The 451,957-nt window shown below is 67.2% G+C and carries 444 protein-coding genes, 7 tRNA genes and 3 pseudogenes (2 of these 454 running past the window's edge); 215 read left to right on the top strand and 239 right to left on the bottom strand.

Translation table 11 applies throughout. The features are described from left to right. Positions 1-547, top strand: partial view of an HEXXH motif-containing putative peptide modification protein gene (locus IBX22_RS03380; RefSeq protein WP_194813907.1) — the 3' portion only. The gene continues 650 nt to the left of window position 1, outside the view; the window shows 547 of its 1,197 coding nt (coding positions 651-1,197); its start codon lies beyond the left edge, outside the window; it ends in the stop codon at positions 545-547. Further along, the gene (gene fxsT / locus IBX22_RS03375; RefSeq protein WP_194813906.1) at positions 547-3,585 is read left to right on the top strand and encodes an FxSxx-COOH system tetratricopeptide repeat protein; all 3,039 of its coding nucleotides are present in this window, start codon (positions 547-549) and stop codon (positions 3,583-3,585) included. Before IBX22_RS03380 ends, fxsT begins: the two co-directional genes overlap by 1 nt. A 7-nt stretch (positions 3,586-3,592) precedes the next feature. On the opposite strand, the gene IBX22_RS03370 is transcribed toward fxsT, so the two are convergent. After that, positions 3,593-4,198 (bottom strand): PolC-type DNA polymerase III, encoded by a 606-nt coding sequence (locus tag IBX22_RS03370; RefSeq protein WP_194813905.1) that lies wholly within the window; start codon positions 4,196-4,198, stop codon positions 3,593-3,595. A 274-nt stretch (positions 4,199-4,472) separates the two neighbouring features. On the opposite strand from IBX22_RS03370, the gene IBX22_RS03365 reads away from it, so the two are divergent. Then, the gene (locus IBX22_RS03365) at positions 4,473-5,312 is read left to right on the top strand and encodes an SDR family oxidoreductase (protein ID WP_194813904.1); all 840 of its coding nucleotides are present in this window, start codon (positions 4,473-4,475) and stop codon (positions 5,310-5,312) included. A 10-nt stretch (positions 5,313-5,322) separates the two neighbouring features. Here the strand turns inward: IBX22_RS03365 and IBX22_RS03360 are convergent, their stop codons facing one another. Then, positions 5,323-6,150 carry an RNA polymerase sigma factor SigF gene (locus IBX22_RS03360; RefSeq protein WP_228538156.1) on the bottom strand — a complete coding sequence of 276 codons (828 nt, stop codon included), beginning with the start codon at positions 6,148-6,150 and terminating at the stop codon, positions 5,323-5,325. Between the two features lie 440 nt (positions 6,151-6,590). Between IBX22_RS03360 and IBX22_RS03355 the strand changes: the two genes are divergently transcribed. After that, complete coding sequence (locus IBX22_RS03355; RefSeq protein WP_194813903.1) at positions 6,591-7,457, top strand: SDR family NAD(P)-dependent oxidoreductase; 867 nt, start codon at positions 6,591-6,593, stop codon at positions 7,455-7,457. Positions 7,458-7,461: 4 nt separating this feature from the next. On the opposite strand, the gene IBX22_RS03350 is transcribed toward IBX22_RS03355, so the two are convergent. Continuing rightward, a complete protein-coding gene (locus tag IBX22_RS03350) occupies positions 7,462-7,929 on the bottom strand; it encodes a flavodoxin family protein (RefSeq protein WP_194813902.1) in 468 nt (155 codons plus the stop codon). A gap of 39 nt (positions 7,930-7,968) precedes the next feature. Further along, positions 7,969-8,373: a DUF6223 family protein gene (locus IBX22_RS03345; RefSeq protein WP_309234403.1), complete on the bottom strand. Its 405-nt coding sequence runs from the start codon at positions 8,371-8,373 to the stop codon at positions 7,969-7,971. Between the two features lie 189 nt (positions 8,374-8,562). Here IBX22_RS03345 and IBX22_RS03340 point away from each other — a divergent pair, with 189 nt between their 5' ends. Next, positions 8,563-9,663 carry a sensor histidine kinase gene (locus IBX22_RS03340; RefSeq protein ID WP_194813900.1) on the top strand — a complete coding sequence of 367 codons (1,101 nt, stop codon included), beginning with the start codon at positions 8,563-8,565 and terminating at the stop codon, positions 9,661-9,663. Continuing rightward, on the top strand, positions 9,660-10,322 hold the full coding sequence (locus IBX22_RS03335) for a response regulator transcription factor (protein WP_194813899.1): 663 nt from the start codon (positions 9,660-9,662) through the stop codon (positions 10,320-10,322). The genes IBX22_RS03340 and IBX22_RS03335 overlap by 4 nt, the downstream gene beginning before the upstream one ends. Before the next feature lie 7 nt (positions 10,323-10,329). On the opposite strand, the gene IBX22_RS03330 is transcribed toward IBX22_RS03335, so the two are convergent. Next, positions 10,330-11,286 (bottom strand): alpha/beta fold hydrolase, encoded by a 957-nt coding sequence (locus tag IBX22_RS03330; RefSeq protein ID WP_194813898.1) that lies wholly within the window; start codon positions 11,284-11,286, stop codon positions 10,330-10,332. 129 nt (positions 11,287-11,415) lie between these two features. Further along, on the bottom strand, positions 11,416-12,045 hold the full coding sequence (locus tag IBX22_RS03325) for an FMN-dependent NADH-azoreductase (protein ID WP_194813897.1): 630 nt from the start codon (positions 12,043-12,045) through the stop codon (positions 11,416-11,418). Between the two features lie 75 nt (positions 12,046-12,120). On the opposite strand from IBX22_RS03325, the gene IBX22_RS03320 reads away from it, so the two are divergent. Beyond that, positions 12,121-12,483, top strand: coding sequence for a helix-turn-helix domain-containing protein (locus IBX22_RS03320; RefSeq protein ID WP_194813896.1), 363 nt, complete (start codon positions 12,121-12,123; stop codon positions 12,481-12,483). Here IBX22_RS03320 and IBX22_RS03315 read toward each other — a convergent pair whose 3' ends face one another. The 4 genes from IBX22_RS03315 to IBX22_RS03300 form a co-directional block, all read right to left on the bottom strand. Further along, complete coding sequence (locus IBX22_RS03315) at positions 12,484-13,305, bottom strand: mycofactocin-coupled SDR family oxidoreductase (protein ID WP_194813895.1); 822 nt, start codon at positions 13,303-13,305, stop codon at positions 12,484-12,486. It abuts the gene before it with no gap. Next, entirely contained in the window at positions 13,302-14,879 is a 1,578-nt protein-coding gene (locus tag IBX22_RS03310; RefSeq protein WP_194813894.1) for an NAD(P)/FAD-dependent oxidoreductase, read from the bottom strand. Before IBX22_RS03310 ends, IBX22_RS03315 begins: the two co-directional genes overlap by 4 nt. Positions 14,880-14,890: 11 nt before the next feature. After that, a complete protein-coding gene (locus IBX22_RS03305; protein WP_194813893.1) occupies positions 14,891-15,502 on the bottom strand; it encodes a TetR/AcrR family transcriptional regulator in 612 nt (203 codons plus the stop codon). Positions 15,503-15,566: 64 nt separating this feature from the next. Further along, complete coding sequence (locus tag IBX22_RS03300) at positions 15,567-16,445, bottom strand: serine hydrolase (protein ID WP_194813892.1); 879 nt, start codon at positions 16,443-16,445, stop codon at positions 15,567-15,569. Between the two features lie 36 nt (positions 16,446-16,481). Here IBX22_RS03300 and IBX22_RS03295 point away from each other — a divergent pair, with 36 nt between their 5' ends. Then, on the top strand, positions 16,482-17,465 hold the full coding sequence (locus IBX22_RS03295) for a LysR family transcriptional regulator (protein WP_228538155.1): 984 nt from the start codon (positions 16,482-16,484) through the stop codon (positions 17,463-17,465). Here the strand turns inward: IBX22_RS03295 and bla are convergent, their stop codons facing one another. After that, the gene (bla, locus tag IBX22_RS03290; RefSeq protein WP_194813891.1) at positions 17,466-18,368 is read right to left on the bottom strand and encodes a class A beta-lactamase; all 903 of its coding nucleotides are present in this window, start codon (positions 18,366-18,368) and stop codon (positions 17,466-17,468) included. Between the two features lie 134 nt (positions 18,369-18,502). On the opposite strand from bla, the gene IBX22_RS03285 reads away from it, so the two are divergent. Continuing rightward, positions 18,503-19,516, top strand: coding sequence for an LLM class flavin-dependent oxidoreductase (locus IBX22_RS03285; RefSeq protein WP_194813890.1), 1,014 nt, complete (start codon positions 18,503-18,505; stop codon positions 19,514-19,516). A 25-nt stretch (positions 19,517-19,541) separates the two neighbouring features. Here the strand turns inward: IBX22_RS03285 and IBX22_RS03280 are convergent, their stop codons facing one another. Further along, positions 19,542-19,760, bottom strand: a complete 219-nt coding sequence (locus tag IBX22_RS03280) for a hypothetical protein (RefSeq protein WP_194813889.1) — start codon at positions 19,758-19,760, stop codon at positions 19,542-19,544. A gap of 243 nt (positions 19,761-20,003) precedes the next feature. Here IBX22_RS03280 and IBX22_RS03275 point away from each other — a divergent pair, with 243 nt between their 5' ends. Continuing rightward, positions 20,004-21,143 carry a helix-turn-helix domain-containing protein gene (locus tag IBX22_RS03275; RefSeq protein ID WP_194813888.1) on the top strand — a complete coding sequence of 380 codons (1,140 nt, stop codon included), beginning with the start codon at positions 20,004-20,006 and terminating at the stop codon, positions 21,141-21,143. A 28-nt stretch (positions 21,144-21,171) separates the two neighbouring features. Here the strand turns inward: IBX22_RS03275 and IBX22_RS03270 are convergent, their stop codons facing one another. Beyond that, entirely contained in the window at positions 21,172-22,059 is an 888-nt protein-coding gene (locus tag IBX22_RS03270; RefSeq protein ID WP_194813887.1) for an AraC family transcriptional regulator, read from the bottom strand. A 100-nt stretch (positions 22,060-22,159) separates the two neighbouring features. Between IBX22_RS03270 and IBX22_RS37880 the strand changes: the two genes are divergently transcribed. The 6 genes from IBX22_RS37880 to IBX22_RS03240 all read left to right on the top strand — a co-directional run bounded on the left by IBX22_RS37880 (position 22,160) and on the right by IBX22_RS03240 (position 27,907). After that, positions 22,160-23,212, top strand: a complete 1,053-nt coding sequence (locus tag IBX22_RS37880) for a trans-acting enoyl reductase family protein (RefSeq protein WP_194813886.1) — start codon at positions 22,160-22,162, stop codon at positions 23,210-23,212. A 90-nt stretch (positions 23,213-23,302) separates the two neighbouring features. Continuing rightward, the gene (locus tag IBX22_RS03260) at positions 23,303-23,926 is read left to right on the top strand and encodes a phosphatase PAP2 family protein (protein ID WP_309234402.1); all 624 of its coding nucleotides are present in this window, start codon (positions 23,303-23,305) and stop codon (positions 23,924-23,926) included. Positions 23,927-24,049: 123 nt separating this feature from the next. Then, positions 24,050-25,222 carry a serine hydrolase domain-containing protein gene (locus IBX22_RS03255; protein ID WP_309234571.1) on the top strand — a complete coding sequence of 391 codons (1,173 nt, stop codon included), beginning with the start codon at positions 24,050-24,052 and terminating at the stop codon, positions 25,220-25,222. A 399-nt stretch (positions 25,223-25,621) separates the two neighbouring features. Further along, the gene (locus IBX22_RS03250) at positions 25,622-25,816 is read left to right on the top strand and encodes a hypothetical protein (RefSeq protein ID WP_194813884.1); all 195 of its coding nucleotides are present in this window, start codon (positions 25,622-25,624) and stop codon (positions 25,814-25,816) included. A gap of 142 nt (positions 25,817-25,958) precedes the next feature. Further along, positions 25,959-27,590: an ABC-F family ATP-binding cassette domain-containing protein gene (locus IBX22_RS03245; protein ID WP_194813883.1), complete on the top strand. Its 1,632-nt coding sequence runs from the start codon at positions 25,959-25,961 to the stop codon at positions 27,588-27,590. A gap of 83 nt (positions 27,591-27,673) precedes the next feature. After that, on the top strand, positions 27,674-27,907 hold the full coding sequence (locus IBX22_RS03240; RefSeq protein ID WP_194815544.1) for a helix-turn-helix domain-containing protein: 234 nt from the start codon (positions 27,674-27,676) through the stop codon (positions 27,905-27,907). A gap of 3 nt (positions 27,908-27,910) precedes the next feature. Here IBX22_RS03240 and IBX22_RS03235 read toward each other — a convergent pair whose 3' ends face one another. From IBX22_RS03235 to IBX22_RS03220, 4 genes are all read right to left on the bottom strand, one after another. After that, positions 27,911-28,873, bottom strand: a complete 963-nt coding sequence (locus IBX22_RS03235; RefSeq protein WP_194813882.1) for a hypothetical protein — start codon at positions 28,871-28,873, stop codon at positions 27,911-27,913. A 6-nt stretch (positions 28,874-28,879) separates the two neighbouring features. After that, the gene (locus IBX22_RS03230; protein ID WP_194813881.1) at positions 28,880-29,338 is read right to left on the bottom strand and encodes a hypothetical protein; all 459 of its coding nucleotides are present in this window, start codon (positions 29,336-29,338) and stop codon (positions 28,880-28,882) included. 222 nt (positions 29,339-29,560) lie between these two features. Beyond that, on the bottom strand, positions 29,561-29,980 hold the full coding sequence (locus IBX22_RS03225) for a thioesterase family protein (protein WP_194813880.1): 420 nt from the start codon (positions 29,978-29,980) through the stop codon (positions 29,561-29,563). A 78-nt stretch (positions 29,981-30,058) separates the two neighbouring features. Continuing rightward, positions 30,059-30,559 carry a cupin domain-containing protein gene (locus IBX22_RS03220; RefSeq protein WP_194813879.1) on the bottom strand — a complete coding sequence of 167 codons (501 nt, stop codon included), beginning with the start codon at positions 30,557-30,559 and terminating at the stop codon, positions 30,059-30,061. Positions 30,560-30,629: 70 nt separating this feature from the next. Here IBX22_RS03220 and IBX22_RS03215 point away from each other — a divergent pair, with 70 nt between their 5' ends. Next, positions 30,630-31,136, top strand: coding sequence for a MarR family winged helix-turn-helix transcriptional regulator (locus IBX22_RS03215; RefSeq protein WP_194813878.1), 507 nt, complete (start codon positions 30,630-30,632; stop codon positions 31,134-31,136). Positions 31,137-31,155: 19 nt separating this feature from the next. Here IBX22_RS03215 and IBX22_RS03210 read toward each other — a convergent pair whose 3' ends face one another. Then, positions 31,156-31,593 (bottom strand): SRPBCC family protein, encoded by a 438-nt coding sequence (locus IBX22_RS03210; protein WP_194813877.1) that lies wholly within the window; start codon positions 31,591-31,593, stop codon positions 31,156-31,158. 275 nt (positions 31,594-31,868) lie between these two features. On the opposite strand from IBX22_RS03210, the gene IBX22_RS03205 reads away from it, so the two are divergent. Then, the gene (locus tag IBX22_RS03205) at positions 31,869-32,291 is read left to right on the top strand and encodes a hypothetical protein (protein ID WP_194813876.1); all 423 of its coding nucleotides are present in this window, start codon (positions 31,869-31,871) and stop codon (positions 32,289-32,291) included. A 58-nt stretch (positions 32,292-32,349) separates the two neighbouring features. Here the strand turns inward: IBX22_RS03205 and IBX22_RS03200 are convergent, their stop codons facing one another. Further along, the gene (locus IBX22_RS03200; RefSeq protein ID WP_194813875.1) at positions 32,350-33,243 is read right to left on the bottom strand and encodes a LysR family transcriptional regulator; all 894 of its coding nucleotides are present in this window, start codon (positions 33,241-33,243) and stop codon (positions 32,350-32,352) included. A 69-nt stretch (positions 33,244-33,312) separates the two neighbouring features. Between IBX22_RS03200 and IBX22_RS03195 the strand changes: the two genes are divergently transcribed. Further along, positions 33,313-33,828 carry a GNAT family N-acetyltransferase gene (locus IBX22_RS03195; protein ID WP_309234401.1) on the top strand — a complete coding sequence of 172 codons (516 nt, stop codon included), beginning with the start codon at positions 33,313-33,315 and terminating at the stop codon, positions 33,826-33,828. Between the two features lie 3 nt (positions 33,829-33,831). On the opposite strand, the gene IBX22_RS03190 is transcribed toward IBX22_RS03195, so the two are convergent. The 4 genes from IBX22_RS03190 to IBX22_RS03175 all read right to left on the bottom strand — a co-directional run bounded on the left by IBX22_RS03190 (position 33,832) and on the right by IBX22_RS03175 (position 38,718). Then, positions 33,832-34,038: a hypothetical protein gene (locus IBX22_RS03190; RefSeq protein WP_194813874.1), complete on the bottom strand. Its 207-nt coding sequence runs from the start codon at positions 34,036-34,038 to the stop codon at positions 33,832-33,834. Positions 34,039-34,040: 2 nt separating this feature from the next. Then, complete coding sequence (locus IBX22_RS03185) at positions 34,041-35,111, bottom strand: LacI family DNA-binding transcriptional regulator (protein WP_194813873.1); 1,071 nt, start codon at positions 35,109-35,111, stop codon at positions 34,041-34,043. A gap of 95 nt (positions 35,112-35,206) precedes the next feature. Further along, positions 35,207-35,773: a TetR/AcrR family transcriptional regulator gene (locus IBX22_RS03180; protein ID WP_194813872.1), complete on the bottom strand. Its 567-nt coding sequence runs from the start codon at positions 35,771-35,773 to the stop codon at positions 35,207-35,209. 128 nt (positions 35,774-35,901) lie between these two features. Beyond that, positions 35,902-38,718, bottom strand: coding sequence for an aconitate hydratase (locus tag IBX22_RS03175; RefSeq protein ID WP_194813871.1), 2,817 nt, complete (start codon positions 38,716-38,718; stop codon positions 35,902-35,904). Positions 38,719-38,974: 256 nt separating this feature from the next. Here IBX22_RS03175 and IBX22_RS03170 point away from each other — a divergent pair, with 256 nt between their 5' ends. Both IBX22_RS03170 and IBX22_RS03165 read left to right on the top strand, forming a co-directional pair. After that, positions 38,975-39,544 (top strand): DUF6676 family protein, encoded by a 570-nt coding sequence (locus tag IBX22_RS03170; protein WP_194813870.1) that lies wholly within the window; start codon positions 38,975-38,977, stop codon positions 39,542-39,544. Positions 39,545-39,724: 180 nt separating this feature from the next. Next, the gene (locus IBX22_RS03165; protein WP_194813869.1) at positions 39,725-41,143 is read left to right on the top strand and encodes an NlpC/P60 family protein; all 1,419 of its coding nucleotides are present in this window, start codon (positions 39,725-39,727) and stop codon (positions 41,141-41,143) included. A 197-nt stretch (positions 41,144-41,340) separates the two neighbouring features. Here IBX22_RS03165 and IBX22_RS03160 read toward each other — a convergent pair whose 3' ends face one another. From IBX22_RS03160 to IBX22_RS03145, 4 genes are all read right to left on the bottom strand, one after another. Further along, positions 41,341-42,021 carry a hypothetical protein gene (locus IBX22_RS03160; protein WP_194813868.1) on the bottom strand — a complete coding sequence of 227 codons (681 nt, stop codon included), beginning with the start codon at positions 42,019-42,021 and terminating at the stop codon, positions 41,341-41,343. Beyond that, positions 42,018-43,766: a M91 family zinc metallopeptidase gene (locus tag IBX22_RS03155; RefSeq protein WP_194813867.1), complete on the bottom strand. Its 1,749-nt coding sequence runs from the start codon at positions 43,764-43,766 to the stop codon at positions 42,018-42,020. The genes IBX22_RS03160 and IBX22_RS03155 overlap by 4 nt, the downstream gene beginning before the upstream one ends. Then, on the bottom strand, positions 43,767-44,069 hold the full coding sequence (locus IBX22_RS03150) for a type VII secretion target (RefSeq protein ID WP_194813866.1): 303 nt from the start codon (positions 44,067-44,069) through the stop codon (positions 43,767-43,769). 199 nt (positions 44,070-44,268) lie between these two features. Further along, positions 44,269-45,270, bottom strand: coding sequence for a saccharopine dehydrogenase (locus IBX22_RS03145; RefSeq protein WP_194813865.1), 1,002 nt, complete (start codon positions 45,268-45,270; stop codon positions 44,269-44,271). Between the two features lie 85 nt (positions 45,271-45,355). Between IBX22_RS03145 and IBX22_RS03140 the strand changes: the two genes are divergently transcribed. Further along, positions 45,356-45,937 carry a TetR/AcrR family transcriptional regulator gene (locus tag IBX22_RS03140; protein ID WP_194813864.1) on the top strand — a complete coding sequence of 194 codons (582 nt, stop codon included), beginning with the start codon at positions 45,356-45,358 and terminating at the stop codon, positions 45,935-45,937. Positions 45,938-46,012: 75 nt separating this feature from the next. On the opposite strand, the gene IBX22_RS03135 is transcribed toward IBX22_RS03140, so the two are convergent. After that, on the bottom strand, positions 46,013-46,405 hold the full coding sequence (locus tag IBX22_RS03135; protein ID WP_194813863.1) for a nuclear transport factor 2 family protein: 393 nt from the start codon (positions 46,403-46,405) through the stop codon (positions 46,013-46,015). 92 nt (positions 46,406-46,497) lie between these two features. Between IBX22_RS03135 and IBX22_RS03130 the strand changes: the two genes are divergently transcribed. The 8 genes from IBX22_RS03130 (at position 46,498) to IBX22_RS03095 (ending at position 53,780) form a co-directional block, all read left to right on the top strand. Beyond that, positions 46,498-47,103: a TetR/AcrR family transcriptional regulator gene (locus tag IBX22_RS03130; protein ID WP_194813862.1), complete on the top strand. Its 606-nt coding sequence runs from the start codon at positions 46,498-46,500 to the stop codon at positions 47,101-47,103. A 101-nt stretch (positions 47,104-47,204) separates the two neighbouring features. Further along, a complete protein-coding gene (locus IBX22_RS03125; protein ID WP_228538154.1) occupies positions 47,205-48,392 on the top strand; it encodes a MoxR family ATPase in 1,188 nt (395 codons plus the stop codon). 17 nt (positions 48,393-48,409) lie between these two features. Further along, positions 48,410-49,360: a DUF58 domain-containing protein gene (locus IBX22_RS03120; protein ID WP_194813861.1), complete on the top strand. Its 951-nt coding sequence runs from the start codon at positions 48,410-48,412 to the stop codon at positions 49,358-49,360. Further along, on the top strand, positions 49,357-50,358 hold the full coding sequence (locus IBX22_RS03115; protein WP_194813860.1) for a VWA domain-containing protein: 1,002 nt from the start codon (positions 49,357-49,359) through the stop codon (positions 50,356-50,358). Before IBX22_RS03120 ends, IBX22_RS03115 begins: the two co-directional genes overlap by 4 nt. 99 nt (positions 50,359-50,457) lie before the next feature. After that, positions 50,458-51,177, top strand: coding sequence for a 3-oxoacyl-ACP reductase FabG1 (fabG1, locus tag IBX22_RS03110; RefSeq protein WP_194813859.1), 720 nt, complete (start codon positions 50,458-50,460; stop codon positions 51,175-51,177). A 61-nt stretch (positions 51,178-51,238) separates the two neighbouring features. Next, positions 51,239-52,078 carry an NADH-dependent enoyl-ACP reductase InhA gene (gene inhA / locus IBX22_RS03105; protein WP_194813858.1) on the top strand — a complete coding sequence of 280 codons (840 nt, stop codon included), beginning with the start codon at positions 51,239-51,241 and terminating at the stop codon, positions 52,076-52,078. 12 nt (positions 52,079-52,090) lie between these two features. Beyond that, positions 52,091-53,146, top strand: a complete 1,056-nt coding sequence (locus tag IBX22_RS03100) for a ferrochelatase (protein ID WP_194813857.1) — start codon at positions 52,091-52,093, stop codon at positions 53,144-53,146. Between the two features lie 37 nt (positions 53,147-53,183). After that, entirely contained in the window at positions 53,184-53,780 is a 597-nt protein-coding gene (locus IBX22_RS03095) for a hypothetical protein (protein ID WP_194813856.1), read from the top strand. Between the two features lie 60 nt (positions 53,781-53,840). Here the strand turns inward: IBX22_RS03095 and IBX22_RS03090 are convergent, their stop codons facing one another. After that, positions 53,841-54,659 carry a hypothetical protein gene (locus tag IBX22_RS03090; RefSeq protein WP_194813855.1) on the bottom strand — a complete coding sequence of 273 codons (819 nt, stop codon included), beginning with the start codon at positions 54,657-54,659 and terminating at the stop codon, positions 53,841-53,843. Positions 54,660-54,731: 72 nt separating this feature from the next. After that, the gene (locus tag IBX22_RS03085) at positions 54,732-55,559 is read right to left on the bottom strand and encodes a DUF3097 domain-containing protein (RefSeq protein ID WP_194813854.1); all 828 of its coding nucleotides are present in this window, start codon (positions 55,557-55,559) and stop codon (positions 54,732-54,734) included. A 174-nt stretch (positions 55,560-55,733) separates the two neighbouring features. Between IBX22_RS03085 and IBX22_RS03080 the strand changes: the two genes are divergently transcribed. From IBX22_RS03080 to IBX22_RS03060, 5 genes are all read left to right on the top strand, one after another. Beyond that, complete coding sequence (locus IBX22_RS03080; RefSeq protein ID WP_194813853.1) at positions 55,734-56,165, top strand: NfeD family protein; 432 nt, start codon at positions 55,734-55,736, stop codon at positions 56,163-56,165. Between the two features lies 1 nt (position 56,166). After that, positions 56,167-57,408 (top strand): SPFH domain-containing protein, encoded by a 1,242-nt coding sequence (locus IBX22_RS03075; RefSeq protein ID WP_194813852.1) that lies wholly within the window; start codon positions 56,167-56,169, stop codon positions 57,406-57,408. Between the two features lie 166 nt (positions 57,409-57,574). Then, positions 57,575-58,810: a PP2C family protein-serine/threonine phosphatase gene (locus IBX22_RS03070; RefSeq protein WP_194813851.1), complete on the top strand. Its 1,236-nt coding sequence runs from the start codon at positions 57,575-57,577 to the stop codon at positions 58,808-58,810. Further along, entirely contained in the window at positions 58,807-60,411 is a 1,605-nt protein-coding gene (locus IBX22_RS03065; protein WP_194813850.1) for an ATP-binding protein, read from the top strand. The genes IBX22_RS03070 and IBX22_RS03065 overlap by 4 nt, the downstream gene beginning before the upstream one ends. After that, positions 60,408-60,848: a response regulator gene (locus IBX22_RS03060; RefSeq protein ID WP_194813849.1), complete on the top strand. Its 441-nt coding sequence runs from the start codon at positions 60,408-60,410 to the stop codon at positions 60,846-60,848. Before IBX22_RS03065 ends, IBX22_RS03060 begins: the two co-directional genes overlap by 4 nt. Before the next feature lies 1 nt (position 60,849). Here IBX22_RS03060 and IBX22_RS03055 read toward each other — a convergent pair whose 3' ends face one another. Beyond that, positions 60,850-61,215: an STAS domain-containing protein gene (locus IBX22_RS03055; RefSeq protein ID WP_194813848.1), complete on the bottom strand. Its 366-nt coding sequence runs from the start codon at positions 61,213-61,215 to the stop codon at positions 60,850-60,852. A 171-nt stretch (positions 61,216-61,386) separates the two neighbouring features. Between IBX22_RS03055 and IBX22_RS03050 the strand changes: the two genes are divergently transcribed. Further along, positions 61,387-61,830: an ATP-binding protein gene (locus IBX22_RS03050; protein ID WP_194813847.1), complete on the top strand. Its 444-nt coding sequence runs from the start codon at positions 61,387-61,389 to the stop codon at positions 61,828-61,830. Between the two features lie 3 nt (positions 61,831-61,833). Here IBX22_RS03050 and IBX22_RS03045 read toward each other — a convergent pair whose 3' ends face one another. Continuing rightward, on the bottom strand, positions 61,834-62,937 hold the full coding sequence (locus IBX22_RS03045; protein WP_228538153.1) for a 4Fe-4S binding protein: 1,104 nt from the start codon (positions 62,935-62,937) through the stop codon (positions 61,834-61,836). Between the two features lie 171 nt (positions 62,938-63,108). On the opposite strand from IBX22_RS03045, the gene IBX22_RS03040 reads away from it, so the two are divergent. The 4 genes from IBX22_RS03040 (at position 63,109) to IBX22_RS03025 (ending at position 68,748) form a co-directional block, all read left to right on the top strand. Beyond that, positions 63,109-64,419 (top strand): ABC transporter substrate-binding protein, encoded by a 1,311-nt coding sequence (locus tag IBX22_RS03040; protein WP_194813846.1) that lies wholly within the window; start codon positions 63,109-63,111, stop codon positions 64,417-64,419. Next, positions 64,416-66,341, top strand: coding sequence for a hypothetical protein (locus IBX22_RS03035; protein WP_194813845.1), 1,926 nt, complete (start codon positions 64,416-64,418; stop codon positions 66,339-66,341). The genes IBX22_RS03040 and IBX22_RS03035 overlap by 4 nt, the downstream gene beginning before the upstream one ends. Beyond that, positions 66,341-67,960, top strand: coding sequence for a tetratricopeptide repeat protein (locus IBX22_RS03030; protein WP_194813844.1), 1,620 nt, complete (start codon positions 66,341-66,343; stop codon positions 67,958-67,960). The genes IBX22_RS03035 and IBX22_RS03030 overlap by 1 nt, the downstream gene beginning before the upstream one ends. 116 nt (positions 67,961-68,076) lie before the next feature. Continuing rightward, entirely contained in the window at positions 68,077-68,748 is a 672-nt protein-coding gene (locus tag IBX22_RS03025; protein ID WP_228538152.1) for a hypothetical protein, read from the top strand. An 83-nt stretch (positions 68,749-68,831) separates the two neighbouring features. Here IBX22_RS03025 and IBX22_RS03020 read toward each other — a convergent pair whose 3' ends face one another. Beyond that, positions 68,832-69,716 carry an SDR family NAD(P)-dependent oxidoreductase gene (locus IBX22_RS03020; RefSeq protein WP_194813843.1) on the bottom strand — a complete coding sequence of 295 codons (885 nt, stop codon included), beginning with the start codon at positions 69,714-69,716 and terminating at the stop codon, positions 68,832-68,834. An 8-nt stretch (positions 69,717-69,724) separates the two neighbouring features. After that, positions 69,725-70,600, bottom strand: a complete 876-nt coding sequence (locus tag IBX22_RS03015; RefSeq protein ID WP_194813842.1) for a metal-dependent hydrolase — start codon at positions 70,598-70,600, stop codon at positions 69,725-69,727. A 182-nt stretch (positions 70,601-70,782) separates the two neighbouring features. Between IBX22_RS03015 and IBX22_RS03010 the strand changes: the two genes are divergently transcribed. Next, positions 70,783-71,712, top strand: coding sequence for a S1C family serine protease (locus IBX22_RS03010; protein WP_194815540.1), 930 nt, complete (start codon positions 70,783-70,785; stop codon positions 71,710-71,712). 42 nt (positions 71,713-71,754) lie between these two features. Here the strand turns inward: IBX22_RS03010 and IBX22_RS03005 are convergent, their stop codons facing one another. Further along, a complete protein-coding gene (locus IBX22_RS03005; RefSeq protein WP_375540196.1) occupies positions 71,755-72,513 on the bottom strand; it encodes a TVP38/TMEM64 family protein in 759 nt (252 codons plus the stop codon). A 182-nt stretch (positions 72,514-72,695) separates the two neighbouring features. On the opposite strand from IBX22_RS03005, the gene IBX22_RS03000 reads away from it, so the two are divergent. From IBX22_RS03000 to meaB, 3 genes are read left to right on the top strand one after another with little or no spacing between them, the layout of a single operon-like run. Then, a complete protein-coding gene (locus tag IBX22_RS03000) occupies positions 72,696-74,537 on the top strand; it encodes a methylmalonyl-CoA mutase family protein (RefSeq protein ID WP_228538151.1) in 1,842 nt (613 codons plus the stop codon). Further along, positions 74,537-76,798: a methylmalonyl-CoA mutase gene (gene scpA / locus IBX22_RS02995; protein ID WP_194813840.1), complete on the top strand. Its 2,262-nt coding sequence runs from the start codon at positions 74,537-74,539 to the stop codon at positions 76,796-76,798. The genes IBX22_RS03000 and scpA overlap by 1 nt, the downstream gene beginning before the upstream one ends. Next, positions 76,798-77,802: a methylmalonyl Co-A mutase-associated GTPase MeaB gene (gene meaB, locus IBX22_RS02990; RefSeq protein ID WP_194813839.1), complete on the top strand. Its 1,005-nt coding sequence runs from the start codon at positions 76,798-76,800 to the stop codon at positions 77,800-77,802. The genes scpA and meaB overlap by 1 nt, the downstream gene beginning before the upstream one ends. Before the next feature lie 212 nt (positions 77,803-78,014). On the opposite strand, the gene IBX22_RS02985 is transcribed toward meaB, so the two are convergent. Beyond that, positions 78,015-78,344: a cupin domain-containing protein gene (locus tag IBX22_RS02985; RefSeq protein WP_194813838.1), complete on the bottom strand. Its 330-nt coding sequence runs from the start codon at positions 78,342-78,344 to the stop codon at positions 78,015-78,017. Positions 78,345-78,423: 79 nt separating this feature from the next. On the opposite strand from IBX22_RS02985, the gene IBX22_RS02980 reads away from it, so the two are divergent. After that, on the top strand, positions 78,424-79,833 hold the full coding sequence (locus tag IBX22_RS02980; protein WP_309234399.1) for a PLP-dependent aminotransferase family protein: 1,410 nt from the start codon (positions 78,424-78,426) through the stop codon (positions 79,831-79,833). Positions 79,834-79,897: 64 nt separating this feature from the next. Here the strand turns inward: IBX22_RS02980 and IBX22_RS02975 are convergent, their stop codons facing one another. Continuing rightward, entirely contained in the window at positions 79,898-80,491 is a 594-nt protein-coding gene (locus IBX22_RS02975; protein ID WP_194813836.1) for a TetR/AcrR family transcriptional regulator, read from the bottom strand. Positions 80,492-80,540: 49 nt separating this feature from the next. Between IBX22_RS02975 and IBX22_RS02970 the strand changes: the two genes are divergently transcribed. The 4 genes from IBX22_RS02970 (at position 80,541) to IBX22_RS02955 (ending at position 82,852) form a co-directional block, all read left to right on the top strand. Then, positions 80,541-80,939: a nitroreductase/quinone reductase family protein gene (locus IBX22_RS02970; RefSeq protein WP_194813835.1), complete on the top strand. Its 399-nt coding sequence runs from the start codon at positions 80,541-80,543 to the stop codon at positions 80,937-80,939. A gap of 103 nt (positions 80,940-81,042) precedes the next feature. Further along, positions 81,043-81,780, top strand: coding sequence for a thioredoxin domain-containing protein (locus tag IBX22_RS02965; protein ID WP_194813834.1), 738 nt, complete (start codon positions 81,043-81,045; stop codon positions 81,778-81,780). Positions 81,781-81,887: 107 nt separating this feature from the next. Continuing rightward, the gene (locus tag IBX22_RS02960) at positions 81,888-82,283 is read left to right on the top strand and encodes a hypothetical protein (RefSeq protein WP_194813833.1); all 396 of its coding nucleotides are present in this window, start codon (positions 81,888-81,890) and stop codon (positions 82,281-82,283) included. After that, on the top strand, positions 82,280-82,852 hold the full coding sequence (locus IBX22_RS02955) for a DUF3558 domain-containing protein (protein WP_194813832.1): 573 nt from the start codon (positions 82,280-82,282) through the stop codon (positions 82,850-82,852). The genes IBX22_RS02960 and IBX22_RS02955 overlap by 4 nt, the downstream gene beginning before the upstream one ends. 153 nt (positions 82,853-83,005) lie before the next feature. On the opposite strand, the gene IBX22_RS02950 is transcribed toward IBX22_RS02955, so the two are convergent. After that, positions 83,006-83,641 carry an NAD(P)-dependent oxidoreductase gene (locus IBX22_RS02950; RefSeq protein WP_194813831.1) on the bottom strand — a complete coding sequence of 212 codons (636 nt, stop codon included), beginning with the start codon at positions 83,639-83,641 and terminating at the stop codon, positions 83,006-83,008. 110 nt (positions 83,642-83,751) lie between these two features. Between IBX22_RS02950 and IBX22_RS02945 the strand changes: the two genes are divergently transcribed. Then, positions 83,752-84,246 carry a MarR family winged helix-turn-helix transcriptional regulator gene (locus tag IBX22_RS02945; RefSeq protein WP_194813830.1) on the top strand — a complete coding sequence of 165 codons (495 nt, stop codon included), beginning with the start codon at positions 83,752-83,754 and terminating at the stop codon, positions 84,244-84,246. A gap of 207 nt (positions 84,247-84,453) precedes the next feature. Here the strand turns inward: IBX22_RS02945 and IBX22_RS02940 are convergent, their stop codons facing one another. Then, positions 84,454-85,293, bottom strand: coding sequence for an oxygenase MpaB family protein (locus IBX22_RS02940; RefSeq protein ID WP_194813829.1), 840 nt, complete (start codon positions 85,291-85,293; stop codon positions 84,454-84,456). Between the two features lie 180 nt (positions 85,294-85,473). On the opposite strand from IBX22_RS02940, the gene IBX22_RS02935 reads away from it, so the two are divergent. Both IBX22_RS02935 and IBX22_RS02930 read left to right on the top strand, forming a co-directional pair. Then, positions 85,474-86,403: a TIGR03621 family F420-dependent LLM class oxidoreductase gene (locus IBX22_RS02935; RefSeq protein WP_194813828.1), complete on the top strand. Its 930-nt coding sequence runs from the start codon at positions 85,474-85,476 to the stop codon at positions 86,401-86,403. Between the two features lie 146 nt (positions 86,404-86,549). After that, positions 86,550-86,828, top strand: a complete 279-nt coding sequence (locus IBX22_RS02930; protein ID WP_194813827.1) for a YggT family protein — start codon at positions 86,550-86,552, stop codon at positions 86,826-86,828. On the opposite strand, the gene IBX22_RS02925 is transcribed toward IBX22_RS02930, so the two are convergent. The 7 genes from IBX22_RS02925 to IBX22_RS02895 all read right to left on the bottom strand — a co-directional run bounded on the left by IBX22_RS02925 (position 86,813) and on the right by IBX22_RS02895 (position 95,440). Continuing rightward, complete coding sequence (locus tag IBX22_RS02925; protein ID WP_194813826.1) at positions 86,813-88,951, bottom strand: MMPL family transporter; 2,139 nt, start codon at positions 88,949-88,951, stop codon at positions 86,813-86,815. The genes IBX22_RS02930 and IBX22_RS02925 overlap by 16 nt on opposite strands. 129 nt (positions 88,952-89,080) lie before the next feature. Beyond that, positions 89,081-90,256: a peptide synthetase gene (locus tag IBX22_RS02920; protein WP_194813825.1), complete on the bottom strand. Its 1,176-nt coding sequence runs from the start codon at positions 90,254-90,256 to the stop codon at positions 89,081-89,083. Continuing rightward, positions 90,253-91,296 carry an NAD(P)-dependent oxidoreductase gene (locus IBX22_RS02915; RefSeq protein ID WP_194813824.1) on the bottom strand — a complete coding sequence of 348 codons (1,044 nt, stop codon included), beginning with the start codon at positions 91,294-91,296 and terminating at the stop codon, positions 90,253-90,255. The genes IBX22_RS02920 and IBX22_RS02915 overlap by 4 nt, the downstream gene beginning before the upstream one ends. Further along, positions 91,293-91,829 (bottom strand): hypothetical protein, encoded by a 537-nt coding sequence (locus tag IBX22_RS37235; RefSeq protein WP_228538150.1) that lies wholly within the window; start codon positions 91,827-91,829, stop codon positions 91,293-91,295. Before IBX22_RS37235 ends, IBX22_RS02915 begins: the two co-directional genes overlap by 4 nt. Next, positions 91,826-93,493: a fatty acid CoA ligase family protein gene (locus IBX22_RS02905; protein ID WP_194813823.1), complete on the bottom strand. Its 1,668-nt coding sequence runs from the start codon at positions 93,491-93,493 to the stop codon at positions 91,826-91,828. Before IBX22_RS02905 ends, IBX22_RS37235 begins: the two co-directional genes overlap by 4 nt. Further along, complete coding sequence (locus IBX22_RS02900) at positions 93,490-94,380, bottom strand: hypothetical protein (protein ID WP_194813822.1); 891 nt, start codon at positions 94,378-94,380, stop codon at positions 93,490-93,492. The genes IBX22_RS02905 and IBX22_RS02900 overlap by 4 nt, the downstream gene beginning before the upstream one ends. A gap of 10 nt (positions 94,381-94,390) precedes the next feature. Continuing rightward, positions 94,391-95,440 carry a 3-oxoacyl-[acyl-carrier-protein] synthase III C-terminal domain-containing protein gene (locus IBX22_RS02895; RefSeq protein WP_194815538.1) on the bottom strand — a complete coding sequence of 350 codons (1,050 nt, stop codon included), beginning with the start codon at positions 95,438-95,440 and terminating at the stop codon, positions 94,391-94,393. A gap of 514 nt (positions 95,441-95,954) precedes the next feature. On the opposite strand from IBX22_RS02895, the gene IBX22_RS02890 reads away from it, so the two are divergent. The 4 genes from IBX22_RS02890 to IBX22_RS02875 all read left to right on the top strand — a co-directional run bounded on the left by IBX22_RS02890 (position 95,955) and on the right by IBX22_RS02875 (position 100,629). After that, complete coding sequence (locus IBX22_RS02890) at positions 95,955-96,608, top strand: TetR/AcrR family transcriptional regulator (protein WP_194813821.1); 654 nt, start codon at positions 95,955-95,957, stop codon at positions 96,606-96,608. Further along, on the top strand, positions 96,605-98,158 hold the full coding sequence (locus tag IBX22_RS02885) for an FAD-dependent monooxygenase (protein WP_228538149.1): 1,554 nt from the start codon (positions 96,605-96,607) through the stop codon (positions 98,156-98,158). The genes IBX22_RS02890 and IBX22_RS02885 overlap by 4 nt, the downstream gene beginning before the upstream one ends. A 43-nt stretch (positions 98,159-98,201) precedes the next feature. Continuing rightward, the gene (locus IBX22_RS02880) at positions 98,202-99,695 is read left to right on the top strand and encodes an NAD(P)/FAD-dependent oxidoreductase (protein WP_194813820.1); all 1,494 of its coding nucleotides are present in this window, start codon (positions 98,202-98,204) and stop codon (positions 99,693-99,695) included. A 106-nt stretch (positions 99,696-99,801) separates the two neighbouring features. Beyond that, on the top strand, positions 99,802-100,629 hold the full coding sequence (locus tag IBX22_RS02875; protein ID WP_194813819.1) for an SDR family NAD(P)-dependent oxidoreductase: 828 nt from the start codon (positions 99,802-99,804) through the stop codon (positions 100,627-100,629). On the opposite strand, the gene IBX22_RS02870 is transcribed toward IBX22_RS02875, so the two are convergent. Together IBX22_RS02870 and IBX22_RS02865 are read right to left on the bottom strand one after the other, a co-directional pair. Beyond that, positions 100,630-101,436 carry a putative protein N(5)-glutamine methyltransferase gene (locus IBX22_RS02870; RefSeq protein ID WP_194813818.1) on the bottom strand — a complete coding sequence of 269 codons (807 nt, stop codon included), beginning with the start codon at positions 101,434-101,436 and terminating at the stop codon, positions 100,630-100,632. 178 nt (positions 101,437-101,614) lie between these two features. Continuing rightward, on the bottom strand, positions 101,615-102,487 hold the full coding sequence (locus IBX22_RS02865) for a YdcF family protein (RefSeq protein WP_194813817.1): 873 nt from the start codon (positions 102,485-102,487) through the stop codon (positions 101,615-101,617). 249 nt (positions 102,488-102,736) lie between these two features. Between IBX22_RS02865 and IBX22_RS02860 the strand changes: the two genes are divergently transcribed. Beyond that, on the top strand, positions 102,737-103,585 hold the full coding sequence (locus tag IBX22_RS02860; protein WP_194813816.1) for a bifunctional 5,10-methylenetetrahydrofolate dehydrogenase/5,10-methenyltetrahydrofolate cyclohydrolase: 849 nt from the start codon (positions 102,737-102,739) through the stop codon (positions 103,583-103,585). Here the strand turns inward: IBX22_RS02860 and IBX22_RS02855 are convergent. Beyond that, the gene (locus IBX22_RS02855) at positions 103,582-104,280 is read right to left on the bottom strand and encodes a hypothetical protein (RefSeq protein ID WP_194813815.1); all 699 of its coding nucleotides are present in this window, start codon (positions 104,278-104,280) and stop codon (positions 103,582-103,584) included. The two genes, IBX22_RS02860 and IBX22_RS02855, sit on opposite strands and share 4 nt — an antisense overlap. A gap of 110 nt (positions 104,281-104,390) precedes the next feature. Next, on the bottom strand, positions 104,391-104,852 hold the full coding sequence (locus IBX22_RS02850) for a MarR family winged helix-turn-helix transcriptional regulator (RefSeq protein WP_194813814.1): 462 nt from the start codon (positions 104,850-104,852) through the stop codon (positions 104,391-104,393). 86 nt (positions 104,853-104,938) lie between these two features. Here IBX22_RS02850 and IBX22_RS02845 point away from each other — a divergent pair, with 86 nt between their 5' ends. Beyond that, positions 104,939-106,696, top strand: coding sequence for an ABC transporter ATP-binding protein (locus IBX22_RS02845; protein ID WP_194813813.1), 1,758 nt, complete (start codon positions 104,939-104,941; stop codon positions 106,694-106,696). Here IBX22_RS02845 and IBX22_RS02840 read toward each other — a convergent pair whose 3' ends face one another. Together IBX22_RS02840 and IBX22_RS02835 are read right to left on the bottom strand one after the other, a co-directional pair. After that, on the bottom strand, positions 106,697-107,191 hold the full coding sequence (locus IBX22_RS02840; RefSeq protein ID WP_194813812.1) for a L,D-transpeptidase: 495 nt from the start codon (positions 107,189-107,191) through the stop codon (positions 106,697-106,699). Between the two features lie 148 nt (positions 107,192-107,339). Then, positions 107,340-107,990, bottom strand: coding sequence for a cyclodeaminase/cyclohydrolase family protein (locus tag IBX22_RS02835; protein ID WP_194813811.1), 651 nt, complete (start codon positions 107,988-107,990; stop codon positions 107,340-107,342). A gap of 59 nt (positions 107,991-108,049) precedes the next feature. Between IBX22_RS02835 and IBX22_RS02830 the strand changes: the two genes are divergently transcribed. Beyond that, positions 108,050-109,087, top strand: a complete 1,038-nt coding sequence (locus tag IBX22_RS02830) for an LLM class F420-dependent oxidoreductase (RefSeq protein WP_194813810.1) — start codon at positions 108,050-108,052, stop codon at positions 109,085-109,087. A 71-nt stretch (positions 109,088-109,158) separates the two neighbouring features. On the opposite strand, the gene IBX22_RS02825 is transcribed toward IBX22_RS02830, so the two are convergent. Continuing rightward, the gene (locus IBX22_RS02825) at positions 109,159-109,497 is read right to left on the bottom strand and encodes an STAS domain-containing protein (RefSeq protein WP_194815536.1); all 339 of its coding nucleotides are present in this window, start codon (positions 109,495-109,497) and stop codon (positions 109,159-109,161) included. Between the two features lie 161 nt (positions 109,498-109,658). On the opposite strand from IBX22_RS02825, the gene IBX22_RS02820 reads away from it, so the two are divergent. Further along, positions 109,659-110,123 carry an SRPBCC family protein gene (locus IBX22_RS02820; protein ID WP_194813809.1) on the top strand — a complete coding sequence of 155 codons (465 nt, stop codon included), beginning with the start codon at positions 109,659-109,661 and terminating at the stop codon, positions 110,121-110,123. Positions 110,124-110,143: 20 nt separating this feature from the next. Here IBX22_RS02820 and IBX22_RS02815 read toward each other — a convergent pair whose 3' ends face one another. The 6 genes from IBX22_RS02815 to mftR form a co-directional block, all read right to left on the bottom strand. Beyond that, on the bottom strand, positions 110,144-112,399 hold the full coding sequence (locus IBX22_RS02815; RefSeq protein ID WP_194813808.1) for a SpoIIE family protein phosphatase: 2,256 nt from the start codon (positions 112,397-112,399) through the stop codon (positions 110,144-110,146). Then, complete coding sequence (locus tag IBX22_RS02810) at positions 112,396-113,031, bottom strand: SpoIIE family protein phosphatase (RefSeq protein WP_194813807.1); 636 nt, start codon at positions 113,029-113,031, stop codon at positions 112,396-112,398. Before IBX22_RS02810 ends, IBX22_RS02815 begins: the two co-directional genes overlap by 4 nt. After that, entirely contained in the window at positions 113,024-113,422 is a 399-nt protein-coding gene (locus IBX22_RS02805) for an ATP-binding protein (RefSeq protein WP_194815535.1), read from the bottom strand. Before IBX22_RS02805 ends, IBX22_RS02810 begins: the two co-directional genes overlap by 8 nt. 4 nt (positions 113,423-113,426) lie before the next feature. After that, positions 113,427-113,816 carry an STAS domain-containing protein gene (locus IBX22_RS02800; protein ID WP_194813806.1) on the bottom strand — a complete coding sequence of 130 codons (390 nt, stop codon included), beginning with the start codon at positions 113,814-113,816 and terminating at the stop codon, positions 113,427-113,429. A 13-nt stretch (positions 113,817-113,829) separates the two neighbouring features. After that, complete coding sequence (locus IBX22_RS02795; protein WP_194813805.1) at positions 113,830-114,741, bottom strand: STAS domain-containing protein; 912 nt, start codon at positions 114,739-114,741, stop codon at positions 113,830-113,832. A 74-nt stretch (positions 114,742-114,815) separates the two neighbouring features. Further along, positions 114,816-115,445: a mycofactocin system transcriptional regulator gene (gene mftR, locus IBX22_RS02790; protein ID WP_309234398.1), complete on the bottom strand. Its 630-nt coding sequence runs from the start codon at positions 115,443-115,445 to the stop codon at positions 114,816-114,818. A gap of 64 nt (positions 115,446-115,509) precedes the next feature. Here mftR and mftE point away from each other — a divergent pair, with 64 nt between their 5' ends. Next, complete coding sequence (gene mftE, locus IBX22_RS02785; RefSeq protein WP_309234397.1) at positions 115,510-116,220, top strand: mycofactocin biosynthesis peptidyl-dipeptidase MftE; 711 nt, start codon at positions 115,510-115,512, stop codon at positions 116,218-116,220. Beyond that, positions 116,217-117,428, top strand: coding sequence for a pre-mycofactocin synthase MftD (mftD, locus tag IBX22_RS02780; protein WP_194813802.1), 1,212 nt, complete (start codon positions 116,217-116,219; stop codon positions 117,426-117,428). Before mftE ends, mftD begins: the two co-directional genes overlap by 4 nt. Here the strand turns inward: mftD and IBX22_RS02775 are convergent. After that, the gene (locus IBX22_RS02775; protein WP_194813801.1) at positions 117,425-117,895 is read right to left on the bottom strand and encodes a MarR family winged helix-turn-helix transcriptional regulator; all 471 of its coding nucleotides are present in this window, start codon (positions 117,893-117,895) and stop codon (positions 117,425-117,427) included. The two genes, mftD and IBX22_RS02775, sit on opposite strands and share 4 nt — an antisense overlap. Before the next feature lie 204 nt (positions 117,896-118,099). Here IBX22_RS02775 and IBX22_RS02770 point away from each other — a divergent pair, with 204 nt between their 5' ends. The 4 genes from IBX22_RS02770 to IBX22_RS02755 all read left to right on the top strand — a co-directional run bounded on the left by IBX22_RS02770 (position 118,100) and on the right by IBX22_RS02755 (position 121,161). After that, positions 118,100-119,776: a fumarate hydratase gene (locus tag IBX22_RS02770; RefSeq protein ID WP_194813800.1), complete on the top strand. Its 1,677-nt coding sequence runs from the start codon at positions 118,100-118,102 to the stop codon at positions 119,774-119,776. 113 nt (positions 119,777-119,889) lie between these two features. Then, a complete protein-coding gene (locus IBX22_RS02765) occupies positions 119,890-120,276 on the top strand; it encodes a hypothetical protein (protein WP_194813799.1) in 387 nt (128 codons plus the stop codon). 88 nt (positions 120,277-120,364) lie between these two features. Beyond that, positions 120,365-120,541 (top strand): hypothetical protein, encoded by a 177-nt coding sequence (locus IBX22_RS02760; protein ID WP_194813798.1) that lies wholly within the window; start codon positions 120,365-120,367, stop codon positions 120,539-120,541. Positions 120,542-120,591: 50 nt separating this feature from the next. Beyond that, on the top strand, positions 120,592-121,161 hold the full coding sequence (locus IBX22_RS02755; protein ID WP_228538148.1) for a M15 family metallopeptidase: 570 nt from the start codon (positions 120,592-120,594) through the stop codon (positions 121,159-121,161). A gap of 129 nt (positions 121,162-121,290) precedes the next feature. On the opposite strand, the gene IBX22_RS02750 is transcribed toward IBX22_RS02755, so the two are convergent. The 4 genes from IBX22_RS02750 to IBX22_RS02735 form a co-directional block, all read right to left on the bottom strand. Next, on the bottom strand, positions 121,291-125,511 hold the full coding sequence (locus IBX22_RS02750) for a TIGR02680 family protein (RefSeq protein ID WP_194813797.1): 4,221 nt from the start codon (positions 125,509-125,511) through the stop codon (positions 121,291-121,293). A gap of 2 nt (positions 125,512-125,513) precedes the next feature. Next, a complete protein-coding gene (locus IBX22_RS02745; protein ID WP_194815533.1) occupies positions 125,514-126,923 on the bottom strand; it encodes a TIGR02678 family protein in 1,410 nt (469 codons plus the stop codon). Continuing rightward, complete coding sequence (locus tag IBX22_RS02740) at positions 126,923-128,398, bottom strand: TIGR02677 family protein (protein ID WP_194815532.1); 1,476 nt, start codon at positions 128,396-128,398, stop codon at positions 126,923-126,925. Before IBX22_RS02740 ends, IBX22_RS02745 begins: the two co-directional genes overlap by 1 nt. Before the next feature lie 272 nt (positions 128,399-128,670). Continuing rightward, positions 128,671-129,903 carry an XRE family transcriptional regulator gene (locus IBX22_RS02735; RefSeq protein WP_309234396.1) on the bottom strand — a complete coding sequence of 411 codons (1,233 nt, stop codon included), beginning with the start codon at positions 129,901-129,903 and terminating at the stop codon, positions 128,671-128,673. A gap of 208 nt (positions 129,904-130,111) precedes the next feature. Here IBX22_RS02735 and IBX22_RS02730 point away from each other — a divergent pair, with 208 nt between their 5' ends. Continuing rightward, positions 130,112-130,441, top strand: coding sequence for a hypothetical protein (locus tag IBX22_RS02730; protein WP_309234395.1), 330 nt, complete (start codon positions 130,112-130,114; stop codon positions 130,439-130,441). Positions 130,442-130,490: 49 nt separating this feature from the next. On the opposite strand, the gene IBX22_RS02725 is transcribed toward IBX22_RS02730, so the two are convergent. Further along, positions 130,491-131,375 (bottom strand): PAC2 family protein, encoded by an 885-nt coding sequence (locus IBX22_RS02725; RefSeq protein ID WP_194813795.1) that lies wholly within the window; start codon positions 131,373-131,375, stop codon positions 130,491-130,493. Positions 131,376-131,530: 155 nt separating this feature from the next. Here IBX22_RS02725 and metH point away from each other — a divergent pair, with 155 nt between their 5' ends. The 8 genes from metH (at position 131,531) to hisG (ending at position 142,924) form a co-directional block, all read left to right on the top strand. Beyond that, a complete protein-coding gene (gene metH, locus IBX22_RS02720; protein WP_194813794.1) occupies positions 131,531-135,127 on the top strand; it encodes a methionine synthase in 3,597 nt (1,198 codons plus the stop codon). 276 nt (positions 135,128-135,403) lie between these two features. Beyond that, entirely contained in the window at positions 135,404-137,008 is a 1,605-nt protein-coding gene (locus IBX22_RS02715) for a serine/threonine-protein kinase (RefSeq protein WP_194813793.1), read from the top strand. Positions 137,009-137,111: 103 nt separating this feature from the next. Then, positions 137,112-137,792, top strand: coding sequence for an HAD family hydrolase (locus IBX22_RS02710; protein ID WP_375540195.1), 681 nt, complete (start codon positions 137,112-137,114; stop codon positions 137,790-137,792). Between the two features lie 376 nt (positions 137,793-138,168). Further along, on the top strand, positions 138,169-139,026 hold the full coding sequence (locus tag IBX22_RS02705; RefSeq protein ID WP_194813792.1) for an arpA protein: 858 nt from the start codon (positions 138,169-138,171) through the stop codon (positions 139,024-139,026). Between the two features lie 34 nt (positions 139,027-139,060). After that, positions 139,061-139,906, top strand: coding sequence for a class I SAM-dependent methyltransferase (locus IBX22_RS02700; RefSeq protein WP_194813791.1), 846 nt, complete (start codon positions 139,061-139,063; stop codon positions 139,904-139,906). Beyond that, positions 139,903-141,702 carry a choline/carnitine O-acyltransferase gene (locus tag IBX22_RS02695; RefSeq protein WP_194813790.1) on the top strand — a complete coding sequence of 600 codons (1,800 nt, stop codon included), beginning with the start codon at positions 139,903-139,905 and terminating at the stop codon, positions 141,700-141,702. Before IBX22_RS02700 ends, IBX22_RS02695 begins: the two co-directional genes overlap by 4 nt. Before the next feature lie 60 nt (positions 141,703-141,762). After that, complete coding sequence (locus IBX22_RS02690) at positions 141,763-142,026, top strand: phosphoribosyl-ATP diphosphatase (RefSeq protein WP_194813789.1); 264 nt, start codon at positions 141,763-141,765, stop codon at positions 142,024-142,026. Positions 142,027-142,072: 46 nt separating this feature from the next. Next, positions 142,073-142,924: an ATP phosphoribosyltransferase gene (gene hisG / locus IBX22_RS02685; protein ID WP_194813788.1), complete on the top strand. Its 852-nt coding sequence runs from the start codon at positions 142,073-142,075 to the stop codon at positions 142,922-142,924. Here the strand turns inward: hisG and IBX22_RS02680 are convergent, their stop codons facing one another. Then, the gene (locus tag IBX22_RS02680; RefSeq protein WP_194813787.1) at positions 142,925-143,110 is read right to left on the bottom strand and encodes a hypothetical protein; all 186 of its coding nucleotides are present in this window, start codon (positions 143,108-143,110) and stop codon (positions 142,925-142,927) included. Between the two features lie 114 nt (positions 143,111-143,224). Here IBX22_RS02680 and IBX22_RS02675 point away from each other — a divergent pair, with 114 nt between their 5' ends. Together IBX22_RS02675 and IBX22_RS02670 are read left to right on the top strand one after the other, a co-directional pair. Further along, a complete protein-coding gene (locus IBX22_RS02675; protein ID WP_194813786.1) occupies positions 143,225-143,377 on the top strand; it encodes a hypothetical protein in 153 nt (50 codons plus the stop codon). Continuing rightward, positions 143,377-144,519, top strand: coding sequence for a YeiH family protein (locus tag IBX22_RS02670; RefSeq protein ID WP_194813785.1), 1,143 nt, complete (start codon positions 143,377-143,379; stop codon positions 144,517-144,519). The genes IBX22_RS02675 and IBX22_RS02670 overlap by 1 nt, the downstream gene beginning before the upstream one ends. 12 nt (positions 144,520-144,531) lie before the next feature. Here IBX22_RS02670 and IBX22_RS02665 read toward each other — a convergent pair whose 3' ends face one another. Then, complete coding sequence (locus IBX22_RS02665; RefSeq protein WP_194813784.1) at positions 144,532-145,203, bottom strand: alpha/beta fold hydrolase; 672 nt, start codon at positions 145,201-145,203, stop codon at positions 144,532-144,534. Between the two features lie 67 nt (positions 145,204-145,270). Continuing rightward, on the bottom strand, positions 145,271-146,179 hold the full coding sequence (locus IBX22_RS02660) for a RecB family exonuclease (RefSeq protein ID WP_194813783.1): 909 nt from the start codon (positions 146,177-146,179) through the stop codon (positions 145,271-145,273). A gap of 56 nt (positions 146,180-146,235) precedes the next feature. On the opposite strand from IBX22_RS02660, the gene IBX22_RS02655 reads away from it, so the two are divergent. Next, on the top strand, positions 146,236-147,069 hold the full coding sequence (locus IBX22_RS02655) for a tRNA (adenine-N1)-methyltransferase (protein WP_194813782.1): 834 nt from the start codon (positions 146,236-146,238) through the stop codon (positions 147,067-147,069). A 2-nt stretch (positions 147,070-147,071) separates the two neighbouring features. On the opposite strand, the gene IBX22_RS02650 is transcribed toward IBX22_RS02655, so the two are convergent. Next, positions 147,072-147,548 carry a hypothetical protein gene (locus IBX22_RS02650; RefSeq protein ID WP_228538146.1) on the bottom strand — a complete coding sequence of 159 codons (477 nt, stop codon included), beginning with the start codon at positions 147,546-147,548 and terminating at the stop codon, positions 147,072-147,074. 214 nt (positions 147,549-147,762) lie between these two features. On the opposite strand from IBX22_RS02650, the gene arc reads away from it, so the two are divergent. Then, positions 147,763-149,523 carry a proteasome ATPase gene (gene arc / locus IBX22_RS02645; RefSeq protein ID WP_194813780.1) on the top strand — a complete coding sequence of 587 codons (1,761 nt, stop codon included), beginning with the start codon at positions 147,763-147,765 and terminating at the stop codon, positions 149,521-149,523. A gap of 127 nt (positions 149,524-149,650) precedes the next feature. After that, positions 149,651-150,289 carry a hypothetical protein gene (locus IBX22_RS02640; protein WP_194813779.1) on the top strand — a complete coding sequence of 213 codons (639 nt, stop codon included), beginning with the start codon at positions 149,651-149,653 and terminating at the stop codon, positions 150,287-150,289. A 55-nt stretch (positions 150,290-150,344) separates the two neighbouring features. On the opposite strand, the gene IBX22_RS02635 is transcribed toward IBX22_RS02640, so the two are convergent. After that, a complete protein-coding gene (locus tag IBX22_RS02635; RefSeq protein ID WP_228538145.1) occupies positions 150,345-151,049 on the bottom strand; it encodes a peptidylprolyl isomerase in 705 nt (234 codons plus the stop codon). A 504-nt stretch (positions 151,050-151,553) separates the two neighbouring features. Between IBX22_RS02635 and IBX22_RS02630 the strand changes: the two genes are divergently transcribed. The 4 genes from IBX22_RS02630 to IBX22_RS02615 all read left to right on the top strand — a co-directional run bounded on the left by IBX22_RS02630 (position 151,554) and on the right by IBX22_RS02615 (position 155,877). After that, positions 151,554-152,186, top strand: coding sequence for a TetR/AcrR family transcriptional regulator (locus IBX22_RS02630; RefSeq protein ID WP_194813778.1), 633 nt, complete (start codon positions 151,554-151,556; stop codon positions 152,184-152,186). Beyond that, complete coding sequence (locus IBX22_RS02625) at positions 152,186-153,703, top strand: glycosyltransferase family 39 protein (RefSeq protein WP_194813777.1); 1,518 nt, start codon at positions 152,186-152,188, stop codon at positions 153,701-153,703. The genes IBX22_RS02630 and IBX22_RS02625 overlap by 1 nt, the downstream gene beginning before the upstream one ends. A 56-nt stretch (positions 153,704-153,759) precedes the next feature. After that, the gene (locus IBX22_RS02620; protein WP_194813776.1) at positions 153,760-154,575 is read left to right on the top strand and encodes a thioesterase family protein; all 816 of its coding nucleotides are present in this window, start codon (positions 153,760-153,762) and stop codon (positions 154,573-154,575) included. 150 nt (positions 154,576-154,725) lie between these two features. Next, a complete protein-coding gene (locus IBX22_RS02615) occupies positions 154,726-155,877 on the top strand; it encodes an epoxide hydrolase family protein (protein WP_194813775.1) in 1,152 nt (383 codons plus the stop codon). Between the two features lie 105 nt (positions 155,878-155,982). On the opposite strand, the gene IBX22_RS02610 is transcribed toward IBX22_RS02615, so the two are convergent. Continuing rightward, on the bottom strand, positions 155,983-156,186 hold the full coding sequence (locus IBX22_RS02610) for a cold-shock protein (protein ID WP_194815528.1): 204 nt from the start codon (positions 156,184-156,186) through the stop codon (positions 155,983-155,985). Between the two features lie 176 nt (positions 156,187-156,362). Next, positions 156,363-156,983, bottom strand: a complete 621-nt coding sequence (locus tag IBX22_RS02605; protein ID WP_309234393.1) for a class I SAM-dependent methyltransferase — start codon at positions 156,981-156,983, stop codon at positions 156,363-156,365. 94 nt (positions 156,984-157,077) lie between these two features. Here IBX22_RS02605 and IBX22_RS02600 point away from each other — a divergent pair, with 94 nt between their 5' ends. After that, on the top strand, positions 157,078-157,962 hold the full coding sequence (locus IBX22_RS02600; RefSeq protein ID WP_194813773.1) for a bile acid:sodium symporter family protein: 885 nt from the start codon (positions 157,078-157,080) through the stop codon (positions 157,960-157,962). A 2-nt stretch (positions 157,963-157,964) separates the two neighbouring features. Here the strand turns inward: IBX22_RS02600 and IBX22_RS02595 are convergent, their stop codons facing one another. The 3 genes from IBX22_RS02595 to IBX22_RS02585 all read right to left on the bottom strand — a co-directional run bounded on the left by IBX22_RS02595 (position 157,965) and on the right by IBX22_RS02585 (position 160,674). Continuing rightward, positions 157,965-158,591, bottom strand: a complete 627-nt coding sequence (locus IBX22_RS02595) for an LppP/LprE family lipoprotein (RefSeq protein WP_194813772.1) — start codon at positions 158,589-158,591, stop codon at positions 157,965-157,967. A gap of 123 nt (positions 158,592-158,714) precedes the next feature. Continuing rightward, positions 158,715-159,182 carry a hypothetical protein gene (locus tag IBX22_RS02590; RefSeq protein ID WP_194813771.1) on the bottom strand — a complete coding sequence of 156 codons (468 nt, stop codon included), beginning with the start codon at positions 159,180-159,182 and terminating at the stop codon, positions 158,715-158,717. A 46-nt stretch (positions 159,183-159,228) separates the two neighbouring features. Further along, positions 159,229-160,674 (bottom strand): aminotransferase class I/II-fold pyridoxal phosphate-dependent enzyme, encoded by a 1,446-nt coding sequence (locus IBX22_RS02585; RefSeq protein WP_309234392.1) that lies wholly within the window; start codon positions 160,672-160,674, stop codon positions 159,229-159,231. A gap of 121 nt (positions 160,675-160,795) precedes the next feature. Between IBX22_RS02585 and IBX22_RS02580 the strand changes: the two genes are divergently transcribed. The 8 genes from IBX22_RS02580 (at position 160,796) to IBX22_RS02545 (ending at position 169,623) form a co-directional block, all read left to right on the top strand. Next, entirely contained in the window at positions 160,796-161,632 is an 837-nt protein-coding gene (locus IBX22_RS02580) for a nitrilase-related carbon-nitrogen hydrolase (RefSeq protein WP_194813770.1), read from the top strand. Beyond that, complete coding sequence (hydA, locus tag IBX22_RS02575; RefSeq protein ID WP_194813769.1) at positions 161,629-163,050, top strand: dihydropyrimidinase; 1,422 nt, start codon at positions 161,629-161,631, stop codon at positions 163,048-163,050. The genes IBX22_RS02580 and hydA overlap by 4 nt, the downstream gene beginning before the upstream one ends. 15 nt (positions 163,051-163,065) lie before the next feature. Further along, positions 163,066-164,103, top strand: coding sequence for a TIGR03842 family LLM class F420-dependent oxidoreductase (locus IBX22_RS02570; protein ID WP_194813768.1), 1,038 nt, complete (start codon positions 163,066-163,068; stop codon positions 164,101-164,103). 271 nt (positions 164,104-164,374) lie between these two features. Continuing rightward, complete coding sequence (locus IBX22_RS02565; RefSeq protein WP_194813767.1) at positions 164,375-165,265, top strand: ABC transporter permease; 891 nt, start codon at positions 164,375-164,377, stop codon at positions 165,263-165,265. Continuing rightward, positions 165,262-166,407: an ABC transporter ATP-binding protein gene (locus IBX22_RS02560; RefSeq protein WP_228538142.1), complete on the top strand. Its 1,146-nt coding sequence runs from the start codon at positions 165,262-165,264 to the stop codon at positions 166,405-166,407. Before IBX22_RS02565 ends, IBX22_RS02560 begins: the two co-directional genes overlap by 4 nt. After that, positions 166,404-167,174 (top strand): ABC transporter permease, encoded by a 771-nt coding sequence (locus IBX22_RS02555; RefSeq protein WP_228538141.1) that lies wholly within the window; start codon positions 166,404-166,406, stop codon positions 167,172-167,174. The genes IBX22_RS02560 and IBX22_RS02555 overlap by 4 nt, the downstream gene beginning before the upstream one ends. Next, entirely contained in the window at positions 167,171-168,313 is a 1,143-nt protein-coding gene (locus tag IBX22_RS02550; RefSeq protein WP_194813766.1) for an ABC transporter substrate-binding protein, read from the top strand. The genes IBX22_RS02555 and IBX22_RS02550 overlap by 4 nt, the downstream gene beginning before the upstream one ends. Then, positions 168,310-169,623 (top strand): aspartate aminotransferase family protein, encoded by a 1,314-nt coding sequence (locus tag IBX22_RS02545; protein WP_194813765.1) that lies wholly within the window; start codon positions 168,310-168,312, stop codon positions 169,621-169,623. Before IBX22_RS02550 ends, IBX22_RS02545 begins: the two co-directional genes overlap by 4 nt. Before the next feature lie 3 nt (positions 169,624-169,626). Here the strand turns inward: IBX22_RS02545 and IBX22_RS02540 are convergent, their stop codons facing one another. Beyond that, positions 169,627-170,130 (bottom strand): nitroreductase/quinone reductase family protein, encoded by a 504-nt coding sequence (locus IBX22_RS02540; protein ID WP_194813764.1) that lies wholly within the window; start codon positions 170,128-170,130, stop codon positions 169,627-169,629. A gap of 91 nt (positions 170,131-170,221) precedes the next feature. Here IBX22_RS02540 and IBX22_RS02535 point away from each other — a divergent pair, with 91 nt between their 5' ends. From IBX22_RS02535 to IBX22_RS02525, 3 genes are read left to right on the top strand one after another with little or no spacing between them, the layout of a single operon-like run. Further along, on the top strand, positions 170,222-171,754 hold the full coding sequence (locus IBX22_RS02535) for a glycosyltransferase family 39 protein (protein ID WP_309234390.1): 1,533 nt from the start codon (positions 170,222-170,224) through the stop codon (positions 171,752-171,754). 10 nt (positions 171,755-171,764) lie between these two features. Further along, positions 171,765-172,124, top strand: coding sequence for an arsenate reductase family protein (locus IBX22_RS02530; protein ID WP_194813762.1), 360 nt, complete (start codon positions 171,765-171,767; stop codon positions 172,122-172,124). Between the two features lie 21 nt (positions 172,125-172,145). Next, the gene (locus IBX22_RS02525; RefSeq protein WP_194813761.1) at positions 172,146-172,826 is read left to right on the top strand and encodes a TIGR00266 family protein; all 681 of its coding nucleotides are present in this window, start codon (positions 172,146-172,148) and stop codon (positions 172,824-172,826) included. A gap of 247 nt (positions 172,827-173,073) precedes the next feature. Here IBX22_RS02525 and IBX22_RS02520 read toward each other — a convergent pair whose 3' ends face one another. Then, the gene (locus tag IBX22_RS02520) at positions 173,074-173,580 is read right to left on the bottom strand and encodes an NUDIX domain-containing protein (RefSeq protein ID WP_194815524.1); all 507 of its coding nucleotides are present in this window, start codon (positions 173,578-173,580) and stop codon (positions 173,074-173,076) included. A 90-nt stretch (positions 173,581-173,670) separates the two neighbouring features. On the opposite strand from IBX22_RS02520, the gene IBX22_RS02515 reads away from it, so the two are divergent. Continuing rightward, the gene (locus IBX22_RS02515; RefSeq protein WP_194813760.1) at positions 173,671-174,051 is read left to right on the top strand and encodes a nitroreductase family deazaflavin-dependent oxidoreductase; all 381 of its coding nucleotides are present in this window, start codon (positions 173,671-173,673) and stop codon (positions 174,049-174,051) included. Here the strand turns inward: IBX22_RS02515 and yidC are convergent. From yidC to IBX22_RS02500, 3 genes are all read right to left on the bottom strand, one after another. After that, positions 174,048-174,926: a membrane protein insertase YidC gene (yidC, locus tag IBX22_RS02510; RefSeq protein WP_194813759.1), complete on the bottom strand. Its 879-nt coding sequence runs from the start codon at positions 174,924-174,926 to the stop codon at positions 174,048-174,050. The genes IBX22_RS02515 and yidC overlap by 4 nt on opposite strands. 83 nt (positions 174,927-175,009) lie before the next feature. Further along, the gene (locus IBX22_RS02505) at positions 175,010-175,309 is read right to left on the bottom strand and encodes a DUF6412 domain-containing protein (protein ID WP_194813758.1); all 300 of its coding nucleotides are present in this window, start codon (positions 175,307-175,309) and stop codon (positions 175,010-175,012) included. 10 nt (positions 175,310-175,319) lie between these two features. Continuing rightward, positions 175,320-176,027 carry a TetR/AcrR family transcriptional regulator gene (locus IBX22_RS02500; RefSeq protein ID WP_194813757.1) on the bottom strand — a complete coding sequence of 236 codons (708 nt, stop codon included), beginning with the start codon at positions 176,025-176,027 and terminating at the stop codon, positions 175,320-175,322. A 96-nt stretch (positions 176,028-176,123) separates the two neighbouring features. Here IBX22_RS02500 and IBX22_RS02495 point away from each other — a divergent pair, with 96 nt between their 5' ends. The 5 genes from IBX22_RS02495 to IBX22_RS02475 all read left to right on the top strand — a co-directional run bounded on the left by IBX22_RS02495 (position 176,124) and on the right by IBX22_RS02475 (position 179,335). Then, entirely contained in the window at positions 176,124-177,023 is a 900-nt protein-coding gene (locus IBX22_RS02495; protein WP_194813756.1) for a diiron oxygenase, read from the top strand. Further along, positions 177,023-177,820: a DUF4873 domain-containing protein gene (locus IBX22_RS02490; protein WP_228538139.1), complete on the top strand. Its 798-nt coding sequence runs from the start codon at positions 177,023-177,025 to the stop codon at positions 177,818-177,820. The genes IBX22_RS02495 and IBX22_RS02490 overlap by 1 nt, the downstream gene beginning before the upstream one ends. Positions 177,821-177,944: 124 nt before the next feature. Beyond that, on the top strand, positions 177,945-178,433 hold the full coding sequence (locus tag IBX22_RS02485) for a hypothetical protein (protein ID WP_194813754.1): 489 nt from the start codon (positions 177,945-177,947) through the stop codon (positions 178,431-178,433). Positions 178,434-178,448: 15 nt separating this feature from the next. Next, complete coding sequence (locus IBX22_RS02480) at positions 178,449-178,937, top strand: helix-turn-helix transcriptional regulator (protein WP_194813753.1); 489 nt, start codon at positions 178,449-178,451, stop codon at positions 178,935-178,937. After that, entirely contained in the window at positions 178,934-179,335 is a 402-nt protein-coding gene (locus IBX22_RS02475) for a hypothetical protein (RefSeq protein ID WP_194813752.1), read from the top strand. The genes IBX22_RS02480 and IBX22_RS02475 overlap by 4 nt, the downstream gene beginning before the upstream one ends. Before the next feature lie 14 nt (positions 179,336-179,349). Here IBX22_RS02475 and IBX22_RS02470 read toward each other — a convergent pair whose 3' ends face one another. The 6 genes from IBX22_RS02470 to IBX22_RS02445 all read right to left on the bottom strand — a co-directional run bounded on the left by IBX22_RS02470 (position 179,350) and on the right by IBX22_RS02445 (position 189,372). Then, positions 179,350-180,135 carry an AraC family transcriptional regulator gene (locus tag IBX22_RS02470; RefSeq protein ID WP_194813751.1) on the bottom strand — a complete coding sequence of 262 codons (786 nt, stop codon included), beginning with the start codon at positions 180,133-180,135 and terminating at the stop codon, positions 179,350-179,352. 210 nt (positions 180,136-180,345) lie between these two features. Further along, entirely contained in the window at positions 180,346-182,199 is a 1,854-nt protein-coding gene (locus IBX22_RS02465) for a glycosyltransferase family 2 protein (RefSeq protein WP_194813750.1), read from the bottom strand. A 141-nt stretch (positions 182,200-182,340) separates the two neighbouring features. Beyond that, a complete protein-coding gene (locus IBX22_RS02460) occupies positions 182,341-184,362 on the bottom strand; it encodes a CocE/NonD family hydrolase (RefSeq protein WP_194813749.1) in 2,022 nt (673 codons plus the stop codon). Positions 184,363-184,549: 187 nt separating this feature from the next. Further along, positions 184,550-185,767, bottom strand: coding sequence for a CdaR family transcriptional regulator (locus IBX22_RS02455; protein WP_194813748.1), 1,218 nt, complete (start codon positions 185,765-185,767; stop codon positions 184,550-184,552). A 44-nt stretch (positions 185,768-185,811) separates the two neighbouring features. Beyond that, entirely contained in the window at positions 185,812-187,641 is a 1,830-nt protein-coding gene (locus IBX22_RS02450) for a long-chain fatty acid--CoA ligase (protein WP_194813747.1), read from the bottom strand. Between the two features lie 159 nt (positions 187,642-187,800). Beyond that, positions 187,801-189,372 (bottom strand): right-handed parallel beta-helix repeat-containing protein, encoded by a 1,572-nt coding sequence (locus IBX22_RS02445; protein ID WP_194813746.1) that lies wholly within the window; start codon positions 189,370-189,372, stop codon positions 187,801-187,803. Between the two features lie 282 nt (positions 189,373-189,654). Here IBX22_RS02445 and glnA point away from each other — a divergent pair, with 282 nt between their 5' ends. Next, positions 189,655-191,088 (top strand): type I glutamate--ammonia ligase, encoded by a 1,434-nt coding sequence (gene glnA / locus IBX22_RS02440; RefSeq protein ID WP_194815523.1) that lies wholly within the window; start codon positions 189,655-189,657, stop codon positions 191,086-191,088. A gap of 4 nt (positions 191,089-191,092) precedes the next feature. Here glnA and IBX22_RS37230 read toward each other — a convergent pair whose 3' ends face one another. The 8 genes from IBX22_RS37230 to IBX22_RS02405 all read right to left on the bottom strand — a co-directional run bounded on the left by IBX22_RS37230 (position 191,093) and on the right by IBX22_RS02405 (position 196,723). Then, positions 191,093-191,356, bottom strand: a complete 264-nt coding sequence (locus tag IBX22_RS37230; RefSeq protein WP_309234568.1) for a hypothetical protein — start codon at positions 191,354-191,356, stop codon at positions 191,093-191,095. 14 nt (positions 191,357-191,370) lie between these two features. After that, positions 191,371-191,772, bottom strand: coding sequence for a GNAT family N-acetyltransferase (locus tag IBX22_RS37225; protein ID WP_228538798.1), 402 nt, complete (start codon positions 191,770-191,772; stop codon positions 191,371-191,373). Positions 191,773-191,776: 4 nt separating this feature from the next. Further along, entirely contained in the window at positions 191,777-192,559 is a 783-nt protein-coding gene (locus tag IBX22_RS02430) for an aminoglycoside phosphotransferase family protein (protein WP_194813745.1), read from the bottom strand. 32 nt (positions 192,560-192,591) lie between these two features. Next, positions 192,592-192,909, bottom strand: coding sequence for a hypothetical protein (locus tag IBX22_RS02425; RefSeq protein ID WP_194813744.1), 318 nt, complete (start codon positions 192,907-192,909; stop codon positions 192,592-192,594). Then, positions 192,902-193,219, bottom strand: coding sequence for a hypothetical protein (locus tag IBX22_RS02420; protein WP_228538138.1), 318 nt, complete (start codon positions 193,217-193,219; stop codon positions 192,902-192,904). The genes IBX22_RS02425 and IBX22_RS02420 overlap by 8 nt, the downstream gene beginning before the upstream one ends. Positions 193,220-193,274: 55 nt before the next feature. Then, a complete protein-coding gene (locus IBX22_RS02415; protein WP_194813742.1) occupies positions 193,275-194,804 on the bottom strand; it encodes an alkaline phosphatase family protein in 1,530 nt (509 codons plus the stop codon). A 154-nt stretch (positions 194,805-194,958) separates the two neighbouring features. Further along, the gene (locus IBX22_RS02410) at positions 194,959-195,399 is read right to left on the bottom strand and encodes a hypothetical protein (protein ID WP_194813741.1); all 441 of its coding nucleotides are present in this window, start codon (positions 195,397-195,399) and stop codon (positions 194,959-194,961) included. A 106-nt stretch (positions 195,400-195,505) separates the two neighbouring features. Next, the gene (locus IBX22_RS02405; RefSeq protein ID WP_194813740.1) at positions 195,506-196,723 is read right to left on the bottom strand and encodes a DUF418 domain-containing protein; all 1,218 of its coding nucleotides are present in this window, start codon (positions 196,721-196,723) and stop codon (positions 195,506-195,508) included. A 172-nt stretch (positions 196,724-196,895) separates the two neighbouring features. Between IBX22_RS02405 and dop the strand changes: the two genes are divergently transcribed. From dop to IBX22_RS02375, 6 genes are all read left to right on the top strand, one after another. Beyond that, on the top strand, positions 196,896-198,395 hold the full coding sequence (dop, locus tag IBX22_RS02400; RefSeq protein ID WP_194813739.1) for a depupylase/deamidase Dop: 1,500 nt from the start codon (positions 196,896-196,898) through the stop codon (positions 198,393-198,395). A 153-nt stretch (positions 198,396-198,548) separates the two neighbouring features. Continuing rightward, positions 198,549-198,743 (top strand): ubiquitin-like protein Pup, encoded by a 195-nt coding sequence (locus IBX22_RS02395; RefSeq protein WP_194813738.1) that lies wholly within the window; start codon positions 198,549-198,551, stop codon positions 198,741-198,743. 14 nt (positions 198,744-198,757) lie between these two features. Beyond that, positions 198,758-199,609 (top strand): proteasome subunit beta, encoded by an 852-nt coding sequence (prcB, locus tag IBX22_RS02390; protein ID WP_194813737.1) that lies wholly within the window; start codon positions 198,758-198,760, stop codon positions 199,607-199,609. Beyond that, on the top strand, positions 199,606-200,397 hold the full coding sequence (gene prcA, locus IBX22_RS02385; protein ID WP_194813736.1) for a proteasome subunit alpha: 792 nt from the start codon (positions 199,606-199,608) through the stop codon (positions 200,395-200,397). Before prcB ends, prcA begins: the two co-directional genes overlap by 4 nt. A 153-nt stretch (positions 200,398-200,550) precedes the next feature. Beyond that, positions 200,551-201,909: a Pup--protein ligase gene (pafA, locus tag IBX22_RS02380; RefSeq protein ID WP_194813735.1), complete on the top strand. Its 1,359-nt coding sequence runs from the start codon at positions 200,551-200,553 to the stop codon at positions 201,907-201,909. A 27-nt stretch (positions 201,910-201,936) separates the two neighbouring features. Further along, positions 201,937-202,302 carry a nuclear transport factor 2 family protein gene (locus IBX22_RS02375; protein WP_194813734.1) on the top strand — a complete coding sequence of 122 codons (366 nt, stop codon included), beginning with the start codon at positions 201,937-201,939 and terminating at the stop codon, positions 202,300-202,302. Positions 202,303-202,324: 22 nt separating this feature from the next. On the opposite strand, the gene IBX22_RS02370 is transcribed toward IBX22_RS02375, so the two are convergent. Both IBX22_RS02370 and IBX22_RS02365 read right to left on the bottom strand, forming a co-directional pair. Next, positions 202,325-203,116: a dihydrofolate reductase family protein gene (locus IBX22_RS02370; RefSeq protein ID WP_309234388.1), complete on the bottom strand. Its 792-nt coding sequence runs from the start codon at positions 203,114-203,116 to the stop codon at positions 202,325-202,327. Positions 203,117-203,197: 81 nt separating this feature from the next. After that, positions 203,198-203,494, bottom strand: a complete 297-nt coding sequence (locus tag IBX22_RS02365; RefSeq protein WP_194813732.1) for an MTH1187 family thiamine-binding protein — start codon at positions 203,492-203,494, stop codon at positions 203,198-203,200. A 67-nt stretch (positions 203,495-203,561) separates the two neighbouring features. On the opposite strand from IBX22_RS02365, the gene IBX22_RS02360 reads away from it, so the two are divergent. The 7 genes from IBX22_RS02360 (at position 203,562) to IBX22_RS02330 (ending at position 211,531) form a co-directional block, all read left to right on the top strand. After that, positions 203,562-204,557 carry a YafY family protein gene (locus IBX22_RS02360; protein WP_194813731.1) on the top strand — a complete coding sequence of 332 codons (996 nt, stop codon included), beginning with the start codon at positions 203,562-203,564 and terminating at the stop codon, positions 204,555-204,557. 44 nt (positions 204,558-204,601) lie between these two features. Further along, positions 204,602-205,543, top strand: a complete 942-nt coding sequence (locus IBX22_RS02355; protein WP_194815522.1) for a YafY family protein — start codon at positions 204,602-204,604, stop codon at positions 205,541-205,543. Next, positions 205,540-206,580: a 2-dehydropantoate 2-reductase gene (locus IBX22_RS02350; RefSeq protein WP_194813730.1), complete on the top strand. Its 1,041-nt coding sequence runs from the start codon at positions 205,540-205,542 to the stop codon at positions 206,578-206,580. The genes IBX22_RS02355 and IBX22_RS02350 overlap by 4 nt, the downstream gene beginning before the upstream one ends. 106 nt (positions 206,581-206,686) lie before the next feature. Then, entirely contained in the window at positions 206,687-206,947 is a 261-nt protein-coding gene (gene tatA / locus IBX22_RS02345) for a Sec-independent protein translocase subunit TatA (RefSeq protein WP_194813729.1), read from the top strand. Between the two features lie 76 nt (positions 206,948-207,023). Beyond that, on the top strand, positions 207,024-207,968 hold the full coding sequence (gene tatC / locus IBX22_RS02340) for a twin-arginine translocase subunit TatC (RefSeq protein WP_194813728.1): 945 nt from the start codon (positions 207,024-207,026) through the stop codon (positions 207,966-207,968). A 3-nt stretch (positions 207,969-207,971) separates the two neighbouring features. Further along, positions 207,972-210,671 (top strand): RNA helicase, encoded by a 2,700-nt coding sequence (locus IBX22_RS02335; protein ID WP_194813727.1) that lies wholly within the window; start codon positions 207,972-207,974, stop codon positions 210,669-210,671. Between the two features lie 149 nt (positions 210,672-210,820). Next, positions 210,821-211,531 carry a DUF4333 domain-containing protein gene (locus IBX22_RS02330; protein WP_194813726.1) on the top strand — a complete coding sequence of 237 codons (711 nt, stop codon included), beginning with the start codon at positions 210,821-210,823 and terminating at the stop codon, positions 211,529-211,531. Positions 211,532-211,611: 80 nt separating this feature from the next. On the opposite strand, the gene IBX22_RS02325 is transcribed toward IBX22_RS02330, so the two are convergent. Genes IBX22_RS02325 through IBX22_RS02315 form a run of 3 tightly spaced genes read right to left on the bottom strand, consistent with a single transcriptional unit; the run spans position 211,612 to position 213,331 of the window. Then, complete coding sequence (locus IBX22_RS02325) at positions 211,612-212,052, bottom strand: DUF4259 domain-containing protein (RefSeq protein WP_194813725.1); 441 nt, start codon at positions 212,050-212,052, stop codon at positions 211,612-211,614. Positions 212,053-212,090: 38 nt separating this feature from the next. After that, the gene (locus tag IBX22_RS02320) at positions 212,091-213,047 is read right to left on the bottom strand and encodes a 5'-3' exonuclease (RefSeq protein WP_194813724.1); all 957 of its coding nucleotides are present in this window, start codon (positions 213,045-213,047) and stop codon (positions 212,091-212,093) included. A gap of 32 nt (positions 213,048-213,079) precedes the next feature. Next, on the bottom strand, positions 213,080-213,331 hold the full coding sequence (locus IBX22_RS02315; protein WP_194813723.1) for a hypothetical protein: 252 nt from the start codon (positions 213,329-213,331) through the stop codon (positions 213,080-213,082). Between the two features lie 109 nt (positions 213,332-213,440). Between IBX22_RS02315 and IBX22_RS02310 the strand changes: the two genes are divergently transcribed. Continuing rightward, entirely contained in the window at positions 213,441-214,568 is a 1,128-nt protein-coding gene (locus tag IBX22_RS02310) for a Xaa-Pro peptidase family protein (protein WP_194813722.1), read from the top strand. Here IBX22_RS02310 and IBX22_RS02305 read toward each other — a convergent pair. Continuing rightward, positions 214,565-215,137, bottom strand: a complete 573-nt coding sequence (locus tag IBX22_RS02305) for a dienelactone hydrolase family protein (protein WP_194813721.1) — start codon at positions 215,135-215,137, stop codon at positions 214,565-214,567. The two genes, IBX22_RS02310 and IBX22_RS02305, sit on opposite strands and share 4 nt — an antisense overlap. A 220-nt stretch (positions 215,138-215,357) precedes the next feature. Here IBX22_RS02305 and IBX22_RS02300 point away from each other — a divergent pair, with 220 nt between their 5' ends. Next, positions 215,358-216,437 carry a hypothetical protein gene (locus tag IBX22_RS02300; protein WP_194813720.1) on the top strand — a complete coding sequence of 360 codons (1,080 nt, stop codon included), beginning with the start codon at positions 215,358-215,360 and terminating at the stop codon, positions 216,435-216,437. A 41-nt stretch (positions 216,438-216,478) separates the two neighbouring features. Here IBX22_RS02300 and IBX22_RS02295 read toward each other — a convergent pair whose 3' ends face one another. Then, positions 216,479-216,832: a VOC family protein gene (locus tag IBX22_RS02295; protein WP_194813719.1), complete on the bottom strand. Its 354-nt coding sequence runs from the start codon at positions 216,830-216,832 to the stop codon at positions 216,479-216,481. A gap of 306 nt (positions 216,833-217,138) precedes the next feature. Between IBX22_RS02295 and IBX22_RS02290 the strand changes: the two genes are divergently transcribed. Continuing rightward, positions 217,139-217,891 carry a tRNA-dependent cyclodipeptide synthase gene (locus IBX22_RS02290; protein ID WP_194813718.1) on the top strand — a complete coding sequence of 251 codons (753 nt, stop codon included), beginning with the start codon at positions 217,139-217,141 and terminating at the stop codon, positions 217,889-217,891. Further along, the gene (locus tag IBX22_RS02285) at positions 217,875-219,068 is read left to right on the top strand and encodes a cytochrome P450 (RefSeq protein ID WP_194813717.1); all 1,194 of its coding nucleotides are present in this window, start codon (positions 217,875-217,877) and stop codon (positions 219,066-219,068) included. Before IBX22_RS02290 ends, IBX22_RS02285 begins: the two co-directional genes overlap by 17 nt. Positions 219,069-219,076: 8 nt before the next feature. On the opposite strand, the gene IBX22_RS02280 is transcribed toward IBX22_RS02285, so the two are convergent. The 4 genes from IBX22_RS02280 to IBX22_RS02265 all read right to left on the bottom strand — a co-directional run bounded on the left by IBX22_RS02280 (position 219,077) and on the right by IBX22_RS02265 (position 223,258). Beyond that, a complete protein-coding gene (locus IBX22_RS02280; RefSeq protein WP_194813716.1) occupies positions 219,077-220,117 on the bottom strand; it encodes an ABC transporter ATP-binding protein in 1,041 nt (346 codons plus the stop codon). Then, positions 220,114-221,667 carry an iron ABC transporter permease gene (locus IBX22_RS02275; RefSeq protein WP_309234385.1) on the bottom strand — a complete coding sequence of 518 codons (1,554 nt, stop codon included), beginning with the start codon at positions 221,665-221,667 and terminating at the stop codon, positions 220,114-220,116. Before IBX22_RS02275 ends, IBX22_RS02280 begins: the two co-directional genes overlap by 4 nt. Positions 221,668-221,677: 10 nt before the next feature. After that, on the bottom strand, positions 221,678-222,739 hold the full coding sequence (locus IBX22_RS02270; RefSeq protein WP_194813715.1) for an extracellular solute-binding protein: 1,062 nt from the start codon (positions 222,737-222,739) through the stop codon (positions 221,678-221,680). A gap of 111 nt (positions 222,740-222,850) precedes the next feature. After that, complete coding sequence (locus tag IBX22_RS02265) at positions 222,851-223,258, bottom strand: PPOX class F420-dependent oxidoreductase (RefSeq protein WP_194813714.1); 408 nt, start codon at positions 223,256-223,258, stop codon at positions 222,851-222,853. Positions 223,259-223,307: 49 nt separating this feature from the next. On the opposite strand from IBX22_RS02265, the gene IBX22_RS02260 reads away from it, so the two are divergent. The 4 genes from IBX22_RS02260 to IBX22_RS02245 all read left to right on the top strand — a co-directional run bounded on the left by IBX22_RS02260 (position 223,308) and on the right by IBX22_RS02245 (position 227,030). Continuing rightward, positions 223,308-224,084, top strand: a complete 777-nt coding sequence (locus IBX22_RS02260; protein WP_194813713.1) for an SDR family NAD(P)-dependent oxidoreductase — start codon at positions 223,308-223,310, stop codon at positions 224,082-224,084. A 223-nt stretch (positions 224,085-224,307) separates the two neighbouring features. Beyond that, entirely contained in the window at positions 224,308-225,552 is a 1,245-nt protein-coding gene (gene cbiE, locus IBX22_RS02255; protein WP_194813712.1) for a precorrin-6y C5,15-methyltransferase (decarboxylating) subunit CbiE, read from the top strand. 99 nt (positions 225,553-225,651) lie between these two features. Next, on the top strand, positions 225,652-226,251 hold the full coding sequence (locus IBX22_RS02250) for a hypothetical protein (RefSeq protein ID WP_194813711.1): 600 nt from the start codon (positions 225,652-225,654) through the stop codon (positions 226,249-226,251). Next, positions 226,248-227,030, top strand: a complete 783-nt coding sequence (locus tag IBX22_RS02245; protein WP_194815520.1) for a cobalt-precorrin-6A reductase — start codon at positions 226,248-226,250, stop codon at positions 227,028-227,030. Before IBX22_RS02250 ends, IBX22_RS02245 begins: the two co-directional genes overlap by 4 nt. 32 nt (positions 227,031-227,062) lie before the next feature. On the opposite strand, the gene IBX22_RS02240 is transcribed toward IBX22_RS02245, so the two are convergent. The 5 genes from IBX22_RS02240 to IBX22_RS02220 form a co-directional block, all read right to left on the bottom strand. Further along, positions 227,063-227,593, bottom strand: a complete 531-nt coding sequence (locus tag IBX22_RS02240; protein WP_194813710.1) for a PadR family transcriptional regulator — start codon at positions 227,591-227,593, stop codon at positions 227,063-227,065. A gap of 80 nt (positions 227,594-227,673) precedes the next feature. After that, the gene (locus tag IBX22_RS02235; protein ID WP_194813709.1) at positions 227,674-228,492 is read right to left on the bottom strand and encodes a MerR family transcriptional regulator; all 819 of its coding nucleotides are present in this window, start codon (positions 228,490-228,492) and stop codon (positions 227,674-227,676) included. A 56-nt stretch (positions 228,493-228,548) separates the two neighbouring features. Beyond that, complete coding sequence (locus tag IBX22_RS02230; protein WP_228538136.1) at positions 228,549-230,228, bottom strand: precorrin-2 C(20)-methyltransferase; 1,680 nt, start codon at positions 230,226-230,228, stop codon at positions 228,549-228,551. Between the two features lie 8 nt (positions 230,229-230,236). Then, entirely contained in the window at positions 230,237-230,872 is a 636-nt protein-coding gene (locus tag IBX22_RS02225) for a precorrin-8X methylmutase (RefSeq protein WP_194813707.1), read from the bottom strand. Between the two features lie 32 nt (positions 230,873-230,904). Next, positions 230,905-231,342, bottom strand: a complete 438-nt coding sequence (locus IBX22_RS02220) for an Lrp/AsnC family transcriptional regulator (RefSeq protein WP_194813706.1) — start codon at positions 231,340-231,342, stop codon at positions 230,905-230,907. A gap of 138 nt (positions 231,343-231,480) precedes the next feature. On the opposite strand from IBX22_RS02220, the gene ddaH reads away from it, so the two are divergent. Then, positions 231,481-232,371, top strand: coding sequence for a dimethylargininase (gene ddaH, locus IBX22_RS02215; protein ID WP_194813705.1), 891 nt, complete (start codon positions 231,481-231,483; stop codon positions 232,369-232,371). Positions 232,372-232,488: 117 nt separating this feature from the next. On the opposite strand, the pseudogene IBX22_RS02210 reads toward ddaH, so the two are convergent. The 3 genes and pseudogenes from IBX22_RS02210 to IBX22_RS02200 all read right to left on the bottom strand — a co-directional run. Further along, a pseudogene (locus IBX22_RS02210) lies at positions 232,489-233,616 on the bottom strand (transcription termination factor Rho, short form); the annotation flags it as partial. A 306-nt stretch (positions 233,617-233,922) separates the two neighbouring features. Continuing rightward, positions 233,923-235,077 (bottom strand): precorrin-3B synthase, encoded by a 1,155-nt coding sequence (cobG, locus tag IBX22_RS02205; protein WP_194813703.1) that lies wholly within the window; start codon positions 235,075-235,077, stop codon positions 233,923-233,925. A 26-nt stretch (positions 235,078-235,103) separates the two neighbouring features. Then, on the bottom strand, positions 235,104-236,678 hold the full coding sequence (locus IBX22_RS02200) for an MFS transporter (RefSeq protein WP_194813702.1): 1,575 nt from the start codon (positions 236,676-236,678) through the stop codon (positions 235,104-235,106). Between the two features lie 94 nt (positions 236,679-236,772). On the opposite strand from IBX22_RS02200, the gene IBX22_RS02195 reads away from it, so the two are divergent. Together IBX22_RS02195 and IBX22_RS02190 are read left to right on the top strand one after the other, a co-directional pair. Then, a complete protein-coding gene (locus tag IBX22_RS02195; protein WP_228538135.1) occupies positions 236,773-237,393 on the top strand; it encodes a TetR/AcrR family transcriptional regulator in 621 nt (206 codons plus the stop codon). Positions 237,394-237,464: 71 nt separating this feature from the next. Next, complete coding sequence (locus tag IBX22_RS02190) at positions 237,465-238,586, top strand: methyltransferase (RefSeq protein WP_194815519.1); 1,122 nt, start codon at positions 237,465-237,467, stop codon at positions 238,584-238,586. Here the strand turns inward: IBX22_RS02190 and IBX22_RS02185 are convergent. Beyond that, positions 238,583-238,966: a RidA family protein gene (locus IBX22_RS02185; RefSeq protein WP_194813700.1), complete on the bottom strand. Its 384-nt coding sequence runs from the start codon at positions 238,964-238,966 to the stop codon at positions 238,583-238,585. The genes IBX22_RS02190 and IBX22_RS02185 overlap by 4 nt on opposite strands. A 223-nt stretch (positions 238,967-239,189) precedes the next feature. On the opposite strand from IBX22_RS02185, the gene cobN reads away from it, so the two are divergent. After that, positions 239,190-242,840, top strand: coding sequence for a cobaltochelatase subunit CobN (cobN, locus tag IBX22_RS02180; RefSeq protein WP_194813699.1), 3,651 nt, complete (start codon positions 239,190-239,192; stop codon positions 242,838-242,840). Positions 242,841-243,159: 319 nt separating this feature from the next. Continuing rightward, entirely contained in the window at positions 243,160-243,681 is a 522-nt protein-coding gene (locus IBX22_RS02175; protein WP_194813698.1) for a hypothetical protein, read from the top strand. A 128-nt stretch (positions 243,682-243,809) separates the two neighbouring features. Here the strand turns inward: IBX22_RS02175 and IBX22_RS02170 are convergent, their stop codons facing one another. After that, positions 243,810-244,784, bottom strand: coding sequence for a YafY family protein (locus tag IBX22_RS02170; RefSeq protein WP_194813697.1), 975 nt, complete (start codon positions 244,782-244,784; stop codon positions 243,810-243,812). A 110-nt stretch (positions 244,785-244,894) separates the two neighbouring features. On the opposite strand from IBX22_RS02170, the gene IBX22_RS02165 reads away from it, so the two are divergent. Next, the gene (locus IBX22_RS02165; protein ID WP_194813696.1) at positions 244,895-245,251 is read left to right on the top strand and encodes a hypothetical protein; all 357 of its coding nucleotides are present in this window, start codon (positions 244,895-244,897) and stop codon (positions 245,249-245,251) included. On the opposite strand, the gene IBX22_RS02160 is transcribed toward IBX22_RS02165, so the two are convergent. After that, complete coding sequence (locus IBX22_RS02160; RefSeq protein ID WP_309234384.1) at positions 245,248-245,913, bottom strand: class I SAM-dependent methyltransferase; 666 nt, start codon at positions 245,911-245,913, stop codon at positions 245,248-245,250. The two genes, IBX22_RS02165 and IBX22_RS02160, sit on opposite strands and share 4 nt — an antisense overlap. Before the next feature lie 85 nt (positions 245,914-245,998). On the opposite strand from IBX22_RS02160, the gene IBX22_RS02155 reads away from it, so the two are divergent. Then, positions 245,999-247,165, top strand: coding sequence for an epoxide hydrolase family protein (locus IBX22_RS02155; RefSeq protein WP_194813694.1), 1,167 nt, complete (start codon positions 245,999-246,001; stop codon positions 247,163-247,165). Positions 247,166-247,198: 33 nt separating this feature from the next. Here the strand turns inward: IBX22_RS02155 and IBX22_RS02150 are convergent, their stop codons facing one another. Further along, complete coding sequence (locus IBX22_RS02150) at positions 247,199-247,462, bottom strand: helix-turn-helix transcriptional regulator (RefSeq protein WP_194813693.1); 264 nt, start codon at positions 247,460-247,462, stop codon at positions 247,199-247,201. A gap of 82 nt (positions 247,463-247,544) precedes the next feature. Between IBX22_RS02150 and map the strand changes: the two genes are divergently transcribed. After that, a complete protein-coding gene (map, locus tag IBX22_RS02145) occupies positions 247,545-248,312 on the top strand; it encodes a type I methionyl aminopeptidase (RefSeq protein WP_194813692.1) in 768 nt (255 codons plus the stop codon). Positions 248,313-248,321: 9 nt separating this feature from the next. Here the strand turns inward: map and IBX22_RS02140 are convergent, their stop codons facing one another. Both IBX22_RS02140 and IBX22_RS02135 read right to left on the bottom strand, forming a co-directional pair. Next, a complete protein-coding gene (locus IBX22_RS02140; protein ID WP_194813691.1) occupies positions 248,322-248,621 on the bottom strand; it encodes a hypothetical protein in 300 nt (99 codons plus the stop codon). 124 nt (positions 248,622-248,745) lie between these two features. Continuing rightward, positions 248,746-249,459: a glyoxalase gene (locus IBX22_RS02135; RefSeq protein ID WP_194813690.1), complete on the bottom strand. Its 714-nt coding sequence runs from the start codon at positions 249,457-249,459 to the stop codon at positions 248,746-248,748. 91 nt (positions 249,460-249,550) lie between these two features. Here IBX22_RS02135 and IBX22_RS02130 point away from each other — a divergent pair, with 91 nt between their 5' ends. The 3 genes from IBX22_RS02130 to IBX22_RS02120 all read left to right on the top strand — a co-directional run bounded on the left by IBX22_RS02130 (position 249,551) and on the right by IBX22_RS02120 (position 251,194). After that, complete coding sequence (locus IBX22_RS02130; protein ID WP_194813689.1) at positions 249,551-250,099, top strand: PadR family transcriptional regulator; 549 nt, start codon at positions 249,551-249,553, stop codon at positions 250,097-250,099. A gap of 35 nt (positions 250,100-250,134) precedes the next feature. Beyond that, positions 250,135-250,518 (top strand): PPOX class F420-dependent oxidoreductase, encoded by a 384-nt coding sequence (locus tag IBX22_RS02125; RefSeq protein ID WP_194813688.1) that lies wholly within the window; start codon positions 250,135-250,137, stop codon positions 250,516-250,518. A gap of 157 nt (positions 250,519-250,675) precedes the next feature. Continuing rightward, positions 250,676-251,194, top strand: coding sequence for a DUF4333 domain-containing protein (locus IBX22_RS02120; RefSeq protein WP_194813687.1), 519 nt, complete (start codon positions 250,676-250,678; stop codon positions 251,192-251,194). 5 nt (positions 251,195-251,199) lie between these two features. Here the strand turns inward: IBX22_RS02120 and IBX22_RS02115 are convergent, their stop codons facing one another. Then, positions 251,200-252,612: a TldD/PmbA family protein gene (locus IBX22_RS02115; RefSeq protein ID WP_194813686.1), complete on the bottom strand. Its 1,413-nt coding sequence runs from the start codon at positions 252,610-252,612 to the stop codon at positions 251,200-251,202. Positions 252,613-252,685: 73 nt separating this feature from the next. Next, entirely contained in the window at positions 252,686-254,203 is a 1,518-nt protein-coding gene (locus tag IBX22_RS02110) for a TldD/PmbA family protein (protein WP_194813685.1), read from the bottom strand. Positions 254,204-254,329: 126 nt separating this feature from the next. Between IBX22_RS02110 and IBX22_RS02105 the strand changes: the two genes are divergently transcribed. After that, positions 254,330-254,980 carry a helix-turn-helix domain-containing protein gene (locus tag IBX22_RS02105; RefSeq protein WP_309234383.1) on the top strand — a complete coding sequence of 217 codons (651 nt, stop codon included), beginning with the start codon at positions 254,330-254,332 and terminating at the stop codon, positions 254,978-254,980. A 13-nt stretch (positions 254,981-254,993) separates the two neighbouring features. Here IBX22_RS02105 and IBX22_RS02100 read toward each other — a convergent pair whose 3' ends face one another. After that, positions 254,994-255,761, bottom strand: coding sequence for a TSUP family transporter (locus IBX22_RS02100; protein WP_194813683.1), 768 nt, complete (start codon positions 255,759-255,761; stop codon positions 254,994-254,996). Between the two features lie 189 nt (positions 255,762-255,950). Between IBX22_RS02100 and IBX22_RS02095 the strand changes: the two genes are divergently transcribed. The 10 genes from IBX22_RS02095 to IBX22_RS02050 all read left to right on the top strand — a co-directional run bounded on the left by IBX22_RS02095 (position 255,951) and on the right by IBX22_RS02050 (position 279,590). Further along, positions 255,951-257,129 (top strand): sensor histidine kinase, encoded by a 1,179-nt coding sequence (locus IBX22_RS02095; RefSeq protein WP_194813682.1) that lies wholly within the window; start codon positions 255,951-255,953, stop codon positions 257,127-257,129. A gap of 26 nt (positions 257,130-257,155) precedes the next feature. After that, positions 257,156-257,812 carry a response regulator transcription factor gene (locus IBX22_RS02090; RefSeq protein WP_194813681.1) on the top strand — a complete coding sequence of 219 codons (657 nt, stop codon included), beginning with the start codon at positions 257,156-257,158 and terminating at the stop codon, positions 257,810-257,812. 93 nt (positions 257,813-257,905) lie between these two features. Further along, entirely contained in the window at positions 257,906-258,409 is a 504-nt protein-coding gene (locus tag IBX22_RS02085) for an FxsA family protein (protein WP_194813680.1), read from the top strand. 67 nt (positions 258,410-258,476) lie between these two features. Beyond that, positions 258,477-259,052, top strand: coding sequence for a Uma2 family endonuclease (locus tag IBX22_RS02080; protein WP_194813679.1), 576 nt, complete (start codon positions 258,477-258,479; stop codon positions 259,050-259,052). 92 nt (positions 259,053-259,144) lie between these two features. Then, positions 259,145-259,639, top strand: a complete 495-nt coding sequence (locus tag IBX22_RS02075) for a Uma2 family endonuclease (protein WP_228538134.1) — start codon at positions 259,145-259,147, stop codon at positions 259,637-259,639. A 179-nt stretch (positions 259,640-259,818) separates the two neighbouring features. After that, positions 259,819-261,417, top strand: a complete 1,599-nt coding sequence (locus IBX22_RS02070) for an amidohydrolase family protein (RefSeq protein ID WP_309234382.1) — start codon at positions 259,819-259,821, stop codon at positions 261,415-261,417. Between the two features lie 102 nt (positions 261,418-261,519). Next, the gene (gene lnt / locus IBX22_RS02065) at positions 261,520-263,292 is read left to right on the top strand and encodes an apolipoprotein N-acyltransferase (RefSeq protein WP_194813676.1); all 1,773 of its coding nucleotides are present in this window, start codon (positions 261,520-261,522) and stop codon (positions 263,290-263,292) included. A gap of 439 nt (positions 263,293-263,731) precedes the next feature. After that, positions 263,732-277,543, top strand: coding sequence for a non-ribosomal peptide synthetase (locus IBX22_RS02060; protein ID WP_194813675.1), 13,812 nt, complete (start codon positions 263,732-263,734; stop codon positions 277,541-277,543). A gap of 173 nt (positions 277,544-277,716) precedes the next feature. Continuing rightward, entirely contained in the window at positions 277,717-278,712 is a 996-nt protein-coding gene (locus tag IBX22_RS02055) for an ATP-binding cassette domain-containing protein (RefSeq protein ID WP_194813674.1), read from the top strand. Positions 278,713-278,801: 89 nt separating this feature from the next. Beyond that, positions 278,802-279,590, top strand: a complete 789-nt coding sequence (locus IBX22_RS02050) for an ABC transporter permease (protein WP_194815518.1) — start codon at positions 278,802-278,804, stop codon at positions 279,588-279,590. A gap of 60 nt (positions 279,591-279,650) precedes the next feature. Here the strand turns inward: IBX22_RS02050 and IBX22_RS02045 are convergent, their stop codons facing one another. Beyond that, positions 279,651-279,986, bottom strand: coding sequence for an RNA polymerase-binding protein RbpA (locus IBX22_RS02045; protein WP_194813673.1), 336 nt, complete (start codon positions 279,984-279,986; stop codon positions 279,651-279,653). Between the two features lie 168 nt (positions 279,987-280,154). On the opposite strand from IBX22_RS02045, the gene IBX22_RS02040 reads away from it, so the two are divergent. Beyond that, entirely contained in the window at positions 280,155-280,481 is a 327-nt protein-coding gene (locus IBX22_RS02040) for a hypothetical protein (RefSeq protein WP_194813672.1), read from the top strand. Here IBX22_RS02040 and IBX22_RS02035 read toward each other — a convergent pair. Both IBX22_RS02035 and IBX22_RS02030 read right to left on the bottom strand, forming a co-directional pair. After that, positions 280,453-281,496 (bottom strand): hypothetical protein, encoded by a 1,044-nt coding sequence (locus tag IBX22_RS02035; protein WP_228538133.1) that lies wholly within the window; start codon positions 281,494-281,496, stop codon positions 280,453-280,455. The two genes, IBX22_RS02040 and IBX22_RS02035, sit on opposite strands and share 29 nt — an antisense overlap. A 174-nt stretch (positions 281,497-281,670) precedes the next feature. Continuing rightward, a complete protein-coding gene (locus IBX22_RS02030; RefSeq protein ID WP_194813671.1) occupies positions 281,671-282,390 on the bottom strand; it encodes a M23 family metallopeptidase in 720 nt (239 codons plus the stop codon). A gap of 183 nt (positions 282,391-282,573) precedes the next feature. Between IBX22_RS02030 and IBX22_RS02025 the strand changes: the two genes are divergently transcribed. Continuing rightward, positions 282,574-282,891 (top strand): helix-turn-helix transcriptional regulator, encoded by a 318-nt coding sequence (locus tag IBX22_RS02025; RefSeq protein WP_194813670.1) that lies wholly within the window; start codon positions 282,574-282,576, stop codon positions 282,889-282,891. On the opposite strand, the gene IBX22_RS02020 is transcribed toward IBX22_RS02025, so the two are convergent. Then, complete coding sequence (locus IBX22_RS02020; RefSeq protein WP_194813669.1) at positions 282,888-283,868, bottom strand: glycosyltransferase family 9 protein; 981 nt, start codon at positions 283,866-283,868, stop codon at positions 282,888-282,890. The genes IBX22_RS02025 and IBX22_RS02020 overlap by 4 nt on opposite strands. A 175-nt stretch (positions 283,869-284,043) precedes the next feature. On the opposite strand from IBX22_RS02020, the gene IBX22_RS02015 reads away from it, so the two are divergent. The 4 genes from IBX22_RS02015 to IBX22_RS02000 all read left to right on the top strand — a co-directional run bounded on the left by IBX22_RS02015 (position 284,044) and on the right by IBX22_RS02000 (position 286,938). Next, positions 284,044-284,457, top strand: coding sequence for a VOC family protein (locus IBX22_RS02015; RefSeq protein ID WP_194813668.1), 414 nt, complete (start codon positions 284,044-284,046; stop codon positions 284,455-284,457). 75 nt (positions 284,458-284,532) lie between these two features. Next, positions 284,533-285,255: an HdeD family acid-resistance protein gene (locus IBX22_RS02010; protein WP_194813667.1), complete on the top strand. Its 723-nt coding sequence runs from the start codon at positions 284,533-284,535 to the stop codon at positions 285,253-285,255. Positions 285,256-285,483: 228 nt separating this feature from the next. Continuing rightward, positions 285,484-286,197 carry a PAS and ANTAR domain-containing protein gene (locus IBX22_RS02005; protein WP_194813666.1) on the top strand — a complete coding sequence of 238 codons (714 nt, stop codon included), beginning with the start codon at positions 285,484-285,486 and terminating at the stop codon, positions 286,195-286,197. Positions 286,198-286,446: 249 nt separating this feature from the next. Beyond that, on the top strand, positions 286,447-286,938 hold the full coding sequence (locus IBX22_RS02000) for a hypothetical protein (protein WP_194813665.1): 492 nt from the start codon (positions 286,447-286,449) through the stop codon (positions 286,936-286,938). On the opposite strand, the gene IBX22_RS01995 is transcribed toward IBX22_RS02000, so the two are convergent. The 3 genes from IBX22_RS01995 to IBX22_RS01985 are packed head-to-tail and all read right to left on the bottom strand — an operon-like array spanning position 286,935 to position 288,738. Then, positions 286,935-287,444, bottom strand: coding sequence for a hypothetical protein (locus IBX22_RS01995; RefSeq protein ID WP_194813664.1), 510 nt, complete (start codon positions 287,442-287,444; stop codon positions 286,935-286,937). The two genes, IBX22_RS02000 and IBX22_RS01995, sit on opposite strands and share 4 nt — an antisense overlap. Beyond that, a complete protein-coding gene (locus IBX22_RS01990) occupies positions 287,441-288,307 on the bottom strand; it encodes a VOC family protein (RefSeq protein ID WP_194813663.1) in 867 nt (288 codons plus the stop codon). Before IBX22_RS01990 ends, IBX22_RS01995 begins: the two co-directional genes overlap by 4 nt. Positions 288,308-288,318: 11 nt before the next feature. After that, on the bottom strand, positions 288,319-288,738 hold the full coding sequence (locus IBX22_RS01985; protein WP_194813662.1) for a VOC family protein: 420 nt from the start codon (positions 288,736-288,738) through the stop codon (positions 288,319-288,321). 158 nt (positions 288,739-288,896) lie between these two features. Here IBX22_RS01985 and IBX22_RS01980 point away from each other — a divergent pair, with 158 nt between their 5' ends. Next, positions 288,897-289,475: a TetR/AcrR family transcriptional regulator gene (locus IBX22_RS01980; RefSeq protein ID WP_194813661.1), complete on the top strand. Its 579-nt coding sequence runs from the start codon at positions 288,897-288,899 to the stop codon at positions 289,473-289,475. Between the two features lie 66 nt (positions 289,476-289,541). Here the strand turns inward: IBX22_RS01980 and IBX22_RS01975 are convergent, their stop codons facing one another. Continuing rightward, positions 289,542-290,033 carry a hypothetical protein gene (locus IBX22_RS01975; protein ID WP_194813660.1) on the bottom strand — a complete coding sequence of 164 codons (492 nt, stop codon included), beginning with the start codon at positions 290,031-290,033 and terminating at the stop codon, positions 289,542-289,544. A gap of 181 nt (positions 290,034-290,214) precedes the next feature. Between IBX22_RS01975 and IBX22_RS01970 the strand changes: the two genes are divergently transcribed. Next, positions 290,215-290,943 (top strand): nucleotidyltransferase domain-containing protein, encoded by a 729-nt coding sequence (locus IBX22_RS01970; protein WP_194813659.1) that lies wholly within the window; start codon positions 290,215-290,217, stop codon positions 290,941-290,943. A gap of 54 nt (positions 290,944-290,997) precedes the next feature. After that, the gene (locus IBX22_RS01965; RefSeq protein ID WP_194813658.1) at positions 290,998-291,261 is read left to right on the top strand and encodes a hypothetical protein; all 264 of its coding nucleotides are present in this window, start codon (positions 290,998-291,000) and stop codon (positions 291,259-291,261) included. 30 nt (positions 291,262-291,291) lie between these two features. Here IBX22_RS01965 and IBX22_RS37875 read toward each other — a convergent pair whose 3' ends face one another. Together IBX22_RS37875 and IBX22_RS01960 are read right to left on the bottom strand one after the other, a co-directional pair. Then, positions 291,292-291,417 (bottom strand): hypothetical protein, encoded by a 126-nt coding sequence (locus IBX22_RS37875; protein ID WP_255526408.1) that lies wholly within the window; start codon positions 291,415-291,417, stop codon positions 291,292-291,294. Between the two features lie 70 nt (positions 291,418-291,487). Further along, positions 291,488-292,117, bottom strand: a complete 630-nt coding sequence (locus tag IBX22_RS01960; protein WP_194813657.1) for a hypothetical protein — start codon at positions 292,115-292,117, stop codon at positions 291,488-291,490. 479 nt (positions 292,118-292,596) lie between these two features. On the opposite strand from IBX22_RS01960, the gene IBX22_RS01955 reads away from it, so the two are divergent. Together IBX22_RS01955 and IBX22_RS01950 are read left to right on the top strand one after the other, a co-directional pair. Continuing rightward, entirely contained in the window at positions 292,597-293,058 is a 462-nt protein-coding gene (locus tag IBX22_RS01955; RefSeq protein WP_194813656.1) for a hypothetical protein, read from the top strand. 131 nt (positions 293,059-293,189) lie between these two features. Further along, positions 293,190-293,444, top strand: coding sequence for a hypothetical protein (locus tag IBX22_RS01950; RefSeq protein ID WP_194813655.1), 255 nt, complete (start codon positions 293,190-293,192; stop codon positions 293,442-293,444). 61 nt (positions 293,445-293,505) lie between these two features. Here IBX22_RS01950 and IBX22_RS01945 read toward each other — a convergent pair whose 3' ends face one another. Both IBX22_RS01945 and aat read right to left on the bottom strand, forming a co-directional pair. Further along, positions 293,506-293,865 carry an MmcQ/YjbR family DNA-binding protein gene (locus tag IBX22_RS01945; protein ID WP_194813654.1) on the bottom strand — a complete coding sequence of 120 codons (360 nt, stop codon included), beginning with the start codon at positions 293,863-293,865 and terminating at the stop codon, positions 293,506-293,508. Positions 293,866-294,083: 218 nt separating this feature from the next. Continuing rightward, on the bottom strand, positions 294,084-294,815 hold the full coding sequence (aat, locus tag IBX22_RS01940; protein WP_309234381.1) for a leucyl/phenylalanyl-tRNA--protein transferase: 732 nt from the start codon (positions 294,813-294,815) through the stop codon (positions 294,084-294,086). Positions 294,816-295,074: 259 nt separating this feature from the next. On the opposite strand from aat, the gene IBX22_RS01935 reads away from it, so the two are divergent. Together IBX22_RS01935 and IBX22_RS01930 are read left to right on the top strand one after the other, a co-directional pair. Beyond that, a complete protein-coding gene (locus IBX22_RS01935; RefSeq protein WP_194813653.1) occupies positions 295,075-295,650 on the top strand; it encodes a dihydrofolate reductase family protein in 576 nt (191 codons plus the stop codon). A 156-nt stretch (positions 295,651-295,806) separates the two neighbouring features. After that, positions 295,807-296,832 (top strand): hypothetical protein, encoded by a 1,026-nt coding sequence (locus IBX22_RS01930; protein ID WP_194813652.1) that lies wholly within the window; start codon positions 295,807-295,809, stop codon positions 296,830-296,832. Positions 296,833-296,955: 123 nt separating this feature from the next. Here IBX22_RS01930 and IBX22_RS37870 read toward each other — a convergent pair whose 3' ends face one another. The 4 genes from IBX22_RS37870 to IBX22_RS01915 form a co-directional block, all read right to left on the bottom strand. Next, on the bottom strand, positions 296,956-297,090 hold the full coding sequence (locus IBX22_RS37870) for a hypothetical protein (protein ID WP_255526407.1): 135 nt from the start codon (positions 297,088-297,090) through the stop codon (positions 296,956-296,958). A gap of 108 nt (positions 297,091-297,198) precedes the next feature. Continuing rightward, complete coding sequence (locus IBX22_RS01925; protein WP_194813651.1) at positions 297,199-297,969, bottom strand: SDR family oxidoreductase; 771 nt, start codon at positions 297,967-297,969, stop codon at positions 297,199-297,201. Positions 297,970-298,127: 158 nt separating this feature from the next. Continuing rightward, positions 298,128-298,979: an alpha/beta fold hydrolase gene (locus IBX22_RS01920; protein ID WP_194813650.1), complete on the bottom strand. Its 852-nt coding sequence runs from the start codon at positions 298,977-298,979 to the stop codon at positions 298,128-298,130. A gap of 194 nt (positions 298,980-299,173) precedes the next feature. Continuing rightward, positions 299,174-299,410 carry a cupin domain-containing protein gene (locus IBX22_RS01915; RefSeq protein WP_228538132.1) on the bottom strand — a complete coding sequence of 79 codons (237 nt, stop codon included), beginning with the start codon at positions 299,408-299,410 and terminating at the stop codon, positions 299,174-299,176. A 126-nt stretch (positions 299,411-299,536) separates the two neighbouring features. Here IBX22_RS01915 and IBX22_RS01910 point away from each other — a divergent pair, with 126 nt between their 5' ends. Next, entirely contained in the window at positions 299,537-299,776 is a 240-nt protein-coding gene (locus IBX22_RS01910) for a hypothetical protein (RefSeq protein ID WP_194813649.1), read from the top strand. Between the two features lie 5 nt (positions 299,777-299,781). Here the strand turns inward: IBX22_RS01910 and IBX22_RS01905 are convergent, their stop codons facing one another. Further along, positions 299,782-300,798, bottom strand: a complete 1,017-nt coding sequence (locus IBX22_RS01905; RefSeq protein WP_194813648.1) for a hypothetical protein — start codon at positions 300,796-300,798, stop codon at positions 299,782-299,784. A gap of 163 nt (positions 300,799-300,961) precedes the next feature. Between IBX22_RS01905 and IBX22_RS01900 the strand changes: the two genes are divergently transcribed. Then, positions 300,962-302,314: a 2OG-Fe(II) oxygenase gene (locus tag IBX22_RS01900; protein WP_194813647.1), complete on the top strand. Its 1,353-nt coding sequence runs from the start codon at positions 300,962-300,964 to the stop codon at positions 302,312-302,314. A gap of 49 nt (positions 302,315-302,363) precedes the next feature. Here IBX22_RS01900 and IBX22_RS01895 read toward each other — a convergent pair whose 3' ends face one another. Further along, a complete protein-coding gene (locus tag IBX22_RS01895; RefSeq protein WP_194813646.1) occupies positions 302,364-302,762 on the bottom strand; it encodes a DUF4870 domain-containing protein in 399 nt (132 codons plus the stop codon). Between the two features lie 140 nt (positions 302,763-302,902). Here IBX22_RS01895 and IBX22_RS01890 point away from each other — a divergent pair, with 140 nt between their 5' ends. Then, positions 302,903-303,253: a hypothetical protein gene (locus tag IBX22_RS01890; protein ID WP_194813645.1), complete on the top strand. Its 351-nt coding sequence runs from the start codon at positions 302,903-302,905 to the stop codon at positions 303,251-303,253. 72 nt (positions 303,254-303,325) lie between these two features. Here IBX22_RS01890 and IBX22_RS01885 read toward each other — a convergent pair whose 3' ends face one another. From IBX22_RS01885 to IBX22_RS01795, 19 genes are all read right to left on the bottom strand, one after another. Then, entirely contained in the window at positions 303,326-304,534 is a 1,209-nt protein-coding gene (locus IBX22_RS01885) for a Dyp-type peroxidase (RefSeq protein WP_194813644.1), read from the bottom strand. Continuing rightward, entirely contained in the window at positions 304,527-305,069 is a 543-nt protein-coding gene (locus IBX22_RS01880) for a copper chaperone PCu(A)C (protein WP_194813643.1), read from the bottom strand. The genes IBX22_RS01885 and IBX22_RS01880 overlap by 8 nt, the downstream gene beginning before the upstream one ends. Before the next feature lie 150 nt (positions 305,070-305,219). Beyond that, positions 305,220-305,795: a hypothetical protein gene (locus tag IBX22_RS01875; protein WP_309234380.1), complete on the bottom strand. Its 576-nt coding sequence runs from the start codon at positions 305,793-305,795 to the stop codon at positions 305,220-305,222. 42 nt (positions 305,796-305,837) lie between these two features. After that, the gene (locus IBX22_RS01870; protein ID WP_194813642.1) at positions 305,838-306,542 is read right to left on the bottom strand and encodes a hypothetical protein; all 705 of its coding nucleotides are present in this window, start codon (positions 306,540-306,542) and stop codon (positions 305,838-305,840) included. 118 nt (positions 306,543-306,660) lie between these two features. Continuing rightward, a complete protein-coding gene (locus IBX22_RS01865; protein WP_194813641.1) occupies positions 306,661-306,837 on the bottom strand; it encodes an RGCVC family protein in 177 nt (58 codons plus the stop codon). 219 nt (positions 306,838-307,056) lie between these two features. Further along, entirely contained in the window at positions 307,057-308,667 is a 1,611-nt protein-coding gene (gene nuoN / locus IBX22_RS01860) for an NADH-quinone oxidoreductase subunit NuoN (protein ID WP_194813640.1), read from the bottom strand. Next, positions 308,664-310,289: an NADH-quinone oxidoreductase subunit M gene (locus IBX22_RS01855; protein WP_194813639.1), complete on the bottom strand. Its 1,626-nt coding sequence runs from the start codon at positions 310,287-310,289 to the stop codon at positions 308,664-308,666. Before IBX22_RS01855 ends, nuoN begins: the two co-directional genes overlap by 4 nt. Positions 310,290-310,398: 109 nt before the next feature. Further along, complete coding sequence (gene nuoL / locus IBX22_RS01850) at positions 310,399-312,285, bottom strand: NADH-quinone oxidoreductase subunit L (protein ID WP_194813638.1); 1,887 nt, start codon at positions 312,283-312,285, stop codon at positions 310,399-310,401. A gap of 1 nt (position 312,286) precedes the next feature. Then, a complete protein-coding gene (gene nuoK / locus IBX22_RS01845; protein WP_194813637.1) occupies positions 312,287-312,586 on the bottom strand; it encodes an NADH-quinone oxidoreductase subunit NuoK in 300 nt (99 codons plus the stop codon). Continuing rightward, positions 312,583-313,401 (bottom strand): NADH-quinone oxidoreductase subunit J, encoded by an 819-nt coding sequence (locus IBX22_RS01840; RefSeq protein ID WP_194813636.1) that lies wholly within the window; start codon positions 313,399-313,401, stop codon positions 312,583-312,585. Before IBX22_RS01840 ends, nuoK begins: the two co-directional genes overlap by 4 nt. Further along, positions 313,398-315,230: an NADH-quinone oxidoreductase subunit NuoH gene (nuoH, locus tag IBX22_RS01835; protein WP_194813635.1), complete on the bottom strand. Its 1,833-nt coding sequence runs from the start codon at positions 315,228-315,230 to the stop codon at positions 313,398-313,400. Before nuoH ends, IBX22_RS01840 begins: the two co-directional genes overlap by 4 nt. Further along, positions 315,223-317,685, bottom strand: a complete 2,463-nt coding sequence (locus tag IBX22_RS01830) for an NADH-quinone oxidoreductase subunit G (protein ID WP_194813634.1) — start codon at positions 317,683-317,685, stop codon at positions 315,223-315,225. The genes nuoH and IBX22_RS01830 overlap by 8 nt, the downstream gene beginning before the upstream one ends. Next, entirely contained in the window at positions 317,682-319,004 is a 1,323-nt protein-coding gene (gene nuoF, locus IBX22_RS01825) for an NADH-quinone oxidoreductase subunit NuoF (RefSeq protein WP_194813633.1), read from the bottom strand. The genes IBX22_RS01830 and nuoF overlap by 4 nt, the downstream gene beginning before the upstream one ends. Further along, positions 319,001-319,678, bottom strand: coding sequence for an NADH-quinone oxidoreductase subunit NuoE (gene nuoE / locus IBX22_RS01820; protein ID WP_194813632.1), 678 nt, complete (start codon positions 319,676-319,678; stop codon positions 319,001-319,003). The genes nuoF and nuoE overlap by 4 nt, the downstream gene beginning before the upstream one ends. Beyond that, positions 319,675-320,967: an NADH-quinone oxidoreductase subunit D gene (locus tag IBX22_RS01815; protein ID WP_194815514.1), complete on the bottom strand. Its 1,293-nt coding sequence runs from the start codon at positions 320,965-320,967 to the stop codon at positions 319,675-319,677. The genes nuoE and IBX22_RS01815 overlap by 4 nt, the downstream gene beginning before the upstream one ends. An 8-nt stretch (positions 320,968-320,975) precedes the next feature. Next, a complete protein-coding gene (locus tag IBX22_RS01810; protein WP_194813631.1) occupies positions 320,976-321,737 on the bottom strand; it encodes an NADH-quinone oxidoreductase subunit C in 762 nt (253 codons plus the stop codon). Then, complete coding sequence (locus tag IBX22_RS01805; RefSeq protein WP_194813630.1) at positions 321,734-322,288, bottom strand: NADH-quinone oxidoreductase subunit B family protein; 555 nt, start codon at positions 322,286-322,288, stop codon at positions 321,734-321,736. Before IBX22_RS01805 ends, IBX22_RS01810 begins: the two co-directional genes overlap by 4 nt. Before the next feature lie 7 nt (positions 322,289-322,295). Next, positions 322,296-322,676 (bottom strand): NADH-quinone oxidoreductase subunit A, encoded by a 381-nt coding sequence (locus tag IBX22_RS01800; protein WP_194813629.1) that lies wholly within the window; start codon positions 322,674-322,676, stop codon positions 322,296-322,298. Positions 322,677-323,088: 412 nt separating this feature from the next. Continuing rightward, positions 323,089-323,499 carry a hypothetical protein gene (locus IBX22_RS01795; RefSeq protein ID WP_194813628.1) on the bottom strand — a complete coding sequence of 137 codons (411 nt, stop codon included), beginning with the start codon at positions 323,497-323,499 and terminating at the stop codon, positions 323,089-323,091. A 139-nt stretch (positions 323,500-323,638) separates the two neighbouring features. On the opposite strand from IBX22_RS01795, the gene IBX22_RS01790 reads away from it, so the two are divergent. Continuing rightward, positions 323,639-324,829, top strand: coding sequence for an FHA domain-containing protein (locus tag IBX22_RS01790; RefSeq protein WP_194813627.1), 1,191 nt, complete (start codon positions 323,639-323,641; stop codon positions 324,827-324,829). Between the two features lie 83 nt (positions 324,830-324,912). Here the strand turns inward: IBX22_RS01790 and IBX22_RS01785 are convergent, their stop codons facing one another. From IBX22_RS01785 to IBX22_RS01760, 6 genes are all read right to left on the bottom strand, one after another. Next, a complete protein-coding gene (locus IBX22_RS01785) occupies positions 324,913-325,218 on the bottom strand; it encodes a hypothetical protein (RefSeq protein WP_194813626.1) in 306 nt (101 codons plus the stop codon). Between the two features lie 75 nt (positions 325,219-325,293). Next, entirely contained in the window at positions 325,294-326,172 is an 879-nt protein-coding gene (locus IBX22_RS01780; RefSeq protein WP_194813625.1) for a phosphoribulokinase, read from the bottom strand. A 14-nt stretch (positions 326,173-326,186) separates the two neighbouring features. Further along, on the bottom strand, positions 326,187-327,278 hold the full coding sequence (locus tag IBX22_RS01775; RefSeq protein WP_194813624.1) for a class 1 fructose-bisphosphatase: 1,092 nt from the start codon (positions 327,276-327,278) through the stop codon (positions 326,187-326,189). 6 nt (positions 327,279-327,284) lie between these two features. Next, the gene (locus IBX22_RS01770) at positions 327,285-328,253 is read right to left on the bottom strand and encodes an AAA family ATPase (protein ID WP_194813623.1); all 969 of its coding nucleotides are present in this window, start codon (positions 328,251-328,253) and stop codon (positions 327,285-327,287) included. Then, the gene (locus IBX22_RS01765) at positions 328,243-328,665 is read right to left on the bottom strand and encodes a ribulose bisphosphate carboxylase small subunit (RefSeq protein ID WP_194813622.1); all 423 of its coding nucleotides are present in this window, start codon (positions 328,663-328,665) and stop codon (positions 328,243-328,245) included. The genes IBX22_RS01770 and IBX22_RS01765 overlap by 11 nt, the downstream gene beginning before the upstream one ends. A gap of 11 nt (positions 328,666-328,676) precedes the next feature. Continuing rightward, positions 328,677-330,119, bottom strand: a complete 1,443-nt coding sequence (locus IBX22_RS01760; RefSeq protein ID WP_194813621.1) for a form I ribulose bisphosphate carboxylase large subunit — start codon at positions 330,117-330,119, stop codon at positions 328,677-328,679. Between the two features lie 112 nt (positions 330,120-330,231). On the opposite strand from IBX22_RS01760, the gene IBX22_RS01755 reads away from it, so the two are divergent. Beyond that, on the top strand, positions 330,232-331,101 hold the full coding sequence (locus IBX22_RS01755) for a LysR family transcriptional regulator (RefSeq protein WP_228538131.1): 870 nt from the start codon (positions 330,232-330,234) through the stop codon (positions 331,099-331,101). Positions 331,102-331,292: 191 nt separating this feature from the next. After that, entirely contained in the window at positions 331,293-332,243 is a 951-nt protein-coding gene (locus IBX22_RS01750; protein WP_228538130.1) for an AEC family transporter, read from the top strand. A gap of 16 nt (positions 332,244-332,259) precedes the next feature. On the opposite strand, the gene IBX22_RS01745 is transcribed toward IBX22_RS01750, so the two are convergent. Then, positions 332,260-333,165 (bottom strand): alpha/beta fold hydrolase, encoded by a 906-nt coding sequence (locus IBX22_RS01745; protein WP_228538129.1) that lies wholly within the window; start codon positions 333,163-333,165, stop codon positions 332,260-332,262. A gap of 87 nt (positions 333,166-333,252) precedes the next feature. On the opposite strand from IBX22_RS01745, the gene IBX22_RS01740 reads away from it, so the two are divergent. From IBX22_RS01740 to IBX22_RS01725, 4 genes are all read left to right on the top strand, one after another. Beyond that, a complete protein-coding gene (locus tag IBX22_RS01740; protein ID WP_194813619.1) occupies positions 333,253-333,813 on the top strand; it encodes an ABATE domain-containing protein in 561 nt (186 codons plus the stop codon). Between the two features lie 83 nt (positions 333,814-333,896). Then, positions 333,897-334,298: a nuclear transport factor 2 family protein gene (locus IBX22_RS01735; RefSeq protein WP_194813618.1), complete on the top strand. Its 402-nt coding sequence runs from the start codon at positions 333,897-333,899 to the stop codon at positions 334,296-334,298. 49 nt (positions 334,299-334,347) lie between these two features. Further along, positions 334,348-335,514: a thiolase family protein gene (locus IBX22_RS01730; RefSeq protein WP_194813617.1), complete on the top strand. Its 1,167-nt coding sequence runs from the start codon at positions 334,348-334,350 to the stop codon at positions 335,512-335,514. A gap of 181 nt (positions 335,515-335,695) precedes the next feature. Continuing rightward, a complete protein-coding gene (locus tag IBX22_RS01725) occupies positions 335,696-337,216 on the top strand; it encodes a SulP family inorganic anion transporter (RefSeq protein ID WP_194813616.1) in 1,521 nt (506 codons plus the stop codon). Between the two features lie 7 nt (positions 337,217-337,223). Here the strand turns inward: IBX22_RS01725 and dinB are convergent, their stop codons facing one another. Continuing rightward, complete coding sequence (dinB, locus tag IBX22_RS01720; RefSeq protein ID WP_194813615.1) at positions 337,224-338,450, bottom strand: DNA polymerase IV; 1,227 nt, start codon at positions 338,448-338,450, stop codon at positions 337,224-337,226. Between the two features lie 162 nt (positions 338,451-338,612). Between dinB and IBX22_RS01715 the strand changes: the two genes are divergently transcribed. The 3 genes from IBX22_RS01715 (at position 338,613) to IBX22_RS01705 (ending at position 340,998) form a co-directional block, all read left to right on the top strand. Continuing rightward, entirely contained in the window at positions 338,613-338,987 is a 375-nt protein-coding gene (locus tag IBX22_RS01715; protein ID WP_309234378.1) for a BlaI/MecI/CopY family transcriptional regulator, read from the top strand. 35 nt (positions 338,988-339,022) lie between these two features. Continuing rightward, positions 339,023-340,132, top strand: a complete 1,110-nt coding sequence (locus IBX22_RS01710; protein WP_194813614.1) for a winged helix DNA-binding domain-containing protein — start codon at positions 339,023-339,025, stop codon at positions 340,130-340,132. Between the two features lie 62 nt (positions 340,133-340,194). Then, entirely contained in the window at positions 340,195-340,998 is an 804-nt protein-coding gene (locus IBX22_RS01705; protein WP_194813613.1) for an NmrA family NAD(P)-binding protein, read from the top strand. Between the two features lie 2 nt (positions 340,999-341,000). Here the strand turns inward: IBX22_RS01705 and IBX22_RS01700 are convergent, their stop codons facing one another. After that, a complete protein-coding gene (locus tag IBX22_RS01700) occupies positions 341,001-341,744 on the bottom strand; it encodes a TetR/AcrR family transcriptional regulator (protein WP_194813612.1) in 744 nt (247 codons plus the stop codon). Positions 341,745-341,832: 88 nt separating this feature from the next. On the opposite strand from IBX22_RS01700, the gene IBX22_RS01695 reads away from it, so the two are divergent. The 5 genes from IBX22_RS01695 (at position 341,833) to IBX22_RS01675 (ending at position 346,328) form a co-directional block, all read left to right on the top strand. Then, entirely contained in the window at positions 341,833-342,801 is a 969-nt protein-coding gene (locus IBX22_RS01695) for an ATP-binding cassette domain-containing protein (RefSeq protein ID WP_194813611.1), read from the top strand. Beyond that, positions 342,801-343,619 carry an ABC transporter permease gene (locus IBX22_RS01690; RefSeq protein WP_194813610.1) on the top strand — a complete coding sequence of 273 codons (819 nt, stop codon included), beginning with the start codon at positions 342,801-342,803 and terminating at the stop codon, positions 343,617-343,619. Before IBX22_RS01695 ends, IBX22_RS01690 begins: the two co-directional genes overlap by 1 nt. A gap of 531 nt (positions 343,620-344,150) precedes the next feature. After that, positions 344,151-345,266, top strand: a complete 1,116-nt coding sequence (locus IBX22_RS01685; protein ID WP_194813609.1) for a hypothetical protein — start codon at positions 344,151-344,153, stop codon at positions 345,264-345,266. Positions 345,267-345,411: 145 nt separating this feature from the next. Next, a complete protein-coding gene (locus IBX22_RS01680; RefSeq protein ID WP_194813608.1) occupies positions 345,412-345,909 on the top strand; it encodes a hypothetical protein in 498 nt (165 codons plus the stop codon). Beyond that, on the top strand, positions 345,906-346,328 hold the full coding sequence (locus IBX22_RS01675; protein ID WP_194813607.1) for a hypothetical protein: 423 nt from the start codon (positions 345,906-345,908) through the stop codon (positions 346,326-346,328). The genes IBX22_RS01680 and IBX22_RS01675 overlap by 4 nt, the downstream gene beginning before the upstream one ends. Here the strand turns inward: IBX22_RS01675 and IBX22_RS01670 are convergent. Further along, positions 346,292-347,794 (bottom strand): MFS transporter, encoded by a 1,503-nt coding sequence (locus IBX22_RS01670; protein WP_194813606.1) that lies wholly within the window; start codon positions 347,792-347,794, stop codon positions 346,292-346,294. The two genes, IBX22_RS01675 and IBX22_RS01670, sit on opposite strands and share 37 nt — an antisense overlap. A gap of 88 nt (positions 347,795-347,882) precedes the next feature. Between IBX22_RS01670 and IBX22_RS01665 the strand changes: the two genes are divergently transcribed. From IBX22_RS01665 to IBX22_RS01655, 3 genes are read left to right on the top strand one after another with little or no spacing between them, the layout of a single operon-like run. After that, complete coding sequence (locus tag IBX22_RS01665; protein ID WP_194813605.1) at positions 347,883-348,353, top strand: helix-turn-helix domain-containing protein; 471 nt, start codon at positions 347,883-347,885, stop codon at positions 348,351-348,353. Positions 348,354-348,408: 55 nt separating this feature from the next. After that, a complete protein-coding gene (locus tag IBX22_RS01660; protein WP_194813604.1) occupies positions 348,409-348,804 on the top strand; it encodes an NUDIX domain-containing protein in 396 nt (131 codons plus the stop codon). 26 nt (positions 348,805-348,830) lie between these two features. Continuing rightward, the gene (locus IBX22_RS01655; protein ID WP_194813603.1) at positions 348,831-349,325 is read left to right on the top strand and encodes a hypothetical protein; all 495 of its coding nucleotides are present in this window, start codon (positions 348,831-348,833) and stop codon (positions 349,323-349,325) included. A gap of 78 nt (positions 349,326-349,403) precedes the next feature. On the opposite strand, the gene IBX22_RS01650 is transcribed toward IBX22_RS01655, so the two are convergent. Genes IBX22_RS01650 through IBX22_RS01635 form a run of 4 tightly spaced genes read right to left on the bottom strand, consistent with a single transcriptional unit; the run spans position 349,404 to position 353,226 of the window. Beyond that, the gene (locus IBX22_RS01650) at positions 349,404-350,009 is read right to left on the bottom strand and encodes an ATP/GTP-binding protein (protein WP_194813602.1); all 606 of its coding nucleotides are present in this window, start codon (positions 350,007-350,009) and stop codon (positions 349,404-349,406) included. Then, positions 349,990-350,364 carry a DUF742 domain-containing protein gene (locus tag IBX22_RS01645; RefSeq protein WP_194813601.1) on the bottom strand — a complete coding sequence of 125 codons (375 nt, stop codon included), beginning with the start codon at positions 350,362-350,364 and terminating at the stop codon, positions 349,990-349,992. The genes IBX22_RS01650 and IBX22_RS01645 overlap by 20 nt, the downstream gene beginning before the upstream one ends. After that, complete coding sequence (locus tag IBX22_RS01640; RefSeq protein WP_194813600.1) at positions 350,361-350,756, bottom strand: roadblock/LC7 domain-containing protein; 396 nt, start codon at positions 350,754-350,756, stop codon at positions 350,361-350,363. Before IBX22_RS01640 ends, IBX22_RS01645 begins: the two co-directional genes overlap by 4 nt. Further along, entirely contained in the window at positions 350,734-353,226 is a 2,493-nt protein-coding gene (locus IBX22_RS01635; RefSeq protein ID WP_194813599.1) for a nitrate- and nitrite sensing domain-containing protein, read from the bottom strand. Before IBX22_RS01635 ends, IBX22_RS01640 begins: the two co-directional genes overlap by 23 nt. A 254-nt stretch (positions 353,227-353,480) precedes the next feature. Between IBX22_RS01635 and IBX22_RS01630 the strand changes: the two are divergent. Continuing rightward, positions 353,481-355,037: pseudogene (locus IBX22_RS01630) on the top strand (succinic semialdehyde dehydrogenase); the annotation flags it as partial. Between the two features lie 137 nt (positions 355,038-355,174). Here the strand turns inward: IBX22_RS01630 and IBX22_RS01625 are convergent. The 3 genes from IBX22_RS01625 to IBX22_RS01615 form a co-directional block, all read right to left on the bottom strand. Continuing rightward, complete coding sequence (locus IBX22_RS01625; protein ID WP_194813597.1) at positions 355,175-355,579, bottom strand: DUF779 domain-containing protein; 405 nt, start codon at positions 355,577-355,579, stop codon at positions 355,175-355,177. 20 nt (positions 355,580-355,599) lie between these two features. Then, positions 355,600-357,117 carry an aldehyde dehydrogenase family protein gene (locus IBX22_RS01620; protein WP_194813596.1) on the bottom strand — a complete coding sequence of 506 codons (1,518 nt, stop codon included), beginning with the start codon at positions 357,115-357,117 and terminating at the stop codon, positions 355,600-355,602. A gap of 103 nt (positions 357,118-357,220) precedes the next feature. Further along, a complete protein-coding gene (locus IBX22_RS01615; protein WP_194813595.1) occupies positions 357,221-358,441 on the bottom strand; it encodes a transcriptional regulator in 1,221 nt (406 codons plus the stop codon). A gap of 330 nt (positions 358,442-358,771) precedes the next feature. Between IBX22_RS01615 and IBX22_RS01610 the strand changes: the two genes are divergently transcribed. Then, positions 358,772-359,383: an MspA family porin gene (locus IBX22_RS01610; protein ID WP_194813594.1), complete on the top strand. Its 612-nt coding sequence runs from the start codon at positions 358,772-358,774 to the stop codon at positions 359,381-359,383. Between the two features lie 54 nt (positions 359,384-359,437). Here IBX22_RS01610 and IBX22_RS01605 read toward each other — a convergent pair whose 3' ends face one another. The 3 genes from IBX22_RS01605 to IBX22_RS01595 all read right to left on the bottom strand — a co-directional run bounded on the left by IBX22_RS01605 (position 359,438) and on the right by IBX22_RS01595 (position 360,810). After that, on the bottom strand, positions 359,438-359,746 hold the full coding sequence (locus IBX22_RS01605) for a hypothetical protein (RefSeq protein ID WP_194813593.1): 309 nt from the start codon (positions 359,744-359,746) through the stop codon (positions 359,438-359,440). A gap of 42 nt (positions 359,747-359,788) precedes the next feature. Further along, positions 359,789-360,103, bottom strand: a complete 315-nt coding sequence (locus IBX22_RS01600) for a nuclear transport factor 2 family protein (protein ID WP_194813592.1) — start codon at positions 360,101-360,103, stop codon at positions 359,789-359,791. A 122-nt stretch (positions 360,104-360,225) separates the two neighbouring features. Beyond that, positions 360,226-360,810, bottom strand: coding sequence for a trans-aconitate 2-methyltransferase (locus IBX22_RS01595; protein ID WP_194813591.1), 585 nt, complete (start codon positions 360,808-360,810; stop codon positions 360,226-360,228). 201 nt (positions 360,811-361,011) lie between these two features. Here IBX22_RS01595 and IBX22_RS01590 point away from each other — a divergent pair, with 201 nt between their 5' ends. After that, positions 361,012-361,161 carry a hypothetical protein gene (locus tag IBX22_RS01590; protein WP_228538127.1) on the top strand — a complete coding sequence of 50 codons (150 nt, stop codon included), beginning with the start codon at positions 361,012-361,014 and terminating at the stop codon, positions 361,159-361,161. Between the two features lie 37 nt (positions 361,162-361,198). Here IBX22_RS01590 and IBX22_RS01585 read toward each other — a convergent pair whose 3' ends face one another. Further along, complete coding sequence (locus IBX22_RS01585) at positions 361,199-361,534, bottom strand: alpha/beta hydrolase (RefSeq protein ID WP_194813590.1); 336 nt, start codon at positions 361,532-361,534, stop codon at positions 361,199-361,201. Between the two features lie 9 nt (positions 361,535-361,543). Continuing rightward, positions 361,544-361,735, bottom strand: a complete 192-nt coding sequence (locus IBX22_RS01580; RefSeq protein WP_194813589.1) for a hypothetical protein — start codon at positions 361,733-361,735, stop codon at positions 361,544-361,546. 72 nt (positions 361,736-361,807) lie between these two features. Between IBX22_RS01580 and IBX22_RS01575 the strand changes: the two genes are divergently transcribed. Next, positions 361,808-364,093: an excinuclease ABC subunit UvrA gene (locus IBX22_RS01575; protein WP_194813588.1), complete on the top strand. Its 2,286-nt coding sequence runs from the start codon at positions 361,808-361,810 to the stop codon at positions 364,091-364,093. 1 nt (position 364,094) lies between these two features. On the opposite strand, the gene IBX22_RS01570 is transcribed toward IBX22_RS01575, so the two are convergent. Next, positions 364,095-364,667, bottom strand: a complete 573-nt coding sequence (locus IBX22_RS01570) for a putative glycolipid-binding domain-containing protein (protein WP_194813587.1) — start codon at positions 364,665-364,667, stop codon at positions 364,095-364,097. Positions 364,668-364,716: 49 nt separating this feature from the next. Next, positions 364,717-365,544, bottom strand: coding sequence for a class I SAM-dependent methyltransferase (locus tag IBX22_RS01565; RefSeq protein ID WP_194813586.1), 828 nt, complete (start codon positions 365,542-365,544; stop codon positions 364,717-364,719). 39 nt (positions 365,545-365,583) lie between these two features. On the opposite strand from IBX22_RS01565, the gene IBX22_RS01560 reads away from it, so the two are divergent. Next, positions 365,584-366,009, top strand: a complete 426-nt coding sequence (locus IBX22_RS01560; RefSeq protein ID WP_194813585.1) for a helix-turn-helix domain-containing protein — start codon at positions 365,584-365,586, stop codon at positions 366,007-366,009. Here the strand turns inward: IBX22_RS01560 and IBX22_RS01555 are convergent. Then, positions 365,997-366,617 carry an HAD family hydrolase gene (locus IBX22_RS01555; RefSeq protein ID WP_194813584.1) on the bottom strand — a complete coding sequence of 207 codons (621 nt, stop codon included), beginning with the start codon at positions 366,615-366,617 and terminating at the stop codon, positions 365,997-365,999. The two genes, IBX22_RS01560 and IBX22_RS01555, sit on opposite strands and share 13 nt — an antisense overlap. A 54-nt stretch (positions 366,618-366,671) precedes the next feature. Here IBX22_RS01555 and IBX22_RS01550 point away from each other — a divergent pair, with 54 nt between their 5' ends. After that, positions 366,672-367,019, top strand: a complete 348-nt coding sequence (locus IBX22_RS01550; protein WP_194815510.1) for a metalloregulator ArsR/SmtB family transcription factor — start codon at positions 366,672-366,674, stop codon at positions 367,017-367,019. After that, on the top strand, positions 367,016-367,696 hold the full coding sequence (locus tag IBX22_RS01545; RefSeq protein WP_375540222.1) for a cation transporter: 681 nt from the start codon (positions 367,016-367,018) through the stop codon (positions 367,694-367,696). The genes IBX22_RS01550 and IBX22_RS01545 overlap by 4 nt, the downstream gene beginning before the upstream one ends. 8 nt (positions 367,697-367,704) lie before the next feature. Here IBX22_RS01545 and IBX22_RS01540 read toward each other — a convergent pair whose 3' ends face one another. Then, a complete protein-coding gene (locus IBX22_RS01540) occupies positions 367,705-369,246 on the bottom strand; it encodes an alpha/beta hydrolase (protein WP_194813582.1) in 1,542 nt (513 codons plus the stop codon). A 201-nt stretch (positions 369,247-369,447) separates the two neighbouring features. Here IBX22_RS01540 and IBX22_RS01535 point away from each other — a divergent pair, with 201 nt between their 5' ends. Then, positions 369,448-370,833 carry a phenylacetate--CoA ligase family protein gene (locus IBX22_RS01535; RefSeq protein WP_194813581.1) on the top strand — a complete coding sequence of 462 codons (1,386 nt, stop codon included), beginning with the start codon at positions 369,448-369,450 and terminating at the stop codon, positions 370,831-370,833. Positions 370,834-370,860: 27 nt separating this feature from the next. On the opposite strand, the gene IBX22_RS01530 is transcribed toward IBX22_RS01535, so the two are convergent. The 3 genes from IBX22_RS01530 to IBX22_RS01520 form a co-directional block, all read right to left on the bottom strand. Continuing rightward, positions 370,861-371,277, bottom strand: a complete 417-nt coding sequence (locus IBX22_RS01530) for an SgcJ/EcaC family oxidoreductase (protein ID WP_194813580.1) — start codon at positions 371,275-371,277, stop codon at positions 370,861-370,863. A 12-nt stretch (positions 371,278-371,289) separates the two neighbouring features. After that, positions 371,290-372,702 carry an amino acid permease gene (locus IBX22_RS01525; protein ID WP_194813579.1) on the bottom strand — a complete coding sequence of 471 codons (1,413 nt, stop codon included), beginning with the start codon at positions 372,700-372,702 and terminating at the stop codon, positions 371,290-371,292. 137 nt (positions 372,703-372,839) lie between these two features. After that, positions 372,840-373,259: a hypothetical protein gene (locus IBX22_RS01520; protein WP_194813578.1), complete on the bottom strand. Its 420-nt coding sequence runs from the start codon at positions 373,257-373,259 to the stop codon at positions 372,840-372,842. Here IBX22_RS01520 and IBX22_RS01515 point away from each other — a divergent pair. Together IBX22_RS01515 and IBX22_RS01510 are read left to right on the top strand one after the other, a co-directional pair. Next, positions 373,249-374,535 carry a hypothetical protein gene (locus tag IBX22_RS01515; protein ID WP_194813577.1) on the top strand — a complete coding sequence of 429 codons (1,287 nt, stop codon included), beginning with the start codon at positions 373,249-373,251 and terminating at the stop codon, positions 374,533-374,535. The genes IBX22_RS01520 and IBX22_RS01515 overlap by 11 nt on opposite strands. Before the next feature lie 33 nt (positions 374,536-374,568). Then, on the top strand, positions 374,569-374,982 hold the full coding sequence (locus tag IBX22_RS01510) for a hypothetical protein (RefSeq protein WP_194813576.1): 414 nt from the start codon (positions 374,569-374,571) through the stop codon (positions 374,980-374,982). A 58-nt stretch (positions 374,983-375,040) separates the two neighbouring features. Here IBX22_RS01510 and IBX22_RS01505 read toward each other — a convergent pair whose 3' ends face one another. The 11 genes from IBX22_RS01505 to IBX22_RS01455 form a co-directional block, all read right to left on the bottom strand. Continuing rightward, on the bottom strand, positions 375,041-375,805 hold the full coding sequence (locus tag IBX22_RS01505) for a siderophore-interacting protein (RefSeq protein ID WP_194813575.1): 765 nt from the start codon (positions 375,803-375,805) through the stop codon (positions 375,041-375,043). Positions 375,806-375,887: 82 nt separating this feature from the next. Then, positions 375,888-377,090, bottom strand: coding sequence for an MFS transporter (locus IBX22_RS01500; RefSeq protein ID WP_228538126.1), 1,203 nt, complete (start codon positions 377,088-377,090; stop codon positions 375,888-375,890). 328 nt (positions 377,091-377,418) lie between these two features. Next, positions 377,419-378,390 carry an XdhC family protein gene (locus IBX22_RS01495; RefSeq protein WP_194813574.1) on the bottom strand — a complete coding sequence of 324 codons (972 nt, stop codon included), beginning with the start codon at positions 378,388-378,390 and terminating at the stop codon, positions 377,419-377,421. A 12-nt stretch (positions 378,391-378,402) separates the two neighbouring features. Further along, positions 378,403-378,873 (bottom strand): (2Fe-2S)-binding protein, encoded by a 471-nt coding sequence (locus IBX22_RS01490; RefSeq protein ID WP_194813573.1) that lies wholly within the window; start codon positions 378,871-378,873, stop codon positions 378,403-378,405. Continuing rightward, positions 378,873-379,751 (bottom strand): xanthine dehydrogenase family protein subunit M, encoded by an 879-nt coding sequence (locus IBX22_RS01485; protein ID WP_194813572.1) that lies wholly within the window; start codon positions 379,749-379,751, stop codon positions 378,873-378,875. Before IBX22_RS01485 ends, IBX22_RS01490 begins: the two co-directional genes overlap by 1 nt. A 36-nt stretch (positions 379,752-379,787) precedes the next feature. Continuing rightward, positions 379,788-380,774, bottom strand: a complete 987-nt coding sequence (locus IBX22_RS01480; RefSeq protein ID WP_194813571.1) for a GTP-binding protein — start codon at positions 380,772-380,774, stop codon at positions 379,788-379,790. Next, positions 380,767-382,170 (bottom strand): UbiD family decarboxylase, encoded by a 1,404-nt coding sequence (locus tag IBX22_RS01475; protein ID WP_194813570.1) that lies wholly within the window; start codon positions 382,168-382,170, stop codon positions 380,767-380,769. The genes IBX22_RS01480 and IBX22_RS01475 overlap by 8 nt, the downstream gene beginning before the upstream one ends. Beyond that, on the bottom strand, positions 382,167-382,802 hold the full coding sequence (locus IBX22_RS01470) for a UbiX family flavin prenyltransferase (protein ID WP_194813569.1): 636 nt from the start codon (positions 382,800-382,802) through the stop codon (positions 382,167-382,169). The genes IBX22_RS01475 and IBX22_RS01470 overlap by 4 nt, the downstream gene beginning before the upstream one ends. Before the next feature lie 14 nt (positions 382,803-382,816). After that, complete coding sequence (locus IBX22_RS01465) at positions 382,817-384,196, bottom strand: nucleobase:cation symporter-2 family protein (RefSeq protein WP_194813568.1); 1,380 nt, start codon at positions 384,194-384,196, stop codon at positions 382,817-382,819. A gap of 6 nt (positions 384,197-384,202) precedes the next feature. Further along, positions 384,203-385,606, bottom strand: coding sequence for a nucleobase:cation symporter-2 family protein (locus tag IBX22_RS01460; RefSeq protein WP_194813567.1), 1,404 nt, complete (start codon positions 385,604-385,606; stop codon positions 384,203-384,205). A 72-nt stretch (positions 385,607-385,678) separates the two neighbouring features. Next, a complete protein-coding gene (locus IBX22_RS01455) occupies positions 385,679-387,085 on the bottom strand; it encodes an amidohydrolase family protein (protein ID WP_194813566.1) in 1,407 nt (468 codons plus the stop codon). A 435-nt stretch (positions 387,086-387,520) separates the two neighbouring features. On the opposite strand from IBX22_RS01455, the gene IBX22_RS01450 reads away from it, so the two are divergent. Next, positions 387,521-388,516 carry an amidohydrolase family protein gene (locus IBX22_RS01450; RefSeq protein ID WP_194813565.1) on the top strand — a complete coding sequence of 332 codons (996 nt, stop codon included), beginning with the start codon at positions 387,521-387,523 and terminating at the stop codon, positions 388,514-388,516. 3 nt (positions 388,517-388,519) lie between these two features. Here the strand turns inward: IBX22_RS01450 and IBX22_RS01445 are convergent, their stop codons facing one another. Together IBX22_RS01445 and IBX22_RS01440 are read right to left on the bottom strand one after the other, a co-directional pair. Continuing rightward, a complete protein-coding gene (locus IBX22_RS01445; protein ID WP_194813564.1) occupies positions 388,520-389,311 on the bottom strand; it encodes a GntR family transcriptional regulator in 792 nt (263 codons plus the stop codon). A 36-nt stretch (positions 389,312-389,347) separates the two neighbouring features. Next, the gene (locus IBX22_RS01440; protein WP_194813563.1) at positions 389,348-390,358 is read right to left on the bottom strand and encodes a LacI family DNA-binding transcriptional regulator; all 1,011 of its coding nucleotides are present in this window, start codon (positions 390,356-390,358) and stop codon (positions 389,348-389,350) included. 246 nt (positions 390,359-390,604) lie between these two features. Here IBX22_RS01440 and pucD point away from each other — a divergent pair, with 246 nt between their 5' ends. Further along, entirely contained in the window at positions 390,605-392,923 is a 2,319-nt protein-coding gene (pucD, locus tag IBX22_RS01435; RefSeq protein ID WP_194813562.1) for a xanthine dehydrogenase subunit D, read from the top strand. Further along, positions 392,917-393,534 carry an NTP transferase domain-containing protein gene (locus IBX22_RS01430; RefSeq protein ID WP_375540194.1) on the top strand — a complete coding sequence of 206 codons (618 nt, stop codon included), beginning with the start codon at positions 392,917-392,919 and terminating at the stop codon, positions 393,532-393,534. The genes pucD and IBX22_RS01430 overlap by 7 nt, the downstream gene beginning before the upstream one ends. A 10-nt stretch (positions 393,535-393,544) precedes the next feature. On the opposite strand, the gene IBX22_RS01425 is transcribed toward IBX22_RS01430, so the two are convergent. Further along, a complete protein-coding gene (locus IBX22_RS01425) occupies positions 393,545-394,492 on the bottom strand; it encodes an oxygenase MpaB family protein (protein ID WP_194813561.1) in 948 nt (315 codons plus the stop codon). 147 nt (positions 394,493-394,639) lie between these two features. Here IBX22_RS01425 and IBX22_RS01420 point away from each other — a divergent pair, with 147 nt between their 5' ends. The 4 genes from IBX22_RS01420 (at position 394,640) to katG (ending at position 399,468) form a co-directional block, all read left to right on the top strand. Continuing rightward, positions 394,640-395,302: a TetR/AcrR family transcriptional regulator gene (locus tag IBX22_RS01420; protein ID WP_194813560.1), complete on the top strand. Its 663-nt coding sequence runs from the start codon at positions 394,640-394,642 to the stop codon at positions 395,300-395,302. Between the two features lie 229 nt (positions 395,303-395,531). Continuing rightward, positions 395,532-396,464, top strand: a complete 933-nt coding sequence (locus IBX22_RS01415) for an alpha/beta hydrolase family protein (RefSeq protein ID WP_194815507.1) — start codon at positions 395,532-395,534, stop codon at positions 396,462-396,464. A gap of 29 nt (positions 396,465-396,493) precedes the next feature. After that, positions 396,494-397,234, top strand: coding sequence for a TetR/AcrR family transcriptional regulator (locus tag IBX22_RS01410; protein WP_309234375.1), 741 nt, complete (start codon positions 396,494-396,496; stop codon positions 397,232-397,234). Continuing rightward, positions 397,231-399,468 carry a catalase/peroxidase HPI gene (gene katG / locus IBX22_RS01405; RefSeq protein ID WP_194813559.1) on the top strand — a complete coding sequence of 746 codons (2,238 nt, stop codon included), beginning with the start codon at positions 397,231-397,233 and terminating at the stop codon, positions 399,466-399,468. Before IBX22_RS01410 ends, katG begins: the two co-directional genes overlap by 4 nt. 51 nt (positions 399,469-399,519) lie before the next feature. Here the strand turns inward: katG and IBX22_RS01400 are convergent, their stop codons facing one another. Next, positions 399,520-400,473: an NAD(P)-dependent alcohol dehydrogenase gene (locus IBX22_RS01400; protein WP_194813558.1), complete on the bottom strand. Its 954-nt coding sequence runs from the start codon at positions 400,471-400,473 to the stop codon at positions 399,520-399,522. Positions 400,474-400,659: 186 nt separating this feature from the next. On the opposite strand from IBX22_RS01400, the gene IBX22_RS01395 reads away from it, so the two are divergent. Next, positions 400,660-401,520, top strand: a complete 861-nt coding sequence (locus IBX22_RS01395) for a 3-hydroxyacyl-CoA dehydrogenase (RefSeq protein ID WP_194813557.1) — start codon at positions 400,660-400,662, stop codon at positions 401,518-401,520. Here IBX22_RS01395 and IBX22_RS01390 read toward each other — a convergent pair. Continuing rightward, on the bottom strand, positions 401,508-402,599 hold the full coding sequence (locus IBX22_RS01390; RefSeq protein WP_194813556.1) for a HAMP domain-containing sensor histidine kinase: 1,092 nt from the start codon (positions 402,597-402,599) through the stop codon (positions 401,508-401,510). The two genes, IBX22_RS01395 and IBX22_RS01390, sit on opposite strands and share 13 nt — an antisense overlap. Beyond that, positions 402,592-403,275 (bottom strand): response regulator transcription factor, encoded by a 684-nt coding sequence (locus tag IBX22_RS01385; RefSeq protein ID WP_194813555.1) that lies wholly within the window; start codon positions 403,273-403,275, stop codon positions 402,592-402,594. Before IBX22_RS01385 ends, IBX22_RS01390 begins: the two co-directional genes overlap by 8 nt. A gap of 90 nt (positions 403,276-403,365) precedes the next feature. On the opposite strand from IBX22_RS01385, the gene IBX22_RS01380 reads away from it, so the two are divergent. Both IBX22_RS01380 and IBX22_RS01375 read left to right on the top strand, forming a co-directional pair. After that, positions 403,366-403,938 (top strand): M15 family metallopeptidase, encoded by a 573-nt coding sequence (locus IBX22_RS01380; protein ID WP_194813554.1) that lies wholly within the window; start codon positions 403,366-403,368, stop codon positions 403,936-403,938. Further along, complete coding sequence (locus IBX22_RS01375) at positions 403,935-405,266, top strand: DoxX family protein (RefSeq protein WP_194813553.1); 1,332 nt, start codon at positions 403,935-403,937, stop codon at positions 405,264-405,266. Before IBX22_RS01380 ends, IBX22_RS01375 begins: the two co-directional genes overlap by 4 nt. Before the next feature lie 19 nt (positions 405,267-405,285). On the opposite strand, the gene IBX22_RS01370 is transcribed toward IBX22_RS01375, so the two are convergent. From IBX22_RS01370 to IBX22_RS01350, 5 genes are all read right to left on the bottom strand, one after another. Beyond that, the gene (locus IBX22_RS01370; RefSeq protein WP_194813552.1) at positions 405,286-406,695 is read right to left on the bottom strand and encodes a DEAD/DEAH box helicase; all 1,410 of its coding nucleotides are present in this window, start codon (positions 406,693-406,695) and stop codon (positions 405,286-405,288) included. 257 nt (positions 406,696-406,952) lie between these two features. Continuing rightward, on the bottom strand, positions 406,953-407,564 hold the full coding sequence (locus IBX22_RS01365; protein ID WP_194813551.1) for a TetR/AcrR family transcriptional regulator: 612 nt from the start codon (positions 407,562-407,564) through the stop codon (positions 406,953-406,955). Further along, positions 407,565-408,566: an NADP-dependent oxidoreductase gene (locus IBX22_RS01360; RefSeq protein ID WP_194813550.1), complete on the bottom strand. Its 1,002-nt coding sequence runs from the start codon at positions 408,564-408,566 to the stop codon at positions 407,565-407,567. Positions 408,567-408,597: 31 nt separating this feature from the next. Continuing rightward, the gene (locus IBX22_RS01355) at positions 408,598-409,821 is read right to left on the bottom strand and encodes an acyl-CoA dehydrogenase family protein (protein WP_194813549.1); all 1,224 of its coding nucleotides are present in this window, start codon (positions 409,819-409,821) and stop codon (positions 408,598-408,600) included. Between the two features lie 25 nt (positions 409,822-409,846). Beyond that, a complete protein-coding gene (locus IBX22_RS01350; protein ID WP_194813548.1) occupies positions 409,847-410,887 on the bottom strand; it encodes a phosphotransferase family protein in 1,041 nt (346 codons plus the stop codon). A gap of 219 nt (positions 410,888-411,106) precedes the next feature. Here IBX22_RS01350 and IBX22_RS01345 point away from each other — a divergent pair, with 219 nt between their 5' ends. Then, the gene (locus IBX22_RS01345) at positions 411,107-411,562 is read left to right on the top strand and encodes a MarR family winged helix-turn-helix transcriptional regulator (protein ID WP_194813547.1); all 456 of its coding nucleotides are present in this window, start codon (positions 411,107-411,109) and stop codon (positions 411,560-411,562) included. Next, positions 411,555-413,360: a long-chain fatty acid--CoA ligase gene (locus IBX22_RS01340; protein WP_194813546.1), complete on the top strand. Its 1,806-nt coding sequence runs from the start codon at positions 411,555-411,557 to the stop codon at positions 413,358-413,360. Before IBX22_RS01345 ends, IBX22_RS01340 begins: the two co-directional genes overlap by 8 nt. Positions 413,361-413,385: 25 nt before the next feature. Here IBX22_RS01340 and IBX22_RS01335 read toward each other — a convergent pair whose 3' ends face one another. Together IBX22_RS01335 and IBX22_RS01330 are read right to left on the bottom strand one after the other, a co-directional pair. Then, a complete protein-coding gene (locus IBX22_RS01335) occupies positions 413,386-414,207 on the bottom strand; it encodes an adenylate/guanylate cyclase domain-containing protein (RefSeq protein ID WP_194813545.1) in 822 nt (273 codons plus the stop codon). Positions 414,208-414,281: 74 nt separating this feature from the next. After that, positions 414,282-416,123 (bottom strand): hypothetical protein, encoded by a 1,842-nt coding sequence (locus tag IBX22_RS01330; RefSeq protein ID WP_228538125.1) that lies wholly within the window; start codon positions 416,121-416,123, stop codon positions 414,282-414,284. A gap of 243 nt (positions 416,124-416,366) precedes the next feature. Here IBX22_RS01330 and IBX22_RS01325 point away from each other — a divergent pair, with 243 nt between their 5' ends. Further along, positions 416,367-416,915 carry a hypothetical protein gene (locus tag IBX22_RS01325; protein WP_194813544.1) on the top strand — a complete coding sequence of 183 codons (549 nt, stop codon included), beginning with the start codon at positions 416,367-416,369 and terminating at the stop codon, positions 416,913-416,915. Positions 416,916-416,919: 4 nt separating this feature from the next. On the opposite strand, the gene IBX22_RS01320 is transcribed toward IBX22_RS01325, so the two are convergent. The 11 genes from IBX22_RS01320 to IBX22_RS37220 all read right to left on the bottom strand — a co-directional run bounded on the left by IBX22_RS01320 (position 416,920) and on the right by IBX22_RS37220 (position 421,947). Continuing rightward, positions 416,920-418,134 (bottom strand): kynureninase, encoded by a 1,215-nt coding sequence (locus IBX22_RS01320; RefSeq protein WP_194813543.1) that lies wholly within the window; start codon positions 418,132-418,134, stop codon positions 416,920-416,922. Beyond that, positions 418,131-418,946, bottom strand: coding sequence for a tryptophan 2,3-dioxygenase (locus IBX22_RS01315; RefSeq protein ID WP_194813542.1), 816 nt, complete (start codon positions 418,944-418,946; stop codon positions 418,131-418,133). The genes IBX22_RS01320 and IBX22_RS01315 overlap by 4 nt, the downstream gene beginning before the upstream one ends. A gap of 51 nt (positions 418,947-418,997) precedes the next feature. Beyond that, positions 418,998-419,070: transfer RNA gene (locus IBX22_RS01310), tRNA-Lys, on the bottom strand. Between the two features lies 1 nt (position 419,071). Continuing rightward, positions 419,072-419,144 (bottom strand) — tRNA-Lys (locus IBX22_RS01305). 25 nt (positions 419,145-419,169) lie between these two features. After that, positions 419,170-419,240: transfer RNA gene (locus tag IBX22_RS01300), tRNA-Val, on the bottom strand. A gap of 1 nt (position 419,241) precedes the next feature. Beyond that, positions 419,242-419,316: transfer RNA gene (locus IBX22_RS01295), tRNA-Glu, on the bottom strand. A 25-nt stretch (positions 419,317-419,341) separates the two neighbouring features. Then, positions 419,342-419,420, bottom strand: a tRNA-Tyr gene (locus tag IBX22_RS01290). Position 419,421: 1 nt separating this feature from the next. Next, positions 419,422-419,498 (bottom strand) — tRNA-His (locus IBX22_RS01285). A 2-nt stretch (positions 419,499-419,500) separates the two neighbouring features. Continuing rightward, positions 419,501-419,573 (bottom strand) — tRNA-Ala (locus IBX22_RS01280). Between the two features lie 275 nt (positions 419,574-419,848). Beyond that, positions 419,849-421,396, bottom strand: a complete 1,548-nt coding sequence (locus IBX22_RS01275) for a glycoside hydrolase family 10 protein (protein WP_228538124.1) — start codon at positions 421,394-421,396, stop codon at positions 419,849-419,851. A gap of 149 nt (positions 421,397-421,545) precedes the next feature. Continuing rightward, positions 421,546-421,947, bottom strand: coding sequence for a ubiquitin-like protein (locus IBX22_RS37220; protein ID WP_228538123.1), 402 nt, complete (start codon positions 421,945-421,947; stop codon positions 421,546-421,548). A gap of 181 nt (positions 421,948-422,128) precedes the next feature. Here IBX22_RS37220 and IBX22_RS01265 point away from each other — a divergent pair, with 181 nt between their 5' ends. Next, complete coding sequence (locus tag IBX22_RS01265) at positions 422,129-423,019, top strand: hypothetical protein (protein WP_194813540.1); 891 nt, start codon at positions 422,129-422,131, stop codon at positions 423,017-423,019. 18 nt (positions 423,020-423,037) lie between these two features. Here IBX22_RS01265 and IBX22_RS01260 read toward each other — a convergent pair whose 3' ends face one another. Beyond that, positions 423,038-423,781, bottom strand: coding sequence for a TetR/AcrR family transcriptional regulator (locus IBX22_RS01260; protein ID WP_309234374.1), 744 nt, complete (start codon positions 423,779-423,781; stop codon positions 423,038-423,040). A 107-nt stretch (positions 423,782-423,888) separates the two neighbouring features. Between IBX22_RS01260 and IBX22_RS01255 the strand changes: the two genes are divergently transcribed. Continuing rightward, positions 423,889-424,548: a hypothetical protein gene (locus IBX22_RS01255; RefSeq protein ID WP_194813538.1), complete on the top strand. Its 660-nt coding sequence runs from the start codon at positions 423,889-423,891 to the stop codon at positions 424,546-424,548. Here IBX22_RS01255 and IBX22_RS01250 read toward each other — a convergent pair. Genes IBX22_RS01250 through IBX22_RS01215 form a run of 8 tightly spaced genes read right to left on the bottom strand, consistent with a single transcriptional unit; the run spans position 424,541 to position 432,465 of the window. Next, a complete protein-coding gene (locus tag IBX22_RS01250) occupies positions 424,541-425,545 on the bottom strand; it encodes an MlaD family protein (RefSeq protein WP_194813537.1) in 1,005 nt (334 codons plus the stop codon). The genes IBX22_RS01255 and IBX22_RS01250 overlap by 8 nt on opposite strands. Next, positions 425,542-426,582 carry an MlaD family protein gene (locus IBX22_RS01245; RefSeq protein WP_194813536.1) on the bottom strand — a complete coding sequence of 347 codons (1,041 nt, stop codon included), beginning with the start codon at positions 426,580-426,582 and terminating at the stop codon, positions 425,542-425,544. The genes IBX22_RS01250 and IBX22_RS01245 overlap by 4 nt, the downstream gene beginning before the upstream one ends. Beyond that, on the bottom strand, positions 426,582-427,664 hold the full coding sequence (locus tag IBX22_RS01240; protein ID WP_194813535.1) for an MlaD family protein: 1,083 nt from the start codon (positions 427,662-427,664) through the stop codon (positions 426,582-426,584). The genes IBX22_RS01245 and IBX22_RS01240 overlap by 1 nt, the downstream gene beginning before the upstream one ends. 1 nt (position 427,665) lies before the next feature. Continuing rightward, positions 427,666-428,670, bottom strand: coding sequence for an MlaD family protein (locus IBX22_RS01235; RefSeq protein WP_194813534.1), 1,005 nt, complete (start codon positions 428,668-428,670; stop codon positions 427,666-427,668). Between the two features lie 11 nt (positions 428,671-428,681). After that, the gene (locus IBX22_RS01230; RefSeq protein WP_309234373.1) at positions 428,682-429,704 is read right to left on the bottom strand and encodes an MCE family protein; all 1,023 of its coding nucleotides are present in this window, start codon (positions 429,702-429,704) and stop codon (positions 428,682-428,684) included. Beyond that, the gene (locus IBX22_RS01225; RefSeq protein ID WP_194813533.1) at positions 429,701-430,753 is read right to left on the bottom strand and encodes a mammalian cell entry protein; all 1,053 of its coding nucleotides are present in this window, start codon (positions 430,751-430,753) and stop codon (positions 429,701-429,703) included. Before IBX22_RS01225 ends, IBX22_RS01230 begins: the two co-directional genes overlap by 4 nt. Before the next feature lie 6 nt (positions 430,754-430,759). Next, positions 430,760-431,626, bottom strand: coding sequence for an ABC transporter permease (locus IBX22_RS01220; protein WP_194813532.1), 867 nt, complete (start codon positions 431,624-431,626; stop codon positions 430,760-430,762). Next, on the bottom strand, positions 431,626-432,465 hold the full coding sequence (locus IBX22_RS01215) for an ABC transporter permease (protein ID WP_194813531.1): 840 nt from the start codon (positions 432,463-432,465) through the stop codon (positions 431,626-431,628). The genes IBX22_RS01220 and IBX22_RS01215 overlap by 1 nt, the downstream gene beginning before the upstream one ends. Positions 432,466-432,716: 251 nt before the next feature. On the opposite strand from IBX22_RS01215, the gene IBX22_RS01210 reads away from it, so the two are divergent. From IBX22_RS01210 to IBX22_RS01200, 3 genes are all read left to right on the top strand, one after another. Beyond that, positions 432,717-433,313, top strand: coding sequence for a TetR/AcrR family transcriptional regulator (locus IBX22_RS01210; protein WP_194813530.1), 597 nt, complete (start codon positions 432,717-432,719; stop codon positions 433,311-433,313). A 2-nt stretch (positions 433,314-433,315) separates the two neighbouring features. Continuing rightward, a complete protein-coding gene (locus IBX22_RS01205) occupies positions 433,316-433,963 on the top strand; it encodes a TetR/AcrR family transcriptional regulator (protein ID WP_194813529.1) in 648 nt (215 codons plus the stop codon). Between the two features lie 267 nt (positions 433,964-434,230). Next, on the top strand, positions 434,231-435,277 hold the full coding sequence (locus IBX22_RS01200; RefSeq protein ID WP_194813528.1) for an AraC family transcriptional regulator: 1,047 nt from the start codon (positions 434,231-434,233) through the stop codon (positions 435,275-435,277). Here the strand turns inward: IBX22_RS01200 and IBX22_RS01195 are convergent. Continuing rightward, positions 435,180-436,832 carry a DHA2 family efflux MFS transporter permease subunit gene (locus IBX22_RS01195; RefSeq protein WP_228538122.1) on the bottom strand — a complete coding sequence of 551 codons (1,653 nt, stop codon included), beginning with the start codon at positions 436,830-436,832 and terminating at the stop codon, positions 435,180-435,182. The genes IBX22_RS01200 and IBX22_RS01195 overlap by 98 nt on opposite strands. Before the next feature lie 101 nt (positions 436,833-436,933). Between IBX22_RS01195 and IBX22_RS01190 the strand changes: the two genes are divergently transcribed. Continuing rightward, the gene (locus IBX22_RS01190) at positions 436,934-437,422 is read left to right on the top strand and encodes a MarR family winged helix-turn-helix transcriptional regulator (RefSeq protein ID WP_194813527.1); all 489 of its coding nucleotides are present in this window, start codon (positions 436,934-436,936) and stop codon (positions 437,420-437,422) included. Between the two features lie 210 nt (positions 437,423-437,632). On the opposite strand, the gene IBX22_RS01185 is transcribed toward IBX22_RS01190, so the two are convergent. From IBX22_RS01185 to IBX22_RS01165, 6 genes and pseudogenes are all read right to left on the bottom strand, one after another. Continuing rightward, entirely contained in the window at positions 437,633-439,192 is a 1,560-nt protein-coding gene (locus IBX22_RS01185; RefSeq protein ID WP_194813526.1) for an NAD(P)/FAD-dependent oxidoreductase, read from the bottom strand. 226 nt (positions 439,193-439,418) lie between these two features. Beyond that, positions 439,419-440,444, bottom strand: a complete 1,026-nt coding sequence (locus tag IBX22_RS01180) for a phosphotransferase family protein (protein WP_194813525.1) — start codon at positions 440,442-440,444, stop codon at positions 439,419-439,421. 1 nt (position 440,445) lies between these two features. Beyond that, the gene (locus tag IBX22_RS01175) at positions 440,446-440,940 is read right to left on the bottom strand and encodes a DUF6285 domain-containing protein (RefSeq protein ID WP_194815791.1); all 495 of its coding nucleotides are present in this window, start codon (positions 440,938-440,940) and stop codon (positions 440,446-440,448) included. 64 nt (positions 440,941-441,004) lie between these two features. Further along, positions 441,005-441,108, bottom strand: a pseudogene (locus IBX22_RS38460) (acyl-CoA dehydrogenase family protein); the annotation flags it as partial. A gap of 7 nt (positions 441,109-441,115) precedes the next feature. Next, positions 441,116-441,865 (bottom strand): crotonase/enoyl-CoA hydratase family protein, encoded by a 750-nt coding sequence (locus IBX22_RS01170; RefSeq protein WP_194813524.1) that lies wholly within the window; start codon positions 441,863-441,865, stop codon positions 441,116-441,118. Between the two features lie 60 nt (positions 441,866-441,925). Continuing rightward, positions 441,926-443,452, bottom strand: a complete 1,527-nt coding sequence (locus IBX22_RS01165; RefSeq protein ID WP_194813523.1) for an aldehyde dehydrogenase family protein — start codon at positions 443,450-443,452, stop codon at positions 441,926-441,928. A gap of 141 nt (positions 443,453-443,593) precedes the next feature. Here IBX22_RS01165 and IBX22_RS01160 point away from each other — a divergent pair, with 141 nt between their 5' ends. From IBX22_RS01160 to IBX22_RS01135, 6 genes are all read left to right on the top strand, one after another. After that, a complete protein-coding gene (locus IBX22_RS01160; RefSeq protein ID WP_194813522.1) occupies positions 443,594-444,469 on the top strand; it encodes an SDR family oxidoreductase in 876 nt (291 codons plus the stop codon). A 35-nt stretch (positions 444,470-444,504) separates the two neighbouring features. After that, positions 444,505-446,397 carry a CocE/NonD family hydrolase gene (locus tag IBX22_RS01155; protein ID WP_194813521.1) on the top strand — a complete coding sequence of 631 codons (1,893 nt, stop codon included), beginning with the start codon at positions 444,505-444,507 and terminating at the stop codon, positions 446,395-446,397. A 175-nt stretch (positions 446,398-446,572) separates the two neighbouring features. Next, positions 446,573-447,844, top strand: coding sequence for a hypothetical protein (locus IBX22_RS01150; RefSeq protein ID WP_309234372.1), 1,272 nt, complete (start codon positions 446,573-446,575; stop codon positions 447,842-447,844). Then, positions 447,841-448,803, top strand: a complete 963-nt coding sequence (locus IBX22_RS01145) for a glutamate ABC transporter substrate-binding protein (RefSeq protein ID WP_194813520.1) — start codon at positions 447,841-447,843, stop codon at positions 448,801-448,803. The genes IBX22_RS01150 and IBX22_RS01145 overlap by 4 nt, the downstream gene beginning before the upstream one ends. After that, the gene (locus tag IBX22_RS01140; protein WP_309234371.1) at positions 448,800-449,987 is read left to right on the top strand and encodes a hypothetical protein; all 1,188 of its coding nucleotides are present in this window, start codon (positions 448,800-448,802) and stop codon (positions 449,985-449,987) included. Before IBX22_RS01145 ends, IBX22_RS01140 begins: the two co-directional genes overlap by 4 nt. Further along, positions 449,984-451,957, top strand: the 5' portion of a protein-coding gene (locus IBX22_RS01135; protein ID WP_194813519.1) for a serine/threonine-protein kinase. It continues 444 nt past the right edge of the window; the window shows 1,974 of its 2,418 coding nt (coding positions 1-1,974); it begins with the start codon at positions 449,984-449,986; the stop codon falls past the right edge of the window. Before IBX22_RS01140 ends, IBX22_RS01135 begins: the two co-directional genes overlap by 4 nt.

Here is a 451,957-nt window from a genome sequence, read left to right as displayed (position 1 = left end):
GCATTTCGCGGTCGCGCTGCCGCGCCTGATGACGGTGGTGCCGGAACTGGCCGAACCGGTGCGGCGCGGATTGCGGTCGATTCTGCCGCGCCCCCGAGTGCCGGGTGCCTATGTGAGCTCCACCCTGGTCGACGCGTTCGGCAGTGCCGCCATGGTGCTGCCACCCGACGCGGCGAGCACCGCGGTGGGTCTGCTGCACGAGTTCCAGCATTCGAAACTGGGTGTGCTGCTGGAGTTGCGGCCGCTCATCGCGGTGGACGGCCCGGCGGATCTGCCCTCGCCGTGGCGGGCCGAGCCGCGCCCGGCCAGCGCACTGCTGCACGGGGTGTACGCGCACTGTGCGGTGGCGCGATTCCTCCTGCGCGACGTGCACCGGCAGGGTTTGCCGCCACGTCCGGAAGGGCGCGGATTCTCGGCCCAGACGGTCGCGGCCTGTGAGACACTGCTGGACTCCGGGCGCCTCACGCGGTCCGGTCGGCGTTTCGTCCGGTTGTTACGCAAAGTCACTGTGCACGATGCCAATTCGATAGGTGGACATACGATCTGATGTCGACTCCGGTACCCCGCATTCCGGCCGCCGCCGCGGTGGTCGTGCATGCCGCCGAGGACATGGTGTGGGCGCAATGGCTGCGGCAGGTCGCGGCCGAGATCGGGGTTCCCGCCCGTTTACGATCGTTCGGGTATGCCGACGAGCCGGAAGCGGCGGCGGATCAGGTGATCGTGCTGGTGATCAGCGATCATCTGGTGCGTGCGGCCGCCCGCGATCGGCAGGTGTGGGCCGCGGCGGATCAGGCCGGTGCGGTGCTGGCGGTGATCGTCGGCTCGGGCACGGTCCCACCGGAATTGGCCGGTATCCCGGCGGTAGACCTGCGGGTCTCACCCGAGGCGCAAGCGCGGGCGAAGGTGCTCGCGGCGCTCGGTCAGCCGGACGGCCCGCCGGCCGGTGAAACCTTGGCCCGGGCCCAGTGGCCGCCGGTGCGGTATCCCGGGCGGCAGTTGGCCGGGGAGTATCGATCGAAATCGCTGCCGCGGCATCAAGCGGAGTGGTTCTACGGTCGCCACGCCGAAATCGATGCCATTCGAACACGTTTGGAGAATTCCCGGGCGGCGGTGCTGGCGGGTGCGCCTGGTACCGGCAAATCGTGGCTGGCCGCCGCGTATGCGAATCATTTTCGCTCACAATACGATCTGATCGCCTGGATCCCGGGGGAGAACGGCGCCCGGATTCGCGAGGAACTGTGCAAACTGGCCGAACCGCTCGATATCCCGGTGTCCGGTTCCCGTGACACGCTGCATCTGGATGTGGTGGAAGCGCTGTGCACCACTGATTTACGCTATCTGATCATCTACGACAACGTGTCTCCCGACCATCACGACAAGGCCGGTGAGCTGCCGCTGCCCCGTAAACGGGCGCTGCTCGAGGATGTGGTTCCGTGGCGCGGGCGCGGGCATGTGCTGCTCACCTCGAAGGCGGCCGATTGGGATGTGCCGCAAGCCATACCGGTGCGCGCCTTCACCGCCGAGGAGGGTGCGGACTTCCTGCGCCGGCACGTGGACCAGCTCGATACCGACCTGGCCCGGCGGTTCAGCACCGCGCTCGACGGCAGTCCGGTACTGCTGAACACCCTGGCCCGCCGGGGATCTCGCGGTACCGAAGAGGTGGATGAAGGCCTGCTGGAAACCTTGAGCAAGGCCCCGTTGCGGGTGGTCGCGGGCGAGTCGACCTACAAGCAGACCCACGCTATCTACGGTGATTCGCTGCGTCCGCTGGTCGGTGCGCCGCAGGGATCGGATCTGTGGGCGGCCGGTGCGTTGTTGCGCCTGCTCACCCTGTTCCCGCCGGGTCAGCCGATTCCGCTGGCGGTATTGACTTCTGAGCTTGCGGCCGGCACGCGAGCGCCGGGCTCGGGCCTGCCGGCGGATCTCGCCCGGGCCCTCACCATCGAGAATCGCCGCCGTGCGGTCCTGGATTTCGCGACCCGCGATTCGGTGGCCCAGCTGTGCGCCGACCCGCTCTCCGACAAAGGCCGGGCATTGATCGTGCACACGGTCGCCTGGCACGGCATTCGCGAATCTCTGCCGAGGCATTTCATCGCGGAAAATCAGCATCTCACCCACCATTTGCTGGGTGACGCCGATCCCCGCCGGGCGGACGCGCCCGCGTGGTGGGACCGGTATCTGTGGTTGTGGCAGCAGACCGCGCACACCGGGGTACTGGCGTGTGCACGCGTCGCGGATCCGGGTGACCCGTGTGCCCGCCTGCCGGAGCTGATCCGGAACATTATCGGCGCCTTGCGGAGCCGGGGCGAGTGCACGGCCGCCATCGGCCTGGGGGTAGCGGCCATCGAGCGCTGGCTTCCGGTGCTGGGCGAGGAGCACATCGGCCTGGTCCGGATCCGCATCGTCGTGGGACACACGCTCTGGCAGGTGGCTCGATGGGAGGAGGCCCGCGCCCAAGCGACCGCGGCCCGGGCCGGTGTGCTGCAGCGCCGGGCGGAGTTCCCCGAGGAATACGCCTGGGCCAGCGGCTTGCTGGCCGCCGCGTTGCGCATGGCCGGGGACTGGGCCGAGGCCGCCGTCGCCGACGAATCCGCGTACCTGTGGGCGCGCGAGCGGCTCGGTGACGGGCATGTGGAAACCGTTCGGGCCCGCCACAATCTGGCGGTTTCGTACCGCATGCTGGGTCGTTTCGAGGACGCGCTGACGCTCGACGCCGCCAATTATGAACAAATGCGCGCCGATCCGGAATTGTCCGGAGATACCATTCTCACCCTGCATTGCCTCAACAACGTGGCCCGCGACCATCGCGAACTCGGCGCCTACGCCGAATCGGTCGCCGTCCAGGAAGAGGTGATGCGGGCCTTCACCGAACTGGTACCGGACCCGCTGCAGCAGCATCAACTGCGCGGTCGCAAGAACCTGGCGGTCTCCTACCGCAAGGCCGGCCGATTCCAGCTCGCCCTCGAGACACAGCGGGCCGCGCTCACCGACCACGTGCGCGTCTACGGCCCCGACCACCCCGAGTCCATCGCCGCGCGAATCAATCTCGCCAACGACTATCGGATGACCGGGAACCTCGACGCCGCACTGACCCACGCCGAGGAAGCGCACAGCCGTTGTGCCGCAGTTCGTCCCGACCACCCCTATACCGCTGCCTGCGCCGTCGACTACGCGGCCGCATTGCGCCGGGCCGACCGTCCCGCCGACGCCCTCTCGCTGGATCAGGAGGCCGTGGACATCTTCACCCGGCGGCTGACCGCCGATCATCCCTATACACTCGCGGCCCAATCCGGAAGGGCTTCCGACTTGGCCGCCCTCGGCCGATTGGACGAGGCCTTGGCACTGGGCGCTGACACTCTGGACCGCGTCCGCCGCGTCCGCGGTGCGAATCACCCGTACACCCTGCAGTGCGCGGTCAACTACACCCTGGACCTACTGGCCGCCGACCGCACCGCCGAAGCCGAAGACCTGGAACGCGACACCCTGCAACGCTATGCACAGACTCTCGGCCCGGATCACCCCGACACTCAGGCCGCCCTCGCCCGTCGCCGCGGAGCCTGTGACGTCGAGCCCCCGCCGATGTAGCGGGCTGTCAGTGCCGCACGAATTCGGGTAGCGCGGCGGCCGCGATCACGCCATCCCAATCGAGTCCACTGGCGCAAACCAGGTGACACAGCAGCAGCCATTCCGACCAGGCGTTGCAGCCGGCGTAGTGGTGGCGGTGCTCGGCGGGCAGCAGGCTGTTCAGCGAGGCGTGGTCGAGCAGTGCGTCGAGCGCATAGCTGGGCAGGTCGGGCCACACGACTTTGGCCAGCCGCAGGGTGTCGAGCACCATGGGTGGTTTCCATTCGGGCAGGTGCCTGGCCAGTGTCTTGTATTCGGCAGTCGCGTTGTGCGCCACCAGGGTCCGGCCGTCGAGGGCGCGGCCGACAGCGGGCGCGACCACTTTCCAGGCCGGGCAGCTGAAGACGTCTTTGTTGCTGATGCCGTGCACATGGCGCGTCTCGAACGGAACGATCGGATGCTGCGGGCGGATGCGGCAGGCGAGGATGGCCTCCGGGCCGACGGTAGCGCCGGTGACGGGAATGATGGCGATCTCGATGATCTCTGGCGGGTGATAGCCGTTGCCCTCGACATCGACCACGGCGATATCGCGGCCCCGCAGTACAGCGGGAACCTCGGTATCCGTGGTGGTCACAGCGACGCCTCCGAATGTGTCGAGTTCACCAGTGTCACGTGCCATTCTGCCTCCGCCGGTGGACTGCGCGCAGGCCGGATCGTGAAGTGCCGGCCGAAGGCCGTGGCCGATACCAACGTAGTTGAACACCAAGGGGATTCGTAGCCGACTGCGTGCCGGCTTGTCCACAGCCAAGGCCCGGGTCAGCGCGACGGCCACTGGTCGGTGGGTTTGCCGGACTCGTCTCGCGGTAGTCGCCTGGCAGATGCGTCAACTGTCGAGGAGGAATGGGACGATGGGTTTTCCTGAACAGCAGCAGCCGGTGCCCGGGGTGCAGACTCGGATGACTCCGGTTCCGGATTGTGGTGAGAACAGCTACCAGGGGTCGGGCAAGATGACCGGCAAGGCGGCCGTGATCACCGGCGCGGACAGCGGTATCGGGCGCGCGGTGGCGATCGCGTTCGCCCGCGAAGGCGCCGACGTGCTGATCTCCTATCTGAACGAGGACGACGACGCCAAGGAAGTCGCCGCTCTCGTCGAGCAGGCTGGGCGCAGAGCTGTCCTGGTGCCGGGAGATCTGGCGGAGCCGGGGCAGTGCCGGGCAGTCATCGATCGGGCCGTTGAGGAATTCGGGAAGATCGATGTCCTGGTCAGTAACGCGGCCTATCAGATGACGCACGAGACCGTCGAGGAAATCAGTGACGAGGAGTTCGACTACACCTTCAAGGTGAACGTCAGCGCATACTTCCGCCTGGTCAAGGCCGCGTTGCCGCATATGCCCGAAGGGGCCTCGATCATCGGTAGTTCCTCGGTCAATTCCGATATGCCCTCACCGACTCTGGCCCCCTACGCGGCGACGAAGGCGGCTATCGCGAACTTCTCCGCCAGCCTGGCTCAGCTGCTCGGCGAGCGCGGGATCCGAGTGAACAGTGTGGCGCCGGGACCGATCTGGACACCGCTGATCCCCTCGACGATGCCCACGGAGAAGGTGACCAAGTTCGGCGACGACGTGCCGTTGGGCCGGGCCGGTCAACCCGCTGAGCTCGCCGCGACCTACGTGCTGCTGGCTTCCGACGATGGCAGCTACATCTCCGGCGCGCGGGTCGCTGTCACCGGCGGGCGTCCGATCCTGTAGCGGGTTTCGTTCAAGCCGCGGTGCGCTTGCGGGCGGGCGGGTCGGACAGGGCCTGCTCACGCAGACTGTCCAGGGTGGTACTCAAGATCCGCGACACCTGCATCTGGGAGCAACCGATCAGCCGGCCGATCTCGGCTTGGGATCGGTTCTCCCAGAACCGCATGATCAGGACTTTGCGTTCGCGTTCGGGCAGCGCGGCGATCAGCGGACGCACGGCCATCGCGTCTTCGAGCAGTCCGTAGCACGGCTCCACGACGCCGAGAGTTTCGCGGACCGTCGGCGTCGAACCTTCCTCGTCCGAGGGGTACTGGGCGTCCAGCGAGTCGGCGGCGTAGGCGTTGCGGGCGATGAGCGCCTGGGTGACCTCGGTCAGTTCGACGCCGAGTTCCGCGGCGAGTTCGCGCGCGGTGGGCCCACGTCCGAGCCGGTGCGTCAGCGCGTCGGTGGCGGGGCCGAGGCGCTGCTGCAATTCCTTCAATCCGCGCGGCACCCGCACGGCCCAGCTGTGGTCCCGGAAGTGGCGGCGGACCTCGCCCATGATGGTCGGTACCGCGAAGGCGAGAAACGGCCGGCCTTGCGAGACGTCGAACCGGTCCACCGCGTTCATCAACCCCAGCCGCGCGATCTGGGTCAGGTCCTCGAGGTCTTGGCCCCGGTTGGCGAAGCGGCGCGCGATGTTGGCGGCCAGCGGCAGGCATCGGTGCACGATGTCTTCGCGCAGCGCCGCACGCTGCGGGTCGTCGGCAGCCATGGCCGCCAGCTGCTCGAACCACGGCTCGATGTTGTCGTAGGTGGCACGTGAGGATTCGGTTTCACTGACTGCTGTCGACATGCTCATTTGAACTCCTCGTTCCACCTACTGAATTCGGGCTCGGTTCTGATACCCGGACTGGATAGACCCAAACGGTGGACGTCTCGTCAGTCCTCGAGTGCCTGGTAGACCAGACTCCGTCGGCGAGCCGGTCGAAGGCGCGCCGCCCGGGTGGCGAATGGCACCCGCCGGTCGATGGCGGCCATGAGTCTCCGCGACAGCGTCCGTATTGTGTTGCGCCACACCGGAGGTCGCCGCCACTGGACTGCGCTGACCTGGCCTGACCAGCGAGAAGTCGTCCCGCGCAACGGAACCCGACGTCGCTGTCGGATCGCCCGTCCGGCCTGTTTTCCGGCTTTCCAGGATTCGGCACATTGGAATACCCAGTCCCGAACAGTGGGAAGCCTTGATACGGCATCGATTTCAGCACTATACGGCGTCAGATCTGTAACTTAGCATTGCTCACTATGTTTGGAATTGGGGAGTGGGTCCACAAGATCACACGCTGCCTGGACACCGAGTTGAGCCTGACGCGACTCCGTCAGCAAGAGACCCTCGACGAGGTGGTGGCCGGGCGGACGGTGCTGATCACCGGCGCCTCCTCGGGAATCGGGCGGGCCACGGCGCTGCGGTTCGGCGCCGCCGGCGCGACCGTCGCCCTGGTGGCGCGCAGGGAAGCGGAACTGCGCGCGGTCGCGACGGAGATCGAGGCCCTGGGTGGCAAGCCCTACGTATACCCCTGCGATCTAACGGATTTCGCGGCCTTGGACGCCATGGCGGCGCAGGTGCTGAGCGACCACGGGGGCGTAGACGTACTGATCAACAACGCGGGCCGGTCCATTCGGCGCCGGCTCGACGAATCCTATGACCGCTTCCACGATTTCGACCGCACCATGCGGTTGAACTACTTCGCTCCGGTGCGCCTGATGCTCGCCGTGGTGCCGGGTATGCGGGAGCGGAAGTACGGCTCGATCATCAACATCCTCTCGATCGGCAACCTGGCCGGTGGCCCCGGCTACTCCGCCTACACGGCGTCCAAAGCGGCGCTCGACGCGCTCTGCGTCAACTTGCAGGTCGAAACCCGTACGGACGACGTGCGATTCACCTCGGTCTTCATGCCGATGGTCCGCACGGCGATGATCGCCAAGAACGAGATCTACCAGGATGCCCGGGCGCTCACACCGGAGCAAGCGGCGGGCGCCATCGCCGACGGCGTCATCGGCCGCCCCCGCCGCATCGCCCCGATCCTCGGCCGGTTCACGGTGCTACTGGACCACTTGATCCCGGAGACACTGGACGACGTGCGGGCCAAGTTCTACCAACAAGGCCTGTAGGTAGTCAGCGGGCGATGCCGGCGCGCAGACCCTCGGCCCAGGTGCGCGCGGCTGCCAGATCGGACGCGTCGGGACGGCCCTTCCGGATGCCGCCGACCAGTTTGAACGGTGCGTAGGTGTCGAAGGCGCGGCAGGAGAAGGTGTCGACGACGTCGAAACCCTTCTGCCCCAGCTGATTTACCAGGGGACGTGAGAAGCGCTGGAGCCCGGCGTCCGGAAAACCGCTGGTGGCGAACACGAATGCCTTGCCGCGCTGGGCCTGCGGCAACGCCTCGACGAACTCGCGCAGCTGGGCATGGAACTTGCCGAGAAAGATTCCCGAGCCGAAGCCGACCAGGTCGTAGCCGGCGAGCTCGGCGGCATCGATGTGGTCCGGGGCGACGACGCGAGCCGCCAAGACCTCCCCGAGAACGTCGGCGACTCGCTGGGTGTTGCCATGCGACACAGAGGTGCACACGATGATGGCCTTCATACTGACTCCTTCTCCGATCAAGATCACGGACTCCCGTTGTCAGCCTAGTCCCGTACTGCGGCGGGCCCGCGACAGCGTCAGCCCGCCGAGGATCATGGCGATCAGGCCGAGCGCGATGGCGGCCCAGGCTCCCAATATTCCGTTGCCGGTGCCGGGCCCGCCATCGGCGGTGATCGCGAACAGCGTGCCGGCCACCGTGCTGATCAGGCCCAGGGCCAGCGCCGCGCGGGCGGCGCGAGATGCGTTGGAGCGCAGCGCCAGGACTCCGAGGAGGACAGCGGCCAGTCCCGCCAGTGCGGTCAGTGTGGGTCCGAGGCGCCCGGAGGTCATGCCGGAACTGGCGGCGATCGGCTGGAGCGAGACTTGCGCGACCGCCGGTGCGGCGAGCGCCACGCCGGCGAGCAGAAGTGTCGTGGTGGCGGTGAACAGCTTGCGGATGGACACGAAGTACTCCTTCATCAGGGGATTCGCTTCATCATGTCCGCGAGACCGCGCTCGGATCATCGTGCGGAAGCAGACAATTCGCGCTGCCGCGGGCGGTGCAGAGAGCCGGGAAACTACCGCGCCTGTGGTAGCCCGGGTTCCTCCGTGCGGAGGTGTTGCCCGAGGATGCCGCGGGGCTAGGGTTCACCTATGAAGGGTCGGCTCGGAGATTGGGCGCTAGCAGCCGGAGTTGCGGCTGTCGTGCTGGTGGCCGGTCTGGCCGAACAGCATGCGCCGACCGATCTCGATCCGCTGGGCTACGCGTTGCTGATCGTGAGCGGTCTGGCGCTGGCCGCGCGTCGCCAGGCCCCGATCCCGGTGCTGGCGGTAACCGGGTTGTGCGCGTTGGGCTACCAAGCTATCGGTATCGATGTGCCCGCCGTCGCGTTCGTCTTCGCGGTGTACGCCGGGGTGCGGGCCGGGCATCGGATGATCACGGTGATCGTCTCGGTGCTGGTGCTGGCCACGCTCCCGCTGGCGGCGCTGATGTCGGTGCACGACACCGGCGAGGCGTTCGCGCAAGCCCGCGGCGCACTCGAAATCGCCTGGCTGATCGCGGCCGGTGCGGCGGGGGAGGCGCTGCGGCAGGCCGAGCGGCGTGCGGACGAGGCCGAACGCGCCCGCGAGGAGACCGCCCGCCGCCGTGCCGACGAGGAGCGCCTGCACATCGCCCGGGAACTGCACGACTCACTCACACACCAGATTTCGGTGATCAAAGTGCAGTCCGAGGCGGCCGTGCATGTGGCCACCAAACGCGGCGAAGCGGTACCGGAACACCTGCTGGCAATCCGGGAGGCCGGGCGCGAGGCGGCGCGGGAGCTCCGCGCGACCTTGGAGGCCTTGCGCGACGACGGCACCAGCCCGCGGCCCGGGCTGGACCACGTCCCGGAACTCGTAGAACGGGCCCGCACAACAGGATTGGACGCGACCCTGACGATCGAGGGGCAGCCCCAGGACGTTCCCCTCGCCGTGGACCGGACCGGTTACCGAATCGTGCAGGAATCGCTGACCAACATCGCCCGTCATGCCGCTGCCGCGTCCGCGTCGGTCCAAATCGACTACCGCCCGGACGCATTGGTCATCCGTGTCGAGGACGACGGGAAGGCACTCCTCAGCGGCGCGCCGGTGCATGGTGTCGGGCTGCTCGGCATGCGCGAACGCGTCACCGCGCTCGGCGGACACCTGCGGGCCGCGCCACGAACCGACGGCGGGTTCGCTGTCCACGCCGAATTACCGGTGACTCCAGCATGATTCGCGTGCTGCTGGTCGACGACCAGCCACTGATCCGGAGCGGATTTCGCGCGCTGCTGGACCTGGAGGACGACATCGAGGTGGTCGCCGAAGCCGCCGACGGCAGTGCGGGTCTGGAGCTGGCCCGCGTGCACCTGCCCGACATCGCGCTCATCGACATCCAGATGCCGGTCCTCGACGGCATCGAGACGACCCGCCGCATCGCCGCGGACCCGGCCCTGGCGGGCGTGCACGTCGTGATCCTCACCAACTACGGCATGGACGAGTACGTCTTCCATGCCCTGCGCGCAGGCGCCGCCGGATTCCTCGTGAAAGACATTCAGCCGGAAGACTTTCTGCACGCCGTCCGGGTCGCGGCCCGCGGCGACGCACTGCTCGCCCCCTCGATCACCCGCCGTCTGATCAACCGCTACGTCACCCAGCCGCTGGACACCGGCGTCCTGCCCGGTCTGGAAGAACTCACCAACCGCGAACGCGAAGCCGTCGCCCTGGTCGCCCAGGGCCTGTCCAACGACGAGATCGCCGCCCAAATGGTCATCAGCCCACTCACCGCGAAGACCCACATCAACCGGGCGATGACCAAACTGCACGCCCGCGACCGCGCCCAATTGGTCGTTCTCGCATATGAATCCGGTCTGGTGACCCCGCGCGCGCGGTGAGTCGTCCTCAGGCGACGAGCGTGAGGTGCGCGCCCTGGCGCTCGCCACGTCCACCCGCCCGGGTCATGAGGCGGGCGAGCGCCCCGGCGACCTGCTGCGGCTGCTCCAGGATCACCGAGTGGCCGGCGCCGTCGACCAGTACGAGATCGGCGTATTCGACGGCGTTCGCCATCGCGACCGAATGGGCGGGCGGCGTCATGAGATCGGCGGAGCCGCACAGCACCAAGGTCGGAATCGTGGACAGCAGCGGCAAGGCGTCGGTGCGGTCGAAGGTCATGAAGGCGCTCAGGAAGCTCGCCATCGTGACGATCGGGGTCTGGTTGTGCATCGCGTTGGCGAGGGCCAGGACGCGGGGGCTGACCTTGCGGTTGCCGAACTCGGCGGTGCGGATGACCGGCGCGAAAACCTTGGCGGCCAGCAGTTTCGCGTGGCGCATGAAGGTGGGTGCGACGCGCACGGCGGCCTGGAAGACCGAGATCGCGGGGTTGCGGAGCAGGCGGCCGAAGCCCGCGTCGGCGAGGCCGCTCGCCGCGGTCGCGATCAGTGCGACGCCGGTGATGCGGGCGCCGATTTCGTGCGGCTGCTGGGCGGCGTAGGTGAGCACGGTCATGCCGCCCATCGAATGTCCCACCAGGACAACGGGACCGGTGGGGGCGACGGTGTCGAGCACCGCACGCAGGTCGTGGCCGAGCTGTTCGAGGTGGTAGGTGCGGCGGGGGGCGGCGGCGGAGTCGCCGTGGCCGCGGTGGTCGTAGGAGACGATCCGGGCCGCGGGGTAGTGCCGCCGCACCGCGTCCCGGACGTAGGTCCACGACGCGGTGCGCAGGCAATGCCCGTGCAGGAGAACCACTGTCAGCTCCGCGTCCCGGGGGCCGTATTCGCGCACCGCGAGGAGCACGCCGTCGTCGGCCGCGACCGTGACACGACGTTCCGCCGAGGCGGCGATCGTGCTGCGGTTCGACATGGGATGCTCCGGTTCGCTGGTGTTCCCTCAACTTTCCGCCGGAGGGGCTGTCGATCACAGAGCCCCGAGTGCTGAGCCGCGGCACCCGGAGGGGGAGCGAATCCCCACCCAGGGTGGAGAACTGACCGCTCAGGCCGTGAGCTCGGCGACCCGATCCCGGGCCGCGGCCAGCGATTCGCTGAGACGCTCGCCGCCGAACTCGTCGTTGCCGACATAGACGAACTGCAGATCCTCGATCCCGATGAACCCGAACACAGTTCGCAGGTAGGGCTCCACCTGGTTGAGACCGGCGAGCGGCCCGTCCGGCTGGTATCCGCTGTCGCCGGTGGAGACGATGAAGAACGCGCGCTTGCCCGGCGGCAGCAGCGGCGCATAGGGATCGGCGAGTTCCGGGTCGAAGGAGAAGGTGCGCCCGACCCGCACGATCTGATCGATGTAGGCCTTGAGCATCGCCGGAATCCCGAAGTTGTACATGGGAACTCCGACCACCAGCACGTCGGTGCCGAGCAGCTCGTCGACCAGCTCGTCGCTCAACGCGAGGTCCGCGAGCATCTGCGGGGTGCGTTCCTCGGGCTTGGTGAACGCCGCCGCGATCCAGCCCTCGGTGAGGTGTGGCGGCGGCTGGCATCCGAGGTCGCGGCGCGCGACGCTGACATCGGAACGCTGCCGCACCCAGCGTGTGACGAAGTCGCCGGTGAGGCTGCGGGTGTGCGAGCGAGCGCCGCGCGGGCTGGCATCGAGATGAAGCAACTTGGTCATACCGGGAAGCGTGCCGGAGCCACGCACCTCGCGTAAGAGCGCACAATTCTGTGACTCGGTACCATTTTTGTCACCATGACTCGACGCAAAGAAGATCTGCAGCTGGACTGCCCGATCGAGGTGACCCTCGACGTGATCGGCGGTAAATGGAAGGGAATGGTGCTGTATCAGCTGATGCTGGGCACCGCCCGCTTCAACGAACTGCGCCGCGTCATCCCCGGCGCGACCCAGCGCATGCTGACCCTGCAACTGCGCGAACTCGAACGCGACGGTGTGATCACCCGCACCGTCTACCCCGAGGTCCCGCCGCGCGTGGAATACGACCTCACCGAGTTCGGCCGCAGCCTCGGCCCCCTGCTGGATCTGATGGAACGGTGGGGCGAGCGCTACCTCGTCGAGGTCCGCGACGCTTCCGGTCAGGTCGCCGCGGCCAGCTAGTCACCGGGCCAGGAAGCCCTTGTCGACCGGGACCTGGGCGCCGGTGATGACGCGCGCCTGATCGCCCGCCAGCCACACGACGACATCGGAGATCTCGTCAGGCTCGACGAGTCCGTCGGTCTTCAGCAGGTTCGGCGGGAAGCTGTAGACGAACCCGGGGTGCTCCTCGAACAGTTTGTACATCGAGGTGTCGGTGCCCAGCGGGGTGTTGGTGCCGTAGGGGAGCAGCACATTGGCGCGGATGCCGTATTCGCCGAGTTCGACGGCGAGCGTCTTGGTCAGGCCGACCACCCCGAATTTGCTTGCCGCGTAATGGCCGCAGCCGGGTGGGGCCTTGACGCCGGCCGAGGAGCTGATCGTCATGATGGAGCCGCCGTTGCCCGCCTCGATCATCGGGGGGACCACGGCTTTGATGGTGTTCCAGACGCCGGTCAGGTTGATGTCGACGGCTTCGCGGAACTGTTCGGGGGAGATCTCCCAGATCCGGCCCCAGCTGCAGACGCCGGCGTTGGCGACGACGATGTCCAGGCGGCCGAAGGTCGCGATGGTGTCGGCGATGACGCGCTGCTGTGCCGCCAGATCGCGGACATCGAGCTGCTGGGTCAGGATCTTGCGGCCCTCGGACTCGACGAGTCGAGCGGTTTCGGCGAGGTCTTCCGGTTCGGCCATCGGATAGCCGCTGAACTCGGCGATCGGCGCGCAGACGTCGACCGCGACGATATCCGCGCCCGCGCGGGCCAGGCGGATCGCGTGCGAACGGCCTTGTCCGCGTGCCGCTCCGGTGATGTAGGCGACCTTGCCCGCCAGTGTTTGTTCGGTCATATCCCTGCCTCGATTCTTTCGATACCGGCGCTGCGGGGCGTCGGTGCTCCGCTGTCGCGGAGAAACCAGTAGTCGCTCAGCGCGGAGTAACGGCTGAACCACAGTGCGCCGCTGATGGTTTGCGGCCGGTAGTAGAGCGCTTCGCCCTGGGAGTTGACGAAGTAGGTGCGCAGATCGGGATTGCAGTCCACGACATAGGTGCTGATCACCTTGTCGTGCCGCCGCATCTTGGCGACCCAGCGATCGAAGGCGTCGGCGCGGACCCGGGCGACGGTGGCGCGGCGGCGCCGGGTTTCGGTGATGATCCGAACCGCATGGCGCGCAGTGAGATCCACGAAGGTGTGCCAGGCGACGCCGACGTAGCCCTGCGGTCCGACCAGTGACCAGCGGTTGGGCAGGCCGTGATGGGCGCTGCCGCCGTAGCTCCGCACCCCGTTACGGTGGTAGTCCTCGGCGAGGTCGAATCCGTTGGGGCCCACGACGGTTCCGCGCCGGTAGGTTTCGGGATCGGTGAACAGCTCGTAGCCGGTGGCCAGGACGATGAGATCGTAAGGCTGCTCGGCTCCGTCGGCGGTGCGGATGCCGTCCGGAGTTATGCGCTCGATGCTGTTGGTGATCAAGGAAACCGAGGGCGAGGCCAGCGCGGTCAGGAAGCCGCTGGACAGGATGGGTCGCTTGGCGAGGATGCCATAGGAAGGCGCCAGTGCCTGGCGATCGGCGGGGTCCGCGACCTTCGCCCGGAGCATCAGCCGGTAGAGCGCGCGCCAGATCATGTCGTACTGCGGCAGCACCTTCGCCAAGAGTGGCCGCGGCAGGATAGGCAGCACGTTGCAGATCAGTTGCAGCGGCAATTCCATTGCGGCCAAAGCGAATCCGTTGAGGAAGGCACTGACCCCGGGGAGCCCGAGGATGCGCTGCGTGCGTGCGGACAGCTCGGCATCGGGCTTGGGCAGGATCCACGAGGGCGTGCGCTGATAGACATCCACCTGCCGCGCGGTCTCGTAGATCGCCGAAACGATCTGTACCGAGCTGGACCCGGTACCGATGACCGCAACGCGTTTGCCACGGTGGTCGTAGTCGGGGTCCCAGGAGTTCGGACGCAGGATCGTTCCGGAAAACGTGTCGCAGCCCGGTATTTCGACGGGCTTGGTGTTGATGTAGCCGCCGACCGCGTTGATGACGAACCGCGCCCGGATCGGGTCACGCTCGGCCAGATGCAGCACCCAGACCCGCGCGTCGTCGTCCCAGACCTCGCGCCGGATCTCGCTGCCACCCCGAAAGTGCTTGTACAAGTCGAGATCCGCGGCGACCTGACGGTTGTACCGCTGGATTTCCGGCCCCTCGGGAAACAGGCGCGACCAGTCGAACTTCCGCGCGAACGGGAACTGATAGAACAGGGTCGGCACATCGACGAACAGGCCGGGATAGACGTTGTCGCGCCAGCTGCCGCCGAAATCCTCGGCGCGCTCCAGGATCAGGAAATCGGTGATACCCGCGCGCTGCAGGTGATGCGCGGCGGTGATACCGCCGGGGCCGGCTCCGATGATCGCGACCTCGACATATTCACTTGTCATACCGCTACTTCCTATGAATTACGTTTCGGCGCAAGGCCGTTGAGCAGAAGATCGCCGGTGCGCCGCCGGGCGTCGTCGGCGCCGGTGAATCCCGCCACGGTGAAGGGCAGCAATTCCAAACTGAGCAGCACCCGGACGATCCAGTCGCCCGCGTGCATGGGCTCCACCCCGGAATCAACTTCGCCACGCTCCTGGGCCTGGGTCACCAGGCCCGCCCAGAACGCGGCCCAGCTGTGACTCAGCTGATCGCCGTAGTGCTCGAGCAGGGTGGCGATGATGCTGTCGGTGCGCAGCGGTGGGGCGAGGACCGGTGGGGTGCTGGCGTGCTGGTAGATCATGGCGGCCGCTTCGCCCACCTGCTCGCGCAACGTCGGCTGCGGGGCGACGGTCCGGGCCAGGCCGTCGATGAAGGCGTTGCACAGGTAACCGAGACCCGCGTTGATGGCGGTTTCCTTGTCGCCGAAGCAGTTGTAGACGGTGCCGCGCGAAACCCCCGCGGCCTTCGCGACATCGGTCAGCCGGAAGCCACGCACGCCGGCTCGGCGCACGCATTCGGCTGCGGCCAAGACCAATTCGATCGGCGGGTCCGCCGGAAGGGCTCGTGCGGCCGCCGCGTTGTTCATGTTGAACAGATTACGTCAAAGTGTTCAATCGTCAAGGGGTGATTCCCCGAATCGGTTGATCCGCTCAGCTTCTCAGCGCATCCACGGCGAGCCGGGCCGCCCGCGCCATCGCCAGGTCGACATCGATACGGCGCGAACCCAATTCGTCGGTGCGGGCGAAGATCGCCAGCGCGTACCGGCCGCCGTCCGGGTACTCGACCACCCCCGCTTCCATGTGCAGCCCGGGCAGAGTGCCGGTTTTCGAGGCGACTCGCACGTCATCGGGGAAGCCCGCGGCGATCCGGGTCCAGAACATCTGGTGCCGCAACAGGTTTCGCGTCGCCGCGCAGGCCGCCGGAGTTCCGGCCGCGTCCCGCCAGATCAGGCCGAGCAGGCGGGTGATCTCCCGCGCGGTGCTGGAGGTGGTGTGCTCCGGCTGGAAAACCCGCATCCCCGCGACCTGTTCCCGCGTCAGCGTCGGATAGATCGCCGCGAACTCGCCGCCGTCGCGCGCACCCACGTCGGCGAGCATCGATTCGAGCAGCTGACGCGGACCACCGATCACCCGGGTGCGGTCCAGCCCGAGCTCGGCCGCGAGCAAACCCGGTGTTTCCCTTCCGATTCGGTGCAGCAGCAGATCCGCGGCGGTGTTGTCGCTGACCGACATCGAGAAGTAGGCCAGGTCCCGCAGCGACACCTCGATGTCATCCGCGCAGCCCGCCGTGCCCCAACCGCCGAGCCGGTCCTCGCCCCGGATCAGCACCCGCTCGGTCGGATCCACCTGACCCGCGTCCACCTGCCGGCAGAACTCCAGCACCAGCAGGATCTTGAAAATCGACGCGATCACCACCTGCTCCTCGCCGCCGAGGGTGATCTCCCGGCCGTCGGCGATGTCCACCGCGTGCAGCGTGCCCCGCACCGGCACCTCGTCGAAGATCTGCTGAATGCGTTCCGATGCGGCCATCCCGCCACGATAACCGGCACTGATACGCGATCGAATATGGTGGGCAACGTGGACCTCGCCCGGCATTTGCACTACTTCCTCACCGTCGCGGGGGAACTGCATTTCGGCCGGGCCGCCGAGACGCTCGGCATCGCGCAACCGCCGCTGAGCCAATCGATCCAGCGCCTGGAACGCGACCTCGGCGTCCAGCTCTTCGATCGCTCGCGGCGGGCCATCGCCCTCACCGCGGCCGGGGAACTGCTGGTCGAGGAGGCGCGCGCCCTGCTGGCCGCCGAACAGCGCCTGCGCACGGTGATGCGCAAGGCGGGGGAGGGCGACCTCGGCACGTTGCGCGTCGGCGTGCTCTCCGAGACTCCCGCCCCGACCTTGCAGGCGCTGCTCCGGCTGCTCGCCGAACAGGCGCCCGCGCTCACCATCGACCTGCAAGAGCTCACCACCGCCGAACAACTCCGGCTGCTCGCGACCGCCGAACTCGATATGGGACTTGTCCTGCAGCCGATCGAAGAACCCGATCTGGTGCACGGACCCACCGCGGCGGTCCCGCTCGGCGTGGTGCTGCCCCGCACCTCGCCGCTCGCCCGGCTGCCCGAAGTGGACTTGGCCGACCTCGCGGGCCACGACCTCGTGCTGCCGCCCAGGGCGACCGCGCCCGGCTGGCACGACCATGTCCTGCAGGTCTGCCGCGCCCACGGCTTCGATCCGGCGCGCATCCGGCACGCCCGCAACCAGGAATTCGCGCTCGGTCTGGTGCTCGCGGGCAACGGCGTGGCCTTCCTGCAGGAGGTGCTGGCCCGCCGCGAACCGCGGTTGGCTTGGCGGCCGCTCACCGGTGGGCCGCTCGTGCGCCGCGTTGTCGCGGTGTGGGCCGGCACCGCCGCACACCCGGCGGTGCCGCGCTTCGCGCAGGCCGCGACGGCGATAATCGCCGCCGACGACGCTCCCGCACCCTTGGTCGCGCCAGGGGTGAACAAACTCTGGTCCGTTGTCTACTCGCGCAACCCGGTCGATCCGCTGCGATGATCAGCGGAGTACGGAGACAACATCTTTCGCCGCCTCCGCGATCAGCGGGCTGTTCGGTTCGGCCTGCTCGGTCGCGTGGGTGGACAGCACCGCGATCACGATCGGTGCGCCGCCGCCCGCCGGCCAGGTGACGGCCACGTCGTTGGCCGAACCGTAGGCGCTGGAGGTGCCGGTCTTGTCGCCGGTCGTCCAATCGGCGGGCACGCCCGCCCGAATCCGGCTGCCACCGGTGGTATTGGCCTTCAGCCACGCCACCAGCTGGTCCCGCTCCACGGTGGGCAGCGCGTCGCCGAGGGTCAAGGCCTGATAATCGCGGACGATCGCGGCCGGTGTCGTGGTGTCCCGCTCGTCACCGGGGATGGCGGTGTTGACCTCGGGCTCCCAGCGGTCCAGGCGCGACACCTGATCGCCGATGCTGCGCAGGAACTCGGTGACGGCCTGCGGTCCACCGAGCAGTTTCAGGATCTCGTTGGCGGCGGCGTTGTCGCTGTAAGTGATTGCGGCGTCACACAATTCGCGCACCGTCATGCCGGTGGCGATCCGCTTGCCGGTGACCGCCGAACCGTCGGCCTTCGCGACGTCGGCCTCGGTGAAACGGATGTTCTGTTCCCAATAGCCGCTGGCCAGCGGATGCGCTTTCAACAGCGCCGCGCAGGCGAGGGTCTTGAACGTGGACAGCATCGCGAACCGCTCGTCCGCGCGGTGCCCGACGGTTTTCCCGGAGCCGGTGTCGAGACCGAAGACCCCGAGCCGGGCCTGATGCCGGCTCTCGATATCGGCCAGCTGGGAGACGGCCGCGGGTGCGGCGGAGGCGGGGGCCGGTTCGGTCGTCGCGGTCCCGCACGCGCCCGCCAGGGGGAGCAGCACCGCCAGCATCATCGCGAACTTCTTGCTCTTGATCATGCAGACACGACAACACGCGATCGGCACGGCTGTCCAAGACCAAACCGTGTGTCGACCGATATCCGATGCGATATCACCCCAGGGTGAGATAGGCGACGAAATATCCGGGACCATCGAAGACGTTGCAATCTCGTATGCCCTTCGCACTCTCGATCCTCGATCTGGCGACCGTCAACCGCGGCCAGACCGCCCGGGACAGCTTCCACAACAGCGTCGCCCTCGCGCAGGCCGCCGAACGCACCGGCTACCGCCGCGTCTGGTACGCCGAGCACCACAACATGCGCTCCATCGCGTCGAGCGCGACAAGCGTGCTGATCGGCTATGTCGCCAACCACACCGAGTCCATCCGCCTCGGCGCCGGCGGCATCATGCTCCCCAACCATTCGCCCCTGGTGATCGCCGAACAGTTCGGCACCCTCGAATCGCTGTTCCCCGGCCGCATCGACCTGGGCCTGGGCCGCGCCCCCGGCAGCGACCAGAAGACCATGTACGCGCTGCGCCGCGACCCGGCCACCGCCGAGAACTTCCCCCGCGACGTCCTCGAACTCCAGGGCTACCTGACCGGCAACACCCGCGTCTCCGGCGTCCAAGCCGTCCCCCGCGCGGAAACCGTTGTCCCCCTCTACATCCTGGGCTCCTCCCTATTCGGCGCCCAACTCGCCGCCCACCTGGGCCTGCCCTACGCCTTCGCCTCCCACTTCGCCCCCGACGCCCTCCACGAAGCGGTCGCCGTCTACCGCGACACCTTCAAACCCTCCGAGCAACTGTCCGAGCCCTACGTCATGGCCGGCATCAACGTCTTCGCCGCCGAAAACCACGACGCCGCAGTCGAACAGAAAACCATCGCCTACCGCGCTCGAGCCCGCGCCATGATCGCCCGAGGCCCCGCCGCCGCCGACTTCACCGACGCCGAAATCGACGCCTTCCTCGCTTCCCCCAACGGCAGCCAACTCTCCGCAATGACCCGCTACACCGCCGTCGGCACCCCCACCGAAGTCCGCACCTACCTCGAGGACTTCGCCACCTCCATCGCCGCCGACGAACTGATCACCACCCACTCCGCCACCGGCATCGAAGACCGCGTGCGCTCGGTCGAACTCACCGGCCAGGTGATGGCGGTGCAGCCGGACGTGTCCGCTTCGATCTAGCCTGCGGGTCGGCGCGGTTTCGGGGTCAGTCCCACGCGAACAGCCGCCAGTACGGCAACGGTGGCACGTTCTCGTCGGGATCGTCGACGGATTCGACCTCGATCAGATAGCCAGGATTCCAAAGCCGCAGCGCTACAACGAATCGCGCGATCACATCCGCTGGCGCGGTGTAACTGAGGGTCGGGTGTTTCGGTGCGCCGAAATCGACTTTCACCACTCGCTGTGGCAACCCGTTGATGCTCATGGCGCGGCTCCTGCCTTTGCGGTTGGTCATCGCACCCGCCACCGGGCTCGAATCCATTGGCGGCGGGCTTGATGCAAGCATTTCTGTCGGTGGCGCCGCTGAGCAGTGGCACTGGCCGTGGCATCGCAAACTTGGTCGCTCGTCCGGTCGCTGCCCAGGCGGGTAGTGGCATAGGGGGTGGCATTCGCGCCACGGTGGCCGCAACGCTGGCGGTCGTCGACCGCACCGGGGGAAGATCGACGTATGGGCAGCGGTACCGGCGATCTGATCCGGGAACTTCGCTTGGCAAAAGGGTGGTCGCAAGGCCGGCTCGCCGATGAGTTGTGCAAGTCGTCGGGGGCGAACATCGGGCGCGAATACATTTCGCGCCGTTGGGAATCCGGCGAAACCGAGCCCTCTTCGTTCTGGCTGCGGCACCTCGCGACCGTGTTGGATTGCCCGCCGGAAATGCTGGAGGCCAGCGTGCATCGTCGGGAGTTTCTTTCGCATCTAGCGGCGACGGCGGTAGCGCCGGTGGTGGCGTCGGATCTGCTGGCGCAAGGCTTCTCGGCGCGCATACACCGTCTCGGACCCGGAATCGACGAATGGGAATCCCGGCTGGCCACCTACGGTACCGACTATATGAGCCAGGGTGCGGCTGACATTCAACGCCGATTAGCCGCCGACCTGGTGGTGCTTCAACAACAGTTGGACACCCCGCGCATGTGGGCGGTAGCTGCCCGCCTGATGACGCTGTTCGCGAAGACTTATCCCGGTTCGGATGGAAACAAGGCGATTCGGTGGTACGAGATGGCCTCCGACGCCGCCGACCGATCCGAGGACACCACGATCCGGGTTTGGGTTCGAGGCCGCGCGGCCATCGCGCTCGGCTACGAAGGAGCCGCGTTGCCGGTGGCGCACAAGTTCGCCGACGAAGCCCTCGCGATCGACGATCGGCCAAGCCTCGGCCGCCTCAACGCGTTGTGGGGCAAAGCGCACGCCGCGGCGATTCAAGGTGACCAGGCCACGGCGATGGCTCTGATCGGTAAGGGCAGGCGAGAATTCGACCGGTCCGGGTCGGAGGAACAAACCTCGGATTACGCGGTGCCGTGGTGGCGTGTGAACGTCTTCCTGTCCCTACTGACAGCCCGCCTCGGGGACGAACGGCTGGCTATGGCTGCCCAGGAGGCAGCGCGCGCTGAGTTGCCCGCCTCGCTGCCGCGTTTCCGAACGCACCTCGACATGCACCAAGGCTTGATGCTGGTCCGGGCTGGGGACCGAGCGGAGGGCGTGAAGGCGGCACGCACGGCACTGGACGCGCTGCCGCCGGAGAAGCACTCGCTGACTTTGCGGCTGTTGATGGACGAGATCACGAGAACACCGCGTGCATCAGTCCATGTATGAACGCGTCAATGGACGCGATGGTCTGCTTTCATCCTGAGCGCAGCGAAAAATCTCGCACGCTCTGTTCGTGCGGCGACGTCGTTGCGCGGTATCTGCCGGGAGCGAGGTTGTGCTGCCGTTTGAAGGCGGCGGCGAACGCGTACTCCGAGCTGTACCCAACCTGGTGGGCGATGACGGCGAGTGTGGCATCGGAGTCGCGCAGCAGCCGAGCGGCTGTGGTCAACCGCCACCAAGTCAGGTAGGCCAGGGGTGCGCGTTCCACCAGGGCGGTGAACCGGCGTGCGAGAGTGGCGCGCGACATGCCCGCGACCGTGGCCAGCTCCGGGATCGTCCACGGCCGGGCGATGTCTTCGTGCATTGCTCGCAGTGCTGCCGCGATGCCCGGATCTTGTAGGGCCGCAGCCCAACCCGTCGTCAGGGTGCTGGTCTCGCCCAGCCAGGTGCGCAGGATCAACAGCAGCAGCACGTCCAGCAGCGCTACCACGGTGCTGCTGCTGCCGGGCAAGTCCCGTTCCAGTTCACTGGCCAGCAGCTCGACGGTCGCGCGCACCGATGCGTCGTGGCCGAGCCGTGCGGGCAGGTGCAGCACGTCGGGCAGGCCCTCCAGTAGCGGGTGGGCGCGGCTGGGGTCGAGTTGGTAAGCGCCGCAGAGCAATACCGTTTCGGCGTCGGTCTCGCCGGGCACTGCGGTCAGTGCGTGGCCGATGCCGCGTCCCAGGAAAGCCACGTCACCGACTCGCAGCGTCAGCGGTGCGCCGTTGTCCGGAATCAGCAGGCACGAACCGGCCAGCACGATATGGAATCCCGCGCCCGGTGCGGCTGGGAATTGGTCCCGCCATGGCCCGACGTGCCGGGTGCGCGAGGAATGTGGCACCCCGATCCGCATCGTCGAAATCACGTCACTCAGCACGTCCACGAAGACCAGTGTGGCACAACGCGCACTCGTGAGAGTCTGGCGTATCAATTTGAGCTACAGAATCATTGGCTGACTCATTCGCCCTGCCTACGGTGAGTTCATGTCGAATCACACCATTGCCGTCTACGGCGCGAGCGGCTTCCAGGGCGTCCTCGTGCTCGCCGAACTCACCCGCCGCAACATCACCACCGTCCTCTCCGGTCGCGACGCCGACAAGCTGAAAGCCGCTGCCGCCCAAGCGGGTATGCCCGATGCGGAGCTGCGCGTAGCCGCCATCGACGATCATTCCGCCCTGGTGGCCGCATTCCGAGACGTAAACGTGGTCATCAACTGCGCGGGCCCGTTCACCCCCACCGGCGACCGCGTCATCGCCGCCGCCCTCGCCGCCGGAGCGCACTACGCCGACACCTGCGGCGAGCAGCCGTTCCTGCGGCACGTCTACGAGACCTACCCCGCCGCAGCCGAATCCGCCGGTGTCACCGTCGTTCCGGCCGCCACCGACGGCGGTATCCCAGGCGACCTGCTCGCCCACCTGATCGGCGACCGCCTCGGCCCGCTCGCCGAACTCACCTCCGTGCACCGCTTCGGCGGCGAGACCGCGATGTCGCGCGGCTCACTGCGCACCATGCTCGGCATCGCCGAGGCCATGGCCGATGGCGGAGTCGCATACCTCGACAACGCTTGGCGGCCCGGTCCTTTCGGAGCACTCGCGCCCGTCACTCTGCCGGGCGAGCCGGAACCCGTTGCCCTGGCGCACTTCCCGCTTCAGGAAGCTATCTCGGTGCCGCGTCACCTCGCGGTGCGCAACGTGCAGGGAGCGGTCGAGGAGTCGACCCGCGCTCTCTTCGCGACCCCGGTGACCGACGAAATGATCGAGTCCCTGCCGGTCGGCCCCGACGACTCACAGCGGGCTGCCGGAACCTGGACCATCGTGCTGGACGCGGTCGCTGAAGACGGTCGGCGGGCGCGCGGCATCGTCTCCGGCCCCGACACTTACGGCACCACCGCGCTCACCGCCGTGGAGGCCGCGGTCCGGCTCGCTACGACTCCTCCGGCCGCCGGCGTACTTGCTCCGGCCCAGGCTTTCGACCCGGCCGACTTCCTCGCCGCGTTGGAGCCGTTCGGCGTGCGCTGGACCATCGAGGACCAGTAGCGACGAACGACACCGCACCGCAACGTCATCGGTCGCATCCACATCGCCTCGGTGATCGGCCGGTCGGGTTCAGCTGTGGTTGGATGTGGCGTGCTCAACGGTTCGGCGGTCGATCGTGTTTTCGCCTCGGCGACGGCGGGGGAGTTTCAGGCGCGCATGGCTCGGGTGATCACCGAGCTCGGAGCGCCCTGGGTGATCAACATCGTGACCGGAACGATTGCCGGATTCGCTGTGGGCGCTCCCGGCTGGGGGCTTTTCGTCGCCGCGATCACGGGCGGTATTCCGATGATCATCATCCTGGCCGGCGTGCGGCGCGGCATCGCGAGCGATCATCATGTGACCGATATCGACGGTCGGCGCTGGGTGATTCCGGCGATTCTGAGCATCGTGGGTGTGGGCTTGATCATCGAGATCGTGCAGGGCGCCCCACGCGAGCTGATCGCATGGACGGTAGCCGCGCTGGTGGTCCTGTTCGGCATCGGCCTAGTGACGGTGATCGGCAAATGGAAGGTGAGTGTCCATACCGCCGTGAGCGCGGGAACCACGGTCCTGCTGGCCTTGATCGCCTCACCGTGGTTCCTGGCCGCACTGCCTCTGACCGCCGCCAACGGATGGTCACGAGTGTGGCTGGGTGACCACACCCGCGGACAGGTCGTCATCGGCTCTGTTGTGGGCGCGGCACTCGCCGCCGTGGCCTATCAGCTGGCGTCCTGAAACTCGGCGGTCCTTCGCCCTCGGAGTACACCCAACACTGAAACGTCCCTATTGTTTGGGCGCGAAGGGGTCTCGCCTCGAAGGTGTGCCCGGTGGATCTCGTCGAGGAGGCTCGAGGCGTTGGTGGAAGGGTTTGTCGAGCGCGGGTTCGAGGGGGTCCGGGACGGATTCGCGCGAGCGCACGAGGGGGATGAGGGCGCCGCGCAGCTGTGCGTGTATCGCCAGGGCCGTGTGGTGGTGGATCTGTGGGCGGGGCAGGACCCCGAGTCCGGAAAGTCTTGGGACGCTGAGTCGTTGACGGTGCTGATGTCGGTGTCGAAGGGTATGACCGCAACTTGCGTGCACATCCTGGTCGACCGGGGTCTGCTCGATCTCGACACCCCGGTCCGAGAGTATTGGCCGGAGTTCGCAGCAGCGGGCAAGGCCGATGTCACGGTCGCCGACGTGCTGTCGCATCGCTGCGGCCTGTCCAGTTTCGACGCCGAATCCGGTATCGGGGCACGGGAATTGACCGATTGGACGGCGTGCGTATCAGCGCTGGCGTCGATGACTCCGTTGTGGCAGCCGGGAACCGCGTTCTACTACCACTCCCTCACCTGGGGCTATCTCGCCGGCGAGCTGATCCGCCGAGTATCCGGAAAGAGCGTCGGCGAGTTCCTCGCTGCCGAGATCGCCGATCCACTGGGTCTGAGCCTGTGGATCGGCCTGCCAGAGGCCCAGGAACACCGCGTGGTTCCGCAGTTCAACCGCCGCAAGATGCTAAGCGCCGCAGACGTGGAGGCGATGATCAGCAGCATGGGAATCGACGTGGGGGAGCGCTTGGTTCGCGCGACATTGGCTACCGTCGCGGCCCGGGACGAGGGCATGGCGTTGTTGAACACACGAGAAGGCCACGCCGCGGAGCTCCCCTCCGGCAACGGGATCGGGAACGCCCGCTCGGTAGCGCGAATGTTCGCGGCGACCATCGGTGAGATCGACGGCATCCGGCTCCTCACCCCGAAAGCGGTCGACCGGGCACGGCAACCCCAAACCGAGGGCCTGATCCACCCAGCGCCCCTGGATCTGATGCCACGAGGCAACTACTTCGCCCACGGCTACGAGCTCACCCGCCCCGCCCAACTCGTCGGCCCCGGAGCTTTCGGACAGGTAGGCACCGGAGGACGAATCGGCGTGGCCCACCCCGAATCCGGCATAGCCCTCGGCTACGTGTGCACAAACATGGTCGGCGACGACACGGGCGGACCCGACCCACGCTGGCAGCCTTGGTCGCAGGCCCTGCGCGCATCGATCGTCTGAGCTGAACCGAAGAAATACGTGGAAGTCAGAAGCTCCCACCGGGAAGCTATCTGGCAAACAAGCACCCCTTGTCGGCACCGGGAACCCAGTTCAGTTCGGGCAAGACAGTTCCCTGCGATGACAACTCCACGGACGGAAAAGGGTCCGGTCAACTTCAGCATCATCTACTGGGTTCTCGGCCTCCCGCCAAGCGCGAGCGGACAACATGTCGAAACGGTGGCAGGCGAGTGGGAGCGGCAGGGTTGGCGGATCGTCGAAACTCAGCGCACCAGTAAAGATCTCCAAATCTACGCAGATACTCCCGATGGATATCGAATGGTTGTCGGCCACAACACCGACGGGTACGTATCGCTGACGGCATCGTCACCGTGCTTTCCGCGCCCACCAGAGGACGTCCCGGTGAACACCTTGCCCACTGTCATTGAACGACGACAGGGATCGTTCACGTCGCTCGATCGCCGCCCGCAGAATGTCGTGGAGCAGGCCCGCGGCACGGCATCAGCGGCTGGGTGGATCCAGGCCGGATCCGCCGACCGGATTGCCGGGATCGACGGTCCCACCCGGCGCTGGTGCAAGCTCATCGAGAACCGCTGATGACGTGAGCTGTTTCACTGCGGGCTCGCGCGATGTCGGAGCTACCTCGGAACCCAGGTAAAATCGGTGGTTCTTGTGCTCGAGTCGCCGCACAATCGAGCAGCAACCGTCTAGCACCGCTGAATCCGTGAGGAGCCCGTCTGTGATCACCGCGACCGACCTGGAGGTCCGGGCCGGAGTCCGCACCCTGTTGACGGCCCCGGGGCCGGCGTTGCGGGTGCAGGCGGGGGACCGGATCGGGCTTGTCGGGCGTAATGGCGCGGGCAAGACGACCACGTTGCGCATCCTGGCGGGGGAGGGTGAGCCGTACGCCGGGAAGATTTTGCGGTCCAGCGATGTCGGGTATCTGCCGCAGGATCCGAAAGAGGGCAACCTGGACGTGCTGGCGCGCGACCGGGTGCTGTCCGCGCGCGGCCTGGACGCGCTGCTGCACGATATGGAGAAGCAGCAGGCGCTGATGGCCGAGGTCGCCGACGAGAACGAACGTGACAAGGCGGTGCGCAAGTACGGGCGCCTGGAGGAGCGGTTCTCCTCGCTCGGTGGTTATGTCGCGGAGAGCGAAGCCGCCCGCATCTGCAACAGCCTGGGCCTGCCCGACCGGGTGCTGAACCAGTCGTTGCGCACTCTCTCCGGTGGTCAGCGCCGTCGAATCGAGTTGGCGCGCATCCTGTTCGCCGCCTCCGACGGCAGCGGCGGACGCTCGGACACCGTGCTGCTGCTGGACGAGCCGACCAACCACCTCGACGCCGACTCCATCACCTGGCTGCGCGGGTTCCTGCAGAGCCACGACGGCGGCCTGATCGTCATCAGCCACGACGTGGAGCTGCTCGGCGACGTGGTGAACAAGGTGTGGTTCCTCGATGCCGTGCGTGGCGAGGCCGACGTCTACAACATGGGCTGGAAGAAGTACCTCGACGCCCGCGCCACCGACGAACAGCGCCGAGTCCGCGAGCGCGCGAACGCCGAGAAGAAGGCGAGCGCGCTCAAGACGCAGGCCGCGAAGCTGGGCGCCAAGGCCACCAAGGCGGCCGCCGCGCACCAGATGACCAAGCGCGCCGAAAAGCTGATGGCGAGCCTGGACGAGGTCCGGGTGGCCGACAAGGTGGCGCGGATCAAGTTCCCCGAGCCCGCGCCCTGCGGCAAGACGCCGATGATGGTCAAGGACCTCACCAAGCTGTATGGCTCGCTGGAGATCTTCACCGGCGTCACCTTCGCCATCGACAAGGGCAGCCGCGTGGTCATCCTCGGCCTCAACGGCGCGGGTAAGACGACGATGCTGAAGCTGCTGGCCGGTGTCGAGACGCCCACCGCGGGCGGTCTGGAGCCCGGCCGCGGCCTCAAGGTCGGCTATTTCGCGCAGGAGCACGACACCCTCGACGACAACGCCACCGTCTGGGAGAACATCCGCCACGCCTCGCCGGACGCGGGGGAGCAGGAGCTGCGAAGCCTGCTGGGCGCGTTCATGTTCAGCGGCCCGCAGCTGGAGCAGCCCGCGGGCACGCTCTCCGGTGGTGAGAAGACCCGTCTCGCGCTGGCGGGCCTGGTGTCCTCCTCGGCGAACGTGCTGCTGCTCGACGAGCCGACCAACAACTTGGATCCGGTGTCACGCGAACAGGTGCTCGATGCGCTGCGCACCTACCAGGGCGCGGTCGTGCTGGTGACCCACGATCCCGGTGCGGCAGAGGCTTTGTCGCCGGAGCGGGTCATTCTACTGCCGGATGGCACGGAGGATCACTGGTCGGCCGAATACTTGGAACTTATTCAGCTTGCGTGATTTTCATCACAAACACCCGTTGATCACGGCGTGTTTGTTGCTTAGCCTTGAATGACGCGCTGCTCGGCGACTCGGAGGAAGCCATGAGCGATCGGCCATCATCAGGCAAGTCCACATTGGGTAAGGGCACACGCGTCACGGGCAAGTCACGTGACCGTTTGCAATCCCAACTCAAGAAGCAGTACGAGGCGGGTGCCAGCATCCGGTCATTGGCGCGGACGACGGGGCGCTCCTACGGCTTCATCCACAATGTGCTGGTGGAGTCGCATGTGCAGCTCCGCAGCCGCGGCGGCGCCAACCGGCGCAAGGCAACCTAGGAACTAGTACCCCGGCACCGCCCCGTCGCCCTCGACCAGCAGGTTGGCGAGGCTGCGGAACATCGGCAGGCCCGTCTTGATCTCCAGGTAGGCGAACTGGCCCTGCGGATTGACCTCGAGGAAGTAGTACTCGCCATCGAGGCCGAGTCGCAGGTCCAGAACGCCGAAACTCAGGCCCAGCGCGCCCATCAGGGTGGCCAGAGACTTGCTGACCGAGGCGGGCAGCTGTTCCCGGCTGAACTCGACCGAGGTGTCGAGGCGCGAGTCCACGCGCCCGACGCCGGCCTGGGAGTCGATGCGCACGGTCCACTCGACGCCGTCGACCCAGACCACGCGCAGATCGCAGTCGGCGTCGATGTAGTCCTGGAACGTGGTCGGGGCGGATCGGATGCCCGTCAGCTTCGGGAAGTCGGCGCGGGTGATGATCCTGGTCTCGGCGAATTCGCCGCGGCCGGTTCCGGTGCGCTTGTAAACGACTGCGCCGGGCCGGGATTCGGTGAAGCTACGGGCCTCGTCGGGGTCGTTGGTGATCAGCGTCTCCGGCACCGAGAACCCGGCGCGCTGCGCGGTTTCCAGCTGCACGATCTTGCGGCTCGCGGTGCGGTCGGCGCCCGGGTCGTTGATCCAGGCGGCCGGAATGGACCAGAGCATGCCCTGAATGAAGCCGTCGCACTCGGCTTGCCGGAACGCGTCGTCGGAGGCGCGGACCCCGCCGGGCACCTGGGCCGGATGCGGCCGCCGCCACCACACCGAGCGGACGTCGTCCAGGCCCAGCAGGTGCGACATGGAGCGGGAGGTGCCGTCGCGGTCCAGCCGGAAGCTGCCGGACTCGCGTGGGAAATCACGCAGGTCGAGATGAATCGGGTTGAGCCCGTGATGTTCCCGCAACGTCGCCGCCATCGCGGTGGCGTGCAGGTCATCGGTTTCGGAGACGATCAGGACCGAACCGGGGCGGCGCGCCACCATCGCGGGTCAGTCGAGACTGTCGCAGTTGATGCCGTCGTCGCTGCCGTTGTGCGATTTGGTCTGGCAGTAGGTGAAGGTCGCGCCGCTGCCGCCGGCCACGTCGACGAGCTGCAGACGGTCGGCCCAGGAGGCCGTGAGTTGTTGCAGCAGTTCGTCTCCCAGCGCCACCGAGGGTTGGGCGGCGAGCGTCATCGGGCGTTCCACGAGATCGATGCGCAGGCGCTGGGTGAAGTCGGCCAGGGCGCCGGGGCGAATATCGACCAGCACCGAATCGCCGGCCGCCGCGGGGCGGTCCAGGGTTGCCGAATCGAGCATCCGCAGTACGTCGGTGCGCTGGAAAGTCCAGGTGCCCTCGTCCACGCGCACGCTGATATCGCGAGCCGATTCGCTGACCAGAACGCCCTGGAGAGCGGGAATGCGATCGCCCGACGGTATGGAGCCGGGGGTGTGGATTGCGTCGGTCATACGTGCACTCCGATCTGCTCGCGATTAGCCAGGGCCCCCGAGCGGGAACTGGATCATAACGCGGGCAGATCCCCGTTCGGCTCGGTTCGAAAGATTTCAGGGCCGGTGGCAAACGGGGTTGGGACACGCCGGCGGGCATGGAGCAACCCTGGAGTTATTTCCGTGTGGCAGATTTCCGGGGCGAATTGCCCAGAATTGGCGGCGATTTCGCGATCGCGTGTGTTATTGCAGCCCGAACAGCTCGGGGCGCTCGGACAGGGCGCGGAAACGCGCGCCCGGATCGGCTACCAGCTTGCGGGCGGTCAGGTCCATGACGCCGCCGGTCACCGTCACCACGGCGGAGATGGCGCCGTCGAGTTTGCGGATTTCCTGATGCATCCGGAAGGTCTTGCCCTGGGTCCATTCGAATGCGCAGGTCACGGTCACCTCGTCGCCGGCCCGCAGTTCGCGCTGATATTTGATGTTGTTCTCCAGGACCACGGGGGCGAAGCCCGTGCTCAGCAGTTTGTCCTGTCCCACCCCGGCGGCGCGCAGCAATTCCCAGCGCGCATGCTCGGCATACTGCAGATAGACGGCCTGATTCACGTGGCCCAGGCTGTCGAGTTCGTACCCGCGCACGGTAATGGGGACAGAGAAGGTCATGCCTTGGCGAACCTTTCTCGCCCCCGGGTTTGTTCCCGTTTCCGCTGATAGCTGGGCCACATCCGCGCGGCTCGGCGCTCAACGCCGGTTGGCGTTGCGTTCGGCCCACCACTCGGGCGCGTCGACGAAGTGATTGTCGAATTCCTCCTGGGAAGCCAGCAGCTCCTCGAAGGTCGACTCGCCCTTGCCGATCCGATCCAGCAGCCGGAAGTACTCGAACCGTTCCACGCCGGGCATCAACGCGATCATGATCCGGGCCGAGCTGTCCGGGGTGGCGCCGAACGCGTGCGGCATGAATTTCGGGACCACGATCGACCCGCCCGTGCCCACGGTGACGATCTTGTCGCCCGCCAGCACCTGCAGCTCGCCGTCCGCGACGTAGAACAGCTCGTCGGAGGTGGTGTGGAAATGCGGAGCCGCCCCGTCGGCGCCCTGCGCCATGGTGACTTCGAGAGTGCTTACCGCGCCGCCGGTTTCGTTCGAATCGATGAGCAACCGCACCTGGGTAGTGGCGGTGCCGAGGGTCTCGGCTTCCTGCGGCTGACGGATCGCGGCGGGGCGGGTGGCGAGGGTGCTCATGAGGACTCCAAGTTGTTCGGTGATTTATAATTCGCTACCGAACTATATCTGAGCGAATAGAATCTTGTCCATGGGTGAAGCGAGAAAAGATCCGGTGGACGTCATCGCCGAGCAGTGGCGGCGCGAACGACCGGATCTGGACCTGGAGGCGATGGCGATCCTGGGTCGTCTCGGTCGCCTGATGACGGTGGCGATGCCGCAGATCGAAGCGGTGTTCACCGCGCACGGACTACAGCGCGGTGAGTTCGATGTGCTTGCGGCACTGCGGCGTTCAGGGGAGCCGTTCGAGCTCAATCCCTCTGTCATCGCCGACACCCTAATGCTCTCGCGCGCGGGCATGACCGGCCGCCTGGATCGCCTGGAATCGGCGGGCCTGGTCCGGCGCAGCGCCGACGCCGCCGACCGCCGCGCCATTCGCGTCGCGCTCACCGAAGCGGGCCGGGAGCTGATCGACAAGGTGGTCGGCGCGCACGTCGAGAACGAAACCCGCTTGCTGGCAGTCCTTTCCGCGCAGGATCGCGGCGAACTCGACCGCATCGCGCGAGTCCTGCTGGAGAGCCTGGAGGCGGAGTCCTAGCTCCGCCTCCAGCTACCGGCTAGGCGGCTCGTCCGAGGACCAGATCGGCCAGCCTGGACAGCGACTCGGTGTTGCGCGGCGCGAGCATGAGCGCCTGCGCCGCCTCCGGCAGCATCCGCCCCGGCCCGCCGGTGATCTCCTCGGTCATCCGGATCTCGGTCGTCGTCTCGTCACCGCTCAGCTCCAGCCGAATCGCGGCCATCCCGACCGGCCACAACCGAGCCCGCAGCTCCAGCAGCCGGGGCGGGTCGACCGCCAGCACCTCGGTCGTGTCGTCGATCGTCATCGGCCACAGCCCCACGCTGTGATGTATCCGGGTGCCGACCTCGGGCCACCCCGCGTCCACGTCCCGAATGTGCGACGCCCCGACGACCCAATTCGTGTACAACCACCCATCGGCGAGCACCTCGAACACCTGCTTCGCCGGCGCGTTCACGACAAACTTGACCTCGACCATCGGTGCACCGCTTCCCTCGGCCCGGCGGGTGGCCGAGCAATCGGATTTATGCACCGACCGACTACCTCCGATAGCCGAGGGTAAACCTGACCGACCCGTCCCCGGGGAGTGTGGCCTCTCGATTCGCTGCCGGTCCTGCGCGATCGCGGACATACGGACCCGCCCGAGCCCGTACTCGACTGTGTTTGGAATCGCCGACGGTCCGTCGACCCGCGCGGGGCGACGGTGCCGAATACTTGCGGACGCGTCAACCATCGACAAGAAGGGGCTACCAAATGAACGGGATTACCTCAGGTGTGCTGGCTACCGCGATTGGCGTCGCGAGTCTTGCGATTGGTGCGCCTACCGCCTCGGCGGCCGAGCCGACAGTCAAACTGGAACAGACAGCCGGCATCGGCGCCAAAGGCTTGGCTCCGAAAGTGACCGCGGAGGTGACTTGCGATAAAGGCTTGTCCGGCTTGCTGTTTGCCCAGGTGCTGCCAGAAGGGGAAGGCGTCGAAAACGCAGGTTGGCCGGATAAGAGTACAGAATTCAAATGCACCGGCACGCCGCAGAAGGTATCCATCATCGTCAAGCTCAAGAACGCAGTCAAAGACGGCGGTAAGGGTAAAGCCTCGGCCAGTGTGATTATTGGCGAGGGGGACGCGGAGACGGTGGTCACCGACGTCGGCGACATTACCTTCAAGCTGGAGAAATAGTCACACAACTTCCGGGCCGCCGAATCGACCGGCTGGGTCGGCACGCCTGATCGCTACCTCATTCAGTGTGATTCGGGAGCAAGGCCAGGAAGTTGCGGATCAAGGCGCGGTCGTCGCCGGCGCGGTGGGCCACGTAAATTGTTGTGTCCGCGTCGGTTCCGGCGAGGGGGATGATGCGGACGGAAGACGGGGCGGTGAAGGTGGCGCTGCGCGGGGCGATGGTGACGCCCAGGCCTTCCGCGACGAGGTACATGATCGTGGTCCAGGTGTTGCCCTCCTGGACGACCTGGGGGTGGCCGCCTGCTTCCAGTAGGGGTGCGAGGTTCTTGTCGTGGGCGAGAGTGCCTGCGGCTCTGGGGAAGAAGACGAGGGGGTTGTCGGCGAGTTCGGCTCCGGTGATGCTGGAGCGACCGGCGTCGGGGTGGTCCGCGGGCAGCACCGCGACGAACGGTTCGGTGATCAAGGGGGCGACGTGGATTCCGGGGAGGTCGTCCGGGTCGCGGACGATGGCGGTATCCAGGCCGCCGTGGCTGAGCTGCTCCATCATTCGCGAGGTGTAGCCCTCGACCAGATCCACCTCGACCAGCGGGTAGCGCTCGCGGAACAGGCGCACTCCGCGCAGGGGCTCCAATGGCAGCACCGAGGGGACGAAGCCGAGATAGAGGCGGCCTTGGCTGCCTTGGCCGACGCGGGCGACCTCGTCGAGGTCGCGGGCGGCGTGGCCGAGCACCGCTGTGGCGCGTTCGCGCAGGACCGCGCCCGCGGGGGTGAGTGCGACGCTTCGGGAGGTGCGGTCGAACAGACGCGTCCCGAGCAGGGATTCGAGACGTTGAATCTGCTGGGTCAGTGCGGGCTGAGCAATATGTAGCCGCGCGGCCGCCCGCCCGAAGTGCAATTCGTCCGCGACCGCGAGGAAATAGCGCAGGTGGCGCAGCTCCACCCCATCAATCATAAGTTGATCGTATCAATCGCAGTTATCAAGTATTGGACGTTATGGTTCGGGGCCGGGCATGCTGGTCGAGTGCCCCAATCAACGGAATCCCTCGCCCCTGAACAGCGCGGTTCCATCGTCGTGGAACCCATGAGCACGCCCGCGGACGCGCAGGCCTTCAAGGAGATCAACGAGGAGTGGATCCGCGCCTACTTCTCACTCGAGCCTGCCGACTCGCACCTGCTCGACAATCCGGAGATCGAGATCGTCGCCAAGGGCGGGCAGGTGCTGATCGCCCGCGACGGTGCCGAGATCGTCGGCTGCGGTGCGGTGGTGCCGGAAGGCCATGGCGTGTACGAGATCTCGAAGATGGGGGTGTCCCCGCAGCACCGCGGCCGTGGCATCGGCCGTCTCGTGCTGGCGGCGGCGATCGACTACGCCCGGGCGCAGGGCGCGACCACCCTCTACCTGGAGAGCAGCAAGCGCCTCGCGAATGCCGTGCACCTGTACGAGTCGGTCGGGTTCGTGCATGTACCGCCGGGGAGCTTGCGGCAGAGCCCTTACTCCCGCGCCGATGTGTTCATGAAGTACGACCTGACCGACTAGCGGTCAATGTGCCAGGTGGCCGGGCGCGTGGTCGAGCCGATCCGCCAGGCGGACGCTGTGCTGCGCGGAGGCGCGCAGCAGCGCAGCCACCCGGAGGCGCAGGTGGGGCGTGCGCGGGGGCGGATCGAGGTAGACCGGGGCGTGCGGCAGGGCCGAGTTGGCTTGGGCCCGTACCGCGTTGACGGCTAGGCCGGCGGCGATGGGTTGCATGACTATTCCTCTCCGGTGGGTCGACGGGACGCCGGGCCGGTGCTGGATCGGATGATCAGCTCGGTGGGCAGCACGACGCGTTCTTCGGTGTAGGTCGGATCGAGGAGCATGCGGCCGAGTAGCTGCCCCTTGGTCCGGATCGGTTGGCGAACGGTGGTCAGTCCGGCGTTCTCGGCGGCCGGGATGTCGTCGAATCCGGTGACCGAGATGTCGCGGCCCGGAACCAGGCCGCGCCGCCGCATCGCCTCGAGGACACCCAAGGCGAGGACGTCACCGCCGGCGGCGATCGCGGTCGGGGGGTTGCGGCGATCCAGCACCAGTTCGGCTGCGGCTACGCCGGATTCGATCGAGTTGTGGCCGCCGGTGACGACGGTCAAGGTCGCGTTAGCACCGAGCCCCTCCCGCACGCCCTGCACGCGCAACTGCGCGTTGTTGTAAAGCGCTGAGAGGTCGGTGATTTCACCGGCGGCGACCGCCGCCCGCCCGGAGTCGACCACCATCGCGACCTCGGTGTGCCCCAGCTGAGCCAGATGCGTGCCGACGGCGTGCGTGGCGGTGAGTTCGTCGATCACCACCCGGCGCCCGGGAAAGTCGTCGTCGGAATGTGCGAACGGCAACCCGCGGCTCGAAATCACCTCGAGGGCAGGATGATTCGCATCGACACAGTAGGCGGCGACGCCGTCGACCACGGCATTGCGCACCGTCTCGACCGACTCCCGGATGGCATCCGCGTCCGCCCCCGGCTCGAAGCGTGGCAGCGGAATCAGCAGCAGCCCGGTCCGGGTGCGCTCGGCGACTTCACTGAGCCCGGCGAGCAGCCCTACCGCGAAGGGATCGGAGAACGCGTAGGACAGCTCCTCGGTGAGCAACAACCCGATAGCACCGGCGCGTCGGCCCCGCAAGGTGCGGGCGGCCGCGTCGGGCCCGGAGTATCCGAGCTCGCGGGCCGCGCTGAAGATCCGTTCCCGCAGCGCGGCCGAGAGCTGCTCCGGCTTGTTGTAGGCGTTCGACACTGTCGACATCGAAACGCCGACGGCCGCAGCCACGGACTTCATGGTCGCCTTGGGAGGCATGGCGTAAACCTGTCTGTATCGATCTAGTAAATCGTTCTACTAAAACGATACAGAAGAACCGGCGGCGATGCCAGGACAAGTGGGCTTCGGTGTATTCAGTCCTTGCGGCGGACCGAGGCCTCGACGAGATCCAGCACGGCGGCAAGATTCTCGTTGGTGTGACCCGAGGCGATGCGGGCGATCAGGCCGTCCAGGACGAGGTCCAGGTAGCCGAGCAGGACGTCGGTGGGGACGTCGTCGCGCAGCGCCCCGGCGGCTTTGCGGCGCTCGAGGCGGGCCAGGGTGGCGGCGGTCAGTTCGGCGGAGCGCTGGGTCCAGCCGGCTCTGAAATCAGGGTCGGTCCGCAGGCGTCTGGCGATTTCCAGACGGGTGCCGAGCCAGTTGAATTCTTCGGGATGCGCGAGCATGTCGCGCATGACCTGCACGAGGCCCTGGTTGGCGGCGACGTCGGCCATGCGTTCGGCGTCCTCTTGGGCGAGGGCGAAGAACAGGGCGTCCTTGTCGCGGAAGTGGTGGAAGATCGCGCCGCGGGACAGGCCGATGGCCTCTTCCAGGCGGCGCACGGTCGCACCGTCGTAGCCGTACTCGCCGAAGCAGCGGCGGGCACCGTCGAGGATCTGGTTGCGCCGGGCTACGAGATGATCATCGCTGACCTTGGGCATGGGCGGCCTCCTCCGGGCTCAGCGGGCAGTACCGAAAAGCGTTCATGCGGAGAGGTCCGCGCACCGCACGCTGCGTCAATGCAGGAAATGCGGTGCGCGGACCCAACTTTCAGAGCGTCGCGCGTCGACTAGCCGCGAATCATGTTGCGCAGCACGTACTGCAGGATGCCGCCGTTGCGGTAGTAGTCGGCCTCACCGGGGGTGTCGATCCGGACCACCGCGTCGAAGGTGATCTTCTCACCGTTCTCCTTGGTAGCGGTCACCTTCAAGGTCTTCGGAGTCGCACCCTCGTTCAGCTTGGTGATGCCCTCGATATCGAAGGTTTCGGTGCCGTCCAGCTTCAGCGACGCGGCCGACTCGCCGGCCGGGAACTGCAGCGGAATGACACCCATACCAATGAGGTTCGAGCGGTGGATGCGCTCGAAGGACTCGGTGATGACGGCCTTGACGCCGAGCAGGCTGGTGCCCTTGGCGGCCCAGTCACGCGAGGAACCGGAGCCGTACTCCTTGCCGCCCAGCACGACCAGCGGGATGCCGGCGGCCTGGTAGTTCTGCGAGGCGTCGTAGATGAACGCCTGCGGGCCACCGTCCTGGGTGAAGTCGCGGGTGTAACCACCGGAGACGTCATCGAGGAGCTGGTTCTTCAGCCGGATGTTGGCGAAGGTGCCGCGAATCATGACCTCGTGGTTACCGCGACGCGAGCCCAGGGAGTTGTAGTCCTTGCGCTCCACGCCGTGCGAGTCGAGGTACTGCGCGGCCGGGGTGCCGGGCTTGATCGGGCCGGCCGGGGAGATGTGGTCGGTGGTGACCGAATCGCCCAGCAGCGCGAGCACGCGCGCGCCCTTGATGTCCTCGACCGGGGTCGGGTCCATCTGCATGCCGTCGAAGTACGGCGCCTTGCGGACGTAGGTCGAGTTCTCGTCCCACGCGAAGGTGTCGCCCTCGGGGGTGCTCAGGCCCTTCCAGCGCTCGTCACCCTCGAAGACGGTGGCGTAGGAGTTGGTGAACATGTCCCGGCTGATCGACGCCTTGATGGTGTCGTCGATCTCCTGCGGGGACGGCCAGATGTCCTTCAGGAAGACGTCGTTGCCGTCGGTGTCCTGGCCCAGGGCGTCGGTCTCGAAGTCGAAGTCCATGGTGCCCGCGAGCGCGTAGGCGATGACCAGGGGCGGCGAGGCCAGGTAGTTCATCTTCACGTCGGGGGAGATACGACCCTCGAAGTTACGGTTGCCCGAGAGCACCGCGGTGACCGAGAGGTCGTTGTCGTTGATCGCCTTGGAGATCTCCTCCGGCAGCGGACCGGTGTTGCCGATGCAGGTGGTGCAGCCGTAACCGCCCACGTAGAAGCCCAGCTTCTCCAGGTACGGCCACAGGCCGGCCTTCTCGTAGTAGTCGGAGACGACCTGCGAACCCGGCGCCATGTTGGTCTTCACCCACGGCTTGGAGGCCAGGCCCTTCTCCACCGCGTTGCGCGCCAGCAGGGCCGCGCCCAGCATGACCGACGGGTTGGAGGTGTTGGTGCAGGAGGTGATGCCCGCGACCACGACGGCGCCGTGATCGAGCACGAAGTCGCCGCGCTCCGGATCGGAGACCTTGACCGGCTTGGTCGGGCGGCCGACGTTGCCGTTGGCGGCCGAGGGCAGCACCGCGTCGTCCTCGGCGAAGGACAGCACGGCCGGATCGGAAGCCGGGAAGGACTCCTCGATGGCCTCGTCCAGGTTGGTGTGCGGGGTGACCGACGCGGGGCCGCTCTCCGCATCGTTGGTGTAGTTGTGGATGTCCTTGCGGAACGCGGTCTTGGAGTCCGACAGCAGGATTCGGTCCTGCGGGCGCTTCGGGCCGGCGATGGACGGCACCACGGTGCTCAGGTCCAGCTCCAGGTACTCCGAGTACGCGGGCTCCTTGTCGGCGTCGTGCCACATGCCCTGTTCCTTGGCGTACGCCTCGACGAGCGCGAGCTGCTCGTCGCTGCGGCCGGTCAGGCGCAGGTAGTTGATGGTCTCCTCGTCGATCGGGAAGATCGCCGCGGTCGAACCGAATTCGGGGCTCATGTTGCCCAGGGTGGCGCGGTTGGCGAGCGGAACCTCGGACACGCCCTTGCCGTAGAACTCGACGAACTTGCCGACCACACCGTGCTTGCGCAGCATGTCGGTGACGGTGAGCACCACGTCGGTGGCGGTGACGCCGGGCTTGATCTCACCGGTCAGCTTGAAGCCGACGACGCGCGGGATCAGCATGGAGACCGGCTGGCCCAGCATCGCGGCCTCGGCCTCGATGCCGCCGACGCCCCAGCCCAGCACGCCCAGGCCGTTGACCATGGTGGTGTGCGAGTCGGTGCCGACGCAGGTGTCGGGGTAGGCCTGGCCGTTGCGGACCATGATGGTCGGCGCGAGGTACTCGATGTTGACCTGGTGCACGATGCCGACGCCCGGCGGGACGACCTTGAAGTCGTCGAAGGCGCCCTGGCCCCAGCGCAGGAACTGGTAACGCTCGCCGTTGCGCTCGTACTCCAGGTCGACGTTGCGCTCGAGGGCGTCGGCGCGGCCGAACACATCGAGGATGACCGAGTGGTCGATGACCATGTCGGCGGGGGACAGCGGATTCACCTTGGACGGGTCGCCGCCGAGGGTGGTGACGGCCTCACGCATGGTGGCGAGGTCGACGATGCAGGGCACGCCGGTGAAGTCCTGCATGATCACGCGGGCCGGGGTGAACTGGATCTCGGTGTCGGGCTGGGCGTTGGGGTCCCAGTTCGCGATCGCGCGCACGTGGTCAGCGGTGATGTTCGCGCCGTCCTCGGTGCGTAGCAGGTTCTCCGCGAGGACCTTCAGGGCGTAGGGGAGTTTCTCGGTGCCGGGCACGGCCGAGAGACGGAAGATCTCGTAGGAGTTGCTTCCGACCTCGAGGGTGCCCTTGGCGCCGAAAGTATCGATACTCTTCGTCACGTCAGCTCCACTCGTCTGTGAGGGTGGCCGTCGGCGGGGCTGTGCCGTCGGCCAAAAGTCGTCTGCCTGAGCCTAACAGTACGCTTGTCCTGTGAAACGCCGGGGTGGCTGGGGGTGGCCGGTTGGCGGGCGTCGCGCCACGAATGCGAGACTGCCTCGCGTACTGTGCTTTCGAGCTATTCGGGGTGAGTGCACCCCGTAGTGATGGATGCCCGTCGCCTCGCCTGCCGATGCGGCTCGACAGACCGGATGGAAGATGACCGTCACGCACACATCGGTTTTCCGACCCATGGCCGCGGAATTGCCGCCGCCCGTCACCGATAAGACCATCAGGAGTGTCATCGTTCCTGATCTCGCGGACGATCATGTCGCCAACCTGACGAACAAGCCCATGCCGCAGCTCGCGACCATCGCGGCGGACGCCCGGTCCCAGGGGATCGAGCTCAGCATCGTGGTGGTTCCAGGGAATCCCGGACACGACTCGAGCCTACGTGACCTGGCCACCGAGGTCGGCAAGAGTTCCCAGGGCACCGTTGTCGTCTTCAGTGACGACTGGGTGGGCACCTACAGCGATTCGATCAGCCGGGTGCGGCTCGAATGGGCCGAGGACGCCGCCAAATACAAGGGCGGCGGGCACACCACCGAGGCGGCGCAGATCTTCGTCGACCGGTTGGAGACCGGTGACGGCCTGTCCTGGACAGGGATCACCAGCGTGTTGCTGGCGGGCACGGTGCTGAGCATCGGCGGGCTGTATCTGTTGAAGGCGCGGCGTCGGAATGCCGCGTCCGAGGGGGAAGTGCCGGTGTCCGGTTCTGCCCGGCCATAGTTTCCCGAACGGTCGGTCTTCTTTTCGCGTTTTATCCCATTCTGAGGTCTGCTAGCGCCCTGACCAGCGCAAATTACTTCGGTGTGATTCTGTTACTAGAGTTTCTTTAGTGACTGAAGTGTCGTACGGTTCCTGTGAGCTCAAAACCGCCAGGCTGGATTTCGGATCCATGGAGGTGCGATGCGCACGAACGGCGACCCCGTTAAACGACGTCCCCTGTCGGTCGCTCTCGGGTTGCTGATCTGTGCGGTCGTCTGCGCGACGGCGGGACCAGGTAGAGCCGTACCGCCCGCACCACCCAATCCCAGCGACGGCCAGATCGCCGAGGCGGGCGCCCAGGTCGAGGCGCGCGTCGGCGAGGTCGGCGCGCTGATCAACGAGGTCGCCGCGGCCGACCAGCAGCTGCAAGAACTGGACGCCGCGGTGGCGGCCCGGCGCGAAGCCGTCAACAAGGCGCTGGTCGACCTGCAGATCGCCCGCGAAGCCGCCGACGTTGCCGCCGCCCGAGTGCAAGAGACCCAGGGGGAATTGGCCGGCGCCGCAAGCGAAGTCGACGAGGCGCGGAAGAACTTCGACAGCTTCGCCACCCAGGCCTACACCCGGCCCGGCATGGACTCGATGCTCAGCCACCTGGGGGCGGAAAGCCCCGGCGACGCCATCGACCGCTCCCAGATCATCGGCCTGGTCAGCAAGAACAAACAGCAGATGCTCACCGAGCTACGGCGGGCCCAGATCGAGCTGGGCAACAAGAACTCCGTTGCGCGCCAGGCGAAAGCCGAAGCCGACGCCGCCGCGGCCGCCGCCGAGCAGGCCAAGCTCGCCGCCGAACAGGCCGTCGCCGCCGCCAAGGCCGAACTCGAACAGCAGACCGTGCGGCGCGATCAACTACAGCGCGACCGTTCCGCCGCCCAGGCCCGGCTGGAACAAGCGCGCACGAATGTCGCTGGCCTGCAAGACCAGCGCCAAGCCTTCGTCGCGTGGGACGAGCGACGCCAAGCCGAGGACGCCGCCATGCGCCGCGCCGCCGCCGAGGCCCGCGCCCGCGCCGGCGGCGACCAAGCGGCGCAGGACCGCGCCGCCGCCCTCGCCGAAGGCAGCCGCCCGCACACCTCGCTCAACGACGACGGCTCACCCCGCCGCAGCAAGTCCCGCCCGAGTCAGCCGTCGGTCCGCGGTTCCGCCGCGATCGAGATCGTGGTGGACCGCGCCCTGTCCCAACTCGGCGTCATCTACGCCTGGGGCGGCGGCGACGAAAACGGCCCCACCCTGGGCATCCGCGACGGCGGCGTCGCCGACGCCCACGGCGATTTCGAGAAAGTCGGCTTCGACTGCTCGGGCCTGATGATCTACGCCTTCGCAGGCATCGGCCTGTCGCTCCCGCACTACAGCGGCTACCAATACACGATGGGCACAAGGGTTCCCGTCGAGGACCGGCAGCGCGGCGACATGTTGTTCTGGGGCGCAAACGGTTCCGCCCACGTCGCGCTGTACCTGGGTGACGGCCAGATGGTCGAAGCCCCCCAATCCGGTGACGTCGTCAAGGTGACCTCGGTCCGCGAAGGCGGAATCATGCCCTACGCCGTGCGCCTCGTGAACTGACGCACCGGCGGTGGCTCCTGACCCGGCACCGATCTCTGCTGACTCTGGCCCAATAAGGCACCGGGACAACCCCATTGACGCCGGCTCTCACCAATGCCGCCCCAGCACCTGATCCGACCGAACCCCTGGTTTCCGACATATCGGCCGCGCATGAGCCGAACGACGGTCCCCCGTAGACCCCCAGCTTCTCGCCCGGGTCACACGACCTGGAGAGGGCTGCACACCGTCGTCTGCGCGCGGTAATCGAAGTCCTTCGCCTGATACACCGGCCGCGCGCCCTGCGAAGTCGGCTGTGGATCCGGAATCTTGCTCGGCACGGCGCCGATGCAGAACACGACCCGGTAAGGCCGTGCCGGCATCGGCGTCAGGAATTGTGCGGCGCCGACGTAGGGGTGGCTGACCGCGAAGGGCAGCGCTACCGAGAACTCCTGTGTAAGAATCTCTCCGGGTTCCAGTCGAATTACCTCGGGGCGAGGTGGGGTGAACGGAGCTTCGGCTGGGCAGTAGCCGGCCGGATAGTAGCGTCGGCTGATCTCGATGATCTGGTCACTGCGTGGCACCAGGTTGTACGCCCGCGACGGGTCCAGCTCGCTGGTCTGCACCCGATCGGCAAGATAGAGCGGTTCGCGCCGGTGGTTGGTGACGCGGAAGCGGATGACCAGAGCGTCGGTGCCCGTCACGAACTCGGCGTCCAGCTCGAGGCCGGCGTTGTGGCTGACCACCGTCGCCGATTCGCATTCGGCCGGATGAGGATTCGGGATCTCGGTGGTGACCGGGCTCGCCGCAGGATCCGCGTCGCCCGCGCATCCCGCACCCACCAGCACGGCCGCCGCCAGCACGGCGGTCCCGATTCGTCCGCGGCGCCCGATGGTGCTCATTCGTGGTCGTAGTGTTCGCGGGCCGGTAGGCCGAGTTCCGCGCGCAAAGCGTTCTCGGTCAGGGCGGTGGAGTGTTCGGGCGCGAGCTGCTCGGGGGTGGATGGGTTGTTGTCGTGGTCGATCGGCAGGCCGACCGCCACCCGCTCGGCGTTGGCAAGGTTGCCGTCTTTGCTGTCCACGGTGTCGGTGCCCTTGTAGTAGGAGCCGTGATAGGTGCCCTGAGTGAAGTCGTTGGCGTGCGCGAGTTCGTGATAGAGGGTGACCGAGGGCGGTGGCTGAGACCAGCTGTACTGGCTGTACTCCGCATTGAAGTTGGTCATACGGGGGTCATAGAACACCGTCGCGCTCGATCCCTTGCCCTTGGTGCCGGTGTTCTCGTCGTAGTAGATGGGGTAGCGGTCCGCGGGCATCGCCGAGTTCCGGCCGTTCTGGTCTTCGACGATGGTGACGGTGTACTCGGAGGTGGCAAAGCTGGCCAGCATCTGCTGACCGGTGGGGGAGGAGCGCAGGAACTCCAGGTCCGATCGCACGCGTTCCTGAAACTCCGGGCTGCCGGAAACAACGATCTGGGACGGGATTTCGGTGAGCTCCACGTTCACCACGGTCGGGTTCGCGCCGTGCCGGTTGACGGTGTCCTCGCCGTCCTGGGCGTAGATGGTGTCGTTGCCTGCGCTGTTGGCTGCGGTGTTGACCCCGCTGCCCGACACCGTGTCCTTGCCGTCGCCCGCGTAGATCTTGTCATCGCCCTCATTGCCTTCGATGGTGTCGCTGCCCAGACCGCCGGAGAGCTGATCGTTGCCGGCGTGACCGGCGATCTTGTCGTCGCCGGAACCGCCTTCCACGTAGTCGTCACCCGCGCCACCGAACAGGGTGTCGTTGTCGGCACCGCCGTAGACGACGTCGTTGCCATCACCGCCGTGGATGGTGTCCGCACCCGCCCCGCCGTCCAGGTAGTCGCGGCCTTTGCCCCCGGTGAGGGTGTCTTTGCCGTCCCCGCCTTCGACTTTGATGCCGACCGTCGTTCCTTCCGAGACGGTGACCAGATCCTCTCCGCCCCTAGTTTTGATGGTGATGTTGGCGGCTTGGTCGCCTGTGTAGGTGTGCTTTTCGCCGTTGACCGTGACCGTCACCGCACCAGTGGCCGGGTCGGTGTCCACGCTGACAATGTCGTCGGCGTCGGTGGTTTCGATGAGCACCGACTTCTCTTTGGCCGTGATGGTGGGCTGATTGTTCAGGATCAGAGCGTGGTCACCGAGCTGGGTTCCGCGCTCGCGCACCGCATCTCGCGGGGCGGCGAGCGTGCGCGTGACATCGGCGGTGGCCGTGGCCAGTTCGCTGCGGGCGGAATCGATGAGGCCCTGGTGCGCGGCGCGATCAGTCTCGGTCGCCGCGCCGGCGACCCTCACGACCCAGTCGTCGGCCACGGCCAGCCCCGCCTCGGTGGCATCGGCCACCCTCGCCAGCACGACATCGCGGTAGCTGGCGACGGTGGCCGCGCCGTTCGTCATCGCATCGGCCAGCTCGTTGACCTCCTGCGCGAGTTGGGTTCCCGCGGTGTGGTCTTCGCCGATACGGTTGTAGGCCGCCCAGTAGGCCTCACCGCTCCAGTGGGTCTGGGCGGCCTGGATGTCGCTGCGCAGGCGGCCAATCTGAGAGACGAACTCGTTGTTCTGGGACTTGACGCGCTGGCCGGCCTCGGTCAGGGTCGCCGGTTTCCATTGCTGGAGCTGCGATAGCGTCGGCATCTAAGACCCTCCCAACTCGTTGAGGCGGCGCTGGAACTCGGTGTCGCTGACCTCGAACGCGTTCGCGCTGCCCTTCGCGATCCCGGAGATCGTGCGGCAGCGGTTGCTCATTCGCCGGTAGGCGCTTTCGGTGACCTCGCCGGAGCTGATGCACAGTTCTGCCAGGTCAGCCCCCGGCAGCGCGCTACTCGCTGCGTTCGCCGCGGTCTTGACCTCCAGCGCGCCCAGCGCCTCGGCCACCGAATCCGTAGACGTTGCCAGCGCGCGCAATACGTCCGGGTCGACGTTGAGCTGTTCCGCCATCGCGGCCCCCCGATGGTCTGTCCAGTATTCGGCCTGATCTTAGGCGATCTGAACCAGGGTGAGGGACCGCGCTTGTGAACTGCTGTGCGGGTCAGGCTTCGCTGATCTTCCAGCTGTTCATCTCGACAGCCAGCATTGCAAGACGGCGACTACCTCGATTGCCGGTGACATCGACGCGCCGTAGAAGGGCGCGGGCAATTCACGCCGGGGCGAAAATGGCACCGATTTCTGCCATCTTTTCCGTCACATAGGAAGGATCGTGCAGGGCCTCAGGGGTGTGGATGCCCGGAGGTACCTTTTCGCCGCGCAGGCCGAGCATTCGCTCGACGCCCAGGGCGATGGCGAGCGCGGTCAGAGGGCGTTGGCCGTCGGGGTGCGTCAGGTAGTGGCTCGTGGTGAGTGGGGTGCCTGCCGGACTGGTTCCGGCGAGGTCGATCCGGAGTTCGGTGGAGGCGGGTTTGTCGCGGCGGCGGCTCGTGGATTCGCCGATCGCCAAGTCGAATCGGACGTTCGGGGCGCGCGTTGCGAGCGCGAGGCTCGGTACGTCGAGGATGGCGACGCTTTGGCCGGGGAGCAGGGTGCCGTCGGCGCTGGGGACTTCGGTTTGTGCCTCGGATTCGGAGATCCAGGTGAAGACTCCGTCGCGGCGTATCAGTCCGGCGGCGGTGACGGTTGTCCAGCGCTCCAGATCTGCCAGGCCTGCGGGGCCGCCGGCGTCCAATTCATCCAGTACAGCGCCGATTCGGATGGAGTCGATCTGGTTGAATGCGCGGGCCGCCTCCAGGGTTGCGAGGACGGCGAGGCCTGCGAGGTAGTGGCTGGCTACCAGAATCGGTGCCGCGCTTGCTTTTTGGGCGCTCGCGACGACCTCCGGTCCGATGTCGAACATGCCGCTGGAGATGCTGAGGTAGGGCAACCCGTGGTCCTGTGCGTAGCTCAGGCCGTTGTGGTGGCTGTCCCACAGGGTTGCCACGACCGCCGAGTAGTCGCGGTCGTCCGGGAGGCCGAGATCGCCGCGCGTCAGATCGATGGTGACCGCGTCGGCGATGCCGAGGCGGTCGGCGACGTGCTGGGCGCGGTCGAGGTTTCGGCCCGCGATGGTCAGCGGCAATTCCGGGTGCCACCGGCGTAGGAGGGCGGCTGTGTCCGAACCTGCTTGGCCCGAACCGCCCATGATCAGAACAGATTTCGACTGGTTCACGGTGTGTCCTCTCGGATGCGCAATAAGCTACATTTTGTAACCTACATTTTGTAGCTAAACTTGGGCGGAAGCGCAAGGAGGATGAATGCCCACACCATCGCAGCGCCTGTCCAAGCAGGCTCGGCGGGAACAGTTGCTCGACACCGCTATGGCGATCGTGCGCGGCCGCAGCACCGACGAGCTGACGTTGCAGACGCTTGCCGAGGCCGCTGGTGTGAGCAGGCCGATCGTGTACGACCACTTCGGGACTCGGCCTGGTCTGTTGTTCGCGCTGTATCAGCGGCTGGAGGAGCGGCACCGTTCGGCGACGGCGGAGGCATTGCGGAACGCCGTGGATACCCCTGAGGAGATCGCCGGTGTCATGAGTGCCGCGTACTTCGCGTGCGCCACCGACATGCCGGAATTCACCGCGATCTCCGCCGCCCTGAAGGGGAGTCGCGAGATGGAGGCGAGTCAACGAGAAATGCTCGACGCTTACACCGAACTGATGGCCGACGCGCTAATGCGGCACTCGGCCCTCGGGCTCGAGGCGCTGAGGCTGCGCTGCGTTGGTGTGCTCGGGGCGGCCGAAGCGATAGCCGGGGAGCTGAACTCGGATCGGATCACCGCACCTGTCGCGATCACGGCGCTCGCCGACTTAATTGTGGGCGGTCTCATCGCCCGGTAGGTGCTCGCCCGCCTGATTTGTGGCGCCTTCGCCCGGTGGTAGATGCGGCGGCGCACCTACCACCGCTTCGGCGAGTTACGCGCTCGCCGAAGGGGTCAGCGCTGCTTGCATGGCCACTCCGTCGACGTAGGTGTGCTTTTCCAGCACCTCGCCGTTGGCGACCAGCACCAGATCCATGATGTCCACGTCGACGACGTTGCCGACGGCCGAGGTGCCGGACAGCGTCCACTGGACGGTCCAGAAATCGTCGCCGACGCGCAGGTTGACCAGATTGAAGGTCAGGTCGGGGACCATGGCGAAGGTGTCCGCGGCGGAGGCGCGGATCTCGTCGCGACCGCGCGCGGGCTTGCCGCCGGAGTGCAGGTGGAATATCGAATCGGGGGAGTGCATTTCGGCGATGCGGTCGGGATCGCGGTCGGCCCAGCAGGCGTGATAGCGCTCGAAGAGGTCTTGGGTGGCTTGGGACATATCGGAATCTCTCTAAGATACAAACAGGCTGACTGTATGTTCCAGCATGGCGCCGGTGCCGGTCAAGAGGTGCAATAGACTTCGACGTCGCCATGAACGCAGATCGCCGGACCCAAGCCGAACGCTCGGCCTCGACACGCGCCGCGGTGATCCGCGCGGCGCGAAAACTGTTCGGCCGGCACGGATATGGCGCGGTGAGCACGGTCGCGGTGGCGGAGGCCGCGGGCGTCAGTCGCGGCGCGCTCTACCACCAATTCGCCGACAAACGCGACCTGTTCGTGGCGGTCTTCGAAGACCTCGAACGCAGCCTGGTCGGCACGATCAGCGCGGCCGTCGACCGGGCGCAGGCTCCCGACCCGCTCTCCGGTCTCATCGTGGGCTGCCTGGCCTGCCTGCAAGCCTCGACCGCGCCGGACGTGCAGCGCATCGCCTTGCTGGATGCGCCCGCGGTGCTGGGCTGGCGGCAATGGCGCGAAACCCAGGTCCGGCACACCGTCGGCCTGGTGGAAGATGCGCTCGCCGCGGCCATCGACGCGAAACAAGTGCGTCGGCAGCCGGTCCGCCCATTGGCATTGGTCATCGTGGGCGCACTCGACGAGTGCGCCCAAATTCTCGCCCATTCCGAGGACATCGCCGCCGACACGGTGGCGGTTCGCGGCGTCGTGGAGCAGCTGATTTCCGGTCTCGCGCTCGACTGAAAACATTACGAATTCCGGTGATAGCGGAGCCGGTTGCGGCAAGTACCGCCATTCAATGGAATAGTTGGTGCGGCACGCACAGGACCAAAGCGAAAGCGGGGATGTTGGTGACTTCGACGGACAGTGTGAGCGGGGCGAACTTGGCGAAGGATGCGCCGGAGCCCCCGTCGGGCACCCTGGAACGTGACGTCCAGACCCTGGAGAAGGCGATCTACGAGGTCAAGCGGGTGATCGTGGGCCAGGATCGCCTGGTCGAGCGGTTGCTCGTCGGTGTGCTCGCGCGTGGCCACGTGCTGCTCGAGGGCGTTCCCGGCATCGCGAAAACCCTTGCGGTGGAGACCTTCGCGAAGGTGGTCGGCGGCTCGTTCTCGCGGGTGCAGTTCACCCCCGACCTGGTGCCCACCGACCTCGTCGGTACCCGCATCTACCGGCAGGGCCGCGAAGAATTCGACACCGAGCTCGGCCCGGTCGTCGCGAACTTCGTGCTCGCCGACGAAATCAACCGCGCGCCCGCCAAGGTGCAGTCGGCGCTGCTCGAGGTGATGGCCGAACGGCATGTCACCATCGGCGGCAAGACCTACCCGATGCCGAATCCGTTCCTGGTGATGGCGACGCAGAACCCGATCGAGAGCGAGGGCGTGTACGCGCTGCCCGAGGCGCAGCGCGACCGCTTCCTGTTCAAGGTCGTCGTCGACTACCCGTCGGTCGAGGAAGAGCGCGAGATCATCTACCGGATGGGTGTCACCCCGCCGGAGGCCAAGGCGATCCTCGACCCCGAAGAGCTGGTCCGCCTGCAGAAGGTCGCGGCCAGCACTTTCGTGCACCACGCGCTTGTCGACTACGTCGTGCGCGTGATCGCCGCGACCCGCACCCCGGCCGAATTCGGCATGCCCGATGTGGCGAGCTGGATCGCCTACGGCGCCTCCCCGCGCGCCAGCCTCGGCATCATCGCCGCCGCCCGCGCGGTCGCGCTGATCCGTGGCCGCGACTACGTGGTGCCGCAGGACGTCGTCGAGGTCATCCCGGATGTGCTGCGCCACCGTCTGGTGCTGTCCTACGACGCGCTCGCCGACGAGGTGAGCCCGGACGACGTGATCAAGCGGATTCTGCAGACCGTCGGCCTGCCTCAGGTCGCGCCGCATGCCGTGGCTCCGAACGCCGCGCCCGCTCCGGCTCCGGCTCCGGCCGTGCCCGCGGGCAACAACTCCGCCGCACCGCAGAAGATCCCGCAGCCGCCGCAGGCCGCCCCGGCGATGTCGCAGGCGTCCGGCAATAACCAGCCCAAGTGACGGCAGCACGAGCGACGATGGCATCCCACGCTCCACCGTCCTTCCGCGCGGGTGAATTGACCGACCCGAAACTGACGGCGGCGCTGAAAACCCTGGAACTCACCGTGCGCCGCCGCCTCGACGGCGTGCTGCACGGCGACCACCTCGGGCTCATCCCCGGCCCGGGTTCGGAGTCCGGGGAGGCGCGCACCTATCAGCCGGGCGACGATGTGCGGCAGATGGATTGGTCGGTCACCGCCCGCACCACCCACCCGCATGTCCGGCAGACGATCGCCGACCGCGAGCTGGAGACCTGGATGGTGGTCGACCTGTCGGCCAGCCTGGACTTCGGCACCGCGAACTGCCAGAAGCGCGATCTCGCGATCGCGGCGGCCGCGGCCATCACTCACCTCACCAGCGGCGGCGGCAACCGCATCGGCGCTGTCGTGGCCACCGGTGATCAGCTGGTGCGGATTCCCGCGCGCAGCGGCCGGGTGCACGCGCAGTCGCTGCTGCGCGGCATCGCCACCACCCCGCACGCCCGCGATGGCGTGCGCGGTGATCTGCTCGGCGGTATCGAATCGCTGCGCCGTCCGCAGCGCAAACGCGGTCTGGCCGTGGTGATCTCCGATTTCCTGGGCGATATAAATTGGCAGCGTTCGCTGCGTGCCATCTCCGCCCGGCACGACCTGCTCGCGGTCGAGGTGCTGGATCCGCGCGATCTGGAACTGCCCGACGTGGGTGATGTGGTGCTGCACGATCCGGAGACCGGCCGTACCCGCGAGTTCAGCGTGACGCCCACGCTGCGCGCCGATTTCGCGAAAGCCGCGCAGCGGCATCGTGAGCAGGTCGAGCAGGCGCTGCGCTCGTGCGGCGCGCCGGTGCTGACACTGCAGACCGATCGGGACTGGATCGCCGACGTGGTCCGGTTCGTGTCCACCCGGCGCCACAGCTTCGGCGCCCCGAGCGGACGGGCCCCGCGTCAGTGAGTATTTCGCATTTCACCGCGCTGATCTGGCTCGGTTTCCTCGCCGTGATCGCGCTCATCCTGCTCGGCTACGTGCTGGTGCAGCGCGGCCGGCACAAGCGCATGCTGACCTTCTCCAATATGGAGTTGCTGGAGAAGGTCGCGCCCGCGCGGCCCTCGCCGATGCGGCATGTGCCGATCGCGCTGATGCTGGTCGGGTTGGTGCTGCTCACCATCGCCGCCGCCGGGCCGACCGCGATCAAGAAGGTGGCGCGCAACCGCGCGACGGTCATGCTGGTCATGGACGTCTCGCTGTCCATGCAGGCCACCGATGTGCAGCCGAGCCGGCTGCAGGTGGCGCAGAAGGCAGGCAAGGAATTCGTCGACGGCCTGCCGCAGGGGCTCAACATCGGGTTCATCACCTTCGCCGGCACTGCCTCGGTGATGGTGTCGCCGACCGTCGATCATGAAGCGGTCAAGGTGGCTATCGACAATGTGCGGCTGGCCGAGCGCACCGCGACCGGTGAAGGGATCTTGACCGCGATCCAGGCGATCGAGACACTCGGCACCGTGCTCGGCGGTGGGTCCGAGCCGCCGCCCGCCCGGATCGTGTTGATGTCCGACGGTAAGCAGACGGTGCCCTCGTTCGAGGACGTCGACAATCCGCGCCACGAGTTCGTCGCCGCCCGCCTATCCAAGGCCAAGAACATACCGATCTCGACGATCTCCTTCGGCACCGATTGGGGTGCGGTCGAGATCCCGCGCGAGGGCGGCGGCAACGACGAGGTGAAGGTCCCGGTCGACAACGAGGCGATGCGCGAGGTCGCGAAGCTCAGTGGCGGCGAGTTCTATACGGCCTCGTCCCTGCAGGACTTGACCAGGGTGTACGACACCTTGGAGGAGCAAATCGGCTTCGAGCTGACCAGGGGCGATGCGAGTCGGCCGTGGCTGCTGTTCGGCCTGCTGATCACCTCCGCCGGCGTCATCACCGGTTTGCTGCTGCGCCAGCGTCTTCCGTAATTTCGCGTAGTCCGCATTGTGGGTTGACACAATGCAAGCCCTGAAAGTCTGGGGTGCCCGGGCGATGACGCGCGAACTCGAACAGATAGGTTGAAGTCCATGTCGAACATCACATCCCGGTCGGTCCTGGTGACCGGCGGTAACCGCGGCATCGGTCTCGCGGTCGCGCAGCGTCTGCTCGCCGATGGTCACAAGGTGGCCGTCACGCATCGTGGGTCGGGGGTGCCGGAGGGGCTCTTCGGTGTGAAATGCGATGTGACCGATTCTGCGGCGGTCGATCAGGCGTTCAAAGAGGTTGAGGCGCACCAGGGTCCGGTCGAGGTCGTCGTGGCCAACGCGGGAATCGTGGACAACACGCTGTTCATGCGTATGACCGAGGAGTCCTTCACCAAGGTCATCGACGCCAACCTCACCGGCGCGTGGCGAGTTGCCCAGCGCGCCAACCGCAATATGTTGAAGGGCCGCTGGGGCCGCGTCATCTTCCTCGGCTCGGTGGTCGGCCAGATCGGTGCGCCGGGCCAGGTCAACTACGCGGCGGCCAAGGCCGGTCTCGTCGGCATGGCGCGCGCGATCACCCGTGAGGTCGGCAAGCGCAATATCACCGCGAATGTGGTGGCGCCGGGCCTGATCGACACCGACATGACCCGCGAAGACATGACCGAGGAGATGCGCAAGACCGCGCTCGACTTCATCCCCGCGGGCCGCATCGGCCAGGCCGAGGACGTCGCCGCCGCGATCAGCTTCCTGGCCTCCGACGACGCCTCTTACATCTCCGGCGCGATCATCCCCGTCGACGGTGGCATGGGCATGGGCCACTGAGCTCGTTTCACCCGATCACACCGTCCCGCAAGAACTTCCAACGAGGAGAACCGACCAACCCATGAGTGGACTGCTCGCCGGCAAGACCGTCCTCATCACCGGCATCATCACCGATTCCTCCATTGCCTTCCACGCGGCCGCGGTCGCGCAGGAGCAGGGCGCGAAGGTGATCATCACCGGTATCCCGGAGCGGCTGCGGCTGATCGACCGGATCGCCAAGCGCCTGCCGCAGGAGGTGCCGCCGGCGATTCCGCTGGATGTCACCAGCGAGGAGAACCTGGCCGAGCTGGCCGGGAAGCTGCGTGAGCTGGCGCCCGAGGGCATCGACGGTGTGCTGCACTCGATCGCCTTCGCGCCCAAGACCTTGATGGGTCCGGACGCGGTGTCGTTCCTGGACGCGCCGGGCCCGGATGCGGCGCGGTCGTTCGAGATCTCCGCGTGGTCCTACGCCTCGCTGGCGCGCGCGGTGCTGCCGGTGATGAACGAGCGCGGCTCCATCGTGGGCATGGATTTCGATCCGCGCACCGCCATGCCGTACTACAACTGGATGGGTGTGGCCAAGGCCGCGCTCGAGTCGGTCAACCGGTATGTGGCGCGAGAGGTGGGCGAGGCCAAGAAGATTCGCTCCAACCTGATCGCCGCGGGCCCGATCAAGACCCTCGCCGCCAAGGCCATCGCCGGCACCGCCACCGATGACGCCAAGCAGCTCGACATGCTCAACACCTACTGGGACGGCGCGTCCCCGATCGGCTGGGATGTCGACGACCCGCGCGCGGTGGGCAAGTCCATCTGCGCGGTGCTCTCGGATTGGCTGCCCGCCACCACCGGCTCGATCATCTACGTCGACGGCGGCGCCTCGCACAACACCTGGCTGCCCACCGACGGTTTCGGCGCGAACTAGGGAGTAGTAGCCATGGCCGCCGACGCACTGCTGCTGCTGTCCTTCGGCGGCCCGGAACGCCCCGAGGACGTAATGCCGTTCCTGGAGAACGTCACCCGGGGCCGGGGAGTACCGCGCGAACGCCTCGAAGAGGTCGCGCAGCACTACCTGCACTTCGGCGGCGTCTCCCCGATCAACGCGCTCAACCTCGACATCATCGCCGCGGTCGAGCGTGAATTGGCTGCAGCCGGAATCGAATTGCCGGTCTACTTCGGCAATCGGAACTGGCACCCGATGGTGGAGGACACCGTCGCGCGGATGACCGCCGACGGTGTCGCTTCCGCCCTGGTGTTCCCGACCTCGGCGTGGGGCGGGTACTCGGGCTGCTTGCAGTACCAGGAGGACATCGCCCGGGCTCGTGCGGCCTTCGGCGAAGGCGCTCCGGACATGGTGAAGCTGCGGCAGTACTTCGACCACCCGCTGTTGATCGAGTCCTTCGCCGACGCGATTCGCGCTGCGGTGCAACAGATTCCGGCGGACCGGCGAGACCGGACCCGGCTGGTGTTCACCGCCCACTCCATCCCGGTCTCCGCCGATATCGCCGCGGGCCCACTCGCCGACGGCGGTCACCTCTACAGCCGCCAAGTCGCCGAAGCCGCCCGATTGTGCGCCGCCGCAACCGGATTCGACGACTACGACCTGGTCTGGCAGTCCCGCTCCGGCCCACCCCAGGTGCCGTGGCTGGAACCCGACATCGTCGACCACCTGGAAGAGTTGTCCGGCAAGGGCATCGACGCAGTCGTAGTCTGCCCGGTGGGCTTCGTCTCCGACCACCTCGAGGTCATCTGGGACCTCGACAACGAGGCAAAGGACAAGGCCGCCGAACTCGACATGGCCTTCGCCCGCGCCACCACCCCCGGCACCGACCCACGCTTCGCACAGCTGGTCGTAGAACTCATCCAGGAACACCTGAGCGGCAACGCGGTTCGCCGCCTCGGCGGGGCCCCCGGCTACGGCTGCACCACCAACGGGACCCCCTGCGCCCCCGGCTGCTGCGCCATCACCCGCCCCCCACAAACAAGGTCATGACTGATCCCCATGCCTGCAGTACAGTACCTCAGGGCGAATGCCGAGCGAAGCGAAGGCAAGCGCGAAGCTCATCCGATTCCATGAGGTGGGAGGCCCATCGTTGTTCGGTGATGTCCTGGCTAATGCCAACCTGCTAGCGGTGCAGACACTGCAGCTGGCATCGGTCACGGAGACTTTCGAGGCGCGCCGAGGCGGTGGCGGTAGCAGCAGCGGCGGCTCCTGTAACCCCGAGTACGAGGATTGCGACGACAACGACTGGATCCTGTGGGTTTTCCTGGTGATCATCGTGGGCGTCGCGCTGTTCTTCCTGATCCGCTTCATCATGCGGCAGCAGTCGAACCGTCCGTCGCCGCCGCCGTTCCAGCCGCCGCAGCAGTTCGGCCAGCAGCAATACGGCCAGCAGCCGTATCAGGCGCCGCAGCAACAGTTCCCGCCGCAGCAGCCCTACGGTCAGCAGCCGCAGTATGGCCAGCAGACCCCGCAGCAGGGCTACCCGCAGCAGCAGTACGGCCAGCAACCACCACCGCAGTACGCGCAGCAGGGCTATCCGCCACCGGGCTACCCGCAGCAGGGCGGCTATGCGCCACAGCAGTATCCGCCGCCGGGGCAGTACCAGCAGTATCCGCCGCGCTGAGTTCACCTGCGCGGGAAGCAGTTCCGTCGTCCCGGCTGAGCATGCCGGGACGGGGAGAGCTTACTGACGTCCGCGGGCTGCCGCGTGAACCGCTACCAAACGGGCTGCGCGGATGGCGTTCCACAGCGGTCGCAGCAGGTCTTCCTGGGCGTTGATCGCGGTGGCCGAGGTGGGGGAGGACGCCGGTTCGCGTTGGGCCACCGTGAGAATCGCGGCGACGTGGTCGGCGGTGTCGAGGATTCGCCTGGCGCGCAACGGGATCGATTCCGGGTAGTCGTGGCGGGAGTAGGCGGCGAGCTCGGCCTCGATGAGTTCGCGGGGGTCGGAATCGGAATCGCCGCCCACCGAGGTGGTGTGCAGTTTCATGAGGGCGTCGGCCGCGTCGCGGACCGCCTCGCGCATCGTGTATTCGGCTTCGCCGAGCGACATTTCATCGATCGGGGCGGGCGGCATCGGCGCGGTGTAGACGGTCCACTGCAAGGAGTTGTCGTCCTCGAAGTAGGGGATCAGTCCGGTTCCTTCGCTGCCGGGCACGCCGATCAGCAGACCCTGCTCGGCCTCGATGGCGTCGGCGGCGAATTCGGTGCCGACCGGCAGGCCGCGCACGTCACCGGGCACCGGCAGCACGAGGCGCAGCTGGGAGCCCGGTTCGGCCATGGCTTCGCGAATCACCTTCAGCAGGGCCATGACTCCGCTGCCGGGGGTGTTCCCGTGCGCCGACCACGGCAGGTCGGTGCGGCCGCCGGTGATCGGGTCGCCCGCGGCGATGGTGTGGCGCGGGGCCCAGGCGTGTAGTGCCTCCAGGACGTCGTCGGGCGCGCTGGAACCGGCCAGCCAGGAGCCGGCCCACACCGTCAGAGTGGCACTTGGAGAGCACATAATTATCGAGCATAAAGGGTCAGCGCTACTGTTGGGCGCCGCCACTACAACCCTCGTGAGCTGGCCCCTTCTTTAATCCGGCTCGGTGACGAAGTCGATCAGCCGTTCCACAGCACCGATCAGGGGTGACTCCAAGTCCCGGAACGAATTCACCGCGTTGTAGACCCGGCGCCAGCCCTCCTGCGGGGTGCCCCAGCCGAGGCGGCGGCAGATGCCGGTTTTCCAGTCCTCACCACGCGGGACGACCGGCCAGGCCTCGATACCGACGGCGGCCGGGCGCACCGCCTGCCAGACGTCGATGAAGGGGTGCCCGGTGACCAGGACGTGGCGCCCGAGCCCGGTAGTCAGCTGGGTTTCCTTGGAGCCGGTGACCAGATGGTCGACGAGCACGCCTACCCGCTGGCCGGGACCGGGCTCGAATTCGGTGAGTCGCTGCGCGAGGTTGTCCAAACCCTCGAGGTGTTCCACGACAACACCTTCCACGCGCAGATCGTGCCCCCAGACCCGCTCGACGAGCGCCGCGTCGTGCACGCCCTCGACCCAGATCCGGCTGCCCCGCGCCACCCGCGCACGCAGGCCTTCCACCCTGGTGGACCCGGACGCCGAGCGCACAGGCTGCTTCGAAGCGGTCGCGGTGGGTTTGACGAGTGTCACCGGTTCGCCGTCGATGAGGAACGCCGCTTCCCGCATGGCGAACAGGCGCACCGCGCCGCGCCCGTCCTCGAGTTTGACGAACTCACCGTCGTAGCTGCGGTCGAATCCGACTACGGCGCCGCAGAATCCGGTCGCCGCGTCCTCGACGACCAGGTCGGGTTCGGCCGGGACGGTCGGTATCACGCGCTTCTTGGCACGGGAGTGCCCGCCGTAGATGTCGCCGCCGTAGATGTCACGTCCGCTCACCCCGCTGAAGTTAGCACCGTCGCCGCAACATCCGCCGCCGCAGTCACGCGATCTCCCTGCCATCCGGAGGCCGATTCCGCACAGTCGCTATGAGATTGGTCGTCCTGCGTGCGCGATACTGTCTTGCAATCCAGTGCGCCCCCGTGATCATTCCCCGCGAACTAGAGTGGTGGGGTGGCTGCAATTGTTTGGCTGGTAGCCGGGATTTTGCTCGTCGCTGCCGAGATGCTCACCGGCGATCTGGTGCTGGTGATGCTGGGCGCCGCCGCGTTGGGCACCGCCGGTATCAGTGCGGCCGCCGACACCCCGGTTGTCGCCGATGCGGTCATTTTCGGGGTACTTTCGCTGCTACTGCTTCTGGGCTTGCGTCCGGCCCTGCGGCGCCGGTTCGGAGCGCCCCCGCCCATTTCGACGAATGTCGACGCACTGCTGGGGCGTGAGGCCTTGGTGCTGGAGCAGGTCGGGGCGCACGCGGGCCTGGTGAAGTTGGGTGGTGACACCTGGACGGCGCGGCCGATGGACCCAGCCGAGAGCTATGAACCGGGGACCACCGTGTGTGTCTGGAAGATCGACGGCGCCACCGCCGTCGTATGGAAGGGGCCCTGACATGGCATTGCTCATCGTTGCCGCCGTCCTAGTCTTTCTATTCGCGGTGATCGTCTTCAAATCGATCGCACTGGTGCCGCAGGCCGAGGCCGCCGTGATCGAGCGGCTCGGCCGCTACCAGCGCACCGTGTCCGGTCAGCTGACGTTCCTGGTGCCCTTCGCCGACCGAATCCGCGCGAAGGTCGATCTGCGCGAGCGCGTGGTGTCGTTTCAGCCGCAGCCGGTGATCACCGAGGACAACCTGACGCTGCACATCGACACGGTGGTGTATTTCCAGGTCACCAGCCCGCAGGCCGCGGTCTACGAGATCAGCAACTACATCGCCGCGGTCGAGCAGCTCACGGTGACCACGCTGCGCAATGTGGTCGGCGGGATGACCCTCGAGCAGACGCTGACCTCGCGCGATCAGATCAACGGCCAGTTGCGCGGCGTGCTGGACGAGGCCACCGGGCGGTGGGGTCTGCGGGTCGCCCGGGTGGAGCTCAAGAGCATCGATCCGCCGGCGTCGATCCAGGAGTCGATGGAAAAACAGATGAAGGCCGATCGCGAGAAGCGCGCCATGATCCTCACCGCCGAGGGGCAGCGTGAATCCTCGATCAAGACGGCCGAGGGTGCGAAGCAGGCGCAGATCCTGTCCGCCGAAGGCGCGAAACAGTCCTCGATTCTGGCGGCCGAGGGTGAACGGCAGAGCCGGATCTTGCGCGCCCAGGGTGAACGCGCCGCCGCCTACCTGCAGGCCCAAGGTCAGGCCAAGGCCATCGAAAAGGTCTTCGCCGCAATCAAATCCGGCAAGCCGACCCCGGAACTGCTTGCCTACCAGTACTTGCAGACGCTGCCGATGGTGGCGCGCGGCGACGCCAACAAGGTCTGGCTGGTGCCCAGCGATTTCGGCAAGGCCCTGGAAGGGTTCGCCAAGAGCTTCGGCACCCAGGGCGAGGACGGCGTGTTCCGTTACGAGCCACCGGAATCCGACGGTTCCGAGACCAAGGTCGAGGACGATTCCGAGGTCGCCGACTGGTTCGACACCGCGCCCGACCCTGCCATCGAAAAGGCGGTGCGCGATGCGGAGGCCACGGCCCGCGCACCGGTCGAGGGCTACGGTCTCGCGCCGCAGCCCGCGCCGCATCAGCAGGTGCTGCCGCCGCACGAGGAACAGCCGCGGCTGGAGAAGAAGCCGTCGCAGGAGCCGGAGCGCCCCGACTACAGCCGCCCCTGGCAACCGCCGGAAAACCCCCGGCAGTAGACAGACCGGTCCGCCCCGCCGGATCGCGGTGCGAGACAATGCGATCTGAGGTCAGCCGCACCGATGTGAAATAACCCATGCATACTTCGCGCGATCCGGGGTATACCCGCCCTCGGCTCAGGCCTCGATCTGGACCACCTGCATGAGGGAAAGGGGCCGTTGGCCGATGCTCGACGAGCGGCGCGCGCAGCGCGGAGACCTCGACCGCCCGGTCGGCGTCGGATGGGACCGGGAAGCGACGCTGCTGCTCGTAGAGGACGATCCGGCCGACGCGCTGCTGGTGGAGGAGCTGGTGGCCGATGTCGGCCCCGGGTTGCGCCTGGAGTGGGCCCACTCCCTGGCCGAGGCCGCCCGGCGGCTCGGTGAGAGCTCCCCCGACTGTGTGCTGCTGGATCTGCACCTGCCCGACGCGCAGGGCCTGGAAGGGCTGGCCCGGATCCGGGCCTGCGCCGACGGGGTCGCGATCGTGGTGCTCACCGGCTTGGACCAGGAGCAGACCGGCCTGGCAGCGGTCGCCGCCGGTGCGCAGGACTATTTGATCAAAGGCCGGGTAGAGCCCGAATTGTTCGGGCGCGCGGTGCGCTACGCGATTCAGCGTAAACAGGCCGAGCGGGCGACCGCCGAATTGCGGGCCAGTCAGATGCGGGCCCGGGAGAACGCGCGTCTGGAACGCGGCCTGCTGCCGACACCGCTGCTGCACGGCCCGCGCCGGGTCGATGTGGTCGCCCGGTACCGGCCGGGCCGGGCCCAATCGCTGCTCGGCGGCGATTTCTACGACGTGGTGCAGTTGCCCGACGGCACCGTGCACGCGGTGATCGGCGACGTCTCCGGGCACGGCCCCGACGAGGCGGCCACCGGGGTGGCGTTGCGCCTGGCCTGGCGCACGCTGGTGCTCAGCGGGATCAGCGGCACCCAGCAGCTGGAACTGCTGGAGCGGATGCTGCTGGCCGAACGCACCGGGGATCAAACCTTCGTGACCGCGACCACATTGGTGTTGTACCCGGACCAGCAGCGGGTACGGATCATTCGAGCGGGGCACCCGGGTCTGCTCGTCTGCTCCGCCGAAGGTGTGGACTGGCTCGAGGTGCCGGGCGGACCTGCGCTCGGATTCCTTCCGGGACAGGCGGTTTGGACCGCACACGAGCTGGCGCTGCCCGTCGGCAGCGGATTGGTGCTGTTCACCGACGGGCTGTTCGAAGGCCGCGTCGGCCCGGGTTCCGAGCGGCTCAACGAAGACGGACTGCTCGATCTCGCGCGCACGCTCGCCGGACGCGCACCGGCGGAATTCGTCGACGAGCTCATCGACCGCGTCGAACTGGCCACCGGCGGCGGCGACGGCTGGGACGACGACCTCGCCGTCATGTATCTGGACTGGACCACAAGGAGCACCGAAAACCGATGACACCCTCTCCCGAGCGACCCCGCGGCGCCGGCCGGCTCACCGTGCAAGGCTGGTTTCAGGTGGTGCTCGCCTCGCTGATCCTGCTGGCGGCGGTCGGTTCGATCCTCGGCGCGCACATGATCAGGGAGACCAACCGCGTCACCGACCGGCTGCTGAACCAATCGCTGCCCGCCGCGGCCGAGACCTACCGGTTGCAGAGCGCGCTGCTCGACCAGGAGACCGGCTTGCGCGGCTACGCCATCGCCGGTGACCGGGAGCTGCTGCTGCCATACACCGAGGGCAAAATCGCCGAAGCGGCTTCGGCGGCACGACTACGCGAACTGCTCACCGGCCGCGACGCGTTGCTGGCCGACTTGGAGTCCGTGGAAAGTACCGCGGCGAAGTGGCGTACCGAGTACGCCGAGCTAGTGGTCGGTACCGCGGCCGTAGGCCCGGCCTTCGCGCCGAACGTGGTGCGCGGCAAAACGATGTTCGACACTCTGCGCGCCGGATTCAACACCCAGAACACGAGTCTGGCCGCCGCGATCGCAGCCGATCGCGACCAAGTCGCGCAGTCCCGCCACCGGCGTGACCTCGTGCTGACCGGGATCGTCGCGGGTTTCGTGCTGCTCGGTGTCGTGATGCTGATCCTGGTGCGCCGCTTGGTCGCCCGCCCACTGGACTATCTGGAAGACGCCTCCACCCGCGTCGCCGCGGGCGATTTCGACCATCGCATCACCGCACACGGCCCGGCGGACCTGGCGACCGTCGCACAGTCGGTCGAGGCCATGCGCCGCCGGATCGTCGAGGAGCTGGCCGCCTCCCGCAGCCAGGAAGCCGTTCTGGCACAGCAGACAACGGATCTGGACGCGCAAACCGTCGAACTGCGGCGCTCGAACGCCGAGCTGGAGCAGTTCGCCTATGTCGCCTCCCACGACCTGCAAGAACCGTTGCGCAAGGTCGCCTCGTTCTGTCAGCTGCTGGAGAAACGCTACGGCGACCAGCTCGACGAGCGCGGCAAGCAGTACATCGATTACGCCGTCGACGGCGCCAAACGCATGCAGGTGCTGATCAACGACCTGCTCACCTTCTCCCGCGTGGGCCGGGTCAACGACAGCAACGTGCCCACCGATCTGGAGCAGACCCTGGACAAGGCACTGAGCAACCTGGCCACGGTGATCGAGGACGCCGAGGCGCGTATCGAGCTGCCCGAGGAGCTGCCCGAGATCGTCGGCGACCCCACGCTCCTGACCATGTTGTGGCAGAACCTGATCGGCAACGCCATCAAGTTCCACCGGCCCGGCGAAGCGCCGGTGATCCGCATCGAATGCGCGGCGGGCCCGCCCGAGACCGGGGGCTGGCAGCTCAGCGTCGCCGACAACGGCATCGGCATCGCCCCCGAGTTCGCCGACAAGGTCTTCGTGATCTTCCAGCGCCTGCACAGCCGCGACGAGTACAGCGGCACCGGCATCGGTCTGGCACTGTGTAAGAAGATCGTCGAGTTCCACGGCGGCACAATCGAACTCGACACCGAATACACCGGCGGCACGCGGTTCTGCTTCACGCTGAACCCGGTGAACGCCCTCGACGACGCCCCCACCCTCGAAGGAGTCAGTGCATGACTGTTCCCGGTCGCCCGATCGATATCCTGCTGGTCGAAGACGACCCAGGCGATGAACTGATGACCCGGGAAGCGTTCGAGGACAACAAGATCGGCAACACCTTGCACGTCGCGCACGACGGCCAGGAGGCCCTGGATTTTCTCTACCGCCAGGGCGAACACGCCGACGCGCCACAGCCCGATCTGATCCTGCTCGATCTGAATCTGCCCAGATACGACGGGCGGCAGGTACTCGAGAAGATCAAGTCCGATCCGGACCTGAGTCATATTCCGGTGGTGGTGCTCACCACCTCGGCCGCGGAGGAGGACATCCTGCGCAGCTACCGTCTGCACGCCAACGCTTACGTGACGAAGCCGGTCGACCTGGACCAATTCGTCGCCGCCATCAAGCAGATCGACGATTTCTTCGTCCAGGTCGTCCGGCTTCCTCCGCGCTGAGCTAGCTGGCGGTGGGCTCGCCCACCGCCAAGGCGTCGGCCAGCGAATCGAATACCGCCAGCATCTGATCGAGCCCGGTCAACTCCATCGGCCGGCGCGCCGCGTCGGTCGCGACGATCCGCAGATCGGTGTCCGGGTACGACCGGGACGCTCCGAGCAGCACACTCAGGCCCGCGGACCCGAGGAACCCGACGTCGGACATGTCGAGGACAACCGTCGCCGGAGTCGCACGCAACACTTCGTTCAGCCCGGCCTCCAGCTGCGGCGCGGACGCCATATCGATCTCACCGCGCACCGCCACGATCACTGTCGCTGCTTCGGTCCGCGATCCGATCTCGAGCGACCCCGGGGCACTTTCAGCACTCACTGTCCACCTCCTGTGACGCGTAACTCCGCGGTGAACTTACCCCATCGGGTCCGGTCTAATCGCTAGCCGCCATAGTGCTCCAAAGCTTTTCCGGGCCCTCGTTCAAGATCATCACGTGAGGCATGGCGCCGCCGGATTCGGGTATATCTACCTCGAGCAGGGAGGTGACCCATGACGAATACCCGCCGACCAGCGCCCTTGGACCTGAGTTTCCCCGCCGAGCCGACTCGGCTGGCCGAGGCCCGCCGAGCGCTCCGACAGTGGCTGGCAGACCGCGCCATCGACTCCGATCAGGTGTACGACATCCTGGCCGCGACCGACGAGGCCTGCGCCAATGCCATCGAACACGGCTGCCGCGACCGCCAGGACGGCTGCGTGCGCCTGCGCGTCTCGGCCGAGGCCCGATGCCTCCGCGTCACCGTGCGTGACAATGGCCACTGGAAGACCCCGGCCACCCAGCCCGACAATCGCCGCGGCCGCGGCCTGAACCTGATGCGCACCCTCATGGACCAGGTCGACGTCCAGCCCACCGCGCGCGGCACGACCGTGGACATGCACACCAGGCTGCCGGAACCGGCCCGCCTAGCCGACTCCCGCGACCTGGTCTCGCACTGACGGTCAGTCCGCCGGGTGCTGCGGGCGCGGCCGGGGGCCGATGGCGTCCAAGAGGGCGTTGACGTCGTCTCTGAAGCCGTTGCCGACCTGTTTGGGGGTTTTGTTCGGAAAGCGCTTGGTGACGTGTTCTTCGGCGGCCGAGCCTTCCAGGACGTAGACGGGTTCCGGTTTGTTCTGGAGGGGCCGGACCACGTCGTCGAGGTGTTGCTTGCGGCTGTCGAGGAATGGGCCGATGACATCCTCGCCCGCGGGGCAGACGGCCATGCAGTAGCCGGCCTTGTAGTTCGGTTTGAACGACAGGCTCTGCCACATGGAGAAGGATTCGCCGCGGGTGACGCGCTCGTTGTAGTCGGCGCGGCTGTCGCTGTCGGCGACGGTTTCGGCCCAGTCGGTGAAGCCGCCCATGAACTCCCGGTAGTTGTGGGTGTAGCAGGCCTGGAAGTCGAAGTTGTTCTCCATGATCGCGCCGACCGGGCAGGCGGAGATACAGAGTTTGCATTCCAGGCAGGGGTTGTAGTCCAGGGCGGCGGTGGGCTCGTCGATCACGGCGTCGGTGACGACGGTGCCGAGCAGGATGAAGTTGCCGAACTCGGGGTGAATTACGTTGCGGTGTATGCCCATAACGCCCAGACCGGCGGCTTGGGCGATCACCTTGTGTTCGAGCACCCAGATCCGGCCGGGAAACTGCTCGACCTCCATCGGATATCCGGGCGCGGGGTAGACCGCGCGATAGCCCGCGTCCTGTAGCGCGCGGGTGATCCGCCGCGACACCTCGTTGGTGTCGTCATCGGCGTGATTGAACTCGGCATTGGCGAGGCTGCGCTGTGGCGCCCGCAGGTTGTCGCGGTTCATCCGCACGCAGAACGCGATGTAAGTCGTTGCGCTGGGCAGGATTCCGCGCGCGTGTTCGAGCTCCGCGGCCACACTCGGATCCTCGACCGCGACGAAACCCACGTCATCCGCGCCGGCCTCGAGGCAGATCTCTCGTAGTCGCGCCGCCTCGAGCACCGGCGCGGGCGCCGCGCGTTCCCGCTCTCGCATCTTCACGACGGTCGGATGGTCCGCCAGCCGCCGCTGACCCGTTGGTTCGTTGTCCGGTACCGACATCGGCCCTCCTGGTATCGCTGAGACCGATCCGGTCTCACCCAAATAGGACCGGGCGGCGGCCCGAAATTCATCGGCACGAAAACTATTGGCGGGGAAAGTGTGTGGTGCCGATCTTGCCCGCGCGTGGCGCGTGGTGGGCGATACTGGGCAGAGGCTGCGATTCGGGGAGGTATGGGGAGCAGACGGGCACTCCTGCAAGCGGCGGCGATCATGCCGCTGGCTGCCGCCTGCGCTCCGGAAGTGCTGCTCGGCCGGTCGGGGGTGGTGCGGATCGCCGTGCCGTGGAGCGGATCCGAGCTCGCGGCGTTCCGGAGTGTGCTCACGCACGTGGCCGATAGTCAGGCCGTGGAGGTGATCCCGCTCGGCGACGAGATCGAGACGGCGTTCTCCGCCGGTGGGCAGACCGCGCCCGACATCGTGCTGCTGCCGCGGGCCGGACGGATCGACGACCTCGTCGAACGCGGCAAACTGCAATCGGTGTCCGAGACGCTGTGGGCGGGCGAGTACCCGGACTACTGGCGCGCACTGCTGACCCATGACGCGAAGTCGTACGGGGTGCCGTTCAAAGTGGCCGACAAATCCCTGGTCTGGTACGACCGGGAAGCGGTCACGCAGTACCAACTCGGCGATCCGAAATCCTGGACGTTCGAATATTGGATCGACGAGGCGATGGACACACTCGCGAGAACCCCGAGACGGCTGCTCGCACTCGCGGGCGCTGACGGGTGGGTGCTCACGGACCTGTTCGAGAACATTCTGCGGTCGGAGAACCCCGGCGCCTACGACCAATTGGCGTCCGCGGACCGTGGCGAACGAGATTGGGGCATGCCCGGCGTGCCTGAGGCGTTCGAGCACTTCGGCACACTGTGTGGTGACCAGCACTCGTTCCCGGGCGGTGTGGGCGCGAGCTTGACCCGCCAGTTCCCGGACGCCGTGCGTGAGGTGTTCGAACGCCGCAACGCGGTTCTGGTCGTCGCGCCGGACTTCGCGGAATCCATTGTGCGGCGCAGCCTGCGCCGTGCTGGACGCCCCGACAGCGTGGTGGGCATTGCCGAATTCCCCCGGGTCGCCCTCGGCAAGTCTCGACCGCACATCATCGGCGGCGACCTCATCGTGCTGACCCGCGCCGCGAGCCCAGCAGCGCAGACCATGGTGGCGCGGCTGGCGGCACCGCGCGCGCCGCTGCCCTGGATCGAAGAACACGGCGGCTTCCTGGCCGCGAACAAGCTGACGCCGCAGTTGTATTCGGAGTGGTTGAAACCGCGCGCGGAAGCACTCGCAACTCGCGCCGCGTCGGCCGACCCCGCCGAGCGCCTCGCTTTCGAACTGTCCGACCGCATCGGCGTCGTGGGTGGTCGAAACGGGCTGTGGCGCATCCTGACCGAATTCCTGGTCGCGGTCGGCGACGGCGGACCCACTCCCGTGGCGATCGCCACCGACAAAGCCATAGCCGCCCTGAACAAGCTGGAGCGGCAGCGATGAGCGAATCGCGGGAACCAGAGACACTGGAATTGCGGGATGTCCACGGGATCAACCTGAAACTCGCGCCCCGCCGCATGCGCGGACCGCTGGTTCCTGGCCGACCGCCCTGGCAGTGGCCCGCGTGGGCGGCACGCATTCCGGCGATCTTGCTGATCGTGGGGCTGCTGGTCACACCGTTCCTCTGGACCGTCGTGACGGCGGCGGTCAGCAATCCGGCGATGGTCCTCGGGTGCGCCCTGATCGTCGCCGGTGTGGCAGGGCTGGGCGTGGTACTCCGGCGGCAGGCGCCACCGCCCGATGCGCCCGAGCCTGCGCCGCGGCGGACCTGGCGCGACGGGGTGTTCGCCGCCGCGCTGCTCGTGGTGGTGGTGTCGGGTCTGCTGGTCACCGGTTGGGCCCTGCGGGACATCGGCCTCTGGTCGTATCTGCGGACGCTGATCTATGGCGTCGGCGGGGTAGCGCTGGTCCTGTTCTTCGGTCTGGTGCTCGCCTTGCCCACTCGCCGGATGCGGTGGTTGTGGCTCCCGCTGCTGATGGCGTTCGGAGTTTCGACGTTGGTTTCCGGAGTCGCGTTCCGGCTGCTCTTCCAACGGCTCGGCAGCGGGATCGAAAGCCTTTGGGGATACCAGGCTTTGTTCATCTGCATGCTCGGCTCGGCGTTCCTGTGGACCTGGCTCGGATTCGCGGTCGGGGTGTTCCGCGCCGGATTCCGCGCGCTGGAAGCGGACCCGGCGTGTGCGAAATTCCTCGAATGGCCAGGCTGGAGCGAGGCTTTCGGATCCGGTAAGCGGTTGCTGCGTTCGATGTTTCCGGTCCTGGTGGTGGTCGTCCTGGTGGTCGCTGTCGCCGCCGCCCGGGTTTTCGACATCGTGCTGATCGGTGTGCCCGGGTCCATGCAGCACCAGGTGGACACCGCCACCGTGCAATGGTGGCGGCTGGCGACCGAGGCCGAACCCGGTGTCGCCGCCGCGTATTCGCTGCCGCTGGTCGTGCTGGTCGGGTGTGTGGCGTGGTTCTTGCAGATGTACATCGGTGAGCAACACCGCAGTCTGACGGCAGTACCGGAACCGGGGGCCGAGATCGTGCGCGACGAGCCCAAATGGCGGTCGACGATCGCGATCGCGGCGGTGTCGGCGCTGGCGCTAGTTCCCATTATCGCCCTGGTGGCGGCGAGCCTCGGCCTCCCCGGCGAGTTCAGCTTCGCGGCACTGGACCGGGCGATACGTGATGGTGCGCTGTGGCGGTCACTGGCCACCACAGCGGTGGTGGCGACGACGGCGACCATCATGGTGGTGGCGCTTTCAGTACCGATAGCGCACCAGTTGGCCGCGTGGGAGCACACCGAAAATGTCGACACGGCCGGTAATCAGCCCCGTCGACGACTGCACAAGCTGCGACTGCACGCCATGCGCGCCGCAATGGTCGCGGTGGTGGTGCTGGCGGTGCTACCGGTGCAGAGTTATCTCGGCCCGCTCGATCAGTTCCTCGAGAAATATGAGCTCTCCGGTACCCGGGTGCCGCTGATCGTGCTGCACGTGGCCGCCGGATTGCCGATCTCGATTCTGATTCTGCGGGGCGCGCTCCTGGCGAAGAAAGGCAGTCCGCAAGCCGACACGCTGCGCGGACTCGCGAGCCCGGGGCGGATCCGCGAGCGGGTGCGACGTGCGGCGGGGCCCGCACTGGTGGCCGTGGCCGTGCTCGAATTCGTGCAGGTCTGGAACGATTTCGTGGTCGGACTGATGATCAGCGGTGCGGGCGCGAGCCCATGGTCGCTGTTGCTCTGGGGCGAGGCTCGCCAATTCAGCGAGAACATCGGGCAATTGGCGGCCGGTGCGCTGCTGTCGTCGGTGCCGCCGGTCGCGCTGGTGCTGATCACTTGGCGTCGGTGGCTGCTGCCCGGGTTGATCGGCAAGGTCCTGTGATGAGCAGTCCCGAGTCCGGCGGGCGCGACGACGACGGACCGGCCGCGGTCGGTCTGACACGCTCCTCGGTCTGGCGGCGCACGGTGGCGGCGGCCTCGCTGATCGGCACCGGTGTGGTGACCAAGCTGCTCGGCGACATGATGGTCAAATCGCTCACCGAGGATTCCTTCCTGGCCACCGTCGGTCGCGCGCTGTCGGGGCTCTGGCTGGGGCTGGCCGCGGTGGCGGCGGTGTTCGCGCTGTATCGGTGGATCGGCGGCCGACGCGAGCAGCGGCGTGCGGCAAGGGAAGTCGAGTTGCTGGAGCAGCTTGTCCCACCCGGCCCGAATATGGCGACTCTGGCGCCTAGCTGCTCACACGCCGGGCCAGGCCCTGTCCTCAACGGGCTGTCAGCGTCCAACCGCGAGGTCGCCCGTGCCTTGGCGGCGCTGCCTTTCGAGGAGTACGACTCCGCCGCGTTGCTGGCGGTAGTGGCCGGCGTGGCGGAGATCTCGATGAAGACGCCGGGCGAGCGGTATTCGACGGAACCTGCGGCCGCGGGGCGGCTGCTGCGGAAGTTGACCGAGGCCAACGTCGTGCATCTCGGCGGACGTCAGGGATATTGTGTCGACCGGGTGCGGCTGGCGAACGCGGTAGGTCCTCCGGAACCCCCTGGGGTTGTCGAGGATTCGCCCGCTTGGCGGGTCACGATCTCGGTGTTGCTGCACCACTGGTCGGACCTGGCCGGCCTGTGGGCCCTCGGACTGAACCACCAGGAGCTGGCGGCCGGTGCGCGGCGCTGGTTCGAGTACCGGCAGAAGTACCTGTATGCCCTGGTCAAAGAGTCTGTGCGGGCGGAGGACAAGGTGCCACGGGACGCGGTTCCAGCTGTAGCGCGTCTCGTGGACGCGCTGGATGTATGGAACGCCGTACTCGGCCAGCCGAGCTACGTGGCCGCGCCCAACGGCTGGGTGGCCGGAAAGCTCGCCGAGAAGCGCTTGGCGTGGATGCGTGCGGGCAGGCTCAACGAACGGCCGCGGTACCGCAGCCGTTTCACCGTGTCCTCCGGGTGGCGGGCGAGAGAACTGCACAACCAAGCTCTGAACGAGCTGAGGGAAAGTGCGCGGCGTCCGTGGGCTACCGCCCGATTCGATTCGGTGGTGCGAAAATTGACGAGAGTGTGGTGGCGGTTGCCGCGCTCCGATCTGGCCGGTGAGGTGTGCACCGCGATCAACTTGGCGATCACACATATCTTCCAGAGCCGCTTCGACGCGGCCGAGGACCGTCTCGGCTTGGCCGAATCGCTCGCCGAACGCGGCGATCCCGGTGGACTCGCCCACACCTACGAAATCCGGGGCTGCCTGTGCTGGGCGCGCGGTGAACCGGCCCAGGCCTTGAGCTGGTGGATGCGCGCGTTCGAGGCATATCAGCCGTTGTCCGACGACCTCGGTGCGAGCCGTTGCCTCGCGCACATGAGTGAGGTACTGAAAATGGTTCCACAGTATGCGGGCGTGGTCTGGGATGCCGACCGTGACGGCGATCCGACCGAAGAGCGAGTGCGGGCGAAGGTTCAGGCGTGGGAGGACGAAGCGCGCGACCTCCGCCAGGCTGTCGCTGCTTTGGCGGCTGCGGAGCCGTGAGAAGGCCCGTATTGCCTTGTAACACTGGTTATTACGGTTCTGCATCGCCGTAACGGCGCTCTTGTTCCGATCGATGAACAGCACAGTTCGTCGAGACGCTACAAGAAGGAGACGGCATGAAGTCACTGGGTATGGCGGTCGCGGCGATGGCAGCTGTCGTGGGGTTGGTGGGATGTGGGAGTGAGACCGAGACTGCCGGATCGGCGCCGGGTACGGCCAGGGTGACCTCGACCGCGGGGCCTGGTGGCGAAGCGATGACGCCGGAGCGCCCGGCGTCGGCTTCGCCGACTTCGGAGTGGTACCACTCGCCGCAGGTGAGCGCACCGGCTGAACCTGTGACGACGACGTTGCCCACCAGGGACGACGCGACAGTCGACGCGCGGGACTATCAGATCGGGGACAAGTTCCACTTCCAGTCGCCGAGCGGAAACATCAAGTGCGGTTTCATCAATGACAGCACCTTCGGCACCGGCTGTCAGTTGAAGGATGCGAAGGTGATCCCGGCGGAGTTGCGGCCCGGCTGCGACAACAGTTCCACCCGCAAGGTGGCGGCGTATGTGACGGGCAGCACCGCCAAGTTCATCTGCCTGAATCAGGGTGTGTTCGTGGGTATTTCGCCGAACCCCGGCGGCAACGGCGGGCTCCAGGAGGGCGGCGGCAAGGTCCTGAACTACGGCGAGACCATCATCGTGAAGGGGACGGCCTGCACCTCGTTGCCGACCGGCGTTCGCTGTGATCAGGGCGGGCACGGCTTCTTCATCGCCGGTGACCAGCAGTCCCTGTTCTGATTCGCTGGTAGCAGGCTGGATCACCATGCGGTGGTGCCGGATTGTCGCCGGCTTTCCCGCACCGCCGCATGGTGATCATTCAATCAGCTGGTTCGCAGTGCTCGAGCGGCCCAACGCTCCAGTAGTTCGATCGAAAATGGCTGGGTCATACGGCGATTGACGCCCGGCGCGATGCGCAGCAGGAAATAGCCCAGCCAGGCCTCGGGCCGCACCGGCACGACGGCGAGGTCGTAGCGAACCGCTCGCTGCACAGCCCGGGCCACCTGGTCCGGGCTCAATGGATCGAACGGCAATTGCGCGGCGGCAGCCTGGATGCGGCGGGTGAATTCTTTGCCTCGGGCTACCAGCTCCGCATCAACGCCCACCAGGTCGGCGTGCTCACCGATATTGGTGTTGATCAGCCCGGGGCAGATCGCGCTCACCCCAATGCCTTTCGGCCCGAACTCCAACCGCAGGCATTCGGTGAGCATCTTCACCCCGGCCTTGGACACCGAGTAGGCCGACATCACCGGCGTCGGGGTGAACGCGGCCGCGGAGGCGATATTGACGATGTGGCCGCGCTTTCCGGCCTCGATCATCTGCCGGCCGAAGGCCCGGCAACCGTGCACGACACCGAAAAGGTTGACTGCCAGCTGCTTTTCCCAATCGGCGGGTGTCAGGTCGACGAACGCGCCCGACACCGCCATGCCCGCATTATTGACCAGGACGTCCGGAACCCCGTGCGCGGCACGGACTTCACGAGCGAAGCTCTCCCAGGCATCGGCGTCGGTGACATCCAATCGGGCGGCCGAGGCGCGGCCGTGCCGATCCTGGATCAGCTCCACGGTTTCCTTGGCCGCCGGCAGGTCGATATCGGAAACGATCACGTGCGCACCGGCATCGGCGAATCGCAGGGCGGTGGCCCGGCCGATGCCGCTGCCCGCACCCGTGACCACCACCAGGTCGGGGTGAATGTTGTTGAGTTTCATCCGAATCCCTAACGAAGATGGTCGACGAGCTGGCCGTCGTCGCCGAACAGTTCGCGCTGCCACTGCTCCAGCAGCTCGGTGGTGTCGTAGTCGTCGGGGTGGAATCCGGGCCGCAGATAGCGGGCGAGTTCGCGGCCGATGCCCTGGAAGATGGGGCCGGTGAACAGGATTCGCGCCTGCCGGGCTACCAGGATCGGATGCCGGCGAGCGTAGTTGTCGAGTGCGATCGCCGCGGTGAGGCCGCCCGCGGTGATCGGCACCGTCAACGCGAGCAGGCCCACCATGGTGACGATGCGCATGGCCTCGCCGCCACCGACCGCGCGGTAGACGTCGAAGGCCACCGACTTGTGCTCGACCTCCTCCAAGGCGTGCCAGTTCAATAGGTTTCGCACCTCGGCGTCGCCGGCGAGGGCCTGGATCTCGGGCTTGTCCAGAACCCGCACCGCGAGCACGGTGGTGTAGTGCTCGGCCGCGGCGGTCGCGGCCAGGTGCAGGCTCGCGGGCACCAGCTGTTCCAGCTGTTTCGCCCGATCCTGGACGCCGGCGGAGTCGATCCAGGCGATGGGATAGCCCAGGGCCACGAGTTTCGCGTTGAGCTTGCGGTGCTCGCGTCCGTGCGTCGCCTCCTGGGCGGTGAAACCGGTGGCGCGCCGCTTCAGCTCCGGATCGGTGATCTTGCCCGCGACCCGGACCACCGATCGGATGAACGATTCCTCGCCGGGCGGGAAGCCGGCCGACAGACCGGCGATGAAATGGCTGAACACCATGTCTCCGCCCGCGAAGTACTTCGACATCGGTTGTGGTTCACCGAAAGTGAACCGTATTCGCCTGGCCTTCGGATAAACGGCGGCGCGGTCTTTGAGACGCATGCTCGGGTTGCTCATGAGACACCTCGTTGTATCGGAACCCGTGGTACTGGGTATCTCCACGATAGCGTCTCAGACAGTCGCTGGATAGTCTCGAAATCTGCCTTCAAGATCACGAATTCGCTTGTGCCTCTTCCGAACACGATGCGCAACCTTGGGTTCGCAGGCATGCTGGAAGGTGGCGGCAACGGGTGGGCAGGATGGTGGTCGAAGTGGACGACGCTGCGATGGACGCGTACTCGCGCACCGTGATCGAGGTCGCGGGCTCGGTGACACCGCATGTGGCCAGCGTGCGGACGCGGCGGGGAAGCGGATCGGCGGTGGTGTTCACCGACGACGGATTCCTGCTGACGAACGCGCACGTCGTCGGTTCCTCGACCGGCGGCGAGGTGGTCTTCGCCGACGGCGTCGAATCGCGGTTCGACGTGGTCGGTATCGACCCGCTGTCCGATCTCGCGGTGCTGCGCGCCCGCGGTGGCGCACCCGGCGCGGTGCGGCTCGGCGACGCGGACAAGCTCGTGGTCGGGCAACTGGTTGTCGCGGTGGGCAATCCGCTGGGGTTGGCGGGTTCGGTCACCGCGGGCGTGGTCAGCGCGCTGGGCCGGGCGGTACCGGTCGCCTCCCGCCGCGCGGGCCGCGTCATCGAGGACGTCATCCAGACCGACGCCGCCCTCAACCCGGGCAATTCCGGTGGGGCGCTGGCCAATTCGGCCGGACAAGTGGTCGGCATCAACACCGCCGTCGCCGGTATCGGTGTCGGCCTCGCGATTCCGATCAACGTCACCACCCGCCGCATCATCGGCACCCTGCACAGCGAGGGCCGGGTACGCCGCGCCTACCTGGGCCTGGTCGGCATCCCCGCGCCGCTCCCGGCCACCGTCGCCTCCCGCACCGGCCAGCGTGCGGGCGTGCGCATCATGGAGGTCGTCCGCGGCGGCCCGGCCGAACAGGCGGGCCTGCGCCGCGGCGACCTGGTCCTCAGCGTCGCCCGCTCGGAAGTCCGTGATGCCCAGGGCATTCAACGCCAACTCTTCGGCGACGCCATCGGCAAATCGATGCCGGTGACGGTGCTCCGCAACGGCGCGATGGTCGACGTGTTCGCGATCCCGATCGAACTGGCCGTGGACTGAACGGAACCCGATGTTGCGGAGCCGTTCCCGGTCGATTCGGACTCAGCGCGGGCTGACCTGGGCCGTGTCGGTCGCCGAGGTCGGCGTCGGCTGCCAGCGGGCGTCGACGATCAGGCCGGCGATGCCGATCGCGAAACAGGTTGCGGTGATGGCGTACATCGCGGGGTGCGTTCCGCCGGTGAGGGAGTCGGCCAGGATTACGGTGGCGATGGTGCCGGGTGCGGAACCCAGGACCGACGCGATCAGGTAGGGCCAGAAGCGGATCGCGGACAATCCGCAGCAGTAGTTGACGATGGAGAACGGGGCGATCGCGATCATTCGCAGGGAGCCGACGGCGAGCCAGCCGCGGCGGGCCAAGCGCTCGTTGATGTTGCGGACGGCGGGATGGGTGAGGCGGGCGGCGACTCGGTCACGGTCGAGCGCGCGCACCAGAAGTAGCGCCATTGCCGCCGCCGCGGTGGTGGCGACCAAGGCGACCGCGAGGCCGAGCCCGGCGCCGAAGAGCACGCCGCAACTGACGGTGAATACCGATCGGGGGAGCGGAGCCACCGTCGCGAAGGCGTAGATGGCGCAGAACAGCAGCGGGAACCATGGACCGAACGAACCCGCCCACTGCTGGATCTGTACCGGAGTGGGTAGCGGCACCAGCGATCCGGCCACGAACACCGCGGCGATTACAGCGAGTAGAACGATGGTGCGCGGGTTGCGGAGCAGCCGGAACGCGATCTCGCGCCACGTCGGCGCAGTGCCTGCGCGGACCGGGGCGTCAACCCGCTCGACCTCCTCGGTCAGCTCCTTCACCGGCGCCAGGTTACCGGGTGGTAGTGGCGGCCACGGTCAATGGCGGTGCGAGCTACAGCTAGCATCAGGAGTGACGGGACGAATGCTCGTTAACCAAAGTGCTCGCTGAGCTGGGCGAATGTGGCGGTATCGGGTGCGCACTGCGGGTGCGCTCGTGGTCGAGTGGAAGAGGGATGGCAGCTATGCCGAATGCAGATCCGGTGCCGGAATATGCCGCGTGGCGTAAGGGTGTGGCGGGGGTGCTGGCGAAGGCCCGCAGGGTCGAGATCGCTGATTTGCCGGATGAGCCGGAAAAGCTGCTCGAAGAGACCACCTATGACGGGCTGACGATCGCCCCCCTGTACACCCGCCGGGACGAGCTGCCCGAGCAGCCGCTGCCGGGTGCGTTCCCGTTCGTGCGTGGCGGCACTGCCACCCGCGACGTGCACCGGGGCTGGTACGTCAGTGCGTTTGTGGCCGGTGACGGGGCCGCGGCGAACCGGGAGATCCTCGCGGGCCTGGAGAACGGTCTCAGCGCGGTCTGGCTGGGCGCCGGCGAGCGCGGTGTGCCGGTGGCCGAGTTGCCGACGGCCTTGTCCGGCTTGCTGTTCGAGCTCGCGCCGTTGACCTTGGCCGCCGGTGGTGCGGTATCCGCCGCCGCGGCAGAGGTTTTCGCGGTGCTCGACGGATACGAGACCGCGGATGTTTCGGCGATCCAGGTGGCGCTCGGCGCTGCCCCGCTGACCAGCCGCTTCGCCGGAACCGATGACGTCGAGTTGACCGAAGCCGTGCAGCTGGCCGGTCAGGCGATCGCGCGACCGGAGACGGTGCGGGCAATCACCGTGGACGGCACCGTCTTCCATGACGCGGGCGCAGCCGAGGCGCAGGAGCTGGGCGCGGCGGTCGCCGCCGGTCTGGAGTACCTGCGCAAGCTCACCGCCGCCGGCTACGGCACCGCGGCCGCGCTGGGCCAGCTGGAGTTCCGTTTCGCCGCGACCGACGACCAGTTCGCCACCATCGCGAAGTTCCGTGCCGGCCGCCAACTCTGGGCTCGCGTCGCCGAGGTGTGCGGTCTGCCGACCTTCGGTGGCGCGCCGCAGCACGCGGTGACCTCGGCCGCCATGATGAGCCAGCGCGACCCCTGGGTGAACCTGCTGCGCACCACGCTCGCCGCGTTCGGCGCGGGCGTCGGCGGCGCCGACACCGTCACCGTGCTGCCGTTCGACTCCGCGCTCCCCCCGGGCGAGCTCGGTGTCTCGAAGTCGTTCTCCGACCGCATGGCTCGCAACACCCAGCTGCTGCTGCTCGAGGAATCCCATCTCGGATTCGTGCAGGACCCGGGTGCGGGCTCCTGGCACGTGGAGAGCCTCACCGCCGACCTCGCCGCCAAGGCCTGGGAATTCATGCAGGAACTGGAGACCGCGGGCGGCTACCTGGCCGCGCTGGACTCCGGTCTGCTCGCCGAGCGCATCGCCGCGACCAAGGCCGCACGCGATTCCGATGTGGCGCACCGCAAGACGGCCGTCACCGGCGTCAACGAGTTTCCGAACCTGGCCGAGAAGCCGCTTTCGGAGGCGGCACGGGAGCCGGGCCGAGTGGCCCGTTACGGGGCCGCGTTCGAGGAGCTGCGCAACCGCTCGGATGCCTACCTGGCCGAGCACGGCACGCGTCCGAAGGCGCTGCTGGTGCCCCTGGGTAGCGTCGCCGAACACAATGTGCGGGTCACGTTCATCGCGAACCTGCTCGCTTCGGGCGGTATCGAATCGATCAATCCCGGCCCGCTGACCGTCGAGGGAATCGCCACGGCCGCAAAGGAATCCGGTGCATCGATCGCGGTGCTGTGCGGTGCGGACAAACGCTACGGCGAAGAAGCCGGTGCGGCGGCGACACAGCTGCGCGCCGCCGGTGTGGACACCGTACTGCTGGCCGGTGCGGCGAAAGCCGTTGCCGCGCTGAGCGATGCCGAGCGTCCCGACGGATACCTGGCCGCGAAGATCGATGCGGTCGCGGCACTATCCGGCCTGCTGGAGAAGGTAGGAGCCTGATGACAATGTCGGAAATCAAGCATGTGATCGGCAATTTCGCCGAGGTGCCGTTGCACGAGCACGCACCCGAGGCCGCCGCGGTGGATGCCGCGCAGGTCGAGGCGTACATCGCGGGCGCCGCCGAGGCGAACCACTACACGCCGAGCCAGCTGTCCTGGCCGACCCCCGAGGGCATCGACGTGCCGCCGGTGTTCACCAAGGCCGACCGGGATGCCGTTGCGGCCGAGGGCTATCCGCTCGACAGCGTGCCCGGTATCGCCCCGTTCCTGCGCGGCCCGTACCCGACGATGTACGTCAACCAGCCGTGGACCATCCGCCAGTACGCGGGCTTTTCCACCGCCGCCGACTCCAATGCCTTCTACCGCCGCAACCTGCAGGCCGGACAGAAGGGTCTCTCGGTCGCCTTCGACCTGGCCACGCACCGTGGCTACGACTCCGACCACCCGCGCGTGCAGGGTGACGTCGGTATGGCCGGTGTCGCGATCGACTCCATCCTGGACATGCGCCAGCTCTTCGATCACATTCCGCTGGACCAGGTTTCGGTGTCGATGACGATGAACGGCGCGGTGCTGCCGATTCTCGCGCTCTACGTCGTGGCCGCCGAGGAACAGGGCGTCGGACCCGAGCAGCTGGCCGGAACCATTCAGAACGACATTCTGAAAGAGTTCATGGTCCGCAACACCTACATCTATCCGCCGAAGCCGTCGATGCGGATCATCTCCGACATCTTCGCCTACACCAGCGCGAAGATGCCGAAGTTCAACTCCATCTCGATCTCCGGCTACCACATCCAGGAAGCCGGTGCGACAGCCGATCTGGAGCTGGCTTACACCCTCGCCGACGGTGTCGAGTACCTGCGCGCCGGGATCGACGCGGGCATGGAGGTCGACAAGTTCGCGCCGCGGCTGTCGTTCTTCTGGGCGATCGGCATGAACTTCTTCATGGAGGTCGCGAAACTCCGGGCGGGACGGCTGCTCTGGAGCGAGCTGGTCGCGAAGTTCGAGCCGAAGAACGCGAAATCGCTGTCGCTGCGCACTCATTCGCAGACCTCGGGCTGGTCGCTGACCGCCCAGGACGCCTACAACAACGTGGCGCGCACCTGCATCGAGGCGATGGCCGCGACCCAGGGGCACACCCAGTCGCTGCACACCAACGCCCTGGACGAGGCCCTCGCGCTGCCGACAGACTTCTCCGCGCGTATCGCCCGCAACACCCAGCTGCTGATCCAGCAGGAGTCCAACACCACGCGGCCGATCGACCCGTGGGGCGGTTCCTACTACGTGGAATGGCTGACCCATCAGCTGGCCAACCGGGCTCGTGCGCACATCGCCGAGGTCGAGGCGCACGGCGGTATGGCCCAGGCCATCGGCGAGGGCATTCCGAAGCTGCGCATCGAAGAGGCCGCCGCCCGGACCCAGGCCCGCATCGACACCGGGCAGCAGCCGGTGATCGGCGTCAACAAGTACCAGGTGGAGGAGGACCAGCAGGTCGAGGTCCTCAAGGTCGAGAACTCGCGGGTGCGGGCCGAGCAGATCGAGAAGCTGCAAAGGCTGCGCGCCGAGCGCGATTCCGAAGCCTGTGAGCGGGCGCTCAGCGAATTGACCCGGGCCGCAGCCGCTTCGGAAGGCGGCATGGAGAACAACCTGCTCGCCCTGGCCATCAACGCCGCCCGCGCCAAGGCCACCGTCGGCGAGATTTCCGACGCGCTGGAGAAGGTGTACGGCCGGCACCAGGCCGAGATCCGTACGCTTTCCGGTGTGTACCGCGACGAAGCCGGGAAGGTCACCAACATCACCAAGGCCATCGAACTGGTCGAGGAGTTCGCCGAAGCCGAGGGTCGCCGGCCGCGCATCCTGGTCGCCAAAATGGGCCAGGACGGGCACGACCGCGGCCAGAAGGTGATCGCCACCGCCTTCGCCGACCTCGGCATGGACGTCGATGTGGGCCCGCTGTTCCAGACCCCCGAAGAGGTGGCGCAGCAGGCGGCGGACAACGACGTGCACATCGTCGGTGTTTCGTCGCTGGCCGCAGGCCATCTCACGCTGGTGCCCGCCCTGCGGCAGGCGCTGGCCGAGGCCGGGCGGCCCGACATCATGGTCATCGTCGGCGGCGTGATCCCGCCCGATGACTTCGCCGAGCTCTACGAGGCTGGTGCGGCGGCGATCTTCCCGCCCGGCACCGTGATTGCCGACGCGGCGATCGACCTGCTGAAGAAGCTGGGCGCGTCGCTGGGGCACGAGATCGGTGGCGACGGCGCGTAATGAACAAGCGCGTCATTGATGTAGACGCACTGGCCGAGGCGGTCCGCAATAACGAGCGGGCCGCCTTGGCGCGTGCCATCACCCTGGTCGAGTCGACGCGAGCCGATCACCGGCAGCAGGCGCAGCAACTGCTGCTGAAGCTGACGCCGGAGGTGGCCAGCTCCGAGGCCGCCGTGGTGTCGAATCGTGTTGGTATCACCGGTGTTCCGGGTGTCGGCAAGTCGACCTTCATCGACGCGCTCGGCATGAACCTGATCGGGAAGGGGCATCGGGTCGCCGTCCTTGCGGTCGATCCGTCCTCCACCCGCACCGGCGGTTCCATCCTCGGCGACAAGACCCGGATGGCGCGACTCTCGGTGGAGCGCAACGCCTATATCCGGCCCTCGCCGACCGCGGGCACCCTCGGCGGTGTCGCCAAAGCGACCCGCGAGACCATCGTGCTGCTCGAAGCGGCAGGCTACGACGTGATCCTGGTGGAGACCGTCGGCGTCGGCCAATCCGAGGTCACGGTCGCGAACATGGTCGACGTGTTCTGCTTCCTGACCCTGGCCCGCACCGGAGATCAGTTGCAGGGCATCAAGAAAGGTGTGCTGGAACTCGCCGACCTGGTCGCGGTCAACAAGGCCGACGGCAAGCACGAGATGGAAGCGAAATCCGCCGCGCGTGAACTGGCCGGCGCGCTGCGCCTGATCCATCCGCACGACGCCCTGTGGCGCCCACCGGTTCTGACTATGAGTGGCCTGGAAGGCGTTGGCCTGGACAAGTTCTGGGACACCGTCCTGGATCATCGCCGCGTCCTCACCGACGCCGGCGAGTTCGACGAGAAGCGCCGCCGTCAGCAGGTCGGCTGGACTTGGGCCATGGTGCACGACCAGCTGCTGCGCCGCCTCGCGGACAACCCGAACGTGAAAGCCATTCGCGCACAGGTGGAAAAGCAGGTCCGCGAGGGCACGCTGACCGCCGCGCTGGCCGCCGAGCAGCTGCTCGACGCGTTCGACAGCTAAATGACTGGATTCGCGCGGCGATAGCGGCCTAAAGTTCTCCGAGACGGGCCGAAGTCGATCGGTTATCGCCAAGCAGGAGGTCGCGGGTTCGAATCCCGTCGGGTGCGCATTGCTCCTGTGGCCTAACCAGGTAGGGCACCTGCAATTTTCCGGTCGGCACCACCATGACCGTCTGTGGGCCAGGGGATCGTCGAGATCCCCTGGCACACAACTCAGTTCCCGTACTGCTTGGTGTCCGGGCGTTCGATGAGCACGACGTGCGCCGGGGTGTCGGCGACCGGGCGGTGGCGCAGGCCCCTCGGAACGACGAAGAGTTCGCCGGCGGTGAGTACGACCGGATCCCGGTCCTCCAGGTCGAGGCGGAAGGTGCCGTCCCAGCAGAGGAACAGTTCGTCCTCGTCGTGGTGATGCCAAGGGAATTCGCCTTCCAGGCGGGCTACCCGGACGACGGTGTCGTTGACGAGTCCTAGGTCGTGCTGCTGGAACGGGCCGGGCAGCCCGGCGATGGCTTCGGTGATGGAAACGGCGGTGTTTTGGCTCATGGGAGCAATCTTCTGACCGGCTGGTTCGTGATCACAGAGCCAATCGGGCAGAATTGGTTTGGATATGGAGCCAATTGACGTGGCGGAGCGATTGGGCCGCTGGTCGTCGGGTCGCGGACCGCTGTATGTGCTGCTCGCTGCCCGCCTTCGGCAGCTGATCGACGATGCCGAACTGCCGCCGGGGACGCCGCTGCCGCCGGATCGGCAGTTCGCCAGCAGCCTGGCTGTGGGCCGCAGCACCGTGGTCGCGGCCTACGATCTGCTGGAAGCCGAGGGTCGGATCGTGCGGCGGCAGGGGAGTGGCACTCGGGTCGCGGGGTCGGCCGAGTCGGCGGTGCCCGACACCACGGGCGCGCCGATGTTCCTGCACCTGATAGAGCCTCGGCCCGAAGTGATTTCGCTGGCCTGTGCGGCACCGGACGCGCCACCGCCGGAGATCGCCGAAGCCTATGCGCGGATCGTGCCGGAATTGGCCACGATGACAGGTGAAATCGGTTACCACCCAGCCGGTTACCTTCCGCTGCGGACCGCGATCGCCGATCGCTACACCCGGCTCGGAGCTCCGACTCTGCCGGAACAGATCCTCGTCACCAACGGCGGCCAGCAGGCCCTGACTCTGCTCGCTCGTGCCCACCTGCGGCCCGGCGACCGCGTCCTCCTCGAAACCCCCACCTACCCAGGTGCTTTGGAAGCATTCCAGGAGGCATCGGCGGTCCTGCATCCACTGCCGCTCGGCCTGGCCGGTTTCGAGGCGGCCGCACGCGCGCACCACCCGAAACTCGCCTACGTCACTCCGACCTTCCAAAATCCCACCGGCGCAGTTCTTTCCGCTCTCGTTCGCCGCCGGCTCGCGGAGGCGGCCGAATTCGCCGCCGTACCCCTCATCGTCGACGAAGTCCTCGCCGACCTAGCCTTCCCCGGCGAACCGACCCCACCGCCGGTCGCCGCCGACGTCGACTCCGTCATCACGATCAGCTCCCTCAGCAAGAACCTCTGGGGCGGCCTCCGAGTCGGCTGGATTCGCGCCACCCCCGCTCTGATCGCCCGCTTGGCCCGCCTGCGCGCCGTCGGTGACCTCGGTGGAAACCTCCCCGCCCAAATGGCCGCCACCCACCTCGTCGCCGACCTCGACACCCTGTGCCGCACCCACGCCGTCCACCGAAAAACCGCCCACGACACGCTATTAGCGGCCCTGTCCACCCACCTCCCCGACTGGCTTCCCACCCCGGTCCGCGGCGGCCAATCCCTCTGGTTCCGCCTACCCCACGGCGACGGCAACTCCTTCGCCCAAACCGCCCTCCGCCACAACATCGCCATCCTCGCCGGCAACGGCCTCGACATCACCGGCGCCAGCAACGACCACATCCGGCTCCACTTCCGCCACCCACCCGAGGTCCTGCACGAGTCCGTCACTCGCCTGGCTGCCGCCTGGCACGCCTACCATCCACCGGCCCGCAAAACGGCACCCCCACCAGCCTTCGCCATCTAAGGAGTTCCCCGCCCGACTATCCGGATCGTCAACGGAGGGTGCTGAGCCCGCTGGGAGGTCTTGTTCACGGTGTCGCGCGCAGCTGAGTGGTCAATGCGGTGGCGAGGGCGGTGGCGGTGTCGGCGTGTAAAGCGCTGGGGTGGAATAGGAGTCGGTACCAGAGGACGCCGAAGGCCTGTTCGACGGCTAGGTCGATGGGGGCGGTCGGGGGGATTTCGCCGCGGGTTCGGGCGCGTTCGATGAGGTTGGTGAGGGCGGTGCGGCGTTGGGTGAGGAAGTTGTCGAGTGCTTCGGACAGGCTCGGGTCGTCCTGGGCGGCGATGGCGGCGGTGATCAAGGCGCGGCGGTTGCGTTCGATTCCGGCGGCTTCGAAGGTGGCTCGGAGGAAGTGGTCCAGGTCGGCGTGCAGGGTGCCGGTGTCGGGGATCGTGACGGCGTGTTCGGCGCTGTGTACCAGGGCGTCGAGGAGGACGGCGTCTTTGGAGGGCCACCAGCGGTAGATGGTTTGGCGGCCGACGCCGGCGTGGGCGGCGAGGCGGTCGATGGTGACGCCAGCCGTGCCGTGTTCGGCGAGGAGTTCTGTTGCGGCGCTGAGGATTGCGGCGCGGGCCTGCTCGTTGCGGCGGGAACCTGTGTGGGTGCGGCGGGGCGTCGACATCGGTCCAGGATAGCTTGACGAGACTGACAGTCTCGACAACACTCGGTGTATGGCTACAGCAACGAAATCCTGGCGGCTTCGCTTCGATCACTTCTTCCACCGCAGGCTCGCGAACCCGATCGCCAGCCGCGTGCCGGGGCAGATCCTCTTGGAGACCCTCGGCCGCAAGTCCGGTCAACTGCGGCAGACACCGGTCGGGGGAAAGATCGACGGCAAGCACTTCTGGATGGTGTCGGACCACGGCGACCAATCCGATTACGTGCGAAACATCAAGGCGAACCCTTCGGTGCGCGTTCGTGTCGGCGGCATATGGCACAACGGCGTCGCCCACCCGATGCCCGAAGACGATGCGCTGGCCCGCCTGAAGACGTTGCCGCGCATGAACAGTGCTGTCGTGCGCGCGCTCGGCACCAACCTGCTCACCGTCCGGATCGACCTCACCAACTGAAGTCTGTGCGCACGCTGAGAGACGGTCGGCCGGTGCTCGGGCCGGTCGGCAGCGCCGATTAGGGTGGCTGAGCGAATGCTTCAGCGAGCGAAAGTGATGGTGCGTGACGGTGAACGCCTACCCGGGTGCGGGGACTCCTCCGCAGCGCAATGACCGCAAGATCCTCATTCAGGTGCTGGTGGCGGTCGCGCTGGTGGCGGTGATCGCGGTGGTCGGCGTGGTGCTGGTGCTGCGCAAGACCGCGAACGCCGACGATGCGGTGACGAGACAGCCGCTGCCCGCTACGCCGCAGAATGTGGCGGCCGACGGGTCCGTGCGGGTCGGGGCAGCGGACGCCAAAGTGGTTGTGCGGCTGGTCGCGGATCTGCAATGCCCGGCGTGCCAGACGTTCGAGAAGTACAACGGCGCGGTGCTCGAAGATGTTGTGGCCAAGGGGGAGGCGGCCGTCGAGTACAGCATCATCACCTTCCTGGACCGGGCTTCGACCGACAAATACTCCTCGCGTGCGGGCAACGCCTCCTACTGCGTCGCCAACACCGGCACCGGGAACTATCAGAAGTGGCTGACCGCCATGTTCGAACAGCAGCCGCACGAGGGTGGCGCGGGCCTGTCCGACAGCAAGCTCATCGACATCGCCGAGAGCGCCGGATACACGGATTCGTCTGTGGCGCAGTGCATCACCGAACGCACCTACGACGGCTACCTGCGGCAGAAGACCGAGGAGGTCTTCGCCACGGGCGTGAACTCCACCCCGACCGTCCTCATCAACGGCACCCAGGTCCCCAACCGTCAACTCGGCACCGAGAACGGACTCGCTGCGGCCATCGCCGCCGCCCGCTGACCCCGCCGCCCCTCCCGCCGCACCGGATTCGGCCGAAATTACCGGCCGATGGAACCTGTGCGCCCGCCCGTGCGTCTCTATGATCAAGCGGAACCAGCGGAAGGGGCGTGACGGTGGCGATAGAAAGCCCGTTCGGGGCATACATCGAGGACGCGAAGTCGGGGGCGTTGGCGGTGCGCATGGAACCGCAGGTGTTCCTCGACATCGACAAGGCGTGTCAGGACCTGATCATCGAACTGTCGACGGTCCAGAACGACGCCCGCGCCCTGGGGGAACAGGCGTCGTGGGGCCTCGGGGAAGACAATCCGCGGCTGTGGTCGGCAATCGAGCTGGTGAAGTTGTTCCGGGAGAAGGCATTCGGTGGTCCGAACAACGCCTACGACACCCTCGCGGACTACATCGCCGTCGCCGGCGAGATCCAATCGCTGTTCAAGACCATCCAGGAAACCTACGAGCGCACCGATGAAGACTTCGCCCGCCGCCTCCGTGAGCTGCGCGTATGAATATCACTTCGGCGCGAATCGCCTGCGCCACAGCCACGGTCGCGCTGCTCGTATCGTGCGGTAACGACACTCCCGGCAAGCCGACTACCACCTCCCAAGCGTCGGCCTCCAGCGCCGCGTCCGCCACGGCGACCAGTACATCCACTTCCGCTGCGGCATTCGACCCGTGCACCGCTTTGACCACACAGCTCTTGTCGCAGCACCAGTGGAACGCGCGCCCGCCTGCGCAGCGGCAGGACCAGGTCGGCGGGTTCACCTGGAAGGGCTGCCTCTACGTCGCGCAGACCACCTACACATTCCGCGTGCAGACCAGCAACGCGACCCTCGCCCAGGTCCGCGAAAAGTTCCCCTCAGCAGCCGATCTCACTATCGGCGGCCGGAAAGCCTTGCGCTACGAGGCGCGTCCGGACGTCCCGGGCGGCTGCACGCTCAACATCGAGATGAAGTCCGGATCGCTGTCGATCCTTGTCGACGACCCGCGGGGTGTGCACCCGCGCAAGCTCAGCCCCTGCGACAACGCCAAGGAGATCGCCGAGGCGGTGGCGCCGCTGCTTCCCGCCGGAAGCTGAGCACCACCCTCCTTGCGCGGTCATCCTCGAGGCCTTGGTCATCTGCTGCGGCATCGCGTGCGCGCGGACTGCCGCCCGCGCACGCGATGCAGCGTTCCCGATCATCCGGGCCACGTGTCATTCCGGAGCAGAAGGGCACGGGGCGGCAGGTGATCAGGCTGCCGCGACCGTGAACCGCGTTCGGCGGTGGGCGGGCTGCTCGGCTTCGTCGAGAAGTGCGACTGCGAAGTCCTCCATGGAGATGGTGGAGACACCCTCGTCGTCGGTGAGGAGTTCGTCGCGGCCGAGGCGGTAGTCGCCGGTGCGGTGGCCGGGGATGAGTTCGGCGGGCGGGCTCAGGTAGGTCCAGTCGGTGTGGGTGGCGGCTCGGACCAGGTCGAGCTGTTCGGAGCAGGCCTGCGCGATGCCGCGCAGTTGAGCTGGGAAGCCGGGGGTTTCGTGGAGGGTGACGCCGCCCGGCACGGTGAGGGTGGCGGCGCCGCCGACGACCAGTAGGCGGACGTCGGAGCCGGCCAGGCCTTGCAGCATCGCCGCGGTCACGCCCACCAGATCGGATTCGGAGCCGGCCGGGGGACGGGTCGCGGTGATGACGAGATCTTGTCCGGTGCTGAGCCTTTCGATGTCGGCGGGCACCGATGCGTCGCCGACGGCGAGTTGTGCGCCGGTGGGTACGGCACCCGCGCGGGCAAGGTCCCGGACCACGGCGGTGACCTCGTGTCCGCGGGTCAGGGCCTCGGCCACGACCCGGCTGCCGACCTCGCCTGCTGCTCCGAACACTGTGATGCGCATGATCTTTCCTCTCCAAGCTTGGTTACTTAGCTCTAAGGAACATAGTTTAGGGCTAAGAAAAGTCCCGCTATGAGATAGCTCACCGCTGAGGTATTCGCTAGGCTGCGAGCGTGACCGATCACGTCGACCGGGTGCTCGCCCAATGGCAGACCCAACGCCCGGACCTGGATGTCTCGCCGATGGCGGTGCTGGGCCGACTGAGCAGACTCGGCCAGTTCACCGGCGCCGAGCTGCGCAAAAACTTTGCCGCGCACGGCCTCGACGCCGCATCCTTCGACGTCCTCGCCACCCTGCGCCGCAGCGACCCACCGCACTGCCTCACCCCGACCGAGCTCATGCGCTCGGCAATGGTCACCTCCGGTGCGATCACCCAGCGCTTGGATCGCCTGGAGGAACGCGGGCTCGTCACCCGGGCGCGCAGCGAATCCGATGGCCGCGGAATCCAGGTCACCCTCACCGATGAGGGGCGTGCACTCGTCGACGAGGCGTTGCCTGATCACGTGGCCACCGAGGAACGCCTCCTCGCCCCGCTGAGCCCAGCACAACGTGCCCGCCTGGCCGCCACGCTGCGCACCTTGCTCGAATCCCTCGGTGACACAGTCTGAACCTGCTGATCACGCGCCGCGCTCCGTCTAGCGCGGTCAGAGAAGCTGTCGCGCACCTACTCGCGATCTCGCCTACGTTGCAGCGGGCGCGACATCCCCACGCCGTTCGGCGCGTTCGGCATGTTCTCGCTCGCGCTCGACGAGTTCGCTGCCTCCGTCGGCCGAATCCGTTCGCTGGTCACCGCCGTCAGCAGTGGTAGCGGGTCGTCATGCCGCCGGGCGATAGCGCTCGGCACGCGTGCCAGCGCCAACCACTCGCAGCGCCGTGCGCAATCCCCAGTGGTTGAGGCGGTGGGGTACGACGCGGGTGCCGTGGGTCAGGGCGGTGGCCATGGCCGTGAAGCTGGCGTTGTCGGCCAGCGTCCATGGGATGCCGAAGCGGTCGCGTACTACCTCAGGTAGGCAGCCGAAGGTGATCACTCGCAGGGGCGGGGACAGGACGTATCCGGCGGCGCGTCCGAGGCGGTCCGGGGCCAGCGGCACCATGTTGACGGTTCCGCCGTGCTGGGCGATGTGCAGAGCGCGCGCCGCCGAAGGGGTCAGCTCTAATTCCTCGGCGCAAATCCGGCGGAACTTCGCTTGGAACGCAACGTAATTCGGCGGCACCGGTCGGGTGCTCACCCCGTAGCGCTCGTACCATTCGACGGTTTCGCCGTAAAGCCGTTCCTGCTCGGCGGGCGTCAGCGTTTCCGGGTGGAAGAACTGCACGGAGCGGAAGATCTCCCAGGTGAAGGTGGCGTGCGCCCACCAGAAGGTCTCCGGTTGCAGCGCGTGATATCGGCGTCCGCGGGTGTCGACACCGCCGATGCCGCGGTGGAGGTCCCGGATGTCGCGGGCGCGGGCGTCGCCGTCGGGCGCGAGGATCGTCGCCCAGATTTGCGGCACCGAGCGGGTGATCCGCTCGAACGGTTCGTTGAAGAAGTCCGAATGTTCCTCGACCCCGGCGCCCAACGACGGGTACATCAGCTGCATCACCCCGGCGGATGCGCCTGGAATCAGCGAACGTACATCGGCGGCATACCGCCGCAGCAGGGAATCGGAGTTCATCGCCGAGGCCTTTCGTGAACCACATTGTTCCCCTTCAAGGTAAGCCGACTGAGACAGTGAAACAACAGCTGTCTCGGACTTGTTGGCGACTCGTTAGCCGGTCGCGCTTCGCCCTGAGCAGAACAGCGGCCGTCGCGACGCCCGGCGAACTACCGTGTGCCGCAACGGAAGGAGCCCCCTATGGCCGCTGCAGTGACGTTCTCGATCCAGGGCAATCTCGCCGGGGTCGAGTCGTGGACGGAGTTCGCGCAGGCCTGCGAACGTGACGGTTTCGACACGCTGCTCTTGCCGGATCATCCCGGCGCGTGTGCCGCGCCGTTCGTGTCGCTGGCCGCCGCGGCGGCGGTGACACAGCGAATTCGCCTGGGCACCAACGTGATCAACGGCGGCCTGTGGGATCCGCTGCCGCTGGCCGTGGAGGTCGCGACACTGGACCTGCTGTCGGCGGGCCGGGTCGATCTGGGCGTCGGCGCGGGCCACAACCCGTTCGAATGGAGCATGCAGGGCGCCGAACGTCCCTCGGCCTCGGCCCGGATCGCGCGCATGATCGAGCTGACCGACCTCACTCGCAGGCTGTTGGCCGGGGAGACGGTGTCGGCCGAAGGCGAGCATTTCACGGTTCGCGAGGCGCTGCTGACCAGCCCGCGCCCGGTCCAGCAGCGGATGCCGCTGCGCGTGGGCGGCAACAACCCCCGCCTGCTGCGCTATGCCGCCGCCACCGCCGACATCATCGACTTCACCGGGCTCGGACGCACCCTGGCCGACGGCCGTGACCACGAAACCCGTTGGGGTGTAGCGCAAATCGATGCCCAGGTGGACCTCGTTCGCCGGGCCGCCGACGCTGCGGGCCGCGCTCCGGAATTCGAAGTCCTCGTTCAGCATCTGGAGATCACCGACGACGCGGAAGCGGCCGCCGACGCCCTGGCCGCGGAGGTGACCGGCGCCACGGGGCAGGACCTCCTGAACGCTCCGTATGTCCTGATCGGCACCCTCGACGAGCTCCGCTCAGAGGTCCTCGAACATCAGAAGCGCTGGGGTTTCGGGAGATTCATCGTCCGGGGTGCCAGCCGGGAGGCGGCGGCTCGCCTGCTGGCCGCGCTGCGTGGGTGAAATAGCGATCTTTCAATACCGGGATCGGGCCTGGTCACTGCTTATTGTGATCTTGAAGCGGTAGCGCGGCTACCGGAACTTTCGGACTGGTCAGCCGCGTTGTAGCCGGTAAGACGCCATTACGGCGATCACTAAGGAGTGCACCAATGGCCTTCCTCGGTTCCCTGCTCGGTTTCCTGACCACCTTGTTCATCATCCTGCTCATCGCCAGGATGGTGCTGGACTGGGTCATGATCCTGGCCGACCGGCCGCAGTGGGCGGAAAAGCCTCGTCAGCTGGTCACCACGTTGACCGAGCCCGTGCTCGCCCCGGTCCGCAAGGTGATCCCGCCGATCCGGTTCGGTGGTACGGGCATCGACCTGGCGTTCACCGTGGTGTTCATCGTCGCGCTGATCCTGCGCACCTTCTTCTACAGCTGGGGCTGAGTCTTCAGCTCGTCCGCTGTTTCGACCACCGTCACCGCGTGACCTCGCCGTTTGAACGGCAGCCACCAGTTCGCCGGACCCATCAGCTGCACCAGCGCCGGCACCAGCAGCATCCGCACCAGCGTCGCGTCGAGGATCAGCGCGGTGATCATGCCGATGCCGATGAACCGCATGGGTGTCAGCGGCGACAGCGTGAACGCGCCGGTGACGAACACCAGCAGCACCGCCGCCGCGGTGATCACCCGGGCGGTCTTGATCGTGCCGATGCGCACCGACTGGGCGGTGTCCGCGCCCGCCTGATGCGCCTCCGACATCCGCGACAGCAGGAATACCTCGTAGTCGGTGGACAGCCCGAAGATCACGGCGATGATCAGCACCATCATGCCCGCGTCGATCGGGCCCGGGGCAACACCGAGGACACCCCCGAGATGCCCCTGGTTGAAGATCCAGGTCAGCACGCCGAAGGTGGCGGCGAGACTGAGGAACGCCATGGCAACGGCCTTGAGCGGCAACACGATCGACCGGAATGCCAGCAGCAGCAACAGCACCGTCGCCAGCACCATGGTCGCGATCATGAACGGCATCCGGGACATGATGGCGTCGATGCCGTCGCGGGCCGCGCCGGTGTCACCGCCGACCTGAATCGTGGTGCCCGCGGGCGGGGTGACCTCGCGCATGGCTCGCACGGTGTCCTGGGCGGCCGGGCTGCGGTCGCCCGCGTCGAGGAACGCGTGCAGCACCACGAAATCCCCGGTGCGCCCGACCTGCGCCACCGAACCGACGCCGGGGACGGCGTCCAGATCGCGGAGGGCGGCGGTGAGCTGCGCCGACTGCGGGACCGCGCCGTCGATGCCCTGCAGCACCGCGGTGGCTCCAGTCTTGGCCGCCGGGAACTTCGCGCTGAGTTCGTCGACGGTCTGCCGCATGGCGTTGTCCGCAGGCAGCGCCCGATGGTCGATCTCGCCGAGCCGGATATCGAGCACCGGCGCGGCCAGCAGCAGCAGGATCGCGCCCACTGCCAGGGCGACGGTTCCGGGCTTGCGCAGCACCGCGTCCACCACCCGGCCCCAGAACTGCTCGGTCCGGTCCTGGCGGGCCAGCTTCTTCGCCTTGGGCCGGCCGATGCGATTGCCGAACAACGCGAGCAGCGCCGGCAGCACGGTCAGCGACAGCAGGGCCGCCAGCGCGACCGCGGCGATGGCGCCGAAGCCCAGCGAGCGCAGCACCGCCTGCGGATAAACGAACATGCCCGCGAACGCGCAGATCAGCAGCAGCGCGGAGAAGGCGACAGTGCGGCCCGCGGTGGCGCAGGTGCGCTGGATCGCGGCGGGCACGTCGCGGCCCTCGCCGATCTCCTCCCGGAACCGGTTGACCAGGAACAACCCGTAGTCGATGGCCATGCCGAGCCCGAGCAGCGAGGCGATGTTCACCGCGAACGTGCTCACCTCGGTGAACTCGGTGAGCACCCGGATCGCACCCATCGAACCGGCCACCGCGAGCAGTCCGACGACCACCGGCAGCGACGCCGCGACCACGCCGCCGAACACCAGCACCAGGATCAGCAGCGTGATGGGCAGCGAAATCGATTCCGCGACAACGATATCGCGCTGCGACTGGGTGGTGATCTCGGTGGATACCGCGCTGTAACCCGACATTCGGGTGTCCACGCCCGGAACCCGCAGTGCCGCTTCGAGTTCGGGATAGGCGGCCAGGCGGGCCTGCTCGTCACCCGCGGTGTACACCACCGCGATCGCCTGTTTGCCGTCGGCCGAGCGCAGGAAAGCCTTGCGCGGCGGCATGCTGGTCCAATAGCTTTCCAGCGGCTTGGCCAGCAGCTTCGGATCGATTCGGTCGAGCCGCGCCCGCACCTCGGGGCCGATATCGTCGACCGTTTTGCCGTCCGGCGCGGTGTAGAGCGCGATCAGATCGGCGTTCTGCGGTCCGAAGTGCGCGCTGACCAGCTGATCGACCTGCGATGACTCACTGTGCGGGTCGGTGAATCCGCCCGCGCTGAGGTTCTTCGAGCCGCCCGCGCCATACAGTCCGAACAACCCGATTCCGGCGACGACCAGGGCCAGTATCAGCTTGGGGTGCGCGATGACCAGCCGTGCCCAGGCGGTCATCGGGTGCCGCCCGCGCGGGTGGTTCGGATGTCGGACGAGATAGTGGTGCTCAAGGGTGCCTCTGCTGCGGTCTGGCGAAATCGATCTCGCTGATTCTGTCTGGGTCGCGATGGTGTCTCGGACAGGGGGTCACTGATTTTCGGAAAAGTCCTGTTCGAGGGTCTGGACGATCCGATCCAGCAGGGCTTCCAGGCGTCCCTCCAGGCCGACGCCGTTGCGGGCCGACACCGTCAGCTCGGTGCGTCCGTCGAACTCCATCAGACCGAACAGCAGCGGCATGGCGACGCTGTGCTGCGGGAGGGCGTAGATGGTGGTCGGTTCGAAACCGGGGACGGCGAGCTCGTCTCGGGTGAAGCGGCCCATGTGGGAGACGGTGGCCGAGGCCAGATTCCGGCCGTGGTCGGCACCCATGCGGTTCAACGAACGCAGCAGGGCGCGGTTGGCGGCGTCGGGGACCATGGTGAGCTTGGTGGCGGCCATCTGGTTCAGCTCCCGGCGCTCGGTCAGGCCGGACTTGATCTGCTCCTTGACGGCAGTCCACGGGGCGCCGGGTTCGATGTCCAGGAACAGCGGCAGCGCCAGGTTGGCGGTGGAACGCAGTTCCGGGTCGTGGCGGCGCAGGTCGACCGGCATCATGATGCGGGAGGTGCCGGAGGTCTGCGCGGCCAGCAGCGCCGCGACCCGGGCCACGGCGCCGGACCCGGTGGCGTGGATGGTGCGGCGGCGCAACAGATGTCGCGCGGCGTGCGGTTCCTGGTGGCCGTGGCCGAGCGCGGTGCGGTAGGTGGGCACCATGGCGGCCGGGCGGCCCGGCGCGCCGATGCGGCGCACCAGTTCGGCGTCGGCGATGGGATCGGGCAGGTCCGTGGGCTCCTCGCCGCGCAATACGCGGAGCACGCTGGTCGCGAACAGGACCATGCCCATGCCGTCCATGGCACCGTGAAAGACGCGGAACACCAGCGTCGTCGGCGCTCCGGTGAGCAGCAGCACCTCGACGGTGGAGTCCGGGGACGGGCCGATCGGGCTGGTCAGCACCGGATCCGCCTCGAGCTCAGGGTATTCCAGCGTGTGCCCGGCCACGACCCGGACGGTCGGGGCGATCCCGCTGTCGATCCACTCCTTGCCGCGCCGGACCAGCCGCGCGCCCGGGCACGCCTGCGCGGCGATCTTGACCGCCTGCTGTAGCTGTTCCGCATCGATCGTGCCGTCGCCCGGGATGACGAGCTGCATGAGGAACGGCGGCGCCATGTCGCGCATCGGGAAGTACATGCGCTCGGTCGGCGAGATCGCCCGGCGGAAAGTCATCGCACATCCTTGGTGAGAGCAATTACGCCGCCCTGGGTTTCGAGCCAGGCGAGGAAGCCGGCCAGGCCGGTTTCCCGGTCCACGATCGGCTGATAGCCGAAATCGCGGGTGGCGGCGGTGGTGTCGTAGGTGGCACTGCGGGTCATCAGCGCGACCGCGTAGCGGGACAGCGGGGGTGACCAGCGGGTCGCGATGAACGGTATGCGCCAGACGGTTTCGATCGCGGTGACGATGGCGTGCAGCACGCGCGGATTCGGCTGGCGGGTCGGCGGTTCGTAACCGAGCTGGGTCGCGACCTGCCCGAGGAAGCGCCACACATTGGTGCGCTCGGCATCGGCGACGAAATAAGCCTTGCCGCCCACCGCATTCGAGCTCGCCGCCTTGACACAGGCCTCGACGATATTGTCGACATGGCAGAGCGAGGCGTAGATGTCGCGGCCGTAGGACAGATCCGGCAGCTTCCCGACGGCGGTGCGGCTCAGCAGACGCACGATCGGGCCGGAACGATCGCCCGCACCCCAGATCGCGCGGGGGCGCAGCGCGCAGGTGCTGAATTCGGTTGTGTTCGCGGCCAATACGGCGCGCTCGGCGGCGGCCTTGGTTTCCGAGTACAGGTTCAGGTATCGCCGCGGGTACGGTACCGACTCGTCGACGTCGAGCTGGTCGCCGCCGTCGTAGTCCATCATGGCGCTGGGGCTGGAGATGAACACGAACCGAGCCGCGCCATTGCGCCGTGCCGATTCCAGGAGACGCTCGGTGGCGGTGACGTTTTCGGCCCAGAATTGGTCGCGGGTGCCGCGCTCGTCGACGCGGGCTGCGCTGTGGAACACAACATCGATGCCGCTGGTCGCCGCGATCAGTGAATCCGGATCGGAGAGATCGCCGTACACCAGCTTTACCTGGTCGCGGGCGTCGCCGAGGTCGGCCAGATTGCTGGTGCGCCGCACCAGAATCGACACTTCGTGCTCGCGGTCGGCGACCAGTCTGCGCACTAGCGCGCCACCAAGGAACCCGGACGCGCCGGTTACCAGTACCTTCATCGCAGATCTCCGTCCGAACTCCTCTGGATTCCCTCGTCGTCCGGAATCCGACCGTCCTCCAGTCGAGCACCGTGGCTCACACCCGCGGTGTCGTCTAGCGGTGATGCATGGATCCCGGCGTTCGCCGGGATGACGGGGGTAGGCCCGGCGTTCGCTGGGGTGACGGGGGTAGGCCCGGCGTCTGCTGGGGTGACGGCAATAGGCCCGGCGTTCGCGGGGATGACCGGGGTGAACTCGGTCGCTTCGCTCCCGCAGCAGGTTTCGCAGTCTGTGACCAAATCCTGTGTGCGCCAATAGGTCAGACCGAAAATCTGGGTCAGCACGGCGGTCTTCAGCGGGTCTCGGCCGTTGGTTGCCCGTAGTGCGGCTGCGATCTGGGCGGCGTGGACGACGATGCTGAGGAACGCGTCTATCCACCAGATGGCGCGCAGCGCCCGGTTCTTCGGTGCTCGACCGGCCAGTGCGGCGAGCAGGCCGCCGATCAGATAGATCCAGCCGAGCACGGGGATCGCCTGGAGTGCACTCGGTTTCATGATGCCTTCACCTGCTTGGTCGCCCAGATCGCGAGCTGTTCGCGGCCGATCTTGGCGTTGTGCCGGATGTCGACCGGGAAGCCCGGGTGTACCAGGAAGTGCTCGATCGGCTTGGTGAGATCGAATGCCGTTGCGCGGGTGAGCAGTGCGCTGATGGTCGCGCCCCGGTCCGCACCCTCGGTCAGCTCCACGCACAGCACCGGGCGCTGGGCTCCTGGTTTGCCGATGCCGACCAGTGCGGTCCGGGAGACACCGGGCAGCGTGTTGAAGATCTGCTCCACCTGCACCGTGAACATTGGTCCGTCGGCGGTCTCGACGCGCTGACTCTTGCGTCCGCAGAACCAGATTCGGCCCTCGTCGTCGATCCAGGCGAGGTCGCCGGTGCGGTGCCAGATCACGGCACCGTCGGTGATCTTGCCTGCGATGTTGGCCTTCTCCGGCCAGTAGTAGTGCGTGCTGACGTTCGGGCCGGAGACGACCAGTTCGCCGATGCCGCGCGAGTTCTTCAGTTGCCCGGAAAGGGCTTCCGCGTCCGACCAGATGGCGATCGGGTCGTCGGTGATGGCGATCAGCCGGGCCTGGATCCGGTCGGAGGGCCGACCGATGCAGGTGCCGTCGCCCCGGTGGGCCCGCTCGACGAGACCATCGAGGAGTTCCCGGGATTCGATGGTCGACATCGGCAACGCCTCGGTGGAGCCGTACCCGGCGAACACCTGCGCGTCCTCGCGCAGCACCTTGCGCAGACCGGCGATGCACCAGTCCGGCACCGGCGCACCGCCGGAGAAGATGCTGCCCAGGCTCTTCAAGTCGGCCGGGTTCGCCTCCAGATACCGCAGCAGCGGAATCAGCAGGGCGGGGGAGGCGAACATGGTGCGCACCCCGAACCGTTCGATCGCGTCCACCACATGCGCGGGATCGGTGGAGCCGACCTTGCTCGGGATCAAAGGCGGTAGCACGCAACGGGATCCGAGCAGCAGATCGAGAATCCCCACCAGCGGCAGCGTGATCAGCGACGTGTCCGGCGCGACCTCGCCGCGCGCGGTGTGCACCTGCTCCACCATGGCGGCCAGATTCCCGTGGGTCAGTTCCACGGCTTTGGCGGGACCGGTACTGCCCGTGGTGAATCCGATAACGAGCACGTCCTCCGGGTCGGCAGGGACCCGCTCCAGCAACACACCGGTCGGCTCGCGTCCCCAGCTCGCCAGCGTCGGCCCGCCCCAGAACCAGCGCTTGCCGACGGTGACCACGGTGCGGACCCGCCGGAAACTGCGCGGGAACAACACCCGCAGCGCGTGCGCGGGCGGAATGCCGATGAACGCCTCGGCCTCGACCGCCCGCAGGCAGTGCACCATCCGGCGCACACCCATGCCGGGATCGATGACCACCGGCACCGCGCCGATCTTCAACAGCGCGAACAGGATCGCGTACAGCTCGGGGCTGGGCAGCACCAGCACGATGGTGCGGGTTCCGCTGTCCACGCCGGAGATGGTCAGCTGTTCGGCGATCGCGTCCGACCACGCGTCGAGCTCGCGGTAGGTGAGCTCGCGGTAGGCGGGCATCCCGTCGGGAGCGGTCCCGTCCGGGGAGATCACCGCCGCCCGCGCCGGTTCCGCGCGCGCGAACGCGCGGAACCGGTCGATCGCCTGCCAGTAAGTGGCCGTCATGCGGGCAACTGGTAGAGCACCGCGGCCGCCGAGGGTCCGGCGCCGGCCGCCACGAACAGCACCCGGCTGTACCCGCCCAGCGAATCCCCGGCCACCGCACGGTCATACGCGAGCGTCAGGGCCGCGGTATGCGGATCGCCGTCGGACAGATCCGGGGTGTGCACCGAATCCTGGTCGATGCCAAGGGTATCGGCGAGCAACTTCGGGAACTCCGGTGCCGGCGTGGAGGCGATCAGCGCGACACCGGACAGGTCCTGATCGGCCAGCGCCGCCCGTGCCGCCTGCACCGCCACCCCGAGCAGCCGGTCGGTGAAATCCGGATCCCGCTCGACCGTCATCAGCGAGCGCCCGACGGTGCCCATCGTGGCGGTGTCGACGTAGGACTCGACGGCGGGGCCGCCCGCCCCGGTCACCGTGTGCACCCGGCCGAAGCCCTCGGCGTCGTCGGTACGCTCCAGCAGCAGCGCGGCACCGGCGGTGGCATAGGGGAATTCGTCGTCCGCCGCGAAACGCTCGAGCGACGGATGGGTGTCACCCGAGACGATCAGCACATGCTCGACGCCGCCCGTCGCCAGCACGGAGGAGGCGACCTGCACCGCGTTGAGCACCCCGACCGCGCCGTTCATCAGGTCGAACGAGAACGTCCGCGGGTCATCCTTGGAGTGATAGTCCAGGCCGATCCCGGCGGCCTTCTGGATCAGCGCCGACACCGCAGGTTCCACCGTGTTGGAATCGCGGAACACGCCCGCGTTGATCAGCACGCCGACCTGCTCGGGGCCGATTCCCGCGCGCTCCAAGCTGATTCGCGCGGCATGGCCGCTGTGCTCGACGATGCTGTTGGTGCTGCCGCCCCGGCTGGTGCCGGTGGCTTTGATACGAACGCCCATGTCAGACCCCTCAGACCTTCAGCGACGAGATGGTGGTGGACAGGAAGCCGGCGACCACGCCGGAGGCCGCGGGGACCATCAGCACCTTCGAACCCGCGTCGATGTTCTGCTCGCCGAGCTGATCGTGCAGCACGATGAAATGCGAAGTGGTGGAGGTGTTTCCGTATTTGTGGATGACATTGAGATCCGGCGGCATCGTGGTGCCGAATTCGCGTGCCGCGATCGCGTTGGCGTAAGGCACGGCCGCGGCGCCGAATTGGTGATGAATGATGTAGTCGAAGGCCTCGTCGGCGAAGGTGGAGTCGCGCTGCTCCAGGAACGCGCGCTGCGCGTCCGGCCACAGCATGAACCGCGCCTCGTTGTGCATCTTGCGGTTGTCGGTGTACAGCGCCACACCTGGCGTCTTGTCGCTGGGCATGCCCAGACACAGGTGCGAATGCTCGGACGCGGTCAGCAACTCGATGTAGTGGATCTTGTCGGCGTCGTCCACGGCCTCGTCGAGCACCACCGCGCAACCCGAGTCGCCCACCGACAGCGACGCGAATTGCAGATCGTATTTCTCCGAAATCTCCTCTACCGCGGTTTCGGCGATCGGAGTAATGGCCTCGCCGCTGACCACCAGGCCGTTGCGTACCGCGCCGGAACGGATCATCCGGTCCAGAATGTAGGTACCGGTGAGCATTCCGGCGCAGGCGTTGGAAACATCGAAGGTAATGGCTTTTGTAGCGCCCAGTTGCTTTCCGATGAAGGAGGCGAAGGACGGCTCCATGTACATGCGGGTGGCGTCTTTGCTGCGCGTGATCGAGGTCGAGATGATCACGTCGAGCTCCGCCGCACCGTAGCGCGACCTGGACAGACAGTCGTCCGCGGCCTTCAGGGCGAGAGTGAGGGAATCCTCGTAGGTTTCCGGCCGGGTGTCGTGCACACGGCGCTCTTTGATTCCGGTGATCTTTTCCAGATCGAAAGCGGGAGCTTCTTTCAACCGTGCGATCAGGTCGTCGGTCGAGACGATATTCGAAGGCAGATAAGCACCGATGGATTCGAACCGAGAATGCGACACATGGGCTCCTGGAATTCGCTGACAGATATGACCGGCGGATCGTCGGTGATCATCGGCGAGCGGGACATTACCCGACAGTAATAACGAGTGAGCAAGTGCAAGAACAGCCGAAACCGTCTGAGACACAAGTGGTCCGGAAGTATCTGTGTCGTGAAGTTTCGGAAACTGGTGATCGTGCGGCTATGGGATCTCACCGCGCACGCGCGGGCCGGAGTGTGCTGGTGTCACCGGATTTCGGCCGAGTGTCCGAGACGGGCGCATCTATCGCAAGACTGACAGCTACCCCATAGCAATTCATAGCTGCCGGGGTGTCGCGGGCGGAATGGTGAGCCACTTCATCGGCTCGATGTGAGTGACTTCACGCCGGAGTCGATCGAATGAGGGCCTCGCAGCCTGCCCTCGGAACCGGCGAACGTTCCACGGCGGGAAGGGATTCCGCAAGTATCGACCCGCCACTTGAATTATGCCGAAAAGGCAAAGTTGCCGAAAGTGCAATATTCTGTATGCTGGAACCATGGCAGCGGATGACCTCGGATTACGGGAGCGCAAGAAGCAGGCGACCAGGCTTGCGCTGAGCGCGGCCACTATTCAGCTCAGTGTTGAGCGCGGCTGGTCCAACGTGTCGGTGGAAGACATCGCGGCTGCCGCGGACGTCTCTGTACGCACCTTCCGTAACTACTTCGCCAACAAGGGTGAGGCCGTCGCCTTCCGGCAGCTGGAACGCATGCGTCAGATCGGCGAGGAACTGCGGGCCCGCCCCGTGGAAGAGCCGCTGTGGACGGCGATCCCGGCCGCGGTGCGGGAGCGATTTCCGCTCGGGCACGACCTGAGCGCCCACGGTGGTCACAGTTCGGGCCAGCGGGAACGGCAGTGGGTGGAGGGGGTGCGGCGCATGCTGGCCGAACCCGCGGTCCAGGCCGCGATCCTCGAGGTCAACACCCGTGCCCAACGTGAACTGGCCGCCGCCATCGCCGAACGCACCGGCACCGATGCCGAGCGTGACCTCTATCCGAAACTCGTTGCCGCCGCGGTCGGTACGGCCACGGCGGTGGCCATCGAACACAGTCAGGCCGCGGATCCGCCGCTACCCCTGCTGCCGCTGCTCACCGAAGCCCTGGACCAACTCGCGGCGGGTCTGCCGGAACCGTCGCCACGGAGGAAATCATGATCGACGTCATCATCGCGGGCGCGGGCCCGTGCGGGCTCATGCTGGCCTGCGAACTCGGGGCCGCCGGAATCCGGACCCTGGTGCTCGAGCGCCTGCCGGAGCCGAGCGCCGAACCCAAGGCGAACGGTCTGGTGGGCCAAGTCGTTCCACTGATGGACCGCCGCGGACTACACGAAAGGCTCAGCGGCAGTGCGGAACCGCCGCAGCCCAACAGCTCCTATTTCATGTTCGCCGGGCTCCCGCTGAATTTGAGTGTGCTGGAACAGAGTCCGGTCTACACGCTGCCGGTTCCGCAGCGGCGCAGCGTCGAAGTGCTGGAGCAGCGGGCCGTCGAACTCGGGGCGGAGATCCGGCGCGGCACCGAGTTGGTCGGCATCAGGCAGCGCGCGGATGGTGTGTCAGTAGAGGTTTCGGGACCGGCTGGGACCGAAGAGCTCGTAGCCCGGTTTCTGGTAGGTGCGGACGGCGCACACAGCGCCACGCGCAAGCTGGCCGGAATCGACTTCCCCGGAATCAGTTATGACCGCACCACCACCCGAACCGCGCACGTGACGGTCCCCGCCGACTGGGTGGACCCGGCGTCCGGTGCGCTGGTGGTCCCCGGCTACGGCAGCATTCCGCCGTTCCTGCCGCATCGCAACGACCGCGGCGGAATCTCCTACGCGCCCTTCCCCGGTCATCCACCGCTGGTGAGCACGACCGAATGGGATCAGCCCGCGATCGAAGAGCCGATGACCCTCGAGGAACTGCGCGCCAGCATCTCTCGGGTGCTCGGCGTCGAGGTACCGCTGGATCCGCCCGCGGGCGACGGCCCGCATGTGCTGCGGCGTCTGGTAGGCGGCAATACCCGCGTGGCCGGACGCTTCCGGGACGGGCGGGTGTTCCTGGTCGGTGACGCGGCCCACGTGTTCGCCACCGGCGGCGGGCCCGGACTCAATGTGGGGCTACAGGATGCACTCAACCTCGGCTGGAAGCTGGCCGCGGAGCTCGCAGGTCACGCGCCGGCCGAACTGCTCGACAGCTACGACAGCGAGCGCCGAAGTGCCGCCGAACGGACCTTGCTGTCGGCGCGCGCCCAGTCCGCGCTGATCGCGCCCGGCGGTGATGTCACCGCCCTGCGCGCGGTTCTCGGCGAACTGATGACCGACGAAGCGACGGTGCGGCGTTTGGCGGATCTGGTCGCGGGCGCCGATATCAGTTACGACCTGGGCGAATCCGAACATCCGCTGGTGGGCCGGTGCGCGCCGGACCTGGAGCTGGATACCGCCGACGGTCCGGCGCGACTGAGTGAGCTGGCGCGGACCGCCCGGCCGCTGCTGCTCGACCTCGCCGGTGACGCCGACCTCGCCGACCTGGTGTCCGAGTGGAAAGACCGGGTCGACTACGTGGCGGCGCGTCCCCGCGGCGCCGCACCGGCGACCGCGCTGCTGCTGCGCCCGGATTCCTACGTCGCCTGGGCAGCGCCGAATTCCGCTGCCCGCGAGACGCTTCGGACCGCACTGAACCGATGGTTCGGAGTACCTGTCCGGCTCGCGCACCTGGCTCGATAGTCTGGAGGTATCGACTACCGCGCCGACCAGAGGATGACGAGCTATGACCACCGCTGACGAGCACGTCGATGTGCTCATCGTCGGCGCCGGACTGTCCGGCATCGGCGCGGCCTACCACTTGAAGCAGGCCTTCCCGCGCAAGAGCTACACGATCCTGGAGAGCCGCGAAAGCCTCGGCGGCACCTGGGACCTGTTCCGCTACCCGGGAATTCGCTCCGACTCCGATATGTACACCCTGGGTTACCGGTTCCGGCCGTGGCTGGGGGAGAAGTCCATCGCGGACGGGCACACCATCCTCGACTACCTGCGCGACACCGCCACCGAGAACGGCATCGACCGCAACATCCGCTACCGGCACAAGGTGCTCAGCGCCGACTGGTCTTCGGCCGAGAACCGATGGACGGTGCGCGCCGAACGCGGCGACACCGGCGAGACCGTCACGCTGACCGCGGATTTCCTGTTCTCCTGCGCCGGGTACTACCGCTACGACGAGGGTTACACCCCGGACTTCGCGGGCATGGAGCGGTTCGGCGGCCAGGTCGTCCATCCGCAGCACTGGCCGGAGCGCCTCGACGTGGACGGTAAGCGCGTGGTGCTGATCGGCAGTGGCGCCACCGCCGTCACCCTCGGCCCGGCGCTCACCGATCAGGGCGCGCACGTCACCATGCTGCAGCGCTCGCCGAGCTATGTCATCTCCATGCCGGCCAAGGATCCGCTGGCGCTGCGAGCGCGAAAGTTCCTGCCGCCCAAGGCCGCCTACGCGGTGGCGCGCGCCAAGAACGTCGCTCTGTCGACCGCCATGTATCAGCTCAGCCAGCGGTACCCGGAGAAGATGCGCGGCCAGATCCGCGCCTGGCAGCGGCGCTGGCTGCCGCCCGGCTACGACATCGACACCCACTTCACACCCAGTTACAACCCGTGGGATCAGCGCCTGTGCCTCTCGCCGAACGGTGACTTCTTCCGCGCCATTCGCAAGGGCAAGCTCGACGTGGTTACCGACACCATCGAGACCTTCACCGAAACCGGGATCCAGCTGAGCTCCGGGCAGACCCTCGACGCGGACGTCGTCATCACCGCGACCGGGCTGAACCTGCAAGCCTTCGGCGGCATGGATCTGCTGGTCGACGGCGAATCCGTCGACATGGCGGAGCATCTCGCCTACAAGGCGATGATGCTGTCCGACGTCCCGAATTTCGCGTTCGTCGTCGGCTATACGAATGCCTCCTGGACGCTCAAGGCCGACCTGGTCTCCGAATACGTCGTGCGCCTGCTCCGGCACATGGACGATGGCGGTTACGCCCGCTGCGTCCCGGTGCACGATTCGTCGGTCGGCAAGGCCCCGCTGTTCGCGAACTTCATGCCCGGCTACGTGCTTCGGGCCGCCGCCCTGTTCCCCATGCAGGGCGACCGCGCGCCGTGGAAGCTGCGCATGAACTATGTGCGCGACCTGGTCGCCCTGCGTCATGGCTCGATCACCGACAGCGCCATGCGTTTCGAACGCGCTCAGCAGCGTGACCCCGTGCCCGCGCAAAGGTGACGAGCGCCTCCCGGGCAGCGTTCCCAAAGTATGTGTAACTCCGATTAATCTGGTACCGGCGTTCAGGAATGGCCGGACGCGCGGGGTCGCACAGGGATAGGGACGAATGAAGCTGGAAACGGTCGCGGGCAAGAAGGTTCTGGTCACAGGTGCGGCGATGGGGCTGGGCAGACTGTTCGCCGAGCGCGCGGTGCGCGAGGGCGCGGCCGCGGTGGTGCTGTGGGACGTGAACGAAATAGCGTTGCAGGCCACCGCGTCCGAACTGTCCGGCCAGGGCACGGCGGTGCACCACTACACGGTCGACGTGTCCGACCAGGACGCCATCGTGGCCGCGGCCGCCGCAGTGCGCGCCGAGGTCGGCGATATCGACATCCTGGTCAACAACGCGGGCATCGTGCGCGGCAACAGCTACTTCTGGGAAACGGAGAACCGCGCCGACATCGACAAGACCATGGCGATCAACTCGCTGGCGCCGATGTACATCACGCTGGAATTCCTGCCCGCCATGGTCAAGAACACCGGCGAAGCGCGCGTACTGACCATCGCGTCCTCGGCGGGCTTGGTCGCCAATCCGCGCATGAGCGTCTACGCGGCATCGAAGTGGGCGGCGCTGGGCTGGTCGGATTCGGTGCGCCTGGAACTGGAACAGGCCGGCCACGACCACGTCCGGGTGACCACCGTCTGCCCGACCTACATCAACACCGGGATGTTCGACGGCGCCAAGGGCTTCTGGTTCACCCCGATCCTGGAACAGGACGAAGTCGTCGAAACCTCCTGGCAGGAAATGAAACAGGGCAACCCGCTGGTCATCCTGCCGTGGACCTCCCGCCTCAACAAGGCGCTCTCGGGCATCCTGCCGATCAAGCTGCGCGATGTCTTCCTCAGCACCGTCGGCGTCTACAACTCCATGGAGAAGTTCACCGGGCGGAAGTAGCTAGCTCAGCGCGCGGGTGCCGATGACAACGGTGGCGTAGTACTCCTCGGATTCGGCCACCCGGGCGCTGAAACCGCGTGCGGCAAGGATCTCCGTTGCCGTAGCGGCTTGCGCCGCACTGGATTCCACCAGCAGATGGCCGCCGGGCGCGAGCCAGTCGCGGGCTCCGGCGACCACGCGACGGAAGATGTCGAGACCGTCGGGGCCACCGTCCAGCGCGGTGCGCGGCTCGTGATCCCGGGCTTCCGGCGGCATCTGCGCGATCATCTCCGACGGCACATAGGGGGTGTTCGCGAGCAGAATGTCGACGCGGCCCCGCAAATCGGCGGGAAGCGGCTCGAACAGGTCACCTTGATAGACCGGAGCATTCAGCGGAGCGAGATTGCGCCGCGCGCACTCGACCGCGACCGGCTCGATGTCGGCGGCTGCGAGTTCGACGGAGATGCCCTTCTCGGCGAGTGCCGTCGCGAACGCGAATCCCAGCGCACCTGACCCGCAACACAAGTCGACGGCCACCGGCTGCCCTGGCACCGCTCGGGCCAATTGGACGGCCTCGTCGACCAGGAACGCCGTCCGCTGCCGCGGCACGAAAACCCCGTGTGACACCCCGACCCGCACCCCATGAAACTCCACCCACCCGACGAGATACTCCAGCGGCTCACCCGCCACCCGTCGCGCCACCAGGACATCCAGATCTGCCCCGGTTTCCGCGGCGGCTTCGATCAACAGCCGCGCCTCGTCCTCGGCAAATACACACCCCGCCGCCCGCAACCGGGCCACCACCTCCACACTCTCCGCTGCCGTCACCCGGCCATCCTGCCCTGCCCGGCCGATCGGTTCCAGCGGATATTCCGGCCATCTGAGATCGCCGACCTCGAGAGGGATGCCTGTGTCCCAGTCGTAGCGACAGCCCTCAACCTTTGTGGAGGGTTGTCGCTACGAGTGGGACGACTATTGGTACTTCCTCAGAGGGGCTTGCGCCGTGTCAGCGGGCGGTCGCCAGTTGGAAGGTGCGGGTGGCGTCGAGGTAGATGCCGCGCTGGGCGTGGCGGGCCGGGGGCGGGAGCTGGGAGACCAGTTGCTCCATCGAGGTGGTGGCGCCGACGACGCGGGTGCCCGCGACCATGAAATCGGCGACGGCGCGGCGGATGTGGTTGGGGGAGGTGACCACGACGGCGCTGTCGGCGCCGAGGTCACGCAGCATCCGAGTGCTGAACAGCGCGTTCTGGACCGTGGAGCCGGCGCGGGTTTCGATGTGGATGCGGTTGGCGGGGACGGCCCGGCCGAGCAGCCAGTTGCGCATCGCCTCGGCCTCGGTGATGCCGTTCTGCGGGGCGCCGCCGGTGACGACGATCGGCGAGAAGGGCGCGGCGATGGATTGGATCCAGGCGGCGGTGAGGCGGTTGACCAGCTCGGGTCGCAGGCCGCCGTCGGGTAGCAGACCGTAGCCGAGCACGACGATGCCGGTGTTCGGGCCGACCAGCGCGGGGATCGGATTGGGCAGGGTGCCCGCGGCGGCCGTGACGGCGTGCAGGACACCCTGGGTGCCGCCGGCCATCGCGGGATCGATGCCGTTGAGCCGGGCGATCGAATCGTTCACGGCGAGTATGTCGTTGGCGTAGTGCGACCAGATCGCGTGCAGTGACAGCGCTTCGGCGTCGCCGGGGTTCGCGTCGATCACCGCCCGCAGGTGGGCACGACCGGCGGCGTCGTCACCGTCGGTGAAGGCGCGCTGGGCGGAGTTGTAGAGGGCGTCGAGGTCCGGGGCGGCCTGGGCGGGCGCGCCGGTCAAGCCGGAGAGGGTGGTGGCCGCGAACACCGCGGCGACGAAGGGTTTCCAATGCCTCGAGATCTTCACTACAGGCGACACCTTTCCGCTTGTGCCGAGCGTCGGGTGCTCGGCAACTGGGTTTTCGGTAGGTCAGCTGGCAGTTAGCCGGTGGCAAGCACCCCTCACGATACGACCGGTCCGGGGCTATACCGCGCAATTGCCAGGGGGGTTTCGGCGGTTTGTTTCCGGGAGCCGGGCAAACCGGGCGGAACCAACCGCCACGCCCGCGCCGGGCGCGCGGAACTCGCGCGGCCGCGCCCATTAGGCTGTGCGAACGTGGATACTGCCTCGTTGACCGGCAAGGAACTCGCCGCCGCCATCAATGCCGACACCAAGCAGCGCGCCGCGGCGCGCGCCGCGAACGGTTCGGCCCCGCGCCTGGCCCTGGTTGTGGCCAACGACGATCCGGCCAGCGCCTGGTATGTGAACTCGCTGCGCAAGGCCGCCGATCGTCTCGGAATCGCTTGCGACCGTATCGATCTGGGCGCCGACGCGACCGCCGAGCAGATCCGCGCCGAACTCGACGCGCGCAGCGCCGACGCGAGTGTGGACGCGATCATGCTGCAGACCCCGTTGCCCGAGGGCGTCGCTCTCGACGACGTGAGCTCCTCGATCGCGGCCACCAAGGACGTCGACGGCGTGAGCCCGCTGTCGCTGGGCCTGCTCGCCTCCGGCCTCGACGGTTTCGTCCCCGCCACCTCCGAGGCGGTGGTGGAACTACTGAAGCATCACGAGATTCCGCTGCGCGGCCGCCACGTCGCGGTCGTCGGCCGCTCCAATATCGTCGGCAAGCCGCTGGCGCAGCTGCTGCTGGCCGAGGACGCCACCGTCACCGTGTGCCATTCCCGCACCGCGGATCTGGCCGCGATCACCTCGACCGCGGAGATCGTCGTCGCCGCGGCGGGCCGCGCGGGCCTGGTCACCGGTAAGCATGTCGCCGATGGCGCGGTGGTCATCGATGTCGGCACCAACGAGGCGGCCGACGGCAGCATCGTCGGCGATGTCGATGCGGAATCGGTGCGCGGCAAGGCTGCTGCGCTGAGCCCGGTGCCCGGCGGCATCGGCCCGGTCACGACCGCGCTGCTCATGCGCCACGTCGTGGCTGCCGCGGAAAAGGCGAACTAAGCCGGTTTGATCGCGGTGATCAGGGTCTTGCCGCCGTTGCGTTCGGTCACGACGAGCTGCGCGTTGTAGGTGAACGCGTGGCCGTCGGGCCGATGCTCGGTGACCACCACGATGTACTGCCCGACGAAGGCGCTCTCGGTCACGGCGACGCAGTGTGTGGTCCCGGCGGGCACGCTGTCGATGCCCTGCTGCATCGCCTCGACGGAGGACACCGCGGCGTCCGGGGACACGAGGGCGCGCGCCTGCACCGCGGAACGTTCCACGTAGAAGGCGTACTGGAAGGCGAAGATCGCGCCGGGCCCGGAGTCCACGCCGCCGACGCCGTTGCCCTGAATCCGATTGCCCACCCGCTCGTTCGGGCAGACCGCGGCCGGGGGAGTGACGGAGGCGGGCGCGAGATCGACCTGCGTCGAGGTGTTGGAGGCGACCGACTGTGGTGTCGGTCCGCCGCGGAACATGAAGAACGCGGCACCGAGCACGACCGCCGCGAAGAGCGACCCGGCCAGCGGCACCAGCCAGCGCGGCACCGGTGGGCGTCCCTTGGACCGGTCGACCAGCTGCGAGAACTGATCGCCTTCGAAGTACTCCGGTTCGCTGGAGCGGGTGGATTCGGGTTCACGGCTGACCCATTCGGACCATTCGCCCTGGTAGGCCTGATTGCCGCCGCGACTGATCCGCGTATCCGGTCGATCCATTACCCCACCTTCATCGGTCCTGCGCACTCCCCACGGGTGAGGATACCGTCGACACTAGTGGACGTGACCGGGCGATATGTGGTCCCGACTCGCGGATGGCCTAAGTGCGCCTACCCGGCGCGTCGCGGCGCGTTCGGGCCGCAGTGCTCAGTATCTACATCGAGCAACGCCAGCAGTTCCCGCAAATTCTCGCGCTGCTCCGGCGACAGTGTCGCGAACAGATCTGCCGCGGCCCGGCGCCGATCCTCGGCCATCCGCTCGAGCACCGCGCGCCCGTCCGTGGTCGGCGTGACCAGCGTGGAGCGGCGGTTGGCCGGGTCGGCGGCACGCGTGACCAGGCCCGCGGTCTCCAGCGAGTCGACCACGGTGGTGGCCGAGCGCGGCACGATATCGAGCTGTTCGGCGAGCGCGGCCATCCGCAACGGCTCCGCCGAACGCCCGAGGATGCGCAGTGCCCGCGCCTGTCCGGGGGTGAGGCCCAGGGGCGCGAGCCGGGCGTGCATGCTGCGGCGGATCCGGCGCGCGGTGCGCAGGAACAGGTCGGGAAGGTCGTGCTCGGAGCCGCTATCCATGACGCTGATCATAGCTCATTGTTCTTTTGCGCAATTATGAGTCATACTCAGTGTCGTGCCATAACGTCATTCGGAAGGAGGCGCCTATGCAGCCACCTGATCAGATTCGCCGGATTCTCCGCCTGTTCCAGCCCTACCGCGCCAAACTCGGCATCGTCGCCGCGCTCGTCGGACTCTCCTCGATCGTCGGCTTGGCCTCCCCGTTCATGCTGCGCGCGATTCTCGATGACGCGCTCCCACACGGTCGCACTGGACTCCTGGGCCTGCTCGCCGGCGGCATGATCATCGTCGCCGCGCTGACCAGCACCTTCAGTGTGCTGCAGACCTATATCTCCACCACCGTCGGCCAGCAGGTCATGCACGATCTGCGTTCGGCGGTCTATGCGCATTTGCAGCGCATGCCACTTTCGTTCTTCACCAGCACCCGCACCGGAGAGGTGCAGTCCCGTATCGCCAACGACATCGGCGGTATGCAGTCGACGGTCACCTCCACCGCCACCTCGCTGGTCTCCAACTTCACCACCGTGCTCGCCGCCGTCATCGCGATGTTCGCGCTGGACTGGCGGCTGACCCTGGTGTCGCTGACGATGCTGCCGTTCTTCGTCTGGATCAGCCGCCGCGTCGGCAGGGAACGCCGCAAGATCACCGGCCAGCGTCAGCACAAGCTCGCGGGCATGTCCGCGATCGTGGAGGAGTCGTTGTCGGTCAGCGGCATCCTGCTCGGCCGCACCATGGGCCGGTCGCCCGCGCTCGTCGACAACTTCTCGCGGGAATCGCGGGGTCTGGTCGATTTGGAGATCCGCGCCAACATGGCGGGGCGCTGGCGGCAGTCGATCATCCAGATCGTCATGTCGGCGATGCCCGCGGTCATCTATTTCGCGGCCGGTATCGCCGCGGCGGGCGGCACTCCGCTCGTTTCGATCGGCACCCTCGTCGCGTTCACCACGTTGCAGACGACGCTGCTGCGCCCGACGGTGATGCTGCTGCAGACCGGCGTCGAGGTGCAGGCCTCGATGGCGCTGTTCCAGCGGATCTTCGAATACCTCGATCTCGAACCCGATATTACCGAGCCCGCGAAGCCGGTCTCGCTACAGAAGGTGCGCGGCGAGGTCCGATTCGAGCACGTCGGGTTCTCCTACGGCGCGGGCTCCGGTGCTGTGCTCGACGATATCGACGTGACGGTCCCGGCCGGGACCAGCCTCGCCATCGTCGGCGAAACCGGTTCCGGGAAAACGACTCTGGGCTACCTGGTGGCCCGGCTCTACGACGCCACCAGCGGACGGGTCGCCATCGACGATGTCGACGTGCGCGATATGACCTTCGCCGACCTGGCCGCGGCGGTCGGTGTGGTCTCCCAGGAGACCTACCTCTTCCACGCCTCGGTCGCCGACAACCTGCGGTTCGCCAAACCCGACGCGACCGACGCGGAATTGCGGGCCGCCGCCCAGGCCGCGCAAATCCACGACCACATCGCCTCGCTACCCGACGGATACGACACCAAGGTCGGGGAACGCGGCTACCGATTCTCCGGCGGCGAAAAACAGCGGCTCGCGGTGGCGCGTGCCATCTTGCGCAATCCGCCCATCCTGGTGCTGGACGAGGCGACCAGCGCGCTCGATACGCGCACCGAACGCGAGGTTCAGGCGGCCATCGACGCGCTGGCGGAGGGTCGAACGGTGATCACCATCGCGCACCGCCTGTCGACGATCCGCGACGCCGATCAGATTTTGGTGCTCGATCAGGGCCGGATCGCCGAACGCGGCACACACGCCGAGCTCGTGGAGCTCGGCGGGCATTATGCGGAACTTATCGCCCGGGACGACCCGGTGCGAATCGCGGCCTGATCACCAGTGCAGAGTGACCGGGTCACCGACGTCGAGGACGTTGTAGACCCACTGGGCGTCCTCGGGTGACAGGTTGAGGCAGCCGTGGCTGACATTGGCATAGCCCTGCGAATCCACCGACCAGGGCGCCGAGTGGATGAAAACGCCACCCGAAGTGAGCCGCAGGGCCCACTCGCCGTTGATGTAGTAGTACTCCGACGAGCCCTTCGGAATGCCGATGGTGGCCGAGTCGAAGACGATCGAGCGGTGCTTCGACATCACCGGGTAGGTACCGGCCGGGGTTTCGTATCCGGGTTTGCCGTAAGAGGCGTTCATGGTGCGGGGGATACCGCCGACCGTCACGGTGAATGTGTGGTTCGACATGTCGCCGTCGGCGAATGTACCTGCGCTGGTGCGGAATTCAGTGGGTGCGGCCTGTACGGCGCTGGGCACCCCGAGAACGGTCAGAGCTAGGAACGATAGAGCGAGGAACAGGGATCTGAGTGCGCTCCTCATGGCTTCCACCCCTTTCGAGATGGTGTGGTACGCGAAAGACCAGGCTGGCCCCCTATCAGAAGGGCCAACGGTTCAATTTTGATCTATATGTCTTTCGGGTACCCGCTGTTCGCCGGCGTACACCTGAGATCTTTCGCTCTGCTATGGGTCAGCTGCTGCGCACCGCGTGCAAAACGTCGGCGTGCAGCGCGTCTGCCCGGGCGGTCAGCGCCTCGATACGCAGCAGCGTGGGCGCGAACTCGTCACCGTGCACGGCGTCCAGCGAGGCCACGTTGATCTCGATATTCAGCCGCGAGCTGGTCGCGGCGGCCCGGGCGGCGTCCGCGGCCGCGCCGATATCGGTGACCACGTTCGGGTTCCCGATCGGCAGCAGTTCGCCCGCCAGCGACAGGATCTCGTCGGCCTCGTCCACCACGGCGGCGGGCACCCGGGCCGCGCCGATCAGCGCCTCGGTGATCGCCTGGCCCCGGCCTTCGGCGTCTTTGGGCAACTTGTAGGCGTTGCCGACCGCGGTGAACGCGGCCGCGTCGGCGTCGGCCAGGGCGAGCGAGCGCGCGCGGCATGCGTCGGCGGCCGCGATGATGCCGTCGATGACCGGCTTGTGCTCGGCGTCCTTGGCGCGGGTGGTGTAGCGCGCGACCATCGCGACCAGCGCGGCGCCCTGCGCGGCGTGCAGCGCGGCCACCGCGCCACCACCGGGGGCCGGCACCTTGGCGGCGAGCTCACCCAGATACTCCGCGACGGTGGTGCCGCCGAAGGAAGATGCCGTTTCGGTGGATGCGTTGCTCGCCTGTGACATACCGGTAACGCTACCGCCCGGTGCACCGCAACCCGCGAGCGGCGGTTAAGTTGAGACCCATGCGGATCGGATTGGGCATCAACTATTCGGGCGGCTTCAAAGAGGCGGCCGCCGAAGTGGCCGACCTGGAGAAGGCCGGACTCGACATCGTCTTCGTGCCGGAGGCGTACTCGTTCGACGCGGTCAGCGCCCTGGGCTACCTGGCCGCCAAGACCGAACGCCTGGAGCTGGCCTCGGGCATTCTGCAGATCTACACCCGTACCCCGAGCCTGACCGCGATGACGGCGGCCGGCCTGGACTTCGTCTCGGAAGGCCGGTTCACTTTGGGGCTCGGCGCGTCCGGCCCGCAGGTGATCGAGGGCTTCCACGGCGTGCCCTACGACGCGCCGATCGGCCGCACCCGGGAACTGGTGGAGATCTGCCGCAAGGTGTGGCGCCGGGAGAAGCTGGAATACCAGGGCAAGTACTACCAGGTCCCGCTGCCCGCCGAGAAGGGCACCGGCCTCGGCAAGCCGCTGAAGCTGATCAATCATCCGGTGCGCGAGAACATTCCGATCCTGCTGGCCGCGCTCGGCCCGAAGAATGTGCAGCTGGCCGCGGAGATCGCCGAGGGCTGGCAGCCGATCTTCTTCCTGCCGGAGAAGGCCAAGCAGGTCTGGGGCGAATCGCTGGATGCCGGTCTGGCCAAGCGTGATCCGAGCCTGGGTGAGCTCGAGGTGTACGCGGGCCCGGCGCTGGCGATCGGTGAGAACGTCACGCCGCTACTGGAATTCGTGAAGCCGCACCTGGCGCTCTACATCGGCGGCATGGGCGCCAAGGGCAAGAACTTCTACCACACCCTGGCGACCAGCTACGGCTACGGTGCCGAGGCCGACAAGATCCAGGAGCTGTACCTGGCGGGCAAGAAGGAAGAGGCCGCCAAGGCCGTTCCGGACGACCTGGTGCGCGATATCTCGCTGGTAGGCCCCGCCGGTTATGTGAAGGAGCGCGTCGCGGCGTTCAAGGAAGCCGGTGTGACGGTGCTGAACGTGGTGCCGATGGCGGCTACTCCGGCCGACCGCGTCAAGCTGATCGAGCAGCTGCGCGAACTGGTCTGATACCAGGCGTCTTTCAGACTGATGGCCGGGATCCCTCGACGATCCCGGCCATTGGCGTTTCTACGGTCGGGTCAGGATTTGAAGGCGGCCAGTGCGGCATCCAGAGTGGAGTAGAGCGAGAACACCTGGTCCAGGCTGGTCATTTTGAGCTGACGGCTGGTGGCGGGCCCGTCGGCCACGACGGCGATGGTGGTGGCGTCACCGGCACGCTGATGCGCGGCGACCAGCGCGGCCATGCCCGCGGAGGCGAGGAAGCTGACGCCGGTCAGATCGATGATAAGGACGGGGGCGGCCTTGTCGGCGAGCACGCCCTCGATCGCGGTCTCCAGCGCGGGGGCGGTGGCCAGGTCGACCTCGCCGGCCACCGTCAGGACGGTGGCGCCGTCGTGCACCGTGACCGCGGTGGTCATCGTGTCCGAAAGTGGATGCGCGTCTCCGGAAGTGTTGGTCACGGTCACCAACCCTACCGGCTGCCTCCCGCGCGTGGTGCCCGGTCCGTGGACCGAGCGGCCGCTGTTTGCTCCCGCCAGGCCCGGGTATGCGGCCGTAAACCGAACGAAAGGGTTGAATCATGAGCAGTTTGGCAGCCACCGTCGACGTCGAGGTACCGGTACGCACGGCCTACAACCAGTGGACCCAGTTCGAGACCTTCCCGCAGTTCATGGAAGGCGTGGAGCAGGTGCAGCAGCTCGATGACCGGCACACACACTGGAAGATCCACGTCGGCCCGGCGACGCGCGAGTTCGATGCCACCATCACCGAGCAGCATCCGGACGAGCGGGTGGCATGGCGTTCCGACAACGGCCCGAATCACGCCGGTGTCATCACCTTTCACCGGCTCGACGACACCCACACCCGGGTGACCGCCCAAATGGAGGTCGACCCGGAGGGATTCGTGGAGAACGCCGCCGACAAGCTCGGCGTGCTGAAGCACCGGGTGAACGGCGATATGCAGCGGTTCAAGAAGTTCATCGAGGACCAGCACCACGAGACCGGCGCCTGGCGCGGTGACATTCCGCGCCCGGATGCCCGATAAAAACAGCGGTCGGTCACCCTTCAGATTTGGCGGTTGGTACCCCGAAGCGGGTTCGCCACAGGCGATTTGATCGCCGGGAGGGTGACCGACATGCGTACCCGGGTCCCCGGTTCGGTGTGGTCGATCTCGAGTTCCTCGGTGAGCGCGCGCATCATGTCGATGCCGCGGCCGCGGTTCCCGGGATCGGCCGATCGCGGTTTCCAGACGCCGGTGTCGGTGACCAGGATCGTCACCCGCTCGGTATCGCATTCGGCGGTGAGCGTCACCTCGTTGGCGGCGGCGCCGTTGCTCAGGTAGGCGTGTTCGATGCTGTTGCTGCAGGCCTCGTTCGCTGCCGCGACCAGATCCGAAGCCAGGTCGTGCGGCACGGCCGCCGCCGCCAGCCAGGCCTTGAGTTTGCGGCGGAGCGCGGCGAGCTGATCCGGATGCGCCGGCACGTCCAGGTGCAGGGAGGCGGGGGGTTGGCGGTAGACCACCATGGCGACGTCGTCGTCGTAACCCGCCGAGGGGCGTAGCCGGGAGAGCACCGCGTCGGCGACCTCGCGCGGTAGTTTTCCCGGGGTGTCGGCCAGGACCGCGGAGATCTTGTCGAAGCTCTCGTCGATGTCGACGCCGCGATGTTCGACCAGCCCGTCGGTGAACAGCACCAGCGTGGAGCCGGGAGTGAGCGCGGTGGTGGCTTCGGGTCGCCGGGGCGTATCGAAGGTGGCCAGCGGAACCGCCCGGCCGCCCTCCAGCAGTCTGCCCGGCGCACCGACATCGGCCAGGATCGGCGGCATGTGCCCCGCGCTCGAGTAGCGCATCAGACCACGCTCGGGATCTAGCACCGCCGCGCAGACCGTGGTGCACATGGCGCCCGGGATCCGCGCCGCGACGGCGTCGAGTTCCGCGAGCAGCTGCGCCGGGCCCGCACCACGTAGCAGCAAAGCCCGTGCGGCCGTCCGCAATTGGCCCATCACCACGGCGGCGGACAAGCCACGGCCGACGCAGTCGCCGACCACCACGCCGATGGTGCCGTCGTTGAGCGGAACCACGTCGTACCAGTCGCCGCCGATCTCCAGCGGCGGCAGCGCCGGCTCGTAGTGCACCGAGAACCGCGGCGGCAGTTCGATCGGGCCGAGCATGGCCCGCTGCAAGGTCAGTGAGGTGGAACGCGCCTGATCGAAGTTGCGCGCTCGCTGCACGGCCAGGCTCAGATGCCCGATCAGCAGCGAGAACAACGTCCAGTCGGCGGCGGTGATGGCGCGCGGCGCGGCGAAGCGTAACCACAGCGCGGCGTCCCCGACCTCGCCCAGCGGAGCGACGATGCCCTCGGAACTTTCCGTACTCTCCGGGATCGCGAACAGGCTGCGCGGCGGGCGGCGGCGGGCCCGTTCCAGCAGCGCGGTGGCCCGATCATCCAATTCCGGGGCGTCGATATTGCGTGAATTGCGTTCCACCGCACCGGAAACGTAGACCTCCGGGCGGGCATTGCGGTTCGGCCACACCGACACCACGGCCGATTCCGCGCCGACGGTGCGGCGCAGTTCGTCCAGGCCTACCGCGAGCACCTCGACCACGCTGGTGGCCGCGCCGACCGCGGTCGCCAGCCGGGACGCGGCCTGATCGCGGGCCTGGGCGTCGTGCTCGGCGGTGACATCGCGGATGGTGCCGACGAAGATCTGCTCGTTGTTCTCCGGCTTGATCAGCGACGACGTGCTGACCGCGAGCCACACGTCGCGGCCGTCGCGATGCCGGACCGGAATGACGAACCGCTGCGCCACCGTGCCCAGATCGGGATAGCGCGGTCCGGTCGGCAGCGACCACGGGTGCGGCAGCGGGTAGGGGAGACCGGCGGCGCCGTATCCGGTGAGCGCGCCGAACGCGGAGTTGACCTCGATGATGGTGCCGCGCGAATCGGCGACGAAGAAACCGTCCTGCAGCGATTCCACCAGCGCGGTGCGGAAGGCGTCGCGGCCCGCGAGATCGTCCGCGCGCGAACGCTGTTGCTCATAGCGGCGCAAACCGCCGAGGTAGCCGCGGGTGGCGATATCCAGGGCGGCCAAGGTCTGTAGCAGGAATTCCAGCGCTGGTTCCGCGATCGGCTGTTCGGGGCCGTCGTTCGCGGCGACGAATCGGAAATGGTGTTCGGTCAGATCGAGCAGGCTGATGTCCTCGACCAGGGCCCGCCGGCCCAGGTCGTAGCCGGCGGCGAGGCTGGCGTGCGTCGGCGAATCCAGGTGGCGCCGTAGCGCGTTCGCGTAGGCGTCCAGAAACGCCGCCAGCACATCAGTCATTGTGTTCCGTTCGATGTCCCGCCGCGATGGCGGGCAGCCAGCACCAGGGCGTCGTCGGTGTCCTTGGAGTGCCGGTTGAGCACTTCCGCGGCGATCTCGGCCGTGGACTTGGAAAGATCTATGCCGTTGAAGGATTCGGCGACGATGCCGTCGGTCGACATGAGCAGCAGATCGCCGACGCGCACCTGCACGGTCTGCGGCTGTAGATGCTGGGGCAGCCGATAGCCGACGATGCCGCCGGTCATCAGTACCGTCGCGCGCACGGTGAGCCCGGCCGGGCCGACCGTGAGCACCCGGGATTCCACGTTCCCGACGCCGAGCCAGTTGATGGACTCGGCACAGTCGAACAACGCCAAGGAGACTGCCGCGCCACGGGTATCTGCCATCGCCCGATGACACAGCAGCATCAGCACGTCGAGCGGCTCGGCGCGGTTCTCCGAGAGGATCTGCGCGGCACGGTCGGCCGCGTCGGCGGCGGGCGCGCCATGGCCCAGCCCGTCGAGCACGCCGAAAAGTACGGAGCCGCCACCGGTTTCGAGCACGACGCAGCGGTCACCGGACACTCGCTGCCCGGGCAGTGCACGTCCGGCCACCGCCCATTCGATCCGACCGACGAAGCCGTCCTCATGCACCGGCGGGCACCCACTTCCACATTTCGATCAGGGTGCCCCGGCCCGGGGCGGAGTCGATGATGAGGCGATCCATCAACCGGCGCGCACCCGGAAGGCCGAGGCCCAGACCACGTCCCGTGGAGTAGCCGTCGTCCAGCGCACGGGCGATGTCGCGGATGCCCGGGCCCTGATCTTCGGCCTGCACCACCAAGGCCTGTCTGCCGTCCCGTTCGTCGACGAGCAGGCGGACTTCACCGCTGCCGGCGTAACTGGTGATGTTGCGGGCGATTTCGGAGATGGCCGTGGAGATCATGGTGCGGTCGGTGAGGGAGAAGCCGAGCTTTTCGGCGAGTTCCCGTCCGGCCTGCCTCGCGATCACGATGTCACCGGACACCTTTACCGCGATCACCATGTTCTCAGCGGCCACTGTCACGACCGTCTCGCTGGTGCCGTTTGGAGGCCTTGCGGTCCAGCCACGCAAGCCCTTCTTCCAGGTCCAGGGCGGTGTGCATGTCCTCGAAGGTGAGGCCCAACTGCACCATGGCGAACGCGACTTCCGGTTGCAGCCCGACGATCACCGTTTCGGCGCCGCGTAACTGCGTCATGTGCGCGATGGTACGCAGCGATCTGGCCGCGAACGAATCCATCACGTCGATCGCGGTGACATCGACGATGATGCCGTGCGCGCGGTATTTGGAGACCTGCTTCATCAGGTCGTCTTGCAGGCGCTCGGTGTCGGCGTCGGTCAAGGCGGATTGCACCGACGCGATCAGATACGTGCCCTGCTTGAGAATGGGTACCGGCATCAGCCTGCCCCGATTACCGTCCGTCGCGTTCGGTCAGGAGTCGATCGGTCACGCGAGTGACTTCGTAGCCCAGCAGCCGCTCGGCCTCTTCGATACCGCCCTGGAGGTCACCAACGGCGTTCATCTTCGACAGATCCAGGCCGATGGTGACCAGGGTGAGCGCGATCTCCGAGGACAGACCGGTGATGATGACGTTCGCGCCCATCAGGCCGGACGCGTCCACGGTCTGCACGAGGTGGTTGGCCACCGTGGAGTCGATCTGCGGCACACCGGTGATGTCGATGACGACCACCTTGGCGCGGTTGGCGCGGATGGCGCGCAGCAGCTGCTCGGTGAGCTGGCGGGCACGCTGGCTGTCCAGCACGCCGATGATCGGAAGAATCAGCAGCTGTTCACGCACCTGCAGAACAGGCGTGGACAGCTCGCGGATCGCTTCCTGCTGCTGGCGGATGACGCGCTCGCGTTCCTGCACGAAGGAGATGGCCACGGTGCTCGCGATGCGGTTGGCGGCCGGCTCGTAGGCGTCGAGCACCTGGTTGAGCAGCTCGAAGTTGGTCTGGTACTTCTCGAACAACGAGCGGGCCAGCACGTCGCGCAGCAACAGCACGATGCCGATGACCTCGTCGGTCTCGACGCCTCGGGGAATGATGCGCTCGGACAGATCGCGGGCGTATGCCTGCAGCGCGTCGACGCTACCGGTGACCAGCACCTCGACGTAGTTGTCGTACATCGAGGTCGCCTCGGAGAAGATCTCTTCCGGGGTCATGGCCGTCAGCAGTTGCGTGTCGGTGATGCGCCTGGCCCATTCCTCACGCAGTGCGGTGCGGTTCTGGCGCAGGTGCTCGACCAGCTCGGGCAGCAGATTGTCGTCGACCGGGCCGACGGGCAGCGAATCCGCCGAAAGGCTCATGGACACCTCGGACATGGAAATTCCAGCCCCTTTCGACGGGTGAGTCAGTGCGTTCGTACGGTCGGCCTGCGAGCCGACACCGAGCCTAGTCATACCCCAGCCGCACTGGTATCGAAACCTGAGGGTAGCTCGGAGAATCCTCGCTCCAGTGCCGAGAGGGCTTGATCGAGGTAAACGGTGAGGTCGGCGTCGGCGCGGGCGACCCAGGCATCGAAGGCGGCGCGGGCTGCCGCCAAGGTGGTGCGGCCGACGGCCAGGGGGATCAGGGCGTCTTCGGCGGAGTCGAGGCGACGAGCGGCAAAGGCGCTGACCGCGCGTTCCCAGGCGTCGTAATGGGTGCCCGCGGTGGCGGCGAGGGCGGGCACCGTGGCGATCAGGTGCATGCGGGTACGCAGTTCGGGGATGTCTTCGGCGCGATAGGTATTGGCGTTCACCACGACTCGGCGCACCGCCGCCATCATCGGCACGTCGTCCGGGACGGTCGCGAACGCGTCTTCCAGGGCGGTGATCTCGTCGTCGAACTGGGACCAGAGCACTTCGGCCTTGGTGGGGAAGTAGCGGAAGAAGGTGCGCCCGCTGATGCCCGCGGCGGCGGCGATCTGCTCGACAGTGGTGTTGTCGAAGCCGTGCGCGCTGAACATCCGCATGGCGATCAGTTCGAGTTCGCGTTTCGTGGTGCCGCGGGGGCGGCCGCGGGTGGTGGTGCCCTGCCCTGTCACGAAAGTCATTATGGCAGTGCTCGACGTATTGATTATGTCAGCGAGTGACGTTAATCTCGGCCTCGTGGTAGAACACGTTTCAGATCTGGCCTGGCCCGAGGTGGGCGCACGGGCCGAGAAGGGCGTGATCCTGGCGGTGCCGGTGGGCTCGACCGAGCAGCACGGACCGCATCTGCCGCTGTCGACCGATACCGATATCGCGGTGGAAATGTGCCGCAGGCTGGCCGGGCGTCGGCCGGATGTGCTTGTCGCTCCAGCCATTCCGTATGGCTCCAGCGGTGAGCACGCCGGTTTTCCCGGGACCCTGTCGATCGGGCAGGCCGCGCTGGAACTGCTGATCGTGGAGCTGTGCCGTTCGGCCACCGACACTTTCGACCGGATCGTGCTGGTCAACGGGCACGGCGGCAACGCCGAACCGCTGCAGCGGGCCGTGCGCCTGCTGCGCGGCGAATCGCGCGACGTGCGCCTGTGGGTCACCCGATACCACGGTGACCTGCACGCGGGCCGCTCCGAAACCGGCATGCAGCTGGCGCTGGATCCGGCCCGGGTGCGTCCGGATCTCGCCGAACCCGGCGACCAGCGCCCGCTGTCGGAGATCTATCCGCTGCTGGCCGCCGGTGGTGTGCGCGCGGTGAGCCGCAACGGCGTGCTCGGCGACCCCACCCCCGCCACCCCCGAGGACGGCGCCCGCCTCCTCGCCGCACTCGCCACGCATTTGGAAAACGACAGCCGGTCCTGGTGGCCGGTCGAGCATCCCGGAAGGGCCGGACAATGAATCCCTGGTTCGAAACCGTCGCCGAGGCGCAGCGCCGCGCGAAGAAGCGGCTGCCGAAATCGGTGTACGGCGCGCTCATCGCCGGCTCCGAACGCGGTCAGACCATCGACGAAAACCAGCAGGCCTTCACCGAACTGGGTTTCGCGCCGCACTGCGCGGGCCCGATCGGGGAACGCGATCAGTCCACGACTGTGATGGGGCAGCAACTCGCCATGCCGGTGCTGATCTCGCCGACCGGCGTGCAGGCGGTGCATCCCGACGGTGAGGTGGCCGTGGCGCGCGCCGCCGCGGCGCGCGGAATCGCCATGGGGCTCAGCTCATTCGCCTCGAAGCCGATCGAAGAGGTGATCGCGGCCAACCCCGCCACCTTCTTCCAGTTGTACTGGTGCGGCAGCAAAGACGAGATGGCCGAGCGGATCGGCCGGGCCAAGGCGGCCGGCGCGGTCGGGCTGATCCTCACCCTGGACTGGTCCTTCTCGCACGGCCGGGACTGGGGCAGCCCGGTCATCCCGGAAAAGCTGGACCTGCGGGCGATGCTGCAGTTCGCGCCGCAGACCCTGGCCAGGCCGCGCTGGCTGGCGACTTACCTGCGTTCCGGCCATATCCCGGATCTCACCGCGCCGAACATGGCGGTCGGCGGCAAGGCGGCGCCCGGCTTCTTCGGCGCGTACGGCGAATGGATGGGCACGCCCGCGCCCGATTGGGCCGACGTGCGCTGGATCGTCGAGCAGTGGGACGGCCCGGTCATGCTCAAGGGCATCATGCGGGTCGATGACGCGCACCGCGCGGTCGATGCGGGCGTGGCCGCGATCTCGGTGTCCAACCACGGTGGCAACAACCTCGACGGCACCCCCGCGGTGATCCGCGCGCTGCCGGTGATCGCCGAGGCGGTCGGCTCGCAGATCGATGTGGTGATGGATGGTGGCATCCGCCGCGGCAGCGACGTGGTGAAGGCTGTGGCGCTGGGCGCTCGCGCGGTCATGCTCGGCCGCGCGTACCTGTGGGGCCTGGCCGCCAACGGACAGACGGGCGTGGAGAACGTGCTCGACATCATGCGCGGCGGCATCGACTCGGCGCTGCTGGGTCTGCGTAAAACCAGTGTGGCCGAACTGGATCGGAGCGATCTGGTCATTCCGGACGGCTTCGAACGGGCGCTGGGTGTCCCTGCCCGGCCCCAGGCCGTACCGGATCAGGCGGCCGCGGGCTAGAGCTCCTCCGGCGCTCGCCGGTGATGGGCGAGCAACGTGTCGTAGATGTCGGCGAGCGCCGCCAGCTGATCGCGATCCAACGCGTCGATCATGTGGCGGCGCACGCTGCGCGCGTGCGCCGGTGCGGCGCCGCCGAGCAGGTCCGCGCCATGTGGAGTGAGCCGGGCGGCGGTGCGGCGGGCGTCGTCGGGGATCGGTTCCCGGATGACCAGGCCGCGCTTCTCCATCCGGGTGATCTGATGCGAGAGCCGGCTCTGCGACCACTCCAGCCGTTCGGCCAGATCGGCGAAGGTCAGCCGGTGGTCCGGGGATTTCGACAGGCTGGCCAGCACCGTGTATTCGACATAGGTGAGGTTCGACTCGCGCGCGGAATCGCGCCCGACGGCGGCGGCGATGAGGTCACGGGTGCGCACGAAACCCACCCAGGCTCGCATCTCGACCTCATCGAGCCACACCGGTTCCGTCATGGCAGCCTCCAAGCTCCGACACTGTCGCCTGCGACAACGTCAACCCTGAGAGGTAGCACCACCGGGTTGAACGTGCAACCTTTTACGCCTACTGCCTGGGCCTTAGGTTTGCCTAACCGAGGTGGGCGCCCGGTCCGGTGGCTAGGCTCGCTGTGCTTGTGACCAGTGTGCAAGCACCTGGCCCGATATGAAGGAGAGCGATCCGTGACCGCGCCGGAATTCCGCTATTCAGATCTGCTGCCGATCGGCGCGGACGACACCCCCTACCGGTTGATCACGACCGAGGGTGTCAGCACCTTCGAGGTCGACGGCCGCACCTTCCTGAAGGTGGAGCCCGAGGCGTTGCGCTTGCTGACCGCCGAGGCGATGCACGACATCAGCCACTACCTGCGGCCCGCGCACCTCGCGCAGCTGCGCAAGATCATCGATGATCCGGAATCCTCCGGCAACGATCGATTCGTCGCGCTGGATCTGCTGAAGAACGTCAACATCTCCGCGGGCGGCATTCTGCCGATGTGCCAGGACACCGGCACCGCGATCGTGATGGGCAAGAAATCCGAAGGCGTGCTCACCGGGGCCGACGACGCGGAATGGATCAGCCGCGGTGTATTCGACGCCTACACCAAGCTGAATCTGCGCTATTCGCAGCTCGCGCCGGTCACCATGTGGGACGAGAAGAACACCGGCACGAATCTGCCGGCGCAGATCGAGTTGTATTCCACCCAGGGCGATACCGCGCAGCCGTCCTACAAGTTCCTGTTCATGGCCAAGGGCGGCGGTTCGGCGAACAAATCGTTCCTGTACCAGGAAACCAAGGCCGTGCTGAATCCGCAGCGCATGCTGGAATTCCTGGACGAGAAGATCCGCTCGCTCGGCACCGCGGCCTGCCCGCCCTATCACCTGGCCGTGGTGATCGGCGGCACCAGCGCCGAATTCGCTTTGAAGACCGCGAAATACGCCTCCGCGCACTACCTGGACAATCTGCCCACCGAGGGTTCGATGGCCGCGCACGGCTTCCGCGATCTGGAGCTGGAAGAAGAAGTCTTCAAGCTCACCCAGGAGTTCGGTATCGGCGCGCAGTTCGGCGGCAAATACTTCTGCCACGATGTGCGCGTGGTGCGCTTGCCGCGGCACGGCGCGAGTTGCCCGGTGGCCATCGCGGTTTCGTGTTCGGCGGACCGCCAGGCCCTGGCCAAGATCACCCCCGAGGGTGTGTTCCTGGAGCAGCTCGAGCGGGAGCCCGCGCAGTATCTGCCCGAGCAGACCGACGCCATTCTCGGCGGCGACGTGGTCAAGATCGACCTGAACCGGCCGATGGCCGAGATTCGCGCCGAACTCTCGAAATACCCGGTGAAGACCCGGCTTTCGCTGACCGGTCCGCTGGTGGTGGCGCGCGATATCGCGCACGCCAAGATCAAGGAACGGCTCGACGCGGGGGAGCCGATGCCGCAATACCTGCGCGATATGGCCGTGTACTACGCCGGTCCGGCCAAGACGCCCGAGGGGTACGCGTCCGGTTCGTTCGGACCGACCACGGCCGGGCGCATGGACTCCTATGTCGACCAATTCCAGGCCGCCGGTGGGTCTTTGGTCATGCTGGCCAAGGGCAATCGCTCCGCTCAGGTGACCAAGGCGTGCAACGAGCACGGCGGGTTCTACCTCGGTTCCATCGGCGGGCCCGCGGCCCGGCTGGCGCTGGACTGCATCAAGTCGGTCGAGGTGCTCGAATATCCGGAACTCGGTATGGAAGCCGTCTGGAAGATCGAGGTTGAAGATTTTCCCGCGTTCATCGTGGTGGACGACAAAGGAAACGACTTCTTCGCCGAAACGCAGAAGCCGATCGCATTGCGCGTGCGTACGCGCTCCAAAGAACGCGTCTGAGGTTCTGCCTCGATAGGACACGGCATTGTCACCTCGATCGCCGGGGTGACAATGCCGCTGCGGCGCGCACCCTAGAGGGGTAAGTCGCCGTATCCCTGAAGTCGAGGAGGGCAATGAGTACGTCGTTTCGTATCTCGGATTCAGCCAGCCGACGGCTGGTCTCACGTGCCGTACGCGAGGGAACGAGTTCGACCGCACTGCTCAATCGGTTGATCCGCGAGGGCGTCGATCAGCTGGAACACCCGGGCATCGTCTTCCGCGGCCCGCTACACGACCGGCGCGCGGCGCTGGCCGCCGGACCTGAGGTCTGGGAAGTAGTCGCCCGCCTGCTGGAGCTCGACGGGCCGGTAGACCAGCGGATCACAGCGCTCTCGCGGCAATCCGACCTACAGGACCGCAAGATTCGCACCGCAGTCGAGTACGCGCGCTCGCACGGCAGCGAGATCGGCGAGCGCATCGGGCGTCATCGCCAGGCCTCGGAATTGGTGCGCCACAAGTAGCTCGCGGCGTTCCCGGGCTGTTTGCCTCGAAAAGGATTGGGCACCACCAGAAATGCAAGGCGTTCGCGTACTTGGATGGAGGAGGATCATGCCGATCGAACAAACGGCCCGGGTCATCCGGATGCTGGAAGTGCTGGTGACGGCCCTGGCCGCGCTCAGCTTGATCTTGGCCTGGCTCGTCAATACGCCCCCTGTCGTGATGGTGATTTTCGCCGCGATCATCGCCTACGGGGCCTGGACCTTCACGCATCCGATCGAGTCGTAACCTCGCGCGGTTCCCGGGAACGGCACGCCGCGGCCGCTAGGATCGCCGACATGATCGCAAAGCTAGCGCTGTCCGCGATGGCTGTACCGGCGCTCTTCGTCTTGGCCGCGCCCGGCGCGCACGCGGACCCACGCACGGCGGTGGCCGCCGCCGCCGGGACCGAAGGTCTGACGCCCCCGTTGGCGGCGGCATACACCCAGGCCGAGGAAGCGGCACGGGCCGAAGGCGTGACCTTGTACATCAACTCCGGTTACCGCTCATACGGCGAGCAGCAGGCCATGTGGGAGGACGGGGTCGCCACCTACGGCAGCCCGGACGAGGCGCGGCGGTGGGTGTTGCCGCCCGAGGAGTCGACGCACGTGTCGGGGCAGGCGATCGATGTCGGGCCGCAGCACGGCGCACAGTGGTTGGAGCGCAACGGGAATCGGTGGGGGCTGTGCCGGATCTATGCGAACGAGTGGTGGCATTTCGAGTTGGCCACCGGGCCCGGTGGGCAGTGCCCGGCATTGCGGGCCGATGCGAGCGAGCAGCCGCATCCCGCGCCGCCGCAGGTCGCCCCGCCGTTGATAACCGGCAGCGCAGGCCCGCTTCAAACCTGGCCGTGGGGCCCGGGCCGGTAGCGCGGATCCGCTGAAAGCCTGGCGTTGGGGCCTCGGCCAAGTAGGGTTCTGCCCCGGCGGTCGGCTACACATAGTTGTTTGACGCGTCGCACCCCTGTCAGCTGGCAGGGGTGCGCTCGCGTTCGATGGTTAGTTGGCCCCGGCCGGTTCGAGTTCGCCCGGCATGTTGTCGAGGGTCATGCCGCCCTCGATTCCGTTGGGGACGCGACGGCGGTTGGGGGAGCCGAGGGCGGTGGTGAGATCGGTGCCGTCGTGTTCGGCGAGGAGATCGCCGCTATCCCAGACCAGCAAGGTGGCGCTGACGGAGTTCTCGGCCGTGGAGTGAGCCAGGTCGTAGTGGGCGCAGCCGGGGACGTGAGGATAGGTGATCCAGAGGTCGTAGCCCGTCATGAACAGGTCGAGGTCGAATTGGACGCTGAGACCGAGAAGTTCGCTGCGGCCGTTGTCGTCGACACCGGCGAAGGCTTCGTCCAGGGCGAGCAGACGGGGGGCCTGTGGGTCGGCGGAGTCGAGCATGACGTGGGCGGCCGCGAAGAGGGGCAGATGCAGGGAGACCGACTGCTCGCCGCCGGAGAGAGCGCTGTGGCGGGCGACGGTCAGTTTGTCCTCGGTGCCGTCACCGGAGATCAGGGTGAAGGAGAAGACGCGCCAGGTGCGGTAATCCAGTGTGGCGGCGAGGATTTCGGGGTAGGAGCGTTCCGGGTGCGCGGCGCGGGCGGCGCGGATCTCGGAGGCGAAATGCGAGCGGATGGCGGCCAGGTCGTCGGGGGAGAGGACCGAGGCATCGCGATCCAGGAGTTTGCACATGGCGCGGGCCGCGTCGGAAAGTGAATCGGCCAGCACCCAGTGCACGCCGATCGTGTTGCCCGAGGACATGCGGCGTTTCTTCATCTCCGCGCCCATGCGTGCGATGAGATCCCTGGCGTCGGAGGTGCGTTCGTAGATCTGCTGGGCCAGCCCGGCCAGCAGCGCGTCCTCCAGGATGCGGCGTTCGGCGTCGGTGAGCAGCAGTTCCTGGTCGTGACGGGCCTGATCGATGCGGCCCGCGAAATCGGCGAGCGCGGACATGCCCTGCTCGTCGGCGACCTGCACCACGGTGAGGCCGTCGGCGGCGTCCCACTGCAGGCGGTAGTCGCGGCCGCAACCGGCCAGGGCGGCGTCGAACTCCTGCAAAGCCGAGGTAACCGCGCTGCGAGTGGTCTTGCGGGCGGCTTCCCCCGCCTTCACCGAAGCGGTCGCGGCGGCGAGGTTGTCGAAGAGTTCGGCGACCTCGTCGGGCAACACCTGCGGTTCGGTCTCCGGACCCGCCTGGGTGATCCGGTAGAGCAGCTGCTCGGGGGTGGACCAGGCGGCTTCGCTGCTCGGCCAACGGCTCTCGGCGGGAGCGCCGAGCAGGCGGAGCAGGTCCGGACGGGCATAGGGCGCAAGGGTTTTGACGTCGGTGAGCACTTCGGTGAGGGCGGTGCCGAGGGATTCGAACGCGGTCCGGTAGGCGGCTTCGGCGTCACCGATCGCTTCGATCGCGGAGTTGGCCGCCTTGCGGGCGGTCTTCTGCTCCGCGCGAGTGGCCTCGATCTTCTCCCGGGCCAGTTCCAGGTCCCGGTCGATATCGGCGGCGCCCGCGCCCAGCGCGTCGCGCAGGGTCTCCAGTTTGCGCGACTGCTCCTGGTAGCCGGCTTCGGCGGCCTCCGCTTCCTCGGCGAAGGCCTCGGCCAGGTCGCGGGCTTCGGCGAGACGGTCCGCGCCCTCACGTTCGCGTTCCCGCTCGCGGTCGTGGTCGGTGCGCAAGCGCAGCAGCCCGGTACCGGTGTTCTCGAAGTGCCGGATGGCGGCCGCGAGCGCGTCGATATCGCGTGGGTCGCGTGGGGTGCTGTGTTCGGCGGCGATGGCGCGCAACTTCTTGTCGACCGTCGCTACCGCGGCCACCGCCTGATCGAGATCGTGCTCGGCCTGCGTGACGGCTTCGGAGCGCGAGCGCATCATGCCCGCGGCTTCCGAGACCGCACGCAAGGCGGCCGTGACGGCCGAAGGACGCGGCAGCGCCTTCGCGGCGGCCGCGATCCGCGCGAGTTCGGCTGTGGCGGTAGATTCTTCGGCTGCCGACTGCTCCTTGGCGGTCGTGGCGGTTTCCAACGCGGCGGCCAGCTCGGTGAGCCGGATCTCGCGTCGGCGAGCCCGGGCGGTCGCACCGATGAACTCGGCGTCGGCTTTGTGGTGGCGGCCGATCTGCACGCCTTGGCGGAAGCCGCCGGAGGTGCTGACCGCGAGCTCGTCCTCGCCGAACCCCGGCTTCTTCGCTTCGTGCAGCGCGATCGATGCGAGAACATCGGAGACAGTTTGACGCGGCACCGTCAACTGCGCGGAATCCTCTTCCACCACAAGCACATCGGTGAGCGTGCGGCCGGACGGGCGGTTCCGCGACGGGACGAGGAACTGCTCGGAGGTGTACTCGGCGGGCAGGTCGGACTCCGCGCAAACCCAGGCGTCGAGCAGGCCCGCGGCATGCAGTGCCGCTTCGATGCCACCGGCGGCCTCGGGCGTGACGTCGTCGGCGAACCGCACCAGCTGCCAGAGCGGTCCGCCCGGCCGGTCGCCCCGCTCATCGGTGCGAGTCGCCAATGGCGGTGGGGCATCGTCGCTTTGGGCGGCAACGCGGTCGCGTTCGGCGGTCAGTTCGGTGATGCGCTCCGCCGCCGCGGCCGCCTGCGACTTCGCTTCCTGCCGGCGATTGCGAATCTCGTCGAGCAGCGGCTCGGCCCGCTCCGCCAGCACCTCCGCGATACCGGCGGCGTCATCGGACCCGGCATTCGCCAGTGCGGCGTCGAGCGCGTCGAACAAGCCTTTCTCGATGGGGGAGTAGACCTCTCGATGCTTGTCCCACCAGGCGCGCAGCGCGGCCGAGGCTTCGGTGCGCGCCAGCGCGACGGCCGCTTCCGCGGCCGCGACCTCGGCCGCCGCCGATTCCTTTGCCGCCACGGCACGTTCGGACTGACGCTGCGCCCGGGTCCGTTCGGTGGCCGCGGCGTCCATCAGCCCCAGCGCTTTCCGGACCGCCCGCACGTCGGCGTCGCGCTCCTCGGCGCGGGCGCGGACGGCGGCGGTGAGGTTGTCGGCCCGCGAATCCTCCGACGGCGCGGTCCAATCGATGCCCGCTTCCTCTGCGGCGGCACGCAATTCGTCCTCACCGCGGGACAGGGTCGCGGCGGCGGTGCGGACCGCGGCGGTGGCCCGTTCGGCCTCCTGGACGCGCTGGTCGAGGGTCTGCCGGGCCTTGAGCGCCTTGTCCCGGTGCACGCTGGCCGAGGTCTCCAGCCGGCGCACCGCGTCGGCGAGATCGTCGAGCTGCTGCTTGCCTTCGTAGGCGCTGGAGCGCTGCAAGGTTTCCCGGTCGGTGAGCGCCTGCTCGTAGGTGCGATCGGCGTCATCGGCGCGGGCCTCGGCGGCGGTGCGCTCGGCTTCCCGGCGCTCACGCAACGCGGTCGCGGCGAACAGCGCGGTGCTCGCGTGCGTCACCGCGTCGAGCCGGGTACGGACTTGGTCGACATCCGTCTTCGCTTGTACCGCAAGGTATTTCCGGTACACGCCGACGAACGCGCGGGTCGCGGTATCGGCGTGCACCAGGCCTTCGAGGTTGCGCCCCACCTCCTCCATATCGCTGAAGGAGCGGGCCGCGTCCAGGATCAGCTGCTCGTCGAGCGGGCGCAGACCATCGGTCAGCGCCTGCGAAAGTCCGCGCGGATCCAGGTTTTTCGCCAGCTGCGGGCGGCGCAGCGTGAGGATCAGGTTGATCAGCTGGTCGTAGCGCTGGGTGCCGAGGCCGAACATGCGCGCGTCGATCGCGGTGCGGTATTCCACCGGCCGGTCCACGATGGAGTCGGTGCCGATCTGCTCGGCCAGCTGTTTGCGGGTGAACGGCCGGTCGTCCGGGCCGATCAGCGAAAAGTCCACGCCCACACGGCCGTCGGCGACGAAGTACCAGCGCGTCACCTTGTCCGAGGAGCGGGTGGCGCGCATGCCGATGCCGATGGTGACCACTTCCGGGTCGTCCCAGCTGCCGCGCGCGAACTCCATCCAGATGTAGGAGTAGGCCGATTCCTGCTTGCGATACAGCAGATTCGACTTCATGGTGCGTTCTTCACCGGCGAACGGGTTGAGCCGGCGCGGTTCGATCCGCCCGTCCAGCACGAACGGGAACAGCACCTCGAGCGCCTTGGTCTTGCCGGAACCGTTCGGCCCGCGCAGCACCAGCCTGCCGTCGGCGAAGCAGAACTCCTGGTCCCGGTAGTCCCACAGGTTGACGATCCCGGCGCGGGTCGGGATGAAGCGCACTCCGCCGTGGATAACCGACATGGTCAAACCCCTTCCGTGGCAACGCTTGCGCCGGTCTCTGCGGCGGTGACGAACAGTTCTTCGGTCCGCTTGGTACGGACGGTGACGACCGCGCCCCGGTAGCGGGCCAGGGCGGGCAGGATCAGCAGACCTTCGGGTCCCGCTGCGCCGGGTACGACCTGGACCAGGCGCAACCGTTCCAGCAGGGCCACCACCTCGGTGGTCAGCCCGGGGACGTCGGCCTGCCATTGCGCGGCGAAGGTGACACCGTAGCGGTCGGTGAGGGCCTGCACGGTTTCGCCTACCCAGCCGTAGTCCAGGAACGGGTAGGTCGCGGGCTCCGGTGCGTCGTCCGGATCGTCCGGATTCGCTTCTTCGTCAAAGGAATCGGAGAACGGGAGGTCGGCCAGCGGCGCGAACACCGTCGATTCGGGGATCGCGTCGTCCAGTTGCGCCACCAGGGCCCCCATCGGATCGGCGAGGGCGGGCCGCTGCGGCAACGGATTGTCGATATCGAGCACCAGGTCCGCGACCTCGCCGACCAGTAGCAGCGCTACCTGCGCCAGCGTGCCGGTACCGGGGAACCGGACATCGGAGAGCCGTCCCGAAACATCGATCAGCGCAACACCTTCCGCGCGCCGCTCGGCCTTCAGGCCCGTGAACAGTTCCACCTCGGAGACGATGCGTTCCTGCGCGAGCACCGCACGCTCGTCGGGTGCGAAATCCTCGGCGTAGATGACGGGGCGCTCGACCAGGCCGCGCCGTACTCGGCGGGCAGCGTCCGCGGTCGCGGGCTGTCCGTTCGGGTGCGCTTCCTCGCCGAGCAGCCCGGCCACGCTGTGCAGGTGTTGCAGGGCGCGCGGCGGGCGGAAGATCGCGAACACCACCGGTCGATCGATGTCGTAAAGCGCTTCTCCCACCGAGGGATCCGACGCCCAGCCACCCGCGTCGCCGTCGGCGAGAGTGAGCGCGCCGCGGTTGGCGAGCCAGCCTACGGCGTCGACGAAGGCGTCCCGGTCCGCGGCGCGATCGAGGGAGAGGTCGAGCCCCTCGATCCGCCCGGTGTAGGCCGCGACCTGATCGGCCAACTCCGACAATGTGATCTGATCACCAGCGCGCCCGAGCGCGGCCAGCGCCAGTGACAGATATGCGTAGCGGCGGCGATCGAAAAGCCGGTCGTTGACCGTTCGCGCGGGTTTGCCCGCATCCAGTTGATCGATGACGGGGAACAGTCGCGCGGTGGTTTCGGTGACTTCCAGGCGATAGCCGAACAGCTCCGCCAAGTCCTCGCGCAATTCGGTCGCCCACCTGCGAATCAGGGGCAGCGCGATGCGATCCGGATAGGTCCGGGTCACTAGATGGTTGGCGAGGATCACCCGCGCGGCTCGTTGGTAGTTGTCCAGCGCGAGCGAGTCGATGCGACGTGCGTGAATCATGCTCGGCCTCCCTTCTGACGGGTCGCTCGCACGTCGAGTTTGCGGCCGTTGAGGTGCAGCAGTCCGCGGGCGGTGCGGATCACTGTCGATCCCGGGTGCGTCGATACCGTGAGCGTGACGCCGTTGTCGGATCCGGTCGTTCCGTCGACCCGACCGCTTACCGGCACCCACGCGGTCGAGGCGGCATCCAGCAACCGCAGCAAGACTTCGGTCTCCCGGTCGTCCAGCTCGCGCTCGTAGATATCCGCTGCCGCAAGGGATTTCGCGGCCTCCGCGCGCGCTCGCTGTGCGTCGAGCTGCGCTTCCCGCAACCGGCGGATGCTCGCGTCGTTGCGCTGAATCCTGGCTGGCGCACCCGCCTGCGGTGGCCGCCCGGTTTCGGCGAGCGTCCGCGAGATCTCCAAGGGCGGTGCTTCCCACCAGGATCGAACCGGCGGAATCAGATCCGCGTCGGGATGCTCCATCGACAGATGCCGCGGCCGTCCCAGCCCGAAGACCGTGTCGAACAGCGCGTGCGCGCTGTCGGTGCTGGGCGCGGCGGTGAACCACCCCGCCAGATGCCGCAGCGCCGACTCCCGGCTCACTCCACCGCGCCGCGTCTCGGTAACCCGCCGCAGCAGCGACAGCACCGCGGCGATCGCGCTCATCGTCGCCTCCCGCAGCCGGTCCGCCTCGGTGGAATCACCCGACTCCGCCGCGACGAACCAGGTCCGCAGCCCCTGCCATCGCGCCCGCCAATCCGCTTGCCGCTCCTCCGGACTCAACAGCACCCGCTCATCACAGCGCGCGGCCCGCTCGATCAACTCGTCGACACCGGTGTCCTCGATGTCCCCGATCGCGTTCGCCAGCCGCGGCGCGAACCGCGCCAGATCCATACTGAAGTCCCGCATATGCGCCAGCAGCGCGTCCTTGTGCACGAGAAACGCCTCGGGCGTGATCTCGGTGGTCCGCACCATATCGCCGAGCGATAGATAGAAATGTGCGGCCCGCGCGGCCATATCGGTCAGCGCCGCGTCCAGCCGCCGCAGCGTCCGATACACCCGCTCCGCGTCCCCGGCCTGGTTCGCCTCAGCCAGCGCATGCAGATCCGCGAGCAACTCCGGCAACACCAGCCGCGACAGCGCCGCCTCATCCAGCCGCGCCGCCAGCACCCCCGCCACCGCCCGATACGCCTGGAACCCGGCCTGCGAGAACTGATACACGTAATGGCGGTTGCGATACTCGGCCAACGTCGCCGCCCGAGTCCCGTCATACGACCGCTCCAGCACCCCCCACTGATGCAGCTGATCCAGCAGCGGCCCGATCTCCGCTCCCGACAGCTCCGCCGCCCCCGCACTGTGCCGCCGAATCCACTCCGCCACATCATCGGCATGCAACAGCACCACATACGCGGCCCGCGCACTGTCGAACGCACGCAACACCCACAGGTAGTCAGCGCGCTTCTCCGCCGTAGCGAAGGAGAACAGCCGCAGCCGCTCGTCGCTGAGTTCGAAGTCGGCCCGCTGCGTTTCGTCGAGCACAGGGCCTTCGGCGGAGTCGGTCACCGGGAACAGGGTAGTAGCGGGTGGGTCGCCGTCCGACGGAACAACCCCGCGTGTCCGGTTTGCGGCGTGTTCGCCCAGCGGAAATCGACTTCGACACCGGGCGTGGCCTGGCCCGATATCCATACTCGGTACTCCACACCTGTGGGCTTAACTACATGTGCTGGCTAACTATTGGGGATTAGCGGTTGCGGCATGTTCGCTTACTCGGGGGACAGGGATCTCAACTGGTCCAGATAGATGCGGGTGCGGGGGTCTCCGGGGAAGCGCTCGATGATCTCTCTGGCGGCTTCACCGGCGATCCACATCAATGACGGCAACGATCTGCGTTTGCCGGAGAAGGCGCGCATGCCTTCGTCTACGGCGAGTTCGAGGTCGCGGTTGCGGACTGCGACGACGGCGAGGGTGAGGTGGGCTTCGGAGACGCGCATGGGGTTGCGGATGGTGCCGTCGGCGCGGGTGGAGTTTCGGATTACTTCGCGCGCATAGGATTCGGCGAGTTGGTCTTCGCCGGCGACGCGGCAGCAGTCCATGGCGTAGAAGTCGAATTTTTGGGGGTCGACGACGAAATGATTGTCGAGGTTGATGGGGGGATCGAGTCGCTCGAGGATCGCTCGGCCGGTGCCGAGGGCGCGTTCGACCTCGGAGCGGTCGCCGATGCGGGCCCAGGCCTTGGCGCGCTGGGCGGCGAGCTGGACGCCGACGCCAAGGGAGCTGGACGTGTCCAGCGCACCGTCGGCAGCCTCGATGGCACCCCGGTAGTTACCTTGGGTGAGGGCGAACCAAGCGGCCATTTCCGCGCCCCAGCCGATGATTTCGGGGTGCTCGGCTTCGAGGCCGAGGGAGCAGGCGGCGCGGCGGGTGGCCTCGGCGGAGGTGCGGCGGCCCAGGTCGTAGTCGACGCAGCCGACGAGCAGGGCGACCCAGCCGGCGAGGACCAGGATCTCGCGGTGCTGCGCGAGGGTGAGCCGGCCGTCGAGCAGCGAGGTGATGCGGCGTAACCAGGCGGTTCCCTCGCTGTGCAGGGAATGCGGGTCGGCGTAAGGGTATTCGCAGCACAGGCGCTCGGCGGTGATCCGGATGGCGTCCAGGGTGGCCGCGGACACGTCGGACATCCGCAGGCGCCCAATGAATTCCAGCGTGTCCATCCCCGTTGCCGAGAGCAGTTCGTCGTCCCGGTTGGGCCGGGATTTGGGGAAGAACGCCGCGGTCACGGTGTCGAAGGCGGCGGCGATGATGGGGGCGTAGAAGTCGTCGGGCCGCGACTCGCCCGACTCCCAGCGCCGCCAATTGCGCAGCAACGTACTGTCCGTCGGCAAGTTGTGGGACGACTTGGCGCGCATCACGCGGACCGCGTCGGCTTGGGACCACCCCCTCGCGTCGCGCTCGGAGCGCATCCGGACAGCCCAGACGGGTCGATCGTCTCCAGCGGCCACACATCGAGTATCGCACCAGTTAACGTTCAGCGGACCGAATAGGGCATAGAGATGTCACTGGGTTGACACCTGCTTTTGCAACATGGCGTCCGACATCCTGAACATGGAGCGGCTACAGTTTGCCAACCCACTGCCCCACACCGCATTACCCCCGCAGCGGGACATCCAAAACAATGCACTCAGCGACCCATGACCAATGGAGGTTCGGGTGGAAGCGTTGATCTATGGATATTTGCGTGACGATCTGGCTGACGGCCACAGCGAGGAGCTCGAGGACGCGATGAGCATGCTCGCGGAGGCCGAAGGGCTGTGCTTCGCCGCGACTTTCCATGAATCGACTTCGGGTGACGGCACGGCGTTCGCCGAGCTGACGCAGGAACTCAAGCGCGCCGACGCGCACCACGTCGTGGTTCCCTCACTCGATCACTTTGCCGGCCAGACGATTCCACGCGACATCTTGATCGCGAAGCTGGCTCAGGACGCGGCGGCCCAGGTGTGGACCGTCGAAGACTTGCAGGGACCACCCGGCACCCGATAGCCGAGTGCGCGGGGCGCGACCGTTGGCCGCGCCCCGGCTCACCTACTGATTACAGCCCGAAACTTCCGGGACCCCGCCTGCGCAGGTACTTTTCGAACTCGGCCGCGATGGCGTCGCCGTCGATCTTGGCGATGGCCTCGTTCATGTCGACCGCCGCGTCGCCGCGCTCCTCCAGCGAGCGCACGTACTCGCTGATCTCCTCGTCGCCGACGGTCATTTCGTTGACGGCGCCTTCCCAATCCTCGGCCTGCTTGGGCAGTTCGCCGAGCGGGACCTCGATATCGAGCACATCCTCGACCCGGTGCAGCAGCGCGATGGTCGCTTTCGGGTTCGGCGGCTGGGAAACGTAGTGCGGCACCGCGGCCCAGAAGGACACCGCGGGCACACCGGCGCGCACGCACTGATCCTGCAGCACCCCGGTGATACCAGTCGGTCCCTCGTAGCGGGTCTGCTCGAGGTTGAAGCGCTCGGCGGCTTCCTTGCTGTAGGCCGACCCGGTGACCGGAACCGGACGGGTATGCGGGGTATCGGCCAGCAAAGCGCCGAGGATGACCACGGTATTCACGCCCAGCTGCTCGATCATCGCGAGCAGCTCATCGCAGAAACTGCGCCAGCGCATGTTCGGTTCGATACCGCGCAGCAGCACCACGTCGCGCTCGCTGCCGGGCGGCGAACACACCGACAGGCTGGTGGAGGGCCACTGGATCTCCCTGGTCACGCCGTCGACCTGGCGGACCGTCGGGCGGTTCACCTGGTAGTCGTAGTAGTCCTCGGAATCGAGTTCCGCTAGCGGCTCGGCGTCCCAGATCAGTTCCAAATGCTCCACCGCGCCACTGGCCGCGTCACCCGCGTCGTTCCAGCCCTCGAAGGCGGCGACCAGCACGGGATCCCGCAGCGTCGGCAGTTCCGACTCGGGAGTTTCACTGGGGTTCACCCGTTCACCCTACGGTGTGGGTCCCGCAAGCGCTGTGTCATATAGGAAGGACACGGCCGCGCCCCGGAGCCCGCGGTGTGGTCTGGTTCACGTCCCTCTCACCTGCGGTGGTGCGGTTGGTGGGTTTGTCAGGGCGGCCCTTTACGCTTGTACGCATGTCTGCGTCCCGATCCGCTGCGTTCGATACCACGCTTCTCGACACGCTGTCCCGCCGTGTCGTCATCGGCGACGGTGCGATGGGCACCATGCTGCAGGCGGCGGACCTAACCCTGGACGATTTCCGCGGCCTGGAGGGCTGCAACGAAATCCTCAACGACACCCGGCCCGACGTGCTGCGCAGCATTCACCGCGCGTACTTCGAGGCGGGCGCCGACGCGGTCGAGACCAACACCTTCGGCTGCAACCTGCCGAACCTGGCCGACTACGACATCGCCGATCGGATCCGCGATCTGTCCGAGAAGGGCACCCGGCTCGCGCGCGAGGTCGCCGACGAGATGGGCCCGTCCGCGGACGGAACCCCTCGGTATGTTCTGGGTTCGATGGGTCCCGGCACCAAGCTGCCGACCCTGGGCCACGCGCCTTACACGGTGCTGCGCGACGCCTACCTCGAGTCCGCGCTCGGCATGCTCGACGGCGGCGCCGACGCCATCCTCATCGAAACCTGCCAGGACCTGTTGCAGGTTAAGGCCGCGATCACCGGCAGCCGCCGCGCCATGGCGCAGGCCGGCCGCCGGATCCCGATCATCACTCACGTCACGGTGGAGACCACCGGCACCATGCTGGTCGGTTCCGAGATCGGCGCGGCGCTGGCCGCTTTGGAACCGCTCGGTATCGACATGATCGGCCTGAACTGCGCGACCGGCCCGGCCGAGATGAGCGAGCACCTGCGTCATCTGTCCAAACACGCGCAGCTGCCGGTGTCGGTGATGCCGAACGCCGGTCTGCCCGTGCTCGGCGCCAACGGTGCGGAATACCCCTTGACGCCCGAGGAATTGGCGATCGCGCTGCGCGGGTTCGTCTCCGAATACGGTCTGGCCCTGGTCGGCGGTTGCTGTGGCACCACGCCGGAGCACATCCGCCAGGTCACCGAGGCGGTGCGCGAGGTCGAGAAGTCGCTGCCCGCGGTCGGTGAGCGCCGCCGGCCCGAGCACGAGCCGAGCGTGTCGAGCATGTACACGGCGGTGCCGTTCGAGCAGGACGCCTCGATCATGATGATCGGCGAGCGCACGAACGCCAACGGCTCCAAGGCTTTCCGTGAGGCCATGCTGGCCGAGGACTGGCAGAAGTGCGTGGACATCGCCAAGGATCAGACCCGCGACGGCGCGCACATGCTCGACCTGTGCGTCGACTACGTCGGCCGCGACGGTGCGAAGGATATGGAGGCCCTCGCCGCCCGCCTGGCGACCGCGTCCACCCTGCCGATCATGCTCGACTCCACCGAAACCCCGGTCCTGCGGGCCGGTTTGGAGCACCTGGGTGGCCGCTGCGCGGTGAACTCGGTGAACTACGAGGACGGCGACGGCCCGGAATCGCGTTTCCAGCAGACCATGGCGCTGGTCGCCGAACACGGCGCGGCCGTGGTGGCGCTGACCATCGACGAGGAGGGCCAGGCCCGCACCGCCGAGGCCAAGGTGGCGATCGCCGAGCGCCTGATCGCCGACATCACCGGCAACTGGGGCCTGCTGGAGAGCGACATCATCATCGACACGCTCACCTTCACCCTGGGCACCGGCCAGGAGGAGTCGCGCAAGGACGGCATCGAAACCATCGAGGCCATCCGCCAACTCAAGCGCAAGCACCCGAATGTGCAGACCACACTGGGTCTTTCGAACATCTCCTTCGGCCTGAATCCCGCCGCGAGGCAGGTGCTGAACTCGGTGTTCATGCACGAATGTGTCGAAGCCGGACTGGATTCCGCGATCGTGCACGCCTCCAAGATCCTGCCGATGGCGCGGATCCCCGAGGAGCAGCGCCAGACCGCGCTGGACCTGGTCTATGACCGCCGCGGTGAGGATTACGACCCGCTGCAGAAGCTGATGGCGCTGTTCGAAGGTGTTTCCACCTCCTCGACGAAGGCCTCGCGCCAGGAGGAACTGGCGGCGCTGCCGCTGTTCGAACGCCTCGAGCGCCGCATCGTCGACGGCGAAAAGGCCGGTATGGAAGCCGATCTGGACGCGGCCATGGCCGAGGTGCCGCCGCTGCAGATCATCAACGAGACGTTGCTCTCGGGCATGAAGACCGTCGGTGAGCTGTTCGGCTCCGGTCAGATGCAGCTGCCGTTCGTGCTGCAGTCCGCCGAGGTCATGAAGACCGCCGTCGCCTACCTGGAACCGCACATGGAGGCCACCGACGACAGCGGCAAGGGCCGCATCGTGCTGGCCACCGTCAAGGGCGACGTGCACGACATCGGCAAGAACCTGGTCGACATCATCCTGTCCAACAACGGCTACGAGGTGGTCAACCTCGGTATCAAGCAGCCGATCGCGACGATTCTCGACGCCGCCGTGGACAAGAAAGCCGACGTCATCGGCATGTCCGGGCTGCTGGTGAAGTCGACGGTGATCATGAAGGAGAACCTGCAGGAGCTCAACGCCAAGGGCGTGGCCGAGCAGTTCCCGGTCCTGCTCGGTGGCGCGGCGCTGACCCGCGCCTATGTCGAGCACGACCTCACCGAGGTCTACCAGGGCCATGTGCACTACGCCCGCGACGCCTTCGAGGGCCTGCGGTTGATGGACGAGATCATGACCGTCAAGCGCGGCGGCGGCACCGATCCGAACAGCCCGGCGGCGATCGCCGAACGCGAGAAGACCGCCGAACGCAAGGCCCGGCACGAGCGTTCCAAGCGGATCGCCGAGGAACGCAAGGCCAAGGAGGTGCCCGTCGTGGTGCCCGAGCGTTCCGATGTGGCCGCTGACCAGCCGGTTGCGGTGCCGCCGTTCTGGGGCACCCGCGTGGTGAAGGGTCTTGCGCTGGCCGAATACTCGGGTCTGCTCGACGAGCGTGCGCTGTTCCTGGGCCAGTGGGGTCTGCGTGGCCAGCGCGGCGGCGAGGGCCCCAGCTATGAAGAGCTGGTCGAAACCGAAGGTCGTCCGCGACTGCGGTACTGGCTGGACCGCCTCGCCACCGAGAATGTGCTGCAGCACGCCGCGGTGGTCTACGGCTACTTCCCGGCGGTGTCGGAGGGCGACGAGGTCATCGTGCTCACCGAACCGAATCCGGATGCGCCCGAACGCTATCGGTTCACCTTCCCGCGCCAGCAGCGCGATCGGTTCCTGTGCATCTCCGACTTCATCCGGTCGCGGGCCAAGGCGAAGGAGACCGGTCAGGTAGACGTGCTGCCGTTCCAGCTGGTCACTATGGGTCAGCCGATCGCCGACTTCGCCAACGAGCTGTTCGCGGGCGACAACTACCGCGACTACCTGGAGGTGCACGGCATCGGCGTGCAGCTCACCGAGGCGCTCGCCGAGTACTGGCACCGCCGGGTCCGCGAAGAGCTGACGCTGGAAGGACATTCGGTCGCCGAATCCGACCCGGCGGACGTGCAGGACTACTTCAAGCTTGGTTACCGCGGCGCCCGCTACTCCTTCGGGTACGGCGCCTGCCCCGACCTGGAGGACCGCGCGAAGCTGGTAGACCTGTTGGAGGCCAACCGGATCGGCGTCGTGCTGTCGGAGGAACTGCAGCTCCATCCCGAGCAGTCCACCGACGCCTTCGTGCTGCTGCACCCGGAAGCGAAGTACTTCAACGCCTGAATAATCCGACCGGTGGGGACTTTGTGACGGTCCTCACCGGCCGCCGGGCTTCGGCCGTTCGCGTAATCGCATGTCGCGGAACGAAACCGAGGCGTTATCCGGTACCGGGAGGCACGCAATCAGGCTCGCCGGTAGGAAGTAACCCGGCGAGATGGTGGATGTCTGCCGGTTGGGTATGTCATTGTCGATGCTGTTGCAACTGCATCCGGGGCAGTCGGCGGATGCGAACGCCACTGCCCTCGAGCTCGCGTGAAAAAGCAGGAGGGGCACAACCCAATGACGTCGGATCGGTTGATCGCTGGACGGTATCGGCTCACGGATCCGATCGGCACCGGTGCCATGGGTGTGGTGTGGCGTGCCACCGATGTCCGGCTGCGCCGCACGGTCGCGGTCAAACAGCTGATCCTGGGCCCCGGACTGTCTCGCTCGGCTGCGCTCGAAGCCAAGCTGCGCGCCATGCGCGAGGGCCGGATCGCGGCCCGACTACATCACCCCAACGCCATCACCGTCTTCGATGTCGCCGAAGAGGACGGCCAGCCCTGGCTGGTCATGGAATACATGAACGCGCCCAGCTTGGCGGCGAAACTGTCCGGCCACCAGACACTTCCGCCCGACGAGGTGGCGCGCATCGGCGCGCAGGCCGCGGCCGCGCTGTCCGCCGCACACGAGGCGGGCATCATGCACCGCGACGTGAAACCCGCGAATATCCTTGTCGCCGACGACGGCACGGTGAAGATCACCGACTTCGGTATCTCCCGTGCGGTCGGTGACGTCACGGTCACCGCCACCGGCTTCCTCGCGGGCACCCCCGCCTACCTCGCGCCGGAAGTGGCGCGCGGCGAGAACCCCGAACCCGCCTCCGACGTGTTCGCCCTCGGTTCCACGCTGTACGCGGCGATCGAAGGCAGTCCGCCGTTCGGTGAAGGCGACAACCCGCTCGCCGTGCTGCACTCCGTGGCCCGCGGTCAGATCCCGCCGCCGAAGCAGGCAGGCGAGCTCGCCCCGGTGCTGATGCGCCTGCTCTCGCCCGGTATCGATGCCCGCCCGACCATGCGGGAAGCCCGCGAGGCCCTCGAAGCCGTTGCGGCGGGCCGGGTTCCGGCCTTGGCCGCGGTCCCGGTCAACACCAGGGTGATGCCCGCCCCCGGCGGGGACGCGACCACCGTGCTCGCCACGCCAGGCAACGACGACAGCGGCGCCACCGAATTCATCCCGGCCGCCGCGCCCGTGGCCCAGAACCCCACGCCGCCACCGCCCACGCGATCTTCGGACACGCTGCGCGGGGGAGCGGGCGACAGTGGACCGAGCAAGCAAACGCTGGCGCTGGTGGCCGTCGCCGCGGTCGCCGTGCTGCTCGCCGCGGTTGTGCTGTGGACTCGCAACACCGGCGACGACCCGCCACCGGTGGCTCAGCAGAGCACCACCGCGGAACCCGCCGCGCCGTCGCAGGCGGGCGGCGCCCCGGTGCAGCGGGAGCCGCAGAACCCGCCGTCGTCGACGACCACGCCGCCGCCCACGAGCAGCACCACGACCCCGCCGTCCACAACTACCCCGCCGCCGACTACGCCCGCCGGACCGCCCACCCCGGAGAAGGTCCAGCAGTTCATCCAGGGGTACTACGGCATGCTGCCCGGCAATATCGATGGCGCCTGGTCCCAGCTCTCCCCGGCCTACCAAGCCCAGACCGGTGGCTACAACGCCTACTCCTCGTGGTGGCGGACGATCCGCTCGGTCAGCGTCAGCAACGTCACGCCCAGCGGCGACGGCGCCACCGCGACGATCAACTACGTGAAGGCCAACGGCCAGCGGGACAGCGAAACCCGCTGGTTCCGCGTGTCCTCCGAAGGTGATCGCCTGCTGATCACAGCCTCGAACGCCTGATCCCTGGGAATCCAGTAGCGACTGACTGGCTCTGTGGCCGGGTAACTGGCAACCGTTACCCTGGTGAACGAGTTGGTGGAGAAGCCACCATGACTTTCAGGGAGTGACATCGAACGTGACAGCGCTTTCCGCGGTTCTCTGGGATATGGATGGCACGCTGCTCGATTCGGAGAAGCTGTGGGACATCGCGGTTCGCGAGCTCGCTCGTGAGCTGGGTCACGAGATGACCGACGAGATCCGCCACGCACTGATCGGCTCCGCCGGCCCCGACGCCATGCGCATCATCTTCACCGGGCTCGGCCTCGAGCCCGAGGTAGCCGAGGTCGAGAAGGCGCGCGTCTTCCTGGAAGCGCGCGTCGCCGAACTGATGACCGGCCCGATCCCCTGGCGCCCCGGCGCGAAAGACGCCCTCGCCATGGTCCGCGCCGCGGGCCTGTCCAGCGCCCTGGTCACCAACACCAAACGCTCCCTCGCCGAATACGGCCTGGACACCCTCGGCCGCGACTTCTTCGACACCTCGGTCTGCGGCGACGAAGTCCTCCAGGGCAAACCCGACCCCGCCATCTACCTGCGCGCCGCCGAACTCCTGAACGTCGACCCGAAACACTGTGTCGCCATCGAGGATTCACCCACCGGCGCCCGAGCCGCCGAACTGGCCGGGTGCGCCGTCCTGGTCGTCCCCTGCGAAATCTCCGTCCCCCCGGGCCCGGGCCGCATCTTCCGCGACACCCTGATCGGCCTCACCCACGCCGACCTCGAGCAGATCCGCCGCGACATCCCCTGACCAACCCGGGTTGACCAAGATCATCAGGCACTGGTGGCGGTGACCACTCGGGCGATGCCGCCGTCAGTGCCTGGTGATCTTGGAATGGGCCGCTACTCGCCACGTCCTCGGCGAGGATGGCGGTGTAGTGGCCACGAGATTCGTGTTCCATTACGAACCGATGGGTACGATGCGCGTGAGAGTGCCTGTCCCGCAACGTAACTGTGTCCGCGACGGGAAGTGCGAGCGGGGGTGGCGGGGTGGCATTGGAGGTTGGCACAAACCGGCTCGAGAGGCATTGTCCTACAACATAACTCGTGATGATCACGGATTGTGATGGTGCTCACGGGCGGGGCAAATCGGAGCGCGGGGGCTGTCGGTCGACCAAAATAGCAACATGGCAGCGACGGGCGACCTGGACGAATTCGTCGACACCGCACGCTATCCGCTCAGCGATCCCGAGGGTCGGCGCGCGGTTGTGGACCAGGCTCGCGCGGATCTGGCCGAGCGTGGCTGCACTGTCTTGGCGGGATTCATCCGGCCGGAGCTGATCGAAACGCTGCGGGCGCAGGGTGCTGCGCTGGCGCCGGATGCGCACTACGAGGTGGAGCGGGTCAACGCCTACAACATCCCGCTGGACACCGAACTGCCGCCGGATCATCCAGGACAAATCGTCCTGGAACGCGGCAACGCTTTCGTGGCGCGGGACCGGATTCCCGGCGACGCGCTGATCCACCGGCTCTACACCGACGAGCGGTTCCAGCGGTTCGTCGCGGATTGCTTCGGTCTCGCCGACCTGTATGAATTCGCCGATCCGCTGGCCGGGCTGTGCCTGAATGTGGTGGCACCTGGCATGTCCCATCCCTGGCACTTCGACACCAACGAGTTCACCGTCAGCATGCTCACCCAGCCTGCGGAATCCGGTGGAATTTTCGAGTACTGCCCGAATATTCGTTCTCCGCACGCGGAGAACCTGGACGACGTCCGGAGCGTGCTCACCGGCTCCGGTGACCGGCACATCCGCCGGCTGGACCTGCGCCCCGGCGATCTCCAGCTGTTCCAAGGCCGCTTCTCGTTACATCGAGTCTCGCCGGTATCCGGTGCCGTACAACGGCATTCGGCAATCTTCGCCTACACCGATCGCCCCGGAGTGATCGGCACCGTGGAACGAACCCGCCAACTGTTCGGCCGCGTACTGCCGGACCACCTAGCCGCCCGGGCTCGCCTGGTCCGCGGCGACCAACTGCTCGACTGAGGGGCGTCCGCGCCCGCTCGAGAGGAATACCACCGTGCCAGTGCCGTTGCATACGACCGGGAAAGCCTCCTTCGACGACATCTACCACCGGCCCGATCCGCGCGACTATTACACTCGCCTGGCCGATTTGGACTATCGCATACCGGAACTGGCCAAACCGCACTTCGCGAAACAGATCCGGGAGTGCCGCGCCGCGACGGGGGTGGAAACGCTCACCGTCCTGGATATCGGTTGTTCCTACGGCGTCAACGCCGCACTGCTGCGCCTGGGCACCACAATGGATGCGCTGGCCGAATATTACGGTGACGCGGGTGAATTCGACCGGATCGAATTGATCGCCCGCGACCGTGCGCGGCTGGCCGCCGAGGACCAGCTCCCGGACGTCCGGTTCCTCGGCATGGACGCCGCCCGCCCCGCGCTGGCATACGCGCAAGCAGCGGGCCTGCTGCACGACACGGTGCACGCCGATCTCGAAACCTCCGAGCCGACCGAGGAGCAACGCCGTACGCTGGCGAGCGCCGACCTGGTGATCTCGACCGGATGCATCGGTTACGTGACGGAGAAAACCCTTGCCCGCATCGCGTCCGCACACTCGCACCGTCCGCCGTGGATGGCGCATTTCGTCCTGCGAATGTTCGACTTCACGCCGATCGCCGCCGCATTGTCGACACTCGGTTATCGGACCGAGGGCGTCTCCGGAATGTTCGAGCAGCGCCTGTTCGCCTCGTCCGAGGAACAGTCGCAGGTCCTGGACGCTTTGTCCGCCAAAGGCCTCGATACCGCCGATTACGAAGCACAAGGCCGGCTCTACGCCAACCTCTACTTGTCGCGCCCAGAATTTCCCCGCAGCACCGCATCGAATACGAGGAATCCGAGTTGAGTGACCGAACGTTCGCAGCCGACGATCAGCTACCCCGGGTGCCGCTGCCGACACTGGAAGACAGCTGCACCAGATTCCTGCGGTGGTGTGCCCCTTTGCTGAGCTCCGAGGAATACGCCACCACCGAAGCCGCGGTCGCCGATCTGCTGAGACCGGACGGTCCGGCCCGCACCTTGCAGGCCGCCCTCGCGGAATACGACAACACCCCGGGTGTCGGTAGCTGGCTCGACTTGTTCTGGCCCTCGCGCTACCTCGGCCGGCGCGATCGAATCGCGTTGAACGCCAATTTCTTCTTCCTCTTCCGCGACGACACAACTCTGGCCGCGTCGACCGACGCCGATCAAGTTGCCCGCGCGGCGGCGATCGTATCCGCGGCCGTCGCATACAAACTCGCGCTCGACGACGAGGCGGTCGAGCCCGCCACCCAGCGCGGCCAGCAGTTGTCGATGTGGCAGCACAAATATCTGTTCTCCGAAACCCGGATCCCCGGCGCGGAACAGGACAGCGTGCGGGTGCCCTACAGCGACGAATGGCCGGGACCCTCGAATGCCCGCCACATTGTGGTGTTCTGCCGCGGTAATGCGTTGCGCCTCGACGTCATCGGCCCGGATGGCGAGCCCTACGCGCTGGACGATCTCGCCGATGCTTTGCGAACCGTGCTCACCACCGCCGGCGCCGCCGATGCCGCTGTCGGACACCTCACCACCAAGGCCAGAGCCGAATGGGCCGCCAGCAGAACAACTTTGCGAGCTGAACCGGCCAACGTCGCGGCTCTCGACACGATCGAAACCGCACTGTTCTGCCTGTGTCTCGAAGATTTCACCCCGCGTGACAACTTGCAGGCCTGCGATCAACTCCTGCACGGCGACAGCGGTAATCGCTGGTTCGACAAGGCGCTCTCGTTCATCGTCTTCGCCAATGGCCAAGCGGGTATCAACGTCGAACACTGCGGCCTGGACGGCACCACCATCCTGTCCTTCGTGGACACGTTGCTGGAGACTTCGGCGGCTGACCACGCCGCCCGTTCCGGTGCACGATCGCAAGGACGACCGCCGATCGCGCCGATCGAATTCGTGCTGACCGAGGCATTGCGCGCCGATATCGCGGCAGCCGGTGCGGACTTCGCGCAATATGCCGCCGCGAACGCCACCACCACGGTCACGTTCGCGGATTTCGGCACCACCCGAGCCAAACAACTCGGCATCTCGCCGGACGCATTCGCGCAGTTGAGCTATCAACTCGCACACCGGCGCAGCAAAGGATTTACCGGGGCTACCTACGAATCCATCGCCACCCGGCAGTGGCGCAACGGCCGCACCGAAGCGATGCGGGTGGTGACCCCGGAGATGGTGACGTTCGTCGACGCGATGCAGGACCCGGCGGCGAACCAGGAAACCCGGCTCGCCGCCGCCCGGACCGCGGCCAGTGCACACGTCGAACGGGCGAAGCAGTGCCAAGCGGGCGACGCGCCCGAGCAGCACCTCTGGGAACTGCAATGGATCCAGCGCCGCCGCGGCGCCGAGCTGGGCGTCACCGAACCGATCCCGCTCTACGACAGCCCGGGCTGGCTGATCATGCGCAACGACTACCTCAGCACCAGCTCCGCCCCGTCGGTCAACATCGAGTACTTCGGGTTCGGCTCCACCAGCCCGACCTGCATCGGCGTCGCCTACGTCCTGCTGCCGGACCGCTGGAACCTCTACCTCGCGACTCCGAAACCGGTCGCCGACCAGATGTACGCCTTCGCCGACCACCTGCGCACGGCAGTGGCCGATCTGGCGGCGCTCCTGGCGTGATCGCGGTCCGCACGCGGGGTGAGCAACTCTCCCGCGTGCGGATCTGAAAGAATCTCTTCCGTGAAGAACTTCGAATCCCTGTTCGCCGAGCTGCAGGACCGTGCCGCCACCCGCCCCGCGGGCTCCGGCACCGTGGCCGCATTGGACGCCGGCGTGCATGCCCAGGGTAAGAAGGTGCTCGAGGAGGCCGGTGAGGTCTGGCTGGCCGCCGAGCACGAGAGCGACGAGTCGCTCGCCGAGGAGATCTCGCAGCTGCTCTACTGGGTTCAGGTGCTGATGGTGGGCCGGGGGCTGAAGCTCGAAGACGTGTACCGACATCTGTGATGTCCGCTCCGTCTTCCTGCTGAAACCCTCTGAAAGGACCACTCCCATGCTGCGCGTCGCAGTCCCCAACAAAGGCGCTCTCTCCGAGTCCGCTACCTCCATCCTCGCCGAAGCCGGTTACCGCAGGCGGACCGATTCGCGTGACCTGACCGTCCTCGACCCGGCCAACCAGGTGGAGTTCTTCTTCCTGCGGCCCAAGGACATCGCCATCTACGTCGGTTCCGGCGAACTCGATCTCGGCATCACCGGCCGCGATCTCGCGCTGGATTCCGGAGCCCCGGTGCAGGAACGGCTTTCGCTCGGCTTCGGCCGCTCCACCTTCCGCTACGCCGCCCCCGCCGGGCGCGAATGGACGGTCGCGGACCTGCAGGACAAGCGCATCGCGACCTCCTACCCGAACCTGGTGCTCGCGGATCTGACGGCGCGCGGCATCGAAGCCGAGGTCATCCGCTTGGACGGTGCGGTGGAGATCTCCATCCAGCTCGGTGTCGCCGACGCCATCGCCGACGTGGTCGGCTCCGGCCGCACCCTGCGCCAGCACAACCTGGTCGCATTCGGGAACTCGCTGTGCGATTCCGAGGGCGTGCTGATCGAGCAGGCCGGCTCGGACCAGAACGTGCGGGCCCGCAACCAGCTCATCGCCCGCATCCAGGGCGTGGTCTTCGGCCAGCAATACATCATGCTGGACTACGACTGCCCGAAGGAACTCCTCGAGCAGGCCGTCAAGATCACGCCCGGCCTGGAATCGCCCACGGTCTCGCCGCTGGCCGACGAGAGCTGGGTCGCGATCCGCGCCATGGTCCCGCGCAAGCAGGGCAACGAGGTCATGGACCAACTCGCCGACCTCGGCGCCAAGGCGATCCTGGCGTTCGACATCAGGTCCTGCCGCGCGTTCTGATCAGTCGTTCGCGACGGAATTGCCCTGTGTCGAGCCGTCGGTGAATCCGTCGGCGTATCCGCTGACGTAGCCCTCGGTGCCATCCAGTTCGGGCGGGTCCGGGATGTCGTCGACGGTTTTCAAGCCGACCCGGTAACCGTCTCGGAAGCCCACGCGGTAGCCGGTCCGGTACTCGATCATGTCCATGGGTCTCAGTTAACACGTCCACCGATGAATTCACGGTGAGCGCAACGGGTGTGCGCGGGTTTCGGCCGTCGTACCTTGTGTCCTCTCGATGAGGAACGCAAGGAGTGACTTACCGTGTCGCAGACACCGCCCGACGAAAACGTGGGCCGCACATTTACTTTGAGTGAGGACTGGCTGGCGGCGATCGCCGGCCTGATCCTCATCGCGCTGGTTCTGGCCGGCGCTATCCCGGCCTGGCTGGTGTCGCCGGATTGGCTGGTGAAGTGATGACCGACAAGACCATCGCGGAAGCCCCGGTCAAGTCCGAAACGGCTGCGCTGCAAGCGATTGCGAAGCCTTCCAAGGGGGAGATCGCGGCGGGTCTCGCCGTGGTGCTCGCGCTCGGCCTGGTGACCCGCTACCTCGACGCGCACGGGCCGGAGTGGGCCAAGGGCACCCCGTTCCAACGGATCGCCAAGTCGGTCGAGTTCCCGGTGTACGCCATCGCGCTCGGTCTGCTCGGCAACGTGATCCTGACGAAACTGAATCTGCGGGAACGGCTTTCGGCCGGTTTCCGCACCGAGTTCTTCATCAAGACCGGTGTGGTGCTGCTCGGCGCCTCGATCAACCTGAAGATCCTGGTGACCGCGGCGGGCCCGTCGATCCTGCAGGCGTTGCTGCTGATCACCGCGGTGTTCGGATTCACCTGGTGGTTCGGCGGCGTGCTCGGCCTGGACGACAAGCTGCGCGCGCTGCTGTCCTCGGCGGTGTCGATCTGCGGTGTCAGCGCCGCGATCGCCGCCGCGGGCGCGGTGCAGGCCAAGCGGGAGCAGATCGCCTACGCGGCCTCGCTGGTGATCATCTTCGCGCTGCCCTCGATCTTCCTGTTGCCGTGGCTCGCCGAGGCGCTGAACCTGTCCGACGCGGTCGCGGGCGCCTGGATCGGCGGCAACATCGACACCACCGCCGCGGTCGCCGCCTCCGGCGCGCTGGCGGGGGAGGACGCGCTGAAGATCGCCACCATCGTGAAGACCACGCAGAACGCGCTGATCGGCGTCGTGGCGATCGCATTGACGGCGTACTTCACCCTGCGCGTGGAACGTCAGCCGGGTGCGGCCCGCCCCTCGGCCCGCCAGTTCTTCGAGCGCTTCCCGAAATTCGTCATCGGTTTCGTGGCCGCCTCGGTGATCGGCACCCTCTACCTGCAGTCGGTGGACAAGAAGACCGGCGCCGCCCACATCGCGATCATCAACGACCTGCGCACGTCATTCCTGATCCTGGCCTTCGTCTCCATCGGCCTGGAGTTCTCCCTACGCGGTCTGCGTGAAGCGGGCTGGCGCCCCATCGCCGTCTTCGGCTCCGCGGTGGTGGTGAACCTTCTTGTCGGCCTAGGCCTTTCGGTGCTCCTCTTCCGCAACTTCACCCTCTGACCACTCGTCGCTCTATTGGGTGAACTCCTTGATGATCTGGGCGAGGGCTGCGGGGTCTTGCACCATCGGGAGGTGTCCGGTGGGGAGTTCGCGCCGGAACTCGGCTCCGAGTTCGGTGGCGTATTTGCGTTGCAATGCGGCCGGAAATTCCGGATCCGCGGAGGCGACTACGTATCCCGTGCGCGCGGGAAAGCGGCGCGGTGCGACTCGGTCGCGATAGAGGCTCTGCGATTCCGGGTCGAAATCGCTGACTATGCGCGCGGTTTCGGCATCGCCGAGTCCGGTCGCCAGCGTGCGGAGCGCCTTCTCGGGTGGGCGAGTCCCGGCCACCCGCATGGCGAGGCTGACGATATGGCGCTGCGGGAACGGCAAGGCACCGAGAAATGACGTGCCCGCGGCGGGAATCGACGCCGCGACGCCGAGCAGGCCATGCACCCGCTCGGGTGCGATCGCCGCGATCTCGCTCGCCACGACCCCGCCGATCGAATGGGCGACGAGGGTGAATGTCGAGCCCGGGGCTTGCTGCAACACCGCCTCGGCGTAGTCCCGCAGGCTCGCGTCACTCGCCTCGGGATAGTTCGCGACCACAGATTCGGCGCCTAGTCCGGCGCGCACCTCATCCCAGATCCAGGCGGGCAGTCCAGCACCGCTGAGGAACAAGATGGGGGAGCTGATCGTGCTCATTCGGGACTCCTCGGCCTCGTCGTCTGTGACACCAACTGTTCTGCGGCACTAAATGTTCCGCGCAGGCTCATTCCGCGACGGCGTCGGCCAAAGTCTCCTCCGGGGATTCCGGGCTGTCCTCGGGCCAGCCCGGATACTCCGGCGGCGTGCCGCCGAACGCGGGACACAGTGGCTTGTAGTCGCAGTAGCCGCACAGCCAGCTGGTGGTCGGCTGGAACTCGCCGGTGCGACCGGCCTCGCGAATCGCCTCCCACAACGCGCCCAGGGTGCGTTCGAAGCGGAGCAGTTCCTCTTCGTCCGGCGCGTAGGTGAGGATCTGCTCGTCGGCGAGGTAGATCAGCCGCAGCTGCGCGGGCAGGATCCCGCGGGTGCGCAACACCACCAAGGCATAGAACTTCAGCTGGAACAGCGCCTTGGTCTCCTGCGCGAGGCCCGGGGCGCGGCCGGACTTGTAGTCGACCACCCGCAACTCGCCGGTCGGCGCGACATCGATGCGGTCGACGAACCCGCGCAGCAGCACACCGTCGCCGAGTTCCACCTCGACCCGCGCTTCCCGCGATTCCGGTTCGAAGCGCGTCGGATCCTCGAGCCGGTAGTAGCTGTCGAGGAGCTTGCGAACTTCGGCGAGAAAGGGCTCGAGCCCCTCGGCGGCCACCAGCTCGGCGACCTCGGGCCGCACCGCCAGCACTCTGGTCCAGGCCGGCTCGACCAGCTCGGCCGCGCGCTCCGGTCTTCGCTCGGCGGCGGGCAATCCGTAGAGGTCTTCCAGCACCGCGTGCACCACCGTTCCGCGCACCGCGCCACGCGAAGGCGCCTCGGGAATCCGGTCGATCGCACGCAGCCGGTATTTCAACGGGCACTGCTTGAAATCGATTGCCCGCGAGGGCGACAGCGCGGGCCGGCGCCGCCCCGAACCCTGCTCCGGCCCGGCCTCGGGGGTGAGATCGGCAGGGGGCTTGCACGCGGGCGCTGACATACCTGGCAGGCTATCCGGCGGCACTGACATAAAGACAGCTTGCGGAATGGAGATACATGACGGCCAGACGGACCGGGCCTTTCACCATCGGTGACCGGGTACAGCTGACCGACGCCAAGGGGCGCCTGTACACGGTCGTCTTGGAGGAGGGCAAGGAGTTCCACACCCATCGCGGCGGCATCAAGCACGACAAGCTGATCGGCGCCGACGAGGGCACTGTGGTCACCTCCACCAACGGCACCCCGTATCTGGCGCTGCGCCCGCTGCTGGTCGACTATGTGCTCTCCATGCCCCGCGGCGCGGCCGTCATCTACCCGAAAGACGCCGCCCAGATCGTGCACGAGGGCGATATGTTCCCCGGCGCGCGCGTCCTGGAGGCCGGTGCGGGCTCCGGCGCGCTGACTTGTTCGCTGTTGCGCGCGGTCGGCCCGCAGGGCGAGGTGATTTCCTACGAGATCCGCGACGACCACGCCGAGCACGCCATCCGCAATGTGGAGACGTTCTTCGGCGAACGTCCGGCTAACTGGTCGCTGACCGTCGCCGATGTCGCGAACTACGACGGCGAACCGGTCGATCGCGTCGTACTGGACATGCTCGCGCCCTGGGACGCGCTACCGGCGGTGTCCAAGGCGCTGGTTCCCGGCGGCGTGCTGGTCGTCTATGTAGCGACCGTCACACAGCTGTCCAAAGTGGTCGAGGCGCTGCGCGAACAGGAGTGCTGGACCGAGCCGCGCTCCTGGGAGTCGATGGTCCGCGGCTGGCACGTGGTCGGGCTCGCGGTGCGGCCCGAGCACCGTATGCAGGGCCACACCGCGTTCCTGGTGAGCGCGCGCCGCCTCGCCGAGGGCACCGTGACCCCGAAACCTCAACGGCGCCCCTCGAAAGGCTGATGCTAGGGCGTGCAGGGCGCCACGAACGCCAGCATCGTGCACGCGCTCGCGTCCGTCAGCTTCCACTTGCCGTCCACGTGTTCCCAGGTCATCGGCATCGCGGGCGCGGCGCCGTGCGGGGAGGTGGTGACGACCTGCGCGGTCGCCTTGGTGCCGTCGACCTTTACGTCGCTGACCGCGAAGGTCAGGGTGCCGTAGCCGGCCAGTGCCCGGTTCAAAGCTTCAATGTTGGCTTGGCGCTTGGTGCCGTCGACCACAATCGCGGTCTTGTCGGCGGTGGGCTTGGCCGGGTCGGCCAGCAGAACCAGGGTCGCCTGCAGGTCAGCGGCCGTTGGCGCGGCAGCCGCCGAGTGATCGCCGTGACCCGCGGCACTTGTTGTCGCGGAGGTACTGGTGCCGGTGGCCGTATCGGACTTATCGTCGGAGCCACAACCGGTTACACCGGCCGTAACGACCAGCGCCACCGCGGCGCTAGCCATAGACAGACGGATTTTCCTTGCGGGAAGGAGCATTGACTCAGCAACCTTTCGGCTCGATCGGCGAGCATGCTCGCCTGGTTCGGGTTAGGGCAGGCTAACATGGACGGACGCTGGTCGATCGCAGCCCAGATGTGATCACGACGAAACCGTGTTGGAAGGCGAGAACCGTTCACGCCCGGTAGCGTTGATAGACCGGGACTGGGAGGAGCAGCACATGAGCCCCATCGAGAATTCGGATTCGGCGGCCTGGAGAGAGCTCGAGGCGGTACGCGCCGAAGCAGCTGCACTCCGAAGGCAACTCGCCGATTCACCCGATCGCGCACGGGAATTGGAATCCCGCATCGATTCGCTGACCATTCGCAACACCAAGCTGATGGACACCCTCAAGGAAGCGCGGCAGCAACTCGTCGCGTTGCGTGAGGAAGTCGATCGACTGGGTCAGCCACCGAGCGGATACGGCGTTCTGATCGGCGTCTACGACGATCAGACGGTCGACGTGTTCACTTCCGGGCGCAAGATGCGGTTGACCTGTTCGCCGAACATCGACACCTCGACGCTGGAATACGGGCAGACCGTCCGCCTCAACGAGGCGCTCACGGTCGTCGAGGCCGGCGTCTACGACGCGGTCGGCGAAATCGGAAGTCTGCGAGAGATTCTCGACGACGGACGCCGCGCGCTGGTGGTCGGCCATGCCGACGAGGAGCGGGTGGTGTGGCTGGCCGGGCCACTGTCCAAGCTCGCCGAGTTCGACGATCTGGAAGATCCGGATCGTCCGATTCGCAAACTGCGGCCGGGCGATTCGCTCTTGGTCGACACGAAGGCGGGCTTCGCCTTCGAGCGCATTCCCAAGGCCGAGGTCGAGGATCTCGTGCTCGAGGAAGTGCCGGACGTCGACTACAGCGACATCGGTGGCCTGGGTCGCCAGATCGAGCAGATCCGCGACGCGGTGGAGCTGCCGTTCCTGCACAAGGACCTGTTCCGCGAGTACGCGCTGCGCCCGCCCAAGGGCGTGCTGCTCTACGGTCCGCCCGGCTGCGGTAAGACGCTGATCGCCAAGGCCGTCGCCAACTCGCTGGCCAAGAAGATCGCCGAAGCCCGCGGTGAGGATGCCAAGGAAGCCAAGTCCTTCTTCCTCAACATCAAGGGCCCGGAGCTGCTGAACAAGTTCGTCGGCGAGACCGAGCGCCACATCCGGATCATCTTCCAGCGCGCCCGTGAGAAGGCGTCGGAAGGCACCCCGGTGATCGTGTTCTTCGACGAGATGGATTCGATCTTCCGCACCCGTGGCTCGGGCGTCTCCTCCGACGTGGAGACAACCGTTGTGCCGCAGCTGCTTTCGGAGATCGACGGTGTCGAGGGCCTGGAGAACGTCATCGTTATCGGCGCCTCCAACCGCGAGGACATGATCGACCCCGCGATCCTGCGCCCCGGACGTCTCGATGTGAAGATCAAGATCGAGCGCCCGGACGCCGAATCGGCCCAGGACATCTTCTCCAAGTACCTGATCGATAATCTGCCGCTGCATGCCGACGATCTCGCCGAATTCGGCGGGGACAAGGCGGCCTGCCTGCACGCGATGATCGACCGGGTGGTGGAACGGATGTACGCCGAGAGCGAGGACAACCGCTTCCTGGAAGTCACCTACGCCAACGGTGACAAGGAAGTCCTGTACTTCAAGGACTTCAACTCCGGCGCCATGATCCAGAACATCGTGGACCGGGCCAAGAAGTACGCCATCAAGGCCGTCCTCGACAGCGGCACCCCGGGCCTGCGTATCCAGCATCTGTTCGATTCGATCGTGGACGAGTTCGCCGAGAACGAGGACTTGCCCAACACCACGAATCCCGATGACTGGGCTCGCATTTCGGGTAAGAAGGGCGAGCGGATCGTCTACATCCGCACGCTGGTCACGGGCAAGAACGCCTCGGCGAGCCGGGCCATCGACACCGAGTCGAACACCGGCCAGTACCTGTAAGGTCGACCAGACAGGGCCGCGCTTCCCATTCCGGGAGCGCGGCCTTTTCGGCTTTGCGTGTTGCGTGTTTCGGCTGAAATCAGACATACCGGGTAGCGTCATGCGCGCCGACACAAGAGGAGATCGAATGAATTATCCGCAGCCCGAGCCCTATCCGGGTTCGCCCGAACAGCCGGGCTCGTACCAGCCGTACGGCCCCGGGGCCGACGCCAAACCGCCGGTGCCGTCGACGGTGCAATACGCCTTCTACGCCATGCTGGCGGGCGCCGGTCTTTCCATTCTCGGCATCTTGCTGATGTTCACGCAGCTGGATGCCATCCGGGATGAGGTCGCGAAGGCCGATCCCGATAATGTCCTCACCGACGCCGACCTCGACACCGCCGTCAACATCGGCATCGTGTCCGGCGTGATCATTTCGCTGATCACCGCGGGTCTGTGGGTCTGGATGGCGTTCGCCAACCGGGCCGGGAAGAACTGGGCGCGGATCGTCGCGAGTGTGTTCTTCGGTCTCAGTACCTTGTTCACCGTGCTCAGCTTGGTGGGTGCGGGACTGGTCGGCAGCACCGGCAACACCGCCGTGAGCACTATCACCGGGGTGCTCTCCTGGCTGATCGGGTTGGCCGCGATTGTCCTGTTGTGGCACAAGCAATCCGCCCCCTTCTTCAAGCCGGCGCCGCCCGCGGGTTACGGTCCGCCGCCCGGATACGGCCCGCCGCCGGGTTACGGCCCGCCGCAGGGGTACACACCGCCGCCGTCCGGCATGTGAAACTCCGAAGGGCCGCGTCTCCGTCGGGAGACGCGGCCCTTCGTCACATCCGGACTCAGTTCTTGACGGCCACCGAGTCGATGACCATGTCGGCGGCAGGCGCGCCGTCACCGGCACCGTCCTTGGTGCCGCCGTTCGCCACGGCCGTCAGCTTCTCCATGCCGCCGGTGATCTTGCCGAACGGCGTGTAGTTCGGCGGCAGCTGCGAGTCCTGGGTCACCAGGAAGAACTGGCTGCCATTGGTATTCGGCCCCGCATTGGCCATGGCGACGGTGCCCGCCGCGTAGGTGGCGCCGGCCAGGTTCTCGTCCGGGACCTGGTAGCCGGGGCCGCCGGTGCCGGTGGCGGTCGGGTCGCCGCACTGCAGCACGAAGATGCCCGCCGTGGTGAGGCGGTGGCAGCGCGTGTGATCGAAGTAGTCCTCGTTCGCCAGGAAGACGAAGGAGTTGACCGTGCGCGGCGCCTTCGCCGCGTCGAGCGCGATCGTGACGGCGCCACAGCTGGTGTTCAGCGTCGCGGTGTAGTTGGCGCCCGGATCGATCGACATACCCGGCTCCGCGGGCCACTGCTTGCCGTTGGGCTGGCCGCCATCGGGGGTGCAGTCCGGCACCGCCGCCGTGGCCTCCGGCATCGTCACGATGCCGCCGAGGCCGAGTACCGCCAGGGCCGCGCCAGCAGCGAAAAGCCGTGCACCGCCTAGGATTCGCCGGAGAAGTCCGCTACGGGTGCTATGGACGAATTGCCGCTGTTCGCTGCTCAACGTTCTCCAGTCTCCTTCATTCGGTTCCGCATCGGTCGATGCTCTGGCGCATCATGCCATTTCGCGGCGGCCCGCGGAGGTGGATGGGCGGACAAGTGTGCCCGGCTGGGGTATCGTGGCCGAAACCCGAATGTGTGCAAGGCCACTCGCCATGGCAGATATGCATAACTCCTGTTGAACGAGATCGCAGGCGGGGGAAAGTCCCAACCAGCGGACTTTTTCGGCGAAATCGCTGATCCAACTGTTCTGAATTGTGCATGCTTCACATTGCTCGGCGTGCGAGGGCGCGTCGTTTGAAGATGAGGAGCAAGCATATGTCCGGATCTGCAGCGGATTTCATTGTCGACGTTCTGGTCAAGACGATTCAGCAGTTGATCACCGGTAGCGCCGGCTAGTCCGTCGCACACCCGGAGGCCGCGTCCCATGGGGGCGCGGCCTTTGTCATTGCGGGCCCGCGATTTTCGCCGTCCGGACGCGGCTGACCATGCGTGCTAATATTTGGCCGTGCGGTCAGAAAATGATCCCGGCGGGCAACGCAAGTCGTTCATCGAGGAGGCCCGGCGGCGTCAGATCATCGCCTCGGCGGTAGAGGTGATCTCCGAAGTCGGTTATGCCGGTGCGTCTTTGGCGCGAATCGCCGAGCGGGCCGGAATCTCCAAGGGCGTCATCTCCTACCACTTCGCGGGCAAGGACGATCTGATGGAGCAGCTGGTCATCCAGCTCTATGTCTCCGGTGGGGAGTACATGGGCCCGAAGATCGGAGCGGTCCAGGGCGCGCGTAACCAGCTGCTCACCTATATCGGCACCAACCTTGACTTCATCGAAGCGAACCGGACCTACATCGCTGCCCTGCATCAGGTGGTGCTGAATCTGCGGGACGCCGAGGGCAATTCGCGTTTCGCCACCGTCGACGGCGAGCACGAGATCATCCAGCCGCTGATCGACGGGCTGATCCAGGGGCAGCGTGAGGGCGAGTTCGGCACCGACTTCGAACCCGTCCTGATGGCGAAGTCCATCCGGGATGCCATCGACGGTGCGGCAGGGCGGGTCGTGCGGGAACCGGACTTCGATATGGCCGCCTACTCGGCGCACGTCTGCCGGGTGTTCGACATCGCGACACGGAAGGCGGAGCAGTGATGGCCGAGGTGCTGGAAGCGCAAGAGCGGCAAGCGGATACCGGGCAGCCCCCGTTCGCCTACGCGGGCGTCGGTGCGATCGTGGCGGTGTGTGCGGTGGCGCTGTTCGCCTCGACCGGTCGCTACGGATTCTTCGGCGACGAACTGTACTTCCTTTCCGCCGGGCGACGGCTCGCCTGGGGCTACGCCGATCAGGGCCCGCTGGTGCCCGCTATCGCCCGCTCGATGGATCTGCTCGCGCCGGGTTCGCTGGTGGCGCAGCGCATTCCGGCGGTGCTCGTGACGTTGGCGGCGATCGTGATCAGCGCCCAGATCGCGCGCGAATTCGGTGGTTCGCGGACCGCGCAGGTGCTGACGGCCACCGCCTACGTGACCTCGCCGTTCCTGCTGGTGCAGGGCACGCAGCTGGCCACCAACACCATTGATACCGCGCTGTGGGTGCTGATCAGCTGGCTGCTGATCCGGTGGGTGCGCACCCGCCAGGACCAGCTGCTGTTCTGGGCGGCGGTGGTGACCGCGCTGGATATGCAGGTGAAGTGGCTGATCCCGTTCTTCTGGATCGTCGTCGCCGTCGGCGCGCTGGTCTTCGGTCCGCGAGAGCTGTTGCGGCGCAAGGCATTGTGGCTGGGTGCGGCATTCGTGCTGGTGGTCTCGGTGCCGATGCTGCTCTGGCAGGCGTCGCACGGATGGCCGCAGCTGGGGATGGGCACGGCGATCTCGCACGAGCAGGACACCATCGGCGGCCGCTATACCTGGATTCCGCTGGCGATCGCGATGGCGGGACTGTTCGGTGGCGTGCTGTTGATCGCGGGAATCTGGGGCTTGCTCCGCTCGGAAGCCCTGCGCCCCTTCCGTTTTCTCGGCCTGGTCCCGCTGCTGCTGACGGTGATCTTCGTCGCGACCAACGGCAGGCCCTACTACGCCGCGGGCTGCTACGCGGCGATCATGGCCGCCGGTGCGGTCTGGTGGACCCGGGACGCGCGGCGCTGGCGCAAGTTCGCCACCATCCCGTTGGTCGCGCTGTCGGCAGCGTCGGTCATCTGGAGCCTGCCGTGGCAGTCCGAGGCCGATATCGACCCGGTCGATAGTGCGGCCGAAGCCGGTCTGGCGATCGGCCTCTACGGCAGGTTCGGCTGGAACGAGCTGCGGGACGCTACGGCTGATGCCTATCAAGAGCTGCCGGGCACCGAACGCGCGGATGCGGTCCTCATCGCCGATTCCTATTGGCAGGCATCGGCTCTCGACGTCGAACGCGCGCGGTATGGTCTCCCGCCGGTGTACAGCCCGAACCGTGGTTTCGGATACTTCGGCACACCGCCGGATGCGGCCACCTCGGTGCTGTGGATCGGCGGCGACGAGGACGAGCTCCGGAAGCTGTTCGCGACGGTGGTTCCGGTCGGCCGTTCCGACGCCCGGCTGGGGATTCCGGGTGTCACCCGCGATGTGACGATCTGGCGCTGCGACGATCCGCTGCGGCCGTGGTCGCAGACCTGGCCGGGGTTGCTGCGCCTGAGCTGAGCGTCATTCCCAGCCGGGAATCGGCGCGGGACGATGCTTTGGCATACGCTGGCGGGGTGGGAGATCTCGGACTCGACACCGCCGTCGACGGCGCCGCGGGCCAGTACGCCGCGACCCTCTCGCCGGACTGGGAAGCGTGGGGCCCGGTCGGCGGTTACCTTGCGGCACTTGCCGTTCGAGCGGCGCGCGAGCACGGCGAACTACCGCACGTCGCCTCGGCCACCTGCCAGTTCCTGTCGGTCGCCGAATTCGGCCCGGTGCAGCTGACCGCCGAAACTCTGCGGGCGGGGCGGCGAGCGGAGTCGATCCAGGTGCGGATGACCCAGCGCGGCAAGCCGATCCTGGCCGCGCTGGTGTGGTTGAGTGCCGATGGCCTCGACGCGGGCGTGCACCACGACGTGGCGCGTATGCCGATGGCGCCGCCGCCGGAGGGGTTGCGCTCCTGGGACGATCTGACCGTGCCGATGCCGTCGGTGTGGAAAAGCGTCGAAGGCAGACCCGTTGTCTGGCACGAACATTGGAACGAGCGACCACTGGGCGCACCGGAGTGGCAGGGGTGGTTCCGTTTCCGGCCCGGCTGCACCGACCCGGCCGCCGACGCCGCGCGCCAGCTGATCCTGCTCGACCTGATGCCGTACCAGGCGCTGCTGGCCGCGCACCGCGAACAACTACTCGCCCCGAATCTGGATCTGTCGGTGCAATTCCATCGCACCGGCCCGGTCGACGACTGGCTGTTCGCCGAAGCCTCCTGCGACATCGTGGAATCCGGACTCGCCGGCTTCCGCAGCCGGGTGTGGAGCCGCGACGGACAATTGCTGGCTTCCGGTTCCGGCCAGTTACTGTGCCGCCTGATGCCCGCGGCGCCGATCTAGTTGGGTCCGCGGCTGCGGCCCGTCTCGCTGACCAGCGGAGTCCACCCTGATATGAGCGCACATTGCCCGGATCGGCTTGTGTCTCACGACACTCCTACGCCGACCGGATTAGGACGGAACCTGACCTAGCCAATCCATAAATTGATCTCCATGAACGCTGACATCATTCCCTTCCGGATCCAGATTCCGCAGGTTGAGCTCGATGATCTGCGTGACCGCCTGACCCGCACCCGCTCGCCGCACCCGGTGCCCGGCACCGGCTCGGACTCCGACCACGGCATCGCCACCGACTATCTGCACGAGCTGGCCGCCTACTGGGCCGATGGGTTCGATTGGCGCGCCCACGAAGCCGAATTGAACCGCTACCCGCAGTTCGTCACCGAGATCGACGGGCAAATTATCCATCTCCTGCACCTGCGATCACCGGAACCGAACGCGACTCCGCTGCTGCTCAACCAAAGCTACCCGACTTCGTTCGTGGAGTTCCTGCAAGCCAGCGGGCCGTTGACTGATCCTCGCGCCCACGGCGGTGACCCGGCCGATGCCTTCCATGTCGTCATCCCGTCACTGCCTGGCTTCGCCTTCTCCAGCCCGCTGTCGGCGCGCGGCTGGAACATGGAACGGACCGCGCTCGCCTTCGGGGAGCTGATGACCCGACTCGGTTATCAACGCTTCGGAGCCGAAGGCGGCGACCTCGGGGCCGGTGTCACCGGCCGGCTGGCGGCACTGTTACCCGAACGGGTGATCGGTGCCCATACCCATGGCGACCGCCTCCAGCTCGGCATGGTCGGCGAAGACTTCCCCGCCCCTGCCGGGCTGAGCCCCGACGAACAGAAACAACTCGAACAAGCCCAGCACAGCTGGTCGCAGATGAAGGGCTACCGTGTGCTGCACTCGACCGAACCCAACGCTCTATCGGCGGGCTTGGCTGATTCCCCGGTCCTGCAACTGGCTTGGATCGCCGAAAAGCTCCACGAGTGGGCCAACCCCGCTACACCGATCAGCCGTGAGGACGTCCTGATCACCGCGAGCCTGTACTGGTTCACCCGAACCGGACCCGCCGCAGCGGACTTCTACTGGGAACTGGCCCACGCCGCGAACCCGGGCTGGGGCGCGGCATCGCCTGTGCCGCAAGGCGTTTCACTGTTCTACAGCGACCCGCTGGTGCGCAAGGTCTTCGATCCGGGCGAGGGCGCCGCCTTCTTCCGGGACCACGCCGAAGGCGGGCACTTTCCGGCCTTCGAAGTCCCCGACCTGCTCGTCGCCGACATTCGCGCCTTCTTCCGTCAGCTCCGCAACTAAGGATCGGATCCGGGACGAGAGCGGCTCTCTTAGCGTGCCGACTGCTTCCGGACAACGCGAAAGGCTCCGCACCTCGCGGTGCGGAGCCTTTGCAAGTCACGCTGATCAGATAGCGCGGACGTCCTGAGCCTGCGGACCCTTCTGGCCCTGGCCTACCTCGAACTCCACACGCTGGCCCTCGTCGAGGGACTTGAAGCCCGCCCCGCCGATAGCCGAGTAATGCACGAAGACGTCAGGGCCGCCTCCGTCTTGAGCGATAAAGCCGAAGCCCTTTTCACCGTTGAACCACTTCACACTGCCTTGAGCCATGTTATTTACAACTTCTTTTCTGTAGGTGAGCCGCGCGCGGATCACTTCAATCCGCTCGGTCTCAACAGCCAACTATGCCACACGCCCCGTCATACAAAAAATCTGCACTGGCGGTGGTAGACATTCTGCGCGCGGGCCGCGAGCTATTTCCGTGCTTATTTCAGTGACATTTTTAATCAACCTTGTTTGCGGGCCAGCAGATACGCGCGGGTGGTGTCCACCTCGGTGGGGTAGGCGCGGCGTTCGAGGTTCGCGTCGATGCGGAACCCGGCTTCGGTCAGCAGCGCTTCGATCTGGGGTCGTTCGAAGAAGTGAAAGTCCAGATCGACTGTGTGCCCGAGCATGTCGTCCAGATGCAGCACCTCGCTACCGACGTGGAACGACAGCAGCAGCTGCCCGCCGGGTAGTAGTGCGCGATGAAACTCCTGGAAGACCCCCGGCAGGTCGGATAGCGGCACATGGATGATCGAGTAGAACGCCACGATCCCACCCCAAACCCCCTCGGCCACATCGAGTTTGCGCATATCGCCGACCTGGAACTCGATGCCCTCATACGTCTTACCGGCCAACTCGACCATCCGCGGCGACAGATCGAACCCCACCACCCGCGCCCCGAGGTGTTCCAGATACCAGCTCACATGCCCTGGCCCGCAACCGATATCGGCAACCGCCTCTTCGCCGACCTCGTCGGCGAACACTCGCAGTAACGCCCGGTCCAACGGCTTCTCCCGCAACTCCGCCCCGAATCGCGCGGCGTAATCCTCGGCGATCTCGTCATAACTGTCCTGCGTACCCACCCGCCCCATACTGCACCGCCTGTCAACGGATCGCATGGCGCGCGGTAAGGGGCTCGGCTATGTTCGAGCCGTTGTGCGGTGAGAGGAGATCGGTATGGGTTCAACGGGTTTCGCGGTGCTGTTGCCGATTGCGCTGGCGCTGATCATGTTCGGGCTCGGGTTGACGTTGACCGTGGACGACTTCGTCAGGGTGCTGCGGTATCCGAAGGCGGCGGTGGTGGCGCTGGGGTGTCAGATGGTGTTGCTGCCCGCGGTGTGTCTGGGGCTGGTGTATCTGTTCGGGCTGGGTGGGGCGCTGGCGGCCGGGATGATGTTGCTGGCGGCCTCGCCGGGCGGGCCGTCGGCCAACCTGTTCAGCCATATCGCCGGCGGCAATGTGGCGTTGAATATCACGCTGACGGCGGTGAATTCGGTGCTGGCGGTGTTCACGATGCCGCTGGTGGTGGCGCTGTCGTTCAGTTTGTTCCTCGACGACGCCGAATCGATCGGGCTGCGGCCGGACAAGTTCGCGCAGGTGTTCGCGATCGTGCTGATACCGGTCGCGATCGGGATGTTCGTGCACCACCGGTTCACCGATTGGGCCGAGCGGATGCGCGGCAAGGTGAAGGTGCTGTCGATCGTGGTGCTGGCGCTGGTGGTCACCGCGGCGGTCGCGAAGAATTTCGAGATCCTGACCGAGAACATCGGGAAACTGGCCGCGATCTGCCTGGTGTTCGCGGTGATCAGTCTGGCTGTCGGATATTTCGTGCCGAAGTTGCTGAAGGTCGACGAGGATCAGGCGATCGCTTCGGCCATGGAGATCGGCATTCACAACGGCGCGATCGCGATCGCGGTCGCGGCGACGGTGCTGCAGAACGACGCGATGGCGGTGCCGGGCGCGGTTTACGGCGTGCTGATGAACATCCCCGCCGCCGCTGCCGCCTATCTGCTGGCCAGGCGTGCGCGGCAGCGGTCACCGGAACCCGCCGCGGCGGGCTGACCTCAACTCGGCGGGAACTGGCCCTGCGCCGTCACCGAGGTGCCGTTCAAGGTGAAGGTGACCACGCTGGGGCCGCCCGTCGGGCAGCACAGCGCGTCCTCCGCCAGCGGCCATCTGTATTGCACCTGAACGGTATTGCGGGTCTTGCCCAGCACGTGGGTGTAGCCGTAGGGCTCCTTGGAGGCTGTGCCGAGGTATTTGCCGCCGGTGAAGAACAGGACGTGGGTGGCGGGGTGGATGCCCGTGCCCTCCACCGTCATCCAGGACAGGACCCCGGAGCAGCCGTCGGCGATCAGGTCCTCGCTGGCGCCCGGAATGGTCCACTCGGTGGCCGGTTCGGACGCGATGACCTGGGTGAACGCGGAGTGCGCGAGCTCGGAATTCAGATCGAAGCAATAGCCGTGGCCGCTGCCGGGCTGCGCCGTCGCCGGGGTTGGGGGCTGCTCGGTCGGCGGGGCCTCGGGTGCGGTCGGGTTGTTCGCGGTCCCGGGCTGGGGCGGGGTGACGGGCACGCTCGACGGGCGCGACGGTGTGCCAGGGGCGGAGGGCGCGGGCGAGTTGTCACCGCACCCGGTCGCGGCGAGCGCAATGCCCGCGGCGACAGCGATTACTGCCGGTTTGATGCCCATGTTTCCCTCGATCAGCTCGAATGGTTAGAGCAGGTATCCCTGCAAGCGAAATCGCGGAGATCGGGAGCGGTGTTACCGGCGACCGTGGCGGGGTGGGCCGGGAAAACCCGGCCCACCAGCGGCTCAACGGATCTCGGTGGTACCCGAGCAGGTGATGGCCGGCACCGGCACGAGGCCGGTATTGACCACCGAGAGGTCGAAGCGGACGGGACCGGTGCCGGTCGGCAACTGGCCGAAGCTGGTGTCGGTGGGGAAGAACGGCCCGGCCTGACCGTGCGCGGTGACGGTGCCGCTGGCGCCGGTCGCGAGGTTGGTCCAGGTCAAGGTCGGGTGGGTGCCGTAGCCCCAGATGCTGCCGCCCATGTTCACGGCGACCGCCGGACGTCCCGACCACAGGTCGCCACCGTGGGTGCCGTGCAAGGTGCCGCTGTAGGGCAGGTCGACGATATTGGGGCTCAGCCCGACGCAGCGCATGCCGATTTCGATCGGGCCGCCGTAGTTGGCGGCGGAGGCGGTTGTCACACTCGACAGTGTGCCGGCGGCGACGACTGCCGCGCCCACCGCAATCCGGGTGATCATGGATTTGTTCATAGGCCGACGCTAACACAACGGAAGTTGCGATAGCCTGTGTGGCGCATCATGTTCGGCGGACCCGCCGATAGGTCGGGGCCGCCACCGTGGCGGCCGCCAATTCTGTTGCGAGCCAATCGAGATCGAGGTCGGCCACCGGGGAGACGGTGAGCCGCAGATGATCCGAGACGGGCTGATCACCGACTTCGAACGGACCGCCGGGCGCGACCTTGATCCCCGCGGCGGCGAGGGAGATCATGGCGGCGTTCTCGTCGGCGACGGGCAGCCAGAGGTTGATGCCGTCACCACGGGGCAGCGCGACGCCCTTCTTGGCCAGCGCGCGACGGAGTTCGGCACCGCGCCTGCGGTATTCGGCGCGAGCGGCGGTGACGGAGTGCACGGAGTTTTCGTCGCCGAGCATGGTCAACAGCACCCGCTGCAACAAGCGACTGGTCCAGCCGGCGCCGAGCATGCGGCGTTCGACGACCGGATCGAGCAGGTCGGCGGGCCCACCGGCGACGGCCAGGCGCAGATCGGCCCCGTGGGATTTGGAGTAGGACCGGACGTGCACGGTCCGCTGCGGGATCCGGGCACCCAGCGAGCGCAACGCGGACGTCGCGATGCCCGCACTGTGGTCGTCCTCGATGACGAGAACCTCGGTGTCACGCAGGATGTCGGTGAGTTCGCGAGCGCGCCCGGCGGACAGGGAGACACCGGTGGGGTTCTGGGCGCGCGGCTGCAGCAGGAAGACGGTCGCGCCCGATTCGGTGATCGCCCGGGCGAGTTCGGTTGGTCTGGGCCCGGATTCGTCCAGATGGACCGGGACGGGCCGCGCACCGAGCCGGGCCAGCAGGTCGAGAAACGGTGGAAAGCAAGGATCTTCGACGGCGACGGTGTCACCCAGGCGGACATGGGTGGACAGCAGCCGATCGATGGCGTCCAGCGCGCCGTCGAACACGGCGAGGCGTTCGGCTCGGAACGGCCAGTCGGCCCGCACCGCCGCCGCCAGCTCGGGTAGCACGGCCTCGCCGAGATAGTCGGCGGCGAGGTCGGCGGCGTCGTGCGCGGTGATCTCACGCAACGCGGCCGCGAGGTCGGGCAGCAGCGCCGGGTCCGGGGTGCCGCGCGATAGGTCGACCCGGAAGGCGCTGTCCGACGGCGGATGCAGCCGCTGATAACGCCCGGCCGGCCGACTCGCCACGGTTGCGGCGGGTTCGCCGACGAAGGTGCCCGCCCGCCCCCGCGCGATGATCGCTCCGGTGGCCGCCAATGCTCGCCAAGCCTGGTTGACGGTGGCGGGGGAGACCCGCAGTTCCTTGGCGACCTCGCGCACCGTGGGTAGCCGGGATCCGGGAGGCAAAGCGCCGGAACGGATTCGGCGACTGATTCCGGCGGCGATACCGGCCGGTGTGCGATCGTCCAGATCGGCGGCGAGCTCGGATAGCGACATGAGCGCGGCCGGCGGCACCCCGTCGGGGAGTGCGCCGGTACTGCTCGCGCGTTCGATCGTCACGGCTCAATTCTGCGACAGCCACGGTCCGGCAACCGGCACCGGCCCCAAGATTTACTGCGCCGAAATTGTTTCCGCGCAGATGTAACACATTGGACGTGCTTCAGGGTGCACGATAACAATCATGCCAACCGTTCGAGCCGCGCTCGTCCAGACGAACTGGACCGGCGACAAAGAGTCGATGATCAAAGTGCACGAGGACTACGCGCGGCAGGCGGCCGCGCAGGGAGCGAAGGTGATCTGCTTCCAGGAGTTGTTCTACGGGCCCTACTTCTGCCAGCAGCAGGACACGAAGTTCTATGAGTACGCGGAGTCGGTGCCCGGGCCGACCACGGAGCGATTCGCCGCGCTGGCCCGGGAATTGGGCATCGTGATCGTCCTGCCCGTGTACGAGCAGGAGCAGCCGGGCGTGCTCTACAACACCGCCGCGGTGCTCGATGCCGACGGCAGCTACCTCGGCAAATACCGCAAGCACCACATCCCGCAGGTGCAGGGTTTCTGGGAGAAGTTCTACTTCCGGCCCGGCAACCTGGGCTGGCCCGTGTTCGACACCGCCGTCGGCAAAGTGGGCATCTACATCTGCTACGACCGGCACTTCCCGGAGGGCTGGCGGGCCCTGGGCCTGGCCGGTGCGGAGATCGTGTTCAACCCGTCGGCGACCTCGCGCGGGCTGTCGGCGTACCTGTGGAAGCTGGAGCAACCGGCCTCGGCGGTGGCCAACGAGTACTACATCGGGGCGATCAACCGAGTCGGTGTAGAAGAGTTCGGCGACAACGACTTCTACGGCACCAGCTACTTCGTGGATCCGGAGGGCAAGTTCGTCGGCGAGGTGGCCTCCGATACCGATCCCGAGCTCGTGATCCGGGACCTGGACATGGATCTGCTCAAGGTGGTGCGGGACCGGTGGGCGTTCTATCGCGATCGTCGGCCGGACGCCTACGGCCCGCTGCTGGAGCCGTGATGACTACTTTTATTCATGGCGGCACCGTTGTCTCCGCCACCGGTTCCCAATTGCTCGATGTACTGATCGACGGCGAGACGATTGTCGCTGTCCTGCAACCGGGTTCGACCGCGCTCGGCGCGGATCTGCGCGCATCCGCGGACACGGTCATCGATGCCACCGGCAAGTACGTGATTCCCGGTGGGGTGGACGGGCATACGCATATGCAGCTGCCGTTCGGCGGCACCGAAGCTTCGGACACCTTCGAGACCGGTACTCGCGCCGCGGCCTGGGGCGGCACCACCACGATCGTCGACTTCGCGGTGCAGAAACCCGGTGAGCGCGTGCAGGACACGCTGGGTCTCTGGCATCAGAAGGCGGCCGGGAACTGCGCCGTCGACTACGGCTTCCACCAGATCATCGGTGAGGTCAACGACGAATCCCGCAAGGGTATGAGCGAATTGGTGTCCGAAGGCGTCACCAGTTTCAAACTGTTCATGGCCTATCCGGGTGTCTTCTACTCCGACGACGGGCAGATCTTGCGGGCCATGCAGTCCGCCGGTGAGCTCGGTGCCCTGATGATGATGCACGCCGAGAACGGCATCGCCATCGACGTGCTCGTCGAGCAGGCCCTCGCCCGTGGCGACACGGCACCCTACTTCCACGGCACCTCGCGGCCGTGGCAGATGGAGGAGGAGGCCACCCATCGCGCGATCATGCTGGCGCAGTTGACGAACGCGCCGCTCTACGTGGTGCACGTCTCGGCGAAGCAGGCGCTCGAACAGATCGCCACCGCGCGGGGCAACGGGCAGAACGTCTTCGGGGAAACCTGCCCGCAGTATCTGTACCTGTCGCTCGAAGAGCAGTTGGGCGCACCGGGTTTCGAGGGCGCCAAGTGGGTGTGCTCGACACCGCTGCGGTCCCGCGCCGAGGGGCATCAGGACGAACTGTGGCGCTACATCCGCACCGGTGACGTCTCCACGGTCAGCACCGACCACTGCCCGTTCTGCATGAAGGATCAGAAAGAGCTGGGGCGCAACGACTTCAGCAAGATCCCGAACGGTATCGGCGGCGTCGAGCATCGGATGGATCTGATGTTCCAGGCGGTCAAGAACGGCTGGATCTCGCTGGAACGCTGGGTCGAGGTCTGCTGCACCACGCCGGCCCGCATGTTCGGGATGTACCCGCGCAAGGGCGTGATCTCGCCGGGCGCCGACGCCGACGTGGTGATCTACGACCCCAACGGGCACACCAGCATCGGCTACGACAAGACCCACCACATGAACATGGACCATTCGGCCTGGGAGGGCTTCGAAATCGACGGCCACGTCGACACCGTGCTCTCGCGCGGCCGGGTGATCGTGGACAACGGGCAGTACCTGGGCAGCGCGGGCCACGGCCGCTACATCAAACGCGAACTCTCGCAGAACCTCATCTAGATCGGAGACGGCCCGATGGACATCGGTGTGGTGCTGCAATGCACGCCCCCAGCCTCCCGTGTGGTCGAACTGGCCAGACAGGCGGAGACGCACGGGTTCTCGCATGTGTGGACCTTCGACTCGCATCTGCTGTGGCAGGAGCCGTACGTCATCTACAGCCAGATCCTCGCCGCCACCCGCAAAGTGGTGGTCGGGCCGATGGTGACCAACCCGGCCACCCGGGACTGGACGGTGACCGCGTCCACCTTCGCGACGCTGAACGACATGTTCGGCAACCGGACCATCTGCGGGATCGGGCGCGGGGACTCGGCGGTGCGCGCACTCGGCGGGAAGCCGACAACCCTTGCGACACTGCGGGATTCCATCCAGGTGATCCGGGAGCTCGGCAACGGTCGCAGCACCCGGATCGGGGACACCATGGTGCGGCTGCCGTGGGCGTCGGCTTCGCGGCTGGAGGTGTGGGTGGCGGGCTACGGCCCCCGCGCCCTCGACCTGACCGGGGAAGTCGCCGACGGGTTCATCCTGCAACTGGCCGACCCGGACATCACCGCGTGGACCATCGCGCGGGTCCGGGCGGCCGCGGAGCGAGCGGGCCGGGACCCGTCCTCGGTGAAGATCTGCGTCGCCGCACCGGCGTATGTCACCGATGGGTCCGAATCCGGCTTGGCCCACGCCCGGGAGCAGTGCCGCTGGTTCGGCGGAATGGTCGGCAATCATGTCGCGGACATCGTCGCCAAATACGGGACCGGCGGCGCGATCCCGGCCGCACTCACCGACTACATCGCGGGTCGGCAGGGCTACGACTACAACCAGCACGGCCGGGCCGGGAACACCCACGCCGACTTCGTGCCGGATGCCATCGTGGACCGGTTCTGCCTGATCGGTACGCCCGACGATCAAGTCGCCCGCCTGCGGGAACTGGAGAAGCTGGGTGTCGACCAATTCGCCGTCTACCTCCAGCACGACGCCAAGACGGCCACTTTGGAGGCATACGGGGAGTCCGTGCTGCCGCGCATCGCGCATCCGGTGACGGCAACGGAGGCCGCGCATTGAAAACTAGTGCGACCCTCGCCGCGGACCTCACCCCGTCACTCCGGCGAACGCCGGAATCCAGGGGCACGTGGGATTCGGCCGTTTCCGGGGTGCCAGTCGGCGCGACGGATCCCGGGCTTCGTCCTGGTGGCGGAGAGCGGGGGCGTGACGACCGGGAGATCGCCTGGGGTGACGGAACTTGGCCTGGCGATGAGGGGGAGTGGGTGCGGGGTGCCGGAGCCAAGGCGCGGGACGCCGGTGATTGGGCTCGGGACGACAGGGCGGTGTCGCGATGAAAGCGAAATCGTGGAAATTGGGGCGTGTCGGCTATCCCGTCGGGGCTCTGCTGCTGGTCATCGCACTGTGGGAGCTGGTGAAGCTGCTGGTTCCGGTACAGGGCGTCAGCTTCGGCGGCCAGCGAGTCCTGCCGCGCACCAGCGACGCTGCGATGCCGCACGTATGGCGGGTGTTCACTGTTATGGGCGACGCCGACGGGAAACGGACTGTCGGTGAAACCCTGCTCAGGACAGCGGGATTCACCTTCGTCCTTGCTCTTACTGCCTTGCTGATCGGGACGGTTGTCGGGGTGGGGCTGGCGGTGCTGATGCAGCGGTTCGCCTTCGTCGAGCGGGGGCTGTTGCCGTACATCGTTGTCTCGCAGACGGTTCCACTGATCGCACTGGCGCCCCTTGTCGCGGGCTGGGGCGGCAAGATCGTGATCGCGGGGGAGCCGTGGCGGCCGTGGATGAGTATCGCGGTGATCGCCTCCTATCTGGCGTTCTTCCCGGTCGCGGTCGGGATGTTGCGCGGGCTGCAAGCGCCGTCCAAGGCGTCGGTGGAGTTGCTGCACAGCTACTCGGCGAGCTGGTGGGATACGTTGGTGCACTTGCGGTTTCCCGCCGCCGTTCCGCATTTTCTGCCCGCGCTGCGGCTGGCCGCTGCCGCGTCGGTGATCGGCGCGGTGGTCGCCGAGATCTCCACCGGCACCGCCGGTGGGATCGGCCGCCAAATCATTGTCTTCTCCCAGCAGGCCACCGGTGATTCGTCCCGGCTGTACGCGGCGGTGCTCGCCGCGGCGCTGCTGGGTATCGCGGTCACCGGCGTGGTCGCGCTCGCCGAATTCGCGCTACGCCGCTACAGCCGTCCCGCCGGGGTCGGCAGTTCGTCAGGAGGTACTCGTTGATCGCCAAGCAACGCCCGGCACAGGACACCGAACTATCCCGTCCCGCAGCCACCGTCGAGGGCGAGGAGGCCGTTCTGCCGACAGCGGGCCGAGACGCTGCCCCGGCGGCCGCCAACCCGGTAGCCGCTACCCAAGTTGAAGCCAGCCAGGCGGCAGCTGACACGGTGGCCGCCAACCAGACAGAGACCAGCCAGGCGGCAGCTGACACGGTGGCCGCCAACCAGGCAGAGACCAACCAGGTGGAGGCCGACCAGGCGGCAGCTGAAACGGTCGCCGTCGAGCCGGGGGCAGCTGACTCGGCGGATACCAACCCAGTGGCGGCCAGTAAGGTCGCGGCCGACGCGGTCGCGGCGGTCGTGCTGGGCGGAGTCGGGAAGCTCTTCTCGGCTGGTTCGGTGACCGCGCTGTCGGAGGTCTCGCTCACGGTCGGTGCGGGCGAGTTCGTCTCGCTGATCGGTCCTTCCGGCTGCGGTAAGTCCACGCTGCTGCGGATCATTGCCGATCTGGAGCAGCCCTCGAGCGGCACCGTGGCCGTGCACGGCAAGACCGCGCGGCAGGCGCGAATCGATCAGGATTACGGCATCGCCTTCCAGCAGGCCGGGCTGCTGGATTGGCGCACCGTACAGGCGAATGTGGAACTCCCGCTGGAGTTGCGCAAGGTTCCGAAGGCTGAAAGACGCAGGCGCAGTGCGGAACTCCTGGAGATGGCCGGGCTGACCGACTTCGCCACGCGCTATCCGCCCGAGCTGTCTGGAGGTATGCAGCAACGCGTCGCGATCGCGCGGGCGTTGGCACGCAAACCCTCCTTGCTGCTCATGGACGAACCGTTCGGCGCGCTCGACGAGATGACCCGGGAACGCATGCAGGCCGAACTGCTCCGTATCACCGGGGAGACCAGTGCCGCAGTGGTATTCGTGACGCACTCGATTCCGGAGGCGGTGTTCCTCTCGGATCGGGTGGTGGTGATGTCACCACGCCCCGGCCGCATCACCGACATCGTCGAGACCGGCGGCTGGGGCCGCGCGGGGGCAGAGGACGCCGACGAAGTGCGCTCCAGCGCACCGTTCTTCGAGGCCGTGGCCGCCGTCCGCCAGGCCCTGCACGGTGGTCACGCCGACCTGCCCGGCCGGGACCTCCGATGACATCGCTGAAATCGATACTTCCGCCGGTCCTTTTCGGCATCGGTGGGCTGGCACTCTGGCAGATCCTCACCGTCGCGGCGGGCGTCCCGTCTTTCCTGCTGCCCGCACCCACCGCCATCGCCGAGCAGTTCGGCGAGAACTTCGGCCGCATCCTCGAAGCCGCCACCGCCACCGGCACCAACGCCGTGGTCGGCCTGCTCCTCGGCGCGGTCCTCGGCATCGTCGCCGCGATGGTGGCGGTGCGGTTCCACATCGTCGACGGACTGCTCAGCCCGCTGGCCGCCGCTGCCGCCGCCGTCCCGATCGTCGCCCTCGCGCCCCTGCTGAATTCGATGTATTCGACCACCACCGACACTCCGCGCCGCATGGTCGTCACGATCGTGGTGTTCTTCCCGATGTTCGTCAGCACCGTCAAGGGTCTGCGCCAGGTGCCACAGGTGCATCAGGACCTGATGACCTCTTATGCCGCCGGCGGCTGGCAGGTCACTCGCACCGTCCGGCTGCCCGCCGCGCTCCCGCACCTGTTCACCGGCCTGCGCATCGCCGCACCGGGGGCGGTGATCGCCGCGATCATCGCCGAATACTTCGGCGGCCTGCAGAACGGCCTCGGCTCCCGCATCATCTCCGCCGCCTCGAACACCGCCTATCCCCGCGCCTGGGCCTACGTCGCCGGCGCCATGCTCGTCGGCCTGGTCTTCCTTGCCGCCGTCGTCCTACTGGAACTACTCACTCGCAAGCCCCGGCTCGTCCTCAGGAGATCGAAATGACCAGACCCACACGGAGATTGCGCGCCTGTCTGGCGCTGGCAGTGCTCGCCGCGGCGGCGCTGACCGGCTGCAGTACCACCGAGAGCGGCTCGGGCACCACCGCCGACGGCCTGACCAAGGTCCGCCTGCAGTTGCAGTGGTTCAAGCAGGGGCAGTTCGCGGGCTACCTGGCCGCGGTCGATCAGGGCTTCTACAAGGAGCAGGGCCTGTCCGTCGAAATCCTCGACGGCGGAACGGATATCGTCCCGCAGACCGTGCTCGCCCAGGGGCAGGCCGATTACGCGGTGGCGTGGGTGCCGAAGGCGCTGGCCTCCCGGGAAGCGGGCGCCGGTATCACCGAGGTGGCGCAGGTGTTCCAGCGCTCGGGCACCAAACAGGTCGCGTTCAAGTCCGACAACATCGCCGACCCGGCGGCGTTGCGGGGCAAGACCGTCGGAAACTGGGGCTACGGCAACGAATTCGAACTCTTCGCGGGCATGACCAAGGCGGGCATCGATCCGTCCCGCGACGTGAAACTGGTGCAGCAGCAGTTCGATATGAACGCCTTCCTCGCCAAGGACATCAACGCCGCCCAGGCCATGTCCTACAACGAGTACGCGCAGCTGCTGGAGACCAAGAACCCCGCCACCGGAAAGCTCTACACCGCGGACGATTTCACCACCATCGACTGGAACGACCAGGGGGTGGCGATGCTGCAGGACGCGATCTGGGCCAACACCGAGAAGCTCGCGGACGCGAAATATCAAGACCAGACCGTGCGCTTCCTGGCCGCCTCCCTGAAGGGCTGGGCCTTCTGCCGCGACAACGTCGACAAGTGCCGCGACATCACCGTCGCCGCGGGCAGCACCCTGGGCGCGAGCCATCAGCAGTGGCAGATCAACGAGGTGAACAAACTGATCTGGCCCTCGCCCGCCGGGATCGGCATGGTCGACAAGGCGGCCTGGGACCGAACGGTCAAGATCGCCAAGGAAACCCGCAACGCGGAGGGCGCGACGGTGCTGACGAAGGATCCGGACGCCAGCGCCTACACCAGCGAATACGTCACCAAGGCTTTGCAATTGCTCAAAGACGGCGGAACCGACGTCACCGGAACGGGTTTCAAGCCCATCCAGGTGACATTGACGGAAGGTGGGAAATGAGCGCGGACGATCATGTCTTCTACCCCTGGAGTGTGCAGGGCGGCCCCAAGCCTCCGATGATCACGGGGGCGTCCGGGTCCTGGTTCTGGGACGAGCACGGCAAGAAATATCTGGACTTCTCCTCCCAGCTGGTGAACGTCAATATCGGCCATCAGCATCCGGAGATGGTCGCCGCGATCGTCGAGCAGGCGCAACTGCTGGCCACCATCTCACCGACGGTCGGCAATCAGGCGCGCAGCGACCTGGCGCGGCTGATCACCGAACGCGCACCGGGACAGCTGAATCGGATCCTGTTCACCACCGGCGGCGCGGAAGCCGTCGAGCACGCGGTGCGGTTGGCGCGCAGTTTCACCGGCCGCACCAAGATGCTCGCCGCCTACCGCTCCTACCACGGCGGCACGGGCACGGCGATCGGCTTGACCGGTGAACCGCGCCGCTGGGGCGCGGAACCCACCAATGTCGACGTGACGCGGTTCTTCGCGCCCTATCCGTACCGATCCCCGTGGGGCACAACCAGTCCCGAGGACGAGACGGCGGCGGCGCTGAGTCATCTGCGGCAGGTCATCGAGCTGGAGGGCCCGAACCACATCGCGGGCCTGATCCTGGAGACCGTCGTCGGCACCAACGGTGTCCTGGTCCCGCCGCCCGGCTATCTCGCCGGCGTCCGGGCGCTGTGCGACGAATTCGGCATCGTCTACATCGCCGACGAGGTGATGGTCGGCTTCGGCCGGATCGGGGAGTGGTTCGCGGTCCAGGCCTGGGACGTCGAACCCGACATCATCACCTTCGCCAAAGGCGTGAACTCCGGCTATGTTCCGCTCGGCGGCGTCCTGATGGCCGAGCGGATCGCGCAACGCTACGACGACACCCTCTACCCGGGCGGCCTCACCTATGCGGGTCATCCGCTGGCGTGCGCGGCGGGCGTGGCCTCCATCGGCATCTTCGAACGCGACGGCATTCTCGACCATGTGCGCACCGTGGGCGCGGAGGTGCTCGGAAAAGGCTTGCAGGAGTTGGCTACTCGGCATCCCAGCATCGGTGAGGTGCGCGGCCTCGGGTTCTTCTGGGCGTTGGAACTGGTCCGCGACCAGGGCACCCGGGAGCCGCTGATTCCGTTCGCCGCGACCGGAGCGGCGGCCGAACCGATGCTGCGCGTGACCGCCGCCGCCAAGGAACACGGCGTGTGGCCGTTCAACGCGGGCAATCGATTCCAGATCGCGCCGCCGTTGACCACCTCCGCCGACGACCTGCGCGCCGGACTGGAGCTCGTCGACCAGGTGCTGGAGGTGGCCGACGAATACGTGCGCTGATATTCAGTTCGGGGTCAGCTCGATGACGACGCCGCCCAGCCTCCAGGTCTGATAGATATCGGCCTTCACCGGGGAGCCGTCCTCGGCGAACCCGATGCCGTTGAACTTGGCGTTGGTGGGATTGTCCTTGGCGATGACCTCGTAGAGCCGCATGACGTCCAGTTCGCCGGTGTGCACGCGCGGATCGAACTCGCGCGGCTTGCCGCCCAGTGAGGCGGTCACCGGCGTGCCGGGGCGCAGGTTCTTGACCCAGGGCCGCAGGGCGGTGCCGATCAGGATGGTGCCGTTATGCCGGGTGTAGGCGACCGGAACGTCGAACACCTTGCCGGATTTGCGCCCCACCACGTGCAGGACCAGCAGGCGCTTGCCGACCAGCCGGGATAGGCCGGGGACGCGCAGCATGGTGCGGACGATGGAGTTGACCAGTTGCTGCCGCTTCAGCAGCGGCTCGGGTCCGCTGGTTGTCGGTGTGCCGAACGGGTTTTCGGCGGGTTTGTGCTCGCTCATGGCACCAGTATCGTCCGGGCCGCCGATTGCCGCCGGGACTCGCCCGCGCAGGTCGGAGGTCCGCTGGCCGTTTCCCGCTACATTCTGCTGCGTGACCGACATCGAAGCACGTCACACGCCTGGCCTGACGACTTCCGTGCATCCGATCGCGTGGCGGGAGATCTGCGTGGTCGCGGTCGTCTCCGCCGCGGTGCTGCTGTTCTCGATCAGCCGCTACGGCTACTTCGGCGACGAGTTGTACTTCCTCGCCGCGGGCCGCCGCCCCGCGTTCGGCTATGCCGATCAGGGTCCGGTGCTGCCACTGCTGGCCCGTGCGATGGATACCATCGCCCCCGGTTCGTATTTCGTATTGCGTTTGCCCGCAGTCGCTTTGACGGTGCTGGCGATCGTGTTGACCGCGCTGATCGCCCGGGAGTTCGGCGGCGGCCGCTGGGCGCAACTGCTCGCGACCCTGGGCTACGCGACCTCCCCGTTCCTGCTGTTGCAGGGCAAGATCCTCACTACCAACGCCGTCGACACCGTGCTGTGGGTGATCATCACCTGGTGTGTAGTGCGCTGGGTCCGCACCCGCCGCGACGGCCTGCTGCTGTGCGCCGCGCTCGTGACCGCCGTCGACATGCAGGTGAAATGGCTGATCCCGTTCTTCTGGATCTGTGTCGCGGTGACCGCGCTGATCTTCGGGCCCCGGGAGCTGGTGCGCCGGCCGCTGCTGTGGCTCGGCGGACTGATCGTGGTGCTGGCGACGGTGCCGACGCTGATCTGGCAGTCGAAACACGGCTGGCCGCAACTGCATATGGGCGCGGTGATCAGCGGCGAGCAGGATGTGCTCGGCGGCCGCCTGATGTTCGTGCCGCTGGCGCTGCTCACCGCCGGGTACCTCGGCGCGGTCCTGCTGGTCTACGGGACGTGGGCGCTACTGCGGCATCGCACGCTGCGGCCCTACCGGTTCCTCGGTGCCACCCTGGTGTTGCTCGTGGCGATCTTCCTGCTGATCGGCGGCCGGATCTATTACATGGCCGGGATGTACGGGGTGGCGCTGGCGGCGGGTGCGGTCGGTGTGGTGAAACTGGTTGGGCGACTGCGGATTCCCGATCGTAAGGCAGTCGCTTTCGCCACCGCCGTCCTCGCTGTAGTGGCCGTCGGCCTTGTCCTGTCGGACACACCGTGGCGCACGGCCGCCCAGATCCGGCCGCCGCGCAACGACGCCGAAGCCACCATCGACATCGGTGTCTACGGTGAATTCGGCTGGCCCGACCTGACCGAAGAAGTTACCCAGATTTACCACGAACTGTCTCCGCAACAACGCGACGGCACCATCATCATCACCGACACCTATTGGCAGGCAAGCGCATTGGATCAGCTCGCCCGCGCCGAACTGCCACCCGTCTACAGCGCCAGCCGCGGCTTCGGCTATTTCGGCACTCCGCCGGACAACGCCACCGACATCATCGCGGTCGGCCTCAACGAAGACTTCCTGCGCTGGCAATTCGATGACGTCGAACCTGTCGGCAAGGTCGACACCCGCCTCGGCTACCCGGGCAATACCCAGAACGTCACCGTCTGGCTGTGCAGTGGCCTGCGACACCCCTGGTCGGAAGTCTGGCCGGTGCTGATGCACCTCTAATCTGGACGCCATGACCACCGAGATCTGGCACAACCCGCGCTGCACCAAAAGCCGCAATGCGATGGCGCACCTGGACGCGGCCGGAATCGAATACACCGAGCGCCGCTACCTCGATGATCCGCCGACCGCGGCGGAACTGCGTGACGTGCTGAAACGGCTCGGCGCCGAGCCGTGGGACATCACCCGCACCGGCGAACAGGTCGCCAAGGATCTCGGCATCTCGGGCTGGGGTCGCACCGCCGCCGACCGGGATCGATGGATCGACGCGCTCGCCGCGAATCCCAAGTTGATCCAGCGTCCCATCGTGTTGCGAGACGGCGGCGGCGCGGTTGTGGCGCGCACCGACGAAGCTCTGCGTAACCTCGGCTGAATCGCTGTAGGGTCGGCAAATATGAAGGTACAACTGCGCCACAATCCCGCCTCCACCATCGCGCGGTGCTTCCTCGAAGGCGGCGAGCCGATGCGCGTGGAAAGCGGTGCCATGGTGGCCCATTCGGCCGGCGTGACGCTACAGGCCAAGGCCGAGGGCGGAATTCTGGCCGGGCTCAAGCGGTCGGTGCTCTCCGGCGAATCGTTCTTCGTGTCCACCTTCACCGCGCCGCCGCAGGGCGGGTGGGTCGATGTGGCGCCCGCGCTCCCCGGTGACATGCTGAATCTGCAGATCACCCAGGACCGGCCGTACTTCATCAGCCGCGGCGGATGGATCGCCAATTCCCATGGTGTGCAGGTGGAAAGCAAATGGGGCGGATTCGCGAACCTCTTCGGCGGTGAGGGCGGCTTCGGGTTGCGCGCGCACGGCGACGGCGAGGTCGTGGTCGGCGTGTTCGGCGCGATCGATGTCATCGATCTGCAGCCGGGCGAGCCGATCACCATCGACACCGGGCATGTGGTGGCCTACGACCTGGCGATGAACTTCACCATCCGGCGCGCGGTGTCCGGGCGGTCGATCCAGTCGCTGAAATCCGGAGAAGGGTTCGTCTTCGACTTCGTCGGCCCCGGACGGGTACTGCTGCAGACCCGCAATCCGGGCGCGTTCGCGGCGTGGGCCGGGTCGGTCGCGTCGACCAGCTGACTGTCCGATCGATTGCGTGGTGAGGGTTTCAACGCGAGGATGACATCCGGAGTTCACCGGCGTGACGTGGACACCCGCGATGCTGTGGGCTCCTATCCCACTCGTCGATAAAAGGATTCACCTCATGGAGATGCTCGCTGTGTTGACCGAACTCTTTAAGAACGTGCTCAATCTGAGCTCCCTCAGCGCAGGCTGACGCACCGCTGCCCGACCAGAACGGCCCACCGGGATTCCGGTGGGCCGTTTTTCATGCGATCAGGTCCTCGACGATAACCCGGGTGTCGGGGACGAACGGCCACTCCGGATCCGCCAGGTGCGCGCGCAATTCGGCGTCGGTCCACCACCAGCCGTCGGCGATCTCCTCCGGCTGATGCCGGATCGGGCCGTCATAGCGCAGTTCGTATGCGAACAGGTGGCAGCGCATGGGTTTTCCGTTCCACTCGCCGTCCCATGCGGCGCTGGCCATCGGCAACGGGCTCGTACCCTCCGGCAACACGATCCCGAGCTCTTCGGCCAGCTCGCGCACCGCTGTCTGCTCCGGATCCTCACCCGGGCCGACCACGCCACCGGCCAGGCAATCGTGCATCCCCGCGAACACCATCTTCGTGTCGGTGCGCCGGTGCACGTAGACCCGCTCCCCGTCGGGCGAGCGGACCAGCACACCCGAGCTGGCGTGCCAGAGCCCCTCGCGGTACACCCGCGCCCGGTCCTCGGCGCCGATCACCCGGCCCAGCCGGTCATAGACCGCGATCATTTCACTCTGTTGAGGCTGCGAGTTCGGCTGCGCTGACACCGGCCGAGAGTACCGTGAGGTCAGCGCGTTCCCCGATGAGAGGACCGGCCCATGGTGCTTCCCCGCGCACTCGCGAGATTCAACCGGCACGTCACGAACCCGGCGGCGAGTTTGCTCGCCGGCCGGGTTCCGCCCTTCGGGACGATCGTGCACAAGGGCCGAAAATCCGGGCGCGCGTATCGGACACCGGTGACGGTGTTCGAAAGTGAGGGCGAGTATCGGGTGGCGCTCACCTACGGTCCGAAGGTCGACTGGGTCAAGAACCTCACCGCCGCCGGCGCTTTCCAGCTCGAGTGGAAGGGCAGCACACTCGAGCTGATCGAGCCGGAGGTGGTGCACGACCCGTCCGCGAGCTGGGCGCCGATCGTGGTGCGGCAGTTGTTGATCGGTCTCAATGCCGAGTACTACCTGCGGGCGCGCCCGGCGTTCTAGCGGCGGCGCTGCGGTTTCACCCCCGGTTTCGGGGCTGTGGCCTTGCGGACCACCACTTCCTTTGCCGCGGCGGCGGATTCGGCATCCAATCGCCGGTAGACGAAATGCTGCTGGGCCAGCGTCCACGCGTTGTTCGACACCCAGTAGAGCAGGATCGCCACCGGCAGGAACGCGCCGCCGAACAGGACGCCCGCCGGAAACACCCACAGCATCAGCGTGTTCATCATCGGAATCTGCTGTGCGCTCGGGTCCTGCCGGGCGATCGAGGCGCGCGCCGTGAAATGTGTTGCGACAGCGGCGATCAGCATCAGTGTGACCGCGACAGCCGCCATGGCGACGGTCGGATGCCCGGCCAGCGTGCCCGACAGCGGCGCACCGAACAGCTTGGCCTGCAAGAACGACTGGACCTCCGGGGCGTCGAAGAAGTAGTTGGCCGTGTCGGCGTTCTGCTCCGCCGTCATCGGCGCGGGCGTCGAGCCGAACGGCAGATGCCCCGCGGTCCCGGTGCGGTCGAAGGAGCGCAGCACGTGGAACAGGCCGAAGAACACCAGGCCCTGGCCCAGAGCGGGCAAGCAGCCCGCCAGCATGCTGACGCCGTGCTCTTTGCGCAGCTTCTGCATTTCCAGGTACTGCTGCTGCTTGTCGTCGGGATATTTCTTCTGGATGGCCTTCATCTGCGGCTGCAACCGCTGCATCACGGCCTGTGTGCGGGCCTGCTTCAGGAACGGGAGGAACAGCACCGCCCGTAGCGAGGCGACCAGGAAAACCACGGCGAGCACCCAGGCCAGACCGCTGGTCGGGCCGAGCACGGCGGCGAAGACGGTGTGCCACAACCAGAGCACGGCCGACACGGGGTAATAGACGAAATCGAACATGAACGAGCACCTGACTCGAGGCGTGCGCGAACCGCACGGAAACGGGAATGGTCAGCGAAGCCGACGACCCCGTGGGGGAGCCGTCAGGCGAGGACCAGACCGGGTGCTCGAGGACGCGGACGACCAGCGGTGTCCGGATTGCTCTGCCGCAGATAGGAACCGCGACGGCGGCGCTGCGCGGAGGGCGGCGGGCCGCAGCGGGCCAGCCGCATCGGCAGCAGGCGGGCCGAGCGCAGCGAGACCAGCGCGAGCAGTGCCGAGGCGGCGACAACACCGAGGATCGCGAGCGCGGCGGACTCGTTGGCGGGCGCCGCGAACAGCGCCAACGCGGGCAGCAGGCAGGCGAGAACCGCCAGCACCCTCAGCTGCAACCGCGTGACCATGGGCCTGAGCTTACCGGTCGACCAGGGCTGCGGTCTCGGTGCGGGTCAGCAGTTCGCTGACGATGGTGTCGCGGGCCAGGGGGACGCCGAGGCTGCGGGCGTTGCCCTCGAACAGGGCGAGCACGGATTCGGTGAGCATCGCCTCGACCTGCTCGGAGGTGAGGGTGGACGACGAGTCGGCGCGCCAGCTGTTCACCACGCCGTCGGCCAGGGCGACGATGCCGAACGCCATCGGACGCGCGGGGGCGGGGTCGATGCCGAAGCGGGTCAGCCCGACGGTGAACAGGTCGGCGAGGCGGCCGCCGATGCGGTTACGGGCGCTGGTCAGCGCGGAATCGGGTTGCGGTGCCGAATCGCTCAGGAAGCGGTGCAGATTCGGGTGGTCGGCGACCCAGCCGACATAGGCGCCGACCGCCTTGGCCACGGCGTCGTGCACGGTGCCGTTCGGGTCCAGTGTCGGCATCAGTTGGGTCAGCAGGGATCTGAGGATGCGCCGGCGGATCTGCTCGTCGAGATCGGCGCGGCCTTCGAAGTGGCGATAGACCACCGGGCGCGGCAGCTGCAGGCGATCGGCGACCTGACGCACCGACACCTCGACGCCGTGCTCCTCGATGGCCGCGATCGCCGCATCGATGACTTCCGCGCGGCGGCGCGCCTTGTGCCCGTCCCAGCGGGTCGCGCGGCCGTCGACGGCTTCGCGTTTTCCGTTGGTGGTCACAGCATTACGGTACTCGCTCGGGCATTGACTGAGACAGGGTGTATCACTAATCTGAGTGTTACAGCTTGTCTCGCATACCTGAGGGTTGGAGCCGATATGGGCAACGACGCCGTAGCCATCCCCGCCGCAGAGTCCTTGGCGCAACGTCTCCTCACCGGATCGGTGAAGAAGTCCTACGACCCCGTCGTGGACATGGACTGGGACGCGCCACTGGATCCCGGAAAGTTCTTCCTCCCACCGGAATTGGTGTCGCTCTACGGCACCGACCTGTGGGAATCGATGACCCCGGAGCAGCAGCGCGAACTGTCCCGCCAGGAGCTGGCGAACGTGCTCTCGGTGGGTATTTGGTTCGAGAACCTGCTCAACCGCCTGTTACTGCGCGAGCTCATGACCGACGACCCCACCTCTCGGCATTCGCACTACACGCTGGTCGAAATGGGCGACGAATGCCGCCACATGATGATGTTCGGCAAACTCATCGACCGCATCGAAGCCCGCCCCTACTGGCCGAATCTGCCTGGCCGCCTTGCCATCAGCTCCCTGCAGATCTTCCTGCGCGGTTCGATGACCTGGGTCGGCGCCCTGGTCGGCGAGGAGATCTTCGACGCCGTGCAGCGCCGCACCCTCGACGACCCACAGTTACAGCCCTTGGTTGCGCGGGCCATGCGCATCCACGTCACCGAGGAAGCCCGCCACATCGGCTTCGCCCGCGACGCCCTCGCCCGCCGCGTGCCGACCATGTCGGCCGCCGAAATCGCTTACACCCGACTGTGTGTCGCCATCGCCGCCCCGCTGTTCGTCTACCTGCTGACCAACCGGCATATGTACGACCGCGCCGGTCTCGACGGTCGCGCTGCCCGCCGCATCGCTTCCGAGAACCCTTACGCTCGTAAGGCGTTGGCCACCGGCGCGGCGAATCTCGGTGCGTTCCTGGACAAACAGGGCCTGATCGGTCCGGTAGGCAAATGGATCTGGCGGCAACGAGGACTGCTCTGATGGGCGACCCCGACCTCGTTGTCATTGATTCCCTCGGAGTCGCCGAGGAACTGTGCACCGCTGACCTGGGCGATGTCCTCTTGCTCAGCGCGGTCACTCGCCTCGAATTCGACGCCACCGACGACCGCTGGGAGGTCCACGCCGCCGACGGTCGGCGTTATCGCCCCCGGGCCGTCGTACTCGAATCCGCCGCGCGCCCAACGGTGCTCGCGAATGGATGCACCCTGCCCCAGGATTGGTCCGCCACCACGTTCCTGTCCGTCGCCGCCCACGGCTTCCCAAACCTCTTCCTGCACTCGGCCTCCGCCGCCGAAGCCAAACGCCGTACCCGCTACATCCGCCGCTGCCTCGAACTCCTCTACCGCACCTCCAGCACCCGCATCGAAGTCCGCGCCGCCACCCAGCACGAATACCTCCGCCGAGCCACCCACCCCCGCGCCGCCACTTGGCGCCGCCACGCCCTCCGCCGCCCCGACCCCCACCACTACGACCTCACCGTGCCCGCGGATCGCGAACCCGCACACGACTATTCAGGCCCAGCAACCCTCGACGCCCCGGGCATTCTGCTCCCGGTCCACGTCACCCTGTCCGGCCACCCCGACCCCATAGACGGCCACTACCACTGGTACGGCCGCATCTCCGCCACCGATGACCTCCCCGACCCAGGCCGCGCCGAAGTCCTACTCACCGTCCCCGACGGTCAACCCACCCCTGCCCGCCTCCAGGAACGTGACCCCTGGGGCAACCTCCGCATCGTCGGCACCGGCACACCTCCATTCCAGCTGGATGAGGTGTAGCCGCAGATCGGCAAATTCGGCGACATGTGTCAGAGCGATCTGATATCAATGCCGGTGGAGGGGCGCTGGCATCGCCCTCTGGGGAATCCACGAAACGGCTTGGGGGGGGGGGGGGGGTAAAGCGATGTCCCACGACGATGGCTATGCACTGTGGCCATTCGGCCTCCGGCTGCAATCGGATGTGAATCCGGGGTTCACCCAGGAACTGCAAGAGATCACCGTAGGCGCGGACGCCGCCATTCAGCCCGATGGATCCCCCGCGCCCGGCGCGGTCGATCGGACTCTGCTGCGGCAGGAGCTGGTCGCTTTGATGAAGCGTGCGCACCGTGGAACCGTGCGCGAGATCGAATATGAGGTGGTGCGCGAGGGTGACAGAGTTGTCGAGCTGAAGTATCCGCGCCCGGGAAACCTGCAGGGATGGCATTACCGGCTCTACGTCGGCGCTCCGGACGGACGGTTTGCGGACTGGCTCGTGTGGTTGGTGGCAAGTCGAAAGCCGGACTCGACACTGAGCAAGATCTGGGATCTGATTCAGAACGAGCACGTGACCGCGGCGGTAGCGCGCCTGAAGGTGTGGATCGTGGCGCGGATGGCTGACAGAAGCGGATGTTGAGGTTAACCTCAACACATGGATAGTTTCGAGGATCTGGAAAGGCAGCTCGGGATCGACATGTCCGACCCGCGCGAAGCGCTGGCCGCTGACCTCGTCGCTGCCGATGACGAGCTGTTGGAAGAGCTGGTTCGGCTCCGGAAACAGTCGGGTATGTCGAAGGCGGATGTCGCCGCCGCTATTGGCCGTCATCGCTCGGTCGTCACCAACTTCGAAAAGCTCACCGCGGACCCGCACCTGTCCACCATCCGTCGATACGCACTCGCCATCGGTGCCAGGATCTCCCACCATGTCGAACCGGTGGACCTGCCGAAGCCTGCATCCGCGGCGTCATCCGATGTCGTCGAGGTGCAATCCGGCGGCAGCTCAGTGGGGTTCAGCGTCGCCTATGCGGTCCACAACGTGGTCACATCGATGATCGGAGCCGAAGACGCCAGACCAGCAACAACTCCCGCAACGGTTGGGATCAATACGACCACCATGACAGTTCAGGTCCAGATCCGATGAAACTACTGGTCCTTCTTGCGGATTCGGCTCAGGTCGCCGCGGGTGGAAAGGTGCATGCGCTGGGTCTGGGCTGGAACGAGACTGTCAGCCCCACGCCTCCCATGGCGCTTGTGATGTTCCTCGAGTCGGAACCCGGTGAGCGTTTGGATGACGAAGTGCGGATCACTGGAGCGCTAGTAGACGGCAGCGGGGAGCCCGCGCAACAGAAATCGTTGGGTGCCCTGCAATTTCAGACATCTCTTCAGGTGGGGGCAGACGCGGACCGTGCGATCGCGGTCGTCAACTTCGGGCCAGGAATACCGCTGGAACCTGGAAGCTACGCCTGGGTCCTGTCCGCCGAAGAGGCGGGGATCAGTAGCCGGGTGCCGTTCACGGTGCAGTCGACGGCGAAAAGCTGACTGGCAGTGGGGGTTCAGGTGACCGGCTGCCAAGCCCCTTCGCCCAGGTCCCATTGGGCGGCGCGGTTCAGGGCGGCGGGGAAGAAGCCGAAGGTGCGGCGGCAGGTGCGGGTGAGGTGGGCGGTGTCGTCGAAGCCGGCGGCGGTTGCGGCGGTGTCGAGGTCGTCGCCGGAGTGGACGCGGATGATGGCTACGCGGAGGCGGAGCCAGAGGATGTAGGGGCGCAACGGGATTCCGACCTGGGCCGCGAAGAGGTGGGAGAGGCGGGCGGGGGAGAGGCCGACGCGGCGGGCGACGTCGGCGCCGCGGATGGATCGGTCGGGCACCAGGGTGGGTAGGACGCGCAGGGCCTCGGTGACCGCGGTGTGGCGAGCGCCGCCGGGGGCCGTCGACTCGCAGCGCAGATCGCCGATGATGGCGGCGACCTGGTCGGCCAGGGCGGCGCGGGTGAGGTCGACGGGTAGCGGGTGCTGGGTGGGGGACCAGCCGCTTTCGTGGGCGCGGCGATCGGCCGCGGCGCCGGCCACGGTTTCCGGATCGAGGTAGAGGGCGGCGCCGTGGTCGGCGCCCGCGTCGATGCGGTGTGGGGCGTCGGCGGGGACGATGACGTGGGTGCCGCGGTGGCGGGTGCCGCTCGCGTCCATCACGGTGATCGGGGTGGACGCGGTGAGTACCTGGACGGCGTGATGGGCGTGCAGGTCCGACGGCGCGATGGCGCCGCCGAAGGCGAGAATGCCGGGGCGCAGGAAAGCCGTGGCAGTCCGCGCCGATACCCCGTTGGTGACCAGAGCCTTCTCCATCGGACGCTCCCGGCAAGTATGGCGACGGCCGGCCGGGGGACCGGGGGCCGCCCCCCGGATTGTTGCTGCGAATCCAGGATCGGATCCATCGCTGAGACTATCGGGGCGGTCGGTGTGTGGTGCGGGTTTCGGTGAGCTGAGGGGGAATTCGCTAGTTACGCAAGAAGTCCCCGGCGGAAATCTGCCGGGATTTGTGCGATCCGACAGTGCTCAGCAGACCGGCACCGGTTCCGCGCGCCGGGCTCGATTGATGCCGACGGCCGCGAGGACGGCCGCGACGGGCGCTGCCAGAAGTTGACACCCGCGCAGGGCGAGGGCCGCTTCCAGAAGGATCAACATGCCGCTGTGATCGGTGAGAAAGGTGAGTGCCGCGGCGATGACGAGGCTGGTGCCGAGCGCCAATTCCGTTGTGGCGTACCGCAGCGCCCGCCAGCTGCCCCCATGACTGTGTGCGCGGAACTTGTCGGTGCGGCGCCAGGCGGTGTTACTGGTGCACAGCGCGCTGAAGTTGGCGGCGGCGATGGTGTAGGTAAGCGCGGCCGAGGCGAGGGTGCTGGCCAGCACCTGTGCCCAGCCCGCACCCGTGGCCTTGTGCAATGCGGTCCACCGCAGCATCGGCTGGAGTCCGGCCGCGATGCCGGCCGCCAGAATCGTGTTCGTGCCGATCGCCCACGGCTCGTGGTGCGCGATCATCGAGACGATCACAGCGACCAGCAACGGCGTGCCCAGGGCGATGCCGAGCGCGGTCGGCACATGCGCTGTGGCCCAATAGAGTTGCAGCATCCGCTGGGTGCCCGACAGGGCATTGGCACCCGACGATCGACCCGGGACGACCAGCCGCCAGTGCTGCTTGAAGGTCTGTACCGGACCATAAGTCCAGCGGAATCGTTGCTTGGTGTAGTCGGCGAACCGCTCCGGTATGAGCCCGTGCCCGTAGGTTCGTTGCACCAGCAGCGCGCGGTAGCCCGCGGCGTGCAGCCGCAGCCCCAGTTCGGAGTCCTCGGTCAGCGACCAGGGCGCCCAGCCGCCGATCTCGTACAGCGCGGACTTGCGCAGAATGCCCATCGTGCCCATCGGAAATCCGGCCTGCCGTTCGTACAAGCTGCGCATCACGGTCGGAAACGCGAACCGGTACTCCCAGAAGCACATCGCGAGGAAGCGCCGCTGCGTCCAGTCGCGGAAGTCGTAGCGCGACTGGACATATCCCAGTCGGGTGTCGCCGAAATGGCCGACCAGTTCGGCGAGGAAGTCCGGGCTCACGTGATAGTCCGCATCGACCAGCGCGATGAGCCCGGCGTCCGGGGAGGTTCGTTCCAGGGCGTAGTTCAGAGCGCCCGCTTTCGCGCCGGCCAGGCCCTCGACGTGGAAGAAGCGGAATCGGGGGCCGAGGCGCGCGCAGTGTGTTTCCACCGGTCGCCACAGCGCGGGGTCGCTGGTGTTGTTGTCGATGACGAGGACCTCGAAGTTGTCGTAGTCCAGGGCCGCGAGGCTGTCGAGGGTAGCGATGACGACATCCGGCGGTTCGCAATGACAGGGCACGTGTATCGATACGCGGGGTGCGGTGTGGGCCGGGCCCGGAACGCAGGGTTGATCGGGCGTGCGCCAACTGTCGCGATACAGCGCTTCGAGCCCGAGGAAGGTCCGCAGCAGCGCTGTCGGTCCACCCAGGACCAGGAGCAACGTGAACGACAGCAACAGCGCTCGGCTCATCGGGCTCAACGCTGGGTCGAGCGCGCGACCGGTGAGCCACAGGGCAGACACGAGGAAGATCAACGCCCCGTAGGCCACGACGGCTGCGCCGGGTGGATGGAGATAAGGGCACCGGCGCCGCAGTGCGATGACGACGCCGTACCCGCCGGCCATCGCTACGACCGCTGCCGGATTTCGCCAACATGCCGCGACCGATAGGGCTACCGAAACCAGCGGCACCCACTGATCGAAACGCCGCAGCGGCACGCGGAACTGACGCGCCATCACCATCGCCGAGCAGAGCAACAAGGCAACGGCATAGCCTCGGAATACCGCTTCGAGCAGCATTCCCAGCGCCGGGATAATTCTGTCCACGCGGGCTTCCTCATTCCATGAGGTGACGCCTGGAAGATCTCGGAGAACCCGTCGATGTTAGCTGATAAATAGCCATTGGGTTTCGCGTGCGGCCTGACCAGAAATCCCCCGGCGGAGTCCGCCGGGGGATTTGTCAGCAGGTCAGAAGGCCGAGGCCGGAGCCAGCGGCAGGACCAGACTGGAGGGCCTGGCCGCGTCGCGGTGGATCTGCTGCGAGGAGCCGAGCAGGCGCGGCAGGTCGCTCGGGATCGGAATCGTGGACGGGAATGTGCCGCTGGTGATGCGCAGGCGTAGCGAGTGGCCCGGCTCCAGGCGGTAGAAGGTGGGCCGGATCTTGATCTCCATCTTCACTACCTCACCGGGGACCAGCAGCTGCTCGGTGTCCTTGCGGACGACATGCTCCGGGCCGTAGATGGTGCCGTCCGGTCCGCGCCAGGTCTTGGACTCCTCCAGCGTGCGCTGGCTCGCCAATTGTGAACCGCCCGTGATGTTCACGGCCGTCCCGTCCGGTGCGACATCGTCGAGCCAGACCTGGAACGCGGCGTCGGTGCTGGTCGAGGACGCGTACAAGGTGACGCTGCCGGGGCCGGCCAGCATGGTCGGCTCGGTCACCGGATCCATCGTGTACTTGCGGCCCGCCACCGGCTCCTGGACCCATTCGGTGCACGGGTTGTAGGCGGTGAACAACCGGAACAGGAAGTCGAACAGGCCCGCGGCGTACTGGCCCAGCGACTGCCGGTTGCAGATGTTGTCGATTCCGGTGTAGTCCAAGCGATCCGAGGCGTCGGCGACGGTCGGCGGCTGGGCGACCAGACGGTCACCGTCGAAGTACCGCTGCTGGATCGCGGCCTGCTCGAACGGGTAGCGCGCCGTGGAGACCGCCACATTGTTCGGATCGATCACATGCAGGGTGTTGTCGAGTTCGTCGACGCCGTTCGGAATGTCCTTGAGGAACCGGTCGAACCAGGCGACGGTGATCATATTGGTGTCGATCCGCGACCCCGGCCCGAAGCCGAGCCCGACGTGGTACCACGGGCCCATCATCAGCTGGAACCGTCCATCGGTCGCCTGACCCGGCGCCATCGGCGCGAACTGATCGCGCCCGGCGGAGATGTTCTGCAGCTGCGAGTAGTTGCGGAACGGCCCCTCCTGGTACAGATCCCACAGCCCGCCGACCTGGTACATCGCGATGTCGTTCTCGACCAGCTTGTGCAGCTCGGTCTCGAATCGCCGTTCCTGCCAGAAGTTTCCGTCATAGGCGAGCGGCCCGCCCGCATACGCCTCCAGCAGCAGTTTGATGGTGCTGTCGGAGGACACCAGCGCCGCCAGATGATCGCCGAGCGCCTTCAGGAAGGTCTGCGGCGACACCACCGCCGTCATGAACGGTCCGATCAGGCTCAGGTACGGCACCATCACCGAGATGACAGTGAGCAGCAGCGGGCTCATCATGCCGTCGTGCCCGAGCACCTCGTTGAAGATGTTGTTGGGCATGGCCATCGGCACGATCGCCTTCAACGGCGAACCGGGACCGATGGATTCGGCGGTCCGCAGCGCCGACAGCGCCGGGAACGAATACCCGTACATGCCGACTTTGCCGTTGGAGCCGGGCAGCTTCGACGCCCAATCCACCAGCTGCGCGCCGTCGATGCCGTCCTGCTTGGAGGCCGGGTTCCAGGCGCCGGTGGAGCCGCCGGTGCCGCGCACGTCGGCGATGACCTCGATGTAGCCGCGGCGCACCAGCATGTCCTGGGCGCTGGTGGCCTGGTTGATGACTCGGCGCGCGTCCTTCAGATGATCGGGCAGCGGAATGTTCAGGGTGTCGACCACGCTGGTGACGGCGGCCGCCAGCGAGCTGGACAGCGCGCCGTAGGTGGTGAAGTTGACGACCACCGGGAACTCGCCGCCGGCGCGCTGACCCGTCGCCGGATCGGTCGGGTAGCGCACCTCGGTCTGCAGCTGGGTGCCGTCGGAGAGCGGGACGACATGGCCGAGTTCGTAGGCGATGCCGTACTTCTCCGGCGTCGCCTGGTAATCGGCGGGCAGCCCGAAGTTGGCGGGCGCGCTGGGCACCGGGCCCGCCGCGGGTACCGCGTGCGCGGGCACAGTCTGGGCGGTCAAGCCGATGGCGGTGATCGCGGCCACGATCACCGCGCGGGTCGTCATTCTCAACTACCTGAACCTCATCTGGGGAGTTGTCGAGGCCACGGCGAACGCGAACCCGCGCAGGTGACCTCATCGTCGCTGTACAGCACACCGCACAGTCGAGGGGTCGTACTACCACCAATTCGCAAGATGAACGGTAGATGCTTTGTGCTCTCGACCAAAGATCAAGGCCGCGACAGCGAGCGGACTAAGGCGCGAAGGACGCGGATTCCAGGCGGCGGGCCAGGCGGGCCGCCGACAACGTCATCGCGTCGGCGGGGCGATGCGGGTCGAGTCCGGTGAGTTCGTTGACCCGCGACAGCCGATAGGTGACCGTATTGCGGTGCACGTTCAGCTGACGCGCGGTGGCCAATTGATTGAACCCGCTGTCGACGAACACCTCGAGCGTTTCGGCGAGCATCGGCTGCGCGTCGAGCGGCGCCAGCACCGACGCCAGTCCGGGCCGCGCCGCGTCACTGACCGCCACCGTGTACTCGAACTGCAGATTTGTTCGGCGGCACAAGATCTCGCGCCGCGCCAGGCAGCGGCCGAGTTCGGCGAGCACGCGGGCCTCGGCGAACATCGTGGGGATCTCGGATCGAGTCCGGGCCGCGCCCACGCCGACCCAGTACGGCGGCGCCTGCCCGGGCTGTTGTGCGGGTAGTCGCGCGGTGAGCCCGGCCAGGGTGCTCGCACCGTTGTCGCCGGGTTGCAGCGGGATCAGCGCCGTCCACCCGCCCGCTTCCAAACGCAGGAACACCCCGGGGATCGCCTCGACCCGATGCCGCAGCGCCGAGGCCGGCCCGCCGTTGGTGCCGCACAACCGGAACACCGCGACCAGGAACGCGTCCGCCACCGGGATCACCGGATCGTTGGCCCATTCGACCGGGTCCTGCCCGGTTAATAGCGCGTCGGCGATACCGCGACGGCGTTCCAGCAGTTCCCAGCGCGGATCGTGCGAGCGCTGGGTGGCGGCCGTGGCGATCCGGGTGGTCACCAGCGTGACGTACTTCAGCAGCGTGAGCGACACATCCAGCAGCGCCTCGTGCTCGCCCGGCGCGGCCGACTCCCGCAATCGCTCCCACAGGAAGGTCGCGCCGAGCCGGTAGCGGTCGAGGACATCGGTGAGCGGCGTGCCGTCCCGCACCCGGCCCATCGCCAATTCGATCAGCTCGCGGGTTTCCTCCTCCGACGGCTCCGCGCCACCGCGCAGATAGTCGAAGAACAGGTCCACGTTGAGTTTGGTGCCGCGCGCGAAATCGGTCTCCACCAGCGACTGCGGCATCTGCGTGTATGGCGGCAGGGCGGAGTAGAAACCGTCCACCATCGACGCGGCTCTTCGATGGAGATCATCGAAGAGCTGCGTCGTGCGAGCCGCGCGCACCCGGTCGCCCCCGAGGCGGGGAGCCTCGCCAGTAGTGCTCATCTGGGCCTCCGGGTGCGCGATAGCGTCATTGCTGTCTCCCCAACTTACTTCGAGTAAAGATCCTCGATCGTAGCCGTGTAGCGAGCCGAGATCGGCTTCCGCTTCAATTTTCCGGTGGCGGTCAGGCAATCCCCGCCGTTCTCCCACACATCCGGAAGCACGATGTACTTCTTGACCTGCTCTACCCGGGAGAGTTTGCCGTTGGCCTCGGTGACACCCTGCTCGATCGCGGCCAGCACCTGCGGATCCTTGGCCAGCTCGGCGGTCGAGGCGGCGGCGATCCCGTTCCGCTGCGCGAACGCGGCGACCAAATCCGGATCCAGGCAGATCAGTGCCGTGTTGAACGGGCGCTGCTCGCCGATGCAGACGACGGTGCCCGCCAGCGGGGTCGAGGCGGCGATGGTGTTCTCGATATTGGACGGCGACATGTTCTTGCCGGCCGCGTTGATGATGAGTTCTTTCTTGCGGTCGATGATCGAGAGGTAGCCGTCGGCGTCGATGGTGCCGATGTCGCCGGTGTGCAACCAGCCGTCGCCGTCGACGGTCTCGGCGGTCTTGGCCGGGTCGTTGCGGTAGCCGCGCATCACCATCTTGCCGCGCACCAGCACCTCGCCGTCGTCGGCGAGCTTGATCTCCGCACCGGGCAGCGGGGTCCCGACGGTGCCGATCTTGACCCGATCCGGGCCGTTGAGCGTGGCGCCCGCGGTGCACTCGGTCATGCCGTACCCCTCACACAACGGCAGGCCGAGGCCGAGGAAGAACTCGTGGACCTCCGGCGGGATGGCCACCGAACCGGTGACCGCGACGCGCACCTTGTCCAGGCCGAGCTTCTCCCGAATGGGTAGCAGGACAAGCTTTTCCGCGAGCCGGTACTGGAACTGATCGACGGCGCCGAGGGTGCGGGCGTCGGACGCCGCGCGGGCGCGGGCCCGGCCCACCCCGACGGCCCAGTTGATCAGGCGGCGCTTGAGCGGCTTCTCGTTGGCGAAGCGTTCCTCCAGTGCGCCTTTGACTTTCACCCACACCCGGGGCACGCCGAGGAACACCGTGGGATGCACCTCGGTCAGCGCGGCCGCGACCTGCTTGAAGTCGGGCACGGTGGTGATCTGGCCGCCCTCGAGCATCGTCAGGTAGTGCGCGAACCAGCGGTTGGCGGCGTGCGCGTCGGGCAGGTAGGAGATCACCCGGTCATCCAGGCCACCGCCGCCGAATTGCTCGATGATGCGGGCATTTTCGATGAAGTTGGTGTGGGTGAGCTCCACGCCCTTGGGTGGGCCGGTGGTGCCGGAGGTGTAGACGATGGTGAGCAGGCCCTCGGGATCCACGGCCTGCCAGGTGGCCTCGAAGTCGAAGTCCGCCTTGGGGTTCGCTTCCACCTCGGCCAGCGACAGTGTGCCGTCGATGGCTTCGTCGACGCAGAGGACGTGCTCGACCTTCGCGCCCTGTTCTGCCGCCTTCGCCACGGCCTCCAAAATCTGTGGTGCGAACTGCTTTTCGCAGATCACGACCTTGTTGCCGGCATTGCCGAACTGGTAGGCCAGCAGATCCACCGGGTTGGTGTTGTACACCGAGAACGGTGTCGCACCCGTGTGCAGGACGCCGGTATCGCAGAGATGGAACTCGGGCCGGTTGGTCATCATCAGCGCCACCGTGTCACCCGGCTCGACACCCAGCCCGGCCAGTCCCGCCGCGATCGCGCGGACCCGATCCCCGTACTCCCGCCACGTCAGCGACTGCGCCCCACCCATGGTGCGCAGGGCCACCGCGTCGCCGTACTTCGCCACGTTCGCCTGGAAGGCGGCGCACAACGTGTCCGGACGGGCCTTGCCCGCCGGGACTGTCGATGAAACCAAAACCCGAACCTGTCTACTCATCGTGGTCGAGGACACACCGTTGCCTGTGCAAACGGTGCTGACCTCAGCGTCTCTTTAAGGAGAGCGCACGGACCCGGCCCTCGGCTAGCGGCAAACGCGAAGACTGTGTGCCGCGTGTTTGTGCACTTGACCAAGTTCGCCTGCAATTCCGGCTCACGGCTATCCGCAGGACAGTCCGGTGCCCACGTTGACCGGCAGTGGTGACCGGGCGAGCGCCTCGCTCGCGGTGGGGCTGAGGCAGTTGCGGCCGCCGGTGAAATCGAGCACCGACCCGGGACCCAGGGCGCCGCCGGACTGGCCGAGGGCGATCTCTCCGGCGACGCGGGTGCGTTCCAGTTGGCCGGTCAGTGTGAGGTCACCGACGGCGCGCACGTGCAGGTCGGCGACGGTGGCGCCGGAGATCGTGGTGTCGGAGACGGCGAAGGTCATGAGGTGGCGTGCGGGGTTCGGGCCGGCGGGGGAGTAGGCGTAGACGCCGAGACCGTCGGCGCTGCACTGGCTCAGGTGAGCGTTGCGCAGGGTCAGCGCGGTGTGGTTGTCGCGGCCGAAACTGGCCGAGAACAAACAGGTTCCGAGGTTGCCGGGAACGATCGGGTTGAGCACCTCGCCCGGGAAACTGGAGCCGGAGGCGATGAGGCCGTCGATGGTCATGACCTGGCGGGCGCCCTCGTTGCTGAGGTTCAGGTTCTGCACGATATCGCCCGGCACGTCCCGGAATTCGCTGTTGGTCAGGGTGACCTCGCTGTCGGGCGTGCCGTTGCTGGTGACGAATTCGATGCCGTTGGCGGAGAAGTGGCCGCCGCCATGCTCGTAGCGGTTGCGGTCGATGGTGATTCGCATGCGCGCGCGTTCGGCGGCATTGATGAACAGGCCCTCGCTGTCGGCGACGGCGTTCTTCGGATCATTGGCGGGCAATGCGATTCGGCGCTGGGTGTTGCCGCGCAGGGTAGCTGTCAAGGCGGAGGTGCCGGTGCTCTGCATGCCCACCGCGAGGACCGAGAACTTGGTCAGGCCCTCGTTGATGTCCTCGGTGAGGTTGTCGGTCAGGGTGGCGGTCACCTGCGCGGTGCCGCTGGTGCGGACATCGATGCCGTCGCCACAGGCGGTGTCGCGCACCGTGTTCCGGTCGATGGACAGGGTGCTGGCGCCGGAATCGGAGTCGACCATGATGCCCGCGTAGCCGTTGGTCAGCGAGATCAGATTCGGGGCCGCGGGCAGGGACATGCCGAACGGGACGCCGAGCATGGGCGGGAACGGCTGGACGACGAAGCCGGTCTGGCAGCCGCGGTTCGTGTCGGTGATCGTATTTCCGCTGATCACTACCGATCCCACGTTGCGGCCGTAGATTCCGGCGCGTTGCGCGCCCGCGACGATGATGTCGCGGACCTCGGTGCCGGGCGCCAGCCGTACAGCGTCACCGTCGTGGGCCGCGGTCGTATTCGTCAGCGCGCCGCCGCGGCCGAGGAGTTTCTGGCCGGTTTTGAGCGCGATACCGCCGTCCAGTGGCGTGGACGCGGGCAGCACGACGATGCTGTCACCGTCTCCGGATGCGGCCGAGACCGCGGCAAGCGTATTGAAAGGCGCTGCCTCCGAACCATTTCCGTCCGCCGCCGCGTTCGCGCCGACATACCAGGTGCGGCCCGGGTCGGCCGCGGCGAACCCGGGCAGGACGCCCGCGGTGACCGCGCAACACAGGACACCCACCGCGAGACGCAGCGGAGACGAATTCATATCGAGCCTTTCGGAATTGGCACACCCCCGACCTCGGGCGGCCGTGTGGTTCAGCTCACCGCACCACCGTTGGCGGCGGTATCGGCAGAATGCCGAACCCGGCCGTCGATCTTTGTGCGGCGCGCCGATTCCCGCTCCGATCGCGATGCATAAGTCGTATGGTGAGATCGGCGAGCAGCACCTGCCGTGACCCGCAACGCCGCGGTCCGGTCGCATGGGACGGTCGCCTCGCCGATCCGCGGATACCCATGAGCCGCGAGAGCGAGGAGCGAAGCCGTGTCGATTGCCCACAGCACCGAAGGAATCCTGGACTTCATCCGCGAGGAGAACGTCGAATACATCGACATCCGATTCTGTGATGTTCCCGGTGTGCAACAACACTTCTCGGTCCCGGCCGTCATGTTCGGCGACGACCTGGTGCAGAACGGTCTCGCCTTCGACGGTTCGTCGGTGCGCGGGTTCCAGTCCATCCACGAATCCGACATGCTGCTGCTGCCGGATCTGCGCACCGCCCGGCTGGATCCGTTCCGGGGCGCGAAAACGCTGAACATGAACTGTTTCGTGCACGACCCGCACACCCTCGAGGCCTACAGCCGGGACCCGCGCAATGTCGCCCGCAAAGCCGAGGAGTACCTGCGCAGCACCAGTATCGCCGACACCGCCTACTTCGGGCCCGAGGCCGAGTTCTACATTTTCGACTCCGTCCGCTACAGCACCTCGATGAACCGCGCTTTCTACGAAGTGGATTCGGCGTCGGCCTCGTGGAACACCGGCGAGAAATTCAATCCCGACGGGACGTTGAACCGCGGCTACAAAGTCCGGCCCAAGGGCGGCTATTTCCCAGTCGCGCCCTACGACCACGATGTCGACCTACGCGACGAGATGTGCACCAAACTGCAGGCCGCGGGACTGGAACTGGAGAAGGGCCACCACGAGGTCGGTACCGCCGGGCAGGCCGAAATCAACTACAAATACAACACTTTGCTCGCCGCGGCCGACGACCTGCAGCTCTACAAGTACATCATCAAGAACACCGCCTGGAACTCGGGCAAGACGGTCACCTTCATGCCGAAACCGCTGTTCGGTGACAACGGCTCCGGCATGCACGTGCACCAATCTCTCTGGAAGGACGGCGAACCCCTCTTCCACGACGAATCCGGCTATGCCGGGCTTTCCGACCTCGCCCGCCATTACATCGGCGGCCTGCTCCTGCACGCCCCGTCCCTGCTGGCGTTCACCAACCCGACCGTGAACTCCTACAAACGCCTGGTCCCCGGCTATGAAGCCCCGGTCAATCTGGTCTACAGCCAGCGCAACCGGTCCGCCGCCGTCCGTATCCCCGTCACCGGCAGCAACCGCTTCGCCAAACGCCTCGAATTCCGCTGCCCCGACTCCTCCGGCAACCCCTACCTCGCCTTCGCCGCCATGATGATGGCCGGCCTGGACGGCATCAAGAACAAGATCGAACCCGCCACCCCGATCGACAAAGACCTCTACGAACTCACCCCCGAAGAATCCGCCGAGGTCAACCGAACCCCGGCCAGCCTCGAAATAGTCATCGACCGTCTCGAAGCCGACCACGACTACCTCACCGAAGGCAACGTCTTCACCGACGACCTCATCGAAACCTGGATCCGCCTCAAGCGCGACACCGAGATCGCCGAAATCAACGTCCGCCCCCATCCTTACGAATTCGATCTGTACTTCGACGTGTAGGCGCTCAGCCGAGTTCGAGGGTTGTGGTGCCGAAGATTCGGGCCACGCGGTGCGGGCGGACCGGCCCGGTGTACATCCTGGCGGTTTCGAAACTCGGCTTCAGGCCGGCTTCTTCGACCAGCTGGACGGCGGAGTCGTTGCACAGCGGGACATCCACCGCCAGTGGGCCGTCCGCCACCGCGGCCAGCGCTGCCAGGAGTTGGCGGGCGTCGGCGGCGGTGTCGGCGAACAGGGGGCCGATGCGCATCGAATGCCTTGCGGGGCGAATGGTTCCGTATCCCGTCAGGCGGCCGTCGACGATGCGCAGGACAGTTCGAAGCCGCTGCGCCGGTAGTTGGCCTGCTGGTCGGGTACGCCGTCGAGGCCCACGACGCGGGTGCCCGCATGCGCGAGCCCGGCTGTCCAGGTGGCGATGCCGAGGCCGTATCCGCGCAGCTCGGGGCGCACCAGATAAAAACCCAGAAATGCGTAGTGCGCACCGTAATTCACGACCGATACCGCCGTGGCGGGCTCGCCATCCAGCTTCCCGAGGAAGAATCCGTCCGGATCCTGGGTGAAGAAGGTGGTCGCGTCGCCCTCGCCCGGATTCCAGCCCTCCCGGTCGGCCCATTCGACGACAATCGCCCAGTCGTCGCGGGTGGCAGGAGCGATTACGAGTGCGTCAGGGCGCACGGCATCCGGCATGCGTTCACCGTAGAGGTATCTCGCCGGAACCTTTCAGCCTTTCGAGCACACCGGCCAAACCGCTTTGCTGGACAGCGATATCGCCGATATCCGCGCCGTAGGTCACCTCGTGCCAGGGCCCCAGCTGGTGCCAGACCAGTGCTCGCCGACGCAGCTCGCCGGTGACTCCGTAGGCGGCGGCGACAGCGTGGGCAAATGCCTTCGGCGCGCCGTGCAGCGCCCAGGCCAAGTCGATCGCGGCATCGCCGACGTGGGCGTCCCCGAAGTCGATCACCCCGGAGACCCGCCCGCCGTCTACCAGCACATGCTCAGGGCCGAGGTCGCCATGAACGACCGTATCGGCCGGGAACTCCCGTAGTGCCTCGAGGATTGTCAGCGCCGAATCCTGTTGCGAGACAGGAATCAACGGCACAACCTGAGCTTTGAATCGGCTGATCTCCGCAACCCAGCTGCTCTCGGTTTCCGCCGTCGGCGGCAACCCCTGCCGAACCGCTTCGGCGACGGAACTGTCGTGCAGTGCGCGCAGAAATTTCCCGACCGCCACACCATCTTCGGCACTCGGAGACTCGAGCGGCTCACCAGACACGAGCGCATGCCGCACGACCAGCGGTTCGTCCGAGACTACCGAGGGGACCGGCACCGGCAGCGGCAACAACGGTGCCAGCCAAGGCATCAACCGAGTCTCCCGCCGAAGCTGCTCGGCAACCTCCGGCCGCCGCGGCCGTCGATCAACCCAGCGCCCATCAACCAGCGTGGCGAAGCTGTCCCACCCTTGCGAGAACTCCATGGCCCCACGGTAAAGCAGGGCTCCTGGAGCGATCAGGCGGTGCGGCTGAGCTCGGTCACGATTCGAGCCAGATCCGACCACATCACCGGACGGTCATGATGCTCTGTCTGGGCGAGGTCGCGTTCGATCAGGGATCGGATGTAGGCACTCTGGCTCAGGCCGAGGCGCAACGCGCGGGCCTTGCACCGACTGTCGAGATCATTGGGCAGTTTGACCGAGCGCGGGACCAGATCGCGCCCCGTGTCCTGTCCGGTCACCACGGGCACCGCGACTGCTTCATCGTCCCGGTAGGTGAGCCGGTCCATGATCGCCTTCATGTCCTCGGCACTGGTGGGAAAAGGTTCAGTCATCGTGGGTCGCCTCCCATTTCTCGAATTCGGTGACCTGTTCGGGTTGCAGGTGTCCGGCGCCGCAGATGTACAGATCCGGACCCATGGCGCGAGCCAGGACCGCCAAGGGCGCGCCACTGCCGGTGCGACCCCACAACACGACGTATCGGATCCCCGTCGCCCTGTCGTCGGCGGGCCGGAGCCACACCGGCCGCTCCCCGGCGAGCCAGGCGTTCACCAGGTCGAACACATCGTCGGAATCGACTCCGGCACGGGCGAGGATCTGACCCAGCGCGAAATACCATTCGATACCCACAACCCAGACTACCACGAGACTACCGCAGGTCAGGTTGCCATTTTTCAGCAGTCGACGACGACGCCGCGGCTCACCTCGACCACGTTATGTCGGCCGTGGTTCCGGAGGCAGCGATCACCGGGGCGTCGACGGCCCAGTACCAGTCGTTGTTGCCGCCGGTCAGTTCCCATGCCACCCGCATGGTGCGTGCGCCGGTGGGGACGGCGACCTCGAGGTGCTCCGGCCTGGCGGTCACGTCCCCGGTGTAGGTGCGTACCGAACGGGCCGGTCCGTCATCGAAAGAGACTGTCACCGTGGCGGTTTCGGCCCCGTGCTTGCGGTAGTGGGAGACGAAGGCGATGGTGGCGGTGGCGTTCCCGGCGACCGGCACGGGCGGTGACACCAGGCGCGAGTTGAAGCGGCCGCTGAAGATCTTGTCGGCCCACTCGTCGGAATCGGCGACCGCGAACACCCCGCGCGACCGCACATTCGATTCCCGGGACTGACCGCGCTGGGTGGCGGTCCAGAACTCGTCGGTGGTGAACGACCAGCCCTGCCACTCGGTGACCCCGCCACCGCGCATCCCGGCATTGTCGACGCTCCAGCCCGCGGGCGCGACGTGGGTCCAACCATGCAGGGCGGCAGCGATATCGGGCTCGTCGACGCGGGTCCGCAGACCGGTCGCGACGGTGTCGAACGGGTCGTTCAGGGGCTCGGTGACGGGCACACCGTCCAGGCCGGGCCGCGCGATGCCGAGGAAGTCCAGCGCCGTGGCCGCGACGTCGACAAGCCGCGGTTCGATGGCCGGTCTACCGGGTGTGATGCCTGCGCCCGCGGCGATGATGAACGACTGGCGTTCGGCCCGGGAATTGCCGCCGTGCCCACCGGCCGGCGTGTGGCCGTGGTCGGTGGTCACCAGGAACAGCCACTCCTCGGAGGCGAAGTCCGGCCGCCGCTGGATCGCGTCGATGATCTGCCCGATCTGCTGGTCGACCGCCTCGATCGCGGGTCGGTAGCAGGCGCCCGCGGTGCCGCAGGTGTGCCCGGACTCGTCGACATTGCCGAGGTAGACGAACGATGCGGCCGGGCCGTGCGCGGGAATCCAGGCCGCGGCGTCCGCGGCGATCTTGCGGTCGTTGACCCGATAGTCGTCCTCCAGTACCAGCTTCCGATCGATGGTGTCCCCGAGAATGAAGTCGTCGATCGCCTTCCAGTCCATCGCCGCATAGGTTTTCGCGCCCGGAACGGCAGCCTCGACTCGGCTCAGAACATCCGGATACGGCCCGAGATCATGTCCGGCGAAATCGTTCCCGAGCACCCGGTGTTTGTCCGGCCAGACCCCGGTGAGGACGGTGGACCACCCGGGCCCGCTCACCGTCGGCGCGAACGGCGGTGCGTAGAGCCAACTCTGCGAGCTGTAACCGGCCGCTATCAGTCCATCGAGGGTGGGCGTATCGGCCGGCGGTATCGAATCCCAGGACAATCCGTCGACCCCGAAGAGCGCAACATGCCGACTGGCGGTCTGAGCTTGCGCGGTGACCGGCGTCAGCGTCGCCGCCAGCAACGCGAGCACGAACGCGGCCAACGGGAGGATGCGGTAGCGCCGGTCGCAACGAGGCATGCACCTCGTTGTACCGAGGCGAGGTGGAGGCGCTGTGAATTCGGCCGGGCCGCCGCCCGTCTCGCCGGTGAAATTGCCCCAAACCCCCACGAGTTCGCAACCCACACGCCGTTGTACGGGCAACCGGCAGTGCTGTTGCAGGGCTTTCCGGTAATCAGCGAACTCGCAGGAGCAGGGCTTCCGGATCGAGGTCTTCGTTCTCGACGCGGAAGGCATTGCGGAACAACTGCTGGTTGCGGTCGTTGCGGCGGGGGATGGTGCCGGACTCGGGGTTGATCCGGCAGGTGGCGGCGCAGCGCAGCCAGTCGCGAGTGCAGGCGGCGTCCTGGAAGCGCGGGAAATGGAACTTGGGGCCCATGGCCCAGCCCATGGACAGCAACCCGAGTTGCGCGTCGGCCGGCCAGGAGTTGAAGGCGGCGAAGGGCATGATGACCGAGCCACTGTGGTGGCGCACCATCCGGCCGCGCAAAAGTGTTTCCAGTTCCTGCAATTGGCGGAATATGGCGGCAGTCTCGTCCGGGCTGGGGGCAAGCGTTCCGCGTGCTCGCAAAGGCGCGTTGAACGGAAGCCAGACCTCGCGGACCGAGGCTTTCATGCAATCTCCTTGTGGACTAGATGTTTCCATCGTGCCGCCCACACCTGCGAAAAACACGAGTAGCGCACTACTCGTGTTTCGCACCGAGATCAGGTGATCGCGGGTTTCAGCGCTCCCTGGCGAGGAAGCGATAGCTGTTGTGCCACAACCACTCCACCGGACCGCGCTCGAAGCGACGCAACCACAGGTGGGCCGCGGTGATGATGATCAGCGATACCAGCAGGTACATGCCGATGGTGAACGGCACGTAGGCGCCGGGGGAGACCCGGGCGGCGAGCCCGAAACCCCAGCCGTAGCAGAACACCGAGGCCACCAGGTTCTGCAGGATGTAGCAGCTGAGCGCGGTCCGCCCGACCTCGGTGAGCCGCCGGCCCGCGAACCCGACCCGCGGCCGCCGCACATAGAACTCGGCGACCAGCGCCAGCAAGCCGAAGGCCACGAACGGCGCGGTGCCGTATCGGGTGAACACCACGATGTCGCCGCCCACCGCGATCCCGGCCGCCAGGTCGATCGGCGCGGCGATCGCACCGATGATCATGAGCCGCTTACGGATTCGCGCACCCTCCGCAGTGAACAAACCCGCCCGGAACAGTCGTGCGCCCGCCAGGAACAACGCCACCGACATGGCGAATACGAAGATCGCCTCGATCCGGAACCCGCCCGCGTTCTCCAGCCGGAACAGCACCAGATCCCAGAACGACCCGTCCGCGTACGGATTCGGGTCCAGCGGCTTGCGCGGGGCCGAGTCCTGCTGCGGCGCGAAGGCGATAACCAGCCCGATCAAAGTGAGCATCACGGTGTGCACACTCGCCGCGATGATCAGCCAACGGCGTTGCGCCCGTTCACTTGTCGCGAGCACATAGGCGACCACGAGACCGGTCGCGGCATACCCCATCAGCACGTCGAACTCGGCGACGAGCACGAAGTTCAGTACACCGTCGAGGAATAGCAGTCCAGCCCGCAACGGATACTTACCCGGCCAGCGCCGCCCGCCGCGCACCGCGGACCGCTGCTGGATGGCCAGCCCGATGCCGAACATGATCGTCAGCAACCCCAGGAACTTGCCCTGCGCCACCTGCTGCAGCGCCCGCTCGGCCCACATCCAGCCGTTGTCCGCGGACGCGCCGAGTTCGCTGACGTAACCGAGCAGCCCCTCCGGATTGGTGAGAATCCAGATATTGGTACCGAGGGTGCCCAGAATCGCGATGCCGCGCAGCACGTCCAGCGCGACCAGCCGGGACGGTCGGGCGGCAACCACCGGCTCTTCGGGTTTGTGATGCCGCCCGGTGAGCTCCGCGGGCGGATCGACTGTCGATTCGGTCATACACCGACTATCAGCCCCGCCCCCGAGCCGAAGGATCCTCCGGAAGTACCACCCCCGGGATGACTTCGGGTCCGCCGCTCGACGGACCGAACATCCCCTGCCGGAATGGGATCGGGCGCGCCGCAGCCCGGGTGCGGAGGGCTCGGGTGCGGGCGTCGCCTAGGCTCGAGGTATGCAGCGCATTATCGGTATCGAGGTCGAATACGGCATCTCCACTCCCACCGAGCCGTCGGCGAACCCGATTCTTACCTCCACGCAAGCGGTTCTCGCCTACGCCGCCGCCGAGGGTGTGCCGCGCGCCAAGCGGACCCGCTGGGATTACGAGGTGGAGTCGCCGCTGCGGGACGCGCGCGGATTCGACCTGTCCCGGATGAACGGCCCGGCCCCGGTGATCGACGCCGACGAGGTCGGGGCCGCCAACATGATCCTCACCAATGGCGCGCGGCTGTACGTCGACCACGCGCACCCGGAGTACTCCGCGCCCGAGGTCACCGACGCGCTCGATGCGGTCATTTGGGACAAAGCGGGCGAACGGGTCATGGAAGCCGCCGCGCGGCACGCCTCCAGCGTGCCCGGCGCCCCGCGCCTGCAGCTGTACAAGAACAACGTCGACGGCAAGGGCGCCTCCTACGGCACCCACGAGAACTACCTGATGAGCCGCGACACCCCGTTCAACCAGATCATCGTCGGGCTGACCCCGTTCTTCGTCTCCCGTCAGGTCATCTGTGGCTCCGGCCGCGTCGGCATCGGCCAGTCCGGCGATCACGCCGGATTCCAGCTCTCCCAGCGCGCCGACTACATCGAGGTCGAGGTCGGCCTGGAGACCACGCTCAAGCGCGGCATCATCAACACCCGCGACGAACCGCACGCCGACGCCGACAAGTACCGCCGCCTGCACGTCATCATCGGTGACGCCAACCTGGCCGAGATGTCGACCTACCTCAAGGTCGGCACCACCGCCCTGGTGCTGGACCTCATCGAGGCCGGCGAGGACCTCTCGGATCTGCAGCTGGCCCGCCCGGTCACCGCCGTGCACCAGATCAGCCACGACCCCACGCTGCGCGCCACCGTCGCCTTGGCCGACGGCCGCGAACTGACCGGCCTGGCGCTGCAGCGGCTCTACCACGAGCGGGCGGCGAAGTTCATGGACCGCGAAGGCGTCGACGACCCGCGCGCCCGCGACATCCTGGACAACTGGGCCATGGTGCTGGACCTGCTGGAACGCGACCCGATGGAGACCGCCGACCTGCTCGACTGGACCGCCAAGTTGCGCCTGCTCGAGGGCTACCGGCAGCGTGAGGGCCTGGCCTGGTCCGCCCCGAAACTGCACATGATCGACCTGCAGTACTCGGACGTGCGCCTGGACAAGGGCCTCTACAACCGCCTGGTCGCGCGCGGTTCGATGAAGCGACTGGTCACCGAGCAGCAGGTGCTCGACGCGATGACGAACGCGCCGACCGACACCCGCGCCTACTTCCGCGGCGAGTGCCTGCGCCGCTTCGGCGCCGACATCGCGGCCGCCAGTTGGGATTCGGTGATCTTCGACCTCGGCGGCGATTCGCTGGTGCGGATCCCGACGCTGGAACCGCGCCGCGGCACCAAGGCACATGTGGGCAAACTGCTCGATGGAGTGAACTCCGCGGCCGATTTGGTGGAACAGCTGACTACATAACCGAACACAAGCGGACGGCGAATTGAACACAGATACGCCATCCCGCCGGTGTTGCTGGGTAGGGTTGAAGGACGAGCACGCACATTGCTCATGATCGGGACCGTGCTCATAATTCAGTTCCGGTCATGATGAGGACAGAGGAGGTCGGCTGCCATGGCACAAGAGCAGACCAAGCGCACCGGGGGCGGCGACGAGGACGAGGGTCCCGAGGGTGTAGACGCCGCGGGTCAGGAGCGCCGCGAAAAACTGGCGGAGGAGACCGACGACCTGCTCGACGAGATCGATGACGTGCTCGAAGAGAACGCCGAAGACTTCGTCCGTGCGTACGTGCAGAAGGGCGGCCAGTGACAGCAGGTGACCCGATGCGTCTCCAACCGGGGCACGCACTGTCCTCGTTCATCGAGCATCTGCGTCAGCACGCACCGGAGCTGTTGCCGGGCAACAGGTTCGCCGCGATCGACGGTGCCACCGCAGCAGCCGGTGGCACCGCCGCGTCGGACCTCGCCCCGCACGGCACCACCATCGTCACGGTGTCCTACCGCGGCGGCGTGCTGATCGCCGGTGACCGGCGTGCCACCCAGGGGAACCTGCTGGCCAGCAGGGACATCGAGAAGGTGCACATCACCGACAGCTTCTCGGCGGCGGGTATCGCGGGCACCGCGGGCCTGGCCATCGAGATGGTGCGGTTGTTCGCGGTGGAGTTGGAGTACTACGAGAAGATCGAGGGCGTCTCGCTCACCTTCGACGGCAAGGCCAACAAGCTGTCGAAGATGGTGCGCGACAACCTCCCTGCCGCCATGCAGGGCCTGGCCGTGGTGCCGGTGCTGGTCGGCTACGACGAGCACACCGTCGATCCGGACCGCAAGGGCCGGATCATCACCTACGACGTGGTCGGTGGGCGCAGCGAGGAGCGATTCGGTTATGCCGCTGTCGGTTCCGGGTCGATGTTCGCCAAGTCGTCGCTGAAGAAGTTGTATTCCAAGGGACTCGACGAGGAACGCGCGCTGCGGATCGCGATCGAGTCGCTGTTCGACGCGGCCGACGACGACACCGCCACCGGCGGTCCGGATCTGGTGCGCGGCATCTTCCCGACGGCGGTCGTGATCAACGAAGACGGCGCCGACGAGGTGTCCGAGGAGCGTTTGGCCGCGATCACCCGCGGGATCGTCGCCGATCGTGAGGCCGCAGAGGTTGAAGGGGGTGCCACCGCATGACACTGCCGTATTACGCCTCGGCCGAACAGATCATGCGCGACAAGACCGAGCTCGCGCGCAAGGGCATCGCTCGCGGTCGCAGTGTCATCGTGCTGGTATACGACAAGGGCGTGCTGTTCGTCGCGGAGAATCCGTCGGCGACCCTGCACAAGGTGAGTGAGCTCTACGACCGCGTGGGTTTCGCGGCCGTGGGCAAGTACAACGAGTTCGAGAACCTGCGCCGTAACGGCATCCTGCAGGCCGATCTGCGCGGTTACCAGTTCGACCGGCGCGATGTCACCGGTCGCGCGCTGGCCAACGCCTACGCGCAGACCCTCGGCGCCATCTTCACCGACCAGCTCAAGCCTTACGAGGTGGAAATCTGCGTCGCCGAGGTGGGGTATCCGGAGCAGCAGCCCGAATCGGTGCTGTATCGGATCAACTTCGACGGCTCCATCGCCGACGAGCGCGAGTATGTGGTGATGGGCGGCACGACCGAGCCCATCGTCAGTGCGTTGAAGAGCTCCTACAAGGCCGGCCTGGATCTCACCGCGGCCATCGGTGTGGCGGTCAAGGCGTTGCAGGCCGGAGTGCCCGAGGGCCCGGACAAGCGGGCCATCGGGGTGGCACAGCTCGAGGTAGCCACGCTGGAGCAGGCGCGGCCGCGCCGTGCTTTCCGGCGGGTCACCAACTCGGCGCTGGAGAAGCTGCTGAATCCGGGCAAAACCGCGGCTCCGGCCGCGGATGAGCCCGCCGAGGCAAAGCCGGCCGAAGCAGAGCCCACCAAGGACGCGCCGAAACCGGAGTAATCCGACAGCCGAAGCCCGGGTCCGCGCTGCAGCAACGCAGCGCGGGCCCGGGCTTTTGCGTGCGGTCGCTCCGGTCAAATCGTTGTGAACCCGTATGGCCTGTGTTGTCCGCGGCCCCACGGAAGTACATGACATGGCTGTAATGTCGAACATGTGCAGCGACGAATCATGGGGATCGAGACCGAGTTCGGTGTGACATGCACCTTCCACGGTCACCGTCGGCTGTCCCCCGACGAGGTGGCCCGGTACCTTTTCCGCCGGGTGGTGTCCTGGGGCAGGAGCTCGAATGTGTTCCTGCGCAACGGGGCTCGGTTGTACCTCGATGTGGGTTCGCATCCGGAGTACGCCACGGCCGAGTGCGACAGCCTGCATCAGCTGGTCACCCATGACCGCGCCGGTGAGCGCGTGCTCGAGGAACTCCTGATCGACGCCGAACAGCGGCTCGCCGAGGAAGGTATCGGCGGCGACATCTACCTGTTCAAGAACAACACCGACTCCGCGGGCAACTCCTACGGCTGCCACGAGAACTTCCTCGTGGTGCGCGCCGGCGAGTTCTCCCGGATCTCGGATGTGCTGCTGCCGTTCCTGGTGACCCGCCAATTGATCTGTGGCGCGGGCAAAGTGCTGCAGACGCCGAAGGCCGCGACCTTCTGCCTGTCGCAGCGCGCCGAGCACATCTGGGAGGGCGTCTCCTCGGCGACCACCCGCTCGCGCCCGATCATCAACACCCGCGACGAGCCGCACGCCGACGCCGAGAAGTACCGCCGCCTGCACGTCATCGTGGGCGACTCGAACATGTCCGAGACCACCACAATGCTGAAGGTCGGCACGGCGGCGCTGGTGCTGGAGATGATCGAGGCCGGTGTCTCGTTCCGGGACTTCGCCCTGGACAATCCGATTCGCGCGATCCGTGAGGTCAGCCACGACATGACCGGGCGGCGTCCGGTCCGCCTGGCGGGCGGCCGGCAGGCCAGTGCCCTCGATATCCAGCGTGAGTACTACGCCCGCGCCGTCGAACATCTGCGCAACCGGGACCGCGATCCGCAGATCGACCAGGTCGTCGACCTGTGGGGCCGCACCCTGGACGCGGTCGAGGCCCAGGATTTCGCCAAGGTCGACACCGAGATCGACTGGGTGATCAAGCGCAAGCTGTTCCAGCGCTACCAGGACCGCTACAACATGGAGCTGTCCGACCCGAAGATCGCCCAGCTGGACCTGACCTACCACGACATCAAGCGCGGCCGCGGCATCTTCGACCTGCTGCAGCGCAAGGGCCTGGCAAAGCGGATCACCGAGGACGAGGCCGTGGACGCCGCGGTGGACACCCCGCCGCAGACCACCCGCGCCAAGCTCCGCGGCGATTTCATCACCGCCGCGCAGGAGGCGGGCCGCGACTTCACCGTCGACTGGGTGCACCTGAAGTTGAACGACCAGGCCCAGCGCACCGTGCTGTGCAAGGATCCGTTCCGCTCGGTGGACGAGCGCGTCGACCGGCTGATCGCCTCGATGTAGCCGCCGGTTCCTGGGTATACCGACCCCATGGAACTGAAGGAACTGCTCGACATCGAACGCCAAGGGTGGGACGCGCTGTGTGCGAGCACCGGCGCGTCCTTCTACGGCGAACTCATGACCGACGACGCGGTGATGATCCTGGCCAACGGCATGGTGCTGGATCGCGCCGGAGTGGTCGAATCGCTGCGTGACGCGCCGCCGTGGCGGGCCTACGAGATCGACGATCCCCGGCTCGTCGACGTCGGGTCCGACAGCAAGGTGCTGGTCTACACCGGCATCGCCTACCGCGATGGGGCCGAACCGGCTTTCCGCGGCATCATGTCCAGCACCTACGTGCTGACCAAGGCGGGCTGGCGCCTGGCCTGCTATCAGCAGACCCAGATCTCGCAGTAGACAGTCTGCCGCGGCACGAGCGTCAGGACGAGGTCCGTGGATGATCGGCCGCGGCGAGCTGGTGCCCGGATTTTTTCGGCGGCGGTGGCGCTTCGTTGTCCACGGCGTAGCGCACCAGCACTCGCCCGTGCGGCCTGGATTCGACTCCGAGACAGCGCAATCGGGTCGGACGGACCGTGCGCTCCAGATCCGGCGCGGTGAACATCATCGGCGTGCGGGTGCCGCCGACCGCGATCGGGACGATCTCCGTCTCGATCTCATCGATCAGCCCGGCCCGCAGCAACGCCCCGCCCAGCCGCGCGCCGCCGGTGGCCACGACGGTGTCCACGGCGAACCTGGCCCGCAGCACCTTCAGCGCCGCGGTCAGATCCACGTGCCGCCGCCCGACCACCAGATAAGGGATCTGCTCGCGCCGCAGATACGCCAGGTACCGCAGCGGCGTCGCGACCGCGACCAGCACCAGCAGGTGCCAGCCCGCCATCTCCGCACCCGGGAATTCCTTGTACGTCCAGCGCACCCGCCCCCGGCTGTCGGGCACCACGAACCACCCGGCGCTCGCCTTCGCCCGCACTTCGGCGGGCAGATAGTCGCTGCCCAGCACGTGCGGCGGCAGGTCGGTCGCGGGGAGCAGGGCGGGCCGCTGGTCGTCGGTCACCAGGGATCCGCTGCCTTCCAGCAGCACCTGCGGCTGATGCCGGCGCAGGATATCGAGATAGCCGTCTCCGCCCGCGGGCCAGCGATCGTCCAGCATCAGCAGCGTGCGCGGCGAAACCGCGAGTCTGCCGTCCACCGAGACGACATTGTGTGTAATCACTCGAGGCCGTTGCATCATTGCCTCCCATCCACCTACCGGATACCCGGCATCGGAGGGGCAAACCTGCTGGCCGAGCGGCGATTACCCGTCCGCGAGATAACGTTCGACGGTCGCCACCTTCGAGGTCATCCCATCGGTGACGCCCGGCCGGATATCGGCCTTGAGCACCAGGCTGCAACGTGGCGCGACGGCGAGCACGGCGTCACTGGCCTGTTTCACCACCGCCATCACCTCGTCCCATTCGCCTTCGAGCGTGGTGAACATGGCGTCGGTCCGGTTCGGCAGGCCACTGGCCCGCACGATCCGCACCGCTTCTGCGACGGCTTGGCCGACATCGACACCGGTACCGAGCGGGGTGACAGAGAAGGCGACGATCATGGTTCCATCATGCGGGATCTGTGCGCCGCCGCGCGTGCGGCGCCCCCGGGCTATTACGCTCTACCGGGTGGCGATATCCAAGGTCGAGCGGCTGATGAATCTGGTCATCGCGCTGTTGTCGACCCGGCAGTTCTTGACCGCGGAGCGGATCCGCGACAGCGTCGCGGGGTACGAGGAGTCCGCGAGCGACGAGGCGTTCAGCCGAATGTTCGAGCGCGACAAGAACGAACTGCGTGACCTGGGCATTCCGCTGGAAATCGGGCCGGTGAGCCGGTATTCGAGCGTCGAGGGGTACCGGATCAACCGGGACGCCTACGAGCTGCCCGAGATCGACCTCAGCGACGAGGAAGCGGCGGCGGTCGCGGTCGCGGTGCAGATGTGGGAGTCCCCGGAGCTGGCGGCGGCCGCGGAATCCGCGCTGCTGAAGCTGCGGGCGGCCGGCATTCACGTCGAAGCCGATGTCGCGGTGACAGCGCCCGCGGTGCCGGCGCGCACCCGCGGTTCGGAGCCGGTGCTGGGCAAGTTGCTCGCCGCGATCGATGCCGGGCAGGCGGTGCGGTTCGAGCATCGCGGCGCGGTGAACGCGCCCTACCTGATGCGTGATGTGGAGCCGTGGGGTGTGGTGACCCGGCACGGCCGCTGGTATCTGGTCGGGCACGACCGGGATCGCGACGACGTCCGCAGCTTCCGGTTGTCCCGCATCGGTGACGAGGTGACGCCCTACGGCCCGTCCAACACCGTGCGCAAACCCGACGAGGTGGACCTGCGCGAGATCGTCGATCGCGTCACCAGCAACACCCCGGTCAGCGGATCGGCGACGGTGTGGGTGGCCGACGGCCGCGGGCAGGAGATCCGCCGGCTCGGCCAAGTGATGGAGGAGCGGGCCATCGGTGACCGCGGCGGCATGGTGGTGCAGGTACCGATCCGGTCGCGAGATTGGCTGGCGCGCTTGATCACCGGGCTCGGCCCGGACGCGCTGGTGCTCGCGCCCGAGGATCTGCGCGCCGACGTGGTCGCGCGGTTGCGCTCGGTGTTCGATCGTACGGAGGTCGCGCTGTCGTGAGTTCGAATTCCCGTCTCTCGGTGCGGCTTTCGCGGCTGCTCAACATGATTCCGTACTTCATCGCGAATCCCGGCATCAGTGCCGCGGACGCGGCCGCCGATCTCGGCGTCACCACCAAACAGCTGATGAGCGACCTGAATCAGCTGTGGATGTGCGGCCTGCCCGGCTACGGCCCCGGCGACCTCATCGACCTGTCGTTCTCCGAGGAGAGCATCGAGGTCACCTTCTCGGCGGGTATCGACCGGCCGCTGCGGCTGACCTCGACCGAGGCGACCGCGCTGCTGGTGGCGTTGCGCTCGATCGTGGACATGCCCGGCATGGTCGACCCGACCGCCGCGCACGCCGCGATCGCCAAGATCGAAGCGGCGATCACCGGTGGACGTATCGTGCCCGCGCCGCCGGTGACGGCTCGGCCGGGCAGCGGGAAAGATCCCGTCGCCACCGTGCGCGCCGCGCTCGCCGACAAGCGCGCGGTGCGGATCGTCTACTACTCGGCCAGCCGCGACGTGGTCTCCGAGCGGGTCGTCGACCCGATCCGGATCGTGCTCGTAGACAACAACAGTTACCTGCAGGGCTGGTGCCGCCAGGCCGAGGGCGTGCGGCTGTTCCGCTTCGACCGGATCGAGGCGGCCACCGAACTGGACGAGGCGGCTCGCCCGCCCAGCCACGCCACCGCCGAAGCCGCGGCCCTGGACCTGTTCCAGGACGATCCCGCGGTGCCGTTGGCGCGCTTGCTCGTTCGTCCCGACTACGGCTGGGTACTCGACCAGTACCCGATGCACCGGATGGCGGTGCACCCCGACGGCAGCCTGGAGGCGACGATGCGGTTCGCCACGCTGGATTGGATGGCGCGGCTGCTGCTCGGCTTCGGCTCGGGCGTGACGGTGCTCGGACCGCCGGAACTCGTTGCGGCCGTACGGGAACGGTCCAATGCCGCGCTCGCCACCTATGCGGCCGCCGGATACGAGGAGGCCGGCACACCGTGAGCCGGGAGCGATTACCCCACCGCGTCCTGGTACTCGGCGCGGGCAGCATCGGCGTGTTCGCAGGCGGGAAGCTGGCGGCCGCCGGTGCGGAGGTCACCTTCGTCGGCCGGCCGCGGGTGCTCGACCAGATCAGCGCGACCGGACTGCGGCTCACCGATCTGGACGGCGGCGAGGTCACCCTCGGCAGCGACCGGTTCGAGGTCGCCACCGAGCCGGACGAGGCCGGGTCCGCGGATCTGGTGCTGGTCACCGTGAAATCGGCGGCCACCGCGGACGCGGTGCGCGGGCTGATCGGCAAGGTCCGGCCGGGCACCGTCGTGCTGAGCCTGCAGAACGGCATCGGCAACGACGTGGTCATCCGGGAGATCCTGCCCACCTGCGTGGTGCTGGCCGGGATGGTGATGTTCAACGTCGTGCAGCACCCGCAGGGGCGCTTCCATCGCGGGACCGAGGGCGATATCGCGATCCAGGACGATCCGGCGCTCGCCGACTTCACAGACCTGTTCGCCCGATCCGGGCTCGGCTGGCGGCGGCACGCGCACCTGCTGCCGGTGCAGTGGGCGAAACTCTTGCTGAACCTGAACAACCCGATCAACGCGCTGTCCGGGCGGCCGCTGCGCGAGCAGCTCGGCGACCGGAACTATCGCCGCTGCCTGGCGCTGACCCAGCAGGAAGCCCTCGCGGCGATGAATCGGGCCCGGATCGAGCCCGCCCGGCTCACCCCGCTGCCGCCCGCGCTGATGACGCGGATGCTGACGGTGCCCGACGGAGTTTTCCGGCGTGTCGCCGCGAAAATCCTCAACATCGATCCGGTGGCGCGCTCGTCCATGGCCGATGACCTCGCGCTCGGCCGGAAAACCGAAATCTCTTGGCTCTGCGGCGAAATCGTCGGCCTGGGGGCCATGGTCGGCATGCCGACACCGGTGAACCAGCGACTCATCGAACTCATTGTGGCCGCGGAGCAGGGCGACAAGCGCACCTGGACCGGGGCCGAACTTCTCGAGCAACTCCAAGTTGCGGCCGCCACCGTGCGTTAACGTTTGGCAAACGCCGATTTACCGGGGCGTTCGGGCGGTGGGGCAGACAAATTCGCCGCTCCTGGTCCGGTAGCATCAGAAACACCACAGTCTTGGGAGGTACACCATGGGCCAGTTCAGCATCTGGCATTGGCTGATCGTCGCAGCCGTTTTCGTGCTGTTCTTCGGCGCGAAGCGGATGCCGGACGCGGCCCGCGGCCTGGGCCGCTCGCTGCGCATCTTCAAGAGCGAGGTCAGCCAGATGCAGAACGAGGGCAGCTCCACGGCCCCTGCCGCGCAGCCTGTCGCTCCGCAGCAGTTGCCGCCCGCGCAGCCGGCGAATCCGGTCGCGCAGCCGCAGGCGCAGCCCGAGTCGAAGTCGCTGTAAGAGCCGGATGCTCCACCCCGGGTGAGTCGAGCTCACCCGGTTCCGCGCTGTTCAGACACAGGGGCCCACTACCGCTATGCGAATCCCGTTCGATCCCCGGCGTAGCAAGCGCCGGACCAATCCCGATGGCACCATGTCGTTGGTCGAACATCTCCAGGAACTGCGCACCCGGCTGCTGATCTCGCTCGCGGCCATGATGCTCACCACAATTGTCGGGTTCCTCTGGTACGCGCATTCGTTCTTCGGTGTGGAAAGTCTCGGCGAGATCCTGCGCGGCCCCTATTGCGCGCTGCCGGCCAGCGCGCGGGCCGCCCTGACGCCGGACGGCGCCTGCCGCCTGCTCGCGACCGCGCCGTTCGAGCAGTTCATGCTGCGGTTGAAGGTCGGTTTCACCGCCGGTGTGGTGATGGCCGCGCCGATCTGGCTGTATCAGCTGTGGGCGTTCATCACCCCGGGCCTCTACGCCAAGGAACGCAAGTACGCGGTCGGGTTCGTCACCTGCGGCACCGTGCTCTTCGCCACCGGCGCCGTGCTCGCGTATGTCGTTGTGGCCCATGCCCTGGACTTCCTGCTCACCATCGGTGACAACGTCCAGATCACCGCGCTGAGCGGTACCGAGTACTTCTCGTTCATCATCCAGTTGCTGATCATTTTCGGCGTCAGCTTCGAAACGCCGTTGATCGTCATCGGACTCAACCTGATCGGCGTGCTGCCCTACGAACGCCTCAAGGCGTGGCGACGCGGCATCGTCTTCGGCCTGTTCGTATTCGCGGCCATCGTGACACCGCAGGATCCGTTCTCGATGCTCGCGCTCGCGCTCGCGCTGACCGTGCTGTTCGAGTTCGCGGTGCAGTTCGCCCGGATCAACGACCGGCGACGCGCGCGCAAGGAAGAACAGGCCCTCGCCGACGACGAGACGTCCTCCATCGATGAGCCCGCGCCGGTCGAGAACCCGGACACGATCTCCGAACCCGCGGGAAAATCCACGCGACCAGTGTCGGACTACTCCGATACGCTCTGAAATGTGACAGATCACCGGTCGGCGTCGGGGGAGCTCGCGAAGTTTTCCGCCGAGCTGAGCTTCTCCCTAGATCCTTTTCAGCGCGATGCGTGCGCCGCCCTCGAGGCGGGCCACGGCGTACTCGTGTGCGCTCCGACGGGCGCGGGTAAAACCGTCGTCGGTGAATTCGCGGTCCATCTCGCGCTCGCCTCGGGCGGAAAGTGCTTCTACACCACGCCGATCAAGGCGCTGTCGAACCAGAAGTTCGCCGACCTCACCGAGCGCTACGGGCGCGACAGCGTCGGTTTGCTCACCGGTGACCAGTCGCTGAATCCGGACGCGCCGGTGGTCGTGATGACCACCGAGGTGCTGCGCAACATGCTCTACGCCTCCTCCGACGCGCTACGCGGACTGTCGTATGTGGTGATGGACGAGGTGCACTACCTGGCCGACCGATTCCGCGGGGCGGTGTGGGAGGAAGTCATCCTGCACCTGCCGCCGGATGTGCGGCTGGTCAGCTTGTCCGCGACCGTCAGCAACGCCGAGGAATTCGGCGCCTGGATGGAGACGGTGCGCGGCAACACCTCGGTCGTGGTGGACGAGACCCGTCCGGTGCCGCTGTGGCAGCACGTGATGGTCGGGCGGCGCATGTTCGACCTGTTCGACTCCAGCTCCAGCGAGCAGAAGGTGCTCGTCGACGAGGATCTGGTCCGCTACATCCGGCAGCGGGAATCCGCGGACCGGATGAACGGGTGGGCGCCGCGGCATCGAGGTGGCGGCCAGCGTCGTGATTTCCGTCCGCTGCCGCGCCCGGAGGTGCTGGCAAAGCTCGACGACGAGGGCCTGCTGCCCGCGATCACCTTCATCTTCAGCCGCGCGGGTTGTGATGGCGCGCTGGCCCAGTGCCTGCGCTCGCGGCTGGATCTGAGCCGTCCCGACGAGATCGCGGAGATCAACGCGATCATCGAAAAGCACACCGGTGATCTACCCAAGGGCGATCTGGAGGTGCTCGGCTTCTGGGAGTGGCGCGAGGCGCTGCACCGCGGCCTGGCCGCGCACCACGCCGGCATGCTGCCCGCGTTCCGGCACACCGTCGAGGAATTGTTCGTGCGCGGGCTGGTACGGGCCGTATTCGCCACGGAGACATTGGCATTGGGCATCAACATGCCCGCCCGCACGGTGGTGCTGGAACGTCTGGTGAAGTACAACGGCGAAACGCACGCCGAGCTGACCCCCGGCGAATACACCCAGCTCACCGGTCGCGCCGGGCGGCGCGGCATCGACATCGAAGGCCACGCGGTGGTGCTGTGGCAGCCCGAGGTCGACACCAGCACCGTCGCCGGCCTCGCCTCCACCCGCACCTACCCGCTGCGCAGTTCGTTCAAGCCGGGCTACAACATGTCGATCAACCTGATCGACCGGATGGGCGCCGACGAAGCGCGGGCCCTGCTGGAACGCTCCTTCGCGCAGTTCCAGGCCGACCGTTCGGTGGTCGGGCTGGTGCGCGGCATCGAGCGCAACGAGGGGCAGCTGCGCAAGCTGCGCGGTCAGCTCGGTGGCGAGGAAGGCGGCTTCCTCGAATACATTTCGCTGCAAGAGCGGATCAAGCAGCGCGAACGGTCCCTGGAACAGCAGAAGCGTTCCGATCGGCGCGGTGCGTCGGTCAATTCGCTGGTCCGGCTGCGGCGCGGCGATGTGGTGGCGATCCCGTCCGGTCGCCGGCAGGGACTCGCGGTGATCCTGGAACCCGATGCGACGCCGGGCGATCCGCGTCCGCTGGTGCTCACCGAGGATCACTGGGCGGGCCGGGTGTCGGTGGCCGATTTCCCGGTGCCCGCGGAAGCGCTGGGGCACATGCGGTTGCCGCGCCGCGTCGACCACCGCACCGCGCGGGCCCGCCGTGATCTTGCCTCCGCGTTGCGCGGCACCGGGATCGAAGCGCCCGGGCGGAAGCGGCGTGACAAGCGTGCGATCGCGGCCGACGACCGCGAACTGGACACGTTGCGGCGTTCCCTGCGCTCGCATCCGGCGCACGCGCGGTCCGACCGCGAGCAGATGAGCCGTATCGGCGAGCGCTACAACCGGGTGCTGCGGGAAACCGAGTCCATGCGCCAAAAGGTCTCCGCGACAACGAATTCGCTGGCGCGCACTTTCGACCGGATTCTCGGGCTGCTGGAGGAACGTGGCTTCGTGCACGAAGGCGAGGTCACCGAGGACGGCCGCCGCCTCGCCCGGATCTACGCCGAAGCCGATCTGCTGGTCGCCGAATGCCTGCGGGACGGCCTGTGGCGTGGACTGGGCCCGGCCGAACTCGCTGCCGTGGTGTCGGCGCTGGTGTACGAATCCCGCCAGGAGGGTGGCTATCTCGGCCTCACCGGGCCCACCGAACCGATCCGGCGGGCCGTCGGCGCGACGGTCGCCGTGTGGAGTCAGCTGCGCACCGACGAGTCCCGGCACAAGCTGCCGCCCACCCGGGAACCCGACCTCGGTTTCCTCACCGGCGTCTACAAGTGGGCGCGCGGCGACGGACTGGCCGAATCGCTGCTGGCCAGCGGCGATCAGGGCAGCCCGCTGTCGGCCGGTGATTTCGTGCGCTGGTGCCGGCAGGTCATCGACCTGCTCGATCAGATCCACAACACCGCCGACGATGTCGAGGTCGCGGGCACCGCGGCCAAAGCGGTGCGGGCGATCCGGCGCGGCGTCGTCGCGGTGGACGCGGCGTAACGTGGCAAGGTTGGTAACGCGCGCGGCATCAGACACGGTGGATTCGATTGTGATTTGATTTCTTTCGCGTACCGACCGTGGAGTAGTCGCATGGCGACGAGTCTCGCGCGGGGGGCTACCGTATGTATAACGATGCGAGTGGAGGCAAGATGAGCGGCCCGTACGGACCGAACGATCCCGGGGAGGGACGCAACGATCCCACCCAGCACTGGGGCGCGGACCAGACCCCCGGCCCAGCCGGCCCGACCCAGCACTGGGGCGGCCAGCAGCAGCCCGGCCAGGCGCAGCCCACCCAGCACTGGGGCGATCAGACGCCGCCTCCGCAGCAACAGCAGTGGGGCCAGCAGACCCCTGGTCAGCCGCAGCAGCAGTGGGGCCAGCAGCAGCAGTGGGGCCAGCAGACCGGTGGTCAGCCGCAGCAGCAGTGGGGCCAACAGCCGCAACAGGATTGGGGCCAGCAGACCGGCGCCCAGCAGCAGTGGGGTCAGCAGCCGCAGGGCCAGTGGGGCCAGCCCGGCCAGCCGGTGCCGCAGCAGACCCCGGCGAAGAAGAGCAAGAAGGGCCTGATCATCATCCTGGCGGTCGCCGGTGTGGTGCTGCTCGGCGCGATCGTCGCCGGTTTCCTGCTGCTCACCGCCAAGGACAAGTTGGACCAGGCCGCCGTCCAAGAGGGCGTCAAGAAGGTCCTCACCGACTCCTACGGTATTTCCGACGTCGCCGATGTCTCCTGCCCGTCCGGCCAGGAGGTCGAGATCGACGCGACCTTCGAATGCACCCTCAAGGTCAGCGGTGAGCAGAAGAAGGTCAACGTCAAGATCACCAGGGACGACGGGACCTACGAAGTCGGCCGCCCGAACTAGGCGTCTGCCTTGTCATCCTGAGGCCCCCGCGGGTGGCTCGTGCTCCGGCGCGGGCGGCCCGAGGGGGCGGCAGAACGAGGTCACCGCAGGGGAGGGGTGCCCTCGTTTTTCCGGCTGAGCGCCGCACGGATCGGCGCGAGTGCGAGCAGCGCCTCGTCGAGGGACCCGGCCTCGTCCCACAACTCATGCCACTCGGACTCCTCCCCGAAGACTCGGTCGAGAGCGCGCACCGCCAATTCGGTGGTGTCGTCCGGTAGCTCGAGCGCGCCGCCTTCGATGAAGAAGTTGGGCGTATAGCTGGCAGCGACGGGCGGACCGTCCGGGACCAGCGCCGCCACGATGGCCGCGGCGGCGATCGCCGCGCAGGCTTCGTCGTGTTCGAGGTAATGGTGATTGTCCACGGCGGCCTGCAGGGCCGCGCGGAGCAGCCGCGGTCTGTCTACCGGTGCGGCGTCTTGCAGATCACCGGCCCAGTCCGCGGCCATGTCGTTGTCGAACGCACCCGTACCCCAGGTTCCCATCGTGGTTTCCTCGTGAATGTCGTTGCGGTGCGGTCGAATCAGCGTGACGTCAACGCGGTGATCAGGCGCGTGACGGGACTTTCGGCGTTGTAGGCGGTGGCCAGCTCCCGCAATCGATCCGGGTCGGCGGGCGTGGCAGGCAGTAGGTCGGGGCGGGAGAGCTGGACTTCGGCGTCACGGACCACGCGCACCACCGGGGCGGCAGCCTTCAGATAGTCGTGTGCCGCACGGAGTTTGGCGCGGATGCCCTGGGCCAGGTCGGCGTCCGGGTCGTCGACGGCGGCGACGAGAGCCTCCAGCGAACCGAAGCGGTTGATCAGGGTGGCGGCGGACTTGTCACCGATGCCGGCGACGCCGGGCAGGCCGTCGGAGGCGTCGCCGCGCAAGGTCGCCATGTCGGCGTAGGCGGGGCCCGCGTTCTCCAGCGGCACACCGTATTTCGCGGACACCTCGGCGGGGCCGAACAGTTCGGCCTTGGCCAGGCCGCGGCCCGCGTACAGCACCCGGATGGGCGGGGCGGGATCGTCGCGGACCAGCTGCAGCAGATCGCGGTCGCCGCTGACGACGACGACCGGGTCGGTGCGTTCCCGGGTGGCGAGGGTGCCGAGCACGTCGTCGGCCTCCAAGCTGTCCGCGCCGCCGGTCGCGATGCCCGCCGCTTCGAGAACCTCGAGGATCATCTCGACCTGCGGAGTCAGCAGATCAGGCACCTCTTCGGCGCCGGCCTCGGCCACGGTGGAGGTATCCAGGCGGTGCGTCTTGTAGGACGGGATCAGATCGACCCGGAACTGTGGCCGCCAATCCAGATCCAGGCACACCACCAGCCGGCTCGGCGAGTGCTTGGTGATGAGCGAGGCGACCATGTCGGTGAAGCCGCGCAACGCGTTCACCGATCGCCCGTCCGGCGCGGTGATCTTGTCCGGGATCGCGTAGAAAGCACGGAACCACAGACTGGCGCCATCGAGCAGCAACAGAGGCCCACCGGTAGAAGTCACGGCGCTGAGGCTACTCGCACCGTCCGACAGGCTCAGCCCCAGAGATCCCGCAATTCCTTGCGGAGAATGTCGACCTGGACGGTCAGCGCACCGAGCAGTTCCTCGCGGTTGAGCCGGTTGGTGGTGCGGAACGCCCAGCTGGCGTTGCCCTGCGCGTCGATGAGCTTGACCAGGACGAAGGCTTCGATGGCCGTGTCGCCCGGCTCCAGCGGGTGGATTTCGAGACCTCGCAGGACATCGTGGATCGGAACCCGCGGCCCGCTCGCCCCTGAGTGTCTTTCCATGCATCCATGGAAACATCCCCGGCAGTGCAGGCGGGTAGCGAGTGCGCCTCGGTGCAGTGAAGGTTTGCGCTGTGGTGGCCGCTTCCGGCGGCGGGTAACGTCGGAGGCTATGAGTTCGCAGACGAAGTCCAGGTTCGCGGCGGAGGTTTACCGGGACCGGTTGGAACGGGCAGTGGAACTGATGCGGGCGGCTTCGCTCGACGCATTACTCATCACCCCGGGGCCGGATTTGCAGTATTTGATCGGCTCGGACGCCGAATCCTTCGAGCGGCTGACCTGCCTGGTCATCACCTCCGACAAAGCGACACCCGCGGTGGTGATCCCCAAGCTGGAGCTGGCGTCGCTGTCCGGTTCCGCCGCAGGCGAATTGGGCTTGCGGGTGCTGGATTGGGTGGACGGCGTCGACCCCTACGAACTGGTGCATTCGACCCTGCACGCGGGGTCCCGGATCGCGGTCGCCGATGCCATGCCCGCCCTGCACCTGATCCCGCTCGCGCGGTCCACCAGCGGCCTGCCGGTTTCGGCGACCCCGGTGCTGCGGGAACTGCGAATGACCAAGGACGAGGCCGAGATCGACGCGCTGCGCCGCGCCGGCGCCGCTATCGACCGGGTGCACGCCCGGATGGGTGAGTTCCTGGTCGCCGGGCGCACCGAAGCCGAGGTCGGCGCGGACATCGCGGCCGCCATCGTCGAGGAGGGACACACCGAGGTGGCGTTCGTCATCGTCGGCAGCGGCCCGCACGGTGCCGACCCGCACCACGGTGTCTCCGACCGGCGCATCGAACCCGGTGACGTGGTGGTCATCGATATCGGCGGCCCGGTCGATCCCGGCTACTACTCCGACTCCACCCGGACCTACAGCATCGGCGAACCGAGCTCGGAGATCGCCGCGAAGTTCGCCGCCCTGGAACAGGCCCAGGCCGCCGCGGTGGCTGCGGCCCGCCCCGGCGTGACCGCCGAAGCGGTGGACGCCGCCGCCCGAAACGTCTTGGTGGAAGCCGGATTCGGCGATGCCTTCGTGCACCGCACCGGTCACGGCATCGGCCTGTCCGTGCACGAGGAGCCTTACATCGTCGCCGGCAACGACCTGGTGTTGCAGGAGGGCATGGCGTTCAGCATCGAACCCGGCATCTACTTCCGGGGCGAGTGGGGCGCCCGTATCGAGGACATCGTGGTGGTCACCGCGGACGGCTGTGAGTCGATGAACAACCGCCCGCACGGACTCACCGTCCTCTAACCCAGCGAGTCGAGGAAGCCGAGCGCCAGCTGCCAGGTCCGCTCGGCCGCCTCGGCATCCCAATCCGCCAACCCGGGGTCGGTGTAGAGGTGTCCCGCACCGCGATACCGGAACACCTCCACGTCGGCCCCGGCCCGCTGCATATCCAGATACCAGCTGTTCAGCCAGTCGTCGGGCTCGTACATATCAGGATCGGCCACATGCAATTGCGTCGGCAACCCGTCCACCGAAATGTCCTCGGGCACATCGGAAGTCCCGTGCAACAGCAGTAGCCCCCGCGCCTTCACATCGGCCAGCCCGATACTCGCCGCGAAGTACGCCCCCAACGAGAACCCGGCATACACGAGCCCCTTCTCGGAATACGGCGCCGCCGCAACCACCGCCCGCCGCAGCAACTCGTCCTGCCCGATCTCGTCCCGGATCAGCACCCCTTCCTCAACACTGTCGGCAATACGCCCGTCATACAAATCCGGCACATACACCTCATGACCCGCCGCCCGCATCCGCTCAGCAGCCTCGTGTACAGCAGGCCGCAGTCCGGCCGAGGAGTGGAACAACATGATGTTCATGGTGGTCCATGGTGCCAGCGGCCACCGCGCCCATCGCCGCTACCCGGTCGCTTGCACGTTCAGGCTGGTGAGAGAACCGGCCACGGGCGGGTTTCCTTTCGCGAAGTCTGTTGCAGCGCTAGAGCAGTTACTATCGGCCAGGTGCAGCCCGCCGAGCGAACGCGGTGGTGCAGTGGTAGTCGGCTCAGGGCGGTTGCGTCCGATATGTGAAGGCAGGTTGATGAGCCTACGTGTCGGAACGGTCTTCGCCGACCATTCCCAATTCACCGTCGGCGCAATCGATGCCGACACCCTCGAGATCACCGCCGAAGGCAAGCTCCTCGAAACCGGTCCCGGGTTCCTCACCGTGATCACCGGCGTCGCCTACGGTCCGGTCAACCTCGTCCTCGAGCTGCTCGACACCGCGCCGAGCACCGATGACGACCACGCGTGGGAAATGATCGAGGAAACCACCATCGAATCCCGATCCGAACTGCACGTGATGCGCCTGGACGGTGAACGCGCCCAACAATTCTCACCGCTGCCGCCGGGAACCTACGGAGTCCGTGCCAGCGCCCGAGGCCGGGACCGCCAGCGCGGGATGGAGGTCAGCGAACCCACCGAGGACCATCGCCTGCGCCTATGGGCGAGCACAACCTCGCCCAGCCCGCCCCCCATCACCGCCGTCAAGCTCGACAAAGTCGCGACCGGACCGGTCAACCCGGCACCGCCGCTCGATGAGTCCTACGTCTGCGTGCACGCATCCGATGGCACCATCGTCAAGGTGGGCGTCCACAGTCCCGAAGCAGAAGCCACCCGCGCACTCACCCGCGACTGGGGTGGCAGGCCACCGAGCCCAGCTTTGGCGCAACTCATTCCCGCCTACTACATCTCCGGATTCGACCGCGACATCCTCGACCTGATCGAGGCACTCGACCCACAACGCCAACGCGCGTTCGCCTACTGGTGCGCCCACCGCGCCATCGAACACGCCGGCCTGCTCGCCCTCGACTGGGCCCAACAGGGACTGGCCGCCTTGGGAACCGAACGAACGCCGCCGCCTGAACTCGAGCACTACTCAGCAGCGATCCACCGGATCGAGCACGACCGGCGAGTACCATTGACCACCGTCTCCGGCGTGCCCGGATCAACCGAACTCATCCAGCAATACCAAGCCTTCTTGACCTATTTCGAAGCACGCGACCGGCCCGATCCTCTGCACGCCGCCGTCGCTGCCTACCAAAAAGCAGCCCACACCTTCGGCATGGGCTATCGAGAACTCGCCGCCGCAGCCCGACGAGACTTCTTCGCCATCCCCTGACACGACCGCTTTGGAACCTTAGAGGTCGCAGGAGGGGCTGGTCAGTCCCGGTGGTTCACGATGTTGATGACGCTGCCGTTCGGTGCGCGGACGAAGAATCGGCGTACGCCCCATGGTTCGGTGGTCAGTGGGTGCACGATTTCGTAGCCGAGTTTGCGGGCTTCGTCGTATGCGGCGTCGACGTCATCGGTGTGGACGGAGATGACCGAGTCTTCGGGTGCGGTTGCGTCGTGGGTGACCAGTTGGACATTCGCGCCGGTGCCGGGGGAGGTGTAGCGAGCCACCCAGCCCAGGTTGAACTCTTCGAGACTCAAGCCGAGGAAGTCGGTGTAAAAGGTCTTCGCCGCCTGGATGTCGGCCACGGGAAGGTTGGCCACGATTCTGGTAGCGCGCACGGTGCCTCCTGTCAGCAAGGGATGTGGATCATGGTCCTCTGAACGGGGCGGCGTGTCGACCAGCGTTGAGCCTTGTGCCCGAATACCCATCGGCCTGGGTGCTGGGCCACTGACGGAACCTACAGAGCTGGGATGTGTTGCGCTGCTTCGGTATTGGAGTAATGCCTATTGACTATAACGGATCGGTTACACGGATTCGGACCGCATTGGCGGGATGTGCCGATCCGACTACCGTCCGGGGTGTTCTACACGGTGGTCGCCGGAGCCCACAGCGAATAGCGGCAGGGGAAGGTAAAGTGGATTCGTGTGACGGCTATCGCCTCAACGTCTGTGCATCGAGTATCCGAAACGATTCTTACGCGAGAAGGGTTTCGAGTCCGGCCGTATACCTCACATTGCAATGTCATTTACGGCGACGGTGACCACGCAATAATCGGGATATCTCCCGGCAATAGTTATTTTTCGCGCAATCGCATCCGCGATCTCGCCGCGTGGGGTCTAAGTCATTTCGATCGGGTCGACCTCGTCTACACCGATGTTCACGTCGCTGAAATGCATCAGGCGCTCGGATATTCCGAGGATGACGCACGCCGCAAAGCGGTGAAGAATCTGCGGGGCGTGCGCGCCAAGGTCACCTCGACGATGGAGGAACTCGACCCGTCCGGGCACCGGCTCCAAGCTCGGGCGATGTCGGAGTTCCGGTCGATCGACGGCTATCGGGCGCTCTTCGAGGATCTCGGGCAGCGTCTGGCCGACGACGAAGAATTTCGCGAAATGTGCGATGCCCTGGTGGATCGCTTCCTGTCGACGAAGCTGCTCGGGGGAGCGAAACCGAGCACGCACCAACGTCGGGTCTGCCGGGATTACATCTGCGCCGAAGCGCCGCTCTTCCTCGACACTCCAGCCATTCTCGGCGTTCCGTCGTCGCTGAATTGCTACCACCAACTTTTGCCGATGGCGGAATTGCTGTATTCCCGAGGTTCCGGTCTGCGGGCCTCACGTAATCAGGGCCATGCCATCGTTACGCCGATCGGAGACACCGATGACGACAGTTACTGAACCAATTCTCGATTTCCCGTTCGATTCCCGCGGCGACCGCATCCCCGGCGAGGTGGCCGAACTGCGCGCCAACCGGCCGGTGTGCAAGGTGCGCACCATCGCCGGCGCCGAAGCGTGGCTGGTGTCCTCGCATGCCCTGTGCAAGAAGGTGCTGGAAGATGAGCGGTTCTCGCTGAAGGACACCTCGGCGCCGGGCGCACCGCGACAGTACGCGCTGACCATCCCGCCGGAGGTGGTCAACAACATGGGCAACATCACCGGGGCGGGCCTGCGCAAGGCGGTATTGAAGGCGCTAAACCCGAAATCGCCTGGGCTGGAACAGTTCATGCGAAAGTCCGCGACCGAGTTGGTGGACGCCATGATCGCCGCGGGGCCGACGGCGGACCTGCGCAACGATTTCGCCGACCCGTATTCGGCCGCGATGCACTGCCACATCCTGGGCATCCCGCCGGACGACGCGCCGAAGTTGATGCGCAGCCTGCATATCGCGTTCATGAATTCCGCCGGGCCGATCCCGGCCGCCGTCCTCAACTGGGACCGCGACATCGCCTACATGATCGAGCGCCTCGACGACCCGGCCACCACCGGACTCATGGCCGACCTCGCCGCTTTGCGCGGCAACCCGGAGTACGCCCATCTGACCGACGAAATGCTGGCCACGGTCGGAGTGACCATGTTCGGCGCCGGAGTGATCTCCACCGGCGGCTTCCTCACCATGGCCCTGCTGTCCCTCATCCAGCACAAGGAGCTGAAGGAGCGGCTGGCCCGGGAACCGGCGCTGATCCCAGCCGGAGTCGAGGAATTGCTGCGGATCAACCTGTCCATCGGCGACGGCCTGCCGCGACTCGCGCTCGAAGATGTCGAACTCGGCGATGTGCTGGTGCGCAAGGGCGAGCTGGTGCTGGTCCTGGTGGAGGGCGCCAATTTCGACGCCGACGCATTCGACCGGCCCGAAGAAATCCAGCTGAACCGTCCGAATGCCAACGCGCACCTGTCATTCGGAGGTGGCCGCCACTACTGCCCGGCAACTGCCTTGGGGCGGCGGCATGCCCAAATCGGGATCGAGGTGCTGTTGGAGCGGCTGCCCGGGTTCGATCTCGGGGTGCCGATGGATCAACTCGTGTGGCGCACCCGGTTCATGAAGCGGATCCCGGAAAGGTTGCCCATCCTCTGGTGAGTCGAGGGTCAGGGTTCCGGGTAGAAAACGGCCCGGCCCGTCACCTCCAAACCGACCTCGTCTCCTGGCCGCACGAGCAGGGGCGCCGGCACCCGGGCCAGCAGGTCGGCGCCCGTGCGGGAACGCAGCAGGACTACCGCGTCGTGCCCGTGGAAGCTGATCCGCTGGACGGTGGCCGCGCTCGGAGAGGCGGCCGCCGGTACCAGGCGCAGCTGTTCGGGACGGAGGAGCAGCGATCCCGCGCCGCTGGCCTTGCCGGTCAGCGGCAGGCGGCCCAGCGGGGTGTCGGCCTCGGTGCCGACGGCGGTGGCGGGCAGCAGCACGGCCTCTCCGAGGAATCGGGCCAGCGCGATGTCGACCGGTTTGCGGTAGATCTCCTCCGGCGGGCCGACCTGCGCCACACGCCCTTCCCGTAGCACCGCGACCTGATCGGCCAGCGACAACGCTTCGTCCTGATCGTGGGTGACCAGAACCGCCGTGGCCCCGAGTTCGGTAAGGATCTCGCGCACCTGATCGCGCACCTGGCCGCGCAGGCCCGCGTCGAGAGCGGAGAACGGTTCGTCGAGCAGCACGGCCTCCGGTCCGGGGGCGAGGGCCCGGGCCAGTGCCACCCGCTGCTGCTGACCGCCCGACAGCTGATTCGGGCGCCGGTCGGCGTAACCGGCCAGCCCGACGACCTCCAGTAATTCCGCCACCCGCCGCCGCCGGCCGCGCCGGGCCGCGGCACCCCAGCCACGCAGCCCGTAGCCGATGTTCGCGGCAACCGACAGGTGCGGGAACAGCGCCGCCTCCTGCGGGACGATGGTCACCTTCCGGCGTTCGGGCGGCAGCGCGGAGGTGGCGGTGGCGACCACCCGTCCGCCCACGCTGATCTCGCCCGACGTGGGACGCAGAAATCCGGCCACGGTGCGCAACAGCGTGGTCTTGCCGCAGCCGGAAGGACCGAGCACCGCGGTGAGGCTGCCCGCGGGCACACACAGATCGACCCCGCTCAGGACCCGGTCACCCCCGTACCCCGCGTCAACGCCGCGGATCTGCAACTCACTCATTGGCGCACAACCACTTTCATCGATTCGGTGTCCTCGGCCACCGCGGCGAGGCTGCCCCGACGACCCTGCGCGAGCCTTTGCAGCACCACTGTGGGCAGCACCGACAGCACCACCAGGGCCAGCGCGTACCACGCGGCCTGCGTGTAGTTGATGACCTCGGCGTGCCGCCACAGCTCCAAGGCGAGGGTGTTGCGGCCGGGCGGCTGCAGGATCAGCGTCGCGGGCAATTCCTTTGCGCAACTGACGAAGACGAGCGCGGCCCCGGCCAGGATGCCGGGCGCCGACAGCGGCACCGTCACCCGCGCCAGCGCCCCGAACCCGGTGCTGCCCAGCGCCCTGGCCACCTCCTCGTACTGCGGCGGCGCGGCGGCCACCGAGGCCCGTACGGCGCCGATGGCAATCGGCAGGAACAAGGCGATATAGGCGAGCACTACCATCTGCCCGCGCCCATACCAGGACGGTGCGGCGTTGATGCCGAAGTACACCAGCGCCAGGCCCACCGAGATGGCGGGCACCGCGTATCCCGCGTAGGCGGCCAATTCCACGCCGCGGGCCAGCGGACCGCGCGAGCGTGCGGCGAGGATGCCGACCGGCAGTGCCAGCAGCATCGCGCCGACCGCACCCCACCCCGCGAAGGACACCGTATTGCCCAGGGCCGCAACGAGTTCCCCGAGATCGAGGCGGCCCGTGCCGCGCCCGATGAGCCAGGGCAGCAACCCGCCGAGCGGCATCAACACCGATACGGCGACGACGCCCGCGCACAACAGCAGCGCCGGCGCCCGGGCCGGGCCCAGCCGCACCGGGGTCGCCGGGCGCGGGCTGCCCGCGCCGATCCGGGGCGTGACCCGGCCGCGGGCAGCGGTCTCGCCGAGGGCGAAAAGCAGTGCCAGAGCGACCAATACGAGACTGATCACGCTGGCGGCGGTGCGATCGAAACTGGCGTTGTAGGCGTAATGGATGCCCTTGGTGAAGGTTTCGTAGCGCATCATGGCCACCGCGCCGTAGTCGTGCAGCACGTACAACGCCCCGAGCAGAGCGCCCGCCAGCAGAGGCAGTCGAATCTGGGGCAGCGTGGCGGAGCAGAACGCACGGACCGGGCCCGCGCCCAGCGACCGGGCGACCTCCTCCGGCGCCGAATCGGCGCCGCGCAGCGCCGCGTAGACCGGCAGCAGCACCAATGGCGTGTTGCTGGTGGTCAATACAAGCCACGAGCCGGTGAAGCCGGCCAGGCCGGGGAAGTGGGTGAGCCAGGAGAACGCCGACACATAAGACGGAATGGCCAGCGGGATCACCAAGGCGGGCAGCAGGATTCGCCGGAACGGCAGATCGGTGCGGACCAGCAGGTAAGCCAGCGCGGTACCCAGCAGCACGGCGCTCAGCGTGACCGCGGCCACCAGCGTGAGGGTGTTCGACGCCAGTTCGGCGGTGCGGTCGGACCAGGTGTAGCGCCAGACCGGCCCCCACCCGCGATCGGTGGCGCGCAACACCGTGTAGACCACGGGTAGCAGCGCCACGCACATCGCGGGCAGGGCGGCCAGGGGCAACAGCACCCGGCCGGACCTAATCGAGCAGGCCGACATCTTTCAGCATCGCCTCGGTCGCCTCGAGGGACTCCAGCTTGTTCAGGTCGATGGGAGGCGGGCTGAGCTCGTTGAGCGTCGGCAGCGCGTGCTTGGATTTCACGCCCGCGAGCACCGGGTATTCACCGGTCTCGTCGGCGAAGTACTGCTGGGCTTTTGCGCCGAGCAGGAATTCGACCAGCCGGGTCGCGGCCTCCTTGTTGTCCGAACAGGCGAGCACGCCCGCGGCCGCGATGTTCACCAGCGCGCCGGGCTCCTTCTCGCCCTTGAAGTAGTGAATCTTGGCGTTGACCTTGTCGGCGCCCTGCGCGCCCACCTTCATGAACCAGTAGTAGTGATTGATCAGGCCGAAGCTCAGCTGGCCCTGGTCGATGGCATCGAGCACCGCGCCGTTCTTGTCGAACTCCACCGGCTCGGTGGCCTTGAACTTGGTCAGCCAGGCCCGCGCTCCGTCGTCGCCGCGCAGCACCCGCAGCGCGGTGACGAAGCTCTTCCACGAGGCGTTGGTGGGGGCGTATCCGATTTTGCCGCGCCACTTGGGATCGACCAGCGCATCGATGCCGCCGGGCAGATCGGCCGCGGGCACCTGGCGGGGGTCGTAGGCCAGCACGCGCGAGCGCAGCGTGACACCGACCCAGTGCCGATTCGGATCGACATATTGGCTCGGCACCGATTTCACTGCGCTGTCCGGCAATTCGCCGAGCTGGCCGTGCTTGGCCAGGGCGCCGAGTTCCCCGGCGTCTTGCCCGAACCACACATCCGCCGGGCTGCGCCGGCCTTCCTCGAGGATCTTCACCGGCTTCTGGTCGTAGAGGGCTTGGAGCCGGACACCCTCACCCAGCACGTCCGCGCCCACCGAATCCAGCAGCGGCTTGACCAGTTTCTCCGAACGTCCGGAGTACACGGTGAGGGTCTTCGGATCCCCGGTGCTCGCGCAGTCGGCGGGGCTTCCAGAGTTCTCGGCGGTGTCGTTGCCACAGGCAGTCAGAGCGAAAGTAGCGGTGGCAATTACGACCGCCACGTGCAGAATTGAGCGTTTCATCGGTGTGTCCTTCGAGTAAGCGTGGCCTAGCTTAGCCCAGCCTGCCCTTATTCTGACATTCCATCGGTCGCCGTGGCCCGGCCTACTCGATGATCGTGGCGAGGTCGGCGATCACGGGGTGGTGCGGAGGGTGCGGCTGCACAGAACGCGGCTGACTCGGATGGCGATGACGACGCGGGTGGGGTTCTCGCGCGGGGTTTTGTAGCGGGCGGCGTAGCGGGATTCGGCCTCGTGGACGCTGTCCGGGTCTTCGAGGACGGTCGCGGGGCCTTCGAGGGTCAGGTAGCGGGCGCCGTCGACCTGACTCACCGCCGCATAGCCGGACTTTCGGACATTGCGCGCCTTGGTGGTTTTGGTGTCGGTGATGATGCGGGCGATGCCGGCCTCCGGGTCCCAGGTGAAGCCGACCGCGACCACGTGCGGGGTGCCGTCGGTGCGCAGCGTGGTCACGGTGGCGAGGTGGCGCTCGGTGAGGAAGTCGAGGGCGGCGGGTGACAGCTGGGCGGGGGTGATCGGCATGGCACGACCGTAGCGGCAGCGCGGGCAGCGGCAATGACAGACTGGGCGCATGGGATTGCGAGGTGGGCGCGGGATTGCCGACGGGCCGGTGCTGGTGCTCGGTGGACGGAGCGAGATCGGGCTCGAGATAGCGCGGCGGTTGGCGCCCGGGCGGGTAGTCGTTCTCGCGGCGCGGCGTCGAGCCGAGCTCAGTGCCGAGATGAGCGCCGAGGTCGCGGCGATCGAGGCGGCCGGTGCTGCCGCGGTGCACTGTGTGGAGTTCGACGCCGACGACACCGCTGGGCATCCGGCACTGCTCGAGAAGATCGCGGCCGAGCACGGACGGATCGGTGTCGCGGTGCTCGCGTTCGGGATTCTCGGGGATCAGGCTCGGGCCGAACGTGATCCGGCACATGCGGTGGCGGTGGTGCACACCGATTACGTCGCGCAGGTCAGCGTGCTGACAGTGCTCGCGAATCTGCTGCGGGCGCAAGGTGACGGGCAGATCGTGGTGTTCGGTTCGATCGCCGGGGTGCGGGTGCGGCGGGCCAATTACGTCTACGGTTCCGCGAAAGCCGGATTGGACGGTTTCGCCAGCGGTCTCGCAGACGCCTTGCACGGCAGCGGAGTCCATCTGATGCTGGTCCGCCCCGGGTTTGTCATCGGGCGGATGACCGAGGGGATGGATCCCGCGCCGTTCTCCAGCACCCCGGACCAGGTCGCGGATGCGGTGGTCGCCGGATTACGCAAGCGTTCCGCACGCGTTGCCGTGCCGCGCGTCTTGAATCTGGTGTTTCTCGCGACCCGTTTTGTGCCGCAGTCGATCTGGCGGCGGATGCCGCGATGAACAGCGCCCCGCTGGTCCGCGCGCGTGGTCGGATCTCACCCGTTGCGCCTGGCTCGGTCGCTCGACGGGCCGCTGCCCGGGGCGCGGAAGTCGGCCCCGGACAGTGGAATCCGACGGCCATGTGGACTGATGCCGCGACAGCGGCAGGGCTTGGCGCGTCTGCTGTGGGACCCACAGCGGGCGTGCGATTCAGCTCCGGCCGAGTTGCGCGCAGGCGGGGGCGATGACCGCACCGGTGTGGTCGGGTGAGCCGATCGCGGTCGTCGGGATCGGGGCCGACGGGTGGGATGGACTCGGTCGCATCTCGCAGGAGGCGGTGCGGGGAGCCGAGGTTGTCTTCGGGTCGGCACGGCAGCTGGAGTTGGTGCCGGAAGAGGTTGCGGCTGAGCGGATTGCGTGGCCCTCGCCGCTGGTCCCCGCGCTGCCCGGGCTGTTCGAGCAGTACGCGGGCCGGAAGATCGCGGTGCTGGCCAGCGGGGATCCGATGTTCTACGGCATCGGGGTGACGCTGGTGCGGTTGTTCGGGGCGGTGGCGTTGCGGGTGTTGCCGCAGCCGTCGTCGGTGTCGCTGGCGTGTGCGCGGCTGGGCTGGTCGCTGGCAGAGGTGCCGGTGGTCAGTGTGGTCGGGCGGCCGTTGGAGACAGTGTTGCCGGAGTTGGCCGACGGGCGGCGGGTGCTGGTGTTGAGTGCCGACGAGCACAGCCCCGCCCAGGTGGCGGAGTTGCTGGGCCGCAACGGGTTCGGGGCGTCGCGGATGACGGTGCTGGAGCAGCTCGGCGGCTCGGGGGAGCGGACCTACTCCGATGATGCGCAGGAGTGGAAGCATGAACCGGGTGACCGGCTGAACATCGTCGCGATCGAATGCGTGGCCGACCCCGGACATCCGCGGACGACCCGCATCCCCGGGCTGGCGGACTCCCGATACGACGGCGACGGCCAGCTCACCAAGCATGAGGTGCGGGCGCTCACGCTGTCCGCGCTGGCCCCGGCACCGGGAGAGTTGCTGTGGGATGTCGGCGGCGGTTCGGGGACCATCGCGATCGAATGGTGCCGGACGCATCCGGAATGCCGGGCGGTGACGTTCGAGCGGCTCGAACCCAGGCGGCGGCAGATCGCCGGCAACGCCGCCGCGCTGGGCGTCCCGCACCTCGATGTGCGCGGCGAGGTGCTGGTGGAGCTGGAAAAATCCACCGAGTTGACGCCTCCGAACGCTATTTTCGTCGGTGGCGGCCTGACCCAGGATGGCGTACTCGAGACATGCTGGTCACAACTACGCCAGGGCGGTCGCCTGGTCGCCAATGCGGTGACGGCGGAATCCGAAGCGCTGCTGTTGAATTGGGCCGCCCGGCACGGCGGTGAACTGCGGAAGTTTCAGATCTACCGCGCGGAATCGCTGGGTGGATTCACCACCTGGCGGCCGCAGCTGCCGGTCACCCAGTGGTCGGTGGTCAAGGCTGCCTCGCTGTGAAATCCCCATTCTGCAGGTGATTCCCTTGCGTGGCCCCGGTAGGGTCGGCCCCGAGATCCGACCTTGATCTTCGGGTCCATATTCCTGATGGGGAGATCTATGAGATACAAGAAGTTTGCCGCCACCGCGATCATCGCCGCCGCTGCCACCGGTATCGCCGCCGGCACCGCCGGTGCGGCGCCTGCGGTGCCCGCTCCCGCCGTGCAGAACCAGGCGGCGCCCGCGGTCCAGGGCGAGGACCAGGGCGTGGGTTACGCGGTGCAGTTGGCCGACAAGTCGATCGTGGCCGCCCTCACCGGTGGCGCGTTCAGCCTGGACGCCGACAAGAAGTACGTCACGGTGAAGAACACCGAGGGCGCGGTCGTCACCCAGATCCCGCTGGCCGCCAAGGTCGGCGAGCAGCTGATCCCGATCGCGGCGACCATCGACGAGGCCGGCCAGAAGCTGACCCTCACCCCCGACCTGAAGGACGTGACGCTCAGCGCCGACGCGCCGAAGCTGCAGGCCGAGGCCATCGGCTCGCAGGAGTGGTTCTTCTCCGAGCTGCAGCGGGCCTCGCTCGGTGCGGTGATCGGCGGCATCATCGGGTTCTTCTTCTTCGGCATCGGTATCTTCCCGGGCGCCCTCATCGGCCTGCTCATCGCCGGTGGCCCGAGCCTGATCAACGCGGGCATCGCCTACTTCAGCGGGCAGCCCTGAAAATCCTGATTCTGGGCGGCACCCGGGAAGCCCGGGAACTGGCCCATCTCGCTTCCGGCGAGCGTGGATTCGACATCGTTTCCTCGCTCGCCGGACGCGTTCGCGAACCGCGTCTGCCCGACGGCGCGGTGCGCATCGGCGGCTTCGGCGGCGCGGACGGCTTGCGAGACTGGTTGGCGGCCAACGAGATCGACGCCGTCGTCGACGCCACCCACCCCTTCGCGGGCACGATGAGCGCCCACGCCGCCGCTGCCACAACAGAACTCGGTACGCCGCTGCTGCATGTGCGCAGGCCGGGCTGGACCGAACAACCCGGCGACCGCTGGATTCGCGTACCCGATCTGGCTGGAGCCGCCGACGCGCTCGCCGAGCTGGGCGAGCGCGTCTTCCTGACCATCGGCCGCCAGGGCGTCGCCGCCTTCGCCGGTTTGCATAAGCACTGGTTCCTGATCCGGGCGATCGATCCGCCCGAGGGTGCGGTGCCCACCCGGCATCAATTGCTGCTGGCGCGTGGACCGTTCACGGTAGAGCAGGAATCCGAGCTGCTCACCGAGTACCGCATAGCCGCACTGGTCACCAAGGACAGCGGCGGCAGCCTCACCGAAGCCAAGCTGACAGCCGCCCGCGAATCAGCCCTGCCGGTGGTGGTCGTCGAACGCCCGGCCCTGCCTCCTGGCGGCACAGTAGTCGACACGCCCCACGGCGCCTGGGAATGGTTGCGGTATGCAGATCGTGCAAACCCCACCGATTCCGGGCGATTTCGGCCCCCAGGCAGGTGAAACTGCACGATCTGCATACTCGATTCGCTGGGTCAGTCCGCCAGAAGGTGGGGAAGCCGCTCGAACCACTCGAGGACGCCACGTTCGTAGGTGATGCCGAAGGCCAGGGTGGCGCGCAAATGCGGCGGCATTTCCATCTGCTCCTGGGCCAAGTAGCCGTCGAGCCGTTTCTGGTGAATCTCCCTGTTGGCGGCGATGATTCGATCGCGATGCCCCGGCTCGAGATGGTCGCCGAAGGCCAGCGTCAACAGCAGCGGCACCCGGATGGTCTCGGCTCCTGGATCGCGAGAGATCCACTCGTGGAACGCTTCCCGGCCCGACGCGGTGATCTGGTACGGCGTGCGGTCGCGGGCCCCCACGGCCCCTTTCTCCACCAGGCCGGCGGTATCCATCGCGGCGAGCTCCCGGTAGACCTGGCTCTGGGTGATGGTCCAGAAGTCGCCGATCCTTTCCTGCGCCGTGTTCGTCAGGTCCCAGCCGGACATCGGCCCCTCGTGCAGGAAGCCGAGCAGTGACGCCGCCGTGGAGTTCAGCGGTTTGCGCCGGGTCGTGGTCTCGCTCACCGAAACGCTCCCTTCACCTCTCGATGTTCCATAGTGGAATATTAGCTGATCGGTGCCGGGAGCGGTCGGCGGCGCTCCGGTTACGGCTTGCTGATCGCCATCTGGATCTCGGTCACCCAGTCCGCGACGTCGTCAGGGCAATGCAGGTAGATCTCGCGGGCGAATCCGCGCTGCTGGTAACCGTTGTCTTCGATCCACCGCGCGACGGACTGGTACGTCTCGTCGATGAGGTCCATCGAACCACGGTGGATCGCGGTGGCTGCCTGCTCGATCACGGGCAGGTCGACGATCTCGAAATCCAACTCCGGGGCAGGCGGCGCAGCGACCTGCATGCCCGCGTGGACGAGCACGCCGTCACCCTCGGCGGGCTCGTAGGTGGCGATGCCGGGTCCGGTGATCGCGATGCCCGCGCGTTCCAGGCGCGCGCAGATCTCGGGGTAGAGCGGTTGGATCACCGGACCGATGTCCTCGGGCGCGTAGGACACCGCCTTCTCGGTGAGCCGCGCGACGCGGACGGGGTCGATCTTCTTCAGCACGATGTCGTCGGTGTGCATGACGCCTTCTCTTTCGATCGCTCGCAGACGTGCCTCTACTCGGCGCAACCTGGCCTCGTCGGCGGCGATCTGCTGCCGCAGTTGCGCGCGCCGCAACGAGAGCATGCCCTGCAACTGCTCCAGCGAGATCTGCTCGTCGAGCACGACCTTGACCTGATCGAGGGTCAGGCCGAGGTCTTTCAGGGCGACCAGCCGGTTGAGCCGGGACAGCTGGGCGACCTCGTAGAAGCGGTAGCCCGAGGCCGGGTCGACGTGCGCGGGCGGGAGCAGGCCGACCGCGTCGTAATGACGCAGCATTCGCACCGACACGCGCCCGAGGTGGGCGAAGTCTCCGATAGTGAACATGACCTGTTCTGTCTATGGTCTGACGCCGTGTGAGGGTCAAGCGAGCGCGCGGGCCACTATGTGCCGTATCGGCGGGAGGTGAAGACGCGGGGTCCGTCCGGCGACTCGAAAACCGTTGTGGTGGAAGCGCCGATGATGAGCAGGGTGCGCATATCGACGTCGGCCTGGTCGAGATCGCCGAGCGCGACTACGCGGACCGATTCGGTGGGGCCGCCGACGTCCCGCCCGAGCACCACCGGAGTGTCGGGCTTGCGGTGTTCGAGCAGGAGATCGCGCATCGCGCCGACCTGCCAGGTGCGCTGGGAGGAGGCGGGGTTGTAGATAGCGATGGCCATATCGGCGGCGGCGACTGCCGAAAGGCGTTGCGCCACAACATTCCACGGCTTCAGGCGATCGGAGAGGGAGATCATGGCGTAGTCGTGGCCGAGGGGTGCGCCGACTCGGCTGGCGACCGCGTTGGCGGCGGTGAGGCCGGGGAGCACCCGGACCGGGACGCCGTGCCATTGCGGATCGGCGGATTCCTCCAGAACCGCTGCGGCCATGGCGAATACGCCGGGGTCACCCGACGAGACCACGGCGACCTTCGCGCCGTTCTTCGCCAGATCCAGTGCCATGGCGGCGCGTTCGGATTCGACTTTGTTGTCGCTGGCGTGCCTGCGCTGGCCCGGCTGTTCCGGGACCCGGTTGATGTAGGTGGTGTAGCCGACCAGATCTGTGGCCTCGGCCAGCGCCTGCCGCACCTCGGGGGTGGTCCAGTCCGGCGACCCGGGGCCGAGCCCGATCACGACGACCTCGCCGCTCGTAACCGCGCTCGCCGACAGCTGCGGCGAATTGCCTTGCTGGGCAGCTGAACCGGTGGGGGACCCGGCCAGAATGCTGGGTGTCGTCGGTGCGACGACATCGGCATCTGACTCGGCGGGTGCGTCGGCGGGCTGGGCTAGCCTCGCTGTCGCTGTCGCTGTCGCTGTCGCTGTCGCTGTCGCTGTCGCTGTCGCCTTGGTGCGCGGAAGCGGGGTGGTCGGCGTGGGGCCGGGGACCAGGGTGATGGAGAAGTAGGGCACGTCCGCGTCGGCGACATCCGCGACGGCGAGGACGCGCTGCCGGGTGGAGCTGGCGCGTTCGACGTAGTAGGCGTCGCCCAGCCGCCCGGCGTCCGAGAGTGCTTGGCGCACACCAGGAAAGGTGCGGCCCAGCTTCATGATCGCGGCCGCGTCGGTGTCGCGCAGGCGGCGGGTGAGTTCATCGGTGGGCAGGGTGCCCGGGAGGACAGTGAGAACCTGCTCGCCCTCCACCAGTGGCGTGCCGAGGGCCGCCGAGGCCGCGCTGACCGAGGTGATGCCGGGGATGATCTCGGCTTCGAAGCGGTCGGCCAGGCGGCGGTGCATGTGCATATAGGAGCTGTAGAACAGGGGATCGCCCGCGGCGAGCAGCGCGACCGTCCGGCCAGCCGAAAGGTGGGCGGCAAGGCGTTCGGCGGCTTCTTCGTAGAATTCGTCGATCGCGCCCTGATAGCCGCCCGGGTGATCGGTGGTCTCGGTCGTCACCGGGTAAACCAGGTGCTCTTCGAGCTGACCCGCGCGCATGTACGGCGCGGCGATGCCCCGCGAGATGCTGCGACCGTGCCGGGCGCTGTGAAACGCGATGACATCGGCCGACTCGATGATCTTGGCGGCCTTGACCGTAACCAGCTCCGGGTCGCCCGGCCCCAAGCCGACACCCCACAGTTTGCCGGGCATGACGTCACTCATTCCTGTTCGCTCGCAATCGCATTCAGGGCAGACGCGGTGATCGCGCTGCCGCCGCGCCGGCCACGCACAGTCAGGTATTCGATGCCGCCGTACTCGGTCAGCGCGTCCTTGGATTCGGCGGCGCCGATGAAGCCGACCGGAATGCCGAGGACCGCGGCCGGGCGGGGCGCGCCCGCGTCGAGCATGTCGAGTAGATGGAACAGTGCGGTCGGTGCGTTGCCGATCGCCACGACCGCACCTTCGAGGCGGTCGCGCCACAGTTCGAGCGCGGCGGCGGAACGGGTATTGCCCAGGGCGGCAGCGAGTTCCGGGACGCGCGGGTCGGCGAGGGTGCAGATCACCTCGTTGTCCGCGGGCAGGCGCTTGCGGGTGACGCCCGAGGCGACCATGTTCGCGTCACACAGAATCGGCGCACCGGCGCGCAGCGCCGACCGCGCGGCCGCGACCACACCGGGGGAGAACGCGATGTCCTCGGCGAGGTCGACTTGCCCGCAGCCGTGGATCATTCGCACCACCACCTGCGAAACGTCCGCCGGGAACCGGCTCAGCTCCGCCTCCGCGCGAATCGTCGCGAACGAGCGCCGATAGATCTCGGCCCCGTCGGTGAGGTAGCTGGTACGCACGTCGGACATGCGCCCCAGCCTATGAGGAGGGCCGATCCGCCTCAGGTGCGGGGCCGCTCCAGGAGGCGGGACATGACGATGGAGCTGCGGGTGCGGCCGACGCGGGTGTTCTCGCGGATGTGTTCCACGGTGGATTCGATCTCGGCCATGTCCTTGGCCATCACGTGGACCAGGGCGTCGGCTTCACCCGCGATCGTCCACACGCCGACGACTTGCGGGATCGGTTCCAGACTGCGGCGCAGGTCGGCCGGGGAAATGTTGTCGCGGTAGTAGACCTCGACGTAGGCCTCGGTGGTCCAGCCCAGGGCAGCCGGGTTGACCAGGGCGGTGAAACCGGTGATCTGCCCGCTGGCGACCATGCGATCGACCCGGCGCTTCACCGCCGGCGCGGACAGGCCGATCGCCGAACCGATCTCCTGGAACGAGGCGCGCGCCGATTTCAGCAGGTGCCCCAGAATCCGGCGGTCGAGGTCGTCCACGTCACACCCTTTCGCATCTCACGCAACGAATCGCCGTCTGCACGATCAACTGCGCAACAGATTGATGTTCCTGGCGCAATGGTAGGTCATTTACCTTCGTGGCAGCCTGAATACTCCGCGCCGACGTCGGGAGCAACGATGACTTCTGTAGCCACACAGCCCTCACCCACCCCGTCGGCTCCGCCGACTGCCGTCCCCTTAGCCACCTCCGATCCCACCCCAGCGCGACGGCCGTCTCCGCGCCGCTTCGTCATGTGCCGCCCGGACCACTTCGCCGTCTTCTACGCCATCAACCCCTGGATGAACCCGGCCGAACCCGTCGACCGCGCCCTGGCGATCGCCCAGTGGGAAACCCTGCGCGCGGTCTACGAACAGCACGGCCACCAGGTCGATCTGGTCCCCGGCGAACCCGGCCTCCCCGACATGGTTTTCGCCGCCAACAGCGGTCTGGCCTACGGCGGCCGCGTCATGTCGGCCCGCTTCACCCATCCCGAACGCGCCGCCGAAGGCCCCGCCTACCACCACTGGTTCGCCCAGCGTGGTTTCACCGAGGTCGTCGCGTCCCAGGAAACCAACGAGGGCGAAGGCGATTTCATTCGCGTCGGCCAGCGCATCCTCGCCGCCACCGGCTTCCGTAGCTCGGTGGCCGCGCACCGTGAGGTGGAGCACTACTTCGGCCGCCCGGTCGTCTCCCTGGAACTGGTCGACCCGCGCTTCTACCACCTCGACACCGCCCTGATGGCCCTCGACGAGGACAACATCGCCTACTTCCCAGCGGCTTTCAGCCCCGACAGCCGCGCCATCCTGAGCGCCCTGTACCCCGACGCGATCGTCGCCACCGACGAAGACGCGGTCGTCCTGGGCCTCAACGGCGTCTCCGACGGCTACAACGTCTTCATCAGCAACCGCGCCCACAACCTCCAAGAAGCGTTGCGCGCCAACGGTTACAACCCAGTCGGCCTGGATCTCTCAGAGCTACTCCGCGCGGGCGGCGGCGTGAAGTGCTGCACCTTGGAGCTGCACGACTAGTCGAGGAGGGCGATGTGGCGTTACAGGCCCTCCGCGGCTGAGCAGTGACAGGCTCGCCACTTGTTTGGCCGGCACCGGCGGATTGCGCTGGGGCAGAATCACTACACCGGTGCCGAGTCAGCCCGCGTTGCGGATCTGGGTCAGGAATTCGGTGTTGGTCTGGGTTTGCCTGAGGCCGGTGAGGAGCAGTTCGATCGCCTGCTGCGGCTCGCGGCCCGCGAGCGTCTTGCGCAGGGAGCGGGTGGCGGTGAGCTCGTCGGGGGTGAGGAGCAGCTCCTCCTTGCGGGTGCTCGAGCGGTCGATGTCGATCGCGGGGAACACGCGGTGGCCGGCGATCTGACGGTCGAGCTTCAGTTCGGCGTTGCCGGTGCCTTTGTACTCCTCGAAGATGACGGTGTCGGCGAGGGAGCCGGTTTCGACGAGGGCGCTGGCGATGATGGTGAGTGAGCCGCCGTTCTCGATGTTGCGGGCGGCGCCGAGGAATTTCTTCGGCGGGGCGAGTGCGCCGGCGTCGACACCGCCGGAGAGGATGCGGCCGGAACCGGCGGCGGCGAGGTTGTAGGCGCGGGCCAGCCGGGTCAGGGAGTCCAGGAGCACGACTACGTCGTGGCCCATTTCGACGCGGCGTTTAGCGTGCTCGATGGCGAGTTCGGCGAGTGCGATGTGTTCTTGGGCGGGCTGGTCGAAGGTGGCGGCGGCGACCTGGGCCGGGACCGAGCGGGAGAGGTCGGTGACCTCTTCCGGGCGTTCGCCGACCAGGATGAGCATCAGCTCGCATTCCGGGTGGTTCTTGGCGATGCCGTGCGCAATCGCTTGCAGGACAGAGGTTTTGCCTGCTTTGGGTGGTGCGACGACCATGGCGCGCTGGCCTTTGCCGAGCGGCATCACCAGGTCGGTGGCGCGGGTGGTGAGTTCGTGCGGTTCGGTCTCCAGGCGGAGCCGGTCCTGCGGGTAGATGGGGGTCAGGTCGGCGAAGTGCGGTCGCGATCTGGCGTTGCCGGGTGGCAGGCCGTTGATGCTGCCGACTCCGGCCAGCGGCCGGAGTTTGGCGCTTTCGCGCTGGGATCCGGTTGTGCCGGTGAGGATGTCGCCGCGGCGGAGCCCGTATTCGCGGACCAGTCGCGGCGGTACGTGGACGTCGTCCGGGCCGGGCAGGTAGCCGTCGACGCGCAGCGCGGCGTGGTTGTTCGTGATGTCGAGGATGCCGCTGACCGGCATCGTCTGAATAGTGTTGTCTTGCATGATGTTTCCCCTGAGGGTGTGATTTGGATGCGGCGGGTCGCCGGGAGTTCCGCCTGATGGGAATGACGCTCGCTGCGTGCGCTGAGATGGCTGGAGCCGGGGCGCGGCATGCGGGACCGTCGTGGCGATTGCGGGGCCTTGCGGGAGGGAGTTGTCACCTACGTCCACAAGATGGAGATGCACCTACCGTAGCGGCATTGCGTGGAATGCGCAAATTCGGGTGCAGGAGTGCGTCATGTGCGGGCTCCGGACGAGAGCCCGCCGGGAAGGCAAATCATTCTGCGGGACAAGGTGATTGCCCGCCGTAGCTCAGTCGATGCGGTAGCCGTCCGGGGTGGCGGTGATATCGGTAACCGCGCCGCGCGGGCGGCCGCAGTGGCGGTCACATCCGGACCAGTGCTGGCGTCCCGCGGCGGCTCCCGGCGCAAGGTTGGTCTCGCCCAGGGGGAGCACTCGCCCCGATTCGATAGCCGCCGCGACATCGGTGCGCACGTCGGTGAGCGATTTCGCGCACCCGGGCTGTCCGGCACAGGCGCTGACCAGCAGCCAGGGCGATTTCGCGTCGAAGATCAGGCCCATCGGCGCGAGCACCCGGATCACCTGTTCGGCGACGCCCTCCTCGAGATCGGTGATGACCAGGCTGCGCCAGGGCGTCACGAAGATCGGGCGCTCGATGGCGGCAAGGAACTCGGCGAGGCGGGCGGGCAGCGAACCCAGCCGCACGCCCGCGCCCAGACTGACGAGGCCGTTGTCCTGTTCCAGCCAGCCGATCGGAATATCTTGGGCGGCACCGAATTCCACCGGTTCGGCGGTGGGGGACAGGCCGAGATGATCGATCACCCCGGCGACTCCGCCCTCGACCTCGTGCAGCCGCCACTGCCCGGAACTCAGCGCGAGGAATCCGTGCGCGGCGGCCAGCATGACGTCCACGGCGTCGGCGGCCGACACCCGGATCCGGCTGTCGCTTCCGGCCAGGACCAGTGCGAATTCGTCCGCGGTGATCGCGTGCACACCGATATCGCCACCGAGACCGCTGATGTCCCCGCGCCCGTCGTCGAGCGTGAACAGCACCCGCCCGGGCAGCTCCGCCAGTCGTTCCGCGGCGCGCAATCCGGCATCGAGGGCGGGCACGAGCGGATGGATGTCGGCCCGCCCACCGACCCGGCCGGCCAACGGCGAGGCGACGATATTGCGGACGCGTTCATGGCTGTGGCTGGGCAGCAGGCCCGCCGCCTCCAGTCGCCGGGACAGCTCGGCGGCATCGCGCACCTGCCGCAACTGGAGGTTGCCGCGCGAGGTCAGCTCGATGTTGCCGTCGCCGAGCCCGGCGGCGGCCTCGGCGAGCACCTGCCACTGCGCGGCTTCGAGCCGCCCGCCGGGTACCCGTACGCGCGCCAGCGGTCCGTCGGCTGCCTGATGCAGCCGCAGCACACCGGGACAGGAATCGGGAACCTCGCGCGTCACCCTTCGAGCCTACGAGTTCCCGCTGCTCAGCTCGAGCCCGGCTTCGACGCCGCGACCGGCTCCGGTTCGGCCGCGACCGGTTCGGCGACCTGAACTTTCCGCCGCCCCGGCGCCCAGGCCGCGACCAGTACCGCCGCTACCAGCGTCAGGCAGCCCACCACCAGCGCTGCCTGCTGCACGCCGTGCATGAACGCCTCCTTGGCGAAGTCGGCGAGCGGTTGTGCTTGCGGCCCAGCGCGTTCGGCGACCTGCAGGGCCGCGGCGAGGGAGTCGCCGACGGGTTCGCGGGCGGCTTGGGGCAGTTGCGGCAGGGCGGGTGCGATGCGGTCGCTGTAACCGGCGGCGAGCAGGCTGCCCATGATCGCGATGCCGATCGCGGCGCCGACCTCGCGCGCCGCGTCATTGACCGCGGCCGCGACCCCGTGCTTCTCCTCGGGCGTTCCGGCGATGATCGCGGTCGTCGCGGGCGCGGTGCACAGGCCGAGTCCGGCGCTCATGAGCAGCAGCGGCCACAGCGCGTCGAGATAGCTCGCGCCGAGGTCGAGGCGGGACATGACCAGCATCGAGGAGCCGAGGATGACCAGCCCGGCCAGCGTCGTCCACCGCAGCCCGATCCGGTCGGCCAGCCACGGCGCCACCGCGGACACGGCCACCATGGGCACCACCATCGGTGCGATCGCGACCGCGGACAGCAGCGGCGAGTAGCCGAGGATCAGTTGCAGGAACTGCACCAGCAGCATGAACGTGCCGAACGAGATCAAGAATTGAATGGTGATCGACGCGGTGCCGCTGCCGAATCCGCGATCGGCGAACAGCCGCACATCCAGCATCGGGTTGGCGACCCGCAATTCGACGAGCGTGAACAATCCGGCCGCGATCAGCCCGGCACCGAAGAGGCCGAGCACCAGCGGATCGAGCCAGCCCCGTTCGGGCGCCTCGATCGCCGCGACCACCACGAGCCCCACGGCGAGTGCGGCGCTCAGCGCGCCGAGCGGATCGAGCGCGGGCCGTCCCTGATCCACCGATTCGGGCACGGTGAAGGACGCAGCGCTGAGCACGAGCCCGGCCACCGTCATCGCGACGAAGATCGACATCCAGGACCACTGAGATAACAGCAGACCAGACCCGACGATGCCGAGAACCGCTCCCGCACCGGCGATTCCGGCCCACAGCCCGACCGCGGCGCCCCGGCGTTCCTCGGGGAAGCCCGCGGTGAGCAGCGACAGCGTCGACGGCATGACCAGCGCCGCGCCCACACCGGCCGCCGCCCGCGCGACGATCAGCCAGACCGGATCGTCGAGGAACAGCGGCGCCGCCGAGGCGATCGAAAACGCGATCAGGCCGCCGATCAACACCTTTCGCCGCCCGAAGCGGTCGCCCAGCGCGCCGGCGGGCAGCACCAAGCAGGCCAGGGTGAGGGTGTAGCCGTCCACGATCCAGGTGAGCTGACGCTGGCTGGCGCCGGTGGCCGCGGCGACCTCGGGCAGCGCGGTGTACAGCGCCGCCATCGAGGCGATGACCAGTGTGACCGCGAGACAGGACAATACGAGCAGCCAGCGCTGCGCCGCCGAGAGCCCGGATCCGGTTCGGGTGGTTTTCATCAGAACTCCGCTACTATCCGTATCGTTACGCTACTAGTGGTAGCACAAGTATTGTGGCTGGCGATAGACCTCGACGAGAGGAATGCTTTCCGGCATGAGCGCGACTGAGGACAGCGATGTCGACCCGCGGCGACTGCGGTCCCGCAACCGGCTGCTCGACGCCGCTGCCGCCCTGCTGAAATCCGGTGGGCTGGAAGCGATCACGGTCGAGGCCGTGACCAAGCTGTCGAAAGTCGCCAAGACCACCCTGTACCGGCACTTCGACAATGCCGTGCAATTGCGCGCCGCCACCATCGAGCGACTGCTGCCGCCGGCCATCGAAACCCCCGCGCCGGGCCCGCTGCGGGAGCGCCTGATCGCCCTGCTGGAACGGCAGTTCGCCGCGATTCGTGATGCGCCACTGCAGGTTACGACGCTGGCCTGGCTGGCGACCGGCACCGACCGCACCGATTCCGCCGACGCGCCTACCCTCACCGCCCTGCGGCAACGCCTCATCGATCAGTACAGCGTGCCCTTCAATCAGGTGCTGGATACCCCTGAAGCCCAGGAACTCCTGGGCGATCTCGACGTCGGCTCGGCGCTGGCCCAGCTGGTCGGGCCGTTGGTGTTCACCAAACTCATCGGCATCGGCCAGGTCACCCCGGCCGACTGTGCCCGGATCGTCGACGATTTCCTCTACGCCCGCACCGGCAAGCGCCCGCAACCAGGGAGTTGACCGCGCCCGTGCGATCATGGAGCCGGATACGAGCGGAAAATCGACCGTGATCCTTCCGTCAGGAGTCCCGCATTTCCACCATCACCTGGTCCGACAATGGATCGACCTTTTCCGCTCGCTGGCATTCCGAGAACGCCGCGACCGGACCTGCTCAGGTTGTCGTGGTCGACGATCGCACGACCGCGAAATCGGCCTATCGCCTGGCCCAGGCGGGCACCGGTCTGCTGTGGCAGGGCGACTTTCACAATGCCCGTCAGCTCATGCGAGCCATGGAGCGACTCTTCGAACGCCGGCGCCGCAACGTGCCGACCGGCAGTGACGCGGCCACCCAGTTCTTCAGCCATCGGGCGGAACGGGCCGAGCGCGCCGAGCTGCTCGGGAAGCTCATGGTCCAGCTCGGACCCGACTATTCGCTCGAACTGCGGCGCGCCCCCGATGTGCGGGAAGCCTGTACACACGCATATGGCGACGCAGCCGGGGAGATGTGCGTCTCTTTGCCCGAACTCCTGGGCGTGATGAGCGCCTATCAATGGCATCTGAAGGGTGTCGAGGTGCCCGCGCTGAGCGGACGCGTCCACCCCGACTACGGCGTCTTCTCGCCGATCCGTGGTGAGTATCTAGAACTCGTCGCCCAGACAGCGTGGCCGGAAGGCGTAGATCAGCCGGTCGTGTTCGATCTCGGCACCGGCACCGGGGTACTCGCCGCGATTCTCGCTCGGCGCGGAGCCCAGGTCGTAGCCACCGACATCAACCGCCGCGCGGTGGCGTGTGCCCGCACGAACATGGACCGTCTCCAGCTCGCCTCCCGCGTGCGGGTCGTCGAGGCCGACGTGTGGCCGAGTGGGCGCGCCGACGTGGTCGTCTGCAATCCACCCTGGATCCCGGCGCAGCCGACCTCGGACCTCGAGCTCGGGGTCTACGACGCCGGGTCCGACATGCTCCATCGATTCCTGGACGGTCTCGCCGAGCACCTCACCCCGGGCGGTGAGGGCTGGCTCGTCCTCTCCGATCTCGCCGAGCACCTCGGGTTGCGGACTCGCGCGGAACTGCTCGGCCGCATCGCCGACGCCGGACTGCGCGTGGTCGCTCGATACGACACCTCGCCGCGCCACCCGCGCGCCTCCGATGTCACCGACCCCTTGCATCGGGCCCGGGGCCAGGAAGTCACCTCGCTGTGGCGCCTCGCCGTCTAGGCGGCGGCGATCACTTCGATCTCCAGCAACCAGGCCGGGTCGAAGATCTCGGCGATCACGACCGTCAGCGCGGGCTGGTGATCGCCGAGCACGTCTTGGCGGATCTTGGTGTTGACGTCCGCCAGCGACCGTTCGCTCAGGTAGGTCGTCACCTTGACGATGTTGGTCGTGGCCATGCCCGCCTGCGACAGCGTCCCCACGATGTTGGCCCAGATGAGCCGGCATTGCTCGGCGGGGTCGGAAGGGACGGCGCCGGACCGGTCCTCCGGGATCTGGCCGCTGACGAACAGCAGGCGCGTGGCGTCGGCTACCTCCAGCCCGTTGGTGTAGCCGCCGATCGGTGCGGGCACCGAATCCGAGTCGTGCGCAATCAGTTCCACGACGGGTGAGCCTAGGCGTCCGGGGCCGATCTCGAGGCGAAGTCGGCAGACCCGCGCATCCGGCCTCGGCGCGCCCAGCACCGCTGGGTAGCATCTGGTTGCTCGGCGGGCGACGAGGAAACCGGTGCAATCCCGGTGCGGTCGCGCCACTGAAACAGCCAGACCCTCTCCGGCGAGCAGCAAAACCCACCCATGGGCGCGTAACCCGAGGAAGGCCGTTTCTGTGATTCTGCTGCTGTCCACGTCCGACACCGACCTGCTCAGTGCCCGCGCCAGCGGGGCCGAGTACCGCTGGGGCAACCCGGCCCGGTTGCTCGTCGAAGACCTGCCCGCGTTGCTCGACGGCGCTGATCTGGTGATCGTGCGCATCCTGGGTGGCAAGCGCGCCTGGGAAGAGGGCCTGGAAGCGGTGCGGGCCAGCGGGATTCCGATGGTGGCGCTGGGCGGCGAGATCGCCCCGGACGCGGAGCTGATGGAGTGCTCCACGGTGCCCGGCGGCGTCGCCGCGGATGCGCACAATTATCTGGCGGCCGGCGGCGCGGAGAATCTGCGCCAGCTGCACAACTTCCTGTCCGACACGGTGCTGCTCACCGGCCACGGTTTCGAGCCGCCGGTGCAGCTGCCCAGCTGGGGTGAGCTGGAGCGCGACGCCGCCGAGGTCGACGGCCCCACCGTGGCGGTCGTCTACTACCGCGCCCAGCATCTGGCCGGGAACACCGGCTACATCGACGCCCTGTGCGGTGCGATCGAGAACACGGGCGCGAAAGCCCTTCCGCTGTACTGCGCCTCGCTGCGCACCGCCGAACCGGAACTGCTCGACACCCTGCGCACCGCCGATGCCCTGGTCGTCACCGTCCTCGCGGCGGGCGGCACCAAGCCCGCGACCGCCTCGGCCGGTGGCGACGACGAAGCCTGGGATGTGGCCGCGCTCGCCGAGCTGGATGTCCCGATCCTGCAGGGCTTGTGCCTGACCAGCGGCCGCGCCCAGTGGGAGGCCAACGACGACGGCATGTCCCCGCTGGACGTCGCGACCCAGGTCGCGGTCCCGGAGTTCGACGGCCGCATCATCACGGTGCCGTTCTCGTTCAAGGAGTTCGACGCCGACGGCCTGTCCACCTATGCGCCCGACGCCGAGCGCGCGGCCCGGGTGGCGGGCATCGCGGTCCGCTACGCCCGGCTGCGGCATATCCCGAACGCGGACAAGCGAATCGCGCTCATGCTGTCGGCGTACCCGACCAAGCACGCCCGCATCGGCAACGCCGTCGGCCTGGACACCCCGGCCAGCGCGATTCGCATGCTCACCGAAATGCGCTCCGCCGGTTACGATCTCGGCACACCGGGTGAGATCCCCGGTCTCGAGGAACAAGACGGTGACGCGCTGATCCACGCGCTGATCGCCGCGGGCGGCCAGGACCCGGACTGGCTCACCGCAGAACAGCTGGAGGGCAACCCGATTCGCATCGGCGCCGCCGTCTACACGAAGTGGTTCGAGACGCTGCCCGAGGATCTGCGCGCGGCCGTCGTCGAAGCCTGGGGCCCGCCGCCCGGCGAAATGTACGTCGACCGATCCCAGGATCCCCAGGGCGAAATCGTCATCGCCGCACTGCGTTTCGGCAATGTGGTGCTGATGGTGCAGCCGCCCCGCGGTTTCGGCGAGAACCCGGTCGCGATCTACCACGACCCGGATCTGCCGCCCAGCCACCACTACCTGGCCGCCTACCGATGGCTCAGGGCCCCTGAGGGTTTCGGCGCCGACGCCATGGTGCACCTGGGCAAGCACGGCAACCTGGAATGGCTGCCCGGCAAGACCCTCGGGATGTCCGCCTCCTGCGGCACCGACGCCGCCCTCGGCGATCTGCCGCTGATCTACCCGTTCCTGGTCAACGATCCCGGCGAAGGCACCCAGGCCAAGCGTCGCGCGCACGCCACCCTGGTCGACCACCTGATCCCGCCGATGGCGCGCGCCGAAAGCTACGGCGACATCTCGCGACTGGAGCAGCTGCTCGACGAGCACTCCAATATCTCCACCCTGGACCCGGCCAAGCTGCCCGCCATCCGCCAGCAGATCTGGACGCTGATGCGCGCGGCCAAGATGGACCACGACCTGGGGCTGACCGATCGCCCGGACGAGGACGTCTTCGACGACATGCTGCTGCACGTCGACGGCTGGCTGTGCGAGATCAAGGACGTGCAGATCCGCGACGGCCTGCACGTGCTCGGGCAGGCGCCGGTGGGGGAGACCGAGCTGGATCTGGTGCTGGCCATGTTGCGTGCCCGCCAGCTGTGGGGCGGCGAGCAGAACGTGCCCGGCCTGCGAGAAGCGCTGGGGCTCAGCGAGTCCGGCGACGAGGTGCGCGGCCGGGTCGACGTGGTCGAGGCGCGGGCGCGTGAACTCCTGGGCGCGCTGCAGGCCGAGGGTTGGTCCGCCGGAGCGGTCGACCAGCTCGTCGCCGACTTCGAGACCGCGATTCTGGACGGCCACCGGGCGGCCGACGAGCCCGCGTCCGGCGGTCCCACGGATTCGGAGCGACTGGCAGCGGTCGCCTCGGTGCTGCGTTTCGCGGCCACCGAGGTGGTGCCGCGCCTGCGTCAGACCGATCTCGAGATCGAGCGGGTCCTGCACGCCCTCAACGGTGGCTTTATCCCGGCCGGTCCGAGTGGATCCCCGCTGCGTGGCCTGATCAACGTGCTGCCGACGGGCCGTAACTTCTACTCCGTCGACCCCAAGGCCGTCCCCTCGCGCCTGGCCTGGGAAACCGGTCAGGCCATGGCGGAATCGCTGGTGCAGCGCTACCTGACCGATCACGGCGAATACCCGCGCTCGGTGGGCCTTTCGGTGTGGGGCACCTCCGCGATGCGCACCTCCGGCGACGATATCGCCGAAGTCCTGGCGCTGCTCGGCGTCCGCCCGGTGTGGGACGAGGCGAGCCGTCGCGTCACCACCCTGGAGGTCATCTCGCTGGCAGAACTCGACCGCCCGCGCATCGACGTGACCGTGCGCATCAGCGGTTTCTTCCGCGACGCCTTCCCGCACGTGCTGGCCCTGCTCGACGATGCCGTCCGCATGGTCGCCGACCTGGACGAGCCCGCCGAGTCGAATTACGTGCGCGCCCATGCCCAGTCGGATCTGGCCGAGCACGGCGATCAGCGCCGCGCCACCACCCGCATCTTCGGTTCCAAGCCCGGCACCTACGGCGCGGGCCTGCTGCAGCTCATCGACTCCAAGAGCTGGCGCACCGACGACGACCTCGCGCAGGTGTACACCGCCTGGGGTGGTTTCGCCTACGGCCGCGATCTCGACGGCGCACCCGCCGCCGAGGACATGCGCACCGCCTACAAGCGAATCACGGTGGCCGCCAAGAACACCGATACCCGAGAGCACGATATCGCCGACTCCGACGACTACTTCCAGTATCACGGCGGCATGGTCGCCACCGTGCGCGCGCTGACGGGCAAGAACCCCGAGGCCTACATCGGTGACAGCACCCGGCCCGACGCGGTGCGCACCCGCACCCTTTCCGAGGAGACCTCGCGGGTGTTCCGGGCCCGCGTGGTGAACCCGCGCTGGCTGGAGGCGATGCGCCGGCACGGCTACAAGGGCGCGTTCGAGATGGCCGCCACCGTCGACTATCTGTTCGGGTACGACGCCACCACCGACGTGGTTGCCGACTGGATGTACGAGAAGCTCACCGAGAGCTACGTTTTCGACGACGTGAACCGCAAGTTCATGGAGCAGTCGAACCCGTGGGCGCTGCACGGGATCACCGAGCGTCTGCTGGAGGCGGCCGAGCGCGGCATGTGGGCGGCGCCGGAGCAGGAGACGCTGGACCGGTTGCGTCAGGTGTACCTGGAGACCGAGGGCGAACTCGAATAGCGGTGTGCCGGGCGCGGGTAACCGCTCGCGCCCGGATCACGCTGGAATTGCTGCGATTTCGTTGTAATGGGCGCTACCCTGTGTCCAGTCCGTGACTTCGGCAGCGCAGGCCGCACAACAAAACGACGCATCGGTTTGTTGTGCCGGAACCACTCTCGCGACGCGGAATTCTGAATTACCTTCGGCGCGAAATCAATCCCCCAATTCTGGGGTCTTCATTCCGTGTACATCCAATGCCGTGCAGGCGCATGATTATTGAGTCCCATGTCCGTATCTCGGGGAACAAATAGTCGATTCGGCTGGATGATTGGATAATCTTATGATGATCAGAAAACTGGTAGCGGCAGCAGTACTGACCGCCGCCGCCACCGCCGTCACCGCGGCCACCGCCAGTGGTGCGCCCGCCGTTGCTCAGCAACCGGCGTTCAGCGGCGTGGACCGCGGTGTCCAGTACGCCGCGGCCGTAGCGCCCGACCACTCGGCCGCCACTCTCACGCTGGCCTCCGGCAAGTTCGAGCTCACGCCCACGGGAATCACCGTGGTCGCGCCGGACGGGGCTGTGCTGGCCTCGGTGCCGACCACGTTGCAGACCGCCGCCGGCACGGTCCAGGTAGTTCCGGAAGTCGACGCGGCCGCAAGCCAGCTGACGTTGACGCCGGTCAATGCTCCGGCTCCGCAACCCGCGTTGCAGAACATCGGTGACGCCGGAACCACCGTCGCCGGCGTGTTGATCGGCTGCGCAGTCGGCGCACTGATCGGCTTCCTGTTCTTCTTCGTCGGGTTCGCTCCCGGCTGTCTCATCGGCGGCATCATCGGTGGCATTGTCGGCGCCAACCAATGATCGAAGTAGTACTCGATCGATAAATCCATAGTGGATATCCCCGGCCCAACGGCCGGGGATATCTGTATTCACATCGGGTGCACTCGCATTTCAATTCGTCGGGCACCGATTGCCGCTCCCGCTCCCCGCTATTGCTCGCCCGCTGCCCGCTGGAATCGCGCCGCCATCGCCCGCAGTTGCGCGGACAGTTCCGGCGCGTCCAGCACTTCGAAATCCACATCCAGCAGCCCCAGATACGACGTCAGTTGCTGCGGCGTATCCGAACCCACATGCGCCACACAGTGATCCGGGCCGTCCGGTTCGATCTCCACCGCCAGGGGCATGCGGGCGCGCACGTCGGCGGCGGGAGCGGCGAACCGCACCCGCGCCCGATACCGCCACATGGCCGACCCCACCCCGCGCTGAACCCGCTCGGCCACATCGGTTTCCGGGATCGGCCGCGCGGCGAAGCGTGGACCGTTCGGCGTCCGCGGCGTCATCCGATCGGCCCGGAAGGTCCGCCAATTCCGCCGCCCGGTATCCCAGGCGACCAGATACCAGTGCCCGCGCCAGTGTGCGAGCCGATGCGGTTCCACGTCCCGCCGCGACACCGTGCCGGAAGTCCCCGTGCCGGAATACGATTCGTAGTCGAACCGCAGCCGCTCGCTCGCCCGGATAGCCGCCGCGATCGCGGTCAGCACCCCCGCGTCGACGGTCGGTCGCGGACCGGCCGGCACATGCACCGTGGCGGCCGTCAATGCCTGCACCCGATGCCGTAGCCGCGACGGCAGCACCTGCTCCAGTTTCGCCAGCGCCCGCACCGAGGTCTCCTCGATCCCGGTCACCGCGCCATTGGCCGCCGTCGCCAGCCCGACGGCCACCGCGACCGCCTCCTCGTCGTCCAGCAGCAGCGGCGGCAGCGAACTCCCGGCCCCCAGCCGATACCCGCCCGCGGCCCCCGGCGTCGCCACCACCGGGTACCCGAGCGTCCGCAACCGCTCGACATCGGTGCGGATCGTCCGCGTCGACACCCCCAGTCGCTCGGCCAGGGCGGGCCCGGTCCAATCCCGATGCAGTTGCAGCAGGCCGAGCAGCCGCAGCAGCCGAGCCGATGTTTCCAGCATCCAGCGATCGTCGCACCGATCGCGGAAGATTTCCTTCCGCAATCATGAACCCGCCGGTCGGGGCATGATGGGTACCGACAGGCTCCGATCCACCGCGAGGAGGTCTGGACATGGTCAACGACGTCGAAAAACGATTCTCCGACGAGGGCACCTTCCGCCGCGCCGCGACCTACACGCTCTCGGTCATCGGCCTCGCCGTCGTCGTGGCGGCCCTGACCTTCTGGTGGGCGGCCGCCCGCGCCCGCTGTTCCGGCGAAGACGTCGTCCTCTGCGACACCTCCGCCCGCGTCGCCGTCGTCTTCGGCCCCGGCGCGGTCCTGCTCCTCGGCGGCATCGGCGCCTTCGTCATCACCTACCTCGCCTGGCGGCGCGGCAAGAACTGGGTCATCTGGCAGGGCGCGGGCTGGTTCCTGTTCGTCCTCATGACCGTCTACTTCGCCATCGGCGGCAGCACCGCGGGCACCTAGTGCCGCTGGAACTCCGCGCGCCAGCGGAAGGCATTCGGCTTGTCCGGCCGCGGAAGTTCTTCGACCAGAGCCGGTTTCAGCCCATTGGTGGCGAAGGCGTCGATCTCCGACCGGGTCAGCGGCCACGGTGGCCCGTCCACGTCCTCACCTTCCGCTCGAATACCGGAGATGACCAGCAACGTGCCGCCCGGCGCCACCAGGCTCGACACCTGGACAATCGCCTGATCGCGGACCGACAGCGGCATCGACTGCACGGTGATCGCCTCCACCACCAGGTCGAACGCACCGACCCAGGGCTCGGGCGGAGAGCGCAGATCGGCCACCACATAATCAACCGTGGATTCCGGAAAACGTGCCCGGGCAGTCGCGAGGGCAGTCTCGGAGATATCGAACGCGGTCGTCCGAAACCCCTGCGCGGCAATATATTCGGCATCGCGACCCAGGCCGCAGCCGATGACGAGTGCGCGCTGATCAGCATGTGCAGGTGGACGCCGCGATACCCATTCCACCAGCAGCGGATTCGGTGCCGCCGCGTCCCACGGCACGATGGCCGACCCCGCCGCAGCCTCCGCATACAACTGCTCGAACCATCCAGTGGGATCTCCGCGTCGCAGTGCTTCGCTGGCCAGCCGGGTCGCGTCCGCATCGTCAGGGTTGCTCACCTGGGCGAGTCTCGCACAAATTCCCCGCCACCGATTTCTCGAATGCGGAAGGAAGTCTTCCGCATTGCGGCGAAGAGTGGTCCTCATGACGAACACAGCGCAAATTCGCCCCTTCCAGATCGACATCCCGCAGGCCGAGCTCGATGAGTTGCGGCAGCGGCTGGCTGCGACGCGGTGGCCGGTGTTGCCGGCCGGGACCGAAAACGATTGGAGCCGGGGGATTCCCGGCGGGTATCTGCGGGAGTTGGCCGAGTATTGGGGTGGGGCGTTCGATTGGCGGAAGCAGGAGGCGGCGTTGAATGCCTTCCCGCAGTTCATGACCGAGATCGACGGGCAGCCGATTCACTTCTTCCATGTGCGGTCGGCGGAGCCGACGGCGGTGCCGTTGCTGCTGGTGCACGGGTACCCGAGCACGGTGGTGGAATTCCTCGATGTCATTGGGCCCCTTACCGATCCGCAGTCGTACGGTGGGGACGCGGCGGATGCGTTCCATGTGGTGATTCCGTCGCTGCCGGGGTTCGGGTTCTCCACGCCGCTGGCCGATACGGGGTGGGAGATGAAGCGGACCACCGAAGCGTTCGCCGAACTCATGACCCGGCTCGGGTACGAGCGGTTCGCCACTCAGGGCAGTGATGTGGGGGCGGGGATTACCGGGCGGTTGGCGGCGACGCTGCCGCAGCGGGTGATCGCAAGTCATGTGGTGACCGATTCGGGAATGCTCGGGCTGATGGGGGAGCAGATCCCGATCCCGGAACATCTGAACGAGGACGAGCTCGCGCTGATCGCCGTCGAGCAGGCGAAGTGGGCGCAGGAGAAGGGATACCTTGTGCTGCAACAGCATCGGCCGCAGTCACTGGGGCCCGCCCTCACCGATTCGCCGGTGGCGCAGCTCGCGTGGATCGCGGAGAAGTTCCAGAACTGGACCGACCCTGCCCGCTCACCGGAGGAGTCGGTGGACCGTGACCGCCTCCTGACAACGATCAGCATCTACTGGTTCACCCGCAGCGGTGCGACAGCGGCCCAATACCTGTGGGAGGTAGCGCATTCGGGCCTGGACTGGGTCGCACCATCGGATGTCCCCACCGGGTGGGCGGTCTTCAACGCCAGCCCGGTGATGCGCTCGGCCATGAACCCCGGCGGCTACCTCGAGCACTTCACCGAGCACACCGAGGGCGGCCATTTCGCGGTCATGGAACAGCCCGGCCTCTTCGTCGACGACGTGCGCGCCTTCTTCCGCAAGCACCGCGGCTGAGTGCTCGAACCTGGGTCCGCCGAGCGCGGGGCGCTAGGCGGATTCGGCGAGACCGGCGGAGCGGCAGGTGTCGGCCAGGTCTTGCAGGGGCAGGTCGAGTGCCTGGCTCAAGGCCACCACGGTTCCGAAGGCGGGGGAGGGCAGGCGGCCGGTTTCGATCTTGCGAAGGGTTTCCGGTGAAATGCCCGCGGCGCGGGCGACTTCGGTGAGGTCGCGCTCGCCGCGGGCCGCGCGCAGCAGCCCGCCGAGTCGGCGACCCGCCTCGATTTGGGCGGCAGAGAGCGGAAGACGAACCATGACCTCACGGTAGCACGGTGATTGGTATTTTAATACCGAGCCCGCTACGTTGGTATTAAAATACCAATGAGAGGTGAATGCGGTGGTGGAGTTGAAGTCGTCCGCGGAGATCGAGCGGATGCGGGTGACCGGGCAGTTCGTCGGGGAGGTGCTCGCCGACCTGCGTACCCGGGCGAAGGTGGGGGTGAATCTGCTGGAACTGGAAGCGCATGTGCGCGAACGGATCCGGCGGCGCGGCGCGGAATCCTGCTATTGGGACTACTCGCCCTCGTTCGGGCGCGGCCCGTTCCGCAACACCGTCTGCCTGTCGGTCAACGACGCTGTCCTGCATGGCCTTCCGCACGACTACCTGCTCCGCGACGGGGACGTGCTGACCATGGATCTGGCGGTCGTCATCGACGGCTGGGCCGCGGACGCGGCCACCACCGTGATCGTCGGCAACGCCGCCGCGGAGGATGAGCGGCTCGTCCGTGCTACCGAGGAAGCGCTTGCTGCCGCTATCGCGGTTGCCTTGCCCGGCAACAAAATCGGCGATATTTCCGCCGCCATCGGCGCGGTCGCGAAATCCTACGGCTACCCGGTGAACCTGGAATACGGCGGCCACGGCATCGGCCGCACCATGCACGAGGACCTGCATATCCCCAACACCGGCCGCCCGGGCCGCGGCTACCCCCTGCGCCCCGGCCTGACCATCGCCATCGAACCGTGGTTCGCCCGCACCACCGACCGCATCTACACCGACGCCGACGGCTGGACGATCCGCTCCGCCGACGGTTCACGCACCGCCCACTCCGAGCACACCGTCGCCATCACCGAAGACGGCCCACAGGTGCTGACGCTGGCGGCGTGAGTCCGGACGTTACGCGGTTTCGGCGATCACCAGGGCGCTGACATAGCCCTGGTACTTGTCGTCGAAATTCTTGTCCGCGTAATGGCATTCGACCTGGAACCGCACCGTATTGCCGCTGATCGCGACAATATCGGTGTCGGCTTCCACGACGTTGATGTGGTGATCTTCGCTGTCGTAGTCGAGTTTGAAACCGTTGAGCGCCACGCCTGCCCGCAACACGGTTGCGTTGAACGTGACGCTGCCCTGAATGGTGCGACGGCCGGTCCCGGAAGGGACGGTGACCGAACTGGTCGCGAACTGGACTGCCATGGGAGCCTCCTTGAATAGGTGTTGTTCTGGCTCCCTAAACGTCCCAGCTGTGTCAGTGGCGCAACAGTGACCCTGGGGTGGGGTCAGGTCACCCCAGGTGGCGGATTTTCGCCCCGAGGTGGAATCACTCGGACGACCACTGCTCCAGGTCGGTACCCGCCTGGAGTTCCGCGGCGACGATCGCTCGGTCCTCGGCCGACAGGTCCAGTTCCCGGACCTGCGCCCGATACTTCGCGGCGATTGCCGAATCGCCCTCGGCGACAGCCAATTCCGCCAGCATGGCCAGCGCGCGCCCCCGTTCCACGGGCTCGGATTCCGGGCCGAACCGCCGCAGGCCGACTTCGATCACGCGCGCGGCTGCCTTGTCGTCGTTCTTGAAGTCTCGCAGGATGCGGGCGTTATCGAGCACCTTGGCCAGGTTCTCGAGTTCGGACGACCCGCCGTATTCCAGTTCCGACGGCTCATCGCGCTGGATGAACAGCAGATAGTTGCCGTGCGGGTCGACCAGGGTGAACCGGCTCTGGCCCGGCCGGAACCGGGTGATCCGCGGGCAGCCCTTCGCGGGGATCTTCCCGTAGTGGGCGCGTAGCCGTTCGGTGAGATCGCGGTGCTGGTCGGCTACGTTGTCGACCGCGACCAGGCAGCCCAGCGACTCGAACGGGCTCGGCAGGCCGGCCGGCGGCGCGGTGAACTGCAAGTGGCCGCCATTGCGCTCGACGGCAATCGCGACGTACGGCCGGGTCTGGGCGTAGACGACTGCGTAACCGATGGCTTTGTAGAAGTCGAGGGTTTCGTCGGCCTGCGCGCTCCACAGCACCGGGACTGGAGTGTCGACCATGATTTCTCCTCTGAACAGGGCTAATCAATTTTGACTACTTCAAACTAGGCCGCGCTCCGCCTGGAAGTCAAGTTTGAGTACCATGGCTCCCATGGCAGCTGTCCGTCTCCTGGTGCTGGGCGTCATCCGACGTCAGCAACCCACTCACGGCTACGCCGTGCGCCGCGAACTGCTGTCCTGGCGCGCCGAAACCTGGACCAACGCGAAGCCGGGCTCGATCTATCACGCCCTCAAACAGCTCACCGCCGAAGGCAAGCTCGAGACGCTCGGCACCGAAAGCAGCGCCGAAGGGCCCGGCCGAACCCTGTACGAATTGACCCCCGACGGCGAGGCCGAATTCCGCAAGCTCATGGACATCGCCCTGGTGAGTGTCGACATGGAGGAACTCGGCGCCGCCATCGCGTTCATGGACGCGCTGCCCCGCGCGCACATCCTCGAGAAGCTGCGCGAACAGCAGCGTCACAGTGCTGAGATCCGCGACGGACTACTCGCGATGAAACCGGAATTCCCCGACCGTCAGGAACCACCGCACCTCCCGGACATGCTCGAACTCTGGAGCGGCGTCTTCGCGAACCTGACCGGCTGGACCGGCGGTCTGATCGAACGCCTGGAGGCCGGGGAGTATCGAACAACCGACTGAGGCAACAAGATCCAGCGCCCAGTAGGCTGACCCGCATGACCAACACCCTCGGGGCCGTCGGCAAGGCCGACTACGTATTGCTGACCACCTTCCGCAAGGACGGCACCCCGGTCGGCACCGCGGTCTGGGCCGTGGAGTCCGAGGGCAAGCTCTACATCTGGACGGTCACCGACAGCTGGAAGGTGAAGCGACTGCGCCGCAATCCCGCCGTCACCCTGCAGCCGTGCAACCCCAGTGGCAAACCGCACGGCGAAGTCGTCGAAGGCACCGGGCGGGTGCTGGACGCGGCGGGCACCGAACGGGTGCGCAAGTTGTTGAAAAAGAAGTACTTCATTCTTGGCCCGCTCGTCATTCTGGGGAGCAACCTGCGCCGCGGAAAAGCGGCCACGATCGGCCTCGAGATCACCCCCGCCCCTTGATCACTCGCCGATCGGCGCGGGCCCGGCATGTCGGGCCGGTCGAATCGGCACGACTCGCGGCGCGCCCGCACGCGCTCGGCTATCCTCCCTCTGGCACGGGGGTGGTCCACAGCCGAACACCTTGTTTCGACTCTGCCCCAGTAGAGGGAGGGACTGTATGACTGCACCGACCAGACGGCCGAACGCCTCTCGCCCGTACCCGATCGCCCAACCCGAAGAGCCCGAGCACGGACCCGACCACAACGGCTGGGTTCCCGTCATCATCGCCGGAGTGATCGCCGCCGTCGCGATCGCCGTCGCCGGTGTCATCGCCGGACTCGTCGTGGTCAATATCCGCGAAAACGACACGCCCGCACCGAAACCCACGCCCACCGCCGCCATCCAGGCGCCGGCCGCGGTCGCCCCGATCGGCGCGCTGCCGACCACCCCGGTGGCCAAGGCCGCCGCTGCCGTGCCGGACAATCTCGACCCGGTCGCCGTGCAGCAAGGCATCGCCGAGGTGCTGGGTGATTCCTACGGCATCGCCGCGGTCAAAGACGTCAAATGCCCCGCGGAACTGCCCGTGGTCGTGGGTAGCAGCTACGAATGCAGCGTCAAGATCGACGGCTTGAAGAAGACCGTCGCGGTCACTGTCACCGACCACGACGGCACCTACGAGGTGTCACGCCCGCACTGAAACTCCTAGGTCGCCTGGCTGACCGAGGACATGTGGAAGTCGGGAATCCGCAACGGCGGCATCGCCGTTCGGGTGAACCAATCCTTCCACTCGCGAGGCAGCGTGACCTGGGTGCGGCCCGCCTCGCTGACCCGGCGCAGTAGGTCCAGCGGGCTCTCGTTGAACCGGAAGTTGTTCACCGCGGCGGTGACCTCGCCGTTCTCGATCAGATAGACGCCGTCCCGGGTGAGGCCGGTCAGCAGCAGCGTGGCCGGGTCGACCTCGCGGATGTACCACAGGCAGGTCAGCAGCAGACCGCGTTCGGTGCGGGCGATCATGTCCTCCAGGGAGGTGTCCGCCCCGCCGGACATGAGCAGGTTCTCGCCGGGAATCGTGACGGCAGCGCCGAATTCGGCGGCGGTCGCGCGCGGATACACCAGCGATTGGATGACGCCCTCACGCAGCCAGTCGACGCGCTGTGCGGTCAAGCCGTTGTCGAAGACCGACACCGACTCCGAGGACGCGGAAGTGGCGACGAACGGGATGTACTCCAGTCCGGCGGCCGCGGGATCGGAGTAGAGGGTGAGCGGAATATCGGTGAGCCGCTCACCGATTCGAGTGCCGCCCGGCCGGGAGAAGGCGGTGTGGCCCTCGTGCGCGCCGCGGCCCTCCATCGACCAGTTCATGTAGATCATCAGGTCGGCGACCGCCGACGGCGGCAGCAGGGTTTCGTAGCGACCGGCGGGCAGATCGACGCGGCGCTTGGACCAATCCAAACGGCGGGACAGTTCGGTCAGCAGGCCGGGGACATCCACATCGGAGAAATCCTGGGTGCCGGCGCCGACCCAGGCGCTCGCCAGATCCGCACCCTCGCCGCGTTTTCCGTTGATCTCGATCGATCCGGTCGGCTGGATCCAGCGCCGGCGGATCCCTGCCGAGGTGCCCAGCCAGGTGGACTGCGCCTGATGGTGGGCGAAACCGTAGAGCTTGTCGGTGCCGTCGAAACCGGTCGCGAGATCGCGGGCCACGTCTTGGAAAACGGTGATGTCGGTCGTGAGCGGCGAACCGTCCCACGGCAGGTCCCAGTCCAGACTGTCCGGATCGAGCGAATCCGGATCCAGCAGCGGCATGGCGTCTTTCGCGGGCTCCGCCGTGCGGGCCGCCGCTTCGCTGGCGCGCACCACGGCCTCGACCTCGTCGGCGTTCACGCTGGTGGAGCTGATGCTGCCGACGCGGGCGCTGTTCGGCCCGTCGCGGAAGATCGACACCACCGCCCAGGCGCGTGACACCGAGGATCCGTTGGTGGTCATGGAATTCCCGGCCCACCGCAGCGACGCTTCGTGCGCGTCGGTGACGATGACGATGGCCTCGTCGGCCTGCGACAGGCGTAGTGCCTGCTCGACTACTTCGGGAGCGGCCAAAACCGTTGTGGCAGTCACTGCTGCACCTCGCTGACGCTCGGTTCCGCACTGACTGGCAGTGCTGTGTTTTCGGTTCCCTCGCTGCGCTCGCTCACGATCCCGCCTCGTTTCGGGTGTTGAGAATATTGACGCCGCGCACCAGGACCGACGGGCAGCCGTGGCTCACCGCCGCCACCTGACCGGGCTGGGCCTTGCCGCAATTGAACGCGCCGCCCAGCTGCCAGGTGGAGGGTCCACCGAGCGCTTCCATGGAACCCCAGAAGTCGGTGGTGGTGGCCTGGTAGGCGACATCGCGCAGCTGACCGTCCAGCTTGCCGTCGCGGATCCGGAAGAACCGCTGCCCGGTGAACTGGAAGTTGTAGCGCTGCATATCGATCGACCAGGACTTGTCGCCGACGATGTAGATGCCGTCCTCGACCCGCGAGATCAGTTCCGCGGTGCTGGTGTCACGTTCCGGATCCGGTTGCAGCGACACATTGGCCATGCGCTGGATCGGCACGTGGTGCGCCGAGTCGGCGTAGGAGCAGCCGTTGGAGCGGTCCAGGCCCAGGCGCGGGGCGAACACCCGGTCCAGCTGGTAGCCGACGAGGATGCCGTCGCGCACCAGATCCCAGCGCTGCCCGGCCACGCCCTCGTCGTCGTAGCCGACGGTGGCCAGGCCGTGGGTCTGGGTGCGGTCGCCGGTGACATGCATGATCGGGGTGCCGTATTTCAGCGTCCCGAGCTTGTCGGGGGTGGCGAACGAGGTTCCGGCGTAGGCGGATTCGTAGCCGATGGCGCGGTCGTATTCCGTGGCGTGGCCGATGGATTCGTGGATGGTCAGCCACAGGTTGGTCGGATCGATGACGAGATCGGTGGGACCCGCGGTGACGCTGGGCGCCTTCACCTTCTCCGCCAGCCAGGCCGGGATCTGCGCGAGTTCGCCGTCCCAGTCCCAGATTCCGTCGGCGCCGGTGACGTACTCCCAGCCGCGCCCGGCCGGGGCGGCCAGGGTGCGCATGGATTCGAAGACGCCCGATGCGGAATCGACGGTGATCGCCTCCAGCACCGGATGCAAACGCACCCGCTGCTGGGTGATCGAGGATCCGGCGGTGTCGGCGTAGAAGGTCTGTTCCTTGACCTGCAGCACCGAGGCGGTCACGTGATCGACGCCGTCGGCGGCGGACAGGCGGGACGAATAGTCCTGCAGCACATCGACTTTGTCGGCGGTCGGGATCGCGAACGGGTCCAGCGCGTAGGGCGAGGCCCACTGCGCGTTGTCGTAGCGGGGCTCGTCGGCGAGCTCGACCTTTTCCCGGTTGAGCGCGCGCAAGGTCTTCGCGACGGTGATCGCCCGCTGCGCGACCTCGGCGGCGGTGTCCGAGGTGAGGGCGGCGGCCGAGGCGAAACCCCAAGTTCCGTCGACGATCACCCGGACCGCGAGCCCGACATCGGTGGCGTTGCTGATCGCCTCTACGCGGCCGTCCCGTATTCGGATGGATTGCGTCACGAGACGGTGCACCCGCAGATCGGCATGCTGGGCGCCGAGCACCCGCGCGGTGGACAGCGCGGCGTCGGCGAGCGTCGACAGCGGTAGCGCAAGAAATTCGGCGTCTACTCCGGAAGGCACTCCAGCTACGCTACACCCCGGACGAATTGTCCTGAGCGACTACAGGACCGGCCCTTCAAGATCGGGCGGCGCGCGGGAAACCCGTGGTTACACCGCCTGCCGCGCCATATGCCGTACTGTGCCCGCGTGCCACCATCCGCCCTCCGCGACCGTAAACGGGAACGTACCCGCCGCGCTCTCCTCGAAGCTGCTATCGAGCTTTTCGAGGAGAGAGGTTACGAGGAGACGACGGTGGCCGACGTCGCTGCCGCCGCCGAGGTCGGCACCCGGACCTTCTTCAACTACTTCGCCAGCAAGGAAGAGCTACTCTTCCCCGAACCCGACGAGCGGGTCCGGGCCGCGGTCGCCGCCATCGGCTCCCGCCATCCCGGGGAACGGCCCGTCGAGGTGCTGCTGCGCGCGTTGCGTGCGGCGGGCGACAACCCCGGTGAGCACCTCGTCGACGATCTCAACGCCCGCATCGCCGCTGTCCGCGCTCAGGTTTCGCGGACCGTGCCCGCGGTGAGCGGGCGCGCCGCGCACGCACAGCTGGTGGCGCAGCGTGAGATCGGCCGGCAGCTGCACGCCGCGTTCCCCGAGGAGCTCGACGAGGTCGGCGCCGCCGCCCTGGTCGGTGCGGTCGTGGGTGCGGTCTCGGGCGCGCTGACAGTGCTGTTCCAGCAACCGAATTCGGGCCCCGAAGACGGCGAACGTCTGCACCGGCGGATCCACGAGACCACCTCGCAGGTGTTACAGCCGTGGCTCGCCTCGACCAAGGCGCCGGAACCGGTCGGCTGAAACAACCAGCGGCTCAGCTGAACTGCTGCCAGCCCAGCCGCGCCACCATCGCGACGACGACCACCAGCAGGACGACGCGCACGAATTTCGCGCCGTTGCGCAGAGCCATGTGCGAGCCGAGCACCGCGCCCGCGATATTGGCGACCGCCATGGCCGCGCCCAGGGCGACCAGGATGTGGCCGGTGAACCCGAAATAGATCAGCGCACCCACATTGGACCCGCAGTTGATCACCTTCGCCATCGCGGCGGCGCGCACGAACTCGGTGCCGAGCAGGGTGGCGAAGGTGATGATCAGGAAGGTGCCGGTGCCGGGCCCGATCAGGCCGTCGTAGAGGCCGATCAGCCCGGCCGCGAGCGCGACAACCAATATTGCCTTGCGGCGAGTCGGGGGATGGGTGGCCAGGGTGACCCCGATCGAAGGCCGAAAGGTGACGAACAGCGCCACGCCGACGAGCACCACCAGCACAATCGGGATGAACAGCTCGCGGTCGATCAGCGACACGGCCGCCGCGCCGACCGCCGCGGTGATCGCGGCCAATACAGCGGCGGGCACCATCATCTTCCATTGGATCGGCACCTTGCGCGCGAAGGTCGCCACCGAGGCGGCGGTACCCGCGACGGCCGCCATCTTGTTGGTGCCGAGCGCGGTCTGCGGCGCGATACCGGGCGCAACCAACAGCAACGTCGGCAAGATGATCAATCCGCCGCCACCGACCACCGCATCCACCCAGCCCGCGGCGGCCGCCGCCGCGATCAACACGGACCAATCTCCCAAATCCACGCCGTAAGAAAACCAGACATCCCATGTTTGCGTCCCCGCGGGTATCCACAGCGCCCGTTCCCCGTCATCCCGGCGAACGCCGGGACCCATCTGCTCCAACCCCTGGACACCCCCACCTCCCCGAACAACAAAAACACGGACGGGGACAGTGCACCGACCTGCCCCGACCACCCGCATAGTCTGAATCCCATGCGCCAGTTCAGCTTGTGGCTTCGCGGAAAGCCCGTCGTCGCCGACTCCATGCTGGCGTTCGGGCTGCTGGTCATCGACATCCTCGCCGGCGTAGACGACAGCAAACATCCGGTCGTCTACCTGGTACTGAGCGGCCTGCTGCCGTTGCCCGTGGCATTGCGCCGCATCTACCCCCGGGCGATGGCGGCCACCCTGCTGGGATTGTCCATCGGCACTACCGTGCTCAGCTACCTGCTCGACGACATGACAATCCATCCGGCGCTGATCGCGCTCGGCATCATGCTCTACACGCTGGTCGCCTACGTCGGCCGCCGCGAAGGTCTGCTGCTGCTGGCCGGTCTCGTCCTCGACACCGCGATGTCGATCGTGCTGCTGCGGCAGCCGGTGCTGACCACGAGCTGGGCAATCGTCATGTATTACGCGCTGTGCTGGACCCTCGCCGAGTTCAACGGCGCTCGCCACAAGTACGACACCGAGGTGGCGGCGCGGCTCGCGGTCGCCGACTACGACCGGGAACGCCGCACCCACGAGGCGGTGTCCCGGGAACGCACCCGCATCGCCCGCGAACTGCACGACATCGTCGCGCACGCGGTCAGCGTCATCATCGTGCAAGCCGACGGCGCGAAGTACGCGCTGCGCCGCGACCCGGACACCGCCGAACAGGCACTGACGACCATCTCGGCGACCGGACGCGAGGCACTGCGGGAACTGCGGCGCACCGTCGCGCTACTGCGCACCGAGCATGCCCCGGACCAGTTGCCGCAACACGGCACCGCGGGTATCGCGGCGATGGTGGACATGATGCGCGGCACCGGTTTGGCCGTGGACCTGGAACTGACCGGCGAACTCGACGGCGTCTCGGCGGAGGTCAGTCTCGGTGTGCACCGGATCATTCAGGAGTCGCTGACCAACACCTTGCGGCATGCGGGAGCCACCCCCAAGGCCTGGGTGCGAGTGCAGCGGCGCGAGTCCGACGTGCTGGTCGACGTCACCGACTCCGGGGGCCTGCCGGTGCACGGGCCGCCGGCGCATCCGATCGAAGGCAGCGGGCTCGGGCTGCTCGGCATGCGCGAACGCATCGCGGTCCTCGGCGGCACATTGGAGACCGGCCGGCTCGCCGACGGCAAGTGGCGAGTGCACGCCACGATCCCGCTCACCCCCGGCCACCCCGAATAGCTCTGCTGTGCCGATAGATTGAGACCGTGCCGATCACCGTTCTCGTCGTCGACGACCAGGAATTGATGCGCATGGGCCTGAAAATGGTCCTCGGCGCGCACCCCGACCTCGAAGTGGTGGGGGAGGCGGAGAACGGCGCCGCCGCAGTGTCGCGCGCCCGGGAACTGCGGCCCGACGTGGTGCTCATGGACGTGCGGATGCCGGTCGTCGACGGTGTCACCGCGACCGGGCAGATCGTCGAAGCGGGCCACAGCAAGGTGCTCGTCATGACCACCTTCGACCTCGACGAACACGCACTGGGTGCGTTGCGCGCCGGCGCCAGCGGCTTCCTGTTGAAGGACACCCCGCCCGAAGATCTGATCTCCGCGATCCGCAGCGTCGCCGCCGGTGACGCGGTGGTCTCCCCGAAGGTGACCAAGCGCCTGCTGGACCGTCTCATCGCCGAAGAACCCGGCGGCATGCGCGACCCGGTCGTCCTCGATGTGCTCACCGCTCGCGAACGCGAAGTGCTCGAACAGATCGCCGCGGGTCGCTCCAACGCCGAGATCGCCGAGCAGTTGTTCCTGTCCGAAGCGACCGTGAAAACCCACGTCGGCCGGGTGCTCACCAAACTCGGCCTCCGCGACCGCGTGCAAGCCGTGGTGCTGGCCTACGAAACGGGCCTGGTCCGCCCCGGCGGCTGAGCGTGCTCGAAATCTCAGGGCCTTCCCAGGCCCACCGGGAGAATTCTCCTCGATCAGGACGTTGATACCAGTAGATCGTCCGAAAGGATCGCCATGCCCGCCCTGATCTTCTTCCTCTACGCCGTCATCGAGCTCGCCGCCCTCGTCGCCGTCGGCCACTTCTTCGGCGTCGTCCCCGCGATCCTGTCGCTCATCGTGGTCTCCACCATCGGCATCCTCCTGATCGGCTCCCAGGGCCGCCGCGTCTTCGCACAATTCCGCCGCGCTCGCGCCGGCGAAATCACCCCAGGCACCGCCGTCGCCGACGCCACCCTGGTCGCTACCGGCGGCTTCCTCATGTTCATCCCCGGCCTGGTAACCGGCCTCATCGGCCTCCTCTTCCTGCTACCCCCCACCCGCTTCCTCGTCCGCCCCTTGGTCCGCTCCGTCGCCGACCGCCGCGTCAGCAAACTGCGCGCCCAAATGCCCTACCGCGGCATCGTCATCGACGGCGAAGAGGTAGTAGACCGCGGCGAAGTCATCGACGGCGTCGTCGTCCAGCAGTGGTACGACGACGGCAAGGGCAACGCCCACCGCATCATCGGCCCGGCGGTCTGAGACGCGCGCACGACCTGCTGCGATAGCTTCAGGCTCGAGCCGTTCGCAAGGGTTGGAGGGATCGTCCATGAGTCTCCCCGCCATGCACCCGCGCCCGGGCAACTTGCGCGCCGTCGCGGAACAGGTCGAGTCTGCGACGGGCCTGCGGGTGCAGATTCTGGGCGGGAACCTCGTAATGTCACCGCCCCGGCGTGGCGTGCACGCGGGCACCATCAGGCGCATTCGGCAGCAGATCGAGCCGCGAATCCCGCAGGGGCTGGCCGCGTTCGAGAACACGTCGATCCCGATCCCCGATGATCACGACGACTACTGCACCCCCGACCTGATCGTCCTGCCCGAATCCTGGGAGGACGACGACGAATGGCTTGCTGACGCGGCGGATGTCGAACTCGCCGTCGAGGTGATTTCCATGTCGGAGAAAGCACGACTGATCACGGACAAGAACGGGTGGTACGCCGTCGCGGGCGTCAAGATGCTGCTGGTCATCGACCCTCGGCTCGGTACCTGGGCGCTGCACACAGATCCCGAAGACGGTGTGTACCGAGGCAATCTCTGCGGCACCTTCGGCGATACGATCACGCTGCCCGAGCCATTCGGATTCGATCTCGACAGCGGAAGTCTGGCGCGGTACGGAGACAGCTGACGCCGCGGCGAACGCCATGCCAGTTGCCCACGAGAAGAGCTGGCATACTGGGATGTTGATCGCCGACGGCCTATGAAAGAGGTGGGCTCTCCATGGTTGTGCATTACGAATTCTTGGATCAGGCATACGGCCTTCCGGCGCCGGAAGGGTATCGGATCGATGTCAAGGGGGACCAGATCGTGATGTCGCCGCAGCGCCCTGCCCACTGGCATGTGATCCGGGAGCTGGAATTTCAAGTGCGCACGCAAGATTCGTCGGTTCAGCGCGAGTCCGATGTGCGGATGCGCATTCCGGGTTGGGAGTACCCGCCGGCTCCGGATTTCGCCGTATACCCGGCCGGCGCGGCTCTGGATGCCGCTAACACGCTGTTCGTCGCCGAGGTGGTGTCGGATTCCAGCCGCGAGGCGGATTACGCCACCAAGAGGCGGATCTACGCGAGCGCGGGCGTTCCCGAATACCTGGTGGTGGATCCGGAGAGTGGTATGTGGACGCTTTTCACAGACCCCGTGGACGACAGCTATACGAAGATCCAGGACGGTTCCCGAGGCGACTCGGTGCAGATCGCCGGTTTCACGATCAATCTGTGACGGTGCCTGCCGTGCGGAGCCCGACCAGGTCGGCGAACACGCAGGCTCGTAGGGCTGCTGCAGCGGCAGTTGACACTGACGCGATATGGAGCCACTGACGTCCGGCCCTATGTGTGGTGCGGCATATCGGCGTGTGTGGTGTGCGGGTGTAGTGGGGCGATGCGGCAGACTGGTCACTCGTGGGTACCCAGTTGCTGATCGGTGGTCGGATTTACAGTTCCAGTGCGCCTGACGCGACCGCTATGGCGGTTACCGATGGGATGGTGGTTTGGCTGGGGGCGGACAAGCCGGGGCTGGCGTTGCATCCGGATGCGGAGATCATTCAGCTCGATGGGGCGTTTGTTGCGCCTGGGTTTGTGGATCCGCATGTGCATGTGACGGCGTTGGGGTTGAAGCTGACGGGGCTCGATCTGGCTGGAGCGGAATCGCTCGAGCAGTGCTTGGCGCTGGTTCACGATTTTGCCGCCGCGCATCCTGAGGGTGCGATTTTGGGCGACGGGTGGGATGAGACTCGATGGGCCGGTGGTAGGCCGCCGACGGTTGAGGAGATCGACGCGGCCGCTGGGGTGGGGCGGCTGGTGTATTTGGCTCGGGTGGACGGACATTCGGCGGTTGCCTCGTCGGCGCTGCTGGACTCGGTGGCGGAGGTGAGCTCGGCGGTGGGTTACACGCCGGGGGAGCCGGTGCGGGCTGACGCGCACCATTTGGTGCGCGGCGCGGCGCTGGCGGGATTGACTCGGGCGCAACGAGATTCGGCGCGGAAGGCCGCTCTGGATGCGGCGGCGGCGCAGGGGGTTGTGGCCGTGCACGAGTGCGGTGGTCCGGATATCGCGGGGCGCACCGATATTCAGGAGCTGCTGGAGTTCGAGCACGGTGTGGAGGTGCGGGCGTACTGGGGGCAGGCCGTGCGGAGCGCCGAGGAGGCGAAGGCGCTGGTGCAGGAGCTCGGGGTGCACGGGCTCGCCGGTGATCTGTTCGTCGACGGTTCACTCGGGTCGCATACCGCGTGGCTGCGTGCACCGTATGCCGACGACGACAGCATCGGACGCCCCTACCTCGATGCGGATGCGGTTGCCGCGCATGTGCAAGCCTGCACCGAGGCGGGGATCCAGGCCGGATTCCACGTCATCGGCGACGCCGCCATTGACGCGGTGGTCGCCGGATTCGGACGAGTCGTGGAAGCGCTCGGCGGTCCCGCGGTGGCCACTCGCGGGCATCGCGTCGAGCACGCCGAAATGCTCGACGCCGAGCAGATCGCGAAGCTGGGCGCGTGGGGCGTAATCGCCAGTGTGCAACCAGGTTTCGACGCAGCCTGGGGTGGGCCGGAGGGTATGTACGCCGCGCGTCTCGGTAAGGAACGCGCCGCGACGCTGAACCCGTTCGCCGCGATGGCTTCCGCGGGTATCTCCCTCGCCATCGGTTCCGACGCCCCGGTTACCGCGCTCGACCCGTGGGCCGCCATACGCGCTGCCGCCAACCATCGAACCTCGGGCAACGGCATCTCCCCACGCGCCGCCTTCGCCGCCGCCACCCGTGGCGCCTGGCGCGCCGGCGGAGTCCGGGACGGCCTCGCGGGCACCTTGGTACCAGGTGCCCCTGCGTCCTATGCCATCTGGGAAGCCGACGACCTCGTCGTCGCTGCCGCCGCCGACACCGTGCAGCGCTGGTCCACCGACCCCCGCTCGCGCGTCCCTGGCCTGCCCCCGCTGCACCCGGAAGCCCGCCTGCCGCGCTGCCTGCGCACAGTGCACCGCGGGGTCACCATCTATGAAGCCTGAACCCGTAGGTCATGCGCGCACCCGCCCCTTCGTCAGCTCGCGCGGGTGTTGTCATGAGAATGCCTGTCCCGTACCGGTTGTCGATGTGGAGTGTGCAGGGCGATGAGTGAGGGGCGCGGCGCGGTGGTGCTACGGGTGACGGAGACAGTCGGGCGGTATCCGGTGTTGAGCCGGTCGGTGGCGGCGTTGCTGGCTGGTCTGTTGTTGTTCGGGAGTTTCCCGCCGCGTCCGTTCTGGTTCCTGGCGCCGGTCGGGATTGCGCTGCTGACGCTGGTGGTGCGCGGCAATGGCAAGCTGCGCGGGGGATTCGGGTATGGGCTGCTCGCCGGGCTCGGGTTCTTTTTGCCGTTGCTGCCGTGGACCGGAATCTATGTCGGGCCGGTGCCGTGGCTGGCGCTGTCGGCCGTGTGCGCGGTGTATGTCGGATTGTTCGGGATGCTCACCCGGCTGCTCGGGAACCTGCGCGCCTGGCCGCTGTGGATCGCGTTGGCATGGGTCGCGACGGAATGGGTGCGGTCGAGCTTTCCGTTCGGCGGATTCCCTTGGGGGCGAATCGCTTTCGGACAGGCCGACGGATGGTTTCTGCCGCTGGCGATGATCGGTGGCGCGCCGCTGGTCGGATTCGCGGTGGCACTCACCGGAACCGGGGCTGCCGCAGTGATCGACCGGCTGTGGGCCACAGCCGACCGGGGTAGCTCACCGCGGCGCCTGGAGGTGGCGGGGGAAGCCGCCGCATCGAACCCGGCCGCGCCGCCGGAGCACTCGGACCGGTCGTCGGAGAACTCGGCTCCCTCGTCGGCAAGCGCCGCGGATAGGCCCGCCATACCGGAAAAATCCCAGCTCACCCTGGGTTCGAGGGCTGGAATTATCACTGCGGCAGCAACTCTGGCTATCATGCCTCTCACCGGAGTGATCCTTCGGACCGCGCTGCCCGCCCCGGAAGAGGGCGACCGGATGATCACGGTCGCCGCGATCCAGGGCAGCGTGCCGCGGCTCGGTCTGGATTTCAACGAGCAGCGGCGCGCGGTGCTGGACAACCACGTCCGGCGCACCGAGGAATTGGCCCGGGCAGTCGCGGCGGGGACAGCGAAACAGCCGGATGTCGTGATCTGGCCGGAGAATTCGTCCGATATCGATCCGCTGCGCAATGCCGACGCGCGCCAGCTGATCTCGCGGGCGTCCGAGGAGATCAAGGCGCCGATCCTGGTGGGCGCGGTGCTGGTCAACTTCGACCGCACCACCACCAATTCGGTGATGGTGTGGAACGGTGCGGCGGGCCCGCAGGACCGGCACGACAAGAAGATCGTCCAACCCTTCGGCGAGTATCTGCCGATGCGCTCGTTCTTCCGGCTCTTCTCCGACTATGCCGACCGCGCAGGCTATTTCGTGCCCGGCCACGGTGACGGCGCGGTCCACGCGAACGGCGTCGACATCGGTGTGGCCACCTGCTACGAGGTCGCCTTCGACCGGGCCTTCCAGGACTCCATGCGCGCCGGCGCGCAACTGCTCACGGTGCCCACCAACAACGCCACCTTCGGCGACAGCGAGATGACCTACCAGCAGCTGGCCATGTCCCGGGTGCGCGCGGTCGAGCACGGGCGAGCCCTGGTGGTCGCCGCCACTTCGGGCGTCAGCGCGATCATCACCGCGGACGGCGTGGTGCGTCAGCAGACCCTGCTGTTCGTCCCCGCGGCCCTCGTCGCCGAGCTTCCGTTGCGCAGCAGCACAACACTCGCTACCCGATTCGGCTCCCTGCCCGAATATTTGTCGGTTATTCTCACCGGTGCTGCCGTGGTGGCGGCGCTGCTGGCCCGGCGCAGGGCTCGTAGCGCGGACGCCACCGCACCCGACACCCTCGCCAAGCCGCTCGGCTGACGCGCGGCGATGCACCCCCGCTAACCGAACAACCGGTATCGTCCGGGGCCGGTGTGACTGAAAGACACCAGCTCCGGGCCGCTGCACGCTGTTCGCCAGGTTATAGCCACAGAGTCTGAAGCGCGGTTCTCCCGCTCACCTGATGGGGTGTTTCCAGTGCTCATTCCGGCAAAATCCGCCTGTTAGCCGTAAATTAGCTGTCGAAATCGACGCTCTGCCAACGCACTTCGATGTGAAACAAATCCACATCCGCGACCATCCGTTGGTCTTGATGCTCCGAATCATAGGTCGTGGATCACGTCCTACGGCTGGCGCGTGCGCGCGGGTCGTGGTGGTGCTCGGGGAGTTGCGTCAACTGCGCCCACCCGTCGCCCGACCACCACCCCGCCTGGGGTTGCACGGCGATGCGGTGATTGAACCGGCAGAACGGAGTGATTTGATGAGGTCATTGGCCACCGAACGCGTAGACCAATGCTCTTCTGGCGAATTCTCGGCACAACCTTTTCCGCTCACGCCCGCGCAGACGGCCCTGTGGTACGCGCAGCGGATTCATCCGGAGGTGCCGCTCACCATCGCCCAGTACGTCGAGATCCGTGGTGATCTGGACGTGGGCCGGCTGCTCTACGCGATCGAACGGTTCGGCTCCGAAACCGAGGTCGGCCATGTGCGCCTGATGGAGATCGACGGCATCCCGCATCAGATGATCGATATGGAACGCCGGCCCGGCTGGGCCCGCATCGACCTGCGTGGCGAAGCCGACCCGAGGGCCGCCGCGCTGCGCTGGATGGACGCACACTCCGCCTCGCCGATCGACCTGGAGCGGGATCCGTTGACCACCAACGCGATTCTGCGCGTCGGTGACGCCGACTACATCTGGTACGCCCGCGCCCATCACATCGTGATCGACGGCTACGGCGCCATGAACGCCCTCACCCGCACCGCGGAGATCTACTCCGCCCTGGAGAACCACACCGAGCCCGCCGTCTCCCGCGCCACCGCGCTGGCCGCCATCTACGCCGACGAACAGACCTACCGCGATTCCAGCCGCTTCCGCAACGACCGCGACTACTGGACCGAGCAGCTGGCGGGCGCCGGCTCCGCGATCACGCTGTCCAACGCCGCCGTCCCCGGCTCCGCCCCCGATGCCGGCCGCCGCACGGCCGCCGGGGAACTCGACGCCGCCACCGATACCGCGATGAACGCCGCCGTGGCGGCCTTCGGCACGCACAGCTCCACCCTGTTCGCCGCCGCGCTGGCCTGCTACGTGCGCTCGGTCACCGGCAATTCCGATGTGGTGCTGAGCCTTCCGGTGTCCGCGCGCACCACCGTCGCGCTGCGCCGCTCGGCGGGCGTGGTGTCGAACGTGGTGCCGATCCGCATCCGCTTCGGCGCCGAAACCACGGTCGCCGACGCGGTGCGCGCCGCCGAACTGCAGATCACCGGCGCGCTGCGGCATCAGCGCTACCGGCACGACGACATCCGCCGCGACTGCGGCTACTCCCGGGACGCGCGCGGGTTCTTCGGACCGATGGTCAACATCATGCTGTTCCACAACGAGCTGAAGTTCGGCAGCCTGCCCGGCTCGCTGCACGTGCTGTCCACCGGCCCGGTGGAGGACCTGTCGATCAATCTCTACAACGGCGACGGCGGGCGCATCCACGTCGACTTCGAAGCCAATCCGCGGCTCTACACCGACGCCGAGGTCGGCGCCCATCACGCCCGTTTCCTGGATTTCCTCGGCCGCTTCCTGGCCGCCGAACCCGCCACGCCCGCAACCACTCTCACCGCCATCACCGACGCCGAACGCGATCTGGTGCTCTACGACTGGAACGCCACGGAAGCGCCGGTCCAGCAGGGCACCCTGGCCGGGCTGTTCGCCATCCAGGCCGGCCTCTGCCCGGACAGCGTCGCGCTCGAATTCGGCGACGAGACACTGACCTACGGTGAATTCGACGACCGGGCCAACCGTCTGGCCCGGCTGCTCATTGCCCGCGGCGCGGGCCCGGACACCGTGGTCGGGCTGTGCCTGCGCCGCGGTATCGAACTCGTCGTCGGCATGTACGCGATCATCAAGGCGGGCGCGGCCTACCTGCCGCTGGACCCGGACCATCCGGCCGAGCGGATCGAAGAGATCGCCCGCCAGGCCCGGCCGGTCTGCGTGCTGACCGCGGCGCGCGACGCACTCACCCTGCCCGAAGGCGTGGCCACCCTGGCCCTCGACACCGTCGACCTGTCGGGCTTCGACGGTGCGCCGGTCACCGATGCCGACCGGCGGGCGCCGCTGCGCACCGACCATCTGGCCTACGTCATCTTCACCTCCGGATCCACCGGTAAGCCCAAGGGTGTCGGCGTATCGCACGCCGCGATCGTGAACCGGCTGCGCTGGATGCAGCACGCCTACCCGCTCGACGCCACCGACGCGGTGCTGCAGAAGACCCCCGCCACCTTCGACGTGTCGGTGTGGGAGTTCTTCTGGCCGTTGCAGATCGGCGCCCGGCTGGTCGTCGCCACGCCCGACGGGCACCGCGACCCGGTCTACCTGGCTCGGGTCATCGTCGAAAAAAACATCACCACAGCCCATTTCGTGCCGTCCATGCTGTCGGTATTCGTCACCGACACCGACGTCCGAGGCTGCACCACCCTGCGCCAGGTCTTCTGCAGCGGCGAGGCGCTGCCCGCCGCCACCGCGCACGAGTTCCGGGCCGCGCTGCCGCACGCCGAACTGCACAACCTGTACGGGCCCACCGAGGCCGCGGTCGACGTCACCTACTGGCCGTGCCCGGCCAACCCGGTGAACGTGCCGATCGGCAGCCCCGTGTGGAACACCCAGACCTACGTGCTGGACGCGGATCTGCAGCCGGTGCCGCCCGGCATCGTCGGCGAGCTGTACCTGGCGGGTGTGCAGCTGGCCCGCGGCTACCTCGGCCAGCCGCGCTTGACCGCCGACCGGTTCGTCGCCAACCCGTTCACCCCCGGCGCCCGCATGTATCGCACCGGTGACCTCGCCCGCTGGCAGGTCGACCCCGACCACGGCGCGCACCCGGCCGACGAATCCGCCGGTGTGCTGGATTACCTGGGCCGCACCGACTTCCAGGTGAAGATCCGCGGCCTGCGCATCGAACTGGGCGAGATCGAGTCCGCCCTGTTGGCCGATCCGGCCGTGGCGCGCGCCGTCTGCGTGGCCCGCACCGGGCGCGCGGGCGACGAGCTCATCGGCTATGTCGTCCCGACGCCCGGCCACACCATCGACACCACCGCGCTGCTCACCGCCCTGCGCCAAACCCTGCCGGGTTACATGGTGCCCGCCATGCTGGTGGCGCTCGATGAACTACCGCTCAATTCGAACGGGAAGATCGACCGCAAAGCCTTGCCCGCCGCCACCGCGGTGGCTCGCCCGCATCGCGTCAGCGCCGAACCGCGCACCGAGGTCGAACGCACCCTGGCCGCGATCTTCGCCGAGGTGCTCGACCTCGAACCGTCCGAGATCGGCACCGCCGACAACTTCTTCGACCTCGGCGGCAACTCCCTGGTCGCGGCGCGCGCGGTGGCCCGGATCAACGCCGCCCTCGGCGCCGGGCTCACCATCCGCGACCTGTTCGAGGCCGCGTCCATCGCCGCGCTCACCGTCCGCTTCGCCACCCACACACCCACCGAGACACCGAAACTCGTTGCCGGAGAACGCCCGGAACACATTCCGCTGTCGCTGGCCCAGCAGCGGCTGTGGATCCTGAACCGGTTCGCCGAGCACGCCGCCGCCTACAACATGTCGCTGGCGGTCCGCGTCGACGGCCCACTCGATGTGGCCGCGCTGCGGGCCGGTCTGATCGATGTCATCGAACGGCATGAGAGCCTGCGCAGCACCTTCCCGGAATCCGCGGAAGGCCCGTACCAGGTGGTGCATCCGGCCGCGGAGATCCCGCTGACGCTGGACCCGATCGAGGCCGCCGGCGCCGACGTCGCCGCGCTCGCCGGTGAATTCGCCGGGTACGGTTTCGATCTGCGCAGCCAGGCCCCGATCCGGGTGGCGCTGTGGTCCACCGGACCGGGCCAGCACGTGTTCCTGCTGGTGCTGCACCACATCTGCGGTGACGGCTGGTCGGTCGCGCCGTTGGCGCGGGACCTGATGTCGGCCGTGGCCGCCCGGGCCCAGGGCACCGCGCCCGCGTGGTCGCCGCTGCCCGTGCAGTACGCCGACTTCGCGCTGTGGCAGCGCGAGCTGCTCGGCGACGAATCCGACGAGACCAGTGCGCTGAGCCGCCAGCTCAGCTTCTGGCGCAACACCCTCGACGGGCTGCCCGATCAGCTGGATCTGCCGCTGGATCGCCCGCGCCCGCTGCGCCGCGGCACCGGCGGCGGCCGGGTGGAATTCACCATCTCCGCCGAAACCCGCCGGGCCGCAAGCGAACTCGCCGCCGCCCGGGGCGTCAGCATGTTCATGGTGCTGCACGCCGCGCTGGCGACGCTGCTGGCCCGGCTGTGCGGCAGCGGCGATATCGCGATCGGCACGCCCATCGCGGGCCGCTCCGATCCGGCGCTGGACGAGTTGGTCGGCATGTTCGTCAACACCTTGGTGCTGCGCACCGAGGTCGATCCCGCCGTGGGCTTCGGCGCGATGCTGGACCTGGTCCGGGAAACCGACCTGAACGCGTTCGCCAACGCCGACGTGCCGTTCGAGCGGCTCGTCGAGGTGGTCAATCCGGATCGTTCGGCCTCGCGGCATCCGCTGTTCCAGGTGATGCTGTCCTACGACCGCGCCCCCGAACTGCGCATCGAGCTGCCCGGCGTCGGCGGCGCCCCGGTGCGGGCCGAGATCCTGCCGCTGGACGCGGGGATCGCCAAGTTCGACCTGCAGCTGGAGGTGCACGACGGGCAGGCCGACGGCCCGCTCGCCGCCGAATTCGGTTACGCCACCGATGTTTTCGACGAGAGCACCGTGTCGGCGTTCGCTCGCCGGTTCGTCGCGGTGCTCGATGCCGTGGTCGCCGCGCCGGACGTCCCGGTCGGTGACATCGGGATCCTGGACCGTCGTGAAGCCGCGAACCTGGTGCCGATCGCGGGCTCGCCCGCCGAGCCCTCGGTCACCTTGCCCCGGATGCTCACCGAGATCGCCGAGCGCCTGCCAGACGCGGTCGCGGTGCGCTACGAGGGTCATGAGACCACCTATCGCGAGCTCGACGAACTCTCGAATCGCTTGGCGCGGGTGCTGATCGAGCACGGCGCCGGTCCGGAGGTCGTGGTCGCGATCGCGTTGCCGCGCAGCCTGGACTCGATCGCCGCGGTGTGGGCCGTCGCGAAAACCGGTGCGGCGTATGTGCCGATCGATCCGGGCTACCCGGCCGAGCGGATCGGGCACATGATCGCCGATTCGGGCGCCATGCTCGGGCTGACGATCCCCGAATGCCTGGCCGCCATGCCCGCGTGGCCGGCCGCGCAGGGCAAGCACCGCAAGCAGTCCGTGGACTGGCTGGTGCTCGGAACCGACGAGCTCGCCGCGGAATCCGCGCGGTACACCACCGATCCGATCACCGACGTGGAGCGGCATCATCCGCTGCGCGTCTCCCATCCCGCATATCTGATCTACACCTCCGGCTCCACCGGGAAGCCGAAGGCCGTGGTGGTCACCCACGCCGGTCTGGCCTCGCTGGCGCACGAGCAGATGCACCTGTTCGGTGTCACCGATGCGGCGCGGACCCTGCACTTCTCCTCGCCGAGCTTCGACGCCTCGGTGCTGGAGCTGCTGCTCGGTTTCGCGGCGGGCGCGACCATCGTGGTCGCCCCGGCCGGCCTGTACGGCGGCCGGGAGCTCGCGAGTCTGCTTCGGACGGAACGGATCACGCACGCGTTCATCACCCCGGCCGCCTTGGCGACGGTGCCCGACGAAGGCTTGGACCAGCTCGAGGCCGTCATCGTCGGCGGCGAGGCCTGCTCGGAGGAACTGGTCGCGGCCTGGTCGCGGCGGCACCGGATCCACAACATGTACGGGCCGTCCGAGGCCACCGTCGCCGCCACGGCTTCGGGGGCGATGCAGGCGGGACAGCCGGTGCCGCTGGGTCTTCCGGTGCGCGGTATGCGGTTGTTCGTGCTCGACGGCCGGCTGCACCCGGTGCCGCCGGGTACCGCGGGTGAGCTCTATCTGTCGGGGCCCGGCCTGGCGCGCGGCTACCTCGGCCGCCTGGGCTTGACGGCCCAGCGCTTCCCGGCCAACCCGCACGGCCGGCGCGGCGAACGCATGTACCGCACCGGCGATCTCGTCATCGCCGACCGCGCCGGGCTGCTGCGCTTCCTGGGCCGCGCCGACGATCAGATCAAGATCCGGGGCTTCCGGATCGAGCTCAGCGAGATCGATCATGTGCTGCGCGCGCATCCAGGCGTGCGCTTCGCGCTGACTGTCGTGCACACCGACGAGCACGGCCAGCCCCGCCTGGCCTCCTATGTCACCGCCGACGAGCCGGTCACCGGCGCGGAGGTCGCGGAGACCGCGCGGCAGCGGCTGCCCGGTTATATGGTGCCCGCCTCGGTCATCTTGCTCGACGAGGTGCCGGTCACCCAGTCCGGCAAGCTGGACCGAAAGGCCTTGCCGGAACCGGTGTTCGCCGCCGTGGGTTCGTCCCGGGCGCCGGGCAACGACACCGAGCAGCGCGTCGCGGAGGTGTTCGGGCAGATCCTCGGGCATCCCGTCAGCGGGGCCGAGGACAGCTTCTTCGACGTGGGCGGCAACTCGCTGCTGGCCACCCGCCTGGCCGCGGCACTGCACGCGGAATTCGGGGTGGACCTGCCGGTGCGGGCGATCTTCGAGACGCCCACCGTCGCGGGCGTGGCCGAGCAACTCGCGGAAGCGCCCCGGACGCAGCGGCTGGCGCTGGCTGTGCACACGCCGCGTCCGGGACGCATTCCATTGTCGCTGCCGCAGCAGCGACTGTGGTTCCTGAATCGATTCTCACCCGAATCCAGCGCCTACAACATCGCATTCGTCATACGGATCGACGGAGATTTGGATGTGGCGGCGCTGCGGGCCGCGCTCACCGATCTGGTGGAGCGGCACGAGGTGCTGCGCACCGTCTTCCCGGAGGACAGCCAGGGCGCGCACCAGCGCGTGCTGCCGACGGCCAAGGCGATGCCGGACGTCACGCCGATCGACACCAATCCGTCCGGCGCCGAGCAGTCGCTGCGGCAGATGGCGCGCCGCGGCTTCGACCTCACCACCGAGTTTCCGCTGCGAATCACCTTGCTGCGCAGCGATTCCGAGCGTTACCTGCTGGGCATCGCGCTGCATCACATCGCCGCCGACGGCTGGTCGCTGGGTCCGCTGACCCGCGACCTGGCCGCCGCCTACGTGGCCCGCCACGACGGCGAGGCGCCGGCCTGGCAGCCGCTTCCGGTGCAGTACGCGGACTTCGGGCTGTGGCAGCGCGCCGTGCTCGGCGCCGAAACCGACGAGGAGAGCCTCGCGGGCCGTCAACTCGCCTACTGGCGGAGCACGCTGGCCGGTATCCCCGAGGAACTGCCGCTGCCCTACGACCGTCCACGCCCCGCGACACCGAGCCACGAGGCCGGGACCGTCAAGTTCACGGTTCCGGACCCGGTGCAGCAGGCGCTGAACGAGCTGGCGCGCGAACAAGGCGTCAGCCTGTTCATGGTGTTGCGTTCGGCGCTGGCCGTGCTGCTGCGCTGCGTCACCGGCGGCCGCGACATCGTGATCGGCACCCCGGTCGCGGGCCGCACCGACGCCAAGCTCGACGAACTCGTCGGCATGTTCGTCAACACCCTGGTGCTGCGCTCCGACGTCGACCCGGACCGTCCGTTCGCCGCGCTGCTGCGCGCCGACCGCGACACCGAACTGGCCGCGATGGAGCACGCCGACATCCCGTTCGAGCGGATCGTGGAAGAGCTCGGCAAGGACGTGCGCTCCGTCGGCCGGCCGCCGCTGTTCCAGGTGGCGCTGACCGTCCAGGACGGCCCCGTGCCCACCCTGGAACTGCCGGACCTGGCATTGCGCGCCGAGGAACTCGATATCGCGCTGGCCAAGTTCGACCTGGAGCTGCGCGCCACCGCCGTCGCCTGCGACGGCCCCGGCCAGCCCGGTCAGGCCTTCGAATTCGTCTACGCCGCCGAACTTTTCGACAGCCAGACGATCGAGACCCTGGCCGACCGGCTGCTGCGCGTGCTCGCCGCGGTCACCGCCGACCCGCGGGTGCTGATCCGCGACATCGACGCCCGCACCGAAACCGAACGACGCCTGCTCACCCCGGCCACCGGGTCGCCGGCCAACCCGCCGTGCACCCTCGCGGCCTGCTTCACCGCCACCGCGCACATACATCCGGACCGGATGGCGCTCAGCTACCGGCCCGATCCGGACGCCGAGCCGATCACCCTCACCTACGCCGAAACCGACCGGGTCTCCAACCGTTTGGCGCGCGCCCTCATCGAGCGCGGCATCGGCCCCGGCGACCGGGTCGCGCTCGGCCTGACCCGGTCCATCGAATCGGTGGTCGCGGCGCTCGCCGTCACCAAATCCGGTGCGGCGTTCGTGCCGATCGATCCGAAGTACCCGGCCGACCGCGTCCGGCACATGCTCGCCGACTCCGGCTGCTGGACCGGTATCACCATGTCCGCGAACGCCGCCCGGCTGCGCGCGGCGGGCAGCCCGCACGACGGCGGCCGCGTCACCGAGTGGCTGCTGCTCGACGACGCGGGCCTGATCAGCGAACTGGCCGAGCACGACGACGTGCTGGTCGACGACTGGGAGCGCAACCGCACCACCCAGATCTTCGACCTCGCCTACGTGATCTACACCTCCGGCTCCACCGGAAAGCCCAAGGGCGTGGCCGTCACCCACGGCGGCCTGTCCAACCTCGCCGACGAACTGCGCGACCGTTTGCGCGTCGACCGGGACTCGCGCGCGTTCCACTTCTCCACGCCCAGTTTCGACGCCTCCATCTTCGACATGCTGCTGGCGTGGGGCTCCGGTGCGGGAATGGTCATCTGCCCGCCCGATATCTACGGCGGCGACGAACTCGCCGCATTGATGGAACGCGAGCGCGTCACCCACACCTTCCTGACCCCGGCCGCGCTGGCCACCATCGACCGCGACCGCTGGTCGCTGCCCGATCTGCAGGCGATCTGCCTCGGCGGTGAGGCGCTCGACCCGAATCTGATGGCCCGCTGGGCGACGGGACGGTCGCTGTTCAACGGATACGGCCCGACCGAGACCACCGTGGTCATCACCGTGGCCGGGCCGTTGAGCCCGAGCGAGCCGGTCACCATCGGCATCCCGGTGCGCGGCGCCCGCGCGCTGGTGCTCGACGAGCGGATGCGTCCGGTGCCCGTCGGTGTGCCCGGCGACCTGTACCTGGGCGGATTCGGTGTGGCGCGTGGCTATTTCGATCGCCCGGGCCTCACCGCGAACCGGTTCGTCGCCGACCCGCACGGCCCGTTCGGGTCGCGGATGTACCGCACCGGTGACGTGGTGCGCTGGAACAACCTGGGCGAGCTCGTCTACCTGGGCCGCAGCGACCATCAGGTGAAGGTGCGCGGCTTCCGCATCGAGCTCGGCGAGATCACTAGCGCGCTGGCCGGGCATCCGAGTGTGCGGTACGCGCACACCGAGGTGCGCCGCATCGCGGACATGGACCGGATCGTCTCGTTCGTGCAGCCCGCCGACGCGCGGGGCATCGACACCGAAGCGGTGCGCGTCCATATCGCCAATCAGCTGCCGGCGCATATGGTTCCGGCGGCGATCACGGTGTTGCAGGAACTCCCGCTGACCCCGGTCGGCAAGCTCGACACCGCCGCGCTGCCCGAGCCGCAGTTCGCCGCGGCGTCGGTGGCCCGGGCCCCGGAAACCGAGACCGAGAAGCTGGTCGCCCGCGTGATGGGCGAGCTGCTCGGCGCGGACACCGTCTCCGCCGACGACAGCTTCTTCGACGTCGGCGGAAACTCGCTGCTGGCAACACAATTGGTGGCTCGGCTGGCCGCGGCCAGCAATGTCCGGCTCGCGGTGCGCAGTGTGTTCGCCGCGCCGACCGTCGCCGAACTCGCCGCGCTGCTCGACGCGCGACCGGGGGAGGACCAGGCGCGTCCGCAGCTGGTGCGCCGGGAACGCCCGGACCGGATTCCGCTGTCGGCGGCGCAACGCCGGCTGTGGTTCCTGAACCGGTTCAACGAAGTCGACCCGGCCGCAACGGATTCCGCCAACTCCGACGGTGCCTACAACATCCCGGTGGTGCTCCGGATGACGGGCGCGCTCGACGTGGACGCGCTGGTGCGCGCCCTGCACGAGGTGCAGCGCCGGCACGAAACGCTGCGCACCGTGTTCCCGGAGTTCGACGGTATCCCGGAGCAGCGGGTGCTCGACCCCGCCGAGGCGGCGGTCACTCTGTTCGTGGCCACCGTGACGCGCAATGAGGTCGCCGAGGCGGTACGGAGTTTCGCCGCACCGGGATTCGACCTGGCCGACCAGGTGCCGCTGCGCGCCGCCTTGATCACCGTCTCCGAGCGGCCCGACCCGGACGGCGTGCTGCCGCCCGCCGCGTCCACCGAGAACGTGCTCGTCCTGGTGGTGCACCACATCGCCATGGACGGCTGGTCGCTGGAACCGCTCGCCGCCGACGTCGCCCTGGCCTATCGGGCGGCTTGCACAGGCGGGGCATTCGGCTGGCCCGAACCGGAGGTGCAGTACGCGGATTACACACTGTGGCAACGGGATACGCTCGGCACCGAGAACGATCCGCAGTCGGTGGCGAGCCGCCAGCTCGCCTACTGGCGGGATCGGCTCGACGGCATCCCGGAACTGCTCAGCGTGCCCGCCGACCGGCCCCGCCCACCGGTGCCGTCCTACCGCGGCGGCCTGGTGGAATGCCCGATCGACGCCTTCACCCACCGGGAACTGCACGCCATCGCCGGCGGCAACAACGCCAGCATGTTCATGGTGCTGCACACCGCGCTCGCGGTCCTGCTGCACCGGATGACCGGCACCGGCGACATCACCGTCGGCACCCCGATCGCCGGCCGCGGCCACCCCGCGCTGGACCGGATGATCGGCATGTTCGTCAACACCTTGGTGCTGCGCGCCCAGGTCGACCCGGAGGCCGGTTTCACCGACCTGCTGCACCGGGTGCGCGACGCCGACCTGGACGCTTTCGCGCACGCCGACGTGCCCTTCGAGCGGCTCGTCGAGGTGCTCAACCCGGCCCGCTCGCAGGCGCATCATCCGCTGTTCCAGGTGATGATCTCGGTGCAGAACCATCCGGTGCGCGTGCTGGAGCTGCCCGGGCTGCGCATCGACGCCGAGGACGTCGACGCCGGTATCGCCAAGTTCGACCTGCAGTTCACGCTGACCGAAACCCACACGGAGACACGGGAACCCGCCGGCATCACGCTGTCGGTCAACTACGCGAGCGATCTGTTCGACGAGCAGACCGCGCTGCGCCTGGGCAAGCGCCTGACCCGGTTGCTCGCCGCGATCGCCGCCAACCCGACCGCCCCGGTCGGCGACCTGGAGATCCTGGACCAGGCCGAATGGGCCGGGCTTGCCCAGGTGCGCGGCGCGGAACCGGACCGCCCGATCACCTTCCCGGAGGTGTTCGCCAGGGCAGTCGCGGTCGACCGGACCGCGATCGCGCTGCGGGCGGCCGAGACCCAGGTGACCTACGACGCGCTCGACCGCTGGACCAACCGACTGGCACGCGTCCTCATCGAGCGTGGCATCGGACCGGAAACCCTGGTGGCCCTGGGAATCCCGCGTTCGGTGGAATCGGTGGCCTCGATGCTCGCGGTGGCCAAGGCGGGCGCGGCGTTCGTGCCGGTCGACCCGCTGTACCCGCCGCAGCGCATCGGGCACATGCTCACCGATTCCGGTGCGCGCATGGGCGTCACGCTCGCCGAGTACCACGACCAGCTGCACATCGCCTGCCGGGAGACCCGGTGGTTCACGCTGGACAACCCGGCCTTCCGGGCCGAGGTGCTCGCGGCCTCGGACGAGCCGATCACCGCGGCCGAGCGCAATACCGCGCTGCGCGTGGACAATCCGGCCTACGTCATCTACACCTCCGGATCCACCGGCACACCCAAGGGCGTGGTCGTCACCCACGGTGGCCTGTCCAACTTCGCCAACGAGACCGCGCAGCGTTTCGGCGTCGAACCCGGCTGCCGGGTCCTGCATTTCGCGACGCCGAGCTTCGACGCCGCCATGCTCGACCTGCTGCTGTCCCTCGGCGGCGCGGCGACCTTGGTGATCACCCCGCCCGGTGTGGTCGGCGGCGCCGACCTGCGCGAGGTGTTCATCGAGGAGCGGATCACGCACGCCTTCATCACCACCTCCGCGCTCGGCACGGTCGACCCGACCGGTGTCACCGAGCTGGCGCACGTGCTGGTCGGCGGCGAGGCGCTGCCACCGGACCTGGTCACCCGCTGGGGTCCGGGCCGCAACCTCTACAACGTGTACGGGCCGACCGAGACCACCATCGTCACGGTCATCTCGGCACCGATGCAGCCGGGTGCGCCGATCACCATCGGTGGTCCGATTCGCGGTGTCGGCGCGACGATCCTCGACGGTCGTTTGCACCCGGCGCCGGTCGGCGTCACCGGGGAGCTGCACCTGGCCGGCAACGCGCTGGCCCGCGGCTACCTGAACCGGCCCGGGCTCACCGCGCAGCGGTTCATCGCGAACCCATACGGCAAACCCGGCGAACGCATGTACCGCACGGGCGACCTGGTGCGCTGGTTCGGCCGCGGCACCGCGTCGTCCATGGCGCCCCCGCCGAGACCGTCGGTGTCCGTGCGTGGTGCGCGCCCCGCCGACCCGGCCCCGGTCGCACCGCGCGAGATCGAGTACGTCGGCCGCACCGACCATCAGGTCAAGATTCGCGGTTTCCGGATCGAACTCGGCGAGATCGACGCCGCCCTGGCCAAGCATCCGGACGTGGAGTTCTCCACCACGATCGGGCACCGCACGCAGGCCGGCGTCACCGCGCTGGTCTCGTATGTGAAGCCGTGCAACGGTTCCGGGCCCGGCGTGCCGGAGCTGTTGCAGCACGTGTCCGGGCTGGTGCCGAATTACATGGTCCCGCAATCGATCATGCTGATCGACGAGGTACCGCTGAGCCCGGTCGGGAAGCTGGACCGCAAGGCGCTGCCGGAACCGGTGTTCACCGCGGCCGTCGGCTACCGGGCGCCCGCCACTCCGATGGAGTCGGCGCTGTGCGCGGCCTTCGCGAGCGTGCTGGGCGTGGAAACCGTGGGCGCCGACGACGGGTTCTTCGAACTCGGCGGCAACTCGCTGCTGGCGACGAAAGTCGTTGCGCAGCTGCGCGGTACCGGTATCGACATGCCGGTGCAGCTGATGTTCGGCGAAGCCACCCCGGCGGCCATCGCCACCCGGCTCGAAACATCGGGTGGTGCGGGCGCGGCGATGGCGGCGGCGCTGGCTCCGGTGCTCCCGATCCGGCCGGTAACCGCGGCTTCCGGTCCGGCGCCGCTGTTCTGTGTGCATCCCGCGATCGGGCTGGCCTGGTGCTACTCGGGCCTGCTCGCGCACCTCTCGCCGGACCGCCCGGTGTACGGTCTGCAAGCCCCGCATGTAGCGGGCCAGGACGGGTTCGACTCGATCGCGCGGGCCGCGGAACACTATGTGGCCCAAATCAAGTCGATTCAGCCGTCCGGGCCGTACCATCTGCTCGGCTGGTCGCTGGGCGGGTTGATCGCGCACGAGATCGCGGTGCAGTTGCAGGAGGCGGGGGAGCAGGTCGCACTGCTGTCGATGATGGACAGCTACCGGCTCTCCGACGAATGGCTGGAACACGCCATTCCGAGCGTCGCCGAGATCATCGAGGAATTCGGCAGCGACATGCTGGGAGACACCGCGGCGGAACTGGATCCGGGGATGAACCTGCGCGACGCGGCCGAACTGCTGCGCTCGCGGCCGGGCCCGTTCGCGGCGCTCACCGTCGACCACCTGGAACGCCTGTACGCGGGCTACACCAACGGCACGGTCCTCGCCCACGGGTTCCGGCCGCGCACCTTCGACGGCGACCTGGTGTTCTTCACCGCGGCCGCCGACGAGATCAACCGCGCCGACCCGGGCCGCTGCGCCGCGGTCTGGGAACCGTTCGTCACCGGTGCGATCCACGATCACCGGTTGCCGTGCCGGCACTCGGCGATGACGACCCCGGAATCGCTCGCCTCGATCGGCCCGGTGCTGCACCGGCATCTCGAAACCACGTCACGTCGCACCGACCAGAAGGAGACCGTCTAAATGAGTGAGGGCAGCGGCGGGACCGCAGACGCACCAGCACATAGCGCGGTGCATTCGGGCAGCACTGAGAATGCAACGGAGACAACCCCTTACAGCTCGCACGACTTGAGCACGCTGCTGGCCGCGAAGATCCGGCAGAGCAGGCTCACGCCGCGCCTGCGAGGGGGCGTCTCATGAGTTTGGCCGTGGAAGTGCTCGGATTGGTGAAGAGCTACGGGAAGATCCGGGTGCTCGACAACATCGATCTGCAGATCCCGGCGGGCACCGTGATGGGGCTGCTCGGGCCCAACGGCGCGGGCAAGACCACCACCGTCCGGATCGTCACCACGCTGTTGCGGCCGGACGCCGGATCGGTGCGGGTGGCGGGGGTGGACGTGCTGCGCGACCCGGCGGGCGCGCGCCGCCGCATCGGCCTGTCCGGGCAGTACGCCGCGGTCGACGCGAACCTGTCCGGTTACGAGAACCTGCGCATGGTGGCTCGCCTCTACGGCATGTCACCGCGCCAGTCCTCCGCGCGAGCCGAGGAACTGCTGAACGCGCTCGGCCTGGACCACGCCGCGCACCGTCGCGCGGGCACCTACTCCGGCGGCATGGCCCGCCGGCTCGACCTGGCCGGCGCGCTGGTCGCCCGGCCCGCGGTGGTCGTGCTCGACGAACCCACCACCGGCCTGGATCCCCGTGGGCGCCTGGACATGTGGCGGGTGATCGGCGACCTCGTCGACGACGGCACCACCGTGCTGCTCACCACCCAGTACCTCGAGGAAGCCGATCTGCTGGCCGATCGCATCACCGTCATCGACCGCGGGCGGGTGATCGCCCGCGGCTCGGCCGACGAACTCAAGACCGCGATCGGCGGCGACCGGCTCACCGTCACCGTGGCCGCCGGTCAGGAGATCAAGCCTGCGCTGCGGGTGCTGGCTCAGGTCGGCGTCGGCGAACCCACCCACGAACCGGGCACCGACGAGGCGTCCGTGGTGGTCGGCGACGGCACCCGGACCATGGTCGAGGCGCTGCGCCGGCTGGACGACGCCGGTGTCTGCGTGCTCGACGCGAGTGTGCACCGACCCAGCCTGGACGACGTATTCCTGTCCCTGACCGGCACGGTCGCCCAGACCGAGACCGAGTCGGAGAACGAAACCGATGAGGTAGAAGAGGAGATCATGTCGTGACCGCCGGTGCAGTGCTCCGAAAAGAGGACGCGGAGACCGCGCCCACGCCCCCGAAATCGGCGATGACGCCGGAGATCGCCAACCCGCCGATGCGGGTTTTCCGGGACAGCGCGATCGTCGCGTACCGGAACCTGTTGACGATCCTGCGCGTGCCGACACTGCTGGTGACCGCGACCATCCAGCCGCTGATGTTCGTGTTCCTGTTCGCCTACATCTTCGGCGCCTCGCTGGGCGGCAGCCAGTACCGGGAGTTCCTGCTCGCCGGAATCTTCACCCAGACAGTCGCTTTCAACGCGGCGTTCACCACGGTGGGACTGGCGGGCGATCTGCACAAGGGCATCATCGACCGGATGCGCACGCTGCCGATGTCGCGGATGGCGGTGCTGATGGGCCGCACGCTCTCGGATCTGGTGGTCAATGTCCTCAGCCTGGCCGTCATGGTGGGTTGCGGTTATGTGGTGGGCTGGCGGATCAACGGCGGTATCGCCGACGCCGTGCTGGCCTTCGGCATCATCCTGCTGTTCGCCTTCGCCATGTCCTGGGTCGGCGCGCTGACCGGCCTGCTGTCACCGACGGTCGAGGTGGCGCAGAGCGCGGGCCTGATCTGGTTGTTCCCGCTCAGCTTCATCTCCTCGGCCTTCATCTCCGCCGAGACCCTGCCCGGCCCGCTGCGCACCGTCGCCGAGTGGAACCCGATCACGGCGGTCGCCGCAGCCGGCCGCCAGCTCTTCGACAACGGCGCACCACCCAGTTTCGCCCCGGCCACCGGGTGGGCCGCCGAGCACTGCGTCGAATACGCGATCGGCTGTTCGCTGGCCATCCTGCTCGTCGCCGCACCCCTCGCGCTGCTGCGCTACCGCAAGGTCGCCAGCCACTAGCGAGGTGAATACGCGAAAGGCCGCTTCCCCCAAGGGAAGCGGCCTTTTACGTTGTTGGTACTACGCCCGGCGACGGGTCTTGAGCAGGTCGAGGCGCTCCTTGAGCAGCTCCTCGAGCTCTTCCTTGCTGCGGCGTTCCAGCAGCATGTCCCAGTGCGTGCGCGGCGGCTTGACCTTCTTGGTCTCCTGGGTGGTGCCCTCCATGAGGGTGCCCTCCTGGCCGTTACGGCACAGCCAGGTCGGCGGGATCTCGGCATCGTCGGCGAACGGGACGTCGAACTCTTCACCGTTGTCGGTGCGATACCGGGCGATCCGACGCGGAGCCAGGTCGTGGTCGCGGTCGGTCTCGTAGCTCACCGCTCCGAGCCGACTGCCCCGGAGTACGCGATCTGCCATGGTGTGCCTCTCCCTGTGTGCTCGAGTCTCGTTGAACCATTCAGTACAACGACCAGCCTGTGTCGTTAAGTTCCCGGCACGGCTGCGGCGACGGTGAACCTAAGCATTGTAGTTGTTGGCGTGTCGTGGTTTTCCCACGCCTCACCCGAGGCGTTACTGTTCTGCCTCATGTCGCGCCGCTTGCTGTCGTCTTGCCTGTGGTGTGGGCGGGAGATCGTGGATTCGGAAGCCGGGCGCCGTCGCCGGTATTGCCGTCAATCCTGTCGTCAACGCGCCTACGAACACCGCAACAGTTTGAAGGGAACCGGGATTCCCGGCGACTCGGTGGTGCTCAGCGCGCAGGAGGCCGCGGACCTGGCCGACCGCTGGTTCGCCGCCCGCTGCGCGGCCGAGGATGTGGCGACCGCGATCAGCGAGGGCGCGGGCGCCGAGGAGCTGGCGATGCTGAGCAAGACCCTGGTCGAACTCACCCGAGACGCCGAGCGCCTGCGGTAGCTCGCCGGTACACCGTCAACCCGAGCAGGCCCGTGCCCGCGAGGATGCCGCCGAAGCAGGCCAGGGTGATGGCGTCCGGGTGGACCAGCGATTGGGCGCGCATCGCCTGGAAGAACGTCAGCGCGAACACTCCGGTGTAGCCCACGGCCAGCACGCCGATCAGGGCGGCGCGGGTGCGTTCGGCACGCAGCCAGGCGTACCGCGGCGCCAACCAGGCCAGCACGATCACCGCGAGCAGCAGCACCTGGATGCCGTGCAGCCCGAGGAAGTGGGGGATACGCAGGTCGCCGCCGCTGGTGCTCCAGCCGATGACCGGCAGGCCCGCGACGTCCCGCGCCGCCTCGGTGCGTGTCGTCTCGTCGAGCACCGTGTGCCCGGCCACGAGCTCCACGCTCTTGCCGTCGGCATCGAGCACCCGCTGCGTGCCGGTGAAGCCCATCAGATACGCCTGCGCCATCCCGAGTACCGCCAGCGCGAGCCCGGCGTGGATCGCCCGCGTGGTCGGCCGGTCCACCAGCTTCTGCCACGAAAGAATCAGCACGATAACCAGATTCGCGAGGAACAGGCCCGGCACGCCGGACATGAACACCTTCTGGCCGATCGCGTTGACGGTGTCGGTCTCGAGGTTGTTGAAGTGGCTGTAGGTGCCGCGCGCGGCCTGCACGGCGATGAACCCGACGTCGGCGAACCCGGTGACCGCGAAGGTCGTGCCCAGCCACCAGGTGGCCCGGGATCCCTTGTGCGGCAACGCCAGCAGCCACGCCAGCGTGAGGCCGTAGAGCGCGAAAGCGAACCCGAACTTCAGCGGTTTCACCCACACCGATTCGCCGAGCAGCGTCCGGTCGTCGAAGACGATCCCGCCGATCGAGCACGCCACCAGCGCGGTCATCGCGACCACCATGGACAGCAGCGGGCGATGCAGCGGGCCGCTGATCCGGGGCAGGTCCGGCGCGGGCCTGCGGTGCCGGGCGCGGCTGGAATCCGGTGCTGCCGAGGGCATCTCGATCGTGGCCATGCATTGAAATTAGAAATCGGAGGCACTGCCGCACCTCCCGCTGCAGCGCCATTCGCACGTAATACCGGGGTGCTAGCCCGCCCCTGGAACGCCGAACGCCCCGCGAACGGCGATGTTCGCGGGGCAGTCGGGCTTGCGCAGGTCCCTCATCGACCGGCGCACGCGGGGTGTGGCTTATTCGCCGCCGAGGCTCTCGATGGCCACGCCACGCCCGCCGAGCCAGGGCGCGGGGTCGATCGGGCCGAACTCGGGGTGGTGCACTTCGTAATGCAGGTGCGGTCCGGTGGACTGGCCGCGGTTGCCGACGGTGGCGATGATGTCGCCCGCGTGGACCTGCTGGCCGACCTGCGCGAGGATCTCGTTGACGTGCCCGTAGACGCCGACGGTGCCGTCGTCCTGCTGCACGCGGACCCACATGCCGAAGCCGGAGGCGGGGCCGGCCTCGATGACGACGCCGTCGGTGACCGCGGCGATCGGGGCGCCGAGCGCATCACCGAAGTCGATGCCGTTGTGCATGGCACCCCAGCGGCTACCGTAGTTGGAGGTCAGTGCGCCCGCGACGGGGCGGACGGTGCGCGGCCGAGTTTCGATGGCCGGCTTGTGCGGCTCCCACGGCAGCGTGCCGGGCGTGAGGCCGGGGATCTGCGGGATCTCGGGGAGGGTGAACGCGACGGCCTGGGCGGACTGCTGCGGCTGCACCTCGGTGCTGAGGTCAATGGTCTTGCCGGCGTCCAGTCGGCCGGTGTCGGCCATGTGCTGATCGGCGCCGGCCAGGACTGCGAGGGAGGCAGTGACAACCGCTGACACGGTGGCCACTTTCGTGGCGGTGGCGCGGCGGCGGGCAGACGTAGTACCGCCGGACCGCCGCGAAGATAACGGATCGGTTACGGGCATGACTTGAACGTACGGGAGGGTTATCGGGCTCCCGTAATCATGTGGCAACCGTCACAGACGGCTAAAAGCCCTGTTCGAAGATCACGAAGGGGTAACGAACAATCCGATATTCGGAAACGACCTGGGAAAACATACCCCTTCCCCGAATTCGCCAAAAGTATGCCAAACGATCACACTACTTAAGTGCCGACTAAAGGAGTGCGGGCGCTGGTGGCGCTCGCCGACCCCACCAGGCGAGCCATCTTCGAGGCTCTGCCGCAGGCCCCGCGCGCCGTCGGGGACCTGGCGGCGTTGATGGGAATCAGCAGCTCAGCGGTATCGCAGCACCTGAAGGTGCTGCGTGATGCCCGGCTCGTGATGGTGCGCCCCGACGGTAATCGCAGGCTCTACTCCCTGGATCCGCGCGGTCTCGCCGACGCCCGTGACTACCTGGAACAGTTCTGGCCCAGCGCCCTGGCCGCCTACTCGGCGGCCTTGAGCGAGGCCGAAGGCCAGACCTAACCGACCCGGCGATAGGGGGCGCGGCGCCGTTCGGTGCCGGGCCAGTGCCGCTGGCTGAGTTGCTTGTCGACGGCGGCGATCACCTCGGTGACGCCGATCCGGAGCAGTCCGGCGTCGGGGGTGTCGGCATCCGGGTCACCGATCTGCCCGGCCCACAGCACCACGTGCCGGCCGAGTAGGTGCGGCGGCGGTCCGCCCCAGCGCGGCGGCGTCGGCCCGAACAGCTGCACCGTGCGGGTGCCGAACGCGGTCGCCAGATGGGCGGCGCCGGTGTCGCCGCACACCACCAGCGCGGCCTCGGCGACGGTGGCAGCGAATTCCAGCAGGCTCTGATCGCCCGCGAGCACCCGGCTGGTCGGCAGCCCGGCCCGCGCGGCCACGCTCAGCGCGATGTCCCGCTCGGACTCGTCACCTGTCAATACCACTTCCCGGCCGAGCACCAGGAGATGCCGGACCACGGCGGCGAATCGGTCGGGGGGCCAGCGCCGTGCCTTCTTGCCCGCCCCGACATGCACGACGACGCTGTCGCGATGGCTGGTCGTGGACACCGGCGGCACCAGGCCCAGGTTGCGGCGGTCGGCGGTGATCCCGTCCGACTCCAGCAGCCGGCACCAGCGCTCCACCGGATGCATATCGGTCTGCCACACCGGGCCTTCCAGATCGGGGAAGGCGGGATTGCGGTAGCTCAGGATCCGGCCCGCGTCGGTTTTCGTCAGTTCCACGATGCTTTCGGTGCTCGGCCAGTGCAGATTCACCGCGAGCTGCGGCGCCGGCTCGTCCCAGCGCAGCGCGCCCAGCTCCAGCGTCGGCGCGATCGCATCGACGGCGGCGGTGAGGTCGATGATGGGTTTGAGACGATGCGGAGCGGCTAAAACAATATGGTCGCGTGGCTTGGCCCGGCGCAGCGCACGAAGCGCCGGGACTGTGGTGAGCAGATCACCCAGCCCGCGTGCCTGCAGCACGAGTACTACCGCCACCCTCTTCTCCTAGCCACCCGATAGACGCACCGAACCCGACCCTTCACAGAGCCACTTCGAGATGACTTCCCCAGGGGCCCAGGCGATAAACCCCCGGGTAGGTATGCGTTATCCATCGCACACCTGCGCCGGGCGCAGTAACCTGCAGATGGCGCCTACGGCAAGGAGTGTCCCCATGGTCTCCAAGCTCAACCCGTACCTCGGCTTCAGCGATACCGCCCGCACCGCCCTCGAGTTCTATCGCGAGGTTTTCGGCGGCGAGCTCAGCATGAATACCTTCGGCGAATTCGGCGACCAGGCCGCCGGCGGCGCGGAGCTGATCATGCACGGCCGGCTGGAGACGCCCAGCGGCTTCACATTGATGGCCGCCGACACCCCGCCCGGCATGGACTACAAACCGGGCAGCAGCATTTCGGTCAGTCTCAGTGGCGACGATGCCGAGGAGCTGCGTGGCTACTGGGAGAAGCTGATCGCGGGCGGCACCGTCACCGTGCCGCTGGAGAAGCAGATGTGGGGCGACGAATTCGGCATGTGCCAGGACAAGTTCGGTGTCGACTGGATGGTCAATATCGGAGCGTCGACTCCGTAGTGCGTTCGACGCACCTCCGGCGCGTTGACTGGCAAATATTCAGCGAACTATGCTCGTGCGGCCTAACATCGCGTCATGACGACTCCAAACAATCCGATCGAGGGGCCTCTGCAGACGCTCGCGCGCGGGGCCTGGCAAACAATTCTGCTGATGGGCGTCATGTCGGTGGCGCTCGGCGTGCTCGTCCTGGCCTGGCCGGGGCAGACCGCCTTGGTGGCCGGGGTGATCTTCGGCGTCTATCTCTTGATCAGCGGTGTCCTGCAACTGATCGCGGCATTCGGCGCACCGGCCCGTGCCGGTCTGCGGGTGCTCGCGTTCGTCAGCGGTGTGCTGTCGATCATCATCGGGCTCTTCTGTTTCCGTGACGAACTCACCGCCGTGTGGCTGCTCGGCCTGTGGATCGGTATCGGCTGGCTGTTCCGCGGTATCAGCTCGCTGATGACCGCGGTCTCCGAACCGCGACTACCGGGCCGGGGCTGGATGGGCTTCTTCGGCGTACTCACCGCGATCGCCGGCATCGTGCTGATCATCTGGCCGTTCGAGTCGGCGGTCACCCTGGCCTGGGTGGCGGGTATCTGGCTGGTGGTGCTGGGCATCATGGAGATCATCACCGCGTTCCGGGTCCGCTCCGACGCCCGGCGCCTGCAGGTCGCCTCCGATTACCGGCCCGCGCAGCACCGCACGGGCGAATACCGTCCCGGCACCTACGACGCCACGATCTACCGGTCCGGCGACAACGAGCCCGCGACGTCCCGCACCCAGGGAACCCGCGATCCAGAAACCCACGACACCATGTAGTAGACGGCCGCGGATCCGCAGCTGGGGGTCGTCGGAAACAATCCCCTCTTCCGTATACAGGCCCCGGCGCATCTGCGCCGGGGCCTGTTAGCGCCCATAATCTCTGGATATCTCTAATAGCGCGGATCGGGTTCGAAGCCAGCCCTTCCGGTTTCGGGATCCCGTCTCTGTCCAGGCTTCGAGGCCGCAACGGTGCCAAGCCGTTTCATCGAAGGAGTAGACGCGCCAATGGATAAGGCGAGGACGACCCACGACAGTGCGTCGAGCAGCAATCAGGCCGCGGACCTTGCGAGCAGTGACCGGCATGTGCTGCTCGATACCGGCGGGCCCAAGGTCGGCACTTTCCGATTCTGGTTCGGCACCCGGCGCTGGGAATGGTCACCCGAAATCTATCTGATGCACGGGTACACCCCCGGCGAGGTCGAACCCACCAGCGACCTGCTGCTCACACACAAACATCCCGAGGACGACATCGACGTCACCGAGGCGATCACTCGCGCACTGAGCCGAGGCGAACCGTTCGCTGACCGATATCGCTTCCTCGACACCGCCGGCACCGAGCATCAGGTGATGCTGGTCTCGGACAGTGTCCTCGACCACGCCGGCGTCGTAGTGGGCACGACCGGTTACTACCTGGATCTGGGCCAAACCATCGCCAACGCCGAACGCGACGCCCTCGACGCGGTGATACCCGACGTCATCGAGTCCCGCGCGGCGATCGAGCAGGCCAAGGGTGCGCTGATGCTCATCTACTCCATCAGCGCCGAGCAAGCCTTCAAGGTCCTGATCTGGAGATCGCAGGAGACCAACACCAAACTGCGTGACATCGCCGAAGCGTTGATCGCCGCCGTGCCGAGAATCCCGCCGATGCAGGCAAGTTCGATCACCGCTTTCGACCACCTGCTGCTCAATATCCACCAATCGCCACCCCCGCAGCGCTGATCAGAGCCGCCGCGCGTACTTGCTTTGGGTTAGCAATCGGTGGTGTGGGCATACCACCGATGCCGGTTGGGGTTAAAGAAGCAGCCCCTTCCGGTGCGCTACGGAGGTCACGGTTTGGTCTCGGAGCGAGGCGGGTACTCGGTAGTCAAGATCCGCTGCGATTGGCCGTATTCGGTGGGGCGAGGTGTGAATCCACGGCCACGCCAGTACTTCTGGTGGCGGCATGGACTACACCGAGAGGGACGGCCGATGGGTTTCGAGGAATTGCGACTGCCGATGTCCGGGGTGATGCTGCGGTGGCGGGCGGCGGATGGGCATTTCCGGATAGACCATCCGGATCACCACGAGACGGACGATGCGGACGAGTCGTCGTGGCGGGTGTGGTCGGGTCGCGGCGATATGGCGGTGGGTGTTTCCGGTGAGATCGATGGTGAACCCGACAGCCGCTGGTGGCTGGTGTGGGGCGAGCACGTCGGAGCCGAGGTGGCGGTCAGGTTGAGCGACGGTCAGCGTCTCGACGTCGGCCGGTTCGGCAAGCTGTGGTTCGCCGAATGGCGTGGACCGGAGCAGACCGCGCGGGTGACCGCCGCCGGTCGGCTCAGCGAGGTGCGCTTCGCACCGCCCGCCTACGTCCCGGCCCCGGATACGGAGAACGGTGCGGTACCAGGTGATTGGGTGCATGTAGAGGCGCCGGCCGCTTTTCGTGCGGTCGAGACGAAGGCCGACGCGCTGCTGCGCTAAGCGGTCCGCTGCTGAATAGCGTGGTGGATGTCGAGGGTGAGCGCCAGCGTGTCGAGCACGCTCGACGGCGAGATCTCGTTCTCGGTTTCCCCGCGCAGACAGGTCAGGACGTGGTCGATCATCGCGGCATAGTTCTGGGGACCCTCGGCTTTCAGGGTGCGGGTTCCAGAGCTGGTGTATTCGATGACCGCCGAATCCAAATCTTGGCCGTCGCCGAAGCGATGTTCGAGGACGCGGGTGAGGACGTCGAGATCGCCATGCATGACATCGAGATCGCCATGCATGACATCGAGGGCGATGGAATCCAGGCCGAGGTCGTAGCCGGGCCAGAGCAGCGGGGTACGCAGCTCGAGTTCCAGCTCCAGGAGTCGGCCGTAGGTGCCGGAATGTGCTGCCTCGAACAGGATTCGGTGGGCGGGGCTGAACCGGTCGAACATGTCGACGAAGACCTGCCGGTCACTGGCCGCGGCCGCGTCGGCCACGCGCCGGGCATCGGCCATGGTCAAGGCCAGCGCCGGTTCCGAGCAACGCGATCTTCATGACGGCTCTCCTTCGGGTCAGGACTGCGCAGGCGCGGTGAACAGCCGAAACGGTTGCCGTTGGGGTCGATGATCCGCGAATACACCAAACCGTCCGGATTGCTGTCGGGACCGAATTCGATGACCGCGCCGAGATCTTCGGCCGCCTTGGACCGCGCGGTGACGTCATCGGTGCGGAAGCTCGGCATCAGGTAGTCCGTCCCCTCGGCACCGTGGTCGTACATGCCGCCCGAGGGCCACTGATTGCCGGTGAAGACGTTGTAATAGGGCTTGCCACCGGCGGTCTCGTCCAGTTCGAACCGCCAGCCGAATGCCTTGTTGTAGAACTCGCGGGTGGCATCGGCATCGGTGGTTCCGATTTCGAACCACGCGAATGATCCGGGCGCGGGTGTGTAGGAGGACTGCTCGAAGTGCTCCTCGGTCGCGGCCGCGCGATCCTTCAGGCTCGCATTGCTGGTGCGGGAGAACAGCGAGAACGGATTGCCCTGCGGGTCGGCCAGGACCGCGAACCAGGTGACATCGGCAACCTGGGTGGCCGGTACCAGCACCGTGGCCCCGGCCTCGCGCAACCGGTCGGCATCGGCGGAGACATCTTCGGAGAACGCCGACACATTGATTTGTTCACCGCTGGAATCGCTTTCGCTGATCGCACCCATCGGCCACTGCGCCCCCGGCGCCATGATGCGGATGTAGCGGCGGCCGTCGACCGAGGAATCCGGGTCGACTTCGAAATTCCAGCCGAGCAGTTGGCTGTAGAACTTTTCGGCGGCAGTGGAGTCGCGGGTGCCGATTTCGAACCAGACAACCTGTCCGGGTGCCATGAAACTCATGATCGCTCTCCTCAGGATTCGGTGGTGTACTGGCCGACCAGGTCGCTGTTCGCGCGCGAGGCCGCGTCGTTGATCCCGATGATGTAGCCGTCCGGATCGGCGATATAGAACTCGCGGGTACCGGTGTGATCGGTAGACGGGCCTCGGATGATCTCGGTGACCGCCGCGCATTTGCCCACCATGGCTTCGAAGTCCTGAACTTCGAGATAGAACATGCCGGTGAACCCGACCGGCTTGCCCTTCAATGGCGGCAGCCAGTCCTCCAGTTGCGCGTGGCGGTAGAGCATCCCGCAGAACTGGCCGTCGAACAGCACCATGTGGATGTCGTCGCCCTCGGTCGCGGTCTGGCTGTCCACGGTGAATCCGAGTTGCTCGTAGAACTTCTTGCTCGCGGCGGTGTCTTTCACGCCGAGGCAGGGTACGAATGGCATCTTCTTCTCCTTCTCGTGGATGACTCGCTCGAACCTATAAGTACATTTGTACCTTAGGATGGCATGCGATCACCAGGAAAAGTGTCACAGCTCGCACCTGGTACAAATGTGCCCTGAAGGGTGTATGACCAGCTCGAACAGCAGCGATGGAGGCAAGAATGGCCGAGGAGGCCGAGGCCGGCGCCAGGAGCGTGCGTCGGCGCAGGTTCGATCCGAACCGTCGCGAGCGCATCGCTCGCGCGGCGATCCGGGTCATCGGTGAACGTGGTGTGGAGGGCTTGACGCACCGCGCGGTGGCGGAAGCCGCCGACGTCCCCATCGCCGGGACGACCTACCACTACAAAGACAAGGAAGACCTCCTCGCCGCCGCCCTCGAGATCTGCGTAGCCGACTACGCCGCCATCATGGCCGCCATCCCGGCCTCGCACCCCGAGTTCACGATCGGCCAACTCGTCGACCAGACCGCGACCGCGCTGATCGGCTGCTTCGGCCCCGATCGCACAATTACCACCGTGCAGCTGGAGCTATACATAGCGGCCATCCGCCGCCCCGGGTTGCGCCCGATCGCGGACCGCTTCACCGCAGCCACCCGCACCATGTACTCCCACTACACCGACCCCGATACCGCCGCCCTGCTCACCGACGTCGCACAAGGAATCACGTTGCGCGGCATGGCGACAACAAACCCACCCAGTGAAGAACAAATCCGCAGCCAGCTACTCCGCTGCCTGCCATGAACGCCCGCGACCGGGTCCCCGCGCCCGGCCCACTGCGCGTCGTCATGCCTACGCGCAGCGCCTTGCTCAGCTGAGAGTGAAGGTCGCACGGCCTGAAAAGTGCTCCAGTTCCTGAGGCTGCGGGTAGTACTGGGAGTAGGTCACGATCCGAGCCTCTACCTTGCCGGCTCCCGGGCCCATGCCGAACCCGGTGATCACCCCGTCCGGCGCGCCGCTGACAACGGTCCCGTCGACCGGGTGCACCTGTCCGCTGGTCCGTCCGGTATCGAGATTCCGCCAGCTCACTCCGAGGTGATAGGCCTTGCACCCTTGCCCGAACTGAGTGATTTTCACTCGAACACCGAACTCGCCTGAGCGTGGCTGGGGCACGGTCTCGGCGCTGATGAGGGCAGCACAGTTGCCCGGGACTCGCGTGAGGGTCGGCGTGAACTGGACGACGGGGTCGGTGGGGCCGGCGGCGGCGGGTGCGGCGAATCCGACCAGCGCGGCCGCGACCGTCGTGGCGATCGCGGCAGCGCGAACCGAGAACTGTTGTACGGGAATATGTTTCAGATTCATGCCTGTTTGTCGGGTCGCGCTCGAAGGCTGTTACCGAGCACAAGGACTCGATCCCGTAACACCTCCAGCTCACTCATCGGCATAAGCGCGCCCGGCCAGGTGTTCGGGAATCGCTCCGCCCGTTGGCATTCCACGCGCCCACTCCGGCCGGTTCGAACGCGTGGGTCCGTAGACTGCGTTCATGGTGACCTCGGTGCCTGTCGTGACAGAGTTCGGCAGGCGGCTGGCGGAGCTCGGGTGGATCAGCGATTTGTTCGTCGCGGGATCGCTGGCGACGGGGGATTACGTTCCCGGGGTCAGCGATATCGACTTGGTCGCGCTGGCCGACGGCCCGGTCGACACCCACCGGCAGGCCGACCTCACGGCGGTGCATCGTTGTCTCGACGAGGACGCTGGTGCTGGTCTCGACCTCGGGTGCGTCTACGTCGAGGCCGGGAAGGTCTCCGATATCCGGATGACGCATCCGACGTGGACGCACGGATTGCTGGTTGACCGCATTCTTTCGGGAATCACCAGGGCTGAACTAGTGGGTCATGGGTATGCCGTTTTCGGCCGTTCGCCGCGCGCTGTGCTGCCCCCGATGGGTGACGATGATATCCGCGAAGCGGCCCGTGCCGAGCTGACCGGATACTGGGCGTGGGCCGCCCGGCGCCCATGGATGTGGCTGGATCCGGTCATCGCCGATCTCGGCCTTACGTCGATGGCTCGTGGCCGCTATGCGCTGGGCAACGGTGCACTTCTGACCAAGAGCCAGGCGGTCGAACAGGCTGACGCTCCGGGCTGGCTGGTCGATCAACTGCGCGCGAGACGCCGGGGTGAAGACCTCCCCTCACCCCGGCTGCGAACCGCTCTGATCGCCTGGCGCGATGCTCGCCGAACCGTCGCCCGCGCGCACACCGGTTGCACCTGAGCCGACCGCACAGCACGAGAGCTGCACTGGCAGCGCCCATCTGGAATTGGGGGCATGACCGCAGCGCCGGGCCTTGCTACCCTCACAGCTCATCGCATCAACGTGGAGGATCTTATGTCCCGTCCCATGCTGAATGTCATTGCCGGCGGTGCGCTTGCTGCCGCGCTCGCCCTGCAGCCCGGCCTGGCCGCGGCCGCGCCGAACGAACTCCCGGCGGCGCCATCGACCACCGCCTCGACCGAGATCACCAGGCCGTTCGACCCCCACTGCCCGCTCTGCTTCGTCCGTGAATTCATCGAAAGTGGTTCCGCGCGCTGATAAATCCACCGTGACGCGGATTCCGGAGAACTAGTCGCGAAACAGCAGGAGAATCAACGCGACGACGGCAAACATGCTCATCCAAAAGGCCGGGTTGCACACCACCGCGGTCAGCGCCCCGCCCGCCCACGGATCAGCTTGGATCAGGTCGGTCATCGGTGTTCTCCATCCATCGTTTTATCTTCATTTGGTGAATCTCCGTTGCCATAACTTCTCCATCGTGCAGTCAGGCCGGGAGAAGTTCGAAACAGGAGACGGCGTCAGCGCGCTTGGTTTCGTTGGGAACGAAGAGGTTCACGTACATACCGAAGAGACCGCGCCGCTGGTAGCGGACCCGGCGCGCCACGGCCAGCACATGATTCATGGCCTGTAGGCCCAGCATGTCCGCGATCCAGCGGTCGGCACGGTAGACGATGCGCCGGCCCCACGCGACCGCCGCGGCGACAAGCGTGCTGAGCCAGACTGTTTCGGCGAACCAGAACATGTCGGACGGTAGCTGTACGCCGATGAACAGCCCGGTGTAGAACGAGTAGTCGCCGACTGTCGCGTGAATGTTCACCGGCACGTAGGTGAGAGCCGTGAACACCAGTGCGGCAGCGACGAACTTGAGCAGTGTCGTTCTGCACAAGTCGGCCTGGGCTAGCCCGTGAGCGAGGAGGGCGTCCTGCTCGGCGGGTGAGTTGTCGTGAAATGCCGGAGCGACGACGAGCGTAGGTCGGAGGAACACCGTGTAGGCCAGCACACCCTCGGGGAACCATCGTCTAGGTAGCAGGCGGGTGGACTTCATTTTCGGTGCCCGGATCCCGAGGTCATTCGCCAGTTCGGCGGCTCGGGCATTCAGGTGATCTTGATTCACCCCCAAATAATGGACTACTCGGTCTGATTCGGGTTTGGCGGGCGGTACCTGCTGTGCACCGGGCTTCTTGCGCTCTTCGTGACACAGGTGGTTTCAGGCTAGGCTGTGGCGCGCAGTGTTCAGTCGCGGCCGCCGCCCGTCAGCAACTGGACCAAGTTCTTGCGGCCCTTCGCAAATGAGCAGCCTCCCTACCTGATCGGCGTGCAGTCGAGCTGAAGCGCGGCCGTCGCCCTATCGCACCGGCGTTGATCGCGTTGGCCGGTGAGCTGGCCATAGCCAGAACCGCAGTGCCACAATTGTATTGACGTCTTGCTACTCGAGATCCCTTCTGGTAGAAGGTAGTTCGCGGTTCCTGGCATGTTGCCGCGCTTCCGCTGCCGTCGCTAGGCTGGTGTCGATTGCCGACGCTGCAGACAGTTATTCCTCAGCACGGCAACCACGTTCATCCAGTACATCTCGATATTTGATGGGACGGTTCGATGAAATCAGGTACCCGCTCGGCCCTATTCCGGATCGCCGCTATCGCCGGCCTCGCAGTAACCGCCGCGGGCGCACCCGCCGCCTTCGCCGCCCCGAATGATCCGGCGGCCCCGGTATGCACGATGAGTTACCCCGTTCCGGTAGAACCGTTCCAGACTCCGGCGTCCAGTGAAGTCTTCGCGATCTCCGCCAACGGCTCCATCGATCTGAAGCTGCACACCAATGCGGGGACCGATTTCGCCTACGACCAGAAGTTCTCCGTCACGTGGGCGAATCTCGACACCGGCAGGAGCGGGGTAGGAGACACCTCCGCCCAGGTGAAAGGCCCCGACAACACGTTGACCATCTCCGGCCTGGAGACCAAGCCCGGCCGAATCCTGCTGAACCTGAACGTCTTCAACCACGGCGAGGGCCAGAACTACACCAACGGCGAGTGCAGCGCGGAATACCAAGCGAGCTGAGAACGGACAAGCACCCGGCCGATCGACGGCCGGGTGCTGCTCGGTCAGTCGTACTGACCTGAGCCCTCCCGACTCACACCAAGGAATTCCGGGCTTGGACACCCCGGCTCGGCCGTGCATAGTCACCGACCATGCGAACGAAAACCAATTCCCCACGCTTCCGCAAATCCATCACCACCGTGGCGGTCGGCTTGGCGCTGGCCATCGGCAGTGCCCCGGTCGCCGCAGCCGTGCCGAACCACTCGCTGCCCTCGAATTCCGCCGCAGCCGTCAGCGATTCCGGATCCTCATCCGGCTCCGGCTATCTGCTGGAGGCGACGCTCAACGCTCTTTGCCTGCTGACCGGTTCCAAGCCGATGTGCTGGGGCAGCGTCCCGACGGTGTAGCTCAGAAGCTCGCAGACCTCTTGCAGGCCGCCCTGTCGCGCCGCTGGCCCGACGCCGGGTTTCAGACCGGCCCGTGCGGATGGGCGAGATCGTAGGCGCGGGAGAGTTTCTGGGGGACGACCATGCGCCAGGCATCGACGACGAGTTCCCGGGCCTCGGTCGGGTCCAGTGCCGCAAGGTCGGAGTGGATCCAGTTGAAGCGCATGTCCGATACAGATGGCAGCTGAAACTTGTGCGGCGCGCTCGCGACGAGCGCGGTCCGCTCCTCCTTGGGGAACGCGAAACCCATCACCGTCTCGTCGAGGGAAAATGCCACGTAGACGATCTGCTTGACGCGAAACTTCAACCTGCCGCGTACATAGACCGGATACGAGCGCTCCAGCTCGGTACCCAGTGCGCGGACGTCCTCTATCGCGGCCATGGTGGAAATCCTTCGCTGTCGAACGATCGCTCCTCGGGTACCGGCCATGGTCCCTGCGGCGCAGGCGAATTCGCCACCTAGGCCAGTCTGTCACGCCTGGACTGCGGCAGGTTCAGGTGAGCAGCACCCGGCGCCCGCGGGTGTGTCCGGCCTGGCTGTCGGCGTGCGCTTCCGGCATGTCGCCGCCGACACCGGCGAAGCGGATACCAGCGCAGCGGCTACAGGTGGTTGGGGGAGTGGGGGACCGGGATTTCGAACTGCCAGGGGCCGGGGAGGCCGGGGCGGGTGGCGGCCTCGGTGTGTAGGTGCAGGTAGTCCGCGCGGGGGAGGTCGATGGCGCCGAGGGAGGTGAGGTGGCTGGAGGTGACCTGGCAGTCGATGAGGGCGAAATCCCAGGCGGCCAGTTGGGCGCAGAGCCAATACAGAGCGATCTTGGAGGTGTCACGGGCGCGGGAGAACATGGACTCGCCGGCGAAGGAGCGGCCGGATGCGACGCCGTACAGGCCGCCGACGAGGTCGCCGTCGCGCCATACCTCGACTGAGTGCGCATAACCGAGGTGGTGCAGTCGCAGGTAGGCCGCCATCATGTCGGAGCCGATCCAGGTTCCGGTCTCCTTGTCGCGTGGGCCAGCGCAATTCGACATCACATCGGCGAAGGCGCGATCCATGGTCACCCCGTAGTCGGCGTTGGCGACAGCTCGGCGATAAGACTTGGTCACTCGCAGGTCGGTCGGCACGAGGATGCTCCGCGGGTCCGGGCAGTACCACTGGATCGTTTCGCCGGGGTTGTACCAGGGAAAGATGCCCGCGGAATAGGCGCCCAACAGCCGCTCTGGCGACAGGTCCCCGCCGAAGGCGACCAGTCCGGACGGATCCGCGAGCTCGACAGGCGGGAAAGGCTGGTCTGGATCGGCCAGATACATCCGCATCAGGTCGGTAGCGTCGGTCACCGGACAGAGATTACCGACCTGAGCGAACAGCATCCGGCTGCGACGACGGGACAAACCGTCGACCCGCTGAGCCACCGCCCTGGCGGGCTCGCTCGGCGTGATAGGCGGCACCGGCGACTACGTCGAAGGTGAGCGGCAGGCCGGTGTCAGATCGGTGTCAGGACGGTGTCAGGGAGACCGGCGAAAGTACAAACCGCCCGGGAGGTCTGCACCCGGGCGTTCACCGGCGGTACTCCGCTTTCTGATCTCAGGAGGAATTTTGACACGTGAACTGGTCTACACGGGCTTCATGTCGCTGGACGGTGTAGCCGACTCGCCAGGCGGCAAGGAGGAAGGGCACCGCAGTGGCGGTTGGGTGATGGACACCGAGTTCGTTCCCGAGGCCTACTCGCTCAAGGGCGAAGAACTCGCCGACACAACGGCATTGATGTTCGGTCGCCGCAGCTACGAGGTTTTCGCCCCGTTCTGGCGCGACTCCGCCGACCACACCGCGTACAAGGAACTTCCGAAGTACGTGGTCTCGACCAGCCTCGCCGAGGACGAGCTGATCGAGGGCTGGGGTCCGATCGAGATCCTGCGGTCCACCGAGGACATCGCCGCGCTGAAGCAGGGCGATGGCGGTGCGGTCTTCATCCACGGAAGTGCCGAGCTGGCCCGGCGGCTGGCGGACGCTGATCTGATCGACCGGTACAACCTGCTGGTGTTCCCGGTGTTGCTGGGCGCGGGCAAGAGCCTGTTCAGCCGGGCGGACCGGGACAAACAGCAACTGCGCCTGCGGGATTCGGCGGCCTACTCCAACGGGGTGACCAAGCTCGTATACGACGTGGTGCGCTGAGCACGAGCTGCCGTGCGGTGCGCCCGACGTACCGCACGGCAGCGCGAATCAGGCGCCGCGCACCCACGGAGCAATGTCGCCGGAAATGATCTGGCCGACGTCGTGACCGAAATTCGCTAGCATCGCCCGGCACCCCGGACGCCAGAATGAAACGTTATGCGCTCAACCACCCCGGCCGTCATATTGATGATGGCGGCAGTCCTGCTGACCGGATGTACTCTTCCGGCGCACGGACCCGATCAGACCGAGCGTGACAACTGGTCACGCGTGATCGAAACTGCCATCCACGCTCTTCCCGGGGTAATCGATGCGTCACATTGGTTCGATTACGAGGGCAAGTCCCGCACGTACGCGTCCCGGCTCGATGTGCAGCTCGAGGAGGGCACCACACCCGACGAGGCCGCGTCCGTGGTGCGCGCCATGGGCGCCCAGCAGCTTCCGCCGCGCTACCACGGCGACCAGACCAGCGTCGATCTCGAGCGCATGACGGACTCTTATTCTGCGAGTTGGCGGTTCGGTCGGGACGTGAGCTGGGAAGCGAACTCGGCACACACCTGGGCGAGAATCTCAGCCCCCGGCACACAGGTGCACTGGTCGTCACGCGGCATCGACGTAGACCACATGAGCAACTCCATCGGCGTCGGAGCAGGCTCCGAAGCGGAACCCCACCGTGCCACCGCGGCGATGCGCCGAATCATCCAAGACTTTCCCGAACTGGCGCCCAACGATTGGACGGTGGCCACCGTTCCTGTGGAGAGCGGGTTCAAGAATCGCTCGAGACTGGAACCCGGGTGGCTCAACGCGGACCGCCGACCCTTCGTCCCATTCAGCCGACCCCGCTTCCCGTCCAATAGCGAACTCGACCTCTGGGAGTGGTTCCTGACCGATCAACCCACCCCAGGCTTCGTCGAGATATCCGTATACGACCCGCCCGGCAAAGCAGGCCGCACCCTGGACGTCGCGATCTACCCTCCCGTCGAAAAGCAACTCACCGCTGCGCAGGCAACACAACTCGCCGACAAACATCTTCCCTACCTGGCGCAGCCCGGTGCCGTGGTCGACTACACGATCGAAACACGCAACGGTCCCGAGTTCGCGGTCTTCATCGGCGGTTGCCAGCCGTCCTGGCGCGATGTTTCACCGGAGTCGCAGCCCTACGCGCGTCAGTATGAACGCTGCTAGGCGGGTGGTGAAGGCGGTCGGCTGAACACACTCTTCGGCAGCGGCGGATGTTCGTTGGGTTCGGACGTAGGGTGAGGTCCCGTGGAGTCAGACAGCAAGCTAGAGGACTTACGGTCAGTGCTCTCATGCGTTTTCGAGAAGCTCGGTGCCGAGAGTCTCACCGAGCCCGATCGGGTCGAGTTGGTGGCGCGCGCCGAGGTGGTTCAGGACCAGATCGACGCGATCCAGGATGTCATCGATGACGAGGAGCCCGGACACATGTAGACGATGCCCGTGCCGGGTGATCGGCTGTTCTGAGGCGGCATTGGACCGCGCGGGTCGTGCCAATACGCCGTAATCGCCTGCGGCACAGCAGGTCTTACCCACTCAGAGGGCGGTACCACCGCTGGCGTCGAGGGTTTGGCCGGTGATCCACCGGGCGTCGTCGCTGACGAGGTAAGAGACGATGTCGGCAATGTCGGCGGGGCGGCCGACGCGACCGAGGGCGACGTTGGACGAGGCTTCGCGCTGGCCGTCTGGGTTGTCGATGAGCCCGGCGTTCATATCCGTCAGTACATAGCCGGGGGCGACGGCGTTGACGGTGATGCCGCGCGGGCCGAGGGCCTGCGCGAGGCCGCGGGTGAAGCAGTCGATGGCGCCTTTGGTCATGGTGTAGGCCAGGATGTCGGGAATCGCGAACCGGGTGACGGCCGAGGACAGATTCACGACGCGGCCACCGTCATCGAGCCGGTCGAGGACGCCTTGCATCAGGAAGAACGGGGCGCGGACATTGGTGGCGAAGAGGGTGTCGAATTCCGCGGGCGTCATGGTGTCGACGCCTTTCATGATGGTCATACCCGCGTTGTTGACCAGGATGTCCAGGCCGGCGGGAGCGCCGAGGGCGGCGAAGCCTGCGTCCACGTCGTCCAGCAGAGTGGCGAAGTCGGTGGAGCCGAGGTCGCCACGAACCGCGAAAGCTCGGCCACCGTCGGCCTCGATTCCGGCGACTACGTCCTTGGCTGCGGCGTCGTTCTGACCGAAATGTACTGCTACCAGTGCACCGTCTCGGGCCAATCGTTCGGCGATGGCACGGCCGATACCCCGGCTCGCGCCGGTTACCAAGGCCGTTTTGGTTGCCGGAGTTTGGGTTTCGCTCATGAAAGCTATTCAACGGACATGATCATCCGATGTCCGGCTGGATTCGGACATGGCGCTCGGGCCCACCCTCGACACTCGCTCACCGGTGCGGGATCAGGCGGTCATCGATCGGCTGTTCCGGTCGATTTCGGCGGCAACGCCAGGCGTTTTCGTCACAGTCAGCGTGTCAGGAAGGCGCGCAAGGCGGTGATCAGCGCAGCCGGATTGTCCTCCTGGACGTTGTGACCCGCGTCCGGTACGACTACGAGTTTCCCGTCCGGAATGCGCTCGACCAGCTGTTCGGCGGCGGCTTGGGGGAGTGCTCTGCTGCGTTCGCCGCGCACCAGTAGCACCGGTATCCGGGTCAGCTGGGCGGGCAGCCGATCGATGGCCGCGAGAATGGCAGGGAAGTCGGGTGGGCTCGGATCGGCCTTAGGTATCCAAGCGCCATCGGGTGCGCGGCGAAACAGCGTGCTCATGCGATAGGTGACAGTCGCGCGGTTGGCATGGGGATTGACCCGCACCGCGGCCTCCACCACCGTTTCGAGTTCCCGCACCGGGCCGAGTCCGGTGATGAATTCCCGCATGCGCCGGGTGCTTTCGAAGTTCACGCCAGGTGCGACATCGACGAGCGCCAGTCGCTCTACGCGGTCGGGCCGCGTCTCGGCGACGTGGGCCGCGACGACGCCGCCGAGCGACATGCCGACCAGCCCGACGCGATCGAAGCCGAGATGGTCGGCCGCGGCGACGACGTCGGCCGCCATGGTGTCGATGCGGTAGTCGCCGGACCAGTCGCTGTCGCCGTGTCCACGCAGATCCAGTGCGACCAGCCGGGCGGCGCCGCGCAGGCCGAGGCAGACGAAATCCCATGTGTGCGCGGTCAATCTGCCGCCGTGCAGCAGCAGTAGCGGGGATCGGGTTCCGCCCCAGTCGAATCCGTGCAGCCGGCAGCCCGCACGGGAGAAGCGGATCTCGCGGGGCGGCGCCGGATCGTGGATCGCGACGCCCAGTGTCGCCGCCAACTCGGTCATCGCCGGAATCGTGGATTGTCCATGCACGACGCAGCCTCCTTTACCTTGAGTATCCAAGGTAAAGCTCATTACATTGACTCGTCAAGGTAATATTGGCGCGTAGCTACCCGCCTCGCGCACCTCGGCCCGACCGCAGTTCTCGGGATGTTCCGAGCCGCAACAACTCTGGTCCGCATTCTGTGGTATTGCACGCTTCAGGTTCTGCGCGAGATGACCATTATGTATTCGCAGGGAGCGTTCGTTCGGTTGGCGAAGCCGTGGTCCGCGTCAGCCTGGAAGAACATGGAGTCGCCTGTATTCAGGGTCTCGATGATGCCGCCGATAGCGACGGTGAGGGTGCCTTCGAGTACCACGAGTTGTTTCTCCGTACCCGGCGGGTATGCGGGCAGCAGCCCCAAAGAGACCTGCGCCGGGAGGTAGTGGACGATCATCTCGCCTCCGCCCGGGACACGCTATGTGTGTCCACACGATGGAGGTTCCATGCGTTTGATCTCGAGTGACCGGCACCATGCCACGTTCGAATTCGGCGATCTGCAGGTGATCTCGTTGCGAGACGGGTGCTCGCCTGGGGCGACACCGTTCACGTCCCCACGCTCCAATTCGATCGGCCGAGCGTGTCCTGGGAGCTCGACGGCAACCAGTCCCAGGCCCGCGTCGCGCGAGCGGCCCTCCTCGAACAACTGACCCAACCACACCACTTCGTAGCCGGCGCACACCTCGACTCACCCGGCATCGCCCGCGTGACCCCCTCCGGCGATGGCTATGCGCTGGAATATCTCGCACCAGCGATCGGCTGATCGCGTTAGTCCCTACGAGATAGCGTGCCCTGAATCTGAGATGTGTTTGTTCCGCCGTAGTCCGCATATTGGTAGGACGCGGAAACCACCCGGCTGCTGCCGGGCTCGCAATTCGGCGCGCGCAGGTGAGTAAACGCGAACTCGGTGCCTGTGCCAGGTTGATACAGCATCACTTCGGTTCCCGGCGGGCCCGACTTCAATGGCAGCTCGGCTTGGAATGAGAGCGCGGTCGGCGGGGTGGTTTCGACGCTGCCTGCGCCGTTACGCAGTTTGACTACGACCCCGAATGCGTTGTCGGGCAGATCTTTCGGCGGATATGACTGTGTTGCGCCGCCCGTGTAGACGGTCGTCTGTCCCTCGTCGGTCCAGTCCGACAAGTTCCTGCCGCAATGGGGGTTGGTGATGAGCCGAGCCAGGACACCGGATGGGGTGTCGCTGCCCGCGATCAGCGGCGGAATGGTGACCATCGCACTGACGAGAATGGCGATTACCAGCACTGCTCCGCCTCGTATCGAGGCGGCGCGCGTGCGACCGGATCGGTTGCCGTACAAGTGCAGGAAGGCTGCCGCGAACGCTGTGGCAAGTGCGAAGCACGCCGCGACGAGGCTCGTGTCGAGGTGTCCGGATAACGCCGGCTTGTAATCGGACAGGTACAGCTCGGTTCCTGCCCACTGAGCGAACAAGCTGGCAACTACCGCACCCACGATGGTGCCGCCGGGCGCGAACCGGTATGGCATCAGCCCGAAAATGCCGGTGATGACCAGCAGTGGGGTGATCACGAGCAGGAACGGCCAATAGACCATGAGGTTGGCCGCGAAACGGCCGCCCGCTTCGAGCTCGAACCGTGGATCCGCGCCCGGCTCCGAGTACAGTCCGAGCCCGATCGCCGCCCACGCCACAGCCAGCGCACCGACGGCAACGACATGCAATATGTACGCGGGACGGTTCAAGCGATTCCACGATTTATCACGAGCGAACACGCGGTCACTGTATCGACCAGTTGTGTCCGATCCGGTGACCAAATGTGGAGAAATCGCGTGGGTCCGGTAGGAGACTCCGAAGTCGCGGAACCCGAACCCATTCAGAGGGTTTCGCGGCCCACCCCCTCCCGGCGCAGGCTCCCGCACGGATTGTCGGTGGGACTCGAGAGGATGCCTGTGAACATTGTTGAACAAGGGAGACGTGATGTCGGACAGCACTTTACGGGCGATCGGTGAGCTTATGGGTTCGGTGTCGTCGGCGGGGTCATTCGCCGCGCAGCGCACAGGGTCGGCGGAGAACCTCGTGGTAGAGGTGGAGGGGGTGGGGCGGCTCGAGTTGCCGGTGCCGCCGGGTCAGGCGCGGCGACTGTGCGAGGTCGCGCGTCCGGCGCGGTATGGGCTGCGCGAGCAGACGCTGCTGGACGCGAATGTGCGTGACACATGGGAGGTTCCGCGGGAGCGGGTGGCGATCGACGAGGGGCGGTGGCACGAGACGCTGCTGCCCCTGCTGGACACCCTGCGGGGCGAGCTGGGGCTGTCCGCGGATTGTGAGTTGTCCGCGGAGCTGCATTCGATGCTGGTGTATGAGCCGGGGCAATTCTTTCAGCGCCACCAGGATTCGGAGAAGACCGAGGGCATGATCGGCACGTTGGTGGTGACGTTGCCTTCGGCGTTCACCGGCGGGGAGCTGGTGATCGAGCAGCAGGGGACGCGGGTCATCGACAAAGGGTCGCCGGAGCGGTTGTCCTTCGTCGCGTTCTACAGCGACTGTGAGCACGAGGTGCTGCCGGTCACCGACGGATACCGAATTACGTTGACCTACAACCTGATGGCGAAGGGACGTACCGGACCCGACGGCACCGATTTCGCCCGGCATTCGTCGGTCGCGCTGTTGGCCGAGCAATTGCGCGCGCATTTCACCACACCGGTCGAATCGGCGGATTCCTACCCTCAGTCGGCACCCCGGCCACCCCGGCAACTCGTCTACCTGATGGATCATCAATATTCTCAGAACGGTTTCGGGTGGGACCGGCTCAAAGGCGGCGATGCGGGCCGCACCGGAATGCTGCTCGCGGCGGCCGAAATCGCGGGATACGACACCGCGCTGGCGCTGGCGGAGGCCGAGGAATGCTATGAGGAAGAGGATTACACCACCTCGATGCTGATCTATCGGCAGCGCTGGGAACGCGTTGCGGACGGATGGAAATGCGTCGAACGTTCCGAGGTGGATTTCGATGACGAGGGGGAGATGATCGACCCGGTCTCCGATGATGTCGCACGACTTCCGGTACGTTCCAGTCTTCCCTTGGAGCCGGGCTCGGATGAGCTCGGCGAGCTGCGCTGGTCCGACCTCACGTTGACGTGGCTGATCGATCGGTCGGGAGCAGCCGGTAAGCCCGAGGCGGCGCGGGTCCTGGACGAGGAGTTGTGCACGGGTGCAACAACATCGGCGCTGGAGCCTTTCGCGTCAGAGTTGGAGGGGTACATGGGCAACGAAGGAAACAACGCCAATTTCTGGTATCGGCGCGCGGCGATCGTCGTCCGGCCGCATCAGTAGACGACAACGGCCCGAGATAGCCTCGGGCCGTTGCTCTTCGGATATGCCGCTACTTGACCGAGTTGGCCAGCTGATCGGCGTAGGGGGCAGTGAATTTGCCGACGATGGGAAGTGGCGCGCGGACACCGCCGGTGTTGTTCGCCTGGACCATGGCCATGATCCAGACGATGAGTGCGAAGACCGCGACTGCGAGTCCGGCGAGGCTGAAGATGATCCCCAGGACTCCGAGGAGCGAGCCGGCGAGGCTCAGAACGATATTGACCACCGAGACCGCTCCGAAGAAGACGATCGATTGGGCGGCATGGAATTTCACGTCGGGGTCGTTCTTTCCTATGAACAGGAAGATGATTCCGGTGAGCCAGCCCAGCGCGTAGGACAGGATCGCGCTGGTCTTCTTGTCCAGGCCGGCGGATTGCGGTTGGTTCGTGGGAGGTTGAGAAGTTGTCATGGGGTAAGTAGATGTCGCGTGAGCCTCCTACCGATCCCAGGTTTCACACGAACCCACAGGTCGCGGACCACTCCGATGGGCTAGGCTGAGCGCCGGTATTTCAGCTGGTAGGACTGTCCTTCTGGAGCAATCGGAGCGTCATGGATTTCGTTTACAACCTGGTGGTTGTCACCCATCTGCTGGGGATGGCCGCGGTGGTCGGTGGATATGCGGCCGGGCAGCCCAAGGTCAACGAAGTGATGGTCTGGGGTGCTCGGGCGCAGATCATCACCGGTGTGATCCTGGTGGGGTTGGCCGAGTCGATCGACTCGCTCGGCAAGGACCCCAACATGATGAAGATCGGGATCAAGCTGGTTATTTCCGTGCTCGTCGCGGCGTTCGCCGAGATGGGGCGAGCGGATGCCAAGCGCGGCAAGGATATTCCGTGGATGACCCATGCTGCGGGCGGACTCGCGATCGTGAATGTGTTGGTCGCAACCCTTTGGTCGTAATCGGCAGGACGAAGCCTCGCTTGCGCTCGGCCTTCGTCCTGCCGATTTGGTTCGGTGCGCTGCTTTGTGGATCTAGCCTTCGAACAGTGATTGCCCGATGTACGCGCCGGGGGACTCGACGCCCGGCGGGATGACGAACACCGACGACCCCACGGGTGTGGTCCACACGTTGAGGGCGTCGAAGTCCGCCAGCCGTTGCTGGACCGGCAGATACTGCGTGTCTACATCCCGTTGGAATGCCGCGAAGAGCAGGCCCGAGTTGGAGACCTGCCCAGGGGCGGGGGCGTCGTCGTAGTTGTAGCCGCGCCGTAGGAACCTTTCACCATCGTGGGTGTGGTGTGCGCGGGCGATGTGGGACGACTGCGGGATGATCGGGATGCCGTGCTGGTCGGTGGCTTCGAAATCCGGTGGATCGAATTCCTTGGTTCCGGTTAGGGGTGCTCCGGTGTCGATTTTGCGGCCGACGCTGAGTTCCCTTCCGTCCGGGTCGATTTCGTCCCAGGTTTCCAGGTTCATGGCGATTCGCCGCAGGACGAGCGAGGTGCCGCCGGTGAGCCAGGGGTGGGTGGCGCCGTCGTCCCAGACCAGGTGATCGAAATCGGTGGCGGCGGTGAGGTTTTCGGTGCCGTCGACCTGGCCCATCAGGTTGCGCGGGGTTTGTCCTGGGGCGGCGTTGCGGAATCCGCGTTGGACCCAGCGCACCGTGGTGAGGGTGGTGACGCTGCGGCACAGTACCCGTACCGCGTGTGCCACCGTGGTTACCTCGTCGGCGCAGACCTGGATCAGCAGATCTCCGTCGTTCCACTGGGGTTCGAGTTTGTCGATGCGGAACGGCGGCAGCGGCCGGAGCCACTCCGGTTTGCGGTGCTCCAAGCCCGCGACGGTGAAGACCGCGGGCCCGAATCCGAAGGTGACGGTGAGTCGGGCGGGACGCTGGGTCAGATGCGGTTCGGTGTCGGCGAGGGCAGGGGTGCCCGCGGTCAGGCGGGCGGCGTCACCGGTCCAGATCTGCAGGATGCCCGCGATGTCCTCGCGGGTGGTGCCCGGACGCAGATCGAATCCGACGAACGCCACGTGATCCTGTGGCGCGGTCGTGATCCCGGCCTGATGTCGGCCGTAGAACGGTTCGGTCGCGGTCGGTGCGGGCCGGTGCTGAGGCGCGGGCTCGGCTCTGGTCAGCGCGACCGCGCCCAGGCCGAGCCCGGCCGCGCCCGCCGCGGCGGCGCCACCGCCGATCAGGCGCCGCCGGGTGAAGCCGGACCGCGAATTCGCCTCAGGCACCGGGGGCAGGGGTCGGCTGGGCGCCGTGCTCGCCGTCGGTGCCGTAGTTCTCCTGGTTGCCGGGGAAGTCCCGGACTTGCGCGGTGAACGTCTTGGACGTGCCGTCACCGAAGACGAGGGTGATCGGGGTGTCCGAACCGGTGCGCAACTCCTGGTGCAGACCCATGAACATGATGTGGTCGGCGCCGGGCTTCAGGGTCAGGGCGGCGTGCGGGGCGATGGTGTAGCCGCCGGGCTTGGGCTGCATCATCTTGGTGCCGTCGGCCTTGGTGATCATTTCGTGCAGTTCGACGCTGCTGGAGACCGGGCTGGAGCCCGCGACGACGGTGACGGTCTGGTCGCTGTCGTTGGTGATCTTGCCGAACGCGGCGGACATGCCGCCAGGGGCGGCCTTGACCCACTGGTCGGTGATCGACACCTGGTCCGCGGCGGACTTGCCGGCCGGGGCGTCGTTCGAGGAGCAGGCGACGAGCAGGAACGGGACCGCGGCCAGGGCGGCGGCGCCGCGGGCGAGGCGGGAGGTGGTCAGGGACATGGATGTACTCCGAATCTATGGGAGCGGGCAGCCGTCAGCCGTGCACGACGACAAGTTCGGCAGAACCTGCGAGAACGCAGACGATGCGAAGTGGCACGGACTGCAATTCCGGCGACCCGATCGGGACGGTGCGGAAAGTGAGGGAACGCTTCAGGCGTACGCGGGTGGCCCTCGAGTCCCGATTCCGGAGCTGATGAGCAGTCGTCGCGCGGTCAGCGCCGGAACGACCGTGACGATCGAGAACGGTGCGTGCGGTGCGACGGGCCGGGTGTGCAGCGCGCGCACGGCCTCGCGCACGCTGGATGCTGCGCGGGCGAGCCCGAGTTCGGCGGCACGAATCAGCAACGCGCCCACGGGAACCGCCAGCACGTGCGCCAGCAGCATGAGCCCGGCGGAGTGCGACACCTGCTGATGGCAGGGCGACAGCGTCAGCGCCGTATGCCCGACCGCCTGACCCGCCATGAGCAGCAGCACGAGCTCGCCGAGACCGGGCGCGGCTGCCGAGCGGCGGAGCACGCTGACGACGACTCCGATCAGGGCGCAGGCGCCGAGCAATAGAGCGACCGAGGAATCACCAAGGGAGACCACGCCGCCGCCGAGGGCGTGCGCCGCGATACTCACCGCACCGCAGGCGGATCCGACGAGGGCACCGCTGAGGGATCCGCCGGTGGCCGCAGCCGACGGGGCAGGGCGCAGTCGCGCCGCTTCCTCCGCCGGTGTTCGCACCGGCACATACTACTGCCGGTCGTAGTAAGCGGTGATGCGGAGTCACACGGGGCGGAAGCCCGCGCCCACACCGCCGGCCTCGGCGATATCCGCGAGGATCATCCCGATCTGGGTAGCTACCGCCGGATCAAGGACCGGCACCGCCACCGACTGGCCCGAAACCGCCACCGCCGAGGTGTCGGCCTGAACATGACCCACATTCATGCCGACCAGGCGATCACCCAGCGTGACGGGCGCACCGGAGTCCCCGGACTGCGATCCCGCCTCGTTCTGGAACCACCACGGATGCGCGTCCCACACGATCCCGCAGCCGAACCCGGTGGTGCGGCCGATCTTGCACACCAAATCCCCGGGCCGGGGTGGTTCGCCGATCCCGTCGATCCGGGTCGCCGATACCTGCCGGACCGGGACAACCTTGGCCGGGTCGAATTCGATGACCGCGTAGTCGTCGTCGTAATCGACCAGCGCGACCGTGCCGACCGCCCCCGCCTCGGCCGTTCGTTCGGCCAGCACCGGCATACCGAGGTCCGCGCAGTGCCCGGCGGTCAGCCCGACCAGGCGTTGCTCGCGGTCGTAGCCGATGGTGGTCAGCGTGCAGGCGACCTGGTCGCCGATGGTGATGCCCGACCCGCCGCCGAGGACAGCGGTCTGCTGGGCCGTCCCGGGCCCGGCGCATAGCGCGGTCGCCGGAATCGCGGCCAGAGTGGCCAGCAGCAGGGGGAGCCGGACCCGCGCGAGGGCAGACATAGTGTCAACTGTGCCTGCGCCGCCGGGCCGCTGGGCTACCCTTCCGTTGCAGGTAGGACACGGTTCGGCTGGGGCCCGAGCACCTGCTGCGCACTCAGGTCACGACCGGGGCAGCGGTTCAGTTGGCGCGAGGGCAGACGCAGCCGCGGTCCAGGTGGCCGGCGGCGGTGGCGTCGCAGAAGCGCTGGGAGATCTGGTCGTGCGCGTCGCGCGGATGCTTACATGCGGGGCAGCCGCCGTCGTTCGTGGCGCTCTGGTCCTCGGCGGGCTTGGTCTGTGTATCGGTTGCGGACAATCTGGGCTCCTGTGTCCTGTGCGTGCACGGATCCAGCGGCGTCGGACACACCGAGAGACTTTGCGATTACTTCGCGCCTCAACGCTACGCCTACCCCCGTGCCCAAGATTCGCGCAATGGCCGCAACAAGATAGAGCGTCGGGCAGATTCGTTCGACGACCGCGGAAACGCCGACGGCCGCCCGGATCGGGATCCGGGCGGCCGTCGGTTTCCGAGAGGTCAGCGGACGAAAACGGCCGCTTGTTCGGCGAGGTTCAGCAGTGGCTGCGGGAAGACACCGAGCGCCAAGGTGGCCGCGGCGGTGATGACGACCACGGACCAGGTGAGCACCGGTGGCACGACAATCGGTGCGTCCGTGGACGGTTCGGTGAAGAACATCAGCACGATGACGCGGATGTAGAAGAAGGCCGCGATGGCGCTGGAGATGACGCCGACGATGACCAGGAAGGTGGCGTGGTCGGCGGCAGCGGCTTGGAACACCGCGAACTTGCTGACGAAGCCCGAGGTCAAGGGGAGACCGGCGAAGGAGAGCAGGAACAACGCGAATATGGAAGCGAGCCAAGGGGAGCGGCGGCCGAGACCGGCCCACTGGGACAGCGCGGTGGCTTCGTCGCCGGCGGGGGTGCGGACCAGGCTGACGACGGCGAAGGCGCCGACGGTGCCCAGGCCGTAGGCGACCAGGTAGAACAGGATCGCGGCGGTGCCCGCGTCGGTGGCGGCGACCAGGCCGATCATCAGGAAACCGGCATGGGCGACAGAGGAATACGCGAGCATGCGCTTGACGTCGGTCTGGGTGATGGCCAGCACCGCGCCCAGCGCCATGGTGGCGATGGCGATGGCGGCCAGGACCGGGCGCCAGTCGTCGCGCAGGCTGGGCACCCCGATCTGGATGACTCGCACGAGCGCGCCGACGGCCGCGATCTTGGTGGCGGCGGCCATGAACGCGGTGACGGGAGTGGGCGCGCCCTGGTAGACGTCCGGGACCCAGGACTGGAACGGGACCGCGCCGATCTTGAACAGCAGACCCACCGCGAGCATCGCCACGCCCAGCAATGCCAGCAGCGCGTTGGAGGGATGGGCGATCAGGGCGTCGGAGATTCCGGCCAGTTTCACCGTGCCAGCCTGCCCGTACAGCAGGGCGACTCCGTAGAGGAAGAACGCCGACGAGAACGCCCCGAGCAGGAAGTACTTGAGCGCCGCCTCCTGGGAGAGCAGCCGCTGCCGCCGGGCCAGCCCGCACAGCAGGTAGAGCGGCAGCGAAAGCACTTCCAGCGCAATGAACATGGTGAGCAGGTCGTTGGCGGCGGGGAAGAGCAGCAGACCGCCGACGGCGAGCATGGTCAGCGGGAACACTTCGGTGGTGGCGATGCCCGCGTTCTCGGCGGTGCGTTCGGCGGCGCTGCCGGGCACCGCCGAGGCCTGCGGGGTGAAGGCGTCGACGACGCGCGGGCGGGCGGCGTTCAACGCCCAAGTGCCTGGGCCGGAACGCTTTTCGGCCACCGGCTGGGCGTGGCGTTCGGCCATGAACACGATCCCGAGCAGGGAGACCACGAGGATGGCGCCCTGCAGGAACAGGCTGACCCCGTCGATCGCCACCGCGCCGACGAGGGCGGTCGCGGAGGTGCCCGCCAACCCGATGACCGCGACCAGCGCCGCACCCAAGCCGAGAATGGCGAGCAGCACCTGGGTGACATACCGGGCGCGGCGCGGGACGAACGCTTCGACGAGCACCCCGGCCACGGCCGCGCCGAAGACGAGCAGCATCGGCAGGATCAGGCTGTATTCGATACTCGGCGCGGGCACGGTGGCCGCGAGAACTGCGGTACTCACTTGTGCGTACCTCCGGAAGTGGCGGCCGGTCCGGCCTCGGTAACGGCGGGGATGACAGGTTCCGGATCCTTGACGCCGATGGTGGTCAGCGTTTGGCTCACCGCGGGATCGATGAAGTCCAGCACCGGTTTCGGATACACCCCGAGGAAGATCAGCGCGGCGATCAGCGGCACCACCACGGCGTACTCGCGGGGGACCAGGTCCTTGATGCCCTCGTTGCCTTTGGTCACGGGCCCGGTCATCATCCGCTGGTACATCCACAGCACGTACACCGCGGCCAGCACCAGTGCGGCGGAGGCGACCACCGCGGCCACCTGGTAGCGGCTGAACGTGCCGACCAGGACCAGGAATTCGCTGACGAACGGCGCGAGCCCGGGCAGTGACAGCGTGGCGAGACCGGCGATGAAGAAGGTGCCCGCCAGTACCGGCGCCACCTTCTGCACCCCGCCGTAGTCGGCGATGACGCGAGTTCCGCGGCGCGACACCAGGAATCCGGCGATCAGGAACAGCGCGGCGGTGGAGATGCCGTGGTTGACCATGTACAGCGTCGCGCCGGTCTGGCCCTGACTGGTCATGGCGAAGATGCCGAGGATGATGAACCCGAAGTGCGAGATCGAGGTGTAGGCGATCAGGCGCATCACATCGGTCTGGCCGATGGCCAGGACCGCGCCGTAGATGATGCCGATCACCGCGAGTGTGATCACCACTGGCGCATAGGTTCCGGCGGAGTCGGGGAACAGCAGCAGGCAGTAGCGCAGCATGCCGAAGGTGCCCACCTTGTCGACCACCGCCATCATCAGCACCGCGCTCGACGGTGTCGCGGCGACGGCGGCGTCGGGCAGCCAGGTGTGCAGCGGCCACAGCGGCGCCTTCACCGCGAAGGCGAACATGAAGCCGAGGAACAGCGCGTTGAGCACGGCCGGTCCGGCACCGAGTTGACCGGAGTTGGCGGCGGCGACCACGACCCGCAGGTCGAAGCTGCCGGTGCCGTCGGGGCCGAGGGATTCGCGGGCGGTGAGGACGTAGAGGCCGATCACCGCGGCGAGCATGATGAGTCCGCCGAACAGGTTGTACAGCAGGAACTTCACCGCCGCCCGGGACCGCTGCTGCCGCAAGGCAATGTCGCCGCCGCGGGGCCCGAAGCCGCCGATGAGGAAGTACATCGGGATGAGCATGGCTTCGAAGAAGATGTAGAACAGCAGGATGTCCAGGGAGACAAAGGAGACCAGCACCATGGCCTCGACCAGCAGGGTGAGCGCCAGATAGGTGTGCATCACCCGTTTGCCGCCGCCGACCTCGCGGTCGTCGTTCCAGCCCGCCAGGATCAGGATCGGTACCAACGCGGTGGTGAGCAGGACGAGAACCAGGGCGATGCCGTCGAGTCCGAGGGTGTAGCCCGCGCCGAAAGCCGGGATCCACTCATGGGATTCGACGAACTGGTACTGATCGCCACCGGGGTCGAAGCGCACCGCCGTCACCACGGCCAAGACCAGCGTCGCCAGCGCGAAGGCGAAGGCGACGATGCGGGCGAGGTTGCGCTGGGACGCAGGCAGGACCAGCACCACGATCGCGCCGGCGACCGGCGCCAGCCACAGGGTGGTCAACCAGGGGAAGTTGTTCACCGCAGCCTTCCTTCACTCCGGGGAGCTGTGTGGGTCCCGGCCGGCAACGTGCCGGGACGACGAGTTACGGCGGGCGGGCCGAGACGACGCGGCTCGGTGGGTTGGTTGCTCACCAGATCCTCACCGCCAGCAGCGCGGCGGCGACCAGGGCGGCACCGGAGAACATGGACAGGGCGTAGGAGCGCACGAATCCGGTCTGGATTCGGCGCACGCGGCCCGACATACCGCCGATGAATGCCGCTGTGCCGTTGACGATTCCGTCCACGCCACGGTTGTCGAGGAACACCAGCGCCCGGGTGAAGTGGCGGCCCGGCCGCATGAACACGCCCTCGTTGAAGGCATCGCCATAGAGGTCCTTGCGGGCCGCGACGGTGAGCACACTCGCCGGAACCGGTGCGGTCTCGGGGATTTCACGCTGCGCGTACTCGCGGTAGGCGACACCGACACCGATGGCGACCACGCTCAACGCCATCGCGGTGACCACCCAGGCGGGCAGCACATGCTCGCCGTGGTGTTCACCGACGACCGGCGTCAGCCAGTTCTGCAGCGACGAACCCAGAACCAGCAGGCCACCGGAGAACACGGAGCCGAGGGCCAGCACCATCATCGGGCCGACCATGGTGCGCGGCGACTCGTGCGGGTGGGTGTCTTCCTTCCACCGGCTCTTGCCGAAGAACGTCATCAGCATCACGCGGGTCATGTAGAACGCGGTCAGCCCCGCACCGATCAAAGCCGCGGTGCCTAGCGTCCAGCCCTTCGCCCCGCCGGCGTTGAACGCCGTCTCGATGATCTTGTCCTTGGAGAAGAACCCGGCGAACGGCGGCACCCCGATGATCGCGAGATATCCGAGCCCGAACGTTATGTAGGTGACGGGCAACAGCTTTCGCAGGCCGCCGTACCGTCGCATGTCGGTTTCGTCGTCCATCGCGTGCATCACCGAACCGGCCCCGAGGAACAGCCCGGCCTTGAAGAAGCCGTGGGTCAGCAGGTGCATGATCGCGAACGCGTACCCGGCCGGTCCGAGTCCGGCGGCCAGGAACATGTAACCGATCTGGCTCATGGTGGAGGCCGCGAGCGCCTTCTTGATGTCGTCCTTGGCGCAGCCGATGATCGCACCGAACAGCAGCGTCACCGCGCCGACGATCACCACGCCGAGTTGCGCGTTCGGCGCGAGGTCGAAGATTGGCCCGGACCGTGCAATCAGGTAGACGCCGGCGGTCACCATGGTGGCCGCGTGGATGAGCGCCGACACCGGGGTCGGGCCCTCCATCGCGTCCCCGAGCCAGGACTGCAACGGCACCTGCGCGGATTTACCGCAAGCCCCGAGCAGCAGCAGCAAACCGATCGCGGTCAGCGTACCCTCGCTGGCTTGCGGTGCGGCCGCGAACACATCGCCGAAGCCGATGCTCCCGAAGGTGGCGAACATGGTGAACATGGCGATCGCCAAGCCCATGTCGCCGACCCGGTTGACCACGAACGCCTTCTTGGCCGCCGTTGCCGCCGTGGGCTTTTCGTGCCAGAACCCGATCAGCAGGTAGGACGCCAGGCCGACGCCTTCCCAGCCGAGGTAGAGCACCAGGTAGTTGTTCGCCAGCACCAGCAGCAGCATGGCCGCGAGGAACAGGTTGAGATAGGCGAAGAACCGCCGCCGGTTCGGGTCGTGCTCCATGTAGCCGACCGAGTAGATGTGGATCAGCGAACCCACACCGGTGATCAGCAGCGCGAAACACATGGACAGCTGGTCCAATTGGAGCCCGAAGTCGACTTGCAGACCGGCTACGGGGACCCACTCGAACAGATCGAGATGGATTGCCCTGGCGGCCCCATCGCGACCGAGCATGCCGAAGAAGGCGATCACCGCGACGCCGAAGGAGGCCACCGCGGCGGCACTGCCGAGCAGGTGGCCCCACTTGTTGCTGGTGCGTCCGGTGAGCAGGAGGATTACGGCGCCTGCCAGAGGCAGGGCGGGCATGAGCCAGAGCGTTGCCGTATCCATGTCAGAACTTCAGCAGGTTGGCGTCGTCGACCGAGGTCGAGCGGCGGGCGCGGAAGATGGTCATGATGATCGCCAGGCCGACAACGACTTCCGCCGCGGCCACGACCATCGTGAAGAACGCGAAGACCTGACCGTCGAGGTTGGAGTGCAGTCGCGCGAAGGTGACGAATGCCAGATTCACCGCGTTCAGCATCAGCTCGATGCACATGAACACCACGATGGCGTTGCGCCGCAGCAGCACTCCCGCCGCACCGATGGTGAACAGCAGGGCGGACAGGAACAGATAGTTCTCGGGGTTCACCGCTTGCCTTCCTCGTCTGCCTGGGAGGTGACCGTCTCGGAGCCGACCGAGATGACGGCCGCCTCGGTCAGTGCCTTGTTGCGGCGGTGCCGCAGGATGGTGCTCACCGAATGTTCTTCGAACGAGCCGTCGGGCAGGCGCGCCGGAATGTCGACCGCGTTGTGCCGCGCGTACACGCCCGGGGTGGGCAGCGGGGTCGCGCGGCTCTTGCCGTCCCGGAACCGCATCCGTGACATCTCGCGCTGGCCGAGCTTGGGCTCCAGCTGGTCGCGGTGCGCGAGCACCATGGCGCCGATGGTGGCGGCGATGAGCAGCGCGCCGGTGAGCTCGAACGCCCAGACATACTTGATGAAGATCAGCTCGGCGAGCTCACCGATGACGTCGCGTCCGGCGAACCCCGTGGCGGGGAACGTGATTCCGGAATCGCGGATGCCGTTGGCGATGCCGCTCATGAACAGGATGCCGAACCCGAGCCCGACCGCGCAGGCGGCGGCGCGCTGGCCCTTGATCGTCTCCTTCAGCGATTCCGCCGAGTCGACGCCGACGAGCATCAGCACGAACAGGAACAGCATCATGACCGCGCCGGTGTAGACCACGATCTGCACGACGCCCAGGAACAGTGCGTCCTGGGCGATGTACATGACGGCGAGCGCGATCATGGTGGCGGCCAGGCAGATCGCCGAGTGCACGGCTTTCGAGGAGAACACCATGCCGAGCGCGCCGATCACGGCGAGCGGGGCGAGGATCCAGAACTGCACCGCCTCGCCGGTACCGGTCTGCGTCAAAGGCTCTGCGGCCAACAGGAATTCGTTCACCGTGCGACTCCTTCGGTTCCGACCGCCGTTGGCTCTTTGTCCCGGCCGACCGGTTCATCCGAGATCGGATCGACCGCGGGAATACCGCCGGGCACCGTGCCGCGGTAGTAATCGCCTTCGGTCGCACCGGGATACATCGCGTGCGGCGGTGCTTCCATCCCGGGCTGCATCGGCGCGAGCAGGTTCGTCTTCTCGTAGATCAGATCGGCCCGGTTGTCGTCGGTGAGCTCGTAGTCGTTGGTCATGGTCAGCGCCCGGGTCGGGCAGGCCTCGATGCACAGGCCGCAGCCGATGCAGCGCAGATAGTTGATCTGGTAGACCCGGCCGTACCGTTCACCCGGCGAGAAGCGTTCGGCCTCGGTGTTGTCCGCGCCTTCGACATAGATCGCGTCGGCGGGGCAGGCCCAGGCACACAGCTCGCAGCCGATGCACTTCTCCAGGCCGTCGGGATGCCGGTTGAGCTGATGCCGCCCGTGGTAGCGCGGCGCCGTCGGCACCTTCTGTTCCGGGTAGTACTCGGTGTTCGGCTTCTTGAACATCGTCGCCGCGGTGACCGCGAAACCGCTGAGCGGCTCCAGGAAATTCGCCTTCGTGACATCACGGTGCTGCACGTCGGCGGGCAGCGGTGGCGTCGGGAAGCCCAGGAACACACCGGATTCCGCCGCGGTCATCGGTTCGTCGGCCAGCGGGGGCAGGTTCGGTTTGCGGCCCGCCCGCAGGAACATGCCGACCATCAACGCGGTGATGACGATGCCGCCGATCACCAGCGCCGGGGTCTCGATATGCAGACCTTCGGCTTCGGCGACCCGCACGCCGGCGACCAGCATGACCCACAGCAGCGACACCGGGATCAGCAGCTTCCAGCCGAGATTCATGAACTGGTCGTAGCGCAGGCGGGGGAGCGTGCCGCGCAACCAGATGAACACGAACAGGAACGTCCACACCTTGGCGACGAACCACAGCAGACCCCACCATCCCGCGTCCGCGCCCGGGATCATGTTGAACGGCCACGGCGCGTGCCAGCCACCCAGGAACAGGGTGGTCGCGAGCGCGGAAACCGTTGCCATGTTGACGTATTCGGCGAGCATGAACATGGCGAACTTGAGCGAGGAGTACTCGGTGTGGAAGCCGCCGACCAGCTCGCCTTCGGCCTCGGGGAGGTCGAAGGGCGCGCGGTTGGTCTCGCCGACCATGGACACGCAGTAGATCAGGAACGAGGGCAGCAGCAGGAACACGAACCAGGTCGGGCTCTGCGCGGAGACGATGCCCGAGGTGGACATGGTGCCCGCGTGCAGGAACACCGCCGCGAAGCACAGCGCCATCGCGATCTCGTAGGAGATCACCTGCGCGGTGGAACGCAGACCGCCGAGCAGCGGATAGGTGGAACCCGAAGCCCAGCCCGCCAGCACGATGCCGTACACGCCGATCGAGGTGATGGCCAGGATGTAGAGCACTGCCACCGGCAGGTCGGTGAGCTGCAGCGCGGTGCGCTCCCCGGCGATGGAGACCTCGCCGCCGAGCGGGATCACTGCGAACGCCATGAACGCCGGGATCACCGAAATGATCGGCGCCAGCACGTAGATCGGCTTGTCCACGATGGCCGGGATGATGTCCTCTTTGAGGGCCATCTTCACGCCGTCGGCGACCGCCTGCAGCGAACCTCCGGGGCCGACCCGGTTGGGTCCGACGCGCATCTGCATGCGCGCCACGATCTTTCGTTCCGCGACCACCGCGATCATCGGGGTGAGCAACAGGAAGACGAAGATGGCCAGGGACTTCGCGATGATCAGCCACATCGGATCGTGGCCGAAAAGACTCAAGTCACTCACTGCGGCGTCCCTTCGTGCTCTCGTCGGCGCGCCGGATCTCGACGACGCCGCCGGGTGCGGTGGCGAGCTGTTCGGTGATCGAGCAACCCGGCGAGTTCTGCGGCAGCCACACCACCCGGTCGGGCATCTCGGTGATCATCAGCGGCAGCGTGACCAAGCCGCGCTGGGTGCCGACAGTGACCGGATCATCCTGCGCGGCACCGATTTCCGCGGCGGTCGCGGCCGAGAGCCGGACCACCGCGGGGCGGGCGATACCGGCCAGGTTGGGTTCACCGTCCTGCATGCGGCCCTGATCGAGGAGCATGTGCCAGGAAGCGAGGACGGCGGTGCCTGCGGTCGGTTGAGTGACCGGGTGCGGGCGGTGCGCGGGAGCAGGGAGCGGCTGCCCGTCCCAGATCCCGAGTTCGGCCAGCTCGGCGCGGGCCGCCGCGGCGTCCGGGAGCGCGAGCTGGACGCGCATTTCGTCGGCGATGGCGTGCAGTACGCGTCCGTCGGACAGCGGTGCGGCGGTGCGGGTCACCATCGAGTCGCCGAGCGCGGCTTCGAAGCGGCGCGGCCTGCCCTCCCAGGTGCGGAAGGTGCCGGTCTTCTCCATCGCGGTGGCGACCGGGAAGACGACGTCGGCCCGGTCGGTGACCGGGCTGTGCCGCAGTTCCAGGCTGACCACGAAGCGGGCGGCGTCGATGGCGGCGAGCGCGGCGCTGGGATCGGGGAGATCGGTGATGTCGACGCCACCGATGACCAGTGCGCCCAGGCCCGAAGCCGCGTCCAGGATGCCCGCGGTGTCGCGGCCCGGGGTCGCGGGCAGCTCGCCGACATTCCACGCGGACCGAACCTGCTGACGCGCAGCGGGATCGGCGACCGGACGACCGCCCGGGAGCAGACCCGGCAGGGCGCCGGATTCGATCGCGCCGCGTTCCCCGGCGCGACGAGGCACCCAGGCCAGAGCGGCCCCGGTTTCCTCGGCGAGGTGCACCGCGGCCGAGAGCGCGCCGGGGATACCGGCGAGCCGTTCGCCGACCAGGATCACCGCGCCGGGCTGGCGCAGCAGGCGGGCGGCATTGTCGGCGATCTCGGCGGCGCCGGTTCGAAGTGCCTCCAGCACATGGGGTTCCGCGCCGGGCACGGTTGGCAGGAGGGTGCCGGACATGCGCTCCAGGCCGCGCGAGGCGTACGGCGCGAGCGAGTAGACCGCCGAACCGCGCTTGCGGGCCGCCTTGCGCAGACGCAGGTAGATGATCGGCGACTCCTCTTCCGGTTCGAAACCGGCGAGCAACACGATCGGCGCGCGTTCCAGGCTGTCGTAATCGACGGTGACACCCTGCCCGGCGACACAGGCCGCGAGGAAGTCCGCCTCCTCGGCCGAGTGCACCCGGGTGCGGAAGTCGATGTCGTTGCTGCCCAGCGCGATTCGGGTGAACTTGCTGTAGGCGTAGGCGTCTTCCTCGGTGACCCGGCCGCCCACCAGCACGCCCGCGTTCCCGAAGGCCGCGGCCAATCCGCCCGCGGCGGCCGCCAGGGCCTCCGACCAGGAGGCAGGATGCAACGTGCCGTCCCAGCCGCGCACCAGCGGAGTGGTGATGCGGTCGCGCTCGGTGGCGTAGGCGAATGCCCAGCGGCCCTTATCGCAGTTCCATTCCTCGTTGACCTGCGGATCGTCACCGGCCAAGCGGCGCAGCACTTTTCCGCGCCGATGGTCGGTGCGCTGGGCGCAACCGGAGGCGCAGTGCTCACACACGCTGGGGCTGGAAACCAGGTCGAACGGGCGGGCCCGGAATCGGTAGCTGGTCCCGGTGAGCGCGCCGACCGGGCAGATCTGCACGGTGTTGCCGGAGAAGTAGGAGTCCAGCGGTTCGGCCTGCGCGGTGCCGACCTGTTGCAGCGCACCGCGATCCATCAGTTCGATGAACGGGTCACCGGCCACCTGCTGGGAGAACCGGGTGCAGCGGGCGCAGAGCACGCAGCGTTCCCGGTCCAGCAGCACCGCCGTGGACAGCGGAATCGGCTTGGGATAGATGCGTTTCACGCCCTCGAACCGGGATTCCGGCCGCCCGGAGGACATCGCCTGGTTCTGCAGCGGGCATTCGCCGCCCTTGTCGCAGACGGGGCAGTCCAGGGGGTGATTGATGAGCAACAGCTCCATCACTCCCTCCTGGGCCTTGTCGGCGACCTCGGAGGTGAGCTGGGTGCGCACCACCATGCCCTCGGCGACGGTCTGGGTGCAGGAGGCGACCGGCTTGCGCTGGCCTTCCACCTCGACGATGCACTGCCGGCAGGCGCCGACCGGTTCGAGCAGCGGATGGTCGCAGAAACGGGGGATCTGGATGCCGATGAGTTCGGCGGCCCGGATCACCAGGGTGCCGGGCGGCACGCTGATCGAGGTGCCGTCGATGGTCAGCGTGACGAGATCGGCTGGCAACAAACCACTTTCGTTGGAGCTCACAGTGGAGGTCATCGGATCTCTCCTTCCGCCCAGACCGTGCTGCGCGCCGGATCGAACGGACAGCCCGCCCCGCCGAGGTGCATCTCGTACTCCTGCCGGAAGTATTTGAGCGAGGAGACGATGGGGCTGGCCGCGCCGTCACCGAGCGCGCAGAACGACTTGCCGTTGATGGTGTCGCTGATATCGAGCAGCTTCTGCAGATCCGATTCGGTGCCCCGGCCCTCTTCCACGCGCTTCAGCAGCTGCACGAGCCAGTAGGTGCCTTCGCGGCAAGGGGTGCATTTGCCGCAGGATTCGTGGGCGTAGAACTCGGTCCAGCGCAGCACGGCGCGCACCACACAGGTGGTGTCGTCGAAGATCTGCAGGGCCTTGGTGCCGAGCATGGATCCGGCGGCGGCGACGCCTTCGTAGTCGAGGGGGACGTCGAGGTGTTCGTCGGTGAACAGCGGGGTCGACGAACCGCCCGGGGTCCAGAACTTGACCGTGTGCCCGGCTCGGACACCGCCCGCGAACTTCAGCAGCTCGCGCAGCGTAATGCCAAGGGGCGCTTCATATTGCCCGGGGCGTGCCACATGGCCGGACAGCGAGTACAACGTGAAGCCGGGCGACTTCTCGCTGCCCATGGACCGGAACCACTCGATGCCGTTGAGGATGATCGGCGGCACGGAGGCGATGGATTCCACATTGTTGACCACGGTCGGGCAGGCATAGAGGCCCGCGACGGCCGGGAACGGCGGCCGCAGGCGGGGCTGACCGCGGCGGCCTTCCAGGGAATCGAGCAGCGCGGTTTCCTCGCCGCAGATGTAAGCGCCCGCGCCGGCATGCACCACGAGGTCGAGGTCGTAACCGGAGCCCAGGATGTTCTTGCCGAGATAGCCTGCGGCATAAGCCTGTTCGACGGCGGCTTGCAGACGGCGCAGCACTGGCACCACCTCGCCGCGCACGTAGATGAACGCGGTAGCGGCGCGGATCGCGTACGAGCCGATGATCACGCCTTCGATCAACGCGTGCGGGCTCGACAGCATCAGCGGAATGTCTTTGCAGGTACCGGGTTCGGACTCGTCGGCGTTGACCACCAGGTAGTGCGGTTTCGTCACGCCGTCGGGTCCGGGACCCTGCGGGATGAAGCCCCACTTCAGACCGGTCGGGAAGCCCGCGCCGCCACGGCCGCGCAGACCGGCGTCCTTGACGGTCTGGATGACCGCGTCCGGGTCCATCCGAAGTGCTTTGCGCAGCGCCTGATAGCCGTCGTGACGCGAGTAGGTGTCGAGGGTCCAGGACTCCGGGTCATCCCAGTAACGGGACAGGACCGGCGTCAGGGCGGTGGTCATGCGTTCTCCTCCCGCGAAACCTTCAGGCCGGCCAGGGTCGCCTCGCCCGCCGCACCGTCGAGCACGCCGGGGCGCTCGTCGGGGAATCCGGCGAGGATGCGGGCGGTCTGCTTGAACGTGCACAGCGTCGCGCCCCGGGTCGGGGTCACCGGCTGGCCGGCGCGCAGCGCGTCCACCAATGCCTGTGCCGATTCCGGGGTTTGGTTGTCGAAGAATTCCCAGTTCACCATCACGACGGGCGCGAAATCGCAGGCCGCGTTGCACTCGATGTGCTCGAGGGTGACCGCGCCGTCCTCGGTGGTCTGGCCGTGCTTGATGCCGAGGTGACGTTCCAGCAGGGCCAGGATCTCGTCGCCGCCCATCACCGCGCACAGCGTGTTGGTGCAGACGCCGACGTGGTACTCCCCGGTCGGGGTGCGCCGGAACATGGAGTAGAAGGTGGCGACCGCGGTGACTTCCGCGCCGGTCAATCCCAGCATGGCGGCACAGAATTCGATGCCGGTGCTGGACACGAAACTCTCTTCGGCCTGCACCAGATGCAGCATCGGCAGCAGCGCCGAGCGGGCCACCGGGTAGCGGCCCATGATCTCCTTGGCCTCGACGGCCAGGCGCTCGCGGACCTCCGGGGGATAGGGCTCGGGCCGGGTCGAGAGCTTGAGCAGGATCTCGGTCATCGGTCGACACCACCCATCACCGGATCGATGCTCGCGACGGAGGCGATCACGTCGGCGACCATGCCGCCCTCGCACATCGCCGCCACCGCTTGCAGATTCGTGAACGAGGGGTCCCGGTAGTGCACCCGGAAGGGCCGGGTGCCGCCGTCGCTGACCATGTGCACGCCGAGTTCGCCGCGCGGGGATTCCACGGCCGTGTACACCTGGCCCGCGGGCACCCGGATGCCCTCGGTGACCAGTTTGAAGTGGTGGATGAGTCCCTCCATGGATGTGCCCATGATCTTGCCGATGTGCTCGGGGGAGTTGCCGAGTCCGTCCGGGCCCAGCTTCAGGTCGGCGGGCCAGGCGATCTTCTTGTCCGACACCATGACCGGGCCGGGCCGCAGCCGGTCCAGGCACTGCTCGACGATCTTGAGCGACTCCTTCATCTCCTCCACCCGGATGACGTAGCGGCCGTAGCAGTCGCAGCCGGTGGTGGTGGGGATGTCGAATTCGTAGGTCTCGTAACCGCAGTACGGCTGCGACTTGCGCAGATCGTGCGGCAGACCGGTGGCGCGCAGGCACGGGCCGGTGATGCCCAGGGCCATGCAGCCGGTCAGGTCCAGGTAGCCGATGTCCTGGGTGCGGGCCTTCCAGATGGGATTCTGGGTGAGCAGATGCTCCATGTCCCGCAAGCGTTTCGGCATCAGATCGAGGAGTTCACGCACCTTCTGCACGCCATCGTCCGGCAGATCCTGGGCGAGGCCGCCCGGCCGGATGTAGGCGTGGTTCATGCGCAGGCCGGTGATGGTCTCGAAGACGTCCAGGATCAGTTCGCGTTCCCGGAAACCGAACAGCATCGGGGTGAGCGCACCCAGCTCCATACCGCCGGTGGCCAGGGCCACCAGATGCGAGGAGATGCGGTTGAGTTCCATGAGCATGACGCGAACGACCGTGGCGCGCTCCGGGATCTGCTCGGTGATGTCGAGCAGCGATTCCACACCGAGGCAGTAGGCGGTCTCGTTGAAGAAGGGGGACAGGTAGTCCATCCGGGTGACGAAGGTGACGCCCTGCATCCAGTTCCGGAATTCGAGGTTCTTCTCGATACCGGTGTGCAGGTAGCCGATACCGCACCGGGCTTCTTTGACGGTTTCGCCCTCGATCTCCAAGATGAGGCGCAGCACGCCGTGCGTGGACGGGTGCTGCGGTCCCATATTGACGACGATGCGTTCTTCGGCCGCGCCCTCGATCGATTCGGCGACCTGGTCCCAGTCCTGTCCGGCGACGGTGACCGTGGGGAGAGTGTCGATGTCGTTCACTAGCTGTAAGCCCTCCGCTCGTCGGGCGGCGGGATACGCGCGCCCTTGTATTCGACCGGGATCCCGCCGAGCGGGTAGTCCTTGCGCTGGGGGTGACCGCGCCAGTCGTCCGGCATGAGAATGCGGGTCAGCGACGGATGGCCGTCGAAGATGATGCCGAAGAAGTCGTAGGTTTCCCGCTCGTGCCAGTCGACGGTGGGGTACACGCCGAACAGCGACGGGATGTGCCGGTCGTCGTCGGGTGCGGAGACCTCGATCCGCAGCCGGCGATTGTGGGTGATCGACATCAGCGGGTAGATCGCGTGCAGTTCGCGGCCCGCGTCGTCGGGGTAGTGCACGCCGCTGACGCCGAGGCAGAGCTCGAAACGCAGTGCGGCGTAATCCCGCAGGGCCTGCGCGACGGTCACCAGGTGCTCGCGCCGGACGTGCAGGGAGAGCTGGCCGCGGAAGACCACGACCTTCTCCAGCGCCGTCTCCAGGGCGAGGTCGGTCGCGGCCAGGGCGGCGCGCAGCGCGGCGACGACCTCGTCGAAGTAGCCGCCGTAGGGCGGGTGGCTGCCGCCGGGCAGCGTGACCGGGCGGACCAGACGGCCGTAACCGGAGGTGTCGCCGGTGTCGGTGCTGCCGAACATGCCGTGCCGGACGCCGATCACCTCTTCGCCCGGCGTGCCCGGATGTTCCTGGGGCAGTGTGCCTTCCGGGCCCGCGGTGGCGGCGGCGTCGGTTTCCCGAGTGGGGTTCTGCGGAGCGTCGAAGGTCATCGCAGCAGACCCTCCATCCGAATGGTCGGGGTGGAGGCGAGCGCGGCCTGTTCGGCGGCGCGGATCGCTTCCTCACGGTTCACGCCGAGCGGCATCTCCTGGATCTTCTCGTGCAGCGCGATGATCGCGTTCAGCAGCATTTCCGGCCGCGGCGGGCAGCCGGGCAGGTAGATGTCGACCGGCACCACATGGTCGACGCCCTGCACGATCGCGTAGTTGTTGAACATGCCGCCGGAGGAGGCGCAAACCCCCATGGCCAGAACCCATTTCGGCTCGGTCATCTGGTCGTAGACCTGCCGCAGCACCGGCGCCATCTTGTTGCTGACGCGCCCGGCGACGATCATCAGGTCGGCCTGGCGCGGGGAGGCGCGGAAGGCCTCCATGCCGAACCGGGCAATGTCGAAACGGCCTGCGCCCGTTGCCATCATCTCGATGGCGCAGCAGGCGAGGCCGAAGGTGGCCGGCCACAGCGAACCCTTGCGCAGGTAGCCGGCGAAGTCTTCCACGGTGCTCAGCAGGAATCCGCTGGGCAGCTTTTCTTCGAGACCCATTGTCTTTTCAGTCCCAACTGAGCCCGCCACGGCTCCACTCGTAGGCATAGGCGACGGAGACATTGACGATGAACAAGGCCATGGCGACGAACCCGAAGACGCCGAGCGAATCGAAGTGCACGGCCCACGGGTAGAGGAACACGATCTCGATGTCGAAGATGATGAAGAGCATGGCGGTGAGGTAGTACTTCACCGGGAAGCGTTGGCCCGCAGCGTTTCCGGGGCCGCCCGAGATGGCGTGTGGCGTCGGTTCGATACCGCACTCGTAGGCCTCCATCTTGGACCGGTTGTAGCGCTTCGGTCCGATCAGCGAGGCCATGATGATCGAGAAGATTCCGAACGCCGCTGCGACGGCGCCGAGGACGAGCGTGGGCATTTCCAAATTCACGGGATCGGTTCCCCTCCTTGTGAGCTGGGACGGGTGAATGTCGACCGGTCGGTCGGGGCTGGTCTCATGCCGTGCCCGCGCTCGTGTGAGCTACGGCACAGACTACAACTGAACCCGGGGCAGGCTACCCGAATGGTTCCCGTCTTTGATCGAATTCAGAACTGCGATTCATGACAGAAACGGTGGTAATCCGCGCGCGGTGTCACGTGACGAACCGCGAGGTGGGTCCGGGGTGTCGGGAATGCTGATGCTACCCATCGGTATCGGTGTTACCGATGAGTTGCGCACGACGCAGTTGATCACCGCGGCGCACTGTCAACCCCATTGACCAAGGTTGCTCATAGGTCGCTGGGAGACGCTGCGTGCGCAGCGGTGATCGTATGATGTGTTTGAGCTATAGCTCAGTGAAAGATCAAGCGGCGGCGCGGTTGCGCAGCAGGCTCACGACGGCGTCGGTCAGTTTGATCGGATCGATCGGATGCGACACCACGGCCTCGGCCCGCGACCAGTTCGCCAGCCAGGCGTCGTCGGGGCGGCCGGTCAGGACGAGAACCGGTGGGCAGTGCTCGATTTCGTCCTTGAGCTGTTTGGCGATGCCGAGTCCGCCGGTGGGGGCGGATTCGCCGTCGAGGATGGCGAGATCGATCCCGCCCGCGTCCATCTGGGCGATCACTACCGGGCCGGTGGCGACTTCCAGGTATTCGAGTTCCGGTAGATCCGGGTGCGGGTGTTTGCCCAGCGCCATGGTTACCTGGCGCCGAGTATCGGCATCGTTGCTGTAGACCAGCACTCGCAGCGGGGTGGAACGGTTCGCGTCGGCCACGCAGGGATGGTACGTCCGCGTGCACCTCCGCCGTAGCAGGTTCGCCAGATTCCGCGTGCCGCCGCTGCTTAGCCGTCCTCCCGCTTGGGTTTTCGTCGGTACGATTCGCGAAAGCTGGTTCGCGGTGAGGGGAGGGGAGATGCCGGACATCGAGGTGCTCGCCGGCACCCATCTCGTCGCCGCCGCCGACGGCGTGCTGATCGTCGTCGCCAATCGGGAGGACGCGCCCGCGACCCGAGCCTCGGCGGCCGGTGCGGCCTTGCTCGAAGTACAAGGGCTGGTGCGGGCGGCGGCCAAGTCGGAAAAGCAGCGCAGCGGGAAAGCCTTCGCGCGCTTGGCCACCAACTGGCTGATGGGGCTCGCCGACGAGGAGGCCGTCGAATTCGGGGTGCTCACGCCGACCACCACCGGGGTGGCCGTCTTCCTGCACGGTCGGGTGTCGGCGGTGCTCGCGGGCGCCGAACGCTCGGAGGTGCTGCGCGGTGGCGAGGCCGGATTCACGGTGGACCGCTTGGTGATTCCCGGGCCCGAGGTCGGTGCCGGGGTCTTCGTCGACGAGGGCGACCAGCAGTTCGACCTGCCCGGAGTGCGCGGTGTGTGCGTCCTGGCGGACGGCGCGGTTCCCGGCTCCGGCGGCGTCCTCTGGTACGGACAGCCGGTGTATCGCCCGCCCGCCGAACGTCCGACCACTCGGGATCGCTCCCAATCTGCCGCGGATCACGCTGTGGCGCAGGCGCGTTCACTGTCGAAACCCCGTCCGGAATCGGCGCCGGACGCCATACCGACCCCCGATGCCCTACCGGCCGTCCTGCGCGACCCGTTCCGCGACATCCTGGCCCCCGCGCCGACTGCCGGTCCGGCCGTCGTCAAGGGCTTCAAATGCGCTCGCCAGCACCACAATGACCCCCGCGTCACCGTCTGCGCGGTCTGCGGTATGCGCATGGACGAACGCACCGGCCTCCTGACCGATGGCGTTCGCCCGCCGCTGGGCTTGCTCCTCTTCGACGACGGCACCATCATCATCCTCGACGCCGACTGCGTCCTCGGCCGCGAACCCGAGCACTCCGCTGCCGCCCGCCGCGGCGCCCGCCCCGTCCGCCTCGACGACGCCTCCGGCGGTATGTCCCGCACCCACGCCGAAATCCGCCTCATCGACTGGGATGTCACCGTCCTGGACCTGGGCTCGGCCAACGGCACGCACCTGCGCGCCCCCGGCCACCCCGAATGGACCCGCGTAATCCCGGGCCACCCCCAGCCCCTGCGGCCCGGCGCCCAAATTCTGCTGGGCGCCCGCACCGCCACCTTCGATTCCCAGCACGGCCAGGTCTAGTGCTTTAGCATAATTTCATGGGGCACGGCGGCGCTGCCCGCTGTGGGGCGGGGCCCGGTGGATCGCACCGGACCCCGGCCGGCTCAGCGCGTTTGGTGCTGATAGTTGAAGTTCGGGTTTGCTACCTGCTGGTTGATGGCATTGCAGTAGGCGTATGCCTGCCCGGGCTGTTTGGCCCAGGGACCCCACGGCGACCAGGCGTTGTTCTTGCAGAGTGCTTTGATGCGAAACTCCTTGTAGGAGTTGGATCGGCACTCCACGCCCAGCGCGTTCTTATCCCACCAGCTGATGACGCAGCCGGGCACCGCCTGGGCCTGCGGCGGCGCCGTGACGATCATGCCGACGCTGATGGCGGCGACCGCCATCACGCCCCCGAGAACTCTTTTCATTGGGATTCCTCATCTCTCGTCCGCGTTCCGACCCTATGCCACAGCATAATTCAAGGATCTTCGACGTGGCCGGAATCAGCGAGATCGCTTGGGCCGCTTGTCCATCAGCCGGAGGATGAGGGGAGTGAAGATGAGTTGCATGGCCAGTTCCATCTTCCCGCCGGGGACGACGATGCAGTTCGGCCGTGACATGAACGAGTCGTGCAGCATCGACAGCAGGTAAGGGAAATCAATCACCTTGGGGTCGGCGAAGCGGATGACCACGAAGCTTTCGTCGGCGGTGGGGATGGTGCGGGCGATGAAGGGGTTCGAGGTGTCGACGGTGGGGACGCGCTGGAAGTTGACGTAGGTGTGGGAGAACTGCGGGCAGATGTATTTCACGTAGTCGGGCATGCGGCGCAGGATGGTGTCGATCACGGCTTCGCTGGAGTAGCCGCGTTCGGTCTTGTCACGGATGACCTTCTGAGTCCATTCCAGGTTGACGATCGGGACCACGCCCACGAGCAGGTCGGCGTAGCGGGCGACGTTGACCGAATCGGTGATCGCCGCGCCGTGCAAGCCCTCGTAGAACAGCAGGTCGCTGCCGGGCGCCAAGTCCTCCCATGGCGTGAAGGTGCCCGCGGGCTGGCCGAAGGGCTTCGCTTCGCCGTCGTCATGCAGGTATTTGCGCACCGAACCGACGCCGGTCTCGCCGTAGTCGCGGAACAAGGTCTCCAGTTCCTTCAGCAGATTCGCCTCCTCGCCGAAATGCGAGAAGGTGAAATTGCTGTTCTGTTCGGCGTCGGCCATCGCCGCTTTCATCTCGTTGCGGTCGTAGCGGTGGAACGAATCCCCTTCCACGATCGCCGCGTAGATGCCTTCGCGCCGGAAGATCTCCTGGAAGGTGCGGGTGACGCTGGTCGTGCCCGCACCGGAGGATCCGGTGATCGCGACGACGGGATGTTTGACCGACATGGCACCTCCTGGGGTTACACGGGATTGGCGCGGCCTGCTGGGCGGAACAGTGAGCGGGTCCCGAACAGGGAGCTGTCGAAGCGGGGACCCTCCTCGGGTTCGCTGTGGTAGTGCTCGATGCGCTGCACCTCGTTGCGGGAACCGAAGATGAAGGGAACCCGCTGGTGCACATGGGCGGGAACGACTTCGCGCACGCGCTCGCCGCCGGTGGTGGCCCAGCCCCCGGCCTGTTCGACGATGAACGCGATCGGGTTCGCACCGTAGAGCAGCGCCACCTGCCCCGGGCGCTGTGGCGGGCGGCTGTCGTAGGGGTACAAATAGACCCCGCCGCGGGTCAGGATGTGGAAGGTGTCCGCGACCAGGGACGCCACCCAGCGCATGTTGAAGTCCCGGGCCCGCGGGCCCTCCACCCCGTCGAGGCACTCGTGCACATAGCGACGCACCGGCCGTTCCCAGAACCGCTCGTTGGCGGCATTGATCGCGAAACCCGTTGTCTCCTCGGGGATTCGCATGCGCGGGTGGGTCAGCACGAACGCGCCGATCTCGCGATCGAGGGTGAACCCGTCGACTCCGCGACCGGTGGTGAGCACCAGCATCGTCGCCGGTCCGTACAGGGTGAATCCGGCGCACACCTGCTGGGTGCCCCGCTGCAGGAAGTCCGCGTCGGACGGCTCAGCACCGTTCCCGGCCGGTGCCCGCAGCACACTGAATATCGTTCCGACAGGCAGGTTCACGTCGATATTGGACGAACCGTCCAGCGGATCGAAGGCCAGCAGATATTTCCCGCGCCGACGCACGTCCGGCACCGGATGGACCCCGCTCATCTGCTCCGACAGCAGCGCCGAAAGATGGCCGGTCCATTGGGTTTCCGACACCATGATGTCGTTGGCGATGGCGTCGAGTTTGCGATGCACGGTGGGCGGCAGGTTGTCGGGCTCGGACGCGCCCAACGACCCCACGATCGCGCCCCGGGTCACCTGATTGGCGATCATCTTCGTCGCGGTGGCGACGACGTTCACCAGGGCGGAGAATTCACCGGACGATCCGGGATGCCGGTGCTCCTCTTCGATCGTGTAGCGGGTGAGGGTCTTCAGGCCTTCTGGCATCGGTGGCTATCCAGGCTCAAAAATGCTGCTGCCGTAGACATCTCGGTCGGTCAGCGTGATCAGGTCGGTTTTGGTGAGCGGGCGGTGCAGGTCCACCAGCCGCTTGGCCTGCCGGAGTCGGCAGCGGTCCAGGGCATTGCGGACGCTGCGGGCGTTGGAGAAACGCGGCCGTTCCATCCGGCGGGCCAGATATTCGGAGAAGGCGGTCTGGGCGGCGTCGTCGAAGCGAAAGTTCTGCTCCGCCACCATGAGAGCGGCGATAGCCAGTAGTTCCTCGTGCGTGTAATCGAGGAACTCCAGGTGGTGCGCGACCCGGGAGGACAGACCGGGGTTGGCGGAGAAGAAGCGTTCCATCCGGTCCGGGTAGCCCGCGAAGATCACCACCAGGCTGGCCCGCTCGTTCTCCATCTCCTGCAACAGGATTTCGATGACCTCCTGTCCGTAGTCACGCTCGTTCTCCGGCCGGAACAGGTAGTAGGCCTCGTCGATGAACAGCACGCCACCGGCGGCTTTGGCGATCGCCTCCTTGGTTTTCGGCGCGGTGTGCCCGATGAACTGGCCGACCAGGTCGTCGCGGGTCACGGTGTGCACCTTGGGTTTCCGGATGTAGCCCAGAGTGTGCAGCAGCTCGGCCATGCGCAGCGCGACCGTGGTCTTGCCGGTGCCCGGGCCGCCGGTGAAGCTCATGTGCATGGTGGGCCGGGCCGATTCGAGCCCGAAACGCTGCCGGGCCCGGTCGATCATCAGCAGGGCCGCGATCTCCCGGACCCGCCGCTTCACATTCGCCAAGCCCACCAGTTCCGCGTCGAGCCGGTGCAGGGTCAGTTCGACGTCGTCGCCCGCGATATCGGTCGAAAGATCCAGCACCGCATCGTCATCCAGGATGGGCGGCGGCTCCGGCGCGGCGGACTGCCCCGGCCGGGGCGCTTCGGCGCTCGGCCGGTGCAGCCGGAAACCGTTGCCCTCACCCGCCATACCGCGCGCCCTGTGGTTTCTCGGTGGCATAGGAGCGCAGACCGTAGGTTTGACGCCGGTCCGGTCCCTCGGTGCGGGTCAGCTCGAAACCCGGTTCGACCGCCGGGCGCTGCACCAGGAAACTCAGCGCGGTGGTCTGCCGGCCGAAGCGGGCGTCGTAGGCCAGCACCCGGACGTAATGCCGCGGGAAAGTGGCTCGGCAGGCATTGATTTCGGCGAGCACGCCGTCGGGTTCGTCGAGATCGAACAGCGGCAGCCCCCACATCTGCCAGTAGGCGTTGCGGGGATGCGGATCATCGGTGTACTCGATCGACACCGGCCAGTTGTTGAGCAGCGCGTAGCGCACTTGCGCGGCGATGTCGGCGTCGGTGAATTCCGGGAGATAGGCGAAGGTTCCGTGACGCAGATACATGAGCGGGCCTTTCAGAGGGTGGCCGTCGGCACCGCGTCGGGTGCGTCGGTGGAGGTGTAGTCGAAGGTCACATCACCCCAGGTGGAGAGTGCGACATCGAGCGGGCGGCACCATTCGGCGGCCTTGCGCAGGACCTCGGGGCCTTCCTTCAACAGATCGCGACCTTCGTTGCGCGCCTTGACAACCGCCTCCAGTGCGACCCGGTTGGCTTCCGCGCCCGCCGCGATGCCCAGCGGATGACCGATGGTGCCGCCGCCGAACTGCAGCACCACGTCGTCGCCGAAAAGGTCCAGCAGCTGGTGCATCTGGCCGGCGTGGATACCGCCGGAGGCCACCGGCATCACGCCGGGCAGGCTGGCCCAGTCCTGATCGAAGAAGATGCCGTTGCCCGGGTTGGCGGGAATGTGGTTCTCTCGCAACGTGTCGTAGAAACCCTTCGTGGTGGCCGGGTCGCCCTCGAGCTTCCCGACGACGGTGCCCGCGTGCACGTGGTCCACGCCGATCAGGCGGCACCACTTGGCCAAAACCCGGAAGCTCACGCCGTGCGTCTTCTGCCGGGTGAAGGTGGAGTGCCCGGCCCGGTGCAGGTGCAGCAGCACGCCGTTGCGCCGCGCCCAATGCGACATCGACTGCATGGCGGTGTAGCCGACGGTGAGGTCCATCATAATGACGACACTGCCGAGTTCCTTGGCGAATTCGGCTCGCTCGTACATGTCCTCCATGGTGGCGGCGGTGACATTGAGGTAGTGGCCTTTGATCTCGCCGGTGTCGGCTGTCGCCCGGTTCACGCCCTCCATGGCGAACAGGTACCGGTCGCGCCAGCGCATGAACGGCTGGGAGTTGATGTTCTCGTCGTCCTTGGTGAAATCCAGGCCGCCCATGCAGGCCTCGTAGATCACCCGGCCGTAATTGCGTGCGGACAGACCGAGTTTCGGCTTTACTGTCGCGCCCAGTAGGGGGCGGCCGTACTTGTTGAGGTACTCGCGTTCCATGACGGTGCCGTGCGGCGGGCCCTGGAAAGTCTTCACGTAGGCGACGGGGATGCGCATGTCCTCCAGGCGCAGCGCCAGCAGCGGTTTGAAACCGAAGACATTGCCGATCACCGAGGAGGTCAGGTTGGTGATCGAGCCTTCCTCGAACAGGTCGAGATCGTAAGCGACATAGGCGAAGTACTCGCCCGGCCGGCCGGGGACCTCCTCGACCCGGTAGCACTTGGCCTGATACTTCGAGTGCGCGGTGAGACGGTCGGTCCACACAACAGTCCAAGTGGCCGTGGAGGATTCGCCCGCTACCGCGGCCGCCGCCTCGATCGGATCCACACCGGGCTGCGGGGTCACCCGGAACACCGCCAGCACATCGGTATCGGAAGGTTGATAGTCGGGCGCGTAATATCCCATCGACGCGTAGGACTGCACGCCTGGATCCCAGCGATCCCGTTCGATTCCGTCGGCCATGAATCCTCCTGAGTCCGTGGGAATTCCAGGATGGGGCCAGCGGAGATCACAAACAATTTGATTGTTCCTGCGAATACTCAACCGTTTCTTTAAGTTTGCTACCTTCGATGGCATGGGCACGGTCAGCGCGACGCGGATGGAAACGTTCCTGGTCGTCGCGCGGCAAGGCAGCATCCGCCGCGCCGCGAGCCAGCTGCACGTCACCGAGGCGGCGGTGTCCGCGGCGGTCGCCCACATCGAAAAACAGCTGGGCGCCAAGCTGATCGCCAAAACCGGTCGCGGCATCGCGCTCACCGAGGCGGGGCGGGTTTACGCCGGGTATTGCCGCAGCATCCTCGGTCTGATGAAGGAGGCGCACGCCGCGGTCCAGCAGGCCGAGACCGGGCGGCTGCGCATCGGGGTCGTCGCGACCGCCGGTGAGTACGTCCTGCTCCGCCCGCTGGCGTCGTTCCGCAGGCGCTATCCCGAGGTCGAACTCAGCCTGTCCGTGCACCCCCGCGACGTGCTGTTCGTCGAATTGCAGCACCACGAAACCGATTTGGTGATCGCGGGCCGCCCGCCCCGCGACGCCGCCCTGGTCACCCGCGCCCGCCGCCCCAGCCGCCTGGTGGTCGTCGGCACCCCCGGCCGCCATCCGCTGCGCAGCACCTGGCTGCTGCGCGGCCGCGGCTCCGGCACCCGCGACGCCACCCAGGAACTCCTCGGCCACCTCGGCATCAACCCACCCACCCTCACCCTCGGCTCCCACGGCGCGGTCCTGGCCGCCGCCCGAGAAGGCCTGGGCGTCACCCTGATCCACAGCGACGCCGTCGAAGCCGACCTCGATTCCGCCATCCTCGCCATCCTCCCGGTCGAAGGCACCCCCCTCGACCGCCCCTGGCACGCCATCACCACCGGCACCCCCACCCCCACCACCCGCCTCTTCCTCGCCCACATCCTCGACCCGGGCCAGGTCGGCGGCGACGCCTTCTACCCACCGTGACCGGTCTCTGACTCCACCGGTTGCGATCGGCTCGATGCGATGTTCGGTGAGGCTCGGTGTATTGCCGCCGTCGAATGATCGAAGTGACGCGGTCGACGGGGGAGTTGCCGCAGCCAGGTGCCGACTGATCCTTCTTCGAGCGTCGGGAGCACAATGGGCGGCGTTCTGGCGTGGATTGATGGGGTGATGTGATGATTGGTGGCGTCGCGGCGACTCTGGTGAAGCTCGCCCCGGTGCTGATCGTGTTCGGCGCGGGGGCGGTGTTCGGGGCGCGGAAGGTGCTGGCCAGTGATGCGGCGAAGGCGTTCAGTGACTTCGCGTTTCTGTTCGCGATTCCGGCCTATCTGTTTCCGAAGCTGTATCACGCGAATCTCGGTGCGCTGTTCGCGCCGGCCGCGGTCGGTGGGTATGCGGCTACCGCGATTGTCACGCTGATTCTGGTGGCGGTGTTCGGCAAGTGGGTGGTCGGGGCGGATGCGTCGGGGGTCGCGCTGCGGTGCATGTGTGCGGTTCAGGTGAACGCGGCCTACTTCGCGCTTCCGGTGCTGGACTTCCTGTTCGGGGATGCCTCGGCGATCTTTCCGATCGTGCTGTTCCAGGTGTGTGTGCTCACCGTTATCGTGCTCACGGTGCTGGAGCACGGCCGGTCCGACCAGGAGGCGGGAGAAGGCCGGGGAGTGTTGCGTGCGGTGGGGTCCGCGCTCAGTACGCCCGTGGTGGTGGCGTGCACCGCGGGCGTGCTGGCCAACCTCGTCAATCTGCGCGTGCCCGAACCGCTCCTGGAAGGCCTGGAGTTCGCCGGTGCGGCCGCGGCGCCGGTCGCGCTGTTCGCGCTCGGCCTGCACGTCGGCACCTTCGGTATGCGCTGGCGTCCGGTCACCCGCGACGAGTACCTCCTGATCGCCGTGAAATGCCTCGTCTTCCCGCTGCTGATGTGGGCGTCACTGCGCTACGTATTCGGCTTGGAGGGCACAACTCTGGCGATGTTCGTGGTCATCGCCGCCATGCCCGCCCCGCAGAACGCCTTCATCTACGCGCAGCGCTACGACGGCGAAATCGACCTCGTCGCAGCGGCCGTCGTCAAATCCACCGTTCTCGCCGCCGCCCTCCTCCCGCTCTGGATGCTCGCCCTAGCGACCTGACCGAGGCCACACCATGTCACTCGGCCGATGCCGCAACCATCTGCCGCTCGGCCGGGTTCGGGAGGCGGTCGAGGAAGTCGGCGATGCGGGGGGCGATCTCGGGGAGGTGGGTTTCGAGGGCGAAGTGGCCGGTGTCGTAGAGGTGGAGCTCGGCCTGGGGGAGGTCGGCCAAGTAGGCGTGAGCACCGGGGGCGGGGAAGAAGGGGTCGTTGGCGCCCCAGACGATGAGGGCCGGGGGAGCGTATTCGCGCAGCCAGGACTGCCATTCGGGGTAGAGCGCGACGTTGGAGTGGTAGTCGAAGGCCAGGGCGACCTGGGCTTCCTTGCGGCCGGGTAGGTCGAGGTAGTGCTGATCCAGGGTCCAGCTCTCCGGGGCGAGCACGCTCGGGTCGGGGACGCCGTGCTCGTATTGGCCGCGGGTGCCCTCCAGGGTCAGCAGCCCGCGGATGGTGTCCTCCGCGCCCTCGACCTCTGGTCGCAGCGCGACGAAATCGCGTGCGCCGTCGGACAATCCGGCCTCGTAGGCATTGCCGTTCTGGACGACCAGGCCGCTGATCCACTCCGGATGACGGGTGGCGATCCGGAAACCGACGGGCGCGCCGAAGTCGAAGACGTAGACGGCGAAGCTGGTCAGGCCGAGTCGTTGGACGAATCCCTCGGTGATATCGGCCAGCCGGTCGAAGCTGTACTCGAAATCCGCTGGGGCGACGGTGTTCCCGAAGCCGGGGTAGTCCGGGGCGATGAGCCGGTAGTCGGCGCCGAGCGCGTCGATGAGCCGCCGGAACTGGTGCGATGCGGACGGAAAGCCGTGCAGCAGCAACAGGACCGGAGCGTCGGCGTGGGTGGGCACGGACTCGCGGTAGAACACCTCGACGCCGTCGACATCGATGCTGCGGTGCTGGACCAAGGGTAGGACGTTCATGGCTTCACATGCTTTCTCTCGCTCTGGATGCATTAGTAATAGTCGCGTACTGGCTAATGTGTCAAGCCCATGAGTTACCATTAGTTTGTGACCGAGCTCGAACCGCTGATCGGCGAACCCCTGCCCCTGGACCTGGTGAACACCCGCCCGGTCGGCACCGATCTGCTGCGGACACCCGAACAGCTGGGGCGATGGCTGAGCCTGCAGGCCGATCGCCTCCCCGAAGCGTCCTTGCGCCCGACCCGAGCCGACCTGGATGCGGTGCAAGGTGTGCGCGAACACCTCTCGGCCGTGCTCGACGCGCTACTCGACGACCGCCGCCCTCCGGCCCCGGCCCTGCGCGGCCTCGACGCCGCCATATCTGCCGCGCCGGCGGTTCGCCGCCTCGCCTGGACACGCGAAACGCTCTCGGCAACTGTTGTGCGAGAAGGCAATTCGAGCGCACGGCTGGCCGCCGCGCTGGCCGACGCGGCCGTGGACCTGCTCACCGGCCCGTCCATCTCCCGCCTGAAACGCTGCGCTGCCGACGACTGTGTGATGCTCTTCCTCCCCGCGCACCCGCGCCGCCAGTGGTGTTCCCCCGAACGATGTGGCAATCGCGCTCGCGTCGCCCGCTACTACCAGCGCCACAAGGCCGCGACGGACTGATTCCTGGGGGTTCCCGTTGCATGGGTTCCAGGGCTAGGGTGAGGTCTACCTATTCAACGAGTTGCATATGCGAGGTGGATGCGATGGAGGCCTTCAAGAAGGCGATCGAGGCGCGCGACGGTGACGCGCTGGCGGCGACGCTGGCGGAGAACGTGGTGTTCACGAGTCCGGTGGCGTTCAAGCCCTATCCCGGGAAGCCGATCACCGCCGCGATTCTGCGTGGCGTGCTGCGAGTGTTCGAGGATTTCCGCTACATCCGCGAGATCGTCAGCGCCGATGGCCGAGACCAGGCCCTGGTCTTCGAGGCGACGGTGGACGGCAAGACCGTGAACGGCTGCGACTTCCTGCATCTGGACGAGAACGGGTTGATCGACGAGCTGACCGTCATGGTTCGCCCGCTGTCGGCGGCGCGTGCGCTCGCCGACGCCATGGGGGCGCAATTCCCGCGTATCGAGGAAGAGGCCGCGCGCGGTATGGTGGGCTAAGTTAATCGCCGTTCGCCCGCTGATCGGCAGCGCTGAGCTAGGAGCCGCCATGACTTCCGCCGTCATCGTCGACATTGTTCGCACGCCCTCGGGAAAGGGGAAACCCGGTGGGGGACTGTCGGATGTGCATCCGGCAACGCTGCTGTCGGGCGTCCTGGAAGCGCTGATCGAGCGCAATGACCTGGACCCGGCGCTGGTCGACGATGTGATCGGCGGATGCGTCACGCAGAGCGGCGAGCAGGCGTTCAATATCTCGCGCACCGCGGTGCTGGCGGCGGGCTTCCCGGAATCGGTGCCCGCCACCACCGTGGACCGGCAGTGCGGATCCTCGCAGCAGGCAGCGCATTTCGCGGCGCAGGGCGTGCTCGCCGGCGCCTATGACATCGCCATCGCCTGCGGCGTGGAGTCGATGAGCCGGGTGCCGATGTTCTCCAACGCCCAGGGCAAGGACGCCAACCGCGGCCCGATCGCGCATCGCTTCCCGGAAGGCCTGATCCAGCAGGGCATTGCGGCGGAAATCATCACCCAGCGCTGGAAGCTGGACCGGGAAACCCTGGACGCGTTCGCCGCCCGCTCGCACCGGCTGGCCGCCGAAACCGCCGCCGCCGGCGGCTTCGACAACGAACTCGTCGCCGCGGGCACCCTCACCGCCGACGAAACCATCCGCGCCACCACCACTCCGGAAGGGTTGGCCGGGCTGCGCCCCGCGTTCGTCGACGAGGCGATGAAGCAGCGCTTCCCCGAGATCGACTGGTCGATCACCCCGGGCAATTCCTCGCCGCTCACCGACGGCGCCTCGGCCGCACTGATCATGAGCGAGGAGAAGGCCAACCAGCTCGGCCTGCGCCCGCGCGCCCGCTTCCACTCCTTCGCCGTCACCGGCGACGACCCGCTGCTCATGCTCACCGCCGTCATCCCGGCCACCCGCAAGGCCCTGGCCAAGGGCGGCCTGACGATCGACGACATCGACGCCTACGAAGTGAACGAGGCCTTCGCTCCCGTGCCGCTGGTTTGGCAGCACGACCTCGATGCCGACCCCGCCAAGCTGAACCCGCGCGGCGGCGCCATCGCCCTCGGTCATCCGCTGGGTGCGTCGGGCACCCGCATCCTCGCCACCATGCTCAACCACTTGGAGCAGACCGGCGGCCGCTACGCCCTCCAAACCATGTGTGAGGCAGGCGGACTCGCCAACGCGGTCATCATCGAGCGCCTGTAGTCGCTGAGACCCGCGCCACTCCGTTGCCGACGGCATTGTGAACCTGCCTGCCCGAAACGGTAGGTTCACCGTCGCTGGGCGATTGCTGGTTGCCACACCGCTCGGCTCCCATGCTTCCCGTCGACCGGCCTGACCGGTTCGGCGCTGCCCCGGGTGCGCGGAATCGGTGAACGGAGTTCGAATGGTGTCGACGACAGAGCGGACCGGCGGCGCGCCAGATACCTCGGTGCTGGCCGCGCTGCGCAGCCCGAAACGGCTGCGGGTGGAGGTGCTGGCCGGTCTGGTTGTCGCCCTCGCCCTGATCCCGGAGGCGATTTCGTTCTCCATCATCGCCGGGGTCGATCCGCGGCTGGGCCTGTTCGCCTCGTTCACCATGGCCGTGACGATCGCGATCACCGGCGGCCGCCCGGCCATGATTTCCGCGGCCACCGGCGCGGTCGCGCTCGTCATCGCGCCGGTGGTGCGTGAGCACGGCGTCGACTACCTGATCGCGACGGTGATCGTCGCCGGTCTGCTGCAGATCGTGCTGAGCGTAGCCGGGGTGGCGAAGCTGATGCGATTCATCCCGCGCAGCGTGATGGTGGGCTTCGTGAACGCGCTGGCCATCTTGATCTTCCTGGCGCAGCTGCCGCATCTGATCGGTGTGCCGTGGCTGGTGTATCCGATGCTCGCGGTGGCGATCGCGGTCATGGTGCTGCTGCCCAAGCTGACCACCGTGGTTCCGGCCCCGCTGGTGGCCATTGTCGCGCTCACCGCCCTCACCATGGTGTTCGCACTGAACGTGCCCGATGTCGCCGACGAGGGCGAGTTGCCGTCGAGCCTGCCGTCGTGGTTGATCCCGGACGTGCCGCTGACTCTGGACACCTTGCGGATCATCGCGCCCTACGCGCTGGCGATGGCGCTGGTCGGCCTGCTGGAATCGTTGATGACCGCGAAACTGGTCGACGACATCACCGACAGCCGCTCCGACAAGACCCGTGAGGGCTGGGGCCAAGGCATCGCCAACATCGTCACCGGATTTTTCGGCGGTATGGGCGGTTGCGCGATGATCGGCCAGACCATGATCAATGTGAAGGTGTCCGGCGCCCGGACCCGTATCTCCACCTTCCTGGCCGGAGTGTTCCTGCTGATCCTCGTGGTGGGCCTCGGTGGACTGGTCGGTCAGATCCCGATGGCTGCACTGGTCGCGGTCATGATCATGGTTTCGGTGGGGACCATGGACTGGCATTCGATCGCCCCGAAGACGTTGCGCCGCATGCCGATCGCCGAAACCACTGTCATGCTCGTCACCGTCGCGGTGACCGTGGCCACCCATAATCTCGCCTACGGCGTCATCGCCGGTGTGCTGACGGCCATGGTCGCCTTCGCGCACCGGGTCGCGCACTTCACCGAGGTCGACAAGATCGGTGACGCCGACATCGATCAGGACGGCGCTGTCGATACCCGCGTGTACAAGGTGCGCGGGGAGTTGTTCTTCGCTTCCAGCAACGATCTCGTGTACCAGTTCGACTACCTCGGCGATCCGCCCAATGTCGTGATCGACATGTCCGAGGCGCACATCTGGGACGCCTCCACCGTGGCCACCCTCGACGCCATCACCACCAAGTACGCCGCCAAAGGCAAGCGGGTGGAGATCATCGGTTTGAACGAAGCTTCCGAGAAACGGCACGAGCGGCTGTCGGGTCACCTGGCCGCGCACTGAGCCGTGCTCAGTCCGGAAGCAGCGGAACGGAAATGCCCTCGCCGCGGTGCAGCAGCGCCGCACGGGTAACCGCGGCCGAGCCGAAGCGGCGGCGCAGATCGTCGAGCGTCGCGTCCAGGGTGTTGTCGGCGCGCGACTCCAGCGGCAGGGTCAGTTGCGCCGTGTCCGCATCCTCGAGATTCGTCAGCGCGAGGCCGATCAGGGTGAGGCCGCGCTCGGAGATCATTGGCGTGGCCGTCGCGAGCAAGGTGCGCGCGGTGGACAGGATCGTGGCGGTGGAATCGGTGGCTTCGGGCAGCGTGTGCGAGCGGGTCGCGCGGCTGAAATCGTCGAAACGCATGCGCAGCACCACCGTTCGGCACACGCGGTCGGCCGCGCGCAGGCGGCGGCCGAGCCGGTCGGTGAGGCCGTGCAGGTAGGCCTCGATTTCCTCGGGTGGGCGGTGGTTGCGTCCGAGGGCGCGTTGCGCGCCGATCGAGCGTCGCCGGCGGCCGGTTTCGACCCGCCGTGGGTCGAGGGCCATCGACAGGGCGAACAGATGCCGGGCAGCGGCGGGACCGACGATGGCGCGCAGCGGACTCTCGCCCAGTTCGGCCAGCTGAGCGATCCGGGTGATGCCGTGCTCGTGCAGTTTCGCCGCAGTGACATCGCCTACGCCCCACAGCCTTTCGACAGGCAGCGGATGCAGGAAATCCAATTCGCCGTCAGGCGGGACCAGGCGCAGGCCGTCGGGCTTGGCCACCGCACTCGCGACCTTGGCGAGGAACTTGGTGCGCGCGATGCCGACCGAAATGGGCAGGCCGACCCGGTCGCGGATGTCCGCGCGCAGCCGCTGCGCGATCGCCACCGGCTCGCCCGCGATCCGGCGCAATCCGCCGACATCGAGGAACGCCTCGTCGATGGAGATGCCCTCGACGATCGGCGTGGTGTCCCGGAAGACCTCGAACACCGCTTTGCTCGCCTCGGCGTAGGCGCTCATGCGCGGCGGCACGACAATGGCGTGCGGGCACAGCCGGATCGCCTGCCCGCCGTTCATCGGCGTCCGAATCCCGAACGCTTTCGCTTCGTAGCTGGCCGCCAAAACCACACCGCCGCCGACGATCACCGGCTTCCCGCGCAGCCGCGGATCGTCGCGCTGTTCGACCGAGGCGTAGAAGGAGTCGAGGTCGGCGTGCAGGATCGTGGCCTCGGCCCGGGCCTGGATGCGCGGGTGGCCGCGGGATTCGTCTGTCATGGGAAGCCCTCCTCGTCGCGCCGGCATTCGATCGAACATATGTTCGCATATCTCGCGCGTGGAGGGAATCGGCTCGGCGGAATCTACGGTTCGAGTCCGTAGGAATGCCGTACGGTCGGTACTCTGGCGGCAAGATGATCAGTGGTGAGGGAGTTAGGCACGGTGCGTGGATTCGGAGATTTGGAAGCCGTGATCATGGACCGGATCTGGGATCGGGATTCCGAGCACAGCACGGTGCGCGACTTCTACGAGGAACTCAGCGCCGAACGCGAGATCGCCTACACCACCGTCATGTCCACCATGGACAATCTGCATCGCAAGGGCTGGCTGGCGCGTGAGCGCGCCGGCAAGGCCTACCGGTACTGGCCGACGGTGACCCGGGAGGAACACAGCGCGCGGGTGATGCTGGAAGCGCTGGAGTCCGGCGGCCGCTCGGATCTGGTGCTGAGCTACTTCGTCGATCAGATCAGCGCCGAGGAATCGGCGGGTCTGCGCGCGGCCTTACGGCGCGTCACCGCCCGGCAGGCGCCGCGCTGATCGGAAGTAGGCTCTAGTCGAGCGAGGAGGCGGCGGTGCAGGTCAGCTGGGATCAGGTGTTCACGTGGCGGCTGGCACGCCAGTACATCTCGGATCCGACCTCGGCGCAGGTGCCCGTCATCGTCGAACGACTCTGCGGCGTGCAGACCCAAGTCGGTTCGGCCGCGGAAGCCGCGGTGGCGCTGCGCCGTAAGACTCCCAAGTCCGGAGCCCTCTCCCAAGCCCTCTCGAAGGGCACGCTGTTCAAGACCTGGGCCATGCGCGGGACGCTGCACGCGCTGACCCCCGAATCGGCCGCTGCCTTCCTGCCGCTGATGGCCGCGACGCGGATCTGGGAAAAGCCCTCCTGGCAAAAGACTTTCGGCGCTACCCCAGCCGAGGTCGAGGCGCTCACCGCGGCCGTTTCGCAAATCCTGGAGAACAAGGCGCTGACTCGTGACGAGCTGGTCGAAGCCCTGCTCGCGGACAAGGCGTTCCACAAAATGGGGGAGGAGCTGAAGTCCGGTTGGGGCGCTTTACTCAAGCCGCTGGCCTGGCAGGGCGCGCTGTGTCACGGTGCGGCACAGGGCAATCGGGTCACCTTCACCACCCCCGCCAAGCTGATTGCGGGCTGGAAGAGCCTCCCCGAACCGGACGCGGCGGCCCCCGCCGCCGTCACCGCCTATCTCGGCGCGTACGGCCCGGCCACCCCGGATGCCTTCGACGGCTGGCTCAGTCGCAACAACAACCGCAAACCCGCTGTCCGCGGCTGGTTCTCGGACTTGGGTGACGCTCTCACGCAAGTCGATATCGAGGGCACCAAGGCCTACATCCGCGCCGAGCACGCCGACGAACTCGCCGCCGTGCAGCCCCAGAAGTCGGTCCACTTCCTGGGCGCCTTCGACCAGTACGTCCTCGGTCCCGGCACCAAGGACACCGAATTGCTGCCCGCCGCACACCGATCCGATGTCAGCAGGACAGCGGGTTGGATCGCCCCGCTCGTCGTGGTCGACGGCCGCATCGCGGGTACCTGGGAGAGGGACGGCGGCAACTTGGTTGTGTCGATGTTCGACGGCGCGAAACCGCCCGCTAAGAAACTCGACGCCGCAGCTTCCAGGGTCGCCGCGGCGCTCGGCATCGATGTCGTGAAAGTCGTATCTGCCTAACGCTTCTTGACCTCGAGCATTGTTGAGGTCCTAGCGTCGCGTGCGACGAAAGGATTTCGACAATGACGACACTGGTTACCGGCGCCACCGGAAACACTGGCCGCCACGTGGTGCGAGAACTGCTCGAGCGCGGGGAGAAGGTCCGCGCGCTGACGCGCAGTCCCGCTGCGGCCGTACAGGTTCTGCCGTCGGGCGTCGAACTGGTCGAGGGTACGCACACCGCGCCGAAGACGGTCTCCTTCGAGGGCATCGACCGATTGCACGTCACCGTGACGGCGGGTCTCGCCGAAGTGGGGCCGGAACTGGTCCAGCGGGCCGTCGATTCCGGCGTCCGGCGCATCACCGTGGTGTGGGGCGGCGCGGTCGGACCGACCGAGGAGGCGATCGCCGACTCGGGTGTGGAGTGGACCCGCGTGGAGCCGCAGGAATTCATGTCCAACACCCTGAACTGGGTCGATTCGATTCGCGCCGAGGGTGTAGTCCGCGAACCCTACGACCTCCCGAGCGCGCTCGTGCACGAGGCCGACATCGGCGCGGTGGCCGCGGTCGCTCTGCTCGAAGACGGTCGCTCAGGCCGCGCGTACAACCTCACCGGACCCCAGGCGCTGACACCGCGGGAACGCATCGCGCTGCTGTCTCGGGCGGCCGGGCGTGAGATCGCCTTCGTCCCGATGACCCACGAGCAGGCAGTCGACCGGCTGATGGCCACCGGCGTCTCCCGGGAGGACGCCGAGTACGTCATCGGCTGGTACGCCGCGCCGCCGGCCGAATCGGCGACCGTCGTGGATACGGTCGAACGGGTAACCGGCCGTCCCGCCCGCACTTTCGAGCAGTGGGTGGCCGAGAACGCGCAGCGCTTTCAGTAGTCTCAGGCCCGCCGATTCACCAGCACCTCGAACCCGTCGAGGATGCTTTGCAGCCCGAATCCGAAGTGGTCGAAGCTCTGGTCGAACGCGTCCTCGGACAGGGTCGCCATCAGCGGATACTTTCCCGAGGCCAGTTCGCGCTCCAAGACCGGCAGCTGCGCCTCCCAGAATTCGGCGTCGGTGAGGCCGGATTTGCGCTCGGCTTCCTCGTGATAGAGCTGGCTGCGGGCCGCGCCGGTGACATACCCGTCGACGGTGACGACGACGCCGATCAGTTCCTGGTCGGTCAATCCCATCGGTTTGATCTGTCCCAGGATCAGTTCCATGCCTTGGATCGCCGCGGGGCCCATGATCGGCCGAGTCTGGTTGACCTGGATCAGCCACGGGTGGCGGCGGTAGAGCGTGAGCGTCTCGTAGGCCATGCGCTCGAGCGCGGCCCGCCAGCCGGGCGCGCCGTGGTCGGCCGGCGTCGGCTGCTGCACCCGGTCCAGCATCAGATCGAGCAACTCGCCCTTGCCGGGCAGGTACCGGTACAGCGTCATGGTGCCGATGCCGAGCTCGGTCGCGACCCGGCGCATCGTGACCGCGCCCAGCCCCTCGGTGTCGGCCACCCGCACGGCGGCCTCGACGATCTGATCCAGCGTGAGCCCGGGCTTCGGGCCGCGACTGGGGCGGGGGCCGTTGTCCCACAGCAGGTCTAGGGTGCGCGCGATATCTCCGCTGCCGCTGGTTTCCGTGCTGGTCATGGGGGTCAGCCTAATCGAATCGAAATTAACTGGGTACGTTGTACCCATAATAGGGTACGATGTACTCAGTTAGTTCCGATTCGGGAGGATGAGGGTGAACGAATACGCGGTGCAAGCCGAAGGGCTCCGCAAGAAGTACGGGGACAAGAACGCTTTGGACGGTTTCGACCTCACGGTGCGCCGGGGCACCGTGCACGGGCTGCTCGGTCCCAATGGCGCCGGGAAAACGACTGCGGTGCGGATCCTTTCGACACTGGTGCGCCTGGATGGCGGGCAGGCCACGGTGGCCGGACTCGACGTGGTGCGGCAGCCGCGGGAGGTGCGCGCCGCCATCGGTCTCACCGGTCAGTACGCGGCCGTCGACGAGGTGCTCACCGGGCGGCAGAATCTCGAAATGTTCGGGCGGCTCTTCCATTTGGGCGGTCGCCGGGCCAAAACGCGCGCTGTCGAACTGCTCGAACGTTTCGAGCTGGCCGACGCCGCGGACAAGGGTGTCGGCAAGTACAGCGGCGGCATGCGTCGCCGGCTCGACCTGGCCGCGTCGATGATCCTCGCGCCGGAGGTGCTGTTCCTGGACGAGCCGACCACCGGCCTGGATCCACGCAGCCGCGGCGAGGTGTGGGAATCGGTGCGCGCCTTGGTCGCCGACGGGACCACCGTCCTGCTCACCACCCAGTATCTGGAAGAGGCCGACAGGCTGGCCTCACACATCACGGTGATCGATCAGGGCCGGGCCATCGCCGATGACACCCCCGACGGGCTCAAGAACATTCTCGGCGGCGACCAGATCGTGGTGGTGGCCAGCGAGGTCGCAGATCTGCCGGCGGTCGCGAAAGTCGTTGCGCGCGTTTGTGAGGGCGAACCCGAGATCGACGACGTCGAACGGCGGGTGCACGCACCGGTCACCGACCGCGTCGCCGCCCTCACCGAAGTGGCGCGGACGTTGCAGGACGAAGGCATCGTCGTCGAGGACATCGGCCTGCGCCGGCCCAGCCTCGACGATGTCTTCCTGCAGCTCACCGGCCACCGCACCGAAACCACCGAGGAGGCCGCGTGATGTCCGCCGTCGAAACTCTCCCGAACCGTTCCCGCCTGTTCTGGGTGGTCGCCGACTGCTGGAATGTGGTGCGGCGCGGGCTGACCCACTATCAACGCCAGCCGGTGAACATCGCCTGGCAGCTCGGTTTCCCGATCCTGTCGGTGCTGCTCTACGGCTACGTCTTCGGCAGCGCCATGGTCGTCCCCGGCGGCGGCGACTATCGGGACTTCCTGATGCCCGGCATGTTCGTGATGACCATGGCGTTCGGGTTCATCAACACCGCGACCCTGGTCGTCTACGACGCCACCAACGGCGTGATCGATCGGTTCCGCTCCATGCCGATGGCGCCGTCCGCGGTGGTGTCCGGTCGCGGCGTCACCGACCTGCTGGTGGCCTGCGCCGAGCTGACCATCCTCATGTTGACCGCCCTGGTCATCGGCTGGCGCCCGGACGGCGGAATCCTCGGCGCCATAGTCTCTTTCGCACTCCTGCTGTGGTTGCGGTTCGCCCTGATCTGGGTCGGCGTCTGGCTCGGCCTGCTGGTGCCGAACCCGGAGGCAGCGGGCGGCCTCTTCGCAGTCGCCTTCCCCCTGACCATGATCTCCAGCATCTTCGTCGCCCCCCAACTCATGCCGAGCTGGCTGGGCGCGATCGCCTCCTGGAACCCGATCTCCTCCACAGCCGCGGCAACCCGCGAACTGTTCGGCAGCCCGGTCGGCAGCGGTGACACCTGGATCGAACAGCATGCGGTCCTGATGGCGGTGATCTGGCCGCTGATCCTCACCGCAATCTTCCTACCGCTGGCGGTGCGCCGATTCCAGCGCCTGAGCCGCTGAGAACACCCGAGCGCCCGGTTTTTCGTGAGGCCGGGCGCTCGGCGTGGCAAATGCGCCGCTACCGTGCGTCGGTCGTCGTGCGGACCCCAACCGCCCAGTTACGGGCCCCCTCCGCACAACGACCCCCGGTGCGACGCAACCACGCCCCCGCCGCCGACCACCACCTCCTACAGCCCCGAGGTAGACCCCAAGAGCCCGTGCTATGGACCGCCGCCCCACGATGACCCATCGTGCGACGGCCGCCCCACCGAGGAATAGCTCCGAACCCTGATGATCGGTGCGAGCCGAACGTTCGCACCGATCACTCGGGATTTGTTGCACTCACGCGGCGAACCCAACCAGCTCAATCCACCTCTGCTGCACGGCTTTCCGGAAACAGACGCCCGATCTGCCGCTGTACACTCCCATCAAGATCTAGAGGGGGTTCTGTGCACCTACCGCATTGCAGCGACATCCTGCCCTCTTCGAGTGGTGGGCAGTCGATCACTCGAGGTGGCGCCGGGCAGGCGTGGTCAACTCTGCGGAGCCGACGTGGATAGCTTTACTGTCGACGTATCCAGCCTCGCGGGGTTCAAGCTTGACCTGCAAGACCTCGGAACGACTTTCGAAGCGAACGCCTCGAGACTGTTGCCGGGGGTGTTACTACCCAGTGGGTCCTCAGGGCTCATCGCATCGCTGGCACCGGCCTTCGAAAAGTTCCGGAGTGCCGTATCCGCTGCACAGCAAACGGATCTGAGTGCGGTCGGCACGGCGGGTGAAAACCTCTCCACCGCGGTCACGAAGTACCTGGCGACCGACGGAGGCTCCGCGAAAGCCCTGTCGGCGGCATCGGTTGACGCCTTCGGTGACGTCGGCGCATCCAGCCAGCCGAACCGGGGTGCCAAACGATTCAATGGCCTACAGCTGCCTAGCCTGTCGGAGGTCCCAGAGGAGCAGTACACCGTCCGGCAGGTGGTGACGAACGCGATCGGACAGCTCTCGAGCTACGACGAACCGTTGCAGGTGGCAATTGGCATCAAGCCCACAGCTGACTACCTGACTCCGCTGGAAGCGGACTGGGAGGCATTGCAAGCCATCGGCAAACGGATCGGACTGCTCGGCGTCAACGACTACGTGGCATCCCAAAACCTTTCGGGGGGCGGAAACTGGTTGCGGAGCAGTTGGTCTGGCACGGCAGCGGACACGTTCACGACCACTATGACAACCCTTGTTCAGAGGATTTCTGAAAGAAGCACTGATCTCGAGCAAATATCGAAGATTGTCCAGAACGGCGGCGAATGTCTGGAACGTCACGTCTACAACCAGGCGATGGCTCTGAGTAGCGGCTTGCTGCAACCGATGAACTACCTGGGATTCAACCTGCCACTGGCAGTCTGGGCACGACTGGTCAATCAGGCGGTAGACGCCTCGATGAAGGGAGAAATCATCTCTGCGGTCGACTCACTGAAAAAGTCGGTGGAATCCAGAAAGAGCGTCATCGCCACCCTGCTGGAGCGCCTGGTCAAGGCGCTGGAGTACTCACCGGGGCGGGCGTTGCCCACGTTCGACTCGACCGGATTCGAGGTCCCAGAGAAGCTGGCAGTAGACCTCGGTGCAACGCGGTACGGCTACGGCGACAACGTTTGGTGGGAGAACAGCATTGCATAGACCGCTCGAAAATCCACCAGCGCCCAGGAACCCGGCAGCGCACGGCTCGAAGTCCCTCAGTAAGTCGGAGGCCGCAGAAAATTCCGCTCTAGTGGCATCGGTAAAGAGCTATTTCGACGTCCGAGGCTATAGTTTCGCATCGAGAATGCTCGGAATTTACTTGGAGAACCGAGGGTCCAACGAAGAAATATCGATAAGTCTCGAAGAATACTTGAAGGTTAGCAATTCGGCGACCGTCAAAGCGGCATTGTCCAGATGTTTCGATGAAATCTATGAGCTGGCAAGGGCGGACCCGCAGACCGGTGTCAAGAGGGAGATCACCTCCAACTGGCAAGGTGTACATGACGTCGATGATGCCGATGTGGCGAAGGCGTTAGGAACATTTGCGGTGGCGGTAGGTAGCGATACCACAGTCCTCGCGCCGGGTCTGCTGGATGGTCTTCGGGCTCAGGTATCCTACAAGATCTATGTTTGCGACTACTACAATTTCGACCATCTGGACATGTCGCTCAAGGATCCCGTAGAAGGGTTTCCGAGAACCGCAAATAACTCTGCGCGAGTGTTGGAGGAGGGTGGATTGGCTCGAAGCTTCATTGCCAGGGGAGAATCACCCTACGTAGAGACTTGGACCCAAAACCTGTGATCAGTACTCTGTCATCGAGAATTATTGCGACTGTATCGGCATGTGCAATTATTCTCCTGATTCCAGCGTGCACAAGTGATGCCGATAAGTTCGATAACCTGACAGAATGTGGCAACCTGAGGTTTCCAGATGCGGTGGAATTGGTCTCCTATCACGAGAAGTTGGTGGGTCATGACCAGGTCTTAGTTGCCGTTGTCGATATGTCTGCGGACCAAGTCGCCGAATTCAAACAACGGTCCGAACTCGTCCGCTTCAAGCCAGGAGTTCCGATCAGCTGGCTCGAGCAATGGGATGGTGCGGACGTGCTGAAGTCGGAGGCTGGAAACGAACATCTGGTGGACCCGAATCCATGGCTTCGGGTTGCGATCCATGACTCCGGCGGTCAGTCGCGGCGAGTCTTCCTCAGCTTGGCCTGCTGAGCGGGGGCAGGCTTCGCGTCGACTGGCCGAGGCAACCGCGCAGCCAATCCGACCAAACCGGCGAGGAATGCCACACCCGCGATGACGTACCAACCGCGCTGGAATGCGTCGAGCGTGGTTTGGGGATCGGCGGCGGAGCCCAGCACCAGGACGAACAGTGCCACGCCGATTGCTAGTCCGATTTGGCGGGACATGCTCAAAACCGCTGAGCCGGTGGCGAAGCGGTGGGGTGGGAGGGCGCCGGTGCCGGTGGCGAAGGAGGTGGGGAGGGTGAGGCCGACGCCGAGGCCGGTTAGGAGCATGCCGCCGAGGCCGCCGGCGGCGTAGTTAGGTTCGAGGGTGAGGGCTGTTGCCCACCAGAGCAGGCCTGCTGCGAAAGCGGTGCCGCCCAAGGCGATTACGGGGCCTGGGCCGATTCGGGCGATGAGTTTGCCGGCGAGGATCGCGACGATCGGTACGACGAGGGGGCCGGGGGCGACGGCGAGGCCTGAGCGGAGGGCCGACCAGTCCCACACCTCTTGGGACCAGAGGACGAAGGACAGGAGCATGGCGCCGAAGGCCATGTTGAACAGGATGCCGTTGGTCACCATCAGGGCGAAGTTCGGGATGCGGAGCAGTTCGGGGTCGACCACGGGGCTGGGATGGCGGGCCGAGGAGAACACGAAACCAGTACCCGCCAAGACGGCGACAGCGAACGCGCCAAGGGTGCCGGTCGACGACCAGCCCCAGTCCGCACCCTGCACCAGTGCCAGGACGAAGGCCCCGATGCCCGCGGCCAGCAGGAGCGCGCCGACCAGGTCTGGGAATCGTCCGCCGCCACCGGCGGGCTTCGGCAGCTTGCGCACTCCGGCGATGAGCGCGATCACGCCGATCGGCACATTCACCAGAAATACCCAGCGCCAGCCGAATTCGACGAGTACGCCACCGAGTACGGGGCCGAGCGCGGCACCGAGTCCGCCGAACGCGACCCACAAGCGGACCGCTGTCGGCCTGCGCTCGGCCGGGGTCGCCGCCAGCACCAGGCCCAGCGAGGTGGGTGTGAGGATCGCGCCGCCGATCGCCTGGATCACGCGGAACGCCACCAGCGACCCGACATCCCACGCGGTCGCGCACAGGGCCGAGCCGAGTACGAACAGCGCGAGCCCGAGCAGGAAGGCGTTGGGGGTGCCGCTGCGGTCACCGAGCCGTCCGGCGGGCACCAGCAGTGCGGCGAACACGATCGCGTAGGCGTTGAGCACCCAGGACAGCCCGGCGATGTCGGCGCCGCCGAAATCCGCCGCCATGTCGGGTAGCGCCACGTTGACGATGAACAGATCGAGACTCGACAGCAGCACGCCGATCGACACGATGGCGAGAACCAGCCCAGGTCTGGATCCCTGGGAATCCAGAGACGGGTTGCCCGCGGGTAGTGGGGCTCCAGCGGGCGGCCGCGGTGACGGATCTTCCGGTGCGACAGGAACATTCACGACGGCTCTCCGCTCCCACTAGCGAGTTGCATCATGAAACGCACCATAAACGAGTGGGTTGTTTCAAGCAACCGACTAGGCTGGGCGCATGCGGAGGATGAGCTTCGAGGACATGAACTGCTCGGTGGCGCAATGCCTGGAAGTGGTCGGGGAGTGGTGGACGCTGCTCATCGTGCGCGACGCGCTGTTCGGGGTAACCCGCTTCGACGACTTCCGCGCCCGCCTCGGCATCGCCCGCAACGTGCTCACCCAGCGCCTGGAACACCTTGTCGCCCACGGCGTCCTGACCCGGGAGCCCTACCAGCAGAACCCGATCCGCTACGACTACCGGCTCACCGCCAAGGGCCGCGCGCTGTGGTCGGTCGTCAACGCCATGCGGCAGTGGGGCGACGAATGGGCCGCCCCGGACGGCCCGCCGATCCAGGCGGTGCACGAAAGCTGCGGCCACGTCGCGACTATCGAGCCGCACTGCTCGTCCTGCGGCGAGCGTGTGCACGCGCGCGACCTGCATCCCGTCTACGGCCCTGGCGCCCGCGACCACACTTTGCTGCCCGGCTGACCACGTCGTCCCGGCGCACTTATCGGCTGCGACGACGGGGCGATAGGCTGCCGCCGTGGCGGAGCAACGGCTGATCGATACAGTGGCGTGGGTGCGGATCGAGGACGGACGGATCCTGTGCGCCCGCCCGCGCGGCAAGGATGTTTTCTACATCCCCGGCGGCAAACGCGAAGGCACGGAGACCGATCTGCAGACTCTGCTGCGCGAGATCGAAGAAGAACTCACCGTCGCGCTGCTCCCGGACACCGTCGCGCACGTGGGCACCTACGAGGCCGCCGACAACGGACTGCTGGTCCGGATGAGCTGCTACACCGCCGATTACCGCGGCACGCTCGCCGCGAGCAGCGAGATCGACGCCCTCGCCTGGTTTGCCTACGCCGATCGGGAGCTGGTGCCCCCGGTCGATCAGCTACTTTTCGACGACCTGGTTGCCGCCGGACAGCTGAGCTGAACGCTCCCGCGCGCTACGGTCGTGGGATGAAGACGGTTGTCTCCGTATTGCGCTGGGCCGCCTACGCGCTGGCCGCACTCCCGCTGGCTTTCGCTCCGTTGGCGGTGCGGTTGCGGGTGCCCCGGCGACTGCTCGGCGTGCGTTTCGACCCACAACCGTCGGCTCTCCGCGCCGCCGCGCACACGCTGCTCAGCGGCGGCATGGGCCTGTTGGCCTGGTTCCTGCTGTTCTTGGCCACCGTTGCCGCCGTGCGAGGCATCGCGTACCCGCTGCTCACCGGCGACGACTACGAGAACTCCTGGGGCGGCCCGACATTGGGTGGTGCGTGGGCGGTGCACGCCGCACTGGGTATCGGCTTGCTGCCGGTATGGGCGATCGGGCTGGCGGGCCTCGGGCAGCTACAGGTACGACTGGCGCGCAGATTACTCGGCCGCACCGGCGCTTTCTGGTCGCTGCCGCTGGCTGTACTCCTGGCCTGCGCCGGCGTGCTGTTGTTCATCTCCTGGCTGCACCAGATCTGAGGCAACCCGACTCGGCCCCGCCTCGAACGGATCGAAGCGGGGCCGTATCGGCCTGACGCGCGTGCGCGTCGCGGCGAATTAGCTGGGAACCGGTGCGCGACCGGCCAATTCGATGAGGTGCTCCATCAGCACCAGCAGCGCGTTCTTGGCCGAGTCCCGGTTGCGGGCATCGCAGAGCAGCACCGGGGTCTGCGGGTCGAGGTCGAGGGCGTCGCGCACCTCGTCCACCGTGTACCGCGGTGCGTCGTCGAAGCAGTTCACCCCGACCATGAACGGAACGCCGCGGCGTTCGAAATAGTCGACTGCCGCAAAGGAATTGCTCAACCGCCGGGTGTCGGCCAGCACCACCGCGCCGAGCGCGCCCCGGGACAGCTCGTCCCAGAGGAACCAGAACCGGTCCTGGCCGGGCGTACCGAACAGGTACAGCACCAGATCCTGGTCGATGGTGATGCGCCCGAAGTCCAAAGCCACTGTGGTGGTGTGCTTCTGCTCCACACCGGACAGATCGTCGACGCCGCTGGACACCTCGGTGATCAGCTCTTCGGTGCGCAGCGGGGTGATCTCGCTGATCGCCGACACCATGGTCGTCTTGCCGACGCCGAAGCCGCCGGCGATAAGGATTTTGACCGACGCCGCCAGCCGGGGCGCGTTCGGGTTGTGCTGGTCAAAGTTTTCGGATGCCATCCAGAACCGCTCGCAATACGTTGAGATCGCCGGGACCGGTCTCCGGCTGTACCGGTGACCGGAAGATCAGATGTCCCTCGCCGATCAAATCTCCGACAAGGATCTTCGTCACTGCCAAGGGAAGTTTCAAGTTGGCAGAGACTTCTGCCACCGCGTGGGGGGCTTTGCACAGGTGAATGATTCGGGCGTACTCCGGTTCGATCCGGCGCAGAGTGGGCGCCGGGTCGGTGGTGACGACCACCGTGAGTATGTCCAGATCATGTCCTGCCCCCATGGTTCGCCCGCGGGTGAGCGCGTACGGCCGGACCAAAGGCCCGGCCGCCTCGTCGAACCAGGGTTCCCCCCTGCGGGTCATGGCAGGCGCGCTGGGGTGGATAGATAGTTGCCGACGCGCTGCACGGTGACATTCATTTCATAGGCCACCATGCCGAGGTTGGCGGTTTCCGAAGCCTGCAGTGCCAGACAGGCATTGGTGCCCGCGGAGGTGACGAACAGGACCGCACGGTCGAGTTCGATCACCGCCTGCCGGACACCGCCGCCGTCGAAGCGGGCGCCCGCGCTGCGGGCCAGCCCGTACAGCGTGGACGACATGGCGGCGAAATGTTCGGCGTCTTCGCGGCTCATCGCGGTAGAGCGGCCCAGCAGCAGCCCGTCGGTGGACAAGACCACCGCGTGCCGAACCCCTGCCAGCCGGTCCACCAGATCATCCAATAGCCAGTTCAGATCACCGGTTTGGGGAGCGGTCACCGTAGCCTTCCTCATCTTTAGAATTGGACACTGTTTGTTGGTCGGCCGGATGCGCGCGGCGCCCTTGCCGGGTTCCGTTCTCGATGGCCGACATCAGGTCCCGGGCCTGCTCGGCGGACCGAGCGCGTTCCACCAGTGGCGTGGGTGCGGTCGCCGGCGGCGGCTGCTGAGCCAGTTGTGGTGCGAGGTTGGCCTGCCGGCTGCGGCGCGGCAGCAGTGGCCGGCCGTCGGGCCCGACACCGCCTTCCGAGCGTGGCGGCAAGCCGAGCGCGGTATCCGTGCGCGGTCCCGAGCCGAACGCGGCGTCGGAGTGCGGCGGCAAACTGCGCGAGGAGGTCAGCCGCGGTGGTTCCACCGCGGGCGGGTTGTAGGCCGGGGTTGCTGCCGGCGGGGCGGTCAGCACGGCCGTGGACTCGGATTCCAGCGCGCGCACGGGCGGGCGTTCGGGCAGTGGTTCACCGGTGAACTGCACCGACTGACGGTACCGCCGGCCCGGCTCCGGGAGGCTCGATTCCGCAAGGGGGATATGGGAATCGGCGGCCAGGATGGCCGAGGGGATGAGCACGATGGCACGGATGCCGCCGTAGTCGGAATCGGAAAGCCGCACCGAGACACCGTGGCGGGCCGCGAGCTGGGAGACCACGAACAGGCCGAGCCGGGAGTCCACCGACAGCGCCGCGACACCGAAATCCGGTGGATTGCGCAGCATTTCGTTGACCCGGGCGAGCTCGCCCTCGGGCATGCCCATGCCCTGGTCGGTGATCTCGACGACCAGGCCCTTGCCGACCACGTTGCCGAACACCTCGACCTTGGACTGCGGCGGCGAGAACGAGGTGGCGTTGTCCACCAGCTCGGCGAGCAGGTGGATGAGGTCGGCCACGACCGAGCCCATGATGTGCGCCTCGGGCAGCCGGGAGACCCGCACGCGCGCGTAGTCGACGGTCTCGCCGACCGCGGAACGCACCAGGTCGATCAGCGGCACCGGGCTGCGCCACTGCCGGCCGGGCTGGCCGCCGCCGAGGATGATCAGGTTCTCGGCGTTGCGGCGTTCGCGGGTGGCCAGATGGTCCAGGCGGAACAGGGTTTCCAGCAGCGCGGGATCCTCCTGCCGGTTCTCGGCCTCGTCCAGGATCTCCAGCTGCCGGTGCACCACGATCTGGCTGCGGTGCGCGATATTGAGGAACACCGCCTGCACACCCTCACGGGTGCGGGCTTCGGCGATGGCGCCGGTCACGGCGGCGGCGTGGGCCTGCTCGAACGCCTTTGCCACCTGGCCGATTTCGTCGTGCCCGAAGTCCAGATTCGCCGATTCGTCCGCGGGATCGACCTTTTCGCCGGCGCGCAGCCGCGACATCAGTTCCGGCAGGCGGTCGTTGGCCAGCGCCAGGGTCTCACCACGCAGCAGCTTGAGGCGGCGGATGATCCGGTTGGCCAGCCACAGGGCGATGAGGAAGGCGATGACGCTGGTCAGGATGACGCCCGCGCCACCGTAGAGCGAGTTGGCCTCGTTGCGCTCGCCCAGCTCCTGCGCTCGCGAGTGGGCGTGGCGGGTCTGGTCGACCCACATCTGGATCAGCGCGTTGTTGACCTGGGTCGCGGCGCCCTGCCACTGCTCGGTCGTCAACGGCAGTTCGGCGTGGTCGTCGTCCGGCTTCGCGGTCGGTGCGCCGGCGTGGACGTCCTCGTGCACGAAGTGCTCGGAGATCGCGACTTCCATCGTGGACAGCTGCTGCCAGGCTGTGCTGGAAACCAAGTTGCCGGCTGCCTGGGCCTGTTCGGTTTCCAGGTCGGCGGTGAGGAAGCCGACCTCGGTGCGGTAGAAGCCGACCTGGCGGTTGAACTCCGCGATCGGGATCACGGCCTCGCCGTCCCGGGTCAGGTTGGCCAGGCCGACGGCGTAACTGCGCGACATGGCTTCACCGGCGAAAAGCAGGCGAATCGATTCGGTCAGCTCGGTGGCGGTCTCGGCGTTCGGCGCGGTCTGCTGGGCGATCTGGCTGCCGATGGAGATGACGTCGATCAGCTTGTTGTAGAAGCCGTAGGTTTCCAGGGCCGGCAGCATTCCGACGTCGATGGCGCCACGGGCCTGGGCGACGCCGGTGGCGAGTTTGTCGGAGTCCTCGAACTTGCCCTCGAGCCGTTCCGGGTCGATCTTGATCAGGCCCTTGGAGACCTCGACGACGTTCTTCATAGCGGTGTCGAGGCGGGTCCGGGCGGCGGTGATGGCGGGGCCGAGGGTTTTGTCGCCGGCGGTGCGTTGCAGCGTCAACTGCCGCTCCAGCTGGATCGCTTCCATCATCTCCGCGGTCGGCCCGATGACGCGCTGCATCTCGATCGCCCAATTTTTGGCGTAATTCCCCTGCCGTACCAAAAATCCGGCTGCGGTGACGCCGACCACGAGCAGAGTCAAACTCGGGATGAGCGCGATCGCCAGGATCCGGGCGCGGACGCCGAGCCTCGCTCTGAACATTGAGACAACCTAAACCAGTGAAACCGGCATAAGGGATTCGGATTCCGGTGAGCGGGACTCGATTTGACAAACCGATCGGCGCGGTTATCTGAAACCCTCGCTTTGTCAGTCTGCACCGAGCTTTGTTCTGCCACATCATGATTCGTCACAACGTCTGGATCGGCCACGCAACGCGCGGGGGTGAGGGTGTTCCGGCGTGGCGGGCGGCAGCGTAGATTGTGTGTACCCGCCAGTAACTACAAAACGAGGAGGCGACGATGCCCGCGCCTGAAGCCGGAGTGTTCGAGCGACTGAGCACGCTCGCGGCGATCGACGATCCCGCGTCCCGCTCCCGCAAAACGATCGCCGAGACCTTCACCGGCACCGTGCTGGGCAGCGTGCCCGTCGGCACCGCCGACGACGTCACAGCCGCGTTCGAGAAGGCCCGCAAGGCGCAGGTCCGCTGGGCGGCCTGCACGCCCGCCGAACGCGCCGCCGTGCTGACCCGCTTCCGCGAGCTGGTCGTGGCCAACCGCGAACCCCTGATGGACGTGGTCCAGGCCGAGACCGGTAAGGCGCGCTGGGCGGCCCAGGAAGAAGTAATGGGCATGATGTTCGCGGCCCGCTACTTCGCCAAGGCCGCACCCAAGCTGCTCTCGTCGCAGTCGGTGCCGGGCGCGTTCCCGGTGCTGAACCGGGCGGCGGTGACCCCGCAGCCCAAGGGCGTGGTCGGCGTCATCGCGCCCTGGAACTACCCGATGCTGCTCTCCATCGGTGACTCCATCCCCGCACTGCTCGCGGGCAACGCCGTGGTGGTCAAGCCGGACAGCCAGACCCCGTACTCGGCGCTGGCTGCCGCCGAACTGCTCTACCAGGCCGGGCTGCCGCGCGACCTGCTCGCCGTGGTCACCGGCCCGGGCACCGTCGTCGGCACCGCCATCGTCGACAACTGCGACTACCTGATGTTCACCGGGTCCTCGGCCACCGGCCGCGCCCTGGCCCAGCAGTGCGGCGCCCGCCTGATCGGTTTCTCCGCCGAACTGGGCGGCAAGAACCCGATGATCGTCACCAAGGGTGCGAACCTGGCCAAGGCCGCCAAGGCGGCGGTGCGCGCGTGCTTCTCCAATGCCGGCCAGCTGTGTATCTCCATCGAGCGGCTCTACGTCGAGGAGTCGGTGGCCGCGGAGTTCACCGAGAAGTTCGTCGCCGCGGTGCGGGCCGCGAAACTCGGTGCCGCCTACGACTACTCGGCCGACATCGGCAGCCTCATCTCCGAATCCCAGCTGGAGACGGTGTCCAAGCACGTAGCCGACGCCACCGCCAAGGGCGCGGAGATCCTGGCCGGCGGCAAGGCCCGCCCGGATCTGGGCCCGCTGTTCTACGAGCCGACCGTGCTCTCCAAGGTGACCGACGAGATGACTTGCGGCCGTGAGGAAACCTTCGGCCCGCTGGTGTCGATCTACCCGGTGGCCGACGTGGAAGAGGCGATCCGGCTGGCCAACGACACCGAGTACGGCCTCAACGCCAGCGTGTGGGCGGCCAGCAAGTCCGACGGCGAGAAGATCGCGCAGCGCCTGCACGCCGGCACCGTGTGTGTCGACGAGGGCTACGCCCCGGCCTGGGGCACCACCGCCGCACCGATGGGCGGCATGGGCATCTCCGGTGTCGGTCGCCGGCACGGTCCCGACGGCCTGCTGAAGTTCACCGAATCGCAGACGGTCGTGGTCACCCGGTTCCTGAATCTGGATGCGCCGCCGCTGGTTTCACAGGACAAGTGGCAGCCGTTCCTGATGGCGGTCGCGCGAGTGATCCGCTTCCTGCCCGGAAGGTAGAAGACCCCCCCGGGCCGGCCGACTCGGTCTGCGGCGAGTCGGCCGGCGCGGCAGGTAATGCACTGGGTGGTGAAGTTGCCAAGGACCTCACCACCCAGCCATCACCGGGTCTCGGGGATGGCAGCCGGGGGGCGAGTTCAGGTGAGCTCGTCGGCTCCGGTGCGGGGCGGCGGCAGGGCCGCCAGGGTGGAGAGTTCGACTTCGGTCAGCAACCGGGACCGGATGATGAACCGCACGCCCTCGGGCGCCTCCAAGGAGAATCCGCCGCCGCGTCCCTCGACCACGTCGACCGTCAGATGGGTGTGCTTCCAGAGCTTGTACTGGTCGCCACTCATCCAGAATTCGGTGTGCCAGGCCAGGTGGCCGAGTAGCACATCGGCGGCGCCGACGTGGAATTCGCGCGAGGGGAAGCACATCGGCGAGCTGCCGTCGCAGCAGCCGCCGGATTGGTGGAACAGCACCGGCCCGTGCTGTTCGATCAAGCGGCGCAACACCACTCGTGCCGCGTCGGTCATGCCGACCCTGTGGACCCTGGTGTGCATTTGTCGCATCCGGTTCTGCATCAGAAGAACCCGAGTTTGGAAGGGGAGTAGCTGACGAGCAAGTTCTTGGTCTGCTGATAGTGCTCGAGCATCATCTTGTGGTTCTCCCGTCCTATGCCGGACTTCTTGTATCCGCCGAAAGCCGCGTGTGCCGGATAGGCGTGGTAGCAGTTCGTCCACACTCGGCCTGCCTTGATCGCACGGCCCATCCGGTAAGCGGTGTTCCCGTCCCGCGTCCACACGCCTGCGCCCAGCCCGTAGAGGGTGTCGTTGGCGATCCGGACCGCTTCCGCCGTGGTGTCGAAGCGGGTCACCGCCACCACCGGTCCGAAGATCTCCTCCTGGAAGATGCGCATCGAGTTCTTGCCCTCGAAGATGGTCGGCTGGATGTAATAGCCGCCGGGCAAGCCCTCGACCTTGCGTGCTTCCCCTCCGGTGAGCACGCGGGCGCCTTCCTGGCGGCCTATGTCGATGTAGGACAGGATCTTTTCGTACTGGTCGTTGCTGGCCTGGGCCCCGAGCATGGTGCTGTCGTCGAGCGGGTTGCCGCCCGTGATGGCCCGGGTGCGTTCGACGCAACGTTCCAGGAATTCGTCGTAGATGGAGGAGTGGATCAGGGCCCGCGACGGGCAGGTGCACACCTCGCCCTGATTCAGCGCGAACATCACGAAACCCTCGATGGCCTTGTCTAGGAACTCGTCGTCGGCGGCCATCACATCGGGTAGGAAGATGTTGGGGCTCTTGCCGCCTAGTTCCAGGCTCACCGGAATGATGTTCTCGCTGGCGTACTGCAGGATCAGCCGGCCCGTGGTGGTCTCGCCGGTGAACGCCACCTTCGCCACCCGCGGGCTCGAAGCCAGGGGTTTGCCTGCTTCCACGCCGAATCCGTTGACCACATTGAGCACGCCCGGCGGCAACAGATCGGCGATCAATTCCACCACGAGCAGAATCGATGCCGGAGTCTGTTCGGCGGGCTTGAGCACCACGCAGTTCCCGGCGGCCAAGGCGGGAGCCAGCTTCCAGGCCGCCATCAGGATCGGGAAGTTCCACGGGATGATCTGCCCGACCACGCCCAGCGGTTCGTGGAAGTGGTAGGCGATGGTGTCGGCATCGATCTCCGCGACACTGCCCTCCTGTGCGCGCAGGGCGCCGGCGAAGTACCGGAAGTGATCGACCGCCAAAGGCAGGTCCGCGGCGAGGGTTTCGCGCACCGGCTTGCCGTTGTCCCAGGTTTCGGCGACCGCCAGCGGCTCGAGACTGTTCTCGATCCGGTCGGCGATCTTGTTGAGGATGTTGGCGCGCTCGGTGGGGGAGGTGGCGGCCCAGCCGTCGGCGGCCTGGTGCGCGGCCTCCAGGGCCATATCGATATCGGCGGCGGTGGAACGCGCCACCGCGCAGAAGGTTTCGCCGTCCACCGGGGAGGGGTTGTCGAAATAGCGGCCCTCGACCGGAGGCGCCCAGTCACCTGCGATGAAGTTGTCGTAGCGGCTGGCGTATCCGACGATGGCGGTGTCGGACCCTGGCTTGGCGTAGATCATGGCGCTCGATCGCTCCTCACACGCTTAACATTGTGCGGCCCACTATTACGCGCAAAGGTTGGAGCGAGGTTGGTGCCGTGCGTTCTCGGGCGAACGCCCGGGTTCAGTGCCGCATCGCGGTATGCAGACGAGCGCTGACCACGGCCCGGCGGACGTCGTCGGCGGGCAGCAGGCGCAAGGCGTGCTCGTGGATCTCGAGATCGTCGGGAGCGCGCTCGCCGAAGGCCACCGCGTGCTCGGGGCGGTCGCTGGCCAGGACCGCGGTGCGGACGCCGACATCGAGGTAGGCGCGCCACTCCAGCACGCCCGGGGTGTCCGAACCGGGCAGCAGCGGGCCGCGGTAGAGCCAGACCGCCGAGCTGGTGTCACCGGATTGGATGGCCGACACCAGGTCCACCGCGTCGCAGGACAGCGGTCCGGTCAGGGTGTAGCGGCGGTTGGCGATTTCGCCGCCGGTGGCCCGGCGGAGATGGGAGACATCGGCTTTCAGGGTGCTGGTCGACACCGGGCGGTCGCCGTAGACGGCGGCGTGCAGCTGATCCGGGGTGTAGCCGTCGGGTTCCAGAGCGAGCAAGGCCAGGATCTCGAGCTGGCGCGGCGGCAACGGGACCGGGCGGCCGTCCCGGAGCAGGCGGGCGGTGCCCAGGCATTCCAGGCGCACGCCCGTGCGGGGGCCGAGATCGGTGGCGCGCAACATGGTTTCGGCCGCGGTGACCAAGGCGCGCACCGAGGACAGCACCGCCGGATGCGAGCGCTCCCAGCGGCTGGACAGATCGAGCACACCGAGCTGGCGGCCGTCCGGCGCGTGGATCGGCGCCGAATAGCAGACCCAGCCGTGCAGCGCGGCCACCAGATGCTCGGCGGAGAACACCGTGACCGGGCTGTCGGAATGCAAGGCCAGCGATAAACCGTTGGTGCCCATGTGGCTTTCGTCCCAGCAGCCGCCGGGCGCGAAGTTCACCGATTCACCCTGCCGGCGGATCGTGCGGTCGCCGCACGTCCACACGATGGTGCCGGTGTTATCGGTAACTGCGGCGACGTAACCGGCTTCCTGGCTGATGGCCCGCAACTGATCGGCGAGCGCCGTAATCGGCCCGCGCAGTGGGGATTCCGCCCAGCGGTCGGCGGCGTCGTCGAGGCCCGGCGCGACGGTGCGCGCGGGGTCGACGGTGTGCAGCGAGCGCTCCCAGGATTTCGCGACTTCGTTGCGCAGCAAGGGCGTCCGCGGCGTTAGCCGGGCAGCGCTCGAGGCGGACGTGGCCCACCTGGACCATTCCTTTTCCAGTTCTGCCCGCTGTTGGGTGAGTGTGCGGAACAGGGCCACCTCGTCAACCTCGTCGTCGTAAGGATCGAGCGACTCGTATTCGTGCTCACATCATGGCGTATGCATGCCTGCCGCGCCTAGCTTTCGGCGCCCGGCCGCCCGGCGCGGGCCGGCATCCCGTACCCCTGTGCGGCTCTAGTAAACGCACCGCTATTCTTTGCCGCGTCGTTACCGCAGCTCTACCTCAGCTCGATTCACCTCTCGCGCACAGCCGAACGCATAAGGGAGCACATGATCAGCAGGCAGGGTAGGAACAGTCACGCGCGCAACCGCTTGCGACTGCTTGCCGGTCGCCGTTCGAAAAGGTCCGCCTTCGGAATCGCCGCGCTCGTGCTCGTGGGATGGGGTGGCGCGCCCGGTCCGGCCACGGCCGAAACCTTTCTCGCGCTACCCGACGGGAAGATCACCCGCGATCTCGGCGACGGCACCGGTGTCACGGTCAGCCTCACCGGCGAATCCGCAAAGCTCAATCCGGGATTGGTCGCGGGGCGGCGCAACCTGTGGGTGAGCGGGCGCGGCGGCGTCGAGGTGACCGGCCGGGACGCCGCGACCGCGGCGACCAAGATCTACCCGGGCTATGTCGTTGCCTGCCAAGCCGATATCGACGCGCTGTCCACGGTCGGCAACAGCGCGACCAGCTTGGCCGGGATGGCGCCGACGGACGCACCGGATCGTTCCCGGATGATCACCCTCGCCTCCGGGCGCACCATCGCCCGGTATCTGCTGGATATCCGTCCGCGCGAACAGAGTTCGGTGCCGGGACGGGTGTATCACCAGGTTTTCGGCCGGCAGGGCAGCGTCACCTGGACCGATGAACCGTTCAGCATCGACGGATGCAACGGCGGCACCGCGCGGGCGCGTTCGTTCGTCCGGGTCGACATCAGTACCGCGCGTGCCGAATCCCGGGTCACGCTGTGGGGTGAGCCGTTCAATATCGGATAAGCGAACGGCGCCCGTCCGGAGTGGACGGGCGCCGTTGCTGTGTCCAAAGACGGCCTACTTGTTGACGAAAATGCCTGCCACGTCGGCGTTCTTGATCGGGGTCTCGGCATTGCGCTGAGCGGCGCACAGCAGGTCCACCGAGATGAGCGTCGCGTCCACCACGGTGCCGGCGGGCTCGTTCTTCTCGCCGGTCTGCTGCTTGACTAACTTGGTGATCGTCACGCGCTTCTTGTCCTGATCCTGGGTCACGTACTCGCTGCAGGGGGTGTCGCCGCCGCGGTTGAGTGCCTTCTCGACATCGGTGCAGCCGCTGAGCAGCACTGCGAGCGCCGCGACAACGAAACCGGTGCCTACCTTCATCATTCCTCCTGGTGACCTGGGGCCGGACAGCCTTCCGAGCCTAGATCACGCCTGCCCGGTCTCGAACCGGCTGATCTTGCCGTCGCGCACCACGAATCGCCAGTTGGTGCGCATCGAGCCCCAGCGGGAATTGGTGTAATCGGCGACCAATTCACGGCCGTTGTCGCCGACGGATTCGACTTTCATCCGGCCGTTGCTGTCGAAGATTTCCCGGGACGTCCATTGGCCGATATTGCGCGTTACGCCGTCATCGGACATGGTCGCGTCCTCGGCGAGTAAGGCGAACAGTCGATCGTGGTCGTGCGCGTTGAGTGCGTCGACGAACTCTCCGACCACGGGATCCAGTTGCGGTGCGGTCATCTGATCAACCCTTCGAATCGGCGTGCGCGGGTATGAACAGCTAATATTCAGCACTCACTCTAGGGGCAGAACACTGTTAACCCATCGCGACGCGGCGGAACGATTTTCAGATCAATGCACCATTAATTCGCGGGCCGAGTCCAACTCAGCGTGTAGCGCCACATCAGTCGGCGGCGGATTCGCGCGCCCGGCAATGCCGAGGCCGCGGCGCGACGAATTTCGGCGAGGGTGTCGGCCGAGTCGCGGACGATCATCGCGGGTGGCCCGCTGGGGCGCGGCGGCCACAGATCGACCGCTAGCACCGCGGGCCAGAGCGCCAGCTGACCCCAGTCGGTTCGCAGTGTCAGCTTCGACAGCCCCACCACCGCGAGCGTGCCGCCCGGTGCCACCAGCCGCCGCGACGCGCACAAACCCTCGGTCAATGGCACGTGATGCAGACTTGCCACCGCTGCCACGAAGTCGAAAGTGCCACGCACGGTGCGGAAATCGGCCCGCTCGTACCGAATGTTCGGCGTCTTGTCCGCGGTCGTGAGAATGGCCGGATCCAGGTCGACACCCAGCACCGAATCGCACCGCGTGCTCAATTTCCGTGCGAGCAGCCCGTCGCCACAGCCGACATCGAGCGCAGTGCGTGCTCGCGTAGGCACCTGCCCGAGCAGCCAAGGGTGGTAGCGCGTGTTGTGGTTCCAGTACGGATCGCGACTCACCCCCCGACTCTACGGACTCGTAACCAGGGCGAATGATGCGTTATCGCTATGCATTCACACCCGGGAATGATCACTTCCTCCGTGGGTACCGCGCGAAGAAGTGATCACACGAAATGAGGGAGGATTTCCTATGAGTGCGGTGCGCCATTGCCGGTTGGCGGTTGATGGATATCCATCACCTCCTTCGAATTCCGTGATCTCATGCCCGCCGTGGCCGATCGCTGGCGAACAGTAGCTCCCGATTTCCCAGGCTTCGGCTACAGCGCGGCATCCCCCGATTTCTCCTACACCTTCGACGGTGGCCACTGGCTCCTGGAAACCCATCTGGCCGAAGTCACCGCCCTGATGTGAAACTTTCTGGACCGCTGCGCCGGTCGATGAGCGACTCTTATCGGTCGGGTCGGCAGGTGGTGTCGGTGTCCGGGAGTCGGCCGGGCACAAGGTATTCGATGGCCGCGGTGGTGGCGCAGGTGCTGGTGGCGGGGATCGAGCCGGGTAGTCCGTTGGGCAGGGTCTGTGGCAGGGCGAGGTGGGCCTGTTTGCCGGAGACTGTGATGAGCCGGGAGCCCGGGATAGCGGTGCGGACTGCGCGGGCTCCGGGGATCGGTGTTACCGGGTCCTTCTCGTTGACGATCAACAGTGCGGACGCGACGCGATCGAGGGGGGCTGGGTTCGGGTCGTGATGTGGTTCGGGCCAGAAGGCGCAGGCCGCGGTAAAACCCATCGAGGTAGGTCAGTGGGCTTGGTCGGCGAGTTGTTTTGCGGCGCTGACGATCTCGTCGAGATCGTGGCTCCAGCCCGCGTCGTTGCAGCTGCGTGCCGTCCACCAGCCGACACGAGAACCGGCCTGGAGGAGGTTCCCGCCGAGTTCGTCGGTGAGTTGCGGTAGGCGAAAGGTGGCGAGCCGCCACTTGCGATGATTCACTCCCGCTATGCATGTGATTTACGTCACTCTACGTGCGGTATTTTGTCGGTATCTCATGGCATGGTGGTCGGCATGCCTGCTACCGATTCCGCCGTGCCCGACGCTGCCGTCATCCGGATCCTCGGCGCCCGCGAGCACAACCTGCGCAACGTCTCGCTGGAGATCCCCAAGAACAAAATCACTGTGTTCACCGGCGTTTCCGGCTCCGGGAAGTCATCGATCGTGTTCGACACCATCGCCGTGGAATCGCAGCGGCAGCTCTATGCGACGTTTCCGGCGTTCATCCTGAACTTCCTGCCGCGGTACGAGCGGCCGCATGCCGAGGCGATCGAGGGGTTGAACGCGCCGGTGATCATCGATCAGCAGCCGGTGGGCGGTGGACCGCGGTCGACGGTGGGCACGATGACCGACATCTATTCGATGGTGCGGGCGATGTTCGCGCGGTTCGGGTCGCCGTCGTCGGGGTTGGTCTACGACTATTCGTTCAATGTGCCCCAGGGCATGTGCCCGGACTGTGACGGGCTCGGGTTCCGCGCGCAGGCGGATCCGGATCGGCTGGTGGATCGCGGCAAGTCGCTGAACGAGGGCGCGATCCTGCTGCCGGGATACGCACCGGGCAGCGGTGATTGGCAGCTGTACGGCAATTCGGGCCGGTTCGACCTGGACAAGAAGCTGGCCGATTACACCGAGTTGGAGTGGCAGGATTTCCTCTACGGCAGCGGCGGCCAGGTGGAGCTGACCTTCGCCAAGGGCTCGTGGAAGGCGAATTACGAAGGGCTGGCGGCGAAATTCACCCGCACCCGGTTGCAGCGCGACACCTCCACGCTGAGCGAGAAGACGCGCGAGCAGATCGCGAAGTTCCTCACCGAGGGCGTCTGCACCACCTGTGACGGGGCGCGGCTCAGCCAGGCGGCGCTCGCCACGAAGATCAACGGGCGCAATATCGCAGAGTGGTCGCGGATGCAGATCAGCGACCTGCTGGCGGTGCTGGACGAGATCACCGACCCGGGCGCGCTCGGATTGGCCGAGGCGATCCGCACCGCTCTGCAGCGGATCATCGATATCGGGCTCGGCTACCTGAGCCTGGATCGCGCGACCTCGACGCTGTCCGGCGGTGAGGGCCAGCGGCTCAAGATGATCAAGCACCTGTCCTCCACGCTGATCGGTCTCACCTACATCTTCGACGAGCCGAGCGTCGGCCTGCATCCGCGCGACGTGGGCCGGCTGAACGATCTGCTGCGGGCGTTGCGGGACAAAGGAAATACCGTGCTCGTGGTCGAGCACGATCCCGATGTCATCCAGATCGCCGACCACATCGTCGATGTCGGCCCGCGCGCGGGCGTGCACGGCGGCGAAGTGGTGTTCCAGGGCAGTTTCGACGAACTGAAGCAAGCCGATACCCCCACCGGCGCCGGGCTGCGCCGGGCCTTCCGGGTCAAGGAGTCGTTCCGGAAGGCCAACGGCGAGCTACTGATCGAGCACGCCACCGTGCACAACTTGAAAGACGTGACCGTCGCGATCCCGACCGGCATCCTCACCTCGATCACCGGTGTGGCCGGTTCGGGCAAGAGCTCGCTGATCCGGGATGTGTTCGTGCCCGCGCACCCCGAGGCGATCTTCGTCGACCAATCCGCCATCGGCGCCTCCTCTCGCTCCACGCCCGCCACCTACCTCGGCCTGATGGACCCGATCCGGAAACTGTTCGCCAAGGCGAGCGGCCAGACCCCGGGCCTGTTCAGCTTCAACTCCGACGGCGCCTGCAAGCAGTGCGAGGGCCGCGGCGTGATCATCACCGAAATCGCCTACATGGACCCGGTCACCACACACTGCGACGCCTGCGACGGCCGCCGCTTCTCCGACGAGGTGCTGGTGCACCAGCTGCGCGGCAAGTCGATCGCCGACGTGCTCGAACTCTCGGCCGAGGAAGCGCTGGAGTTCTTCACCGAAAAAGCGCTGAATGCCAAGTTGCGCACCATGAACGAAGTCGGCCTGGACTACCTGAGCCTCGGCCAAGCCATGAGCACGCTGTCCGGCGGTGAACGCCAGCGCATCAAACTCGCCACCCAACTGGGCAACACCGGCTCGATCTACGTCCTCGACGAACCCACCACCGGCCTGCACATGTCCGATGTCGACACGCTGCTCGCTCTGATGGACAACCTCGTCGAACGCGGCAACACCGTCGTCGTCATCGAACACAACCTCGACGTCGTCGCCCACTCCGACTGGGTCATCGACCTGGGCCCCGACGGCGGCAAGGCCGGCGGCGAAATCGTTTTCACGGGTACGCCGGCCGAGCTGCTCACCCACCCCACCTCCCTGACCGGCGAATACCTCCGCAAGTACAAGGCGGCCTAGCTCAAGGGCGGATGCGTCGTCCGATCGAGGGATAGTTTTCGACGAGGCCGTCCGCGCCGAAAACTATGTCCTCGGTGAAGCGTTCGCTGGCGTAGCTGACGACGCCGGGGCGGGCGTGGCGGTAGGTCTGGCGTGACGGGATCACCACGAGGGCCGGGACGGAGACCCAGGCCATCAGGTGTTCGCCTTCGCCTCGTTGCAGGAAACCGCCACGCAGGACCGGCATAGTGTTGGTGAGCGGGGACAGGCCGAGGTCGCAGTCGAGGGCGCCGGTGACCGCAGCCGGGTCGCCGCCGGGTGGTGGTAGATCGACTTGGCCCTCGGCTTCGGCGTTGATCGTCCAGCGGCCGGCCGGGTTGTTGATCAGCTCGAGCGAGCGGGACCAGCCGGGGCCGTAGGTCTTGACGAACAACCGCTCGGTGATCCAGCGTTCACCGGTGGTGAGGTCGTACTCCAGCTGATAGGGCAGGGGATCGCCGCCGATCGCGGTCCCTGTCGCTCTGAGCCGATCCTGGCCGAGCTCGACCTCGGCCAGTTCGGCGCCTTCCGGTTTCACCCATACGATGGCAGTCACCCCACCGACGCTAGCTCGGATGCGGTGGGTCAGCGCAAGATTCGGTGAGTCAGGCGTGTGCGCTGAGCATCCAGCAGGCGGCGGTGTAGCGGACCTGGTCGCCGTGCACGAAGGGGTCGAAGGCGGGGCGGACGGTTTCGACGACGCGGGCGCGGGTGGTCTCGTCCACCCCGGCCAGCAGGATGCCCACGGGGCCGAGGGTGGAGAAGTACCAGGTCAGGACGTCCTCGGGCATGGCGCATTCGACGTCGAGCGGTTCGATGGCGATATCGGTCCAGCCGCTGTCGCCCAGGATGCTCGCCGTCCGGTCCTTGTTCGCGAGGCCGAATTGGCCGGGGGCGTCCGGGATTCGGGTGGGGAGGTCCGGCAGGAGTGGCGCGGCGGCGCGTTCGGCGGTGGTCATGAAGGGGTTCTCTTCGGGATCGCGCCAGACGATGCAGCGCAGTTCGCCGGTGCCGGTCGCGGCGCGACGAAGGTTGGTGAAGGCCTGCCCGGGGTCCTGGAAGAACATGACGCCGAAACGGGACATGATCAGATCGAAGCTCGGCTCGAAGGGGTGGGTTTGGGCGTCGGCCTGCAAGAACGTTACCGCCGGATGGGGCGCGCGGGCGCGCGCGGCGGTGATCATCGGTTCCGAGATATCCACGCCGACAACCTGACTCGATTCGAGGGCAGCCGCGACGGCTATCGTGGTGCCGCCGGTGCCGCAGCCGACGTCGAGCACCCGCTGCGCCGACAGTTTGCGTGCGGTGTCGACCAGTATTTCCTCGAACGGCCGCAATACCTGATCGACGACGTGCTGCGCCTCGACCCAGGCGTTCCCCGACCGTCCGTTCCAGCGTGCCTGCTGGTCTTCATTCCGCTGCGTGGGTTTCATGCCTAAACTGTGTCAATTCAAGTCGACTTGAGGTCAACCATGGATGTTCTCGATATAGCGGAAGTTGCCCGGCGATCCGGTTTGCCCGCCTCGACGCTGCGCTACTACGAGGAGCGGGGGCTGATCGCCTCGACCGGCCGCCGGGGATTACGCCGCCTGTTCGACCCGGCTGTGCTGCAACGCCTTTCGCTGATCACCGTGGCGGGCAGCGCCGGATTCTCGCTGGACGAGATCGCCTGCATGTTCGGTTCGGACGGGCAGCCGCACCTCGACCGGGAGATGTTCACCGCCAAAGCCGACGAACTGGACCGCAAGATCGGCGAACTCACCGCGATGCGCGACGGACTCCGGCATGCCGCCGCGTGCCCGGCGCCGAGCCATATGGAATGCCCGAAGTTCCTCGGGATCCTGGGCCAAGCCCCGAGCGCGGGCACCCCACGCCGCAAATCCATTCAGGACAGGTGAGTGGCAGTTCGGTAATTCACGAGCCAGGAAGGGAACTCGGTCAGGCTGGTCAGGATGACGTCGGCGCCGGCCGCGCGGAGTTCCGCGGCAGCGCAGGGGCCGGTCGTGACCCCGACGGCGTGCACCTCGGCCGCGCGGGCACCCTGCATGTCACCCACATGGTCGCCGACATAGATCGAAGCGCCGTGCGCGCGCAGTGCGTCGGCCTTGCCCGCGGACCACAGGTCGCCCACGAGATCGTCCACGTGCCAGCCCAGTTCGTCGATATGCAGCTTCGCGAGTGGCTCGTGCTTGCCGGTGACGACGAGGACCCGGCCGCCGCGGTCCCGGACGGCGGCCAGTGCGGCGTCCGCACCGGGCATCGCCGGAACGAGGGGGACGACGGTCGGGTAGAGCTCGCGGTAGCGCGCCACCATGGCCGGGATGAGGTCCTCGGGTGCGCCCGCGTCGGCCAGGAGCATGGGTAGCGGGGGACCGAGCCGTGCGGCGATCTGCTCGCCCTGCAGTGGCAGCCCGAACTCGGTGGCGATGGTGTCGAGCGCCTTCGCCACACCGGGCTGGGAGTTGATCAGGGTCATATCGAGGTCGAAGCCGACGGTCCAGGTCACGAGGCCAACCCTAGCGCGGTGGCTCTGTACACGATTTTCTGAATACAGATTCTGCTGTACTGTCAGTGTGTGCAGACCGCCATTCAGAACGAAGCTCTGGCCCGATTCGGGTACGCGCTCTCCGACGCGACCCGGACCCGGATTCTGCTGCGGCTGCGCCAAGGCCCGGGATATCCGGCCGAGCTGGCCGACGAACTCGGGGTCTCCCGCCAAATCCTGTCCAATCACCTTGCGTGCCTTCGTGGTTGCGGTCTGGTCGTGGCGGTGCCGGAGGGTCGGCGCAGCCGGTATGAACTCGCGGACAAGCGCATCAGCCACGCTCTCGACGACCTGCTCGGGCTGGTGCTCGCGGTGGATCCGGCCTGCCGCTGCTCCGACGATGCCGAGGGGGAGTGCTGCTGATGACGAACCTCGGCATGCCCGCGCTGGACACCGTCGCTGACCGGCGCGCTCTGCTGGCCAAGCGCATCCGCTGGTTCGTGGCCGCGACGATCACCTACAACGTGCTCGAGGCGAGCATCGCGCTCACCGAAGGCGCTCGCGTGTCCTCGACGGCGTTGATCGGGTTCGGCTTGGACTCGGTGATCGAGGTGTCCTCGGCGGCGGCCGTGGCGTGGCAGTTCGCCGGTCGCGATCCCGAGGCGCGGGAGAAGGTGGCGCTGCGGATCATCGCGTTCTCCTTCTTCGCGCTGGCCGCCTACGTCACCGTCGACGCGGTCCGCTCGCTGCTGGGCGTCGGCGAGGCGCGGCACTCCTCGGTCGGGATCGCTTTGGCGGCAGCGAGTTTGGTCATCATGCCGGTGCTGTCGTGGTTGCAGCGCCAGGCCGGGCGCGAACTGGGTTCGGCCTCGGCGGTCGCCGATTCCAAGCAGACGCTTTTGTGCACCTACCTGTCGGCGGTTCTGCTGGTCGGCCTGCTGCTGAACAGTCTGTTCGGCTGGTCATGGGCGGATCCGATCGCGGCACTGGTGATCGCGGTCATCGCCGTCAAGGAAGGCCGCAACGCCTGGAAAGGCGACGTCTGCTGCGCGACACCGCCGGTCGGCGCCGCACCGGCCGCGTGCTGCGACAACTGCTGAGCGGAAACTCAACGGCGGCACCGGGTTCCGGGCGCGGGCAGCTCGCCGTCGAAGAAGAAGCCGAGCACGATCCCGTCCACGCACTCCGATCCGTTGTCGAAGGCGATGTGCCCGTCGTGCTCGTTGACCACCAGAACCGCGTTGTCCAGGGTGTCCGCCACATGTTCGGCGTCTTCCAGCGGTGTCGCCGGGTCCCCGGTGTTGTTGACCAGCACGATGGTCGGCGCGCCCTTCGCGTCCACTCCGGCCGAGGCCCGGCTCGGCGGCACCTGCCAGAACAGGCACAGTGGCGTACTGAACACCCGGTTCGCACCGAACAGCGGCCCGGACGCCGCATAGCGTTCGGCCACCCGATTCAGGGCGTCCATGATCTGTTCCTCGGTTTTGGTGCGGTAGCGGGCCGGGTCGTCGTTGGCGCACTGGATCGCCCAGAACGCGGGATCCGAACTGGAGAACCGGCCGTTCTCGCCGCGACCCACATAGCTGTCGGCCAGTTTCGCCAGTGGTGTTCCGTCGCCCCGTTGCGCCGCCACGATCGCCTGCTCGAACCGCTTCTGATAACTGGCGTCGTAAGTGGTTTCGAACAAGCCGAGTAGCGCGAGATTCGAGCCGAGTTTGCGGCCGTCGTCGACCGGGATCGGGTTGGCGTCGACCTTGTCGATAAGGGCGCGCAGCGCCGTCATCGCGGCTGCCGCGTCGTTGCCGAGCGGGCAATCCGACCGGGCCGCACAGGTGCTCAGCATGTCGTAGACCACCTGGTCGCGGGGTGCGAGCCGCGTCGAGACCGGAAACGAGCTCGTGTCGTCGAATTCCCAGCGGTCGGGCGCGGAGCTCGGGTCGTCGACCGAGTCCAGCAGCATCCGCCCGACCCGATCCGGGAACTCCTCGGCGTAAAACAGGCCCAGTCGCGAGCCGTAGGAGAAGCCGAGATAGTTCAATCTCGACTCACCGAGGGCCGAACGCATGACGTCCATGTCCTTGGCGACGAACTCGGTCCCGACGAAACCCAGCAGCCGACCGGTATTGCGCAGACAGGCGGCGGCGTAATCCCGATGTGCCGCAGCCACTTCGGTGAGCTGCTCGGGCGTGGTCGGCGTGAAGTCGGTGGCGTAGTAGTCGTCGGTGGCTCGGTCGTCGAGGCAGCGGACCGGCGCGGTGCGGCCGACCCCACGCGGGTCGAACCCGACCAGGTCATAGCGCACACGAAACTTGCGCAGCCCGGTGTCATCCGGGTCGAGCGCCCCCAGCACCTGCTGGTAACCCGATTCGCCAGGACCACCGGGATTCATGGTCAGCACCCCGAGCCGGCCCTCGGGGCTGGTCGCGCGCAACCGGACCAATGGCATGGTGATGGCCTGGGCGCCCGGGTTCGCGTAATCGACGGGAATCCGAATATCACCGCAATCAGCCTCGGGGCTCTCCACACACGGCCGCCACTCGACCCGCTGAGCGTAGTAATCGGCCACAGTCGGCAACGGCTCCGGCGCGGCCACCGGATGCCCGGGCACCGTATTCAACCCGGCACAACCCGTGGTCAGCGCCACCACCATGCACGCCCCCGCCAGCCTGCTGGGTCCATGAAAAGCACGGCGTCTCAACTTGCCCCCCGATCTACCCGAAAACACTGACCGCACGATCTATTTTGCGGCACAGCCCCGGTTCGCACGGTTGCAGTTCGGACGCGAGTGCCGATGGGCGCCGGTAGGTTTGAGGGCGACGCAGGTTCGTCGCGCAGAAAGGCCGCTCGCCAGATGCTCTCCGATCCTTTTCCCGCTGTGCTGGAGTTGTTCCAGCGCACCGCGGCCACTGTGCCCGCCTATCAGAAGTTTCTGGGTGAGCACGGGGTCGATGCGGCGCAGATCACCGATGCCGCGGCGTTCGCTCGTCTGCCGCTGGTCACCAAAGCGAACTATCACCAACGGTTTCCGTTGCCTGAGCGGTGCCGGGGCGGGGATCTGACCGGATGCGATGTGATCGCGGTGTCCTCCGGTTCGACTGGGACGCCGACCTTCTGGCCGCGTTCGACCGCGGACGAAGCCGCCGCGACCGGGCGGTTCGAACAGGTCTTGGTCGATGGGTTCGGTGCGGGTACCCGGCGCACCCTCGCGGTGGTGTGTTTTCCGCTGGGCACGTGGGTGGGCGGGGTGTACACGCTCGCCTGCCTGCGTGAACTGTCCGCGCGGCTGCCGTTGACGGTGGTCGCGCCCGGCAACAACAAGGCCGAAATCCTGCGCGTGATACCCGAATTGGGGGAGCACTTCGATCAAGTGGTGCTGTTCGGCTATCCGCCGTTCCTGAAAGACGTGATCGATACCGGGTTGCGGGCAGGGCTGCGGTGGTCGCGTTATGCGGTCAAGCTGGTTTGTGCGGGCGAGGTTTTCAGCGAACAGTGGCGCGATCTCATGGGCGTCCGAGCGGGCCTGGACCCGCGCCGCGACGTCGCCGCGCTCTACGGGACGGCCGACGGCGGCGTGCTCGGCAACGAGACGCCGCTGAGCGTGGCGATCCGGCGCTTCCTGGCCGGGCGTCTGACCGTGGCGGCGCAGGTGTTCGGCGGGCAGCGACTGCCGACGCTGCTGCAATACGACCCGGCGGATCGATACTTCGAAACCGTCGACGGGACACTGGTGTTCACCGCGGACTCCGGGGTCCCGCTGATCCGCTATCACCTCGCCGACGACGGGGGAGTGCTGCCGTACGCGGAGCTGATGGAGATCTGCCGGGCGCAGGGATTCGATCCTGTTGCCGGACCGGAGTTGCCGTTCGTCTACGTCTTCGGCCGGTCGCTGCACGCGGTATCGGTGTTCGGCGCCAACGTCTTCCCCGAGACCGTCGCCCTCGGTCTGGAACAACCCGCCCTCTGCGACTGGGTGACCGGCAAGTTCGTGATGGAGGCCTGGGAGGACGCCGACCGGAACCGGCTGCTGCGCCTCACCGTCGAACTCGCCCCCGAGGCAGCCAATACGGGGGAGCGTACCCGGCTGGTCGCCGAGGCCGTCCGCGACGAACTGCTCCGCCACAACAGCGAATACGCCAATTACGTTCCGGCAGAGCGGCACCTGCCGCATGTGGAGTTGCGGCCCGCGGGCGACCCCGACTACTTCCCGGCCGGGGTCAAGCACCGCTACACCCGATGACACGACCTGGGCACTGGCTGCAAACCGTCAGTCGAGTCCGGGTTCCAGGCTCTCGTCGGCGAACGAATGATGCTCGTGCAGTACGGTCCAGCGGCCGTCTTGTTTGCGCAGCCCGAGGGTGAGCCGCAGCCGCTTGCCGGGGTTGTTCGCGAATTCCTCTGCGGTGCCGCACAACAGCAGCGCGTAAGCGAACGCCACTTCACCGCCGGTGACGATGTCGAGCGACACGATGTCGAAGCTGCCGCCGGAAGCCTGCCAGGCGAAGAATCCGGGCCACACGTCGCGGTAGGAGTCCAGGCCGCGCACACCCTCGTGCGGCGGCGGCACATCGAACATCACGATGTCGGGGGCGTGATCGGCGAGTACCGTCTCCAGATCGCCGGCGTGCACCGCACCCGCCCAGCGCTCGATCAGGACCCGGATCTGCTTCTCGTCATCAGACATCCCGGCAGTGTTTCATATCTTGGCGGCCCCGCGCATCGCCGTGGCGAGCACCGAATTCCGGCGGCTGTAACCGAAATACACCGCCAGCCCGATAGCGACCCACACCGCGAATCGCACCCAGGTCAGCCCGTCCAGGGTGAGCGCCATCAGCGCGCAACCGATCAGCGCGAGAATCGGCACGAACGGCACCAGCGGTGTGCGGAATGGGCGTTCGCGATCCGGTTCGAGTTTGCGCAACATGAGCACACCGGCACACACCACCGCGAATGCCGACAGCGCACCGATATTCACCAGTTCGACCACGATGTCGATGGGCACCAGCCCGGCGATCGCGGCGCAACACACGCCGAGCACCAGGGTGAGCCGGACCGGGGTGGCGTGCTCGCCGGTGGCGGCGAGCCGTTTGGGCAGCAGTCCGTCGCGGCACATGGCGAAAGCCAACCGCACCTGCGCGTAGATGATCAGCAGCACGCCCTTGGTCAGTGCGATGATCGAGGCGACCACGATGACGTTGCCGATCCAGCCGATGTTCAGCGCCCCGAACGCGGTCGCGATGGGCGCGCTGTTGTTCAGCGAGGCGAACGGCGCGACTCCGGTCAGCACCGCACTGACCAGCGCGTACAGCAGGGTCGCGATGAGGACGGTGCCGATGATCGCGAACGGCACGTCCTTCTTCGGGTCGCGCGCTTCCTCCGCCGAAGCGGCCACCACATCGAAACCGAGGAACGCGAAGAACGCGATGGCGGCGCCGCCGACCACTCCGCTCCAGCCGAACGGCGCGAACGGCACCCAGTTTCCCGGATCGATATGCGGCGCGCCCACCGCGACAACCAGCACCAGCACACCGATGGTCACCCCGACCAGAGCCTTGGTGATCTTCGCGGTCAACGTCACCTCGCCGACCAGCACCGCCACGAGCAGCCCGATGATCAGTACGGCGGGCAGATTCACGACGCCGCCCTCGGCCGGTGCCGCGGTGATCGCCTTCGACAGGGTGATGCCGAACAGCGAATCCAGCGCCGACACCGTGGTTCCGGACCACCCGATCGCCACCGCGGACCCGGCGATCACGAACTCCAGCAGCAGATTCCATCCGACCAGGAACGCGGGCCCTTCACCGAGCGTGGCGTAGGTGTAGGTATAGGCACTGCCCGACACCGGAACCATTGCCGCGAGTTCGCTGTAGCACAGCGCCACCAGCACACAGACCAACCCGGCGAGCAGGAACGACAGCACGATCGACGGACCGGCCTTCTCGGCGGCGGCCACACCGGTGATGACGAAGATCCCCGCGCCGACGATCGTGCCGACGCCCATGGCGGTCAGGTCGAGCCGGCCGAGGCTGCGCTTGAGCGTCGTTCCCCCGGCCAGGACGGCTTCATCGGGTGTGCGGCGACGCCAGCGGCGGTCGTGTGCGGTGGTCATCGATTCCTCTCGGGGCGGGAATGAACCGGGGAGTCATTCTCGCCGACGGCACGGCACATTTGATAACCGGGTATTTGCGGAGATCAAACACGCTGATCGGGCCTCGTAACCCAGCCCGCAGCAAATTCACAGCTACTCTACGTGTCGTCGCCCCTCGGGTGAAGTTCTGGTGATTGGTCGGCTATCGATATACGGAGCGAACAGCGAGTGGCCGAGGAGGTCGCGATGCGGTGTTGGCAGTCCAGGTTTCGTTTCAGGGTCTTGCTCGCCGGGACGGTGGCGATCGGATTGGCCACTCCCGGGCTGATGCCGGTCCGCGCGGAGGCCGAGTCGCAGAAGCACTGCGTGGTCCAGCTGAATAAAGCCAAGGGGACCGAAAAGCCCGATAACAAGTCGCTGAAATCGGATTGCTTCGAAAACTTCCGGAAGGCGATCGCCTTCGCTACGGGGTTGGACACCGAGGACATATCGCCGGACGCGACCACCGCGGTACTCAGCAAAAAGCTGCGGGCGAAGTTGGACAAACCGAATCCCGGCGGCCGCGCCGTGCCGTTCATCGCCTACGCGGACAAGAAGTTCGAGGGCCAATCGGTCATCTTCTCGGTGGCCGATAACCAGGTGCGCGAGGCGTGCAAGCCGAAGTCGTCGGGGTGGTGGTCGGAGTTTCCCTGGTGGCTGGAAAACAAGATCAGCTCCTACAGCACCTACCGGGACTGCGCGGTCCGCATATTCGAGTACGGCGACGACCCGATGAGCGGTGCGCCTGCTGCGGCCAACGGATGGGGCGACATCAGCACGGCGGAGGGCGATCCGGGCGACCAGTTCCCGGCCGACCAGACCTGGGGAGCCGGTCTGTGGGAGATCCCGACCGATGATGTGCTGGGAAACGGTCCGATGCGGTTGTTCCGAGACCAATGTGAGCGAGTCACACCGGAACGGGGCTGTTCCCATCACGGCGTCGGTAACACCGGTAAGCCCGCGCCGTTCGGCTCGCCGGATCCTGTGCTGATCACCCAGGTTGTCAACTGCACGACCGAGATGCAACCGACCAATGTGAGCAAGGAGCACGAAACGACCTGGCAGGAACATGTCACCGTCGGCAGCTCGATCGAGTCCGAATTCAAAATCGGTGTCGTCAATGTGAAGGCGACCGTGAGCTCCGAGTGGGGCCGGGAGTGGGGCGAGTCGAACAAGGACATCATTTCGCAAGGGTTGAACACCCCCGCTCTACATATCGGCCAGCTCTGGTTCACCAAGGCTATGGCCAGGATGCAGGGGCATCACGCCTTCCGCGAAGAGGAGAAGAACAAGTACTGGCACATGCCGTCGGAGGTGCTCGTGCCTGTCCCGACGGACAAGGGCTCGACCACGGTCAAGGCGTTCCCGATGACCGACCAGGAAAAGAGCCAATGCAGTAACCAAGACAAAAAGGCCAGGGTGAGTGACGCGCCACGGAAGGTGGACAAGCTACAGCCGGGCAAGCCGTCCAGCGACCAGGCTGCGAAGGTCGGAATGTCGTTCGGGAAGAAGCTGGGCGTACAGGCCCTGGCGGACGGCAAGCCGGTTGCCGGTGTCCAGGTGACCTTTGAAGTGGACGGCGACACCAACTCCTATTTCCTGCAGCAATTGGCCAAGACCGACAACTCCAGCCACCAGACCCAGGACGGTCTCAGCGAGCTGCGGCGGGAAAAGGTCACCATCACCACCAACGACAAGGGTTGGGCATACGCACCCAAACTTGTCGCCGGTGACACTCCGGGGCAGGCGTCTATCAAGATCGGCGTCGAGGGCAGCAACGCCAAGGCGGTCATGAAAGCAACGGTCAAGCCTTAGTGCACTTCGATCTTTCCGAGAAAGGATCCGCTCATGTCCCACTCGTCACCTGATCCCGAATACCCGATGCGTCAGGGGATTGCCATGGGAACCGCCATCGGCGCAGCAATCCTGCTGTTCACCGTCGGTCTGCTCAACCTGCTCGAGGGTATTTCCGCGGTCGCCGACGACAGCGTTTTCGTCATCGGCCCGGAGTACACCTATAAATTCGACCTCACCACTTGGGGCTGGATCCACATCGCTGTCGGAATACTGCTGATCATCTGCGCGCTCGGGCTCGCTACCGGGACCACCTGGGGCCGGGTCGCCGCAATCACCCTCGCGGCCGTCTCCATCGTGACGAACTTCCTGGCCCTGCCCTACTATCCGGCCTGGTCGATCTTGATCATCGCGCTCGACGTCGTCGTTATCTGGGCCGTCAGCACCTGGAAAACAACGCCCGCCTGAGCTGCTCCGCGAAAGCGCCCGCCCCGGCCTGTTCTCCTGGCCGGGCGGGCGCTTTCGGTTACACCGCCGATCGAGTGACCTTCTCCTGTTCGGCGAGTTCGGATTTCCACTGCCGGAAACCCTCTTCGGTGCGTCCGCGGCGCCAGTAGCCGGAGATCGAGGAGGCCCACTCGGCGGAGACTCCGCGTTCCTTGCGGATATAGGGGCGCAGTTCGTGCATGACCGAATGCGCTTCGCCGTGAATGAAAACCTGGACCTGTCCGTCGAGCCAGGGCTCGGCGCGGACGGCGGCGGCGAGTTTCTCGCCGGGGGCCGCGTCGCCGCGGTGGATCCAGGTGAGCTGCACACCATCAGGCTTATCGATGCCCAGTTCGTCTGCGGGACTGTCGATTTCGAGGAACACGCGGCCGACCGCGTCGGCGGGCAGCGCGGAGCATGCGGCGGCGATGGCGGGCAGGGCGGAGTCGTCGCCCGCGAGCAGGTGCCAGTCGGCGTCGGGGCGCGGGGCGTAGGCGCCACCGGGACCCATGAGTTCGATGGTGTCGCCGGGCTTGGCGGTAGCGGCCCACGGGCCCGCGACGCCTTCATCACCGTGGTAGACGAAGTCGATCGCGATTTCCTGTGCTGCCTGATCGATCGAACGCACGGTATAGGTGCGGACGGTCTCCCCGTCGGGGCCGGGGAAGGCCAGTTTGACGTAGGCGTCGGTGAACTCGTTGGGCTGGAACGAGGCAAAGCCGGGACCGCCCAGATGCACTCTGATCATGTGATCGGTCAGGCGAATCGTGTTCTGGACGACGAGGGTGGTGCGAGGGCGAGCCAAAAAACACCTCCGAATTAGGGTTACCTAAGTGAGCGTACGGAACTCTTGATCGCGCGTCGACCTACTTCTGATATGGCGCAAGTCACGTCGCGGTCCGGCCTGGGGTGTGAAGGACCACGATGATCACGGCGGCTCCGATTGCCGCCGCGGTGATCATCGCGGTGACCGGCCAGCCGAACCACTCGACCGCCGCCGCACCGAACGCGGTGCCGAGGCTGCCGCCCACGAAGTACACGAGCATGTAGGCGCTGTTGAATCGAGCCGGCGCCGCCGGGTCGATCGCGAGAACCGTGCTCTGATTCGCCACCTGCGCGGCGAAAAGCCCGGCATCGAAGAGCGCCAGGCAGACGAGCGTCACGAGGGTGTTGGTGAGGGCGAACCCGGCGACAAATGCGGCGACCCCGGCCAGCGCGAGACCGAGCAGGATGACGCGCCGCGCGCCGACGCGGTCGGTCCACGTCCCGGCCACTCGCGTCGCCAGAATCCCCGAAAGCCCGGCCAGGGCGTACAGGCCGATCCGCTCGGCCGAATACGAGAACGGGGGCTCGGAGAGCGCGACCGCCAGCCCGGCCCACGCCGCGCAGAACGCGAAGAACCACAACGCGCCGGCACTTGCCGCGACCCGGAGCGTGGCATCCCGCACGAGAAGCCGGGGGAGGGAGCGCAGGGTCTGGAGGTAACCGCGGCCACCCGCATCTGGAGCGTCCGGCAGGAGCATCAGGCACCACCCGGCGATGAGCGCACTCGCCGCGGCGAACGTCAGAAGCATTCCACGCCAGCCGATCTCGTCGGAAAGCCAGCCGCCGACGATCCGCCCGGCCAGGATCCCCACCGAGATCCCCGCCGTCACGATGCCGAGGGTCGTCGCACGCCGATGCGGAGGGGCCAGCCGGCCCGCGACCGAGCTGAGGCCCGCGCCGACCGCCGAGCAGGCTCCGATCGCGGCGGTCGTCAGCCCCAATTGCCACGCCCCTCCCGCCGCGGCGCTCAGTGCCAAAGCGACTGCGAGGACGCCGAATTGGGCCGCCAGCACACGTCCGGGCGGAAAGCGATCGACAAGGGGGACGAGCAGCCCGAGGCCCACCATGTATCCGATCGGCCCGCCCGCGAGCGCGAGCCCGATCGCCGTGATCGGTGAACCCAGCGATTCCGCGACATCGGCGATCGCGGGCTGCAAGGGATAAATGGTGGATGTCCCGAGCGCCGCCGCGAGGGACATGAACAAAACAACCGAACTCCGCAGTCGAATATCGGCGGGTATCTCGGTCACCGGATCAGCAGTCATATCGACCGACGGTAGGAAATGTGCGTACGAGGCGCTGGCGGGATATCGCCCCGACCGTCGCCCACAGGCCAGCAGCTGAATGGAAGAAGGCCGAGGTGTCGATCCCCATCCCCGTTGCGCACGGGGACCATTCGTTTTCGAAACGGTGACGGACGCCGGTCCGCATGACCTTCCCAGGGTGTTGCGCGGAAAGCCGAGGGCACGATCCCCTGGGCGCTGACGCCCCGATTCGCTTAGCAAGCGATCCCAGACCCCGTCTGGTTGACTTTCCCGGTACGGGTCTAGAAAACCAGTATTCGTGTTCTGTGCCAACTCATTTTCCGCAGGGTTATCGATGAATGGCGCCGCCCGTCAGCGCCAGGGGAGCGGACGTGCCGCCGCGTACCTCAGCGATGATTTCGGCGGCGATCGATAGCGCCGTCTCCGCTGGTGTGCGGCCGCCCAGATCGAGCCCGATAGGCGATCGTAACCGCGCCAATTCGCTGTCCGTGAGACCACTTTCGCGTAGCCGGTGCAGTCGTTCGACATGGGTGCGCCGTGACCCCATCGCACCCACATAGCCGACCGGCAGCCGCAAAGCGACCTCCAGCAGCGGCAGGTCGAACTTGGCGTCGTGGGTCAGCACGCACACCACGGTCCGGGCGTCGACGGACAGCGAACGCAGATAGCGGTCCGGCCAATCCACGACGACCTCGTGGGCTTCGGGGAAACGAGCCGCGGTGGTGAACACCGCGCGGGCATCGCAGACGGTGACGCGGTAGCCCAGGAACCGGCCCAGGGCGGCGAGAGCGGCGGCGTAATCGATGGCCCCGAAGATCAGCATTCGTGGCGGTGACCTGTAGGACTCCACGAATTCCGCACCGCGCAAACCGGTTTCGTGCACCGGCTCGCCAGCGACGACGCTGGTACGGACCGTGGAGCCGAGCGAGCGCACCACCGTCACCGGCTCCGCACGCGTCAGCGCCGCCAGTGCGGGCGCCAGCGCCGCGCCCGGAGCCGGGTGCACGAAGATCTCGACCTCGCCGCCGCAGGTCAGCCCGACCGCGAAGGCGTCGTCGTCGCTGTAACCGAAGCGCTGCCGGACCGCGCGCCCGGATTCCAGCGTGTCCAGGCACAACTGGTGCACGGCCGCTTCCACGCAACCACCCGACACGCTCCCCAGCACCTGGCCGTCCGCCGACACCGCCATCGCCGCGCCCGGCGGCCGGGGCGCGCTGCCGCTGGTGCCGATCACCGTCGCCAGCGCGTATTCGACTCCGCCGCACTGCCATTCCAGCAGCTGGTGCGCGATGTCACGCACGGTGCGATCCCGTCACCGCGCGGCCTTCCGCTGGGCCGCGAGCCGGACCGCGTCGAGGATCTTCTCGTATCCGGTACAGCGGCAGAGGTTTCCGGCCAGGGCCTCCCGGATCTCGACGTCGGAGGGCTCCGGGTTCCGGTCGATGAGGTCGCTGGCCTGCACGATGAGCCCCGGTGTGCAGAAACCGCATTGGACCGCACCGGCCTCCACGAAGGCCTGCTGCATCGGATCCAGCTGGGCTCCCTTGGCCAGACCTTCGACGGTCCGCACCGAGCGGCCCTCGACCTGCCCGGCCGCCACCAGGCACGAGCACGCCGTCGAGCCATCCAAGAACACTGTGCAAGAACCGCATTCGCCTTGTTCGCAGGCATTCTTGGAGCCGGGCAGACCCATTCGTTCGCGCAGGATGTACAGCAGACTCTCGCCCGGCCACACATCGTCGACGGTCACGGGTGCGCCATTGACTGTGAAGGTGACACGCATCAGGCCGCCTTCCTTTCTCTCGCATAGTCTTTCCAGGCCCAGGCGAGGGTTCGCCGGGCCAGCACCGTCAAGGCGTGGCGGCGGTATTCGGCGGTGCCGCGCACATCGTCGATGGGTGCCGACGCCGCCGCGACCAGTTGCCCGAAGCGGGCGATGACCGCGGGGTCGAGTTCGGCGCGGGAATCCCACCGTCCGGTGGCGGTCAGTTCCTCGCTCAGGAACTGTTCGGCCGCTACCGCCCGGCGCGGAGTGGGTGCCGCCGAACCGAATCCGGTGCCGACTTCCTGGCGATCGGGGTGCAGCGACAACGCGAACGCGGTCACGGAGATGACCATCGCGTTCCGGGTCCCGATCTTGGTGAACTGCTGCGGGCCGGTGGCCGGCCGGACCCAGAACGCGGCGATGAGTTCGTCGGCGGCCAGCGCGCTGCGTTTGACCCCGAGATAGAAGTCGGTGATCGGGATGTGCCGGACGCCGCGCACCGAATGTGCCTCCACAACAGCGTCATTGGCGAGCAGCGGCGGGTGCGCGTCACCGGCGGGGGAGGCCGCGCCCAGGTTGCCGCCGACGGTGCCGCGGTTGCGGATCTGCGGTGAACCGACCGTGCGCGCGGCCATCGCCAACCCCGGTAACGGGTCGCCGAGTTCGGTGATGAGGCGGGTGTAGCTGACCCCGGCGCCGATGCGCAGGGAGCTGCCCGCGGGCGCCCACTCCGTAAGCTCGCCGACGCGAGTCAGGTCGAGCAGAACGGCGGGACGTTTGACGTCGAAGTTGAGCTCGACCATCACGTCGGTGCCGCCGGCGATCGGAACCGCCTCGGGGTAGGCGGCCTTCGCCGCCAGCGCTTCGGCCCATGAGCCGGGTCGCAAGAATTCCATATCGGAGCACTCCTGTGCGTTGAGTTGGGGTCGCCGTCACCCGGCGAGGCAGGACTGCAGGCCGCGGGTCAGTTCCGCGCGGTCCAGGTCACGTCCGATGAAAACGACCTTGCCGGAACGGTTTTCGCCCTGCCACGGCGCGGTCGGCCTAATCTCGAACATGCTGTGGATGCCTTGCAGGACGAAGCGGCGAGTGTCGTCGGCGACGGCGAAGAGCCCTTTGATCCGGAACACGTCGCCGCCCCGTTCGGCCAGGTGGGCGGTGAGCCAGGACTCCAGCGCCGGCTGGTCGAAGCCGCCGTCGAGTTCGATGCCGACCGAGGTCAGGCTCGGGTCGTGCTGATGGTTGTCCTCGTCGAGCCAATGCGGGTCGCCCGCCATGGTCCGCGCCATGTCGAAGGCGCCGATGCCCAGTACGTCGGTAAGATCGATCGCCGCGTACTGCGAGGTGATGATGTCGGCGGTCGCGTTGATCGCCCGCACCGACGCTTCGACCTCCCGCACGGTCTCGGCGTCGACCAGGTCGACCTTGTTGATGATGATCCGGTCCGCGAAGGCGATCTGGTCGACCACCTGGTGGCCCACACCGTCGTCACCGACTTCGGTGAGATGGCCGCGGACATGTTTGGCGTCCACCAAGGTGACGATGGCGTCGAGCGCGAAGTTCGCGGCGATCTCGTCGTCCACGAAGAAGGTCTGGGCGACCGGGTTGGGATCGGCGAGCCCACTGGTTTCGATCAGAATGCGATCGAAACGGTCGCTGCGCGCCAAGAGGGAGCGCAGGATTTCGATCAGATCGGTGCGCGCCGTGCAGCACAGGCAGCACCCATTGCTCATCTCGATGATCTTCTCGTCCGCGTTCAGCACGAGATCGTTGTCGATGGGTATCTCACCGAATTCGTTCTCGATGACCGCGATTCGGTGCCCGTGGTTGGCCGTCAAAATGTGGTTGACCAAAGTTGTCTTGCCGGAGCCGAGGAATCCGGTGAGGACGGTTACCGGGATCTTCCCGCTGTCAGACATGGTTATCTCCTGTTGGCGTAAGGGAATTGAGGATGGTGCGCGCGTGCGCCAGGACGTCCGGCGAGATCTCGATCCGTTTGCCTTCGAAGCCCGGCCCCCGGGTCGCGTCGAGACCGAGCCGGGAGGTGGTTCCGTCGCTGGTCGAGGACGGATCGAGCGGTGAACCCGGCAACCCGTCGACGGTCAGGATGTCGCGGTGCGGCTGGAAGTGGGTCGCCAGCGCCCACAGCACCGCGGAGTCGTCGGTGATGTCGATATCGCTGTCGACGGCGACCACGGTTTTGACGTACGGATCCCAGCCGAGCAGACCCAGCATGATCTGACGGGCCTGACCCGGACGGCTTTGCCGCACCGCCACATAGCAGTGGAAATGCGTCCCGGATGTCGGATAGTGCACCGCGGTCACATCCGGGAAGCGCGACTTCAGTTTCTCCGCCATCTCCGACTCGCGCGGAATTCTGGCGAGGTTGAGATGCTCGGCGGTATTGCCGCCTTCGACATCGAACAGCATCGGCTGCTGCCGCCGCATGATCGCGGTGACCCGCACCAGATTGTTGGTGGACCGATTCGAGGAGTAGCCGGAGAATTCTCCGAAGGGGCCCTCCTCGACCTGTGCGGTGGAATCGATCTCGCCTTCCAGCACGAAATCCGACCAGGCCGGAACCCCGATGCCGTGCCTGGGTGTGCGAACGATTTCCAGCGGCTCGCCGAGCAGGCCGCCGGCGATGTGGCGCTCGTCGACCTCGTAGCCGACGCGGGCGGAGGCGGCGAGCATGAACAGCGGATGCCCGCCGATCACCATGGCGATGGGCATCGGTTTGCCCAGCTGGGCGTACTTGGCGAGCATGCGCCACAGGTCGCCGCGCGAGTGCAGACTGGTCGCCAGCTCGGTGGGCGAGTGGACCATCGAGCGGTGATAGCTCATGTTGCCCACGCCGGTATCGGGATCCTCCGCGACGATGATGCCGCTGGTGATGTATGGCGCCCGATCCGAGGCGAAGTGGCGCAGCATCGGCACCGTCGCCAGGTCGACATCCGCACCGGTCTCGACGATTTCGAGGATCGGCCCGGATTCGACCACCCGCGGCGCGAGGGGCCGGTCCGCCCGCGCGGCGAAGGCCTCGTGCAGACCGCTCGGCTCGGTGTCCAGCATGCGGGCGATCCGCCGCCGGGACGCGAACATATTGCTCACCACCGGGACCGCGACACCGTCGACTTTGCGGCAGAGCAGCAGTTCGTCCCGGCCGCGCGCGGCCAGTTCGTAGATCAACCCGGTCACGCCCTGATCCGCGGGCACGACATCGCCGACCGCGAGCACATCCTCGGGATGCGTTGCGAGATAACGCTCGAGAAAATCGTGCGGATCCTGCCGCTGGGACAGTTCGGAATAGGTCATCGGGCCACTCCCGTCAGTTGGCGCGTCGCGGTAGGTCCATGCCAGCGCGGCGACAGGTCGTGCTCGATCCCGAACTGGTCGAGGATCTTTCCGCTCAGATGCGCGAGCAGATCCTCGATGGAGGTCGGCTGCTGATAGAACGCGGGCACCGGCGGCAGCACGATCGCGCCCGCCTCGGTCACCGCCGTCATATTGCGCAGATGAATGAGGCTCAACGGTGTTTCGCGGGTGACCAGCACCAGCCGCCGCCGTTCCTTGAGACAGACGTCGGCCGCCCGGGTGAGCAGGTCATCGGAATAGCCGTGCGCGATGGCGGCGAGGGTCTTCATCGAGCAGGGCACCACGACCATCCCCATGGTGAGGAAGGACCCGGAGGCGACGCTCGCCGCGATATCACCGCGCTGGTGGTGCACGTCGGCGAGTTCGATGAGGTCGTCGGGTCGCAGCCCGGTCTCGAGTTCGAGGGTGCGATGTGCCGCCCGCGAGATAACCAGATGTGTCTCAACGGTTTTCAGGCGATTGAGGGAAGTGAGCAGGTGGATGGCGAGGTGTGGTGCGCTGGCACCGGTGATACCGATGACCAATCGAGGTCGATCGGACGCACCCGCATTGTCGGCGAATTCGTATGGCATGACGGACTTTCTCACTATGGAGAGGGTTTCTCGTTGGCGGTGGCGGGCTCGTTGTCTGGGGCAGCTCGCCGCCGCGCGTGGAAGACGACATTGAGTACGAGCGCGAGGATGGTGCCGGTGGCGACACCGCTCTTGAAGAACATTTCGGCGAAGGTGGGCAGCTGGTGGTAGAAGCGCGGGGCGTACGCGGGCACCAGCCCGATACCCAGCGACAGCATGACGATCATCAGATTGCTGGACCGGCCGAAGTCGACCCGCGCCAGAATTTGGATACCGGTCACCGTCAACGCGCCGAAGGTGACGATCGCGGCCGCCCCGATCACGGGGCCCGGGATGGCGGCGGCGATCCGGCCGACGGGTTGCACCAGACCGAGAACGAGCAGGATCACCCCACTGATGGCCACCGGAAACCGGCTGCGGACCCCGGTCAACGCGATCAGGCCGATGTTCTGTCCGAAGGTGGTGTAGACGAACCCGTTGAAGACACCGCTCAACGCCGTCACCAGACCGTCCACGCGCAGCAGCGCCGCGATGTCCTTGGGACCCACCGGCTTACCCACCACCTCGCCGACAGCGAGTCCCTGCCCCGCGCCCTCGACCATCATGACGAAGACGATGACGAGAAAGAGCAGGATCGACGGGATATGGAATTGCAGAGCGCCGAAGTGGAAAGGACTCATCATTCCCACGATCGGTCCGGCACCGATATCGGTGAGACTGCCTATCCCCGTTGACCATCCGACAATCGCCCCGATGGTCAGCGCCATCAGAATCGACAGTTGGCCGAGCAGGCCCTTGAACAACCGCCGGAAAACCACCATCAATGCCATGGTCGAAGCGGCCAGCGCGATATGGCCGAGTCGACCGTATTCCGGTGAGTTCGGATCGGACCCGGCGATGAGCCGAATTCCGACCGGGATGAGGGTCAGGCCGATCAGCGCGATGACCGTACCCGTCACCACCCCGGGAAACAGCTTCAACAGCATGCTGAAGTACGGGGCGACCAGGATCCAGACCAGGCCCGAGACCAGTAGTGATCCGTAAACCGTTGCCAGTCCCTGACTTTGGCCGACCAGCACCATGGGAACGATGCCGCTGGATGCCGCGCCGACGACCAGCGGCATGCGGATGCCGAACTTCCAGAGGCCGAGGGCTTGGAGGAGGGTGCCGATCCCGGCGAGGAGGAGGTCGATGCTGACCAGGTTCGCCATATCCGCATCGGACAAACCGAGGGAGGTGCCGACCACGATGGGTACCACGACGACACCCGCGTACATGACCAGGGTGTGTTGCAGGCCGAGGAGCACCATGGAGAACAGGGGCGGCCGCTCGTCGACGGCAGCTGTGTCGGGAGGTTCCGGTCGCACGCCGGGGTTCAATTCCTTGTCCGTCATGGCATTTCAGCTCGCAGCCTGCGGGTCGGCCTGGTTGACAGGGTCGGCGGTCAGGCGCTCGTCATCCTCGACCGGTTGCGGATCTTGGTCTGGCTCAACGCCATTGAGCAACAGGTTGAGCAGGAATGCGGCGATACCACCGGCCGCGATACCACTGGACAGCACCGTCTGCAGCGGACCGGGTAGCTGGTCGTAGAAGTCCGGTGCTCCCACCGGGATGAGCCCGAAACCGAACGCGATGGCGACGACGAGGTGATTGCGGGGATTGCTGAAATCAGCCCCCAGCATCAGCTTGACGCCGATCGCGCCCAGGGTGCCGAACATGACCACGCCGATACCGCCGAGGACCGGTCCGGGCAGTGAGGCGATCACCGCACCGAGCTTGGGCATCAAACCGATGAGCACCAGAATCACGCCGGCCGTGGCCACGACGTATCGGCTCATCACCCGGGTGATGCTGACCAGCCCGACATTGCCGCCGAAGGTGACGAACGGGAAGCTGCTGAACACCCCGGCGAGCGCGGTGCCCACCCCGTCGGCGCGCAACGCGCGGGCGATGTCGGTCGGCCCGACCTTCCGGCCGACCACCTGGCCGACGGCCAAGGTGTCACCCGTCGACTCCACCATGTTGACCACCTGCACGATGAGCATCGGAAGGATCGCGGACAGGACGAAAGTCGGCGTACCGAACGAAAACGGTTCCACGACACCGAATATCGGCGCGTCCTTGGTGGCGGAGAAGTTGGTCAACCCGAGCGGCCAGGCCGCCAAGGTTCCGGCGGCGAGTGCGATGAGGATCGCGAATCGGCCGATGGCGGGACGCATGACCCGTTCCAGGACCACCACGAGCACGATGGTGGCGCCCGCGAGCAACAAGCGTTTGGGTGAGCCGTGGTCGGCCGCCGACGCGGAACCCGCGATCATGTTCGCCGTCTTGGGCAGTAGTGAGAACCCGATGATCGCGATGGTCGTCCCGGTCACGATCGGTGGGAAATACCGTGTCAACTGGGCGAACCAGGGTGCGACCAGCCAGGTGATGAGCCCGACCACGATGGTCGCGCCGAACACGGCGGGCAAGCCGGACTCTTTGCCCACGATGATCGCGGGAGTGATGCCGGTGAAGGTGGAGCCCATCACGATCGGCAGCCGGACGCCGACATTGAACAGGCCCAGGGTCTGTAGCAGCGTCGCCAGGCCACTGACGAAGACGTTCGCCGTGACCAGTGTCGTGATCTGCGCCGGAGACAATCCGATGCCCAATCCGATGACCAGCGGCAAGGTGACCATGCCGGAGTAGGCGACGATCACATGCTGCAGGCCGAGCGGAATCAGGTGCCGCACCGGCGGAATCGAATCGACGGGGTCTTTCGGGGTTACCGACCGGCTTCGTGGTCGGGTGAAGATTTTCATAACTACTCCTGGGCCGGCGGTGCGGTGGGATGAGTCGGGAGCGGGCCGGGCCGCGGCCGTGCGGGGATCGGGTCAGTGCGACCAGGGCATGCGCAGGCCGGACATGCCCGCGCGCGAGATCAGTTGTCCGGCTTGGTATTCGGCCTGTTCGGCCGCCGCGTCCTGGTCGATGAACAGGCACCGTCCGTCGCGGTAGACGATCTGACCGCCGACGATCGTGATCTCGACATCCGAGCCACGCGCCGCGTAGACCAGCGAGCTCACCGCACGGTGGAGCGGGCGCAGGTGCGGCCGGTCGAAATCGACGACGATGACGTCGGCCAGCCGGCCGGGCTCGAGCACACCGGCGTCGATACCGGCGTAGCGGGCGCCCTCGCGGGTGGCGAGCTCGAGTGCGTCCTCGGCGCGGCACACCGTCGGGTCCAAGGTGGTCAGCCGCTGGGCGAAGATCGACAGCTTCATGGCTTCGAAAAGATCCTGCCGGTGCCCGCAACTGGGGCCGTCGCTGCCCAAAGACACTGCCGCACCGCTGTTTCGCAGCTCGCGCAGCCGGATCGTGCCCGACGCGAGGTAGGCGTTCGATGCCGGATTGTGTGCGACACCCGCCCCGGCCGCGCCGACCTGCTCGATCTCGTAGTCATCGAGCCAGATGGCGTGGGCCAGCGTCGCGCGCTCGTCGAGCAAGCCTTCCTTGGCCAGCCATTCGACCGGGCGGACGCCATAGGCCTCGAAGTAGCTCTGCGGGTCTTTGCTGCTCTCGCAGCAGTGGGTGTGCCATTTGGTGTCGTACTCCGCGGCGAGTTCGACGCAGCCGCGGACCAGATCCTGATCCACATAGGTGAGATTCAGTGGCGCGGGCCATATTTCGACCTTCGAGCCTTTGGGCCGATGTTGCACGGCCTCCCGGGTCATGGCGAGTTCGTCGGCGGCGCTGTACCGGAACAGCCCCTGGGGCTGACCGCGCCGGGCGGCGATCTCGGTACGGTCGCCGATCACACCCCGGGCGACGACGCCGCGCAGCCCCGCCTTCTCGATCACGTCGGCGACGGCGAGTGTGGTGAGCAAATCGCTTGGGGCGTAGTGATTGTCGATGATGGTGGTGGTGCCCGCCCGGAGCGCTTCGACCACACCGAGGCGCGCGGCGGCTACCGCGGCCTCGAAGGTCATAGCGATGGAGTAGGGCCACATGAACTCGCACAGCCAGGGCACGATCGACATGCCCTCGCCCAGGCCGCGGGCCAAGGCCTGGTACAGGTGATTGTGGCCGTCGACGAAGCCGGGCAGCACCGCCCGGCCTGTGCAATCGATGACGGTATCGGCGTGCCATTCGGCGAGTTCGGCGCACGAACCGACCGCGACGATCCGTGAACCGGTGATGGCGACGGCCCCCGGTTCGTGCACGGTTCGCGCGTCGTCGACCGTGATCACGGTTCCGCCGGTGAGTAGGAGATCGCAGTGCTGGGGGAGTGGAGGTGTCATGGCCGCCGCTGCCTTCCCGGGCGGCATAGCCGCCTCAAATCCGTTGGCGTAGGGGGAGATATCTCCCCGGGCCAGGGCAAGGCCTGGCGCGTGCCGAACGGTTTAACCCAGGAGCGGGAGGTCACCGGCAGTGTGACCTGGCACACATGCCGTGGTCACGGATACATGTAAACGGCTAGGCCCAGCCGTTGTCAACCCTCAGTTGGATCGTTCTGAAAACCTTGGCCCGAGCAGAATGCCACCTGACCAGGTCAGATCGCGGAACGAGGCTCGCAAGGATTACATGCAATCCGTTGACACGCGGATTCGGCTGTGCTGAACTCGGTCTCATCGAGCCGGCAGTCGGGCCGGCCCGCCGCGGTGTGATCCGCGGCCCGTAGGTGCGGTGATTCGCGGCCGGGGATCTATTTCCGACCTGATCGAGGAGAATCGCAAATGATCATCGATACCCATGTCCACCCGACGAATCTCGTCGACGAAGCATGGCGGCATACCGGCGAGCCATTCACCGGCGAACGCACCCTGGAAATGATGGACGGACCGTTCTGGATCAACGGCAAACCGCGCCGCGTCGACGTCAGCTGCATCATGCCGCCGCCGGGAAACACCGCCTGGCGGGAGGGAAATCGCACCGGCCGTGAGGGCATTCGCGACTATCAGGCCTACGTGACCTCGCTGGTGCAGAAGTACCCGGACCGCTTCGTCGGGAACTTCATCTACAACCCGCGTTTCGGCCCGGAGTACGGCGCCGCCGAATTGGCTTTCCACGTGCGTGAACACGGCTACAAAATGATGAAGCTGCACGCCAACATGCACTCCTACCGCCCGGACCGGGCCCTGGACTGGTTGCGTCCCGCGCTGCGCGTCTGCGACGAGCTGGGGGTCACGGTGCTGATCCACACCGGTGACGGCCCGTACTCGATTCCGACGCAGTTCTATCCGATCATCCGCGAGTTCCCCGGCGTGAATTTCATCCTGGGGCACTTCGGCATTCAGACCGGTGGCGTCTACTGTTTCGAGGCGTTCTGGATGATCCAGGACTCGACGAATGTCATCGGTGAATCCGGCTGGCTGCTGCAATCTCGGATCGTGGAATTCGCGAAGGAGATGAAGAAGAGCAAGATGGTCTTCGGCACCGATTCGCCGCCGAACGAGCCCGGCATGTGGGCGCGGGAACTGGAAGTGTTGTGCCACAAGCCCCCGCAGGGGCTGGACCTGTCCGAGGACGACCTCGAGGGCTACCTGGGCAACAACATGGCGAAACTGCTCGGGCTGGCCCCGACCCCGCCGCCGAAGGATCAGGCCGAGGCGGAGGCCTACCTGCGCGGTGAGATCACGCAGGCCTCGGCGACGAACTCGCACGCCGATCACTACAGCGGATACACCCCGTCGGCCTGGGCCGAGGAGGCGGCGCTGGACGCCGCGAAGTAACCGCTAGCGGGGGGACTCCAGTGGGGCGCGGTACTTTTCGCGCCGCTGGGGTCCCTCTGGCGTTGCGTCGCCGGCGAGCAGGGAGAACTCCCGGCGCCGTGGGGCATCGCCGGTCATATCCTCCCGGGTCGTCGCCTGTGACAACCGCACTCGCAGCCGGGAGATATGGCGTTGCGCCACCGTCTCGGCGTACTCCGGGTCGCCGGTGGCCATGGCTTCGACGATCTGAATATGTTCGTCCAGCGCGAATCGGGGTGCGTCCACGCTGCGCCACAGCGAATGCAGCGCCAGATGTGACCGCCCGGCAATGGGTTCCAAGGTCGCCGTGAGGTGGGGGTTGGCGGCTATTTCGCGCACGGTGCGATGGAAACGGATATCCAGTTCGACGTGCGCGGCGTGATCGGTGCCGCTGCCGAGGACCCGCTCGTGCTCGGCGAGGATCTCCCGCAACGCGGTCAAGCCCGCCGCGTCCAGACGCGCGGTCGCCAAGCGCGCGGCGAGCCCCTCCAGCATTTCCCGCACCACATAGAGTTCCCGCAAGTCGGCGATGTCGACTTTGCTGACCTCGGCCCCGCGGCGCGACACGTGGTTGGCCAATCCTTCGTAGATCAGTCGCTGCACCGCTTCGCGCACCGGCGTGCGGCTGACATTGAGCTGCCGGGCGAGTTCGGGCACGCTCAGCGCTGTGCCCGGGGGTAATTGGTTACGGAGAATCGCGGTTTTGAGGGCCTCGTATGTGCGGTCGGTGAGCAGTTCGCCGGAAGAGATGCTCTGCAGAATTGGCGACTCTGACATGGCGGGGGCGCCTCCTTGTGCGTCAACATCGCCATATTACATGCAATCTTTCGGGCATCCGCAGCTGTGCCTGCGGATCAGTTGCACCGTGAGCGTGTGGTCGGGCTGACGTGCGTCCGCCGCCCGCACCGCCTCCAGAGTCGACACCGCCGCCCGGCCGAAGTCGTCGAACGACCGGCCGACTGTCGTCAGCGGCGGCCAGCTGTGCGCGGCGGGCTGGGTCGCGCCGAACCCCACCACGGCCAGATCGTCCGGAACCCGCAGGCCTGATTCCTGCGCTGCGGCAAGCACATCGAGGGCTAGGCCGTCCGCGGCGGCGAAGATGGCGTCCGGCCGGTCAGCTTGTCGCAGCCACGCTGCGACCTGCTCGCGCGACGTCCGCCGGTCCAGCCCGGTGTGCACCACGGACGAGGGGTCGCCCCCGGCGGCTCGGATCCCTTCCGCCCAGCCGCGCGCCCGCTCCGCCACCGGGCCGGATCGAGATGTGCCTGTGAGACAACCGATTCGGCGATAGGAATGCTCGAGTAGATGCTCCGCGGCCAGTCGTCCGCCGTGCCGGTTGGCCAGCGTCACCGACGTCGCGTCGGCGCTGCGCGGCGCTCGATAGTTCAGATAGACCACGGGCACACCGAAATCGGCGCTCGCGCTGCGCTGCCCGTCGACCTCGGAGCGCACCAGCAGCAGGCCGTTGACCTGAAAACCGGCCAGTGTGCGCGCGTACCGGTTCTCCTGGTCCTGCGAATAGCCCGAATTGCCCAGCAGCACAAGCGAACCGTCGGCGAAAGCCGCTCGTTCCACGGCACGCACCAGCTCGGTGAAGAAGCCCTCGCTGCTGTCGGGAACGACCAGCCCGATCGTGTTGCTGCGCGTCGAACGCAGGGCCCGCGCCATCAGGTTCGGCTGGTAGTTCAGCTCCGCGATGGCCGCCAGCACCTTGTCCCGGGTCGCGGCCGCGACCGGGCGGGGGCCGTTGTTGATCACGTAACTCACCACGGCCGGTGAGGTGCCCGCCAGCCGGGCGACATCGTTGCGAGTGGTCCGTTGCACGAACCAAGCGTACGGGCTCGGGCCCTGGCCAGACGGTGTCTACACGTGTAGACTCAGCGCGGGCTCTGGTCGGGAATGTGCCGACTGCCGCGTGGTACACGCGGCGACCGGGTGGGAATGGACTGGCGGCCTCGACAGCCACCGGCGTCTCGAAAACGCCGCAGTTCCAAGGAGTCAGCTCATGAGTAGAGCACCCGCTACGCCTCGATCCGCCGCCCTCGGCCCGCGATCGGTCCGGAGGTCACGATGACAACCCTGGTGCAAGGCGCGCAGACACAGCAGGGCAAGGGCGTCGGCGCCAGTGCGCTCCGCCCGGACGGCACGCTCAAGGTCACCGGCGAGTTCGCCTACTCCTCGGATCTGTGGATCGACGGCATGGTGTGGGCGACGACAGTGCGCAGTCCGCATGCGGCAGCGCGGATTCGGTCGATCGACACCAGCAAGGCGCTGGCGCTCGACGGCGTCTACGCGGTGCTGACCCACGAGGATGTTCCGGGGGCGAAGACCTACGGGATGAAGATCGCGGACCAGCCCGTCCTCGCCATCGACCAGGTCCGGTATCAGGGTGAGGCGGTAGCGCTGGTAGCGGCGGCCGACCCCGAAATCGCGCGGCGAGCAGCCGAATTGGTCGCGGTCGAGTACGAACCGCTGGAGCCGGTCACCGATTCCGAGCGCGCCCTCGAGGAGGGCACCCGTTCCCTGCACGAGGGCTCGAATCTGGTGCGGCACGTCAAGATTCGGCACGGCGATATGCGGCAGGCCCGCGCGGAAGCCGAAGTCGTTGTCGTCGGCGACTACGAGGTGGGCATGCAGGATCCGGCCTTCCTCGGCCCCGAATCGGGTCTGGCCGTCCCGACACCGGACGGCGGAGTCGAGCTCTACGTCTCCTCCCAGTGGTTGCACAAGGACCTCGAACAGATCGCGCCATGCCTGGCGCTGCCACTGAACAAGGTCCGGCTGACGATGGCCGGTGTCGGCGGCGCGTTCGGCGGCCGCGAGGACCTCTCGGTGCACGTCCACGCCTGCATGCTGGCGCTGCGCCTCGGCAAGCCGGTGAAGATGATGTACAACCGCTACGAATCCTTCTTCGGGCACGTGCACCGCCATCCCGCGAAGATGCGCTTCGAACACGGCGCCACCCGCGCCGGCAAACTCGTCTACGTCAAGGCGCGCTTGATATTCGACGGCGGCGCCTACACCTCCACCTCGCCGGTCGTGATCGCGAACGCGTCGTATTTCGTGGCCGGGGCCTACGAGGTCCCGCACGCGGAGATCGACGGCTTGGCTGTGTACAGCAACAACCCGCCGTGCGGTGCGATGCGCGGGTTCGGCGCGGTGCAGTCGGCCTACGGCTGTGAGTCCAACATGGACAAGCTCGCCCGCGAGCTCGGGATGGATCCGCTGGAACTGCGGCTGCGGAACGCGATGACCACCGGGACGATCCTGCCGACCGGCCAGGCCGTGGACGGACCCGCCCCGGTTCGTGAACTGCTCGAGGCGCTGCGCGAGCGGCCGATGCCCACGGGTGCGGCATCGGGTGATCCGCGCACGCTGCCCGGCGGTGTCGGCAATACGACGCGCGGGGAGGGCATTCGCCGCGGCGTCGGATACGCGGTGGGCGTCAAGGCAATCGGCTACTCCGGCGGGGTCGACGACATCTCCACGGCGCGCGTGACCCTCACGATCGCGGCCGGCGCACCTGTCGTGTCGATCCACACCGCGGCCGCGGAATGCGGGCAGGGGATCACCACCGTGCAGTCGCAGATCGCCACGACCGAACTCGGCGTCACCCGGGTGGTGGTCCTGCCCGCCGACACCCAGATCGGCGATGCGGGCTCCGCGTCGGCATCCCGGATGACCTGGATGTCCAGCGGCGCGGTGCAAGGCGCCTGCCGTCAACTCGCGCGCGAAGTGCTGGGCCGAGCCGGAAAGGCGCTCGGCCGCAACGCCACCGGGCTTGCCCTCGGCGGCGACGCGATCGTCGACGCGCTCACCGGCACGGTGGTGGCGTCGATCGCCGATGTGGTCGGCGCGGACACCTTGGAAGAAGTCTGCGAATACCACCACCGGCCCACCGAGGGAATCGATCCCGAACGGGGCCAGGGCAATGCGCACATCGCGTTCGCGTTCTGCGCGCACCGCGCCGTGGTCGACGTCGATGTCGACCTCGGACTCGTGCGCGTCGTCGAACTGGCGGTAGCCCAGGATGTCGGCAAGGCCATGAATCCGCTGGCCGTCGAAGGCCAGATCGAGGGCGGCAGCGCACAGGGCCTGGGTTTGGCGCTGATGGAAGAGATCGTCGTCGACGAGCTCGGGCGGGTGCGCAACCCGTCCTTCACAGACTACCTGATCCCGACGATTCTCGACGTGCCACCGATGCCGATCACAATGTTCGAGTTCCCGCACCCGGATTCGCCGTACGGACTCAACGGGGTCGGCGAACCGCCCACGCTGTCCTCCACCCCCGCCATCCTGAACGCGCTGCGTGCCGCCACCGGACTGGATCTGCCCCGGATTCCGGTGCGGCCCAACGACATCGCGCTCGACACTGCGCGGGTTTGCTGAATCAGGGCGACCCATGCGCGCTCGGCATCGTGCTCGCCGCGGGCGCGGGCAAGCGCTACGGCTACCCGAAAGCCCTGGCCGAGGGCGGTGCCTGGCTACGCCGAGCGGTGGCGGCACTGCGCGAGGGCGGTTGTGACTCGGTGATCGTGCTGCTCGGCGCGACCGGGCCATCGGTGCAGTCCGTTGCCCTGCCCGCGGGAGCCCGGCCGGTGTGGGTCGCGGACTGGGCGACTGGACTCAGCGCTTCGCTCCGAGCCGGACTCGGAGCGGCCGCCGAGACCGGAGCCGAGTACGCGGTGATCATGCCGGTGGATACCCCCGATGTCGGTGCCGCCGCGGTCGCCCGCGTCCTAGCCGCGGCGCGAAACACACCGGGCGGCTTGGCGCGCGCCGTGTTCCACGCCGGACCCGGACATCCCGTGGTGCTCGCGCGCGCACATTGGATCTCGATATCCGCAGTAGCCGTGGGAGATTCGGGTGCGCAGACCTATCTGAACGCCCGCGCGGATCTGGTGCGCGTCCCGTGTGACGACCTGGCGACCGGAATCGATCATGACTTCCGGGTTCCACACGGGGCCAACGCAATTGACTCGCCGACCGGTGATCCCTAGGCCCGCTGACTCAACCGGCGGCAGGCACTGCCCGGCGATTCTGTGTTCCGTACAGGGCGCGAGCGTCTGCGGGAGAACGGGTTTCGAGCGTGGCGGGCGGCTCCATTTTCACGTGCTGCTCGAGGATCTTGCCCGCCATCGGGGCGATGATCGGCGCGGCCAGGATCAGTCCGCGCTTGTTGAACAGGGTGAACAGCCACACCAGGATCCGCCCGGCGGGCCGCACCAGCAGATCGATGAGGCGCCACTGATCGAACTGGCCGAGCCGGCGCATCCACTTCGGCAGTGTCGCAATGGAAGCCGTCGCCAGCAGGCGCGCGCCGAGGGCATAGGTCAGGCCCGCCCCGTGCTTCGGCGAGGTGAACAGCATCTGGTGCATGCCGTCGAGCGCGCGCTCGGTGGTGCACAGGCGCGGACGGACATTCTCGAAGTACTCCTGAACGCCCTCGCGAGTGCGCGGAACATCCTTGGGATTACAGGTTTGCAGCTCGGCGGCGACCGCGCATTCCGCCCAGTAGCGGTTCTCCTCTTCCGTGCTGAGCTGACCCGGACCGAACATCTCGTAGGCCTTGAGGACCGAGTGCCAGCCGGTGAGGTGGATCCACAGCTGGGTCTCGGGGTTGTTGGGGCTATATCGGCGGCCGGTGACCGGTTCGATGCCGGTCGAGCGCGCGTGCAGCTCCATCAGATGCTCGGAGGCTTTGATCGCGGTCGGCGTATCGCCGATCGCGACGATGAGGAAGTACGCGAAGGTCATATCGAGCCGGGTGCGCGGGTCGGAGTAGATCTTCGCCGTGTCCGACACCGACGCGGTCAGGAACGGGTCGAAGAACTCGAGGGCTACCGCGCGCTGGAATCCGATCACGGCGGTCGGGGCGGTCCAGATCTTCCAGCTCGGGGAATCGGGCCCGAAGAAGCCGTAATCCGCCCGGCGGAGAGTGGTCGGATCGAAGGTCATGGAAACTCCTCTGCGGCGCCCAATGAATACAACGCCACCGTAGCAATTGCGCGGAACGAATACAACGGGTGCGTAGCTTTTGTTAGGGTGCAGGTACAGATCGATCCCGCGAGCTGGCAGGATGGGCGCGATGGAGGCGAATCGGCAGTGAGCACATCTCGACCCACGGAACGTCCGCGCCGGCGGTATGCGCCGCGCCTGCCCGCCGAGCAGCGTCGCGCCCAGCTCTTGGACGCGGCGTTCGCGGTACTGGAGCGGGTCGAGTTGCACGAGCTCAGCATGGAAGCCGTCGCGCAGCAGGCCGGGGTCGGCAAGCCGGTGCTCTACACCGTGTTCAAGACCCGCGCCGATCTGGTGGAAGCGCTGCTGGAACGCGAACGCGATCTGGCGCTGGAACAGGTCTCCGACACCTTGCCCGTCGATCTGATCGGAGCGGATCCGGTGGTCGCGGCGTCGGCGACAGTCGAGGCGTTCGTCGCTGTGGCGCTGGAGAATCCGACCCGGTGGCGGCTCGTCCTCGCGGGCCCCGGCAGCGCGCCCGACGAATATCGCGACGCCATCCGCAGCTCCCGGGCGGGCATCTTCGACCAGGCCGAGGCGCTGGTGCGGATGGGCCTGGCCATCGATTCACGCTGGGCCGCAATGGATTCAGCCTTGCTGACCAACTCGCTGCTTACCATCGCCGAGATGCTCGGCCGGCTCGCGATCAACGAACCGGACGAGTATCCGCGCGCGCGGATTGAAGGATTCGTGCAGTCCATCGTCCAATTGCTGATGGGCCAACCGGCCGAAAGCGAGCACCCCCACTAGGTTTCCGCGGACCACTCACAGCTGAACCAAACCGAGTCCGGTTGCAGGACGAATCTCCTGCATTGCCGTCCGGGCAGTGATTCAGCGAACGAGAGGCACCAGCTTGCGGAAACGGCGATCGGCATCATCCACGCCCCCCGGTCTCGCCGAGGTGACATGGCGGATCGGCGCGACAACAGTGCGCTGGGTCGCGGTCGGGGCGCTGGCAGCCGCGGGCTTGGCCGGTGCGATGGACACCGCCGCGGCAGCGCCCGGTGTTGTCTCTGTGCAGGAGGTGAACGACCGCCAGCAGACCGTCACGGTGTTCTCGCCCGCGATGAACCGGCCGATTCCGGTGCAGGTCGTGCGTGCCGCGGACACCACGCGACCACGGCCCACGATGTACCTGCTCAACGGTTCCGGCGGCGGCCCGAACGAGAGCGGCTGGGATGTGCAGACCGACGCTGTCGGTTTCCTGAGCGGCAAGGATGTCAACGTCGTCACCCCCTTCGGTGGCGCCAACTCCTACTACACCGACTGGGTGCGCGACGACGCGGTGCTGGGCCGCAACAAGTGGCAGACCTTCCTCAACGAGGAACTGCCTCCGGTCATCGAAGAGTTCTTGGGAGCCAACGGGAATCGAACGCTGGTCGGCGTCTCGATGAGTGGCACCTCGGTGCTGAACCTCGCGATCGCCAAGCCCGGCTTCTGGAAAAGCGTCGCCTCCTTCAGCGGGTGCGCGCAGACGTCGGACCCCATCGGGCACGAGTTCGTGCGCTTGACGGTGGAGAACTGGGGTGGCGGGCAGAGCGTCGAGAACATGTGGGGCCCGCGTAACGACCCGTTGTGGCGCGCCAACGACCCACTGGTCAACGCGGAGCGATTGCGCGGGACCGCCGTGTATTTGAGTACGGGCAGCGGCATTCCGGCGGCGCCGCACGACACTCCGGCCGATCGCCGAGTCCAGGAGGGCCGAATTCCGCTGCCGGTCCAGATTCTGTTCGGCGGCCCCATCGAAGCGGCCATCCACTACTGCACCGCAAACCTGGCGAATCGGTTGCGGGAGCTCGACATTCCGGTGACCGTGCACGATCGGCCGGTCGGCACCCATTCCTGGGGCTACTGGGAGGACGATCTGCGGTCCGCCTGGCCATTCCTGTCCGAGTCGATCGGCAGCCGGTGACCCGCAGTCGGGTGTTTTAGACTTGGGCGGTGCCGAGCGCCGAGTCAGCCGCGTCGACCGCCCTGGGTGGGCGGCAGGCGCGGTGGCAGCCGCACAACGAGAGCCGGCGAGGGCAGATAATCGCGGCGACCATCGAGTTGCTGGAGCAGACACCGCCCGGCGGCGAGATCTCGATGCAGCAGATCGCCGAGCGGGCCGGTTTGGCCAAATCGGTGGTGTACCGGCAGTTTTCCGGGCGCGACGACCTCGATCGGCGGGTGCGCACGGCGGTCGGTGAGCAGTTCACCGACACTCTCGACGAGGCGCTGGATGTGGCGTTCGGGTCGATTCGCGAGATCCTCGTCCGCGCGGTGGACGCCGTGGTGGACTGGTTCGAGAACCATCAGCGGCTGCATGATTTCCTGCGTAAAGGCCCGGCGGTGGGCGATCCGGACGATATCGACGCGGCCACCGGTCTCGTCACCGCCGTCGCGGCGCGCACGCGGCGCTTGGTCTCGGGCCTGGCCGGTGTGGTCGGCGTCGTCGACGAACCCGCCGTCGACACAATGACTTTCGCGATCGTGTCGATGGTCGAGGCGACGGTGACCCGGTGGGTCCGCGACCCCGCCCCGGCACTGACCCGAGCCGCCCTGATCACCGCCGTGGCCGGCTACGCCTGGAGCGTGGTCGATGCCGTCGCCCGCGAGCACGACCTCGCTCTGGATCCGGACCGGCCGCTGCTCGAAGTGCTCAGGGAACTCGCACCACTCCTTCAGGAAGGAATATCGTGACATCTGATAGTCGTCCACCCGCCCCCGCCCCCGCCCCCGACACCGCGACGCACAGCGAGAGCGAGAGCGAGAACCCGGCGATCTCGTCCCCGAAGCCGAAGACCGACCGTCGCCCGCACAGCAACAAGGACTGGTGGCCCGAGCAGATCGATGTCTCGGTGCTACACGCGCATTCGTCCAAAGCCAATCCGCTGGGCGAAGATTTCGACTACGCCAAAGAATTCGAGAAGCTCGATGTCCAGGCGCTCAAGGCCGACGTCGCGGCGGTGCTGACCGATTCGCAGGACTGGTGGCCCGCCGACTACGGCAACTACGGCGGCCTGTTCATCCGCATGAGCTGGCATGCCGCGGGCACCTACCGGATCGCCGACGGGCGCGGCGGCGGCGGTCAGGGCGCGCAGCGCTTCGCACCGCTCAACAGCTGGCCCGACAACGCCAACCTGGACAAGGCCCGCCGCCTGCTGTGGCCGGTCAAGCAGAAGTACGGCAACGCGGTCTCCTGGGCCGACCTGCTGGTGTTCGCCGGAAACGTCGCCCTGGAGTCGATGGGCTTCCAGACCTTCGGATTCGGCTTCGGCCGCCCCGACATCTGGGAGCCGGAGGAGATCTTCTGGGGCCCGGAGGACACCTGGCTCGGCGATGAGCGCTACAGCGGTGATCGTGAGCTGTCGGGTCCGCTCGGCGCCGTCCAGATGGGCCTGATCTATGTGAATCCGGAGGGCCCCAACGGTCAGCCGGATCCGATCGCCGCCGCGCGCGACATCCGGGAGACGTTCGCCCGCATGGCCATGAACGACGAGGAGACGGCCGCCCTGATCGTCGGCGGTCACAGCTTCGGCAAGACCCACGGCGCGGGCGACGCCGATCTCGTCGGTCCCGAACCCGAAGCCGCGCCGACCGAGCAGCAGGGCCTGGGCTGGAAGAGCGCCTACGGCACCGGCAAGGGCAAGGACGCCATCACCAGCGGCCTCGAGGTCGTCTGGACCGCCACTCCGACCAAGTGGGGCAACGGTTTTCTGCAAAACCTCTACGGCCATGAGTGGGAGCTGACCAAGAGCCCCGCCGGCGCCTGGCAGTGGACCGCCAAGGACGCCGCGGCCACCATCCCGGATCCGTTCGACGGGCCCGCGCGCAAACCCACCATGCTGACAACGGACCTGGCGCTGCGCGAGGACCCGGTCTACCGGGAGATCACCAGCCGCTGGCTGGAGCATCCGGAGCAGCTGGCCGAGGCGTTCGCCAAGGCTTGGTACAAGCTGCTGCACCGCGATATGGGACCGGTCAGCCGCTACCTCGGCCCGTGGGTGCCCGAACCGCAGCTGTGGCAGGACCCGGTGCCCGCCGTCGACCACGTCTTGATCGACGAGCCGGACATCGCCGCGCTGAAGGGCAAGATCCTGGAGTCGGGCCTGTCGGTCACGCAGCTGGTCAAGACCGCCTGGGCGGCGGCGGCGAGCTTCCGCAGCACCGATAAGCGCGGCGGCGCCAACGGTGCCCGGATTCGCTTGGAGCCGCAACGCAATTGGGAGGTCAACGAACCCGCGGAGCTGGCCAAGGTGCTGCCGGTGCTCGAGCAGATCCAGCAGGACTTCAACGGTTCCGCCACCGGCGGCAAGAAGGTTTCGCTGGCCGACGTGATCATCCTCGCCGGGTCCGCGGCCATCGAGAAGGCGGCCAGGGACGCCGGTCACGACGTCACGGTGCCGTTCGCGCCGGGACGGACGGATGCGGCGCAGGCGGACACCGATGTGGCGACGTTCGCGGTCCTCGAACCGCGGGCCGACGGTTTCCGCAACTACGTGCGCACCGGGGAGAAGGCTCCGGTGGAGCGCCTGCTGCTGGACCGGGCGTACATGCTCGACCTGACGGCTCCGGAGCTGACGGTCCTGATCGGCGGCCTGCGTGCCCTCGGCGCCAACTACGGCGGCAGCGAGCACGGCGTATTCACCGACCGCCCAGGAACATTGACGAACGACTTCTTCGTCAACGTGCTCGATATGAATACCGAGTGGAAGCCGGCCGAGGCGGCGGAGAACGTCTACGAAGGCGTCGACCGGCGCTCCGGCGCGACCAAATGGACTGCCACCGCCAACGATCTGGTCTTCGGCTCGCACTCGGTACTGCGTGCCGTGGCCGAGGTGTACGCGCAGCGGGACGCGGGCGCGAAGTTCGTCGACGACTTCGTGGCCGCGTGGGTGAAGGTCGCTGACAACGATCGCTTCGATCTCGCCTGATCCGTTTCGATCGAAATTCCGGGCCGGCCTTTCGGGGTCGGCCCGGTTCGATCAGCGGATCGCGACCACCACTTTGCCGAGCGCGTGTCCGGCACCGACGTACGCCAGCGCGTCCGCGGTTTCGTCGAGGGGGAAGCTGCGGTCGATGTGGATATCGACCCGTCCCGCGACACACGACTCCGCGAGGGGTGTGAAGTGCGCGGGCCCTTCCCGCACCGCGAGGACTCCGAGCCTGCGGCCGGTCAATAATCCGGCGGCCATACCGACCGTGGTCGTCCGCAGCAACGCACGAGTGGTGCCGCCGACGCAGCGGTACCGGCCGTGGGGCGCGAGCGCCCTGCGATAGGCGAAGACCGACCGGTGAGCGACGAGGTCGAGGACCAGGTCGTAGGGTCCGGTTCGGGTGAAATCGTCCGCGCGATAGTCGATTACCTCGTCCGCGCCGAGCGTGCGCATGAACGCCAGTTTGGCGGCGTTGTCCACCCCGGTCACGTGCGCCCCGGCAGCCTTGGCCAACTGGATCGCGAACGATCCGGATCCACCGCCCGCCCCGTTGATCAACACCTTCATACCGGCTGCGACGCCGGCCGTGCCCTGCGACGCGATCGCCGCCGCCTGCGGCAGGGCCGACGCCTCGGCAAAGCTCAGCGCGGCCGGTTTGCGCGCCAGCGCCGATTCCGGAACCACGGCATACTCCGCGAACCCGCCCTTGAGCATGAGGTTGTCGCCGTAGACCTCGTCACCCGGTGCGAACTGGGTGACCTCGGATCCGACGACTTCGACCCGCCCAGCGATATCGGATCCGAGAACCGGGCGCCGAGGTGCCCGGAGCCCGCCGATGCGCGAATACAGCGGCGTTCCCCGCAGCGTCTCCCAGTCGGAGAGGTTGATCGACGTCGAGTGCACCTGGACGAGTACCTGTTTCGGCCCCGGGGCAGGCACCGGCATCTCCGCGATCGACAACACTTCTGGGCCGCCGTAGCGGTCGTACCTGACGGCCCTCATGCGATTCCGGCACCGAGGGGCGAGTGACAGCCTGACACCCGGCAAGTCTAAATCGAGCGGGCCGCCCCAGGGCAGACACCGAGCAGAGCACCCATCGCCAACTGTAGAACGGGGCTGGCCATGGCAGGCTTTCGACAGGGACGAACACGCCACACGTAGCCGACCAGGCGAGACGAAGGAGATGGGATGTCCACGATCAAGAAGGTGACGGTGCTGGGGACCGGAGTGCTGGGGGCCCAGATCGCATTCCAGAGCGCGTACAGCGGATTCGAAGTCATCGCATACGACATCAGCGACGAGGTCCTCGCCAAGGCCGAGCAGACCCTCGGCGGACTGGTCCAGGCGTACAAGACCGACAATGTTGCCGGTGCGGCCGAGGGCAAGGCCGACGAGGCCCGCACTCGCATCACCCTCACGACGGATCTGGCCGAAGCCGTGGGCGATGCCGACCTGGTGATCGAGGCCATCCCGGAGGTGTTGAGTCTCAAGCAGGACACCTACCGCAAGCTCGGTGAGCTGGCACCGGCGAAGACGATCTTCGCGACGAACTCCTCGACCCTGCTGCCCAGCGACATGAAAGACGCCACCGGCCGGCCGGACCGCTTCCTCGCCCTGCATTTCGCGAACAAGGTGTGGCAGTACAACACCGCCGAAATCATGGGGACAGCCGATACCGACCCGGCGGTGTTCGACACCGTCGTCGCGTTTGCCGGTGACATCGGGATGGTGCCCATCCCGGTCCACAAGGAGAAGGCCGGGTATGTGCTCAATTCGCTGCTCGTCCCGTTGCTGAACGCCGCCACTGCGTTGGCCGCGGGTGGTTATGCCGCCCCGCACGACGTCGACAAGGTGTGGCGGATCGGGACCGGCGCAGCGGTGGGCCCGTTCCAAATGTACGACGTCATCGGCCTCAATACGCCTTACAACATCCTGTCCCACGGCGACGCCGAGGCGCAGAAGCTGGCGGCATGGCTGAAGGAGAACTACATCGACAAAGGCAAACTCGGGGTCAGCAGCGGTGAGGGCTTCTACACCTACGGCCAGTGAGCAAGCCGTGCTAATTGCACCGTGACGCGGAGCCCGCCGGCCGGGCGGGGAGTGAGGGTGAGGGTGCCGTCGTGTGCCTGGGTGATGCTTTTGACGATGGCCAGGCCGAGGCCGACGCCCGCGTGATCGCTGCGGAGGCGTTCGGTGCCGCGCTGAAACGGCTCGACAAGCGTGGAAACCCGCTGCGGAGTCAGCTTTTCGCCGGTGTTCTCGACGGTGAGCAGCACAGTCTCGGGGCCAACGCTGGTCGTCACCCACACGGTGCCCTGTTCGGGCAGATTGTGCACGATCGCGTTGTGCACCAGGTTCGTTGTCAGCTGCTGTAGCAGCGCGCGTGAGCCGATGGTGGGGGCCATATCGCCGGAGGTCTCGATGGTGAGGCCGCGTTTTTCCGCGAGGGGGAGCAGCGTTTCGGTAGCTTCCTCGGCGGTGAGGGACAGGTCGACATGTTCTCGGGTGAAGGACCGTTGGTCGGCGCGGCTGAGCAGGAGCAGTGCTTCGGTGAGGTTGATCGCCCGGGTGTTGACGGTGTGCAGGAGGGCGACCAGTTCACCGGTGTCGCGGTTCGGATCGTTGCGGGCCACGTCGAGAAGGGTCTGCGTGATCGCCAGTGGGGTGCGCAGTTCGTGGGAGGCGTTGGCGGCGAATCTCTGCTGCTCGGCATTGTGTGCCTCCAGCCGCGCGAGCATGGCGTCGAAAGTGTCGGCGAGTTCGCGGAACTCGTCGTTGCGGCCTTCCAACTGGATGCGGTGCGAGAGCGACCCGTTGGCGGCCATGCGCGTCGCGTTGGTGATGCGGGTCAGCGGGGCGAGCATCCGTCCGGCCAGGACCCATCCGCCCGCTAGACCGAAGACCAGCAGAAACGCGACCGCCCAGGCTGCCTTCGGGCCGAAGGCGGCCAGCAGTTCGGCGCGGTTGGGTCCGCTACCGGGGACCAAGGGCCGGGTCGCACGATCGGGCACGTAGCGCAGGAGGAACACCCACACGACGGCAAGCAGCAAGCCACCTGCCAGCATCAAGAACCCGGCATAGCTGAGGGTCAGTTTGAGGCGAACGCTCAACCCGGGTGCTCTATCCACGCTCGCCTCCGTCTGGTCCGGTGTCGATGCGGTAGCCGACGCCGGCGACGGTGGCGATCAGCCAGGGTTCGCCGAGGCGTTTGCGCAGAGCCGAGACCGTGATGCGCACGGCGTTGGTGAAGGGGTCGGCGTTCTCGTCCCAGGCTCGTTCCAGCAGTTCTTCGGCGCTGACGACACCGCCTTCGGCCGCGACGAGAACGTCGAGCACGGCGAACTGTTTCCGGGTGAGCGCGACGTAGCGGCCGTCGCGGTAGACCTCGCGGCGGAACGGGTCCAGACGCAGGCCTGCGATCTCGCGCACGGGTGGTCTGTTGTGCGCGCGTCGGCGATCGAGTGCTCTGAGCCTGAGTACGAGTTCCCGGAGTGCGAACGGTTTGGTGAGGTAGTCGTCGGCGCCGAGTTCGAATCCGGAGGCCTTGTCGTCGAGCCGGTCGGCGGCGGTGAGCATCAGGATCGGCATGCCGCTGCCGGAGGCGACGATGCGTGCGGCGATCTCGTCACCGGAGGGACCGGGGATGTCGCGGTCGAGGACGGCGATGTCGTAGGCGTTGACGCTCAGTAGCTCCAGGGCAGTGTGGCCGTCCCCGGCGATGTCGGCGGCGATGGCTTCCAGGCGCAGGCCATCGCGGATGGCTTCGGCCAGATAAGGTTCGTCCTCGACGATCAGCACGCGCATAGAAGCTTGATTCTTCCAGCTGGAACATATCGTCGGCGTATTGAAAACCGCATACGTGCCCGCAACGCCGCGCTGCCTTGACTGCAAGGCATGAATTACCGCGAACCAGCACGAACAGCATCTCGTCACCGTCTCCGATCAGCCGTCCTCGCAGCCCTGGTGGTCGTCACCGCCGCGCCGATCGGGGTTCTCGTCTACCAGTCGCTCGCGTCTCCCTTCTCGGCCGCATGGTCGAGCGACTACGACGGTCTCGACCACACACATCCATCGGTGGCCAACCTCGACCCCGCTCTACTCGACGCGTTGCGCCGAGCCGCCGATGATGCCGCGAACGACGGCGTCGAGTTCGTCGTCAACAGCGGTTGGCGTTCCCGGGCAGAGCAAGAACAACTCCTTCGTGCCGCGATCTCGAAGTACCGCTCGGCGAAGGAAGCCGCCCGGTGGGTGGCGACGCCGGAAACGTCCGCTCACGTGTCGGGGGACGCGGTCGATATCGGGCCTGCCAAGGCTGCGGCTTGGCTGTCCACCTACGGCGCCGAGTACGGGCTGTGCCAGATCTACACCAACGAACCCTGGCACTACGAGCTACGCCCGGAAGCCGAGTACGACGGCTGCCCGGCCCAATATGCCGACCCCACCCAGGACCCGAGGATGCAGCAGTGACCAGCACCGTTACCCCACGGACCGGCTGGAATCCGCTGACACGCATCGCATTCCGCTTCTGCGTCGGCTATCTCGGCCTGTACTGCCTGCTCCTCGTTCTGATCCCGTTCGCGCTGCTCGGCTTGCTGGGCCTGCTGGGCCGCCGGCTCCGCGAATACATCGGGCCGTGGGGGATTACGGCACTGACCGACCCCGTCACCGGTTGGGTCGGCAGAACAGTCTTCGGGGTCGACGCGGCGCTGCACGAGGACTCCGGAGCCGGCGACCAGACGGCGGTCTGGGTGCTGGTGTTCTGCATCCTGGTAGCCGCGGTGCTGGCCACTGCGGCATGGACGGCCTTCGACCGCCGGACCTCGCACCCCCGCCTGCTGGCGTGGTTCACGCTGTTCCTGCGGGTGTGCCTGGGCGTGCCGATGCTGGGTTTCGGGTTCGCCAAGCTGATTCCGACCCAGATGCCCGCCCCCACGCTCGCACAACTGTTGCAGCCGTACGGCGATCTGAGCCCCGCCTCGGTGCTGTGGCTTCAGGTCGGCAGCTCGTACCCGTATGAAATGGTGCTCGGCGCAGTGGAAGTGGTGGCCGGGCTGCTGCTGTTCGTGCCTCGGACGGCGGTGCTGGGCGCTGTGCTGAGCCTGGCGAGCACGGCCCAAATCCTGCTGCTCAATATGGCTTTCGATATACCGGAAAAGCTGCTCGCCTTGCACTTGCTGCTGCTGAGCCTGGCGCTGCTCGCCCCATATCTGCGGCGGCTGGTCGATGTGTTCGTGTGGCAGCGCGCCTGCGAGCCGCTGACCCAGCCCGCGCTGTTCACCAACGCCCGGAAGAACCGCGTAGCGCTGTGGATTCAGGTGGCCCTCGGCCTCTGGGTCGCGCTCGGTAGCGGCTATGACCGGTGGGTGGTCTGGCAAGACCAGTACAGTGCCGCCAGCCCCAAATCCGAGCTGTACGGAATCTGGCAGGTGCGGGACTTCACCCTCGCAGGGCAGGCGCTGCCGCCGCTGACAACCGACGAGAATCGTTGGCAGCGAATCGTTTTCGACGACCCCGAGGCGGCAACCTATCAACGCATGAACGGCGAACTGGTGCCGGTGCGCGCCGAATTCCGGGACGGGCAGCTGCGACTCATCACAGCGGCGGCCGGGTTGGCCGCCGAGCAGCCGGCATTCGCGATGCTGACTACTGAGCGACCAACCCCGGACCGGCTGTTACTTCGCGGGAACCTGCACGACCATCCGGTCGTCGTCACCCTGGAACGTGTGGATCCGAACAGCTTCACCCTGCGCAGCCGCGGATTCCACTGGGTGCAGGACTACCCGTACTTCCGCTAGTCCGGGAGCGGGATCGTGCTTATGCGGCTGCTCCGCGCGCGGACGGACGGCGCGACTGCCCTTGCGGCGCACCGCCACTGCGACGGCTGCCGCCTTGGCGCGGGGCGCCGCTACCTTGGCGCGGTCCGCCACCGCTCCGGCGCGGTGCGCCACTACCTTGACGCGCACCGCCACTGGTGCGGTACGGCCCGCCACTGCTGCGACGGTCGTCTTCACGTGCCGCCCGCTCGCTGTAGGAGGGGGCGACGAACGCGGCGATATCGCCGACGAGCTCGCCCACCACGGGCGAATCGGCGGTGACCCGCTGGGGGGTTACGTTGATCTTGGCCTTGCGCATGACATCGGCCAGGTCGCGTCGCTCGCCCGGCAGCACCAGGGTGATCACATCACCGGCGTTGCCGGCCCGGGCGGTACGGCCCGAACGATGCAGGTACGCCTTGTGTTCGGCGGGCGGATCCACGTGCACGACCAGCTCGACATCGTCGACGTGCACGCCGCGCGCGGCCACATCGGTCGCCACCAGCACACGGGCGGTACCGGCGGCGAAGAGCGCGAGGTTGCGGTCGCGGGCGCCCTGCGAGAGGTTGCCGTGCAGATCGACGGCCGGAATTCCGGCGAGGGTCAGCTGCTTGGCCAGCTTGCGCGCCTGATGCTTGGTGCGCATGAACAGGATTCGCCGACCGGAGCCGGAGGCGAGCTTGTGGATGATCTCGCGCTTGGCGTCGACGCTGGCGGTTTCGAAAACGTGATGGGTCATCGCGGCGACCGGCGAGTTCGCCTCATCGACGGAATGCAGCTTGGCGTCCGGCAGGAAGCGGCTGACCAGCTTGTTGACGCCATTATCGAGAGTGGCGGAGAACAGCAGGCGCTGACCATCATTCGGGGTGGCCGCGAGAATGCGGGTCACGCCGGGCAGGAAGCCGAGGTCGGCCATGTGGTCGGCCTCGTCGATCACGGTGACCGCGACGGCATCCAGGGAGATCAGACGCTGGTTCATCAGATCCTCGAGCCGGCCGGGGCAGGCGACGACAATGTCGACACCGGCGCGCAGCGCGCGCACCTGACGGTTCTGCGGGACCCCACCGAAAATCGTGGTGACGGTCATGCGGTGGGCCTGGGCGAGGGGTTCCAGCGCGGTCGCGATCTGGGTGGCCAGTTCCCGGGTGGGCGCCAGCACCAGGCCGGTCGGGCGGCTCGGTGCGCGCCTACCGGCGAGACCGCCACCGAGACGGTGGATCATCGGAATGGCGAAGGCGAGGGTCTTGCCGCTGCCGGTCCGGCCACGGCCCAGCACGTCGCGCCCGGCCAGCGAATCCGGCAGGGTATCGGTCTGGATCGGGAAGGGTTCGGTGATCCCGGCGCGAGTCAGCGCCTTCACCAGGGGGGCGCTCACGCCGAGCGTGGCAAAAGAGATGTCAGCAGAAGTCATAGGTGTTGCGGTGCCTTTCGGGCATCAGGTGGTGCCCGAGCCGTCTGCGGACCTTGCGGGTCCGCGCCGGGGGCACGAATGGCGAGATTGCCGATGGGCAAAATCGATCGCCGTAAGAAGAGCGGATGCGGCAAGCGCTGGTTGCGAAGCGAATGCGATCTACGACGCTTGGCGTGACATGTCACGCACCTGATCAACAATAGCGTGTGCTGGGCAGAATGTTGTCATCGGGTGAGTTTTCTCGCCGTTTTGCCGGATTAGGCCTGGTCGGGGCGACGCGCGCCGACGATGCGCAGGGCCAGATCGACGTAGTGGTCACCCAGCTCCTCGGGTGTCCAGGCGCCGTCCTCGCGGTACCAGCGGGCGATGTCGACGCCGAGCGACAGGATGGCGACGGCGGCCATCTGCGGGTTCGGGTTGTCGAATCGGCCTTCGGCGACGCCGTGTTCGATCAGGGTGCGCACCTCGGTGTCGATGGTCTGGCGGATGCCCTTGATCACATGCTGATGCTCGGGGCTCAGCGCCGCGAGTTCGTAATTGATGACGCGGGCGGCGGTGTGGCACCGGGCGTGGTGGATCGCGAAGTCCCGCACCAGGGCGATGAGCTGCTCGGCCGGATTCGCCGACGAGGCGATCGCGGCCTGGATGCGCGCCAGGGTGTCCAGGTGGCCGGTATGCGAAATCTGGTAGAGCAGTTCCTCTTTCGATCGATGGTGCACGTAGATCGCCGCGGTGCTCAATCCGGCGATCGAGGTGACGTCGCGGGTGGTGGCGCCGTGAAAGCCGCGCTCGGCGAAGGCGATCACGGCGGCATCCAACAGCCGCGCTCGAGTCTCGTCCGCTCGTGAGCGGTCCGCTGATTCGGTCATTTAGACCGCCAGCACCAGCTTGCCGGTATTTGCGCCGGTGAACAGCATGTTGAGGGTCTCGCCGAATTGGGCCACGCCGCCCTCGACCACATGCTCGCGCGTCTTGATCCGTCCCTCGGCCAGCCATTGCGCCAGCTGCGCGCCGGCCTCGGGGTAGCGGTCGGCGTAGTCGAAGACCACGAACCCGGTCATGGTCGCCCGGAAGACGAGCAGCGACATGTAGCGCGACGGGCCCGGCGGCGGCTTCTGCTCGTTGTAGGCCGAGATCGCCCCGCACAGCACGACGCGGGCGCCGCGGCGCAGGTTGGCCAGCGCGGCATCGAGGATCTCGCCGCCCACATTGTCGAAGTAGATGTCGATACCGTCCGGCGCCACCGCACGCAACTGCCGCAGCACATCGCCCGCGCGGTAGTCGATCGCCGCGTCGAAACCCAGCTCCTCGGTGAGCATCCGGCATTTCTCGGCGCCGCCCGCGATACCGATCACGGTGGCGCCCTTGGCTTTCGCGATCTGCCCGGCCACGCTGCCGACCGCGCCCGCGGCCGCCGAGACCAGCACGGTGTCGCCCGCGCGCAACTTACCCACCTCGAGCAGGCCGAAATACGCCGTCATGCCGGGCATCCCGAGCGCACCCAGCCAGGTGGGGCCGGAGGCGAGGCTCAGGTCGACCGCTTGCACGCCGCGGCCGTCGCTGATGGCGTATTCGGTGACGCCGAAAATGCCGCTGACGGTGTCGCCGACGGCGAAGTCCGGGTGGGTCGACTCGACGACCGTGGCGATGTCGAGCGAGCGCATCACCTCACCGATACCCACCGGCGGCACATAGGAGCGGACATCGTTGAGCCAGCCGCGCATGGCCGGATCCAGCGAGATGAAGGCGACTTTCACCAGGATCTGGCCGGGCTCGAGGTCGGGCAGTTCGGTCGTCGTCACGTTCCAGGTATCGGCGGTGGGTAGACCGGTCGGCCGTTCGGCCAGGCGCACCTGCTGGGTTTTCGTCATTCGGAACTCCTTGTGGAATTGGTCGGGTTTCTCAGGCTTTCCGGCCCCAGGACGGATCCCGGCGGCGCAGTTCGCGCTGTGCGATGGTCCGCTTGTGTACCTCGTCCGGACCGTCTGCCAGCCGCAATGTCCGCACATGCGCGTACATGCTGGCCAGCGGGAAGTCATCGGAGACGCCACCGCCGCCGTGCACCTGGATGGCCCGGTCGATCACCTTCAGCGCCATCTGCGGCGCCGCGACCTTGATGGCGGCGATCTCGGTGCGCGCGTTCTTGTTTCCGACGGTGTCCATCAGATACGCGGCTTTCAAGGTGAGCAGCCGGACCATCTCGATCTCGATGCGGGACTCCGCGATCCAGTCCTGGATATTGGCCCGGTCGGCCACCGGCGCACCGAAGGTCGTGCGCGCCTGCGCCCGATCGATCATCAGATCGAGGGCGCGCTCGGCCATGCCGATGGCACGCATGCAGTGATGGATGCGGCCGGGTCCCAGGCGCGCCTGGCTGATCATGAACCCGTCGCCTTCGCCGGCCAGCAACGCGGTGCGCGGCACCCGGACGTTGTCGAACACGATCTCCGCGTGGCCTTCTCGATCCTGGTAGCCGAACACGGTGAGACCGCGTACGACGGTCACGCCGGGCGTATCGAGCGGGACCACCATCATGCTCTGCTGGCGATGCACCGGCGCGTCGAGATCGGTCTTGCCCATGACGATGAGCACCTTGCAGTTCTGGTGCAGGGCGTTGGAGGTCCACCATTTGCGGCCGTTGAGCACGTAGTCGTCGCCGTCGCGGTCCATCCGCAACTGGATGTTGGTCGCGTCCGAACTCGCGACCGCGGGTTCGGTCATAGCGAAGGCGGAGCGGATATCGCCGGCCAGCAGCGGCGCCAGCCACTCCTGCTTGTGCTGCTCGGTGCCGAACAGCGTCAGCACCTCCATGTTCCCGGTGTCGGGGGCGCTGCAGTTGGTGGCTTCGGGCGCCAGATGCGCGCTGCGGCCCATGATTTCGGCCAGTGGCGCGTACTCGGAATTGGTCAGGCCCGGGCCCCACTCCGGATGCGGGTGGAACAGATTCCACAGACCGCGCTTCTTGGCCTCGGTCTTGAGTTCCTCGAGGATCGGCGGCTGGAAGTGCGGGTCACCGGATTCGGTCAGCTGCGCGTGGAAGATCGGTTCCGCGGGATAGATCCGCTCGTCCATGAAGGCGAGCAGATCGTCGCGGTACCGCAGGGCATGGTCGGAGAGCTCGAACATCTCTACTCCTGATCGGCGTGGATGATCATTTGTCGTTGGCGCGCAGGGCGGCGAGGCCGGCGCGCAGGAGCGGGTCCACCATGTCGCCCACGGTGCTGAAACCCGAACCCACGGTCTGGCCGTGGAGGTAGCGGTAATGGATGCCCTCGGCGATCACCGCGAGCTTGAACGAGGCCAGCGCGACGTAGAAGCCGATGTGGGTCAGGTCGCGACCGGCGCGGCGGGCGTATCGGTCCAGCATCTCGGATTCGGTAAGGAAGCCCGGCGCGGTGGCCACATCGGTCACGCCGGGCATCCGGAGTGCGCCCATCCGCTGATAGACCAGCAGCAGACCGATATCGGTGAGCGGATCCCCGAGTGTTGCCATCTCCCAATCCAGCACCGCCGCAATGCGTCCCTGGGCGTCGACCAGGACGTTGTCGAGCCGGTAGTCGCCGTGCACGATCCCGGTCGCCGATTGTGGTGGTTGCTGTTCGGCAAGCAGCGCGTGCAGTTCGGTGGCGGCGGGCAGGTCCCGGGAGTGTGAGGCGTCGAGTTGTTTCTTCCAGCGCCGCACCTGGCGTTCCAGGAAGCCGTCCGGCCGTCCGAAGTCCGTGAGCCCGACCGCGGCCGGATCGACGGTGTGCAGAGCGGCGAGCGTGTCGATCAAACCGGTGGACACCGTGGCTGTGCGCGCCGGACCCAGCGCTTCGAGTTCGGCCGAGCTGCGGTACGGCGTCCCGGCGACGAACTCCATCAAATAGAACGGCGCGCCGATGATTTCGGTGTCCTCGCACAGCGCGTAGGTGGCGGGCACCGGAACATCGGTCCCGGCGAGGGCGCTGATCACCCGATGTTCCCGGACCATGTCGTGCGCGGTAGCGAGCACGTGGCCCAGCGGTGGCCTGCGCAGTACGAATGACGTTGCACCATCGGTGATTTCATAGGTCAGATTGGATTTCCCGCCGGCGATCAGGTGACCGCGCAACGGCCCCTTCGCGAGATCCGGCCGGTTGGCGGCAAGCCAGCCGGTGAGCCGGTCCAGATCGAGGCCCGGTAGATCGTCGCTCTCGGGTGAGCCGCTCATCAGGGCCCCTCGAATCGGGTCACAGCGTGGTCCTTTCGGAGTAGAGCCGAGCGGTCGACTGCCGTCGGCGCGCCCGCTCCGGCTCTACTTACTGAGCGCTTACTAAGTCAGTGCCACCCTGCGTGACGCAGGCCTCATCGTCAAGGGGGTCGCCCGATTCCGTCCGGGTTCGGGCCGGTCGGAAAATTCGCGACACATTTGCGGGGTTATAGTTGCGCTATGCAACACCCACCTGGGCAGTGGTCTCCCGAACTCGTCGAAGTTCACGACGCGCTGATGCACATCGTTCGCGAGATCATCGCGGGTCGCCCTGCCTCGGCGGGGCTGCCGTCGTTCGCGCAGCAGGCGGCGCTGTCCTATATCGACCGGAATCCGGGCTGCCGTGCGACCGAAATCGCGGAGGCGTTCGGTGTGCATCGATCGACGGTGTCGCGGCAGCTGCGGGCAGCTATGGACGCGGGCTGGGTGCAGGCAGGGGAGGGCACTCTGCACGCCGGCTATCCGTTGACCTTGTCCGGCTCCGGGCGTGCGGCGCTCGAGGCGGCAACCGGACAAGATCGCGCCCGGCTCGCCGAGCGCACGGCCGACTGGACGCCCCGGGAACTGGCAGACTTCGCCCGCGCGCTGCGGCGCTTCCAGCACTTCGATCCGACCATGGGAGACGATCATGCGTGAGTTCGCCGCGGCGACCACATTCACCATCGCCGAGGACGAGACCATCGTCCGCTCGGTCTACAACCAGGCCGAGCAGGCACCGCAACGTGTGCTGTTCTCGCGACCGGTCGCGGATAGCTGGCTCGACGTCACCGCCGAGGAGTTCGCGCGGCTGGTCTCGGGGGTCGCGAAGGGGTTGATCGCCAACGGGATCCAGCGCGGGGACCGGGTGGTGCTGCTGTCGGCGACCCGGTTCGAATGGACGCTGCTCGATTTCGCGATCTTGGCCGCGGGTGCGGTCACCGTGCCTGTCTACGATTCGTCCTCCGCCGATCAGGTGCGCTGGATCCTCGAGGATTCCACTGCGGCGCTGGCGGTGGTGGAGACCACCCGGCACAAGGAGTTGCTCAACGGTGCGCCGGACACGCTGCGGCGGATGCTGGTCATCGGCGACGGAGCCGAAGACGTCTTGATCGCCGACGGCGCGAACATTTCCGACGCGGTCTTGCGGGAGCGGCTCGACGGGTTGCGCGCCGACGATCTGGCATCGCTGGTCTACACCTCCGGCACCACCGGTCGCCCCAAAGGCTGCATGCTCACGCACCGCAACTTTCTCTCGGAGGTGCGCGGCATTCTCAACGCCAGTATCGGCGACGTCGCCCGTCCCGGGCAGCGGATGCTCACCTTCCTCCCGCTCGCGCACGTGCTGGCTCGCGCGGTCTCGATGGCCGGCCTCGAAGGGGGAATGACACAGGCACACTGGTCGGACTTCAAGACCATTACCGAACAGTTCACCCGCTTCCGGCCGCACACGATCCTCGGGGTACCGCGGGTGTTCGAGAAGGTTCGTGACGGTGCGTACAAGAAGGCGCATGAGGGCGGCAAGGTCAAGGGCGCGGTGTTCCGATTCGCGGAACGCACCGCGATCCGGTGGAGCGAAAAAGTTGATCACACAGGAGAATTCGCGCACCGACCGGGACCGCTGCTGCGCATTCAACACATGTTGTGTGACCGCTTGGTGTACTCGCCGTTGCGGGCGGCGCTGGGCGGGGACTGCGAGTTCGCCATCTCCGGTGGCGGGGCGCTGTCGGCCCGGCTGGGGCATTTCTTCCGCGGCGTCGGCGTCCCGATCTATGAAGGCTATGGGCTGACCGAGTCCACCGCGGCCCACTGCGTCAACGTTCCGGGTTCGGTGAAGGTCGGCACCGTGGGCCGCGCCCTGGGCGGCAACGCGGTCCGGATCGCCGAGGACGGTGAGATCGAACTGGACGGCGGTGTGGTGTTCGCCGGGTATTGGCACAACGAGGAAGCCACGGCGGCCGCACTGCATGACGGCTGGCTGCGCACCGGCGACCTCGGTGAACTCGACGAGGACGGCTTCCTCTCGATCACCGGACGCAAGAAGGACCTGCTTGTCACCGCCGGCGGCAAGAACGTCTCACCCGGCCCGATGGAGGACCTCATCCGTTCGCACACGCTGATCTCGCAAGCCGTCGTGCTCGGCGACGGACGTGCCTACATCACCGCGCTGACCACCCTCGACCCGCAGGCATTCACGGCTTGGAAGGCAGCCAACGGCAAGCCGGCGAACGCGACCGTCGCCGACCTGCGCACCGATCCCGCACTCCAGGCCGAGGTGCAGCAGGCGATCGACGACGCCAACACCACCGTCTCGCACGCCGAATCCATCAAGAAGTTCGCTGTGCTCGATCATGACTTCACCGAGGAGTCGGGCGAGCTCACCGCCACTCTCAAGGTCAAACGCCACGTGATCGCCGAACGCTATGCCGACGCGATCGAGAACATGTATCGCCGCTGAGGTCGTCGTCCGCTGATCGAGGGGGTCAGCGACGGACCCGCCGTGTCGATTGATCCTGCTCGGCGCGTTCGACCACACTGAGACGGTGGGTGCCGTGCAGGCCTTTCAATTCGACTTCGCGTTCGGCGACCACGGCGATATCCCGCTCGGCGACAAGCGATTCCCGCACGGTGTCGCTGACCAGAACTTCCCCGCCGTCGGCTTGTCCGGCGACCCGCGCCGCCATGGCTACATTGCGGCCGAACAGATCATCGCCGCGCCGCACCGATGTGCCCATGTGGATGCCGATGCGAACCCGAATACTTTCGCGGCCGGCAAGTGCGGCGCCGTTGCCGAGCGCGTGCTGCACATCCAAGCTGCAACGCACCGCCTGCTCGGGCTCGGCGAACGCGATCATGAAGCCGTCACCTTGGCTTTTCACGATGTGCCCGCCGTGCTCGGCGACGAACTTGCGGATCAGCCGGTCGTGGCGGTCGAGCAGTTTGACCCAGTTCCGGTCACCCAGGCGTTCATTGAGGGCGGTGGATCCCTCGATATCGGAGAACGCGATCACGACGTGCCCGTCGGGTGTCAGCCGAGCCAGATCTGGTCGTTCGACCTGGGCCCACCCGGCCAAGTCTTCGATCGAGGAGAGCACCGCACCGCGAAACCCCTTCTTGCGCAGGATGTTCGCGGTATCCCAGACGGTCTTGACCGCCTCCCGGCCGGTGATCATCAGCTGTTGCCGGGCATCGACCCGGCGCTGGAGCGCATCGAATTCCCGGCGACTGCGCCGCAGCGACACGGCCAACACGACCAACCCCACGGCTTCCAGCGCCGCGACTGCCGCAAGAACGAGCTCGATCATCACCGGGTTCCGTCATCGAAGGTGGTCGGCACAAGCGCGTCCGACTCTAGTCGCTGTCGCGACCTTGCTGACGTTCAGTTGTCGTAGGACGCGACACCGACCGGACCGACGCCCACGCAGAGTGCGAGACCTGTTGTGTGGGTTGCGATCTTGAGCCTCTGACCACTGCCGATTACTCGAACGAAGACGGTATTCAGACCCTGTCGGACCGGAGCTGAAACAGGCCGCCCGTGTTCGAAGGCGAGTGTTATCCAGCCGTCGCGGTTCGCGAGATAGTTGAGCTGTGCGGTCCATTCGTGCTCGAGCATGGGGCCGTCAAGCAGTAGCGGGACCGGGTCGGCGCCGCGGATTCGGTAGCCGCAGTCCGGCTCTGGTCCTGGCAGGATGCTGCGGTTCCACCAGACCGACGCGTCGACGATCGTCCCGGAATCGGTGATCATCCGAAGCTGCGGCGTCGATTGGGCGAAGGTGCCCGCAGGTGCGACGGCGGCAAGCGCTCGGCTGGCCAGATTCTGTGGATATACCAGCGGGTTCAGCACATCCCACGGTAGTTCCTGCTCGAGGAGCGGCGCGCCGTCGTGTTCGGCCAGCGCTGTTTTGACGTTCGTGAGGTAGGTGTGGGTCGGGCCGGTGCGCCACGACCGCACGAAGGTGTAGGTGGTGCACAGGCTGCTCACCAGGAACAGCGACAGCACGGCGGCCGTTGTCCGCGGACCGGCCCGGAAGGCGCGGACACCATGTCGAGGCCGGGCGCTCAGCACCAATGCTGCTGCCGCTGCGAGGATCACGCCGATATCGGCGAAGTAGCGCAGAGACTGCATGATCTCGCCCGCGGTGTTGGGCCCACTGCGGGCCAGCGCGACCGGCAACTGGGCGACCAGAACGTAGCTGGCTGTTGTCAGCCAGACCGCCCACACCCTGTACCGGCCCCGGATAGACAGTGCCGCAACAGCACCCAGCGTCACCCACGCCGCAGCGACGGCCCAGCCCGGTGGGTCCGCCCACGGCGTCGACGGGACCCATCGCTCCCAGATCCAGGGCCCGCCGAAAAGAGCTGGCACGAAGCCGAGCGATGTCACATGCGGCAGGAGCTCGCGCAGTTCACCCACGCTGTGCTGGGGGACGGAAACATCGACGACCGCCAGATATCCGATCGCCCAGAACACCAGCACGACCGCGGACCCGGCCCACAACCCCGCACCACGCCGCCAGACCTCCCGCCAGCCGACCCGGCCCTCGGCGACGTAGTTGGCGAGGGCGGCAACGGCAACCGCGACCGGCGGAATGATCACCGCCTTCTCGAAAAACAACAGCGCCGCAACGAAAACGAGGAGCGCGGACACGATATGCCGCCGCCGGGCGCCGCGCCCCAACAGCACCGCGTCGCCGATCACCCACGCGAGCGCGATTTGCAGCGGCAGCGCGTTCAGCGCGGCCGACCACCACGCGAAAGCCGGAAGTGTCAACGGGCAGAACAGATAGAAGACCAGCGGGACGAGGATCATCCGTCGTGCGCCCACCAGCACGACAAGCATGCGCAACACCGCCATCGATGCCGCGAGTTGCAGGACGAGCAGCGACGCCACCGGACCGGCCCACGCCAGCGGCGCGATTTCGGTCAGCAGCCAGGCGGTGGCGAAGGCCAAGGGCATGAAGTGCCCGTCGTGGTCGTAGAGCAGGAGCTCGGCCGACCACAGTGGATAGCTGGCGACCCGGCCGGCCAGGATGAGGTCGTCCCAGTAGAAATATCCGCTACCGGCCACCCAGCCTCGGATTGTCAGCTGTCCGAGGATCAGGCAGACGGCCGCGATGATTACCGGTCGCGCGTTCCTGCCGGCTGTGGGAAGGCTTGGGACGGTCGGCTCCGGCCGCGAGTCACGGACGGGCACAGGTAGGGCGACCACGACGGTGTCCATGGCGTTTTACCGTAGCCGCGGTGGCCCGCGCCGCGCGGATCCCCGGTCGGCGGGCGCGGTGCCCGCCTCGGCAATCCGGGAGAACGCTGAATCACGTTCGCGGCCAATCGGTCACGTCGGTCGTAGCGATACAGGTACCGGGTGTGGGATCTGCCATAGTTCGCGGATGAAACGAAATCCTCTGTCGGCCAGACAGTCTGGGAGCGGCCGCCAATGAGGGCGGCCCCTACCCGGGGAGACGACATGACCCGACATATTCTGCTCGCGGCCGTCGCGGCCGTCGCTGCGGTGACCCTCACTGCGTGTGGCGGTGAGGGCGCGTCCAATGCCGGGCCCTCGGCATCGAGCACCGCGTCCAAGACCGCCCCGGCCACGGCGTCCACCGTCGAAACGACCGCGCCCGGCGCGGAAACCCCAGCGCCTGACGTCGAGACCACAGCGCCTGCCACCAAGAGCACCACTTCCTCGGCGGCGCCCCTGCCTTCGGACACGCCGTCAGCGGATCAACCCTGCGCCGTGGTGACCCGCGAGTACCTGATCACCTCGTTGCGAATGACCGGTACGCCCAAGTATCCGATGGCCGATCTCCAGAACGCACGGTGCAGCGGCACCTACGCCTCGGCGATGAGCCATCCGGAGGGCACCCTGCATCCGGTCATGTACCTGTTCCAGTACTCCTCGCGGAACGGGCACATGGGCTGGTACGTGATCGACGTCGGCGAAGGCCTCGACTGTGTGAACCGGCACGGCGTGCCCGCGGCGGCAGGACGTGCAATCGGCTGCGCCGCATAGTCGTTCAGGGCGGCGCGCTGCGGCGCAGATTGCGCAGCACCGTGCCGAGGGCCGCCATCGCGGACTCGAGTTGGCGGTCCGACAGATACGGCGCGGGGCCGAATCGCAGGTATTCGCCGCGGAAGTCGGTGGCTACGCCGCGCTCGGCGAGGCCGTGATGCAGCTCCGCCGCGCGGGGAGTTCGCAATGCCAGAAAACCGCCGAACCGAGACCGTGCGGCGGTGCGGTCACGGGTGATCAGGTCGGGCGCAGCGTCCAGATCGTCGAACAGCCGGGCCAGTAATTCGTTCTGGTGCAGGGATATTCGGTGCAGGAACTCGGGTGTGAGGCCCTGCTCGGCGAAGAAGTCGAAGACGTGGCTCGCCCGGTAGTGACTGGTCGGGTCGTAGGTGGCGCCGGCGAAGCGGGCCGCGCCCGGCGCATAACTCACCTGTTGGTCCGCGCCCGGACCGGCCAGTTCCGTGAACTCCGCGAACCAGCCGGTGATGATCGGGCGCGCGGACAAGGCATGCGGCGGCAACCGCAGAAAGCAGTTGCCCTCCCCGAGTTGCAGGTATTTGTAACCGCCACCGACGACCCAGGCCGAGTCCAATCCCAGCCCCGGCACCGAGAACGGTGTCACGCCGAGCGCGTGGTAGGCATCGACCAGCAGTTCCACCCCGTGCCGAGCGCACGCGGTCCCGAGGTCGCCGAGTCCGGGCACGATTCGCGCGGTTTCGAACAGGACCGACGACACCAGCACCGCGCCGGTGCGATCGTCGATTGCTCCGGCCAGCCGTGCGGCAAGGGTGTCCACCGGATCCGGCGCCAGCCGGACCACCTCGATACCTTCCTCCGCCAGCCGGGCCAGTTGCCTGCGCACACTGTGGAATTCGCCCGCGGTGGTAACCAGCCGCGGACGCCTGCGCAGATCCACGCTGGACAGGAAGCGAACCACCAGCTCGTGGGTGTTGGCGCCGAGGGCGAGGTCCGCGGCCGGATCGTCGAGCATCCGGCGGAAACCGGCGCGCACCTGCTCGGCCTTGCCGAGGGCCCGCTCCCATTTGCCGTCCACCGCGTCGGCCGCGTCGTCGAACGCCTCCAGGTGACCGCGCAACGCGACATCGGGCCAAGCCTGATGTGAATGCCCGGTCAGCAGCAGCCGCTGGTCGACCCGGAACCGAGAATAATACGCGGACAGCGCATTTGGACTGGCACGCAGATCGTCGATAGTGGTCACAGTCGGCTCCGGACGGCCCACAGATCGCCGAACACCGGCTGGAAGAGGGTGCCGCGCAAGTAGTCCGCGCCCGAGGACCCACCCGTCCCCGGCTTGTCACCGATGGTGCGGCGCACCATCATCACGTGCCGGTACCGCCACTCCTGCAGTCCCTCATCCAGATCGACCAGCCGTTCGGCGACCTGTGCCGGGCCACCGTCATCGGTGTAAACGGTTAGCAGAATCTGCTGAATCTCCGGCGCCGGCGCGGCAGCGATACGCACGTCCCGCTCCAGCTGCTCGGCAGGTATCGGATAACCCTGCACGGCCAGGTAACGCAGGAAGGAGTCGTACAGCGAGGGCTGCGACATCGCAGTCAGAATCTGCTCCCGGTCCGCACCACCCTCGGGATAGTGCGCGAACGCCCCCTCGTCCCGCCGGCCCAGCACCGCCTCCAACTCGCGGAACTGCGCGGACTGGAAGCCGCTCGACGCCTCCAGCCGGACCCGGAAACTGGTGAACTGCCGCGGCGTCATCGTTTCCAGCACATCGATCTGCGCGACAACCACTTTGAGAATATTCAGCACTCGACGCAACGTATGCAGCGCATGAGCAGTGTTCCCAGCAGCCAGTTTCCTTTGCAGGTGCCCCAACTCATGCAGCAGCTGCTTGAACCACAGTTCGTAGACCTGATGGATGACGATGAACAGCATCTCATCGTGCTCGTCCGAGCGCGGATGCTGCGCGCCGAGCACCTCATCCAGCGCCAGATACGACCCGTAGGTCTGGGCGGGTGAGGGGGTCTCAACGCGATCAGAAGAGTGAGCAACCATGGTTCCGATTGTGCAGGGTCCGCTCGACGCAGCATGGCGGTACTTGCGAAGTGCCCCCAGTAGGAATCGAACCCACGACCCGCTGATTAAAAGTCAGCTGCTCTGCCAATTGAGCTATGGAGGCGTGCGCCCGGCAGGGATCGAACCTGCGACATCCGGTTTAAGAGACCGGAGCTCTACCAACTGAGCTACGAGCGCGAGACGGGATCAACCGTCGTGGTAGTACCCGCTGAGAGACTCGAACTCCCGTCTCCTCTTTGTAAGAGAGGCATTCTTCCCTTGAACTAAGCAGGCGTGACGCAGATCGGAATCGAACCGACGACCTCCTGAGTGAAAGTCAGGATGCCCGTACCAGCAGAGCAACTGCGCCGTAAGCGGATCGGGTGATCCACCAGTGGGGGCGGCAGGGATCGAACCTGCCATGCGCGAGCACCTGGGTTACAGCCAGGTTGAGCCACCAGGCTCATCGCCCCCTTGGGCAGAGCGACGGGACTCGAACCCGCTACGACCAGTTCCACAAACTGGTGCCGCGACCGCTTTGGCTTCGCTCTGCGTGGACTCGATCGGACTTGAACCGACAACCGACTGCGTGCAAAACAGTTGCTCTCCCGGTTGAGCTACGAGCCCGGGAATAAAGAAAATTGGCGCGTCGAATAAACGCTGCGGACAAAAAACAGGGCCGCTCCCACATTCTGTGGTGCGACCCTTGACGAGTTCTCAAACCCTCATCAAGGACCGATCGGATGCGCCGCATATTTCGCGACCGAGGCATGCTTCGAGCAGCCGCCGACCACATGCCGACTCACCTCGAATTCCCGATGCCCGATCATTTCCGATCCCTCCGTTGTTGTGTATCACCAAGATAGCAGCGGCCCCGCTCCCGCGAAACCTATTTATTTCGGTTACGTGCGGGGTGATACCGATCGTGGGTTGCTCGGTGCACTCTCATGGTGCGTCCTGTCGAGCAGGGTGAGTAGGTAGGTGTAGTGGTGGGCGGGGTCGGCGGTGGTGTCGGTGAACGACTGCAGTGGACTGTCCGTCACCCGGGCGGTGCCGAGCAGGTTTGTGGCGTCGGTGCGGTCGCAACTGTTGGGTGCGCGGGTGCCTTGGATCCGGTATACCGCAACCGATGTCGCTGATGGGTCGGTGTGCGTCCAGTGCAGGGTGATGCCGGCGGGATCGGCTCGGGCGGTGTGGAGGAAAGGTCGGTGCGGTGTGTTGTCTGTGGACCGGGGTGGTATCGGGACGAGCGCTGGTCGGCGGTAATGGGTGCTGGTCAGGATGTCCATGTGGGATAGCCGGTTGGCACGCATCGCTTTGGCGGAGAAGAAGACATCGCCACGCACCTGCGGCTGGGATCGGTTGCGGCTCAGGTGGTTCGACAGCTCTGCGGGGTCCATCCATGCAGAAGACTGGGTCGAAACGCCTACCTTGTAGTTGGCTTGCCCGATCAGCAGCGCGACATCGGTGCCGTCCACTTGGGATGCCCACCAGGAGACCAGCTCGCTGTAGTCCGCCGCGGGAAACCCCATGCTCCAATACAGCTGGGGCGCAATGTAGTCGAGCCAGCCCTCGCGCACCCACTTGCGGGTGTCGGCGCCGAGGTCGTCGTAGGACTGCACGCCGGCCGAGGTGCGCGAGCCGTCCGGGTCGGTCACGTTGTTGCGCCACACCCCGAACGGGCTGATGCCGAATTGCCTCTGCGGTCGCAGGTTTCGGATCTGCTGGGACAGCTCCGAGATCAGCAGGTCGACGTTATGGCGCCGCCAGTCGGCCTTGACGGGGAACTCGCTCGCCCCGTAGCGCTGGTAGGTCGCCTCGTCATCGAACTGCTGCCCGGCGACAGGGTAGGGGTAGAAGTAGTCGTCGAAGTGCACGCCGTCGATGTCGTATCGGCGCACCGCCTCCAGGATGACCTCCTGGCAGAACCGCCGGACTTGCGGGATTCCCGGGTTGTAGTACAGCTTTTCGTCGTAGGCCACGATCCAGTCGGGGTGCAGCCTGGCCGGATGCCCGGCGGCGAGCCGGCTCGGGTCGGTGTGCAGTGCCACCCGGTACGGGTTGAACCATGCGTGCAGGTCGAGGTCACGCCGGTGGGCTTCGGTGACCGCGAACGCCAGCGGATCGTAGCCGGGATCGCGGCCCGGCACGCCGGTCAGCCACTGTGACCACGGCTCCAGCGCCGAAGGCCAGAACACGTCGGCGGTCGGGCGCACCTGCAGGAAAACTGTGTTCAACCGCCTGCGCACCGCTTCGTCGAGCCAGCCGACCAGTTCGGCTTGCTGCTCGGCTGCGCTCAGGCCAGGGCGTGAGGGCCAGTCGATGTTCTCGACGCTGGCGATCCACTCCGCCCGCACCTGCCGCTTCGGCGTTGCCGGGTCCGGTGCCGCACATCCCGGAGCCGATGCCGTCGACGAGACCAGCGCGGCGGCAACGACCACAAACGCCATCGCGACCGCACCACCCCGACGAGCCGTCCTCATGGCGCGGACAGGGCGCATTTCCTTGCCTTTCACACGATGTGGCACCGGCCTGTCGCCAGCTTGGGCGTGCCGGTTGATGCCCGCATCTTCGGCAGATGGGGGTCAGGGCCTGTCCACTACCGCTGGACCATGTGCAGCGTCGCATTGTTCTGGATGTCGTAGTCCGACAGTGTGCGTCCGTCTTCCAGCTGCTTGCCTTTGTAGATAAGCCGCTGGGCGTCCGGAGAGATCCCGGTCTCGTCGGCGATCAAGGTCTTGACGTATTCGATCGTGTCATCGGGCTCAACGTGCAGTTGGAGAGGTTCCGGGCTGCCGTCGCCGACGAATTTGATCGTGATTGTCATATCCTGCGCCGCTACTAGCGCGGGTGATCTGGCGATATCGCCCTGGGACGGTGGTGCGGCTGCGACACTGCCGCATGCGGTGGAGACGCCGATGGTGGCCGCGATCAGTGCGATATGAATCCTTGGCATGACGGTACGTCCTCCTGTTGGGGTGCAACCGGGAACAACCTTCAACACAGAATCCTCCCAGCTCGCACCGCGCTGCCCGCGCTGCCACGCCGGTCGATGCGACCGGGGCTGCGTGCAAAGCCGTTGCTCTCCCGGTTGAGCTACGAGTCCCGGAAACGCCCGACCGCGTTCCAATATCGTTGCAGGTAGCCGACTTACAGCCCGCCACCTGTCGGACCCCGGCCCCATGATCATCCCCATGCCAGGCCTAGTTCACGACACCATCCGCGAGCTGTGCCGCAACAACCCACAGCTGGTCCTCGCGCTCCTCGGCGCGATGGGCGTCCCCACCCCAAACCACCCGACCGTCACCATCGCAGACAGCGACCTCAGCACCTGCGACCCACCGAAACCCAAGGAGTACCGCGCAGACCTCGTCGTGCTGCTCGCGTCGGAGGCCCAGCGCCTCGTCGCGATCATCGAGCCGCAGACAGCCGAGCCGAAGCCGCACAAGCGACGCAGTTGGCCGGCCTATGTGGTGAACGCCCACGCAACCCACCGCTGCGACGTTCACTTAATCGTGGTCGCGCGTAAGCACAGGGTGGCCCGTGCTTGCGCACGTCCCATCCACCTCGGCCACCGTGGTTTCACCCTCACCCCACATGTCATAGGTCCGGCCAACACCCCTGATCCCACGGATCCAGGCCTGGCTACCGCGAATCCGGAACTGGCCGTACTGGCTTGTCTGACAGGCGCACTCGACCTGAACGCTGCCGTCAACCAGCACCTCGTCTTGGCGGCGATAGCAAACCTCGATGAGGATCGGAAATGTCGCTACAATTCCGCCATACGCGAGGCATCCTCCCAGCACATCCAGAAAGCCTTGGAGGCACTCATGACCACCGTCTACCGCGACAAGTTCTACGAGAAGATCAGGGCAGAAGGCCGGGCTGAAGGCCGCGCTGAAGGTCGGGCTGAAGGTTTTGCCGAGGTGCTCCTAGAGGTTCTCGCGGCTCGCGGAATGTCGCTGTCGGACGAAATGCGAGAGCGCACATTGCACGCCGAAGAGGCTCAACTTCGCACTTGGACTGTCCGGGCGGCGACCGCTGATTCCGTCGATGAGATCTTCGGCGACTGACGACCTGTCGGCCCAGCCTCAGCGCGCTATCGCGACTGCCACACCATCGAGAATCAGATCCAGTCCGAAGTGGAAGTCGTCGCCGGTGGGATCGGTGGTCGGTGGTGGCGACTCGAACAGCCCGGAGGCGAACAGGGCGGCTGCGTCGGGAAAACGGTTGGGGTCGATCAGGGCTGACATTTGGCGGCCGTAGGTTTGTTCGTGCCGTGGCTGGGCGGTGCCGTCGGCCAGCCAGCCTTCGGCGAGTTGCTGTGCCAGCAGATCGGCGTGGCGGACGTAGCCGCTGACGACGGTGAGGGTGCCGAGTTTCGCGGCGGGGTCCAGGCCGGTGTCGCGCACGGCGCGCAGGCCCGCGTCGACCCAGGCGAGGAGGTGTGGGCCGCGCGGGGGGCCGGAGATCGGTAGGTGGGCGAGCCAGGGGCGGCGGCGGTGGACTGCCCATTGCGCGTGGGCCCATTGGCGCAGCATGGCGCGCCAATCGTTGTGTGGTGGTGGGTATTCCGGTGGGGGACCGAAGGCGAGGTCGCCCATCAGGGTGAGGAGTTCGTCCTTGGATCCGACGTGGCGGTAGAGCGACATGGGGGTGACGCCGAGTTCGGCGGCGAGTTTGGGGAGTGTGGCGCCCGGCAGGCCGTCGCGGTCGGCCAGTTCGATGGCGGTGCGCACAACCACGTCCACGTCGAGTGCGGCGGGCCGGCCGAGGCGGGAGCCTTTGGGTACGCGCCAGAGCCGGGCCAGATCGTCGGGGAGGTCGGCAATCACTGATCTCACTCTCCAGTCTGATGCGGCTTGTACACGCCAGGGTATAACACTTAAAGTATAAGACATATACTAATGGCCGCGGCAGCGGCCGTCTGGAGTGAAACCCGATGGACAGCACCATGATCCGCACAGTCATCGGCACCGCCGGGCTGATCGCCACCGCGCTCACGCTGGTCGAACTACCGCTCTACTTCCTCTACTCCGGCCCACCGCCGGACTGGAACGTCTTCACCCGCAGCCTGTTCGGTCTCACCGGCCTGACACTGTTCGTCGTCTTCATGTCCGGACTCCGCTATCTCGTGAAAGCCCATGCGCCGCAGTATGAATGGGCGGGCGGGCTGGTGACCGCGGCCGGCCTGATGTGGATCACCGTCTCGTTCGTCTCCACCGGCCTGGAGGTCGGCGCGGTGATCGAGGCCGCGGAGCCGATCGATCCGACCATCACCGTGACCGGCACCTACATCCTGTACGGCTCGATCTCGAAGCTGCTGATGGCACTGTTCCTGTGCGCCTTCGGTTTCGCGATGTCCAAGGCGCGACTGCTGCCGGACTGGACGGTGTGGTCGGCCTACCTCCTGGCCGCGGCGCAGCTGCTGTTCGTCCCGTCGCTGTTCTTCGGGAACAACCCCGCGAACTTCTACGCCGCCAACGGCTGGGGCACCACCGCCACCATGGGCGGCCTGATGATGCTGTGGCTCTTGGCGATCAGCATCGCCATGCTGCGCACCAGGCGCGCTGACGGGGTAGGCGTCCCGACGGTCACCTGATCCCGATCTGCAACTGCACCGCACCATCGGGACTGGTGGAATGCAGCGCCTGCGAGATCAGAGCCCCCAGATCGATGCGTGAGATCAGTCCGGGCAGCATCGCGAACAGCGGCTCGAACACCGGCAGCAGCTTGCGCAGCTCCGGCCCGAGCTTGTCCACCTTGCCGGCCACCTGATTGAGCAGCGGCACCAGCCCGGTCATTTCCTCGGTGTCGGTGAGGTAGTCGGCGGGGGTGTCACCGATCCGGATGATGCGCGCGATCGAGGCGGCGACCTCGGCGACGCGTGGCCCGAAATCGGCCCACGTGGCCGAGGCTCCGCTCAGCTGCTCGCCGCCCCACGCCATCTGCTCCGCCTCGGCCTGCATGTCGAGGAGCATCTTGCGAATCAGCTCGGTCCGGCTGAGCAGCGTCGCCGCCAGTAGATCGGTGGACCTGGACAGGTGCGGAATCACCGTTTCGGTGCCCGCGAGCCCGATGCTGAAATTCGCGACGATCGCGCTCAACGCCTTCGGATCCAGCTGCCGCAGCAACTCGGTCGCGGTCCGCGCGACATCGGGGATCGACACCGGTGCACTTATCACGGCGGCGTCGACGCGCTCCCCGTCGCGCAGAAACGGCCCGCCGCCCTGGGTGGGCCGGAACTCGACATACGGCTCGCCGAGACCGGACAGCGCCTCGATCCGCACCCTACTGGTCACCGGGACTCGGTAGTCGGCGTCGTAATCGAACGCGACCTCGATCCCGGCGCCGATGTGCTGGACGGTGGTGACCTTGCCGATCTCGATCCCCGAGAGCAGCACCTTCGAACGGGGCAGCAGCCCACCGGAATCCGGCACCACCATGGTCGCGGTCATCCGTTCGGCGAACCAGTCGACCTTGACCACGCCGAAGGTGAGATAGGCGGCGCCGACCACCAGGATCGTGCCGATCGCGAGCAGCGATACCAGGGATCCGAGCTGCCGGGTGCGCGCTTCGGAGACACTGTCGAAACTCATCGGACCACCCCGATCATCCTGAGCGTGTTGATGATCGCGGCGACCTGCTCGTCGGCGGCGACCGCGGGCGCACCCTCGACCTCGATCCGTCCGATAGCCACCTTCGGCCCGCGCTGCACGAACGGGATGATCTTGTCCCGGATCAGCGCCACCAGGCTGTGCAGGTTGGACGGCGCCGTCAGATCCAGCGGCCGATTCGAGTACAGCAGCGGGACAAGGGCTTTGGCTGCGGCATCGCTGGCCTCCAGCAGCGGCCCGAGCCATTCCACCGCATGTCCGACGATCCCGAGCCCGCCGATCACGCCCAGGGTCAGCACCAGAGATTTGGCATCGGCCGGAATCTCGATCGCGCCGCGCGCACTGAGCAATTCCCCGAGCTCGCGTGGATTGTCCAGGACCGCAGCGAGATCCTTCTCGATCGCGTCGAGGAATCGATCGACCGAATCCAGGTTCCCCGCAACGTCTTCCACGTCCCTGCCGAGCACGTCGAAGATCCGGGCGGTCTCGGCGGGTTGCTCCGGCAGCACCCGGTTCAGCCGGATGATCATGTCTTGCAGCTGCTGCACCGCCCCACCGCCGACAAAGGTGGACATGCCCGCGAGCAGGTCTTCGATCTGCAGCGCGGGCCGGGTCTGCGCGAGCGGGATGGTGCCGCCCGGCGGTATCGTCTTACCGAAACCGGTTGCGGGCGTGTTGAGTCCGATGAAGATGTCGCCGAGGATGGTGTTCTGCCGCAGCTGCACGGTGGTGTCGACGGGCAACTGGACCGAGTCGCTGATGGCGACGATCGCTTCGACCCGCCCGGGCTGCTCCGGTGCCGGGTCGACCACCCGGACTTCGCGCAGGGTCCCGATGTGGGCGCCGTTGGCGACGACCTTGGCCTGGGCGGGCAGGTTGAGGGCATGGGCCAGTTCGATATGCACCTGATAGGTCGGGCCGGAGACATTCGCGCCGGGCACCGGCACCTGGGAGGGGTCGAAGCCGCAGGCTGTAACCAGGAAGACGATGGCGACCGAAAGAATTGGCTTGCAGCGCATTACGCACCCGCCGATCCGAGCAGCAGCGGTACCAGGTTGGCATCGGTCCGGCATTTCCCTGGCACCAGCGCGTTGACGGCCGCGCAGATCTGATCGGCTTGTTCCTGCGGGAGCGCCACTTTCGGCGGTGCGTAGGTCAGCCGCGGTTTGCCGGTCACCGGGTCGAGCATCTGCGCGAAAGCGTCCACGATCGGCGGAATCATCGTGACGATCTGCTGTAACGTCGCCACGTTCGCCGCCAGCAGCCGCAGCCCGGGCAGCGCGCCGTCCAGCGCCCCGAGCAGCGGCCGCCCCCATTCCCTTGCCATCTCGTTGAACCACGGCAGGATCACCAGCAGCGAGTTGATCAGCCGCACCGCGGTATCCCACAGCTCGTTGATGAACGCGATACCGGTACCGGCGCGGGCCAGGACATCGGTGATCATGTCCCAGTTCATCGCGATGCTGTTGATCAGTCCCGAATACGAGTCGAGCAGCGATCCGATATGCCCGATGGCGGCGTCGGGTGCGCGCAGGGCTTGACCGAGGTCCTTGATCAGTTTGTTGAGCGCAGGCCCGGTGCCGGCGGTCGCGTGCTCGAAGGCGAGGACGCTGTCGTGGATGCGGGTCCTTTCGCCGGGCCGGGTGGCGCCGTTGAGCTGATCGGCGAGCTGCGAAAAGCCTTGCAGCGTCTGACTGATGCTCTTCGGCGTGAAGGTCTTGGTGATGCAGGTGCCGGGATCCCAGCGGTCCGCCGACATAGCATCGCCGAGCACCGCAAGGTTGCGGTCGGCGACTAGGCTGTCGGACACCGTGGTCGCGGTCACCTCACCGCGCAGCGCCCGTTCGGCTTCGAGCTGGAACTCGACCCGCACACCGGCGCCTTCGGGCCGGATGGTGTCCACGGTGCCGATCGGAATGCCCAGCATGGTGACGTGGTTGCCGGGGTAGAGCCCGACCGCGTCGGGCATCATCGCGCAGTAGGAAATGGTCTTCTTCATCGGATCGAACACGATCAGATACGCGATGATCGTGACGATCGATAACGCGAGCGCGCCCGCGACGGTGACGAATCCGGGTGCGCCGAGGATCCGCTTGATCATCTCAGCACCCCCGCCCCGGCACCGGCACGCATACGTTCAGCATCGAGTGATCGATGACGAGGCCCTCCTCGGAAGTGGTTGCCGCGACGAGCCGTTCGCGCAACTCCTTCCACGCGGGCAATGCCACATCCAGCTGGTTGCTCAGCTGCTCCAGTTGCGGCAGCAGTTCTCGCAGTTTGCTCGTCATCGGCTTCAAGATGTCCCGATAGGACGGTTCCAGCGCCGCGATCCGCGACAGCAGCTGCGCGGTAATGGTCAGTGCCACCTCGATCTCGGCACGCTTGTTCAGGCCGAGAATGAGTAGTATGCCGAGCTCCCGGACGAAGGTGCCGAGCAGTGACTTGTGGACATCGACGGCACCGAGGTATTCGTCCAGAACGGTCAGCGCTCGTGACACATCCTGATTCTGGCGCTGCAGAATGGTCACGAAACTCTGTGTGGCAGTGCCCATTTGACGTAACGCATCGGGACTGTTCTGGATCGACTCCTGCAGGGCGGCAAGATTGTTGCGCAGGGTGTCGCCATCCACCTCCGACACCGGAGCGGCCGCGTCCTGCAGCGTCTGCACCAGGCTGTAGGGCAGGCGCACCCGGTCGGGCGGAATCATCTTCTTGCCCAAGGGTTTGTCCCCGGCGGGGAAGACCGCCAGGTAATGCCCGCCGACGGCGGTGAGCATGCGAATCTCCAGGCTGGTGTCCGCGCCGAGAAACACCTCGCGGTCGACGGTGAACCGCATTCGCACCCGGTCGGGCAGCAACTCGAGCTCGGTCACCGACCCGACGGTGATCCCCGCGACCCGCACCTGCGCACCCTCCCGGATCGACTGCGCCTCGGAGAGCTCCGCGGTGTAGGTCGATTTACCAAGCGGCAGAACATAAATGACAGCCGTAGCGACCAGCAGCACCGCGACGAACGCAGCCCCGATGATGCCGAGCCGGAATTCCCGGCGGTGTGTCGCTGCTTCGTGCCGGTCCGGGGTGCGCGCCAGCGGCAACCAGCGTTCCATCGAGAAGAGCGTCATCCGTTGCATATCGCCACCCGCTGTCCGGCCACGAGCACCGAAAGCACTTGCGGCAGTTCGGCATTGCCTTTGGAACAGGTGAGACTGACCTGATTGGCGGCGGCATTCGCAGGCGGCAGGAGATTGCTCAGCGCTTGTAGCAGCCCCGGCAGCTTGCCGACCGCGTCGGCCGCGGCCTGCGGGTCGGGGAACAGCACAAGCAGGTCGTTGTAGACGTCCGGATTCTCGGGCTCGGTGAAACCGAGGGTGTCCATCAGCCGGTTCAACGGTCCGAGCCCGGTCGGGGCGACCGCGGCGAAGTCGAGCAGGCCGTCCAATTGCGCGCGGAAGGCGGTGACCACCTCGGCGATCCCTTCCAGCAGTGTCACCAGATGCGGTGACTTGCCGCCGATCTGGTTGGAGATGGTGTGCAGGTTGGCCACGATGGTTGAGATGACGGCCTGTCGATCGGTGGTGTAGCGGCTGAGTTTCTCGATCGCGTCCAGCGCCGGTCCGATGCCGGAGCCGTTGCCTTCGATGACCGCGAGCATGCTCTCGGTGAACTGGTTGAGCGCACCGGGGGAGAACTCCTGAATCACCGGCTGCAAACCGTTGAACAGCTGGGTGATGTCGAACGACGGCACCGTGTTCGCCGCGCCGATGGCCGCACCGCGCGGCAGCAGCAGCCCGGGCTTGTCGGGCTGGCGGACGTCGACATATCGCTGACCGGTCAGTGTTTGGTAGCGGATGGCGATCACGCTGGTGTCGTAGACGGGCCGCTCGTCCTGCACCGTGAACCGCACCTCGGCGCGGCTGCCGTTCAGCTCGATGGCGGTGACCTTCCCGACCCCCACGCCGAACATGCGCACGTCGTCACCGGTCTTCAGGCCGCTGGCGTCGGTGAATTCGGCCGTATAGGCGGAGGTTTCGCCGTCGATCGGCCGGGTGATCGCGTTCACGATGACCAGCAGCAGGGCGAGCATGGCCGCCGCGAACAGCGTCAGCCGCACCAGGATGGCTCGCAGGGACAGGGGTTTCATCGCGGCCCTCCCAGCGCGCTGTACCCCTGCTCGCCCAGCAGCGGGATAGCCAGGCCGGGCATTCCGCGCAGCGTCACCGCCACGTTCAGGGCCGGGCCGTCCGGGGTGTCGATGAACATGTGCTGCAGCCTGCGGACGATTTCGTCCATCTCGGCCTTGGATCGCCTCGGATCGGGCACCGTGGCCGCGACCGCGGCGACAACCGGTGTCAGCGCCGTGGTGTACCCGATGAAGTATTCCTCGGCCACCGCGCCGACATTGCCGATGGCGGGGAGGACGCCGGTGACGACCAGGTCGATGAACGCGTCGTAGCGCGGCCGGTCGGTGACGAAGATTTCGATATTCAGGATGGCGTTGACCAGCCGGAAAGTGGCGCCGGTGAACTCGCCCGCTCCGCCGAAGAACGCCGCGTACTGGTCGAGCAGATAGTCCGAGGGATACCGCTGGGTGTCGGCGACCGCGGTGCTCAGGGTGATGATGGCTTCGAACAGCGGTGTGAAGGAACGCAATTGGCTGCTGAACTTGTGGATCAGATCGCTCAGTTGCGGGGTGAGCACCTCGGTGGAGGTTTCGGTGAGTGCCTGCAGCAGTACGCCCATGGTGACGTCGTTGACCCTGGCGGCGTGACGGCCCGACAGATCGACCACCGAGCCGTCGCGCAGGGGAGCGCCGCCGGTGCCCGCGCGCAGGGCCACCGCGCTGATGCCGAAGAGGTTCTCCGGGGCGTAGTCGACACTCAACGCATCGGTGAGAGAGCCGGTTTGGGTGCGTTCCAGATCCAGCGTGATCAGCTGCTGCCCCGGCCCGGCCGGCGCGATCTCGGCGACCGACCCGACCATCACCCCGTCCAGGCGGACCCGGGTGCCGGGGATGACGCCCTGGCCGATCTGTTCGGTGCGCAGCTGTAGTCGCAGGACGCCGTCAGGTGCGTCGTCGAGCCCGGAGCGCCAGGTCAGGGCGGCGACGGCGGCCACGACCAGCGCGACCGCGCCGACCGTGCGGGCGCCGCGCCTGCCCATCGTCACACCGGGGATCGCGTAATTCGGCATGTGCGCTCACCCGGGGAATTCGATAGCGGAATTGATGCCCCACAGCGCGATGGTGAGCACCATGTCCAAGGCGATGATCGCGACGAAGCTGGCCCGCACCGCCCGGCCGGAAGCGATGCCGACGCCTTCGGGGCCACCGGAGGCGAAAAAGCCGTAGTAGCAATGGATCAGGATGACGGTGACGCCGAAGACCAGGATCTTCACCACCGCCGCGAACACGTCGTAGCCGCTGGTGAACTGGAAGAAGTAGTGGTCGTAGACCCCGCCCGCCTGCCCGTGCAGCAGCACGATCACCGTCGAGCAGGCCAGGTAGGACAGGATCAGCGCGATCAGGAAGGTCGGCACGATGGCGACCGCCCCGGCGATCACCCGGGTTGTCACCACGAACGGAATCGACCGCAGCCCAAGGGATTCGATGGCATCGATCTCCTCGGAGATGCGCATCGCCCCGATCTCGGCGGTCATCCGGCAGCCCGCCTGAGCCGCGAATCCGACCGCCGCGGCGATCGGCGCCAGTTCGCGGGTGTTGGCGAACGCCGACACCACGCCGGTGACGGGGCCGAGACCGATCAGGTCCAGCGCGGCGAAGGACTGGATGCCCACACCCGCGCCCATCGCGATGCCGAGCACGATGAGCATCGGCACCGTCCCGCCGCCGACGATGACCGAGCCGCGGCCCCAGGTCATGTCGGTAATCGTGCGCATGGTCTGCGCGCGATAGCGCTTGAGCGTCAACGGAATCGCCCACAGCGCCTGGAAGACGAAACCGAGCATGAATCCGGTGTTCTCGACCGGCTTCAACAGCCGATCCGGTTGGCGCGCAATGCGATAGGCCCAGCCGAGGCCCTTGGGAGCGTAAGCGGAAGACGGCATCACGCCACCCGTAGCGGCATGAACATGGTGACCACCTGGGTGATCACGAGATTCACCACGATGATCGAGGCCACCGAGATGACCACGGCCGCGTTCACCCCGTCGGCCACTCCGCGCGGCCCGCCCTTGGCTTCGAGGCCGCGCTGACAGGCCACGATCACCACCAGGAACCCGAACAGCATGGCCTTGGCGATGGAGATCCACACGTCGGCCACCACTGCGAAGGAGCCGAAGGTCGCCCAGTAGCTGCCGGGCGTCACGTTCTGCGCGCTGATCGCCACCGCGTACCCCGAGACCACGCCGACGAAGACGATGAGGATGTTCAGCAGCGGCGCCACCAGCAGCATCGCCGCCACCCGCGGAATCACCAGCCGGTGCACCGGTGAAATGCCCATCGTGCGCAACGCGTCGATCTCTTCGCGCACGGTGCGTGCTCCCAGATCGGCGGCGATCGCGGAAGCGCCCGCGCCACCGAGCAGCAGGCCCGTCGCGATCGGCGCGCCCTGCTGGATGACACCGAGTCCGCCCGCGGCGCCGATCATCGAGTCGGCGCCGAGCTGATGGATCAGATTGCCCACCTGCACCGAGACGACCACCCCGAACGGCACCGCCATCAGAATCGCCGGAATCGCGGTGACGGTGACGAGATACCAAGCCTGGCGCAGCATTTCGTGCCACTGGAAGCGCATCCCGATCAGATCGGCGACGCCCCCGCGCACCGATTCGATGCCCATGTCGACCGTGCGGCCGAACGTCCGAACGCCGGAAATCGCTGTGTCGGTCACGTTTCGGCGAACAATGTGGATGGCGGTCGCCGGGCCGCCGTCGTCCGGAACCATCGGGCCCCCTTCGTGAATTCTCCCTGACAATTGTGGCGAACCCCAGGGCCGGAGAAGCGGAAACGGCAAAGATCGGCGAGACCACAAAACAACGACGTCAATTTCGCGGCGAAACTGCCACGGAGCACGTAAAATTCGACAGATTTCCGGGTCTGTGTGACAGCCGCGAAAGGCTCGTTGCGTACACTGGCCCGGCCGGGTCGATCGAACCGGGGATTTCAAGAAAACGACCGACCATGATGGAGGAGCGGGTGTCGTCCACGCGCCGCGAGCACATCCTCGACGCGGCCCGCGAACTGATCGTCCGGGACGGCTACGCCAGCGTCAGCATGCACGCCATCGCCCGCGCCGCCGGTCTCACCCGCCCCGCCGTCTATGCCGAATTCAGCGACCGCGACGGCCTTTTCGACGCCCTGCTGGACCGGGAGGAGGAGCGGGCGCTGCTCATGGCCTCGGCGGCCATCCCGGAGGCCGAGCCCGGCGCCGACCCGGCCGAGATCGCGCTGCGCGCCACCGACATCTTCCTCGATGTCGTGCTCGAAGCCCCCGAAACCTGGCGGTTCGTGCTGATGCCCGGTGAGGGCATGCCGCGCGCAGCCTACGAGCGCGTCGCCGGCGGCCGTGCGGCGCTGCGTGTCCGGACCCAGGCCATGCTGGGGATTGTCGCGGCCATGGGGGACACCGAGATCGACGCCGAGTTGTTCAGTTACGCGGTGATCAGCGCCGCGGAAACCGCCGCCCGCCTGGTGCTGGCCGAGGACGGCCCGCAGCGCCGCGACGCGGTCGCGAGCACCCTGCACTGGCTGACCCGCCGCGCGGTCGCCTCGACCGGTCTCGGAAGGGGTTGAGCATGGCCAGGTCTCGGACCGAGGCGCCGCCACCCCGGCGCCGCTACGCCAAACGACTACTACCCGCCGACCGCCGCGAACAACTGCTCGACACCGCGCTGCGGATCGTCACCACCGCGGGGTTCGCCGAGGTCACCATTGCCGCGGTCGCCGAGCACGGGGGAGTCACCCGGCCGGTCGTCTACGACTCCTTCGGTAACCGTGACGAACTGCTGGCCGCGCTCATCGAACGCGAGACCTCCCGGATGCGCGCGGCGGTCGGCCGGGCACTGCTCGCCGAGCCCGAATCCGGTACGCGGGCAAGGGAAGTGCTACTCGCGGCGCTGGGGCGGTTCCTGTCCGATGTGCGCACCATGCCCGGCACCTGGCGGCTGGTGTACTTCCCGATCGACGGCGTTCCGCCGCTGTTGCGCGACCATATTCGCAAGGCGCGCAACGAATTCCGGGTGCCGTTGCGGCAGCTGCTGGGGGACTGGCTGGCCGGGCGTCCGCCGGGGGAACGGGCGGACGAGGTCGACCTGGACGTGTTCGTAGAGCTCGTGCAGGGTTGTCTGCAGACGCTGTCCCGTCGCGTCCTCGACGACCCGGAACAATTCGGTGTCGAACGGATCATCGCCGCGATCGATCTGATGCTCGGCGAATTACCCTGAGCGACAACGCCTGACGCGGCGACGCTGCCGACGGTGCGCACACACTGAACAATGCCGCTGCTGCCATTCTGTCCCAGACATGTCGAGCGTATCGCCGAGAACATTCAGGGGGCGGACGTGGCCTAGGGCAACGATTTGTTCGCAGTGCCCAGTCGCACCGTCCAGGCATTATGGCGGGTAACAATATTTCGGCATTCTGCCGACAGATCACCTGGTCGATTGATACATTTCGCCAAACAACACTGTAGCTTTGAGGACGAGCACCATATGTTCGACTGGGATATTCCGCGCAGCACTTCGAGTGTGCATGTACTCATCCGGCTGGCCGAGGAACGCGGCATGACGGTGGCGGAATGCCTGGAAGGCACCACGCTGGCACCCGGAACCGGGATTGACCCAGACGCTGAGATCACCGCTCGCCAGGAAGTCCAGGTGGTGCGTAATCTGCTCGCCCGGTTCGGCGATGAATCGGGGCTTGGCGTGGAAGCCGGTGGGCGCCACAATATTTCGCTGTACGGGCCGTGGGGACTGGCGCTGCTGTCCAGTCGCACGCTGCGTGAAGTGATCGATGTGGCGCTGCGGCATCTGGATCTGGGGTTCGCGTTCGGGCAGCTCACCTTCACCGAGCGCGACGGCGAAGGCCGATTCCTGTTGGACGGCAACGTGATTCCCGAGGACCTGCGCGCGTTCCTCGCCGAACGGGCGTTTGCCGGGATCCAGACGATCGGCCGGGAAGTGTTCTCCGTCGCGGTGCCGATCCACCGGGTCGGCTTCCGGCATGCCGCGCCGGCCGACACCTCCCGCTACCGCAAGACTTTCGGTGTCGAACCGGCCTTCGGGGCTCCCGCCAATGTGGTCGCCTTCGACGCCGCCTACCTGGACATGCCGCTGCCCCGCGCCAACGACCGGGCCCGCGGAACCTGCGAGCAGCTCTGTCGTGACCTGCTCGCGCGGCGGCGGACCCGCACCGGGGTGGCCGGATCGGTGCGGGACATGCTGGTGCGCAACCCGGGGGAGATCCCCGATCAGGCCACCGTCGCGGCCGGCCTGTTCATGAGCGCGCGCACCCTGTCGCGACGACTGAGCGAAGAGGGAACCTCGTTCCGGGCGCTCCTGGACGAGGTACGGCAGATGCTCTCCGAGGAACTGCTCGTGCACACCGATATGACCACCGAACAGGTCGCGGCCCGCCTCGGTTACGCCGAGGCGGCGTCGTTCATTCGCGCGTTCCGGCGTTGGAAGGGTTGTCCACCACAGGAATATCGTGCGCGTTCGGTGACTTCCGGGGCGCGGCTGGTCCCCGAGCTGGTCTGAGGGTTACCGTCGCGGCAAGCGCCAAGACCAGCAGTGCCGCGCAGACATAACTCGACACCTCGAGTCCGACGGTCATCGCCTCGCGGGCGGCGCCGGCCACCGCCGCTGTGCTGGGATCGGCCGCCAACGCGGGGATGACCGAACCGGCACTGTCGGTGACTGTTTCGCTGAGCTGCCCGGCATCCGGGCCGGAAAGTCCCCCTTGCTCGAGGCGATCGCGCAGACTGCCGGTGAGCGACGTGAAGTACAGCGTCGTGAGCAGCGCGATACCGAGCGCCGAGCCTAATTCGCGTGCCGCACTTTGGATCCCCGATCCCTGCCCAGCGCTCGCCGCGGGAATGTCGGCGAGAACGACATTGGTCACCTGGGCGGTGGCGAACCCGACGCCGATGCCATAGACGAACAGGGCGACAGCGATCCACCACCACGCACTGTCGGTCGCCGCGATAGCTCCGAGCAGGACGAGCCCGGCCGCTTCCAGTAGCAACCCGATCCGGACCTGCCCCAGCGCGGTCACCGAAGCGGCCATCGAGAAGCTTGCCCCGCTGGCGAAGAAGCTGCCCACCGCGAGCGCGCACAGCGCCAGACCCGCTTGCAGCGCACTGTAATCCAGCACGAACTGCAACCACAGCGGCAACACCGCGATGATCCCGAATTCGCCGAGGCCCACGACCAGCGTCACGACATTCCCGTTGCGGAACGAGGGAATGCTGAACAGGCGCACATCCATGAGCGGCTCAGCACCGGCCCGGCCGAGCGCTGCCTGCCGTCGCCAGAACCCGGCCAGCACCAGTGCGGACACCAGGAACAGCACGAACACGGGGGAGGGGCCGCTGCGCCAGGTGAATCCGCCGATGGCGAGCGGCTCGGTGGTCAGGAGCCACCCGTGGGTGCGCCCCTCGATCATCGTGTAGGCGAGCGCACCGAGCCCGACTGCCGACAGCGCCGCGCCCAGCATGTCGACCTGTCCGGGGATGCGCGGCGACTTCGGCAGGAAAATCAGCACCCCGGCCAGAATTACCGCCACCAGCGGCAGATTGACGCCGAACGCCCACCGCCAGGAGAAGTCCGCGAGCCACCCGCCGAGCAGTGGACCCACGGCCGCCGCCGCACCGATGGTCGAGCCCCAGATCGCGAACGCCTGGGCCCGCGCCTTGCCGGTGAACGTCGCGTTCACCAGCGCCAAGGAGGTCGGCAGGATCAGGGCCCCGCCGACGCCCTGCACGAATCGTGCCGCGATCAGTAGCTCCCCGTTCGGTGCGAGTGCGGCCAGCAAGCTGGTTGCGCCGAAAACGAGCAGTCCGACGAGAAAGAGCCGGCGCGCGCCATAGAGGTCCGACAATCGCCCGGCGAGCAACAGCAATGCCGCGAAGACGATCGCGTAGGACTCCTGAACCCATTGCGCCTGAACGGAATCGATCGACAGGTCCGCGATGATCGGCGCCAGGATGACATTGACGATCGTGATGTCCACGACGATCAGCGCCACGCCGAGTGACACCGCGACGATGCCCAGCCACTGCCGAGCGGGATGAGTTACTGCTGCACTATTCAATGTATCTCCATGGTGAAGTATCTTTGTGATGAAGATACATTGATAGGGCGGTAGGTTGTCAACCACGACCACCCACCGCGAGACCCCAGGGAGGCACTCGGATGGCGCAGCCGAAGACGCCGAACGCCGTTGCCGCACAACGAGAACGCCTCGGCGAACAACTCCGCGCCTACGGCTCGGCGTTCACCGAGCTCGGCCGCCGCTTCGCTGTCTCCCTCGGCGTCCACTCCACCGACGCGTTCGCTCTGCTCGAGATCTGCGCTGCCGAAGAGCGTGACGCCCCCTTGTCGCCGGCTCTCCTGAGCAAGCGCATCTCCCTCACCTCAGGCGCCATGACGGCCCTGCTGAACCGCCTCGAACAGGCCGGTTACCTCACCCGAACCCGCGAACATCGCGACCGGCGCATCGTTACTCTGCGCAGCAGCGGCGACGTGAAACAGCTGGCGGACAACTTCTTCGGCCCGCTGAACGCCCAGCAGGACGCAGTGCTTGGCCGCTACTCGGGGGAGGTGCTGGACCAGGTCGAAACGCTACTGTCCGAACTCCGCGCCAGTTTGGACGCCGGACTAGGGGATGGTGGCAGTCCGTAGCCCGCATCGCGCAGCCCGTAGCCCGTAGCGCAGGCCGCCACCCGGAATGCTTATCTGTGCCAAATGCTGGCGGCGGCGACCGCATCCCAGTCTGTAGATATGCGCATCCAAATATGAGTCCTGTTCAGAGCTCGTCGGATGCGCCGAACAAAAATGGCAGGGGAGGGCGGGCACAAAGATCGCGGTCGGCGATGTCGCGCCCGCACTCGCTCAGGCGCTGGCCTCCACGTCGACCGGCGGGGAACCGGTCACCCGCAGCGTCGACAGCGATTCGAAGCGGTAGTCCTTCAAGCTGAAATTGCGGCTGTCCCACCACGCGCTGACCGCCGAGGACGGGCGCAGCAGCGGAGTGTCTCCGTGCTTGTCGAAGTAGTAGCTGTTGGATCCGGCGCAGCTGTTGTAGAAAACGGTGTCGGAGGTGCGACTCAGTGCCCATCGGAAGTATCGGTCGTGCGCGTCTTGGCTGACCGCGATATAGGTCGCCTTCCGGCGCCGGGCAGACTCGATGCAGCGCAGCGCGTGCCGGGTCTGGTTTTCGATCAGCTGGAAGTAGGAGGCGCCGGTGAATCCGTACGGGCCGGTGATGGAGAACGCGTTCGGCATGAGCGGCAACGCGATTCCCTGATAGGCCTGGTATCGGTTCTGGTCCCACCATTGGCCGATCTCCACCCCACCGCGTCCGTAGACGGGGAATGGCGGGGTGTTTCCGCGCTCGAAGACCTTGAATCCGGTAGCCAGGATCAGGGTATCGATTTCGCGGCGGCACCCGTCGGCAGTCACGATGCCGTCGGTGGTGATCCGCTGAATGCTGTCGGTGACCAGCTCGACATTGTCGCGAGTGAAGGTGGCGTAATAGTCGTTGGAGAACGACGGGCGTTTGCATCCGAAGCCGTACTTCGGTGTCAGCTTCTCCCGCAGTTCCGGGTCGGGCACCTGCTTGTGCAAGTGGGCGATGCACGCCGACTCGATCTTCTCGACCAGCAATGGCACCTGCTTGTGGTGCACGATGCCCAGCGTCATCACCGCCTCGGTAGCGGCCGAAACCGCCATCCGGGCGCTCGATTGGGCTAAGGGCACCCACCGGAAGACCGCCTTCAGCAAATCCGGGATCAGCAGATCCGGTTTCGGACCGCACCAGATCGGGGTGCGCTGGTAAACATCGAGTCGCGCAACCGCTTTCGCGATTGCCGGGACCACCTGCACCGCGGTCGCGCCGGTGCCGATGACCGCGACTCGTTTGCCGTCCAGGTCGCAATCGTGATCCCAGCGGGCAGTGTGCATGGTCTTACCCGCGAAGTCCGAGACGCCGGGAATGTCAGGCAGTTTCGGCTGAGTCAGAGCGCCGACCCCCAGAATCAGATATCGCGTGGTGAGTATGCCGCCGCTGTCCAGCGACACCCGCCACAGATGCTGGTTCTCGTCGAACTCGCTGCCGGTCACCTTGGTGTTCAAGCGGATCTTCGACCGCAGCCGATACTTGTCAGCACAGTGGTCGGCGTAAGCCTTGAGTTCCTCGCCGGGCGCGTAGGCGCGCGACCAGTTCGGATTCTGCTCGAAGGAGAACGAATACATGAACGACGAAACATCCACGGCCACACCGGGATAGGTGTTGTCCCGCCAGGTGCCCCCGATATCCCCGGCCTGCTCCAGAATGATGAAATTATCGATACCGGCGTTACGGAGCCGGATCCCCATCCCGATCCCGCCGAACCCGGCGCCCACCACGAGCACTTCGTAGTCAGGACGTTCGCCACGTGTCTGGGTCTTCATGCCGTCACCACTTCGTCGTAGGGCTCGCTGCCCGGCAGGTCTCCGAAGCATCCCTAACCGGCTGCACTGATGTAAGGGTTCCGGCGTTCGGGTTTCGATACCCGATTCCTATGACGTTGTCAGTACTCGTGAGTTCGCCGCACCGGCTGCTGAGGTGTGCCTCCGCCCGGTGTGCCGGCTCCGGTACGGCATATTGTCGCGCGTTGTTCGAGAACGGCGGGTGATCTCAGGCCTCGGAGTCTCGGTCCAGGAGGGCGAGTAGGTCGTATTCGACTTCCGCGATCCGGCGGCCGATGGCGGCGGATTCCACCGTGCGCTCGGCTCCGGACCGGAATCCCTGTGCGCGGCACAGGAATTCACCTGCCAGGACCAAGGTGTTCAGGACCTCGCCGAAGTGCACGAGGCGCTCGTCGATGCGGGTGCCGCCGGCGGCCTGGTAGGCGGCGAAGAAGTCGGCGCGCGAACCGATGCCGGTGAACTCCTGGTCGTCGGCGCCGAAGCGCCAGGAGCGCAGGCAGGCGAAGCCGAGATCGATGACGGGGTCACCGATGTGCGCGAATTCCCAGTCGAACACGGCTTGCAGACCGTCGGGGCCGACGGCGTAGTTGCCGGTGCGAAAGTCGCCGTGCACCAACCGCATCGGACGCGGGCCGATGCTCGGCAGGCGGTCGCGGCACCAGCGCAGCCCGGCTTCCAGCGCGGGGCGGGCCGGGCCGCCGCGATCGAGCAGATCGCGGACGAGGTCGAGTTGCCCCGCGAGCGGGCGCTGCGGCAAGAACGGCAGCTCGGCGGCGGTGCAGGAGTGAATGCGGGCTAGGGCCGCACCCAACTGCCGGACCAGACGCGGACGCACCTCCTCGAGGGTGGTGCTGCGAATGAGTACCCAGGGCCGGGTTTCGCCGTCGACGCGTTCCATGAGGAAGCAGTCGTCGAGCACGTCACCGGGCTGCGGAGCGGCCACTGGCCGCGGCACGGGGATGTTCGCGGTGTGCAGGTGGCGCAGCAGGGCGAATTCCCCGGCGCGGTCCAGGGCGTCCTTGCGGCCGACGAACTCGTCCGGGTTCTGAGTGCGGTCGCGGCGCAGGATCAGCGGATGCCGGGTGCCCTCGGCGTCGAGGACGTCGAAGGACCAGGTTTCGCGGGCCGCGCCGCCGGTGAGCCGTCGCAGGTCGAGCACGGTGAGCGGACCGGTCAGCTGCGGGGCGAGGACTTCGGTGAGGTCGCGCGCGAGCAATGTTGTGTCGGTGGGCATTTCAGCGGGACTCGGTGCGCGTGTACTCGGGGTTGGCGATGCGCAACCGTTCGGCAGCCGAGGCGCGCAGGTAGGCGAGGGTGGGCTCCCAGTCGACCGGGGCGGGATCCCGGAGCCGTTGCACCAGCGTCTGTTCCAGCTCCGAATAGGAACCGTCGGTGCCGAGCAGCCGCCGCAGCCGATGCTCGTCGGCCAACCGGATCCCGGCACCCATTTCGATCTCACGCTTGGCGATCAGCAAAAGGTCTGCGGCAATGCGGGTTTCGAAAGCGACCGAGCCGTGCAGCGCGGACCGGGTGCGCTTCGTCAGATACCACGCGACGCCCTGCAGCACCGCGATCTGCCCGATCGGCAAGCCGCGCACCAGTTTCAGCAGCCCCGCCGCCGCCAGGGCTTCCACACCGCGCGCCCCCGGTAACGCGGCCCGGGTGTGCTCGGCGATATGCCGGGCGACCACGTCGATGAGATCCTCGGCGGCGGGCAGGTCCTGCGGCATGCGTGCTCCTATTCCGGCCAGGCCCTGGGATCACCGCCCCGAGTCTGGCGGGGGTGGCGGCGATCAGTTCCTCGGCGATGCGGCGCGGCTGCACTTCGTCCGCGCCTCGGTGATCCGGTAGCGGCGATGCCTACGGTAGATGTGTTCGAACGTCATGTGGCGCGAATGGCTCGGGTCATCGGCCGGACCAACGTGGTTCGCGACGTTCCAGAAAGGCCGTGATCCCTTCGCGGGTGTCCTCGGAGGCAAGCGTGGTGAGCATGGCTTGTTCGGTGATGTGCCAGGCGGTTTCGTCGTCGGTGGAATTACTGCGCTCCACCGCGATGAGACTTTCCCGCACCGAGATCGGGGCGTTGCGGCAGATCCGATGCGCCAACTCGGTCGCGGTCTTCAGGACAGTGCCCTCCTCGGCCAAGGCGTTGACGAACCCCACCTGGTAGGCCCGTTCGGCGGGCAGCGGATCGCCGGTGAGCAGCATTTCCTTGGCGATGTTCAGCGGCAGCGCGCGCTGGGTGCGGAACAGCCCGCCGCAGGTCGCGATCACACCGCGGCGCACCTCCGGGAGGCCGAATTTGGCGTTGCGCGCGGCCACCACGAGATCACAGGCCAGCACTACTTCCATGCCGCCGCCGAAAGCGAAACCTTCCACGGCGGCGATCAGCGGCTTGCTGCGATGCCGCCGGATGATGCCGTACTCGCCGCCGCGTTCGGTGTGCGCGCCGGATCCGGCGGCCAGGTCGGTGCCCGCCGAAAAGCCCTGTCCCACACCGGTCAGCACGCCCGCCCAGATTTCCGGATCGTCCTCCAGCTCGTTGAGCGCGCGATCCAAACCCTCGGTCATCGCCGAGTCGAAGGCGTTGCGCTTCTCCGGACGGTTGAGGCGGATCACGGCGACCCGGCCTGCCTTCTCGTATTCGACTGTCATCGCGAGCTTTCTGGTCGATGGATGCTGACCCGGTCATCCTGCCCCGGCGCGATCGGTGGCTCAGGAGCGCAGCCCCGGCAGCCGGCGCTTGCCACGCGCGGCCATGCCCTGCAGCAGCGAGATCACGGCGCGGGTCCGCACCTTCGAGGCCGGGAACCAGGTGACCTCGGATTTCTGCGTGGGAATGCGGGGGACCGTGATCGCTTGCTGGCGGCAGTATTTGCGGATACCGGCCGCGCCGCCCCAGCGGGCGCCGATGCCGGATTGTTTCCAGCCGCCCATCGGCAGGGCGAAGCTGAACATGTTGGCGAAGGAGTCGTTGACGTTGACCGCTCCCGCTTCCAATCGCCGCGCGACCTGCGCGCCGCGCTGTTTGTCCCCGGTCCAGACGGTGGCCGACAGCCCGTAGATGGAGTCGTTGGCGAGCCGGACCGCTTCGTCCTCGTCGGCGACCTTCATCACCGGAATGGTGGGGCCGAAGGTTTCCTCGGTCACGCACGACATGCTGTGGTCGACGTCGACGAGCACCGTGGGTTCGAAGAATGTGCCGGTGCCGGTCGACTTTCCGCCGACGGTGGTGCGGGCGCCCGCGGCGAGCGCCTCGTCGACGTGGCGCTGCACGATGTCGCGCTGCGCCGGAGTCGCCATGGCGCCGACGTCGGCGCTGTAGGGCTGGGCGTCGTCGCCTTGGCGGAGCGCGGCGACCCGTTCGGTGAGTTTGGCGACGAACTCGTCGTAGACCGGCTCCTCGACGTAGACGCGTTCGATGGAGATGCAGACCTGACCGGCATTGAACATGGCGCCGTAGGCGATGCCGTTGGCGGCGCGGTCCAGGTCGGCGTCGGCCAGCACGATGGCCGGGTCCTTGCCGCCGAGTTCGAGGCTGCACGGGATGAGGCGGTCACCGCAGGCGGCGGCGATCTTGCGGCCGGTGCGGGTGGAGCCGGTGAACTGGATGTAGTCGGCGGTTTCGACCACCGCGTGCCCGGTGTTGCCCGATCCGGTGACAACTGAGAAGACCGGGGGCGCACCGATTTCGGCCCAGCCGCGGGCGATCTCGACGGCACTGAGCGGGGTCACCTCGGAGGGCTTGACCAGGACCGCGGCGCCGGCCATGAGCGCGGGCAGAGCGTCGAAGAAGATGTTGAGCAGCGGGAAGTTCCACGGCGTGATGACGCCGACCACCGGATAGGGGCGGTAGCAGGTGGTGAGCTGTTTGGTTTTGCCCAGCAGGTTGTGCGGTTTCGGATGGTCGTCGGCGAGGAACCGGGCGGCGTTGTTGGCCCAGTACTTCATCAGGTCGACCGCGGCGGGGACCTCGATATCGGCTGTCGCGCGCGGTTTCCCGGTCTCGGAGCGCACTACCTCCGACAGCCGGGCGGAATTGTCGATCAGCCAATCCTGCCAGGCCAGCAACCATTTCCGGCGCCCCGCGGGGCCGATTTCCTCCCAGGCGGGCTGCGCCGTTCGCAGGGCGCGGGCGGCCGCGTCGACGGCGTCCCGGTCCTGATCGGGGACTTCGCCGACGACTGTGCCGTCTGCGGGGTTACGGACCTGGATGGAGTGGGCACCGTGCACGGTGGTCATCGCAGACCTCCACTGTCGCTGATTGTTTCGGGCTGGCTCTATGCTCTCCCACCCGCGCGGTCCCCGGCCTGCTTTTCGCGGGGGCGAACGCGCCGGGAGCATAAATAGACAACAGTGTTCGTAGACCGCTATGGTCGTGCCATGACGAAGTTCGACGGCAAGAGCTGCCTGATCACCGGGGCGGCCGGCGGCCTGGGCCGCAGCATCGCGCAAGCGGCCGCCGCCAAGGGGGCGGCACTGGTACTCACCGACATCGATGACGACGGCCTGCAGCGTACCGCCGCCGACCTGCGCGCGGCCGGAGCGACAGTGCATCTGGCCGAAGCCGCCGACGTCAGCGATCACGCCGCGGTCGTCGCGCTCGCGGCGAAGGTGCATGCCGAACTGCCCAGCGTCGACATCGTGATGAACGTGGCGGGCATCGCGACCTGGGGCACCGTCGAACGCCTCACCCATCAGCAGTGGCGGCGCACCATCGATATCGACCTGATGGGCCCGATTCACGTGATCGAGGAATTCCTGCCGCCGATGATCGCGGCCGGGCGTGGCGGGCACCTGGTCAACGTGTCCTCGGCCGCGGGTTTGTTCGGCCTGCCGTGGCACGCGCCCTACAGCGCGGGCAAATTCGGGTTGCGCGGGGTCTCGGAGGTGCTGCGGTTCGATCTGCGCCGTCACAAGATCGGCGTCAGCCTGGTGTGCCCGGGCGCGATGGCCACACCCATGGTGGACCGGGTCGATATCGCGGGCGTCGACCGCGAAGCCGAGGCGGTGCAGAAGGCGATGGGGTTGTTCGTGCGGCACGCGGTGACGCCGGATGCGGCGGCCAAGACTGTCGTGCGGGGCGTGGAGCGCAACCGGTACATGGTGTTCACCTCGCCCGATATCCGGGTCGGTTATTACGCGCAGCGGTATCTCCCGGTGACCTACAACTTGGCGATGCGGGGCATGAACTGGGGCATGCATCGGGTCCTGGATAAAGCCGAACTCGACAAGCCGGGTGTTGTGCGCGCACCATAGGCAGGCATCTGAGACAGTTGTCGCGAAGGGTCGTCATGGGTCAGCCGTTGTCCACCACCGCCGGTACCGCCGCACCGGATGCGCGTTTCGACATCGGGCCGGTGAAATACCCGAAACTGTTCGGGCGCAATACCGTTCCGATCGCCATGTCCGACGGTGCGGTGCTCACCGCGGATATTCTGCGTCCCGGCGACCGTTCCGGCCCGACCGCCGAACCATTGCCCGCGATCATCAACTTCACCGCCTACAACAAGATGCTGAACCGGCACGGCATGCGGTTCCACACCGTGCTGCGCCGCCTGGCCGCGCGTCTGGAGCCGTCCGACCGCACCCGTATGACCGCCCGGGATGTGCTGCGCACGCCCGCCGGTGGGGTCCTGGAGCCCTTCGCTATCAACCGCACCGCCGTCTCGCGCGGCTACGTCGGCCTGATGGTGGACGTGCGCGGCACCGGAAGCTCCACCGGCACTTGGGATTTCTTCAGCCCACGGGAGCAGCGGGACTATCTCGAAGTGGTGCGGTGGGTGCGCGAACAGCCGTGGTGCAACGGCGATGTCGCGGTGCAGGGCCTGTCCTACGGCGCCATCGCGGCCCTGCTCACCGCGGGGCAGCAGGCCGAGGGTGTGAAGGCGTGCTTCGCGATCGAGGCGGGTGAGAACCCGGTGCGCGAACTCGGGCTCACCGGCGGGGTGCCGACGCCGGGCATCATCGTCTGGATGCTCGCGGTCAACGGCGGCAAATGGCTGCCGGCCTGGCCCGGCCTGCTGCGCGCCGGGATCGCCGGAAAGTTCCTGCGGGACCGGACGATCGGTAGCACCGGCTGGCTCGGCCGGGCGCTGCGGCTGGCGTTCACCGCGGACCACGAGGACGGGTACCTGAACCCGATGTGGGCGGCCCGGCTCTGTAAATACGAGGACATCACCGTCCCGACCTGGATCCACGGCGGCTGGCACGATGTCTACAACCGGTCCAATTTCCGTCTCTACGACCGTATCCCGGTGTCCGGTGGCCCGAAGCAGGTGCTCGTCGACGACTCCTATCATCTGACGCCCGGCTCCGGTTTCGGCGACGCGGGCAATCCGCAGGCGCTCGACGAATTGCAATGCGCGTTCTTCGACAAGTGGGTCAAGGGCATCGACAACGGCATCGACGGCTACGGCCCGATCACCGTGCGCCGCCAGGGCGACGGCGTATGGGTGCGCCGCGACAGCTTCCCGGACCCCGCGGCGCGCGTGCGCAGGCTCTACCTGACCGGCGAAAGCACCGGCACCGCAGCGCATTCCGCCGGTGACGCGGGACTGGCGGAGAGTCCGGTCGACGTCGAATACCGCATGCCACTACCCGCCGTGCGCGGCAGCGCGGCCTCCAACAACACCGCGGTGATGAGCATGGGCGTGTCCCTGCTGTTCGGTCGTGCATTCGGCAACGACGACCGCCGCAACGAAGCCGCCGCGGTCACCTTCACCAGCGACCCCTTCGCCGCCGACACCGTGCTCACCGGCCCGATGAACCTGCACCTGCGCGCCGAAGCCGACGGCACCGACGCCTTCTGGGCTGTCACCGTGTGCGCCGTGCACCCCGACGGCGCCTCGGTGCCCCTCACCCGCGGGGCGCTCCTATCGTCGTTGCGCGCAACCGATCCCGGCCAGAGCGACTACGTCGACGGCGAACTCCTCTTTCCCATGCACACCCTCACCGCCGATAGCGCCGCGCCGCTGACCCCGGGCGTGCCGTTCGACATCGACATCGAAATCAACCCCACCGAGGCGCTCCTGCGCGCCGGCCATCGCCTCCGCGTCTCGGTGAGTCGCAGCAGCTTCCCCCGGCACTTCATCGCACCCTGGAAGAAGCGCCAGATCCGCGGGCAGGCAATCGTTCTCGATCCCGCACACCCCAGCTACCTGAGCCTGCTGACGGCTCAGAAGTAGCGGGCGCCGCCGCTCCTTCCCGGCGGCCGCCCGTGATCACCGGGGCCGCGGTGGCGAGCGCCCGGCAACCCCGAGTCGAGCCGACATCGCCTGCCGATTAATAGGGCGGCGCGGGGCTGGCGGCTGACGTACTATCGCGGCGTAGACACCGGCCGGGATTTGAAGGGGGGACGGTGTGAGACCTCGCCTACCAGCGGCGGTACGCAATGCGGCATTGTGGCTGCGGCGCTTCGCCGCGACTACGCCAGGCGCGATCGGCGTCGTCGTACTCGTCGTCGTCACGTTGTGCCTGCTCGCCGGGTTCACCAGCGCGAATCAGCTGAGCGGCAAGATATCCCGGCACGAGTCGGCGCTGGATCGCACCGAACCGCTGGCCTACGCCGCCCAGAACCTCTACGTCTCGCTCTCGGCCGCCGATGCCGCCGCCGCGGAGGCTTTCCTCTCCGGCGGTATCGAAGCCCCCGATGTGCGGGTCCGCTACCAGACGGCGCTGGCCGACGCGGCCGCCGCGCTGGCCGACGCCACCGTGGGCGCCAACGATAAGCAAACCCGGTTGATCGTCGCCCGGATCAGCGCCGAATTGCCCGCCTACACCGGGCTTGTCGAGACGGCGCGCGCCAACAACCGGCAGGGTTTCCCGGTCGGGTCAGCCTATCTGCGCGAAGCCTCGGCGCTCATGCAGGATTCGCTGCTGAAGAACGCCGAGAAGCTCAGCACCGACCGATTCGCCGCGGTCAACGCCGAGCAGGGCCGGATCGGCGCACTGCCATGGGCCAGCCTCGCATTGCTGCTGCTGGTCCTGATCGCCTGTGGTGCAGGGTCATACGTGCTGCTCGAGCGCACCAACCGCCGGTTCAACGTCGGGCTCGCCGTGGCCGCGGGCGCGACGGCGCTGGCGATGATCTGGGTGGTGGTCGCGACCACGCTGGCCGGATCCGCACTCGACGGCGGCGAGGCCGGAGCCGCCAAGCGCTTCGAAACCCTCGCCGAAGCCCGGATTCTGGCGCAGCAGGCGCGCACCGCCGAGACGCTGCAGCTGATCACCCGCGGTGACATCGCCGAGGGCGAGGAAACCTTCACCCAGCACACCACCGCGCTGCGGGACCGGCTCACCGCGGTCACGGGCGCCGAATCCGATGCCTCGCAACGATTCCAGAGCTGGACCACCGGGCATCGCAAACAGGTCGAGGCCTATCAGGCGGCGAAGTTCACCGAGGCGGTGGACCAGGCCATCGGCCGCGGCGCCGAAACCTCGGCCACCAAATTCGCCAGCCTGGACGAGTCCCTGCGGCAAGAGCTCACCCGGGTCCGCGGTGAGCTGCGCGGCGGTGTCGACTCCGCCGGCGACGCCCTGTCCTACAGTCCCTCGGCCACACTACTTTTGATGCTTTTCGCGGCCGCGGCGGTCATCATCGGACTGTGGCCGCGTGTGAAGGAGTTCCTGTGAGGACCCGCGCCTGGGCGCCGCTGCTGGGTGTGGCGCTGCTGCTCGCCGGCTGCGGGGCCGACTCCTCGGTACCGGAGACGACCACGGTGGCCTTGGTGAATCCCACACCGCCGGAACTGACTCCGATCACCTCCGCGCCGCAAGCCGAGGGGGAGTGCGATGCCGAAACCAGCCTGACCCCGAAGGCGCTGCCGCAGCCGGGCGCGATGCCCGCCGGTTCCCCGATGGCGGGGATCGTGGCCAACGGCCGGGTCCGGATCGGCGTCGACCAGAACACCTACCTGTTCGGGTTCCGCAACCCGAACACCGGTGAACTCGAAGGCTTCGACATCGAGGTCGCGCGCGAGATCGCCTACAGCCTCTTCGGCGATCGCTCCAAGGTCGAATTGCGATCGGTGACCGCCGCCGAACGCATCACAGCCCTGCGCGACCGGCAGGTCGACCTGATCGTGCGCACCTTCTCCGCGACCTGCCAGCGCCGCCGCGATGTCGACTTCTCCGGTGTGTACTACCGTGCGACGCAACGCATCGCGGCGCCCAAGAACTCCGGCATCAAGGGCAGCGCCGACCTGGCCGGCAAACGGGTGTGCGTCGCCAGCGGCACCACCGCCGCGGGCCCGCTGTTCACCCTGCCGATCCGCCTGACGGTGCTCGGTGTGACCAACTGGACCGACTGCCTGGCCGCGCTGCAACAGGGCCATGTCGACGCGATCAGCGCCGACGAGCCGATCCTGCACGGCCTGGTCGCACAGGACCGCAACCTGGCGGTGCTCGGCGACCCGATCGGCAGCGGCGCCTACGCGGTCGGCATCGCCAAGAACAACCCCGACCTGGTCCGCTTCGTCAACGGCGTGATCGAACGCCTGCGCGTCGACGGCAGCTGGGAAAGCATCTACGCCAAGCATCTGTCGCAGCTGGGCCCCTCCCCGGGCCCGCCCGCCACCCGGTACAGCGAGTGAGGGCCGCCGCCATGCTGCCGCTCAGCGTCGCCGAGATCGATCGCGAATTATCCGACCGCACACAGCAATTCGACACCATCACCAGCACCTTGCTGGAGCTGGACAACCATCCCGGGCTGATCCTGATCCGCCATTTCCCGCCGGCCGGACTGACCGCGCAGCGCTGGCAGCCGGTGCGGCAGGCGCTGGATCTGATGTGGGAGGACCACGGCCGGATGAAGGCCATCCTGGATCGGGCGCGCACCCTGCGCGGCACCCGCGGCCGGGTCGACGACCGCGCGCGGGTCGAGCTGACGCAGTTGCTGCGCGGCCGCCCGCACGAGGCCGGGCGCACGCCGATCCCGATGGCGCAGCGCTCGCTCACCGGTCCCAGCGAACACGTGCTGTTCGTCGGATTGGCCGATACTTTGGACCGTATGCGCGCCACCTTCCCGCGGATCGCCGAGTTCCTCGACGGGGTCGACGCGGTCAACAGCCGGGTGGCTTCGGGGTTGGGCCCGCTGCAGGCGCAGGTGGAGCTCGCCAAGGGTGTGACACCGGAATTCCGTGCCATCGCAGCCGACATCGACGCGCTGATGCGGCGCGCAGGCACCGATCCACTTTCGCTGACCACCGCGGAGATCGACGCGCGTATCGCCGAGATCGGCGCGGCGGTGCGCAAGCAGTCGACGGTGCTCACCGAGCTGAACGCTATCACCGCGGAGTGGCCCGCGGCCGTCGCCGAGACCAGGCGGCGGTGGGAGTTGTTGCGGCAGGCCAGAGATCGGGCCGCGCAGGTGAAAGCCGATGCCGAACGCCGCATCCTCACCGCGCCGCTGCCCACGCGTTCGGACCCGACTCCACTGCTTGGTTCCGAATTATCCAAGCTGGCAAGCGATTCCGGTCCAGCGGTGGCGCTGCTCGGCCTGCGCACCCGGATCGCCCACGCCACGGACGCCGCGAACGCCGACGCAGCCCTCGCCCAGGGCTTGCTGGACCGGCGCGCCGAACTGCACGGACGCCTGGGCGGCTATCAAGCCAAGGCCGCGCGGCTGGGCGTCAGCGAGGACCGGGAAGTGCTGGCCGCCTATCAGATCGCGGCCGGGCTGCTCACTCGTAAGCCCTGCGATCTGGCGGCGGTCACCCGTGCCGTCGCCGACTATCAGCACCTGATCGGGGAGAAGAAAGCGGGGAGGACGCGATGACCTGCACCGAGCCCGGTTGCGGCGGCGCCATCGAGGATGGTTACTGCGACCGCTGCGGCACCGCGCCCTCCGAGGCGAAAACCCAGGAGTCGGCCGAACAGCCACCGACCCAACCCACCGAAGGCCAGTCCTGCACCGAACCCGGTTGCACCGGAAGCATTTCCGAGGGCTACTGCGACGTCTGCGGCGCCGCGCCGAGTCAGCCCACGACGTCGTCTGCGGCGATGCCGACGACCGAAGCCTCGACCGGCACCGGCCGCTCCGCTCGTTCGGTGCGCACCGGCCGCTCCTCGTCGAGCCAGAGCAAACGCGGCGGCCTCGGCGGCGGTCTGGTGGAGATGCCACGCCAGCCGAAGGTGAACCCGCTCGGCGCCATCCTGACCAATCCGCAAGTCGCCGAGGACAAACGGTTCTGCGGCAGCTGCGGTCGCGCGGTCGGGCGCAGCCGTGACGGCCGCCCGGGCCGCAGCGAGGGCTTCTGCCCGCACTGCGGCACCAAGTTCTCCTTCACCCCGAAGCTCGTCGCCGGGGATCGGGTCGGCGGCCAGTACGAGGTGAAAGGCTGTATCGCCCACGGCGGTTTCGGCTGGATCTATCTGGCCGTGGACCACAATGTCGGCAACCGCTGGGTGGTGCTCAAGGGTCTGCTGAACTCCGGTGACGAGGACGCCATGAAGGCGGCGCTGGCGGAGAAGCGGTTCCTGGCCGAGGTCGAGCACCCCAGCATCGTCAAGATCTTCAACTTCGTCGAGCACGTCGGCGACGACGGTATCGCGGTCGGCTACATCGTGATGGAATACGTCGGCGGCACTTCGCTCAAGCAGATCCTGCGCCGCCACCGCGACACCGAGGGCGGGCATCTGCCGCCGCCGCAGGCCATCGCCTACATGCTGGGCATGCTGCCCGCGCTGGGTTATCTGCACGCCAACGGCCTGGCCTACTGTGATTTCAAGCCCGACAACGTGATCCAGTCCGAGGACCATCTCAAGCTGATCGACCTCGGCGCGGTCATCGCGATGGACGACGAGTCGAGCCCCATCTACGGCACACCCGGCTACCAGGCTCCGGAAATCGCCGAGACCGGGCCGACGGTGGCCACCGAGATCTACACCGTCGGGCGCACGCTGGCCGTGCTGATGCTGCGGCTGGGTTTGCACAACGGCATTCTCGGGCCGCTGCCCGACCCCGCCGAGGAACCGCTGCTGGCGAAATACGACTCGCTGCACCGATTCCTGCTGCGCGCCACCGACACCGAAGCCGACGCGCGCTTCCCCTCCACCGAGGAGATGACCGATCAGCTGACCGGTGTGCTGCGCGAGGTGCTGGCCACCGATGACGGCGTGCCCCGCCCGGGCATGTCGGCGTTCTTCGGGCCACCCCGCGCGGTCTTCGGCATCGGCGCGGACACGGTCATCGAATCCGCCGATATCATTGCGGCACTGCCGGTTCCGCTGGTCGACCCGAGCGACAGCGGCGCCCCGCTGCTGGCCACCACCGGCGGCACCTCACCCGCGGAACTGGAACCTGCGCTCAACGCCGGGCTGCAGGCCGTGGTCACCACGGGTGAGAAATCGGTGGAGATCCCGTTGCGGCTGGTCCGCGCCGCCCTCGACATCGGTGACCACGACGACGCGTTCCGCCGCATCGACGACCTGGCCACCGCCCTACCGGGCGACTGGCGGCTGGCCTGGTATCGCGGCCAGGCTCGGCTGCTGGCCGCCGACTTCCGGGGCGCCTACGGTGAATTCGACGCCGTCTACGCCGCGCTGCCCGGTGAACCCGCCCCGAAACTCGCGCTGGCGGCGGTCGCCGAACTCGCGGTGCACGCCGCCGCGGGCCGCCGCGACACCAACGGATCCGGTGCGGCGGAAGGCGATTCGCAGATGGCGGGGGTGCCCGCGGATCGCTTCCAGGCTGCCCGCTACTACGAACTGGTGTGGCGCACCGATCACGCGTTCGTCAGCGCCGCC

Source organism: Nocardia sp. XZ_19_385, assembly GCF_015355755.1.
Classification (GTDB): Bacteria; Actinomycetota; Actinomycetes; order Mycobacteriales; family Mycobacteriaceae; genus Nocardia.
The sequence above is the reverse complement of the archived record's forward strand: the minus strand, read 5'-3'. Positions and strand labels throughout refer to the sequence as shown.

Excerpts from the sequence above, each read along its gene's own strand:
- fxsT (WP_194813906.1), top strand. The coding sequence starts at position 547 with ATGTCGACTCCGGTACCCCGCATTCCGGCCGCCGCCGCGGTGGTCGTG.
- IBX22_RS03365 (WP_194813904.1), top strand. The coding sequence starts at position 4,473 with ATGGGTTTTCCTGAACAGCAGCAGCCGGTGCCCGGGGTGCAGACTCGG.
- IBX22_RS03360 (WP_228538156.1), bottom strand. The coding sequence starts at position 6,150 with ATGAGCATGTCGACAGCAGTCAGTGAAACCGAATCCTCACGTGCCACC.
- IBX22_RS03355 (WP_194813903.1), top strand. The coding sequence starts at position 6,591 with ATGTTTGGAATTGGGGAGTGGGTCCACAAGATCACACGCTGCCTGGAC.
- IBX22_RS03350 (WP_194813902.1), bottom strand. The coding sequence starts at position 7,929 with ATGAAGGCCATCATCGTGTGCACCTCTGTGTCGCATGGCAACACCCAG.
- IBX22_RS03340 (WP_194813900.1), top strand. The coding sequence starts at position 8,563 with ATGAAGGGTCGGCTCGGAGATTGGGCGCTAGCAGCCGGAGTTGCGGCT.
- IBX22_RS03335 (WP_194813899.1), top strand. The coding sequence starts at position 9,660 with ATGATTCGCGTGCTGCTGGTCGACGACCAGCCACTGATCCGGAGCGGA.
- IBX22_RS03330 (WP_194813898.1), bottom strand. The coding sequence starts at position 11,286 with ATGTCGAACCGCAGCACGATCGCCGCCTCGGCGGAACGTCGTGTCACG.
- IBX22_RS03325 (WP_194813897.1), bottom strand. The coding sequence starts at position 12,045 with ATGACCAAGTTGCTTCATCTCGATGCCAGCCCGCGCGGCGCTCGCTCG.
- IBX22_RS03320 (WP_194813896.1), top strand. The coding sequence starts at position 12,121 with ATGACTCGACGCAAAGAAGATCTGCAGCTGGACTGCCCGATCGAGGTG.
- IBX22_RS03315 (WP_194813895.1), bottom strand. The coding sequence starts at position 13,305 with ATGACCGAACAAACACTGGCGGGCAAGGTCGCCTACATCACCGGAGCG.
- IBX22_RS03310 (WP_194813894.1), bottom strand. The coding sequence starts at position 14,879 with ATGACAAGTGAATATGTCGAGGTCGCGATCATCGGAGCCGGCCCCGGC.
- IBX22_RS03305 (WP_194813893.1), bottom strand. The coding sequence starts at position 15,502 with ATGAACAACGCGGCGGCCGCACGAGCCCTTCCGGCGGACCCGCCGATC.
- IBX22_RS03300 (WP_194813892.1), bottom strand. The coding sequence starts at position 16,445 with ATGGCCGCATCGGAACGCATTCAGCAGATCTTCGACGAGGTGCCGGTG.
- IBX22_RS03295 (WP_228538155.1), top strand. The coding sequence starts at position 16,482 with ATGGTGGGCAACGTGGACCTCGCCCGGCATTTGCACTACTTCCTCACC.
- bla (WP_194813891.1), bottom strand. The coding sequence starts at position 18,368 with ATGATCAAGAGCAAGAAGTTCGCGATGATGCTGGCGGTGCTGCTCCCC.
- IBX22_RS03285 (WP_194813890.1), top strand. The coding sequence starts at position 18,503 with ATGCCCTTCGCACTCTCGATCCTCGATCTGGCGACCGTCAACCGCGGC.
- IBX22_RS03280 (WP_194813889.1), bottom strand. The coding sequence starts at position 19,760 with ATGAGCATCAACGGGTTGCCACAGCGAGTGGTGAAAGTCGATTTCGGC.
- IBX22_RS03275 (WP_194813888.1), top strand. The coding sequence starts at position 20,004 with ATGGGCAGCGGTACCGGCGATCTGATCCGGGAACTTCGCTTGGCAAAA.
- IBX22_RS37880 (WP_194813886.1), top strand. The coding sequence starts at position 22,160 with ATGTCGAATCACACCATTGCCGTCTACGGCGCGAGCGGCTTCCAGGGC.
- IBX22_RS03240 (WP_194815544.1), top strand. The coding sequence starts at position 27,674 with ATGAGCGATCGGCCATCATCAGGCAAGTCCACATTGGGTAAGGGCACA.
- IBX22_RS03235 (WP_194813882.1), bottom strand. The coding sequence starts at position 28,873 with ATGGTGGCGCGCCGCCCCGGTTCGGTCCTGATCGTCTCCGAAACCGAT.
- IBX22_RS03230 (WP_194813881.1), bottom strand. The coding sequence starts at position 29,338 with ATGACCGACGCAATCCACACCCCCGGCTCCATACCGTCGGGCGATCGC.
- IBX22_RS03225 (WP_194813880.1), bottom strand. The coding sequence starts at position 29,980 with ATGACCTTCTCTGTCCCCATTACCGTGCGCGGGTACGAACTCGACAGC.
- IBX22_RS03220 (WP_194813879.1), bottom strand. The coding sequence starts at position 30,559 with ATGAGCACCCTCGCCACCCGCCCCGCCGCGATCCGTCAGCCGCAGGAA.
- IBX22_RS03215 (WP_194813878.1), top strand. The coding sequence starts at position 30,630 with ATGGGTGAAGCGAGAAAAGATCCGGTGGACGTCATCGCCGAGCAGTGG.
- IBX22_RS03210 (WP_194813877.1), bottom strand. The coding sequence starts at position 31,593 with ATGGTCGAGGTCAAGTTTGTCGTGAACGCGCCGGCGAAGCAGGTGTTC.
- IBX22_RS03205 (WP_194813876.1), top strand. The coding sequence starts at position 31,869 with ATGAACGGGATTACCTCAGGTGTGCTGGCTACCGCGATTGGCGTCGCG.
- IBX22_RS03200 (WP_194813875.1), bottom strand. The coding sequence starts at position 33,243 with ATGATTGATGGGGTGGAGCTGCGCCACCTGCGCTATTTCCTCGCGGTC.
- IBX22_RS03190 (WP_194813874.1), bottom strand. The coding sequence starts at position 34,038 with ATGCAACCCATCGCCGCCGGCCTAGCCGTCAACGCGGTACGGGCCCAA.
- IBX22_RS03185 (WP_194813873.1), bottom strand. The coding sequence starts at position 35,111 with ATGCCTCCCAAGGCGACCATGAAGTCCGTGGCTGCGGCCGTCGGCGTT.
- IBX22_RS03180 (WP_194813872.1), bottom strand. The coding sequence starts at position 35,773 with ATGCCCAAGGTCAGCGATGATCATCTCGTAGCCCGGCGCAACCAGATC.
- IBX22_RS03170 (WP_194813870.1), top strand. The coding sequence starts at position 38,975 with ATGACCGTCACGCACACATCGGTTTTCCGACCCATGGCCGCGGAATTG.
- IBX22_RS03165 (WP_194813869.1), top strand. The coding sequence starts at position 39,725 with ATGCGCACGAACGGCGACCCCGTTAAACGACGTCCCCTGTCGGTCGCT.
- IBX22_RS03160 (WP_194813868.1), bottom strand. The coding sequence starts at position 42,021 with ATGAGCACCATCGGGCGCCGCGGACGAATCGGGACCGCCGTGCTGGCG.
- IBX22_RS03155 (WP_194813867.1), bottom strand. The coding sequence starts at position 43,766 with ATGCCGACGCTATCGCAGCTCCAGCAATGGAAACCGGCGACCCTGACC.
- IBX22_RS03150 (WP_194813866.1), bottom strand. The coding sequence starts at position 44,069 with ATGGCGGAACAGCTCAACGTCGACCCGGACGTATTGCGCGCGCTGGCA.
- IBX22_RS03140 (WP_194813864.1), top strand. The coding sequence starts at position 45,356 with ATGCCCACACCATCGCAGCGCCTGTCCAAGCAGGCTCGGCGGGAACAG.
- IBX22_RS03135 (WP_194813863.1), bottom strand. The coding sequence starts at position 46,405 with ATGTCCCAAGCCACCCAAGACCTCTTCGAGCGCTATCACGCCTGCTGG.
- IBX22_RS03130 (WP_194813862.1), top strand. The coding sequence starts at position 46,498 with ATGAACGCAGATCGCCGGACCCAAGCCGAACGCTCGGCCTCGACACGC.
- IBX22_RS03125 (WP_228538154.1), top strand. The coding sequence starts at position 47,205 with ATGTTGGTGACTTCGACGGACAGTGTGAGCGGGGCGAACTTGGCGAAG.
- IBX22_RS03120 (WP_194813861.1), top strand. The coding sequence starts at position 48,410 with ATGGCATCCCACGCTCCACCGTCCTTCCGCGCGGGTGAATTGACCGAC.
- fabG1 (WP_194813859.1), top strand. The coding sequence starts at position 50,458 with ATGTCGAACATCACATCCCGGTCGGTCCTGGTGACCGGCGGTAACCGC.
- inhA (WP_194813858.1), top strand. The coding sequence starts at position 51,239 with ATGAGTGGACTGCTCGCCGGCAAGACCGTCCTCATCACCGGCATCATC.
- IBX22_RS03100 (WP_194813857.1), top strand. The coding sequence starts at position 52,091 with ATGGCCGCCGACGCACTGCTGCTGCTGTCCTTCGGCGGCCCGGAACGC.
- IBX22_RS03095 (WP_194813856.1), top strand. The coding sequence starts at position 53,184 with ATGCCGAGCGAAGCGAAGGCAAGCGCGAAGCTCATCCGATTCCATGAG.
- IBX22_RS03090 (WP_194813855.1), bottom strand. The coding sequence starts at position 54,659 with ATGTGCTCTCCAAGTGCCACTCTGACGGTGTGGGCCGGCTCCTGGCTG.
- IBX22_RS03075 (WP_194813852.1), top strand. The coding sequence starts at position 56,167 with ATGGCATTGCTCATCGTTGCCGCCGTCCTAGTCTTTCTATTCGCGGTG.
- IBX22_RS03070 (WP_194813851.1), top strand. The coding sequence starts at position 57,575 with ATGCTCGACGAGCGGCGCGCGCAGCGCGGAGACCTCGACCGCCCGGTC.
- IBX22_RS03065 (WP_194813850.1), top strand. The coding sequence starts at position 58,807 with ATGACACCCTCTCCCGAGCGACCCCGCGGCGCCGGCCGGCTCACCGTG.
- IBX22_RS03060 (WP_194813849.1), top strand. The coding sequence starts at position 60,408 with ATGACTGTTCCCGGTCGCCCGATCGATATCCTGCTGGTCGAAGACGAC.
- IBX22_RS03050 (WP_194813847.1), top strand. The coding sequence starts at position 61,387 with ATGACGAATACCCGCCGACCAGCGCCCTTGGACCTGAGTTTCCCCGCC.
- IBX22_RS03045 (WP_228538153.1), bottom strand. The coding sequence starts at position 62,937 with ATGTCGGTACCGGACAACGAACCAACGGGTCAGCGGCGGCTGGCGGAC.
- IBX22_RS03040 (WP_194813846.1), top strand. The coding sequence starts at position 63,109 with ATGGGGAGCAGACGGGCACTCCTGCAAGCGGCGGCGATCATGCCGCTG.
- IBX22_RS03035 (WP_194813845.1), top strand. The coding sequence starts at position 64,416 with ATGAGCGAATCGCGGGAACCAGAGACACTGGAATTGCGGGATGTCCAC.
- IBX22_RS03030 (WP_194813844.1), top strand. The coding sequence starts at position 66,341 with ATGAGCAGTCCCGAGTCCGGCGGGCGCGACGACGACGGACCGGCCGCG.
- IBX22_RS03025 (WP_228538152.1), top strand. The coding sequence starts at position 68,077 with ATGAAGTCACTGGGTATGGCGGTCGCGGCGATGGCAGCTGTCGTGGGG.
- IBX22_RS03020 (WP_194813843.1), bottom strand. The coding sequence starts at position 69,716 with ATGAAACTCAACAACATTCACCCCGACCTGGTGGTGGTCACGGGTGCG.
- IBX22_RS03015 (WP_194813842.1), bottom strand. The coding sequence starts at position 70,600 with ATGAGCAACCCGAGCATGCGTCTCAAAGACCGCGCCGCCGTTTATCCG.
- IBX22_RS03010 (WP_194815540.1), top strand. The coding sequence starts at position 70,783 with ATGGTGGTCGAAGTGGACGACGCTGCGATGGACGCGTACTCGCGCACC.
- IBX22_RS03000 (WP_228538151.1), top strand. The coding sequence starts at position 72,696 with ATGCCGAATGCAGATCCGGTGCCGGAATATGCCGCGTGGCGTAAGGGT.
- scpA (WP_194813840.1), top strand. The coding sequence starts at position 74,537 with ATGACAATGTCGGAAATCAAGCATGTGATCGGCAATTTCGCCGAGGTG.
- meaB (WP_194813839.1), top strand. The coding sequence starts at position 76,798 with ATGAACAAGCGCGTCATTGATGTAGACGCACTGGCCGAGGCGGTCCGC.
- IBX22_RS02985 (WP_194813838.1), bottom strand. The coding sequence starts at position 78,344 with ATGAGCCAAAACACCGCCGTTTCCATCACCGAAGCCATCGCCGGGCTG.
- IBX22_RS02975 (WP_194813836.1), bottom strand. The coding sequence starts at position 80,491 with ATGTCGACGCCCCGCCGCACCCACACAGGTTCCCGCCGCAACGAGCAG.
- IBX22_RS02970 (WP_194813835.1), top strand. The coding sequence starts at position 80,541 with ATGGCTACAGCAACGAAATCCTGGCGGCTTCGCTTCGATCACTTCTTC.
- IBX22_RS02955 (WP_194813832.1), top strand. The coding sequence starts at position 82,280 with ATGAATATCACTTCGGCGCGAATCGCCTGCGCCACAGCCACGGTCGCG.
- IBX22_RS02950 (WP_194813831.1), bottom strand. The coding sequence starts at position 83,641 with ATGCGCATCACAGTGTTCGGAGCAGCAGGCGAGGTCGGCAGCCGGGTC.
- IBX22_RS02940 (WP_194813829.1), bottom strand. The coding sequence starts at position 85,293 with ATGAACTCCGATTCCCTGCTGCGGCGGTATGCCGCCGATGTACGTTCG.
- IBX22_RS02935 (WP_194813828.1), top strand. The coding sequence starts at position 85,474 with ATGGCCGCTGCAGTGACGTTCTCGATCCAGGGCAATCTCGCCGGGGTC.
- IBX22_RS02930 (WP_194813827.1), top strand. The coding sequence starts at position 86,550 with ATGGCCTTCCTCGGTTCCCTGCTCGGTTTCCTGACCACCTTGTTCATC.
- IBX22_RS02925 (WP_194813826.1), bottom strand. The coding sequence starts at position 88,951 with ATGACCGCCTGGGCACGGCTGGTCATCGCGCACCCCAAGCTGATACTG.
- IBX22_RS02920 (WP_194813825.1), bottom strand. The coding sequence starts at position 90,256 with ATGACTTTCCGCCGGGCGATCTCGCCGACCGAGCGCATGTACTTCCCG.
- IBX22_RS02915 (WP_194813824.1), bottom strand. The coding sequence starts at position 91,296 with ATGAAGGTACTGGTAACCGGCGCGTCCGGGTTCCTTGGTGGCGCGCTA.
- IBX22_RS37235 (WP_228538150.1), bottom strand. The coding sequence starts at position 91,829 with ATGAAACCGAGTGCACTCCAGGCGATCCCCGTGCTCGGCTGGATCTAT.
- IBX22_RS02905 (WP_194813823.1), bottom strand. The coding sequence starts at position 93,493 with ATGACGGCCACTTACTGGCAGGCGATCGACCGGTTCCGCGCGTTCGCG.
- IBX22_RS02900 (WP_194813822.1), bottom strand. The coding sequence starts at position 94,380 with ATGGGCGTTCGTATCAAAGCCACCGGCACCAGCCGGGGCGGCAGCACC.
- IBX22_RS02890 (WP_194813821.1), top strand. The coding sequence starts at position 95,955 with ATGGCAGCGGATGACCTCGGATTACGGGAGCGCAAGAAGCAGGCGACC.
- IBX22_RS02885 (WP_228538149.1), top strand. The coding sequence starts at position 96,605 with ATGATCGACGTCATCATCGCGGGCGCGGGCCCGTGCGGGCTCATGCTG.
- IBX22_RS02880 (WP_194813820.1), top strand. The coding sequence starts at position 98,202 with ATGACCACCGCTGACGAGCACGTCGATGTGCTCATCGTCGGCGCCGGA.
- IBX22_RS02875 (WP_194813819.1), top strand. The coding sequence starts at position 99,802 with ATGAAGCTGGAAACGGTCGCGGGCAAGAAGGTTCTGGTCACAGGTGCG.
- IBX22_RS02855 (WP_194813815.1), bottom strand. The coding sequence starts at position 104,280 with ATGGATCGACCGGATACGCGGATCAGTCGCGGCGGCAATCAGGCCTAC.
- IBX22_RS02850 (WP_194813814.1), bottom strand. The coding sequence starts at position 104,852 with ATGGATAGCGGCTCCGAGCACGACCTTCCCGACCTGTTCCTGCGCACC.
- IBX22_RS02845 (WP_194813813.1), top strand. The coding sequence starts at position 104,939 with ATGCAGCCACCTGATCAGATTCGCCGGATTCTCCGCCTGTTCCAGCCC.
- IBX22_RS02840 (WP_194813812.1), bottom strand. The coding sequence starts at position 107,191 with ATGAGGAGCGCACTCAGATCCCTGTTCCTCGCTCTATCGTTCCTAGCT.
- IBX22_RS02835 (WP_194813811.1), bottom strand. The coding sequence starts at position 107,990 with ATGTCACAGGCGAGCAACGCATCCACCGAAACGGCATCTTCCTTCGGC.
- IBX22_RS02830 (WP_194813810.1), top strand. The coding sequence starts at position 108,050 with ATGCGGATCGGATTGGGCATCAACTATTCGGGCGGCTTCAAAGAGGCG.
- IBX22_RS02825 (WP_194815536.1), bottom strand. The coding sequence starts at position 109,497 with ATGACCACCGCGGTCACGGTGCACGACGGCGCCACCGTCCTGACGGTG.
- IBX22_RS02820 (WP_194813809.1), top strand. The coding sequence starts at position 109,659 with ATGAGCAGTTTGGCAGCCACCGTCGACGTCGAGGTACCGGTACGCACG.
- IBX22_RS02815 (WP_194813808.1), bottom strand. The coding sequence starts at position 112,399 with ATGACTGATGTGCTGGCGGCGTTTCTGGACGCCTACGCGAACGCGCTA.
- IBX22_RS02805 (WP_194815535.1), bottom strand. The coding sequence starts at position 113,422 with ATGGTGATCGCGGTAAAGGTGTCCGGTGACATCGTGATCGCGAGGCAG.
- IBX22_RS02800 (WP_194813806.1), bottom strand. The coding sequence starts at position 113,816 with ATGCCGGTACCCATTCTCAAGCAGGGCACGTATCTGATCGCGTCGGTG.
- IBX22_RS02795 (WP_194813805.1), bottom strand. The coding sequence starts at position 114,741 with ATGTCCGAGGTGTCCATGAGCCTTTCGGCGGATTCGCTGCCCGTCGGC.
- mftD (WP_194813802.1), top strand. The coding sequence starts at position 116,217 with ATGAATCCCTGGTTCGAAACCGTCGCCGAGGCGCAGCGCCGCGCGAAG.
- IBX22_RS02775 (WP_194813801.1), bottom strand. The coding sequence starts at position 117,895 with ATGACGGAACCGGTGTGGCTCGATGAGGTCGAGATGCGAGCCTGGGTG.
- IBX22_RS02765 (WP_194813799.1), top strand. The coding sequence starts at position 119,890 with ATGAGTACGTCGTTTCGTATCTCGGATTCAGCCAGCCGACGGCTGGTC.
- IBX22_RS02760 (WP_194813798.1), top strand. The coding sequence starts at position 120,365 with ATGCCGATCGAACAAACGGCCCGGGTCATCCGGATGCTGGAAGTGCTG.
- IBX22_RS02755 (WP_228538148.1), top strand. The coding sequence starts at position 120,592 with ATGATCGCAAAGCTAGCGCTGTCCGCGATGGCTGTACCGGCGCTCTTC.
- IBX22_RS02750 (WP_194813797.1), bottom strand. The coding sequence starts at position 125,511 with ATGTCGGTTATCCACGGCGGAGTGCGCTTCATCCCGACCCGCGCCGGG.
- metH (WP_194813794.1), top strand. The coding sequence starts at position 131,531 with ATGTCTGCGTCCCGATCCGCTGCGTTCGATACCACGCTTCTCGACACG.
- IBX22_RS02715 (WP_194813793.1), top strand. The coding sequence starts at position 135,404 with ATGACGTCGGATCGGTTGATCGCTGGACGGTATCGGCTCACGGATCCG.
- IBX22_RS02705 (WP_194813792.1), top strand. The coding sequence starts at position 138,169 with ATGGCAGCGACGGGCGACCTGGACGAATTCGTCGACACCGCACGCTAT.
- hisG (WP_194813788.1), top strand. The coding sequence starts at position 142,073 with ATGCTGCGCGTCGCAGTCCCCAACAAAGGCGCTCTCTCCGAGTCCGCT.
- IBX22_RS02680 (WP_194813787.1), bottom strand. The coding sequence starts at position 143,110 with ATGGACATGATCGAGTACCGGACCGGCTACCGCGTGGGCTTCCGAGAC.
- IBX22_RS02670 (WP_194813785.1), top strand. The coding sequence starts at position 143,377 with ATGACCGACAAGACCATCGCGGAAGCCCCGGTCAAGTCCGAAACGGCT.
- IBX22_RS02665 (WP_194813784.1), bottom strand. The coding sequence starts at position 145,203 with ATGAGCACGATCAGCTCCCCCATCTTGTTCCTCAGCGGTGCTGGACTG.
- IBX22_RS02660 (WP_194813783.1), bottom strand. The coding sequence starts at position 146,179 with ATGTCAGCGCCCGCGTGCAAGCCCCCTGCCGATCTCACCCCCGAGGCC.
- IBX22_RS02655 (WP_194813782.1), top strand. The coding sequence starts at position 146,236 with ATGACGGCCAGACGGACCGGGCCTTTCACCATCGGTGACCGGGTACAG.
- IBX22_RS02650 (WP_228538146.1), bottom strand. The coding sequence starts at position 147,548 with ATGGCTAGCGCCGCGGTGGCGCTGGTCGTTACGGCCGGTGTAACCGGT.
- arc (WP_194813780.1), top strand. The coding sequence starts at position 147,763 with ATGAGCCCCATCGAGAATTCGGATTCGGCGGCCTGGAGAGAGCTCGAG.
- IBX22_RS02640 (WP_194813779.1), top strand. The coding sequence starts at position 149,651 with ATGAATTATCCGCAGCCCGAGCCCTATCCGGGTTCGCCCGAACAGCCG.
- IBX22_RS02625 (WP_194813777.1), top strand. The coding sequence starts at position 152,186 with ATGGCCGAGGTGCTGGAAGCGCAAGAGCGGCAAGCGGATACCGGGCAG.
- IBX22_RS02615 (WP_194813775.1), top strand. The coding sequence starts at position 154,726 with ATGAACGCTGACATCATTCCCTTCCGGATCCAGATTCCGCAGGTTGAG.
- IBX22_RS02610 (WP_194815528.1), bottom strand. The coding sequence starts at position 156,186 with ATGGCTCAAGGCAGTGTGAAGTGGTTCAACGGTGAAAAGGGCTTCGGC.
- IBX22_RS02600 (WP_194813773.1), top strand. The coding sequence starts at position 157,078 with ATGGGTTCAACGGGTTTCGCGGTGCTGTTGCCGATTGCGCTGGCGCTG.
- IBX22_RS02595 (WP_194813772.1), bottom strand. The coding sequence starts at position 158,591 with ATGGGCATCAAACCGGCAGTAATCGCTGTCGCCGCGGGCATTGCGCTC.
- IBX22_RS02590 (WP_194813771.1), bottom strand. The coding sequence starts at position 159,182 with ATGAACAAATCCATGATCACCCGGATTGCGGTGGGCGCGGCAGTCGTC.
- IBX22_RS02580 (WP_194813770.1), top strand. The coding sequence starts at position 160,796 with ATGCCAACCGTTCGAGCCGCGCTCGTCCAGACGAACTGGACCGGCGAC.
- IBX22_RS02570 (WP_194813768.1), top strand. The coding sequence starts at position 163,066 with ATGGACATCGGTGTGGTGCTGCAATGCACGCCCCCAGCCTCCCGTGTG.
- IBX22_RS02565 (WP_194813767.1), top strand. The coding sequence starts at position 164,375 with ATGAAAGCGAAATCGTGGAAATTGGGGCGTGTCGGCTATCCCGTCGGG.
- IBX22_RS02555 (WP_228538141.1), top strand. The coding sequence starts at position 166,404 with ATGACATCGCTGAAATCGATACTTCCGCCGGTCCTTTTCGGCATCGGT.
- IBX22_RS02550 (WP_194813766.1), top strand. The coding sequence starts at position 167,171 with ATGACCAGACCCACACGGAGATTGCGCGCCTGTCTGGCGCTGGCAGTG.
- IBX22_RS02545 (WP_194813765.1), top strand. The coding sequence starts at position 168,310 with ATGAGCGCGGACGATCATGTCTTCTACCCCTGGAGTGTGCAGGGCGGC.
- IBX22_RS02540 (WP_194813764.1), bottom strand. The coding sequence starts at position 170,130 with ATGAGCGAGCACAAACCCGCCGAAAACCCGTTCGGCACACCGACAACC.
- IBX22_RS02530 (WP_194813762.1), top strand. The coding sequence starts at position 171,765 with ATGACCACCGAGATCTGGCACAACCCGCGCTGCACCAAAAGCCGCAAT.
- IBX22_RS02525 (WP_194813761.1), top strand. The coding sequence starts at position 172,146 with ATGAAGGTACAACTGCGCCACAATCCCGCCTCCACCATCGCGCGGTGC.
- IBX22_RS02520 (WP_194815524.1), bottom strand. The coding sequence starts at position 173,580 with ATGATCGCGGTCTATGACCGGCTGGGCCGGGTGATCGGCGCCGAGGAC.
- IBX22_RS02515 (WP_194813760.1), top strand. The coding sequence starts at position 173,671 with ATGGTGCTTCCCCGCGCACTCGCGAGATTCAACCGGCACGTCACGAAC.
- yidC (WP_194813759.1), bottom strand. The coding sequence starts at position 174,926 with ATGTTCGATTTCGTCTATTACCCCGTGTCGGCCGTGCTCTGGTTGTGG.
- IBX22_RS02505 (WP_194813758.1), bottom strand. The coding sequence starts at position 175,309 with ATGGTCACGCGGTTGCAGCTGAGGGTGCTGGCGGTTCTCGCCTGCCTG.
- IBX22_RS02495 (WP_194813756.1), top strand. The coding sequence starts at position 176,124 with ATGGGCAACGACGCCGTAGCCATCCCCGCCGCAGAGTCCTTGGCGCAA.
- IBX22_RS02490 (WP_228538139.1), top strand. The coding sequence starts at position 177,023 with ATGGGCGACCCCGACCTCGTTGTCATTGATTCCCTCGGAGTCGCCGAG.
- IBX22_RS02485 (WP_194813754.1), top strand. The coding sequence starts at position 177,945 with ATGTCCCACGACGATGGCTATGCACTGTGGCCATTCGGCCTCCGGCTG.
- IBX22_RS02480 (WP_194813753.1), top strand. The coding sequence starts at position 178,449 with ATGGATAGTTTCGAGGATCTGGAAAGGCAGCTCGGGATCGACATGTCC.
- IBX22_RS02475 (WP_194813752.1), top strand. The coding sequence starts at position 178,934 with ATGAAACTACTGGTCCTTCTTGCGGATTCGGCTCAGGTCGCCGCGGGT.
- IBX22_RS02470 (WP_194813751.1), bottom strand. The coding sequence starts at position 180,135 with ATGGAGAAGGCTCTGGTCACCAACGGGGTATCGGCGCGGACTGCCACG.
- IBX22_RS02460 (WP_194813749.1), bottom strand. The coding sequence starts at position 184,362 with ATGACGACCCGCGCGGTGATCGTGGCCGCGATCACCGCCATCGGCTTG.
- IBX22_RS02455 (WP_194813748.1), bottom strand. The coding sequence starts at position 185,767 with ATGAGCACTACTGGCGAGGCTCCCCGCCTCGGGGGCGACCGGGTGCGC.
- IBX22_RS02450 (WP_194813747.1), bottom strand. The coding sequence starts at position 187,641 with ATGAGTAGACAGGTTCGGGTTTTGGTTTCATCGACAGTCCCGGCGGGC.
- IBX22_RS02445 (WP_194813746.1), bottom strand. The coding sequence starts at position 189,372 with ATGAATTCGTCTCCGCTGCGTCTCGCGGTGGGTGTCCTGTGTTGCGCG.
- IBX22_RS37225 (WP_228538798.1), bottom strand. The coding sequence starts at position 191,772 with ATGCCGGATGCCGTGCGCCCTGACGCACTCGTAATCGCTCCTGCCACC.
- IBX22_RS02430 (WP_194813745.1), bottom strand. The coding sequence starts at position 192,559 with ATGGAGTTCTCGCAAGGGTGGGACAGCTTCGCCACGCTGGTTGATGGG.
- IBX22_RS02425 (WP_194813744.1), bottom strand. The coding sequence starts at position 192,909 with ATGACTGAACCTTTTCCCACCAGTGCCGAGGACATGAAGGCGATCATG.
- IBX22_RS02415 (WP_194813742.1), bottom strand. The coding sequence starts at position 194,804 with ATGCCTCGTTGCGACCGGCGCTACCGCATCCTCCCGTTGGCCGCGTTC.
- IBX22_RS02410 (WP_194813741.1), bottom strand. The coding sequence starts at position 195,399 with ATGAAAGCCTCGGTCCGCGAGGTCTGGCTTCCGTTCAACGCGCCTTTG.
- IBX22_RS02405 (WP_194813740.1), bottom strand. The coding sequence starts at position 196,723 with ATGACCGAATCGACAGTCGATCCGCCCGCGGAGCTCACCGGGCGGCAT.
- dop (WP_194813739.1), top strand. The coding sequence starts at position 196,896 with ATGCAGCGCATTATCGGTATCGAGGTCGAATACGGCATCTCCACTCCC.
- IBX22_RS02395 (WP_194813738.1), top strand. The coding sequence starts at position 198,549 with ATGGCACAAGAGCAGACCAAGCGCACCGGGGGCGGCGACGAGGACGAG.
- prcB (WP_194813737.1), top strand. The coding sequence starts at position 198,758 with ATGCGTCTCCAACCGGGGCACGCACTGTCCTCGTTCATCGAGCATCTG.
- prcA (WP_194813736.1), top strand. The coding sequence starts at position 199,606 with ATGACACTGCCGTATTACGCCTCGGCCGAACAGATCATGCGCGACAAG.
- IBX22_RS02375 (WP_194813734.1), top strand. The coding sequence starts at position 201,937 with ATGGAACTGAAGGAACTGCTCGACATCGAACGCCAAGGGTGGGACGCG.
- IBX22_RS02365 (WP_194813732.1), bottom strand. The coding sequence starts at position 203,494 with ATGATCGTCGCCTTCTCTGTCACCCCGCTCGGTACCGGTGTCGATGTC.
- IBX22_RS02355 (WP_194815522.1), top strand. The coding sequence starts at position 204,602 with ATGATTCCGTACTTCATCGCGAATCCCGGCATCAGTGCCGCGGACGCG.
- tatA (WP_194813729.1), top strand. The coding sequence starts at position 206,687 with ATGGGCCAGTTCAGCATCTGGCATTGGCTGATCGTCGCAGCCGTTTTC.
- tatC (WP_194813728.1), top strand. The coding sequence starts at position 207,024 with ATGCGAATCCCGTTCGATCCCCGGCGTAGCAAGCGCCGGACCAATCCC.
- IBX22_RS02330 (WP_194813726.1), top strand. The coding sequence starts at position 210,821 with ATGAGCGGCCCGTACGGACCGAACGATCCCGGGGAGGGACGCAACGAT.
- IBX22_RS02325 (WP_194813725.1), bottom strand. The coding sequence starts at position 212,052 with ATGGGAACCTGGGGTACGGGTGCGTTCGACAACGACATGGCCGCGGAC.
- IBX22_RS02315 (WP_194813723.1), bottom strand. The coding sequence starts at position 213,331 with ATGGAAAGACACTCAGGGGCGAGCGGGCCGCGGGTTCCGATCCACGAT.
- IBX22_RS02310 (WP_194813722.1), top strand. The coding sequence starts at position 213,441 with ATGAGTTCGCAGACGAAGTCCAGGTTCGCGGCGGAGGTTTACCGGGAC.
- IBX22_RS02305 (WP_194813721.1), bottom strand. The coding sequence starts at position 215,137 with ATGAACATCATGTTGTTCCACTCCTCGGCCGGACTGCGGCCTGCTGTA.
- IBX22_RS02300 (WP_194813720.1), top strand. The coding sequence starts at position 215,358 with ATGAGCCTACGTGTCGGAACGGTCTTCGCCGACCATTCCCAATTCACC.
- IBX22_RS02285 (WP_194813717.1), top strand. The coding sequence starts at position 217,875 with ATGACGACAGTTACTGAACCAATTCTCGATTTCCCGTTCGATTCCCGC.
- IBX22_RS02280 (WP_194813716.1), bottom strand. The coding sequence starts at position 220,117 with ATGAGTGAGTTGCAGATCCGCGGCGTTGACGCGGGGTACGGGGGTGAC.
- IBX22_RS02270 (WP_194813715.1), bottom strand. The coding sequence starts at position 222,739 with ATGAAACGCTCAATTCTGCACGTGGCGGTCGTAATTGCCACCGCTACT.
- IBX22_RS02265 (WP_194813714.1), bottom strand. The coding sequence starts at position 223,258 with ATGCCGATCACCCCCGCCCAGCTGTCACCCGCCGCCCTCGACTTCCTC.
- IBX22_RS02260 (WP_194813713.1), top strand. The coding sequence starts at position 223,308 with ATGGGATTGCGAGGTGGGCGCGGGATTGCCGACGGGCCGGTGCTGGTG.
- cbiE (WP_194813712.1), top strand. The coding sequence starts at position 224,308 with ATGACCGCACCGGTGTGGTCGGGTGAGCCGATCGCGGTCGTCGGGATC.
- IBX22_RS02250 (WP_194813711.1), top strand. The coding sequence starts at position 225,652 with ATGAGATACAAGAAGTTTGCCGCCACCGCGATCATCGCCGCCGCTGCC.
- IBX22_RS02235 (WP_194813709.1), bottom strand. The coding sequence starts at position 228,492 with ATGTTCACTATCGGAGACTTCGCCCACCTCGGGCGCGTGTCGGTGCGA.
- IBX22_RS02230 (WP_228538136.1), bottom strand. The coding sequence starts at position 230,228 with ATGCCCGGCAAACTGTGGGGTGTCGGCTTGGGGCCGGGCGACCCGGAG.
- IBX22_RS02225 (WP_194813707.1), bottom strand. The coding sequence starts at position 230,872 with ATGTCCGACGTGCGTACCAGCTACCTCACCGACGGGGCCGAGATCTAT.
- ddaH (WP_194813705.1), top strand. The coding sequence starts at position 231,481 with ATGACTTCTGTAGCCACACAGCCCTCACCCACCCCGTCGGCTCCGCCG.
- IBX22_RS02200 (WP_194813702.1), bottom strand. The coding sequence starts at position 236,678 with ATGAAAACCACCCGAACCGGATCCGGGCTCTCGGCGGCGCAGCGCTGG.
- IBX22_RS02195 (WP_228538135.1), top strand. The coding sequence starts at position 236,773 with ATGAGCGCGACTGAGGACAGCGATGTCGACCCGCGGCGACTGCGGTCC.
- IBX22_RS02175 (WP_194813698.1), top strand. The coding sequence starts at position 243,160 with ATGATGATCAGAAAACTGGTAGCGGCAGCAGTACTGACCGCCGCCGCC.
- IBX22_RS02170 (WP_194813697.1), bottom strand. The coding sequence starts at position 244,784 with ATGCTGGAAACATCGGCTCGGCTGCTGCGGCTGCTCGGCCTGCTGCAA.
- IBX22_RS02165 (WP_194813696.1), top strand. The coding sequence starts at position 244,895 with ATGGTCAACGACGTCGAAAAACGATTCTCCGACGAGGGCACCTTCCGC.
- IBX22_RS02155 (WP_194813694.1), top strand. The coding sequence starts at position 245,999 with ATGACGAACACAGCGCAAATTCGCCCCTTCCAGATCGACATCCCGCAG.
- IBX22_RS02150 (WP_194813693.1), bottom strand. The coding sequence starts at position 247,462 with ATGGTTCGTCTTCCGCTCTCTGCCGCCCAAATCGAGGCGGGTCGCCGA.
- IBX22_RS02140 (WP_194813691.1), bottom strand. The coding sequence starts at position 248,621 with ATGGCAGTCCAGTTCGCGACCAGTTCGGTCACCGTCCCTTCCGGGACC.
- IBX22_RS02135 (WP_194813690.1), bottom strand. The coding sequence starts at position 249,459 with ATGGTCGACACTCCAGTCCCGGTGCTGTGGAGCGCGCAGGCCGACGAA.
- IBX22_RS02130 (WP_194813689.1), top strand. The coding sequence starts at position 249,551 with ATGGCAGCTGTCCGTCTCCTGGTGCTGGGCGTCATCCGACGTCAGCAA.
- IBX22_RS02125 (WP_194813688.1), top strand. The coding sequence starts at position 250,135 with ATGACCAACACCCTCGGGGCCGTCGGCAAGGCCGACTACGTATTGCTG.
- IBX22_RS02120 (WP_194813687.1), top strand. The coding sequence starts at position 250,676 with ATGACTGCACCGACCAGACGGCCGAACGCCTCTCGCCCGTACCCGATC.
- IBX22_RS02095 (WP_194813682.1), top strand. The coding sequence starts at position 255,951 with ATGCGCCAGTTCAGCTTGTGGCTTCGCGGAAAGCCCGTCGTCGCCGAC.
- IBX22_RS02085 (WP_194813680.1), top strand. The coding sequence starts at position 257,906 with ATGCCCGCCCTGATCTTCTTCCTCTACGCCGTCATCGAGCTCGCCGCC.
- IBX22_RS02080 (WP_194813679.1), top strand. The coding sequence starts at position 258,477 with ATGAGTCTCCCCGCCATGCACCCGCGCCCGGGCAACTTGCGCGCCGTC.
- IBX22_RS02075 (WP_228538134.1), top strand. The coding sequence starts at position 259,145 with ATGGTTGTGCATTACGAATTCTTGGATCAGGCATACGGCCTTCCGGCG.
- lnt (WP_194813676.1), top strand. The coding sequence starts at position 261,520 with ATGAGTGAGGGGCGCGGCGCGGTGGTGCTACGGGTGACGGAGACAGTC.
- IBX22_RS02060 (WP_194813675.1), top strand. The coding sequence starts at position 263,732 with ATGAGGTCATTGGCCACCGAACGCGTAGACCAATGCTCTTCTGGCGAA.
- IBX22_RS02055 (WP_194813674.1), top strand. The coding sequence starts at position 277,717 with ATGAGTTTGGCCGTGGAAGTGCTCGGATTGGTGAAGAGCTACGGGAAG.
- IBX22_RS02050 (WP_194815518.1), top strand. The coding sequence starts at position 278,802 with ATGCGGGTTTTCCGGGACAGCGCGATCGTCGCGTACCGGAACCTGTTG.
- IBX22_RS02045 (WP_194813673.1), bottom strand. The coding sequence starts at position 279,986 with ATGGCAGATCGCGTACTCCGGGGCAGTCGGCTCGGAGCGGTGAGCTAC.
- IBX22_RS02040 (WP_194813672.1), top strand. The coding sequence starts at position 280,155 with ATGTCGCGCCGCTTGCTGTCGTCTTGCCTGTGGTGTGGGCGGGAGATC.
- IBX22_RS02035 (WP_228538133.1), bottom strand. The coding sequence starts at position 281,496 with ATGGCCACGATCGAGATGCCCTCGGCAGCACCGGATTCCAGCCGCGCC.
- IBX22_RS02030 (WP_194813671.1), bottom strand. The coding sequence starts at position 282,390 with ATGCCCGTAACCGATCCGTTATCTTCGCGGCGGTCCGGCGGTACTACG.
- IBX22_RS02015 (WP_194813668.1), top strand. The coding sequence starts at position 284,044 with ATGGTCTCCAAGCTCAACCCGTACCTCGGCTTCAGCGATACCGCCCGC.
- IBX22_RS02010 (WP_194813667.1), top strand. The coding sequence starts at position 284,533 with ATGACGACTCCAAACAATCCGATCGAGGGGCCTCTGCAGACGCTCGCG.
- IBX22_RS02005 (WP_194813666.1), top strand. The coding sequence starts at position 285,484 with ATGGATAAGGCGAGGACGACCCACGACAGTGCGTCGAGCAGCAATCAG.
- IBX22_RS02000 (WP_194813665.1), top strand. The coding sequence starts at position 286,447 with ATGGGTTTCGAGGAATTGCGACTGCCGATGTCCGGGGTGATGCTGCGG.
- IBX22_RS01990 (WP_194813663.1), bottom strand. The coding sequence starts at position 288,307 with ATGAGTTTCATGGCACCCGGACAGGTTGTCTGGTTCGAAATCGGCACC.
- IBX22_RS01985 (WP_194813662.1), bottom strand. The coding sequence starts at position 288,738 with ATGCCATTCGTACCCTGCCTCGGCGTGAAAGACACCGCCGCGAGCAAG.
- IBX22_RS01980 (WP_194813661.1), top strand. The coding sequence starts at position 288,897 with ATGGCCGAGGAGGCCGAGGCCGGCGCCAGGAGCGTGCGTCGGCGCAGG.
- IBX22_RS01975 (WP_194813660.1), bottom strand. The coding sequence starts at position 290,033 with ATGAATCTGAAACATATTCCCGTACAACAGTTCTCGGTTCGCGCTGCC.
- IBX22_RS01970 (WP_194813659.1), top strand. The coding sequence starts at position 290,215 with ATGGTGACCTCGGTGCCTGTCGTGACAGAGTTCGGCAGGCGGCTGGCG.
- IBX22_RS01965 (WP_194813658.1), top strand. The coding sequence starts at position 290,998 with ATGACCGCAGCGCCGGGCCTTGCTACCCTCACAGCTCATCGCATCAAC.
- IBX22_RS37875 (WP_255526408.1), bottom strand. The coding sequence starts at position 291,417 with ATGACCGACCTGATCCAAGCTGATCCGTGGGCGGGCGGGGCGCTGACC.
- IBX22_RS01955 (WP_194813656.1), top strand. The coding sequence starts at position 292,597 with ATGAAATCAGGTACCCGCTCGGCCCTATTCCGGATCGCCGCTATCGCC.
- IBX22_RS01950 (WP_194813655.1), top strand. The coding sequence starts at position 293,190 with ATGCGAACGAAAACCAATTCCCCACGCTTCCGCAAATCCATCACCACC.
- IBX22_RS01945 (WP_194813654.1), bottom strand. The coding sequence starts at position 293,865 with ATGGCCGCGATAGAGGACGTCCGCGCACTGGGTACCGAGCTGGAGCGC.
- IBX22_RS01930 (WP_194813652.1), top strand. The coding sequence starts at position 295,807 with ATGCGCTCAACCACCCCGGCCGTCATATTGATGATGGCGGCAGTCCTG.
- IBX22_RS01925 (WP_194813651.1), bottom strand. The coding sequence starts at position 297,969 with ATGAGCGAAACCCAAACTCCGGCAACCAAAACGGCCTTGGTAACCGGC.
- IBX22_RS01920 (WP_194813650.1), bottom strand. The coding sequence starts at position 298,979 with ATGACCGAGTTGGCGGCGACACTGGGCGTCGCGATCCACGATCCGGCG.
- IBX22_RS01915 (WP_228538132.1), bottom strand. The coding sequence starts at position 299,410 with ATGATCGTCCACTACCTCCCGGCGCAGGTCTCTTTGGGGCTGCTGCCC.
- IBX22_RS01900 (WP_194813647.1), top strand. The coding sequence starts at position 300,962 with ATGTCGGACAGCACTTTACGGGCGATCGGTGAGCTTATGGGTTCGGTG.
- IBX22_RS01895 (WP_194813646.1), bottom strand. The coding sequence starts at position 302,762 with ATGACAACTTCTCAACCTCCCACGAACCAACCGCAATCCGCCGGCCTG.
- IBX22_RS01890 (WP_194813645.1), top strand. The coding sequence starts at position 302,903 with ATGGATTTCGTTTACAACCTGGTGGTTGTCACCCATCTGCTGGGGATG.
- IBX22_RS01880 (WP_194813643.1), bottom strand. The coding sequence starts at position 305,069 with ATGTCCCTGACCACCTCCCGCCTCGCCCGCGGCGCCGCCGCCCTGGCC.
- IBX22_RS01870 (WP_194813642.1), bottom strand. The coding sequence starts at position 306,542 with ATGTCTGCCCTCGCGCGGGTCCGGCTCCCCCTGCTGCTGGCCACTCTG.
- nuoL (WP_194813638.1), bottom strand. The coding sequence starts at position 312,285 with ATGGATACGGCAACGCTCTGGCTCATGCCCGCCCTGCCTCTGGCAGGC.
- IBX22_RS01830 (WP_194813634.1), bottom strand. The coding sequence starts at position 317,685 with ATGACCTCCACTGTGAGCTCCAACGAAAGTGGTTTGTTGCCAGCCGAT.
- nuoF (WP_194813633.1), bottom strand. The coding sequence starts at position 319,004 with ATGACCACCGCCCTGACGCCGGTCCTGTCCCGTTACTGGGATGACCCG.
- nuoE (WP_194813632.1), bottom strand. The coding sequence starts at position 319,678 with ATGACCGAGATCCTGCTCAAGCTCTCGACCCGGCCCGAGCCCTATCCC.
- IBX22_RS01810 (WP_194813631.1), bottom strand. The coding sequence starts at position 321,737 with ATGACCTTCGACGCTCCGCAGAACCCCACTCGGGAAACCGACGCCGCC.
- IBX22_RS01805 (WP_194813630.1), bottom strand. The coding sequence starts at position 322,288 with ATGGGTCTCGAAGAAAAGCTGCCCAGCGGATTCCTGCTGAGCACCGTG.
- IBX22_RS01790 (WP_194813627.1), top strand. The coding sequence starts at position 323,639 with ATGCCGGACATCGAGGTGCTCGCCGGCACCCATCTCGTCGCCGCCGCC.
- IBX22_RS01785 (WP_194813626.1), bottom strand. The coding sequence starts at position 325,218 with ATGAAAAGAGTTCTCGGGGGCGTGATGGCGGTCGCCGCCATCAGCGTC.
- IBX22_RS01780 (WP_194813625.1), bottom strand. The coding sequence starts at position 326,172 with ATGTCGGTCAAACATCCCGTCGTCGCGATCACCGGATCCTCCGGTGCG.
- IBX22_RS01775 (WP_194813624.1), bottom strand. The coding sequence starts at position 327,278 with ATGCCAGAAGGCCTGAAGACCCTCACCCGCTACACGATCGAAGAGGAG.
- IBX22_RS01770 (WP_194813623.1), bottom strand. The coding sequence starts at position 328,253 with ATGGCGGGTGAGGGCAACGGTTTCCGGCTGCACCGGCCGAGCGCCGAA.
- IBX22_RS01765 (WP_194813622.1), bottom strand. The coding sequence starts at position 328,665 with ATGTATCTGCGTCACGGAACCTTCGCCTATCTCCCGGAATTCACCGAC.
- IBX22_RS01760 (WP_194813621.1), bottom strand. The coding sequence starts at position 330,119 with ATGGCCGACGGAATCGAACGGGATCGCTGGGATCCAGGCGTGCAGTCC.
- IBX22_RS01755 (WP_228538131.1), top strand. The coding sequence starts at position 330,232 with ATGGGCACGGTCAGCGCGACGCGGATGGAAACGTTCCTGGTCGTCGCG.
- IBX22_RS01750 (WP_228538130.1), top strand. The coding sequence starts at position 331,293 with ATGATTGGTGGCGTCGCGGCGACTCTGGTGAAGCTCGCCCCGGTGCTG.
- IBX22_RS01745 (WP_228538129.1), bottom strand. The coding sequence starts at position 333,165 with ATGAACGTCCTACCCTTGGTCCAGCACCGCAGCATCGATGTCGACGGC.
- IBX22_RS01735 (WP_194813618.1), top strand. The coding sequence starts at position 333,897 with ATGGAGGCCTTCAAGAAGGCGATCGAGGCGCGCGACGGTGACGCGCTG.
- IBX22_RS01730 (WP_194813617.1), top strand. The coding sequence starts at position 334,348 with ATGACTTCCGCCGTCATCGTCGACATTGTTCGCACGCCCTCGGGAAAG.
- IBX22_RS01725 (WP_194813616.1), top strand. The coding sequence starts at position 335,696 with ATGGTGTCGACGACAGAGCGGACCGGCGGCGCGCCAGATACCTCGGTG.
- dinB (WP_194813615.1), bottom strand. The coding sequence starts at position 338,450 with ATGACAGACGAATCCCGCGGCCACCCGCGCATCCAGGCCCGGGCCGAG.
- IBX22_RS01705 (WP_194813613.1), top strand. The coding sequence starts at position 340,195 with ATGACGACACTGGTTACCGGCGCCACCGGAAACACTGGCCGCCACGTG.
- IBX22_RS01700 (WP_194813612.1), bottom strand. The coding sequence starts at position 341,744 with ATGACCAGCACGGAAACCAGCGGCAGCGGAGATATCGCGCGCACCCTA.
- IBX22_RS01695 (WP_194813611.1), top strand. The coding sequence starts at position 341,833 with ATGAGGGTGAACGAATACGCGGTGCAAGCCGAAGGGCTCCGCAAGAAG.
- IBX22_RS01690 (WP_194813610.1), top strand. The coding sequence starts at position 342,801 with ATGTCCGCCGTCGAAACTCTCCCGAACCGTTCCCGCCTGTTCTGGGTG.
- IBX22_RS01680 (WP_194813608.1), top strand. The coding sequence starts at position 345,412 with ATGCTCGGAATTTACTTGGAGAACCGAGGGTCCAACGAAGAAATATCG.
- IBX22_RS01665 (WP_194813605.1), top strand. The coding sequence starts at position 347,883 with ATGCGGAGGATGAGCTTCGAGGACATGAACTGCTCGGTGGCGCAATGC.
- IBX22_RS01655 (WP_194813603.1), top strand. The coding sequence starts at position 348,831 with ATGAAGACGGTTGTCTCCGTATTGCGCTGGGCCGCCTACGCGCTGGCC.
- IBX22_RS01650 (WP_194813602.1), bottom strand. The coding sequence starts at position 350,009 with ATGGCATCCGAAAACTTTGACCAGCACAACCCGAACGCGCCCCGGCTG.
- IBX22_RS01645 (WP_194813601.1), bottom strand. The coding sequence starts at position 350,364 with ATGACCCGCAGGGGGGAACCCTGGTTCGACGAGGCGGCCGGGCCTTTG.
- IBX22_RS01635 (WP_194813599.1), bottom strand. The coding sequence starts at position 353,226 with ATGTTCAGAGCGAGGCTCGGCGTCCGCGCCCGGATCCTGGCGATCGCG.
- IBX22_RS01625 (WP_194813597.1), bottom strand. The coding sequence starts at position 355,579 with ATGCACACCAGGGTCCACAGGGTCGGCATGACCGACGCGGCACGAGTG.
- IBX22_RS01620 (WP_194813596.1), bottom strand. The coding sequence starts at position 357,117 with ATGATCTACGCCAAGCCAGGGTCCGACACCGCCATCGTCGGATACGCC.
- IBX22_RS01605 (WP_194813593.1), bottom strand. The coding sequence starts at position 359,746 with ATGATGAAGGTAGGCACCGGTTTCGTTGTCGCGGCGCTCGCAGTGCTG.
- IBX22_RS01600 (WP_194813592.1), bottom strand. The coding sequence starts at position 360,103 with ATGACCGCACCGCAACTGGATCCCGTGGTCGGAGAGTTCGTCGACGCA.
- IBX22_RS01590 (WP_228538127.1), top strand. The coding sequence starts at position 361,012 with ATGCCCGCCGTGGCCGATCGCTGGCGAACAGTAGCTCCCGATTTCCCA.
- IBX22_RS01585 (WP_194813590.1), bottom strand. The coding sequence starts at position 361,534 with ATGGGTTTTACCGCGGCCTGCGCCTTCTGGCCCGAACCACATCACGAC.
- IBX22_RS01575 (WP_194813588.1), top strand. The coding sequence starts at position 361,808 with ATGCCTGCTACCGATTCCGCCGTGCCCGACGCTGCCGTCATCCGGATC.
- IBX22_RS01565 (WP_194813586.1), bottom strand. The coding sequence starts at position 365,544 with ATGAAACCCACGCAGCGGAATGAAGACCAGCAGGCACGCTGGAACGGA.
- IBX22_RS01560 (WP_194813585.1), top strand. The coding sequence starts at position 365,584 with ATGGATGTTCTCGATATAGCGGAAGTTGCCCGGCGATCCGGTTTGCCC.
- IBX22_RS01540 (WP_194813582.1), bottom strand. The coding sequence starts at position 369,246 with ATGGTGGTGGCGCTGACCACGGGTTGTGCCGGGTTGAATACGGTGCCC.
- IBX22_RS01535 (WP_194813581.1), top strand. The coding sequence starts at position 369,448 with ATGCTCTCCGATCCTTTTCCCGCTGTGCTGGAGTTGTTCCAGCGCACC.
- IBX22_RS01530 (WP_194813580.1), bottom strand. The coding sequence starts at position 371,277 with ATGTCTGATGACGAGAAGCAGATCCGGGTCCTGATCGAGCGCTGGGCG.
- IBX22_RS01525 (WP_194813579.1), bottom strand. The coding sequence starts at position 372,702 with ATGACCACCGCACACGACCGCCGCTGGCGTCGCCGCACACCCGATGAA.
- IBX22_RS01520 (WP_194813578.1), bottom strand. The coding sequence starts at position 373,259 with ATGAACGGCACGGCGCGGCCGCCGGGATTCGGTTTGTCCAACTTCGCC.
- IBX22_RS01510 (WP_194813576.1), top strand. The coding sequence starts at position 374,569 with ATGTCCCACTCGTCACCTGATCCCGAATACCCGATGCGTCAGGGGATT.
- IBX22_RS01500 (WP_228538126.1), bottom strand. The coding sequence starts at position 377,090 with ATGACTGCTGATCCGGTGACCGAGATACCCGCCGATATTCGACTGCGG.
- IBX22_RS01490 (WP_194813573.1), bottom strand. The coding sequence starts at position 378,873 with ATGCGTGTCACCTTCACAGTCAATGGCGCACCCGTGACCGTCGACGAT.
- IBX22_RS01485 (WP_194813572.1), bottom strand. The coding sequence starts at position 379,751 with ATGGAATTCTTGCGACCCGGCTCATGGGCCGAAGCGCTGGCGGCGAAG.
- IBX22_RS01480 (WP_194813571.1), bottom strand. The coding sequence starts at position 380,774 with ATGTCTGACAGCGGGAAGATCCCGGTAACCGTCCTCACCGGATTCCTC.
- IBX22_RS01475 (WP_194813570.1), bottom strand. The coding sequence starts at position 382,170 with ATGACCTATTCCGAACTGTCCCAGCGGCAGGATCCGCACGATTTTCTC.
- IBX22_RS01470 (WP_194813569.1), bottom strand. The coding sequence starts at position 382,802 with ATGCCATACGAATTCGCCGACAATGCGGGTGCGTCCGATCGACCTCGA.
- IBX22_RS01465 (WP_194813568.1), bottom strand. The coding sequence starts at position 384,196 with ATGACGGACAAGGAATTGAACCCCGGCGTGCGACCGGAACCTCCCGAC.
- IBX22_RS01460 (WP_194813567.1), bottom strand. The coding sequence starts at position 385,606 with ATGAAAATCTTCACCCGACCACGAAGCCGGTCGGTAACCCCGAAAGAC.
- IBX22_RS01455 (WP_194813566.1), bottom strand. The coding sequence starts at position 387,085 with ATGACACCTCCACTCCCCCAGCACTGCGATCTCCTACTCACCGGCGGA.
- IBX22_RS01450 (WP_194813565.1), top strand. The coding sequence starts at position 387,521 with ATGATCATCGATACCCATGTCCACCCGACGAATCTCGTCGACGAAGCA.
- IBX22_RS01445 (WP_194813564.1), bottom strand. The coding sequence starts at position 389,311 with ATGTCAGAGTCGCCAATTCTGCAGAGCATCTCTTCCGGCGAACTGCTC.
- pucD (WP_194813562.1), top strand. The coding sequence starts at position 390,605 with ATGACAACCCTGGTGCAAGGCGCGCAGACACAGCAGGGCAAGGGCGTC.
- IBX22_RS01425 (WP_194813561.1), bottom strand. The coding sequence starts at position 394,492 with ATGACCTTCGATCCGACCACTCTCCGCCGGGCGGATTACGGCTTCTTC.
- IBX22_RS01415 (WP_194815507.1), top strand. The coding sequence starts at position 395,532 with ATGGACACCGCCGCGGCAGCGCCCGGTGTTGTCTCTGTGCAGGAGGTG.
- IBX22_RS01400 (WP_194813558.1), bottom strand. The coding sequence starts at position 400,473 with ATGAGGGCCGTCAGGTACGACCGCTACGGCGGCCCAGAAGTGTTGTCG.
- IBX22_RS01395 (WP_194813557.1), top strand. The coding sequence starts at position 400,660 with ATGTCCACGATCAAGAAGGTGACGGTGCTGGGGACCGGAGTGCTGGGG.
- IBX22_RS01385 (WP_194813555.1), bottom strand. The coding sequence starts at position 403,275 with ATGCGCGTGCTGATCGTCGAGGACGAACCTTATCTGGCCGAAGCCATC.
- IBX22_RS01380 (WP_194813554.1), top strand. The coding sequence starts at position 403,366 with ATGAATTACCGCGAACCAGCACGAACAGCATCTCGTCACCGTCTCCGA.
- IBX22_RS01370 (WP_194813552.1), bottom strand. The coding sequence starts at position 406,695 with ATGACTTCTGCTGACATCTCTTTTGCCACGCTCGGCGTGAGCGCCCCC.
- IBX22_RS01365 (WP_194813551.1), bottom strand. The coding sequence starts at position 407,564 with ATGACCGAATCAGCGGACCGCTCACGAGCGGACGAGACTCGAGCGCGG.
- IBX22_RS01360 (WP_194813550.1), bottom strand. The coding sequence starts at position 408,566 with ATGACGAAAACCCAGCAGGTGCGCCTGGCCGAACGGCCGACCGGTCTA.
- IBX22_RS01355 (WP_194813549.1), bottom strand. The coding sequence starts at position 409,821 with ATGTTCGAGCTCTCCGACCATGCCCTGCGGTACCGCGACGATCTGCTC.
- IBX22_RS01350 (WP_194813548.1), bottom strand. The coding sequence starts at position 410,887 with ATGAGCGGCTCACCCGAGAGCGACGATCTACCGGGCCTCGATCTGGAC.
- IBX22_RS01345 (WP_194813547.1), top strand. The coding sequence starts at position 411,107 with ATGCAACACCCACCTGGGCAGTGGTCTCCCGAACTCGTCGAAGTTCAC.
- IBX22_RS01340 (WP_194813546.1), top strand. The coding sequence starts at position 411,555 with ATGCGTGAGTTCGCCGCGGCGACCACATTCACCATCGCCGAGGACGAG.
- IBX22_RS01335 (WP_194813545.1), bottom strand. The coding sequence starts at position 414,207 with ATGATCGAGCTCGTTCTTGCGGCAGTCGCGGCGCTGGAAGCCGTGGGG.
- IBX22_RS01330 (WP_228538125.1), bottom strand. The coding sequence starts at position 416,123 with ATGGACACCGTCGTGGTCGCCCTACCTGTGCCCGTCCGTGACTCGCGG.
- IBX22_RS01325 (WP_194813544.1), top strand. The coding sequence starts at position 416,367 with ATGACCCGACATATTCTGCTCGCGGCCGTCGCGGCCGTCGCTGCGGTG.
- IBX22_RS01315 (WP_194813542.1), bottom strand. The coding sequence starts at position 418,946 with ATGGTTGCTCACTCTTCTGATCGCGTTGAGACCCCCTCACCCGCCCAG.
- IBX22_RS01275 (WP_228538124.1), bottom strand. The coding sequence starts at position 421,396 with ATGGCGTTTGTGGTCGTTGCCGCCGCGCTGGTCTCGTCGACGGCATCG.
- IBX22_RS01265 (WP_194813540.1), top strand. The coding sequence starts at position 422,129 with ATGATCATCCCCATGCCAGGCCTAGTTCACGACACCATCCGCGAGCTG.
- IBX22_RS01255 (WP_194813538.1), top strand. The coding sequence starts at position 423,889 with ATGGACAGCACCATGATCCGCACAGTCATCGGCACCGCCGGGCTGATC.
- IBX22_RS01250 (WP_194813537.1), bottom strand. The coding sequence starts at position 425,545 with ATGAGTTTCGACAGTGTCTCCGAAGCGCGCACCCGGCAGCTCGGATCC.
- IBX22_RS01245 (WP_194813536.1), bottom strand. The coding sequence starts at position 426,582 with ATGCGCTGCAAGCCAATTCTTTCGGTCGCCATCGTCTTCCTGGTTACA.
- IBX22_RS01240 (WP_194813535.1), bottom strand. The coding sequence starts at position 427,664 with ATGATCAAGCGGATCCTCGGCGCACCCGGATTCGTCACCGTCGCGGGC.
- IBX22_RS01235 (WP_194813534.1), bottom strand. The coding sequence starts at position 428,670 with ATGGAACGCTGGTTGCCGCTGGCGCGCACCCCGGACCGGCACGAAGCA.
- IBX22_RS01230 (WP_309234373.1), bottom strand. The coding sequence starts at position 429,704 with ATGAAACCCCTGTCCCTGCGAGCCATCCTGGTGCGGCTGACGCTGTTC.
- IBX22_RS01225 (WP_194813533.1), bottom strand. The coding sequence starts at position 430,753 with ATGCCGAATTACGCGATCCCCGGTGTGACGATGGGCAGGCGCGGCGCC.
- IBX22_RS01220 (WP_194813532.1), bottom strand. The coding sequence starts at position 431,626 with ATGCCGTCTTCCGCTTACGCTCCCAAGGGCCTCGGCTGGGCCTATCGC.
- IBX22_RS01215 (WP_194813531.1), bottom strand. The coding sequence starts at position 432,465 with ATGGTTCCGGACGACGGCGGCCCGGCGACCGCCATCCACATTGTTCGC.
- IBX22_RS01205 (WP_194813529.1), top strand. The coding sequence starts at position 433,316 with ATGGCCAGGTCTCGGACCGAGGCGCCGCCACCCCGGCGCCGCTACGCC.
- IBX22_RS01200 (WP_194813528.1), top strand. The coding sequence starts at position 434,231 with ATGTTCGACTGGGATATTCCGCGCAGCACTTCGAGTGTGCATGTACTC.
- IBX22_RS01190 (WP_194813527.1), top strand. The coding sequence starts at position 436,934 with ATGGCGCAGCCGAAGACGCCGAACGCCGTTGCCGCACAACGAGAACGC.
- IBX22_RS01185 (WP_194813526.1), bottom strand. The coding sequence starts at position 439,192 with ATGAAGACCCAGACACGTGGCGAACGTCCTGACTACGAAGTGCTCGTG.
- IBX22_RS01180 (WP_194813525.1), bottom strand. The coding sequence starts at position 440,444 with ATGCCCACCGACACAACATTGCTCGCGCGCGACCTCACCGAAGTCCTC.
- IBX22_RS01175 (WP_194815791.1), bottom strand. The coding sequence starts at position 440,940 with ATGCCGCAGGACCTGCCCGCCGCCGAGGATCTCATCGACGTGGTCGCC.
- IBX22_RS01170 (WP_194813524.1), bottom strand. The coding sequence starts at position 441,865 with ATGACAGTCGAATACGAGAAGGCAGGCCGGGTCGCCGTGATCCGCCTC.
- IBX22_RS01165 (WP_194813523.1), bottom strand. The coding sequence starts at position 443,452 with ATGACCACCGTGCACGGTGCCCACTCCATCCAGGTCCGTAACCCCGCA.
- IBX22_RS01160 (WP_194813522.1), top strand. The coding sequence starts at position 443,594 with ATGACGAAGTTCGACGGCAAGAGCTGCCTGATCACCGGGGCGGCCGGC.
- IBX22_RS01155 (WP_194813521.1), top strand. The coding sequence starts at position 444,505 with ATGGGTCAGCCGTTGTCCACCACCGCCGGTACCGCCGCACCGGATGCG.